Origin of the sequence: Bordetella genomosp. 1 (assembly GCF_002261335.1) — a bacterium.
Classification (GTDB): Bacteria; Pseudomonadota; Gammaproteobacteria; order Burkholderiales; family Burkholderiaceae_B; genus Bordetella.
Map to the genome: position 1 here is coordinate 57,672 of NZ_NEVL01000004.1, position 454,971 is coordinate 512,642.

393 protein-coding genes, 12 tRNA genes, 3 rRNA genes and 1 pseudogene (2 of these 409 running past the window's edge) are annotated in these 454,971 nt (G+C 68.3%); 172 read left to right on the plus strand and 237 right to left on the minus strand.

Annotated features, from left to right (window positions below):
* The 4 genes from folD to CEG14_RS17200 all read left to right on the plus strand — a co-directional run.
* On the plus strand, nt 1-782 hold the 3' portion of the coding sequence (gene folD, locus CEG14_RS17185; protein ID WP_094827646.1) for a bifunctional methylenetetrahydrofolate dehydrogenase/methenyltetrahydrofolate cyclohydrolase FolD. 70 nt of this gene lie to the left of the window's left edge; the window shows 782 of its 852 coding nt (coding positions 71-852); its start codon lies off the left edge, out of view; the stop codon is at nt 780-782.
* A 134-nt stretch (nt 783-916) separates the two neighbouring features.
* The gene (locus CEG14_RS17190; RefSeq protein ID WP_094827647.1) at nt 917-2,983 is read left to right on the plus strand and encodes a M3 family metallopeptidase; all 2,067 of its coding nucleotides are present in this window, start codon (nt 917-919) and stop codon (nt 2,981-2,983) included.
* Between the two features lie 233 nt (nt 2,984-3,216).
* Nucleotides 3,217-3,876, plus strand: coding sequence for an SCO family protein (locus tag CEG14_RS17195; protein WP_094827648.1), 660 nt, complete (start codon nt 3,217-3,219; stop codon nt 3,874-3,876).
* 96 nt (nt 3,877-3,972) lie between these two features.
* Entirely contained in the window at nt 3,973-4,224 is a 252-nt protein-coding gene (locus CEG14_RS17200) for a GlsB/YeaQ/YmgE family stress response membrane protein (RefSeq protein ID WP_094827649.1), read from the plus strand.
* Between the two features lie 169 nt (nt 4,225-4,393).
* On the opposite strand, the gene CEG14_RS17205 is transcribed toward CEG14_RS17200, so the two are convergent.
* From CEG14_RS17205 to CEG14_RS17225, 5 genes are all read right to left on the minus strand, one after another.
* Nucleotides 4,394-5,374 (minus strand): aldo/keto reductase, encoded by a 981-nt coding sequence (locus CEG14_RS17205; protein WP_094827650.1) that lies wholly within the window; start codon nt 5,372-5,374, stop codon nt 4,394-4,396.
* Nucleotides 5,375-5,453: 79 nt separating this feature from the next.
* Complete coding sequence (locus tag CEG14_RS17210) at nt 5,454-6,281, minus strand: aldo/keto reductase (RefSeq protein ID WP_094827651.1); 828 nt, start codon at nt 6,279-6,281, stop codon at nt 5,454-5,456.
* 202 nt (nt 6,282-6,483) lie between these two features.
* Nucleotides 6,484-7,446, minus strand: coding sequence for a Bug family tripartite tricarboxylate transporter substrate binding protein (locus tag CEG14_RS17215; RefSeq protein WP_094827652.1), 963 nt, complete (start codon nt 7,444-7,446; stop codon nt 6,484-6,486).
* A gap of 49 nt (nt 7,447-7,495) precedes the next feature.
* Nucleotides 7,496-8,125 (minus strand): RraA family protein, encoded by a 630-nt coding sequence (locus tag CEG14_RS17220; protein WP_094827653.1) that lies wholly within the window; start codon nt 8,123-8,125, stop codon nt 7,496-7,498.
* Nucleotides 8,126-8,130: 5 nt separating this feature from the next.
* Nucleotides 8,131-8,844, minus strand: coding sequence for a PIG-L deacetylase family protein (locus CEG14_RS17225; protein ID WP_094827654.1), 714 nt, complete (start codon nt 8,842-8,844; stop codon nt 8,131-8,133).
* A gap of 98 nt (nt 8,845-8,942) precedes the next feature.
* Here CEG14_RS17225 and CEG14_RS17230 point away from each other — a divergent pair, with 98 nt between their 5' ends.
* Nucleotides 8,943-9,662 carry an IclR family transcriptional regulator gene (locus tag CEG14_RS17230; protein ID WP_094828256.1) on the plus strand — a complete coding sequence of 240 codons (720 nt, stop codon included), beginning with the start codon at nt 8,943-8,945 and terminating at the stop codon, nt 9,660-9,662.
* Nucleotides 9,663-9,672: 10 nt separating this feature from the next.
* On the opposite strand, the gene CEG14_RS17235 is transcribed toward CEG14_RS17230, so the two are convergent.
* Nucleotides 9,673-11,040, minus strand: a complete 1,368-nt coding sequence (locus CEG14_RS17235; protein WP_256985810.1) for an MFS transporter — start codon at nt 11,038-11,040, stop codon at nt 9,673-9,675.
* A gap of 188 nt (nt 11,041-11,228) precedes the next feature.
* Between CEG14_RS17235 and CEG14_RS17240 the strand changes: the two genes are divergently transcribed.
* On the plus strand, nt 11,229-13,052 hold the full coding sequence (locus tag CEG14_RS17240; protein WP_094827656.1) for an ABCB family ABC transporter ATP-binding protein/permease: 1,824 nt from the start codon (nt 11,229-11,231) through the stop codon (nt 13,050-13,052).
* 96 nt (nt 13,053-13,148) lie between these two features.
* Nucleotides 13,149-13,565: a Rieske (2Fe-2S) protein gene (locus CEG14_RS17245; protein WP_094827657.1), complete on the plus strand. Its 417-nt coding sequence runs from the start codon at nt 13,149-13,151 to the stop codon at nt 13,563-13,565.
* A 3-nt stretch (nt 13,566-13,568) separates the two neighbouring features.
* Here CEG14_RS17245 and CEG14_RS17250 read toward each other — a convergent pair whose 3' ends face one another.
* The 5 genes from CEG14_RS17250 to CEG14_RS17270 all read right to left on the minus strand — a co-directional run bounded on the left by CEG14_RS17250 (nt 13,569) and on the right by CEG14_RS17270 (nt 16,363).
* The gene (locus CEG14_RS17250) at nt 13,569-13,898 is read right to left on the minus strand and encodes a hypothetical protein (protein WP_094828257.1); all 330 of its coding nucleotides are present in this window, start codon (nt 13,896-13,898) and stop codon (nt 13,569-13,571) included.
* Between the two features lie 248 nt (nt 13,899-14,146).
* Nucleotides 14,147-14,362 (minus strand): hypothetical protein, encoded by a 216-nt coding sequence (locus tag CEG14_RS17255; RefSeq protein ID WP_094827658.1) that lies wholly within the window; start codon nt 14,360-14,362, stop codon nt 14,147-14,149.
* A gap of 122 nt (nt 14,363-14,484) precedes the next feature.
* Nucleotides 14,485-15,588 carry an AGE family epimerase/isomerase gene (locus CEG14_RS17260; protein WP_094827659.1) on the minus strand — a complete coding sequence of 368 codons (1,104 nt, stop codon included), beginning with the start codon at nt 15,586-15,588 and terminating at the stop codon, nt 14,485-14,487.
* A 178-nt stretch (nt 15,589-15,766) separates the two neighbouring features.
* Nucleotides 15,767-15,979 (minus strand): hypothetical protein, encoded by a 213-nt coding sequence (locus CEG14_RS17265; RefSeq protein ID WP_094801752.1) that lies wholly within the window; start codon nt 15,977-15,979, stop codon nt 15,767-15,769.
* Nucleotides 15,980-16,138: 159 nt separating this feature from the next.
* Nucleotides 16,139-16,363: a hypothetical protein gene (locus CEG14_RS17270; RefSeq protein ID WP_094827660.1), complete on the minus strand. Its 225-nt coding sequence runs from the start codon at nt 16,361-16,363 to the stop codon at nt 16,139-16,141.
* Between the two features lie 773 nt (nt 16,364-17,136).
* On the opposite strand from CEG14_RS17270, the gene CEG14_RS17275 reads away from it, so the two are divergent.
* Nucleotides 17,137-17,319 (plus strand): hypothetical protein, encoded by a 183-nt coding sequence (locus tag CEG14_RS17275; protein ID WP_094827661.1) that lies wholly within the window; start codon nt 17,137-17,139, stop codon nt 17,317-17,319.
* Between the two features lie 138 nt (nt 17,320-17,457).
* On the opposite strand, the gene CEG14_RS17280 is transcribed toward CEG14_RS17275, so the two are convergent.
* The 3 genes from CEG14_RS17280 to CEG14_RS17290 form a co-directional block, all read right to left on the minus strand.
* Complete coding sequence (locus CEG14_RS17280) at nt 17,458-17,739, minus strand: CsbD family protein (RefSeq protein WP_094827662.1); 282 nt, start codon at nt 17,737-17,739, stop codon at nt 17,458-17,460.
* A gap of 116 nt (nt 17,740-17,855) precedes the next feature.
* A complete protein-coding gene (locus CEG14_RS17285; protein ID WP_094827663.1) occupies nt 17,856-18,449 on the minus strand; it encodes a BPSL1445 family SYLF domain-containing lipoprotein in 594 nt (197 codons plus the stop codon).
* 190 nt (nt 18,450-18,639) lie between these two features.
* On the minus strand, nt 18,640-19,560 hold the full coding sequence (locus CEG14_RS17290; protein WP_094827664.1) for a DMT family transporter: 921 nt from the start codon (nt 19,558-19,560) through the stop codon (nt 18,640-18,642).
* Between the two features lie 157 nt (nt 19,561-19,717).
* Between CEG14_RS17290 and CEG14_RS17295 the strand changes: the two genes are divergently transcribed.
* On the plus strand, nt 19,718-20,188 hold the full coding sequence (locus CEG14_RS17295) for an Lrp/AsnC family transcriptional regulator (RefSeq protein WP_094827665.1): 471 nt from the start codon (nt 19,718-19,720) through the stop codon (nt 20,186-20,188).
* Nucleotides 20,189-20,194: 6 nt separating this feature from the next.
* Here the strand turns inward: CEG14_RS17295 and CEG14_RS17300 are convergent, their stop codons facing one another.
* A complete protein-coding gene (locus tag CEG14_RS17300; RefSeq protein ID WP_094827666.1) occupies nt 20,195-20,806 on the minus strand; it encodes a low affinity iron permease family protein in 612 nt (203 codons plus the stop codon).
* Nucleotides 20,807-20,971: 165 nt separating this feature from the next.
* The gene (locus tag CEG14_RS17305) at nt 20,972-21,643 is read right to left on the minus strand and encodes a TetR/AcrR family transcriptional regulator (RefSeq protein WP_256985814.1); all 672 of its coding nucleotides are present in this window, start codon (nt 21,641-21,643) and stop codon (nt 20,972-20,974) included.
* 154 nt (nt 21,644-21,797) lie between these two features.
* Here CEG14_RS17305 and CEG14_RS17310 point away from each other — a divergent pair, with 154 nt between their 5' ends.
* From CEG14_RS17310 to CEG14_RS17325, 4 genes are read left to right on the plus strand one after another with little or no spacing between them, the layout of a single operon-like run.
* Entirely contained in the window at nt 21,798-22,277 is a 480-nt protein-coding gene (locus CEG14_RS17310; protein WP_094827667.1) for a VOC family protein, read from the plus strand.
* Entirely contained in the window at nt 22,274-23,203 is a 930-nt protein-coding gene (locus CEG14_RS17315) for a glycine betaine ABC transporter substrate-binding protein (RefSeq protein WP_094827668.1), read from the plus strand. Before CEG14_RS17310 ends, CEG14_RS17315 begins: the two co-directional genes overlap by 4 nt.
* Nucleotides 23,200-23,688, plus strand: a complete 489-nt coding sequence (locus tag CEG14_RS17320) for an Atu1372/SO_1960 family protein (RefSeq protein WP_094827669.1) — start codon at nt 23,200-23,202, stop codon at nt 23,686-23,688. The genes CEG14_RS17315 and CEG14_RS17320 overlap by 4 nt, the downstream gene beginning before the upstream one ends.
* Nucleotides 23,685-24,935 carry an MFS transporter gene (locus CEG14_RS17325; protein WP_094827670.1) on the plus strand — a complete coding sequence of 417 codons (1,251 nt, stop codon included), beginning with the start codon at nt 23,685-23,687 and terminating at the stop codon, nt 24,933-24,935. The genes CEG14_RS17320 and CEG14_RS17325 overlap by 4 nt, the downstream gene beginning before the upstream one ends.
* A gap of 33 nt (nt 24,936-24,968) precedes the next feature.
* Here the strand turns inward: CEG14_RS17325 and CEG14_RS17330 are convergent, their stop codons facing one another.
* Nucleotides 24,969-26,846 carry an ABC transporter ATP-binding protein gene (locus CEG14_RS17330; protein ID WP_094827671.1) on the minus strand — a complete coding sequence of 626 codons (1,878 nt, stop codon included), beginning with the start codon at nt 26,844-26,846 and terminating at the stop codon, nt 24,969-24,971.
* A 172-nt stretch (nt 26,847-27,018) separates the two neighbouring features.
* Here CEG14_RS17330 and CEG14_RS17335 point away from each other — a divergent pair, with 172 nt between their 5' ends.
* Nucleotides 27,019-27,294, plus strand: a complete 276-nt coding sequence (locus CEG14_RS17335) for a hypothetical protein (protein WP_094827672.1) — start codon at nt 27,019-27,021, stop codon at nt 27,292-27,294.
* Nucleotides 27,295-27,531: 237 nt separating this feature from the next.
* Here CEG14_RS17335 and CEG14_RS17340 read toward each other — a convergent pair whose 3' ends face one another.
* Nucleotides 27,532-28,089, minus strand: a complete 558-nt coding sequence (locus CEG14_RS17340; RefSeq protein ID WP_094827673.1) for a DUF4142 domain-containing protein — start codon at nt 28,087-28,089, stop codon at nt 27,532-27,534.
* A gap of 396 nt (nt 28,090-28,485) precedes the next feature.
* Between CEG14_RS17340 and CEG14_RS17345 the strand changes: the two genes are divergently transcribed.
* The 6 genes from CEG14_RS17345 to CEG14_RS17370 all read left to right on the plus strand — a co-directional run bounded on the left by CEG14_RS17345 (nt 28,486) and on the right by CEG14_RS17370 (nt 33,680).
* Nucleotides 28,486-28,818, plus strand: coding sequence for a DUF4148 domain-containing protein (locus CEG14_RS17345; protein ID WP_094827674.1), 333 nt, complete (start codon nt 28,486-28,488; stop codon nt 28,816-28,818).
* A gap of 222 nt (nt 28,819-29,040) precedes the next feature.
* Entirely contained in the window at nt 29,041-29,715 is a 675-nt protein-coding gene (locus CEG14_RS17350) for an HD domain-containing protein (RefSeq protein ID WP_094827675.1), read from the plus strand.
* Between the two features lie 187 nt (nt 29,716-29,902).
* Nucleotides 29,903-30,628, plus strand: a complete 726-nt coding sequence (locus tag CEG14_RS17355; protein ID WP_094827676.1) for a hypothetical protein — start codon at nt 29,903-29,905, stop codon at nt 30,626-30,628.
* Nucleotides 30,629-30,802: 174 nt separating this feature from the next.
* Entirely contained in the window at nt 30,803-32,398 is a 1,596-nt protein-coding gene (locus tag CEG14_RS17360; RefSeq protein WP_094827677.1) for a GGDEF domain-containing protein, read from the plus strand.
* Nucleotides 32,399-32,493: 95 nt separating this feature from the next.
* Nucleotides 32,494-33,321 carry an isocitrate lyase/PEP mutase family protein gene (locus CEG14_RS17365; protein ID WP_094827678.1) on the plus strand — a complete coding sequence of 276 codons (828 nt, stop codon included), beginning with the start codon at nt 32,494-32,496 and terminating at the stop codon, nt 33,319-33,321.
* Entirely contained in the window at nt 33,318-33,680 is a 363-nt protein-coding gene (locus CEG14_RS17370; protein ID WP_094827679.1) for a hypothetical protein, read from the plus strand. Before CEG14_RS17365 ends, CEG14_RS17370 begins: the two co-directional genes overlap by 4 nt.
* A 16-nt stretch (nt 33,681-33,696) precedes the next feature.
* On the opposite strand, the gene CEG14_RS17375 is transcribed toward CEG14_RS17370, so the two are convergent.
* Nucleotides 33,697-34,269 (minus strand): hypothetical protein, encoded by a 573-nt coding sequence (locus tag CEG14_RS17375; protein WP_094827680.1) that lies wholly within the window; start codon nt 34,267-34,269, stop codon nt 33,697-33,699.
* A gap of 158 nt (nt 34,270-34,427) precedes the next feature.
* On the opposite strand from CEG14_RS17375, the gene CEG14_RS17380 reads away from it, so the two are divergent.
* Nucleotides 34,428-34,832 carry a hypothetical protein gene (locus CEG14_RS17380; RefSeq protein ID WP_094827681.1) on the plus strand — a complete coding sequence of 135 codons (405 nt, stop codon included), beginning with the start codon at nt 34,428-34,430 and terminating at the stop codon, nt 34,830-34,832.
* An 18-nt stretch (nt 34,833-34,850) separates the two neighbouring features.
* Here CEG14_RS17380 and CEG14_RS17385 read toward each other — a convergent pair whose 3' ends face one another.
* Nucleotides 34,851-35,648, minus strand: coding sequence for a YoaK family protein (locus CEG14_RS17385; RefSeq protein WP_373454206.1), 798 nt, complete (start codon nt 35,646-35,648; stop codon nt 34,851-34,853).
* Nucleotides 35,649-35,752: 104 nt separating this feature from the next.
* On the opposite strand from CEG14_RS17385, the gene CEG14_RS17390 reads away from it, so the two are divergent.
* Nucleotides 35,753-36,034 (plus strand): HigA family addiction module antitoxin, encoded by a 282-nt coding sequence (locus CEG14_RS17390; protein WP_094827683.1) that lies wholly within the window; start codon nt 35,753-35,755, stop codon nt 36,032-36,034.
* A gap of 69 nt (nt 36,035-36,103) precedes the next feature.
* Here the strand turns inward: CEG14_RS17390 and CEG14_RS17395 are convergent, their stop codons facing one another.
* The 9 genes from CEG14_RS17395 to CEG14_RS17435 all read right to left on the minus strand — a co-directional run bounded on the left by CEG14_RS17395 (nt 36,104) and on the right by CEG14_RS17435 (nt 46,931).
* Nucleotides 36,104-37,786 (minus strand): methyl-accepting chemotaxis protein, encoded by a 1,683-nt coding sequence (locus tag CEG14_RS17395; protein ID WP_094827684.1) that lies wholly within the window; start codon nt 37,784-37,786, stop codon nt 36,104-36,106.
* Between the two features lie 269 nt (nt 37,787-38,055).
* Nucleotides 38,056-38,913 carry a 3-deoxy-8-phosphooctulonate synthase gene (gene kdsA / locus CEG14_RS17400; protein WP_094827685.1) on the minus strand — a complete coding sequence of 286 codons (858 nt, stop codon included), beginning with the start codon at nt 38,911-38,913 and terminating at the stop codon, nt 38,056-38,058.
* Nucleotides 38,914-38,972: 59 nt separating this feature from the next.
* Nucleotides 38,973-39,752, minus strand: a complete 780-nt coding sequence (locus tag CEG14_RS17405) for a heme ABC transporter ATP-binding protein (protein WP_094828259.1) — start codon at nt 39,750-39,752, stop codon at nt 38,973-38,975.
* Nucleotides 39,749-40,714, minus strand: a complete 966-nt coding sequence (locus CEG14_RS17410; RefSeq protein WP_373454213.1) for a FecCD family ABC transporter permease — start codon at nt 40,712-40,714, stop codon at nt 39,749-39,751. Before CEG14_RS17410 ends, CEG14_RS17405 begins: the two co-directional genes overlap by 4 nt.
* Before the next feature lie 46 nt (nt 40,715-40,760).
* Nucleotides 40,761-41,594 carry a heme/hemin ABC transporter substrate-binding protein gene (locus CEG14_RS17415; protein WP_373454214.1) on the minus strand — a complete coding sequence of 278 codons (834 nt, stop codon included), beginning with the start codon at nt 41,592-41,594 and terminating at the stop codon, nt 40,761-40,763.
* Complete coding sequence (locus CEG14_RS17420; RefSeq protein ID WP_094827687.1) at nt 41,594-42,640, minus strand: hemin-degrading factor; 1,047 nt, start codon at nt 42,638-42,640, stop codon at nt 41,594-41,596. Before CEG14_RS17420 ends, CEG14_RS17415 begins: the two co-directional genes overlap by 1 nt.
* Nucleotides 42,641-42,701: 61 nt before the next feature.
* The gene (locus tag CEG14_RS17425) at nt 42,702-45,296 is read right to left on the minus strand and encodes a TonB-dependent receptor (RefSeq protein WP_094827688.1); all 2,595 of its coding nucleotides are present in this window, start codon (nt 45,294-45,296) and stop codon (nt 42,702-42,704) included.
* Between the two features lie 112 nt (nt 45,297-45,408).
* On the minus strand, nt 45,409-46,428 hold the full coding sequence (locus CEG14_RS17430; protein WP_094827689.1) for a FecR domain-containing protein: 1,020 nt from the start codon (nt 46,426-46,428) through the stop codon (nt 45,409-45,411).
* Nucleotides 46,425-46,931 carry a sigma-70 family RNA polymerase sigma factor gene (locus CEG14_RS17435; RefSeq protein ID WP_094827690.1) on the minus strand — a complete coding sequence of 169 codons (507 nt, stop codon included), beginning with the start codon at nt 46,929-46,931 and terminating at the stop codon, nt 46,425-46,427. Before CEG14_RS17435 ends, CEG14_RS17430 begins: the two co-directional genes overlap by 4 nt.
* 286 nt (nt 46,932-47,217) lie before the next feature.
* On the opposite strand from CEG14_RS17435, the gene CEG14_RS26655 reads away from it, so the two are divergent.
* The 3 genes from CEG14_RS26655 to CEG14_RS17450 all read left to right on the plus strand — a co-directional run bounded on the left by CEG14_RS26655 (nt 47,218) and on the right by CEG14_RS17450 (nt 48,705).
* Entirely contained in the window at nt 47,218-47,478 is a 261-nt protein-coding gene (locus CEG14_RS26655; RefSeq protein WP_094827691.1) for a hypothetical protein, read from the plus strand.
* A gap of 522 nt (nt 47,479-48,000) precedes the next feature.
* A complete protein-coding gene (locus CEG14_RS17445; RefSeq protein WP_094827692.1) occupies nt 48,001-48,186 on the plus strand; it encodes a type II toxin-antitoxin system HicA family toxin in 186 nt (61 codons plus the stop codon).
* Between the two features lie 102 nt (nt 48,187-48,288).
* Complete coding sequence (locus CEG14_RS17450) at nt 48,289-48,705, plus strand: type II toxin-antitoxin system HicB family antitoxin (RefSeq protein ID WP_094827693.1); 417 nt, start codon at nt 48,289-48,291, stop codon at nt 48,703-48,705.
* Between the two features lie 62 nt (nt 48,706-48,767).
* On the opposite strand, the gene speD is transcribed toward CEG14_RS17450, so the two are convergent.
* The 4 genes from speD to CEG14_RS17470 form a co-directional block, all read right to left on the minus strand.
* The gene (gene speD, locus CEG14_RS17455; protein ID WP_094827694.1) at nt 48,768-49,181 is read right to left on the minus strand and encodes an adenosylmethionine decarboxylase; all 414 of its coding nucleotides are present in this window, start codon (nt 49,179-49,181) and stop codon (nt 48,768-48,770) included.
* Between the two features lie 144 nt (nt 49,182-49,325).
* Nucleotides 49,326-50,783: a DUF4178 domain-containing protein gene (locus CEG14_RS17460; protein ID WP_094827695.1), complete on the minus strand. Its 1,458-nt coding sequence runs from the start codon at nt 50,781-50,783 to the stop codon at nt 49,326-49,328.
* Between the two features lie 16 nt (nt 50,784-50,799).
* The gene (locus CEG14_RS17465; RefSeq protein WP_094827696.1) at nt 50,800-51,837 is read right to left on the minus strand and encodes an SPFH domain-containing protein; all 1,038 of its coding nucleotides are present in this window, start codon (nt 51,835-51,837) and stop codon (nt 50,800-50,802) included.
* A gap of 34 nt (nt 51,838-51,871) precedes the next feature.
* A complete protein-coding gene (locus CEG14_RS17470) occupies nt 51,872-52,258 on the minus strand; it encodes a DUF350 domain-containing protein (protein ID WP_094827697.1) in 387 nt (128 codons plus the stop codon).
* 74 nt (nt 52,259-52,332) lie between these two features.
* On the opposite strand from CEG14_RS17470, the gene CEG14_RS17475 reads away from it, so the two are divergent.
* Nucleotides 52,333-53,844, plus strand: coding sequence for a polyamine aminopropyltransferase (locus tag CEG14_RS17475; RefSeq protein WP_094827698.1), 1,512 nt, complete (start codon nt 52,333-52,335; stop codon nt 53,842-53,844).
* A complete protein-coding gene (locus CEG14_RS17480) occupies nt 53,844-55,478 on the plus strand; it encodes an NAD(P)/FAD-dependent oxidoreductase (protein WP_094827699.1) in 1,635 nt (544 codons plus the stop codon). The genes CEG14_RS17475 and CEG14_RS17480 overlap by 1 nt, the downstream gene beginning before the upstream one ends.
* Here CEG14_RS17480 and CEG14_RS17485 read toward each other — a convergent pair.
* The 10 genes from CEG14_RS17485 to CEG14_RS17530 all read right to left on the minus strand — a co-directional run bounded on the left by CEG14_RS17485 (nt 55,475) and on the right by CEG14_RS17530 (nt 65,160).
* Nucleotides 55,475-56,473, minus strand: a complete 999-nt coding sequence (locus tag CEG14_RS17485; protein ID WP_094827700.1) for a hypothetical protein — start codon at nt 56,471-56,473, stop codon at nt 55,475-55,477. The genes CEG14_RS17480 and CEG14_RS17485 overlap by 4 nt on opposite strands.
* Nucleotides 56,474-56,638: 165 nt before the next feature.
* Nucleotides 56,639-57,241 (minus strand): hypothetical protein, encoded by a 603-nt coding sequence (locus CEG14_RS17490; protein WP_094827701.1) that lies wholly within the window; start codon nt 57,239-57,241, stop codon nt 56,639-56,641.
* A 106-nt stretch (nt 57,242-57,347) separates the two neighbouring features.
* Nucleotides 57,348-57,647 carry a putative quinol monooxygenase gene (locus CEG14_RS17495; protein WP_094827702.1) on the minus strand — a complete coding sequence of 100 codons (300 nt, stop codon included), beginning with the start codon at nt 57,645-57,647 and terminating at the stop codon, nt 57,348-57,350.
* A 79-nt stretch (nt 57,648-57,726) separates the two neighbouring features.
* Nucleotides 57,727-58,380, minus strand: a complete 654-nt coding sequence (gene nfsB, locus CEG14_RS17500) for an oxygen-insensitive NAD(P)H nitroreductase (protein WP_094827703.1) — start codon at nt 58,378-58,380, stop codon at nt 57,727-57,729.
* A gap of 264 nt (nt 58,381-58,644) precedes the next feature.
* On the minus strand, nt 58,645-58,860 hold the full coding sequence (locus tag CEG14_RS17505) for a hypothetical protein (RefSeq protein WP_094827704.1): 216 nt from the start codon (nt 58,858-58,860) through the stop codon (nt 58,645-58,647).
* A 106-nt stretch (nt 58,861-58,966) separates the two neighbouring features.
* Nucleotides 58,967-59,293: a sulfite:cytochrome C oxidoreductase subunit B gene (locus CEG14_RS17510; RefSeq protein WP_094827705.1), complete on the minus strand. Its 327-nt coding sequence runs from the start codon at nt 59,291-59,293 to the stop codon at nt 58,967-58,969.
* 10 nt (nt 59,294-59,303) lie between these two features.
* The gene (sorA, locus tag CEG14_RS17515; RefSeq protein ID WP_094827706.1) at nt 59,304-60,539 is read right to left on the minus strand and encodes a SorA family sulfite dehydrogenase catalytic subunit; all 1,236 of its coding nucleotides are present in this window, start codon (nt 60,537-60,539) and stop codon (nt 59,304-59,306) included.
* A gap of 216 nt (nt 60,540-60,755) precedes the next feature.
* The gene (locus tag CEG14_RS17520) at nt 60,756-61,433 is read right to left on the minus strand and encodes a Fe2+-dependent dioxygenase (RefSeq protein WP_094827707.1); all 678 of its coding nucleotides are present in this window, start codon (nt 61,431-61,433) and stop codon (nt 60,756-60,758) included.
* A gap of 45 nt (nt 61,434-61,478) precedes the next feature.
* The gene (locus CEG14_RS17525) at nt 61,479-63,782 is read right to left on the minus strand and encodes a catecholate siderophore receptor Fiu (RefSeq protein WP_094827708.1); all 2,304 of its coding nucleotides are present in this window, start codon (nt 63,780-63,782) and stop codon (nt 61,479-61,481) included.
* Between the two features lie 313 nt (nt 63,783-64,095).
* The gene (locus CEG14_RS17530; protein ID WP_373454207.1) at nt 64,096-65,160 is read right to left on the minus strand and encodes a Bug family tripartite tricarboxylate transporter substrate binding protein; all 1,065 of its coding nucleotides are present in this window, start codon (nt 65,158-65,160) and stop codon (nt 64,096-64,098) included.
* Between the two features lie 292 nt (nt 65,161-65,452).
* Between CEG14_RS17530 and CEG14_RS17535 the strand changes: the two genes are divergently transcribed.
* Complete coding sequence (locus tag CEG14_RS17535) at nt 65,453-65,686, plus strand: hypothetical protein (protein WP_094827710.1); 234 nt, start codon at nt 65,453-65,455, stop codon at nt 65,684-65,686.
* A gap of 84 nt (nt 65,687-65,770) precedes the next feature.
* Here the strand turns inward: CEG14_RS17535 and CEG14_RS17540 are convergent, their stop codons facing one another.
* Nucleotides 65,771-67,879 carry a TonB-dependent receptor gene (locus tag CEG14_RS17540; RefSeq protein WP_256985819.1) on the minus strand — a complete coding sequence of 703 codons (2,109 nt, stop codon included), beginning with the start codon at nt 67,877-67,879 and terminating at the stop codon, nt 65,771-65,773.
* 443 nt (nt 67,880-68,322) lie between these two features.
* On the opposite strand from CEG14_RS17540, the gene CEG14_RS17545 reads away from it, so the two are divergent.
* Nucleotides 68,323-68,550 carry a hypothetical protein gene (locus CEG14_RS17545; RefSeq protein WP_094827711.1) on the plus strand — a complete coding sequence of 76 codons (228 nt, stop codon included), beginning with the start codon at nt 68,323-68,325 and terminating at the stop codon, nt 68,548-68,550.
* 99 nt (nt 68,551-68,649) lie between these two features.
* On the opposite strand, the gene CEG14_RS17550 is transcribed toward CEG14_RS17545, so the two are convergent.
* From CEG14_RS17550 to CEG14_RS17610, 13 genes are all read right to left on the minus strand, one after another.
* Nucleotides 68,650-69,162: a DUF6622 family protein gene (locus CEG14_RS17550; protein WP_094827712.1), complete on the minus strand. Its 513-nt coding sequence runs from the start codon at nt 69,160-69,162 to the stop codon at nt 68,650-68,652.
* A gap of 288 nt (nt 69,163-69,450) precedes the next feature.
* Nucleotides 69,451-70,197, minus strand: a complete 747-nt coding sequence (locus tag CEG14_RS17555) for a lysozyme inhibitor LprI family protein (RefSeq protein WP_256985820.1) — start codon at nt 70,195-70,197, stop codon at nt 69,451-69,453.
* A gap of 315 nt (nt 70,198-70,512) precedes the next feature.
* A tRNA-Pro gene (locus CEG14_RS17560) sits at nt 70,513-70,589 on the minus strand.
* Nucleotides 70,590-71,027: 438 nt separating this feature from the next.
* Nucleotides 71,028-71,441: a MerR family transcriptional regulator gene (locus tag CEG14_RS17565; RefSeq protein WP_094827714.1), complete on the minus strand. Its 414-nt coding sequence runs from the start codon at nt 71,439-71,441 to the stop codon at nt 71,028-71,030.
* A 57-nt stretch (nt 71,442-71,498) separates the two neighbouring features.
* A complete protein-coding gene (locus tag CEG14_RS17570) occupies nt 71,499-71,843 on the minus strand; it encodes an integration host factor subunit alpha (protein ID WP_094827715.1) in 345 nt (114 codons plus the stop codon).
* A 2-nt stretch (nt 71,844-71,845) separates the two neighbouring features.
* The gene (gene pheT, locus CEG14_RS17575; protein WP_094827716.1) at nt 71,846-74,263 is read right to left on the minus strand and encodes a phenylalanine--tRNA ligase subunit beta; all 2,418 of its coding nucleotides are present in this window, start codon (nt 74,261-74,263) and stop codon (nt 71,846-71,848) included.
* Between the two features lie 12 nt (nt 74,264-74,275).
* Nucleotides 74,276-75,298: a phenylalanine--tRNA ligase subunit alpha gene (gene pheS, locus CEG14_RS17580; RefSeq protein WP_094827717.1), complete on the minus strand. Its 1,023-nt coding sequence runs from the start codon at nt 75,296-75,298 to the stop codon at nt 74,276-74,278.
* A gap of 76 nt (nt 75,299-75,374) precedes the next feature.
* Nucleotides 75,375-75,734 carry a 50S ribosomal protein L20 gene (rplT, locus tag CEG14_RS17585; protein ID WP_094827718.1) on the minus strand — a complete coding sequence of 120 codons (360 nt, stop codon included), beginning with the start codon at nt 75,732-75,734 and terminating at the stop codon, nt 75,375-75,377.
* 15 nt (nt 75,735-75,749) lie between these two features.
* On the minus strand, nt 75,750-75,947 hold the full coding sequence (gene rpmI / locus CEG14_RS17590) for a 50S ribosomal protein L35 (RefSeq protein WP_094827719.1): 198 nt from the start codon (nt 75,945-75,947) through the stop codon (nt 75,750-75,752).
* 311 nt (nt 75,948-76,258) lie between these two features.
* A complete protein-coding gene (locus CEG14_RS17595) occupies nt 76,259-77,278 on the minus strand; it encodes a TraB/GumN family protein (protein ID WP_179280630.1) in 1,020 nt (339 codons plus the stop codon).
* Between the two features lie 59 nt (nt 77,279-77,337).
* Entirely contained in the window at nt 77,338-78,048 is a 711-nt protein-coding gene (locus CEG14_RS17600) for an alpha/beta fold hydrolase (RefSeq protein WP_094827721.1), read from the minus strand.
* An 82-nt stretch (nt 78,049-78,130) separates the two neighbouring features.
* A complete protein-coding gene (locus CEG14_RS17605; protein ID WP_094827722.1) occupies nt 78,131-79,648 on the minus strand; it encodes a YifB family Mg chelatase-like AAA ATPase in 1,518 nt (505 codons plus the stop codon).
* 116 nt (nt 79,649-79,764) lie between these two features.
* Nucleotides 79,765-80,052 carry an accessory factor UbiK family protein gene (locus CEG14_RS17610; protein ID WP_094827723.1) on the minus strand — a complete coding sequence of 96 codons (288 nt, stop codon included), beginning with the start codon at nt 80,050-80,052 and terminating at the stop codon, nt 79,765-79,767.
* A gap of 737 nt (nt 80,053-80,789) precedes the next feature.
* Here CEG14_RS17610 and CEG14_RS17615 point away from each other — a divergent pair.
* Entirely contained in the window at nt 80,790-81,128 is a 339-nt protein-coding gene (locus CEG14_RS17615) for a P-II family nitrogen regulator (RefSeq protein WP_029579579.1), read from the plus strand.
* A gap of 38 nt (nt 81,129-81,166) precedes the next feature.
* Nucleotides 81,167-82,405 (plus strand): ammonium transporter, encoded by a 1,239-nt coding sequence (gene amt, locus CEG14_RS17620; RefSeq protein ID WP_094827724.1) that lies wholly within the window; start codon nt 81,167-81,169, stop codon nt 82,403-82,405.
* A gap of 142 nt (nt 82,406-82,547) precedes the next feature.
* Here the strand turns inward: amt and CEG14_RS17625 are convergent, their stop codons facing one another.
* Nucleotides 82,548-83,582 carry a LacI family DNA-binding transcriptional regulator gene (locus tag CEG14_RS17625; protein WP_094827725.1) on the minus strand — a complete coding sequence of 345 codons (1,035 nt, stop codon included), beginning with the start codon at nt 83,580-83,582 and terminating at the stop codon, nt 82,548-82,550.
* 213 nt (nt 83,583-83,795) lie between these two features.
* On the opposite strand from CEG14_RS17625, the gene CEG14_RS17630 reads away from it, so the two are divergent.
* The 3 genes from CEG14_RS17630 to CEG14_RS17640 all read left to right on the plus strand — a co-directional run bounded on the left by CEG14_RS17630 (nt 83,796) and on the right by CEG14_RS17640 (nt 87,786).
* Entirely contained in the window at nt 83,796-84,767 is a 972-nt protein-coding gene (locus tag CEG14_RS17630; RefSeq protein WP_094827726.1) for a Bug family tripartite tricarboxylate transporter substrate binding protein, read from the plus strand.
* A gap of 50 nt (nt 84,768-84,817) precedes the next feature.
* A complete protein-coding gene (gene gudD / locus CEG14_RS17635; protein ID WP_094827727.1) occupies nt 84,818-86,167 on the plus strand; it encodes a glucarate dehydratase in 1,350 nt (449 codons plus the stop codon).
* 437 nt (nt 86,168-86,604) lie between these two features.
* The gene (locus tag CEG14_RS17640) at nt 86,605-87,786 is read left to right on the plus strand and encodes an FAD binding domain-containing protein (protein ID WP_094827728.1); all 1,182 of its coding nucleotides are present in this window, start codon (nt 86,605-86,607) and stop codon (nt 87,784-87,786) included.
* Between the two features lie 281 nt (nt 87,787-88,067).
* On the opposite strand, the gene CEG14_RS17645 is transcribed toward CEG14_RS17640, so the two are convergent.
* Nucleotides 88,068-88,673 (minus strand): TetR/AcrR family transcriptional regulator, encoded by a 606-nt coding sequence (locus CEG14_RS17645; RefSeq protein WP_094827729.1) that lies wholly within the window; start codon nt 88,671-88,673, stop codon nt 88,068-88,070.
* Nucleotides 88,674-88,757: 84 nt separating this feature from the next.
* Between CEG14_RS17645 and CEG14_RS17650 the strand changes: the two genes are divergently transcribed.
* Nucleotides 88,758-90,047, plus strand: a complete 1,290-nt coding sequence (locus CEG14_RS17650; RefSeq protein WP_094827730.1) for an MFS transporter — start codon at nt 88,758-88,760, stop codon at nt 90,045-90,047.
* Between the two features lie 138 nt (nt 90,048-90,185).
* Here the strand turns inward: CEG14_RS17650 and CEG14_RS17655 are convergent, their stop codons facing one another.
* From CEG14_RS17655 to clpS, 14 genes are all read right to left on the minus strand, one after another.
* Nucleotides 90,186-90,407: a hypothetical protein gene (locus CEG14_RS17655; protein ID WP_094827731.1), complete on the minus strand. Its 222-nt coding sequence runs from the start codon at nt 90,405-90,407 to the stop codon at nt 90,186-90,188.
* A gap of 240 nt (nt 90,408-90,647) precedes the next feature.
* The gene (locus tag CEG14_RS17660) at nt 90,648-91,391 is read right to left on the minus strand and encodes an ABC transporter ATP-binding protein (protein ID WP_094827732.1); all 744 of its coding nucleotides are present in this window, start codon (nt 91,389-91,391) and stop codon (nt 90,648-90,650) included.
* On the minus strand, nt 91,388-92,191 hold the full coding sequence (locus CEG14_RS17665; RefSeq protein WP_094827733.1) for an ABC transporter ATP-binding protein: 804 nt from the start codon (nt 92,189-92,191) through the stop codon (nt 91,388-91,390). Before CEG14_RS17665 ends, CEG14_RS17660 begins: the two co-directional genes overlap by 4 nt.
* Nucleotides 92,188-93,282 carry an ABC transporter permease subunit gene (locus CEG14_RS17670; RefSeq protein WP_094827734.1) on the minus strand — a complete coding sequence of 365 codons (1,095 nt, stop codon included), beginning with the start codon at nt 93,280-93,282 and terminating at the stop codon, nt 92,188-92,190. Before CEG14_RS17670 ends, CEG14_RS17665 begins: the two co-directional genes overlap by 4 nt.
* Nucleotides 93,279-94,208, minus strand: a complete 930-nt coding sequence (locus CEG14_RS17675; protein WP_094827735.1) for a branched-chain amino acid ABC transporter permease — start codon at nt 94,206-94,208, stop codon at nt 93,279-93,281. Before CEG14_RS17675 ends, CEG14_RS17670 begins: the two co-directional genes overlap by 4 nt.
* Before the next feature lie 246 nt (nt 94,209-94,454).
* Nucleotides 94,455-95,603 (minus strand): branched-chain amino acid ABC transporter substrate-binding protein, encoded by a 1,149-nt coding sequence (locus CEG14_RS17680; RefSeq protein WP_094827736.1) that lies wholly within the window; start codon nt 95,601-95,603, stop codon nt 94,455-94,457.
* A gap of 289 nt (nt 95,604-95,892) precedes the next feature.
* Nucleotides 95,893-99,714 carry a trifunctional transcriptional regulator/proline dehydrogenase/L-glutamate gamma-semialdehyde dehydrogenase gene (gene putA / locus CEG14_RS17685; protein WP_094827737.1) on the minus strand — a complete coding sequence of 1,274 codons (3,822 nt, stop codon included), beginning with the start codon at nt 99,712-99,714 and terminating at the stop codon, nt 95,893-95,895.
* Nucleotides 99,715-99,980: 266 nt separating this feature from the next.
* The gene (locus tag CEG14_RS17690) at nt 99,981-100,643 is read right to left on the minus strand and encodes a PqiC family protein (protein WP_094827738.1); all 663 of its coding nucleotides are present in this window, start codon (nt 100,641-100,643) and stop codon (nt 99,981-99,983) included.
* A gap of 4 nt (nt 100,644-100,647) precedes the next feature.
* Nucleotides 100,648-102,312 (minus strand): PqiB family protein, encoded by a 1,665-nt coding sequence (locus CEG14_RS17695; RefSeq protein ID WP_094827739.1) that lies wholly within the window; start codon nt 102,310-102,312, stop codon nt 100,648-100,650.
* A 97-nt stretch (nt 102,313-102,409) separates the two neighbouring features.
* Nucleotides 102,410-103,759, minus strand: coding sequence for a paraquat-inducible protein A (locus CEG14_RS17700; protein WP_094827740.1), 1,350 nt, complete (start codon nt 103,757-103,759; stop codon nt 102,410-102,412).
* Nucleotides 103,760-103,772: 13 nt separating this feature from the next.
* Complete coding sequence (gene clpA, locus CEG14_RS17705; protein ID WP_094827741.1) at nt 103,773-106,082, minus strand: ATP-dependent Clp protease ATP-binding subunit ClpA; 2,310 nt, start codon at nt 106,080-106,082, stop codon at nt 103,773-103,775.
* 55 nt (nt 106,083-106,137) lie between these two features.
* The gene (pbpC, locus tag CEG14_RS17710; protein ID WP_094827742.1) at nt 106,138-108,312 is read right to left on the minus strand and encodes a penicillin-binding protein 1C; all 2,175 of its coding nucleotides are present in this window, start codon (nt 108,310-108,312) and stop codon (nt 106,138-106,140) included.
* Complete coding sequence (locus CEG14_RS17715) at nt 108,312-113,552, minus strand: alpha-2-macroglobulin family protein (RefSeq protein WP_256985824.1); 5,241 nt, start codon at nt 113,550-113,552, stop codon at nt 108,312-108,314. The genes pbpC and CEG14_RS17715 overlap by 1 nt, the downstream gene beginning before the upstream one ends.
* Before the next feature lie 161 nt (nt 113,553-113,713).
* Nucleotides 113,714-114,028 (minus strand): ATP-dependent Clp protease adapter ClpS, encoded by a 315-nt coding sequence (gene clpS, locus CEG14_RS17720; protein WP_094827743.1) that lies wholly within the window; start codon nt 114,026-114,028, stop codon nt 113,714-113,716.
* 222 nt (nt 114,029-114,250) lie between these two features.
* Here clpS and CEG14_RS17725 point away from each other — a divergent pair, with 222 nt between their 5' ends.
* Nucleotides 114,251-114,493, plus strand: coding sequence for a cold-shock protein (locus CEG14_RS17725; protein WP_094827744.1), 243 nt, complete (start codon nt 114,251-114,253; stop codon nt 114,491-114,493).
* A 433-nt stretch (nt 114,494-114,926) separates the two neighbouring features.
* A complete protein-coding gene (locus CEG14_RS17730) occupies nt 114,927-115,379 on the plus strand; it encodes a DUF192 domain-containing protein (protein ID WP_179280631.1) in 453 nt (150 codons plus the stop codon).
* 78 nt (nt 115,380-115,457) lie between these two features.
* On the opposite strand, the gene pcaF is transcribed toward CEG14_RS17730, so the two are convergent.
* The 4 genes from pcaF to xseA all read right to left on the minus strand — a co-directional run bounded on the left by pcaF (nt 115,458) and on the right by xseA (nt 120,474).
* Nucleotides 115,458-116,663 (minus strand): 3-oxoadipyl-CoA thiolase, encoded by a 1,206-nt coding sequence (gene pcaF, locus CEG14_RS17735; protein WP_094827746.1) that lies wholly within the window; start codon nt 116,661-116,663, stop codon nt 115,458-115,460.
* Between the two features lie 164 nt (nt 116,664-116,827).
* Nucleotides 116,828-118,138: a chloride channel protein gene (locus CEG14_RS17740; protein ID WP_094828263.1), complete on the minus strand. Its 1,311-nt coding sequence runs from the start codon at nt 118,136-118,138 to the stop codon at nt 116,828-116,830.
* A 294-nt stretch (nt 118,139-118,432) separates the two neighbouring features.
* Nucleotides 118,433-119,011, minus strand: a complete 579-nt coding sequence (sodB, locus tag CEG14_RS17745) for a superoxide dismutase [Fe] (RefSeq protein ID WP_094827747.1) — start codon at nt 119,009-119,011, stop codon at nt 118,433-118,435.
* A 95-nt stretch (nt 119,012-119,106) separates the two neighbouring features.
* A complete protein-coding gene (gene xseA, locus CEG14_RS17750) occupies nt 119,107-120,474 on the minus strand; it encodes an exodeoxyribonuclease VII large subunit (RefSeq protein ID WP_094827748.1) in 1,368 nt (455 codons plus the stop codon).
* Nucleotides 120,475-120,829: 355 nt separating this feature from the next.
* Here xseA and CEG14_RS17755 point away from each other — a divergent pair, with 355 nt between their 5' ends.
* The 10 genes from CEG14_RS17755 to rpsT all read left to right on the plus strand — a co-directional run bounded on the left by CEG14_RS17755 (nt 120,830) and on the right by rpsT (nt 129,207).
* Nucleotides 120,830-121,441: a MotA/TolQ/ExbB proton channel family protein gene (locus tag CEG14_RS17755; RefSeq protein ID WP_094827749.1), complete on the plus strand. Its 612-nt coding sequence runs from the start codon at nt 120,830-120,832 to the stop codon at nt 121,439-121,441.
* Nucleotides 121,438-121,854, plus strand: coding sequence for an ExbD/TolR family protein (locus CEG14_RS17760; protein WP_094827750.1), 417 nt, complete (start codon nt 121,438-121,440; stop codon nt 121,852-121,854). Before CEG14_RS17755 ends, CEG14_RS17760 begins: the two co-directional genes overlap by 4 nt.
* Before the next feature lie 2 nt (nt 121,855-121,856).
* Nucleotides 121,857-122,897: a tetraacyldisaccharide 4'-kinase gene (lpxK, locus tag CEG14_RS17765; protein WP_094827751.1), complete on the plus strand. Its 1,041-nt coding sequence runs from the start codon at nt 121,857-121,859 to the stop codon at nt 122,895-122,897.
* An 82-nt stretch (nt 122,898-122,979) separates the two neighbouring features.
* Complete coding sequence (locus CEG14_RS17770; protein WP_094827752.1) at nt 122,980-123,159, plus strand: Trm112 family protein; 180 nt, start codon at nt 122,980-122,982, stop codon at nt 123,157-123,159.
* Between the two features lie 60 nt (nt 123,160-123,219).
* Nucleotides 123,220-123,984: a 3-deoxy-manno-octulosonate cytidylyltransferase gene (gene kdsB, locus CEG14_RS17775; protein ID WP_094827753.1), complete on the plus strand. Its 765-nt coding sequence runs from the start codon at nt 123,220-123,222 to the stop codon at nt 123,982-123,984.
* Nucleotides 123,985-124,077: 93 nt separating this feature from the next.
* Entirely contained in the window at nt 124,078-124,734 is a 657-nt protein-coding gene (adk, locus tag CEG14_RS17780; protein WP_094827754.1) for an adenylate kinase, read from the plus strand.
* A 99-nt stretch (nt 124,735-124,833) separates the two neighbouring features.
* Nucleotides 124,834-125,592, plus strand: a complete 759-nt coding sequence (locus tag CEG14_RS17785) for a 3-hydroxyacyl-CoA dehydrogenase (protein ID WP_094827755.1) — start codon at nt 124,834-124,836, stop codon at nt 125,590-125,592.
* A 117-nt stretch (nt 125,593-125,709) separates the two neighbouring features.
* Nucleotides 125,710-127,293, plus strand: a complete 1,584-nt coding sequence (gene murJ, locus CEG14_RS17790) for a murein biosynthesis integral membrane protein MurJ (protein WP_094827756.1) — start codon at nt 125,710-125,712, stop codon at nt 127,291-127,293.
* 321 nt (nt 127,294-127,614) lie between these two features.
* Nucleotides 127,615-128,622, plus strand: a complete 1,008-nt coding sequence (locus CEG14_RS17795) for a FecR family protein (protein ID WP_255032162.1) — start codon at nt 127,615-127,617, stop codon at nt 128,620-128,622.
* A 321-nt stretch (nt 128,623-128,943) separates the two neighbouring features.
* A complete protein-coding gene (gene rpsT, locus CEG14_RS17800; RefSeq protein ID WP_094801920.1) occupies nt 128,944-129,207 on the plus strand; it encodes a 30S ribosomal protein S20 in 264 nt (87 codons plus the stop codon).
* Nucleotides 129,208-129,298: 91 nt separating this feature from the next.
* Here rpsT and garL read toward each other — a convergent pair whose 3' ends face one another.
* The 5 genes from garL to CEG14_RS17825 form a co-directional block, all read right to left on the minus strand.
* On the minus strand, nt 129,299-130,066 hold the full coding sequence (gene garL, locus CEG14_RS17805) for a 2-dehydro-3-deoxyglucarate aldolase (protein ID WP_094827757.1): 768 nt from the start codon (nt 130,064-130,066) through the stop codon (nt 129,299-129,301).
* A gap of 88 nt (nt 130,067-130,154) precedes the next feature.
* Nucleotides 130,155-131,147 (minus strand): Bug family tripartite tricarboxylate transporter substrate binding protein, encoded by a 993-nt coding sequence (locus tag CEG14_RS17810; RefSeq protein WP_094827758.1) that lies wholly within the window; start codon nt 131,145-131,147, stop codon nt 130,155-130,157.
* Between the two features lie 160 nt (nt 131,148-131,307).
* Nucleotides 131,308-132,408 carry an Ldh family oxidoreductase gene (locus CEG14_RS17815; RefSeq protein ID WP_256985867.1) on the minus strand — a complete coding sequence of 367 codons (1,101 nt, stop codon included), beginning with the start codon at nt 132,406-132,408 and terminating at the stop codon, nt 131,308-131,310.
* A 114-nt stretch (nt 132,409-132,522) separates the two neighbouring features.
* On the minus strand, nt 132,523-133,272 hold the full coding sequence (locus CEG14_RS17820) for a FadR/GntR family transcriptional regulator (protein ID WP_255032186.1): 750 nt from the start codon (nt 133,270-133,272) through the stop codon (nt 132,523-132,525).
* A gap of 88 nt (nt 133,273-133,360) precedes the next feature.
* Nucleotides 133,361-134,290 (minus strand): dihydrodipicolinate synthase family protein, encoded by a 930-nt coding sequence (locus tag CEG14_RS17825; RefSeq protein WP_094827759.1) that lies wholly within the window; start codon nt 134,288-134,290, stop codon nt 133,361-133,363.
* A 295-nt stretch (nt 134,291-134,585) separates the two neighbouring features.
* Between CEG14_RS17825 and CEG14_RS17830 the strand changes: the two genes are divergently transcribed.
* From CEG14_RS17830 to CEG14_RS17840, 3 genes are all read left to right on the plus strand, one after another.
* Nucleotides 134,586-135,599 (plus strand): Bug family tripartite tricarboxylate transporter substrate binding protein, encoded by a 1,014-nt coding sequence (locus CEG14_RS17830; protein WP_094827760.1) that lies wholly within the window; start codon nt 134,586-134,588, stop codon nt 135,597-135,599.
* Nucleotides 135,600-135,732: 133 nt separating this feature from the next.
* Nucleotides 135,733-136,683 (plus strand): Bug family tripartite tricarboxylate transporter substrate binding protein, encoded by a 951-nt coding sequence (locus CEG14_RS17835; RefSeq protein ID WP_373454215.1) that lies wholly within the window; start codon nt 135,733-135,735, stop codon nt 136,681-136,683.
* Nucleotides 136,684-136,812: 129 nt separating this feature from the next.
* The gene (locus tag CEG14_RS17840) at nt 136,813-137,769 is read left to right on the plus strand and encodes a 2-hydroxyacid dehydrogenase (protein ID WP_094827761.1); all 957 of its coding nucleotides are present in this window, start codon (nt 136,813-136,815) and stop codon (nt 137,767-137,769) included.
* Between the two features lie 113 nt (nt 137,770-137,882).
* On the opposite strand, the gene CEG14_RS17845 is transcribed toward CEG14_RS17840, so the two are convergent.
* Nucleotides 137,883-138,173, minus strand: a complete 291-nt coding sequence (locus tag CEG14_RS17845) for a DUF3579 domain-containing protein (protein ID WP_094801932.1) — start codon at nt 138,171-138,173, stop codon at nt 137,883-137,885.
* Between the two features lie 179 nt (nt 138,174-138,352).
* On the opposite strand from CEG14_RS17845, the gene CEG14_RS17850 reads away from it, so the two are divergent.
* The 4 genes from CEG14_RS17850 to CEG14_RS17865 all read left to right on the plus strand — a co-directional run bounded on the left by CEG14_RS17850 (nt 138,353) and on the right by CEG14_RS17865 (nt 143,887).
* The gene (locus CEG14_RS17850) at nt 138,353-139,534 is read left to right on the plus strand and encodes an aspartate aminotransferase family protein (RefSeq protein ID WP_094827762.1); all 1,182 of its coding nucleotides are present in this window, start codon (nt 138,353-138,355) and stop codon (nt 139,532-139,534) included.
* Between the two features lie 55 nt (nt 139,535-139,589).
* On the plus strand, nt 139,590-140,531 hold the full coding sequence (argF, locus tag CEG14_RS17855) for an ornithine carbamoyltransferase (protein ID WP_094827763.1): 942 nt from the start codon (nt 139,590-139,592) through the stop codon (nt 140,529-140,531).
* A gap of 176 nt (nt 140,532-140,707) precedes the next feature.
* Nucleotides 140,708-142,048 (plus strand): argininosuccinate synthase, encoded by a 1,341-nt coding sequence (argG, locus tag CEG14_RS17860; protein ID WP_094827764.1) that lies wholly within the window; start codon nt 140,708-140,710, stop codon nt 142,046-142,048.
* Nucleotides 142,049-142,270: 222 nt separating this feature from the next.
* A complete protein-coding gene (locus CEG14_RS17865) occupies nt 142,271-143,887 on the plus strand; it encodes a methyl-accepting chemotaxis protein (protein ID WP_094827765.1) in 1,617 nt (538 codons plus the stop codon).
* 100 nt (nt 143,888-143,987) lie between these two features.
* On the opposite strand, the gene CEG14_RS17870 is transcribed toward CEG14_RS17865, so the two are convergent.
* The 11 genes from CEG14_RS17870 to rnr all read right to left on the minus strand — a co-directional run bounded on the left by CEG14_RS17870 (nt 143,988) and on the right by rnr (nt 156,165).
* Nucleotides 143,988-145,898, minus strand: a complete 1,911-nt coding sequence (locus CEG14_RS17870; protein WP_094827766.1) for a potassium transporter Kup — start codon at nt 145,896-145,898, stop codon at nt 143,988-143,990.
* The gene (locus CEG14_RS17875) at nt 145,895-146,980 is read right to left on the minus strand and encodes a sensor histidine kinase (protein WP_094827767.1); all 1,086 of its coding nucleotides are present in this window, start codon (nt 146,978-146,980) and stop codon (nt 145,895-145,897) included. Before CEG14_RS17875 ends, CEG14_RS17870 begins: the two co-directional genes overlap by 4 nt.
* 90 nt (nt 146,981-147,070) lie before the next feature.
* Nucleotides 147,071-147,742, minus strand: a complete 672-nt coding sequence (locus CEG14_RS17880) for a response regulator transcription factor (protein WP_094827768.1) — start codon at nt 147,740-147,742, stop codon at nt 147,071-147,073.
* 76 nt (nt 147,743-147,818) lie between these two features.
* Entirely contained in the window at nt 147,819-148,343 is a 525-nt protein-coding gene (locus CEG14_RS17885; protein ID WP_094827769.1) for an ExbD/TolR family protein, read from the minus strand.
* Nucleotides 148,343-149,290, minus strand: coding sequence for a MotA/TolQ/ExbB proton channel family protein (locus tag CEG14_RS17890; protein ID WP_094827770.1), 948 nt, complete (start codon nt 149,288-149,290; stop codon nt 148,343-148,345). The genes CEG14_RS17885 and CEG14_RS17890 overlap by 1 nt, the downstream gene beginning before the upstream one ends.
* Nucleotide 149,291: 1 nt before the next feature.
* Nucleotides 149,292-150,095: an energy transducer TonB gene (locus CEG14_RS17895; RefSeq protein WP_094827771.1), complete on the minus strand. Its 804-nt coding sequence runs from the start codon at nt 150,093-150,095 to the stop codon at nt 149,292-149,294.
* A gap of 460 nt (nt 150,096-150,555) precedes the next feature.
* Nucleotides 150,556-150,631 (minus strand) — tRNA-Val (locus CEG14_RS17900).
* Between the two features lie 97 nt (nt 150,632-150,728).
* Nucleotides 150,729-151,001, minus strand: a complete 273-nt coding sequence (locus CEG14_RS17905; RefSeq protein WP_094827772.1) for an HU family DNA-binding protein — start codon at nt 150,999-151,001, stop codon at nt 150,729-150,731.
* A 524-nt stretch (nt 151,002-151,525) separates the two neighbouring features.
* The gene (locus CEG14_RS17910; RefSeq protein ID WP_094827773.1) at nt 151,526-152,770 is read right to left on the minus strand and encodes a cystathionine gamma-synthase family protein; all 1,245 of its coding nucleotides are present in this window, start codon (nt 152,768-152,770) and stop codon (nt 151,526-151,528) included.
* A 50-nt stretch (nt 152,771-152,820) separates the two neighbouring features.
* Nucleotides 152,821-153,558, minus strand: coding sequence for a 23S rRNA (guanosine(2251)-2'-O)-methyltransferase RlmB (gene rlmB, locus CEG14_RS17915; RefSeq protein ID WP_094827774.1), 738 nt, complete (start codon nt 153,556-153,558; stop codon nt 152,821-152,823).
* A gap of 123 nt (nt 153,559-153,681) precedes the next feature.
* On the minus strand, nt 153,682-156,165 hold the full coding sequence (gene rnr / locus CEG14_RS17920) for a ribonuclease R (RefSeq protein WP_094827775.1): 2,484 nt from the start codon (nt 156,163-156,165) through the stop codon (nt 153,682-153,684).
* A gap of 295 nt (nt 156,166-156,460) precedes the next feature.
* On the opposite strand from rnr, the gene CEG14_RS17925 reads away from it, so the two are divergent.
* A tRNA-Leu gene (locus CEG14_RS17925) sits at nt 156,461-156,545 on the plus strand.
* A 148-nt stretch (nt 156,546-156,693) separates the two neighbouring features.
* Here the strand turns inward: CEG14_RS17925 and CEG14_RS17930 are convergent.
* Nucleotides 156,694-157,341, minus strand: coding sequence for a tRNA-uridine aminocarboxypropyltransferase (locus CEG14_RS17930; protein WP_094827776.1), 648 nt, complete (start codon nt 157,339-157,341; stop codon nt 156,694-156,696).
* A gap of 264 nt (nt 157,342-157,605) precedes the next feature.
* On the opposite strand from CEG14_RS17930, the gene CEG14_RS17935 reads away from it, so the two are divergent.
* A tRNA-Leu gene (locus tag CEG14_RS17935) sits at nt 157,606-157,690 on the plus strand.
* 323 nt (nt 157,691-158,013) lie between these two features.
* Nucleotides 158,014-158,098 (plus strand) — tRNA-Leu (locus tag CEG14_RS17940).
* Nucleotides 158,099-158,410: 312 nt separating this feature from the next.
* On the opposite strand, the gene CEG14_RS17945 is transcribed toward CEG14_RS17940, so the two are convergent.
* Complete coding sequence (locus tag CEG14_RS17945; RefSeq protein ID WP_094827777.1) at nt 158,411-158,851, minus strand: GNAT family N-acetyltransferase; 441 nt, start codon at nt 158,849-158,851, stop codon at nt 158,411-158,413.
* A gap of 150 nt (nt 158,852-159,001) precedes the next feature.
* On the opposite strand from CEG14_RS17945, the gene CEG14_RS17950 reads away from it, so the two are divergent.
* From CEG14_RS17950 to CEG14_RS17965, 4 genes are all read left to right on the plus strand, one after another.
* Nucleotides 159,002-159,946 carry an AEC family transporter gene (locus tag CEG14_RS17950; protein WP_094827778.1) on the plus strand — a complete coding sequence of 315 codons (945 nt, stop codon included), beginning with the start codon at nt 159,002-159,004 and terminating at the stop codon, nt 159,944-159,946.
* Between the two features lie 13 nt (nt 159,947-159,959).
* Complete coding sequence (locus CEG14_RS17955; RefSeq protein ID WP_094827779.1) at nt 159,960-161,270, plus strand: arsenic transporter; 1,311 nt, start codon at nt 159,960-159,962, stop codon at nt 161,268-161,270.
* 131 nt (nt 161,271-161,401) lie between these two features.
* Nucleotides 161,402-162,628: a YeeE/YedE family protein gene (locus tag CEG14_RS17960; protein WP_094827780.1), complete on the plus strand. Its 1,227-nt coding sequence runs from the start codon at nt 161,402-161,404 to the stop codon at nt 162,626-162,628.
* A gap of 142 nt (nt 162,629-162,770) precedes the next feature.
* Nucleotides 162,771-164,429, plus strand: a complete 1,659-nt coding sequence (locus CEG14_RS17965) for an FMN-binding glutamate synthase family protein (protein ID WP_094827781.1) — start codon at nt 162,771-162,773, stop codon at nt 164,427-164,429.
* Nucleotides 164,430-164,436: 7 nt separating this feature from the next.
* On the opposite strand, the gene CEG14_RS17970 is transcribed toward CEG14_RS17965, so the two are convergent.
* Nucleotides 164,437-165,924 (minus strand): phospholipase D-like domain-containing protein, encoded by a 1,488-nt coding sequence (locus CEG14_RS17970; protein WP_094827782.1) that lies wholly within the window; start codon nt 165,922-165,924, stop codon nt 164,437-164,439.
* On the minus strand, nt 165,925-166,521 hold the full coding sequence (locus tag CEG14_RS17975; protein WP_143277237.1) for a hypothetical protein: 597 nt from the start codon (nt 166,519-166,521) through the stop codon (nt 165,925-165,927).
* Between the two features lie 315 nt (nt 166,522-166,836).
* Here CEG14_RS17975 and egtD point away from each other — a divergent pair, with 315 nt between their 5' ends.
* The 5 genes from egtD (at nt 166,837) to CEG14_RS26065 (ending at nt 170,542) form a co-directional block, all read left to right on the plus strand.
* Complete coding sequence (gene egtD, locus CEG14_RS17980) at nt 166,837-167,808, plus strand: L-histidine N(alpha)-methyltransferase (protein WP_094827784.1); 972 nt, start codon at nt 166,837-166,839, stop codon at nt 167,806-167,808.
* Between the two features lie 2 nt (nt 167,809-167,810).
* On the plus strand, nt 167,811-169,172 hold the full coding sequence (gene egtB, locus CEG14_RS17985; protein WP_373454208.1) for an ergothioneine biosynthesis protein EgtB: 1,362 nt from the start codon (nt 167,811-167,813) through the stop codon (nt 169,170-169,172).
* A gap of 205 nt (nt 169,173-169,377) precedes the next feature.
* Nucleotides 169,378-169,454: transfer RNA gene (locus CEG14_RS17990), tRNA-Met, on the plus strand.
* Nucleotides 169,455-169,698: 244 nt separating this feature from the next.
* Nucleotides 169,699-169,914, plus strand: a complete 216-nt coding sequence (locus tag CEG14_RS17995; protein WP_094827785.1) for a hypothetical protein — start codon at nt 169,699-169,701, stop codon at nt 169,912-169,914.
* Nucleotides 169,904-170,542: a hypothetical protein gene (locus tag CEG14_RS26065; protein WP_143277238.1), complete on the plus strand. Its 639-nt coding sequence runs from the start codon at nt 169,904-169,906 to the stop codon at nt 170,540-170,542. Before CEG14_RS17995 ends, CEG14_RS26065 begins: the two co-directional genes overlap by 11 nt.
* A gap of 474 nt (nt 170,543-171,016) precedes the next feature.
* Here the strand turns inward: CEG14_RS26065 and CEG14_RS18005 are convergent.
* The 3 genes and pseudogenes from CEG14_RS18005 to CEG14_RS26400 all read right to left on the minus strand — a co-directional run.
* Nucleotides 171,017-171,302: pseudogene (locus tag CEG14_RS18005) on the minus strand (glycoside hydrolase family protein); the annotation flags it as partial.
* Nucleotides 171,303-171,993: 691 nt separating this feature from the next.
* Nucleotides 171,994-172,179: a terminase small subunit gene (locus CEG14_RS26500; protein WP_218831343.1), complete on the minus strand. Its 186-nt coding sequence runs from the start codon at nt 172,177-172,179 to the stop codon at nt 171,994-171,996.
* A gap of 13 nt (nt 172,180-172,192) precedes the next feature.
* Entirely contained in the window at nt 172,193-172,429 is a 237-nt protein-coding gene (locus tag CEG14_RS26400) for a hypothetical protein (protein ID WP_094827786.1), read from the minus strand.
* Between the two features lie 63 nt (nt 172,430-172,492).
* Here CEG14_RS26400 and CEG14_RS18020 point away from each other — a divergent pair, with 63 nt between their 5' ends.
* Nucleotides 172,493-173,173 carry a hypothetical protein gene (locus CEG14_RS18020; protein WP_094827787.1) on the plus strand — a complete coding sequence of 227 codons (681 nt, stop codon included), beginning with the start codon at nt 172,493-172,495 and terminating at the stop codon, nt 173,171-173,173.
* A gap of 2 nt (nt 173,174-173,175) precedes the next feature.
* Here the strand turns inward: CEG14_RS18020 and CEG14_RS26070 are convergent, their stop codons facing one another.
* The 4 genes from CEG14_RS26070 to CEG14_RS18030 are packed head-to-tail and all read right to left on the minus strand — an operon-like array spanning nt 173,176 to nt 177,582.
* Nucleotides 173,176-173,484 (minus strand): hypothetical protein, encoded by a 309-nt coding sequence (locus CEG14_RS26070; protein ID WP_143277240.1) that lies wholly within the window; start codon nt 173,482-173,484, stop codon nt 173,176-173,178.
* 16 nt (nt 173,485-173,500) lie between these two features.
* Nucleotides 173,501-173,773, minus strand: a complete 273-nt coding sequence (locus tag CEG14_RS26665) for a RusA family crossover junction endodeoxyribonuclease (RefSeq protein WP_256985827.1) — start codon at nt 173,771-173,773, stop codon at nt 173,501-173,503.
* Nucleotides 173,774-173,775: 2 nt separating this feature from the next.
* Nucleotides 173,776-174,021, minus strand: coding sequence for a hypothetical protein (locus tag CEG14_RS26670; RefSeq protein ID WP_256985829.1), 246 nt, complete (start codon nt 174,019-174,021; stop codon nt 173,776-173,778).
* 42 nt (nt 174,022-174,063) lie between these two features.
* Nucleotides 174,064-177,582 carry an autotransporter domain-containing protein gene (locus tag CEG14_RS18030; RefSeq protein WP_094827788.1) on the minus strand — a complete coding sequence of 1,173 codons (3,519 nt, stop codon included), beginning with the start codon at nt 177,580-177,582 and terminating at the stop codon, nt 174,064-174,066.
* Nucleotides 177,583-177,987: 405 nt separating this feature from the next.
* Between CEG14_RS18030 and CEG14_RS26405 the strand changes: the two genes are divergently transcribed.
* The 3 genes from CEG14_RS26405 (at nt 177,988) to CEG14_RS18035 (ending at nt 179,348) form a co-directional block, all read left to right on the plus strand.
* The gene (locus CEG14_RS26405; RefSeq protein ID WP_176461423.1) at nt 177,988-178,137 is read left to right on the plus strand and encodes a hypothetical protein; all 150 of its coding nucleotides are present in this window, start codon (nt 177,988-177,990) and stop codon (nt 178,135-178,137) included.
* Between the two features lie 236 nt (nt 178,138-178,373).
* Nucleotides 178,374-178,571 carry a hypothetical protein gene (locus CEG14_RS26075; protein WP_143277241.1) on the plus strand — a complete coding sequence of 66 codons (198 nt, stop codon included), beginning with the start codon at nt 178,374-178,376 and terminating at the stop codon, nt 178,569-178,571.
* Nucleotides 178,572-178,664: 93 nt separating this feature from the next.
* A complete protein-coding gene (locus CEG14_RS18035; RefSeq protein WP_094827789.1) occupies nt 178,665-179,348 on the plus strand; it encodes an SOS response-associated peptidase in 684 nt (227 codons plus the stop codon).
* Nucleotides 179,349-179,393: 45 nt separating this feature from the next.
* Here the strand turns inward: CEG14_RS18035 and CEG14_RS18040 are convergent, their stop codons facing one another.
* Both CEG14_RS18040 and CEG14_RS18045 read right to left on the minus strand, forming a co-directional pair.
* The gene (locus CEG14_RS18040) at nt 179,394-180,311 is read right to left on the minus strand and encodes an SDR family oxidoreductase (protein ID WP_094827790.1); all 918 of its coding nucleotides are present in this window, start codon (nt 180,309-180,311) and stop codon (nt 179,394-179,396) included.
* Between the two features lie 185 nt (nt 180,312-180,496).
* Entirely contained in the window at nt 180,497-181,402 is a 906-nt protein-coding gene (locus CEG14_RS18045) for a LysR family transcriptional regulator (RefSeq protein WP_094827791.1), read from the minus strand.
* 167 nt (nt 181,403-181,569) lie between these two features.
* Between CEG14_RS18045 and CEG14_RS18050 the strand changes: the two genes are divergently transcribed.
* The 3 genes from CEG14_RS18050 (at nt 181,570) to gvpU (ending at nt 184,156) form a co-directional block, all read left to right on the plus strand.
* On the plus strand, nt 181,570-182,565 hold the full coding sequence (locus CEG14_RS18050; RefSeq protein ID WP_094827792.1) for a Bug family tripartite tricarboxylate transporter substrate binding protein: 996 nt from the start codon (nt 181,570-181,572) through the stop codon (nt 182,563-182,565).
* A gap of 80 nt (nt 182,566-182,645) precedes the next feature.
* Nucleotides 182,646-183,611, plus strand: a complete 966-nt coding sequence (locus tag CEG14_RS18055; RefSeq protein WP_094827793.1) for a 2-hydroxyacid dehydrogenase — start codon at nt 182,646-182,648, stop codon at nt 183,609-183,611.
* A gap of 83 nt (nt 183,612-183,694) precedes the next feature.
* Complete coding sequence (gvpU, locus tag CEG14_RS26675; protein WP_255032160.1) at nt 183,695-184,156, plus strand: gas vesicle accessory protein GvpU; 462 nt, start codon at nt 183,695-183,697, stop codon at nt 184,154-184,156.
* 58 nt (nt 184,157-184,214) lie between these two features.
* On the opposite strand, the gene CEG14_RS18065 is transcribed toward gvpU, so the two are convergent.
* Nucleotides 184,215-184,811 (minus strand): HD-GYP domain-containing protein, encoded by a 597-nt coding sequence (locus CEG14_RS18065; protein WP_094828270.1) that lies wholly within the window; start codon nt 184,809-184,811, stop codon nt 184,215-184,217.
* Between the two features lie 819 nt (nt 184,812-185,630).
* Between CEG14_RS18065 and CEG14_RS18070 the strand changes: the two genes are divergently transcribed.
* Nucleotides 185,631-186,809: a GGDEF domain-containing protein gene (locus CEG14_RS18070; protein ID WP_176461422.1), complete on the plus strand. Its 1,179-nt coding sequence runs from the start codon at nt 185,631-185,633 to the stop codon at nt 186,807-186,809.
* 112 nt (nt 186,810-186,921) lie between these two features.
* Nucleotides 186,922-188,358 (plus strand): diguanylate cyclase, encoded by a 1,437-nt coding sequence (locus CEG14_RS18075; RefSeq protein ID WP_094827795.1) that lies wholly within the window; start codon nt 186,922-186,924, stop codon nt 188,356-188,358.
* A gap of 13 nt (nt 188,359-188,371) precedes the next feature.
* Here the strand turns inward: CEG14_RS18075 and CEG14_RS18080 are convergent, their stop codons facing one another.
* Entirely contained in the window at nt 188,372-188,752 is a 381-nt protein-coding gene (locus tag CEG14_RS18080; RefSeq protein ID WP_094827796.1) for a hypothetical protein, read from the minus strand.
* A gap of 81 nt (nt 188,753-188,833) precedes the next feature.
* On the opposite strand from CEG14_RS18080, the gene CEG14_RS18085 reads away from it, so the two are divergent.
* Nucleotides 188,834-189,169, plus strand: coding sequence for a YnfA family protein (locus CEG14_RS18085; protein WP_094827797.1), 336 nt, complete (start codon nt 188,834-188,836; stop codon nt 189,167-189,169).
* A gap of 9 nt (nt 189,170-189,178) precedes the next feature.
* Here CEG14_RS18085 and speG read toward each other — a convergent pair whose 3' ends face one another.
* From speG to CEG14_RS18105, 4 genes are all read right to left on the minus strand, one after another.
* Complete coding sequence (speG, locus tag CEG14_RS18090) at nt 189,179-189,772, minus strand: spermidine N1-acetyltransferase (protein WP_094827798.1); 594 nt, start codon at nt 189,770-189,772, stop codon at nt 189,179-189,181.
* A gap of 109 nt (nt 189,773-189,881) precedes the next feature.
* Complete coding sequence (locus tag CEG14_RS18095) at nt 189,882-190,526, minus strand: nicotinamidase (RefSeq protein ID WP_094827799.1); 645 nt, start codon at nt 190,524-190,526, stop codon at nt 189,882-189,884.
* 149 nt (nt 190,527-190,675) lie between these two features.
* Entirely contained in the window at nt 190,676-191,803 is a 1,128-nt protein-coding gene (locus tag CEG14_RS18100) for an AI-2E family transporter (protein WP_094827800.1), read from the minus strand.
* 69 nt (nt 191,804-191,872) lie between these two features.
* Entirely contained in the window at nt 191,873-192,547 is a 675-nt protein-coding gene (locus CEG14_RS18105; RefSeq protein WP_179280632.1) for a DUF3053 family protein, read from the minus strand.
* A gap of 919 nt (nt 192,548-193,466) precedes the next feature.
* Between CEG14_RS18105 and CEG14_RS18110 the strand changes: the two genes are divergently transcribed.
* Nucleotides 193,467-193,736: a hypothetical protein gene (locus CEG14_RS18110; RefSeq protein WP_094827802.1), complete on the plus strand. Its 270-nt coding sequence runs from the start codon at nt 193,467-193,469 to the stop codon at nt 193,734-193,736.
* Nucleotides 193,737-193,872: 136 nt separating this feature from the next.
* Nucleotides 193,873-194,547 (plus strand): cytochrome b/b6 domain-containing protein, encoded by a 675-nt coding sequence (locus tag CEG14_RS18115; protein ID WP_094827803.1) that lies wholly within the window; start codon nt 193,873-193,875, stop codon nt 194,545-194,547.
* 74 nt (nt 194,548-194,621) lie between these two features.
* Here CEG14_RS18115 and CEG14_RS18120 read toward each other — a convergent pair whose 3' ends face one another.
* Both CEG14_RS18120 and purB read right to left on the minus strand, forming a co-directional pair.
* The gene (locus tag CEG14_RS18120) at nt 194,622-195,077 is read right to left on the minus strand and encodes a c-type cytochrome (RefSeq protein WP_094827804.1); all 456 of its coding nucleotides are present in this window, start codon (nt 195,075-195,077) and stop codon (nt 194,622-194,624) included.
* 69 nt (nt 195,078-195,146) lie between these two features.
* The gene (purB, locus tag CEG14_RS18125; RefSeq protein ID WP_094828271.1) at nt 195,147-196,523 is read right to left on the minus strand and encodes an adenylosuccinate lyase; all 1,377 of its coding nucleotides are present in this window, start codon (nt 196,521-196,523) and stop codon (nt 195,147-195,149) included.
* 147 nt (nt 196,524-196,670) lie between these two features.
* On the opposite strand from purB, the gene CEG14_RS18130 reads away from it, so the two are divergent.
* Nucleotides 196,671-197,282 (plus strand): glutathione S-transferase, encoded by a 612-nt coding sequence (locus CEG14_RS18130; RefSeq protein WP_094827805.1) that lies wholly within the window; start codon nt 196,671-196,673, stop codon nt 197,280-197,282.
* A 155-nt stretch (nt 197,283-197,437) separates the two neighbouring features.
* Here the strand turns inward: CEG14_RS18130 and CEG14_RS18135 are convergent, their stop codons facing one another.
* The 3 genes from CEG14_RS18135 to gcvA form a co-directional block, all read right to left on the minus strand.
* On the minus strand, nt 197,438-198,253 hold the full coding sequence (locus CEG14_RS18135) for a sulfite exporter TauE/SafE family protein (RefSeq protein WP_094827806.1): 816 nt from the start codon (nt 198,251-198,253) through the stop codon (nt 197,438-197,440).
* Nucleotides 198,254-198,363: 110 nt separating this feature from the next.
* On the minus strand, nt 198,364-199,479 hold the full coding sequence (gene mnmA / locus CEG14_RS18140; RefSeq protein WP_094827807.1) for a tRNA 2-thiouridine(34) synthase MnmA: 1,116 nt from the start codon (nt 199,477-199,479) through the stop codon (nt 198,364-198,366).
* A 7-nt stretch (nt 199,480-199,486) separates the two neighbouring features.
* Nucleotides 199,487-200,410, minus strand: a complete 924-nt coding sequence (gcvA, locus tag CEG14_RS18145) for a transcriptional regulator GcvA (RefSeq protein WP_094827808.1) — start codon at nt 200,408-200,410, stop codon at nt 199,487-199,489.
* A gap of 155 nt (nt 200,411-200,565) precedes the next feature.
* Between gcvA and CEG14_RS18150 the strand changes: the two genes are divergently transcribed.
* The 5 genes from CEG14_RS18150 (at nt 200,566) to CEG14_RS18170 (ending at nt 205,569) form a co-directional block, all read left to right on the plus strand.
* Nucleotides 200,566-201,555: a Bug family tripartite tricarboxylate transporter substrate binding protein gene (locus CEG14_RS18150; protein WP_094827809.1), complete on the plus strand. Its 990-nt coding sequence runs from the start codon at nt 200,566-200,568 to the stop codon at nt 201,553-201,555.
* A gap of 63 nt (nt 201,556-201,618) precedes the next feature.
* Nucleotides 201,619-202,494: an N-formylglutamate amidohydrolase gene (locus CEG14_RS18155; RefSeq protein ID WP_094827810.1), complete on the plus strand. Its 876-nt coding sequence runs from the start codon at nt 201,619-201,621 to the stop codon at nt 202,492-202,494.
* Nucleotides 202,495-202,694: 200 nt separating this feature from the next.
* The gene (locus tag CEG14_RS18160; RefSeq protein ID WP_094827811.1) at nt 202,695-203,813 is read left to right on the plus strand and encodes a Re/Si-specific NAD(P)(+) transhydrogenase subunit alpha; all 1,119 of its coding nucleotides are present in this window, start codon (nt 202,695-202,697) and stop codon (nt 203,811-203,813) included.
* Between the two features lie 2 nt (nt 203,814-203,815).
* Entirely contained in the window at nt 203,816-204,133 is a 318-nt protein-coding gene (locus CEG14_RS18165) for an NAD(P) transhydrogenase subunit alpha (protein ID WP_094827812.1), read from the plus strand.
* Entirely contained in the window at nt 204,130-205,569 is a 1,440-nt protein-coding gene (locus CEG14_RS18170; protein WP_094827813.1) for an NAD(P)(+) transhydrogenase (Re/Si-specific) subunit beta, read from the plus strand. Before CEG14_RS18165 ends, CEG14_RS18170 begins: the two co-directional genes overlap by 4 nt.
* A 64-nt stretch (nt 205,570-205,633) precedes the next feature.
* Here CEG14_RS18170 and CEG14_RS18175 read toward each other — a convergent pair whose 3' ends face one another.
* Nucleotides 205,634-206,701: a helix-turn-helix transcriptional regulator gene (locus CEG14_RS18175; protein WP_255032159.1), complete on the minus strand. Its 1,068-nt coding sequence runs from the start codon at nt 206,699-206,701 to the stop codon at nt 205,634-205,636.
* 198 nt (nt 206,702-206,899) lie between these two features.
* On the opposite strand from CEG14_RS18175, the gene CEG14_RS18180 reads away from it, so the two are divergent.
* Nucleotides 206,900-209,110, plus strand: a complete 2,211-nt coding sequence (locus tag CEG14_RS18180) for a TonB-dependent siderophore receptor (protein ID WP_094827814.1) — start codon at nt 206,900-206,902, stop codon at nt 209,108-209,110.
* Between the two features lie 76 nt (nt 209,111-209,186).
* Here CEG14_RS18180 and glcF read toward each other — a convergent pair whose 3' ends face one another.
* The 7 genes from glcF to CEG14_RS18215 all read right to left on the minus strand — a co-directional run bounded on the left by glcF (nt 209,187) and on the right by CEG14_RS18215 (nt 218,426).
* On the minus strand, nt 209,187-210,422 hold the full coding sequence (glcF, locus tag CEG14_RS18185) for a glycolate oxidase subunit GlcF (protein WP_094827815.1): 1,236 nt from the start codon (nt 210,420-210,422) through the stop codon (nt 209,187-209,189).
* A gap of 6 nt (nt 210,423-210,428) precedes the next feature.
* Nucleotides 210,429-211,535 carry a glycolate oxidase subunit GlcE gene (glcE, locus tag CEG14_RS18190; protein WP_094827816.1) on the minus strand — a complete coding sequence of 369 codons (1,107 nt, stop codon included), beginning with the start codon at nt 211,533-211,535 and terminating at the stop codon, nt 210,429-210,431.
* A gap of 11 nt (nt 211,536-211,546) precedes the next feature.
* Nucleotides 211,547-213,046, minus strand: a complete 1,500-nt coding sequence (locus tag CEG14_RS18195) for an FAD-linked oxidase C-terminal domain-containing protein (protein ID WP_094827817.1) — start codon at nt 213,044-213,046, stop codon at nt 211,547-211,549.
* A 161-nt stretch (nt 213,047-213,207) separates the two neighbouring features.
* Nucleotides 213,208-214,617, minus strand: coding sequence for an FAD-binding oxidoreductase (locus tag CEG14_RS18200; protein ID WP_094827818.1), 1,410 nt, complete (start codon nt 214,615-214,617; stop codon nt 213,208-213,210).
* Between the two features lie 141 nt (nt 214,618-214,758).
* On the minus strand, nt 214,759-215,832 hold the full coding sequence (gene aroG, locus CEG14_RS18205) for a 3-deoxy-7-phosphoheptulonate synthase AroG (RefSeq protein ID WP_094827819.1): 1,074 nt from the start codon (nt 215,830-215,832) through the stop codon (nt 214,759-214,761).
* A gap of 286 nt (nt 215,833-216,118) precedes the next feature.
* The gene (gene tldD / locus CEG14_RS18210) at nt 216,119-217,579 is read right to left on the minus strand and encodes a metalloprotease TldD (RefSeq protein WP_094827820.1); all 1,461 of its coding nucleotides are present in this window, start codon (nt 217,577-217,579) and stop codon (nt 216,119-216,121) included.
* Between the two features lie 16 nt (nt 217,580-217,595).
* Nucleotides 217,596-218,426 (minus strand): carbon-nitrogen hydrolase family protein, encoded by an 831-nt coding sequence (locus CEG14_RS18215; RefSeq protein ID WP_094827821.1) that lies wholly within the window; start codon nt 218,424-218,426, stop codon nt 217,596-217,598.
* Nucleotides 218,427-218,549: 123 nt separating this feature from the next.
* Here CEG14_RS18215 and CEG14_RS18220 point away from each other — a divergent pair, with 123 nt between their 5' ends.
* Nucleotides 218,550-218,915 carry an H-NS histone family protein gene (locus CEG14_RS18220; protein WP_094827822.1) on the plus strand — a complete coding sequence of 122 codons (366 nt, stop codon included), beginning with the start codon at nt 218,550-218,552 and terminating at the stop codon, nt 218,913-218,915.
* 267 nt (nt 218,916-219,182) lie between these two features.
* On the opposite strand, the gene CEG14_RS18225 is transcribed toward CEG14_RS18220, so the two are convergent.
* A complete protein-coding gene (locus CEG14_RS18225) occupies nt 219,183-219,827 on the minus strand; it encodes a DUF4136 domain-containing protein (RefSeq protein ID WP_094827823.1) in 645 nt (214 codons plus the stop codon).
* A 179-nt stretch (nt 219,828-220,006) separates the two neighbouring features.
* On the opposite strand from CEG14_RS18225, the gene pepN reads away from it, so the two are divergent.
* The gene (pepN, locus tag CEG14_RS18230) at nt 220,007-222,712 is read left to right on the plus strand and encodes an aminopeptidase N (RefSeq protein ID WP_094827824.1); all 2,706 of its coding nucleotides are present in this window, start codon (nt 220,007-220,009) and stop codon (nt 222,710-222,712) included.
* Nucleotides 222,713-222,721: 9 nt separating this feature from the next.
* Nucleotides 222,722-223,741, plus strand: a complete 1,020-nt coding sequence (locus CEG14_RS18235; protein WP_094827825.1) for a class 1 fructose-bisphosphatase — start codon at nt 222,722-222,724, stop codon at nt 223,739-223,741.
* A 94-nt stretch (nt 223,742-223,835) separates the two neighbouring features.
* Here CEG14_RS18235 and CEG14_RS18240 read toward each other — a convergent pair whose 3' ends face one another.
* The 3 genes from CEG14_RS18240 to CEG14_RS18250 form a co-directional block, all read right to left on the minus strand.
* Nucleotides 223,836-224,057 (minus strand): YgdI/YgdR family lipoprotein, encoded by a 222-nt coding sequence (locus CEG14_RS18240; RefSeq protein ID WP_094827826.1) that lies wholly within the window; start codon nt 224,055-224,057, stop codon nt 223,836-223,838.
* A 207-nt stretch (nt 224,058-224,264) separates the two neighbouring features.
* Nucleotides 224,265-225,677, minus strand: coding sequence for a threonine synthase (thrC, locus tag CEG14_RS18245; RefSeq protein WP_094827827.1), 1,413 nt, complete (start codon nt 225,675-225,677; stop codon nt 224,265-224,267).
* Nucleotides 225,674-226,978 (minus strand): homoserine dehydrogenase, encoded by a 1,305-nt coding sequence (locus CEG14_RS18250; protein WP_094827828.1) that lies wholly within the window; start codon nt 226,976-226,978, stop codon nt 225,674-225,676. The genes thrC and CEG14_RS18250 overlap by 4 nt, the downstream gene beginning before the upstream one ends.
* 459 nt (nt 226,979-227,437) lie before the next feature.
* Here CEG14_RS18250 and CEG14_RS18255 point away from each other — a divergent pair, with 459 nt between their 5' ends.
* From CEG14_RS18255 to CEG14_RS18280, 6 genes are all read left to right on the plus strand, one after another.
* Nucleotides 227,438-227,896 (plus strand): Mth938-like domain-containing protein, encoded by a 459-nt coding sequence (locus CEG14_RS18255; RefSeq protein ID WP_094827829.1) that lies wholly within the window; start codon nt 227,438-227,440, stop codon nt 227,894-227,896.
* Nucleotides 227,893-228,357 carry a peroxiredoxin gene (locus CEG14_RS18260; protein ID WP_094827830.1) on the plus strand — a complete coding sequence of 155 codons (465 nt, stop codon included), beginning with the start codon at nt 227,893-227,895 and terminating at the stop codon, nt 228,355-228,357. The genes CEG14_RS18255 and CEG14_RS18260 overlap by 4 nt, the downstream gene beginning before the upstream one ends.
* A gap of 55 nt (nt 228,358-228,412) precedes the next feature.
* Nucleotides 228,413-230,089, plus strand: coding sequence for a PhoH family protein (locus CEG14_RS18265; RefSeq protein ID WP_094827831.1), 1,677 nt, complete (start codon nt 228,413-228,415; stop codon nt 230,087-230,089).
* Between the two features lie 148 nt (nt 230,090-230,237).
* On the plus strand, nt 230,238-231,230 hold the full coding sequence (pdxA, locus tag CEG14_RS18270; protein WP_094827832.1) for a 4-hydroxythreonine-4-phosphate dehydrogenase PdxA: 993 nt from the start codon (nt 230,238-230,240) through the stop codon (nt 231,228-231,230).
* A gap of 40 nt (nt 231,231-231,270) precedes the next feature.
* Entirely contained in the window at nt 231,271-232,569 is a 1,299-nt protein-coding gene (locus tag CEG14_RS18275; RefSeq protein WP_094827833.1) for a UDP-N-acetylglucosamine 1-carboxyvinyltransferase, read from the plus strand.
* 758 nt (nt 232,570-233,327) lie between these two features.
* On the plus strand, nt 233,328-234,302 hold the full coding sequence (locus CEG14_RS18280) for a bile acid:sodium symporter family protein (protein ID WP_094828273.1): 975 nt from the start codon (nt 233,328-233,330) through the stop codon (nt 234,300-234,302).
* Nucleotides 234,303-234,378: 76 nt separating this feature from the next.
* On the opposite strand, the gene CEG14_RS18285 is transcribed toward CEG14_RS18280, so the two are convergent.
* From CEG14_RS18285 to CEG14_RS18340, 12 genes are all read right to left on the minus strand, one after another.
* On the minus strand, nt 234,379-235,752 hold the full coding sequence (locus tag CEG14_RS18285) for a replicative DNA helicase (RefSeq protein WP_094827834.1): 1,374 nt from the start codon (nt 235,750-235,752) through the stop codon (nt 234,379-234,381).
* Entirely contained in the window at nt 235,749-236,582 is an 834-nt protein-coding gene (locus CEG14_RS18290) for a hypothetical protein (protein WP_094827835.1), read from the minus strand. Before CEG14_RS18290 ends, CEG14_RS18285 begins: the two co-directional genes overlap by 4 nt.
* A gap of 182 nt (nt 236,583-236,764) precedes the next feature.
* Nucleotides 236,765-237,220, minus strand: a complete 456-nt coding sequence (gene rplI, locus CEG14_RS18295) for a 50S ribosomal protein L9 (RefSeq protein WP_094827836.1) — start codon at nt 237,218-237,220, stop codon at nt 236,765-236,767.
* Between the two features lie 15 nt (nt 237,221-237,235).
* Nucleotides 237,236-237,508 carry a 30S ribosomal protein S18 gene (gene rpsR / locus CEG14_RS18300; RefSeq protein WP_029579690.1) on the minus strand — a complete coding sequence of 91 codons (273 nt, stop codon included), beginning with the start codon at nt 237,506-237,508 and terminating at the stop codon, nt 237,236-237,238.
* A gap of 76 nt (nt 237,509-237,584) precedes the next feature.
* Nucleotides 237,585-237,908, minus strand: a complete 324-nt coding sequence (gene priB, locus CEG14_RS18305; RefSeq protein WP_094827837.1) for a primosomal replication protein N — start codon at nt 237,906-237,908, stop codon at nt 237,585-237,587.
* Between the two features lie 62 nt (nt 237,909-237,970).
* Complete coding sequence (gene rpsF / locus CEG14_RS18310) at nt 237,971-238,345, minus strand: 30S ribosomal protein S6 (RefSeq protein WP_094827838.1); 375 nt, start codon at nt 238,343-238,345, stop codon at nt 237,971-237,973.
* A 300-nt stretch (nt 238,346-238,645) separates the two neighbouring features.
* A complete protein-coding gene (locus CEG14_RS18315) occupies nt 238,646-239,563 on the minus strand; it encodes a DUF817 domain-containing protein (RefSeq protein WP_094827839.1) in 918 nt (305 codons plus the stop codon).
* Between the two features lie 134 nt (nt 239,564-239,697).
* A complete protein-coding gene (gene folE2, locus CEG14_RS18320; protein ID WP_094827840.1) occupies nt 239,698-240,495 on the minus strand; it encodes a GTP cyclohydrolase FolE2 in 798 nt (265 codons plus the stop codon).
* 168 nt (nt 240,496-240,663) lie between these two features.
* Nucleotides 240,664-242,520: a 1-deoxy-D-xylulose-5-phosphate synthase gene (gene dxs, locus CEG14_RS18325; RefSeq protein ID WP_094827841.1), complete on the minus strand. Its 1,857-nt coding sequence runs from the start codon at nt 242,518-242,520 to the stop codon at nt 240,664-240,666.
* Nucleotides 242,521-242,576: 56 nt separating this feature from the next.
* Entirely contained in the window at nt 242,577-243,488 is a 912-nt protein-coding gene (locus CEG14_RS18330; protein WP_094827842.1) for a polyprenyl synthetase family protein, read from the minus strand.
* A gap of 8 nt (nt 243,489-243,496) precedes the next feature.
* On the minus strand, nt 243,497-243,763 hold the full coding sequence (locus tag CEG14_RS18335; protein ID WP_094827843.1) for an exodeoxyribonuclease VII small subunit: 267 nt from the start codon (nt 243,761-243,763) through the stop codon (nt 243,497-243,499).
* Nucleotides 243,764-243,831: 68 nt separating this feature from the next.
* On the minus strand, nt 243,832-244,644 hold the full coding sequence (locus tag CEG14_RS18340) for an IclR family transcriptional regulator (RefSeq protein WP_094827844.1): 813 nt from the start codon (nt 244,642-244,644) through the stop codon (nt 243,832-243,834).
* A gap of 182 nt (nt 244,645-244,826) precedes the next feature.
* Between CEG14_RS18340 and CEG14_RS18345 the strand changes: the two genes are divergently transcribed.
* From CEG14_RS18345 to CEG14_RS18355, 3 genes are all read left to right on the plus strand, one after another.
* Nucleotides 244,827-245,798: a Bug family tripartite tricarboxylate transporter substrate binding protein gene (locus CEG14_RS18345; RefSeq protein WP_094827845.1), complete on the plus strand. Its 972-nt coding sequence runs from the start codon at nt 244,827-244,829 to the stop codon at nt 245,796-245,798.
* A 308-nt stretch (nt 245,799-246,106) separates the two neighbouring features.
* Nucleotides 246,107-247,156, plus strand: coding sequence for an acyltransferase (locus CEG14_RS18350; RefSeq protein WP_094827846.1), 1,050 nt, complete (start codon nt 246,107-246,109; stop codon nt 247,154-247,156).
* 177 nt (nt 247,157-247,333) lie between these two features.
* Complete coding sequence (locus CEG14_RS18355) at nt 247,334-248,485, plus strand: aromatic ring-hydroxylating oxygenase subunit alpha (RefSeq protein WP_094827847.1); 1,152 nt, start codon at nt 247,334-247,336, stop codon at nt 248,483-248,485.
* Between the two features lie 66 nt (nt 248,486-248,551).
* Here the strand turns inward: CEG14_RS18355 and CEG14_RS18360 are convergent, their stop codons facing one another.
* The 5 genes from CEG14_RS18360 to CEG14_RS18380 form a co-directional block, all read right to left on the minus strand.
* A complete protein-coding gene (locus tag CEG14_RS18360; protein WP_094827848.1) occupies nt 248,552-249,682 on the minus strand; it encodes a TIGR03364 family FAD-dependent oxidoreductase in 1,131 nt (376 codons plus the stop codon).
* A gap of 65 nt (nt 249,683-249,747) precedes the next feature.
* Nucleotides 249,748-250,782: a putative 2-aminoethylphosphonate ABC transporter substrate-binding protein gene (locus tag CEG14_RS18365; protein ID WP_094827849.1), complete on the minus strand. Its 1,035-nt coding sequence runs from the start codon at nt 250,780-250,782 to the stop codon at nt 249,748-249,750.
* Nucleotides 250,783-250,831: 49 nt separating this feature from the next.
* Complete coding sequence (gene phnX, locus CEG14_RS18370; protein ID WP_094827850.1) at nt 250,832-251,647, minus strand: phosphonoacetaldehyde hydrolase; 816 nt, start codon at nt 251,645-251,647, stop codon at nt 250,832-250,834.
* 36 nt (nt 251,648-251,683) lie between these two features.
* Nucleotides 251,684-253,447: a putative 2-aminoethylphosphonate ABC transporter permease subunit gene (locus CEG14_RS18375; RefSeq protein WP_094827851.1), complete on the minus strand. Its 1,764-nt coding sequence runs from the start codon at nt 253,445-253,447 to the stop codon at nt 251,684-251,686.
* Complete coding sequence (locus CEG14_RS18380; protein WP_094827852.1) at nt 253,440-254,528, minus strand: putative 2-aminoethylphosphonate ABC transporter ATP-binding protein; 1,089 nt, start codon at nt 254,526-254,528, stop codon at nt 253,440-253,442. The genes CEG14_RS18375 and CEG14_RS18380 overlap by 8 nt, the downstream gene beginning before the upstream one ends.
* A 166-nt stretch (nt 254,529-254,694) precedes the next feature.
* Here CEG14_RS18380 and CEG14_RS18385 point away from each other — a divergent pair, with 166 nt between their 5' ends.
* Both CEG14_RS18385 and CEG14_RS18390 read left to right on the plus strand, forming a co-directional pair.
* Nucleotides 254,695-255,582 carry a LysR family transcriptional regulator gene (locus tag CEG14_RS18385; RefSeq protein ID WP_094827853.1) on the plus strand — a complete coding sequence of 296 codons (888 nt, stop codon included), beginning with the start codon at nt 254,695-254,697 and terminating at the stop codon, nt 255,580-255,582.
* A 19-nt stretch (nt 255,583-255,601) separates the two neighbouring features.
* The gene (locus tag CEG14_RS18390) at nt 255,602-256,171 is read left to right on the plus strand and encodes a phosphonate degradation HD-domain oxygenase (RefSeq protein WP_094827854.1); all 570 of its coding nucleotides are present in this window, start codon (nt 255,602-255,604) and stop codon (nt 256,169-256,171) included.
* Nucleotides 256,172-256,241: 70 nt separating this feature from the next.
* Here CEG14_RS18390 and CEG14_RS18395 read toward each other — a convergent pair whose 3' ends face one another.
* Together CEG14_RS18395 and CEG14_RS18400 are read right to left on the minus strand one after the other, a co-directional pair.
* A complete protein-coding gene (locus tag CEG14_RS18395) occupies nt 256,242-257,090 on the minus strand; it encodes a sulfurtransferase (protein WP_094827855.1) in 849 nt (282 codons plus the stop codon).
* A 34-nt stretch (nt 257,091-257,124) separates the two neighbouring features.
* Entirely contained in the window at nt 257,125-257,979 is an 855-nt protein-coding gene (locus tag CEG14_RS18400; RefSeq protein ID WP_094827856.1) for a DMT family transporter, read from the minus strand.
* Between the two features lie 204 nt (nt 257,980-258,183).
* Here CEG14_RS18400 and htpX point away from each other — a divergent pair, with 204 nt between their 5' ends.
* Complete coding sequence (htpX, locus tag CEG14_RS18405; RefSeq protein ID WP_094827857.1) at nt 258,184-259,068, plus strand: protease HtpX; 885 nt, start codon at nt 258,184-258,186, stop codon at nt 259,066-259,068.
* A gap of 70 nt (nt 259,069-259,138) precedes the next feature.
* Here htpX and CEG14_RS18410 read toward each other — a convergent pair whose 3' ends face one another.
* Entirely contained in the window at nt 259,139-260,128 is a 990-nt protein-coding gene (locus CEG14_RS18410) for a quinone oxidoreductase family protein (protein ID WP_094827858.1), read from the minus strand.
* Nucleotides 260,129-260,184: 56 nt separating this feature from the next.
* Nucleotides 260,185-261,132 (minus strand): DMT family transporter, encoded by a 948-nt coding sequence (locus CEG14_RS18415; protein WP_094827859.1) that lies wholly within the window; start codon nt 261,130-261,132, stop codon nt 260,185-260,187.
* A 142-nt stretch (nt 261,133-261,274) separates the two neighbouring features.
* Between CEG14_RS18415 and CEG14_RS18420 the strand changes: the two genes are divergently transcribed.
* The 5 genes from CEG14_RS18420 to CEG14_RS18440 all read left to right on the plus strand — a co-directional run bounded on the left by CEG14_RS18420 (nt 261,275) and on the right by CEG14_RS18440 (nt 267,160).
* Nucleotides 261,275-262,132: a DMT family transporter gene (locus tag CEG14_RS18420; protein WP_094827860.1), complete on the plus strand. Its 858-nt coding sequence runs from the start codon at nt 261,275-261,277 to the stop codon at nt 262,130-262,132.
* Nucleotides 262,133-262,287: 155 nt separating this feature from the next.
* Nucleotides 262,288-262,791, plus strand: coding sequence for a MarR family winged helix-turn-helix transcriptional regulator (locus tag CEG14_RS18425; RefSeq protein WP_094827861.1), 504 nt, complete (start codon nt 262,288-262,290; stop codon nt 262,789-262,791).
* 110 nt (nt 262,792-262,901) lie between these two features.
* Nucleotides 262,902-264,350: an efflux transporter outer membrane subunit gene (locus tag CEG14_RS18430; RefSeq protein WP_094827862.1), complete on the plus strand. Its 1,449-nt coding sequence runs from the start codon at nt 262,902-262,904 to the stop codon at nt 264,348-264,350.
* Between the two features lie 27 nt (nt 264,351-264,377).
* The gene (locus CEG14_RS18435) at nt 264,378-265,565 is read left to right on the plus strand and encodes an HlyD family secretion protein (RefSeq protein WP_094827863.1); all 1,188 of its coding nucleotides are present in this window, start codon (nt 264,378-264,380) and stop codon (nt 265,563-265,565) included.
* Between the two features lie 2 nt (nt 265,566-265,567).
* Nucleotides 265,568-267,160, plus strand: a complete 1,593-nt coding sequence (locus CEG14_RS18440) for a DHA2 family efflux MFS transporter permease subunit (RefSeq protein ID WP_094827864.1) — start codon at nt 265,568-265,570, stop codon at nt 267,158-267,160.
* 77 nt (nt 267,161-267,237) lie between these two features.
* Here the strand turns inward: CEG14_RS18440 and CEG14_RS18445 are convergent, their stop codons facing one another.
* Together CEG14_RS18445 and pdxR (CEG14_RS18450) are read right to left on the minus strand one after the other, a co-directional pair.
* Nucleotides 267,238-268,305, minus strand: a complete 1,068-nt coding sequence (locus CEG14_RS18445; protein WP_094827865.1) for a tartrate dehydrogenase — start codon at nt 268,303-268,305, stop codon at nt 267,238-267,240.
* Nucleotides 268,306-268,383: 78 nt separating this feature from the next.
* The gene (pdxR, locus tag CEG14_RS18450) at nt 268,384-269,937 is read right to left on the minus strand and encodes a MocR-like pyridoxine biosynthesis transcription factor PdxR (RefSeq protein ID WP_094827866.1); all 1,554 of its coding nucleotides are present in this window, start codon (nt 269,935-269,937) and stop codon (nt 268,384-268,386) included.
* Between the two features lie 473 nt (nt 269,938-270,410).
* Between pdxR (CEG14_RS18450) and CEG14_RS18455 the strand changes: the two genes are divergently transcribed.
* From CEG14_RS18455 to CEG14_RS18495, 9 genes are all read left to right on the plus strand, one after another.
* A complete protein-coding gene (locus CEG14_RS18455) occupies nt 270,411-271,985 on the plus strand; it encodes an ABC transporter substrate-binding protein (RefSeq protein ID WP_094827867.1) in 1,575 nt (524 codons plus the stop codon).
* Nucleotides 271,986-272,111: 126 nt separating this feature from the next.
* On the plus strand, nt 272,112-273,119 hold the full coding sequence (locus CEG14_RS18460) for an ABC transporter permease (RefSeq protein WP_094827868.1): 1,008 nt from the start codon (nt 272,112-272,114) through the stop codon (nt 273,117-273,119).
* A complete protein-coding gene (locus CEG14_RS18465) occupies nt 273,116-273,955 on the plus strand; it encodes an ABC transporter permease (protein ID WP_094827869.1) in 840 nt (279 codons plus the stop codon). Before CEG14_RS18460 ends, CEG14_RS18465 begins: the two co-directional genes overlap by 4 nt.
* Before the next feature lie 9 nt (nt 273,956-273,964).
* Nucleotides 273,965-275,593, plus strand: coding sequence for an ABC transporter ATP-binding protein (locus CEG14_RS18470; RefSeq protein WP_094827870.1), 1,629 nt, complete (start codon nt 273,965-273,967; stop codon nt 275,591-275,593).
* A 24-nt stretch (nt 275,594-275,617) separates the two neighbouring features.
* The gene (gene gabT / locus CEG14_RS18475; protein WP_094827871.1) at nt 275,618-276,883 is read left to right on the plus strand and encodes a 4-aminobutyrate--2-oxoglutarate transaminase; all 1,266 of its coding nucleotides are present in this window, start codon (nt 275,618-275,620) and stop codon (nt 276,881-276,883) included.
* A gap of 28 nt (nt 276,884-276,911) precedes the next feature.
* Nucleotides 276,912-277,202, plus strand: a complete 291-nt coding sequence (locus CEG14_RS18480) for a cupin domain-containing protein (RefSeq protein WP_094827872.1) — start codon at nt 276,912-276,914, stop codon at nt 277,200-277,202.
* A gap of 20 nt (nt 277,203-277,222) precedes the next feature.
* The gene (locus CEG14_RS18485; RefSeq protein ID WP_094827873.1) at nt 277,223-278,287 is read left to right on the plus strand and encodes a histone deacetylase family protein; all 1,065 of its coding nucleotides are present in this window, start codon (nt 277,223-277,225) and stop codon (nt 278,285-278,287) included.
* A 160-nt stretch (nt 278,288-278,447) separates the two neighbouring features.
* Nucleotides 278,448-279,335 (plus strand): DMT family transporter, encoded by an 888-nt coding sequence (locus tag CEG14_RS18490; protein ID WP_094827874.1) that lies wholly within the window; start codon nt 278,448-278,450, stop codon nt 279,333-279,335.
* A 23-nt stretch (nt 279,336-279,358) separates the two neighbouring features.
* Nucleotides 279,359-280,852, plus strand: coding sequence for an aldehyde dehydrogenase (locus tag CEG14_RS18495; RefSeq protein ID WP_094827875.1), 1,494 nt, complete (start codon nt 279,359-279,361; stop codon nt 280,850-280,852).
* Nucleotides 280,853-280,903: 51 nt separating this feature from the next.
* Here CEG14_RS18495 and CEG14_RS18500 read toward each other — a convergent pair whose 3' ends face one another.
* Nucleotides 280,904-281,746, minus strand: coding sequence for a 2-hydroxyacid dehydrogenase (locus CEG14_RS18500; protein WP_094828274.1), 843 nt, complete (start codon nt 281,744-281,746; stop codon nt 280,904-280,906).
* Between the two features lie 86 nt (nt 281,747-281,832).
* Nucleotides 281,833-282,036, minus strand: a complete 204-nt coding sequence (locus CEG14_RS26080; protein ID WP_143277242.1) for a hypothetical protein — start codon at nt 282,034-282,036, stop codon at nt 281,833-281,835.
* Between CEG14_RS26080 and CEG14_RS18505 the strand changes: the two genes are divergently transcribed.
* Nucleotides 282,035-283,402, plus strand: coding sequence for an aspartate aminotransferase family protein (locus CEG14_RS18505; protein ID WP_094827876.1), 1,368 nt, complete (start codon nt 282,035-282,037; stop codon nt 283,400-283,402). The two genes, CEG14_RS26080 and CEG14_RS18505, sit on opposite strands and share 2 nt — an antisense overlap.
* Before the next feature lie 59 nt (nt 283,403-283,461).
* Here the strand turns inward: CEG14_RS18505 and CEG14_RS26410 are convergent, their stop codons facing one another.
* Together CEG14_RS26410 and CEG14_RS18515 are read right to left on the minus strand one after the other, a co-directional pair.
* The gene (locus CEG14_RS26410) at nt 283,462-283,635 is read right to left on the minus strand and encodes a hypothetical protein (RefSeq protein WP_176461417.1); all 174 of its coding nucleotides are present in this window, start codon (nt 283,633-283,635) and stop codon (nt 283,462-283,464) included.
* Nucleotides 283,636-283,730: 95 nt separating this feature from the next.
* Nucleotides 283,731-285,254, minus strand: a complete 1,524-nt coding sequence (locus CEG14_RS18515; RefSeq protein WP_094827878.1) for a helicase HerA-like C-terminal domain-containing protein — start codon at nt 285,252-285,254, stop codon at nt 283,731-283,733.
* Nucleotides 285,255-285,408: 154 nt separating this feature from the next.
* Between CEG14_RS18515 and CEG14_RS18520 the strand changes: the two genes are divergently transcribed.
* The 7 genes from CEG14_RS18520 to CEG14_RS18550 all read left to right on the plus strand — a co-directional run bounded on the left by CEG14_RS18520 (nt 285,409) and on the right by CEG14_RS18550 (nt 290,643).
* A complete protein-coding gene (locus CEG14_RS18520) occupies nt 285,409-286,140 on the plus strand; it encodes a YebC/PmpR family DNA-binding transcriptional regulator (protein WP_094827879.1) in 732 nt (243 codons plus the stop codon).
* Nucleotides 286,141-286,256: 116 nt separating this feature from the next.
* The gene (purD, locus tag CEG14_RS18525) at nt 286,257-287,567 is read left to right on the plus strand and encodes a phosphoribosylamine--glycine ligase (protein ID WP_176461416.1); all 1,311 of its coding nucleotides are present in this window, start codon (nt 286,257-286,259) and stop codon (nt 287,565-287,567) included.
* Between the two features lie 16 nt (nt 287,568-287,583).
* Nucleotides 287,584-288,495: an oxygen-dependent coproporphyrinogen oxidase gene (gene hemF, locus CEG14_RS18530; protein ID WP_094827881.1), complete on the plus strand. Its 912-nt coding sequence runs from the start codon at nt 287,584-287,586 to the stop codon at nt 288,493-288,495.
* 9 nt (nt 288,496-288,504) lie between these two features.
* Nucleotides 288,505-289,092 (plus strand): nicotinate (nicotinamide) nucleotide adenylyltransferase, encoded by a 588-nt coding sequence (gene nadD / locus CEG14_RS18535; RefSeq protein ID WP_094827882.1) that lies wholly within the window; start codon nt 288,505-288,507, stop codon nt 289,090-289,092.
* Between the two features lie 79 nt (nt 289,093-289,171).
* Nucleotides 289,172-289,558 (plus strand): ribosome silencing factor, encoded by a 387-nt coding sequence (gene rsfS, locus CEG14_RS18540; protein WP_094827883.1) that lies wholly within the window; start codon nt 289,172-289,174, stop codon nt 289,556-289,558.
* Nucleotides 289,559-289,564: 6 nt separating this feature from the next.
* Complete coding sequence (rlmH, locus tag CEG14_RS18545) at nt 289,565-290,035, plus strand: 23S rRNA (pseudouridine(1915)-N(3))-methyltransferase RlmH (RefSeq protein ID WP_094827884.1); 471 nt, start codon at nt 289,565-289,567, stop codon at nt 290,033-290,035.
* Entirely contained in the window at nt 290,032-290,643 is a 612-nt protein-coding gene (locus tag CEG14_RS18550; RefSeq protein ID WP_094827885.1) for a Maf family protein, read from the plus strand. Before rlmH ends, CEG14_RS18550 begins: the two co-directional genes overlap by 4 nt.
* Before the next feature lie 9 nt (nt 290,644-290,652).
* Here the strand turns inward: CEG14_RS18550 and CEG14_RS18555 are convergent, their stop codons facing one another.
* Both CEG14_RS18555 and CEG14_RS18560 read right to left on the minus strand, forming a co-directional pair.
* Nucleotides 290,653-291,498 (minus strand): SIR2 family NAD-dependent protein deacylase, encoded by an 846-nt coding sequence (locus tag CEG14_RS18555; protein WP_094827886.1) that lies wholly within the window; start codon nt 291,496-291,498, stop codon nt 290,653-290,655.
* A 137-nt stretch (nt 291,499-291,635) separates the two neighbouring features.
* Complete coding sequence (locus CEG14_RS18560; RefSeq protein ID WP_094827887.1) at nt 291,636-292,994, minus strand: dicarboxylate/amino acid:cation symporter; 1,359 nt, start codon at nt 292,992-292,994, stop codon at nt 291,636-291,638.
* A gap of 274 nt (nt 292,995-293,268) precedes the next feature.
* On the opposite strand from CEG14_RS18560, the gene CEG14_RS18565 reads away from it, so the two are divergent.
* Entirely contained in the window at nt 293,269-295,191 is a 1,923-nt protein-coding gene (locus CEG14_RS18565; RefSeq protein WP_094827888.1) for a sensor histidine kinase, read from the plus strand.
* Nucleotides 295,188-296,558, plus strand: coding sequence for a sigma-54-dependent transcriptional regulator (locus CEG14_RS18570; RefSeq protein ID WP_094827889.1), 1,371 nt, complete (start codon nt 295,188-295,190; stop codon nt 296,556-296,558). Before CEG14_RS18565 ends, CEG14_RS18570 begins: the two co-directional genes overlap by 4 nt.
* A gap of 21 nt (nt 296,559-296,579) precedes the next feature.
* Here CEG14_RS18570 and CEG14_RS18575 read toward each other — a convergent pair whose 3' ends face one another.
* The gene (locus tag CEG14_RS18575) at nt 296,580-297,806 is read right to left on the minus strand and encodes a YbfB/YjiJ family MFS transporter (protein ID WP_094827890.1); all 1,227 of its coding nucleotides are present in this window, start codon (nt 297,804-297,806) and stop codon (nt 296,580-296,582) included.
* Between the two features lie 175 nt (nt 297,807-297,981).
* Between CEG14_RS18575 and CEG14_RS18580 the strand changes: the two genes are divergently transcribed.
* A complete protein-coding gene (locus tag CEG14_RS18580; RefSeq protein ID WP_094827891.1) occupies nt 297,982-298,590 on the plus strand; it encodes a TetR/AcrR family transcriptional regulator in 609 nt (202 codons plus the stop codon).
* 97 nt (nt 298,591-298,687) lie between these two features.
* Here the strand turns inward: CEG14_RS18580 and CEG14_RS18585 are convergent, their stop codons facing one another.
* Both CEG14_RS18585 and CEG14_RS18590 read right to left on the minus strand, forming a co-directional pair.
* Nucleotides 298,688-300,256 (minus strand): sulfatase-like hydrolase/transferase, encoded by a 1,569-nt coding sequence (locus tag CEG14_RS18585; RefSeq protein ID WP_094827892.1) that lies wholly within the window; start codon nt 300,254-300,256, stop codon nt 298,688-298,690.
* A 7-nt stretch (nt 300,257-300,263) separates the two neighbouring features.
* The gene (locus tag CEG14_RS18590) at nt 300,264-301,235 is read right to left on the minus strand and encodes a tripartite tricarboxylate transporter substrate-binding protein (protein ID WP_094828275.1); all 972 of its coding nucleotides are present in this window, start codon (nt 301,233-301,235) and stop codon (nt 300,264-300,266) included.
* A 531-nt stretch (nt 301,236-301,766) separates the two neighbouring features.
* Here CEG14_RS18590 and CEG14_RS18595 point away from each other — a divergent pair.
* A complete protein-coding gene (locus CEG14_RS18595) occupies nt 301,767-302,264 on the plus strand; it encodes a MarR family winged helix-turn-helix transcriptional regulator (protein ID WP_256985868.1) in 498 nt (165 codons plus the stop codon).
* Between the two features lie 260 nt (nt 302,265-302,524).
* Here the strand turns inward: CEG14_RS18595 and rrf are convergent.
* The 5 genes from rrf to CEG14_RS18620 all read right to left on the minus strand — a co-directional run bounded on the left by rrf (nt 302,525) and on the right by CEG14_RS18620 (nt 307,861).
* Nucleotides 302,525-302,637 (minus strand): 5S ribosomal RNA (gene rrf, locus CEG14_RS18600).
* A gap of 230 nt (nt 302,638-302,867) precedes the next feature.
* Nucleotides 302,868-305,750, minus strand: a 23S ribosomal RNA gene (locus tag CEG14_RS18605).
* Nucleotides 305,751-306,062: 312 nt separating this feature from the next.
* Nucleotides 306,063-306,138, minus strand: a tRNA-Ala gene (locus CEG14_RS18610).
* 25 nt (nt 306,139-306,163) lie between these two features.
* Nucleotides 306,164-306,240: transfer RNA gene (locus tag CEG14_RS18615), tRNA-Ile, on the minus strand.
* 90 nt (nt 306,241-306,330) lie between these two features.
* Nucleotides 306,331-307,861, minus strand: a 16S ribosomal RNA gene (locus CEG14_RS18620).
* The 16S, 23S and 5S rRNA genes sit together here with 2 tRNA genes alongside, the layout of an rRNA operon.
* A gap of 311 nt (nt 307,862-308,172) precedes the next feature.
* Between CEG14_RS18620 and CEG14_RS26415 the strand changes: the two genes are divergently transcribed.
* Nucleotides 308,173-308,334: a hypothetical protein gene (locus tag CEG14_RS26415; RefSeq protein WP_179280635.1), complete on the plus strand. Its 162-nt coding sequence runs from the start codon at nt 308,173-308,175 to the stop codon at nt 308,332-308,334.
* Nucleotides 308,335-309,356: 1,022 nt separating this feature from the next.
* On the opposite strand, the gene CEG14_RS18625 is transcribed toward CEG14_RS26415, so the two are convergent.
* Nucleotides 309,357-309,596, minus strand: a complete 240-nt coding sequence (locus CEG14_RS18625; protein ID WP_094827894.1) for a hypothetical protein — start codon at nt 309,594-309,596, stop codon at nt 309,357-309,359.
* A 99-nt stretch (nt 309,597-309,695) separates the two neighbouring features.
* Between CEG14_RS18625 and CEG14_RS18630 the strand changes: the two genes are divergently transcribed.
* Nucleotides 309,696-310,613 (plus strand): LysR substrate-binding domain-containing protein, encoded by a 918-nt coding sequence (locus CEG14_RS18630; protein WP_143277243.1) that lies wholly within the window; start codon nt 309,696-309,698, stop codon nt 310,611-310,613.
* 153 nt (nt 310,614-310,766) lie between these two features.
* Here the strand turns inward: CEG14_RS18630 and CEG14_RS18635 are convergent, their stop codons facing one another.
* The gene (locus CEG14_RS18635; RefSeq protein ID WP_094827895.1) at nt 310,767-312,281 is read right to left on the minus strand and encodes an acetyl-CoA hydrolase/transferase family protein; all 1,515 of its coding nucleotides are present in this window, start codon (nt 312,279-312,281) and stop codon (nt 310,767-310,769) included.
* A gap of 234 nt (nt 312,282-312,515) precedes the next feature.
* Between CEG14_RS18635 and CEG14_RS18640 the strand changes: the two genes are divergently transcribed.
* Both CEG14_RS18640 and CEG14_RS18645 read left to right on the plus strand, forming a co-directional pair.
* Nucleotides 312,516-313,439, plus strand: coding sequence for a LysR family transcriptional regulator (locus tag CEG14_RS18640; RefSeq protein ID WP_094827896.1), 924 nt, complete (start codon nt 312,516-312,518; stop codon nt 313,437-313,439).
* Between the two features lie 172 nt (nt 313,440-313,611).
* Nucleotides 313,612-316,086 (plus strand): DUF3772 domain-containing protein, encoded by a 2,475-nt coding sequence (locus CEG14_RS18645; protein WP_094827897.1) that lies wholly within the window; start codon nt 313,612-313,614, stop codon nt 316,084-316,086.
* A gap of 139 nt (nt 316,087-316,225) precedes the next feature.
* Here the strand turns inward: CEG14_RS18645 and CEG14_RS18650 are convergent, their stop codons facing one another.
* The 7 genes from CEG14_RS18650 to CEG14_RS18680 form a co-directional block, all read right to left on the minus strand.
* On the minus strand, nt 316,226-316,864 hold the full coding sequence (locus tag CEG14_RS18650) for a hypothetical protein (RefSeq protein WP_256985835.1): 639 nt from the start codon (nt 316,862-316,864) through the stop codon (nt 316,226-316,228).
* Nucleotides 316,865-316,915: 51 nt separating this feature from the next.
* Nucleotides 316,916-317,368 (minus strand): hypothetical protein, encoded by a 453-nt coding sequence (locus CEG14_RS18655; RefSeq protein ID WP_094827898.1) that lies wholly within the window; start codon nt 317,366-317,368, stop codon nt 316,916-316,918.
* A 308-nt stretch (nt 317,369-317,676) separates the two neighbouring features.
* A complete protein-coding gene (locus CEG14_RS18660) occupies nt 317,677-318,462 on the minus strand; it encodes a sulfite exporter TauE/SafE family protein (protein WP_094827899.1) in 786 nt (261 codons plus the stop codon).
* Nucleotides 318,459-319,352, minus strand: coding sequence for an EamA family transporter (locus CEG14_RS18665; protein WP_094827900.1), 894 nt, complete (start codon nt 319,350-319,352; stop codon nt 318,459-318,461). The genes CEG14_RS18660 and CEG14_RS18665 overlap by 4 nt, the downstream gene beginning before the upstream one ends.
* A 132-nt stretch (nt 319,353-319,484) precedes the next feature.
* A complete protein-coding gene (locus CEG14_RS18670; protein ID WP_094827901.1) occupies nt 319,485-319,781 on the minus strand; it encodes a YciI-like protein in 297 nt (98 codons plus the stop codon).
* Nucleotides 319,782-319,853: 72 nt separating this feature from the next.
* A complete protein-coding gene (locus CEG14_RS18675) occupies nt 319,854-320,204 on the minus strand; it encodes a nucleotide pyrophosphohydrolase (RefSeq protein ID WP_094827902.1) in 351 nt (116 codons plus the stop codon).
* A 21-nt stretch (nt 320,205-320,225) separates the two neighbouring features.
* Nucleotides 320,226-320,834 (minus strand): 3'-5' exonuclease, encoded by a 609-nt coding sequence (locus CEG14_RS18680; protein WP_094827903.1) that lies wholly within the window; start codon nt 320,832-320,834, stop codon nt 320,226-320,228.
* Between the two features lie 225 nt (nt 320,835-321,059).
* On the opposite strand from CEG14_RS18680, the gene acnB reads away from it, so the two are divergent.
* The gene (gene acnB / locus CEG14_RS18685; RefSeq protein ID WP_094827904.1) at nt 321,060-323,651 is read left to right on the plus strand and encodes a bifunctional aconitate hydratase 2/2-methylisocitrate dehydratase; all 2,592 of its coding nucleotides are present in this window, start codon (nt 321,060-321,062) and stop codon (nt 323,649-323,651) included.
* A 160-nt stretch (nt 323,652-323,811) separates the two neighbouring features.
* Here the strand turns inward: acnB and CEG14_RS18690 are convergent, their stop codons facing one another.
* Nucleotides 323,812-326,004, minus strand: coding sequence for a TonB-dependent receptor (locus CEG14_RS18690; protein ID WP_094827905.1), 2,193 nt, complete (start codon nt 326,002-326,004; stop codon nt 323,812-323,814).
* 415 nt (nt 326,005-326,419) lie between these two features.
* On the opposite strand from CEG14_RS18690, the gene CEG14_RS18695 reads away from it, so the two are divergent.
* A complete protein-coding gene (locus tag CEG14_RS18695; RefSeq protein ID WP_094827906.1) occupies nt 326,420-327,022 on the plus strand; it encodes a transglycosylase SLT domain-containing protein in 603 nt (200 codons plus the stop codon).
* 103 nt (nt 327,023-327,125) lie between these two features.
* The gene (locus tag CEG14_RS18700) at nt 327,126-328,028 is read left to right on the plus strand and encodes a LysR family transcriptional regulator (protein WP_306437038.1); all 903 of its coding nucleotides are present in this window, start codon (nt 327,126-327,128) and stop codon (nt 328,026-328,028) included.
* Here the strand turns inward: CEG14_RS18700 and CEG14_RS18705 are convergent.
* A complete protein-coding gene (locus CEG14_RS18705; RefSeq protein ID WP_094827907.1) occupies nt 328,016-328,810 on the minus strand; it encodes a class II aldolase/adducin family protein in 795 nt (264 codons plus the stop codon). The two genes, CEG14_RS18700 and CEG14_RS18705, sit on opposite strands and share 13 nt — an antisense overlap.
* Before the next feature lie 325 nt (nt 328,811-329,135).
* Between CEG14_RS18705 and acnA the strand changes: the two genes are divergently transcribed.
* On the plus strand, nt 329,136-331,841 hold the full coding sequence (gene acnA, locus CEG14_RS18710; RefSeq protein WP_094828277.1) for an aconitate hydratase AcnA: 2,706 nt from the start codon (nt 329,136-329,138) through the stop codon (nt 331,839-331,841).
* Between the two features lie 91 nt (nt 331,842-331,932).
* Here acnA and CEG14_RS18715 read toward each other — a convergent pair whose 3' ends face one another.
* Nucleotides 331,933-332,739 carry a DODA-type extradiol aromatic ring-opening family dioxygenase gene (locus CEG14_RS18715; protein ID WP_094827908.1) on the minus strand — a complete coding sequence of 269 codons (807 nt, stop codon included), beginning with the start codon at nt 332,737-332,739 and terminating at the stop codon, nt 331,933-331,935.
* 167 nt (nt 332,740-332,906) lie between these two features.
* Here CEG14_RS18715 and CEG14_RS18720 point away from each other — a divergent pair, with 167 nt between their 5' ends.
* From CEG14_RS18720 to efp, 3 genes are all read left to right on the plus strand, one after another.
* On the plus strand, nt 332,907-334,118 hold the full coding sequence (locus CEG14_RS18720; RefSeq protein ID WP_094827909.1) for a DUF2863 family protein: 1,212 nt from the start codon (nt 332,907-332,909) through the stop codon (nt 334,116-334,118).
* 10 nt (nt 334,119-334,128) lie between these two features.
* Nucleotides 334,129-335,235, plus strand: coding sequence for an elongation factor P maturation arginine rhamnosyltransferase EarP (gene earP, locus CEG14_RS18725; protein WP_094827910.1), 1,107 nt, complete (start codon nt 334,129-334,131; stop codon nt 335,233-335,235).
* 179 nt (nt 335,236-335,414) lie between these two features.
* A complete protein-coding gene (gene efp / locus CEG14_RS18730) occupies nt 335,415-335,972 on the plus strand; it encodes an elongation factor P (RefSeq protein WP_094827911.1) in 558 nt (185 codons plus the stop codon).
* 114 nt (nt 335,973-336,086) lie between these two features.
* Here the strand turns inward: efp and CEG14_RS18735 are convergent, their stop codons facing one another.
* The 17 genes from CEG14_RS18735 to CEG14_RS18810 all read right to left on the minus strand — a co-directional run bounded on the left by CEG14_RS18735 (nt 336,087) and on the right by CEG14_RS18810 (nt 352,382).
* Entirely contained in the window at nt 336,087-336,533 is a 447-nt protein-coding gene (locus tag CEG14_RS18735) for a DUF1178 family protein (RefSeq protein ID WP_094827912.1), read from the minus strand.
* 115 nt (nt 336,534-336,648) lie between these two features.
* The gene (locus CEG14_RS18740) at nt 336,649-337,368 is read right to left on the minus strand and encodes a DUF2968 domain-containing protein (RefSeq protein WP_094827913.1); all 720 of its coding nucleotides are present in this window, start codon (nt 337,366-337,368) and stop codon (nt 336,649-336,651) included.
* Nucleotides 337,369-337,486: 118 nt separating this feature from the next.
* Nucleotides 337,487-338,887, minus strand: a complete 1,401-nt coding sequence (locus CEG14_RS18745) for a sigma 54-interacting transcriptional regulator (RefSeq protein ID WP_094827914.1) — start codon at nt 338,885-338,887, stop codon at nt 337,487-337,489.
* A gap of 15 nt (nt 338,888-338,902) precedes the next feature.
* Nucleotides 338,903-341,134, minus strand: a complete 2,232-nt coding sequence (locus CEG14_RS18750) for a pilus assembly protein TadG-related protein (protein WP_094827915.1) — start codon at nt 341,132-341,134, stop codon at nt 338,903-338,905.
* A gap of 14 nt (nt 341,135-341,148) precedes the next feature.
* Nucleotides 341,149-341,667: a DUF3613 domain-containing protein gene (locus CEG14_RS26760; RefSeq protein WP_094827916.1), complete on the minus strand. Its 519-nt coding sequence runs from the start codon at nt 341,665-341,667 to the stop codon at nt 341,149-341,151.
* Between the two features lie 18 nt (nt 341,668-341,685).
* Nucleotides 341,686-342,645 (minus strand): tetratricopeptide repeat protein, encoded by a 960-nt coding sequence (locus CEG14_RS18760; RefSeq protein WP_094827917.1) that lies wholly within the window; start codon nt 342,643-342,645, stop codon nt 341,686-341,688.
* The gene (locus tag CEG14_RS18765; protein ID WP_094827918.1) at nt 342,645-343,646 is read right to left on the minus strand and encodes a type II secretion system F family protein; all 1,002 of its coding nucleotides are present in this window, start codon (nt 343,644-343,646) and stop codon (nt 342,645-342,647) included. The genes CEG14_RS18760 and CEG14_RS18765 overlap by 1 nt, the downstream gene beginning before the upstream one ends.
* A 6-nt stretch (nt 343,647-343,652) precedes the next feature.
* Nucleotides 343,653-344,579 carry a type II secretion system F family protein gene (locus tag CEG14_RS18770; protein ID WP_094827919.1) on the minus strand — a complete coding sequence of 309 codons (927 nt, stop codon included), beginning with the start codon at nt 344,577-344,579 and terminating at the stop codon, nt 343,653-343,655.
* Nucleotides 344,576-345,949: a CpaF family protein gene (locus tag CEG14_RS18775; RefSeq protein WP_094827920.1), complete on the minus strand. Its 1,374-nt coding sequence runs from the start codon at nt 345,947-345,949 to the stop codon at nt 344,576-344,578. The genes CEG14_RS18770 and CEG14_RS18775 overlap by 4 nt, the downstream gene beginning before the upstream one ends.
* 18 nt (nt 345,950-345,967) lie before the next feature.
* Complete coding sequence (locus CEG14_RS18780) at nt 345,968-347,308, minus strand: pilus assembly protein CpaE (protein ID WP_094827921.1); 1,341 nt, start codon at nt 347,306-347,308, stop codon at nt 345,968-345,970.
* Complete coding sequence (locus tag CEG14_RS26420) at nt 347,305-348,651, minus strand: type II and III secretion system protein family protein (protein ID WP_176461526.1); 1,347 nt, start codon at nt 348,649-348,651, stop codon at nt 347,305-347,307. The genes CEG14_RS18780 and CEG14_RS26420 overlap by 4 nt, the downstream gene beginning before the upstream one ends.
* 79 nt (nt 348,652-348,730) lie before the next feature.
* A complete protein-coding gene (gene cpaB / locus CEG14_RS26425; RefSeq protein WP_179280636.1) occupies nt 348,731-349,690 on the minus strand; it encodes a Flp pilus assembly protein CpaB in 960 nt (319 codons plus the stop codon).
* The gene (locus tag CEG14_RS18790; RefSeq protein WP_094827922.1) at nt 349,687-350,160 is read right to left on the minus strand and encodes a TadE/TadG family type IV pilus assembly protein; all 474 of its coding nucleotides are present in this window, start codon (nt 350,158-350,160) and stop codon (nt 349,687-349,689) included. The genes cpaB and CEG14_RS18790 overlap by 4 nt, the downstream gene beginning before the upstream one ends.
* Nucleotides 350,160-350,606, minus strand: a complete 447-nt coding sequence (locus CEG14_RS18795; RefSeq protein WP_256985837.1) for a TadE/TadG family type IV pilus assembly protein — start codon at nt 350,604-350,606, stop codon at nt 350,160-350,162. Before CEG14_RS18795 ends, CEG14_RS18790 begins: the two co-directional genes overlap by 1 nt.
* Nucleotides 350,567-351,082: a prepilin peptidase gene (locus tag CEG14_RS18800; protein WP_141243367.1), complete on the minus strand. Its 516-nt coding sequence runs from the start codon at nt 351,080-351,082 to the stop codon at nt 350,567-350,569. Before CEG14_RS18800 ends, CEG14_RS18795 begins: the two co-directional genes overlap by 40 nt.
* Nucleotides 351,083-351,239: 157 nt before the next feature.
* Complete coding sequence (locus tag CEG14_RS18805) at nt 351,240-351,422, minus strand: Flp family type IVb pilin (RefSeq protein WP_094827924.1); 183 nt, start codon at nt 351,420-351,422, stop codon at nt 351,240-351,242.
* A 153-nt stretch (nt 351,423-351,575) separates the two neighbouring features.
* A complete protein-coding gene (locus tag CEG14_RS18810) occupies nt 351,576-352,382 on the minus strand; it encodes an MHYT domain-containing protein (protein ID WP_094827925.1) in 807 nt (268 codons plus the stop codon).
* Nucleotides 352,383-352,853: 471 nt separating this feature from the next.
* Here CEG14_RS18810 and CEG14_RS18815 point away from each other — a divergent pair, with 471 nt between their 5' ends.
* The 3 genes from CEG14_RS18815 (at nt 352,854) to CEG14_RS18825 (ending at nt 357,023) form a co-directional block, all read left to right on the plus strand.
* Nucleotides 352,854-354,569, plus strand: coding sequence for a ShlB/FhaC/HecB family hemolysin secretion/activation protein (locus CEG14_RS18815; protein WP_094827926.1), 1,716 nt, complete (start codon nt 352,854-352,856; stop codon nt 354,567-354,569).
* Between the two features lie 298 nt (nt 354,570-354,867).
* Nucleotides 354,868-356,424, plus strand: coding sequence for a collagen-like triple helix repeat-containing protein (locus CEG14_RS18820; protein WP_094827927.1), 1,557 nt, complete (start codon nt 354,868-354,870; stop codon nt 356,422-356,424).
* Nucleotides 356,425-356,465: 41 nt separating this feature from the next.
* Entirely contained in the window at nt 356,466-357,023 is a 558-nt protein-coding gene (locus CEG14_RS18825) for a MarR family winged helix-turn-helix transcriptional regulator (protein ID WP_094827928.1), read from the plus strand.
* 176 nt (nt 357,024-357,199) lie between these two features.
* Here the strand turns inward: CEG14_RS18825 and CEG14_RS18830 are convergent, their stop codons facing one another.
* From CEG14_RS18830 to CEG14_RS18860, 7 genes are all read right to left on the minus strand, one after another.
* Nucleotides 357,200-358,882 carry an ABC transporter ATP-binding protein gene (locus CEG14_RS18830; protein WP_094827929.1) on the minus strand — a complete coding sequence of 561 codons (1,683 nt, stop codon included), beginning with the start codon at nt 358,880-358,882 and terminating at the stop codon, nt 357,200-357,202.
* Nucleotides 358,879-360,318, minus strand: coding sequence for an ABC transporter permease (locus CEG14_RS18835; protein ID WP_094827930.1), 1,440 nt, complete (start codon nt 360,316-360,318; stop codon nt 358,879-358,881). Before CEG14_RS18835 ends, CEG14_RS18830 begins: the two co-directional genes overlap by 4 nt.
* Before the next feature lie 6 nt (nt 360,319-360,324).
* Nucleotides 360,325-361,302 carry an ABC transporter permease gene (locus CEG14_RS18840; RefSeq protein WP_094827931.1) on the minus strand — a complete coding sequence of 326 codons (978 nt, stop codon included), beginning with the start codon at nt 361,300-361,302 and terminating at the stop codon, nt 360,325-360,327.
* Complete coding sequence (locus CEG14_RS18845) at nt 361,299-363,548, minus strand: ABC transporter substrate-binding protein (RefSeq protein ID WP_094827932.1); 2,250 nt, start codon at nt 363,546-363,548, stop codon at nt 361,299-361,301. The genes CEG14_RS18840 and CEG14_RS18845 overlap by 4 nt, the downstream gene beginning before the upstream one ends.
* A gap of 82 nt (nt 363,549-363,630) precedes the next feature.
* Nucleotides 363,631-364,302 (minus strand): thermonuclease family protein, encoded by a 672-nt coding sequence (locus CEG14_RS18850; protein ID WP_094827933.1) that lies wholly within the window; start codon nt 364,300-364,302, stop codon nt 363,631-363,633.
* A gap of 77 nt (nt 364,303-364,379) precedes the next feature.
* Nucleotides 364,380-365,411 carry a magnesium and cobalt transport protein CorA gene (locus CEG14_RS18855; protein ID WP_094827934.1) on the minus strand — a complete coding sequence of 344 codons (1,032 nt, stop codon included), beginning with the start codon at nt 365,409-365,411 and terminating at the stop codon, nt 364,380-364,382.
* Between the two features lie 66 nt (nt 365,412-365,477).
* Entirely contained in the window at nt 365,478-367,691 is a 2,214-nt protein-coding gene (locus CEG14_RS18860; protein WP_094827935.1) for an ATP-dependent helicase, read from the minus strand.
* A 78-nt stretch (nt 367,692-367,769) separates the two neighbouring features.
* Between CEG14_RS18860 and CEG14_RS18865 the strand changes: the two genes are divergently transcribed.
* The 4 genes from CEG14_RS18865 to CEG14_RS26085 all read left to right on the plus strand — a co-directional run bounded on the left by CEG14_RS18865 (nt 367,770) and on the right by CEG14_RS26085 (nt 378,293).
* Complete coding sequence (locus tag CEG14_RS18865; RefSeq protein WP_094827936.1) at nt 367,770-368,681, plus strand: DUF72 domain-containing protein; 912 nt, start codon at nt 367,770-367,772, stop codon at nt 368,679-368,681.
* A 215-nt stretch (nt 368,682-368,896) separates the two neighbouring features.
* Nucleotides 368,897-370,579 (plus strand): ShlB/FhaC/HecB family hemolysin secretion/activation protein, encoded by a 1,683-nt coding sequence (locus tag CEG14_RS18870; protein WP_256985838.1) that lies wholly within the window; start codon nt 368,897-368,899, stop codon nt 370,577-370,579.
* A gap of 102 nt (nt 370,580-370,681) precedes the next feature.
* Nucleotides 370,682-377,986, plus strand: a complete 7,305-nt coding sequence (locus CEG14_RS18875) for a two-partner secretion domain-containing protein (RefSeq protein WP_256985839.1) — start codon at nt 370,682-370,684, stop codon at nt 377,984-377,986.
* 1 nt (nt 377,987) lies between these two features.
* On the plus strand, nt 377,988-378,293 hold the full coding sequence (locus CEG14_RS26085; RefSeq protein WP_143277244.1) for a hypothetical protein: 306 nt from the start codon (nt 377,988-377,990) through the stop codon (nt 378,291-378,293).
* Nucleotides 378,294-378,769: 476 nt separating this feature from the next.
* Here CEG14_RS26085 and CEG14_RS26805 read toward each other — a convergent pair whose 3' ends face one another.
* Entirely contained in the window at nt 378,770-379,150 is a 381-nt protein-coding gene (locus CEG14_RS26805) for a barstar family protein (protein ID WP_094827938.1), read from the minus strand.
* Nucleotides 379,128-379,340 (minus strand): ribonuclease domain-containing protein, encoded by a 213-nt coding sequence (locus CEG14_RS18890; protein ID WP_256985840.1) that lies wholly within the window; start codon nt 379,338-379,340, stop codon nt 379,128-379,130. The genes CEG14_RS26805 and CEG14_RS18890 overlap by 23 nt, the downstream gene beginning before the upstream one ends.
* Before the next feature lie 503 nt (nt 379,341-379,843).
* Here CEG14_RS18890 and CEG14_RS18895 point away from each other — a divergent pair.
* The 3 genes from CEG14_RS18895 to CEG14_RS26430 all read left to right on the plus strand — a co-directional run bounded on the left by CEG14_RS18895 (nt 379,844) and on the right by CEG14_RS26430 (nt 382,182).
* The gene (locus CEG14_RS18895) at nt 379,844-380,179 is read left to right on the plus strand and encodes a hypothetical protein (protein ID WP_094827940.1); all 336 of its coding nucleotides are present in this window, start codon (nt 379,844-379,846) and stop codon (nt 380,177-380,179) included.
* 265 nt (nt 380,180-380,444) lie between these two features.
* Entirely contained in the window at nt 380,445-380,852 is a 408-nt protein-coding gene (locus tag CEG14_RS18900; protein ID WP_094827941.1) for a hypothetical protein, read from the plus strand.
* Nucleotides 380,853-381,939: 1,087 nt separating this feature from the next.
* Nucleotides 381,940-382,182, plus strand: a complete 243-nt coding sequence (locus CEG14_RS26430; RefSeq protein WP_179280638.1) for a hypothetical protein — start codon at nt 381,940-381,942, stop codon at nt 382,180-382,182.
* A gap of 436 nt (nt 382,183-382,618) precedes the next feature.
* Here CEG14_RS26430 and CEG14_RS18920 read toward each other — a convergent pair whose 3' ends face one another.
* From CEG14_RS18920 to pdxR (CEG14_RS18940), 5 genes are all read right to left on the minus strand, one after another.
* The gene (locus CEG14_RS18920; protein ID WP_094827943.1) at nt 382,619-384,562 is read right to left on the minus strand and encodes a sigma-54-dependent Fis family transcriptional regulator; all 1,944 of its coding nucleotides are present in this window, start codon (nt 384,560-384,562) and stop codon (nt 382,619-382,621) included.
* A 206-nt stretch (nt 384,563-384,768) separates the two neighbouring features.
* Nucleotides 384,769-385,281 (minus strand): acetone carboxylase subunit gamma, encoded by a 513-nt coding sequence (locus CEG14_RS18925; RefSeq protein ID WP_094827944.1) that lies wholly within the window; start codon nt 385,279-385,281, stop codon nt 384,769-384,771.
* A 10-nt stretch (nt 385,282-385,291) separates the two neighbouring features.
* Nucleotides 385,292-387,616 (minus strand): hydantoinase B/oxoprolinase family protein, encoded by a 2,325-nt coding sequence (locus tag CEG14_RS18930; protein ID WP_094827945.1) that lies wholly within the window; start codon nt 387,614-387,616, stop codon nt 385,292-385,294.
* Complete coding sequence (locus tag CEG14_RS18935; protein ID WP_094828280.1) at nt 387,613-389,778, minus strand: hydantoinase/oxoprolinase family protein; 2,166 nt, start codon at nt 389,776-389,778, stop codon at nt 387,613-387,615. The genes CEG14_RS18930 and CEG14_RS18935 overlap by 4 nt, the downstream gene beginning before the upstream one ends.
* Nucleotides 389,779-390,100: 322 nt before the next feature.
* A complete protein-coding gene (gene pdxR, locus CEG14_RS18940; protein ID WP_373454209.1) occupies nt 390,101-391,603 on the minus strand; it encodes a MocR-like pyridoxine biosynthesis transcription factor PdxR in 1,503 nt (500 codons plus the stop codon).
* Nucleotides 391,604-391,747: 144 nt separating this feature from the next.
* Here pdxR (CEG14_RS18940) and CEG14_RS18945 point away from each other — a divergent pair, with 144 nt between their 5' ends.
* The 3 genes from CEG14_RS18945 to CEG14_RS18955 all read left to right on the plus strand — a co-directional run bounded on the left by CEG14_RS18945 (nt 391,748) and on the right by CEG14_RS18955 (nt 395,507).
* Nucleotides 391,748-393,010: a 4-aminobutyrate--2-oxoglutarate transaminase gene (locus CEG14_RS18945; protein WP_094827946.1), complete on the plus strand. Its 1,263-nt coding sequence runs from the start codon at nt 391,748-391,750 to the stop codon at nt 393,008-393,010.
* A 69-nt stretch (nt 393,011-393,079) separates the two neighbouring features.
* Nucleotides 393,080-394,543: an NAD-dependent succinate-semialdehyde dehydrogenase gene (locus CEG14_RS18950; protein ID WP_094827947.1), complete on the plus strand. Its 1,464-nt coding sequence runs from the start codon at nt 393,080-393,082 to the stop codon at nt 394,541-394,543.
* 112 nt (nt 394,544-394,655) lie between these two features.
* Entirely contained in the window at nt 394,656-395,507 is an 852-nt protein-coding gene (locus CEG14_RS18955) for an inositol monophosphatase family protein (RefSeq protein ID WP_094827948.1), read from the plus strand.
* Between the two features lie 6 nt (nt 395,508-395,513).
* Here CEG14_RS18955 and CEG14_RS18960 read toward each other — a convergent pair whose 3' ends face one another.
* The 7 genes from CEG14_RS18960 to CEG14_RS18990 form a co-directional block, all read right to left on the minus strand.
* The gene (locus tag CEG14_RS18960) at nt 395,514-396,353 is read right to left on the minus strand and encodes an NAD-dependent protein deacetylase (protein WP_094827949.1); all 840 of its coding nucleotides are present in this window, start codon (nt 396,351-396,353) and stop codon (nt 395,514-395,516) included.
* A 35-nt stretch (nt 396,354-396,388) separates the two neighbouring features.
* A complete protein-coding gene (locus tag CEG14_RS18965) occupies nt 396,389-397,618 on the minus strand; it encodes an MFS transporter (RefSeq protein WP_094827950.1) in 1,230 nt (409 codons plus the stop codon).
* Nucleotides 397,619-397,752: 134 nt separating this feature from the next.
* Nucleotides 397,753-398,700: a serine O-acetyltransferase EpsC gene (gene epsC / locus CEG14_RS18970; protein WP_094827951.1), complete on the minus strand. Its 948-nt coding sequence runs from the start codon at nt 398,698-398,700 to the stop codon at nt 397,753-397,755.
* Nucleotides 398,701-398,864: 164 nt separating this feature from the next.
* Nucleotides 398,865-400,304, minus strand: coding sequence for a hypothetical protein (locus CEG14_RS18975; RefSeq protein ID WP_094827952.1), 1,440 nt, complete (start codon nt 400,302-400,304; stop codon nt 398,865-398,867).
* A gap of 15 nt (nt 400,305-400,319) precedes the next feature.
* Nucleotides 400,320-401,720: a phosphomannomutase/phosphoglucomutase gene (locus CEG14_RS18980; protein ID WP_094827953.1), complete on the minus strand. Its 1,401-nt coding sequence runs from the start codon at nt 401,718-401,720 to the stop codon at nt 400,320-400,322.
* 110 nt (nt 401,721-401,830) lie between these two features.
* Nucleotides 401,831-402,493, minus strand: coding sequence for a helix-turn-helix transcriptional regulator (locus tag CEG14_RS18985; RefSeq protein WP_094827954.1), 663 nt, complete (start codon nt 402,491-402,493; stop codon nt 401,831-401,833).
* Between the two features lie 165 nt (nt 402,494-402,658).
* On the minus strand, nt 402,659-403,417 hold the full coding sequence (locus CEG14_RS18990; RefSeq protein ID WP_094827955.1) for a response regulator transcription factor: 759 nt from the start codon (nt 403,415-403,417) through the stop codon (nt 402,659-402,661).
* A gap of 978 nt (nt 403,418-404,395) precedes the next feature.
* Here CEG14_RS18990 and CEG14_RS18995 point away from each other — a divergent pair.
* The 10 genes from CEG14_RS18995 to CEG14_RS19040 all read left to right on the plus strand — a co-directional run bounded on the left by CEG14_RS18995 (nt 404,396) and on the right by CEG14_RS19040 (nt 418,716).
* Nucleotides 404,396-405,067: a TetR/AcrR family transcriptional regulator gene (locus CEG14_RS18995; RefSeq protein WP_094827956.1), complete on the plus strand. Its 672-nt coding sequence runs from the start codon at nt 404,396-404,398 to the stop codon at nt 405,065-405,067.
* 48 nt (nt 405,068-405,115) lie between these two features.
* Nucleotides 405,116-407,461, plus strand: coding sequence for an acyl-CoA dehydrogenase (locus tag CEG14_RS19000; protein ID WP_094827957.1), 2,346 nt, complete (start codon nt 405,116-405,118; stop codon nt 407,459-407,461).
* A gap of 12 nt (nt 407,462-407,473) precedes the next feature.
* Nucleotides 407,474-408,778 carry an acetyl-CoA C-acetyltransferase gene (locus tag CEG14_RS19005; protein ID WP_094827958.1) on the plus strand — a complete coding sequence of 435 codons (1,305 nt, stop codon included), beginning with the start codon at nt 407,474-407,476 and terminating at the stop codon, nt 408,776-408,778.
* Entirely contained in the window at nt 408,775-410,781 is a 2,007-nt protein-coding gene (locus tag CEG14_RS19010; protein ID WP_094827959.1) for a 3-hydroxyacyl-CoA dehydrogenase NAD-binding domain-containing protein, read from the plus strand. The genes CEG14_RS19005 and CEG14_RS19010 overlap by 4 nt, the downstream gene beginning before the upstream one ends.
* Nucleotides 410,782-410,877: 96 nt before the next feature.
* The gene (locus CEG14_RS19015; RefSeq protein ID WP_094827960.1) at nt 410,878-412,200 is read left to right on the plus strand and encodes an OmpP1/FadL family transporter; all 1,323 of its coding nucleotides are present in this window, start codon (nt 410,878-410,880) and stop codon (nt 412,198-412,200) included.
* A gap of 61 nt (nt 412,201-412,261) precedes the next feature.
* Nucleotides 412,262-414,652: a 3-hydroxyacyl-CoA dehydrogenase/enoyl-CoA hydratase family protein gene (locus CEG14_RS19020; protein WP_094827961.1), complete on the plus strand. Its 2,391-nt coding sequence runs from the start codon at nt 412,262-412,264 to the stop codon at nt 414,650-414,652.
* Between the two features lie 10 nt (nt 414,653-414,662).
* The gene (locus CEG14_RS19025; RefSeq protein WP_094827962.1) at nt 414,663-415,862 is read left to right on the plus strand and encodes an acetyl-CoA C-acyltransferase; all 1,200 of its coding nucleotides are present in this window, start codon (nt 414,663-414,665) and stop codon (nt 415,860-415,862) included.
* A 4-nt stretch (nt 415,863-415,866) separates the two neighbouring features.
* Entirely contained in the window at nt 415,867-416,409 is a 543-nt protein-coding gene (locus tag CEG14_RS19030; RefSeq protein ID WP_094827963.1) for a PaaI family thioesterase, read from the plus strand.
* Nucleotides 416,376-416,966, plus strand: coding sequence for a chalcone isomerase family protein (locus CEG14_RS19035; protein WP_094827964.1), 591 nt, complete (start codon nt 416,376-416,378; stop codon nt 416,964-416,966). Before CEG14_RS19030 ends, CEG14_RS19035 begins: the two co-directional genes overlap by 34 nt.
* A 52-nt stretch (nt 416,967-417,018) precedes the next feature.
* Nucleotides 417,019-418,716 carry an AMP-binding protein gene (locus CEG14_RS19040; protein WP_094827965.1) on the plus strand — a complete coding sequence of 566 codons (1,698 nt, stop codon included), beginning with the start codon at nt 417,019-417,021 and terminating at the stop codon, nt 418,714-418,716.
* Nucleotides 418,717-418,868: 152 nt separating this feature from the next.
* Here the strand turns inward: CEG14_RS19040 and CEG14_RS19045 are convergent.
* The 5 genes from CEG14_RS19045 to CEG14_RS19065 form a co-directional block, all read right to left on the minus strand.
* A tRNA-Arg gene (locus tag CEG14_RS19045) sits at nt 418,869-418,945 on the minus strand.
* 69 nt (nt 418,946-419,014) lie between these two features.
* Nucleotides 419,015-420,127, minus strand: coding sequence for an alkene reductase (locus CEG14_RS19050; RefSeq protein WP_094827966.1), 1,113 nt, complete (start codon nt 420,125-420,127; stop codon nt 419,015-419,017).
* 50 nt (nt 420,128-420,177) lie between these two features.
* A complete protein-coding gene (locus CEG14_RS19055) occupies nt 420,178-420,504 on the minus strand; it encodes an ArsR/SmtB family transcription factor (RefSeq protein WP_094827967.1) in 327 nt (108 codons plus the stop codon).
* A gap of 315 nt (nt 420,505-420,819) precedes the next feature.
* Nucleotides 420,820-420,896: transfer RNA gene (locus CEG14_RS19060), tRNA-Arg, on the minus strand.
* A gap of 282 nt (nt 420,897-421,178) precedes the next feature.
* Nucleotides 421,179-421,255, minus strand: a tRNA-Arg gene (locus tag CEG14_RS19065).
* Nucleotides 421,256-421,499: 244 nt separating this feature from the next.
* Here CEG14_RS19065 and CEG14_RS19070 point away from each other — a divergent pair.
* Complete coding sequence (locus CEG14_RS19070; RefSeq protein WP_373454216.1) at nt 421,500-423,626, plus strand: TonB-dependent receptor family protein; 2,127 nt, start codon at nt 421,500-421,502, stop codon at nt 423,624-423,626.
* Nucleotides 423,627-423,638: 12 nt separating this feature from the next.
* On the opposite strand, the gene CEG14_RS19075 is transcribed toward CEG14_RS19070, so the two are convergent.
* Nucleotides 423,639-425,018 (minus strand): MFS transporter, encoded by a 1,380-nt coding sequence (locus CEG14_RS19075; RefSeq protein WP_094827968.1) that lies wholly within the window; start codon nt 425,016-425,018, stop codon nt 423,639-423,641.
* 229 nt (nt 425,019-425,247) lie between these two features.
* Here CEG14_RS19075 and CEG14_RS19080 point away from each other — a divergent pair, with 229 nt between their 5' ends.
* A complete protein-coding gene (locus CEG14_RS19080) occupies nt 425,248-425,718 on the plus strand; it encodes a nuclear transport factor 2 family protein (protein ID WP_094827969.1) in 471 nt (156 codons plus the stop codon).
* 9 nt (nt 425,719-425,727) lie between these two features.
* The gene (locus tag CEG14_RS19085; protein ID WP_176461529.1) at nt 425,728-426,294 is read left to right on the plus strand and encodes a TetR/AcrR family transcriptional regulator; all 567 of its coding nucleotides are present in this window, start codon (nt 425,728-425,730) and stop codon (nt 426,292-426,294) included.
* 4 nt (nt 426,295-426,298) lie between these two features.
* Here CEG14_RS19085 and CEG14_RS19090 read toward each other — a convergent pair whose 3' ends face one another.
* A complete protein-coding gene (locus CEG14_RS19090; protein ID WP_094827970.1) occupies nt 426,299-427,294 on the minus strand; it encodes a LysR substrate-binding domain-containing protein in 996 nt (331 codons plus the stop codon).
* 91 nt (nt 427,295-427,385) lie between these two features.
* Between CEG14_RS19090 and CEG14_RS19095 the strand changes: the two genes are divergently transcribed.
* From CEG14_RS19095 to CEG14_RS19125, 7 genes are all read left to right on the plus strand, one after another.
* Complete coding sequence (locus CEG14_RS19095; RefSeq protein WP_094827971.1) at nt 427,386-430,973, plus strand: ABC transporter ATP-binding protein/permease; 3,588 nt, start codon at nt 427,386-427,388, stop codon at nt 430,971-430,973.
* Nucleotides 430,974-431,104: 131 nt separating this feature from the next.
* On the plus strand, nt 431,105-431,881 hold the full coding sequence (locus CEG14_RS19100) for a sterol desaturase family protein (RefSeq protein ID WP_094827972.1): 777 nt from the start codon (nt 431,105-431,107) through the stop codon (nt 431,879-431,881).
* A complete protein-coding gene (locus CEG14_RS19105) occupies nt 431,865-432,779 on the plus strand; it encodes a fatty acid desaturase (RefSeq protein WP_094827973.1) in 915 nt (304 codons plus the stop codon). The genes CEG14_RS19100 and CEG14_RS19105 overlap by 17 nt, the downstream gene beginning before the upstream one ends.
* A gap of 23 nt (nt 432,780-432,802) precedes the next feature.
* Nucleotides 432,803-434,725: a StlD/DarB family beta-ketosynthase gene (locus CEG14_RS19110; protein ID WP_094827974.1), complete on the plus strand. Its 1,923-nt coding sequence runs from the start codon at nt 432,803-432,805 to the stop codon at nt 434,723-434,725.
* Complete coding sequence (locus CEG14_RS19115; protein WP_094827975.1) at nt 434,722-435,618, plus strand: DUF6999 family protein; 897 nt, start codon at nt 434,722-434,724, stop codon at nt 435,616-435,618. The genes CEG14_RS19110 and CEG14_RS19115 overlap by 4 nt, the downstream gene beginning before the upstream one ends.
* Nucleotides 435,619-435,799: 181 nt before the next feature.
* Entirely contained in the window at nt 435,800-436,708 is a 909-nt protein-coding gene (locus CEG14_RS19120) for a DUF2167 domain-containing protein (RefSeq protein WP_094827976.1), read from the plus strand.
* A complete protein-coding gene (locus tag CEG14_RS19125; protein WP_094828284.1) occupies nt 436,705-437,433 on the plus strand; it encodes a site-2 protease family protein in 729 nt (242 codons plus the stop codon). Before CEG14_RS19120 ends, CEG14_RS19125 begins: the two co-directional genes overlap by 4 nt.
* Before the next feature lie 12 nt (nt 437,434-437,445).
* Here the strand turns inward: CEG14_RS19125 and CEG14_RS19130 are convergent, their stop codons facing one another.
* The 5 genes from CEG14_RS19130 to CEG14_RS19150 form a co-directional block, all read right to left on the minus strand.
* Complete coding sequence (locus CEG14_RS19130) at nt 437,446-437,955, minus strand: hypothetical protein (RefSeq protein ID WP_094827977.1); 510 nt, start codon at nt 437,953-437,955, stop codon at nt 437,446-437,448.
* Between the two features lie 43 nt (nt 437,956-437,998).
* Complete coding sequence (locus CEG14_RS19135) at nt 437,999-438,763, minus strand: iron ABC transporter ATP-binding protein (protein ID WP_094827978.1); 765 nt, start codon at nt 438,761-438,763, stop codon at nt 437,999-438,001.
* A complete protein-coding gene (locus CEG14_RS19140) occupies nt 438,760-439,644 on the minus strand; it encodes an iron chelate uptake ABC transporter family permease subunit (RefSeq protein ID WP_094828286.1) in 885 nt (294 codons plus the stop codon). Before CEG14_RS19140 ends, CEG14_RS19135 begins: the two co-directional genes overlap by 4 nt.
* A 76-nt stretch (nt 439,645-439,720) precedes the next feature.
* On the minus strand, nt 439,721-440,665 hold the full coding sequence (locus CEG14_RS19145; protein WP_094828285.1) for an ABC transporter permease: 945 nt from the start codon (nt 440,663-440,665) through the stop codon (nt 439,721-439,723).
* 82 nt (nt 440,666-440,747) lie between these two features.
* On the minus strand, nt 440,748-441,689 hold the full coding sequence (locus CEG14_RS19150; RefSeq protein WP_373454210.1) for a siderophore ABC transporter substrate-binding protein: 942 nt from the start codon (nt 441,687-441,689) through the stop codon (nt 440,748-440,750).
* A gap of 798 nt (nt 441,690-442,487) precedes the next feature.
* Between CEG14_RS19150 and CEG14_RS19155 the strand changes: the two genes are divergently transcribed.
* Together CEG14_RS19155 and CEG14_RS19170 are read left to right on the plus strand one after the other, a co-directional pair.
* Nucleotides 442,488-443,450 carry a DUF3829 domain-containing protein gene (locus CEG14_RS19155; RefSeq protein WP_094827979.1) on the plus strand — a complete coding sequence of 321 codons (963 nt, stop codon included), beginning with the start codon at nt 442,488-442,490 and terminating at the stop codon, nt 443,448-443,450.
* A 247-nt stretch (nt 443,451-443,697) separates the two neighbouring features.
* A complete protein-coding gene (locus CEG14_RS19170; protein ID WP_179280640.1) occupies nt 443,698-447,150 on the plus strand; it encodes an autotransporter outer membrane beta-barrel domain-containing protein in 3,453 nt (1,150 codons plus the stop codon).
* Between the two features lie 15 nt (nt 447,151-447,165).
* Here the strand turns inward: CEG14_RS19170 and CEG14_RS19175 are convergent, their stop codons facing one another.
* The 8 genes from CEG14_RS19175 to CEG14_RS19210 form a co-directional block, all read right to left on the minus strand.
* A complete protein-coding gene (locus CEG14_RS19175; protein WP_094827982.1) occupies nt 447,166-447,813 on the minus strand; it encodes a response regulator transcription factor in 648 nt (215 codons plus the stop codon).
* 295 nt (nt 447,814-448,108) lie between these two features.
* Nucleotides 448,109-448,834, minus strand: coding sequence for a response regulator transcription factor (locus CEG14_RS19180; RefSeq protein ID WP_179280641.1), 726 nt, complete (start codon nt 448,832-448,834; stop codon nt 448,109-448,111).
* Between the two features lie 123 nt (nt 448,835-448,957).
* A complete protein-coding gene (locus CEG14_RS19185) occupies nt 448,958-449,971 on the minus strand; it encodes an Ig domain-containing protein (RefSeq protein WP_094827984.1) in 1,014 nt (337 codons plus the stop codon).
* Nucleotides 449,972-450,390: 419 nt separating this feature from the next.
* On the minus strand, nt 450,391-451,446 hold the full coding sequence (locus tag CEG14_RS19190; protein WP_143277246.1) for a hypothetical protein: 1,056 nt from the start codon (nt 451,444-451,446) through the stop codon (nt 450,391-450,393).
* Nucleotides 451,447-451,616: 170 nt separating this feature from the next.
* A tRNA-Ser gene (locus CEG14_RS19195) sits at nt 451,617-451,709 on the minus strand.
* A 132-nt stretch (nt 451,710-451,841) separates the two neighbouring features.
* Nucleotides 451,842-453,107, minus strand: coding sequence for an aspartate kinase (locus CEG14_RS19200; RefSeq protein ID WP_094827986.1), 1,266 nt, complete (start codon nt 453,105-453,107; stop codon nt 451,842-451,844).
* 170 nt (nt 453,108-453,277) lie between these two features.
* On the minus strand, nt 453,278-454,282 hold the full coding sequence (tilS, locus tag CEG14_RS19205; protein ID WP_094827987.1) for a tRNA lysidine(34) synthetase TilS: 1,005 nt from the start codon (nt 454,280-454,282) through the stop codon (nt 453,278-453,280).
* Between the two features lie 133 nt (nt 454,283-454,415).
* On the minus strand, nt 454,416-454,971 hold the 3' portion of the coding sequence (locus tag CEG14_RS19210; RefSeq protein ID WP_094827988.1) for an acetyl-CoA carboxylase carboxyltransferase subunit alpha. It continues 410 nt past the right edge of the window; only the last 556 of its 966 coding nucleotides appear in the window; its start codon lies beyond the right edge, outside the window; it ends in the stop codon at nt 454,416-454,418.

Genomic DNA, 454,971 nt, shown 5'->3' on the forward strand with positions numbered 1-454,971 from the left:
CCGCCCTGACCGCGCGCGGCCACCGCCCCGGCCTGGCCGTGGTCCTCGTGGGTGAAGATCCCGCCTCGCAGGTCTATGTGCGCAACAAGGTCGCCGCCTGCGAAAAGGCCGGCCTGCATTCGGTCAAGGAACAATACCCGGCCGACATGAGCGAAGCCGAGCTGCTGGCCCGCATCGACACGCTCAACCGCGATCCGTCGATCCACGGCATCCTGGTGCAGCTGCCGCTGCCCAAGCACATCGACGCGCACAAGGTGATCGAGGCCATCGCGGCCGAGAAAGACGTCGACGGCTTCCACATCAGCAACGCCGGCCTGCTCATGACCGGCCAGCCGCTGTTCCGTCCGTGCACGCCCTACGGCGTCATGAAAATGCTCGAGTCCGAAGGCACCGTGCTGCGCGGCGCCGAGGCCGTCGTGGTGGGCGCCAGCAACATCGTGGGCAAGCCCATGGCGATGCTGCTGCTGGCCGCCGGCGCCACGGTCACGCTGTGCAACTCCAAGACCCGTGACCTGGGCGCCCAGACCCGCCGCGCCGACGTGCTCGTGGTGGCCACCGGCAAGCCCAACATGATCACCGGCGACATGATCAAGCCCGGCGCGATCGTGATCGACGTGGGCATCAACCGCGGCGCGGACGGCAAGCTCTGCGGCGACGTCGAGTTCGCCAGCGCCAAGGAAGTGGCCGGCGCCATTTCGCCCGTGCCGGGCGGCGTGGGCCCCATGACCATCGCCATGCTGCTGGTCAACACGGTCGAAGCCGCCGAACGCGCGGCCGGCTGACCCCACCCGGGGCGCCGCCCGCCGCGGCGCCCCTTCCCCGCGTGACCCGCCTTGTTTTCCCCCGATCCGCCCCCAACTCACACGCAAGCCGTCCCGCTCGCGGGTCACCTTTCGACGTTTTCTGGAATCGCGCGATGACCAATCCCCTGCTCGCACCCGTGGCCGACCTGGTCGACTACGCCGCCGTCAAGCCCGCGCACATCGTGCCAGCCATCGAGGAGCTGCTCGGTCTGGCGCGCAAGGCCGTCGATCACGCCGCCGATCCGGCGCTGGCCCCCACCTGGGAGGCGGTGGTCGAACCGCTCGACACCACCTCCGAACGCCTGTGGCGCGCCTGGTCGGTGGCCGGCCACCTCAACGCCGTGGTCAACACCCCCGAGCTGCGCGAGGCGTACAACGCCGCGCTGCCGCTGGTGACCGAGTTCTCGACCTGGGTCGGGCTGCACGAAGGCCTCTACCGCCAGTACCAGCGCCTGGCCGCCGCGCCCGAGTTTGCCGGCTGGGATCCGGTGCGCCGCCGCGTGGTCGAACTCGCGCTGCGCGACTTCCGCCTGAGCGGCGTCGAGCTCACCGGCGCCGCGCGCGAACGCTACGCCGCGATCTCCGACCGCGAAGCGCAGGTGTCGCAGAAGTTTTCCGAAAACGTGCTCGACGCGATCGACGCCTGGTCGCTCTATCTCGACGACGACAGCCGCCTGGCCGGCATTCCGGCCGACGTGATCGCCGCCGCGCGCGAAGAGGCCGAACAGGACGGCAAGCCCGGCTACAAGCTGACGCTCAAGATGCCCTGCTTCCTGCCGGTCATGCAGTACGCGCGCGACCGCGCCCTGCGCGAAACGCTGTACCGCGCCTACGGCACGGTGGCCTCCGAACAGGGCGCGACCGAGTTCGACAACTCGCCGCTGATCGAGGAGCTGCTGGCCCTGCGCGCCGAAGAGGCCGGGCTGCTCTCCTACGCCAACTTCGCCGAGCTGCGCCTGCAGACCCGCATGGCCCGCGACGCGGCCGAAGTCACCACCTTCCTGCGTGACCTCGCGGCCCGCGCCAAGCCGCATGCCGTGCGCGATCTCGACGAGCTGCGCGACTTCGCGGCACGCGAGCTGGGGCTGCCCGAGCTGCAATCCTGGGACGTGGGCTTCGCTTCCGAGCGCCTGCGCGAGGCGCGCTACGCCTATTCCGAAGACGAGATCAAGCAGTACTTCACCGAGCCGCGCGTGCTGGCCGGCCTGTTCGAGGTGATCGAGTCGCTGTTCGACGTGCGCCTGCGCGAAGTGCCGGTGTCGTCGTGGCACGCCGACGTGCGCGGCGTGCAGGTCGAATCGCCCGAGGGCGCCGTGATCGGCCACCTCTACCTAGACCTCTACGCCCGCGCCGGCAAGCAGAGCGGCGCCTGGGTCGACAGCGAACGCAGCCGCCGCCGCACCGCCGCCGGCCTGCAGACCCCCATCGCCTACCTGACCTGCAACTTCTCGCGCCCGAGCGGCGGCAAGGCGGCGCTCCTCACGCACGACGACGTCATCACGCTGTTCCACGAAACCGGCCACGCGCTGCATGCGCTGCTCTCCGAGGTGGACGAGCCGGGCGTCGCCGCCTTCGCCAGCGTCGAGTGGGACGCCATCGAGCTGCCCTCGCAGTTCATGGAAAACTTCTGCTGGGAATGGTCGGTGGTGCAGAAGCTGTCGGCCCACGTCGACAGCGGTGCGGCGCTGCCGCGCGAGCTCTACGACCGACTGGTTGCGGCGCGCAACTATCAGAGCGGCATGCAGACCGTGCGCCAGATCGAGTTCGCGCTGTTCGACATGCTGATGCACGATCGCGCCAAAGGCATGCCCATCGCGGACGTGCTGGCGCTGCTGCAACAGGTGCGCGCCGAGGTCGCGGTGCTGTTCCCGCCGGCCTGGCACCGCCTGCCGCATGCCTTCTCGCACCTGTTCGCGGGTGGCTACGGCGCGGGCTACTACAGCTACAAGTGGGCCGAGGTGCTGTCGGCCGACGCCTATGAGGCCTTCGAGGAGGCGGCCGCGCGCAAGGGCGACGCGGCCGGCACGCTCGACACCGAGACCGGCCTGCGTTTCCGCAAGGAAGTGCTGGCGGTGGGCGGCGCGCGCCCGGCGGCGGAGTCGTTCGCGGCCTTCCGCGGCCGCGCGCCGCGCATGGATGCGCTGCTGCGCCACAGCGGCATGGGCGAGCAGCCCGCCTGATCGGCCCGCAACGCCAGGCCCACGGGCCGGACCTGCCTGCGCGCCGGTCCGGCCCGTCTGCTTTGCGGCCCCCGCTTGATCTTGCGCAGGGGCGCGGCAGGCGGACCCTGACCAGGGGCGGCGCGCGGCACGCTAGAATCGGGACAGCCGTGCGCGTCACGCCGGATGCCGCGCGCGGCCGAGCCCGCCACGCCGTCCGCACGACGCCGTCAGCCCCTTTTCCCGAGCCCACCATGTCTGTTGTCGAGCAGCCCGTGTCGCCGTCCCGTCCTGCCCCCGTCTCCGGCGCGCGCCGCCGCCTCCTGCACGGCGCCGCGGCGCTCTGCGTGGCCGGCCTGCTGTCGGCCTGCGGCGACCGCAATGTCGACTGGACGCTGTACAACGTGCGCGGCCACCTGCCCGACCTGAAGTTCAGCCTGCAGGCGGCCAACCACCAAACCGTGACCGAGGCGGCCCTCAAGGGCAAGACGGTGCTGTTGTTCTTCGGCTACGCCAGTTGTCCGGATGTGTGCCCGACCACGATGGCGCAGCTGACCACCGTGCTCAACGAGCTGGGCGAACAGGCGCGCGACGTGCGCATCGTGTTCGTGAGCGTCGACCCCCATCGCGACACGCCGGAAATCCTGCAGGCCTACGTGAACGCCTTCAATCCCCACACGCTGGGGCTGACCGGCAACGAACGCCAGGTCGCCGACCTGGCGCGGCGCTATCGCGTGGCCTACCAGATCGAGAAGCCCAGGCCGGGCGACGACGCCGAGACCTACGAAGTGACGCACAGCCGTGGCGTCTACATTTTCGACAACCAGGGCCGCGCCCGCCTGCTTGCCTCGGACACCGACACGGTGCCCGCAATCGTCAAGGATTTGAGACTGTTGCTGGACCAGACGGGCTGATCCGCTCTGGCACCAGTTGTTACACCCACGCCGCGCGGGCGCTGGGTATCATGATCTCAACCGGGGGAGGTCCCCGGACGTCTGCCAGGAGGTCGCATGAGCATCATCATCATGATCATCGTCGGTTTCATCGTCGGTTTGATTGCGCGCGCAATCATGCCCGGAGACCAGCCCATGGGCATCATCCTGACCACGATCCTCGGGATCGTCGGCGCGGTCGTCGCCGGCTTCCTGGGCCAGACCCTCGGCTGGTACGCTCCCGGCGAACCGGCGGGCTGGATCGCATCGGTGATCGGCGCCATCATCGTGCTGTTCGTGGTGGGCATGTTCGCCAAGAAGCGCGGCTGACGCCCGCGGGGCCGGTCGCGGCCCCGCGCTGAAGCACCAAGGCCTGAACCCGTTCCCCGGGCTCAGGCCTTTTTGTATGCGTGCGCAGCGGCGAGCGCAGCGGCGAGCGCAGCAGCGGGCGCAGCAGCGAGCGCAGCCTCGGGCGCAAGCGCGCCCGCCGCGCCCCGCCTCAGTTGAAGCCCGCCACCGCGTGCGGCACGTAGTCCCGCTCGAGGCGCGCAATCTCGTCGGGGGTGAGCCGCAGGTCGAGCGCCGCCACCGCGTCTTCGATGTGGCCCGGCCGGCTCGCGCCGATGATGGGCGCGGTCACGGTGGGCTGGTGCAGCAGCCAGGCCATGGCGACCTGGGCCCGCGCGACGCCGCGCGCCTGCGCGACCTCGCCGACCGCGTCGATCACGCGCCGGTCGGCCTCCTCGGTGCCGCCGTACATGCGCTGGTAGACCTCGTCCTTGCGGGCGCGGTCGCTCACCTCGGCCGCGTCGCGCGTCAGGCGGCCGCGCGCCAGCGGGCTCCAGGGCAGCACGCCGATGCCTTCGGCCGCGCACAGCTTGAGCATTTCGCGCTCTTCTTCGCGGTACAGCAGGTTGTAGTGCGGCTGCATGGTCACGAAGCGCGTCCAGCCGTGGCGATCGGCCAAATACAGGGCGCGCGCGAACTGCCAGGCATGCATCGACGAGGCGCCGATGTAGCGCGCCTTGCCGGCGCGCACCACGTCATGCAGCGCCTCCAGCGTTTCCTCGATCGGCGTGTCGTAGTCCCAGCGATGGATCTGGTAGAGATCGATGTAGTCGGTGCCGAGCCGGCGCAGGCTGGCGTCGACCTCGCGCAGGATGGCCTTGCGCGACAGACCCCCGCCATTGGGGCCCTCGTGCATGGGGAAATAGACCTTGGTGGCGATCACCACGTCGTCGCGGTTGACGTACTCCTTGAGGGCGCGGCCGACGAATTCCTCGCTGGTGCCATCGGAATAGCTGTTGGCGGTGTCGAAGAAGTTGATGCCGGCGTCCAGCGCCTGGCGCAGGAACGGCCGGCTTTCGGCCTCGCCGATGGTCCAGGGATGCTTGCCGCGCAGCGGCTCGCCGTAGGTCATGCAGCCCAGGCACAGGCGCGACACTTTCAAACCGGTACTGCCCAGATTCACGTATTGCATGGTTTCTCTCGATCGGAGCCGGCGCGCGCGCCGGAAGGAACGCGGCCCCCGCAGGGGCCGCCGTGGCGTCGCGAGGGCCTCAGCCCTTGAAGCGCGCCGGATCGGGGCCGAGCCGGCCGCCTTCGGGGATGGCGTCGATCGCGGCCATGTCGGCCTCGCTCAGTTCGAAGCCGAACACGTCGATGTTGGCGCGGATGCGCGACGGCGTCACCGACTTGGGAATCACGATCAGGCCGCTCTGCAGGTGCCAGCGCAGGATGACCTGGGCCGGCGTCTTGTCGAGCCGCTGCGCGATGCCCGCGATCACGCCGTCATGCAGGGCCTCGCCCTGGCCCAGCGGGCTCCAGGATTCGGTGGCGATGCCGTGCTCGGCATGAAAGGCACGCAGCTCGCGCTGGGCAAAGCCCGGATGCAGCTCGACCTGGTTCACCGCCGGCACCACGCCGGTCTGGTCGATCAGCAACTGCAGATTCTCGCGCGTGAAGTTGGACACCCCGATCGAGCGGGCGCGGCCGTCTTCCTTCATCTCGACCATGGCGCGCCAGGCGTCGAGGAACTTGTCGCTGCCGGCCACCGGCCAATGGATCAGATACAGGTCGACATAGGCCAGGCCCAGCTTCTGCAGGCTTTCGTCCATCGCGCGCTGCGCGGCCTCGTAGTCGTGCTTGTCGTTCCACAGCTTGGTGGTCACGAACAGCTCGCGGCGGCCCACGCCCGCCGAACGCAGGCCCTCGCCCACGCCGGCCTCGTTGCCATAGATCGCGGCGGTGTCGACCGAACGGTAGCCCGCGGCCAGCGCCTCTTTCACGGCCGCCGACGCCTGGTCGTTGGGCACCTGCCAGACACCCAGCCCCAGCTGCGGCATCTTGTTGCCATCGTTCAATGTGATTGCGGGGACTTTCGCCATTACCACCTCCGGATGCAGTGAGACGCCGGGCACAAACGCTGTGCGGCGCGCTTGGGTCAGGGCCCCGGGCCGGTCGCGGGCGTCGCCGCCGCTCCGGGGACATGGGCTTGATGATACCGCCTGGGCGAAAATCGGGCCGCAATCTCCCCGCGCCGCGCCGGGAAACGCAGATTGCCCGGCGCGCGCAGGCCCTGCGCGAGCGTCACTCGATCTCGATGCCCGCTGCCTCGATCAGCGCGCCCCATTGCTTGCTGTCGCGGCGCACCACGTCGGCGAGCTGCTGCGGCGTGCTCGACACGAACGCCACGCCCTGCGACTCGAACTTCTGGTTGAGCTCGGGGTTGCGCAGGGTCTCCACCACCGCCTGGTTGAGCTTGTCCAGCACGGCCGGCGGCGTGCCCGCCTTGGCGAAGAGCGCGTACCAGGTGGTGTACGACATGCCCGGCAGCGTCTGCGAAATGAGCGGCAGCTTGCCGGTGTCGGCGCCCTGGCTCGGCGCGCTCATGGCCAGCGCCCGCACCGACCCCTTGTCGATCATGGGCTTGAGCGACGGCATGCTGGAGAACAGCGCCTGCACCTGGCCCGACGCGAGATCGGTCAGGACCTGCGAGGTGCCGCGATACGGCACGTGCACCACGTCGACCTTGGCCTGGTTCTTGAAGAGCTCCATGCCCAGATGCGCCACGCCGCCCACGCCGGCCGAACCGAAGTTGACCTTGCCGGGGTGCGCACGCGCGTAGTCGATCAGCTCCTGCACCGACTTGACCGGCAGCCCCGCGTTCACGACCAGCACGTGCGGGCTTTCGGTCAGCAGGCTCACCGGCGCCAGCAGCGTCAGCACGTCCTTGCCCTGCATGGCCTTGGACGGGATGGTCATGTTGCCCGAGGCCGGCATCAGCAGCGTGTAGCCATCGGCCTCTGCGCCCAGCACCTGGTTGAGGGCCGGCACGCCATGGCCGCCGCCCGCATTGACCACCACGACCGGCTGGCCGAGCCTGTCGCCGAACAACTTCGCGAACTCGCGGCCGACCATGTCGGCCGGGCCGCCCGCCGCGAACGGCACGACGAGCCGGATCGGCCGCTCGGGATACTCGGCATGGGCCTGGCCCAGGGGCACGAGGCCCGCCATCAGGGCGATCGCCCCCACTGCGTGTTTCAGCAACATTGTCTTCCTCCTGTTGGTTATCGCTGATTATTTTTCGTCGCCGCGCGCGTCAGCCGGCCGGCGCGATATCGATCTCGGCACCGGCCAGCGCCGCGTCGAGCCAGGCCGGCCGCAATTCGCCGCGCGCGATGGCCGCCATGCGGCGCGCCTCCAGCCCGCCCTTCGCCTGCGCCGCCGCGACCAGGGCGGCGCTCTCGACCGCGCCGAACACCACCACGCCGTCGTCGTCGCCCAGGATCCAGTCGCCCGGCGCGACGGTGACGCCGCCGCACTGGATCGGATGGTTGACCCGGCCGCCGCCGGCCTTGTGCGGACCGGCCGGCGACAGCGCCGCGGCAAACACGGGCAGGCCGCCGGCGCGCAGTTCGGCCGCGTCGCGCATGGCCCCGTCGATCACCACGCCGGCGATGCCGGTGGCCAGGGCCTGGGCGCACATGATGCCGCCCATCAGCGCCCGGTCGGCATAGCCCTGGCCGTCGATCACGAGCACGTCGCCCGGACGCGCGAGGGCCAGCGCGGCATGGATCGCGAGGTTGTCACCGGCTGGCACCGCGACGGTGAGCGCGCGGCCGCGCAACAGCCAGCCCGGGCGCAGCGGCTTGATGGCCGCGCGCATCGTGCGTGCGCCCACGTCGGCCAGCAGCGTGCTGCACAGCCCTTCGGCAAAGACATCGGTCATGGCGCTCACTCCACCAGGCTCGAGACGACGGCGGGAAAGATGCTCTGGTAGGCCTCGCCGTAGCGGTTGCCGGCGTGCTTGCCGCGGCGGCCGGCCTGCGCGCCGCGCTGCTGCGCGACCCGCTCGTAATAGGCCCACAGATTGCGCTGGGTCGGCATCGCCTGCATGGCCTGCCACTTCTGTTCCCACACCTCGGTAATGTCGAGCAGCACGTTGGGCTTGAAGCCGCACAGCTCGGTCTGGTGCGGCTCGAAGCACAGGATCTGGGGCGGCACCACGAAGTCGCTGCCGTGGCCCGGCGCCATGGCCTGCATGCGCGCGCGCAGCGTCATTTCGAAGGTGCGGCAATGATCGAGGTTCGAGGGGTCGTGCTCGGGATGGGTCAACACCACCGAGGCCCGGGTCCGGCGCAGCACCTCGGAGATGCGGCGCACCGAGTCGGCCGACTCCGGCAGGGGATAGTCGCCCAGGTCGTGGAAATCGAGCGTCTGCACGCCCAAGATGCCGGCCGCGGCCTCGGCCTCGGCGCGCCGCTGCGCCTTGACCGCGTCGCGGCTGACGTCGCCCTGCCAGGCCGAATTGGACTCGCCGTTCTCGCCGTAGCTCAGGCACACAAGGTGTACCGCCACGCCACGACGCGCATGCAGCGCCATCGCGCCGCCGCAGCGCCACACGAAATCGCCCACATGGGCCGTCACCACCAGCATTGCACCCGACATTTCCGTCTCCAGCGTTCGAATGGCATCATTATATTTTTCCGAAACGTCGTTGTACTCAGTACAATTAGCGAGCAAACAAGCGGATCATGGAGGTATGCGTGGGAAATGAAGGTGTCGTCGCCGTCGAACGGGCGCTGAGCGTGCTCGACTGTTTCCGCCCCGGAGCCGAGCATCTGTCGCTGGCCGATTTCACGGCGCGGCTGCCCTTGCACAAGACCACGATCTTCCGGCTGCTCAATTCGCTGGCGCGCTGCGGCTACGTGCTGCGCGAGGCCGACGGGCGCTATGCGCTCGGGCCGCGCGTGCTCTACCTCGCGCGGGTGTACGAGCGCAGCTTCGATCTGTCGGCGGTGGTGATGCCCGTGCTGGAGCGGCTCTCGGCCGAGACCGGCGAGAGCGCGGCGTACTACGTCGAGGGCAAGCAGCCCGGCGAGCGCCTGTGCCTGTTCCGCCATCAGCCGCACGAGGGCCTGCACAGCCAGGTGCTGGCCGGCAGCGTGATGCCGCCCGACAAGTCCTCGACCGGCCGCGTCTTCGCCATCTGGGCCCAGGGCGGCCCGCGCGGCGACGACGCCCTGCCCTTTTTCTCGTGCGGCGCGCGCGATCCCTACACGTCGTCGTGGTCGGCGCCGATCGTGGGCAACGAAGATCTGTTCGTCGGCGCGCTGACCATCGCCGGGCCCTCCGTGCGCCTGAAGACGGTGGACGCGAAGCAGTTCGCGGCCATCATGCTGGCGCGCGCCGACGAGCTGGCGCGCCGCCTGGGCGCCTCGGCGGACGTGCGCGACATGCTGTACGGCCCGCAGAGCGCGCCGTAGCGGCTGCCCGCTAGCGCGAGCCCGTCCTGATCCGGCTCATGCTCACCAGCGCCGCCAGCAAGGCAAAGCCGGCGCCCACATAGACGCTGGCCAGCGCGCCCGCGGTGCCGAACGCATGCAGGAGAAACGCCACCACGGCGGCCCCGGCCGATTGGCCCAGCAGCCGCGCCGTGCCCAGCATGCCGCTGGCCGCGCCGCTGCGGGTCTGCGGCGCGGCGCCGATCATGGCGCGATTGTTGGCCGGCTGGAACAGGCCGAAGCCCAGGCCGCACAGCGCCATGGGCAACAGCACGCTCGTGATCGAGGTGGCCGTCGGCAGCAGCGCCAACGCCAGCATGCCCACGCAAAGAATGGCCATCCCGGCCGCGCCGAGCACGCCGGCCGGATGGCGATCGGCGAGGCGGCCGGCGAAGGTGGCCGTGCAGGCCAGCATCAGCGGCCACGGCGACAGCATCAGGCCGGCGTCGACCGCATTGAAGCCCAGCACCAGCTGGAAATAGAACGGCAGGCCGACGAAGGCCAGCATCTGGGCGCAGAACGAGCAGAGCGAGGTCAGCACCGACAGCCGGAAGATAGGGATGCGCAGCAGGTCCAGCGGCAGCAGCGGCGCGGCGTCGTGCCGCAGCCGGCGCACCAGCACCGTGCCGCAGGCCAGCGCCACGGCCAGCGGCAGCAGCACGGCCACCATGCCCAGGCCATGCGAGACGTTGACGATGGTGAGCATCCCGGCGCCGAACGTGGCGGCGCTCAGCAGCGCGCTGATTCCGTCGACCCGGACGTCGCGGCGATCGCTGTGCGGCAGCGCACGCCAGCCCAGCGCGGCGGCGGCGGCGGCCCCCGGCACGCCGATGGCGAACAGCCAGTGCCAGCTGCCCAGCGCCAGGATCACGCTGGCCGCGATCGGCGCGATGGTGGATGCCAGCGCCGCCACCGTCGCATTCACGCCGATGGCGCGGCCGAACAGCTCGCGCGGCACGGAATAGCGCAGCAGCGCCAGGTTCACGCTCAGCACCCCGGCCGCCGCGAGCCCCTGCAAGGCGCGCGCCACCGTCAGCAGCAGCAGGCTCGGCGCCAGCGCGCTGCACAGCGCCGCGAACGCGAACAGGCACAGGCCGGCCAGGTAGACGCGGCGGTAGCCCACGATCTCGCCCAGCGCGGCGAACGGCAGCAGCGCCATCACCACCGCCAGCTGATAGGCGTTGACGACCCACACCGACAGCGCCGCGTCCACGCCCAGATCCTGGGCGATGGTGGGCAGCGCCACCGCCGCGATCACCCCGTCCATCACCGTGAACAACACCCCGAGGGTGCAGGTCAGCACCGCCATGCGCCGGCGCGCCCCGTCCAGCCCGTTGGCCGCCACCCTACTCTGTTGCATCGCTCTCATCCACCCTGTCCGCCAAGCCCGGCATTATGCATTGGCCGGCCACGGGCGACGGGCGGGCGCCCTTCCCGACCGCACATTGCCGCGTGGGGGCATTCGACTGCCTGACAGCCGGGTGCTGGATAATGCTTCGGTTTCTTCCATCCTTGCCGCCGCCCGGCGCGCGGCGCGCATCCACCCCCATGTCCGCCACCGATCCCACGCCACCCCGCAGCAACCTGGCCACGCTGCGCACCCTGCTGCCCTACCTCTGGCCCAAGGGCGAGACCGGACTGAAGCTGCGCGTCGTGCTGGCCGTGCTGAGCCTGCTCATCGCCAAGGCCGCGCTGGTCTACACCCCGATCCTCTACAAGTCGGCCATCGACGCGCTGAGCGCGGGCGCGCCGGGCGCGGTCACCGTGCCGCTGGGCCTGATCCTGGCCTACGGCGCGGCGCGGGTCCTGTCGCTGTTGTTTTCCGAATTGCGCGACGCGGTGTTCGCGCGGGTCGCGCAGCACGCGATCCGCGCGGTGGGCCTGCAGATCTTTCGCCACCTGCACGCGCTCGCCCTGCGCTTCCATCTCGCGCGCCAGACCGGCGGCCTGACCCGCGCCATCGAGCGCGGCACCAAGGGCATCCAGACGCTGCTCACGTTCCTGCTGTTCAACGTGCTGCCCACGTTCTTCGAGATCGGGCTGGTCTGCGTGGTGCTGTGGAAGCTGTTCGACGGCTGGCTCGCGCTCGCCACCGGCGCCACCGTGACCCTGTACCTGGCCTACACGCTGATCGTGACCGAGTGGCGCGCGAAGTTCCGCCGCGAGATGAACGAGATGGACTCGCAGGCCAACACCAAGGCCATCGAGAGCCTGCTCAACTACGAGACGGTCAAATACTTCGGCAACGAGGAACACGAGGCGCGCCGCTACGACACCTCGCTGCGCGCCTACGAACGCGCCGCCGTGCGCAGCCAGGTGAGCCTGTCGATCCTCAACATCGGTCAGGCCGTCATCATCTCGGTGGGCCTGACGCTCGTGATGTGGATGGCGGCACGCGGCATCGCCGACGGCCGCTACACGCTGGGCGATTTCGTGCTGGTGAACACCTATCTGCTGCAGCTCTACGACCCCCTGTCGTTCTTCGGCTTCATCTATCGCGAGATCAAGCAGGCCCTGATCGACATGGAACGCATGTTCGAGCTGCTGGGCCAGGACCGCGAGGTGGCCGACGCGCCCGGCGCGAAGCCGCTGGTCACGCAGGGCGGCCGCATCGAATTCCGCGACGTCTCGTTCGGCTACGACCCGCGTCGCCCCATCCTGCAGGGCGTGAGCTTCACCATCGAGGCCGGCAAGACCGCGGCGGTGGTCGGGACGTCCGGCGCCGGCAAGTCCACCATCGCGCGCCTGATGTTTCGCTTTTATGACGTGGACGGCGGCGCGATCCGGGTCGACGGCCAGGACCTGCGCGAGGTCACGCAGGCCAGCCTGCGCGCCGCCATCGGCGTGGTGCCGCAGGACACCGTGCTGTTCAACGACACGATCCGCTACAACATCGCCTATGGCCGGCCCGGCGCCACCCAGGAAGAGGTGGAGCAGGCGGCCCGCCTGGCGCACGTGCACGAGCTCATCATGAGCATGCCGGAGGGCTACGACACCATCGTGGGCGAGCGCGGCCTGAAGCTCTCGGGCGGCGAAAAGCAGCGCGTCGCGATCGCACGCACCATGCTGAAGAATCCCTGCATCTTCCTGTTCGACGAGGCGACCAGCGCGCTGGACACGCACACCGAACGCGAGATCCAGGCCAACCTGCGCGAGGTCAGCGCCGGGCGCAGCACCCTCATCATCGCGCACCGCCTGTCCACCATCGCCTATGCCGACGAGATCCTCGTGCTGGGCGGCGGGCAGATCCTGGAGCGCGGCCGCCACCACGAGCTGCTCGCCAGGAATGGCATCTACGCCGGAATGTGGGCGCGGCAGCAGGAAAACGCGCGTACGGGCAACGACGAGCCGGTGCCGGCCGACGAGGCCTGAGGCCGCGCTCGCCAGAGGCGGCGCGCCCGGCCGGGACGCGCCGCATCATCCAGCCGGTACACTGGCGTCTGTTCCTTTTCCCACGCCGGTTTTGCCATGTCCGATACCCCCGCCCAGCGCGTCTGTGCCGCCGCCGACCTCGTCAACGGCGGGCTCGGCGTGAAGGTGCCCGCCACCGACGGCACCCACGAAACCACGGTGTTCTTCGTGCGCTACCAGGATCGCGTGTTCGGCTATCTGAACCGCTGCACGCACGTCGGCGTCGAGATGGACTGGGAAAACAGCTTTTTCACGCGCGACGGCGCGCTCATCATGTGCGCCTGGCACGGCGCCACCTATCACCCCGACACCGGCCTGTGCGCCGGCGGGGCCTGCCGCGGCAGCAAGCTCACGGCACTGCAGGTCGAGGAACGCGACGAGGCCCAGGGCCGCGCCGTCTACTGGCTGCCCGCGGGCAAGATCCAGCCGGTCAAGGCCGACGCACCGGCGCCCGACGCGGCGGCGCCCGCCTGACGTTCACTCGGGCAAGGGGTCGGGCACGCCCTCTTCGTCCACGCTGCGCACCCGGTCCAGCGCGTTGCGCGCGGCCGACATCGCCTCCACCGTGCTGCGAAAGCGCCGAGTGACGAAGATCTCGAACACCAGGGGCTCTTCCGGTTCGGGCGCGGCCACAAGTTCCGCGTCTTCCGCGGACTCGCCCTCCGCCGCTTCGGCCGCCTTCTGCGCCTTGGGATCGGCCTTGGGCGGCACGCGGCGGCTTTCGATGAAGGCACGCGGCGGCGATCCGTGCTCCGGCGGCACCGCATAGGCCACCAGTGCGAAATCGTTGATCACTTTCTCCGCCATCACGCCCTCCGTCCACCACATGCCCGGCCACGCCGTAATCCATGCTTAACGGCAGGCAGCCGGGCAAACTTAATGGCGCGCAGGCGAGCGGCCAACGACAATGCCGGCCCGACGCTTACGCGTGGCCGGCAGGCATGGATCATGGGGAGGGGGCTGGTTGCGCGGCGCGGATCGCGCGATGCGGTGGGCGCAACCCAAGCCGGATGCGATGGCAGCCCAACGTGCAAGCTGCCCGCGCATCAGGCTTGTCAGGGTGCCAGGCGAAAGCCCAGGTCCACGCCCCACTTGTCGGTTTCACGCAACCACTTCGCGCCGCACTCGATGCAACGGAAATGGTCTTCACGGTTTTCCTCGCGACCCTTCTGGGTCGGGCTGGTGAAACCTTGGTGCCCCATACGGTGGTGCGGCTGCACACCCGCTTGCCCAGGGTAAATCGCCTGGCACGCAGGACACATCACACTCATGGCTCGCTCCCTTCACAATAATTGCCAAATTGTAAGGGATTTCGACCCATCAGCTGTTGCGGTAACGTTTTACGACCGCGAAAGTAACGCAGTGCGACTTTAAAGTAACAGTGCCGCCCGGCTCAGGGCAGCGCCGCGTATCCGGTCGCGAAGTGATAGGGCGTGGTCGCCGGCATGTCGGGGCGCACCACCTGCCCCGCCGCGTCCAGGCATTCGTGCCAGCCACGCGCATGCAGAAAGCGCGCGCGCAACGCGCCGAGTTGCGCCGTCAGCGCGTGCCCGTCGCCGATGAGCGCCAGGTAGCGCGTGTATTCGGTCTGGGCCCAGACGCGCTCGACCGGGTCGCGCACCGCGCCGTCCAGATCGAGGGCCGCCACCACCGCATGCGTGTCGGCGCGCACGCCATGCTGGCGCGCCCACGCCGCGCCGCGCGCGATCGCGGCCTCGAGCTCGAGCCCGGCAAACACGTCGGGCGCGCTGTCGAGCAAGGCAAACCATTCGAACTGATGGCCCGGCTCGATGCGGTTGGACGGCGTGCCCAGCGGCGCCTCCGCCACGCACAGCGCGGGCGCGTGCAGATAGAGATCCGCCACGCCCTGCACCACGCGCCGCAGTTGCTGCGCGAACCAGGCCGGCTCCGCCACGGCGGCCGCGGCCAGATAAGCCTCGGTCAGGTGCATCACCGGGTTCTGCTCGGGCCCGCGCAGCACCGCGCGCCAGTCGGCCGACAGCGCCGCCACGTAATGGCCGTCGGCGCGCCGGAACTGCGCCTCGATGTTCTGCGCGGTGGCGAGCAGCAGCTCGCGCGCCGCGGGGTTCTGGCTGCGGGCCAGCCACGCGGCGCAGGCAAACACCACGAAGGCGTGGGTGTAGAGATCCTGCGTCGTATCCAGCGGCGCGCCCGCCGCATCGATGCTGTAGTACCAGCCGCCATCCTGCGGATTGCGAAAGCGCTGCTGCAGCGAGGCGAACAGCGTTGCCGCGTGCGCGGCGGCCGCGGCGCCGGGTGCCACCGCATGCACGTAGAGCTGGCGCGCGCAGGCCATGGCGCGATAACGGGTGTCGGGCAATGCGGCGCCGGTCACGCCATCGAGCGATTCGTGCGCCAGCCCGAGCGCGTCGTTCCATCCGGCCTGCTGCCAGACCGGCAGGATGATCTCGGCGTAGTGTTGGCGGAGCGCTGCCGCGAGCGGTGCAGCGGCGGAGAGGGGCAAGGCGGAAGGCATACGAAGGCGCGACTCGCGAGGTTCGGGAACGACGGGCGCGGCCGCCAAAGGCGTGGGCGGCGCGCATACCCGGCACGATACCGCAGATCGCCGCGCACCGCCGGGCGCCGCGACTGGCGCCGGCCCAAAAGCAAGAATGCCGCGCGAACGCGGCATTCCTGATGGGGTGGGAAGATGGTCAGCGGTAGATGTTTTCGCGCAGCCAATCCTGCGCGAAGGCCTCGGCGCGATTGCGAGCCTCGTCGAGCGAGTCGCAGGCGCCCAGGTAAGAAAAGGCTGCGTCGACCTCGGTACCGCCCTCGGCGGTCACGGTGAGCAAGACCCCGTATCCGCCAGTGTCCATGGCTGCCGTCGATACGTCGATCAGTACTTCCTGGTCACGATGCTGCATGGCGTCCTCCCAGTCGAATTACTGCTGCACACGAGCCGGATGGCCCGCATGTTCGTGGCGGTCAAATCGCCGCCATTACTACTTGGACTGTCCCAATGCCTGCAAGTTCAACCGCTATTGGCACGCAACCCGCAACAGTGTGTTCAGCGATGCGTGAACCTATTGCCGGTGGATTGCGCCCGGCCCCTCCATGTGCAATGCCAGCTTGCCTTTCTCCGTCAACACCAGCTGGCCGTCTTCGGATCTGCTTATGCATCGCAGCGTAATCAGCGCTTCGATGAATTTCTCGGGCACCTCGGTTTCCAGGCCTCGCCCCTGTTGGTGCTCGGCCAGCACTTGCAGCCAATAGGCCAATTCACCTTGTTGAATCTGGGGGCTTGCCATGAACGCTTATACCTCTATGTGATCAGCGTAGAACATACCATGCCCCCGTCGCGCCGCTCGTGATCGGCTGAAACAATTTTCTGCTTGCACGCGCATGGCCACAGCAATAAATTGAACTTGCCGGAGCCGCTGACACCCAATGCGTGCGTGGGCCGGCAAGAGCGCCCCAGACTCATCCGCGAGCTGGGGCGCTCTTCATTTGTGCCCCGCCTTCGCGCATCGATGGTCGCGCCCCGCGCACTGCCACGCATCGCTACCTCGTCACTCACCGCTCCAGCGCCCCCCCTTGGCCGTGTTCGCACGTCGCATGCCGGCATGCTTGCATCAACGGGCGCGACGCGGCCCCTTGTCTGGTCTACGGCAAGCCGCACGGCCTTCTTAATGCGGGTAAACGCACCGGCGCGCTACACGGGGCCTGCACACCCGTCGGGCCTGGCGCGCGTTGCCGTGTGCCGACACTCGCCCGTCGCCCTGACCGGCGCAACCCCATGCAAAGTGTGACCAGCCGTTGCCTCGCCGCGCGTTGCGCGGCGCACAAGCGCGTCCGCCTTCGTTGCCGCGCGAGCCCCGTCGCAGCTCGCGCGCCCGCCCGTGCTGCAGGGCAATGTTGCGGCCGCAACCGGTTTCTGCCACCCCGCCGCCCCCTGGAAAACCCTAGCGACAAATTGTCGCAGGGGGGCGTAGATTGGGTTCGACAGCAGCACAGCAGCACAAGCATCAGGCATCGATCCGCATCAGAACCATTCATCCCCTCGGGTGAAGTCGGAGGCAACATGACCTATGTCGCAGTCTGTTCGTTGTTGGTGATCCTGGCCATCGTGGCCCTGTTGGTGGCAACCATCCGGTTCGCCGGAAGCGAGACGCCAGCGCGCGTGTCGGCCGCATTGGGCGGATCCACGTTCGCCTTCCTGCTCATCCTGCCCGTGAGCATTCTGTTGATGCAAAGCTTCGAGTGAGTCTGGCGGGGCCCCGAGCGCCCGCAACGCTGCGCATCGCGCACGGCTGGCGCTGCGCACCGCCCGCATCGCGGCGCCGTCCGTGGCCTCAACGAAAAAACCCGCCGGCTGGCGGGTTTTTTCTTGCGTCGCGCGGGTTCAGTCGCGACCGAAGCTGCCGCGCACGCGGCCCAGCAGATAGGCCACCAGGCCCACGGCGAGCACGGCGCCCACGGGATGGCGGCGCACCAGCGTCGTCACCGAGTCGGCCACGTCATCGAGGTTGTTGGCCACGGCGCCGTAGGCGTTCTGCACCTTGCCCTCGACCTGGCGGGCCACGCCGCGCAGACGCGCGTCGGAATCGGAGAACGCATCTCCGAACGCTTCCTCACCGCGGCCCACGAGTTCTTTCACTTTTCCTGCTGCACGATCCACGCTCATTGCATCTCTCCTTCTGGTCCCGCCCGGCGACGGGAGTGTTGCGACGGCGCGCCGGCGCGGCACGCCGCCCTTGCAAGCCGCCCGCCATGCGGACGGCTGTGGCGATCACAGGCCGATCAGAGATCCAGCTTGTTGATCTTGGCGCCTTCGAGCGACACACCGGCCATCAGGCCCATGTTGTTCAGCACGAAGCCCACCACCGGCTGCTGCGCGGTGTTGGTGTCGATGCGGCCATTCGCACCGATGTTGGCCACGGCCACCGAAGCGTCGGCGCCGGCGGTCCAGCCATTGCTGTTGCGGAACTTGTCGAGCGCGTCCTGGGTCATGAAGAGCAGGATGACGGCCTTGGACTGGGCACCGGCCTGGAAGCCGACCGAACCGGCGGTGGTGCTGTAGTAGCCGGCGTTGGTGCCGCCCACGCGCAACACGCCCTTGCCGTGCTGGGCGCCGACCACGAAGCTGGCGCTCACGACCGACGGGAACACCAGGACGCCCTTGGCGCGCTGGACCAGTTCCTTGGCCTGCGGCGAGGCTTGGTAGAGTTTGCTCAGTGCGGCGTCGGCGCTGGAGTTGATCTCCTGGCGCTGGCTGGTCGCCGTGCCGGTGTCGTGCGGCTTGGTGGTCGTGCAACCCGTGAAAACCAGCCCGGCGAGGGCAACGGTTGCGGCGGCGAGACCGCCACGGCGCAGACCGGAATTGTGTTTGAACATGGGGGCTCTCCCTGTGGTTGTGTGTGAAACAACCTTATCAAGCCCTTTGTGCCAATCCACTACAGCACGGCGACATTAGCGCTGCAAAAACTACCGGATGTGTCTGCAAGCCGCGTGCCTGCTACACGCGGGCACACTTTCCGGCCGTGTGCCGTCACATTCTGATGACATCCTGATGTACAGCCGCCCGTCAGGCGGCGCTGCGCGCCAGCGCGCCGAGGCGCGGAAGGCGTCCGCCCAGCGCCGACACCAGCACACTGGCCGCGATCAGCGCGAGGCCGGCGATCAGGTCGCCCGACAGGCGCTCCTGAAACACCAGGGCGGAGATGAGCAGGCCGATGAGCGGCACGCACAGCATCGCAATCGAGGTGGCCACCGGCGGCATGCGCTGCGTCATGCCGAGCACCACGATGAAGGTCAGCGCGGTGGCGAGCGGCCCGGTGTAGGCGATCAGCGGCCACACCGCGGCGTCCGCGAGAAAGGCCGGCGCGCCGTCATGCAGCCAGGCCAGCGCCAGGAGCGGCACGGTGGCGACGGCGGTCTGCCACGGAATCATCTCCGCGCCGAGCCGCACATGCCGTTGTGCGCGCAACTGAATGATGTTGCAGGCCCAGGCGAACGACGCGCCCAGCAGCATGGCGAGCCCGACGACGAGCTGGGGCTGCCAGGGCGAGAACGCCGGCGCCACGATCACGCCGATGCCGGCATAGCTCAGCAGGGTGGCGACCCACTGCACGCCGTTGAGGCGTTCGCGCAGCAGCAGCGACGACAAAGGGATCACCCAGATCGAGGTGGCGTAGGCAATGATGGACGCGCGGCCCGGCGGCACATACTGCAGCGCCCACAGCGCCAGGGCCGTGAAGGCCCCCATCTGCAGCAGGCCGACGCCCGCCACCAGCGGCCATTCGGCACGCGTGGGCCGGCGCAGCCGGCCCAGCACGGCGAGCACCACCACGCTCAGCAGCGCGGCCGACGCAAAGCGGCTGGCCGCCAGCCAGAGCGGGCTCATGTGGCCCAGCCCCAGTTTCATCACGGGCCAGTTGCCGCCCCAGATCGCCACGGCCCCGACCAACGGACCGAACCTGCCCCACACACTTTGCTGCTGTGCCATCGAAGACTACCGAACGCGTTTGCGGACCGTCCGATACGGCCCAGGATACGAGCGCAAAGTCTATCGGGGGTGGCGCCGCACTTGTAGCTGCAATACACTGCCAGGCAGCCCTATAACAGCACAGCCGAATCGTTTTAACTCAATAGAAAGGCACGATATGCTGGACATCTCCCTGGATGCCACCGACATACGAATCCTGAACGAACTCCAGCGCGACGCCCGCCTCACCAATGTCGAGCTGGCGCAGCGGGTCAATCTGTCGCCCTCGCCCTGCCTGGCGCGGGTCCGCAAGCTCGAGGCCGACGGCCTGATCGACCGTCGCGTCACGCTGCTCAACGCGCGCAAGCTCGGCCTGAAGGTCAACGTCTTCATTTCGATCTCGCTGGACAAGCAGCGCAAGGCCGCGCTCGACGTGTTCGAACGCGAGATCGCGGTGCTGCCGGAGATCATGGAGTGCTATCTGATGTCGGGCGACGCCGATTATCTGGTGCGCGCGCTGGTGCCCGACGTGGACGCGCTCGAGCGGCTGATCGTGGAGCACATCACGCGCATTCCCGGCGTGGCGAGCATCCGGTCGAGCTTCGCGCTCAAGCAGGTGCTCTATACCACCGCCGTGCCGCTGTCCTGAACGCGCTCAGTCGGCGCCGCGCTCCGGCTCGCCGCCCAGGCGCGCCAGCCGGCCCTGCACGTGGCGCGACATCTGCTCGTAGTGGCTGGCGAGCCGCCGCAGCTCGTCCTCGTCGAGGTCCTCCGCGTCCACCAGGCTGTCGTCGGCGCCGCGTAGCGCCAGCAGCAGCTCGTCGAGCTTGAGGTGCACGGCCTGGCTGTCCTTGTTCTGGCTCTGCTGGATCAGGAACACCATCAGGAAGGTGATGATCGTGGTGCCGGTGTTGACCACCAGTTGCCAGGTCTCCGAATAGCCGAAGACCGGACCGGTCACACACCACACCACGATCGCGGCCAGCGCCAGGCCGAAGGCAATCGGCGAACCCGTCCAGCGCGTGACGGTCCGCGCGAACCGGTCGAAGAAGTGGCCGTGCTTGCGCTGGCCGCCCGCGGCCGGCGCGGTGCGATCGCCGTTGCCCTGCCCTTCGCCCGGCGCGTCGCGCCTGGTCTCGCGACCGCCTCGCCCCCGTGCGGGGGCCCGGCAGGCCGGCCCACGCGATGCCTTGCGTCCGCGCAGCACGCGCACAGGGTCGGGACGGCTCGGCGGCTGCGGTTCTCCATTGGGATTTGGGCGGTTCATGGGGCTCCTCCGTGGCGGCACGACGGCCTCCAACATAGCCATCGGCATCCCCCTGCACAAGCATCCGGCGTGCCCGGGCCGAAAGCCCGGTCCGGCCCGGCAGGTCGTCTCCCTGCCGCCCAAGCCCTCCCGCCGGCTCGACCAGCGGGGTGCATGCCACCCGGCTCATTCGGCCGCCGCACCCTTCCCGCGCGATACGCCGTTCAAGAACGCATCCACCCGGTGGCCGATGACTTCGTCCAGATCGTCGGGTACCGGCAACTGGTAGACCCACTTGCGCACGCCCATATAGAAGAAACTGCTGTGGAAGCCCCAAAGCACCTCGGTGTCCAGCATCCTCTGCCGCGTGCCCAGCCGGCCGGTCTCGCCATTGTGGTGGCGCAGCTCCTTGATGATGAGCGCGAACACGCGCTCATGGAGCAGCTTCAGGTAGCGCTGGTTGAGCGTGGGATCCTGCAGCCCCGCATACAGGAAGATGCGCACCCACTCGCCATGCAGGATGGCCCGCGTGTAATCCGTCAGGTAACTCACCAGCCGTTGCCGCAACGGCACGCTGCGATCTGCCAGCATCCGTTCCCAGGCCGGATCCCAGCGGCTCAGGAATACGCGCTCGTAGACCTTCTCGATCAATAACTGCTTGCTCGGAAAGTAGCGGTACAGCAGCGGCTGGGTGACGTTCAGGCCGGCGGCGAGCTCGCGCGTCGTGAGGGCAAACCCCTTTTGCGCAAACAGCGTGATCGCGCGGTCAACGATCTGAGTCTCCCGGTCCGCCGCGGACAGGTTCACGCGGCGGGTCACCGCATCGACTCGGTCCGAATTCTTGGTGACTTTCATCATGCTTTCCCCTGGCGCCACTGCCGGCCCATTGATGGTAGCAATTTATCAACTGATAATTTTTTTATCACTCGATAAATAAGGCCCGGTTCGACGCGCGTCTGCCGACCGGCCGCCACACCCCCCGCGCTCGAGTGATTTCTTCTGGAGACATCACATGACAATCCTCGGCATCGATCATTTCACCATCCGCACGCCGGACGTCGAGCTCAGCGCCAGGTTCTATCACGAGGTCGTTGGCCTGGCGCATGGGCAGCGTCCCGGATTCGCGTTCCCCGGCGCCTGGCTGTACGCGGACGGCCGCCCGATCCTGCACCTGGTCGGCGCGCCGGAAGGCCAGGCCGAACTGATCGCCTACCTCGGGCAGCGCGATACGGGCAACGGCGCCGGCAAGGGCACCTGCAAGGGCGCAGGCCGCCTGGATCACATCTCGCTGCGGGCGAGCGGACTGGCCTCGATGCAAGAGAGGTTGTTGGCGTGCGGGCAGCCCTTCCGCGAACGGGTCGTGCCCGACGTGGCGGAGCACCAGGTGTTCCTCGAGGATCCCAACGGCATCACGATCGAGCTCATCTTCCCCTTCTCGCCCGACGACCGGGTCGTGGGCGAACGACTCGATGCGCCGGAGATGACGGCATGAACGGCCCGCGTCCCACCCAGGCCCCCCCGGGAGCCGCGCCGCGGCCGATCCACCTCGGCGTCATCGACTTGTCCTTCCACCGAGCCACCGCCGCCGTGGTCTGCGCGGTCCTGCGCCGGCTCGGCCACGAGGTGAGCCGCAGTTTCGCGCCGCACGAGGAGGCGTTTGCGCAACTGCGCAGCGGTGCCGTCGACATGGTGGCATCCGCCTGGCTGCCGTCCAGCCACGGCGTCTACCGGCAGCGCGTCGAAGAAGTGGTGCGCACCCGCGCGTTCGGCCTGCACTACGAACCCTACGCCCTCTGGGGCGTGCCCGATTACGTGCCCGCCGAGGTCGTTGCAGCGGTGGCGGACCTGCTCAAGCCGGAGGTGCGCAGCCGCATGATCCCGTTGATCCAGGGCATCGGCCCGGGCGCCGGCATCACCCGCTTCTCGATCCGGATGATGCAGGCGTATGGCCTGAGCGACGCCGGCTACCGTTTCCAGACCGGCACCCAGGAGGAATGCTTCACCGCCTTCGAGCGTGCCAGCGCGGCCGGGCAATGGATCGTGGTGCCTTTATGGCACCCACAGTTCCTGCACGCCCGCCACAGCATCCGCGAGCTGCGCGATCCGCTCGGCCTGCTCGGCGGCACCGACCGTGCGGTGCTGCTGGCCCGCGAAGACCGCGTGGCGGCCCTGCCCGCCGCGCACCTGGCCGTGCTCGACCGCATCCGGCTGTCGAATCCCATCGTGGCCCAGCTCGACCATGCGATCAGCCGCGAGGCGAAGACGGCCGACCAGGCCGCCGCAGCCTGGCTCGCAGCCCATCCCGAGCTCCTCGCCGCGTGGCTATCTGCAGACGCGCCTGACGGGGCGGCCACGCCTGCCGCCCTCCGTCCGCCCGCGCCCGCCCACCGGCTGCAAGACCAAGGAGGTCTGCGATGAACACCCCCGTCTCCCCTGAAACCCGGCTCGCGGCGCTATCGCTGCAATTGCCCCCGCTCGCGCCGCCCCTGGGGCACTACCTGCCCTGGACCATCGTCGGCGACACCTTCATGACCTCCGGGCAATTCCCATGGCTGGGCGGCGACCTGCAGTACCGGGGCCGGCTCGGCCGCGAGCTCGACCACGCGCAGGGCTACGCGGCGTGCCGCCTGGCCGCACTCAATGCGATCGCGCAGTTGAAAGACGCGGTGGGCGACCTGTGGCGGGTGCGGCAGATCTACCGCCTGGAGGGCGTGCTGAATGTCGTGGACGGCTACACCCGCCATCCCGAAGCGCTGGACGGCGCTTCCGACCTGATCGCCGCCGTGTTCGCGGAACGCGGCCGCCACACCCGCATGATCTGGACCAATCCGGTCATGCCGCTGGACAGTGTTTGCCTGGTGTACCTGTTTGCCCAGATCGATCCCGCCCCGGAGGCCCAATGACCAGCTCCCACCGTCTCTTCATCGCCAGCTGCCTGTCCATCATGACCACCTCGATGATGTTCTCGATCCGGGCCGACGTGCTGCAACCCGTCGCCGACGCGTACCATCTGTCGAACGCCATGATCGGCATGACCATGTCCTCCGCATTCTGGGGCTTCACGCTCGGCATCATCGCAAGCGGCCTGATCGTGGATCTCGTCGGCATGAAACGGCTGCACGTGTTTTCGGCGGCCGCATATCTGGCGGGGATCGCGCTGATCCTGTGGGCGCCGGCGCCGGCCGTCGGCGCCGCCTCACCCGTCCATGTCTTCGACGCTCCCGGCCCCACCCTGCTGTATTTCGGGTTTCTGGTGACCGGCATCGCGCAGGGGGCCGTCGAAGGCGTGACCAACCCGCTCGTCGCCACGCTATTTCGCCACGACAAGCGGCGCATGCTCCACAAGCTGCACGCGTGGTGGCCCTGCGGTCTGATCGTGGGTGGGCTCACGGCCTGGACGCTCGCCCGGCTCGGGCTCGGCTGGCAGGTCCGCCTGGCGAGCGTCGCTTTGCCCGTCCTGGCTTATCTCTACCTGATCCTGCCCCTGCGGTATCCGGCCTCCGAGCGCGTCCATGCGCAGATCAGCGGCATGCAGATGCTGCGCGAGGCGCGCCGTCCGGCCTTCATCCTGCTGTTCGCGGTGATGTGGCTGACCGCCGCGACCGAGCTCGCGCCCGACCAGTGGTTCGCGAAGATCATGGCCGACATATTGCCCGCGCTGAGCCATGGGTCGATCCTGTTCCTGGTCTACACCGCGGGCCTGATGTTCGTGCTGCGCCAGTACGCGGCCGGCTGGCTGTTGCACCGGCTCTCGCCGTTCTCGGTGCTGACCTGCAGCGCGGCGCTGGCGCTGGCGGGCCTGATGACGCTCGCGCTGCTCGATCCGAACAGCCTGCAGGCCGGCGCCATCGCGCTGCTGGGCGCAACCCTGTTCGGCGTCGGCAAAACCTTCTTCTGGCCGACGATGCTGGCGCTCACGAGCGAACAGTTCCCCCGCGGCGGCGCGTTGCTGCTCAATCTCGTCGGCGGCGCCGGCATGCTGTCGGTGATGGTCGCGATGCCGGTGCTGGGGCGCATCATGGACCGCTCGGACACGCAGCAGGCACTCCTGCAGTTCAGCGTGCTGCCGGCGCTCCTGATCCTGATCTTCGGCGCGGTGTGGGCTTGGCAGCGCCGCGGCGGTGGCTACGCGCCGCAGACGCTGCAATGAGCCGCACGGGGCGGGCGGCCCGCCCCGTGCGGCTCAACGATTCCAGGGCGCGGGCCCGCTCACCGGTTCCGCCAGGTCTTCGGCGTCGAGCTCGTCCTCGCCGTCGGCCAGCGCCAGGCCGCGCGTGAGCTCGAGCGCCTGGCGCTCGAACAGGCGGCGATACAGGCCCTGGTCGCGCCGCACCAGCTCGGCGTGGGTGCCCTCCTCGATCACGCGGCCGTGCGCCATGACCAGCAGGCGGTCGAGCGCCCGCACGGTCGAGAGCCGGTGCGCGATCACCAGCGTGGTGCGGCCTTCCATCAGGCGCTCCATGGCCTGCTGGATCAGCATCTCGCTTTCGCTGTCCAGGCTCGAGGTGGCCTCGTCCAGGATCAGGATCGGCGCGTCGGCCAGGAAGGCGCGGGCGATCGCCACGCGCTGGCGCTCGCCGCCGGACAGCTTGACGCCGCGCTCGCCCACCAGCGTGTCGTAGCCCTGCGGCAGGCGCGCGATGAACTCATGCGCGCTGGCCAGGCGCGCCGCGCCCTCGATCTCGGCGCGCGAGGCGCCGGGCCGGGCATAGGCGATGTTCTCGGCCAGGGTGCGGTGAAACAGCACCGGCTCCTGCTGCACGATCGCGATCTGGCTGCGCAAGGAGCCCTGCCGCACGGTGGCGATGTCCTGGCCGTCGATCAGGATGCGGCCGCCGTCGATGTCGTAGAGGCGCTGGATCAGCTTGACGAAGGTGGTCTTGCCGGAGCCCGAATGGCCCACCAGCCCGACCCGCTCGCCGGGCGCGATGCGCATCGAGAAATTCTCGTAGAGGGGCGAGCTGCGCGGACCATAGCGGAACGTGACGTTCTCGAACCGGATCTCGCCGGCGCCGATGCGGATCGCCGTCGCGCCGGGCGCGTCTTCGACGCCCAGCGGCTGGCGCTCCAGGGCCACCAGTTCTTCCATGTCGTTGACCGAACGCTGCAGGTTGCGGATGTGCATGCCCACGTCGCGCAGATAGCCCTCGAGCACGAAGAACATGGTGAGCGCGAAGGTGATGTCGCCCACGCTGGCCTGCTTCGAGGCCCAGAGATAGAGCGCGGCGCCCAGCATGCCGACCTGCATCAGCACCAGCATCAGCCCCTGCACGCCGCCGTTGAGCGTGCCGCGCACCCAGGTGCGTTGGGTGCGCGCGCGCCACTTGCCGACCACCCAGCCCAGGCGGCGCTGCTCGCGGTCTTCGGCACCGAAGGCCTTGACCACCGCGTTGCAGCTGATGGCGTCGGCCAGCGCGCCGCCCATGCGGGTATCCCAGGCGTTGGCCAGGCGCGCCGCCGGCGCCACGTAGGCGAGCGACAGAAACACGGTGACGCTCACGTACACCACCGAGCCCAGTCCCACCACGACGCCCATGATGGGCCAGTGCGCGCCCAGCATCAGCGTGGCGCCCACCAGCATCGCCACCGAGGGCAGCAAGGCGATCAGCAAGGTGTCGTTGAGCAGGTCGAGCGACCACATGCCGCGCGTGATCTTGCGCACCGTGGAGCCGGCGAAGCTGTTGGCGTGCCAGTCGCTGGAAAAGCGCTGCACCCGGTAGAACGCGTGCGAGGCGATGTCGCTCATCATCTTCAGCGTGAGCCGGATGATGTTCATGTAGACGCCCTGGCGCAGCAGCGTGCCGGTGAGCCCGAGCGCGGCCAGCGTCATGAACGCCGTCAGCGCCGCCTGCCAGGCGAGCTCGTCGGCCGCCACGCCCGAGGCGACCGCGTCGACCAGGCGTCCGGCGAACAGCGGCGTCGCCACGTCGGCGGCGGCGGCGGCCAGCGCCAGCAGCGCGATCGCGACAATGCGCAACGGCTGGCGCGCCCAGTGTTTGAAGGTGAAGCCCAGGACCTCCTTGAAGGCCTGGCCGCGGAACATCGATTGTTTACTGGCCATATGACTGCTGGCCGCGCCACGCGCGGCACTCTCCATTGCGCAGGGATCCTGCCCTGCGGATTGCGGGGCCCCGGGGCCCCGGCCCGATGCACGGCGCGGACGCGGAAGGCGGCCTTGCCCGTACACTCGGGTTTTCGTTTTCAACTATGCGCCGCGCAGGCGCGGGATCACCATGGATAACCAGGAAGTACTCATCGCCCTTGCACAGGCCATCCAGAGCATCGCGGCCAAGCAGGCCGTGGCCGAAGCCGTGCTGCAAAGCCTGATCGCCACCCAGCCCGCCGAACAGCGCGAACAGTTCGTGGCGACCTTTCTGCAGTCCACCGAAGGCCTGATGGTGAGCGGTGATGGGCAGCCCCTGACCGGCGCCACGCTGGCGCAGGTGACGCTGGCGGTCAATGCCTACCTGGAAACGGCGGGCAGCAAGCCGCTGGCGCCGCGCAACTGATCCCTGCCTCGGGATTTACGTTTTACGGCCCCGACGCACTGGGGCCGGCGACGGTCGCGGCGCGACCGTCGCATGAGGCAGCAGGAGTCCGCGCACCAGATGCACCGGCGACAGCGTCGCGGCACGATTGTTGGTTGTGATGGGCATCGCGGACCTCCTTTGCGGCAAATGGCGGCAAGCCTGCATTCTAGCGGCAAGCGCGCCCGCTTGCCGAGCCCCGCGTGCCGCGTGCGGGGTTCACTTGCCCAGGTCGACCTGATCCTGCAAGGCCTGCGCCGCCTTGAGCTGCGCCTCCAGCGCCGGCATGCGCTCCTGCGCATAGGCCCGCACCTCGGCATCCTTGCCCTGCAGCGCGGTGCGTGCGAACAGCGTCAATGCATCCTGGTGCGCCACCACGCCAAAGCGCAGGGCGTAGGCCCGGTCGAACTCCACGCCCTCCTGTTCGGCCAGCGCAGCCAGCTTGCCGTTGCCGCTGAACGAGGGCGCGTCGGGCACCGTCACGCCCTTGCGCTTGCCCAGTGCGTCCAGGCCGTCGAGCGCCTGCGTGAGCGTCTGACGCGTCTGCTCGGCATAGGCCTTGACGGCCGCACTCTGCGCCCGCTCGCTGGCGAGCTGGCTGCCGGCCAGTTCGGCCCGCGCACCCTGGGCGGCGCGTTCGATGAAGTCCCGGTCGGCGGCGTCCAGCGCGTCGGCGGCCGCCGCCGGCGCCACCATCGTGGTCGATAAGGCCCCTACCGCTCCGGCCAGCACGCCCGCCAGCGTCAGCGCGCGCCAATGTCGTCCAAACCTGTTCATGGTTGCTGCCTCCTTTCTTGCACCAGAGGGATGTCGAAGCGCGCCGGCAGGCACGCAATGAGGACCAGCTTAGCGCCCTGCGCGGGCCGGGGCGGTGACAGATCGTCGCCGTCGGTGCCCGGCGTGGGGATGTCCAATTTTGTCCCCAATTTTTGACGGGATCAATCGTGACGTGTCAACCGATTGAAACATAAGGACACCACTTTGCCATACAATGGAGCTTAATGACTTATTCTTCTGATTACATCGTCTGGTGGAATAATCTTTTCAGGAATACCGGGTTTATCCCTAGTCAATGCACATGCACAATGCAGTCATTGGGAAACACACAACGAACTGCGACGGATGTACCGCCGGGTCCGGATCCCAGATCCAAGAGAAACGGAGGAATAAACCATGAAGACCCTTACCAGCGCCCTTTTCCTATCGATGGCTGTCCTGAGCACCGGTGCTCTGGCCTCGCAAAACATCGAGCCGAACAACGTCCCGTTCCAGGGCGTGTACGGCCAGGTCGACGCCAGCGCCGCCAGCCGTGACCAAGTGCAGGCCGAGCTGGCCCAGTCGAAGGCCAACGGCACCTACACCTTCGGCGAAAGCGAAGCCTACCCGGCCGTCCAGGCCGACCGCGGCACCGCGGTGACCCGCGAGCAAGTGCGCGCCGAACTGGCCCAGGCCAAGGCGAACGGCACCTACACCTTCGGCGAGCTGGACTACCCGCCCGTCAAGTAAGCAGGAACCGGATCCCGCCGTATCGGGGGTCCGGGCAGGAACCGGGAAGGCAGCACGCGCCCGGGGCAGTGACCCAGGTCCGCTGTATACCTGGGGGCAAGAGCCGGGTCTCGCAACACACCCGGTGCGGTACGAACGCCGGCGCCCTGCGCCGGCGTTTCCTTTTTTGCGCGCGGATGAGGCGTGCCGTAAGCTGGGCGCCCGCCACAGGAGTTTCGCTCGATGCAAGATACCGCCGCCCTGCTCGCCCACTGGGAGCCCGTGCTGCGCCGCCTCGCCGCGGCCGAGCCCGACGGCGACGCCGCGCATGACATCACCCACCTCACACGCGTGTGGGGCAATGCCCGCGCGCTCCTCGACCACCATGCCGAGGCCGACGCGCTCGTGGTGATGGCGGCCGCCTATCTGCACGACCTCGTGAACCTGCCGAAGAACCATCCGGATCGCGCCCGCGCATCGACGCTTGCGGCGGACAAGGCCTGTGCGGCGTTGCGCGACGCGGGCTTTCCGGCGTCGCGGCTCGATGCGGTCGGACACGCCATCGCGGCCCACAGTTTCTCGGCCGGCATCGCGCCGCGCACCCTCGAAGCCAGGATCGTGCAGGATGCCGACCGGCTCGATGCGCTCGGCCCGGTGGGCCTGGCGCGCATGCTGCACATCGGCGCGACGCTCGGCCGCGCGATCGCGCATCCCGACGATCCGCTGGCGCGCGACCGCCCGCTCGACGACGCCCGCTACACGCTGGATCATATCGAGGTCAAGCTGGCACGCCTGCCGGCCACCATGCAGACCGAGGCCGCGCGCACGCTCGGCCAGGCGCGGCTCGACTGGATGCAGGCATTCCGCCACGGCTTCGCCGCCCAGTGGACCGGCGCCGCCCCCGACCTGCCGACCTGAATCCTGCGCCCGAGCGGCTCGACCGGCCGTCGCGCCTGCTCGGCCGGCCCCTGCCGCGCGGCGATTTGGCCGCGGCCCCGACCGGGCGCACAATGACGGTTTGCCCGCCGTGCCCCGCGCCATGCCGCTCCTGAAAATTCGTTGTGTCCGCAACCCGTCGACCTGCAACCCGTCGACCTGCAACCGATTGACCTGCAACCCATCGCCCCGCAAGACCGCCACCGCCACGCTGGCCGCCGCCCTGACCCTCTTGCTGACCGTCCCGCCCGGCGCGCGCCCGGCCCTGGCGCAGGCCGCGCCGGCCGCCGCGGGCGCCCCGGGCCAGCCCGGGGCCGAGCGTCCCCACCGGCCCGAGCCGCATATGGCGCCGTTCAATGCGGTCAACGCCTCGGCCGACGTGCTGGTCAATGCCCGCGACGCGGCCGCGTTCCTGCACGCCGACGCCAAGGACGCGCTGCCTGCGCTGGAGCAGGGCAAGGTCGAGGTCAACGACGTGCGCGAGAACTGGCCGCCCGATGGCGGCCCCTACACGCTGAACTACGCCTACCAGAACACCGGCGGCCTCATCCTCGTCTCCGGCGTGATCGTCAACCGCGACGCCACCCAGGCCCGCGCGCGCTTCCGCCAGACCGGCACCGAGCTGCGCGACGACTCGCTCAAGCAGGCCCTGCAGCTCAAGCCGCTCGACGGGCTGAAGGGCTGGCAGGAAGAGGTGCAGGCCTGGTCGGCGGCCGAGGGCGAACGCGAGACCCATCCGGCCGGCATCGTTGCCGTGATGCGACGCGGCCCCAACGTGGCCTACGTGATCGTGCTGGGCAAGGCGGCGCCCAAGACCGCCGCGGCCTTCAAATCGTTCATGGGCCAGAAGGCCGACCGCATGCTGACCTTCACGCCCGACCTGCCCGCGCGCTGAACCTCACCCGCCGCGCCTGGCCGGCCGTACCTCACCGGCCGCGCCTCACCAGCCCCGCCTGACCGGCCGGTCAGGGACGGCCGGTCAGGCACGGAAAATGCGTGCAAGCCGGCCGGGATGCCCTTTATCATGAGGGCGCCTTTTCCCCGACACACATAGCGAGGACGCGTGCCGATGCGCCTGAAGTCGCTGTTCCGTCTGGACCTGCTGCGACTGATCCTGGCGCTCGCCGTGGTCAGCGCCGTGCTCACCCTCATCAATGGCGTGCAGGCCACGTACCGCATCCAGCGCGACGTGCTGCTGCAGGCCACCCTCGAGGCCAACCGCAGCTACGCGGCCAAGCTCGCCGAAAACACCCAACAGTTCCTCACCACCGCGCAGCAGCGGCTGGCCTACAGCGCCGGCCTGCTGGGCGATACGATGGACGACGGCGCGCGCCTGAACGAAGAGGTGGCGCGGCTGCGCGACGCGCAGCAGGCCTTCAATTCCACCATCGTGGTGGGCTCCGACGGGCGCGTGCGCGCCGCCATGCCGGAGAGCATTTCGCAGCGCCTGGTGGGCACCCTGCTCTCCACCGTTGGCGCGCGCGAGGCGCTCGACGCGCAGGCGCCGGTCATCAGCCGCCCCTACATGTCGGCCGCCGGCAACCTCCTCATCCACATCAGTTACCCGATCCGCGGCGGCGACGGCAGCTACCAGGGCTACGTGGCCGGCACCATCTACCTGCAGCAGAACAGCGTGCTCCAGACCCTGCTCGGCGTGCACTATTACCGCGACGGCTCGTATCTCTACGTCGTGGACCAGGACCACCGCATCCTCTACCACGCGCAGCAGGACCGCGTGGGCGAGGTGGTCAACGGCAACGTGGTGATCGAGGCCGTGCTGCGCGGCGAGGCCGGCGCGCGCGAACTGATCAACAGCCGCGGTGTGCCCATGCTCGCGGGCTACGCGCCGGTGGGCGTCTCCGGCTGGGGCGTCGTGGCGCAGCGGCCGGTGGCGGCCGCGCTGGCGCCGGCCGGCGCGCTGATGGGCACGATGTTCCTGCATCTCCTGCCCATGACCATCGTGGCGTTGGCCCTGATCTGGTGGCTGGCCTACCTGATTTCCAAGCCGCTGCGCGATCTCGCCAACGCCGTGCAGGCCGCCGAGGCGCCGGAGGTCCCCCAGCAGGTCAAGGGCGTGCGCGCCTGGTACTTCGAGGTGCGCCAGCTGCGCCGCGCCGCCCTCACCGCCCTGACCGTGCTGCACGAACGCATCGGCTCGCTCAATCGCGTCACCCTCACCGACGGCCTGACCGGCCTGCTCAACCGGCGCGGCCTGCAGGCCACGCTGCGCGAGTGGCAGACGATGCGGCGGCCGTTCTCGGTGCTCGCGATCGACGCCGACCGGTTCAAGGCGGTCAATGACACCTACGGCCACGCCGAGGGCGACGAGGTGCTGCGGCGGCTGGCCCGCATCATGGTCAACCTGGTGCGCGGCGGCGACCTCTGCTGCCGCACCGGCGGCGAGGAGTTCCTGATCCTGCTGCCCGAGACCGGCCTGCAGGAGGCGTGCCAGCTGGCCGAGCGGCTGCGCAAGGCGGTCGAGGCGCAGGCGCCGGGCGCCGGCCGGGTCACGATTTCGGTGGGCGTGGCCTATTGCGACGGCGCCGCCGACCATCAGGGCCGCACCCTGCGTTGCGCCGATGCCGCACTCTATCGGGCCAAACAGCTCGGCCGCAACCGAATCGAGTGCGAGCCCACCACGGAAAGCGAGGCGGCAATACACTAGCGCCGGTGCGCGGCGCCCTTCAGTGTGAACCGGCCCTGTGCGCACCCCACAGCAGGGCCGCCTCGCGCAGCACCGGCAGGCCCCACGGAGACGCCATGTCCGCGAGTCTGCAAGCCGCCGTGTTTCGCCAGCTGCACCAGCAAGCCCAACCGCTGCGCCTGCCCAACGTCTGGGATGCCGGCAGCGCCGCGCAGATCGAGAGCCTGGGCGCCCAGGCGGTGGCCACCAGCAGCGCCGCCGTGGCCTGGTCGCTGGGCTACCCCGACAGCAATACCGTGCCGATGCACCTCTACCTGGCCCAGGTGGCGCTGATCGCGCGCGTGATCCGGATCCCGATCTCGGTCGACATCGAAAGCGGCTACTCCCGCACGCCCGAAGAAGTGGGCGAGGCGGTGGCCCGCTTCATCGACCTCGGCGCGATCGCGATCAACATCCAGGACGGCACCAGCGAGCCCGACCTGCTGGCGCGCAAGATCGAAGCCGCGCGCCATGCCGGCGAGACGCGCGGCGTGCCCCTGTTCATCAACGCCCGCACCGATGTCTATGCGCGCGACCTGGTCCCGCAGGGCGAGCGCGTGGCCGAGGTGCTGCGCCGCGCGGCGCAATACGAGGCCGCCGGCGCCGATGGCCTGTTCGTGCTGGGGCTGACCGACACCTTCGAGATGCGCAGCGTGGCCGACGGCACGCCGCTCGCGCTGTCTCTGGCCGCGACGCCCGGGCTGCCGCCGGTCGGCGAACTGGGCGCCTTCGGCGTGCGGCGCGTGAGCATGGGATCATTGGTGCCGCAGGCGCTCTGGCTGCAGGCGGGTGCGCTGGTGTCGGCCTTCCTGGCCGATGGTCGCAGCGAACCGCTGGTGCGCGGCGCGGGCGCCTACGAAGAGATCAACAGCCTGTTCAGAACCGCAACGGAGAACGCCCGATGACGATAGTGGTGCACACCGCCGACGCCCGCGCCCTGTGGCAGACCATCCGCGACAACATGGGCCGGATCGACGACGGCGCCGTGGCCGGCGACGGCACCTGGAAGAAAGACGACAGCGAACGCGCCACCAAGGTCTTCTACGCCCCCAAGACCGGCGAGTACGACAAGCGCGCCTATTTCGTGGGCACGATGCGCACCGGCCAACTGCTGCTGCTCGATCTGCTGCCGGGCAACGAGCCGCTCAACTGGCAGCTGTTCGGCATCCTGCACGGCCGCATGGTCAGCCTGCTCATGACCGCGCACCCCGACGAGATCCTCTCGCTCAACGTGTTCCCGAACCGCCCCGTGCCCGCGGCCTGAGCCGCGCGGCGCCGGCTCAGCCGGCCATGTTCTGCATCATGCTGCCGGCCACGCCCATGGCCAGCACCGCCACGACCATGGCGGGCAGCAGCGACAGCAGCGCGCCCACCAGCGCATACTTGCGCGCGACCTGTGGCAGCGCGCCCGCGACGGCGTTCGCAAGCACCCAGACCGAATACAGCAGCAGCACGAGCACCACCTTGGCGGGCAGGCCCAGCGCGGTCAGCGCGATCGCGATGACCTCGATCACGATCGATGAGGCGGCGATGAGGTTGAACAGGCTGCCCTCGCCGTTCCAGCGGCCGCCCACGCGCAGCCAGCCATACATCACCAGCCAGATCATCAGCGTCGCGCCCCACGATGCCGCCAGCTCCGTGGCCGTGAAATACGGCAGCAGGCTCGCGTGCTCCGCCAGCGCCGCCGCCGGCACGCCGCGCTGCGCGGCCGCCTCGAGGCCGGCCTGGGTTTCGTTCACGGCGCTCAGGAACGCCGTCAGGCTGACCGCCAGCACCGAGTACACCGGCGAGTAGTCGTAGCCCTGCATGGGCAAGGGCTTGAGAACGAAGGCGCGCCAGGCGGCGCGAAGCATGGCAATCATCGGAGGCAGAGGCGGGAGGAAGGTGGACGCGCCCGCGCCATGGCGCGGCGGCGGGCAGAGAGGGGCAAGCATACCCGCGCTCATGCGCCCGGATCAAACCGGCGCGGCGCTGTGCGAAAATGCGGTGTTCTCTCCACGCGCAGGCCATCATGTCGACCAACGTCTTTCTCGAACGCTTCTCCGGCGCGCCCGTCGCGGCCCTGACCGACGTGCTGGCGCTGTTCGCGCCCTATGGCGAGATCACGCACATCGACGACCGCTTCGAGGTCCTGTTTGCCGACGGCAACGTGGCGCGCCTGGCCTGGATCGACAGCGCCGACGGCATGGCCGTCGACACCATCGGCTTCGAGGCCGCCGAGCTCGACGACCCGCTGCGTCACCTGGTCTACACCGCGCTGCAGCGCTTCGGCTTCGTGGCGCTCGACGACGAGGGTCGCCAGGCCTATGTGCGCGTGGGCCTGGCCCAGGCCGTGCCCGCGGCCCTGCGCGACGACCTCAAGGGCGGCGTGATCGAGGTCGGCCACCCCAACGAGCTCTGGCCCGACCTGCACTGAGCCCGGACCGGCCGCCCGCTAGCGGCGACCCCAGCGCCAGCCCTGGCGCAGGTCGTCGGCCATCGGCACCGCGGCCAGCAGCGCCAGCGCGCCGGCCAGCGGCAGGGTCGCGCCAAAGCCGAAATGCGCAAAGGCGTACGCACCGCCCACGCCACCCGCGAAAAACAGCATCACCAGCGTGGTCAGCACCCGCAGCTTGGCCCGGTCGGCGCGCACGTGCAGCGCCGGGTCGTCCACCTGCGCCACGTTCCAGTAGCAGAGTTTGCCGAGCTCGATGCCGATGTCGGTGACCATGCCCGTGATGTGCGTGGTGCGGATCTCGGCGCGAGAGACCTTGGTGATCATTGCGTTCTGCAGACCCATGATGAAGCACAGCAGCATCACGGTGACGGGCAGATAGAGCCAGCGATGCTGCTCCAGATTGGCGCCCAGCAAGCCGAACGCGAGCAGCAGCGCCGCCTCGAAGGCCAGCGGCAGCGCATAGCCGCTGCTCAGGTGCGCGCGCCGGCCCAGGTTGATGAGAAACGCCGAGGCGGCCGCGCCGGCCACGAAGGACATCAGCGCCCCCGCCCCCTGCAACACCACGATCAGGCTGCCCAGCGCGAGGTAATCGGCCATGCTCGATACGATGCCCGACATGTGCGAGGTGTATTGCTGCACGGCCAGGAAACCGCCCGCGTTGACGGCGCCCGCGACCGTGCTCAGGATGTAGGCGAGATGGCGGTTGGCCTCGGGACTGCGCTGCAGGGCGGTCAGCGCTCGCAGATAGGGTATCGCCACGTTGCCGTTCCGGATCGGTTGAGTAAGCCGCGTCATGATTGAAAACGCCGTCTCATTCTAGTCCCGCCAGGCGCGCGTCCCGACAAACTGTCGGGACACGACGAAAACCGCACCGTTTCCTTTCCAGGAGCCGCTTGCCCATGCACAGTCCCGTCCATCCCGGCGAAACCCTGCGTGTCGAAGTGATCGAGCCCGCCGCCCTGTCCGTCACGGACGCGGCCGGGCGATTGGGCATGTCGCGGGTCGCCCTTTCGCGCGTGCTCAACGGCAAGGCCGGAATCAGCGCCGAGCTCGCGTTGCGGCTCGAGCAGGCCGGCGCGGGCGCGGCGCGCGACTGGCTGGCGCGCCAGGCCGACCACGACCTCTGGCAACTGCGACAGCAGGCCGCGCCCGCGGTGCGGCCCCTGCTGCCCGCCACCTGATTCCCGCAAGCACGACGGCCATCCCGAGGATGGCCGTTGCGGCCGCAACCGCCGCGCCTTGGGTCGCGCTCAGTCGCGCGCGGGCGATGCCAGGGCGAGCCGGTTGCCTGCGCCGGGCGCGAGCCGCGCCGTGCGGGCCTGCGTGCGCAAGGCCACCGCATCGGGCGCCTGGCGGCTGGCCGGCGTGCGGAACACCCCGATGGCCTGTGCCAGCGCGGCGGACTCCTCGCCCAGGTGCTCGGCCACGTGCGAGAGCTCGCCCACCAGCGACACGTTCTGCTGCACCACGCCGTCCATCTCGTTGACGGCCGAGCTGATGCGGTCCACGCCCTGCGCCTGCTCCTGCGAGGCGGTCGAGATCTCCTCCATCAGCGTGGTCACGCGCTCCACCGATTGCAGGATGTCCTGCATGGTGTCGCCGGCCTGGCTGGCCTGCTGCGAGCCCGCCGACATGCGGCCCACCGACTCCTCGATCAGGCCCTTCACTTCCTTGGCGGCCTGGGTGGTGCGCTGCGCCAGGCTGCGCACCTCGCCCGCGACCACGGCGAAGCCCTTGCCCTGGTCACCGGCGCGCGCCGCCTCCACCGCGGCATTGAGCGCGAGGATGTTGGTCTGGAACGCGATGCCCTCGATCACCGACACGATGTCGGCGATCTTGCGCGAGCTCTCGTCGATGCCGTGCATGGTGGTCACCAGCTGGCTCACGATCTCGCCGCCCTGTCCCACGATCGTGCGGCTTTCCTGGGTCAGCGCGGCCGCCGTGCGGGCGCTCTCCGCATTGCGCGCCACGGTCGCGGCCAGTTGCTCGACGCTGGCGGCCGTGTCCTGCAGCGAGCCGGCCTGCGCCTCGGTCCGGTCGGCCAGGCCCTGGCTGTCGGTATGCAGCTTGGCGATGGTGCGCACGTGATCGCTGGTCTTGCCGATCACCTCGCTCGAGATCCCGATCAGGCTCTTGCGCATGATGTCGAGATAGAAATACAGATTGCGCAGTTCGCCGCGCGCGTCGTTGCTGACCTCGTTCACGAGGTTGCCCGCCGCGATCTGGCGCGCGGCCTCTTCCGCGTTGACCAGCTGGCGGCCGAAGTTGCCCGCCACGCGCTGGCTGGCCAGCAGCAACGCCAGCACCGCCACGCCATAGCCGCCCCAGTACCACGGCAGTTGCGCCGCCGGCGCCGCCTGCGCGGCCAGCCAGGTCGGCACGGCGCCCAGCGCCGCCGCACCCGCGACGAGACGCAGCATGGCCGGCCGCAGGCCGCCACGCAGCGGCAGGCCCAGGGCAGCGACGACGCGGCGCCAGCCGGCCGGCACGCGGCGGCCGTGCTTGAGCGCATAACCGCCGAGACGCTCTTCGGCCACCTGGCGATAGAAGGCGTCGGCCGCGCGGATCTGGTCTGCGCTCGCCTTGACGCGCACCGAGGCAAAGCCCGTGACCTCGCCGTTCTCGATCACCGGGCTGGCATTGGCCAGCACCCAGTAATACCCACCGGACTTGTGGCGGTTCTTCACCACCGCGAGCCAGGGCTTGCCCGACTCCAGCGTCTGCCACATGTCCTCGAATACCGCAGGCGGCATGTCGGGATGGCGCACGATATTGTGCGGCTGGCCCAGCAGCTCTTCGCGCGTGAAACCGCTGATCGCCACGAAAGCGGGATTGCAATAAGTGATCCGGCCTTTCAGGTCGGTCTTGGAGATCAGGTACTGGTCGTCCTGCAGCACGAATTCCTGATCCGTTATCGGCAAATTCTTGCGCATGGATGGTGTCTCGCCCGTATTGATTGACGGCCGGCGCGAATGCGCACGGCTGAATAATCAATGTAGAGAAAAGCCCTTCCTGCGGCACACGCAAATAGCGGGCTGTTGATACCGTTATTCCCCAGGTATTGAAATAATGGGAAACAAAGCGCGCAACCGATTCCCGCCGCCGTGGGATTGATTATCTTTCTGCGCAAAAAATAACAACGCGGCGACGGATCCGGACGTTTCGGTCCGGCCCGTCGCCGCGTCGCATATAAACGAATTCGTCAGGGCTGAATATCGATTGCGGGGAATGATTTGACCAGGTCGTCGAGTGCCTTGAGCTGGCTCAGGAACGGCTCGAGCTTGTCGAGCGGCAACGCGCTCGGGCCGTCGCACTTGGCGCTCTTGGGATCGGGGTGGGCCTCGAGGAACAGGCCTGCCAGGCCGACCGCCATGCCGGCACGCGCCAGCTCGGCGACCTGCTCGCGCCGGCCGCCCGAGGCGGTATCCAGGGGCGAGCGTTGCTGCAGGGCGTGCGTCACGTCGAAAATCACCGGCCGATTGCCGCTGGTTTTCTTCATGACACCAAACCCCAACATGTCGACCACCAGATTGTCGTAGCCGAAATTGCTGCCGCGTTCGCACAGAATCAGTTTGTCGTTACCCGCCTCGACGAACTTCTCGACGATATTGCCGACCTGGGTCGGGCTCAGGAACTGCGGCTTTTTGATATTGACGATACGGCCGGTCTTGGCCAGCGCCACCACCAGATCGGTCTGGCGCGCCAGGAAAGCCGGCAACTGCAGCACGTCGACCACCTCGGCCACCGGCGCGGCCTGCCAGGGCTCGTGCACATCGGTGATCACCGGCACGCCGAAGGTGTTCTTGACCTCTTCGAATATGCGCAGGCCCTCTTCCAGGCCGGGGCCGCGATACGAATGCACCGACGAACGATTGGCCTTGTCGAACGACGCCTTGAACACGTACGGAATATTCAGCTTGCGCGTGACGCGCTGGTATTCCTCGCAGGCGCGCAACGCCAGCTCGCGCGATTCGAGCACGTTGATGCCGCCGAACAGCACGAAAGGAAGATCGTTGGCGCAGCGGATGTCCGGCGCGATGGAAACAGAAGGAGCGGCCATGATGAAAACCGGTTGGGGTGTGACAGCCGCTACTGTACTAAATGCGCGGCCGCCCCGCTTCAGTGCAGCAGCACCAGCGGACGGCCGGGCGCGTGCGGATGCGGCACGATATCGGCGTGCACGCCGTAGACCTGGCGCAGCCGCGGCGGCGTCAGCACCTGCGCCGGCGTGCCTGCGGCGGCCACCCGCCCGTCGGCCAACAGGACCAGCGTATCGCACCAGCGTGCCGCGAGATTCAGATCGTGCAGGATCACCAGCACGCCCGTGTCGCCCCGATGTGCCAGCTCGCGTGCCACGGCGAGCAGGTCGAGCTGATGGCGCGGATCCAGGCTGGCGGTCGGCTCGTCCAGCAGCAGATAGCGGGGCCCGGCGGCCGCCTGGCACTGCACCAGCACGCGCGCGAACTGCACGCGCTGCTGCTCGCCGCCCGACAGCGACAGGTAGCGCCGGCCGGCGAGGTGCGCGACGCCAGCCTGCGAAAGCGCCTCGGCGCAGGCCCGCGCCACCGCCGCCGGGCTGAGCGCCGGAAACGGATAGGCACCCATGCCCACCACCTCGTCGACGCCCAGGTCGAAGCCCAGCCCTGGATGCTGGGGCAGCACCGCGCGCCGGCGTGCCTGGGCCGCGGGCGTGAGGCCGGCCAGCGCATCGCCGTTGCAGCGCACCGCGCCCGCGCGCGGCGCGACCTCGCCCGCCAGCGCCGCCAGCAGGGTGGACTTGCCGGCGCCATTGGCGCCCAGCAGCCCCACCAGCCGGCCCGGCGGGACGTCCAGCGAAACATCGTCGAGCACGGCGCGCGCACCGCGCCAGACCGTCAGCCCTTGCGCCTGCAGCATCAGAACCGCCCTCCGCGCGCCAGCAGCCACAGGAAGAACGGCCCGCCGACCAGCGCCGTGACGAGGCCGATCGGCAGCTCGGCCGGCACCACCGCCGTGCGCGATACCAGGTCCGCCGCGACCAGCGCGAGCGCGCCGCCCAGCATCGAGGTGGGCAGCAGCCAACGGTGGTCGGCGCCCAGGGTGAGGCGCGCCAGATGCGGCACGACCAGCCCGACGAAGCCGATGCCGCCCGTCGCCGCGACCAGCGGCCCGACCAGCAGGGCCGTGATCACGACCAGTTGCGCGCGCACCTTTCCGAGCGCATAGCCCAGGTGCGCCGCCTCGCGTTCGCCCAACAGGAGCGCGTTCATCACGCGCCACTGCCGCCACAGGCACAGCGATCCCGCCAGGGTCCAGGGCAGCAGGAACGCCAGCAGCGGCCAGCGCGCGCCGGCCAGGCTGCCCATGTTCCAGAACGTCAGGTCGCGCAACTGCGCGTCGGTGGCGAAGAAGGTGAGCAGGCCGATGAGCGCGCCGGTCACCGCGTTGATCGCGACCCCGGCGAGCAGCAGGCCCGCCACGCCGGGCACGCGCCGACCCAGCGCATAGGCGCACGCCGTGGCCGCCAGGCTGCCCAGGAAGGCGCTCGGCGCGATCAGCGCAAAGCCGCCCGCGCCCAGCACGATGGCGGCCACCGCGCCGAGCGCGCCGCCGGCCGAGATCCCGACCAGGCCCGGCTCGGCCAGCGGATTGCGGAACAGGGCCTGCATGGCCGCGCCGCTGACGGCCAGCGCGCAGCCGGCCACCATGGCAAACAGCACGCGCGGCAGGCGCAGATCGAGCAGCACGTTGCGCCACAGCGCGTCCTGCGCGCCTTCGGGCGCGAACAGCACGCGCGGCAGGTCGGCGAGCGGCACCCGCACGGCGCCGGCCGCGGCGGCCACCAGGGCCACGGCCACGAGCACCAGCGCAAGCGCGCCGATCACGGCGGGCTGGCGCGTCCGCGCCAAGGCGCGTGCCGGGCCGGCCTCAGCCAGCGTCTGCGACACAAGCCGTCTCCTTGAGCGTGCGCAGCGCCAGGGGCAGCCGCGGTCCCACGCCCAATGCCAGCAGATCGTCCATCACGACGATGCAGCCGCGCCGCGCGGCCGGGGTGGCGGCCACGCCCGGCCAGGTCTGCACCTGTGCCACGCCGGCCGCGCCCGCGACCGAGGCCGCAGTCACCACGATCACGTCTGGCGCGTACGCCGCCAGGCTCTCGGCGTTCAGCGGCTTGTAGCCCGCGTGACCGGCCATCGCGTTGCGCAATCCGGCCAGGCGCAGCACCAGGTCGGCCGCGGTGCCGCCGCCCGCCGCCTGCGCGCCGGCGCCGCGGTTGGTGAGCAGGACCGCGCTGCGGTTCGAGGCGGGCAGCGCGTCGGCCTGCGCCAGGGCATCGCGCACCTCCTGCGCCAGCGCGGCGCCCCGCTCGGCCACGCCCAGCGCGGATGCCACCTGGGCGATGCGGTCGTAGAGCGACTGCACCGTGGGCGCGTCGGACACGCGCGTGACGGTGAGGCCGACGGAGGCCAGGCGCGCCAGCGCATCGGGCGGCCCCGCCTGTTCGGAGGCGAGCACCAGATCGGGCGCCAGCGCCAGCACGCCCTCGACCGGCACCGCGCGGTAATAGCCGACGCGCGGCAGCCGCGTGGCAGCCTCCGGATAGAGGCTGGACTGATCGTCGGCCACCACGCGATGGCCCTCGCCCAGCGCGTAGACGATCTCGGTCACGCTGCCGCCCAGCGTGACGATGCGCTGCGGCCCGGCCGCGGCGGCACTCAGCGGAATCAGCGCCGCCAGCGCGGCAATGCAACCGAGCCGCATCATTGCGCCAGCGGCTGCGTGCAGTAACCGGACAGCAGCGCGCGCCACGCGGCCAGCTCGGGCACGCCGGGCTTGCGCGCGCCGAAGAACTGCACGATCAGCTCGCCGCTGGCGGCGTAGAGCTCCAGCGAGGTGACCCAGCCGTCCTCGGTGGGCTTGTTGACGATCCAGGCCTGGTCGATGGCCGTGGTGTCGAGGTGCAGATTGAAGCGCGGGTCCAGCACGTTGAACCACGGGCCGGTGCGGCGCAGGTTGTCGACCGGGCCGGTGTGGATCTGGATCATGCCGCGATTGCCCACGAAACACATGATCGAGAGCTGCTCGGCCGCCGCCTGCGTCAGCATGCGTTCGGCGGTCTCGGCGGGCACGCGCTGTGCCAGGTCGCCGCCGGCCGCGCGCAGCGCGCCGAGCCGCGACACCTTGTTCTTGCGCAGCAGCGGGAAGAACTGGTGCGTGTCGGTCATGGCGAGCCAGGCCGCGCGGAATGCGGCCGCGTCGGCCACCTCGGCCTGCTCCTCGGCGGCCGCGATCGGCTGCGGCGCGGGCCACACCGGCGCCACCGTGAAGCGCGCCACCAAGGCGGCCCAGGCGTCGCCATCGGTGGCCTCGGTGCGGTAGACCTTGTGCACGGCGACGCCGGCGCGGTCGAAGAACTGGATGCTGTCGCGGCCATCGTGGCTCACAGCCCAGGCGCTCTGCCAGCAGTCAAAGAACACGCGCAGGTCGATGTCGGGCCCGAGCACGATGCCGACGGCGCCGGTGGCGTTGATGCCCTCGTAGCGGCCGTGGCGCTCATGCACGCACCAGTCGTTGCGCGTGAGCGCCATGACCTCGCCCAGCGTGCCCAGCTCGCGGAACAGGGCCTGAATCTCGCCGCCCAGCGGCGTGACGCGGGCCCCGCCACAGCCGGCGGCCACCAGCTCGGCCTCGCTCACGCCCAGCGCCTGCGCCTGATTGCGCGCGCGCAGCTTGGGCTCGCGCTGGGCCAGCTCGGCGGCCCGGGCCCGCAGCGCCTCGGCGCGGGCTTCGAAATTCGATTCGGTCATGACGACTCTCCTGGAGGATTGGCGGCCGGAGGCATCCGGCCGCCGATGACGGCCGATGGCCTCAATATTGATAGGTGAAGGTCACGCGCAGGCTGCGGCCCGGTTCGGTGTACCAGTCGACGGGCCGCACGGTCTGCGCGGCCCCGGCCGTCGGCACGTTGATCGCCTCCCAGTACTTCTTGTCGAACAGGTTGTACACGCCCACCTGGAATTGCATGCCCTTGACGGTGGCGGGACGCCAGTAGGCGGACAGATCGACCACACCATACCCCGGCGCCTTGAAATCGGCATCCGGTTGTTCGGCGGTGCCTTGCGGATACTCGACCTTGGTGCGGCGCATGGCGGCGGTGAACATGGCGTCGACGCCCCACTGCTCGCGCTCGTAACCCAGACCGATGATGCCCTTGAGCGCGGGCACCGAGTTCAGGTATTGCCGCGTGTCCTGGTCGCGGCCCACGGCCCAGGCCACCGAACCCCAGGTGCGCCAGCCCGGCGCGAAACGCCACTGCCCCGCCGCCTCGGCGCCATAGATGCGCACGCGCGCGCGATTGACCGCGCCCGTCACGCCCAGCGGATACTGCGCCGCCCAGCCCGGCTGCCACTGCGGCGAGCCGGCATCGAGCGGCACCTGCTTGTCGATGAAGTTCTGGTAGCGGTTGTCGAAGAACGAGAGCGAGCCGCCCAGCGCGTCGTCGCCGAACTTGCCGCCCAGCTCCCAGCCCTTGCTGGTCTCGGGCTTGAGGTAGGGGTTGCCCACGCGCAGATAGGTGCCCGCGCCGCCATAGTTGGTGTAGAGCTCGCTGGCCGAGGGCGCGCGGTAGGCGTAGCCATATTGCGCGTACAGCGTGACCGCCTCAGCCGCCTTCCACGCGCCCAGCAGCCGGGGCGAGAAGCGGCCGCCCGACGACGAGGGCGGCAGGCCGCTCGACGCATTCACGTTGCTGTCGTACGACTCGCTGCCCTGCGGCTTCTGCTCGTAATGGTCGTAGCGCAGCGCGGGCGTGAGCGTGTAGCGGCCATCGGCAAAGGCAAACTCATCCTGCGCCCACAAGGCAAACTGGCTGCCCTTCACATGCGGCATGTCCGACTGGTTGGTGTGCAGCATGTCGCACGAGCGCGGGCCGAACGGCGCGGGCAGGCCGGCCGGGATGGTCGGGCAGTTGTCGTAGCCATCGGAATACTGGCGCGTGCGGTTGCCGACCCACTCCGCGCCCAGCGTCACCGTCTGCGCCACCGCGCCGTCGAACCGCCGCTGCGCCTCGCCGCTCACGCCGAACAGCGACTCCTGGATCGAGTTGCTGCGGCCGTAGTCGCCCGAAGGAAAGCCGTAGCGGAACGGGTCGCCGGGGATGATGCTGGCCCGCGCGTCGCGGCCGCGCACGCCCTCGAGCGAGTTCTCGAGCTGCATGCGCTGCCAGTAGACCACCGCCGTGGCGCGGTCGACCAGGCCGCCCGCCTCCGGCGCCACATACGAGTAGTCGAGCGAGACGCGCTCGCGGCGGGTGTTCTTGATGGTGGAATTCTGGCCGTACAGATAGCTGGTGCCGGCGCCCTGCTCCCACATGCTGTCCTGGTCGACATGGCGCTTGAAGTACTCGCCGGTCAGGCCGAAGCGATGCCCGCCATCCACCTTCTGCTGCAGCTTGAACAGGAAGTTGGTCTGCAGATAGTCCTCGGGCGTGGGCTCGCTGCGCGAGGCGCCGTAGCCGCCCTTGTCCGCCCGGTTGTCCAGCGCATGGCCGCGCCGCATGCCGGCCTGCAACAGCCACGAGGTGTTGTCCTGCACCAGACCGGCAAGCGCGGCGGTGCTGCCCCAGCTGCTGTCGGCCGTGTCGTAGTCGGTCTTGGTGAGCGCGCCGAAGCGGCGGCCGTCGGACAGCAGGTCCGAGGGATTGAGCGTGCTCAGGTTGGCGGCCCCGCCCAGCGCGCCGCTGCCCGCGGAGGTGGAATCGGCGCCGCGCACGATGTCCAGGCGCGACAGCGTGTTGAAGTCCACGGCGTCGAGCCCGCCCTTCACGCCGCGCGCGCCGTCATCCAGGTACGGCAGGCGGATGCCGTCGATGCGGGTCACCACGCGGTTCTCGTCGAGGCCGCGGATGTTGATGCTGTTGTTCTGGCGGTTGAAGCTCACGCCGGGATCGAGCCGCTTGCCCACGTCGCTCCAGCTGCGCGACTGCGTCGCGTCGAGCTGCCGGCGCGTGGTGGCGCTCACCCAGGCGGGCTCCTGGCGCGGCGCCGCGCCCTCCACCATGACCGGCGCGAGCTGCGTGACCGCGCCGTCGCCGGCCGGCTGCACCACGAACGTGCCGTCGCCCTGTTGGCGCGCGCTCAGGTCGCTGCCGGCGAGCAGGCGCCGCAGCCCTTCGGCCACCCCGAAGCTGCCGGACAGCCCCGGGCTCCGGCGGCCGGCCACGCTTTCGGGCTGGTACAGCACCGTCACGCCCGCCGCGTCGGCAAAGCGCGCCAGCGCCTCGCCCACTTCGCCGGCCGGAATCTGGAAGCTGCGTGCCGCATCGGCCGCGGCCGGCTGCGCCTGCGCGGCGGCGCCGAACACCAGCAGCGGCGCGGCCAGCGCCACCGCATAGAGCGCGGCGCCCAGCGCCTGGGGCAGCGCGCGGCGCGCGCCGGGGAGGACAGTGATAGGTGCGTGAGCCATGGGGTCTTTCCGATCAGGTAGGGGTCGGCAATTGCTTGCCACTGCTACCCATGACCCGCCACGACGAGAAACCGGACACCCTGCGACAGCCTTTTTTGTAACCGCGCGCCGATCAGGCCGACTGCTCGCGCGGGCCCACCACCACCCACCACGCCGTGCGGGTGCGCACCTGCACCGGCAGCAGGGCCGGCAGCGCCTGCAGGATGCCGTCGATGTTGTCGAGCTGGAACGTGCCCGACAGCCGCAGATGCGCCACCTCGGGGTCGCAGCGCAGCACGCCGGGCCGGTAGCGCGCGAGCTCCGCCACGAAGGCGTCGAGCCGCAGATCGCGCGCCTGCAGCACGCCGCGCAGCCAGTCCGGCGCCGGCGCGTCCGACGCGCCGGCGCCCGCCGCGGCGAGCGCGTGCACGCCCTGGGCATCGAGCCGCACCCGTGCCGGCGCCCGTGCCGGCGCGGACAGGCGTCGCGGCGGCGCCGTGGCGAGCTCGGCGTAGGCCGGCCGCAGCGACACCTCACCCTGCGACACGTCCACCAGGCATTGCTCGGCCTCCTGGCGCACGTTGAAGTGGGCAGCCCGCGCGGCGACGCTGCCCTGGCGCGTGCGCACCGTGCAGGCCGCCAGCGCCTCGACATAGATCTCGCCGGCGCGCAGTTGCACCAGCGTGGCGCCGCCCTCGGCCCAGTCGCGATACGACACGTCGACCGCGCTGCCGGTGTTCAGATGCACCCGGGTGCCGTCGGCCAGCGTGATCGCGCGCCGAGCGCCGGCCGCGGTGCGGTACTCGGCCAGCCAGCCCTGGTCGCGCGCCGAGCGCCAGCCCGCCCAGCCGAGCGGACCGGCCGCGATCAGCAGCGCCAGCGCCTTGAGCGCGCCGCGCCGGCCGGCATTCGGTCGCGCCAGCGCGCCACGTGCGAGGTCGGCCGGCACCTGGCCGAACAGGGTGTTGATGCGCTGTGCCCGCTGCCAGGCGCGCTCGTGCATCTGGCTGCGGGCGCGCCAGTCGGCGCAGGCCGCCTGCATGGCCGCGTCGCTGCCGCCCTCGCCCATGCGCATCAGCCACAGCGCGGCCTCGCGCGCGATGCGGCGATCGATCGGGTCGGCGCCCAGGGCATGTTCGGCAGCCTGGGTCATGGCGCGGCCAGGATGATCTGTTCGTAGGCGCGCACGATATGGCGCTGCACGGTGCGCACCGACACCCCCATGCGCGCGGCGATGTCGGCATACGGCATCTGCTCGAGCTGCGCCAGCAGGAAGGCGTCGCGCACGCCGGCCGGCATGGCGTTGAGCAGGCGGTCGATCTCGTCGAGCGCCTCGAGGATCAGCAGTTGCTGTTCGGGCGACGGCGCCAGCGGCTCGGGCATGGCGGCGAGCGCCTCCTCGAATGCCCGCTCCAGCGAGCGGCGGCGATACAGGTTGGTGACCAGCCGGCCCGCGATGGTCACGAGGTAGGCGCGCGGCTCGCGCACCGACGGCAGTTCACGCCGATGCCGCAGCACCCGCACGAAGGTGTCCTGCACGAGGTCGGCGGCGTCGAACGTGCTGTCGAGCTTCTTGCGCAGCCAGCCGTGCAGCCAGCCCTGGTGTTCGGCGTAGAGGTCGCGGACGACGTCCGGCGTGGCAGTGGATGACGGCACGATAGCCCCAATCAGTGCAAATGAGATTGGCTATCATTCTAGATTAAAACCCGGAATGTTCAAGATTGTTGTTACACATGAGGTCGTATGCACGTATGGCGCCAACGCCTGGACCTCGAGCCAACGCACGCTTGTTCGCAGTTTTGCGAGCACTTCGATGCCTGTCGGCCGGGCGTCAGCGCTGTCATCGTCAAGCCTGGTAAAGCCGCTGCGCCAGGCGGCGTGACGCTTGATAGAGTGCCTCGCATCGGGCCGTCGTTGCGCACGGCCTCCTCGGAGGAAATCCATGACCGCCACCCTGTTGCGCCTCGACGATGTGATCGTGCAAGACCCCGCCGGCCAGGCCCGCCGCGTGGAGCGCTACCTGCTGGCCAGCGCGCTGCTGACCTTCGGCAGTCCGGCGTTCGAACCCGCCTCGGACTGCCTGTGCCGGGTGCCCGACGGCTCGGACACCTTGACCTGGCTGGGCGCCGACCTGTACCGCGACGCGGCCGGCAGCCCGTGGCGCGCCGCGCCCGCGGGCGCGGCCCGTGCCGCTCAATACTGATAGCGCACGTTCAACATCACGCCGCGCGGTTGGCCGTAGTCGTTCTGCCGCGCCGCCGAGCTTCTCGTAGTGCTTGCGATCGAACAGGTTGTCGACCGTGAGCGTGGTCTCGAGATGGCGATCGAAGCGATAGCCCACCTGCGCCGACACCGTGGTGTCGCCGCCATGGTCCCAGCGCACGTCGCCGCTCCGGAAGTCGTTGCCGCTCCGGAAGTCGTTGCCGCTGCTGAACCGCAGTCCGCCCCCGGCGCAGAAGCCGGCCAGCCTCCCGACAGCCACAGCGCCCCTCGCAACGCACCCGCGGCACATGCACCAGCCCGCGCCTGCGGCCATTCCCCTGCGTCAGAAACCTTCACTCGGCCCCCTGATCTGCGTGCCCGACGGCATGCTGGATGGACCGCGTCTGGCGGCATCCACGCCGTCCGTCCAGGCCCGGCATCTCCGACCCATCCTGACTTGGCGCTCGCAGACAGCGTAAACATAAATGTGTACTATCCATTTGACGCATTGCCGAGGCAGGCGATGAAGCAGAGCGCGTTCAGGCGATGGCTTGCCGCGCGCGGCGCGGTGTTCGTCGAAGGCGCGCGCCACACCCGGGTCTATCTGAACGGGCGCCAGTCCACCCTGCCCCGGCATGGCGGCCATGAGATCGGCGAAGGCTTGCGGCGGGCGATCCTGAAACAGCTCGGGTTCGAGCCCGAACGTTGACGGTTCGTCGGCTTCCCCCCGCCACCCTCGGCCGATCCGGCCGCCGCCGGTTTTTCGCCGGTTTTTCCGACCTCTGGCATCCCCTTTTCACGGCCCGACATCATGCTCAGATACCCCGCCACGATCGCACCCGACGGCGCCGGCTTCATGGCCTCGTTCCGCGACATCCCCGAGGCCCTCACCGGCGCAGCCACGCGCGAGGCCACGTTGCACATGGCCGCCGACGCCCTGGTCACGGCGCTCGATTTCTACTTCGACGACGGCCGCGCCATCCCCGCGCCGTCCAGGGCGCGGCCGGGCGAGGTGCTGGTGGCGCTGCCGGCCAGCGTGCAGGCCAAGGTGCTGCTGCTCAATGAGATGGTGAGCCAGGGCGTGTCGCGCGCGGAGCTGGCGCGCCGGCTCGGCACGCACAAGCAGGAAATCACGCGGCTGGTGAATCTGCACCACGCCACCAAGATCGACACGCTCGCCGACGCGCTGCGCGCGCTCGGCCGCGAGCTCGACATGCGTCTGTGCTGATGCGCCGCGACGAGCGGTGAGAGAAAAGTTGCGCGCGCAACGCCTTGCGGGCGGCGCCTGCTTCAGCCGCGTTCGACCAGGGTCACGCGCGCGTCGGCCGGCGCCAGCGCCTCGCGCACGTGCGCCAGCGCGATGCGCGGGTCGGCGGCGCCGCACATGAACACGTCCAGCGCCGCGTAGCCCACCTCGGGCCAGGTGTGGATGCTGATATGCGATTCGCTCAGCATCACCACGCCGGTCACGCCGTTGCCGGCCGGGCCATCGTGGGCCGGGCTGCCGTCATCGAAACGATGGAAGTGCGCGCCCAGCACCTGCGCGCCGGCCACCACGGCTGCGGCCACCAGCACGCTTTCCAGGCGCGCGGCATCGGCCAGAAGCGCCGGCGCGATGCCGTCGAGATCGGCCAGCACGTGGCGCCCTCGCGTGGTGTGGCGGGCCCGGGCGGCCTGCGCCGTGCGCTCCAGCACCTCGCTCATTTGTGCGATCCGCCCGAAGACCAGCCCGAGTGGCTGGAGCTGCTGCCCCAACTGCCGCTGCCGCCCGTGCTCGAGCATGAGCCCACGCTGGACGACAGCATGATCACGAACAGCGCATAGAACGCATACAGAAAGCGGCCCACCTCATTCTCCCTTCTCGATGCGATCGGCGACCAGCGCCGGCACCCACAACGCGATCACGCCGATGATCATCGACAGGATGGCGCCGCCGCTCATGAGCCACAGCGCGATCGATCCGAACAGCGCCATGTTGGTGTACTTCACGCGCTTGCCCGATCCGCCGCCGCTCCCGCCGTGCCTGGCGAGCTCCGGACGGTTGAACCATTGCGCGATCTCGGCGCCGCTCACCTTCTGGCTGGCCGACCAGCCGAGCTCCTGTTCGGCGAGCTCGCTCGACAGCTTGCTCCCCTGCGTCGCCTCGTAGTCGGTGATGAGCGTCTTGTCGCCCACCTGCACGCGCCAGTTGAACGCGCCCAGCGCCACGTCCACGCGCGAGGTGTAGTCCCATTGCTTGCGATACACCTTGCCCTGGTAGCGCATGCCCTGCCCGGCGGCGACCGGCCAGGTGTCGCACACGCGCACCCGCTCCCAGCCCTCGTCGGTCTCCACCAGCCAGAGGAAGCCGGGCTTGGGCGCGTACAGCAGATACTCGATCCAGGTCGAGCCGTCCTCGGGATCCGGGTCGGTGCACTTGAGCATGCCGATCACGGTGTACTGCGCACCCGTGATCGTGGCGGTCTGGCCGAGCGCCAGCGTGCCGCGGATCTTGTCCACCCGCTTGCTGGCGTCGATCACGACGGCGGTGTCGCCCGCGCAATCCACGGTCGAGCCGCAGCTCGGGCAGACCACCTGTGTGGCCATCGCCGCCACGATGCTGATCGTGCCGCCGCAATTCGGGCAGGCCAGCGCGCTGATCCGGCCGCGCACGCGGCCCGCCTGGTCCAGCACCTGCTCGCGCGTGAGCAGCGTGGCCGCGTCCATGCCGGCCAGGTCGTAGGCCTTGCCGATATAGATCTCGGGTGTGTCGGCGTCGGAATAATCCAGCGTGAGGAACGCGTCGACGCTGCGGTAGTCGGCCACGCGGGCCGTCCAGCCCTGGCCGAACGTGAACGGCAACTCGCCTTCGGCCGAGGTCGCCGCGCAGGTCCGGATGTCGGCCGCGATGTACTCCTGGCCTTCCAGCTTGAACACCGAGCCCGGCTTGATCGCCTCGAACTGCGGCACCTTGGGCTTGCTGCTCTGCGCGCGGCGGCGATGCGTGATCGCATACTGGCCGCTCGCGTCCGACAGCCAGCCGGTCTGGCCGTCGTCGAACGCGATGAACCATTCGTTCCAGAAGCCCGCCTCGTAGCGCAACTGGATGCGCCCCACCACCGTGAAGCGCAGGCGCTCGTAGGTGCCGGCCGCGCCCAGGCAGATCGGGCTGTAGTCTTCGAGCAGATCGCCGACCTCGCCGATGCGGCGCACCGTCTCGGCGTCTTTCATGAGCGTGCTGCGGCAGGCGCCGCACACCGCCATCACGGACGCGGTCGACTGGAAGCTGACCGGCGCGCCACACTGCGGACACAGGACCTGCATCATCGGGTTCTGCGCCGCCTCAGCTCGTCAGTTTCTTCAGGATTTCGGCCTTGGCAGCCTCATACTCGGCGGCCGTGATCAGGTTCTGATCGGCCAGCGCCTTGAGCTGCTGCAGGCGCTGCACCGGATCGGCAGACGCGGCGCCCCCGGCCGCACCGGCAGCACCCACCGCTGCGGCCCCGGGCACGAGCGGCGCCGCCGCCTGCCCCAGCCCCTGCGCCATGGTCTGGCCTAGCGCCGCGCCGGCCGCCAGGCCCGCGCCGATGCCGGCGATGCCGCCTTCGTTCTGCGCCGCCAACGGAATCGAGCTCGCGGTCTGGTACTGCGTGAACTTGCCCAGGTCGCCCGCCATGCCCAGCGAAATGCGGGTGTCGAGCGCCTTCTGCAGCTCTTCCGGCAGCGACACGCTTTCCACGGTGAAGTTGTCGAGCTTCACGCCGTAGCGCTCGAACACGGGCGCCAGGGCCTGGCCGATGCGCTCGGACATCAGCCCCTGGTTGGCGGCCATGTCGATGAACGGCACGTTCGCGTTGCCCAGCGCCGATGCCATCGAGGCCACCACCATGTTGCGCAGCTGGGCTTCGAGATCATCGACCGTGTAGACGTCGCGCGTGCCGCTGATCTCGCGATAGAACAGACCCGGGTCGGCGATCTGGTAGGAGTACACGCCGAAGGCGCGCACGCGCACCATGCCGAACTCGGCATCGCGCACCGTGACCGGCTGCGCCGTGCCCCAGCGCCGTCCCAGCTGCAGGCGGGTGCTGAAGAACACCACGTCCGACTTGAAGGGCGACTCGAACAGCTTGTCCCAGTTCTTCAGGTACGTGAGCACCGGCAGCGTCTGGGTCGTGAGCTTGTACATGCCGGGGCCGAACACATCGGCCACCTTGCCCTCGTTGATGAACACCGCCATCTGCGACTCGCGCACGGTCAGGCTGGCGCCATACTGGATTTCGAAGTCCTCCATGGGATGACGCCAGGCGAGCACGCCGTCGCCTTCCTCATTCCATTGGAGGATGTCTATGAACTGCTTGCGAATAAAAGAGCCCAGGCCCATGACGGTTCTCCGGTGATCGGTTCGTGTCTACGGTTCAGGTCAGGCAGCCGGCATTCACGACGCCGGCGGCCAGCGAGATGGCGCCCAACAGCGCTCCCATGGCGAGATTGTTTTCCTCGATGGCCTCGTTCATGCCGCGCACGCAGAAGCTGAGCAGCGCATAGACCAGGATCTGGACGGCCATCGCGGCCACGCCCCAGACGAGGAACATCGTGAAGGTGGCGTGCACGGCGATGCCCACGCCCACGGTGAAGCTGAAGCCCACCAGCGCGCCGCCGAACGACAGGGCCGCGGCCATGTTGCCCGCGCGGATGAGGTCGAACTCCTTGTGGCGGGTCACCGCAGTATAGATGGCGCTGAACGCGCCGAGCATGATCAGGCCAGTGACGATGTAGAGCAGATATGCCAATGCAGGATGCATAAAGTCTCTCCAAAGAGTGGCGGCAGTATATAGCCTCGTTCGATATACTGCGCGCACTTGTCACGAGCACTTTCATGCGCGACCGCGTCCTCATCCTTTCGGTTCTGATCGTCGCTTCCTGCGGCCTGGGCTACGAGCTGGTCAGCAGCGCGCTGGCCAGCTACCTGCTCGGCGATTCGATCCTGCAGTTCTCGTCGGTGATCGGCTGCTACCTGTTCGCGATGGGGATCGGCTCGTGGCTGTCCAAGTATATTCCCGACGACCAGGTGCTCGAACGCTTCATCGACGTGGAGCTGCTGGTGGCGCTGCTGGGCGGCGTCTCGGCCGCCGCGCTGTTCATGGTGTTTGCCTGGCTGGCCGCGCCGTTCCGCGCCGCGCTCTATGCCGGCGTGTTCCTGATCGGCATGATGGTGGGCATGGAGATACCGCTGGTCATGCGCGTGTTCCATCAGCGCCGCGCCGAGTTCCGCGACATCGTGAGCCGCGTGCTGACCTTCGACTATCTCGGCGCCCTGGCCGTGTCGCTGGTGTTTCCGCTGCTGCTCGCGCCGCGCCTGGGCCTGTTGCGCACCTCGTTCCTGTTCGGCATGCTGAACGCCGGCGTGGCGCTCTGGACCACCTGGCTATTTCGTAACGAAGTGCGACGCCCGGGCGAGCGCGCGATCCGCGCAGGCATCGTCATGGGCCTGCTCAGCCTGGGGTTCGCCTATTCCGGCCACATGACAGGCTGGGCCGAGAAAGGCCTCTACGGCGACGACGTGATCCATGCCGAGACCACGCCCTACCAGCGGCTGGTCGTGACGCGCTGGCACGACGACATGCGGCTCTACATCAACGGCAACCTGCAGTTCTCCTCGCACGACGAGCATCGCTACCACGAGTCGCTGGTGCATCCGGGCCTGGCCGCCCTGCCCTGGGCCCGCCGCGTCCTGGTGCTGGGCGGCGGCGACGGGCTCGCCGTGCGCGAGATCCTCAAGTATCCGCAGATCGAACACGTCACGCTGGTGGACCTGGATCCGGCCATGACCGGATTGTTCTCGACCTCCGAGCCGCTGGTCGCGCTCAACCAGGGCTCGCTCAAGGATCCGCGCGTCACGGTCGTCAACACCGACGCCGGCCGCTGGCTCGAGGAGCATGCCGAGGTCTACGACTTCATCGTGGTCGACTTCCCCGACCCGTCGAACTTCGGCCTGGGCCGGCTCTACTCGGTGCCGGTCTATCACCTGATGAGCCGCCACCTGGCCGAGAAGGGCTACATCGTGGTGCAGTCGACCTCGCCGTATTTCGCGCCGCGCTCGTTCTGGAGCATCGACGCGACGCTCAAGGAGGCCGGCCTGCATACCTGGCCGTATCACGCCTACGTCCCGTCGTTCGGCGACTGGGGCTTCATCCTGGCCGGCAAGCGCGACGACTACGCCGTGCCCGCCAAGGTGCCGGTGGCCACGCGCTATCTCGACCCCGTGACCACGCGCGAGCTGTTCCACTTCCCGGCCGACATGCCGGCGCTCGCCATGCCGCCCAACCGCCTGAACGAACAGTCGCTGGTGCGTTACTTCGACGAAGACTGGCGCAAGGTCATCCGCTAATGGACCGCCGCCGCCTGCTGCTGGGCGCGGCCGGCGCCGCCACCGTGGCGCTGGGCGGCGCCATCGGCTGGCACCGCCGCCGCATCGTGCAGCCCGCCGCGCAACTGCGATATCCCGGCATGGAGGCCGGCCACGCCCTGCGCGACGGCGCGGCGCTGCCGCCCGCCGCCGGCACCCATCGCACCGGCATCGCCATCCTGGGCGCTGGCGTGGCGGGCCTGAGCTGCGCCTGGAAGCTGGCGCGCGAGGGCCGGCACGATTTCGTCGTGGTGAGCGGCCCCGAGTTCGGCGGCAATGCCGACGCGGGCCTGTACGGCGGCCTGGCCTATCCCCGCGGCGCCCACTACCTGCCGCTGCCCTCGCGCGAGTCGGGCCACGTGCGCGAGATGCTGGCCGACTTCGGCCTGATCCAGCGCGGCGCCGACAGCGCCGAGCCGTACTACGACGAGCGCGTGCTGGTGCACTCGCCGCAGGAGCGGCTGCTGCGCAACGGACGCTGGGAAGAGGCGCTGCTGCCGCTGCACGACGTGCCGCCCGAAGACCTGCGCCAGCACCAGCGCTTCGAGGCACTGGTCGACCGGTTGCGCACGCAACGGGGCAGCGACGGACGGCGCCTGTTCGCCGTCCCGCTCACGCTCTCCTCGGCCGACCCCGAGTGGCGCGCGCTGGACGCGCTCACGTTCAGCGCCTGGCTCGACCGCGAAGGCTATCGCGCGCCCACCCTGCGCTGGTATCTGGACTACTGCTGCCGCGACGACTACGGCGCCGGCACCGACACGGTGTCGGCCTGGGCGGGCCTGCACTACTTCGCCAGCCGCGACGGCCATGCCGCCAACGCCGCCGGCGGCGCGGTGCTCACCTGGCCGGGCGGCCTGGCGCCCCTGGTCAGCATGATGTGCGACGCGATCAGCGCCGCGCTCGGGCATCGCGACTGGCTGCTCGACGGCCTGGCGGCGCGCGCCGAGGTCGGCGATCGCGGCGCCCGCGTGCATTGCGTGGACGGCGCGCGCGGCTATGCGATCGAGGCCGCGCGCCTGGTGAGCGCCATGCCGCTGGCCGTGGCCGCGCGCGTGCTGCCGCCGCTGCGGCGCTGGGGCTACGACGTGCGCGACCACGCCAGCCCGCACGCCGCTTGGCTGGTGTCCAGCTTCATGATGCAGAGCTACCCCGTGGAGCAGCCGGGCGAGCCGCTGGCATGGGACAACGTGGTCTACGAAGGCCAGGCGCTCGGCTATGTCGTGTCCACCCACCAGTTGCTGCGCGTGGCGCCCTCGCCGCGCACGGTGTTCACCGCCTACCAGGCCCTCTCGAAGATGAGCCCGGGCGTGGCGCGGCAGTGGCTGCTCGCGGCCGACGCCGAGACGCTGCGCGAGGCGGCCTCGGCCGACCTGATCGCCGCCTACGGCGAGGCGTTCTGGCGCCACGCCGACGCGCTCGAAATCACCGCGCGCGGCCACGCCATGGCCACGCCGGCGCCGGGCTATCTCTCCAACCCCGGCCTGGCCGCGCTGCGCGAGGCCGACGGCGTGGTGCAGTTCGCCCACGCCGACCTGTCGGGCTACTCCGTGTTCGAAGAGGCGGCGTGGTGGGGCGTGCGTGCCGCGCACCGCCTGCTGGACGCGCCGGCCGGCTAGCCCGCCACGCCGTTGGCGAGTGCGGCGGCCAGCGTCAGCCACATCACGCTGGAGGCGGCGAGCGCGAATTGCCAGCCGCGCTCGCGGCCCTGCGCCTCCTGCCCCTCGGGTTCCTTCGGCTCGGCCGGCGCCTCCGGCGCACACGCGGCTGAAAGCTCGGCCGGCCACGCCGGATGCGGCGCGCGGCGCCGAAAGCCGTATTCCAGCGCGAACGGCAGCGCCAGCACGGCCACCAGCGCCCGGCCCGCGTGATGAAGCAGGCGCTTGAGCAGACCGGGCGGCCGCGCGATCGAGGGCGCGCCGCCCGCCAGCGCGGCGGCCTGCGATTCGAACCAGGCGGCCAGCGTGGCCGCCGAATGCGGTTGCGCCCGCAACGGTGCGGGATCGACCTCGCCCGCCATGAACGCGCGCAGCCAGGCCCAGCGCGCCGCGCAGGCCTGCGCCGAGCCCAGCCCCGCGCCCAGCAGCAACACCCCGTCGACGGTGCCCGGCACTTCGACGGTCAGCATGTCGTGGATCACGGCGCCATACGGCCCGGGCTGGCTGATGCGGCGCACGCTGGGCCGGGCGGTATCGAAGTCGACGCGGGTCCAGCCATGCTTGCGCGACCAGGAGTAGAACGCCCGCAGCCTGCGGCTCGCGATCAGCGCGTCGATCACCGGCGCCCGGGCCGACAGGCGCGCCCCCAGCGCGCTCAGCACCGCGAGCGCGGTCAGCAGCGCCACCATGCCCCATTGCGACGCGTCGGGCGCGGCAAGACGCGCCACCGCGACGGCGCTGCCGATCGCCAGCGCCAGCAAGGCGCCGCTCAGGAGCCACAGCGTCGCCCCCAGGAAATGCCCCGGCTCCGGCACGGGCAGCGGCAGCACCAGGCAGTCGGCATCGCAGCGGGTCGGCACGGCGTGCAGGACGGGCGCCACGTCCATCGGCGCACCCGCCGCCGGCAAGGGCGTCACGTCGAGCTCGCGCATCAGGGCGACGCGTTCCAGCCTCATTGCGGCTGCCTCCAGGCAAGGGGACACGCGTGCACGGCGGGGGACGGCAGGAACAGCGGCATGGGCGCAGGCGCGGCGAGGGAAGAAGCCGATCATTTTGCGCGAGAACGCGCGGGCTCGCCACCCGGCGGTGAATCGCCGCCCGCGCCGCGACGCGCCGGCGGCTCAGACGTGGCGCTTGCGCGCAAACAGATAGACGTGCGGACAGGCATCGTCGACGCGATGCCAGGGCGCATTGACGCCGTCGATGGCCGGCACCACCGCCTCGAAGCCCTCGCCCAGCTCGACCGGAACAGGCGCACGCCGCGGCGTGTCCTGGTAGCCCAGCACCAGCACCCCGCCGGGTTTCATCACCTCGCAGGCCTGGCGCAGCATGTGCGCGGCCTCCTCCGGCGAATTCACGCCCTGGCCCAGGACGCGGTCGATGATGACGAAGTCGAAGGCGTGCGGCGCGTAGTAGCGCGCCATCCGCAGCACCGAGCCCACGCGATGACGGCCCGGCACGCCGTAGACGGCGCGCGCCGGCATCCCGTCGAGGGTGTGCAGCTCGGGACGCAGCAGGCGCGCGTAGTGCCAATTGTGTCGGTCGACGCCAACCAGCAGACAGCGCGCGCCGGGCTGGGCGCGCCGGTTGATGTAGTCGAAGATCCCGGTTTCGAGAAAGGCCCGGCCCGGCGTATCCAGCACGAACGCCACGCCCAGGCGCGCCGCCCAGCGGGGTGAAAATCTGAACAGTGCCCGCTTGACGCCATAGAGAAATCCGGCCATTTCGTTCGCGCTCCGAAGACAGAAGGTGCGAACGATATCGGCCCGCGTGCCGTCCCACGCACGCCGCCCCGCTTTCAGGACCAACGCCCCAGGAACGCCCTGGCCGTCACGCGATGACGGCCACGTCGATCAGCGTGATGGGCCCCTGCATCAGGGGCCCGCTCAGCGCGAGAAACCGCTGAAAATGCGCGGCGTTGCCATGGGCCGCGAAGGCCGCGTCATCCTGGAACACCTCGCGCACGTAGAAGTCGTCGGTATTCACGGTGTCCCGCAGCAACACGTATTCGAGATTGCCGGGCTCGGCGCGCGTATCGCGCACGAGCGGCAACAGGGCCTGCTTGAGCGCTTCGCCCTGGCCCGGCCGGGCCTTGAGCACCGCGATCTTGCTGACGAGAGATGAGGTCATGATGTGACTCCTGGCCGTCAAGGCCGAAACGACGCGCCGGGCAACGGCCCGGCGGTCGGCATGGAAGAAGAACGGCGGGTCAGAGACGCGTGAGGATCTGATCGAGCGGCAGGCGCGACTTCGGCAGGTGCGCGTTGAAGTCTTCCGGGCTGTGATAGCCCAGCGAGACGATCACCGATCCGACCAGCCCGCGCTCGCGCAGCCCCAGCGCCTGGTCGAGCGCGTCGGCATCGAACCCTTCCATCGGGCAGGCATCGATGCCGAGGGCGGCCGCCCCGAGCAGCAGCGTGCCCACCGCCAGATAGACCTGCTTCTCCATCCAGTGGGTGGCGTCGCGCAGTGCGTAGCGATGCGCATTGACGAAGTGGGCCCTGCCGCGCTGCTGCCCGGCGCGTGCCTCGGCGCTGGCGAAGCGCGCGTCGCGCTGCTCCTGGTCGAGCAACTGCTCGAGATAGGCGTCGTCGATCGCCGCCCGGGTGCAGAACACCACCACGTGCGAGGCGTTGCGGATCTTGGGCTCGTTGAAGGCGTAGAAGCCGCTGGCCCCCCGCGCGACCGCCGCCCTGCCCTCTTCGGTGCCTGCAATGAAGAAATGCCAGGGCTGGACATTGGTGGATGACGGGCTGTAGTGCAGCAGCGCCTCGATCTGCGCCACGTGCTCGGCGCTGAGCTTGCGGGCCGGATCGAAGGATTTGGTGGTGTAGCGCTTTTGCGCGAGTTCGGCGATGTTCATGTGCGGGGTCCGAAGAGGGCCAGGAGGCGCGCCGCGATCGACTGCCACGGCGCAAGAAGCCCAGTATCCGCGCGGCGTCCGGCCCGATAAACGGGAGCGCCCAAGAAACAGTCTCGCCGCGCAATTGATAATGCGCTTGTCCGGCGCCCGAGCCCGCAAGCGAAATGGCCGGGGGTCAGCGCACCGCCCCCCGGCCATTCCTGGATTCATGCACGCCGCCTGCCGCCCCGCTCGATCAGCCGGACGCCGCGGCCCCGCGTCGCGTCAGGGCATGCGCCGCTGCTGCTGCTTGTTCAGCCGCCGCGCCTCTTCCTCGGCATACTGCTCCTCGCCCTGCTCGTAGCTGCCCTCATACATGCAACCGCTGCGATTCCAGGTGCATTCATTGAACAAGCGGCTGCCGCCCGGCCCGCCGCAGCCCGCCAGGACCGCGCCAAACGCCAACATCGCACCGCACCGAACCAAGGTTTGAACCAGCATGCCACCCGCCTCCACTGAATTTGCGCCAGACCTATTTATATCAAGCGGACAAGGGGCAAACCACGTTTTGCGGCGCCGGCGTGGTTATCGATTGTTGCGGCGCGCCTCACCGCACGGGTTCGGGCACGGCGGGCGGATAGGCGGCATCGAGATATTCCACGATGCCCGGCAACTGCTCGGCGGACAGGGGCGCGCCGTAGGCATCCACCATCTTCCTCACCTCCGCCTGCCAGAATCCGGGCAGCATGGGCGGCTGGGTGGAGAGATAGTCCACCGAATGGCACATCATGCACGGCGCCGCGGCGTCCGCGCCTGTCGCCGCGGGCCTCAGCATGGCCGTCTCGGTGGGCAACTGGATTTCCAGCGCGCCGGCCGACGCCACCGGCAGCAGCAGCGCGAGCACGATACCGGCCCTGCGCAAAGAGAATCGCATGGCAGCCTCCTCAGCTCGCGATGACGCGTACGGTCTCGACCACGTTGCGCAGATAACCGGCGCTGTTCCATGAGGGCGTCAGCGGCTGGATCTCGCCGGCGTTGCTGATCGCGCGCACCTTCAGCGTATGGATGCCGGCCCGGGTCGGCATGAAGGTGGCGCGCCACTCGCGAAACGAATAGCCGCCCAGGTCTTCGCCCAGCGTGGTGCCGAGCCAGCGCTTGCCCCCATCCACGGAGAGCCGCACCTCGCGGATGCCGTGGCCGCCGTCGAACGCGATGCCGCGCACCGGCACCGCGCGGCCGACCGCCAGCGTGTCGCCGTCGGCCAGGCTGGTAATGAAGCTGCGCACGTTGTAGCGGCCGATCGGCCGGGTGCTGTCCGGCGCCTGGCCAGGCAGGGAACACTGGCAGGCGTTGTCGGGCACGCGATAGGCCTTGGCCATCCAGAATCCCTCGAAGGGCGTGTCCCGCACGACGATGTCGGCCAGATGCTTGACCCAGTAGGTGCCGTAATGGCCCGGCACCACGAGCCGCAAGGGGTAGCCGTTGAGCATGGGGAGGTCGGCGCCGTTCATGGCATAAGCCAGCATCACCTCGCCATCGAGCGCGTGCGCCACGTCCAGCGCCTTGACGAATTCGGGGGTGCCCGGCAGCACCGGCCGGTCCAGCCCCTCGAACGTAATCTGGCGGGCGCCCGCCCGGACGCCCGCGCGTGCCAGCACACGACTGAGCGGCACGCCGCGCCAGCGCGCATTGCCCATGGCGCCATTGGCGAGCTGCCCGCCCGCCACGCGCGGCTCGAAGAAGCCCCGGCTGTTACCCGAGCACTGGGTGACCGCCACGAGCTCGACCGCGGCGCCGAACTCCTGCTTCAGCTCGGCCAGCGACAATTCGAGCGGACGCGCGACGTGGCCGCGCACGCGCAGGCGGTAGCGGTCAGGATCGATTGCGGTCGGCACGCCGCCCAGGTGATAGCGCACGAAGAACGCGTCGTTGGGCGTGAGCAGCCCCTCGTCGAACACCGCGAACGGGGTTTCCAGCTGCGGCGGCCGGGCGGTCAGGCGGATCAGCGGGCGCTTCTGCGGATACGCGACCAGCTCGCGCTCGCCGTTGGCAAAGGGCAGCGTGGTCGTGGCCGGCGCCGCGAGCGCCGCCAGCCCGTGGCCACCGAGACCGCCGGCCGCGCCGAGCGCAAGCGCCTGCCGCAGAAAGCGGCGCCGCCGCTCCATGTCGTTCGAGCTCATAGGTGTTTCCTCATCGGCCCATGCGCGGCACGTCCGCGCACGAAGACGAGCACGCTAGGCCGCACCCGGCCCGAACTCAAGACACCCGGCCCGAGACTGCATCCGAATCGACAGCGCCCCGCGCGGACGGGCGCGGCCGGACTAGGACGATGACGTATCCGTCAGGCATCGAACCCGACCGCCCGTGAGTTCCGCAGCCGCTTGCCTGAACAGCCCCTATATCTCGGCCCATTCGCGCAGCAGATTGTGATAACACTGGCTCAGCGCCAAGGTCTGCTCGCTCTCGCCGTGGCGCGCGCGCAGGGCCTGGATCGCACGGTCGAGGTCGAACAGGATCTGGCGCCGGTCATGCTCGCGCACCATGCTCTGAATCCAGAAGAAGGCGGCCACGCGCTCGCCGCGGGTCACGGGCGTGACGCAGTGCAAGCTGTCGGCCCGGTACAGCACCATGTCGCCCGCCGGCAGCTTCACCAGATGCTCGCCATAGGTGTCCTGCACCACCAGCTCGCCGCCGTCGTACTGTTCGGGATCGCTCAAGAACAGCGTGGCGGACAGGTCGGTGCGCAGCCACCCCGGCGACGCCGACTGGCTGCGCACCGCGCCATCGACGTGAAATCCATACGTCTCCGTGCACGCGTAGCGATTGAACTGCGGTGGCACCGTCCGCAGCGGCAACGCCGCCGCGAAGTAGGTGGGATGGCGGGCCAGGGCGCGCAGGATGGCCGCCCCCAGTTCGGCCGCCTCCGCCGACCCGTCGGGCAGCTGGCGATTGCGTTTGACCGCCGCGCCCTGGCTGCCGGCGCTGACCCGACCGTCCACCCACCGCGCCGCGTCGAGCCGCGCACGCATCCGCGCGACCTCATCGGCGCTCAGTATGTTTTGGAGATGAATCATGCCGATCCCGAGAGGGCTGGCGGCCCCGGCCGCCAGCAAGAGCCATCAATAGCGAAGTTTGGCGGTCAGCAGGAACGAGCGCGGCGCACCCGGGAAGTACCGGTAGCCGCTCTTGTTGATCGAGGCCACGTATGCCGTGTCGAACAGGTTGTAGACGTTGAGCTGGAAGTCCAGGTGCTTGCTGACCGCGTAGCCGGCCATTGCGTCGAACACCCAGTAGGCCCGGGCATAATCCGGCGTGCCGATCGCGCCGTCGCGCCCGCGCTCACGCGTGCCCACATACCGCACGCCGGCGCCGATGCGAAAGCCGTGCGGCAGGCGATACTGCGTCCAGCCCGAGAAGGCATGGCGCGGGGTGTAGCCGATGTTGCGGGATCCATCGTTCGCGACGGCCGGACCCTTGTCCACCGTCGCGTCCTGCACCGTGAAGCCGGCGTTCACCGACCAGTCGTCGGTGAGATTGCCGCTGGCGCTCAGCTCCAGGCCCTGGACGCGCTTCTCCCCATTCTGGCTGTAGGTGCCGTCGGACTCCGCCACGACCTCATTGAAGACGCGCGTTCGAAACACGGCTGCCGTCAGCAGCAAGCGGCGCTCGAGCACGTCCCATTTGGTTCCCAGTTCGACCGTCTGCGCTTTCTGTGGCGCGAAGTCCGTTCGATTGGCACTGTTGCCGGCGTGCGCCAGCTGGAAATTCGCGCCGCCCGGCGGCTGCTGCGACACCGCGAAATTCGCATAGACGTTGCCCACCGGGGTGAGGCGATACATGGCGCCCAGCTTCCAGTTCAGCAGCGTGCCCGAGATGCGCTCGTCGACGTTGGTGACCGGCGTGCCGGTCCGCAGGCCGTGGCACGCGACCGCCCCTCGGCCCGTGCCGCCGCACCCCATGGCGCTGCGATAGGCGGTGCGATAACGATCCAGCCGCACGCCCCCGTTGATCTGCCACGCGGGCGACAGGGTGATGGTATCGAACGCGTAGAGGGCGTAGGTGTCCGTGGTGCCGCGCCCGTCCGCGCCCGTGCGCGTCCCGCGCGGCACATGGGGGCTGCTGTCCGGCTGGTACACGCTGACCGGGATGGGGTTCGGCGTCGTCCTGCCATAGCTGACCTGCCGTTCGCGCGTGAACTCGACCCCCGCGCTCAGGTCATGCACGAGCGCGCCCGTCGATATCCGCGCCGTGAGGTTGGTCTGGTTGGAGAGCAGGCGGTTGACGAGGTCCTTCTGATTGAACATGCGTGTCATCGTCCACGACGGGCGGTCCGAATCCGGATCGATGACGAGGTTGCGCACGCCCGCCATGAAGGAACTCACCACGTAATCCTGTTGCGTGCGCGACCAGCGCGTGATGTTGCGCACCGTGGCATCGGCGCCGATCGCGTGCTCCAGGCGCAGCGTCAGCCGATCCGTCGTGGACCGGTCCCTGTCGGAAGCCAGCCCATAGAAGTTCGTGCTGGGCGCGGGCGCTTCCTCGTCGAGAAACCGCAGCGCCCTGCCCGGGGCGCGGTAACCCGGCAGGCCCACCGTCACCACGCCGCCATCGGGCCGGTTGTCCTGCTTGACGTGCAGCACGTCGAGGTAGACGCGCGTATCGGTGCCCAGTCCCCATCCCAGCGCGGCCGCGACGCCCCAGCGCCGCTCCTCGACGCGGTCGCGCCCGGGCTTGCCCGCGTCCAGGCCCATCAGGTTCACGCGCACGGCCGAGGTCTCGCCGATGCGGCGATTCCAGTCGAGCGTCGACCGCTTGCGCCGGGCGCTGCCGATCCCCAAGGTGGCGTCGAAGCTGTCCTCCAGCCTGGGCTGCTTGCTCACCACATTGATGGAGCCGCTGGGCGCGCCTCGCCCGTAGTCCGACCCTGACGGACCCTTGATGACCTCCACCTGCTGGGTGGTGAACGTATCGCGATGCACGGTCCCGCTGTCGCGGATGCCATCGACGAAAATGCTGTTCGAGGTATTGAAGCCGCGCAGGAGGATATCGTCGCCCATGGACGTGCTGCCGTTCTCGCCGGCAAAGAAAGTGCCCGCGCCCGCCACGTTGCCGACCGCATCGCTGAGCGTCTCCGCCTGCTGATCCTGGATCAGGGTGTCGGTGATCACCTGGACGGTCTGCGTGGTGTCGACCAGCGGCTGGGTGAACTTCGGTGACTCGAGCCGCTGCGCCTTGTAGGGGCTGGCCTGGCCGCCGATCACCCTGACGGGCGCCAGCGTGTGGACGTCGGCCGGCACATCCTGCGCCTGCACGGCCGTGCCCAGCATCGCGGTTGCCAGCATCGAGACGGCCGCGCCGCCTCGCAACGGTCGGGCATCGCCTGAACGAACGGGATCCGTCTTTCGGTTCTTGATATAGGACATTTACGCGCCTCTTGGAGTCGGAGCGCGTCGGCGTCTCGTCACCGCGCCGCTCCCCCGATGAGGCGGCGTCATCATCCACCGCCCCGCTGCCCCGGCTGCGTCAGCATGGCTGCCGCGGCAACGACAACGAGAATTATTACGTTTTGCCGGTGCACCGCGAGGATAGGTGAATCGCGAGCGATATTGCGGCAGCGCGTGCCGAGATAGGACTGAAGCCCGAGCGGCCTCGTCCCCGCGCGTGGCGCAAACAGCGTGGCCCGCCTGGGGCGGGCCACGTTGCACTACGGCGCAGGGCTCGGCCCTCGATCGGCCGTCAATCGGCCGACATCTTCGCGGCGCGCGCGACGCCGCCCAGGCGCTCGTATTCGCGCGCCGTGAGCGCGGCGAAGTCCGCGGCGCTGGAGGCGCGCGGCGAGAACCCGGCGGCGATCAGCTTTTCCTTCACGGCCGGATCGCCCAGCGCCTGCTGCAGCGCCGCTTCCAGACGCTGCACCACCGGCGCGGGCATGCCGGCCGGGCCATACACGCCAAACCACGGTTCGACCGCGTAACCCTTGAGCCCGGCCTCGCTCAGCGTGGGCACGTCGGGCAGGACCGGCGAGCGCTGCTCACCGGCCACGGCCAGCGCCCGCAGCTTGCCCGACTGGATATGCGGCAGCGACGCCGGCAGGTTGTCGAACGCCACCGAGACCTGGTTGCCGATCACGTCGGTCAGCAGCGCCGCGCTGCCCTTGTACGGCACGTGCGTGAGCGTGGTGTCGCTCATCTGGCCGAACAGCACGCCCGCCAGGTGCATCGACGTGCCCGCGCCGGCGGTGGCATACGGCAGGCCGGGATGCTGCTTTGCATACTCGATCAGCTCCGCCACGCTCTTGACCGGTAGCGCGGGGTTGACCTCCAGCACGATGGTGGAATTGCCGAGCAGGCCGATCGCGGTGAAATCGCTGCGCGGATCGAACGCCATCTTCTTGTAGATGTGCGGGTTGAGCGCGTTGGTGGAAATCGCGCCCATGCCCACCGTGTAGCCGTCGGGCGCCGCCTTCGCCACCGCGTCCATGCCGATGTTGCCGCCCGCGCCGCCGCGATTCTCCACCACCACCGGCTGGCCCAGCGTCTGCGCCATGTGCGCGCCCACCGCGCGCGCCACCAGGTCGGTCGTGCCGCCGGCCGAGTACGGCACGATGAAATGCACCGGCTTGGCGGGATAGGCCTGCTGCGCGCTCGCGCCGTGCGGGGCCAGTCCGGCAGCCAGTGCGGCAGCGAGCGCAGCGGCGGTTGCGGTGGCCCGCCGGGTCGCTCGCCCGTCAGCCTGCGGCAGCGAGCGCTGCCCGGGAAGGCAACCCATGACACGCGACAAGGGTTTGCGTTGATTCGACATTGCAATGGTCTCCACCAGGATTTTTATAAGACTTGTTCTGCGGGGTTTGGTCCGAAATCCGCTCATGCGGCGTCGCCCTCCCCGGCTCGAGCACTCTACTGCAGGCCATGCCCGGTCGTCACGCATCGTGTCATGCGTCGCGATTGCCCGCGCGTCGCCATGCCGTGCGTTTGCCGTGGTCCGAATGGCGGCCGGATCCGGACTTTGACGCGTGACATCGGGGCATACTCGACGGGCTTCCGGGCCTTCGCGTGCGGCACACTGCACGTACCGCACGCTCCCGGAGCGAGACATGGAGAAAGCCTTGGACATTGCAAAGATCGAGGCCGAGATATCGAAGCTCGTCGCCGAAAGCTTGAAGCTGCACGCCGAAGGTCTGAAGCTGCACGCCGAAGACATGAAGCTGCACGCCGAAGTCGCGAAGATGACGCGCGAGCGCACCTGGTATCCCTTCGTGGTCATCACCGCGGGGCTCACGTCGACATTCGCCGCGGGCGCGGTCATCGCCAAGCTCATCTGGCCCTGAGCGCTTCGTTGCAGGCGCTGCGCGAAGCCCCCTCGGGCCGGCCCCACACCGACCCTCGGGCACCTCGCACGGCCGCCGTACTTTTCAGAATCGCGTTTCCACCGACGCCGTGATGGTGCGGGCGAGGCCCAGCGTCGCGATCGGCGTGGAGTCGCTGAAGATCCCGGCGTAATAGTGCCGGTCAAATACGTTGTTGACGTTCAGGCGCAGCACGACGTCCCGCCCCGCCACCGCCACGGCGTAGCGCGCGCCGAGATCCAGCTGCCCCCACCCCGGGATCGTGAGCCGATTGGCGGCATCGACATATTGCTTCGAGGTCAGCTGCACGCGGCCGCTCAGGGTCAGGCCGCGAATCCATGGCGTGTCCCACTCCAGCCCCATGTTGGCTTGCCAGCGCGGCGTGCCGACGGTGGACTTGCCGTCGTACCGGCCGAAGGAGGTCCGGGTCTGCGTGCCGCGCGTGTAGGCCAGGCCACCCAGCACGCGCAGGGTGGTGCCGAGCTCGCCGAACGCATTCCATTCGAGGCCGCGCATGTGCTTCTCGCCCTTGTCGGAATAACTCGGCGCGGCGGCGGTGCCTTCGACGATCATCGTGGGCGAGCTGATATCGAAGTAGGCCAGCGTGTTCGTGAAGGTGCCCGCATCCCATTTGCCGCCCACCTCCCGCTGCACGGTTTTGTAGGGCGCGAAGACGGCGCCGTAGTTCGTGGCGGCAAGGTCCGTGACCCTGCCGCCCTGCCGCAGGCCCTGCACATAGTTCGCGTACAGCGACACATCGCCTCCCCACGGTTTCACGACGACGGCCAGCGCCGGCGTCAGCGCGCTCTCGTCGTAGGAATCGCCGCGGCCCGATGGTTTGAAACTGCGGGTTCGCACGTTCTGATGGCGCACCCCGGCGGTCAGCCTCAGGCTGTCGCCCAGCATCGAGACCGTGTCGATGAGCGCAACGCTGGTGAGCACGCTCTCGCCGGTCTTGGGCGCGCTGGCGGGCGGCGCAAGCACCACGGTTCGCGTCGGGGTATGGATGTTCGACCTGAACGTCGATGCCCTGCCCCTTGCCATGGCGTCTTCGGTGTCGAGCCGCGACCCTTGAACGACGAGCTCGTGCCCCACGCCACCGGTCATGAACCGGGTGCGAACGCCCAGCTCGGCGGACGTCGCGTCTTCGCGGGCGCGCTGCGGGACGGTCATGCCGGTGAAGTTGCCCCGCGCATCGATCCTGCGGGCATGGGTGCCGTTGATGAGACCCAGCTGGCGGCTATCCCGCTTGCCGATCGCGCCGAACGCGGTCGTGGCATCGTCGAGCCGATACTCGACGCGGCCGATGATGGCATTGCTCTGGATCGAGCCGTAGCCGGAACCGAACAGGTTGGTGCGGGGATCGGGCGCTTCGGGCACGGCCGCGGCGCCGAACCAATACATGGCCGGCGTGCCGCCCTTGAACGACTCCTGGCTGTGATAAAGATCGACGGAGGCGCGCAGGTCGGCATTGCGATAATCGATTGCGGCGGACAGCCATTCACGCTTCTTGCGCTGGCCGTCCAGTGTGCCGGCGCCATCCGAAAACGATCCGTTGATGCGCGCGCCCCACGCGCCCCCCTCGCCGAATCGCCGCCCCATGTCGACGGAGGTCCCCAACTGGCCGTCGGATTGCCAGTTCATGCCGACCCGGGCCTCCGGCAGGTCGCCGGCGCGCTCGGGCACCAGGTTGATCGTCCCGCCCACCGCGCCGCTGGGCGCCATGCCGCTGAACAGCGCGCTGGGGCCTTTGAGCACCTCGACACGCTCGATGAACTCGGTGGGAACGCGCCCCATCGGCGCGAGCCCGTACATCCCTTCGATCGCCACGTCGTTCTGGTTCAGATCGAAGCCGCGCAGACGAAAGTTCTCGTAGGGGTGGCCATTGGAGGTGGTGAATCTCACGCCGGGATCGTTGGCCATGACGTCCGCCAGCGTGCGCGCCTGCTGGTTGCGCAGCAGCTCGGCCGTGTAGCTGACGACATTGAAGGGCGTGTCCATGAGCGATTGGTTTCCGAGGGCGCCCAGCCGCGCGCCGCTGGCCACGGCGCCGCCCGCATAGGCGGGGGCAAGCTCCTGCCCGCCCGATATACCGATCACGGTGACCGGGCGCAGCGTGGCGACGGGATCGGCGGCTGCCGCATCGGCGGTCTGCACAGCCAGCAGCGCCGACAACGCCCACCCCAGCGCGGACGCCCGACCTCGGACTCGCGAACGTGATTGCATGAAGAAAGACAAAACGCGCCCTCCCAAACAAGAATAAGAATCGATTGAGAATCCTATTTGGGGAGCGATGCGTGCGGCAGTGCGATTGGTCTGATACCTGTGACGACAACGTCGATCCGCACAGCAAACTAAGACCGATTCACTGACTTTGAGACGGGGCGTCACGCGGATGGCGATTCGCAGGCGCGCCGCGCGCGAGCAATCACCGCGCGTCGCGGCGTGCCGGCACAGGTCGTGGGCAGCCAGGAGCACGGCGCGGTCGACTCGACGAGAACGGCGCCGGCCCAAGGCGGGATTCAGGGAGAAAGCCGGCTGCGTTTGCGCTCCATCAATGCCGCGATCGGAGATCCGCGTAGGCTGGACTGGTGTCACAGCAATTGATAGGAGCGCGAATGGCCCTGAAAAATGATGCCCACAGCGCCGAAGACGGGATGTACTACGTTGAATGCGTCGTCCAGCTGGGCGGCATCTCGACGGCGGGCATGGTGGCGGATCTCCACGGCATCACCGAAGAAGAACTCCGCACGAGGTGCCGGGCCTATACCAGCACCAGGCATCTCGAAGACGCCGGCCCCGATGCGATGCCCGTATGGCTATGGGCCATGAAGCACACGCCCTAGCCGCCAGACCGGTCGGCGAGACCGCCGGCGATCCATTCTGACCTGCGCCAGGGCTGCGGCCGGCATCGACGCACGCGCGTCGAGCCGACCTCACGATCGCTAGTCGCGCCCCGACAGTATGTCGTTTCGCACGGGCCACAATTGACGCAGCACGACGCCCCAGAACAGGCCGCTGACGAAGCCCGAAACCCCGCCGAAGGTCAGCACGAACGACGCATCGGCGGCGAATGCGGGATTGCGCGCGACCACGGCCGACAGGATGAACTTGGACGCAAAGGCCAGCACGAGCAGGATGAGCGTAAGCGCCGAGCCGGGTCGCAAGACCTTCCGGCTGGACCGGTCATAAGTGGCGACGAGCCGTGGCGGCACGATGAGCCATCCCGCAATCACGCCAGCCACCAGAAAGCCGCAAAACGCCAGATATGCGTACAGCTCGCCGTTGAGTGCCGTGTGAATCGACGAAAGCCCGAGCAAGAGGAATATCACGGGCAACAACAGCGTTTGCTTCACCGAGGTCCGGCGAGGCCACAGCGCCGCAATGCCGCGGTAGATCAGGAAAAGTAGCAGGACCCACACCCATGCCGGGGTGTGCCGAAATACCTCTGCTTGCATGCCGCCCTCCGCTTTCGAAAAGCCGAGTGTAGGGATACAAACCCGGGCGTCGCGGCCTCCTCGATAAAAACGGACCCGTCTACCGCGTTCTCACGCCGTCTCGCTTCACGTTGGAAATGCCGGTGGGGACGCGATGTCTACGTGACTTATTCGCCGCTCAAAAGCGGTTGCCGCGCAAGGCAACCCATGAGGCAGCGTGGTCCGCCGCCAAGCCGAACCGTTTCCGGGCGCCAGGTCGTGAATGCTCAGCAGGCTCTCGACGGACTGTGCAGACTGGCTCGGAGCGGGTCAACCGCCATAGCACTGCGCGTAAGTGAAATCGACCAGGCGTTTGTCGGCGTCGTCCTGGGGCGTGGACGGCTCTACCTGGAAATGGCCGAACATATCGTCGTTGCAAATCCGTACGGTCTTGCGCTGCGCACCCTCCTGCAATACGCAGGACCCGCCAAAACTGTGATTGCCTCCGGCAACGCCCACGGGCAGGTCAATCAGCCGGCTGCAAGCGATGATGCGGCCGCTTTGTTTCTGATGTTCCAACGATTGGTTGAACGACTCCACACGGGCGTTGGGATCGCGAATCGGCACGACGTTGACGCATTCGCCATTGGCGGTTTGCTTGCCCGGCAGCTTGCAGTCCGAGTAAGCCTCGCCATTGACAATATTCTTCTCATTGCGCGCCAGCACGGCGATGCGGGATGTGTATGCGCGCTGCAGGCAGGCGGTGTCTTGACACATGCCCCGCGCATACTTGATCCAGTTGCGCTGTTCCTTGGCCAATGCGCTCTTGCCATGGGCATCCGTCGCGGCGAGTGCGGCCTCGTAGGCGCCCTGCAATTTGCCATCCAGCGCGGAGGTCTCGGCATCGCCGCAGATCAACTTCTCCGTCGCGCTCGCGGCCTTGGTGCAATCAAAACTGGCGGCCTGGGCGCACGTCCATAGCGTTGCAAGGCCCAGCGTAAAAAGCAGCTTCATCGCAAATGCACGCCCTATCTTCGATACGTAAGCGGGTGGGCATTTTGCATTCGGCTGGGTCATGGTCCTGTCTTCTCAAGTGGCTTTTCGATTATCGAATTTAAACTGACGACGGTTTGCTTAGCAACCGAATGGGCCGGCCGCCGATGCAGCTGGCAGCGGCTGCCGCTGAAGGCACTTTCGCACACGTGGCGCGTCACGCGTTCGGCGTGAGATGCGAGAAGTGCGGCGTCGACGGGAATGAGCCTGGCGGCGTCCATGTCACCACGTTGGCCGAGCTGCTCAGCGCACCTGAGGCGGAGCTCTGGCGGCTCGCGAAGATGCGGCGCCGGAAACGACAAAGGCCGTCAGTGATTTCTCACTGACGGCCTTTCTTTTTGGTCGGGACGGCGGGATTCGAACTCGCGACCCCTTGCACCCCATGCAAGTGCGCTACCAGGCTGCGCTACGCCCCGAAGACCGAAAGTATATCAGAACTAAATCCTGTCTGCACGAATCCGGACACTTATCTTTGCGTGCCATGCAAAAAACATGGCGGCTTGGATGGCGGGCGGCGCAAGCGCGATCTTGGGGGACCTCGCACATGCCGTTCGCATGCCGTATTCGATTATCTGGATCTTGCGGCGGATGGCAGGACTGGCCTGTTTTTCGCACCGCGCGTCTGAACGACAACCGGGCCGGAATTCTACCTCAGAAAAAATCGTCGTGCGGCGCGAAGGCAGATTTTTTTCATGCGCATGACGACAGCGTGTTTGCGCGCGGCCGCGGCTGCCCTGCTTAGCGTCGCGCAGCGGGCAGGACACCGCCCTGCCCCGCTCATGATGCGCGATTCCGGGCGCGCAAAACAAAAGGCACCCGAAGGTGCCTTGGTGTGCCTGCGCGCGATGCCGCGATCAGGCGGCCTGCGTGTTGGCGGGCTTGGCCGCCGCGCCGAGCGCGTTGCCCAGCGATGCCGAGATGTCGTGCAGCTCGTTGCGCAGAGACTGGATCTCGGTGGCGCTCAGGCGCACCGCGGCGTCGGCATCGTGCGGCACGTCGCGGGCATCGCCGAGACGATTGCGCGCGCCGCTGATGGTGAAGCCTTGTTCGTACAGCAGCGAGCGGATGCGACGGATCAGCAGCACTTCGTGATGCTGGTAGTAGCGGCGATTGCCGCGGCGCTTGACCGGCTTGAGCTGCGTGAATTCCTGTTCCCAGTACCGCAGGACGTGGGGCTTGACTCCGCACAGGTCGCTCACCTCACCGATGGTGAAGTAGCGCTTGGCGGGAATGGGCGGTAGCGTGACAGTGGATTCGGGTCGAGTCATAGGTGGATTTTATGTCGCATCGCTTCGTGGGCCGATAACAAATGCCGACAAAGCGTATCACTCCGCGGAGCTGTCGAGGGGGTCGGTCGCGGGGCTGCGCTCGACCACGCTTTTGAGTTTCTGGCTGGCATGGAACGTCACCACGCGGCGTGCCGCGATGGGGATGGTCTCGCCCGTCTTGGGGTTGCGGCCAGGGCGCGGCGGCTTGTCGCGCACCTGGAAGTTGCCGAAGCCCGAGAGTTTGACGGCATCGCCGCGGGCCAGGGCTTCGCGGATCTCTTCGAAGAAGGTATCGACGATGTCCTTGGCTTCGCGTTTGTTCAGGCCGACCCGCTCGAAGAGCAGTTCGGCCAGTTCAGCCTTGGTGAGCGTGCGCTGCTCGGCAAGCATAGCGTTTCCCATGATCACACCCGTTGACGGGCGCCGTGTGCACTGATCAGTGCATCTTTCAGGCGGGCCAGGCATTCGGCCACGCGCGCTTCGTCCAATGTTACCGCAGTGTCCTGCAGCCAGAAACGGAACGCCAGGCTTTTCTCGGTGACGGGTTCGCCGTCACGCGGCTTGTCGCGCCACACGTCGAACAGACGCACGTCCTGCACCACGCCGAGCTGCGGGTCGGCGGCCACTGTGGCGGCGACCGTGTCGAGCATCGACTGGGCGGTGACGGCCTCGTCGACCCACAGGGCCAGATCGCGCACCACGACGGGCTGCTTCGACAGCTCCGCCACTTCGGGCAGGCGGCCGGCCGACAGCGCGTCGACGTCGAGTTCGAACACCACGGGCGCGTGGGCCAGGTCGGCCTGGCGCGCCCATTGCGGGTGCAGTTCGCCCAGCCAGCCCACGGTCTTGCCGTCGAGCTCGACGCGTGCGCTGCGTCCCGGGTGCAGGGCCGGATGACGATCGGCCACGAAGCGCAGCGCGTCGCCGCGCGCGCCGAACAGCGCGACCACATCCTGCTTCACGTCGAAGAAATCGACCTGGCGCGTGGCTTCGCCCCACTGCTCTTCGCTGGCCGGGCCCCAGGCCACGCCGGAGAGCTTGAGCGGCTGGCGCACGCCCGCCACTTCGAGCGGGCCATCGGCCAGTTGCGCATCGCGCACGAACACGCGGCCGAGCTCGAACAGGCGCACGCGCGACTGCTTGCGATTGGCGTTGTGACGCACGATGGCGACCAGGCCGGCGATCAGGCTCGAACGCATGACCGACAGATGGCTGGCGATCGGGTTGAGCAGGCGCACCGGGTTGGTGTTGTCGGCGTAGTCGCGTTCCCAGTCGGCTTCGACGAAGCTGTAGTTCACGACCTCCTGGTAATCGCGCGCGGCGGTGGCGCGACGCAGCGCGTGCGGGCCGTGCTGCACCTCGGGGATCGCGTGCATCTTGGCGCGCGCCACGGGCGGCACGCTGGGAATGCGCTCGAAACCATAGATGCGTGCGACTTCCTCGATCAGGTCTTCTTCGATCTCGATGTCGAAGCGGTACGACGGCGGCGTGACGATGAAGTCGTCGCCTTCCTGCGTGAACGGCAGGCCGAGGCGGGCGAAGATGCCGGCCACGTCGGCGGCCGACACGGGCACGCCGAGCACGCGATGGCAGCGCGCCAGGCGCAGGCGCACCGGCTTGCGCTCGGGCAGTCGCGCGACCTGGTCATCGACCGGGCCGACCTGGCCGCCGCAGATGTCGACGATCAGGCGCGTGATGCGCTCGATGTGTTCGACCACGTTGTCGAAGTCGACGCCGCGTTCGAAACGGTGGCTGGCCTCGGAGCTGAACTTGTAGCGGCGGGCCCGGCCGGCAATGGCCTCGGGCCACCAGAACGCGGCTTCGAGATAGATGTTTTGCGTGTCGAGCGTGACCGCGGTGGCTTCGCCACCCATGATGCCGGCCAGGCTCTCGACCTGCTCGCCCGCGGTGACCACGCCGACCTTGGGGTCGAGGGTCACGATCTGGCCGTTGAGCAGTTCGAGCGATTCACCGGCGCGTGCCCAGCGCACGTTGATGTCGCCCTGGATCTTGTCCAGGTCGAACACGTGCGACGGACGACCGAGCTCGAGCATCACGTAATTGGAGATGTCGACCAGGGCCGACACCGAGCGCTGGCCCGAACGCTCGAGGCGCTCGCGCATCCAGGCCGGCGTGGCCGCGCGCGCGTTCACGCCGCGGATCACGCGGCCGGCGAAGCGGCCGCACAGGTCGGGGGCTTCGATCGAGACCGGCAGGCGGGCGTCGAGCGTGACGGGCACGGCGTCGAACGAGGGCAACGCGAGCGGCGCGCCGGTCAGCGCGGCGACTTCGCGGGCCACGCCCAGGATCGACAGGCAGTCGGCGCGGTTGGGCGTGAGCTTGAGCACGAACAGCGTGTCGTCGAGCGCAAGGGCGTCGCGGATGTCGGTGCCGAGCTTGAGATCGCCGGCGAGTTCGAGCAGGCCGCCGTGGTCTTGCGACAGGCCGAGCTCGCGCGCCGAGCACAGCATGCCCGACGATTGCACGCCGCGCATCTTGGCCACGCCGATCTTCATGCCGCCGGGCAGCTCGGCGCCGACGCGCGCCAGCGGCACGGTCAGGCCGGCGGCCGCGTTCGGCGCGCCGCAGACGATCTGCAGCAGCTCGCCCGAGCCGTCGTCGACCTTGCAGACGCGCAGCTTGTCGGCGTCGGGGTGCGGCGCGATCTCGGTGATGTGCGCCACCACCACGCCCGAAAACGGCGGAGCGGCCGGCAGGGTTTCTTCGACTTCCAGCCCGGCCATCGTGAGCTGGTGCGCGAGTTCATCGGTTGCGATCGCCGGGTTGACGAGCGAGCGCAGCCAGGATTCGGGAAATTGCATGATCAGCCGTCTTTATTCGTTGAACTGGCGCAGGAAGCGCAAATCGCCTTCGTAGAACTGGCGCAGGTCGTTCACGCCGTAGCGCAGCATCGTCAGGCGCTCGAGGCCGGAGCCGAACGCGAAGCCGATGTAGCGCTCGGGGTCGAGCCCGAAGTTGCGCACCACCTGCGGGTGCACCTGGCCCGAGCCGGAGATCTCCAGCCAGCGGCCGCGGTTCGGACCCGAGGTGAACATCATGTCGATTTCCGCCGAGGGTTCGGTGAACGGGAAGAACGACGGACGGAAACGCACGACTAGGTCATCGCTCTCGAAGAAGCAGCGCAGGAAGTCGGTGTAGACGCCCTTGAGGTCGGCAAAGGAGATGTCTTCGGCGATCCACAGGCCTTCGACCTGGTGGAACATCGGCGAATGGGTGGCGTCGCTGTCGACGCGGTAGGTGCGGCCCGGCGCGATCACCTTGATCGGCGGCTTGTGCATGCGGGCGTAGCGCACCTGCATCGGGCTGGTGTGCGTGCGCAGCAGCAGCGGCAGGCCGTCGGCGTCGTTCATGTCGACGTAGAAGGTGTCCTGCATGGACCGCGCCGGATGGTCCAGCGGATTGTTCAGCGCGGTGAAATTGGTCCAGTCGTTTTCGACTTCGGGACCGTCGGCCACGTCGAAGCCGATCGAACGGAAGATGGCTTCGACACGTTCCCAGGTGCGGATCACCGGATGGATGCCGCCAGCCACGCGGCCGCGGCCGGGCAAGGTGACATCGATGGTTTCCGAGGCCAGGCGGGCGTCGAGCTCGGCCTGCGCCAGCTGGGCGCGGCGGGCATTGAGCAGCTCTTCGATCTGCTGCTTGGCCTTGTTGATCTTGGCGCCGGCTTCGCGCTTGGCTTCCGGATCGAGTTTGCCCAGCCCCTTGAGCAGCACGGTCAGCGAACCGTCCTTGCCCAGGAATTTCGCCTTGGCGTTTTCCAGCGCGGCCGCATCATCGGCGGCGGCGAATCGTTCTTGCGCCTGGGAAACCAGGTCGTCAGCCAGTAGAGTCATGAAATGTGAGCCTTGAAAACGCAAACGGGGCCATTACAGCCCCGTTTGCAGCGATCCGCGATGTATGTGGACGCGATCAGGCAGCCAAGGCCGCCTTGGCTTGTTGCACGATGGCGGCAAAGCCAGCCTTGTCGCGCACGGCCAGATCGGCCAGCACCTTGCGGTCGAGTTCGATCGCAGCCTTCTTCAGGCCGGCGATGAACACGCTGTAGGACAGACCCTGTTCACGCACGGCGGCGTTGATACGGGTGATCCACAGGGCGCGGAACGTACGCTTCTTGTTGCGGCGGTCACGGTATGCGTATTGACCGGCGCGCATCACCGCTTGCTTGGCGATGCGGAAAACGTTGCCACGGCGGCCGCGGTAACCCTTGGCTGCGTTCAGGACTTTCTTGTGACGGGCACGGGCGGTAACGCCACGTTTGACGCGAGGCATATCAGATCTCCCTTATCAAGCGAACGGCATCATCGCTTTCACGGAAGCGATGTTGGTTTCGTGGACCGCAGCCGAACCGCGCAGCTGGCGCTTGTTCTTGGTGGTCTTCTTGGTCAGGATGTGACGCTTGAACGCCTGACCACGCTTGATGGATCCGCTGCCGCGGACCTTAAAGCGCTTGGCAGCGCTTTTCTTGGTCTTCATCTTGGGCATGATGATTCCTAAAAGGCTTGTTGATTGAATTTGTGGTGCCAGGTGCCTGATCTGCCCAAGAAGGAAAATCAGGGCTTCGGTAATCAGGAGCTCGCGCTCCAGCCTGAAAACCCGCAACCACTTCTGCTCTTTCCCGACAAGGAATGCCGGAAAGCCTTTGATTATATGGTGAATTTGGGAATCTTGTCGAGTCGGGCGACGGAAACGTTGCAGACAGCCCGCCCGAGACGCCGAGCAAAGCCCGAAGAAACAGGGCCGGATGACCGCTGACGGAGGTCCGGCGTCGCCCTAGAGTTCTGCCGCCTCCGACCTCAGCGGCCCCTGCCCTCGCCGCCCGCGCCGGGCAGGACGGCGGGCTCGTACTCGGCCGGCAGGCCGATGGGCTGGAGCGTGTAGCCCGCCTGGGTGAGCGCGCGCATGAGCCCGTACTCGCCGCCCAGCTTGCTGGCGTCGAACACCACCAGCGCGTTGCCTTCATCCAGATAGGGCTTGAGCCTGGGCAGCATGGCGTCCACGGCGTCGAACACCAGCAGGCGATCGAGCCGTTTCTGTTCGGACTCGGTGAGGCCCTCGGCCAGAAAGCCCCGGGCCATGCCGGCGAAGTCGCCCTGGTTCAGCGCCTCCACGGCGCGTTCGAGGCCCTGTGCGGCGGCCGGCGTGAGGGCGTATTGATACAGCAGCTTCGCCAGCAACGAGACCGGCGCCGACCAGTAACGCGCATACACCTGGTCGGTGCTGTCGAGCGCCACGATGGGGATCCTGGCCGCCACGGCCGCCTGCCGCAGCACGAACTCGCGCGACCGGACACCCTTGGGCACGCAGTGCGAGGACGCCAGCGCCAGCGCGAAATAGGGATCGCGCCCGCCCACGGCGAGACGCAGCCAGTACTCGGCGTCGCTCGCGTCCAGCGCGGGATCCTCGGGCTGGCCCGCCTCCTCGGCCGCCTGCTTGATGAAACAGCGCGCGTTGGTGCGCATCTGCGCCATCTGGGTGTCTCTGAGCGCCTTGGCCCAGGGCGCACGGCCCAGCCCGCCGCTGCGACCGGTCTCGGCCAGCGCCGCCGGATCGACATAAGACGGGCCCGGTTCGAACGGATGCGGCTCCGAAGCGCTGTCCAGCGTGAGGACCAGCCGCGTCTTGTTCTGCACGATCCAGGGCGCCGGGATCAGCAGCCCGGTCGCCGGCCGCTGCAGGCCGGCAAGCAGGATGCTGCGCGCGCCGTTGGGCGCGGTGACCTGCAGGGCCGGCACGCTCAGGGGCTCGGCCTGCGCCGTCGCAAGCACCGGCAGGCCCAGCGCCATGCCCAGACATACCCGCCAGAATCGCGTCACCCGCATGCTTCTCCCGTCCATCCAAGTCCAGGCGGGCAAAGTAACACGGGCCGGGGCGCTCAGCCGCCGGAAGGCGCGCCGGGCGCCAGCGCCCGCACGAAGCCCGCCACGGCGCTTGCCGTGGCCTGCGGTGCGGCCTGGAGCAAGCAGTGCGGCCCGTCCACGTCGACGACCGCCGCGCCCGGAATCGCCGCACGCACCTCGTCGGCTGCCGTGGCGCGCACCAGCCGGTCGCGGGTGGCGCGCAGATAGAGCGTGGGCACGGCGACGCGCCGCGCCGCCGCCGCCACGTCGACACGCGCCACCTCGCCCAGCCTGGCGCGCAGGACGGCCGCGGGCACCTCCGCCAGCGCGGCCTTCAAGGCCGCACGCAGCGCCGGCGTCTGCGCATCGCCCAACAGCGCGCGGGCCGCCACGAACGCGGGCGGCGCGGGCAGCGGCAGGCGGCCCGCCAGGCGCATCAGGGGCGCGGCCAGCGCGCGCGGATTGCGCAGAAAGGTGCAGCACAACACCAGGCCCGCGACGCGCGTGGGATGGCGCGCCGCCAGCGTCACCGCGATCGGCCCGGAAAACGATTCGCCCAGCAGCACCAGCGGGCCGGCCGCAGGCAGCGCCCGGTCGACAAACTCAGTGAGGCATTCGTAGCTTTGCGGCCCGGTCACGGGATAGCGCAGCACGACACTGCGCAGCGCCGGGCCCAGCGCGTGCACGAAGGGCGCGAACAAGCTGCCGGTGCCGTCCATGCCCGGCAGCAATACCAATGTCGCCATGCCGCTCCCTCCGATTCCATCCCGTCGCCCCCGTGGCGCAACGCGGCCCCATGCTACCCGCAAAGCGAGGTGCCCGCCGCCGCTACCGCGCCCCGCCCGGCCCCTGCCGGTATTGCAGCGCCTCGGCCAGGTGCGGCACGCGGACCGGGCCGGCGCCTTCCAGGTCTGCGAGCGTGCGGGCCACGCGCAGCAGCCGATGGGCACCGCGGGCGCTCATGCCGGCCTGCTCGAGCGCGCGCGCCAGCCAGACCTGCGCGTCGCCATCCAGCGCGCAGGCCTGCGTCAGCGCCGCGCCCTGCAAGGCGGCGTTGGCGCAGCCCTGGCGCAGGCGCTGCCGGCGGCGGCAGCGGCGCACGCGGGCGCGCACCTGGGCCGACGTCTCGCCGGGCGGGTCTTTCAGGCGCGCGGGCGCCACGGCGGGCACGTGCAGGTGCAGGTCGATGCGGTCGAGCAAGGGCCCGGACACGCGGCCGGCGTAGCGCGCCACCTGGTCGGGCGTGCAGCGGCAGGCGCGCTGCGGATGGCCGCGCCAGCCGCACGGGCAGGGATTCATCGCCGCCACCAACTGGAAGCGGGCCGGAAAGACGGCGCGATGCAGCGCGCGCGTGATCGCCACCTCGCCGGTTTCGAGCGGCTCGCGCAAGGCCTCGAGCGCGGCGCGCGCAAACTCGGGCAGCTCGTCGAGGAACAGCACGCCGTGATGCGCCAGCGTGACCTCGCCGGGCCGCGGCCGGCCGCCGCCGCCCACCAGCGCGGCCGGACTGGCGCAATGATGCGGCGCGCGCCAGGGCACGCTGCCGAAGGGTCGCGCCACCCCGGCGAGGTCGGCGATGGCCGCGCATTCGAGCGCGGCGGCGCGGCGCAGCGGCGGCAGCAGCCCCGGCAGGCGCTGCGCCAGCATGCTCTTGCCCGAGCCGGGCGGCCCCATCATCAGGAGACTGTGGCCGCCGGCCGCGGCGATTTCCAGTACCCGCCGCCCTTGCGCCTGGCCGCGCACGTCCGACAGGCAGGGCCACGCGGGCGCCGCGGGCTGCGCGGCGGCGCACGCGTCGGGCAGCGTCGCATGACCGGCGAGCCAGGCGGCCACCTCGCCCAGGCTGCGCGCGCCGTGCACGCGCAGGCCGGGCACCCATGCCGCCTGCGCGGCGCTGCCGGCGGGCAGCACCAGCGTGGCGCCCGGATCGGTGCGCGCCACGCCGAGGGCCAGCGCCAGGCTCTGCGCCACCGGCACCAGCGCGCCCGTCAGCGAGAGCTCGCCGGCCAGCACCAGCCCGGCCAACGCGGCGCCGTCGGCGTACGCGCCGCCCAACGAGAGCTGTTGCGAGGCCTGCAACACGCCGAGCGCGATCGGCAGGTCGAAGCGCGCCGATGCCTTGCGCAGATCACCCGGGGAGAGATTGACCGTGACCCGGCCATGAGGAAATTCGAAACCGCTGTTGACGATGGCGGCGCGCACGCGTTCGCGGCTCTCGCGCACCTCGGTGTCGGGCAGGCCGACCACCGTGAAGACCGGCAGGCCGCCGGCCACATGCACCTCGACGCGCACCACCGGGGTGTCGAGGCCGGCCAGCGCGCGGCTGGCAAAGACGGCCAGGGTCATGGGAGCTCCGGGCGGACAGGGGCGCCCAGTATGCGCCGCCGCCCTGCCCGCTGCACCGGACCGTGGCCGGAACATCACTGCGCGCCCGCTGAGGCGGCCGCGCCCAGCCCGCGGGCTCAGGCCTCGCTGGTGGGCTGCGAGCCGCGCGTGCCGCGATGCTCGAGATCGTCGAGCCGGGCCTCGAGCGCCTGGACCTGCGTGGCCAGCTGATCGACACGGGTGCGGGCTCGCGCGAGCAGGTCGGTCTGCACGTCGAATTCTTCGCGCGTGATCAGATCGAGCTTGGCAAAACCCTGCGTCATCATGGAGCGCATGTTGCGCTCCAGATCCGCCGCCGGGCTGCGGGCGATCAGGTCAGAGATGTTTTTCTGGAATTCTTCCATCCATTGCTGTGTGCGGTTCATGATTGCGCTCGCCTTCGTATCGGTTGACAACCCTGCCAGTGTAGAGCGTTGCGCCGGCACGTGCAGGGCGCGCCCGCACGTGCCCCATGAAAAGCGCGAAAAAAAAAGCGGGCCGTGAACGGCGCCGCTTTTCAAAGCACAGGAGAAAAACAGAATCGCCGGGAGGCGACTCCAGGAAGCAGCCGTCAAAGGCGCACCCCCAAAATCGATTGTCTGCCGATTGCCGCGACATCCAATCGATCGTTGCCGACGCAACGCATCAGCAACGACTCGATTCTTCATGAGCCCTCCGAACTCAACAAGCGGATACGTGTAAACCCGCGTTTCAGCCGCCATGCAACATTCATGACGAATTGAGGCAGAGCGTGGCGCGTCAGGCGGCGCGCACCCACGCAGGCCGCCCCTTCAAATCAAGGGCCTACGCCTCAAATTGGCGCCACCGGGCGGGCGACGGGCGCGACGCGCGCCGCGTGCCCGGGACAGCCCTCCGTACGCAAATTGCTACAAACTCGCGACGGACCACACATCCCGTTGCACCCGCAACGGGTCGCCTCCCCATGCACCAAAATGGCGCATGAACGCCCCGGGTTTTGCCCCAACATGAAGCCACATGCGCAGCATGGGTGCGCCCTCCCCGGCCGGCGCCCCGCTCCCCGCCGCACTGGCGGGGCCCGAAAAAGATGGCATGGATATTGCTTGATTGGGGAAGCCAACGTGCAACCATGAGAGGAAAAGCCATGAAACTTGTCATCGCCATCATCAAGCCATTCAAGCTCGACGAAGTGCGGGTGGCTCTGTCCGGGATCGGCGTCCAGGGGCTGACGGTCACCGAAGTGAAAGGCTTCGGGCGCCAGAAGGGCCACACCGAGCTGTATCGCGGCGCCGAGTACGCCGTCGACTTCCTGCCCAAGCTGCGTGTCGAAGCCGCCGTGCCCGACCACCTGGTCGACCAGGTCATCGAAGCCATCGAACAAGCAGCCCGCACCGGCAAGATCGGTGACGGCAAGATCTTTACCGCCCCGCTGGAGCAGGTCATCCGTATCCGGACCGGCGAATCGGGCGAGGCAGCCCTGTAATAACGATAAAGAAGCAAGACTCTTTGGAGCCATGAAAAATGGATAAAGCGGATATCTCCTGGTTGCTGGTCTCGACCCTGCTCGTGCTCATGATGGCCGTGCCGGGGCTGGCCCTCTTCTACGGCGGCCTGGTGCGCAGCAAGAACGTGCTGTCGGTGCTGATGCAGGTGCTGTGCACCTTCGCGTTGGCCATCGTGCTGTGGTTCATCTACGGCTACTCGCTGGCCTTCACCGAAGGCAACGCCTTCTTCGGCGGTTTCAGCCGCACCTTCTTCTCGGGGATATTCAACCCGGCTGACGGCCAGTTCGCCCTGTCCGGCACGCTGCCCGAGCTGCTGTTCGCCTCGTTCCAGGCCACTTTCGCCGGCATCACCTGCGCGCTGATCGTGGGCAGCTTCGCCGAACGCGTGCGGTTCTCGGCGGTGCTGGTGTTCACGCTGATCTGGTTCACCTTCGCCTACATTCCCATCGCGCACATGGTGTGGTTCGCCTCCGAAACCGCGCCGGGCCTGCTCAACGCCCGCGGCGCGCTGGACTTCGCCGGCGGTACCGTGGTGCACATCAACGCCGGTGTCGCCGGTCTGGTGGGCGCCTATGTGGTGGGCAAGCGCGTGGGCTACGGCCGCGAAGCCATGCAGCCGCACAACCTGCCCATGACCTACATCGGCGCGATGCTGCTGTGGGTGGGCTGGTTCGGTTTCAACGCCGGTTCGTCGCTGGCCGCCAATGAAGGCGCCACCCTGGCCTTCTTCAACACCATGGTTGCCACCGCTGGCGCCGTGCTGGCCTGGATCTTCACGGAATGGGCCGTCAAGGGCCGCCCGTCGATGCTGGGCGCTGCCTCCGGTGCCATCGCCGGCCTGGTCGGCATCACCCCGGCCGCCGGCCTGGTGGGTCCGATGGGCGCGCTGCTGATCGGTATCGCCGCCGGTGTCATCTGCGTGTGGGGTGTGACGGGCCTGAAGCGCCTGCTCAAGGCCGACGACGCACTGGACGTGTTCGGTGTGCACGGCGTGGGCGGCATCGTGGGTGCGCTGCTGACCGGTGTGTTCAACGCCAAGGCCCTGGGCGGCCCGGGCCTGGACAGCGCCGGCCTGATCCTCGGCCAGGTGTGGGTGCAGCTCGAAGGCGTGCTGCTCACCATCGTGTGGTCCGGTGTCGTGGCGTGGATTGCCTACAAGATCGCCGACATGCTCTGCGGCCTGCGTGTGCCGGAAGACCAGGAACGCGAAGGCCTGGACGTCACCAGCCACGGCGAATCCGCCTACCACAGCTGATCCCTTTTCTCTCTGCCGCCCGGCCGAAGTCTCCCGGTCCGGCGGCAGGTGGAAAGCACACGGCGCCCCTCGGGGCGCCGTGTTTTTTGGTGCGTGGGGCAAGCATGCGCGAGGCACCTTGCCGCATGCCCGCATACTGCCGTCACGCGCTGTCGCGCGTGACGATGCGAAAGCCGATCTCGACCACGTGATTCTGCGGCCCGTCGCCATTGGCGCGGGCCGCGATCATGTCGGCGGCCTGCGCACCGATGGCGGCGCCGTCCACGTGCACCGACGTGATGGACGGGTGCATCGACGCGGCGAACTCCATGTCGCCGAAACCCACCACGGCGAGATCGCCCGGCACCGACAGCCCCTGCGCCATGGCTTCGGTGAGCACGCCGGCGGCCATCAGGTCGGAGCTGCAGAACACCGCGTCGATCGCCACGCCGCGGCTCTGCAGCTCGCGCAGGCCCTCGCGGCCCTGCGCATGCGTGGTGGCGGGCGGCACGTAGTGCACCTCCGGCTCGGGCAGGCCGAGCGCGGCCGCGCTCTCTACGAAACTCTGCGCGCGCAACCGGGCCCGCTCGTCGTCGCCCGACAGCACCGCGTGACGCGTCTTGCCGGCTCCATGCAGATAACGGCTCACCGCCGCGCCGATGTCGGCGTGCGAGAGGCTGAGCAGCATGTCGATCGGGGTAGGCGTGGTGTCCCAGGTTTCGACGATGGGGATGCCCGAGGCCTGCAGCAGCGTGCGGCCCTGGGGCGAGTGCATGACGCCGGTGAGGACGATGCCGTCGGGCCGGCGGCCGATGATCGCGCGCAGCAGCGCGTCCTCGCGCGGCGTGTGATAACCGCTTTGCCCCACCATCAGCTGGTAGCCCTTGGCTTCCAGCGAACGCGTGAGCGCGGTCAGCATGCCGCCGAACAGCGAGCCCGCGATCGAGGGCACCAGCACCATCACCAGGTTGCTGCGCGACGAACGCAGCCCGCCCGCCATCAGGTTCGGCACATAGCCCAGCGCTTCGATCGCCGCCGCGACCTTCTCCAGCGTCGCGGGCGAGACCGCCTGCGGCGTGTTGATGACGCGCGACACCGTGATCATCGACACGCCGGCCGCCTGCGCCACTTCGCGCACGGTGACGCCCTTTTCGGCCTTGCGGACGGGTGCTGAGGAGCGGTGGGTGGAGGACGACATCTTCGAGGGGACACTTCAAGGGAAACCGGCCCACAGCCTAACCGCTGGGGCGCCCGAACGGGCCGGACGAAGCATACGGGTTTATACGGGGTGGCGAACGCATCTCACCCGAATCTATCCTATAAATATCCTGTTGTTAACGTTACCAAGCAAAATGGTAACGTTAACTTCCATGAACAGGGATAACCACACAAATCCACGAGGAGACAAAACATGCGCATCCACGCACGCCGCTGGATAGCCGGCCTGGGCCTGATCCTGGCCACCGGTGCCGCCCAGGCCTGGCCCGACAAACCCGTGACCATGATCGTGCCCTTCCCGCCCGGCGGCGCCACCGATTCCGTGGCGCGCTCGATCGCCAACAAGCTGGGCGAGCAGCTCAAGACCTCTTTCGTGGTCGAGAACAAGGCCGGCGCCACCGGCACCATCGGCGCCTCGCAGGTGGCGCGCGCCGCGCCCGACGGCTACACCCTGCTGGTGACCTCGCTGGCGCCGCTGGTGGTGGCGCCGCACCTGATGAAGGGCATCACCTACGACCCGGCCAAGGACTTCACCTACCTCACGGTCGCGGTGCAGACGCCGAACGTGCTGGTGGTCAATCCCAAGCTCGCGCCGCAGATCAACAACGTGCAGGATGTGCTGGCGCTGCTCAAGAGCAAGCCCGGCGAGATCAGCTTCGCCACGTCGGGCGCGGGCTCGTCGGATCACCTGACGGCCGAGTTGCTCTGGCAGAAGACCGGCACCAAGGGCCTGCACATACCCTACAAGGGCGGCGCGCCCGCCATCTCCGACCTGCTCGGCAACCAGGTCGACATGTCGTTCCAGAACGTGAACGCCGTGCTGCCGCACATCAAGGCCGGCAAGCTCAAGGCCATCGCCGTGACCGGCAACCAGCGTTCGCCGGTGCTGCCCGACGTGCCGACCTTCGCCGAATCGAAGGTGCCGGGCGTCGAGGTGTATGCCTGGCAGGCGGTGGTGGCGCCCAAGGGCCTGCCCGCCGACGTGCGCGACCAGCTGTCCAAGGCGCTGACCGCTGCATTGAAGGACCCCGCCGTCACCAAGCCGTTCACCGACGTCGGCCTCGAAGTGGTGGCGAACTCGCCGGAGGCGTTCACCAAGTTCCAGCAGCAGGAGAGCGCGCGCTGGAAGCAGGTGATCGAGACCGGCGGCATCACCGCGCAATAACCCGATCCGCCCGGCCTCGCGGCCGGGCACCAACCGCAGAAGCAGCCCACATGTCTCACACCGCGCACCCCACCCGTCACACGCCCACCATCACGCACATGCGCGTGATCCCGGTGGCAGGCCAGGATTCGATGCTGCTCAATCTGAGCGGCGCGCACGCCCCCTACTTCACCCGCAACCTGATCGTGCTGACCGACAGCGCCGGCAACACCGGCGTGGGCGAGGTGCCGGGCGGCGAGAAGATCCGCAACACGCTCGAAGACGCGCGCGCGTTCATCGTGGGCAGCTCGGTCGGCAATTACAACGCCACGCTCAACCGCATGCGGCAGGCCTTCGCCAGCCGCGACAGCGGCGGCCGCGGCCTGCAGACCTTCGACCTGCGCGTGGCGATCCATGCGGTCACCGCGGCCGAGTCCGCGCTGCTCGATCTGCTCGGCCAGCACCTGGGCGTGCCCGTGGCCGCGCTGCTGGGCGAAGGCGTGCAGCGCACCTCGGTGCAGATGCTGGGCTATCTGTTCTATGTGGGCGACCGCCAGCAGACGCCGCTGCCTTATGCCAGCGCACCCGATGAGACGGACGACTGGCTGCGTCTGCGCCACGAAAAGGCGCTCACGCCGGAGGCCATCGTCAAGCTGGCCGAGGCTTCATATGCGCGCTACGGCTTCGAAGACTTCAAGCTCAAGGGCGGCGTGCTTCGCGGCGACGAAGAGGTCGAGGCGATCCGCGCGCTGCACGAACGCTTCCCCAAGGCCCGCATCACGCTGGATCCGAACGGCGGCTGGCTGCTCGACGAGGCCGTGCGCCTGTGCCGCGACCTGCATGGCGTGCTCGCGTACGCGGAGGATCCGTGCGGCTCCGAAGGCGTGTTCTCGGGTCGCGAGGTGATGGCCGAGTTCCGCCGTGCCACCGGTCTGCCCACTGCTACCAACATGGTCGCCACCGATTGGCGCGAAATGGCGCACACGCTGTCGCTGCAATCGGTCGACATCCCGCTGGCCGATCCGCATTTCTGGACGATGCAGGGTTCGGTGCGCGTGGCGCAGACCTGCCAGGCCTTCGGCCTGACCTGGGGCTCGCATTCGAACAACCACTTCGACGTGTCGCTCGCCATGTTCACCCACGTCGGCGCCGCCGCCCCCGGCCGCGTCACTGCCATCGACACGCACTGGATCTGGCAGGACGGCCAGTACCTCACGCGCAACCCGTTGCAGATCCGCGGCGGCTACATCGAATTGCCGCAGACCGGCGGGCTGGGCATCGAGCTCGACATGGACGCCGTCGAACGCGCCCACCAGCTCTACCTGCAACACGGCCTCGGCGCCCGCGACGACGCCATCGCGATGCAGTACCTGATCCCCAACTGGACCTTCGACCGCAAGCGCCCCTGCCTGGTCCGCTGACCCCGCTCCGCACCGCGCCGCGCCTCGCATCGCGTTGCGTCGCGTCGCGTGGCCGACCCAAAAAGGAGTCAGACTGCAATTTCCGGTCCGCAGCGTCCATCCAAAAAGGTGTCAGACTGCATTTATCGCGGCGGCCGCTGCACCTCGAAAAGGTGTCAGACTGCATTTTCTTTAGCGGGCGCGGCGGGCAGATAAGGTGTCAGACTGCATTTTTCGGGCGGCGGCCGCCGCGAAAAATGCAGTCTGACTCCTTTTCGAAAATGCAGTCTGACTCCGTTTCTGGGGGAGCGAGCCTGTAGCCGTGACCGCCCACGCGAGCTCGGCGACGTCCCGCAGGCGTGTGCGACCAAACGGCGGGATGAGGCGACCATCCGAACGCATACTTACGGTGTGGGCCGCAACGGCGCACATTGGAGGCACTCAGTTGGAGAGCCTTCATGTCCCAAGTCCCGCATTCCTCGGCCGCACACCGCCACGCCATCGTGATCGGCGGTTCGCTCAGCGGCCTGTTCATCGGCAATCTGCTGCGACGCGCAGGCTGGCGCGTCGAGATCTTCGAGCGTTCGACCCACACACTGGACAGTCGCGGCGGCGGCATCGTGTTGCAGCCCGACGTGGAGGAGGTGTTCCGCCGCTGCGGCATCGACCTCACGGAAAGCCAGCTCGGCGTGCGCTCCCAGTATCGCAACGTGTTCAACCCGGACGGCAGCACGCACTCCCATCACTACGCGCCGCAGGTGCAGACCTCGTGGTCGCTGCTGTATTCGACGCTGCGGCGGGCCTTCGGCGACGTGGGCTACCACCAGGGTGCGACGCTGGCGCGCGTCTCTCAGGATGACGCGGGCGGTACCGTCACGGCGCACTTCGCCGACGGCAGCCTGCGATCGGCGCATCTGCTGATCGGTGCCGACGGCGGCAACTCGACGGTGCGCGCGCAGTTCTGGCCCAACGCCCGCCCCGTCTACGCTGGCTACCTCGCGTGGCGCGGGCTGGTGCCCGAGGCGGAATTACCGGCCAGCGCGCGGCAGCATCTGCAGGGCGACCTCAGCTTCGCGAACAACTATGGCTCGCACATCCTGGGCTATCTCGTGCCCGGTCCGGGCAACGACCTGCGCCCGGGCCATCGCCTGTTCAACTGGGTGTGGTACCGCACGGCCGACCCCGCTCAGCTTGCGGCCATCATGACCGATCGGGAGGGTCGACGCCGCGGGCATTCGATTCCCGAAGGATGGCTCGACGCGCGCTGGCTTGCGCATCTGCGCACGGAGGCGCAGGCGTTGCTGCCCCCGGCGTTTCGCGACCTGGTCGAGGTGACGCGCGATCCCTTCGCCCAGGAGATTCGCGACCTCGCCTGCGACCACTATGTCGCCGGACGCGCCGTGATCCTCGGCGACGCCGCCGCGATTCCCCGTCCGCACACCGCCGCGAGCACGCTCAAGGCCGCCGCGAACGCGCTGGCGCTGGCCGACGCGCTGACGCAGTTCCCGCAAGACCTGCAACTTGCGCTGGCCGCCTGGGAACCCGCGCAGATCGCGCTGGGCAAGGCGCTGCAGCGCCGCGGCATCGACACGGGTAATTACCTGATGTTCCAGCACGGCGCGGCGGGCCGGCTGGCATGAGCGGCACCGCCGCGGGCATGCGCCGTTGGAAGTGTCGATAAAGGAGTCAGACTGCATTTATCACCCGGCGCGATGACCGGAAAAATGCAGTCTGACTCCTTTATCTGGAATGTCCCGGCCCGGAAAAATGCAGTCTGACACCTTTGTTCGGGTTTCTTCGGAACGGGAAAATGCAGTCTGACACCTTTGTTTGGTGTGGGCCCGTTCAAAGACTTGCAGTCTGACTCCTTTTCTCCCGTCAAAGAATTGCAGTCTGACTCCTTTCCAGCGGACGCCTTTTCTCAGCGGGGGGGCAGGCTGGCGTCGATGAGGCGTTCTGCGACGGGGACGAGGTATTTGGGGGGGCCGTCGGCGCCGAACATCTGGCCGGTGAGGAAGGCGCCTTCGAGCAGCAGCATGAGGCCGTTGCCCAGTTCGACGGGGTCGGTGGCGCCCATGTGCCAGGCCATGTCGACCAGGCGCTCGCGCAGCAGGTGCTTGTGCTGCACCGAGACCTTGCGGGCCGGGTGGTCGGGCTCGGGGTATTCGACGCAGGCGTTGCTCAGGCCGCAGCCGCGGTAGTCGGGCAGCTCGGTGGCGCGCTGGGCCAGGCGGCGGAAGTAGGTGAGGAGCTGTTCGCGCGGATCGTCGGGGTGGTCGGGCACGCCGGCTTCGAAGCGGGCCCAGAACTCCTGCTCGTAATCGCGCAGATACGACGCCGCCAATTCGTCTTTGGACGAAAACGCCCGATACAGGCTGGGCTTCGTCACGCCGGCCTCGGTCACGATGGCGTCCACGCCGACCGCGCGGATGCCGTCGCGATAGAACATTCTGCGCGCGGTCTCGCGGATGCGGTCGGCGGCCTTGGGCGCGCCGGCGGCGGCCGGATTCGATTGCCTGGAAGCCATTCGGACTCCTCCACAGAAAGGACTTGACGACGTTACTGACCGGTACGTACGATTCGAACTCCTGCTTACGTACCGGTCAGTAACATGAGTATATCCCATCCTCCCGCGCCGTTCCGCCGCTATGGACAGAAGTACGCGTTCGTCGTGGTCGCGGTGATCTTCTTCGCCCTGCTGATATCCGCGGGCTTGCGCTCGACCCCGAGTGTGCTGCTGGTACCGCTGCAGGAACACTTCGGCTGGAGCCGCGCCACGATCTCGTTCGCCGCGGCGGTCGGCATCTTCCTGTATGGACTGACCGGCCCCTTCGCGGCCGCGGCCATGGAGCACTTCGGCCTGCGCCGGGTGTTGATCGGCGCCTTGATCATCATGTCCGCCTCGAGCGCCGCCAGCGCCTTCATGACCGAGTCCTGGCAACTGCTGCTGACCTGGGGCGTGTTCTCCGGGATCGCGTCGGGCGCGGTCGCGGTCGTGCTGGGCGCGACGGTGGTCAACCGCTGGTTTGCCACCCGGCGCGGCCTGATGATGGGACTGCTCACCGCCAGCACCGCCACCGGCAATCTGTTGTTCCTGCCGGTGCTCGCCGCGCTGGCCGCGTCGGGCGACTGGACCCGCGTGGTGTGGACGGTGGCCGCCGGGGCCGCCGTAATGGTGCCGTTCGCGATCTGGCTGGTGCCCAACCGCCCGGCCGACGTGGGTCTGCGGCCGTTCGGCAGCGCGCCCGATGCCCCGCCGCCCTCCACGGCACCGCGCACCGGCCTGCGCGCCGCCACCTTCGGCGCCCTGCGCCGCGCCGCCCGCACGCGCACGTTCTGGTATCTGTTCGCCACCTTCTTCGTTTGCGGGTTCACCACCAACGGCCTGGTCGGCACCCACCTGATCGCGATGTGCGGCGACCACGGCATCGCCGAAGTGCAAGCCGCCGGGCTGCTCGCCCTGATGGGCATCTTCGACCTGGTGGGCACCACCGCCTCGGGCTGGCTGACCGACCGCTACGATCCGCGCCGATTGCTGTTCGTCTACTACGCGCTGCGCGGCCTGTCGCTGATGTACCTGCCCTACTCCGACTTCTCGTTCTACAGCCTGTCGATCTTCGCGATCTTCTTCGGCCTGGACTGGATCGCCACCGTGCCGCCCACGCTGCGCCTGACCACCGAAGCCTTCGGCGAGCGCGACGCGCCGGTGGTGTTTGGCTGGATCGTGGCGGGCCACCAGCTCGGCGCGGCCAGCGCGGCCTGGATGGGCGGATTCGTGCGCGAAGCCACGGGCAGCTACCAGTGGGCCTTCGTGCTGGCGGGTTCCACCGGCCTCATCGCGGCGGTGATCGCGTTGATGATCGCACGCCGCCCCGCGACGCCGGCGCTGCAGCCGGCATGACGAAACGCCGGGCCGGCGTGAACCGGCCCGGCGTCCGGGGCAACGCGCGCACCCGGCGCGACGCCGGGTGCGTCATGAGGCGGCGCAGGAGCAATGGCCGCGGCGACGCCAGCGCCGCCGCCAGCATGGCAACTCCCCCTACTCGGAGATGTGCGTGCCCTTGACCGACTGCGGATCGATGCCGCCCAGCCGCAGCCGGGCGTCGACCGTGTCGGCCGAGTTGTCGCCCCGTTCCGCCGCGGGCAAGGACAACTGATCGGCCAGCGCCTGCTTGGCCTGGGCCGGGTCGGTGACGTTGCCATTGACCAGCGCCACGCCGTCGCTGCCGTCGTTGCGCTTGAATGCGATCTGGGTCTTCATAGAGGTCTCCTTGCGGCGGCTCATCCGCCCGCCCTCCTTCAGCACGTGCTGTGCCGGGCGCCGCCAACGCGCCGCCAACGCGCCCCCGTCGCTCCGCTGCGCGCGCAACGAGTCGGCCGGCACCCGCGCCGTTTCAACCTCGGCGCCGGCATCGACGGCGCGCAGCCGGGCCGATGACGCGCGCAGCATGAAAAAAGCCCCGGCCAGTGCGGCCGGGGCTGCGCGTGCAACGCAGCGGGTTCAGGCCTCGACTTCGCCCAGGTACGCGGCGCGCACCTTCGGATCGTCGAGCATCTGGCGGGCCGGACCCGACAGGATGATCTCGCCCGACTCCATCACATAGCCGCGATGGCTGTTCTCCAGCGCCAGGCGTGCATTCTGCTCGATGAGCAGGATGGTCACGCCCTCGCTGGCGATGGTGCGCACCACCTCGAACACCTTCTCCACCATCAGGGGCGCCAGGCCCATCGAAGGCTCGTCGAGCAGCAGCAGCCTGGGGCGCGCGATCATCGCGCGGCCCATGGCCACCATCTGCTGTTCGCCGCCCGACAGCGTGCCGGCGGCCTGCTTGCGGCGCTCGGCCAGGCGCGGGAACAGCGTGAACACGCGGTCGGTGTCCTGCCGGATCTGCGCGGGGTCGCGGCGCGTGTAGGCGCCCATCGCGAGGTTTTCCTCGATGGTCAGCTGGCCGAAGATGCCGCGGCCTTCGGGCACCATGACCAGGCCCTGGCGCACGAGTTCGAACGAGCGCTTGCCGGCAATCGATTTGCCCTCGTACTCGATCGCGCCGCCGGCCGCCGGCACGAGGCCGGTGATGGCACGCAGCGTGGTGCTCTTGCCGGCGCCGTTGGCGCCGATCAGGCACACCAGTTCGCCGCTGTTGACCTCGAGGTCGATGCCGCGCACGGCGCGGATGCCGCCATAGGCGACCTCGAGCTTGCGCAGCGCCAGCAGCGGTTGTTGGGTTGTGGTGGCCGGGCTCATGCCTGTCCCTCCGAATGATGCAGCAGCGGGTCGGTCGCGGCCCCGGCGCCGAGATAGGCTTCGATGACCTTGGGATCGCGCTGGACCTGCGCCGGCTTGCCCATCGACAGCACCTTGCCGTACTCGAGCACCAGCACACGGTTGCACAGACCCATCACCAGCTTCATGTCGTGCTCGATCAGCAGCACGGTGATGCCGTCGGCGCGGATCTTTTCGATCAGCTGCCGCAGCACCACGGTTTCCGAGGCGTTCATGCCGGCCGCCGGCTCGTCGAGCGCAAGCAGCCTGGGATCGGTGGCCAGGGCCCGCGCGATCTCCAGGCGACGCTGGTCGCCGTACGACAGCGAGCGCGCGACGTCGTTGGCGCGATGGCCGATGCCCACGTACTCGAGCAGCTCGTGCGCCCGCCGTTCGATGGCCGCCTCTTCGGCGCGCTGGCCGCGCGTGCGCAGCACGGCGCCGAACACGCCGGCGCGGGTGCGCACGTGGCGACCGATCATCACGTTCTCGATCGCGCTCAGGTTGGCGAACAGGCGGATGTTCTGGAAGGTCCGTGCCAGGCCCGCGCCCGCCACCTCGTGCGGCTTGGCGCCCACGAGCGAGATGCCGTTGAAGGTGCACTGGCCGTCTTCGGGGATGTACAGACCGGTCAGCACGTTGAACAGCGTGGTCTTGCCCGCGCCGTTGGGGCCGATCAGGCCGTAGATCTCGCCTTCCTCGATGTCGAAGCTGACGTCGGTAAGCGCACGCAGGCCGCCGAAGCGCTTGCCGAGGCCCTCTGCTTTCAGGATCACGCTCATGCCGCACCCTCACCCTGGCGGTTGCCCGCCAGTTCACGCTTGCGCACCGCCGAGGGCCACAGGCCGGCCGGACGGAACAGCATCACGCACACCATCGCCAGGCCGAACAGCAGCATGCGGATGCCTTCGGGATCGAGCACCACGGCACCGAACAGCAGGTGCTGCACCGGCTCGACCACCGCGCGCAGGAATTCCGGCAAGGCCGCCAGGATGATGGCGCCCAGGATCACGCCCGGAATGTTGCCCATGCCGCCCAGCACCACCATGCACAGGATCGAGATCGACTCGGTGAGCGAGAAGCTCTCGGGGCTGACGAAGCCCTGCATCGCGGCGAACATCGCGCCGGCCACGCCGCCGAACGACGCGCCCATGGCGAAGGCCAGCAGCTTGACGTTGCGGGTGTTGATGCCCATCGCCTTGGCCGCGATCTCGTCTTCGCGGATCGCTTCCCAGGCGCGGCCGATGCGGGAATTCTGCAGCCGCGCGCACACCAGGATGATGAGCAGCGTGAGCCCGACCAGCAGGTAGTAGTACTTCTCGGGCCCGGTGAAGCGGATACCCATCAGCGTCTCGGTGCGGTTGAAGGCGAAGTCGCCGACCTTGAACGGGTCGATGCGGTTGATGCCCTGCGGACCGTTGGTGATGTTGATCGGCGCGTTCAGGTTGTTGAGGAAGATCCGGATGATCTCGCCAAAGCCCAGGGTCACGATGGCGAGGTAGTCGCCCCGCAGCTTGAGCGTCGGCGCGCCCAGCATCACGCCGAACAGGCAGGCCAGCGCCAGGCTGATCGGCAGGATCGCCCAGAACGGCAGGTGCAGGCCGAAGTGCGGCGAAGCCAGCAGCGCCCACACATAGGCGCCCACCGCGTAGAAGGCGATGTAGCCCAGGTCGAGCAGGCCCGCGAAGCCCACCACGATGTTCAGGCCCAGGGCCAGCATCACGTAGAGCAGCGCGAAGTTGAGGATGCGCACCCAGCTCTGGCCGGCCATGCCGATCACGAAGGGCAGCACCGCGAGCACCACGCCGATCAGCGCGATGGCCAGCAGCTGGCGGGTGTTGACGCCGGAGCGTCGGGTCTGGAACGTCGTCATGCCCGGTCTCCCACACGTTCGCCGAGCAGGCCCGACGGACGGAAGATCAGCACCAGCACCAGCACCACGAAGGCGAACACGTCCTGGTAGTGGCTGCCGAGGAAGCCGCCTGTCAGGTCGCCGATATAGCCGGAGCCGAGCGCCTCGATGATGCCCAGCAACAGGCCGCCGGCCATGGCGCCCACGAGGTTGCCGATGCCGCCCAGCACGGCGGCGGTGAAGGCCTTCAGGCCCAGCATGAAGCCCATCGTGTACTGCGACACGCCGTAGTAGGTGGTGACCATCATGCCGGCCACGGCGGCGAGCGCCGAGCCGATCAGGAACGCCGCCGAAATCACGGTGTTGATGTTCACGCCCATCAGGCCGGCCACCTCGCGGTTCTGCGCGGTGGCGCGCATCGCGGTGCCCAGGCGGGTCTTGTGCACCACCAGCAGCAGCGCGCCCATGATGGCCGCCGCGATCACCACGATGGCGATCTGCAGCGTGCTCATGCGCGCGCCGAAGATGTTGAGCACCTCCGGCTGCAGCACCTGCGGGAAGTTGAGATAGTTGCGCCCCCACACCATCATCGCCACGTTCTGCAGGATGATGGACACGCCGATCGCGGTGATCAGCGCGGCCAGGCGCGGCGCCCGGCGCAAGGGCCGGTAGGCCACGCGTTCGGCGGTCCAGCCCACGGCCATGCACAGCGGCACCGCCACGAGCATGCCCACGCCCAACACCATGAAGGCGGAGGCGCTGGGGTCACTGCCCACCATGGCGGCGGCGATCATGGTGGCCGTCATCGCGCCGATCATGACCACGTCGCCATGGGCGAAGTTGATCAGGCCGATGATGCCGTACACCATGGTGTAGCCCAACGCGACCAGCGCATACACGCTGCCCAGCGTCAGGCCATTAATCAGTTGTTGAGTGAAGATTTCCATACGGGCTTCTAAGAGGAGCCGGGTGACAGGCCGCCGTGCGGTCTGGACCGGTGCGCGCCCGCAGAGCGGGTCGGCGCCGTTGCGGCAGGCAGCGAGGCGATGGCGCGGGATCGCGGCGTCCTGGAGGGGACGGGGATCGGGCGCGAGCCGGCTGCGGCACGGTCGGCGGGCGTGGCGCCAGGCGCCACGCCGCGGTTGCGCGGCGCGGCCCCGTCATGCAACGGGCCGCGCCAGATCAGCAAAGCCTCAGTTGTTGGCCTGGCTGACCATGGTCTCGACCATTTCCCACTTACCGTTCTTGACCTGGTAGATGGTGACCGAGATTTCCTTCAGGTCGCCATTCTTGTCGTAGGAGATGTGTTCGCTGGTCGCGCCCTTGCGCTCGAGCTTGGCCAGCTCGGGCAGGTACTTGGCCGGGTCGGCCGAGTTGGCCTTCTCGATGGCGGCGATCATGTTCCAGGCGCCATCGTAGGCGTAGGGCGCGTACACGCCCGGGGCCTTCTTGAAGCGGGCCTGGTAGCGCTGGTCGAAGTCCTTGCCGGCGCTCATCTTGTCGAGCGGCACGCCGGCCAGCGAGGCGTAGGTGCCGTCGGCGGCGTCGCCCGCCAGCTTGATGAAGGTGTCGCTGCGGGTCATTTCACCCGAGACCAGCGGCGCCTTGATGCCGAGCGTGGCGATCTGGCGCTTCATCGGGCCGGACTGCGCATCCAGGCCGCCGAAGAAGATCGCGTCGGGCGCCGAGCCCTTGATGTTGGTCAGGATCGAGGTGAAGTCGTTGGCCTTGTCGGTGGTGTACTCGCGGCGCACGATCTGGCCGCCGGCGGCCTTCACGGCCTTTTCCACTTCGTCGGACAGGCCCTGGCCGTACGCCGTGCGGTCGTCGATGATGGCGACCTTCTTGGCGTTGAGCTTTTCCACGATGAACTTGCCCACGGCGGCGCCCTGCTGGGTGTCGCTGGTCATCATGCGGAAGGTGGTCTCGTAGCCCTGCTTCGTGTACTCGGGCGAGGTGGCCATGGCGATCTGCGGCAGGCCGGCGTCGTGGTAGACGCGCGAAGCCGGGATCGTGGTGCCCGAGTTGAAGTGGCCGAGGATACCGTTGACGTCCTGGTCGACGAGCTGCTGCGCGACCTGGACGGCCACGCGCGGGTCGGCCTGGTCATCGCGCGACACCAGCACGAACTTGGCCGGCTTGCCGTCGATCTTGATGCCCTTCTGGTTCGCTTCTTCGAGCGCCAGGTTCAGGCCGTTCTGCATGTCTTCGCCGTAGTGCGATTGCGGGCCGGTGAGCGGGGCCGCAAAGCCGAACTTGATGTCGGCAGCCTGGGCGGCGCCCGCCACGCAAGCGGCAGCGATGCCAGCGGCAAGCAGTTTGAAGGGGGTGCGCAACGTCATGGTTTCCTCCCGATAAGTCGCACGAAATGCCTTGCTTTGTTTTATATCCGGGCTTGTGGCCCGGAGCCGGTTTTTTTGCGGCGCCCCTTCTTCGAGGAGCCCGACAATCCGGCGCCGATCTGGCGCCGGGCACTGCAACTGCATCGACCGTCGTACGGATGAAGTCCGACGGTGGTACTGCTGGTGCGACCGGATTTTGAACGGGTGCAACCTGGGCCGATATTGGAGATAACCCGATGTCTCCTTACGGGTTAGCCCTAGCCCTGATCGCGCCCTGATTTCCCCCGTCTCAACCGATGGTCATGAGGCTGGCGTTGCCGCCCGCCGCCGCCGTGTTCACGCTGATCGAACGCTCGCAAAGCAGACGTTCGGGCGCATAGCTGGCGCCGGCGGCCAGGGCGTCCGTCGACAGGCCATGCACCGCCACCAGCGGACCGGCGCGCCGCGCCACGCGTTGGTTCAGCGCGCGCAGCGTGTCGCCGTCGCCCTCGAACAACACCGCCTGGTACTGGGCCTCGTCGACTTCGCTGTCTTCGAGGATGGCGGCCTGCTCGCGCGCCTCGGCATCGAGCGTGGCCAGCAGCGCCTGCGCGGCCGGCGTGTCGGCAAACCAGGCCTGGTTGCCGGTGGCGCGCGCCACCGACCACTGCGCCCGGGCCCCCGCCTCGGTGGCGGCCACGCAATAGACGGCACCGCGCGGCTCGACCACATAGGTGTTGGTTTCGCCGGTCGGGCCCGGCAGCGCCAGCGACACGGGCATCGCCGTGGCGCCCTTGAGCGCGGGCGGCAGGCCTTGCGGGCGCACCGACAGCAGGCGATACATGTAGAGCGGGCCGCCCGCCTTAGGACCGGTGCCGGAGAGGTTTTCGCCGCCGAACGGCTGCACCCCGACCACGGCGCCCACGATGTTGCGGTTCACGTACAGGTTGCCGGCATGGACGGCCTGGGTCACGTGCGCCACGGTCTCGTCGATGCGGGTGTGCACGCCGAAGGTCAGGCCGTAGCCGGTGCCGTTGACCTGCTCGATCACGCGATCGAGGTCGCCGCGGGCATAGCGCAACACGTGCAGCACGGGGCCGAACACTTCGCGCTTGAGCTCGCCCAGGTCGGAAATCTCGATCAGCGTGGGCGCCACGAAGGTGCCGCCGCGGCATTCGCCGGTCAGTTCGACCTGGTCGACGCGGTGGCCCGCGGCGCGCAGGGTGTCGATGTGGTTGAGGATGTTCTGGCGCGCCTCGCCGTCGATCACGGGCCCGACGTCGGTCGAGAGCCGGTCGGGATTGCCCACGCGCAGCTCGCGCATGGCGCCGCGCAGCATGGTGAGCACGTGGTCGGCGTTGTCTTCCTGCACGCACAGCACGCGCAGGGCCGAGCAACGCTGGCCGGCGGAGTCGAAGGCCGAGGTCAGCACGTCGAACACCACCTGCTCCGACAGGGCCGAGGAGTCGACCACCATGGCGTTCTGGCCGCCGGTCTCCGCGATCAGCGGAATGGTGTGGCCGTCGTCGTCCAGGCGCTCGGCCAGGGTGCGGGCAATGATGCGCGCCACCTCGGTGGAGCCGGTGAACATCACGCCGCGCACGCCCGGGTGCGCCACCAGCTTGGCGCCGATGGTCTCGCCCCGGCCCGGCAGCAGTTGCACCGCGCCGGCCGGCACGCCGGCCGCGCGCAGGATCGCCACGGCCTGGGCCGCGATCAGGGGCGTCTGCTCGGCCGGCTTGGCCAGCACGGTGTTGCCGGCGGCCAACGCCGCGGCGACCTGGCCGGTGAAGATGGCGAGCGGGAAGTTCCAGGGGCTGATGCACAGCACCGGGCCCAGCGGCCGGTGCGTGTCGTTGTCGAACTCGCGCTCGGCCTGGTCGGCGTAGTAGCGCAGGAAGTCCACGGCCTCGCGCACCTCGGCGATGGCGTTGGGCAGCGACTTGCCGGCCTCGCGCACGATCAGGCCCAGCAGGGTCTGCATCTGCTCTTCCAGCAGTTGCGCGGCGCGGCGCAGGCATTGCGCGCGCTCGGCCACCGGGGTGGACTGCCAGATCGGCCCGACGTTGGCGGCGCCGCGCAGCGCGGTCTCGGCCTCGTCTTCGTTGGCCTCCATCACGCGGCCGACGAGGTCACGCTGGTTGGCGGGGTTGAGCACGTCGATGGCGCGCGCGTCATCCCAGATCGGGTCGCCCTCGCCCAGCATGGGTGCGGCGTGCCAGGGCGTGGCCGCGCTGGTCAGCAGGGCCGCCGACAGCGAACCGAGCCGGTGCTCGTTGGAGAGGTCCAGGCCGGCGGAGTTGGCGCGGGCGCCGTCCTGCGTGTTGCCGTACAGGTCGCGCGGCAGCGGAATCTTCTCGTGCGGCGCGCCCAGCGGCACCACGCGCGCGGCCGCCTCGACCGGATCCGCAATCAGCGTCTCGACCGGAATGCTTTCGTCGCCGATCAGGTTCACGAACGAGGTGTTGGCGCCGTTCTCGAGCAGGCGCCGCACCAGGTAGGCCAGCAGCGTTTCGTGCGTGCCGACCGGCGCGTAGATGCGGCACGGGCGGTTCAGCTTGCCCTGCGCGACCGGGCCGACCACTTCGTCGTACAGCGGCTCGCCCATGCCGTGCAGGCACTGGAACTCATACTGACCGGGATAGTAGTTCTGGCCGGCCAGGTGATAGATGGCCGACAGCGTGTAGGCGTTGTGCGTGGCGAACTGCGGATACACCGCTTCCGGCGCGCCCAGCAGCTTGCGGGCGCAGGCGAGATACGCCACGTCGGTGTAGATCTTGCGGGTATAGACCGGATAACCCTCGAGGCCATCGACCTGGGCGCGCTTGATTTCGCTGTCCCAGTAGGCGCCCTTCACCAACCGCACCATGATGCGGTGGCTGCTGCGGCGTGCCAGGTCGACCACGTAATCGATCACGAACGGCGCGCGCTTCTGGTAGGCCTGGATCACGAAGCCGATGCCGTTCCAGCCCTCGAGCTCGGGCGTGAAGCAGAGGGCCTCGAGCAGGTCGAGCGAGATCTCGAGGCGGTCGGCCTCTTCGGCATCGATGTTCAGCCCGATGTCGTACTGGCGCGCCAGGAGCGTGAGGGCGCGCACGCGCGGCAGCAGCTCGGCCATCACGCGCTCGCGCTGGGCGCGGGCGTAACGCGGATGCAGCGCCGACAACTTGATCGAGATGCCCGGGCCTTCGTAGATGCCGCGGCCCGCGGCGGCCTTGCCGATCGAGTGGATCGCCTGCTCGTACGAGGCGTAGTAGCGCTCGGCGTCTTCGGCGGTGGTGGCCGCCTCGCCCAGCATGTCGTACGAGTAGCGGAAGCCGCGCGCTTCCATCTTGCGGTTGTTGGCCAGCGCCTCCGAGATGGTCTGGCCCGACACGAACTGCTCGCCCATCATGCGCATGGCGATGTTCACGCCCTTGCGCACCAGCGGCTCGCCGCCCTTGCCGATCAGGCGCGTGAGCGCGCGCGACAGCGACTGCTCGCTGCTCACCGCCACCAGCTTGCCGGTGATCATCAGGCCCCAGGTGGCGGCATTGACGAACAGCGATTGCGAACCGCCCATGTGCGACTTCCAGTCGCCGCGCGCCACCTTGTCGCGGATCAGCGCGTCGCGCGTGGCGCGGTCGGGAATGCGCAGCAAGGCTTCGGCCAGGCACATGAGGGCCACGCCCTCCTGGCTCGACAGCGAAAATTCCTGGATCAGCCCTTCCACGCCCCCGCCGGTGCGCTTGTCGCGCAGCGCCGTCACCAGCTTGGCGGCCGTTCCATGGATCTTTTCGAGATGCGGCATGCGGGCCTGGCCCAGCAGCAGCGGCACGCACTCGGGCTCGGGCCGGCGGTAGGCCGCCGTGATCGCGGCGCGCAGCACCGATTGCGGCTGCACGTCCTGGGCAAAGTCGTAGAACGGGGGATGCGCGACCGCCTGGTTGTCGTCGCCGTCGTCGGCGCCGTTCTCGTCGCGGCCCAGGTGCGCCATTTCGGGCGGCAGTTGGCCACGCTCGATCTTGTCCAGATAGGACACGATCGCCTGCTTGTGGAGCCAGTGGGGGGTACAGTTGAGTTTCTGCGCGGCCGCCTTCAGGCGATCCCGCAACGCGTCGTCGACCTTGACGCCCAGGGTCGTGCTAGCCATAGAATTCGTGGGTTCCTAGATGCTGCATAGGGATGCCGCGGCAACGCGGCGCGGGAAAGGCGCCACCGCGACACGCCAGCCCCACATGCTCGGACCCACGCCTCGGTGACACCCTCGGTGCCACCGTATGCTAAACAGGTTGCAACCGGGTTGCAACACCTCAAACACTAAGGTTAACCCTAGCAGGCGGCAGGTTAACCGCCTGACTTCCCGGCGGTTTCCCCGGCGCCACGGACGTGGCAGGCCTGCCGCCGCCCGCCGGCGCCCTACTTCGCGCCGGCGTCGCCCAGCTGGGTGCAACCCGACACGCTTACCTGCTCGCCGGGCGCCTGCGCCCGCTCGCCACCCGACTGGATGGCCGACGCGATGGTCCGCGCCAGCAGTTGCGTGGCCTGCTGCTGGGCCGTGACCAGCCCAGTGATGCCGCTGCCCTCCTGCGGCCCGCTCACTACCGTGCGGCACACCAGGCCCCGGCCCGCGGTGTTCAGGGGCCGCGCCCGCCAGGTCACGTCGAGCACCGCCGGCCCGCCGTCGTTCATGTCGAAGCGCTGCACGTCGGTCTGCACGCGCCAGACCGGCGCGCCCGGCCCGGGGCGCACCACCTGCACGTCCAGCACGCCGAGCTCGCGCGTGAGGCCGTCTGACAGCGCCGCGCGCAGCTCGTCGCCCAGCGCCGCGGTCCAGCGATCGGAATACAGCGGCGCCACCGTGCCGGCGCCGGTGCGCAGCATGATCTGGGGCTGGTCGGCCTGGGCCGGCACGATGACCGGCAGCACCTCCACCATATAAGAAGCGGTGCCCGCCGGGGCCACGGCTTTCTGTTGCGGCGCCAGCAGCGTGTAGTAGCGCGCCGTGGGCGAGCCGCCGCAGGCGCTGAGGGCGGCGGCCGCGCCGAGGAGGAGGATGGTGCGCGAGAGCAAGGACGTCATGGGATCAGTTCCTGACGGGGCCGGCGCCGGGGATCGGGTCATCGCCCCGTCCGCGCAGCAAGGCCTCGGGATTGGTCTGGAGGAAATCGGCCAGCGACCGCAGCGACCGGGCCGCGCGGCTGAGCTCCTGCATCGCGCGCTCGGTGTTGACCGGCAGCGACGAGTCGGAGGCGATCAGATCGTTGACCGCCGACAGCGACTGGCGCGCCTGCTTGAGCACCGACTGCGCCTCGGGCGCGACGTCTTTCTCGAGCCGGCCCATGAGCTTGGACGTGTTGGACAGCGTCACGCGCAGCTCGTTGCCGATCTGGTCGAACGGAATCTTCTCGATCTTCGAGACGATGCTGCTGATCTGCTCCTGCAACTGGTCGAACTGGCCCGGGATGGTCGGGATCGGCATCGGCGTGGCGGGCTCGTACTTCACCGGCGGCGCCTTGGGGAAGTGATCCAGCACGATGAACAACTGGCCGGTGAGCAGGTTGGCCGACTTCATTTGCGCGCGCAACCCATACTTCACCATCACCGACATCACATGACCCGGCGCGGTGCTGCCGTCGCCCTGCTTCTCGGCCTCTTCGAGCACTTCGTCGTAGATGCGGCCCAGGCGCACCGGGTACAGCGTGGCGTCCACCATCGCGAAGAAGCGCTTGGTCTTGGAGTCGAAATCGATCGTGATCTTGGTGACTTCGCCCAGCGTGATGCCCTGGAAGTCGATCGGCGCGCCCACCGACAGGCCGCGCACCGACTGGTCGAAGCGCATGCGCACGGGGAACGGCTCGCCGTCGGTGTTGGCCTTGGCGGGGCCCTCGCCGGTGTAGAGCTCGAAGGTGCTGTTGGCCGGCGCCGCCTCGGAGCTGCGCGGCGAGACGTCCTCGAACGCGATGCCGCCGATCGCCATCGACACCAGCGATTGCGTGCGCATCTTGAGGCCGTCGGCATTGACGGAGAAGTCCACGCCGCTGGCGTTCCAGAAGCGCGTGCCGGCGGTCACGAACTTGTCGTTGGGCGCGTCGATGAAGATCTCGACATTCACGTTCTTGCCGCTGTCATCGAGCTTGTAGCCGACCACGCGGCCCACGCCGATGCGGCGGTAGTAGACGGGCGAGCCGATGTCCAGCGAACCCAGGTCATGGGCCTTGAGCATGAAGCGCTTGCCCTGCCGGTCGTAGGTCACGGCGGGCGGCGTCTCGAGGCCGACGAAATCGTATTTGGAGGCACGCTCGCCCTTTTCGGGCTTGCGCTCTTCGGCGTCCACGCCGATGTAGGCGCCCGACACCAGCGTGCCCAGGCCGGACACACCGCTCACGCCCAGGCGCGGCCGCACCACCCAGAAGTTGGTGCCTTCGCGCGCCAGGTTGGCCACGTCGCGGCCGAGCGAGGCCTGCACCAGCACCTTGCTGCGGTCTTCGCTGAGGCGGATGTCCTGCACGAGGCCGATGTTGACCTCCTTGTAGCGCAGCTGGGTCTTGCCGACCTCCAGCCCTTCGGCGCTCTCGAACTGGATGGTGATCTCCGGCCCGGACTGCAGCCAGGACCGCACCACCAGCGACACGCCGGCCAGGGCCGCGATCAGCGGCACCAGCCAGATCCAGGAAATACGCGAACGCTCTTTTTTGGAAACCGACACCTTGTGCACCGGGGTGCCGCTCGGAGGGGTCTGCTCGGCCATGTCACGATCCTTTGTACGACGCCCCGAGCCGCACGGCGGGGGCCAAATCCGACGCAATTACGTCGGTTACATCAGACGTCATTGTGCCCTAATAAATCTAAGCCGAAGGCGTGCTCGCTGCATCCGCCGGCCGGGACGCGGGCGCCTCGCCCGCCGCACCCGCGCCGCCGCGGAAATGCGGGTGATCCTCGACCCACTCGCTATGGCTTTCGCAGTCCCAGGCGCGCCGCATGTCGAAGCTCATCGCGGCCAGCATGGTGAGCACCACCACCACGCCGAACGCGGCCGCGCCCGGCGCGGCGCTGATCTGCATCAGGCCCGGGAAGTCGGCCAGCGCGGCCAGCAGGATGACCACGAACACGTCGAGCATCGACCACTGGCCGATGAACTCGACGAGCTGGTAGAGCCGGGTGCGCTGGCGCAGATTGGTGGCGCTGCGCTGCTGCGCGGTGAAGGCGAGAAACGCGAGCGACAGGATCTTGGTGAGCGGCACCACCACGCTGGCGACGAACACGATCAGCGCGATGTCCCAGCCGCCCGTCTCCCATAGCTCGATCACGCCACCCAGAATCGTGTGCGCGCTGTCGCCGAGCAGCGAACTGATGTTCATGACCGGCAGCACGTTGGCCGGGATGTAGAACACGGCGGCGGCCAGCAGCAGCGCCCAGGTGCGCGCCAGGTGTTCGGGCTTGCGATAGTGCAGCACCGCGTCGCAGCGACGGCAGTGGTGCGTGGCCTCGGGGTCTTCGTCGTCGGGCAGCGCCTGGACCTGGCCGCACACGTGGCAGCCGGTCAGCACCGTCTCGCCGCTCATGTCGGGCACGTGCACCTCGGTGGCGCCCTGCTGCTCGGCCATGCGCCACACCGCGGCGGGCGACAGCCGGCTCAGGATCGTGAGCAACACCGTGAGAAACGCGAAGGCGATGAGCCCGGCCGCGGGCTTGACCGACGCCATGCCGGCCAGCTTGACCACCGACACGACCACGCCGAGCAGGAACACCGGCACCATGCTCCAGGGCTTGACCAGCCCCAGCAGCCGCATCACGCCGCGAAAGCCGGGCGCGAGCTGCCCGCGCGACAGGGGCAGCAGCACCCACAGCAACAACAGGATCTGCGCGAACGGAATGGCGAAGCCGACCGTGCCGGTCATGAGCGCCACGGCCCAGTGGTCCTGGCGCCAGGTGATGACCACGGCATCGAGAAAGGTGGCGTCGCTGTTCATGCCCTGCACGGACAGCGTGGCCACCGGAAAGACATTGGCCACGCCGAAGGTGATCAGCGTGGCCAGGGCGAGGGCGAGCCAGTTCGCGGGGGTGAGACCGCTATAGCGCCAGAGGGTGGACTCGCAGCGTGCACAGCTCGCTGCCTCGCGCGGCGACAGCGACTGCCAACGGTAGACGTTGCCGCAGTGTTCGCACGAGAGCAGCGAGTGACGTTCGTCGCTCAATGGGCCGCCCGGTTCAATCGACCAGTTCGACTTCCGGCTTGTCGGACGCCTTCGGCGCCGCCTTGTCCGGCGTGTCGAAGCTCAGCACCACCTTGCCCTCGTCGTCGAGGTCGACGGTGACGTTGCCGCCATCGGCCAGCTTGCCGAACAGCAGCTCGTCGGCCAGCGCGCGGCGGATGGTGTCCTGGATCAGGCGCTGCATCGGCCGCGCACCCATCAGCGGATCGAAGCCGTTTTTCGCGAGGAAGTCGCGCAGGCCTTCCGTGAACACGGCATCGACGCGGCGCTCGTGCAGCTGGTCTTCGAGCTGCATGAGGAACTTGTCGACCACCCGCAGGATGATGTCGCGCGTCAGCGGCGCGAACGGAATGATCGCGTCGAGACGGTTGCGGAACTCCGGCGTGAACATGCGCCGGATCTCGGCCATTTCATCGCCGGTGCTGCGGCTGTTGGCGAACCCGATCGACGGACGGTTGAGCGTTTCGGCGCCCGCATTGGTCGTCATGATGAGGATGACGTTGCGGAAGTCCGCCTTGCGGCCGTTGTTGTCGGTGAGCGTGCCGTGGTCCATGACCTGCAGCAGGATATTGAAGATATCCGGGTGCGCCTTTTCGATTTCATCGAGCAGCAGCACGCAGTGCGGCTGCTTGGTGATGGCCTCGGTGAGGAGCCCGCCCTGGTCGAAGCCCACGTATCCCGGCGGCGCGCCGATCAGGCGCGAGACGGCATGGCGCTCCATGTATTCGGACATGTCGAAGCGCAGCAGCTCCACGCCGAGCGTGAAGGCGAGCTGGCGCGCGACCTCGGTCTTGCCGACGCCGGTGGGACCGGAGAACAGGAAGGCGCCGATCGGCTTGTCGGGCTTGCCCAGGCCGGAACGCGCCATCTTGATCGACGCGGCGAGCGCCTCGATGGCCTGGTCCTGGCCGAACACGACGGTCTTGAGGTCGCGGTCGAGCGTGGCCAGCTTGCTGCGATCGTCGTTCGACACGGAGGCCGGCGGGATGCGCGCGATCTTGGACACGATGTGCTCGATCTCGCCCTTGCCGATCACCTTCTTCTGGCGCGAGCGCGGCAGCAGGCGCTGTGCGGCCCCGGCCTCGTCGATCACGTCGATGGCCTTGTCGGGCAGATGGCGATCGTTGATGTAGCGTGCCGACAGCTCGGCGGCGGCCGACAGGGCCGCGGCCGAGTAGCGGACGTTGTGGTGCTCTTCGAAGCGGCTCTTGAGGCCGCGCAGGATCTGCACGGTCTGCTCGACCGAGGGCTCGGGCACGTCGATCTTCTGGAAGCGACGGCTCAGCGCGTGATCCTTCTCGAACACGCCACGGTATTCGGTGTAGGTGGTGGCGCCGATGCACTTGAGCTGGCCCGAGGACAGGGCCGGCTTGAGCAGGTTGGACGCGTCGAGCGTGCCGCCCGAGGCCGAACCGGCGCCGATCAGCGTGTGGATCTCGTCGATGAACAGGATCGCATCGGGATTGCCGCGGATCTGCTTGAGCACGCCCTTCAGGCGCTGTTCGAAGTCGCCGCGGTATTTGGTGCCGGCCAGCAGCGCGCCCATGTCGAGCGCGAACACCTGGGCCGACTGCAGGATCTCGGGCACCTCGCCGCGCGTGATGCGCCAGGCCAGGCCCTCGGCGATGGCGGTCTTGCCGACGCCCGCCTCGCCGACCAACAGCGGGTTGTTTTTACGGCGGCGGCACAACACCTGGATCACCCGCTCGACCTCGTGCTCGCGGCCGATCAGCGGATCGATGCGACCCGCCAGTGCGGCGGCATTGAGATCGGTGGCGTACTGGTCGAGCGGCGACTGGCGCGACTCGCCCTGCTCTTCGCTGCTGGCTTGCTGCTCTTTCTGCACGGCGGAGGACTCCTCCTGCGGCTGCTTGGTGATGCCATGCGACAGGAAATTGACCACATCCAGGCGCGTGACGCCCTGCTGTTGCAGGTAGTACACGGCATGGGAGTCTTTCTCGCCGAAGATGGCGACCAGGACGTTGGCCCCGGTGACGGGCTTCTTGCCCGTGCCGCCAGCCGACACATGCATGATCGCGCGCTGAATGACGCGCTGGAAACCGAGCGTGGGCTGCGTATCGACTTCGGCGCCGCTCGGGATGACCGGGGTATTCTCGGTCACGAACTGACGCAGGTTACGGCGCAAGTCATCCAGATTGGCGGCGCAGGCGCGCAGCACTTCAACCGCCGAGGCGTTGTCAAGCAACGACAGCAGCAGATGCTCGACGGTAATGAATTCATGCCGGGCCGAGCGGGCCTCGACAAATGCCATATGCAGGCTGACTTCAAGCTCTTGGGAAATCACGCTTCCTCCGTAACGCACCGAAGCGGTCTGGTACACGATTCATATTCTATGCTGATCAGGGCGTAACGCCAGCGATTTCAAATTCGAGACCGGCATAACGACCCTGCGCATCCATCACGGTCAGCGCATGCCGACCGTTTCGAGTCAATGCCAGGGTCTGCTTCGCGTCGGCCCCCGCCTGCCCGTACAACTTGCCATCCAGCAACCACCATACCTGCCCCGACGCCCCCTGCACGCCCACGTCGATGCCGACTTCCTGGCTGCCCGGCACCGGCCGCAGGATCGATCCCTGCGCCACGCCCTCGATCCGCAAAGGCCCTTTCGACGTGTCGGCATAACCCGGAAACGAGGGCGGCACGGTGTCGTTCAGGGCCCACGCCGCGCGCTGCTGCGGGCAGGTGCCATCGGGCGTATTGCCCAGGCGCCAACCCAGCGGCCAGCAGGTGGTCACCGCCTTGACCGAGTCGGGCCGCACCCGCGGGCGCGGCGCCCCGGTCGGCAGCGCCGACACGATGTCCTGTAACAACGGCGCGGCGACGTTGGCGCCGAAGAAACCCGGATTGGGGGTGCCATCGGGCCGGCCGACCCACACGCCGATGGTCCAATGATCCGTCACTCCGACCGACCAGGCGTCGCGAAAACCGAAGCTGGTGCCTGTTTTCCAGGCCAGCTGGCGACCGGGCGCGCCGGATTGGTACATGGGACGATCGGGATGGCCGCCGGCCTCGAGGATATCGCGCACGATCCAGGCAGCGCCCGCGCTCATGGCGCGGGTTTCGATGCGAGGCTCGCGCGGCGACAATCGCGGCACGCCGGCCAGCCCGTCGCGGGCGAGGGCGCGGTAGGCGCCCACCAACTCTTCCAATGTGGTGCCGCCCCCGCCCAAAATCAAGCTCAGGTTGGGTGCGGACCCCGGCGGCATGCGCAAGCGCACGCCGGCCCCCAGCATAACCGATGCGAATCGCACGGGTCCGACACGGTCCAGCAGGTCCACCGCGGGCACGTTGAGCGAGCGCTGTAAGGCCTGCGCCACGCTCACCGGGCCGGAGAATGCGGCCTGGAAATTGCCGGGCGCATAGCCGCCGAACGACATCGGCGTGTCCAGCAGCAGGCTCTCGGAATGGATCAGGCCGTCGTCGAGTGCCAGCGCATACAAAAAAGGCTTGAGCGTGGAACCGGGCGAGCGCACCCCGCGCACCATATCGACGTGGGCATAGCGGCTGGCATCGGAGAAATCCGCCGAGCCGGCGTAGGCCTTGATCTCGAGCGTGTCGTTGTCCATCACCAGCACGGCCATCGACACCTTGGGCGGCAAGGCATCGACCCGGTCTTCGAGCATGCGCTCGACGGTAGCCTGCAGGTCGGCGTCCAGCGTGGACACCACCACGTCGCGCTGTCCGCGCGGGGCCTGCGCCAGCAGCCGCTGGGCCGCCAGCGGCGCCAGCCAGCGCGCGCGCAGCGGCGGCGCCACCACGTTCTCGATGCGGGCATCGGCCACGCGCTCGGGCGTCCAGACGCCGCGTTCGGCCATGCGCGCGAGCACCTTGTCGCGCGCGGCGGCCGCGGCCTGCGGATGACGGTCGGGGCGCAGGCGCGAGGGCGCCTGCGGCAAGGCGGTCAGCAGCGCGGCCTCGGCATCGCTCAGGTCGGAGGCCGGCTTGCCCAGCCACAGGCGCGAGCCCATTTCCACGCCCTCGACGATGCCGCCCATGGGCGCATGGCTGAGATACAAGGAGAGGATCTCGTCCTTGCTGTAATGCATCTCGAGCTGGATCGCGCGCCAGACCTGGCGCCACTTGGCGGGCAGATTGCGCGAGGGCTGGCCCGACAGCTCGGGGTCGAGCATGCGCGCCACCTGCATGGTGAGCGTGGAGCCGCCCGACACGATGCGGCCGTGCGCCACCCACTGCCAGCCGGCGCGCGCCATCGCGGCCGGATTGACGCCGGGATGCCAGTAGAACCAGCGGTCCTCGTAGGTCAGCAGGGTTTCGAGATAGCGCGGCGAGACCTGGTCGGGCCTGACCGGATAGCGCCACACGCCGTCGCGGCTGGGATAGTTGCGCAGCGGCGTGCCGTCTTCGGCCACCACCACGCGGGCCCCGCCCTCGCCGAACGGCGGCAGCGGGTCCAGCGTGTCGGCCAGCCAGAGCGCGGCCGCGGCCACGCCCAACACGGAAAGCGTCCAGACCGCCAGGCGGCGCAGGCGCCGCCTGGAAGCCGGTTGCGGCATTACGGACGCTTCGCGCCCCGATCGCGGATCTCGACCGTGCTCCATTGCTCACCCACACCGCGGATCTCGGGGCGATACATGTCTTCGGCGACGGTGGCCGGGACGCTGTAACGGCCCGGGCTCACTACGCGCGCCATATAGAAGATATCGACCTTGCCACGACCCAGCGTGGCGGCGGCCACGTAGCGGTCGTCGCGGAACTCGCGATGCTTGAGATTGGCGTTGGCCATGGCGTCCGCCACCCGCACCTTGCCGATCTGCCACTCGCGCATGTCCGGGCTTTGCGACAGGTTGAGGTTTTCCACCTCGATGCCGGCCGGCACGCGGTCGACGATCAGCGCATCCGGGATGTACTGATTGGCATCTGCCTGGATCCACACCACCAGCATGTCGCCGGTCTGCAGCGTGCCGCCATCCCACGGACGGCCGTCCGGGTAGTACCAGCCGCGACGCACGCGGATGGTGTCGCTGCGCGGCGCGGGTGCCGCCATCGGCGTGCCCTGCACGTCGAACTCGACGAACAGCGACTGGCTGCCGTTGTTGCGCAGCTGCAGCAGGCCCGCCTCGTCGCGCGTGACCGGAACGGTCAGGTCGGACTTGCCGGAGAGATTGCGCACGCCGGCCGCGCCGCTCTGGATCATGGCTTCCCACGGCGTGCCGCGGTCGCCGCCGATGGCCTTGGCCGCCAGCACCAGCGACATCTGCTCCTGCGTCGACAGATAGCTGCGGCTGCCGAGGCGGCCATTGAGCTGGTCGAGCAGCGGCGCCGGGTCCACGCCGGTCAGGCCGTACTGGTTGATCAGCGCATACGACAGCGCATAGTCGCGCACCGCGCTGCCGTAGTCGCCGAGCCAATCGTCATACGAGGTGTTGCGGCGGGCAAAACCGTACGGACGCGACATGGCCTGCGTCAGCGCGGTCTTCATGCGGCCTTCGTCGCCCAGCAGCTTGAACGCCACGGCCAGTTGCACCAGGGGCAGCGGCGAGCGCACGCGGTCCTGGTAGTTGTCGTAGAGCTGGCGCACGGTGGACAGCGGCGCCTTGCCGTCGCGCGCCAGCACCAGGGCGGCGGTGGCGAGCCCGGCGAAGCGGCGATGATCCTCGCGCAGCACCTCGACGTTGACGCCGTCGTAGCGGCCGGTCTCGACCGCCTGGCGCTGATTGGCCGACCAGGTGCCGAAGTTGCGCGAGGTCTGCTGCAGTTGCTCAAGCAACCAGCTGCGCGGACGCTCGATGCCGGAATCGGGCACGCTGAATCCGGCGTCGCGCGCATCCTGCATGAATCCCACCGCATAAGCGGTGAGCCAAGTATCGCGCGCCGAGGTGCCACCGCCCCACAGCGAGTAGGCGCCATTGGCATTGCGCATGCCCGACAGGCGCGCCATCGCGGCGTCCACGCGCTTCTGGCGCTCTTCGACGGAGTACACCTTCAGGCCGAAGCGCTTGGCGTTGGTCTCGTCCATCACGACCCACGGCATGGCGCTGCTGATGGTCTGCTCGGTGCAGCCGTACGGGTAGTTGAGCAGGCCCTCGACCATGCGATTGACGTTGATCGGCGGACGGTTCGACAGCGTCATCGACATCGTGACCGAATCCGGGAAGTAGCCGGTGGTCCAGTCGGTCGGCGCGTTCCAGGTCTCGCCCGGATTCAGGCGCACGCGGCGCACGCGGCGCTCGGCGGCGTAGGCGGGCTGCACCTGCAGCACCGACTCGCGCACGATGTGCACCGGCTTGCTGCCGCCCTCGCCGTCCACGGTCAGGCGCATGAGGCCCAGGCCATAGGAGCCGGTGGTGGTGGCGACGAAGCGCAGCGTGGTGCGCTGCTTGTCCTTCAGCGTGACGGTACGGGTGCTGTCGGCGATGGCGAGCGGATCGAGCGCCTGCAGCTTGACCGTGATCTTCTGCGGCGCGCCGCTCAGGTTGGTCAGGTCGAGCGCCACCGCGGCCTGGTCGCCCGGTGTGATGAAGCGCGGCGTGTTGAGCTCGGCCACGATCGGCGCGGCCACGACCATCTCGGCCTCGGCGTTGCCGTACTGCTCGTCGGTGAAGGCCACGGCCATCAGGCGCAGCGTGCCGTTGAAGTCGGGCAGGTCGAGCGGAATCTCGGCCTCGCCCTGGTCATTGAGCTTGACCACGCCGGAGAACAGGTCCACCAGCTTGACCTTCTTGGGCAGGCTGCGGCTGTCGCCGCGCATGGCGGCGTCGCCGCCCCACTTCAGCTTGCCCTGCGTGCCGTCCATCTTCTCGATCAGCTTGCCGTACATGTCGAGCAGCTCGGGCGCATAGCGATGCTTGCCGAAATAGAAGTCGAGCGGATCGGGCGTCGGGTACTGATTGATGTTGAGAATGCCCACGTCGACTGCGGACAGCGTGACGTGCGCGGTCTTGGCGCGCGCGCCCTCGACCTTCACCTTGACCGGCACCTTCTGTTCGGGCTCGGTCTTGGCCGGGGCCGTGATCGACACCTTCAGCTGGCGGTCTGCGCTTTCGATGGGCAGGTACACCAGGCCCAGCGCGCGCGCCGGCGTGACGCGGTCGCCCTGGCTGCCCGGCCGGAACACGGTGGCCGAGACATACAGATCATGGCGCTTCCAGCTGGCGTCGACCGGGATCTCGATCTCGCTGCCGGCGGCCTTCACGGCCACCCACTTCGACCACAGCATGCGGTCGCCTTCGACCGTGACGAGGGCCTGGCCGTCGTGCGGCGGCGTGAGCGTGAGCTTGACCGAGCCGCCCGGCTTGGCCGGCACGTCGGAGAGCTTCATCTGGACGCGGTCGGGACGATTGCCCATCGCATCGGCATCCTGCGCGCCCCAGCCGGCGTAGAAGCGGTAGCGCAGCGTCTCGCCGGTATCGGGATCGCTCACTTCCAGGCGGTAGCGGCCATACTTGACCGGCAGCGACAGCGGCGTGCGCTCGCCCACGTCGAGCACGCGCGAGTCCAGCAGCTCCTCGATCTCGGTGTAGCCGCTGTGCCAGCCGCGCTGGTCGTCGAAGCGCCAGTAATACTGGCGCGACTCGCGGAACAGGCGCAGTTGCGCGCCCTTCACCGGCACGGCCTCGCCCTTGTTGTTGGCGCGCAGCAGCTCGAACCCGGCGACCGCGCCTTCGCGCGCCACGTCGTTGTCGAACAGCGGACGCACGCCGATCAGGATGTCGGCGGGCCAGACGCTGCGCTCGATCGAGCGCACCACCGGGCGGCCGCCCGATTCCAGCAGGCTGGCCGACACGCGCACCTTCATGGGCGAACGCACGCCCGAGGTGAGCGGATCCACGTCCAGCGTGGCGTGACCCTTCTCGTCGAGTTCGGCTTCCGGCAGTTCCTGGAACGCGCGGCGGGTGTCATCGTCGGAGTCGCCGAAGATGAAGCCGGGCCATTGCTTGGCCAGCGGCTGGCGGTCGCGCTTGAGCTGCAGGCTCGACAGCAGGCGGTTGCCCGCGGCCGGCGCGCCGTACAGATAGTCGCCCTGCACGTCGATGTTCCACTGCTCGTCGGCGCCCAGCACCGGCTGGTCGGACTCGAGCGTGAGCTTCATGCGTTCGGGCAGGAACTCCTCGACCTGGAATTTCCACGAGGCATCGGCCAGGCGCGAGGCCGGGTCGACACGCAGTTCCAGCATCCAGGTGCCGGTCTGCGCATCGGCCGGCAGATCGATCGCCTGCTCGATGTAGTTGGGGTTGTCCTTCGCGGACTGCCACAGCGTGCTGCGCACCACGCGGCCGTCCGGGCGCTTGATGGTGGCGGTCAGCGGCGCGGCCTTCAGCGGGCGGCCATCCGGATCGCGCGGCAGCACCGACACGTGGAAGCTCTCGCCCGGGCGATACAGGTTGCGGCCGGCGTAGACGAACAGGTTGTTGTTGCGCGACGGATGACCGCCGATGTCGAACTCGGACAGGTCCAGCGCGGGCTCGCCCAGCGCCAGCACAGTCATTTCCTTGCCGCGCAGCGCGCGCAGCACGCGCGCGTTGCCGTGGTCGCCGTCGAAGCGCACGTGGCCGCCGGCGTCGGAGGTGGCCTTGGCCAGCGCCTTGCCGTTGGCGTCCACGAGCTCCACCTGCACGCCGTTCTGCTGCTCGCCGCTCTTGAGCGAGACGACATAGGCCTCGGTGCGGTCCGGATAGCGGCGCGCGTGCAGGCCGATGTCGCTCACATAGAAATACGTGACCTGGTATTCATAGCGGAAGCGGCCGGGCTGGCTCATCACCGCCACATAGATGCCGGGCTCCTGCAGTTCCTTGATGGTCTCGACGGGCAGGAAGGTCACGTGACGGCGGTTGGGCTTGTCGTCGGTGACGAAGCGGCCCTGGTACACGCTCGAGGTGAGCTTGTTCAGGCGGTCGAGGTCCCAGTTGCTGACCAGGCCCTTGAGGCTGCGGTTGTCGGAATAGCGCCACTCGTCTTCGCTGTCGTATTCGCCCCCCTCATCGCCGTCATCGTCGCTGGCGCTGCTGGTGTTGCGGCCGACGCCGAGCACGGTGTCGAAGAATTCCGGCACGCGCTGCGGTTCGACGCGCAGGAACTGCACGTCGACTTCGGGCATGTTGACCGTGGTCACCGGCAGGCCGCCGTTCTGGCCGGCCGGCAGCACCACGCCGCGGCTGGCGAAGAAGAATGACGGCGGCATGGCTTCGGTCGGCACGTCGCACAGGATCGTCTCGCCGAGCTTGGCATCGTTGGCGGCCAGATTGCCGGCCACGCGCACGGCGTAGTTGCGCAGGGGCTGCACGTAGGGGAAGTACGCCACCCGCGGGTTGTCGCCGATCACCCAGCTGCCCTCGACCGCCTTGCCCTTGGGCAGGGTGTCGCCGGCACGCACGTTGCCGGGCTGGTTCGAGGCGCCGGCGGCCTTGGCCGGCGCGTCGTCGGGGTTGGCCTTGGCGGCGCCGCTGTCGACCACCTGCACGAATTCGTTGAGCGTCGTCTTGCGATCGAGCGGCTGCGTGAAGGTCACGGCCAGCGCGAGCGTGTCGTTGAACTGGCGCGCCTGGCAGGAAAGCACCGCGAACGGGTCGGGCTTGCCGATATTGGCCTGCGCGGCAGGCGCGGCATCCGGCTTGGCGCCGCCAGACGCGGCCTGGCCCGCGGCGGGCGCGCTCGCCGGCGTCGACACCGCCGGCGCTCCCGCTCCCGGTGCGGGTTCGGACTTCTGCTGTCCGAACCACCATCCCAACCCCAGGGCCGCCGCAGCGACCACCACCGCACCGACCGCAATTGCGGTCTTATTGTTCTTTCCACTCACGGCACACCTCTATGGTGAAGACATACAGCCGACGCGGCGCCCCTCGCGCCGCGTTCGTCTTGCTATAGAGCAGGTGGTTCAGGGCGCTGGGCCGCGAACCCACCGGCCATGAGACCGGTGTCGAGCAGGTCTGGACGGCGCCGGTTGCCCCGGCGGCCGCATCAGACGGGTTCCATTACGCACTGCAGCGGATGCTGCCGTGCGCGCGCATATTGCGCCACTTGGGCGATACGGGTAGCCGCCAGATCGCGCGGATACACGCCACAGATACCCCGGCCCTCATGGTGGACCTGCAACATGATACGGGTCGCCTCTTCCTGGTTTTTACCGAAGAATTTCTCCAGGACTTTCACCACGAATTCCATGGGGGTGTAATCGTCATTCAACAGCACGACCTGATACATGGGCGGCGGCGCGGTCTTTGCCGGCTGCTTCTCCACGACCACATCATGCTGGGAATCCAAGTCAGAACTCATAGGGCGGGTATTCTATTTAAACGGCCAAAATCAAAGGCGAGACTTACGCAAAATTACATGCAGAAATGCGTAGTTTCCATACTTGACGCCAGAAAGAAAAGGAGCGCATTATCCACGCATTCGGGGCCTTTCAACTTGTTGTTAGCGCAACCGTAACCCGGAAGGGCGGCGCCCGGTGCCACAGCCCTTTCGTCCAACATACGATTCAATGAGGCAGTCCGCATGTCTGATACGACCGCACCTGTCCAAGGGGACAATCCTAAATCGACGGGCACCGTCAAATGGTTCAACGATGCAAAGGGCTTTGGTTTCATTACGCCGGATGACGGCGGTGAAGATCTCTTCGCGCATTTTTCGTCGATCCAGATGAACGGGTTCAAAACCCTCAAAGAAGGCCAGAAAGTCGCATTCGAGATAATCCAGGGCCCCAAGGGTAAACAAGCTTTGAATATTACGTCGGCTTGATCCCCGCGGCGCATCAAGCGCTTGCAGGCAGTCACCGGTAGTACCAAATCAGTGAATCCGAGGCGGGGCGCGAGCCCCGCCTTTTTCATGGGCGCGGCCGGCGGGCCGCCGCCGCGTCGGACCGCTCAACCCGTATTCTACGTTCGGCCCCGCCCTTCGCGCCACGCGCAATGCGGGTATGAACACATTGCAGCCGGTTGCACGGCGCCCCGCCAGCTGCCGCAACGGGTGCGCCATATGGTTCAATGAGGCCGCCGCGATCGCGCGGCGCGCCTGCCCGGCGCACGCAGCGCAGCCGATCGCGGCCGTCTTCGTGTTCTTTGCGTGTTCCATGTGTATGCCGCCCGCGCGCGGCCGAGCCGGCGCGATGCGCGCCCCTTGCGCGCCGCGGCCGTTTCCCATTCGAGCCCTCTTCGCCCTCATGCCGCATCCCATGTCTTCCGCCCGCTCCCTTCTGCTTTCGTTCGCGCTCGCCGCCAGCGCCCTGCTGCCCGCCGCCAGCCAGGCCCAGCCGCCCGTGCAATCCAGGCTGCCGGTCACGCAACTGGCCGCCGGCATCCACGTGATCCAGGCCGAGGTGGCCGACAACGACGACCGCCGCCGGATCGGGCTGATGGGCCGCACCGAGCTGCCGGGCAACCAGGGCATGCTGTTCGTGTTCGAGCAGCCCGACCTGCAATGCTTCTGGATGCGCAACACGCTGCTGCCGCTGTCGATCGCTTTCATCGCCGACGACGGCACCGTGACCAACATCGAAGACATGGCGCCGCAGACCGACGACCCGCACTGCTCGCGCAAGCCGGTGCGCTATGCGCTGGAGATGGCCCAGGGCTGGTACGCCCGCCATGGCGTGAAGGCCGGCGCGAAGATCGACGGCCTGCCGTAACCTGCCGGCAGCGCAAAAAAATGCCCGGGGCGCGTGCCCCGGGCATTTTTCTTTGGCGCCCCCGCGGGGCGCAGGCGATTACACGCGCTCGACGATCAGCGCGATGCCCTGGCCCACGCCAATGCACATGGTGCACAGCGCGTAGCGGCCGCCGGTGCGGTGCAGCTGGTTGATCGCGGTGGTGGCCAGGCGGGCGCCGCTGGCACCCAGCGGGTGACCCAGCGCGATGGCGCCGCCGTTCGGGTTGACGCGCGGATCGTTGTCGGCGATGCCGAGGTCGCGCATCACGGCGAGACCCTGGGCGGCGAACGCCTCGTTGAGCTCGATCACGTCCATCTGGTCGAGCGTGAGGCCGGTCTGAGCCAGCACCTTGCGGGTGGCGGGCGCCGGGCCGATGCCCATGATGCGCGGCGCGACGCCGGCGGTGGCCATGCCGATCACGCGGGCACGCGGCACCAGACCGTGGCTGGCGGCGGTCTTTTCGTCGGCGATCAGCAGCGCCACGGCGCCGTCGTTCACGCCCGAGGCGTTGCCGGCGGTGACGCTGCCGCCCTCGCGGACCACGCCCTTGAGCTTGGCCAGCGCTTCGAGGCTGGTTTCACGCGGATGCTCGTCCACGCCGACGATCACGGGATCGCCCTTCTTCTGCGCGATCGAGACCGGCACGATCTCGGCGTCGAACACGCCTTCTTTCTGGGCCCGGGCCGTCTTCTGCTGGCTGGCCAGCGCGAACTTGTCCTGGTCTTCGCGGCTGATCTTGAAATCATCGGCCACGTTCTCGGCGGTTTCGGGCATGGAATCCACGCCGTACTGCGCCTTCATCAGCTTGTTGACGAAGCGCCAGCCGATGGTGGTGTCGTAGATCGCGGCGTTGCGCGAGAAGGCCGAGTCGGCCTTGCCCATGACGAACGGGGCGCGGCTCATGCTCTCCACGCCGCCGGCCAGCATCAGGCCGGCTTCGCCGGCGCGGATCGCGCGGGCGGCCGTGCCGATGGCGTCCAGGCCCGAGCCGCACAGGCGGTTGACGGTGGCACCGGGGACGTCGACCGGCAGGCCGGCCAGCAGCGTCGCCATGCGGGCCACGTTGCGGTTGTCTTCGCCGGCCTGGTTGGCGCAACCGAAGATCGTGTCGTCCAGCTCGTCCCAGCGCACGTTCGGGTTGCGCGCCATCAGCGCCTTGATGGGGATCGCCGCCAGGTCGTCGGCGCGCACCGAAGACAGGGCACCGCCGTAGCGGCCAAAGGGAGTACGGATCGCGTCACAGATGAAGGCATGCACAGTCATGGCTAACTCGGTGAGATGGGAAGTCGGACAATGCGGGGCATGTTACCGCAGCGTGTCAGGCGCCAGACTGGTGCAGGACGGCGGTGTCCGGTCAGCGGACGCTGTCTATGCACTGGACAAACCGGCCCCAATGCGGTGCCCCCGGCACCACCCTGGCGCGCACGCTAGGCGGCCGCGCGCGCCGCCTCCAGCTGGGCGGTGCGGCGAAAGCGCCCCGCCGCGAAATGATAGAAAGGCCGCGGGCAGAATTGCCGCGACACGACCGAGGCGAGCAGCGAACCGGCCAGGAGCCAGAACAGCATGGGTTGGCTGCCCGTCATTTCCATCACCACCACGCAGGCGGTCAGCGGCGCCTGCGTCGCCGCGGCCAGGAAGGCCGCCATCGAGATCAGCACCAGCACCCGCCCGTCGATCCCGGCGCCGATCAGGCTGGCGATGGCATCGCCGATGCCGGCCCCGGTGGTGAGCGCCGGCGTGAAGATGCCGCCGGGGATGCCGGCCCAATACGAGGCGACGGTGGCGGCCAGCTTGGCAAAGCCAAAGCCGACGGGCGCTCCGCCCTCGCCGCCCAGCAGCCGCGCGGCCGTGTCGTAGCCCGTGCCGTAGACCGCACCACCGGTCAGCAGCCCCAACGCGGCGACCACGAGGCCGAGCGCGAAAGCGGTCCAGAGCGGGTGACGGCGGATCCGTTCGCGCAGGCGCAACGGCGCCACGCCGGCCGCGCCGCGCCCGAGCAGGCGCGCGAACACGCCCCCCAGCACGCCGTTGACGGTGCCGCACAGCAGCACCCAGCCCAGCATGTTCTGCGACAGGGCCTGGCCGGCGAACACGCCGAAATAGGGGTTGTTGCCCGCCAGCGCGACCACCATGAAGCCGCAGGCGAGCACCCCGATCAGCACCAGGCGCTGCCAGCGCAAGGCCGCGCCGCGGCCGAGCTCCTCGATGGCGAAGATCACGCCGGCCAGCGGCGCGTTGAAGGCAGCGGCCAGACCGCCCGCCGCGCCCGCGGCGATCAGCTCCTGGCTGTGCACGCCGCGCAGCCGCACGCCGCAGCGGCGCCAGAATTCGCCCCACGCCAGCATCACTGCCGCCCCCACCTGCACCGACGGCCCCTCGCGCCCGACCGACGCGCCGGCCAGCATGGCGAGAAAGGTGAGCGGAATCTTCCAGAGCGTCTGGCCCAGGGCCACCAGGCTGCGCTGGGCGCCGCCGGGGGGCAGGGACAGGCCTGCGATCACCTGGGGGATGCCGCTGCCCGCGGCGTTGGGCGCGTAGCGCAGGGTCAGCCAGCGGATCACCACCAGGGCCGGCGGCAGCACCAACAGCGCGAGCCAGCCATGCGCCTGGGTCCAGCGCCGGTTCCAGCCCAGCGCGAGGTCGGCCAGCTCGGCGAAGCCGAGCGAGACCAGCGCCACCAGGGCGGCGCCGCCCAGCATCAGGCCGAGCTGCAGGCTCTTGCGCGACAGGCGCCGCATCTGCCGGGTCTTGCGCCGCATATAGCGGCGCGCGGCGATGCCGGAGGCGCGCCGCGGCCCGGCGGGGGCCGCATGTCGGTCAGGCTGGTCCATGGCGTAGTTCCGGAAGGCAAACCGAAGACCGTAGCATCGGCCGCGTAACAAGCGCCTTAATGCACGACGGTGCGCGCCTGACGAAGCGGGCAGGCGTCCGACATCGTGCCCCGCGGCGCCCCGGCGCGTCAATGACAAAGGCCCGGCAGGGCCGGGCCTTTGCTGCACCCGGCCAGGCCAGGTGCGGGATCCACGCCGGGATCAGGCGAAGTTCTTCGCGGCGAACTCCCAGTTCACCAGTGCCCAGAAGTTTTCCAGGTACTTGGGACGGGCGTTGCGGTAGTCGATGTAGTAGGCGTGTTCCCAGACATCACAGGTGAGCAGCGGCTTGTCGGCGGTCGTCAGCGGCGTGGCGGCGTTGCTGGTGTTGACGATGTCGACCGAGCCGTCGGCCTTCTTGACCAGCCAGGTCCAGCCCGAACCGAAGTTGCCGGCAGCCGACTTGTTGAAGGCTTCCTTGAACGCGTCGAAGCCGCCCCACTTGGCCTTGATGGCATCGGCCAGCGCGCCGGTGGGCTCGCCGCCGCCGTTGGGCGAGAGGCTGTGCCAGTAGAACGTGTGGTTCCAGATCTGGGCTGCATTGTTGAACACGCCGCCCGACGACTTCTTGACGATGTCTTCCAGCGAGGCGTTTTCGAACTCGGTGCCCGGGATCAGGTTGTTGAGGTTGGTGACGTAGGTCTGGTGGTGCTTGCCGTAGTGGAATTCCAGCGTCTCTTTCGAGATGTGCGGGGCCAGTGCGTCGAGCGCGTAAGGCAGCGGGGGAAGCGTATGTGCCATAGTCAATTCCTTCTGTGGTTTGTGCACGATCAAGCCGGACCATTGTATCGGCAGTTCGCGCGGCCTCTACCCTAAAACCCGCGATTGCGCTGGGGTTAAGGGCCGGATCGGTCGGCGTCGGCCGATACCACCTCGGCCTGCGCCTGGCCGCGCGCCAGGTCGATGCGCAGCCGCTCGCCGGCGCGCAGCACGCCGGCATCCGACACGATCGCGCCCTGCTCGTCGCGCACGATCGCATAACCCCGTTGCAAGGTGTTTTCGGGATCGAGCGCGCGCAGGTGCGCACCGAGCGCCGCGAGCCGCTGCGAGGCGCTCTCCAGGCCCTGGCGCTGCACGCGCGCCAGCCGGGCGGCCACCCGCTCCACCCGCTCGACGCTGCGCGCCGTGTCGGGCACGCGGCGGACGAGGCGCTGCATCAGCACCTGCAGGCGCGCCTGCCGCTGCTGCGCCGGCCGTTGCCCGGCGGCGGCGAGGCGATGGCGCAGGGTGTTGAGCCGCTCACGCTGATGGGCGAGCCGCTGCGCCGGGGAAATCAGTTGCGCGGCGGCACGGTCGAGCCGCTGGGCGGCCTGGTCGAGCCGGCGTTGTTGCGCGCGCATCAATCGCTGGGCCGCCTGGCGCGTGGCCTGGCGCAGGTCCTCGCGCGGCACGCAGGCGAGCTCGGCCGCCGCGGTGGGCGTGGGCGCCCGTACGTCGGCGACGAAGTCGGCAATGGTGAAGTCGGTTTCGTGGCCCACGCCGCAGATCACCGGAATGGCGCTCGTGGCGATCGCGCGCGCCAGGTCTTCGTCGTTGAAGCTCCAGAGATCCTCGATGCTGCCGCCGCCGCGCACCAGCAGCAGCGTGTCGACCTCGTTGCGCGCATTGGCCCGTTGCAGCTGCAGCGCGAGGCGCGGCGCCGCGTCGGCGCCCTGCACCGGCGCCGGATAGACGATCACCGGCACCTGCGGCGCGCGGCGCGCCAGGGCCGACAGCACGTCGCGCAGCGCGGCGGCATGCAGGGACGTGATCACGCCGATGGCACGCGGCAGCCGCAGCGGCTCGCGCTTGACCTCCGGATCGAACAGCCCCTCGGCCGCCAGCTTTTCCTTCAGGCGCAGGAAGGTCTCGTAGAGGTTGCCGATGCCGGCGCGCCGCATGGCGTCGGCCTGGAGCTGGTAGTCACCGCGGGGCTCGTAGAGCGACACCCGGGCTCGGACTTCGACCTGATCGCCCGCCCGGGGCACGAATCCGACCGATTGTGCGCGGCTGCGGAACATCACCGTGCGCACGGCGGCGCGGCTGTCCTTGAGCGTGAAATACCAGTGGCCCGAGGCGGCCTGCGTGAAGTTGGAAATCTCGCCGCGAACCCACAGGGCCGGGACGCTGCGCTCCAACAACTGCGAAACGGCTTGGTTCAGCTGGGCAACCGACAGGATTTCCCGCGCGAATGCGTCATCTGTGACAGCAAATCCAGTTGTCATGAGGCTTCCGAAGGGGATATATGTCCACAGGCCTGGTTTGGCGGGCTCGCATGATACCAAAAAATCTCGGTTGGTCCACCGGCAGCCCCGAGCGCCATGAATATCGGTGCAACCCGTTGATCTATAAGCGATATATTGAGAAATGCCTGCGCACGTTTCGTGCCCACCCTAGCCCGGAGCCAGTGTAGATGCGCGTTTCCGGGATGTTTTGCACAGAATTATCCACAGTTTCTGTGGATAGGTTGATCCGTCCCCCGCTTGCCTCCAACCCGCCCGGCCGTTACAGTTCGGCCTTGGACACCGCCCGCGCGCCCACGCCCGCCGGCCCTGCCCGTCCCGCCCCCTGGAGCTTTCTTTGCTGACCCTGATCCGCGACGCCGGCTGGCCGATCTGGCCCCTGCTTGCCCTCTCCGTCATCGGCCTGGCGCTGATCCTCGAACGCCTGCTGTCGCTGCGCCGCAGCCTGGTGATGCCGCGCGGGCTCAACGAGCAGGTGGCCGACATGCTGCGCAATCACCAGGATACGCCCGAAGCCCTGCAGCGCCTGGAGCGCAATTCGCCGCTGGGCCGCATCCTGGCCGAGGTGCTGCGCCACCGCCACCTGCCGCGCGCCACGCTGCGCGAGGCGGTCGAGGACACCGGCCGCGCCGTGGCGCACGACCTGAGCCGCTACGTGCCGGCCATCGGCACCGTCGCGATGGTCGCGCCGCTCATGGGCCTGTTCGGCACCGTGGTCGGCATGATCGAGATCTTCGGCGCCTACAACCCCGGCTCGAGCGCCCCCTCCCAGCTCGCCCATGGCATCTCGGTGGCGCTGTACAACACCGGCTTCGGCATCCTGATCGCCATCCCGGCCATGATCGTGCATCGCTATCTGCGCAGCCGCGTCGACGGCTACCTGGCCGCGATGGAGCTGGCCGCGTCGCGCCTCGCGCGCCAGGTGGCGCCGGCGCAGGAGCGCCCATGAATTTCCGCGGCGCCCGCGGCCGCGACGGCGACGAGCTGGACATCAACCTGATTCCGCTCATCGACGTGCTGCTGGTCATGCTGATCTTCCTGGCGGCCAGCACCACCTTCGCGCGCTACACGCAGCTCAAGGTCACCCTGCCCCAGGCCGCCGCCGAGGCCCAGACGGCGGCGCCGCTGGAAGTCGCGGTCAGCCAGGACGGCCACTATGCGCTCAACGGCGTGCTGCTCGACGGCGCCGACCCGGCCGCCATGGCCGGCGCGCTGCGGGCGGCCGCCGGCACCCAGGCCGCGCCGGTCATCGTGATCAACGCCGACGCCCAGGCCCCGCACCAGGCCGTGGTCAACGTCATGGAAGCCGCGCGCCAGGCCGGCATCGGCCGCGTCAACTTCGCCGCCCAGGCGCCCCGCTGACCATGGCGGCAACGCCCTTCCTGGCACGGCACTGGGCCCGGCGCGGCTGGTTCGCGCGCCTGCTCTCCCCGCTTTCCGCCCTGGCCGCCCGCGCGGTCGCGCGCAAGCGCGCCGCCTTTCGCGACGGCCGCCGCGAGGCCTGGCGCGCGCCGGTGCCCGTGGTGGTGGTGGGCAACATCTACGTCGGCGGCACCGGCAAGACCCCGGTCGTGATCGCGCTGGTGGAAGGCCTGCGCGCGCGCGGCTTCACCCCCGGCGTGGTGAGCCGCGGCTACGGCGTGAAGATCGCGGGCGCGCCCCGGGTCGGCCAGGGCCGGCTCGACGCGGCCGCGTTCGGCGACGAGCCCGCCCTGATCGCCGCCGCCACCGGCGCCCCGATCGCCGTGCATCCGCGCCGCGCCCAGGCCGGTGCGGCCCTGCTGGCCGCGCACCCCGAGGTCGACGTGATCGTCTCCGACGACGGCCTGCAGCACCTGGCGCTGGCGCGCGACGTCGAACTGGTGGTGCAGGACGCGCGCGGCGTGGGCAACGGCCTGATGCTGCCCGCCGGCCCGTTGCGCGAACCGCCCGCGCGGCTGGCCGAGGTCGATGCCATCGTCATCAACGACGCCCAGGCCGACGCCCCGCCTGCCGACGCCGCCGGCCCCCGCCGCGTGGTGATGCGGCTGGTGCCCGCCCAGGTCACCCACCTGGGCACCGGCGAGGCCCGCACGCTGGCCGACTTCGCCCGCGTCGACCCGGCCCGTCTGGCGGCCGTGGCCGGCATCGGCCACCCCGCCCGCTTCTTCGCCACCCTGGCCGCCGCCGGCGTGCGCCCGGCCACCACGCTCGGGCTGCCGGATCACTACGGCTACGCCCGCTCGCCCTTCGTCGACCTCGCCGCCGACACCATCCTCATCACGGCCAAGGACGCGATCAAGTGCGCTGCGTTCGACGATCCGCGCCTGTGGGTGGTCCACGTCGGGGCGCAATTCTCCGATCCGGGCTTTCTCGACTGGATCGCCGCACGGGTGCAGGCCGCCCGCCCGCGGCCCGCGGCCTGAGCGGCGCGCCCGCGCGGTGGTACCATCGCCCCATCCGCGGCGCCCTGTGCGCCCGTCCTTTTTTCTCCACTAAAATCGCGCCATGGAATCCCGCCTTCTCGACATCCTCGTGTGCCCGCTGTGCAAGGGCCGCCTCGAATTCCAGCGGCAATCGGCCGAGCTGGTCTGCCATGCCGATCGCCTGGCGTTCCCCGTGCGCGACGGCATCCCCGTCATGCTCGAAAACGAGGCGCGTTCGCTCGACGGCGCCGCCGACGCCTGACCGCGCCGGGGCGCGCGCCCCGGTTTTTCCCGTTCGACACCCTTTTCAGAGCCCTGGACCTTGAGCTTCGTCGCCCTGATTCCGGCGCGCACCGCGTCGACCCGCCTGCCCGACAAACCGCTCGCGGACATCGCCGGCAAGCCCATGGTGGTGCGCGTGGCCGAACGCGCCGCGCTGTCCGGCGCCCGCCGCGTGGCCATCGCCACCGACGACGAGCGCGTGCGTGCCGCGGCCGCCGCGCATGGCTACGAGGCCCTGCTCACGCGTCCCGACCATCCCACCGGCACCGACCGGCTGGCCGAGGCGGTGGCGCAGCTCGGCCTGGCGCCCGATGAAATCGTGGTCAACGTCCAGGGCGACGAGCCCCTGATCGAGCCCGCCCTGATCGACGCCGTGGCCCAGCGCCTGCGCGACGCGCCCGAGGCGGCCATCGCCACCTGTGCCTGCCCGCTGGCCGACGCCCAGGCGCTGTTCAACCCGAACGCGGTCAAGGTGGTGTGCTCGGCATCCGACCGCGCGCTGTATTTCTCTCGCGCGCCGATCCCCTGGGCGCGCGATGCGCTGGCCGGCGGCGAACGCGTGCTCGCGCCCGGCCTGCCCGCCCTGCATCACATCGGCATGTACGCCTATCGGGTCGCGTTCCTGCGCCAGTACCCCACGCTTGCGCAGGGTCAACTCGAGCGATATGAATCGCTCGAACAGTTGCGTGCGATGGAACATGGGTACACCATCGCGGTGTTGCGCACCTCGGCCGCTCCGGCGGCCGGCGTCGACACGCCGGAAGACCTCGAACGCGTGCGGGCCCTCTACGCAAATCGGTTATAAGGGTTATGTCTCATGGCGCGGCCCCACACGCGCTGCTGCATTGCGGCATAATCGCCCCCGACTACAAAAAACCAATCCCCTTCTGGAGCACTCATGCGTCTCATCCTGCTCGGACCGCCCGGCGCCGGCAAAGGCACCCAAGCCGCTTTCATCACCCAACAATATGGCATTCCCCAGATCTCGACCGGCGACATGCTGCGCGCGGCCGTCAAGGCGGGCACCCCGCTGGGTCTCGAAGCCAAGAAGGTGATGGACGCGGGCGGTCTGGTTTCGGATGAGATCATCATCGGCCTGGTCCAGGATCGTCTCAAGCAGCCCGACTGCGCCAACGGCTACCTGTTCGACGGCTTCCCGCGCACCATTCCGCAGGCCGACGCGCTGAAGAATGCCAACGTCAAGCTCGACTTCGTGGTCGAGATCGCCGTGCCCGAAGAAGACATCATCGAGCGCATGAGCGGCCGTCGCGTGCACCCGGCCAGCGGCCGCAGCTACCACGTGCGCTTCAACCCGCCCAAGGTCGAGGGCAAGGACGACGTCACCGGCGAAGAGCTGGTCCAGCGCGACGACGATCGCGAAGAGACCGTGCGCAACCGTCTGGCCGTGTACCAGAAGCAGACCCGCCCGCTGGTCGACTACTACTCCGGCTGGGCCGCGCAGGACGCCGCCGCCGCGCCCCAGTATCGCAAGATCTCGGGCGTGGGCGCCGTCGAGGAAATCAAGGCTCGCCTGTTCGAGGCGCTCAAGAGCTGAGCCCCTCCCTGGCCGGCGGCGCCTCGCGCCGCCGCGGTCGACTCCGCGGAACCGCCGCCGGAGCCGCCATGAATTCAACTGCGTTTGAGAAGATCTGACATGGAAATCGCGAACAAGGTATTCATCGTGACCGGCGGCGCGTCCGGTCTGGGCGCGGGCACCGCCCGCATGCTGGTCGAGAACGGCGCGCGCGTCGTCATCGCCGACCTGCAGGACGAACCCGGCCAGGCCCTGGCCAAGGAGCTCGGCCAGGTCTACGTGCACTGCGACGTGACCCAGGAAGCCGACGGCCGTGCCGCCGTGGCGGCCGCGCTCGAGCTGGGCAAGCTGTTCGGCCTGGTCAACTGCGCCGGCGTGGCCCCCGCGGCCAAGATCGTCGGGAAGAACGGCGCGCACCCGCTGGAGCTGTTCCAGAAGGTCGTGTCGATCAACCTGATCGGCAGCTTCAACATGATGCGCCTGGCCGCCGAGGCCATGAGCAACAACGCGCCCGAAGCCACCGGCGAGCGCGGCGTGATGATCAACACCGCCTCGGTCGCGGCCTTCGACGGCCAGATCGGCCAGGCCGCCTACGCCGCCTCGAAGGCGGGCGTGGCCGGCATGACCCTGCCGATCGCGCGCGACCTCGCCAAGACCGGCATCCGCTGCATGACCATCGCCCCGGGCATCTTCGGCACGCCGATGATCTTCGGCATGCCCCAGGAAGTGCAGGATTCGCTGGCCGCCAGCATTCCCTTCCCCGCCCGCCTGGGCCGCCCGGAAGACTACGCCAAGCTGGTCCAGAGCATCATCACCAACGACATGCTCAACGGCGAGACGATCCGCCTCGACGGCGCGATCCGCATGCCGCCCAAGTAAGCCCCAGGAAGCGCCGGATCCCTCCGGCGCTTCTTTCTTGCGCGCGCAACCATCGCGCATGCAGTGCCGGGCCGCCCCGCCCGTTTTCCCGAATTCGCAGCACGATCCTCCCTCCCCATGGCATTGCTCCGCTCGGCAGCTACCGTCAGCAGCTTCACCCTACTCTCGCGCATCACCGGCCTGGCCCGCGACATCCTGGTCGCCCGCGCCTTCGGCGCCGGCCCGCTGACCGATGCGTTCTGGGTGGCCTTCCGCATCCCCAACCTGCTGCGCCGCCTGTTTGCCGAGGGCGCGTTCGCGCAGGCCTTCGTGCCGATCCTGGGCGCCGCGCGCAACAAGCACGGCGACGACGAGGTGCGCGTGCTGCTCGACCGCGTGGCCCTGCTGCTCACGCTCGCGCTCATGGTGGTGACCCTGGTCGGCATCGTGGCCGCGCCCTGGATCGTGACGGCCATGGCCAGCGGCCTGCGCAATTCCGCCCAGGACACCGAGTTCGGCGCCGCGGTCTGGATGACGCGGGTGATGTTCCCCTACATCCTGTGCATGTCGCTGATCGCCTTCGCCTCGGGCGTGCTCAACACCTGGCGCCGCTTCGCCGTGCCGGCCTTCACCCCGGTGCTGCTCAACGTGGCCATGATCGTGGCCTGTGTGTGGCTGGCGCCGCACATGGAGGTGCCGGTCTACGCGCTGGCGCTGGGCGTGATGGCGGGCGGCGTGGCGCAGCTGGCGGTGCAATGGGTGGCGCTGGCCCGCCTGGGCCTCACGCCGCGCTTTTCGCTGCGCTTTCGCGAAGCCTGGGCCGACCCCACCGTGCAGCGCATCCTGCGCCAGATGGGCCCGGCCACGCTCGGCGTCTCGGTGGCGCAGATCTCGCTGCTGATCAACACCAACATCGCCACCTGGCTCACGCCGGGCAGCGTCAGCTGGCTGTCGTTCGCCGACCGCCTGATGGAATTCCCGACGGCCCTCCTCGGCGTGGCGCTGGGCACGGTGCTGCTGCCCAGCCTGTCGGCCGCCCACGCACGCGCCGACCAGCACGGCTACAGCGCCCTGCTCGACTGGGGCCTGCGCCTGACCCTGCTGCTGGGCCTGCCCGCCGCCGTCGGACTCGCCATGCTGTCCGATGGGCTGGTCGCCACCCTGTTCCACTACGGCGCCTTCACGGCCAGCGACGTGGCGCAGACCCGCCTCGCCGTGATCGCCTATTCCGTGGGCCTGATCGGCCTGCTCGCGGTCAAGATCCTGGCGCCCGGCTTCTACGCCAAGCAGGACATCCGCACGCCGGTGAAGATCGCCATCGCGATCCTGGTGCTCACGCAGATCATGAACGCCATCTTCGTGCCCTGGCTGGCCCATGCCGGCCTGGCGCTGGCCATCGGCCTGGCCGCCTGCATCAACGCGCTCGCCCTGCTCACCGGCCTGCGCCGGCGTGGCGTGTATCAGCCGGGCGCCGGCTGGGCGCGCTTCCTGATGCGCTGCCTGCCCGCCCTGCTGGCGATGGCCGCCGTGCTGTGGTGGGCCGACCGGCATCTGGACTGGATCGCGCTGCAGAGCTATCCGCTGCTGCGCGCGGGCTGGCTCGCCGCCGTGCTGGGCGCCAGCGGCATCGCCTACTTCGGCGTGCTGTTCCTGCTGGGCGCGCGCCTGCGCGACTTCACCCGCCGCCCCGCCGCCGCGGTGCCCACCGACGCCGCATCCTGAGCCGTCCCGTGAAAAAGCCGGAGCCAGTGTGCTCCGGCCCAAATAATTAGGGACGCGCTGGGAATAATCTGCAACAATCCCGCACACGTTACACCAACTGCAACATTCGGCATGCAGACTGCATACACGCCGCGTGTTGGCGATATCCCTTGATACCGCAGGAAATTTTTCGCTATTCCCGGGGAACTCCCCCGATCCGAACAGGGTCTTTTCAATTCTTGAACGGTGACACCCTGCTACGCTAGGGTAATTTTTCGTAAAAAAGACTATTATTTACCGACTGCAATCTTTGGCCCTTTGGGGTCTGGTGTGGAAGAAGAAGTGATATCCACCGAACTGCCGCCGCTTTCCGACCAGGTCATCAACTGGTTGATGCTGCTGCGCTCGGGCCGCGCGACCCGCCACGACTATGACAACTTCATGGCGTGGCGCGACGCGAGCCCGGCGCACGAGAGCGCCTGGCAACAACTCACCCACGTCCTCGGTGGTCCCACCACCGGGCGGCTCGGCGACGCCTATCCCCTGGGATACGCGTCGGAGAATCCGCGCGCCCGTGCCATCGAGATCGAGATCGCCCCGGAGGCCGAGCCGCCGGCGCAACCCGAACGCCGCAGCTTCCTGGGCCTGGCGGCCGTGCTGGGCGGCGTCGCCATGGCGGGCGGCGTGCTCGCCGTGCGCGACTTCTACCCGCTCGCCAGCGTGGCGGCCGACGCCGCCACCGCGACCGGCGAGCGCCGCCGCTACCAGCTGTCCGACGGCACCCAGCTGCTGCTCGACGCGCGCAGCCGTATCAACCTCGAATACACCTCCAGCTACCGCCGCCTGCAGTTGCTCGAGGGCGCGGTCTCCGTCACCGCACCGCACGATCCGGCCCGCCCCTTCCTGGTCCAGACGGCCGAAGGCGTGGTGCGCTCGCTCGGCACGCACTACATGGTGCGGCAGCAGGCGCGCCGCACGCTGGTGGTGGTGCACGAAAACGAAGTCGACGTCGAAACGGTCGGCGGCGCCCGCAGCGTGGTGCGGGCCGGCAACGGCCTGCGCTTCGACACCGCCCGCACCGACGTGCAACGCGCGGAGCTCGCGTCCGAGGCGGCCTGGGAAGGCGGCTGGATCAACGCCAATGGCCGTCCGCTGGCCGAGGTGGTGGCGGCCCTGCGCCCCTACCGGCACGGCACCCTGCGGGTCTCCATGGCCGCAGGCGGCCTGCCGGTCACCGGCATGTTTCCGCTCGACGACACCGACGCCGCCCTGCGTACGCTGCAACAGCAGATGCCGATCCAGGTGAGCAAAATGACACCGTGGTTTGTGTCTATCAGCGTATCGGCATAGAATCACGGTCGTTGTGCCAATTGTGTTGGTCGCCCGCGCGCGTAAAAGCGCTGCCGGCGCCGCTCCGGACTCCTCCTTTGCCGGACCCTTGCCCCCCCAGCACAAACGGCTTTTCGCAGCAAAAACCCGCGCCCCGTCGCCGTTGCATCTCACGCGCAACCGCCCTGACGCCCGTTCTTGTTGCATTTGCACTACAAACACACCATCAGATCAACTCTCGGCGCTGTGTCCGGTCGCGTGTCTTCTTCCCTTGGGGCTTGCATTCCCCGGAGGGGCTGATACAATATCTGACTTTGCCGAATTCACTACTTTTTAAGCAACATGGCCAATACCGCCCAAGCCCGCAAGCGCGCTCGCCAATCGGTTGAGCGTAACAAGCACAACTCCAGCCTGCGCTCGATGCTGCGCACCGCCATCAAGCGTGTTCGCCAGGCCATCGAAGCCGGTGACAAGGCTGTGGCTGGTGAAACGCTGCGCAAGGCGACCAGCGTGATCGACCGCGTGGCTGACAAGAACATCATCCACAAGAACAAGGCCGCTCGCCACAAGAGCCGCCTGGCCGCTGCTGTCAAGGCGCTGGCCTAAGTTCTGCCGCCCCGCTCACCCGGGGCAGCAAGAATACGGCAAATGAAGAAGGATGCCCGCGGGCATCCTTTTTTGTTTTGGTCGCGCGGCCTCAGGTGGGGAATGCCTCGCGCAACGCGAAGGTGGCCTGCTTGAAGATGCCCAGGTCGGTGCCGACCGCGACGAAATTCATGCCCATGTCGATGTAGCGGCGCGCATCGGCCGCCACCGGCGCCAGGATGCCCACGGCCTTGCCGGCCGCGCTGATGCGCTCGTGCAGATGGCGGATGGCTTCCTGCACCTCGGGGTGACCCGGGTTGCCCAGGTGGCCCAGGCCGGCGGCCAGGTCCGACGGCCCGATGAACACGCCATCCACCCCTTCCACCGCCGCGATCCTGTCGACCGCCTCGATGCCGGGCCGGCTTTCGATCTGCAGCAGCACGCAGATGTTGTCGTTGATCGTGTGCAGGTAGTCAGGCACCGTGCCGTAGCGGTTGCTGCGCTGCAGGCCCGCCACGCCGCGCATGCCTTGCGGCGGATAGCGCGTGGCGGCCACGGCGCGCAGCGCGTCGTCTTCGGATTCGATGAACGGGATCAGCAGGTTGTAGAAGCCGATGTCGAGCAGGCGCTTGATCTCGACCGGGTCGTTCCACGACGGCCGCCCCACGGCGGCGCTGGCGCTGCCCTGCAGGGCCTGCAGCTGCTGCAGGAACATCGGCACCTCGTTGGGCGAGTGCTCGCCGTCGAGCAGCAGCCAGTCGAAATTGGCCAGGCCGGCGAGCTCCGCCGTGATGTGGCTCGACATGCACATCCAGAAACCGATGAGCCGTTCGCGCGCCAGGATGCGCTGGCGGAAGCGGTTGGGCAATGGGGAAGTCATAGTGTTGCAAATCTCCAGCTGAATGGGGTGCGCGCCACCCTGGCGCGCACCCGCGACATCCACGGTGCGGGCGATTGCCCGCGCCCGATCAATCCATGCGTGCGCCCGAGGCGCGTGCGGCCTTGCCCCACTTCTCGATCTCGCCGCTCACGAACTGCGAGAACGCCTTGGGATCGTTGCCGATCACCACGAAGCCGACGGCCTCGAGTTTGCCCTTGAGTTCGGGCTGCGCCAAGGCCTTGACGGTGGCCTTGTGCAGACGCTCGATCACCGGCGCGGGCGTGCCCTTGGGCGCGGACAGGCCGAACCAGGATTCCGCCGCGAAACCCGGATAGCCCGACTCGGCCACGGTGGGCACGTCGGGATAGGCGGGGTTGCGCTTCTCGCTGGCCACGGCCAGCGCGCGCACCTTGCCCGACTGCACCTGCGGCAGCAGGTTGTCCTGGTTGAGGAACAGCACCTGCACCCGGCCGCCGATGGTATCGGTGATCGCCGCCGCGCCGCCCTTGTACGGCACGTGCACGAGGTCGATGCCCGCCGCCTGCTTGAGCATCTCCATCGCCAGGTGGCCCGACGAGCCGTTGCCCGAGCTGGCGTGGGTGTACTTGCCCGGATTCGCCTTGGCCAGCTTGATGAAGTCGGCGAAGGTCTTGGCCTCGAAATCGTTGTTGGCCACCAGCACGTTGGGGCCGGTGGCGAGCAGCGAGATGTGGGCGAAGTCGCTGTCCTGGTAGGGCATGGACTGGTAGAGCGCGTAGCTGATCGCATTCGAGCCCACGCCCGAGAGCAGCAGCGTGTAGCCGTCGGCGGGCGACTTGGCCACGGCGTCCGAGCCGATGTTGCCGTTGGCCCCACCCCGGTTCTCGACGATCACGGTCTGGCCCAGCTCCTTGCCCAGCTCCGCGGCCAGCAGGCGGCCGACCGCATCGGTGCTGCCGCCGGGCGGGAACGGCACGATCAGGCGCACCGGCTTGTCGGGATAGGCGGCCTGCGCCTGCACGGCGCCGGGCGCGGCCCAGCCCGCGATCGCCACGACGGCGGCGCTCAATGCGCTGCACAGCAAGGTACGGCGTTGGTTCATGGTTTTGTCTCCTGTCGTGTTGTTATCGCCCGGTGCCATTGCGAGAGCCCGGCCCGGGCGTGTCGCCGGCCGTGAGCGGCCGGCATCGAGGCGCCGTGCGTCGATGGATGCGTCCGCAACCATCGGCGCACGGCGCCGGGTTCAGGACCCGCCGCGCGCCTCAGCCGCGCAGCACGAAGGGCGCGCCGGCGCGCTCGCAGATGCCGGCCAGGCGCTCGAGCAGGGCCGGCGCCAGCGCCAGGCCCAGGCTCGCGCGCTCGGCGCGTGCCCGCATCTCGGGGTCACCGGGCACCAGCACCGGCCGGCCCGGATCGGCCGGCGGCGTGTCGCGCATGGTGTCGATGAGCTCGTCCATGTCGTCTTCGAAGGAGCCGGCTTCGCGGAAGGCGTCGGGATTGAGGGCGAGGAAGAAGTGCCCCACGTCGTCGGGATCGCCGGCGCCGCGGCGCGCCTGGTGCCGAACCGCCAGCGCGCTGCCGCCCAGCGTGCCGCCCAGCACCTGCGCCATGAGCGCCAGGCCATAGCCCTTGTGGCTGCTCATGGCCGCGGTGCCGCCCAAGGGCGTCAGGCCGCCCTCGGCATGCTTGAAGATGTATTCCATGGCGCGGGCCGAGTCGGTGATCGTGTTGCCGGCGCCGTCCACCGCCCAGCCCGGCGGCAAGGGCTTGCCGAGGTAGTCGTAGACCTTGACCTTGTTGGCCGCGACCGTGGTGGTGGCCATGTCGAGCACCAGCGGCTCGTTCTGCGCAGCCGGCGCGGCGAACGCGATCGGATTGGTGCCCAGCATCGGCATGGCACCGTGCGTGGGAACCAGGATCAGCGTGGTGGCGCTGCTCGTGACCAGGCCCACCAGCCCGCGCTGCACGGCCATGCGCGCGTATACGCCGGCGGCGCCGAAATGATGCGAGTTGCGCACCGCGACCGCGCCCACGCCATGCTCCAGGGCCTTGTCGCAGGCCAGTTGCATGGCCTGCGCGCTCACCGGATGGCCCAGCCCGCCCATGCCGTCGAGCAAGGCGCTGGACCCGCCCTCGCGCACGATGCGCGGCCGCGCATCCAGCCGCAGCGTGCCCGCCTCGAGCTTGGCCTCGTACGACGGCAGCATCGAAATGCCGTGCGAATCGATGCCGATCAGGTCGGTCTCGGCCATGAGGTCGGCGGCCACGCCGGCCAGGTCGGCGGGCATGCCCCAGGCGCGCAGCACCCCGTCGATCTGTTCACGCACCCGCCCGATCGGCACGCGCCCGGTCTCCACCTCGATGGGGGTCTCGTCCGCGTGGGAATCCTGCCTGCTGCCGCTGTCCTGCACGATGTCTCCTTGGGGTCCTGTGGCCCGCAATGTGTGGTGTCGATGCGTGGCGCCGGCACGCCGCGCTCAGTCGCGCTCCCGGTCGACCAGGCGGTGCCGCGCCTGGCCCAGGTGAAACTGCATGGCGACGCGCGCGCGCTCGCCGTCCTGCTCGCGGATGGCGCTCAGGATGGCGGCATGTTCGTCGGCTACGCGCTGCGCCCGGGCGCGCGAGCCGGTCCGGGTGAGGCTCAGGCTCAGCCGCATGAAGCCGCTGATCGCCTCATGGATGTTCTCGAGCACGCCCCAGTAGAAATCGTTGCCGCTGGCGTCGGCGATGCTGGCGTGAAAGGCCAGGTCGGCCTCGGGCGACACCCTGCCCTGTTCGAGCGCCTCGACGAAGGCGCGGTGGGCCGCGGCGATGCGCTCGAGCTGCTCGTCGGTGCGGCGCAGGGCCGCGAGCCGGGCCGCGTCGCCCTCGAGCGCGACGCGCACTTCCTGGGCGCGCAGGTAGGCGCCCACGTTCTGCACGTCGGGGAAGGTCTTGAGTCGCGGGGCCGGCTGATGGCTGACGAAGGTGCCCAGGCCCTGGTGCGCCGTGACCAGCCCGTCGGCGCGCAGCCGCAGCAGCGCCTCGCGCACCACCGGCCGCGACACGCCGAACTTGTCGCAGATCTCGTGTTCGGAGGGCAGCTTGTCGCCGACGTTCAGGCGGCCGGACGCGATGCTCTCGAAGATCTGGCCGTAGAGCTGATCGGCCAGGCGCACGCGCTGGCCGCGCTCGAGCGGCGCGACATCGGCCGCCAAGGTGTCGTCGGCCACTTTCTCGGACTGCAACTTTCGGGCCACGCAAACTCCTGTACATCGATGAGCGAACGCTATGGTAGCGCCTGCGCGTGCGGCAGGCGCGGCGTCGCGCCCGGCCTCAGGCCGCCACGGCCTCGCGGTCGAAGTCGTAGAGCGCACGCGCCACGGGCTCGACCTGCTTCTTTTCCTCGGCCGACAGGCCGGTGAGCAGGGGCAGCATCGGGCCCATGTCGGCCACGCCGGCCAGGCTCACCGCGTCGTGCAGCACGCGGATCGGGCTGATGCCGTCGCGGCAATCCTCGAGCGCGATGAACGACTGGCGCAGCTGCTCGGCCTCGTCGAAACGGCCCTCGTGCAGCAGATGCAGCAGCCGCATCGACGCGCGCGGCGCCAGGCACACCGAGCCCGAGGTGAAGCTCTTCAGGCCGAAGTCGCGATAGTGCACGACCGCGGGCCGCTCGCCGATGCCGCTCACGATCCAGCGCGAATCGATCTCGGCCAGCAGCGACGCGAGGTAGGGATCATCGGCCGGGTTCTCCCGCACCGCGGCGTACTTGAAGGCCACGATGCGGTTCTCGGCGATCAGCTGTGCCAGCGTGTCGGGGCGCAGGTAGTTGGCCGACTTGATGTACACGACCACCGGCTTGCCCAGCGCGTCGGAGAAGCGGCGCACGCCCTCGGCGAGGCCCGCGTCGGTGTAGGGAAACGACATCGGCAGCAGCATCGCGGTGGGGAAGGCGCGGCTGCGCAGGATCGCCGCCTGGTCGATGAGCTTGCCGTAGTCGGGGCCGGCCGAGGGCAGCACCCAGGTGTCGGGCCCGGCCGCTTCGGCCAGGAAGTCGACCACGCGCGCATATTCGCTGACCGCGATGTTGTAGAAGTTGGCATTGCCGCCGTACATCACGTTGCGCACGCCACCGGCCTCGAGATGCCCCAGCAGCTTGCGGTTCGCCGCCTCGTTGAGCGAGAGATCGGCGTGGCGCGCCAGCGGCGGCACGGCAATCACGGAACGCTGCAGGTCGGCGGTGGTGACCGGGGTGGTTTTCATGGCCAGACTCCTCGTAATGGGCGGCGCACGACGGCGCGAAAGTGGCGGCCAGTATGCGGAAAAAACACTTGATTGACAAGTTGGCGCCCCATACCTATATTTGTTTTACAAGCATGGGCGGCCCACCGCCCGGGGCGGCCGCCCACGCGGCGCAAGCACGATGTTCAGCAAGTGGTGTTCAAGCAGTACGCAGGCGCGGCAACGCTGCCCTGCGAGCGATGCCCGCAGGCGCCGGCCACCGGCGCCCGACACGACACGATGCGCCGACACAGGCGCACACCTGGAGACAAGATCGATGCACCTGACCCTGCGCCGCGGCGCGCTCGCGCTCGCGACCTCCCTCGCCACCTGTATCGGTGCCCTCGCCACCCCGCTGGCCCATGCCGACGAAGCCGCCAGCTATCCCGAGCGCGACGTGCGCATCCTCGTGCCGTTCCCGGCAGGCGGCACCGCCGACATCGCGGCCCGCACCGTGGCGGCCGAGCTGGGCAAGCGCTGGGGCCGCGCGGTGGTGGTCGACAACAAGGCGGGCGCGGGCGGCAACGTCGGCACCGCCGAGGCCGCGCGCGCCAAGGGCGACGGCTACACCCTGCTGATGGGCACCGTGAGCACGCACGCCATCAACCAGTCGGTGTATCGCGAGCTGCCCTACGACCCGGTGAAGGATTTCGAGCCGGTGACGCTGGTGATTCCGGTGCCCAACGTGCTGGAGCTCAATCCCGCGTTTGCCAAGCGCCACAACATCAACAACGTGGCCGAGCTCATCACGTACCTGAAGGCCAATCCCGACAAGGTCAACATGGCCTCCACCGGCAACGGCACCTCCACGCACCTGTCGGGCGAGCTGTTCCAGGCCATGACCGGCACCCGCATGACGCACGTGCCCTACAAGGGCAGCAGCCCCGCGCTCACCGACGTGATGGCCGGCTCGGCCGACCTGATCTTCGACAACCTGCCCTCCTCGATGGGCTTCATCAAGGGCGGCAAGCTCAAGCCGCTGGCGGTCACCACCGCGGCGCGCTCGCCGGCCCTGCCCGACGTGCCGACGCTGGCCGAGGCCGGCGTGCCGGGCTACGAGGCCTCGAGCTGGTTCGGCCTGCTGGCGCCGGCCGGCACGCCGCCCGCCATCGTCGCCAGGATCCAGCGCGACGTGGCCGAGGCGCTGCAGAACGAACAGGTGCGCACGCAACTATTGGCCCAGGGCGCCGTGCCCTCGGGCAACAGCCCCGCGCAATTCAAGAGTTTCATGGCGGACGAGACCAAAAAATGGGCCGGCGTCGTGCAGAAATCCGGCGCCAAGGTGGACTGAGGCCGAGCGCCGCGGTCCGCCGGGCAACCCCGGCAAACAGCCCGGCCGCCGATGCGCGCGGCGCCGGGCATCATGATCTACACGCGCGCCAGGAGACAACGTGAAAAGCTTCAACTTTGCCGCCAGCCTCGTGCTGGGCACCCTGGCCTGCGCGTCCGTCGCGCACGCCGCCGACGACGCCAAGTCCTACCCCAACAAGCCGGTCACCATGATCGTGCCGTTCGTGCCGGGCGGCTCGTCCGACATCACCGCACGCTCGGTCACGCCGGGCCTGTCGAAGCTCCTGGGCCAGACCTTCGTGGTCGAGAACAAGCCCGGCGCCAACAGCTCGATCGGCGCGCAGCAGCTGGCCCGCTCCACGCCCGACGGCTACACCATGATGGTGGGCTCGATCGGCACCTTCTCGATCAACGAGGCGCTCTACAAGGACCTCTCCTACAACCCCAGCAAGGACTTCATCTACCTGACCCAGGCGGTGCGCAATCCCAACGTGCTGGTGGCGCCGCCCTCCTTCCCGGCCAACACCGTGGCCGAGCTGGTCGAGTATGCGAAGAAGAATCCGGGCAAGGTGTCGTACGCCTCCTCGGGCACGGGCTCGTCGGATCACCTGTCGGCGGTGATGTTCCGCCAGCGCACCGACACCACCGGCGTGGACGTGCCGTATCGCGGCGGCGGCGCCGCGATCGCCGACCTGATGGGCGCGCAGGTCAACGTGTCGTTCCAGAACCTCGGCGCGGTCCAGACCCACATCAAGGGCGGCAAGCTCAAGGCCCTGGCCATCACCGGCGGCGAACGCGTGAAGGACCTGCCCGACGTGCCCACGCTCGAGGAAGCGGGCGTGAAGGACATGGTGGTGTACTCCTGGCAGGGCTTCGCCGTGCCCAAGGGCACGCCCCAGCCCATCGTGACCAAGCTGTCCGACGCGCTGATCAAGACCCTGCACGACGAACAGGTCGCCAAGACCCTCGCCGGCCTGGGCTTCGAGGTGGTGGCCAACACGCCGCAGCAGTTCAGCGCGTTCCAGCAGCAGGAGGTCAAGCGCTGGAAGGAAGTGATCGAGAAGGGCAACATCAAGCTGGAATGAGGCCGCGCGCCTGATGCCGCTGTCCCGGGGACGCGCCCGCGCGCCTGCGCTGGCGCGTCCCGACCGCGACTATGCCGGCGCCGTCCGATCAAGTAGCATTTTCGTTTTGCCACCTCAGATTCGATCCCCATGACGACCAAGCAACGCATCATCCAGGTCGGCTCGTATGCCGGCTCGCCCTCCGCCAACGACCGCCTGGCCGAAGGCTACGACGTGTTCGAGCTCTGGAAGCACGAAGACCGCAAGGCCGCGCTGGCACAGCACGGCAAGGGCGTGACGGCGCTCGTCACCTCGGCCAGCTATGGTGCGACGGCCGAGCTGATGGATGCCCTGCCCGACCTGAAGGCGATCTGCAGCTGGGGCGTGGGCTACGAAACCATCGACGTCGCCGCCGCCAAGGCGCGCGGCATCCAGGTCAGCAACACCCCCGACGTGCTCACGGACTGCGTGGCCGACCTGGCCTGGGGCCTGCTCATCGCCGCGGCGCGCCGCATCGGCCAGGGCGAACGGTTCGTGCGCGACGGCAAGTGGGGCCAGATTCACGGCAGCATCCCGCTCGGCATGCGCGTGAGCGGCAAGAAGCTCGGCATCGTGGGCCTGGGCCGCATCGGCGAGGCCATCGCCCGCCGCGGGCTGGGCTTCGACATGGAAGTGCGCTACCACAACCGCCGCCAGCGCGACGACGTGGACTACGGCTACGAGGCCACCCTCACCGGCCTGGCGGAGTGGGCCGACTTCCTGGTGGTGGCCACCGTCGGCGGCGCACAGACGCGCCACCTCGTCGGCCGCGAGGCGCTGGAAGCGCTCGGCCCCAAGGGCATCATCGTGAACATCGCACGCGGCCCGGTGATCGACGAGGCCGCCATGACCGAGGCGCTGCAGAGCGGCAAGCTCGGTTTCGCCGCGCTCGACGTGTTCGAACACGAGCCCAAGGTGCCCGAGGCGCTGCGCAGCGGCGACCAGACCGTGGTCCTGCCACACATCGGCAGCGCCACCTACGAGACCCGTCTCGCCATGGAAGACCTGATGCTGGCCAACCTGAAGGCCTTCTTCGACACCGGCCGCGTCATCACGCCGGCCGAATAGGCCGGGCGCGAGCGCCATGCAAAAAGCCGCTGGCAAGACCAGCGGCTTTGTTTTTTGCGCGGCCGCGCGCGGCCCGCCGCCGGCGCGAACGGCACGGGCGCCGTCCGCGGACCTCAGATCTCGCGTTCTTCGGTCTTGAGCTGGTTGTCGCGGGCGAAGTCGACCACGAACTTGTAGGCGAGCGGTTCGAGCTCGCGCAGGCGCAGGTCGACCACGATGCCGCGCACGCCGTCGATCACGACAGGCAGCACATACGGGGAGTAGGTCAGGTGGTTGCCGGCGGAGCCGGGCGGGCGGAACTGGGCCATGACGCCGGCGAGACGTTCGGCCCAGTCACTGGGGCGGAAGCGCGACCCGCTCTCGGTAACGCCATGAATTACGAATTGTTTGACGCGATTTGCCATGGATTCTTCACTGCGGGCTGCGCGCGCGGACGCCGGATCGGCCGCGTCTCAAACATGCGACCCGCGCCGCGAATTGTATATGATTGATCCTTTGGTCTCCTGACAGCTCCGTGTAACGGGGGCCACAAGACCAGCCAACCTCCTGTTTTTACGGGAAGTTTTTCGTGGAGTGCAACGCGATGTCTACGCCTTTGGCCAATATCTACTCGCGCCTGCCCGTGTCGTTCACGCATGGCAAGGGCGTCTGGCTCTGGGATCCGCAAGGCCGCAAGTATCTCGACGCCCTCGCCGGCATCGGCGTTTCCTGCCTGGGCCACGACCACCCCGGCCTGGTCGGCGCGATCGCCGAGCAGGCCGCGCGCGTCATCCACACCTCGAACATCTACGAGGTGCCGCAGCAGACCGAGCTGGCCGCCCGCCTCAATGCCCTGTCGGGCATGCAGGAAGTGGCGTTCAACAACTCCGGCTCCGAGGCCAACGAGGCCGCCATCAAGCTGGCGCGCTACTACGGCTATAAAAACGGCAACACCCACGCGCACATCATCACGATGGACTCGTCGTGGCACGGCCGCACGCTGGGCACGCTGGCCGCCACCGGCAGCGAGAAGGCGCGCAAGGGCTTCGAGCCCCTGCCCACCGGCTTCATCCAGGTGCCCTACAACGACCTCGCCGCCGTGCGCGCCGCGGGCGACCGCGAGCCGCGCGTCACCGCCGTGCTGCTCGAAGTGCTGCAGGGCGAAGGCGGCATCCGCCCCGGCGACACCGCCTATCTGCGCGAGCTGCGTGCGCTCTGCACCGAACGCGGCTGGCTGCTGATGATCGACGAGGTCCAGTCGGGCATCGGCCGCACCGGCAAGTGGTTCGCCCACCAGTGGGCCGGCATCGAGCCCGACGTGATCACGCTGGCCAAGGGCCTGGCGGGCGGCGTGCCGATCGGCGCCATGCTGGCGCGCGGCCCGGCCGCCGGCGTCTTCACCCCGGGCAGCCACGGCACCACGTTCGGCGGCGGTCCGCTGGCGTGCGCGGCCGGCCTGGCCGTGCTGGATGCGATCGAACAGCAAGACCTGCTGGCCAACGCCGAACGCGTGGGCGAGCACCTGAAACAGGCCCTGGCCAGCGCGCTGGCCGGCCTGCCCGGCGTCACCGAGGTCCGCGGCCGCGGCCTCATGCTGGGCATCGAACTGGCCCGCCCCTGCGGCATCCTGGCGCTGCGCGCCATGGAGGCGGGCCTGCTCATCAACGTGACGCGCGACAAGGTCGTGCGCCTGCTGCCGCCGCTCATCCTCACCCAATCCGAGGCCGACCAGATCGTCGCGATCCTGGTGCCCCTCATCAAACAGTTCCTGGCCGAACAAGCATAATGAACCGCAGGCGGCGCCACGAGCGCCAGCCCGCGACTGACCTGTGACTTCCAACATGACTCCTCCCTCGAATCAAAACGGCCCGCTGCGGCATTTCCTGCAGTTCAAAGACCTCTCCGCCGCCGAGATCGGCTACGTGCTCGAACGCGCCCGCATCATCAAGGCGAAGTTCAAGCGCTACGAACCCCACATGCCGCTGCACGACCGCACGCTGGCCATGGTGTTCGAGAAGGCCAGCACCCGCACCCGCGTGTCGTTCGAGGCCGGCATGTACCAGATGGGCGGATCGGTCATCAACCTGACCTCCAACGATTCGCAGCTCGGCCGCTCCGAGCCGATCGAAGACACCGCGCGCGTGATCTCGCGCATGGTCGACATCGTGATGATCCGCACCTTCGAGCAGACCCGCATCGAGCGCTTCGCGTCGCACTCGCGCGTGCCGGTGATCAACGGCCTGACCAACGAGTTCCATCCCTGCCAGATCCTGGCCGACCTGTTCACCTACATCGAGCACCGCGGCCCGATCACCGGCAAGGTGGTGGCCTGGGTGGGCGACGCCAACAACATGTCGTACACCTGGCTGCAGGCCGCCGAGCTGCTCGGCTTCACGCTGCACGTGTCCACGCCGGCCGGCTACGAGCTCGAACCCGCGCGCATCGGCAACCCCTCGCCCGCCGTCCTCAAGCAGTTCAAGGACCCGATGCAGGCCTGCCAGGGCGCGCACCTGGTCACGACCGACGTCTGGACCAGCATGGGCTACGAGGCCGAGAACGAAGAGCGCCGTGCCGCCTTCGCCGACTGGTGCGTGGACGCCGAGATGATGGCCGTGGCCGATCCCGAGGCCGTGTTCATGCACTGCCTGCCGGCCCACCGCGGCGAGGAAGTCACCGGCGAGGTGATCGACGGCCCGCAGAGCGTGGTCTGGGACGAAGCGGAAAACCGCATGCACGTGCAGAAGGCCCTGATGGAGTTCCTGCTGCTGGGCCAGCTGCCCTGACGCGGGCACGGCCGGGCGCCGTCTCCGTCCCCGAGGCGCCCGCGCCCGGGACGGGCGGCGGCCGGGCCGTCACAAAAGCGTTAAAATAGCCCGTTGATTCACTTTCGCGCCGCCGCTGGGCGGCGCCCGTCGTGCGGCACGTCGCCGTCAGTCCCGTTGGCGCTCTCGATCACACAATGACTACCATTCTTCCGAACCTTCCCTCCGGCCAGAAGGTCGGCATCGCCTTTTCCGGCGGCCTGGACACCAGCGCGGCCCTGCTGTGGATGCGTGAAAAAGGCGCGATCCCCTACGCCTACACCGCCAACCTCGGCCAGCCCGACGAGCCCGACTACGACGACATCCCCCGCCGTGCGACCCAGTACGGCGCCGAAAAGGCCCGTCTGATCGACTGCCGCGCGCAGCTCGTGGCCGAAGGCATCGCCGCCCTGCAAAGCGGCGCGTTCCACATCTCGACGGCCGGCATCACCTACTTCAACACCACCCCGATCGGCCGCGCCGTCACCGGCACGATGCTGGTCGCCGCCATGAAGGAAGATGGCGTGAACATCTGGGGTGATGGCAGCACGTACAAGGGCAACGACATCGAGCGTTTCTATCGCTACGGCCTGCTGACCAATCCCGAGCTGAAGATCTACAAGCCCTGGCTCGACCAGCAGTTCATCGACGAACTCGGCGGCCGCGCCGAGATGTCGGAATACATGCAGAAAGCCGGCTTCGACTACAAGATGTCGGCCGAGAAGGCGTATTCCACCGACTCGAACCTGCTCGGCGCCACGCACGAAGCCAAGGATCTCGAGCACCTGAATTCCGGCATCCGCATCGTCAAGCCCATCATGGGCGTGGCGTTCTGGCGCGACGACGTCGCCGTGAAGGCCGAGGAAGTCACGGTGCGCTTCGAGGCCGGCCAGCCGGTCGCGCTCAACGGCGTCGAGTATGCCGACCCGGTCGAGCTGCTGCTCGAAGCCAACCGCATCGGCGGCCGTCATGGCCTGGGCATGAGCGACCAGATCGAAAACCGCATCATCGAGGCCAAGAGCCGCGGCATCTACGAGGCCCCGGGCCTGGCGCTGCTGTTCATCGCCTACGAGCGCCTGGTCACCGGCATCCACAACGAAGACACGATCGAACAGTACCGCGAAAACGGCCGCAAGCTCGGCCGCCTGCTGTACCAGGGCCGCTGGTTCGACCCGCAGGCCATCATGCTGCGCGAAACGGCGCAGCGCTGGGTGGCCCGCGCCGTCACCGGCGAAGTCACCATCGAACTGCGCCGCGGCAACGACTACTCGCTGCTCAACACCGAGTCGCCCAATCTGACCTACGCGCCCGAGCGCCTGTCGATGGAGAAGGTGGAAAACGCCCCCTTCACCCCCGCGGACCGCATCGGCCAGCTCACCATGCGCAACCTCGACATCGTCGACACGCGCAGCAAGCTGTTCACCTACGTGCAGACCGGCCTGCTGGCCCCGTCCACCGGCACCTCGCTGCCGCAGCTCAAGGACACCGGCAAGAAGTAAGCCTTGCCGCGCACGAGAAAAACCGGGTCGCTCGACCCGGTTTTTTTTCGTCCCAAGCCGCCCGCCGCGCGACTTGGCGCCATCGCGGCGCGGAACCACTGATGCGGCCCTTTAAAAGCGACAGTGTTTTTCATACAAAACATTAAAGACCCGCTGGCGGACTGACGTTAAGGGAGCGCGGCCCTCCCCTTCGTTTCCGGGCCGCGTCGAACAGGACCCGTCATGCCCCGCTTAACGCTTCGTCAAAAACTCTGGATTCCCCTGGCCATGGCCTGGCTCGGCCTGCTGGCCGTCACCGTCTTCAACGCCTACCAGGCCCGCTCGCTGCAGATGGGCGAACGCCGCCAGGATCTGTCCAACCTCGCCGAAGCCGCCCACAGCCTCATCGTCGAATCGATGAAGCAGGTCGAGCAAGGCAAGCTCACGCAGGCGCAGGGCCGCCAGCAGGCCATCGAACGCGTGGCCTCGCTGCGCTACGGCAGCGACGGCTACGTGACGCTGACCGACGCGCAGTCGAACATCGTCGTGCACCCCATCAACGCCAGCCTGAACGGCAAGAACATGTCGAGCTTCCGCGACGCCAAGGGCGGCGCGCTGTACGGCGACATCGCCCGCGCCGGCAGCTCGACGGCGGGCAACGGCTACATCGAATACTGGTGGCCGCGCCCGGGCGCCAAGGAAGCCAGCCCCAAGCTCGGCTACGTGCAGCGCTACAAGCCGTTCGAGTGGGACATCATCGTCGGCACCTACATGGACGACATCGAAGCCACCTTCCAGCGCTCGCTGCTGGAGTCGATCGGCCTGCTGGTCGTGCTCGGCGTGGCCATCTCCTTCATCGGCGCGCTGGTGGTCCGCAGCATCCACCGCTCGGTCGGCGGCGAACCCGACACGGCCGCGCAGATCGCCGGCCGCATCGCCGCGGGCGACCTGACCACCCAGGTCACCCTGCGTGAAGGCGACCGGGAAAGCGTGATGGCGGCCATCGCCCACATGCGCGACCGTCTGGCCGACACCGTGGGCCAGATCCAGTCCGCGGCCGGCTCGATCGATTCGGCCGCGCGCGAGATCTCCGCCGGCAACACCGACCTGTCGTCGCGCACCGAGCAACAGGCGGCCTCGCTCGAGGAAACCGCGTCCAGCATGGAAGAGCTGACCTCGACCGTGCGGCAGAACGCGGACAACGCCCGCCAGGCCAGCGAACTCGCCAGCCAGGCCTCCACGGTGGCCGGCCAGGGCGGCGAGGTGGTGAACCAGGTGGTCGAGAAGATGCGCGGCATCACCGCCAGCTCGCGCAAGATCGGCGACATTATCGGCGTGATCGACGGCATCGCCTTCCAGACCAACATCCTCGCGCTGAACGCCGCCGTGGAAGCGGCGCGCGCCGGCGAACAGGGCCGCGGCTTCGCCGTGGTGGCGGGCGAAGTGCGCAGCCTGGCGCAGCGCAGCGCCAGCGCGGCGCGCGAGATCAAGGACCTGATCGGCGAATCGGTCGGCCAGGTGGAAAGCGGCTCCGCGCTGGTGGAACAGGCCGGCGCCACCATCGAGGAAGTGGTGCAGGCCGTGCACCGCGTCACCGGCATCATGAGCGAGATCGCGCAGGCCTCGTCGGAGCAGACGCGCGGCCTCGAGGAGGTCAACCGGGCCGTCTCGCAGATGGACGACGTGACGCAGCAGAACGCCGCCCTGGTCGAGCAGGCCGCGGCGGCAGCCGCCTCGCTGGAAGACCAGGCGCAGCACCTGCAGCGCGCCGTGGCGATCTTCCGTCTGGGCCACGTCCAGGCCGTGAGCGCCGTGCCCGCGGGCCGCGCCCAGCTGGGCTGGGACCCGCAGGCCGCCTGACGCCCCTGCCCTGCACGAAAAAAAAACGGCGGCCCAGGGGCCGCCGTTTTTGCTGGCGCCACGCCCGCGCCGCACGCGCTGCGGCGCCGGCACGGCGTGCTCAGAGCTCGACCTGCATGCCCATTTCGACCACCCGGTTGGGCGGGATCTTGAAGAACTTGGTGCTGCGCGTGGAGTTGCGCGCCAGGAACGAGAACAGCGCCCGGCGCCAGCCGAACATGGCCGGCCGGCGCGCCGCCACCACCGTCTGGCGCGACAGATAGAACGAGGTGCGCATCGGCTCCAGGTCGATCTCCGGATAGGCCTCGGTGACCTCGCGCAGCACCTCCGGCACGTCCGGATCCTCCTTGAAGCCGTAGTGGATCACCACGGTCCAGCTCGAGGCGCTGATCTTGTTGACGCTGAAGCGCTCCTCCACGCTCACGTACGGCACGTCGGCCACGCGGATGGTGAGGAAGATCACGTGGTCGTGCAGCACCTTGTTGTGCTTGAGGTTGTGCAGCAGCGCGGGCGGCACGTTGTCGGGATTCATCGTCATGAAGATGGCCGTGCCGTGCACCCGCGCGGGCGGGTAGGTCTCGAGCTGCTCCATGAACGAGGCCAGCGGCTGGCGATCGCGCGCCTGCATGTCGGCCAGCAGGTGCCGGCCGCGCCGCCACGTCATCATGAGCGTGAACACCACGATGCCCACCGCCAGCGGCAGCCAGCCGCCCTCGTGGATCTTGAAGATGTTGGCGCCGAACAGCAGGATGTCGACCACCAGCAGGATGCTCAGCGTCACCATCCACAGCGCGCGCTTGCCGCCGGTGCTGCCGCGCGGCAGCACCGCGAAGGCCAGCACGGAGGTCGTGAGCATGGTGCCGGTCACGGCAAAGCCGTAGGCCGCGGCCAGGCTTTCGGAATCGCGGAACAGCACCACCAGCACCAGCACCGCGCACAGCAGCAGCGCATTGACCTGCGGCAGGTAGATCTGGCCCTTCTCCACCGCCGAGGTGTGCAGGATCTGCATGCGCGGCCAGAAGCCCAGCTGGACCGCCTGGCGCGTGACCGAGTACGCGCCCGAGATCACCGCCTGCGAGGCCACCACGGTGGCGATCGTGGCGAGCCCGACGAGCGGGACCAGGCCCCAGTCGGGCGCCATCAGGAAGAAGGGATTGCGGATCGCGGTGGGATCGCGCAGCAGCAGCGCGCCCTGGCCGAAATAGCAGAGCGTGAGCGCCGGCAGCACCATCGAGAACCAGGCGCGCCGGATCGCCGGCCGGCCGAAGTGGCCCATGTCGGCGTACAGCGCCTCGGCGCCGGTGAGCGCCAGCACCACCGCGCCGAGCAGCAGGAAGCTCATCAGCGGCGCCTCCGCGATGAAGCGCAGGCCCCAGACCGGATTGAGCGCCTGCAGCACCTGCGGCGTCTGCCAGATCTGCCAGCCGCCCAGCACCGCCAGCACGAGGAACCACACGCCCATCACGGGGCCGAACAGCTTGCCCATGGCGCCGGTGCCGTGCGACTGGATCATGAACAGCGCGACCAGCACGATGAGCGCCAGCGGCACCACCCACGGGTCGAGCGTGTGCGACACCACGCCGATGCCCTCCAGCGCGGAGAGCACCGAGATGGCGGGCGTGATCATGCTGTCGCCGTAGAACAGCGCGGCCCCGAAGATCCCCAGCACGATGAGCAGCCAGCGCAGCCGCCCTTCGCGCCCGCGCACCGCCAGCTCGAGCAGCGCCAGCGTGCCGCCCTCGCCGCGATTGTCGGCGCGCAGCACCAGCATCACGTACTTGAACGACACCACCAGCATCAGCAGCCAGAACAGGATCGACAGCACGCCGAGGATGTGGGCGGGCTCGAGGTCGGCGAAGCCGGTGAGGCAGGCGCGCAGCGTGTAGAGCGGGCTGGTGCCGATGTCGCCGTACACCACGCCCAGCGCGCCCAGCATCAGGACGGCCTGGCTCGACGGCGCATGCGCCGGAGTGCCCGCCACGCGCGTGGCGGATGAAGAGGACTGGCTCATAGGAGGCGTTCTTGACGCGTCAGTTGAGCACCCTTGCGGGGGCCGGGAAACACCACGGACAGCCGGGTGCCGGAATACTCCGGCCGGCTCACCAGCTTCCACCATGCGCCGTGCGCATGCGCGATTTCGCGCACGATGGCCAGCCCGAGGCCGGAACCGTCGGCGGTGGCGCTGGGCGACCGGTAGAAGGCTTCGAACACGCGCTCACGCTCGTCGGGCCCGATGCCAGGACCGTCGTCCTCGACGGTCAGCGACGGCGGATTCTCGCCCACGGTCAGCACGATGCGGCCGCCCTGCTTGCCGTAGCGCAGGGCGTTGTCGATCAGGTTGCCGAGCAGTTCGTCGAGCAGCAGCGGATCGCCGTCGATCCACACCGGATGCTCGGGCGCGGCCAGGTCGATCTCGACCTGCGACAGGCGCGCGTGCGGAATCCATTCCGCGCCGCTGGCGCGCACCCATTCGCACAGGTCCAGGCGCAGGAAGCGATCCTGCGGGCGCGCGTTCGGGTCGGCCTTGGCCAGCACCAAAAGCTGTTGGCCGAGGCGGATCATGCGGTCGCTCACGGCCTTGATGCGCTCGGCGCGGGCCCGCACGTCGTCGGGCAACGGCCGCGCCAGCATCAGCTCCGATTCGAGCCGCAGGCCGCTGAGTGGCGTGCGCAGCTGGTGCGCCGCATGGCCGATGAAGCGGCGCTGCGCGGCCAGCGAGGCATCGAGACGCAACAGCAGATCATTGATATGGGTGACGAGCGGCGCGATCTCGGCCGGCAGACCGGCCACGGCCATGGCCTGCATGTCGTCGATGGAACGCAGCCGGATCTCTTCGGCGAGGTGATTGACCGAGGCCAGGCCGGAGCGCACGCCCTGGATCACGACCCAGGCGAACAGCGCGACCAGCAGCACCTGGCCCACCACCATCAGCCAGAAGAAGTCTTCGAGCATCCAGACCGACATATCGATCTTGTGCGTGATGACCCAGGTGGCCGCGAGATCCAGCAGCACGAGCAGCAGGATGGGCGGCATGAGCCGCACGACCAGGTGGCGCGCGAGCGATCCGCGCGGCAGCTTGAGCCCGCTGTGCATGGGCGGTGGCGGCAGAGGGGTCTGCGAGTCCGGCATGGCGATCAACGGCGGTCAGGGATGCAGGGCATGGACCTGGTCCGCCAGGCGGCGTTACGCCGCTTCCACGTCCAGCATGTAGCCGAAGCCACGAACGGTCTGGATGCTGGCGCCGGTGCCTTCGAGGCGCTTGCGCAGGCGGTAGACGTAGACCTCGACCGCGTTCTCGCTGAAGTCGGCATCCCATGCCGACAGCGAATTGACGATCTGGCGCTTGGTCACCACGCGGCCGACCCGGGCCATCAGCATCTCGAGCACGGAGAGCTCGCGCACCGACAGGGCCAGGCGATGGCCGTTGGCGCGCACCTCGCGGCCGACGGTGTCGAACACCAGCGGGCCGACTTCGATCAGCGGCTGGGCCTGGCCCGAACGACGGCGGCCCAGGGCGCGCACGCGCGCGGCCAGCTCGGGCAGGTCGAAGGGCTTGGTCACGTAGTCGTCGGCGCCGGCATCCAGCCCCGCCACGCGGTCGTCGAGACCGTCGCGCGCGGTGAGGATCAGCACCGGGACCTGGTTGTTTTCCTGGCGTACCTGACGCAGCACTTCCAGGCCGCTCAGGCCGGGAAGGTTGAGGTCGAGCAGCAACAGGTCGTACGGCTGCCCCGCCAGTGCGCCCTGGACCTTGTCACCTTCGGTGAGCCAGTCGACGGCATAGCCCTGGTCGGACAGGAATTCCTGGAGCGCGTGGCCCAGGGTGGTGTCATCTTCGATTACGAGAACTCGCATTCCGCGATTCTAGCGCGAACCGGGGCCGGACACTCAACTGTCTGATTGTGTCCGGCCACCGGATGGCCGTCGGGGCTCAGCGCGCCGCAGCGGGCCGGGCGGCCGGAGCCGATGCCGCGGGCGCGGCGGGGGCCGGGGCGGCGGCGCCGGCGGCGGGCGCACCCTCACCCGGGGCGGCGGTCGTGCTGCCGGGCTGGGTGATGAAGCCGATGCGGGTCATGCCGCCACGACGGGCCGCGGCCATCACCTTGGCCAGGGTTTCGTAGCGCGTGTTCTGGTCGGCGCGGATGCGGATCTCGGGCTGCGGCTTGTCCAGGGCGATGGCGCGGAAGCGGTTCTGCAGATCGTCGAACAGGACGGGCTGCTCATCCCAGAACAGCGCGCCCGAGGCGTCGATCGCCAGGTCCACCGTCTTGGGCTCTTCCTGCACCTGCTCGGCGCTGACCTGCGGCATGTTGATCTTGATCGAGTGCGCCAGCAGCGGCGCCGTGATGATGAAGATCACCAGCAGCACCAGCATCACGTCGATCAGCGGCACCATGTTGATCTCCGACACGGTATGGCCGCCAGAGCCTTTGTTGTCGAAGCTCCCGAAAGCCATTACTCGCTCCCACGCGTGCCGGGCTGGCGACGCAGCGCGCGCACCTTGCCGTCGGACACGGCGACTTGCTGGCCGGTCGTCAGGAAGGCGAACAGATCATGGGCGAACGCATCGAGGCGCGACAGGAACACGCGGTTGTTGCGCACGAAGGCGTTGTAGGCCAGCACGGCGGGGATGGCGACGGCCAGACCCAGGCCGGTCATGATGAGCGCCTCGCCCACGGGGCCGGCGATGCGGTTGATGGTCACGCCATCGGACAGGCCGATGCCGACCAGCGCGTGATAGACGCCCCACACCGTGCCGAACAGGCCGACGAACGGCGCGGTCGAGCCGACCGATGCCAGCACCGTCAGGCCGTTTTCGAGCTTGGCGGTCTCTTCGTCGATGACCTTGCGCATCGTGCGCGTCACGAATTCGCCGTTGCTGCCGGCCTCTTCGAGCTTGGTCGCGCCGTACTTGGCATGGTGGGTCTGGGCATGGATCGCGTGGCTGGCCAGGTGCGAGAACGGATCGCGCGCGCCGTGCGTGGCGATTTCGTTCTGGACCTGCTCCAGCGAGCTCGAACCCCAGAACTTGTTCAGGAAGCCGGCCGCGCGCTTGCGCATCGACATGTTCGAGAACGCCTTCACCACGATCAGGTACCACGTCACCAGCGACATGATGATCAGGATGATGAACAGCGTCTTGCCGACGAAGTCGCTCTGCGCGATGAAGTGCATGAAGCCCATGTCGGGCGCGACGGGCGGTGCCGACGGCACGGCGGCGGCGGCCGGCGCGGCCGTGGTGGCGGCGTTGCTGAGCGCGTCGGCGGCCTGCTGCACGGCGCCGGGGTTCGCGGCCGGCGCGGTCTGCGCGGCGGCAGGCGCTGCGGCTCCCGCAGCGGCCGGGGCGCCGGTGGTGCTCGCCTGAGCCACCATGTAGATGGCGTTCTGGATAGCGTTGAACATCTCAGTTCCTTATTACGAAATCGAATGGAAGTTTTGCTTTGGCCGGGAGAGCCACACCGTTACGCATCAGCGGCTTGAAGCGGGCCTTGCGGGCCGCCGTGAGCGCGGATTCATCGAGGCGCGAAAAACCGGACGACGAGTCGACGGAGGCTTTGTCCACCGTCCCTTGGGTATTGATCTCGACCAGCACCACCACGCGGCCTTCCTCGCGCATGCGCTTGGACGCCATCGGGTAGACCGGCATCGGCCGCTGACCGAGGTACTCGACCTGCGACAACATGATGGCCTCGTCGGGCGGCGGGCCCTGGCGCGGGGCCTGGTTCACCTGATTGCCTTCGACGGCGCCGGTCGGCGGCGCGGGCGGCGTTTCGGGCTTGGGCTCGGGCTTGATCTCGGGCTTGGGCTGCGGCTTGGGCTGCGGTTTGGGCTTGGGCTTGGGTTTCGGCTTGGGCGCCGGCTCCGGCGGCTTCTCGATGACCGGAGGCGGCTCGGGCTCGGGCTCCGGCTCGATCTCGGGCTCGGGTTCCGGCTCCGGTTCGATTTCGGGTTCCGGCGGAGGCGGGGTTTCCTCCACGGGCGGTTGAGGCTCGGGCTGCGGCTCGGCCTTGGCAACCTGAGGCACGGGGGCCTCGATCACGCTGACCATCACCGCTTCGGGCTCGAGCAGCACCGGCGGTGTGTCGGGGGTGGCGAAGAAGATGGCGCCGACGACCGCGGCGTGAGCCGCTACGACGAGTGTGCCGGCCCCTGCGCGTAACGCGTAAGACACCTGCGAAGAATTCCGACCGCTTTGAACGCTAGGCATGAATCAGCCAAATACATTGATCGATGCCGCACCGCAGCACCCGGTGGGGCGCGCTACGACCGTAAACACGGGACGATATATCAAATGCGAATGATTCGCAAGTTAGTTCAACTGGCGAAAGACGTCAACGCTACCGTAAAAAACCGCCCGCGCGCAATCGCAAACCCCGGCGCTGCACCGGGAAAATGCAAATTCGCCGGCAGGCACTGGCACTGCGCGATGCATGACACGCCTCTTGCATGAAGCGCACGAGGCCGCAGGCGCGCATCGCGCTGCAATCGAGGGAGACACGCGGAAAACGCGTGAAGCGGCGATGGCACGACGCAACTGTCGAGGCGGGCCGAAAGGCGCCGGGCAGGAAATCGCGGGGAGGTGCCGGAACGCGGCGAGAGACAGTACAACGTCGGGGATGATCCTTCGCGCGGCGCCGATCGGGCAAGCGATGCGACGGGGAAAGATCTGGTGGGTGCTACAGGGGTCGAACCTGTGACCTACGCCTTGTAAGGGCGCCGCTCTACCAACTGAGCTAAGCACCCCGGTGTCGTATGCGGCCGCAAGTATAGCGAACCGACTTCAAGTCGGCAAATGGCGCGGCCGATCGGATCGTGACGCGCCATGCCGACTCGCACGTCATCAGTTGACGGCGTCTTTCAGGGCCTTGCCCGGACGGAACTTGGGCACTTTGGCCTTCTTGATCTTGATGGTTTCGCCGGTGCGCGGATTGCGGCCCGTGCGAGCAGCGCGCGACGAGACGGCGAAGGTGCCGAAGCCCACCAACGTAACCGTACCGCCCTTCTTCAGGGTGGTTTTGACGGCACCGATCAGGGCGTCAAGCGAGCGGCCAGCGGCGGCTTTCGAGATGTCAGCCTTGCTGGCGATGTGATCGATGAGTTCGGTTTTGTTCATTCAGGTTTACCCCTCACAAGGTATGGCTTTCACGGATCGCGCAGCAGTTCGCGACGGCGAATGCGCGGGCCGATGATAGAACGGACGTGGGAAAAATAGTTCTTGCGCTGCAAAGCACAACTTTTTAACTGCTGCGTCGCAGTTCTCAGGGGCGCTTTTCGCGGGGTCCTGATAGCTGCGACGCAGGGTGTTATTAGGCCTTGGCCCACTGCGGCTGTCAAGGAAAAACCACGCCGCAAGCCGCGCCAATACTAGCTTTTACTGCTTTGCGCAATAAACAAAAACGCCTACCGGGCAGTGCTTCGTTCCACGCGCGCAACGTCGTCGACGCCTTCGCAAATGGCATGCCGCCACGCCATGCAACGCCGCCGCGAGGCACGCCGCGGCACGCCCATCGGCGCCAATCGCGACCGCAACGCGCCGCCGTCGTGGCGTCTTCATGCATCAACGTGCATGCGGCGCGCGCAATGAAAAAGGCGCCGCTCGCGCGACGCCCTTCCCTTCCGGAACCCGCGCCCGCGGGCTCAGGCCATCGCGCCCTTCAGGGCCTGGTCGAAGTCGAACAGCAGATCGCTTTCGTCCTCGATGCCGACCGACACGCGGATCAGGCTGTCGGCGATGCCCATCTGCGCGCGGCGCTCCGCGCCCATCTCGTAATAGATGGTGTGCGCGGCCGGCAGCGCGAGGCTGCGGGTATCGCCCAGGTGCGTGGCATTGAGCACGATGTTCAGGCGATTGAGGAAGTCGAAGCAATCGATGCCCTCGGCCAGCTCCACGCCCAGCAAGCCGCCGAAGCGCCCGTCGCGGAACAGGCTCTTGGCGCGTGCGTACTGCGGATGGCTCTCGAGGCCGGGATAGTGCACCTTCGATACGCCGGGATGCGCGTCGAGGAAGCGCGCCAGCGCGAGCGCGTTGCTGCTGTGGCGGTCCATGCGCAGCGCCAGGGTCTCGGCGCCGATCGCGATGCGGTGCGCCGGCTCGGCCGCCAGCGTGCCGCCCATGTCGCGCAGGCCCTTCTTCTTGATCTGCGTCAGGCCCCAGCCGGTGGAAGGGCCCTTCTTGTACGCGTCGTAGATGTTGGCTGCGTCTTTCCAGTCGAACAGGCCGGTGTCGGTCACCGCGCCGCCCAACGCATGGCCATGGCCGGCGATGTACTTCGACAGCGAGTTCATGACGAGCGACGCGCCCACGTCGCGCGGCTGGAACAGCCACGGCGAGGTGAGCGTGTTGTCGACCACGTAGACCAGATTGCGTTCGCGGCACAGGGCGCCGATGCCCGCCAGGTCGGCGATCTGCGTGCCCGGGTTGGCGATGGTCTCGGTGAACACCATGCGGGTGTTCGGGCGGATGGCGGCGCGCACCTGTTCGACGTCGGTGGCATCGACAGAGGTGATCTCCACGCCCAGCTCGATCAGCGTGCCCAGCAGGCTGTTGGTGTTGCCGAAGATGAACTGGCTCGACACCAGGTGATCGCCCCGGCGCAGCAACGTGCTGAAGATCGCGGCCAGCGCGGCCATGCCCGTGGCAAAGCTCACCGTGCCCTTGCCGCCTTCCATGCGCGAGATCTTGGCCTCGAGCGCCGTGGTGGTGGGCGTGCCCTGGCGCGCGTAGGTGAAGCCGGCCTTGCCCTGGAACACCGCGGCGAGCTCGCGCGCGTCGTCGTAGGCGAACTCGGAGGACGGATGCATGGGCTTGTGCACGGCGCCATGCTCGACGGCCTGGTCGCGGTCGGAATGAAGAATCGTGGTGGTGAAGCCGTTCTGGTGCATGATGGAATCGCTCGGATGCAGGACGGGCGGCGAACGCCGCCCGGGAAAAATCAGCTGCGGCGCTGGCGCACGGTTTCGTACAGGCACACGGCGCTGGCGACGCTGACGTTCAGGCTCTCGACCGAACCCGCCATCGGGATGCGCACCAGCTCGTCGCAGGTCTCGCGGGTGAGGCGGCGCATGCCCTCGCCTTCGGCGCCCATGACCCAGGCCATCGACTGCCGCGCATCGACCGCGTGCAGATCGTGCTGACCCTGGTCGTCGGTGCCGACCAGCCAGACACCGCGCTCCTTGAGCTCGCGCATCGTGCGGGCCAGGTTGGTGACGGTAATGTAGGGCACGGTGTCGGCCGCGCCGCAGGCCACGCGCTGCACGGTGGCGTTGAGGCCGACCGCACGGTCGCGCGGCGCGATCACCGCGTGCACGCCAGCCGCGTCGGCGGTGCGCAGGCAGGCGCCGAGATTGTGCGGATCGGTCACGCCGTCGAGCAGCAACAGGAAGGCCGGGCCTTCGATCACGTCGAGCACTTCATCGACGTCGACGGCGAGCTGGCGCTCATCGGCCAGCGCGACCACGCCCTGGTGGCGCGTGCCGCGCGCCAGGCCATCGAGGCGGTCTGCCGCAACCGGATGCACGCGGCAGCCGGCGCGCTCGGCCTGCTCGATCAGGCTTTGCATACGTTTGTCGCGGCGCGATGCCTCGACGTAGAGTTCTTTGATGGATTCGGGCGCGTGACGCAGACGTGCGACGACCGCGTGAAAACCCGCCAGGACCTGGGCCGACGCCATGATCTCGACTACCTATATAGAGAGGAAACAACATCCGCCCGGATCGGGCGGAAGTCGCCCACCGGCAAGCCGGCGGGCGGGACGATGCTGCAATGTTACCGCGCCTGGAAAAGGCGCGCCCGATCAGCGGCGGGTGCGCGTGGCCTTCTTGGACGCTGCGCCCGAGCTCGATCGCGGCGCCGCCTTGGGCGTCTTGGGCGGCTGGCTGGCCTTCTTGGCCTCGGCACGGCGCTGCTTGGCCGTCTGGCCCTTCAGCGCGGCCGGCTTGGGCGCGGCCGCCTTCTTGACGCGGCGCGGCTCGTCGGGATTGCGCGTGGCCTGCTTGCGCAAGGCATCGAAGCTCGTGCCCTTGACCAGGCGGAACTCGATGCGGCGCGCCTCGAGGTCGACGCGCGAGACCTGCACCTGGACCTTGTCGGTCAGGCGGTAGCGCATGCCGGTGCGCTCGCCACGCAGCTCGTGCAAGGCGTCGTTGAACTGGAAGTACTCGCCGCCGAGTTCGGAGACGTGCACCAGGCCCTCGACGTGCAGCGTGTCGAGCGTGACGAAGATGCCGAAGCTGGCCACGCCAGTGACGGTGCCGCTGAAGTCTTCGCCCACGCGCTCCTTGACGAACCACGACTTGAGCCAGGCCTCGACGTCGCGCGAGGCTTCGTCGGCGCGGCGCTCGCTGGCCGAGAGCAGCAGGCCGAGCTTTTCCCAGATGGCGTGTTCGTGTTCGCGCTGGCCGCGGCCGATCACGAGCGGCTGGCCCTCGAGCTGCGGCACGTAGCGCTTGCCTTCGAGCAGCGCCTTGATCACGCGGTGCGTGAGCAGGTCGGGATAGCGCCGGATCGGCGAGGTGAAGTGGCCATAGGCCGCGTACGCCAGGCCGAAGTGACCCATGTTGTCGGGGCTGTAGACGGCCTGCTGCATCGAGCGCAGCAGCATGGTCTGGAGCAGCGGGAAATCGGGACGGCCGCGCACCGAGTCGAGGAACTCGCCGTAATCCTTGGCGGTCGGCGTGTCGCCCCCGCCCAGCGACAGGCCCATGGTGCGCAGGAAATCGCGCAAGGCCTGCAGGCGCTCGGGCGTGGGACCTTCGTGGATACGGAACAGGCCGGGATGCTTGCTGCGCGCCATGAAGTCGGCGGCGCAGGTGTTGGCGGCCAGCATGCACTCTTCGATCAGCTTGTGCGCGTCGTTGCGCACCGACGGCACGATCTGCTCGATGCGGCCGAGCTCGTTGCACACGATCTTGGTCTCGACGGTGTCGAAATCGATGGCGCCGCGCTTCTTGCGCTGCTGCACCAGCAACTGGAACAGCTCATACAGATGCTGGACGTGCGGCATCACGCGCTTCATCGCCAGCGCGGCGGGGCCGCCCGGCTGTTGCAGCGCCTCCCAGATGCTGGTGTACGTGGTGCGCGCCTGCGAGTGCATCACCGCGTTGTAGAACTGATAGGCCGTGATCTGGCCGGCCTTGGCGCCGGAGGCCGGAATCACCATGTCGCAGACCAGCACGAGGCGGTCGACGTTGGGATTGAGCGAGCACAGGCCGTTGGACAGCGACTCGGGCAGCATCGGGATCACGCGGCGCGGGAAATACACGCTGGTGCCGCGCTCGAGCGCGTCGTCGTCGAGCGGATCGCCGGGGCGCACGTAGTGGCTCACGTCGGCGATGGCGACGATCAGGCGCCAGCCCGGGCGCTTGCGCTGGCCGGTGCCGAGGTCGACCGGCTCGCAGTAGACCGCGTCGTCGAAGTCGCGCGCGTCTTCGCCGTCGATCGTGATGAGCGGCACGTCGCGCAGGTCGATGCGGCCTTTCAGGTCACCCTTGCGCACCACGTCGGGCAGGCGCGCGGCCTGCTTGCGCGCGGCCTCGGTGAACTCGACCGGCACGTCGAACTTGCGCACCGCGATTTCGATTTCCATGCCGGGATCGTCGATCTCGCCCAGCACCTCGAACACCTTGCCGAGCGGCTGGGTGTGGCGCGTGGGCTGCTCGATGATCTCGACCGAGACCACCTGGCCGTGCTGCGCGCCATTGGTGTCGCTCGGCGGAATCAGGATGTCGTGCTTGATGCGCTGGTCTTCGGGGACCACGATCGACAGGCCGTGCTCGTGCAGGAACCGCCCGACCAGCTTGTTGGTGCGGCGCTCGATGACCTCGACGATGGTGCCTTCCGGCTTGCCGCGATACTCGCCCGACGGCTTGACCAGCACGCGGTCGCCATGCAGCACCTTGAGCATTTCGCGCGGCGACAGGAACAGATCCTGGCCGCCGTCGTCGCGCACCAGGAAGCCGAAGCCATCGCGGTGGCCCTGCACGCGGCCGGCGACGAAGTCGAGCTTGGTGGCCAACAGCAGCACGCCCTTGCGGTTGGGCATCAACTGACCGTCACGCTCCATGGCGCCCAGGCGCCGATCGAAACCGACGCGCGTGGAATCGCGCTCGACCCCCATGCGCTGCGCCAGTTCGTCGGGCGAGAGCGGTCCACCGGCCGATCGCAACGCCTGCAGGATCTGTTCGCGCGAAGGCACGTCAGGATCGAAATCGGGCGGCGTTTCGGGCAACACGGAAGTGGATCTGTTGTTATTGGAGTCGTTGTTCGATCGTTTTGCCAAAGGTGAAAATCCCGTTTATACTGCGCAGCTCTGTGGTCAGCCCAGCGGCGACACTGCAGCAGAAAAGTGATACTCGATGCATGAAGCACAGGTAGCTAGTCTACATGAGCAAATCGCAAAAGAGATTGCGCGAGAGGTGATTGAAAATGCCCTCGATCGCGTCGATTGAAAATCCCGGTGATTCAGATCGAAGCGAGCGGAGCAGATCGAAAGCCTTGCGCCCACGCATTTGCATACCGGCCAAGAACGGTGTGCCAGGCGAGATCTCGGCAGGGTAGCACGGCTCTGATACAGTGCCCAGGTGGCGGAATTGGTAGACGCGCACGGTTCAGGTCCGTGTGCCGAAAGGTGTGGAGGTTCGAGTCCTCTCCTGGGCACCACAGTTTCAGTCGGCATGACGCGCAACGCGCGGCACGCTGCAGCAGCAAGAGAAAACCCCGAAGCCCAGGCTTCGGGGTTTTTGTTTTTGCGCCCCACCCTCTTGCCCTCCGTTGCGCGCACAGCGATTGCGGCCGCAACGGATCCGGATCAGGCCGCCCCGCCGCGCGATCCGCAGCGCGCCACGTGATGGCGCTGATACACCTCCTCGCCCATCGCCGCGATCTGCTGCGCCACCAGCCGCTCGAACGGCGCCAGCAGCGCGTCGTACTGCCGCGTGCCTTCGAGCGCGTTGAGCGCGGCCGCCACGGCCTCGATCGACGACACCGCGCCCTCGGCGTCGGCGTGCCGCACGCGATAGCGCGTCTGCGCCACGCCGTCGAGCGTGATGCGCGGCAAGGCGGCCAGCGCCGGATGGTCGCGCAACATGCCGCGGGCGTGGCGCCAGGTGCCGTCGGGCACCACCAACTGGATCTCTCCCGCCTTCTCCGGCGCCTGCGCCGTGCCCTGCGCGAGGCGCGCCGCCAGCGTGCTCGCCGGCACGGCGTCCTCGCCGGGAAACAGCAGCCAGCTCTCGCACCCGGGCCGCTGCCACAGGCTCGCGTCGAAGGTCTTGCCCACGACCATTTCCGCGTGCGCCAGCCCCAGCACCGCGAGCCGGGCGGTGTTGAGCGCATGCCGGGCCTCGTCGGGATGCTGCAGCACCAGCACGCGGACACGGTTCCGCAGCGCCGGAATGGCGGAGCAGAGACAAAGCGCGAGCGGACGCAGGCAACGCGGACAGACGGGACGGGGCATGGTGCGGGCAAGGCAAAGACGGGCCGGACATCGGTGTCCGATACAGGCGCAAGCATACCGGGTCGCCCGCCCCCGCATCCTCCGGCGCGGCTCGCCCGCTGCCCGCGGGGCGGGGCGATGCCAGTGGCTGCTGCCCGTATCCGCCGCCCGTATCCGCCTTCCCCAAGACGCCCCGTCACCAAAAAACCACGAAACTTGCACAACCCGGAAAAAGTGTGCATAATCTCGCTTCTGTTGATTTTGACGGCAACGCCAAAACACAGAGCCCAGGTGGCGGAATTGGTAGACGCGCACGGTTCAGGTCCGTGTGCCGCAAGGTGTGGAGGTTCGAGTCCTCTCCTGGGCACCAATAATTCCCAAAAAGGCCCGTACGAAAGTACGGGCCTTTTTGCTTTGTACGCCCAGGAAGGAAAGCGCCTGCGCGCTTTCCGTGGGGACGAGAAAGGTTGCGCTTGCAAGCGCAACCATCCCGAGACGCTCAAACGCCCCCCTTCTTTCACCGCAAATCACTGACGCGCATCGCGCATCCCGGCAGCGTGATCGGCGCATTTCAATGTGCGCATAAAAATATTTTCGAAAAACGGCGTTTTCGCGTGCACGCATTCAAAAAAGTGTGCATAATTCGCCTCCTGCTGATTTGACGCGACGGCAACGCCGCAGAGATTCAACAGAGCCCAGGTGGCGGAATTGGTAGACGCGCACGGTTCAGGTCCGTGTGCCGCAAGGTGTGGAGGTTCGAGTCCTCTCCTGGGCACCATAATTCCTCAAAAGGCCCGTACGAAAGTACGGGCCTTTTGCTTTTCTACGCCCAGGAAGGAAAGCGCCTGCGCGCTTTCCGCGAGGACGAGAAAGGTTGCGCGTGCAAGCGCAACCGGGGTCGCGCCCGTGTGACCGAGTCCTCTCCTGGGCACCAATAATTCCCAAAAAGGCCCGTACGAAAGTACGGGCCTTTTGCTTTTCTACGCCCAGGAAGGAAAGCGCCTGCCTCGCCCTCCCACGGTTGCGCCTGCAACCGCCCACAAAAAAAGCCCGCGCGCGGCGGGCTTCATGCCGGATGCGACGGGCAGCCTCAGCCGCCGAACACGCGCGTCATCACGACGTGGGGGATGCCGGCCTCGACGAACTCGTCGCCTTCGGCCTGGAAGCCGTGGGCCTCGTAGAAGCCCTTGGCATGGCTCTGCGCGTGCAGCACCAGCATGCGGTGGCCGTCGCCGTGACCCTGCTGGATCAGGGCGTCGAGGATCTGCCCGCCCACGCCGGTGCCGCGCGCCAGCTTGCGCACGGCCATGCGGCCGATGTGGCCGTCCGGCAGCAGGCGACCGGTGCCCAGCACGCGGTTGGCGGCGTCGTAGGCAACGGCGTGCACGCTGACCGCGTCGTCGTCATCGAGCTCGATTTCGGGCGGCACGGCCTGTTCCTGCACGAACACCTCGAAGCGTACGGTGCTCGCGTCGTCGCGCAGCCTGTCCCAGGTGCCCAGCACGATGCGGATTTCAACGGGCTTGCTCATGTCTCTTCCCCTTCTACAACTTGGATCGAAATTGCGATGACATCGATTGTCGCACCGCCAGGGGGCCGCGCGCACGCGCGGGCGCCGCGCTGCCAGTAGAATGGGCGCCTCCCGCCCTCCCCTGTCTGCGCCACGCTACGCCGCCCGCCCATGTCCGCCGTTCTCAATGCCGCGTTTCCGGTGTTCGCCCTGATCCTGACGGGCTGGCTGGCGGCCCGATTCAAGGTGCTCGGCGAGTCCGCGACTCAGGCGCTCAACCGCTACGTGGTGTACCTGTCGCTGCCGGCACTGCTGTTTCGCGCGATGGCCAACGCCGACCTGTCGCAGCTGAATCACTGGGGCTATATCGGCGCGTTCTGGGGGGGCATCTGCGCCACGTTCCTGCTGGCGTTCCTGCCGCTGGGCCGGCGCGGCCTGGCCCTGAGCGATCGCACGCTCGACGGCCTGGCCGGCGCGTACGCCAACGCCGGCTACATGGGCATCCCGCTGTGCCTCGCCCTGCTCGGACCGGCCAGCCTGCCGCCCTCGATCATCGCCACGCTGCTCACGGCCTGCGCCCTGTTCGCGGTGTCCATCGCCATCATCGAATTCGACCAGCATCGCGACCGCCACTGGACCGGCACGCTGGCCAAGGTGGCGCGCGCCCTGGCCCGCAATCCGCTGCTGGTCGCGCCCCTGCTGGGCCTCGCGCTCGCCGTGGCCGGTGTGCACGTGCCGAGCGGCGTCGATCACTACCTGGAACTGCTGGGCGCCTCCGCCAGCCCCTGCGCGCTGGTCACGATCGGCCTGTTCCTGGCGCAGACGCCGGCCGCATCGGGCCGCGGCGCGGTCGGCCGCATGGTGTTCGCCAAGCTGCTGGTGCAGCCCGCCGTGACCGCCTGGCTGGCGTTCCGCGTGTTCGACATGCCCGACGTCTGGGCCTGGACCGCCGTGCTGATGGCCGCGTTGCCGATCGGCACGGGCCCCTTCATGCTGGCGCAGATGTACGGCCGCGATGCGGGCGCCACCTCGCGTGCCATCCTGGTCTCGACCATCATTTCCGTCCTCACCGTCAGCCTGCTGGTCGCCTGGGTCAGCAGCCACCCGCTCGCCTGATCCCTACGCCGCCATGTTGCTCGCCGTCTCCCTCTTCGTTTTCACGCTGGTCCTGGTGATCTGGCAGCCGCGCGGGCTCAACGTGGGCTGGAGCGCACTGATCGGCGCGGGCCTCGCGCTCGCCACCGGCGCGGTGCATCTGAGCGACATCGGCGTGGTGTGGCACATCGTGTGGAACGCCACGGCGACCTTCATCGCGATCATCATCACCAGCCTGATCCTCGACGAGGCCGGCTTCTTCGAATGGGCCGCCCTGCACGTGGCGCGCTGGGGCCGCGGCAGCGGCCATCGGCTGTTCGTGCTGATCGTGCTGCTGGGCGCGGCCGTCACGGCCCTGTTCGCCAACGACGGCGCGGCCCTCATCCTCACGCCCATCGTGATGGAGATGCTGCTGGCGCTGGGCTTCGGCCCGGCCGCCACGCTGGCCTTCGTCATGGCCGCGGGCTTCATCGCGGACACCGGCAGCATCCCGTTGATCGTGTCGAACCTCGTGAACATCGTGTCGGCCGACTTCTTCGGCCTGGGCTTCGGCGAGTACGCGGCGGTGATGGTGCCGGTCAACGTCGCCGCGGTGGTCTCGTCGCTGGTGGTGCTGTGGCTGTTCTTCCGCCGCGACATCCCGCGCCGGTTCGACACCGCCAGCCTGCCGGACCCGCGCAGCGCGATCCGCGATCCGGTCACGTTCCGCGCCGGCTGGATCGTGCTGACCCTGCTGCTGGTGGGTTTCTTCGTGCTGGAGCCGCTCGGCATACCGGTGAGCGCGATCGCGGCGGTCGGCGCGGCCGGCCTGCTGCTCGTAGCGGGCCGCCAGCACATCGTGGGCACGCGCCGTATCATGCGCGGCGCGCCCTGGCACATCGTGGTGTTCTCGCTCGGCATGTACCTGGTGGTGTATGGCCTGCACAACGCGGGACTCACCGCCTGGCTCAGCCGCGCGCTGGCCTGGAGCGCGGGCATCGATGCCGACGGCGCCGGCAATGTGTGGGGCGCGGCGCTGGGCACGGGCCTCATCACCGCACTGCTCTCGTCGGTGATGAACAACCTGCCCACCGTGCTGGTGGGCGCGCTGGCCATCGCCGACGTGCACACCACCGACGCGGCGGTGCGCAGCGCAATGATCTACGCCAACGTGATCGGCAGCGACCTGGGGCCGAAGATCACGCCGATCGGCAGCCTCGCCACGCTGCTGTGGCTGCACGTGCTGGCGCGCAAGGGGCTGACGATCTCCTGGGGCTACTACTTCCGGGTCGGCATCGTGCTGACCCTGCCGGTGCTGCTCGCCACGCTGGCGGCGCTGGCCTGGTGGCTGCAACACGGTGTTTAATTACTTTTAATTATTAAAAAATCAAAATCAAATAGTTAACGAAATTAAGGGTTGACCCTAAACTGGCGCCATCACCCTACAGGGCGCCCAGCGAGACGCGAGCGCCCTTTCATCGTTCGGAAAGCGCGCCCATGAGCAACCCCGCCTCCACCCTCTCGTATCCCGCGGCCCTGCCGCCGATCCAGATCAACCGCAAGCCGCTGTGGGTCGCCCTGGCCCTGCTGGCGATCGGCGCCGTCTACCTGACCCAGAGCGTGAGCCTGCGCCAGAGCGCGCTGTGGATCATCGGCGCGCTGCTGGGCGTGGCCCTCTACCACGCCTCGTTCGGCTTCACCCAGGCCTGGCGCGTGTTCGTGGCCGACCGCCGCGGCGCCGGGTTGCGCGCGCAGATGTTCATGCTCGCGCTGGGCGTGCTGCTGTTTTTCCCGGTGCTGTCGCAAGGCAGCCTGTTCGGCCAGCCGGTCAATGGTTTCGTGTCGCCCCCGGGGGTGTCGGTCGTGCTGGGCGCGTTCCTGTTCGGCATCGGCATGCAGCTCGGCGGCGGCTGCGCCTCGGGCACGCTATTCGCGGTGGGCGGCGGCAACACCCGCATGATCGTGACGCTGGTGTTCTTCATCATCGGCTCGGTCATCGCGACGGCCAACTTCGACTGGTGGTCCAACCTGCCGGCGATGGCGCCGACCTCGCTGGTCAAGACCTGGGGCGTGGGCACCGCGCTCGCCGCCAACCTGGCCGTGTTCGCGTTCATCGCCTGGGTCACGACCGTGCTCGAGAAGCGCCGTCACGGCCACCTGATCTCGTTCGCCTCGCGCACCGCCCGCCCCGCCTCGTTCCTGCAGGGCCCGTGGTCGCTGCTGTGGGGCGGCGTCGCGCTGGTGCTGCTCAACTTCGCCACGCTGGCCCTGGCCGGCCGGCCCTGGGGCATCACCTCCGCGTTTGCGCTGTGGGGCGCCAAGGCCTACGACGCGATCGGCGGCGACGTGGCGAGCTGGACCTATTGGGCCAAGCAGGCCGCCTCGTTGAACGCCCCGCTGCGCCAGGACGTGACGACCGTGATGGACATCGGCCTGATGCCGGGCGCCCTCGCGGCCGCCTCGGCCGCCGGCAAGTTCGCGCCCATCTGGAAGGTGCCGGCGCGTTCGCTGGCCGGCGCCGTGATCGGCGGCCTGCTGCTCGGCTATGGCGCGCGCCTGGCCTTCGGCTGCAACATCGGTGCCTACTTCAGCGGCATCCTGTCGGGCAGCCTGCATGCCTGGCTGTGGCTGCCGGCCGCCTTCGTGGGCAGCGCCCTGGGCGTGCGCCTGCGCCCGCTGTTCGGCCTGGCGGTCGAGAAGACGCCGGCCGCCTCCAGCTGCTGAGCACGCTCGGCCCTCGCCTCGAAGCCCGGCCTCGCGCCGGGCTTGTGCATTTGGAAAGCAGAATCCCGCGCGGCGCTCACGCTGGCGTCAGCACGGCTCTGGTATGGTGGATGCCCTCAGCCGCCCCCGGAGAACACAACAAATGCAACAGCTCTTCGGCCGCTACACGGCCTTTGCCCTGATCGTCGTCGCCACCCTCGTCACCTTCGGCCTCGCCGCCGCCGGCGCGTGGGGCTGGCTCTGGTTCGCCGTGCCGCTCGCCGCGCTCAGCGTGCTGGGGGTCTACGACCTGATCCAGACCCGCCACGCGATCCGCCGCAACTACCCGGTGATCGGCAATCTGCGCTTCCTGTTCGAATTCATCCGGCCCGAGATCCGCCAGTACTTTCTCGAGGACGACACCAACGCCGCGCCGTTCTCGCGCGCCCAGCGCTCGATCGTGTACCAGCGCGCCAAGCAGGACATCGACAAGCGGCCGTTCGGCACGCAGGAGGACGTGTACGGCGACCGCTACGAGTGGATCAATCATTCGCTCACGCCGGCCCATATCGAAGACAGCGATTTCCGCGTGATGGTGGGCGGCCCGGACTGTACCCAGCCCTATTCGATGTCGGCCTTCAACGTGTCGGCCATGAGCTTTGGCGCCCTGTCGGCCAATGCGGTGCTGGCGCTCAACGAGGGCGCCCGCAGCGGCAACTTCGCGCACGACACCGGCGAGGGCGGCATCAGCCGCTATCACCGCGAACCGGGCGGCGCGCTGGTCTGGAACATCGGCTCGGGCTACTTCGGCTGCCGCGACGCCTCCGGCCAGTTTTCCGAGGAAGCCTTCGTGCGCAACGCCTGTATGCCGCAGGTGAAGATGATCGAAATCAAGCTGTCGCAGGGCGCCAAGCCCGGCCACGGCGGCATCCTGCCGGCGGGCAAGGTCACGCCGGAGATCGCCGAGGCGCGCGGCGTGCCGGCCTGGCAGGACTGCAACTCGCCGTCGAGCCACAGCGCCTTCGACTCGCCCATCGGCCTGCTGCAGTTCGTGGCGCGACTGCGCAAGCTGTCGGGCGGCAAACCGGTCGGGTTCAAGTTCTGCATGGGCCACCCGTGGGAATGGTTCGCCATCGTGAAGGCCATGCTCGAGACCAACATCACGCCCGACTTCATCGTGGTCGACGGCGCCGAGGGCGGCACCGGCGCCGCGCCGGTGGAGTTCGTGGATCACGTGGGCACGCCCTTGCGCGAGGCCCTGCGGCTGGTGCACAACACCCTGATCGGCGTGAATCTGCGCGACCGCATCCGGATCGGCGCGTCGGGCAAGATCATCACCGCCTTCGACATGGCGCGCGTGATGGCCATGGGCGCCGACTGGTGCAACGCCGCGCGCGGCTTCATGTTTGCCATCGGCTGCATCCAGGCGCAGGCCTGCCATACCGGCAAGTGCCCGACCGGCGTCACCACGCAGGACCCCTTGCGCCAGCGCGCGCTGGTGGTGCCCGACAAGGCGCAGCGCGTGATGCATTTCCACCGCAACACGCTGCATGCGCTGGCCGAACTGCTTGAGGCCGCGGGACTCACGCATCCGAGTCAGTTGCGTCCGCACCATATTGCGCGCCGCATCTCCTCATCGGAAGTGCGCCTGTTGTCGGCGCTGTTCCCCGAGCTCGCGCCGGGCGAGCTGCTGCGCGGCGAGTTCCGCCACAACGTGTTCCTGGTGGGCTGGACCATGGCGCGGGCCGACTCGTTCGCGCCGGCCACCGACATCACCTCGGCGCTGGCCCAGGCCCACGAGCTGGCGCCGGGTCACGCCTGAACCCGGCTCACAGCCAGCGTTCGAACATCCGGCCGAAGAACTCCATGAAGCGGTCGTCCACCGGGCGATCGCGCCATGCCTCGCCGTCGATGCGCACCGAGGCCGCCACGTCCTCGCGGAACAACGCCTCCATCTGCGCGCCGAACTCCGGCCCGAGAATCACGGCGTTGAGCTCGAAGTTCAGCGCGAAGCTGCGCCAGTCCATGTTGCTCGAGCCCACCGTCGACCACACGCCGTCGACCACGGCGGTCTTGGCGTGCAACAACGCGTCGCGCCGCTCGTAGATCTGCACGCCCGCCGTCAGCAGGTCTTCGTAGTGCGACCGGCCGGCATGGAACACCAGCCCGGAATCGCTGAAGCCCGGCAGGATCAGGATCACCTCCACGCCGCGCCGGGCCGCCTGCGCCAGCGCCTCGATGAAGGCGGGGTCGGGCACGAAGTAGGCCATCGTGATGTGGATCGACTTCTGTGCGCTCTCGAACGCGGACATCAGCGTGAGGTAGACCGCGTAGCCGTCCTCGCTGTCGTTGGGATCGTTGGCCAGGATGCGCACCGAGAGATTGCCCTCGCGCTTGACCACGCGCATGAATCGGTCGCCTTCGAGCGGCGGCCCCTTCTGCGACTCCCACCCTTCGAGAATCACCTTCTCGATCTCCGCCACGGCCGGCCCGCGCACCTCGATATGGGTGTCGCGCCACGGCATCTGCGCCGCATCGGGATGGGGGCCATCGGCCGGACCGCTGCCCAGGCCGGATCCGCTGCCGCCCTTGCTGCCCGAGCGCGAGCTCGACGAGTACACGCTGCTCACGTTGATGCCACCCAGGAAACCCACCTGGCCGTCCACCACCAGCAGCTTGCGGTGATTGCGTTGATTGATGGACCACCCGGCGCGCGCGGCAAGCGGGTTGACCGGATTGAACACCACCACCTGCACGCCCGCGTCGCGCATGCGCTTGAACAACGCGTCGGAGGTGCTCAGCGTGCCGACCGCATCGACCATGACGGCCACGCTCGCGCCGCGCTGGCGCGCCGCGATCAGGGCGTCGGCAAAGCGGCGCCCCTGCTCGTCGTCATCGAAGATGTAGGTCTCCATGTGCACGTAGCGCTGCGCTTGCGCGATCGCGCCGAGCATGGCCTTGTAGGTGGCGGGGCCGTCGGCGAGCAGCCGCACGGCATTGCCCTGCACCAGCGGCGCGCCGCTGATGGCTTCCTCGACCGCCACGTGGCGCGCCATGAAGGACGCCTCGTCGGCCTTTTCGCCCGGCTTCTTGCCGATGCCGGCCGCGATGTCGCGGCCGCGCTCGTAGCTATCCCAGCCCGAGTCCGCCGACAGCCCGGCCTGGGCGCGGCGCTCGCGCAATGCCTCCGGCCCCGGGACGCTCGCGCATCCTGCGGCCAGGGCGACCACGGCCCACACACACACACGCGCCAACTGACGCAGCGCTCCTGCGCGCTTGCGGCCGCCCGAAGGCGCCGCGACAGGCCGATTGCTCATTCAGGGTTGCCATTGGGTACGATGCGCCCCGGCGGGCTTGGGTCCATTGCCCGACATGCGTCGGGCGGGTTCGCGTTCGGCCCAACGGCCGGCGCGCCAGCGTCCACGTTCACGCTGAATATGTTGGCCACCGGCGTCTCGCAACAGCGTCACGGCGCTGTATTCGAGACCGGGCTCGATCTGCACGGCGAGCAGCACCACGCGCTCGACCTGCGGCTCGCCTTCCTCTTCGAGCAGCACGGGTACGCGCCGCACACCGCGCAGCACCCATACCGTGCCGGCGAGCGCGCCGAGATAGGCGCCCAGCGCCGCCCCCGTGACGAGGGCGATGCTGCCCGGGTCTTCGAGCGTCAGCATGGCGAGCGCGCCGAGGATCGCGCCGAAGGTGGCGAGCGCAGCCGCGCTCGCCACCGCGCCATAACGCGCGGCGGGCGTGCTCAGATCGGGGCCCGACTGGGCGTGCTGACGCGACGCCTTCGGGGGGTCTTCATAGAGAATGCTGATCGCATCTTCGCGAAATCCATCGGCCAACAGTGCGTGTGCTGCGCTGCGTGCCGAGGGGACGCTGTCAAACCGTGCGACGACTATTGCGGTCATGGTTCGCCTCCTGGCTCGTACACAAGGCTGTCGCTTGTACGACTGCATTCTGGGCCCGTCACTTTTTGCTGTCCTGAGGTTTGGCAACCAGCCGTAAAGCAGTATTTCTGCCCGGGCCCTGCCTCCCCGTGCCCGGGGCGCAGGCGGTTGCAGCAGGCAATGCGGGCCACCCCCGCTTTCATTGCCGCCACGGGAGATTGCCGCATGTAAAAGAAATTTGCTGTGGGGCGCCCACGCCTTGACACCCGCGGGGCGGCGGCACGCACAATAGCCCTTCACTCGCGCATCCCGACGCCATTCTCAGGGGAACACCACATGGCCCACCCGCAGAAGAAGCTAGCCGCCGAAGTTCCGGCCGACAACAACGACGCGGCCGCGGCCGCAGTGCGTCAGGCGCTGGCGGACGGCCTGCTGGCCCCGCACGCGCAGATCGAACCGAAGTTCCTGTACGACACGCTGGGCTCCAGCCTCTTCACCGCGATCACCCAGCTGCCGGAGTACTACCCCACGCGTTGCGAGGCGGAAATCTTCGCCCGCCATGCCGCCGACATCGCGGCGCACACCGGCTCGGTACAAACCCTGATCGATCTGGGCGCGGGCGACTGTGTGAAGGCCGAGCGCCTGTTCCCCACGCTCAAACCGCGCCGTTACATTCCGGTGGATATTTCGGCCGACTATCTGCAGCAGGCCGTCGACCGCCTGCGTCGCACCTGGCCCGACATCCAGATCACGGCACTCGGCCTGGACTTCTCGCAGGGCCTGCGGCTGCCGCCGGTGGTGCCACCGGCGCAACGGCTGTTCTTCTACCCGGGCTCGAGCATCGGCAATCTGGACCCCGATGCCGCGCTGGCGATGCTGGTGCGGATCCGCAACCAGAGCCCGGAGGGCGGCCTGCTCGTCGGCATCGACCGCATCAAGCCGCGCGAAGTCCTGGAGCCCGCCTATGACGACGCCCTGCACCTGACCGCCGCATTCAACCTGAACATGCTGCGCCACGTGAATCAGCTGGTGGGCACCGACTTCGACGTGCAGGACTGGGCGCATCATGCCTTCTACAACGAACAAGACTGCCGCATCGAGATGCACCTGCGCGCCCGCTGCGGCGTGGTCGTGTCCTGGCCCGGCGGCACCCGCGAATTCGTTGCGGGCGAAACCATCCACACCGAGAACTCGCACAAGTACTCCGTGGAAGGCTTCACCGACCTGCTCGAGCGCGCTGGCTTCCGCGACATCCGCCACTGGTCCGATGCGCGCGACTGGTTCAGCGTCTTCAGCGCGAGGACCTGATCATGATGGCCCGCCGCAAGTTCAACACCGACGACGCGCAGGCCGACGCGGCCTGCGCCCTCACCCATCCGCCGCTCGCGCGCAAGACGCCGGTCACGCTGGCGGAGCGCTATGAAGACGTGCGCGCCACCACGCGCCGCCTGGCCGCGCCGCTGTCGGCCGAAGACTGCCAGGCGCAGTCGATGCCCGACTGCAGCCCCACCAAATGGCACCTGGCGCACACCACCTGGTTTTTCGAGACCTTCGTGCTGGCGCGCTTCCATCCCGCGCATCGGCCCGTCGATCCGCAATACCGGGTGCTGTTCAACTCCTACTACCACGGCGTGGGCGAGCGTCATCCGCGCCCGCAGCGCGGCCTGCTCACGCGCCCCACGCTCGACGAGGTGCTGCACTACCGCGAGCGTGTCGACGCGTCGATGCAGGTCCTGCTGCGGCGCCTGGCCGACGATCCCGAGGGCGCGGACGCGCGCGCCCTGATCGAGCTGGGCCTGCACCACGAGCAACAGCACCAGGAACTGATCCTGACCGACATCAAGCACCTGCTGTCGTGCAACCCGATCGCGCCGGCCTACGCCGAGGCGCCCGCGCCGGGCCTGCCGCCCGGCACGCCGGCGGGCTGGACCCGCTACGAAGGCGGCATCGTCCGCATCGGCCATGCGGGCAGCGGCTTCGCGTTCGACAACGAGAGCCCGGCGCACGACGTGCTGCTCACCCCCTTCTACCTGTCCAACCGGCTGGTGACGCAGGCGGAATACCTGGCGTTCATGCTCGACGGCGGCTATCGCCGGCCCGAGCTGTGGCTGTCGCTGGGCTGGGACCAGGTCTGCGCCCAGAGCTGGCGTGCGCCGATGTATTGGCAGGGCCAGAAAGACGAATGGCAGGTCTTCACGCTGCACGGCCTGCAGCCGCTCGACCTGCAGGCGCCCGTGGTGCACGTGAGCTACTTCGAGGCCGACGCCTACGCGCGCTGGGCGCGCGTGCGCCTGCCGCGCGAGGCCGAATGGGAACACGCCACGCGCTCGCGCCAGGGCGTGGTGCCGGGCGCCGACGCCCATGCCAACCTGCTCGACACCGGCCGGCTCGGCCCCTGCCCCGCCCCGCGTCCGAACGCGGCCGGCGGCCCCGTGCAGCTCTACGGCGATGCCTGGGAATGGACCTCCACCAGCTACGACGCCTACCCCGGCTTCACGGCGCCCGCCGGCGCCGTGGGCGAGTACAACGGCAAGTTCATGTGCAACCAGTACGTGCTGCGCGGCGGCTCCTGCGCCACGCCGGCCAGCCACATCCGCGCCAGCTACCGCAACTTCTTCCCCGCCGACGCGCGCTGGCAATTCTCGGGCATCCGCTTGGCGCGCGACATTTGAACGCCGGGCGCGGGTCCGGGCTGCGCGCGGCAGGCGCGAGGACGACGTCCCACGGCCCTCGCGCCGGACGCTGTGACAGGCTCGGGCGCACCCGTCGCGGGGTGTCAGAAAAAAGCGTGCGGGGTGTTGCACGACCAAAAATGTTTGTGCTATAGTTTCGTTCTTCGCTGATCACGCAACGCAACAGCCGCGCGAGACACGAGATGGCGCATTAGCTCAGCCGGTTAGAGCGACGGAATCATAATCCGCAGGTCCCCTGTTCGAATCAGGGATGCGCCACCAGGAATACCAAGGCCCGCAAGCAATTGCGGGCCTTTTGTTTTGCTCCGCAATTCCTTGTGCGCTCCGCAATTATTCAGATGGCCGGCGGTATACTGGATGCACAAACAGTACTGCGCCATGCGCAAAATCTGCACCGTCACCCTCACCCACCACCTTGGAAAGAAGCTCGCGCGCGCCAGCTGGCCCGCGCCGATCCCGGCCGAAGTGCGCCTGATCGCCATAAAACAACCAAGCCCTGGCCAGGATGGAGAACCGGCTCACCCTCGACCGGCTGCAGAAGTTCGGCGCGGTGGAAAAGTCGGCCGTCCCCACCCTGCTGGAACCTAGGCTGATCTACATCGATCACCGCGACATCATATTCATCGGGTCTGAGGAGACCATGCACCAACGCTGCTATCACCGGTGGTGGTTAGAATGGCCGATCGCCGCCGCGTTTACCGAGGAAAACCGTGGAGCCTGATCAAACCCGTATTGATTCCCGAGAGCATGCCGAACTAGTCGCCACAGATTGGGCACATCGTGAGGGACGGGACGGCGAACGTGCTCGGATCTACGCAAGAGACTGGCTAGTCAGCACGGATGCCGCAAATAGAACCGCTCTGCATTTACGATGGATGCTCGCGAGTTTTAATAAGTTTCGTGCAGAACAAGAGGCGGAACTCGACGCTCCTATTCGTCTTCTAGCGGACTTGTCTTTCGCCTGGGAACTTGAACTAGTAAAACATCTCGTGCTTCTGAATGCTGCCGGCCTCGCCGGCGTGACAGCCTTGATTGCAGGGCGTAACGGCTCCGATTACACGTTGCAAGCGGCAGCTGCACTCTTTCTTCTGGGTTGCGGTCTCGCCGTCCTGAACCTGCACTTCAATAGTCAAGGTCTACACAGAAGACATCAGGCGATGAAATCTCGTCGAAAAATGTTCTCGGCCGCGAACACATGGCACGACGTGAATGATGTTGCCGGAGCAAAAGAAAACACTCGGGCTGACCGTCTGCACAACCTTGCGATTCTCTTGGGTTGGATTTCAGCAATCTTCGCGTTCGTTGCGATATCACTTGTCATCTACGGTGTGATGAAGACTCAGACTTGACTTTCGCTCGTCTATCGCTTTCTTCAGTCCGCGCACATAGCCCTGTAGGCCGTTCACTTGGTCGGCCCACCCTGCATCATCGCGGCCCAGTCGCTCATATTCCGCGACACACGCCCTGATAACTCCAATCCAATCGGGGCAGGCGCCATCAGATCCGCCGCCAGCGCCGGCAGGCACTGCACGCTGGCCGGCAAGTTGCCCCGCAGCCCGAAATCTGAACCCGCTGAGCAGCGACAGTTTTTTCAGCGCTTTGGCATGCAAGGACGGCGCCGCGGCAGTTGGCCTCAGCACGATTTCGTTCCTCCTGCATTGCGCGCTCGACGCGTGCCTGTCGCTCGAGCGAGGCTGCGCGCTCAGTGGCGACGCCGGCGTCATGCTGCCGCGCACCGTGCAGTTGCCGGTCAATGCGCCATCCACCCAGGGCAAGCGCCAGCACGGCGGCGCCGATCAGGTACGGCCAAGCCGAGCACGGAATCATTGAAGCCCCGAGAGGTAGAGGCGCCGCTCGTCGCGGCGGCGGTTGAGCAGGCCCTGCACGAACACCTTCTGCCGGCCCGACCCAGTCACGTAGGACCACAACGCCGAGCCGTCCTGCGCATTGGCCCGGGCATTGCAGCCGTCGGCCGAGCGCCCAGCGGTGGAGAGGCGTACCGCGCGGCTCGCGCAGGTGCTGGGCACCCCGATTGTGGGCGTGGCTGCTGAGCGCGTCAAAGGTCGGCCAACTGATTGCGACGTTGATGCACTGTGCCAGCTTCAGCTGCCGGGGTTCGCGGCGCACCAGCTGATCGCCAGCGCGCCCATGAGAATCGACTTGCCGCCTCCGGCCGCGCCACCGTACGAGATCTCGGTACCGAGGCTCTTCGGGGTCTCGCCTTGGCGCGGATGCAGGTTGATATCCAGCGCGGTAACTTTTGCGCGCCCACCGTGACGTTGATGACGGCCGGCGTCGCGGCGCTGGGCAGTTGGCCGCCTTTCGTTGTGTGGTCGACCTTGTCTACCAGCATGCTGGCGAGGCGCATGATCAGCGTGGTGGCCGTGGCCCGGTCAGCGCTGCGCACCTTGAGCCCGTCCTTGGTCTGCTCGATTCCCTCGAAGACGGCGCGCGCCCCGCCGACAGCTTGCGGGTGTCCTTAATGAAGGTCTCACCCGCGCCCTCGCCGAAACATTCCGGGCACTCCGGGTGCGGGTCCTTGAGCTTGTGATACCCGGTCCCGCCCTGCTGGTCCAGCCGCCCTGGCTTGAGAAGCCTCCGGTTAGCCTTGCTCGTGGCCACGGCAGCGCGGTCGCGGCCTGGTCGCGTTCCATTCCGCCGGCCGTGCGCTGGTAACGATGGCCCTCGCCGTAGCAGTAGCGGCAGCGGATACGTCGGAACTGCGTGAGCTCGTTGCTGTCGGTGTGAGCGGCGGCGAGCAGGCCGCGCAGGAGGGCGTCCTGGTCCACCTCAACGCGCTCTAGGCGCCTGGCCTGCGCCGCAGCGATCGCGTCCGCAATGTCGGGCTTGCCAGAAGCTCGCAGCCGATCTGCTTGGCGGACTTCGAGCTGTAGCCGGCGCGGATGCACGCGGCCGATGCGTTCCTGTCAATCAGGTACTCGTCGACAAAGCGCTTGGCCTTGTCCGTCAGCGTCTTGCGCGCCATGCGGGCACTCTCCCTAAAACAACTCGAATTGCCGTCCTTCGCTGGCCGTCTTGAGCAGGCGCGGCAAGAGCTCGACGGTGCCGCGGTCAGCGCCGGCACCCTTGCTGTCGGTGTATCGGACGACGCAGCGCTCGTGCGTGTCGTGCTCGGAGTGGGCACCCTGGTGCGCGACGACCACACCCTGCCGACCGCTGGGCGTGATGACGCGGGCGAGGATCGGGAAGTCTTCGACGTCGCGCAGGCGGCCCATGACCGCGTCCCCGCCGGTTCGGTTACATTTCTGTGTGCATACAGGGGATGTGAGGGACAAACGATGATTGAGAAGCTGCGCGCAAGTTGGATCGGCCTGGCTAAGTGGTACGTCGCTGAGGCACCGTGGATTGCCGCCATCCTCTTCATCACTACGCTGGTGTTCGTAGCTGGCGCGATGAGCGTTGGATGGAAGGGCTGGATCGACTTCGTTTCTAAGGACGCGGTCCATGGCTGGGCCGCTGCAATCGCCACCGGGACGGCGGCCCTTATCGCTCTGGGCATTGCCCTGCAAACACAAAAGGAGAAGGCGCGAGAGGCGAAGCGGCTCGGAGAAGTGCTCGCCGCTCGCCACCGAGACTTGCTTGAAGTCGTTGTTCATGAGATGGAACTTCAACTGAAGTCTTTCGCCGGCAAATCGTTTTCTGAGAACGACTTGGCCACAGACTATCGGCCCACAATTGAGCAGGACTTAATATCGACAAGGAAGAAGTTGGAGTCGTGTGACGTAGCGGCGCTCTTACCATATAGCGAATCCTTGGCGGCGATGATTGTCGCCACCGCAGGACAGCTGCACTTGGCGCATTCTTTTGCCCGCGAGCCCGGGAACGTCGCCGCTGTCGCAGGGATTCTCGAGGAGAGCGTTGAGCGAATCCTCACGGCGCATTCCTGCACCGCCCCGGCCTTTGACCGTTTGGTGCGAACTCACCTTCGCATTATGAAACAGGAAGGTCTAGGCGATTAAGGTCATTCAGATAGGCCTCGGTGCAAGACGTTGCTGCACGCATGCAACAGGCCGGAACAGCGGGCGGCGCATCGCATCTGCCTCGCGTGCCGGCGCCACCTCGCGGCCGACCTTGCGGTGAGATAGGCCGCCACGAACTCGCCGCGCGCGCAATGGCTGCGTTCGGCGAGGCAGCACCGCTTCGCGATGTTGTGAACCAGCACGGCGAGGTTGGCACCGGCGGGCACGGTTTCGCCGGCTGCGCGCCGCTTCGCGCCGGCCAGGGCGCAGGCGTTGTTCCAGGCGCGGGTGCAAACGGATTTTTCGGCCATAGCTTTTGCTCCAGGGTCAGGCAAAGAGGTTGGTCTGAGGCTGCGGCGCGCCTAGCGGCGTCACCACCGCCATCAGGCGCGCGCCGAATTCGTCGGGCTCTGCACGCACGGAGGTCAGCTTCCGCACCCACACGTCACCCTCGAAGATGACGTTCTTGAGGCGGTCCAGCACGACCTTCTGCGCGTTGTCGAGGTCCAGGCACTGGACCGTGTCGTCCCAGGCCGCGCCATCCTTGCGCATGCGCCGCTGCAAGTCTTTTGGGCGGTGCAGGTAGAGGGTGAATTCCACGCTCACGCGTCCTGCGATCGGTGCCAGCACGCCGCGGCCACCTCGGCGTGCATCGCAACCTGGGCCTTATAAACCTTGGCTTCCTGGGTCACGTAGGTGGCGGTGAAGGATTTGCCCTTGCCGCCCTTCGGCGTGACGTGCGGCTGGCCCAGTAGCGGTTCGCGCTGTTCGTACGGCAGGCTAAGGCGGACGGCGCCGGATTGCGGCGTCCTGTTGAGATCGGAATAACCGGCGAGCGAACCGGCCATCGAATCGAGGGCAACGTCCGCCTGCGCGGCGGTCAGCCCTTCTCAGAACCGCCACGCCACCTCCGCATGCACCGCCTGGCTGTGCGTCGAGCCCGCAAGCAGTGCCGAGTACGCCAGCCCCGCGCTCGCGTTCGCGCCGATCGACAGCGTTGCCTTCAGATCCACCACGGCCGCGTCGCGCGCGAGGGTCGGACTTCGGACCGTGAATCGACTGCGCGTCGGCGTGCTCGCGAATGCCAGCGTGGTTCGCGGGGCGGTATCGCCGAGCGCGTGGCGCCAGCTCAGTCCGCCGCGCACGCTCAGCTGGCGCCGCGCATCGAACGCCAGCCGAACCTCGCCGCGCAGGCCCACCGTGGCGAAGGCGGCCAAGTGGCTCGCGCGCCGACCTCGCAAGGCGCTCGCGCCGCCCGACTCCACGAAGCCGCGCTCGCACGCATGCACCCATGCCAGGCCGGCATACGGCTCGAGCAGCGTGCGCTCCGTATCGACGGCACGCCAGCCAGCCTGCGCGAAGATCTGCATGACGGTGCCGCGCACGTCGGCCGCGCTGGCGTCGGCCAGGTCCGCGAATCGCACCGCGCGCCTCACATCCGCATGGCGGGCGCCATAGGTGGCCCCTGCCCGCCAACCCCAAGGCCCGACCTGGCGGCCGGCATAGATGCCGAAGTCGTACGCCTCCACCTTGGCCGAAGCGGGCCGATTCGCAGCGTGCACCGAACCCCTGCCGTACCCGGCCACGACGCCCACGCGCGTGCCGTGCAGGTCGCCGTCCGCGCCGAGCAGGAAGCCATCGGTACGGCTGCCGTATCCGTCGGCCTCGCCATCCCCGCGCACGTAGGTGTGCGCCCCGAGCCATTGTCCCCAACCGCCCGCGGCCTGCTGACCTGCGCGCAGGGAGCGCAGCCGAGCCGGGTCCATCCGACCCGCCATCGCATCGCGCAGCAGACGGCTTTCCTCTATCGCCGCGCTCGCCAGCGCCGGATAGATGTCGCCGGACAAGGCGCGATAGGCCGCGACCGCGTCGACGCGCGCGCGGGCGTCCAGCACGCGCTCGTACACACCGGGTGTGCCCGCAGTCTCGATCGCCGCGGCGAGGCGGCGCTGATTGCCGGTCTCGGCCAGGCTCGCGAACGATGTGCGATTACGGGCCAGCGCGAGCGTGACTCGGTTTGCCTCGTAGCCCAACCGGCCATCGACAAACACCGAGGGCGCCTGCACGCCGTCGAACCGCCCGCGCACGCCCGCGTGGGCGAGCAGCACCGCATAGCGCCGCCCTAGGAGGGATGCAAGCCCCGTGCCGCGCGCGCCGGACGCCAGGCCCAGGGCCAGCGTTCCTCCGGAGAGGCTCGCCTGGCCACCGGCCTCGATGCGATCGCTCGCGTCTTGCGCGAGCTCGACGGCGTAGACCGAACCGGGCGTGAACACCGCATCCCCGCTCACGTGCAGCGTGCCGATGGAATGCCCGGGCGCGACGATGCCGCCGGCACCGGCGTGCAGCCTCGCCAGGGTGCCATCGCCCTCCAGCAGGCCGCCGCCCGCGACCACGACGGCGGCACTCTGTCCGTCGAGCGACGCGCGACCACCGCTGACCGCCACGTCGCCGCTACGGCCGTTCACCACCAGCGTCCCGCCCGCATGCACAGTGGTCGGCGACACGATGGAGCCGATGATGCGCAGCTCCCCGCCATCCACGATCGTGGGCCCTGTGTACCCGCTGTCGCCCTGCAGAGCGAGCATGCCGGCACCGCGCTTGATGAACCGGACTTCGTAGTCCGCTGCCGTCTTCGCGCGCAGGGCCTCAATGCGCGCGTCACGAGCTTCGACCATCGCCGGCACGCCCGCGTTATATGCCAGCGCGACATCGCGCTTCACGTTCATCGCGGCGCTCGCCAACGCAGCGTCGGTGCGGCCCGCGACGAACGCCTCGCCTGCGCCTGCAGGTCCGTACCGGGTCTCCCAGCGGGGATGGGCCGCGCCGTACAGCGCGGCCAGCGCGCGTCCTGCGGGGTCGGCGAACAGCGCCGTGATCGCGTCCATGTAGCGCGTGTAGGAGAATGTCTCGTGGACCAGCGACTCGGTCGCCGCGGCCAGCAGCTTCCGGCCCGCCGCCATGCCGGCGACCAGCTCCGCGGTCGGTGCCACGAGCGGCGGCACCGGCTTCACAGCGGCTTGCAGCCGCTCCCGTTCGGCGGGCCAGGCAGCGAGCTCCGCAGCCTCTTCCACGCGCCGCTGCTTGAGCGCCATATCGGAGACCCCGTTGCGCCACGCATCCGACACGCCCGCCGGCACATCGGCAACGAAGCGACCCAACAACTGCGCCGGGCCCTCCAGCGCTCGCTCGAGATCGGGCACGCCCCAGCCGAAGGTGGCGTCGGGCAGCCCCGCCGAGCTGTCGCCCCGGTGCGACGCCGTGCTCAGCAGGATGGTGCGCACCGCCTCGGTGTCGAGGTAGGGATAGCGTTCCATCAGGAGGCCCAGCGCGCCTGTGACGTGCGGCGCCGACATCGACGTGCCGCTCTCGATCTCGTACTTGTCATTGCCCTGCAAGGAGGCGCTGTTGATCCGCATGCCGGGCGCGGCGAGGCACCAGTACTTGCCCACGCCGCAGCGATTGAAGTGCGTGCCGCCCTGCTCGTCGACGGTCGTGACGGCAATCCACTTCGACTCCACCTCCGGGCGAAAATACGGCAGGCCGGCGCGCACCGAGGGGTTGGCCGCCCCGGCATTGCCGTTCGCCCACACGTGCAGCACGCCGTGCGCCTGCGCCACGTCGGCGGCGGCGTCGAGCCAGGTCTTCTTGCCTGCGCCCTCGAGGCGCGCATAGGCCTCGGTGAAGGACTGCACGGATCCATAATCGTCGACGTCCGCGGGCGATCCCCAACTGCTGTTGATGGCGCGCGCCCCAGAAGCCGCGACGGCATCGTAGGCGGCGTGAAAATAGTTGTAGTCCATGTTGGACCCGTAGCGCGATGCGTCGGTGCCGTTGCTATTGGCGATCGCGTAGCGGCTGCCGAATGCCACACCCATCATGCCAACCCCATTGCGAGCGGCCGCGATCGTGCCGGATACGTGGTTGCCGTGGTTGTCGTTCTTGCCGACGTGCCGGGCAAGATCGGCCTGCGGCTGGTGGACGCCGGGCACATCGAACGCCTCGCCGGCCCGCCATGACATGCCGCCCCCGTCGAGTTGGCTCCCCACGTCGCGGTAGCGGCCTTTTACCTGGAGCGCCCGGACGCCGCGCGTCGCGAACTCCTGGTGGCTCGCCAGAAAGCCGGAGTCGACCGCGCCCAGTCGCACGCCCGCGCCGCTCAATCCGCGCGCGTAGGCGTGCTGCGCCTTCATCGCGCCCAGGCCCCAATCCGACGTGAACTCGGCGGCGTCGGTCCAGCTCGACAGCGCCCCGGAAAGGTCCGTGGTCCTGCTGCCGTCGTAGCGCATGTAGGGCTGGCCCAGCACCGCCGCACTGGGCAAGATCCCGCAGGCACACAGCAGTGCCACGGAAAGGGAATGACGTTTGCCGTAGCACCGGAAATGTCGCTGCGCATCGCTGCTTTTACTCATTGGGCCTCCGTCGGCGCGAATGATTCGAGAGCAGCGGAGACTATCGGTAGCGCGCGGGCGGATCAGCGTCGCGACGAAGCGACTTGATCCGATTGATCGCGATGCTGACTCGGACCAATGGATGGCGCTCTTGCCGGGCCGCGTTTGATCCGTCCGACAGTTTGCGGGACAGAGCCGTCGCAGTTCACACCAGACGTCAAACCGCAATAAAAGCGAACAGGGACATATGAATCCCGCGCGACTCGCACTATCGGATCAATCCGCACATCGATTGCAGGACTCGTCCTGCGCACCAAGCGCGTCACGCGCGGTCCATACAGGCAACATTGCAGTTCGCCTGCGCAATGGCCGCAACCTCGGGCCTGCGCCCTCCTCACGCCACATCCACCTCCTGAAGGCAACGCCTTGCGTACTCCCGTCCTCATCCCCTTGGCCGTGGTGCCGGCCGTCGTCCTGGCCATGACCTGGCCCGCGCCTGGCGGCGATGCCTGGCTCGCGGCGGAGATCGTCGGCATTGCCATCCTCGTGGCGGCGCTCTGGTTCCAAGACCGCTGACGCGGCTGCAGGTGGCTGCAGACGGCCGCCCGCACGTCGCGCCGGGTCGGCGCACGGCGTATCGCGTGCCGGCCCGCCTGACCCCGCCCGGCCGCCCGCGCACGCGATGGCGCGGTCCCGCCCGCGCGATGCCGAGGCGGTGTGAGGCCGTGTGAGGCCCGGTGCGGCCTTGTGCGGCCTTGTGCGGCCTTCCGAGGCCTTTTAAGACCTTGTGCGGCCGTGTCATGGGGCCGGCTATGATGGTCCGGTCCCGGCCTCCGCGCTTTCGCCATCCCCGGCGCATCCAGGTGGGGGCCGGCGTGGCGGCCTGCGTCACGATCGCCGCGGTGCCCGGTGCGGGCTACGATGGCCAGGGCCTGGCCGTGGCGGTCGGGTTGCTGATCGGGCGGCTGCCGCGCGTCGTCCTGCGGCGCTTCGATCACCCGCCGCTGTAAGGCGACGCGGTGGCGCGGCGTGCCCTGCCTGCTTCACCTTGCGTCAGGGCGCCCCCGCCCGCCGCGCCGACGGCCTCACGGAGATGCGATGCGATGTGCAGTCACTACCAAGCCGTCAAGCAGGCCGAGCGCCTGCGCAAGTATTACGAGACACACCGCCCCGACATCCGGCTGCCCGAGGACATGTGGCCGCGCTACCAGGGCCTGTTCATCCGGCGGCCGATCGCGTGGGATGCGGGCGACCCGGCCGTGCCCGGGCGCGAGGCCGTGGCGGGCCGCTGGGGGCTGATCCCGGCGCAGGTGCGCGCGGATGGCCTGGCCCGCGCCGGCAGACTTTCGACCTTCAACGCCCGCAGCGAGACGGCGGCGGGCTCGTACACCTTCGGCAACGCCTGGCGGCGCGGCCAGCACTGCATCGTGCCGGCCGAGGCGATCTACGAGCCCGACTGGCGCAGCGGCAAGGCCGTGCCGACCCGCTTCACGCGCGCCGACGGCCATCCGCTCGGCATCGCCGGCCTCTGGGACCGCTATCGCGACGCGTCCGGCGCCTGGGTCGAGACCTACACCATGCTCACCATCAACGCCTCCGCACACCCGCTGTTTCGCGAGTATCACCGCGCGGGCGACGAGAAGCGCATGGTGGTGGTGTTGCCCGAAGGGGCCTATGGCGACTGGCTGCACGCCGATGCGACCAACCGGCGCGATTTCCTGCAGGGTTATCCGGCCGAACGGTTGCAGGCGCAACCGGAGCCGACGAGCACAAACAGCGACGCCTGATCGCGTCGACACCGCCGGCGCGTACTCCGCCCGACCACGGGTAGATCAGCGGGCGCGCGGCCCCGCAGCGTCGGCCTCACCCACGTTCCAGGGCAGGTCTGAAGACTCGAGCGAGAAGCGGCGCGGCGCATGCCCGAGCACGGCACGCGCATCCGAGGTGTCGAACACCATGTCTGCCGCCATGCGATTCGCCATGTCAGGCGTGAAATGGCGAAAGCGCGGCAACAGGCGGGCGCATCGGATCGCCGTGTGAAACAGGCCTTGCGGCACGCGCACGATGCGCGGTTTCTTGCCCATCGCCTGGAACACCCGGGCCACCATCTCGTGATAGGGCAGCACTTCGTCGCCCGCGATCTGGAACTCCCGCACCGGCAACGTGTCGGCCATCGCGGCCGCCAGACAGGCCCCCGCAACATCCTTCGCGTGGATCGGCTGACGCCGACCGCTGGCCGCCCCGATGACGGGGAAAAAGCCGAACTTGCGGATGAAGCGCGCGATCTGCGTAATGTTCTTGTCGCGACCGTCGCCGTAGATCAGCGTGGGCCGGAGAATCACGTACTCGATGCCCGATGCCTCGGCCCAACGACGCAATTGTTCTTCTCCGTCCTGAAGCAGGCGCACCACCTCCCGCTCCTTGGCGGAGCCGGATTCGGTTTTGGTGAAGCGGCTGGTGGAGGAAATCGACACCACCCGCTTGACGCCCAGGGCCTGCAGGCTGGCAAAGTACTGCGGCAACAGCCAGATGCCCAACACGGAGATGGCCGTGTCGCATCCGCCGGACGCCTCCAGTGCTGCCAGCGAGGCCTGCGCCTCCATGTTGAACCAGGTCAGCCGCTCACGCGAAGGTGGCGGCGTGCCGCGCGTGGCCGCAAAGACTTCGGCGCCCGCATACAGCAATTGAGACACCAGGCGCTCGCCGACCAGGCCGCGCGCCCCCAATACCAACACTCGTCGCGCAGCCATGTGGGGCCAGCCTCCGTCGTTTGTACACGCGCGCCGCAGCCATAGGCCTGTCCGGCGAGCGTCGGGAAATCACTCTGAATTCGGAAAAATCGCCTCGACTATACAGCCATACCCCGTCAATCGCCGCAGGGCATCTGCGCTGCACGATCCATACGCGCCCCCTGCTCCGCCAGACGCCCCTCCCCTCAGCGCGCACGCGGCGCGGGCGGGGCGTCGTCGATGCGCGCCACGCGCGAGAGAAACGCCGCGAGCGCCGGGTTCTCGTGCTGCGCGTGCCAGGCGAGATACATGTCGGCGTTGAAGTTGCGTTGTGCGAGCGGCCGGAACTGCACGCCCTCCAGGCGCAGCTCGCGCGCGGAGTCCGGCACGATGCCCATGCCCATGCCGGCGCGCACCAGCGCCAGCAGCGTGTGGGTCTGCCCCGCGCTCTGCACATAGTTCGGCTGCACGCCCGCGAGGCCGAACGCCCCGACGATGCGGTCGTAGAAATACTTGCCCTCGCGCGGCGAGTACAGCACGAATGGTTGCGCGTGCAATTGACGCAGCGTGATGGTGTCGTGCTCCAGCAGCGCGGCGCCATCCGGCAAGGCCAGCACCAGCGGCTCGCGCACGATGAGGCGGGCCTCGATGCCGGGCTGCTGCGGCAGGCTGCGCGCCAGGATGGCGTCGACCTCGCGCGCGATCAGCAGGCGGTTCAGGTCGGTGGACACGGTTTCGCGCAGCTGGATCTCGACGTCCGCCAGCAATTGGCGGGCCCGCATGATCATGGCCGGCATCAATCGGTACGAGGCCACCGCGGTGAACCCCAGCGTGATGTGGCCGGCCTCGCCGCCGCTGGCGCGCCGCGCGGTGGCGCCCGCACGGGCCGAATACTCGAGCAGGTGGCGCGCGTCGCGCAGAAAGTGGCGGCCGGCCGCGGTGAGCTCGACCTGGCGGCTGCTGCGCTCGAAGAGGGTCACGCCCAGCGCCTGCTCCAGCAGCTGGATCTGGCGCGACAGCGGCGGCTGGGTCATGCACAGGCGCTCGGCCGCGCGGCCGAAGTGCAAGGACTCGGCCACGGCCACGAAACACTCGAGCTGGCGGAATTCCATCGATTCAATCCCGGTATTGATCAATGCTATTTATAGCTCGAATGGATATCCATGAGGGCGTCTCCCTATACTGGCCCGGCAAGCAGGCGGCCGCCGGCCCGGACCCGGTCCGGACGGCACCTGTGGCCCGCGGCCTCGCTGCCGCATACAGACAAAAGAGAAGATCGATGGAGACAAAACAACCCGCGCGGATGCGCATCCGGCTGCTCGCGGCCGCCGTGGCGGCGAGCGCCTGCGCGCTGCTGCCGCAGGCCGCCACGGCGGCGTCCTATCCCGAGCGGCCGGTCAACCTGCTGGTGCCGTTCTCGCCCGGCGGCGGCACCGACATCTCGGCGCGTCTGCTCGCAGCCGCGCTGCAGGAAAAGCTCGGTGCCTCGGTGGTGGTCGACAACCGCCCCGGCGCGGGCGGCCAGATTGCCGCCGACCTGGTGGCGCGCGCCAATCCCGACGGCTACACGCTGCTGTTCGCCAACTCCGGCATGCTGGCCATCAACCCCTGGATCTACAAGCTGAATTCCGAGCCCACCAAGGCCTTTGCGCCGGTGTCCCTGTTCTCCGACCTGCCCTTCGTGCTGGTGGTGCCGGCCACGCTGCCGGCCAAGAACGTGCAGGAGCTGGTGGGACTGGCACGCAACGCGCCGGGCAAACATACCTTCGCCAGTTCCGGCACGGGCGGCGCGCCGCACCTGTCGGGCGAGATCTTCCAGCAGGCCACCGGCACCGAACTGATGCACGTGCCCTACAAGGGCGGCGGCCCCGCCATGACCGATCTGATGGCCGGCCGGGTCGACATGCTGTTCGCGTCGGTGCTCGAAACCATGCCCTATGTCGCCGCCGGCAAGCTGCGCGCCCTGGCCGTGACGGGCGACAAGCGCTCGCCCGCCATGCCCGACGTGCCCACCATCGACGAGGCCGGCGTGCACAACGCGCAATCCGGCTCCTGGACCGCCGTGCTGGCACCGGCCGGCACGCCCCAGCCGGTGATCGACAAGCTCGCCCAGGCGATCCGCGAGATCACCGAAGATCCGGCCATGAAGACCAAGCTCGAGGCCCAGGGCGCGGTCGCGCACGGCTCGACGCCGGCGCAGCTCGCAGACCTCGCGGCGCGCGAGCGCGCCCGCTATGGTGAAATCATCAAGACCCGCAACATCCAGACCAACTAGCGCCTGGCGACAGGCACGACCCGCGGCCCGGTGCAGACCGGGCCGGTCCATTTTCGCAACACACTCACGCTGCACCTGCCATGACCGATTCCTCGCGCGCCACCCAACCCGAAATCCTGATGGTCGGCCCCCTGCTGCCCGACCTGATCGCCACGCTGGAGACGCGCTACCGCGTGCACCGCCTGTGGGAAGCCCAGGATCAGGCCGCTTTGTTGCGCGAGCACGGTCCGCGCATCCGCGGCATCGCCACCAGCGGCCGCTTCGGCGCCCGGCGCGACCTGATCGAGGCGCTGCCCGCGCTCGAAGGCATCTTCAGCTTCGGCGTGGGCTACGACAGCATCGACATCGCCGCCGCGCGCGAGCGCGGCGTGCTCGTCACCAACACCCCTGGCGTGCTGGACGCCTGCGTCGCCGACACGGCGCTCGCGCTGATGCTGGCGGCGACGCGACGCATCGCCGCCGCCGACCGCTTCGTGCGTGCGGGCCGCTGGCCCAACGAGAGCTTCGACCTGGCCACGCGCCTGACCGGCAAGCGCTGCGGCATCGCCGGCCTGGGCAACATCGGCCGCCAGATCGCGCGCCGCGCCGAAGCCTTCGACATGGAAATCTCCTACTACAACCGCAGCAAGCGCAGCGACGTGCCGGCGCACTACCGCTATTGCGCCGACCTGCGCAGCCTGGCCGAACAATGCGACGTCCTGGTGCTGGCCGTGCCGGGCGGCGCCGACACGCGCCACCTGGTCGACGACGCCGTGCTGGACGCCCTCGGGCCCCAGGGCTGGCTGATCAACATCGCGCGCGGCACCGTGGTGGACGAGGCGGCGCTCGTGCGCGCGCTGCAGGAAGGCCGCATCGCCGGCGCCGGTCTGGACGTGTTCGAGCACGAGCCCAAGACGCCCGCCGCGCTCAACGACATGGACAACGTGGTGCTGCTGCCGCACATCGCCAGCGGCACCCACGAGACGCGCCGCGCGATGGCCGACCTGATGCTGGCCAACCTCGACGGCTGGTTTGCACAGCGCGAGGTCCACACGCGGGTGGTCTGAGGCGGGCGCCACGATAGTCATAGGCTGGCACGCCAGCTTGCGGTATCGTGGCGCTCACTTTCCCTCAGCCCTTCAGGATTTCCATGAGCGACCTCGATCCCGGCACGCCGCAACTGCCCCAGTCCGCACCCGAAGCGGACGCGTTTCTGCAATTTCTGGTCAACCTCGTCAACAGCGGCACCCCGCTGCGCGGCGTGGGCGTGACCCTGCAGATCGACGGCATGCTGGTGGGCGGCTACATCATCTCCGGCGCCGACTACTTCGATCGCTTTGCCCAGGGCTTTGCCGAAGCCCTGACGGACGAGGCGGCCGGTTCGCGCGATGCCGTGCGCGCCGCGCTCGCCGGTTTCGGCGACGTGTTCCGCCAGGAGCAACCGGCCACCCCGCTGCCCAACTACATCCACCTGAGCGACGCGCAGTTCTTCACCACCGAAGGCCGCCCGATCTCGCAACAGCCGGTGCTGTGGCGCGGCCGCCTGTCGGAAGTCGACGGCTTCGTGCTGGGCAACCTGCAATGGACCGACGCGAACGGCAGCAACGTCTGAGCGCTGCCTGGCCATTCCGAGGCCCCGGCCGCTTCGTGGCGACCGGGGCCTCGTCACGTCAGGACGAGGCCAGTGCGCCGTCCTGGCGCACCGCCTGGTCGAGCCGCTGGAACAGCAGCGGGTCGGTGAGCGTGCCCGCCTCGTCCGCCATGATGGCGAGAATCCGGTCATGCTCAAGCGCGGGCCGGTACACCCTGGTCTCGCCGAGCGCGTCATACACATCGCAGACGGTCAGGATGCGCGCCGCCAGCGGGATCTCGTGTCCGCGCAGCCCATCGGGATAACCGCTGCCGTCGAAGTGCTCGTGATGCCAGCGCACCAGGGCCGCCACCTCGGTCGCGTGGCGCGGCCGGGCCTCGCGCACCAGGCGCTCCCCGATCACCGGATGCTCGCGCATGACCTCCCATTCGGCGGCGTCGAGCCGGCCCGGCTTGTGCAGGATGATATCGGGGATGCCGATCTTGCCCAGGTCGTGCAGGCGCGCCGCGCTCGCCAGCGGCACCAGCTCGCGCGCCGACATGCCGCTGCGCCGGCCCAGCGCCAGCGCCAGCCGCGTCACCCGGTCGCAGTGCTCGCCGCAGGCCGGGTCACGCGCACGCATGGCCGCCAGCAAGGCGGTTTCGACGGCGCAGGGCGGCGGGCAGGAAGGGGGCATGAGGCGGAATTCGATACTGCGGAAATAAACGGCCAGCATTATCCCGGCATATCGTCCGGACCCGCAAACGGCGTGCGGCAGAATATGCAAAACACAAAATCGAAAACCCGAAACCGATGCAACAATGAATGCAATCGAAGGCGTATTGCTGCGCTCATTTTCTCATTAATGCCCAATATTTCCCTCTCTGCCGCAATATTTCCTGCCGTGTCGAGACGGTAATTCGTAACAACGCGAGAGCCGCAAATAAGCGCATTTTTACGGCCTTTTTTACGAAATTCGCTTCCATTCCGGGAAGAGACTGCGTTACGATACGGGCCTGCATCACCCCTTGTTACACAACATCCGGGCGTATTCCAGGCCTCGCTGTAACAAAAAATAAAACGAATGCCACGGGAACGCCGAACCGCGCCGGGAAACCCGATTTCGCGGTCCGGAATAATCCCTCGAGCTACTGCGAATATTCATGCGCTCGCGAAATGCCGGCGCATTTTGGGGATGCGCGCCGGCGAAGACACCTTCCCGGCACCTGCAAGACCGAGGCACGGAACCTGGCCACACGCCGGTCAGGTTTGCACATCGCTACTTCCGGGAGTCATGATGAATCGCCACTTGCTGTTCCCATCGATCACCACGATTGCGTGCGCAACCGCCCGAGCCGCGGGCCCCGCGCCGCGCATCGGCTGCCGCGCCGCACCCGCGGCCCGCTGAGCGAACCGCGCTTCGGACCACCGGCATGCGCCCCGCATGCCGCAAGGCCTGGACAGCCGGCTTGCCGCTGCTCCAGCCCGATCTGCCGCGCTGACGCCGAATCCCGCCGTGACTCTCACCCTGAGCGCCACTCAAGTCCTGACCTTGGGCAGTCCTGCGATTGCCCTGGTGCTGTCGGGTGCGTTTCTCTGTATCTGGCGCTTCTTCGACCGCCGGTCGTATCTGCCGTTGCTGGCGCTCGCCTTCCTGCTCTACGCCACCGGCGCGGTGATGCAGATCCTGAACTGGCCCGACGATCCGGGGCTGAACACGGTGCTCTCGGCGGGCGTCTACCTGGCCAGCATCGCGTGCATGACGGCCGGCATCATGCGCCGCTACGGCATGCGCGCCGAGCTCACGCTGGCGCTGGTCTGCGTGCTGATCTTCGCCGCCGTGGCCTATTTCTATTACGGCCGGCCGCACCTGAATGCGCGCACCTACATCCTCAACTTCGGCATCGGCGTGGTGCTGTGCGGGGCCGCCTGGCGCATCCGCCGCGCCACCCGCGCCACCCCGCTGGACCGCGCCATCTTCTGGGTCTTCGCGCTGTTCGGCCTGAGTTTCTTCCCGCGCACGCTGCTGACCCTGGCCCTGCCGCTGCCTTTCGTGCCGCAGGTGCTGGGCAGCGCCGCGTTCTGGCTGGTGCTGCAGCTCAGCCTGGTGCTCACCGGCCTGATCCTCGCGCTGGCGCTGCTGGCGGCGAGCCTGGCCGACATGATCGCGCGGCTGCGCGACGACCGTGACCTCGATGGCCTGACCGGTCTGTGGAACCGCCGCGCGCTCGACGAGCGCGCCACCGCCATGATCGGCAAGGCCGGCAACGAGGAGCACGCGCTGCTGCTCATCGACATCGACCATTTCAAGTCCATCAATGATCGTTACGGCCACGCCGTCGGCGATCATGTGTTGCGCGTCTTTGGCAGCATCATCCGTGATACGGTAGGCGCCGACGGCCTGTTCGGCCGCGTCGGCGGCGAGGAGTTCGCGGTCCTGGTGCAGCGCAGCCTCGACGAGGCGAACGAACTGGCGCAGCTGCTCTCCGAACAGTTGCGCCAGGTCAAGCTGGCGGAGATGGATCCCGATCACGTGATCACCGCCAGCACCGGCCTGTCCATGCTCGCGCCGGGCGACACCGTCTCGAGCTGGATGCGCCGCACCGACGTGCTGCTCTACCAGGCCAAGCGCGATGGCCGCAATCGCGTCGTCCAGCAACACGGCGACGCCACCACCGAATTCGGCATGACCTGACCCGCGACCGCCCTCCCGGCGGCCGCCCGGGCCGCGCCCCCGATACACCGCCTTGCCCGCCCCGTCGCCCGCGCGACGGCCGGGCCCGTTTCCGTTTGATCGATCAGAATCCGTGCCCAAGCTCTCCAACGAACTCCTAGCCCAGCGCTGGAAAGACACCTGTTCCCCGTACGCCGAAACCGAAGTGCTGCTGGCCAAGACCCTCATCGACGCCAATACCACCGTGCTGGCCGATTACTTCTACAGCCGCATGCTGACCGATCCGAATGCGGCCTTCTTTCTGTCGGACCAGCTGGTGCGCAACAAGCTGCACAGCTCGATGCAGGACTGGCTGCGCGCCGTCTTCGCCGCGGCGCCGTCGGGCCAGTTCGACGAGGCGGTGGCGTTCCAGCGGCGCGTCGGCGAGGTGCATGCGCGCATCGAGATCCCGGTGCACCTGGTGATGCGCGGCGCCCGCGCCCTGATCCGGCGCATGCACGAGCTGCTGGCCGAAAGCCGCGACGTGGCGGTCGACGTGCTGATCCAGACGTCGAAGTACATCAACGACGTGACGCTGATCGCCATCGAGATGATGTGCCATGCCTACGCCGTTTCGCATGACCGCAATGCACGCGCGGAGGAAGGCTACCGGCTGCTCGCCCTGTCGCAGAACGTCGGCGCCGAGAAGGAGCGCCAGCGCGCCGCCCTGCTCGATTGGGAGAACCAGCTGATGTTCGGCCTGTCGGTGGGCCAGCAATGGCGCGAGCTGCCGCGGCTCGGCAAGTCGGAGTTCGGCCTGTGGTTCACACACAAGGCCGCGCATGCGTTCGACGGCTCGCCCGAAGCGCGCGACGCGCGCATCCACATCGAGACCATCGACGCCCGGCTCGAGCAGGCCGGCGCCACGCCCGAGCCCGCCGGCCAGCGCATCGAGCTGCTGCATGCGGTGCGCGACACGACCAAGGCGATCGCGTTCCTGATCGACGAGCTGTTCGAGCAGGCGAGCAACCTGGAGTCGGGCCGCGACACCCTCACCCACCTGCTCAACCGCAAGTACCTGCACGTGGTGATGAGCAAGGAGGTGGCCTATGCGCGCAAGACCGGCGCGCCGCTGGCGGTGCTGGTGGCCGACGTCGACCACTTCAAGTCGATCAACGACGAACACGGCCACGACGCGGGCGACCTGGTGCTGCAGCAGACCGCCTCGCTGATCTCCTCATACAGCCGCGGCGGCGACTATACGTTCCGCCTGGGCGGAGAGGAGTTTCTGGTGGTGCTGGTGGACGCGGGCGCGAGCCAGGCGTTCAACGTGGCCGAGGCGCTGCGGCGTCGGGTCGAGGACAAGGCCATGGTGTTGCCCGATGGCGCGCACGTGCGCATCACGCTGAGCGTGGGCGTGGCCGCCCACGACGGCCATCCCGACTACCAGCGCCTGCTCAAGCGCGCCGACCGCGCGCTCTACGCCGCCAAGGACGAAGGCCGCAACCGCAGCATCCTGGCCGACGAGCGCCATACGCCATCGGACCACGACGACTCGTCCTGGAGCCGCGCGCTCAACGACCCGGCCTGAGCGCGGGCGGGGCTCAGTGGCTGCTGGCCTTCCAGCTGCCGTCGGCCTGGCGGCAGAACCAGAACGACCAGTCTTCCTTGCCGCCGCTCTGCGCAAAGCGCGCGTCGAGCAAACGACAGCGATCGGCCTTCTGCGTCTGGGTGGTCTGCTTCGGCGTGAGGGCCACCTCGACCGGGGCACGGCGCTTGTTGCTGGTGCTGGTCCAGGTGGTGGTCTGGCCATCGGCCGAGTCGTTCAGCGCCTGGCCGACCGCCGTCCGGAAGGACGCCCGGTCCTGCTTCGGAATTTTGCTGATAATGGAGTTGTTGAGAAACGTCGTGGCCGGCGCGGCCTGGACCGGCGCGGCCATCGCCGCAAAGACCAGCAAACCGGCAAGCATCTTGGGGTTGAACATGGCTTTCTCCTGAGGGCAGCAACGCGTACCGGCACTATATACCAAGCTTCCGTCACCGATCATTCCCGGAAATCCGATCCCATGCTGGCCGCAGCCAAACTCGTTTCCCTGTTCGCCGTCACCGCCCTGTTCGAGATCGTCGGCTGCTACCTGCCCTGGCTGGTGCTGACACAGCACCGCTCGGCCTGGCTGCTGCTGCCCGCGGCGCTGTCGCTGGCGCTGTTCGCCTGGCTGCTGACGCTGCATCCGAGCGCCGCGGGCCGCACCTATGCCGCCTACGGCGGCATGTACATCGTGATCGCGCTGATCTGGCTGCGCGTGGTCGACGGCGTCGCGCTCACGCGCTGGGACGTGGCCGGCGCGCTGCTGGCCCTCGCCGGCATGGCGGTGATCGGCCTGCAGCCGGCGCGCGCCTGAGTTCGCCGTTCAGGCGGGCGGCGCCCAGTCGCGCAGCACCGAGGCGTGGTCGGGCACCTTGCCGTGGGCGCGCAGGTGTTCGGCCTGCAGCAGGCCCATGCGGTAGGCGTCGCGATAGCGCCCGTTGGAGAAGAACTCCTCGCGCAACTCCCCTTCGACCGAGAAGCCGCAGCCGCGGTAGATGTGCACGGCGGCCTGGTTGTCCTTGTCGACCACCAGATAGACCTTGTGCAGGTTGAGCACGCGGAAGGCATAGCCCACCGCGATGCGCGTTGCGATCTTGGCGTAGCCCTGGCCCTGGAAGTTGGGCGCGATGATGATCTGGAACTCGGCGCGGCGATGGATGTGGTTGATCTCCACCAGCTCGACCAGCCCCACCATCTGGCCGTTGACGCGCTCCACGATGAAGCGCCGCTCCGTCTGGTCCTGCAGGTGGCGGTCATAGAGCGCCATCAGTTCGTCGTAGGCCTCGTAGGGCTCCTCGAACCAATACCGCATGATGGCGTCGTTGTTGTTGAGCGCATGCACGAAATGCAGGTCGCTGCGCTCGAGCGGGCGCAGCTGGATCTCGTGCTGGGGATCGATGATTTTCTTGCCGGACATGCCGGTCTCCTGGTTGTGCCCCCGCGGGTGCCGCCCGCCGCCCGGCGGGCCTGTCGGCACGTTGCGCGCCGCGCCGGCGCGGGGGCTGGCCGGACGCGGCGCCGGAAAATCAGGGCGCGGACTGCAGCTGCGCGGCGCAGACGACGGTACGGATGCCGGCCGCGCCGAACTCGGCGAGCGCCGCCTGCGCGGTGTCGGGCGCAATGGCGCGGCAGGCCGCCAGGTTGAGGACCACCTCGAAGCCGGCGGCGCGCAGCTGCAGCGCCGTGTTCTTCACGCAGTAGTCGAGCGCGAGCCCGCCCACCAGCACGGTGTCGATGCCGCGCGCGCGCAGCACCTCGATCACGCCCGTGGAGCGCGTGCTGGCGAGGTCGTGATAGCAGGCGCCGTACGGATGCAGGTCCGGCTCCACGCCCTTCCAGACGAAGTAGTCGTAGTCGATCGGCGCGGGCAGCCCGTCGAGCAGCTCGAAGCCCGGCGTGCCCGGCACGCAGTGCATGGCCCAGCGGATGTCGACGTTGGCGCCCGCCACGGGGCTGAACATGGGCTGCTCGGGGGTGGCGCGCCAGACGGCCTGCGGACTGTGGGCATCCTTGGAGCCGAGCCGCAGCGACGCATGCGCCGCCTGGGCGTTGAGCTCCGGCACGATCTCATGGCCGCCGGGCACCGGCAGCTCATCGGGACACAGCGGGGAAAAGCCTTTCTGGGCATCGACGTCGAACGACGCGACGCGATGGGCGGGGGGCAACAGCATGGCAACCTCGAACGTGCGGCGCGCCTGGCGGTGACCCGGTCAAGCGGCGCCCGACCTGGGCATTGTCCCGCGCCCGCGTCGCATCGGCAAGTCGACGCGACGCGGGCCGCTCGAGGCGGCCCGCCAACCCGTGCGCGCGCCGCGCCGGCTCAGTCGCGCGGCGGCGGCAGCGCCTCGGCGCGGCGCTGCGCCGCTGCCGTGTGTTCGACCACCGGATCGCCGCTGCGGTCTTCCTGCGGCGGAGCGAACAGATCCCAGCACGCAACGAACAGCGCGGCCACCAGCGGGCCGATCACGAAGCCGTTCAGGCCGAACAGCGCCATCCCGCCCAGCGTGGAGATCAGCACCACGTAGTCGGGCAGCTTGGTGTCCTTGCCCACCAGGATCGGGCGCAGCACGTTGTCGACCATGCCGATCACCAGCACGCCGAACGCGATCAGCACCACGCCCTGCCAGACCGCGCCGGTCAGCAGGAAATAGATCGCCACCGGCGCCCAGATCAGGCCAGCGCCCACCGCCGGCAAGAGCGAGAGGAACGCCATGATGACGGCCCACAGCAGGGCGCCCTGGATGCCGAGCACCCAGAAGATCACGCCGCCCAGCGCGCCCTGCACCGCCGCCACGGCGATGTTGCCTTTGACGGTGGCGCGGATCACGGTGGTGAACTTGCGGAACAGGTGCTGCTTCTGGTGGGTTTCGAGCGGCACCGCGCTGCGCAGGCGGCGCGACAGGTGCGCGCCGTCGCGCAGCAGGAAGAACAGCAGATAGAGCATCACGCCGAAGCCGATCAGGAACTGAAAGGTGTCCTGGCCGATGTTCACCAATTGCTGCGCCACGAACTGGCTGGCCTGCATCGCCCCGGCCGACAGCTTCTCTTGGATGCTGCCGAGGTCGGCGAGGTCGAAGCGCGCGAGCATGTCATGCACGGAGGCCGGCATGGCGTCCATGGCCTGCTGGAAGTAGGTGCCGAAGTTGAGGCTGCCCGACTTCATGCGCTGATAGAGGTTCGCGCCTTCCTGCACCAGCGAGCCGGTGATGGCGATCAGCGGGATGATCACCAGCAGCAACACCATCAGCAGGGTCAGGAACGCGGCCAGGTTGCGGCGCGTCGGCATGCGCGCGAGCAGGCGCCGGTGCACCGGCGCGAAGATGATGGCGAGGATGGTGCCCCAGAACACGGCGCCATAGAACGGCCACAGGATCCAGGCAAACGCGGCGGTGACCGCGATCAACAACGCCAGGAAGATCCGGCTGTGCAGCAAGGTGGGTTGGTTCATGTCTGGATCCGGGAGCGGCGAACCGCGGTCGCGCCATTGTAGCCAAGCGGGGGGCCGGGATTGCGGCGATCAGGGGGTGCACTCGGCCGGCGCCAACGCGCACCAGCGCGTACGCGCCTGGCCCAGCGCCTCCGAATGCAGGTTCAGCTCGACCAGGCGGGCGTTCAGGGCGTCGCGCACCGACGGGTCTCGCACCTGGGTGAGCGGGCCCTCGGAAGCGATCTCGCCCTGCCGCAGGGCGATGAAGTCGGCGGCCTGCAACGCGCTGGCGAGCGTGGGCTCGATGAGCGGCCAGAGCGGAGGCAGGGCCTGCGCCGGCCGTTCCACCGCGGCCGCGAAGGCGGCGTCGTAGGCCGTCTTGAGGCCGGGCGCCTGGATCAGGTCGGCCCTCGCACGCCGCGCGTCGACCAGCGCCTTGGGCACGCTGGCCTGCACGCGGTGCAGCTCGGCGCGCAACGCCAACAGGCGGTCGCGCCGCGCCAGCAGGTCTTCCACCGTATGCACGCTCAGCAGTTGCGTGGCTTCGCCGCTCACGCGCAGCGCCTGCGTCATCTCGGTCTGGAACGCCTCGATCACGGCGTAGTGCCTGGCATAGCCGCCGATCGCCTCGCGCGTGTCGTCCGGCATCGGCGGCGCCACCGCCCCCTGCATCGGCGCGACCCGGCCATCGAGCCAGTGGATGAAGGCCGCCCGCTGTTGCGGCTCGCGGTCGACGCATCCGGCCAGCGCCAGGGCGGCGAGCACGCACGCCGCCAGGCGCCACGGCGCGCGCCAACGCATCGCAGACGTGCATTCGAAGATCGTTCGGGAACCGGCGAAACCCATGGGCATAGATCGTCAAGAAATAGGGGCTGCATCGAGATTACCGCAGCGTCGCGGCCGGCGTGCCCGCGCAAATACTTTATTGCCTCGGAAGCGCCCTGTGACACGCCCCCGACAAAAGTCTTGACAAAACAAAGCCTTACCGTTAAGATGGCAATCTTGGCTTAAAAATTACGAGAAAAGCCAGCGTATTGGGCAAGACCCGGCAGGCAAGACCCGGCGCGGAACTAGCCCGCTGAGGCTACCCGGCATGAGCCCGAGCTGCCACGCCATCCCCGCCAAGCCAAGTTTTCCGGCGCATAACCCGAAGCCCGACCCGGCAAGCCTCGCAAGAAGCCTGTCTGCCGCCCTCTCGTAGGCGCTCCGGCTTCATCTGCGGCATGTCTCTCGGAGCATGCCGGCAGCGAGCCGCGCGGCTCCTGCTTGCCCCAGGCATCACGACGCCGGCAAGCGGCCACCGCGCCATCCGATCCGCAGGCATGCCTGCCCGTTCGCCCCGCCCGGCCGATGCCTGGCAGAGCGACGACGTCCAAGGCGCGCACGTTGCGCGCCCTGCTCCCAATCCCGCGGACGCGGCCCCTTCCGGCCACGACGCACTCTCGCCCGACAGGTCCAACCCGCCCCGTCGGGCCCGATCCGCACGCGCCAGCCGCCAGGCTCGCGTCGGATCACCGGCCGACAGTCCCGTCACCCTGCGCGGACTGGCCCGTCAACGCTTCGACTCCCCCGACGCGTTGCGGCGGCCAACCACCGGCTCGTCCGGTCCCGCCACGGCGCCCGCCGTGCTGCGTGGACCGCCAGGCACGGTTTCCACAACTAGAACTTGAACAAGGAAATCCTTATGAATACGCAGTTCAACCTGAACAACCTGATCCGCCGTACCGATGAATCGAACCTCGACGGCAAGCCCATCAACGTGGGCGACGTGGTGTTGCTCAAGCTCGCCGATGGCCCCGCCATCCGTGCGGAAGTGATCTACAACGCGCCGTACAACGGCACCACGACCTACACCACCGAACTGGTGCGTGCCGGTCGCAATGCCAAGGCCGAGCGCATCCGCTTTCGCCACGAGCACGTGCATCACATCGAATCGGTGCGCGTCGGCGCCTGAAACCCCGGCGGCCGCGAGGCGTGTCCGGGCCCGTCACCCTCGGTGCCGGCCGCCTGATCCGCCTCGCTCAGCCCCCATCCAGACCGGCATGCCTGCGTGATAAAGTGCGGCGATCCTCCGCCTCCCCCGTCACGCCATGTCCGCCTCCGTCGTTCGCATCTGGGATCTGCCCACCCGCCTCTTTCACTGGGCGCTCGCCGCCTGTGTGATCGGCGCCCTGGTGACCGTGAAGCTGGGGGGCCTCTATATGGACTGGCACGTGCGGTTCGGGCTGGCCACCTTTGGCCTGATCCTGTTCCGCCTGATCTGGGGCATCATCGGCCCGCGCTACGCGCGCTTCGCGCAGTTCGTGCGCGGCCCGGGCGCCCTCATGCAGTATCTGCGCGGCAAGCGCTACGCAGGCCACAATCCGCTGGGCGCGCTCTCGGTGGTCGCCATGCTGCTGGTGCTGGGTTTCCAGGCCACGAGCGGCCTGTTCACCACCGATGACATCATGATCCAGGGGCCGCTCTACGGCTACGCGAGCGAAGACACCGCCAGCCTGCTCACGCGCCTGCACAAGCAGAACGAATGGATCATCTACGGTCTGCTCGCGCTGCACCTGCTGGCCGTCGCGTGGTATGCGGTGGTGCGGCGCAAGCGCCTGGTGCGGGCCATGATCAACGGCGATGCGCCGGTGCACGAGTTGCCGGGCGATGCGCCTGCGGCCCGCGATGGCTGGGGCGTGCGCGTGACCGCCCTGCTGCTGGCGGGGGGCATCACCGGACTGGTGCTGTGGCTGCGCACGCTCGAGGTCGTGCCCGCCTACTGATACCGGGCGACGCCCAAAGACAACGCCCCGGCTGCATCGCTGCAGCCGGGGCGTTGTGCCATGCGACGCGCCGCTTACTTCTTGCGGTAGGCGTCGTGACAGGCCTTACAGCTCGCGCCCACGTCGCCGAAGGCGGCGCGGACCTTGTCGAGATCCCCCGAATCGGCGGCCACCGACAGCTTGTCGACGTTGTCGATCAGGCGCTGTTGCTTAGCCTTGAAGTCGTCGGCGTTGCTCCAGATCTCGGGCTTGGCGTCGCCGCCTTCCGTGCCCGGGCCGAACGCGGCCCACGGCAGGGCGGCCAGCGTCTTGAGCACCGCGACGTTCGCCTTGATCTGGGCGGCGTCGTACGGGGCCTGGCCACGCACCACCGGCTGCATGCGGCCGAAGTGCGAAGCGATCAGCTTGAATGCGGATTCGCGGTATTTGACGGCGTCTTCGGCCTTGGCAAACTGGGCATGGGCCGGCGCAACCATCAGCGGCGCCAGCGACGTACAGACGAGCGCGGCAATCGCGGACAACTTCTTCATGAGGCTCTCTCCTGGAACGGCAGTCGGTCACGCTGGCGGGCCCCCGCGGGCCGGCCAGCGTGGGCCTCACTATACCGTCAGGGCGAGCTTGGCGGCCAGTCCGATGTAGTTGCGCGGCGTCATGGCGAGCAGGCGCGCCTTGGCGTCTTCGGGCAGCGCCAGGCCGGTGATGAACTCGCGCAGGGCCTCTTCGGTGATGCCCTTGCCGCGCGTCAGCGCCTTGAGCTGCTCATAGGGCTGCGGCAGGCCGTAGCGGCGCATCACGGTCTGCACGGGCTCGGCCAGCACTTCCCAGGCCGCGTCGATGTCGGCGTCGATGGCGGCCGCGTTGACCTCGAGCTTGCCCAGGCCGCGCATGCACGAATCCCACGCCACCAGGCAGTAGCCCAGGCCCACGCCCAGGTTGCGCAGCACGGTGGAGTCGGTCAGGTCGCGCTGCCAGCGCGACACCGGCAGCTTCTCGGAGAGATGGCGCAGCACGGCGTTGGCCAGGCCCAGGTTGCCTTCGGAGTTTTCGAAGTCGATCGGGTTGACCTTGTGCGGCATGGTCGAGGAGCCGACCTCGCCTTCCTTCAGGCGCTGCTTGAAGTAGCCCAGGGCGATGTAGCCCCAGATGTCGCGGTCGAGATCGAGCACGATCACGTTGGCGCGCGCCACGGCGTCGAACATCGCCGACATCCAGTCGTGCGGCTCGATCTGGATCGTGTGGCGGTTCTGCGTGAGGCCCAGGCCGGCCAGCACCTTGCGGCTGAACTCGGGCCAGTCGATTTCGGGATAGGCCGACAGGTGCGCGTTGTAGTTGCCCACCGCGCCATTGAGCTTGGCCAGCGGCTCGACCGCCTCGATGGCGGCGACGGCGCGCGCCAGGCGCGCGGCGACGTTGGCGAATTCCTTGCCCAGCGTGGTCGGGCTGGCCGGCTGGCCGTGGGTGCGCGACAGCATGGGCTGCTCGGCATTGGCCGTGGCCAGCGCGGTGAGCTTGGCCACCATGTCGTTCAGGCGCGGCACCACGACCTGATCGCGCGCACGCGTCAGCATCAGCGCGTGCGAGGTGTTGTTGATGTCTTCGGAGGTGCAGGCGAAGTGGATGAACTCGGCGGCGCGGGCCAGCTCGGCGTCATCGGCCACGCGCTCCTTGAGCCAGTACTCGACGGCCTTCACGTCGTGGTTGGTGACGCGTTCGATGTCCTTGATGCGCTCGGCATCCTTTTCGGAGAAGTCGCGCACCAACTGCGCCAGGCGCTCGCGCGCGGCCGGCGAGAAGGCCGGCAGCTCGGGCAGGCCGGCATCCGACAGCGCCACCAGCCAGGCCACTTCGACCTCGACTCGGTGAGCCATGAAGCCTGCTTCGGACAGCAGCCCCCGCAGCGCGTCGCCGCGCGACGCATAGCGCCCGTCCAGTGGCGAAAGGGCATTGAGTTGGGTAAGCTGGTCAGCAATCTGCATGATGTTGGAAAAATAGCGGTTGGAAGCGGGCTCCGATTTTATCATCCGCCCTTCTGTAACAATGTGGCCCGGTGGCACCCGGCGCCCCGCCGCAGCGGGGCCGCTCCTGCGCTATACTGCGGCCGCTTTCGACTACGCCTCACAAAAATGAAACTCATCGGCTCGCTGACCAGTCCCTACGTGCGCAAAGTTCGCGTCGTCATGGCGGAGAAAAAGCTGGATTACCAGCTTGAGCTCGAAAATGTCTGGTCGCCCGAAACGCAGATCCAGCAGTTCAATCCGCTGGGCAAGATTCCCTGCCTGGTGATGGAAGACGGCGGCGCGCTGTTCGATTCGCGCGTCATCGTCGAATACCTCGACACGCTTTCGCCGGTGGCTCGCCTGATCCCGCAATCGGGCCGCGACCGCGCCGCGGTGAAGTGCTGGGAAGCCATCGCCGACGGCGTGCTCGACGCCGGCGTCACCATCGTGCAGGAGCGCAAGCGCCCCGAAAGCGAGCGCAGCGCCGCCTGGATCGAACGCCAGTACGGCAAGATCCGCGCCAGCCTCGACGCCATGGACAACAGCCTGGGCGACAACGTCCATTGCATGGGCGTGAACTACACGCTGGCCGACATCGCCGTGGGCTGCGCCCTGGGCTACCTCGACCTGCGCTTTGCCGACCTGCAATGGCGCGACGCCCAGCCCAACCTGACCCGCCTGTTCGACAAGCTCAGCGCCCGCCAGTCGTTCATCGACACGGTGCCGCCCGCCGCCTGACCGGCGCCGCGCCAGACGCTGGCGCGACAATGCCCCGGACCGCCCAAAAGGCGCGCCGGGGCTTTTTTCTGGCCGCGCCGCGGCCCCATGAAAAACGCCCCGCCACGGTGCCCGCGCGGGGCCGTGGCGGGGCGCGTGGGCCGGGCCCGCCACGCTCAGGCGAAGGCCTGCCAGGCCTTGAACAGCATGTAGGCGGACAGCCCGAACAGCAGGCAGGCGAACACGCGCTTGAGCGTGGCCACCGGCAGGCGGTGCGCCATGCGCGCGCCCATCGGCGCGGTCAGCACGCTGGTGCAGATCAGCGCCAGCAGCGCCGGCCAGTAGATGAAGCCCAGCATGCCGGGGCGGCTCGCGACCTCGTTCAGGCCGGAGATGATGTAGCCCACGCTGTTGGCCAGCGCGATCGGAAAGCCCAGCGCGGCCGAGGTCGAGACGGCGCTGTGCAGCGCCACGTTGCACCAGACCATGAACGGCACCGACAGGAAGCCGCCGCCCGCGCCCACCAGGCCCGACATGAAGCCGATGCCGGCGCCGGCCGCCGAGGTGCCGACGATGCCGGGCATCTGGCGCGTGGGCTTGGGCTTCTTGTTGCGCAGCATGCTCCAGCCGGAGTAGCCCACGAACAGCGCGAACACCAGCGACAGCCAGCCGGTGTTGAGCGCGGCGAACACCGCACCGCCCGAGATCAGGCCGCCCACGATGATGCCGGGCGCCATCGCGCCGACGATCTTCCAGTTGATCGTGCCCTTCTTCTGGTGCGCACGCACGCTGGACACGGAGGTGAAGAGGATCGAGGTCATGGAGGTGGCGATCGCCACGTGCACCACCAGTTCGGGCGGCATGCCCTGCCAGGTGAAGAGCATCGTGAGAAACGGCACCAGCAGCATGCCTCCCCCGATGCCCAGCAGCCCCGCCGCGAAACCCACCACGGCGCCCAGCGCCAACAGGCACACCACCAACGTTACGTCCACCACACTCTCCCTCGATTTAGGTCTTATGAAAAATCGGGGCCTGCCATGACTGGCGGGCCCCGTCGCAGCGCGCCCTCCCCCGAGGTCCGGCGCCGCTGATCCTGCTGCGTCTAGACGATGATGCCGCCGCCCAGACAAACCTCGCCATCGTAAAGCACCGCGGACTGTCCGGGTGTGACAGCCCATTGCGGCTGCGCGAACTGCAGCGAGAAACCGTCGCCCTCGGCGCCCGCCAGCGTGCAGGCCGCGTCGGCCTGACGATAGCGCGTCTTGGCGCCATAGCCGCGCGCCTCGGGCGCACGGCCCGCCACCCAGCTCACGTCCTGCGCCGTCAGGGCGTCGGACAGCAGCCACGGATGGTCGTGGCCCTGAACCACGTAAAGCGTGTTGTTTTCGAGGTCTTTGCGCGCCGAGTACCAGGCGTCGGCCGTGCCGTCGTCGCGCTGGCGGCCCTTCACGCCGCCGATGCCCAGGCCCTTGCGCTGCCCCAGCGTGTAGAACGAGAGGCCATGATGCGTGCCCACGCGCTTGCCTTCCGGCGTGAGGATGGGCCCCGGCGCGGTCGGCAGATAGCGGTTGAGGAACTCGCGGAAAGGACGCTCGCCGATGAAGCAGATGCCGGTGGAATCCTTCTTGGCCGCGTTGTGCAGGCCGATCTCGTGCGCGATGCGGCGCACCTCGGTCTTGTGCAGCTCGCCCAGCGGAAACAGCGTGCGCGACAGCTGCGCCTGGTTCAGGCGATGCAGGAAGTAGCTCTGGTCCTTGGAGGCGTCGAGCGCCTTGAGCAGCTGATGCTCGGTGCCGCCGGGGCCCTCGACCGCGCGCACGCGCGCGTAGTGCCCGGTGGCGATGTGCTCGGCGCCCAGCGCCATGGCGTGGTCGAGAAAGGCCTTGAACTTGATCTCGGCGTTGCACAGCACGTCGGGATTGGGCGTGCGACCCGCGGAGTACTCGCGCAGGAAATCCGCGAACACGCGATCCTTGTATTCGGCGGCGAAATTGACGTACTCGAACTCCACGCCGACCAAGTCGGCGACGCTGGCCGCATCGAGCAGATCCTGGCGGGTGGAACAGTATTCGGAGTCGTCGTCGTCTTCCCAGTTCTTCATGAACAGGCCGACGACCTCATAGCCCTGTTGCTTGAGGAGCCAGGCCGTGACCGACGAATCGACCCCGCCCGACATCCCGACCACGACACGGCCTTTCTTGGTGGAGGTATGCAGCATGATGACGCTATTTTAGTGCGGCCGCGGCGGCCTCGGGCACGGGCTCGGCCGCGCGCGAGACTTCCATCAGCCAGGCGCGGAAGGCCTGCAGGGTGGGCAGGTTGGCCTTCTGCTCCGGATAACAGAGGTAATAGCCCTGGCGGGCCCGGATCGGCAGCTGGATCGGCACCACCAGCTTGCCGTCGCGCAGCTCGTCTTCGATCAGGCAGCGCGGGATCAGCGCGATGCCGAAGCCAGCGGCGGCCGCCTGCGACAGCAGCGAATACTGGTCGAAGCGCGCGCCCTCGAGGCTGCGGCGCGTGTCGCAGCCGGCCTGCTCGAACCACTCGAACCAGCCTTCCAGCGCCGAGGTGTGGTGCAGCAGCGGATAGCGCAGCAGATCCGCGGCCTCGGCACAGCCGCTGCCGACCAGCCGCGGGCTGCAGACCGGCAGGATCTCGCGGCCCACGATGTAGTCGGCGCCGCTGCCTGGCCAGATGCCTTCGCCGAAACGCACGGCCGCGTCGAGCTCGGGCGTGGAGAAATCATAGCCCTGGCGGTGCGGCAGGAATTCCACATGGATGTCGGGCCGCAGCCGGTTGAAGGCCGTGAGCCGCGGAATCAGCCAGCGCGCGCCGAAGGTGGGCATGGCCGTGAGATGCAGCGTGCCGCCGCGGCCCTGGTGCGCGATCAGTTCGACCGTGGCGGCCTCGATCTGCGACAGCCCGGCCTGCACCTTCTTCAGGTAGCTGCGGCCAGCCTCGGTGAGGACGAGGCCTTGCCTGATCCGCAGGAATAGCTCGACCCCGACGAACTCTTCCAAATGTTTCACTTGTTTGCTGACGGCGCCCTGCGTCACGCAGAGCTCCTGGGCCGCGCGGGTAAAACTGCTATGTCTGGCAGCCACTTCGAAGGCCTGCAGATCGGTCAGCGATGGACAGAAACGGCGCATACTTCGCAATACGGCCAGATTTGTTTACACATCTGGCATGAGTAAAAGGAATAGCTTACGGAGAATCTTTCGTTTGTGCAAATGCGGCCGCCCTTCCAGAATCGACCGGTTTGCTCACGCATCCGTATTCCATTTCCTACAGGGGAAACTCACTCATGCAACGCCGCAATGTCATTCTGGGCCTGTCCCTGACCGCTGCCGTTCTCGCCTCGCCGTTTGCCGCCGGCGTCGCCCAAGCACAAGACAGCTATCCCAACAAACCCGTCCGCCTGATCGTGCCCTTCCCGCCCGGCGGCACCACCGACATCGTCGGCCGTCTGTTCGCCGACAAGCTCGGCAAGGAACTGGGCCAGACCGTGGTGGTGGAAAACCGCGGCGGCGCCGGCGGTTCGATCGGCAGCGCCTTCGTGGCCTCGAGCGCCCCGGACGGCTACGTGCTGGGCATCGCCACCGTCAGCACGCACGGCATCAACCCGGCCATCTATCACAACCTGCCGTTCGACGCCGAGAAGGATTTCACGCCGATCTCGAACCTGGCCGCCGTGCCCAACGTCATGACCGTCAACCCGAAGGTGCCGGCCAAGACCATGGCCGACTTCATCGCGCTGGCCAAGAAAGAGCCGGGCAAGCTGACCTACGCCTCGGCCGGCAACGGCTCGGTCTCGCACATGATGGGCGAGATGTTCAAGATGGCCTCGGGCACCGACCTGATGCACGTGCCCTACCGTGGCGTGGGCCCGGCCCTGAACGACACGCTGGCCGGCCAGGTCGACGTGCTGTACGACAACCTGCCCTCCTCGCTGCCGCACATCCAGAACGGCGCCCTGATCGCGCTGGCCGTCGCCGCGCCCCAGCGCGTCGCCGCCCTGCCGAACGTGCCGACCTTCGCCGAAGCCGGCCTGGCGCCGGTGAACGACTCGTCGTGGTTCGGCCTGGTGGCCCCGGCCAAGCTGCCGGCCCCGATCCTCGAAAAGCTGCACGCTGCCGTCGTCAAGGCCAGCGCCGAAGCCGACGTGAAGTCGCGCCTCGAGGGCCTGGGCGCCGCGCCCGTGGCGAATACGCCTGCCGAGTTCTCGCAGCAGATCGCTGCCGAGATCGCGAAGAACAAGCGCATCGCCAAAGAAGCCAATGTGAAGATCGACTGAGCGATCGGGCCCGCCGCCGTCGGGCGGCGGGCCTTCCCCCTTTTCCGTAGCACCCACCTCGTCATGCCTATCATCAAGCCTCTGTCCTATCGACTCGACTCGCCGCCCAACTATCCGGATACGCCCGTCTGCGCGCCCCTGGTGCTGGACTCGCCGCACAGCGGCACGACGTACCCGCCGGATTTTGCGCCCGCGGTCGGTTTCGGCGCGCTGCGCACCGCCGAGGACACGTGGGTGGATGACCTGTGGGGCGATGCCGTGGACCTGGGCGTGCCGCTGCTGGGCGCCAGCTTTCCGCGCGCCTACATCGACGCCAACCGCGGCGCCGACGAGATCGACCAGCTGCTGCTCGACGAAGCCTGGCCCGACGCCATCGCCGAGTCGCCCAAGGTGCGCCTGGGCAAGGGCCTGATCTGGCGCATGCTCGACGACGGCACGCCGCTGTACGACCGCAAGCTGAGCGTGGCCGAGATCCGCCATCGCATCGATGCCTGCTGGAAGCCGTATCACGCCCAGCTGGCCACCCTGATCGACCGGGCCCACGCCCGCTTCGGCAAGGTCTGGCACATCAACTGCCACTCGATGCCCAGCGTGGCCGGCGCCTATGCGACCGACAAGCCGGGCCTCGTGCACCCCGATTTCGTGCTGGGCGATCGCGATGGCGCCACCAGCGACCCGTCGTTCCGCGAATTCGTGGCGGCCTGGCTGCGCGAACGCGGCTACAACGTCACCGTGAACGATCCCTACAAGGGCGTGGAACTGGTGCGCGCGTTCGGCCGTCCGGCCGATGGCCGCAACAGCCTGCAGATCGAGATCAACCGCAAGCTCTACATGGACGAAGTGTCGCTGCGTCCCAGCGACAACTACGACCGTCTGAAAAATGATCTGCGCGAACTGACCATCGCGCTGATCGACTGGACGCGCGCGCAGACGGCCTGACGCCGGACGTTCTGTGTGCGTGCGGTGCGGCGGACCGCGCATCGCCCCTATCGCCCCTTGAGCCTGGCTCAAGGGGCGTTTTTTATGCGCGCCGCGCGCGGCGGCGCAGGCCCCGCGATATTGCACTGCCCACAAAGCCGGGGCCGCCGCACGCTCCCCCTCGTGTATAACTACGCACAGCCTTGCGAGGAGGAGCGTCGATGCAGATCGGGATACCAAAAGAAACCCGAGACGGGGAAACCCGTGTCGCAGCAACGCCGGAGACGGTCAAGAAGTACGTCGCCAGCGGTCACGCAGTAATCGTCGAGCGCGGCGCAGGCCTGGCCGCGCATTATCCGGACAGTGCCTATGAGGCGGCCGGCGCCACGCTCGCCGATGCCGCCACGGCATTCGGCCAGGCCCTGGTGCTGAAGGTACGCGCACCCGATGTCGCCGAGCTCGTGCACATGCGCGCCGGCGCGGTGCTGGCCGGCATGCTCGATCCGTTCGACGCCGCGCAGCTCGAGCGTCTCGCCGCCGCCGGCATCACCGGCTTCGCGCTCGAGGCCGCGCCGCGCATCACGCGGGCGCAGAGCCTCGACGTGCTGTCGTCGCAGGCCAACCTGGCCGGCTACAAGGCGGTGCTGCTGGCCGCCAACCACTATGGCCGCCTGTTCCCGATGATGATGACGGCCGCCGGCACGCTCAAGGCCGCGCGCGTCGTGGTGCTGGGCGCCGGCGTGGCGGGGCTGCAGGCCATCGCCACGGCGCGGCGCCTGGGCGCGGTGGTCGAAGCCTCCGACGTGCGGCCCGCCGCGCGCGAGCAGATCGAATCGCTCGGCGGCAAGTTCATCGACGTGCCCTTCGAGACCGACGAGGAACGCGAGATCGCCCAGGGCACGGGCGGCTATGCGCGCCCGATGCCCCCGGCCTGGATGGCGCGCCAGGCCCAGCGCGTGGCCGAGCGCTGCCGCGAGGCCGACATCGTGATCACCACCGCGCTGATCCCCGGCCGGCCCGCGCCCACGCTGGTCAGCGCGGAAACGGTCGCGGCCATGAAGCCGGGCTCGGTGATCGTCGACCTGGCGGTCGAGCGCGGCGGCAACTGCCCGCTGTCGGTCAAGGGCGAGATCGTGCAGGTCCATGGCGTGACGCTGATCGGCCTGACCAACCTGCCGGGCCTGCTCGCCACCGACGCCTCGGCGCTCTATGCGCGCAACCTGCTCGACTTCATCAAGCTCATCGTCGACGCCGAAGGCACGCTCGCCATCAGGCGCGACGACGAAATCGTAGCGGCCTGCCTGGTGGTCGAAGGCGGCCAGGTCTTGCGGAGGACCTGATCATGGAAGCCATCAACCCCACCCTCGTCAACCTGATCATCTTCGTGCTGGCGGTCTATGTCGGCTACCACGTGGTCTGGAACGTCACCCCCGCGCTGCACACGCCGCTGATGGCGGTCACCAACGCGATCTCGGCCATCATCATCGTGGGCGCCATGCTGGCGGCCGCGCTCACCGAAGGCGGGCTGGCGCGCGCGATGGGCGTGCTGGCCGTGGCGCTCGCGGCGGTCAACGTGTTCGGCGGCTTCCTCGTCACGCGGCGCATGCTCGAGATGTTCAAGAAGAAAGACCGCAAGCCGGCGCGGGAGGGTGCGAAATGATCTCGCTCAATCTCGTCACCCTGCTCTACCTGATCGCCTCGGTCTGCTTCATCCAGGCCTTGAAGGGACTGTCCCATCCCAACACCTCGCGGCTGGGCAATGCCTTCGGCATGGCCGGCATGACCATCGCGGTGCTGACCACCGGCGCGCTGATCCACAGCCTGGCCGGCGGCGGCGCGGCCACGATCGGCCTGGGCTGGGTGGTGCTGGGCCTGCTGATCGGCGGCAGCATCGGCACGCTGATGGCACGTCGCGTCGAAATGACCAAGATGCCCGAGCTGGTGGCCTTCATGCACAGCATGATCGGCCTGGCCGCCGTGGCCATCGCGGTGGCCGTGGTGGCCGAGCCGCACGCCTTCGGCATCGCCGTGCGCGGCGCGCCCATCCCCACCGGCAATCGCTTCGAGCTCTTCATCGGCACCTTCGTCGGCGCGATCACCTTCTCCGGCTCGGTCATCGCGTTCGGCAAGCTCTCCGGCAAATACAAGTTCCGGCTGTTCCAGGGCGCGCCCGTGGTCTACCCCGGCCAGCACCTGATCAACCTGGCGCTGGCGCTGGCCATGCTGGCGTGCGGCTTCTGGTTCATGGCCACCCAGGCCTGGCTGCCGTTCGTGCTGATGACCCTGATCGCCTTCGTGCTGGGGGTGCTCATCATCATCCCGATCGGCGGCGCCGACATGCCGGTGGTGGTGTCGATGCTCAACAGCTACTCGGGCTGGGCCGCCGCCGGGATCGGTTTCTCGCTCAACAATCCCATGCTCATCATCGCCGGCTCGCTGGTGGGCTCGTCGGGCGCCATCCTCTCCTACATCATGTGCAAGGCGATGAACCGCTCGTTCTTCAACGTGCTGCTGGGCGGGTTCGGCGCGACGCCGGGCACGGCGGCCGCGGCGGGCGAGGCGCAGCAGCGGCCGGTCAAGGCGGGCAGCCCCGAGGATGCCGCGTTCCTGCTGGCCAACGCCGAAAGCGTGATCATCGTGCCCGGCTACGGGCTGGCGGTGGCGCGCGCGCAGCACGCGCTCAAGGAACTGGCGGCCAAGCTGGGCGAAAAAGGCGTGACGGTGAAGTACGCCATCCATCCGGTGGCGGGCCGCATGCCGGGCCACATGAACGTGCTGCTGGCCGAGGCCGAGGTGCCCTACGACCAGGTGTTCGAGATGGACGAAATCAACGGCGAGTTCTCGCAGACCGACGTGGCGCTGATCCTGGGCGCCAACGACGTGGTCAACCCGGCGGCCAAGAACGACCCCAACTCGCCCATCGCCGGCATGCCCATTCTGGAGGCCTATCGCGCCCGCAACGTGATCGTGAACAAGCGTTCGATGGCGGCCGGCTATGCCGGCCTGGACAACGAACTCTTCTACATGGACGGCACGATGATGGTGTTCGGCGACGCCAAGAAGGTGCTCGAGGACATGGTCAAGGCCGTCGAATGAACCGGCCCGCGGCCGCGGGCCGGGCGCATCCGCCCGCCCCGGCCGCGCCGCCTCGGGCAGCGCGCTAGCCGGCGCCCTGGCAGGCGCCCTGCCCGGCGGCCTGGCCCGCGCCGAGCGGCGCACCCAGATGCGCGCGCAACTGTCCCGGCGACACGCCGTAGTGGCGCCGGAAGGCGGTGGCGAAATTGGCCGCGCTGCCATAGCCGGCCAGCCAGGCCGCCTGGGCCACGCTCACCCCGTCGCGCTCGAGCGCCACCCGCGCGCGCTGCAGGCGCGCCTCACGCAGGAACTCGAACACCGTGCAGCCCCAGGCCGCACGGAAATGGCGTTGCAGCGTGTTGATGCTGACGCAGGCGCGCTGCGCGATCTCGCCGAGCGACAGATGATCGGCCTCGCCGCTCTCCAGCAGGTCGCGCACCGTGCGCATGCGCAGCCAGTCGCGCTTGCCGAGCCCGGCCTGGGCCGGGTCGCCCTCGGTCTGCGCCTGGCCCAGCTGCACCGCCGCCTCCACCAGCAGGTCCAGCGCACGCGCACGCAGATACAGCCGGGTCGTCGCCGCGTCGAGCGCGGGCGGACGCAGCATCTGCTCGACATTGGCCAGCGCCTGGGCCGACGGTGCCCAGGTCTGCAGCGCCAGATGGTTGCGCGCGAAACCCAGCATCGCGCTGTCGTCGCCGAAATGATCGGCCAGCCAGGTGTGGCTGAACGCCAGGTCGACCGTGCGCTCCACGTCGCCGCGCCGTGACTGCCGCGTGAACATCGCCGGCTCGTTGAGCGCCATCATCCATGCCGTCACCGGCGCGCCGCGGCCCGGGCCGGTCGGCAGCGCGCGATAGCCGATGCCCAGGTTGGCGTAGCCGCCGATGGTGAAGCCGATGCGCAGCGCCGGCTTGAGCGTGGCCCGCACCGAACTGCCCTGCACGTCGCGCACGTCGATCCGGTGTGCCACCACGCCAGGCTCGAGCTGGCTCACCTCGAACACCCCCTCGAACACCGGGCGGTGGGCGCCCGGCGCGGTCAGGTAGTGGTCGGCGGCGGTCTGCAGGATCTGGCGATCCACGGCAGGGGCATCGACGGGCGCGGCATGCGCGCGCGCCCGGCCGGAATCGGCGGTCGGGAAAGACATCGGCATGAGAGAAAAGTGTCTGAGGCGTGCCCGCTTTGGGTGCACCGCAAAGGCGGTTGGTGAGCACACAAAGATACGGCCGTCCAATTACTGACAGAATCTTGAAAACAAATGTTATTAGAAATCATTCTTAATTGAATGGCAAATCGACGCGGCCGATGCGTGCATCGCGCCTGCGCGTGCGCCGCACACGGAGAGTCAGGTATGTCCCCCCGCAGGTATCCCCTACACTACGCCACCGCCGCCATCCTGATGGCCTGGACCGGTCTCGCCCATGCCCAGGCCACCCAGGTGCAGGATCCCTCGCAGGTCCAGGAAATGGCCACGGTGCAGGTGCTCGGCACGGCCGAGGAAGAAGTGAAGCAGTCCCTGGGGGTGTCGGTCATCACGGCCGAGGACATCCAGCGCCGCCCGCCGGCCAATGACCTGTCGGACATCATCCGGCGCGAGCCCGGCGTGAACCTCACGGGCAACAGCGCCAGCGGCGCGCGCGGCAATCACCGCCAGATCGACATCCGCGGCATGGGCCCGGAAAACACCCTGATCCTGATCGACGGCAAGCCGGTGAGCTCGCGCAATTCCGTGCGCTACGGCTGGAACGGCGACCGCGACACGCGCGGCGATACCAACTGGGTGCCGGCCGAGGAAGTGGAACGCATCGAGGTGATCCGCGGACCGGCCGCGGCGCGCTACGGTTCGGGCGCGATGGGCGGCGTGGTGAACATCATCACCAAGCGCCCCACCGACAAGCCCAGCGGCTCGATCACCTACTACCTGAACCAGCCCGAAGACAGCAAGGAAGGCAACACCAACCGGGTGAACGTGAGCCTGGCCAGCCCCCTGAGCGAATCGCTGTCGATGCGCGTGTACGGCAACTACAACAAGACCAACCCGGACGCCAAGGACATCAACGCCGGCCACGCCGCGCTCACCGATGGCGGTTTCGTCAGCACCTCCGGCCGCGAAGGCGTCATCAACCAGGACATGAACGCCCTCTTCTCGTGGAAGGCCAACGCGCAGAACACCTTCGACCTGGACCTCGGCTACAGCCGCCAGGGCAATCTGTACGCCGGCGACACGATGAACAACACCGCGGACAGCTTCACCGACAGCCTGTACGGTGAAGAGACCAACATCATGTACCGCGAGAACTATTCCCTGACGCACCGCGGCACCTACGACTGGGGCACGACGCGCGCCTCGCTGGGCTACGACTACACGCGCAATTCGCGCATCCAGGAAGGTCTGGCCGGCGGCCCCGAAGGCCGGCCGATCGACGATGGTTTCGCCACCGCGCGCCTGAAGAACTGGCGCGCCACGGCCGAGGCCAATGTGCCGTTCAAGCTCGGCTTCGAGCAGGTCGCCACCGTGGGCGTGGAATGGCTGCGCGAAACGCTCGACGATCCGAGCGGCCTGCGCCAGACCTACACCGGCGGCACCATCGGCGGCACCGCCGCCGACGGCCGCAACACCAAGGCCAAGCAGACCAGCTACGCGCTGTTCGTGGAAGACAACATCGAGATCAACCCGCGCCTGATGCTGACGCCGGGCGTGCGCCTCGATCACAACAGCGAATTCGGCAACAACTGGAGCCCGAGCCTGAACGCCTCGTATGCGGTGACCGAGGCCTTCAAGATCAAGGGCGGCATCGCACGCGCCTACAAGGCCCCGAACCTGTACCAGTCCAACCCGAACTACCTGCTCTACAGCCGCGGCAACGGCTGCCTGGCCTCGCAGACCAACACCAACGGCTGCTACCTGGTCGGCAACAATGACCTCACCCCCGAGACCAGCGTCAACAAGGAAATCGGCTTCGAGTACGACCCGGGCACGTGGCGCACCAGCGCGGCCTATTTCCGCAATGACTACCGCAACAAGATCGTGGCGGGCACCGACGTCGAATACCGCCTGGCCAATGGCGCACGCGTGCTGCAATGGACCAACTCCGGCCGCGCCGTGGTCGAGGGCTTCGAGGGCAACCTCTTCATTCCCCTGGCCCGCACGCTGGACTGGAACACCAACTTCACCTACATGATCCAGTCCAAGACCAAGAGCACGGGCGAGCCGCTGAGCGTGATCCCGAAGTACACGATCAACAGCACGCTCGACTGGTTCTACACGCCGCAGCTGTCGTTCCAGGCCAACGTGACCTACTACGGCAAGCAGGTGGGCCCGAGCACCAACGTGCGCACCGGCGTCACGCTGGTCGACGAAGGCCGCCAGGAGATCAGCCCGTACGCGCTGGTCGGCCTGAGCGCGGGCTACGAAGTCAACAAGAACCTGCGTTTCCGCGTCGGCGTGAGCAACCTGTTCGACAAGCGCCTCTATCGCGAGGGCAACGCCAGCAGCGCGGGCGCGGCCACCTACAACGAACCCGGCCGCGCCTACTACGCGACCGCCACGGTTTCGTTCTGAGGTTCGGCGCAGGCCGGATGACGAAGCGCCCCGACCGGGGCGCTTTTTTCCTTGCGTGGCTGCCGCGGCGGCGGCCTCAGCCCGGCCGGCCGGCCGCGAGGCGCTCGTCCACCACCTCGACCCAGTGCCGCACCGGCACCTCGGTGCCGCCCTGCAGATGGCCGATGCAGCCGATGTTCGACGACATGATGATCTGCGCGCCGGTGCGGCCGATCTCGGCCAGCTTGCGCTCGCGCAGGCTGCTCGAGATTTCCGGCTGCAGCACCGAATAGGCGCCGGCCGACCCGCAGCACAGGTGCGCCTGCGCAAAGGGCTCGAGCGTGAACCCCAGCTCGCCGAGCAGGCGCTCCGACAGGGGCCGCAGGCCCTGCCAGTGCTGCAGCGTGCACGGCGGATGGAACGCCGTGCGCGGGGCCGCCCCCAGCAGCGGCGCCAGCTGCACCGCGTGGGGCGCCACCAGCTCGGCGATGTCCTTGATGCGGTCGGTGATCTCGGCGGCGCGCGCGGCGTAGACCGGATCGTGGCGCAGATGATGGGCGTATTCCTTGACCATCGCGCCGCAGCCCGACGCGTTGATCACGATCGCCTCGACCTCGCCGCCCTGCAACAGCGGCCACCAGGCATCGACGTTGGCGCGCATCTGGGCCAGCGCATCGTGCTGCGCGTCGAGGTGGAAACTGAGCGCGCCGCAGCAGCCGGCGCCCGGCGCCATGCGCGCGCCGATGCCGATGGCATCCAGCACACGCACGGTGGCGCTGTCGATCGAGGGCATCATCGCGGGCTGCACGCAGCCGGTCAGCAGCAGCACCTGGCGCGCGTGCCGGGTGGGATCGGGTAAGGCGCCCGGATCGCGCCGCAGCGGCACCTTGCGCCGCAATGCGGGCGGCAGCAGGCCGCGCACCGATTGCCCGAGCCGCATGGCCGGCGCGAACAAGGGCGACACCAGCCCACGGCGCAGCAGCCAGCGCTTGAGCCGGTCCGGCCAGCGCCGCTTGACGCGTTCGTCGACGATGGCGCGCCCGATGTCGACCAGATGACCGTATTGCACGCCCGACGGGCAGGTCGTTTCGCAGTTGCGGCAGGTCAGGCAGCGGTCCAGATGCTGCTGCGTCGCCGCGGTGGGCTCGGCGCCTTCCAGCACCTGCTTGATGAGATAGATGCGGCCGCGCGGACTGTCGCGCTCGTCGCCCAGCACCTGATAGGTGGGACAGGTGGCCGTGCAGAAGCCGCAATGCACGCAGCGGCGCAGGATCGCGTCGGCCTCCATGCCAGCGTTGGTGTCGCGTGCCCACTGAACGAGATTGGTCTGCATGATGGGCTAGAGTTCCGGCACGAGCCGGCCAGGGTTGAACAGCCCGACCGGGTCGAGCTCCTGTTTGAGACGGCGCGTGATCGCGGCCACGGCCGGCGCGAGGGGGTGGAAGACGCCGTCGGCCGGCACGCCGCCGGCCGGCCGGAACAGCGTGGCGTGGCCGCCGGCCGCCTGCGCCGCGGCGCGCAGCGCCTGGGCGTCATGGCGGGCGCTGAGCCAGCGCTGTCCGCCGCCCCATTCGATCAGCGTGGGCCCCAGGCCCATGGCCGGCGTGGTCGGCGGCACCGCCAGGCGCCACAGCGGCACGCCGCCCTGGAAGAAAGCATGTGTTTGCTCGCGCAACGATTGCCACCAGGCCTGGGCGGCGGCGGGATCGAGCGCATCGCCCTCGACGCGGGCGCGCGCGGCGCGCAGCGCCGGCTCGCTGCCCGACAGCCGGACGGCGCAGCGACCCGGCTCGCCGGGCATCGGCGCCGGCACCCAGCAGGCGGCCGAGATCGGCAGCGGCTGGCTGCGCCAGCGCGCGAACGCGGCCAGCGCGTCCGCCTCGCTCATCTCGGCACACAGCGTGAGCTCGCCGGCGGGACGCGGCACCACCTTAAGCGAGACCTCCAGGATCGCGCCGAAGATGCCCATCGAACCGGCCAGCACGCGCGCGACGTCGTAGCCGGCCACGTTTTTCATGACCTCGCCGCCGAACGACAGCTGCCGGCCCTGCGCGTCGAGCAGGCGCGCGCCGAGCACGAAGTCGCGCAGCGCGCCCGCCGCCATGCGGCGCGGGCCCGACAGGCCGCTGGCGACGGCGCCGCCGATGGTGGCCGTGGGCTCGAACTGGGGCGGCTCGAACGCGAGCATCTGGCCGTGATCGGCCAGCTCCGCCTCGAGATCGGCCAGGCGCGTGCCGGCGCGCACCGTGACCACCAGCTCGGAGGGGTGATAGCTGATGATGCCGTGGTAGGCCGTCATGTCGAGCAGGCAATGCCCGTCCTGCGGCGTGACGGGCCGGTGATTGCCATAGAACGATTTGCTGCCGCCACCGCACACGAACAGCGGCTTGTGGCCGGCGCGTGCCGTCATGACCTGCTCGCACAACTCGGACAGGACGAATTCCATCGCGGACGCCCTCAGAACCGGGCCAAATCGGGGAATCTCAATTCACCGCCGTGGACGTGCATCTTGCCGTATTCGGCACAGCGCGCCAGCGTCGGGATCACCTTTTCGGGATTCAGCAGACACGGCGGGTCGAACGCCCGCTTGACCGCCAGGAACGCGTCGAGTTCTTCTCGCGAGAATTGCACGCACATTTGATTGATTTTCTCCATACCCACACCGTGCTCTCCGGTCACGGTGCCTCCCACCTGCACGCACAGCTCGAGGATCGCGGCGCCGAATTTCTCGGCGCGCTCGACCTCGTCCGGCTTGTTGGAATCGAACAGGATCAGCGGGTGCAGATTGCCGTCACCCGCGTGAAAGACGTTGGCGCAGCGCAGACCGAACTCGTCTTCCATCTGTTCGATGGCGCCGAGCACCCGCGCGAGATGGCGGCGCGGAATCGTGCCGTCCATGCAGTAGTAATCGGGCGAGACGCGGCCCGCGGCCGGAAACGCATTCTTGCGGCCGGCCCAGAAGCGCAGCCGCTCGGCCTCGCTGGCCGACACCTGGCAGCGCGTCGCCCCCGCGGCCTTGAAGATCGCCTCCATGTGGGCCACCTCGTGCGCGACCTCCTCGGCCGTGCCATCGGACTCGCACAGCAGGATGGCCTGCGCCTCGAGGTCGTAGCCGGCCTGCACGAAGGGCTCGACCATCAACGTGGCCCGGCGGTCCATCATCTCTAGGCCGGCCGGAATGATGCCGGCGGCGATGATGCGCGTGACCGCGTTGCCCGCCGCCTCGACGCTGGCGAAGCTCGCCATCACCACCTGGGCGCAGGCGGGCTTCGGAATCAGCTTGACCGTGACCTCGGTGACCACGCCCAGCATGCCCTCCGAGCCGATGAAGAGCGCGAGCAGATCGACGCCGGCGGCGTCGGGCGCCTCCGAGCCGAGCTCGACCACGTCGCCATCGATCGTGACCATGCGCACGCGCAGCACGTTGTGCACCGTGAGCCCGTATTTGAGGCAGTGCACGCCGCCCGAGTTTTCGGCGACGTTGCCGCCGATCGAACAGGCGATCTGGCTCGACGGATCGGGCGCGTAATAGAGCCCGTGGGGCGCGGCCGCCTCGGAGATCGCGAGGTTGCGCACGCCCGGCTCGACCACGGCGGTGCACGACGCGACGTCGATGTGCTTGATGCGATTGAACTTCGACAGGCCCAGCAGCACGCCCTGCGCGTGCGGCATGGCACCACCCGACAGGCCGGTGCCGGCGCCACGCGCCACCACGGGCACGTTGAGCCGCTTGCAGACCTTCATCACGGCCTGCACCTGCTCCTCGGTTTCGGGCAGCACGACGGCCGCCGGCAAGGCGCGGTAGAGCGACAGGCCGTCGCATTCGTAGGGGCGCGTGTCTTCTTCGCGATGCAGGATGCAATGCGCGGGCAACACCTGCCGCAGGGCGCGCACCAGCGACGGTGCGGAAAACGGCGCCTGCGCGTGGCTCAGGCCAGTTTCGACCAAAGAGTTCATGCCGGAACGATAACAATCCGCCCTGCTTCGCACACGCCGGGATTTACCCGCAGGCAGGCCCTTGCGCCATCAAGACACAGGCCGCCGGGCGGGAAGCCGGGCGGCCTGGGCGGCTCAGGACGGCGCGCTGGCGCGGCAGCGGATGCCGCGCCAGCGGGCGATCACCAGTTGATGATCTTGCCCGGATTGAGGATGTTGTTCGGATCGAACGCGTGCTTGAGGCTGCGCATCAGGGCCAGCGCATCCTCGCCGTGCTCTTCGACCATGAACTGCATCTTGTGCAGGCCCACGCCGTGTTCGCCGGTGCAGGTGCCGTCGGCGGCGATCGCGCGGCGCACGAGGTTGTGGTTGATGGTCTCGGACTCCTTCCATTCCTGCTCGCTGTCGGCGTCGAGCAGCATCAGCACGTGGAAGTTGCCGTCGCCCACGTGGCCGACGATGGTGTACGGAAAGCTGGCGGCGTCGAGCTCGTCGACGGTTTCGCGCACGCACTCGGCCAGGCGCGAGATCGGCACGCAGACGTCGGTGGTGCTGGCGCGGCAGCCCGGGCGCAGCTGCAGGCCGGCGAAATAGGCGTTGTGGCGCGCGGTCCAGAGACGGTTGCGGTCTTCGGGGCGCTCGGCCCATTCGAAGTCCATGCCGCCATGCTCGGCCGTGATGGCCTGCACGGTTTCGGCCTGCTCCTGCACGCCGGCCGGGCTGCCGTGGAATTCGAACACCAGCATCGGCGATTCGGTCAGCGTGAGCTTGCTGTATTGGTTGACCGCCTTGACCGCGGCCGCGTCCATGAACTCGACGCGCGCCACCGGCACGCCCATCTGGATGATCTCGATCACGCTCTGGACGGCATCGTCGAGCGTGGGGAAGTTGCAGATCGCGGCCGACACGGCCTCGGGCTGCGGATAGAGGCGCACCGTGACTTCGGTGATGATGCCGAGCGTGCCCTCGCTGCCCACGAACACGCGGGTCAGGTCGTAGCCGGCCGACGACTTGCGGGCGCGGCCCGCCGTGCGGACCACGCGGCCGTCGGCGGTGACCACGGTCAGCGACATGACGTTCTCGCGCATCGTGCCGTAGCGCACGGCGTTGGTGCCGGAGGCGCGCGTGGCGGCCATGCCGCCCAGGCTCGCGTCGGCGCCCGGATCGATCGGGAAGAACAGGCCGGTGGAGCGGATCTCTTCGTTGAGCTGCTTGCGCAGCACGCCGGCCTGCACCGTGGCGGTGAGGTCTTCGGCATTCACCGAGAGCACCTGGTTCATCTGCGACAGGTCGAGGCTCACGCCGCCCTGCACGGCCAGCACGTGGCCCTCGAGCGAGGAACCGGCGCCGTAGGGGATCAGCGGCACGTGGTGCTCGTTGCAGACGCGCGCCACGAACGCGACTTCTTCGGTGGAATGCGCGAACACGACCGCATCGGGCAGCATCGGCGGATACGGCGATTCGTCGCGGCCATGGTGCTCGCGCACCCCTTGCGAGACCGACAGGCGGTCGCCGAACTTGTCTTTGAGGGCGTCGAGACAGGAAGCCGGCACCGGACGGCGCAGGGTTTCGGGATGCAAGGGAGCGTTCATGGCGGGTGGAAAAAGTGGATGGGAATCTCGCGATTCTACGCCTGCGGCGGGCCCCGCCGCCGCCGGCGGCTTGCGCTACGCCCCAGGGACAACCCTAGGTCGGGGCGCAAACGGCCGGGTGCGGTCGCGGGGTGCGGCGGCTTACTTGCCGGCGGTCAGCGTGACGCGGCGGCGTTCGCGCACGGCCTGGGCCAGACGTTCCAGCACCTGCGCGGAGCTGTCCCAGTCGATGCAGCCGTCGGTGATGCTCTGGCCGTAGGTGAGCGGCTGGCCCGGGATCAGATCCTGGCGGCCGGCGAGCAGGTGGCTTTCGATCATGATGCCGACGATGCGGCCCTCGCCACGCTCGAGCTGGCGCGCGACGTCGTCGGCCACGAGCGGCTGGTTCTCAGGCTTCTTGCTGCTGTTGGCGTGGCTCGCGTCGATCATCAGGCGCTGCGCCAGGCCCGACTTGGCGAGGTCCTGGCAGGCGGCCTCGACGCTGGCCGCATCGTAGTTGGGCGTCTTGCCGCCGCGCAGGATGACGTGGCAGTCCTCGTTGCCGGCGGTCGAGACGATGGCCGAGTGGCCGCCCTTGGTGACCGACAGGAAATGGTGCGGCTGCGAGGCGGCCTTGATGGCGTCGACCGCGATCTTGATGTTGCCGTCGGTGCCGTTCTTGAAGCCCACCGGACACGACAGGCCTGAGGCCAGTTCACGATGCACCTGGCTTTCGGTGGTGCGCGCACCGATGGCGCCCCACGACACCAGGTCCGCGATGTACTGCGGCGTGATCATGTCCAGATATTCGCACCCCGCCGGCACGCCCTTGTTGTTGATCTCCAGCAGCAACTCGCGCGCCACCCGCACGCCCTTGTTGATGTCGAAGCTGCCGTCCAGGTCGGGATCGTTGATCAGCCCCTTCCAGCCCACCGTGGTGCGCGGCTTCTCGAAGTAGACGCGCATCACGATCTCCAGCTCGCCCTTGAGCTTGTCGCGCAGCGGCTTGAGCCGATCCGCGTATTCGAGCGCGGCGCGGGTGTCGTGGATGGAGCACGGGCCGATCACGACGATCAGGCGGTCATCCATGCCATGCAGGATCCGGTGCAGCCCCTGGCGCGCGGCGAACACCGTCTCGGAGGCGGCGCGGGTGCAGGAGAATTCGCGCATCACATGCGCGGGCGGATTCAGCTCTTTGATTTCACGGATACGAAGATCGTCAGTGTTGTGCGACACGGTAAGGCTCCTGGGTGGTGAACCCGCCACGCTGACGGCAACAAAAAAGCCGCCAGATCGCTGGCGGCTTTTTCGGGGGATTCTCTACATACTTCAGATTGAGCGCGTCCCTTCCTCCGCCAGCGGCTTCAGAAAACCATAAAAATAAAAGTAAAAGGCGGGGGACGCGAATTTCATAGCGTTGGACTCTAGCACAAAAAAAACCGCGCGTCACGCCGCGCGGTTTCGGGGTCGGGCCGGCCTGGCGCCGGCCGCTCCGGCCCGGAGGGAGCCGGATCGCGGCGGCTTACTCGGTGCCGCCGACGGTCAGGCCTTCCATGCGCACCGTGGGCATGCCCACGCCGACCGGCACGCTCTGCCCTTCCTTGCCGCAGGTGCCCACGCCCGAATCCAGCGCGAGATCGTTGCCGATCATGCTGACCTGGTTCATGGCCTCGAGGCCGCTGCCGATCAGGGTGGCGCCCTTGACCGGGTAGGTGACCTTGCCGTTTTCGATCATGTAGGCCTCGGAGGCCGAGAACACGAACTTGCCGCTGGTGATGTCGACCTGGCCGCCGCCGAAGTTCACGGCGTACAGGCCTCGCTTGACCGAGCTGATGATCTCCTGCGGATCCTTGTCGCCGGCCAGCATGTAGGTGTTGGTCATGCGCGGCATGGGCAGGTGCGCAAACGATTCGCGCCGGCCGTTGCCGGTGGCCTGGGTCTTCATCAGGCGCGCGTTGAGCGTGTCCTGCATGTAGCCGCGCAGGATGCCGTCTTCGATCAGGACGTTGCGCTGGGTGGCGTTGCCCTCGTCGTCGATGTTGAGCGAGCCGCGGCGGCCTTCGATGGTGCCGTCGTCGACCACGGTGACGCCGCGCGAGGCGACGCGCTCGCCGACCCGGCCGGAGAACACGCTCGAGCCCTTGCGGTTGAAGTCGCCCTCGAGGCCGTGGCCCACCGCCTCGTGCAGCAGGATGCCGGGCCAGCCCGAGCCGAGCACGACCGTCATTTCACCGGCGGGCGCGGGACGCGCCTCGAGGTTGACCATGGCCTCGTGCACGGCGCGCTCGACGTAGCCGCGCAGGATCTCGTCACTGAAATAGGACAGACCGGTGCGGCCGCCGCCGCCGGCATGCCCCATCTCGCGCCGGCCGTTGCGTTCGGCGATCACGGTGAGCGACAGGCGCACCAGCGGGCGCACGTCGGCGGCCAGGCGGCCGTCGCTGCCGGCCACCAGCACCACGTCGTATTCGGCGCCCAGGCCGGCCATGACCTGGATCACGTGCGGATCGTGGGCGCGTGCCATGCGCTCGATGCGTTCGAGCAGCGCGACCTTGTCGGGCGCCGACAGGGTGGTCAGCGGATCGACGTCGTCGTACAAGCGGCGGGCGTCGTCGACCGGCACGTGGGCGGCCACCTTGACCTTGCCGGCGCCGCGGCGCGCGATCCCGCGCACCGTGTGGGCGGCCGACAGCAGGGCCTGCTGCGACAGCGAGTCGGAGTAGGCAAAGGCGGTTTTCTCGCCGCTCACGGCGCGCACGCCCACGCCCTGGCCAATCGAGAAGCTGCCGGTCTTGACGATGCCCTCTTCCAGGCTCCAGCCCTCGCTGCGGGTGTACTGGAAATACAGATCGGCGTAATCGACCTTGTGCGTGAAGATTTCGCCCAGCGCCCGCGCCAGGTCGGCCTCCGTCAGCCCCCAGGGGTCGAGCAGCAGGGATTTGGCGGTGGCGAGGGATTGGATGGCGGGTTCGATCAGTTTCATTGGATAGTTTCAGCCATTAAATGACTCGATGGCGCAGCGCGGGCAGACTGGCCCGCACTTGTGCGATGCGTTCAGGCTCTATGGTACCGCCGATGACGCCCGGTTCCTGCGGCAGCACGTCGATGACGTCGCCCCACGGGTCGATCAGCATGGAATGGCCCCAGGTGTGGCGCCCGTTGGGATGTTTTCCACCCTGGGCCGGCGCGAGCACGTAGCACTGGTTTTCGACGGCGCGGGCGCGCAGCAACAGCTCCCAATGCGCCTGGCCGGTGGTGTAGGTAAATGCCGCGGGCACCAGAATCAGGTTTACCGGACCCATCGCCCGATACAGTTCGGGAAAACGCAGGTCATAACAAACCGATAATCCCACCTTGCCGCAAGGCGCGTCGAAGGTCTGCACCGCCTCGCCCGGGCGGATCGCGCGCGACTCATCGTACGACTCGGCGCCGCGCTGGAAATTGAAAAGGTGGATTTTGTCGTAGCGCGCCACCTGCGCGCCATCGGGGCCGTAAACAAAGCTGGTGTTGAAAACCCGCCCGGGTTCCGGGCTGGCCAGCGGCAGGGTGCCGCCCACCAGCCAGACCCCGTGCTGGCGCGCCGTCCGGGCCAGGAATTCCTGGATCGGGCCAGCGCCGTCGGGCTCTTTGATCGCAAGTTTGTCGGTATCTGCGCGACCCATAAAACAGAAATATTCGGGCAGAGCGATCAATTTGGCACCCGAAGCAGCCGCTGTTTGGATCAACTCGGCGGCCTGTTTCAGGTTCTCATCAAGATCGGGCGCGCTGACCATCTGAATGGCGGCAACCCGCATTGCGCTTGGTCCGGAAGGCGATTGACTGTCGGTCATTTGCTACAAAGTCCTTCACAAAAATCCAGAGACTGCCCGGAATATTTTCGGTATTATTGAAATACAACTAAAGCATATGAAAGCAAGCCGGCGAATTTGAATCACAAAACCAGGAAACAAACCATGCCCCGTGAGACTTACGCAGCGCAGCAAGCCAAGATCGAAAAAGAAATCAACAAACTCCAGAAGCGCTCCGAGGCTCTTCAGACCCGCCGTCGCAAGCCGGTGATCGCATCGATCGTCAAGTCGATGCGTGAATACAATATCACTCCCGAGGAAATCGTTGCCGCCCTCGGGTCCGCCAAGGCCCCCCGCGCCGCCGCCGCGCCGCGTGGCAAGGCTGCCGGTGCCACCGCCAAGCGCGCCGTGGCGCCCAAGTACCGTCACCCCAAGACCGGCGAAACCTGGAGCGGCCGTGGCAAGGCGCCGCGCTGGCTGGTTGCCGAAGAAAGCAGTGGCGCCTCGCGCGACAGCTTTCTGATTAAATGAAGTCCAGCGGGCCTCGCGGCCTTCCGGCAAAAAGCGCGTCTTCGTGACGCGCTTTTTTTGTGCCGTACTCGGTAATATTTCAACGAATTACTGCACCGAAACACGGGACGGGATTATTTCCGCAGCCCGATTTCCGAAAAACGGAACGCGGATCTCGCACTTCGGATTATTTCCAAAAGCTGTATTTCAAATACCTGACACACCTCGATCAGGCATTTGTCAGAAAACCGCATGAAATGGGGGCCGATTCAAATCGGCCCTTTTTGCTCAGCGATCGAGCGGAAACGCCACCTGGCGCTCGGAGCCGTTGTTGCCCGGGAAGTTGTCGAAGATGGCGCGCACCAGGTAGGGCATGGTGCGGACCAGGTCGTCGCGCTCGGTATTGATATAGGCGCTCGACCGGTAAACCTCCGCGCCATTGCGGCTGTTGTCGAGGATGCGCAGGCTCAGGTGATTGCGGTAGGCCACCATCGGCACGTCGACCCACTCGGGGCCCCAGAAGCCGAATCCGGCGCCGCCCCAGCGCGGGCCGTAATATCCCCCGCCATAACCGCCGTAGAAATACGGATCGTAGGCACGCCGCACCATCACCTGGGTCTGCGCGACGCCATATTCGAAGGTGACGGTAAATCGGGCGGGCCCCTTGGCCTGCGCCTCGACCAGGCCGGTGGCGCCGACGCCGGCACGCACCATGTCCCGGTACGACTGATATTCGAGGTTATTGGCCTGGACCGGATCGACTTCGGCAAACCGGTAGGTCTGGCCGCTGGCATCGCCGGGCCATTGCTGGAACGACGTGACGCGCGCCGCCACCGTGGGCGTGGCGCAGCCGCTCAGGACGGCTGCCCCCGCGAGGGCGACCGACAGGCCGACCCAGCGGCAGATCCGGGCAACGGTGTACTTCTTGAACATATCAGCCTTCCTTGGCCTGGGGCCGGGGTTACGCAACTGCGCCTTGCTCAGGCCGCGCACGTCGTCTCGATTGGACCGACGCCGCACGTAAAAGTTTAACTCTTGCAATAACGTGTCCGATAGAGGAGACACGGGGTGCATCTACAATAAGGTTTTGTCCTTCCAGCATCAGGGATCCCATGCGCACCGACACGCCCGTCACCATCTACCGCAAGGACTACGTTCCGTATCCCTACGCCATCGATGAGGTTGCGCTGAGCTTCGATCTCGCGCCCGAATCGACCGAAGTGCGCTGCGTGATGCAGCTGCGCCGCCGCGACGACGCGCCGGCCGATGCGGCGCTCGAGCTGGACGGCGAGGCCCTCGAACTGATCTCGGTGGCGGTGGACGGCGCGCCCTGGCCGGCCGACCGCTGGCAGGTGGACGAACGGCGCCTGGTGCTGCGCGGCCTGCCCGCCGCCGCCACGGTCGAGACCGTGAGCCGCTGCAATCCCAGCGCCAACTCCACGCTGATGGGCCTGTATGTGTCGGGCGGCAATTTCTTCACGCAGTGCGAGGCCGAGGGCTTTCGCCGCATCACCTGGTTCGCCGACCGGCCCGACGTGATGTCGCGCTACCGCGTCACCCTGCGCGCCAGCACCGACTACCCGCTGCTGCTCTCCAACGGCAACCTGATCGCCACCCGCACGCTGCCCGACGGCCGGCACGAGGCCGAGTGGGAAGACCCGTTCCCCAAACCCTGCTATCTGTTCGCGCTGGTCGCCGGCCGGCTCACGCACCGCGAAACCCGCGTGCAGACCGCCTCGGGCCGCGAGGTGCTGCTGCAGGTCTATAGCGACCCCGGCTCCGAGTCGCGCACCGAATGGGCGCTCGAGTCGCTCGAGCGGGCGCTGCGCTGGGACGAATCGCGCTTCAACCTGGAGCTCGATCTGGACCGCTTCATGGTGGTCGCCGTGCGCGACTTCAACATGGGCGCCATGGAGAACAAGGGCCTCAACATTTTCAACGCGGCCTATGTGCTGGCCGATCCCGACACCGCCACCGATGCCAACTACGAAGGCATCGAATCGGTGGTGGGCCACGAATACTTCCACAACTGGACCGGCAACCGCGTGACCTGCCGCGACTGGTTCCAGCTCAGCCTGAAGGAAGGGCTGACGGTGTTCCGCGACCAGGAGTTCAGCGCCGACATGATGGCGCGCGAGCTCGAGCCCGCCGCCGCGGCCAGCGCGCGCGCGGTCAAGCGCATCGACGACGTGGTGACGCTGCGCGCCGCGCAGTTCCCCGAAGACGCGGGCCCGATGGCCCACCCCATCCGGCCCGACAGCTACCAGGAAATCGGCAACTTCTACACCGCCACGGTGTACGAGAAGGGCTCCGAAGTGATCCGCATGCAGCACACGCTGCTGGGCGAGACCGGCTTCCAGGCCGGCATCGCCGAATACTTCCGTCGCCACGATGGCCAGGCCGTGACCTGCGACGACTTCGTCGACGCAATGGACTCGGTCTACCGCCAGCAGCATCCCGGCCGCGACCTCGGCGTGTTCCGCCATTGGTACTCGCAGGCCGGCACGCCGCGCGTGGCGGTCCAGGTCGAGCATGACGCCGCGGCCCGGCGCGTGACGGTCACGCTCACGCAGCGCTGCGCACCGGTGGGCGTGGAGAAGCGCGCCGGCGCCGGCTTCGTGAAAAAGCCCTTCCACATTCCATTCGCGCTGGGCCTGCTCGGCCGCGACGGCCGTGCCCTGCCCCTGCAGACCGCCGACGGCACGCAGAACACCGCGCTGCTCGAGCTCACCACCGAGTCGCAGCAATGGACCTTCGACGGCATCGACGAGGCGCCCGTGCCCTCGCTGCTGCGAGGTTTCTCCGCGCCCGTGATCGTCGAGTACGACTGGAGCGACGCCGAGCTGGCGCTGCTGTCGGCGCACGACAGCGATCCGTTCGCGCGCTGGGAAGCCGGCCAGGAGCTCGCCACGCGCCAGATCCTGGCGCTGGCCGAAGCGCACCGCGAAGGCGCGCCGCTGGCGGTCGACGAGGCCTTCATCGACGCCTGGCGCGCCCTGCTCACCGATCCGGCGCTCGACGCCGCCTATCGCGCCCGCGCGCTGTCGCTGCCGTCGGAAAAGACGCTGGCCGAGCGCATGGACGCCATGGACCCGCCGGCGCTGGCCGTGGCGCGCGACTTCCTGCGCGCCGAACTGGGCCGCCGACTGGCCGAGCAATGGCGTGCCGCGTTCGAGGCCAACCAGACCCCGGGCGCCTACAGCCCCGCACCCGGCCCGGCCGGCCAGCGCGCGCTCAAGAACCTCGCGCTCAGCCACCTGATGGCGGGCGGGCTCGACGGCGCCCAGGCGCTCGCCCAGGCGCAGTACGAGCGCGCCGGCAACATGACGGACAGCCTGGCGGCGTTGTCGGCGCTGGTGAACTATGGCGACGACGAGGCGGCCGCGGGCGCCCTGGCCCATTTCTACCAGCGCTGGGACGGCGACGCCCTGGTGATCGACAAGTGGTTCGCGCTGCAGGCGACCGCGCGCGGCACCGGCGTGGCCGAGATCCGCAAGCTGATGCAGCATCCGGCCTTCACGCTGCGCAACCCCAACCGCGCCCGCGCGCTGGTGTTCCAGTTCTGCCTGAACAACGCGCGCGGCATGCATGCCACCGACGCCAGCGGCTACGGCTTCTGGGCCGACCAGGTGCTGGCCCTGGACGCGCTGAATCCCGAGATCGCCGCCCGCCTGGCGCGCGCGCTCGACAACTGGTCACGCTTCATCCCTGCCCTGCGCACCCCGATGCAGGCCGCGCTCGAGCGCGTCCGCAAGCATCCGGACCTGTCGCGCAACGTGCAGGAGATCGTATCGAAAGCATTGGAATTTGCCGCATAGGAGGCTCATTTGAAACGCAAAACCCTGACCCAATACCTGGTCGAGCAACAGCGCTCGGCCGAGGCGATCGCCCCCGAGGTGCGCCTGCTGATCGAAGTGGTGGCCCGCGCCTGCAAGGCCATCAGCCACGCCGTCAGCAAGGGCGCGCTGGGCGGTGTGCTCGGCAGCCTGGAAAGCGAGAACGTCCAGGGCGAAGTGCAGAAGAAGCTGGACGTCATGTCCAACGAGATCCTGCTCGAAGCCAATGAATGGGGCGGCCACCTCGCCGCCATGGCCTCGGAAGAGATGGAGACCATCCACCCGATCCCGAACCGCTATCCCAAGGGCGAATACCTGCTGCTGTTCGATCCCCTGGATGGCTCGTCGAACATCGACGTGAACGTGTCGATCGGCACCATCTTCTCGGTGTTGCGCGCGCCGCACCACGTCTCGGGCGCCGAGGTGAGCGAGCAGGACTTCCTGCAGCCCGGCAGCCAGCAGGTGGTGGCCGGCTACGCGGTGTACGGCCCGCAGACCATGCTGGTCCTGACCGTGGGCCACGGCGTGGTGGGCTTCACGCTGGATCGCGAAATGGGCTCGTGGGTGCTCACGCACGAGCGCATGCAGATCCCGGCCGACACCAAGGAATTCGCCATCAACATGTCGAACATGCGGCACTGGGCCCCGCCGGTCAAGCGCTACGTCGACGAGTGCCTGGCCGGCAAGACCGGCCCGCTGGCCAAGGACTACAACATGCGCTGGATCGCCTCGATGGTGGCCGACGTGCATCGCATCCTGACCCGTGGCGGCATCTTCATGTATCCGTGGGATGCGCGCGAGCCGGGCAAGGCCGGCAAGCTGCGCCTGATGTACGAGGCCAATCCCATGAGCTTCATCGTGGAGCAGGCCGGCGGCGCGTCGACCAACGGCAGCCAGCGCATTCTCGACATCCAGCCCGACCAGTTGCACCAGCGCGTGAGCGTGGTGCTGGGTTCGAAGAACGAAGTCGACCGCGTGACCCGCTATCACGCCGAGGCCGCGGCGCAGTAAATCGCCCGCCTCAAAAGAAAATGCCGCGCGAACCGAAATTCGCGCGGCATTTTCTTTGGCGGGCTCGCGGTCCGCCGGGGAGGCAGGGAACGGATTACTTGATCTGTTCCATGGTCTTGACGTCGTCCTTGTTCATCTGGACCTTCTTGCCGTCCTTCTCATACTCGTAGAAGCCGGTCTTCTTGTTGTACTCGGGCTCGTCCGAGGTCATGACCTGGCTCCCGTCACGCTTTTCCACCACGGTGGGCGACGAGCAGCCGGCGAGGACGCCGACACTGGTCAGGACAAAGGCGAGCGTCATGGTCTTGAAGGTCATGGGCTTTCTCCATATGTCTTGGGGTGATTTAACTCTACCCCCGCAAAAGCGCCCTGCCGGTGACGGGTTGTGGTCAAAGTGCATGGGTGTGTAAAGCCCGCGGGCCAGTCATTGCCGAAACGTAACAAGCATGAAAAAACCCCACCAGGCACGGGGCCGGATGGGGCTTTCAAGCAACAGCGGGCCTGGCGAGGCCCCGTGCCGGCCTCAGATCTTGGCGTGGGCCTCGATGAAACCGCGCACTTCGGCCAGCGAGCAGTCGAGCACCGTGACGCGCTGGGGCAGCGTCTCGAGATCGGCCAGCGCCGCAGGCGGCGGCACCGGATGGCCCAGGGCGGCCTCGATGGTGTCGGAGAACTTGGCCGGCAGCGCCGTCTCGAGCACCAGCATGGGCACGCCGGGCTCCACGAATTCGCGCGCAACCTTCACGCCGTCTGCCGTGTGCGGGTCGATCAGCACGCCCGCCTCGTCGTAGACGCTGCGGATGGTGGCGAGGCGATCGTCGTGCGTGCTGACGCCGGCCACGAAGCCGTAGCGGCTCTCGAACTCGGGCTGCAGCGCGGACAGGTCGAAGCTGCCCTTCTCGGCCAGCTCGGCCCACAGCGCCTTGACGCGCGCGGGGTCGCGGCCCACCAGTTCGAACACGAAGCGTTCGAAGTTCGAGGCCCGCGAGATGTCCATCGACGGGCTCGAGGTGGCGTAGGTGTGCTGCGGCGTGCGCGGGCGGTAGATGCCCGTGCGGAAGAACTCTTCGAGCACGTTGTTTTCGTTGGTGGCCAGCACCAGGCGGCGCACCGGCAGGCCCATGCTGCGGGCGATGTGGCCCGACAGGATGTTGCCGAAGTTGCCCGAGGGCACCGCGAACGACACGGGCGTCGCGCCGATGGCGTCCGTGGCGCGCAGCCAGCCGTGGAAGTAGTACACGACCTGGGCCGCGATGCGGGCCCAGTTGATCGAGTTGACCGCGCCCAGGCGGTAGCGCGTCTTGAAATCCAGGTCGCCGGCCAGCGCCTTGACGATGTCCTGCGCCTCGTCGAACACGCCGTGCACGGCGATGTTGTGGATGTTCTCGTCTTGCAGCGAATACATCTGGGCACGCTGGAACGTGCTCATGCGGCCGTGCGGCGACAGCATGAACACGGCCACGCCCTTCTTGCCGCGCAGCGCGTACTCGGCCGCCGAGCCGGTGTCGCCCGAGGTGGCGCCGACGATGTTCAGCGTGGTGGCGCGCTCGGTGAGCACGTATTCGAAGACCTGGCCCAGGAACTGCATGGCCATGTCCTTGAACGCCAGCGTCGGGCCTTCGGACAGGCCCAGCAGCTTGAGCTCGCCGGTCAGCGGACGCAGCGGCACGATGTCTTCGCTGGAAAACACCTGCTGGTTGTAGGCGTTGGCCGTGAGACGGCGCAGCACGTCGGCCGGGATGTCGGTCGCAAACAGCGACAGCACCTCGAAGGCGAGCTGGGCGTAGTTCAGGCCGCGCCACGATTCCAGCGTCGCGGCATCGACTTGGGGCAGCGTCTCGGGGATCGCCAGCCCGCCGTCGGGCGCCAGGCCCTCGAGCAGGATGTCGGAGAACGCTTGCGGGGCCATGCCGCCGCGGGTCGAAACGTACTTCATGTGAGGTTTTCCATACGCAGGCGGGTCACCTTCGAGCGCACGAAGGGCAGCGACTCGATACGCTCGATGGCCTGGTTGACGTTGCCTTCGACGGCTTCGTGCGTCAGGAAGATGATGTCGGCGCCGCCGATGTGCGAGGGCTGCTGGATCATCGACCCGATCGAGATGCCGCGGTCGGCCAGGAGGCGCGCGATGTCGGCCAGCACGCCGGGCTGGTCGTCGACGCGCAGACGCAGATAGTAGGAGGTGCTGACCTGCTCGATCGGCAGGATGGCGAGGTCGGACATCGCATCGGGCTGGAACGCCAGGTGCGGCACGCGATTGCCCGGATCCGCGGTGTGCAGGCGGGTCACGTCGACCAGGTCGGCCACCACGGCGGAGGCGGTGGGCTCTTCGCCCGCGCCCTGGCCGTAGTACAGTGTCGGGCCGACGGCGTCGCCGCTCACCAGCACGGCGTTCATCGCGCCCTCGACGTTGGCCAGCAGGCGCTCGGCCGGCACCAGGGCCGGGTGCACGCGCAGCTCGATGCCTTCGGCGCGGCGCTTGGTGATGCCCAGCAGCTTGATGCGATAGCCCAGGCGCTCGGCGTGGGCGATGTCTTCCTGCGCCAGGTTCGAGATGCCCTCGATGTGGGCCTTGTCGAACTGCACCGGCACGCCGAAGGCCAGCGAGGCCAGCAGCGTGAGCTTGTGCGCGGCGTCCACGCCCTCGACGTCGAAGGTCGGGTCGGCCTCGGCATAGCCCAGGCGTTGCGCCTCGGCCAGCACGTCGGCGAACGCCAGGCCGCGCGAGCGCATCTCGGAGAGGATGAAGTTGGTGGTGCCGTTGATGATGCCGGCCACCCACTGGATGCGGTTGGCGGTCAGGCCTTCGCGGATCGCCTTGATGATGGGGATGCCACCGGCGACGGCGGCCTCGAACGCCACCATCACGCCGCGCGCCGACGCGGCGGCGAAGATCTCGTTGCCATGCTTGGCGAGCAGCGCCTTGTTGGCCGTGACCACGTGCTTGCCCTGCGAGATCGCCTCGAGCACCAGCTCGCGCGCCAGGGTGTCGCCGCCGATCAGCTCGACCACGATGTCGATGTCGGGATCGCGCACGAGGGCGTGCACGTCGGTGGAAATCTCCAGGGTGTCGCCCACGCGGGCGCGCGCCTTGGCCACGTCGCGCACGGCGATGCGGCTGACCTCGATGCGCCGGCCGGCGCGTCGTGCGATTTCTTCTGCGTTGCGGGACAGCACACTCCAGGTGCCGCCACCGACCACGCCCAGGCCCAGCAGGCCGACCTTCATGGGATTCATTTCAGCAATCCGTCCTTGCGGAACATTCTTCGTTGCCGCGCACCGCCCGATGGGGTGCGCCGCTCGTTATCGTTGAGAGCGCGGCGCACGTCGCCGTCGCCCTGCTCGCCGAAGCCGCGCCCCCGGGGACGCGGCCATTTCGCATCCGACCGGATACGCCTGGAGACCGCCGAGGCGCCCATCGCCCTGTAGGGTTCGGGGGTCTGCGCCCATGGATGCAGGGTCGCCCTCGGGTCTCCACCTGACGGCCTGCCTCGTGCAGGCCGTCCAGGCCAGGTGCCCGCGCATCGCGCCGGCGCCGCCGCACCCATTTGCGGTGCAGCAAAACCTTGTAATCTAGCGCATGCGTGCCCGCCCGGCAAATGACGCGGCTCCGTCCCCCGGCGCACCCGTGTATCCCCTGCAACATGCCGTCATTGTGATGCGCTATCATCGGACACGTATAAGCCGGAGTAATGATTGAAGCTGCATACCGATCCTGGATCCGCACTCAACACGGTCACCGCCTACGGCGAAGGCTACATTGAGGTCAACCAGGCAAGATTTTCCCACGCGGTCGCCTTCGGCCCCGAAGGCGACGTCACCGAATGGCCGGTCCGCATCCCGGCCGACATCACCGCCGCCCTGCTCCAGCAGGCAGCCGGCCTGGCAGCCCCCACCCGCGATCCCCTGGCCTTTCTCGACGAGCCCGAGAGCGGCGCCCTCGTGCGCTCCGCCGACTCGCCGGAAGTGCTGATCGTGGGCACCGGGCTGCGCCAGCGCATGCTGCCGCCCGACGTGTTGCGCCCGCTGCTCATGGCAGGCGTGGGCGTCGAGGTGATGGACACCCAGGCGGCCGCCCGTACCTACAACATCCTGATGGCGGAAGGCCGGCGCGTGGTCGTCGCCCTGCTGCCCACTGACGAGATCGCCCCATGAGCGCAACCATCGGAAAGCCCGCCCCCCAGTTCACGGCCGAGAGCACCATCGGCCCGGTCAGCCTGGATCAATGCCAGGGCCGCGCCGTCGTGCTGTATTTCTACCCCAAGGACAACACCCCGGGGTGCACGACCGAGAGCCAGGACTTCCGGGACATGCATGAAGAATTCCTCGCCGCCAGCACCGTGGTGCTGGGCATCTCGCGCGACACGCTGAAGTCGCACGAGAACTTCAAGGCGAAGTACGAGCTTCCCTTCCCCCTCATCTCCGACGCCGACGAAACCGTGTGCAATCTGTACGGCGTCATCAAGCAGAAGAATATGTATGGCAAACAGGTGCGTGGCATCGAACGCAGCACGTTTCTGATCGATGCCTACGGCGTGCTGGTGCAGGAGTGGCGCGGGGTGAAGGTGCCCGGCCACGCCAAGGAAGTCCTGCAGGCCGCCAAGAGCATCGGCTAGCCCCGTACATCGCTTACGTCAGGCATCCGCCGGCTTACACAGGAGATTGACCTTTATGCCGCTTCCGAAGTTGCCTACCCGTCCCGCAGCCATCCTGACCTTTCCCAGTGGAGAGGCCGCCCGGGCGAAGACCCGGGAGGACGCCAGCCCGGACCTCGACGACGAGGACCTGCTGGTGCAGCCTGAACTCGAAGGAATGACTGCCCCAGGCCGCAAAGAAGCCCCGGCGCCGGTGGCCAAAGCCCCGGCAACCGAACCTGCAAAGAAACCCGCCCCCGCTGTCGCCAAGCCCACCCGCGCGCCCAAGGCCGTGGCCGGCGCGCGCCAGCGCCGCACCGCCGCCAGCAGCGCGCCGCGCAAGCTGTTCGTGCTCGACACCAACGTGCTGCTGCACGATCCGAGCTCGATCTTCCGCTTCGAAGAGCACGACATCTTCCTGCCGATGATGACGCTGGAGGAGCTCGACCACCAGAAGAAGGGCATGTCGGAAGTGGCGCGCAACGCGCGCCAGGTGAGCCGCTCGCTCGACGCCCTGGTCCAGGACACGACCGAGCTCGACGACGGCCTGCCGCTCGACAAGCTGGGCAACAAGGACGCCACCGGGCGCCTGATGTTCCAGACCACGGCGATCCACAGCACCCTGCCCTCGGACCTGCCGATGGGCAAGGCCGACAACCAGATCCTGGGCGTGGTGCGCGCGCTCAAGGAGAAGTTCGCCGACCGCGAGGTCGTGCTGGTGTCCAAGGACATCAACATGCGTCTGAAGGCCCGCGCGCTGGGCATGGACGCCGAGGACTACTACAACGACCACGTCCTCGAAGACACCGACCTGATGTACGCGGGCGTGATGCAGTTGCCCGAGGACTTCTGGAACAAGCACGGCAAGGACGTCGAGTCGTGGCAACAGGGCGGCACCACGTTCTATCGCATCCGCGGTCCCTTGTGTGCGCAGTTCGTGGTCAACCAGTTCGTCTATTTCGAAGGCCAGATGCCACTGTATGCCCAGGTGCGCGAGGTCAGCGGCAAGACGGCGGTGCTGGCCACGCTGCGTGACTACACCCACGGCAAGAACAACGTCTGGGGCATCACGGCGCGCAACCGCGAGCAGAACTTCGCCATGAACCTGCTGATGAACCCGGAATGCGACTTCGTGTCGCTGCTGGGCCAGGCCGGCACGGGCAAGACGCTGCTGGCGCTCGCCGCCGGCATCACCCAGGTGCTCGAGACCAAGCGCTACACCGAGATCATCATGACCCGCGTCACGGTGCCGGTGGGCGAGGACATCGGCTTTTTGCCCGGCACCGAAGAAGAGAAGATGCTGCCCTGGATGGGCGCGCTCGAGGACAACCTGGACGTGCTCAACATGGGCGACGGCGAAGGCGGTGCCGACTGGGGCCGCGCCGCCACGATGGATCTGATCCGTTCGCGCATCAAGGTCAAGTCGCTCAACTTCATGCGCGGCCGCACCTTCCTGAACAAGTATCTGATCATCGACGAGGCGCAGAACCTCACGCCCAAGCAGATGAAGACGCTGATCACCCGTGCCGGCCCCGGCACCAAGGTGGTCTGCCTGGGCAACATCGCGCAGATCGACACGCCCTACCTCACCGAGGGCAGTTCGGGCCTGACCTTCGTGGTCGACCGCTTCAAGGGCTGGCCGCATTCGGGCCACGTCACGCTGCAGCGGGGCGAGCGTTCGCGCCTGGCCGATTACGCGGGCGACGTGCTCTGAGCGCATCGCCTCCCGTCTGATCCGACCCGCGCCTCGGCGCGGGTTTTTACTTGTGGTTTGCCAAACCCGGTTACCTTGAGCGGGCCGACCGGCCCGCCCCCGGTGTAGCATCCCGTTATTGTCACTGTTACCTGCCCGCCCCGCTTCAATGTCCGTACCCGCCGCCCCCTCGCTGCCCGTGGGCATCACCATGGGTGATGCCGCCGGCATCGGCCCCGAGATCATCATCAAGGCCTGTGCCCAGGGCCTGGGCGCGCCCGCCATCGTGTTCGGCGACGCCGGCGCGCTGCGCCGCACGGCGCAATCGCTGGGCGCCCGCCTCGAGATCGTGGAGATCGACGATGCCCGCGCCGCCCGGCCGGGCGCCGGCCGCCTGGAAGTGGTGCGCACCGGCGCGCCGCTGCCGGCCGATCTGGCGCTGGGCCGGGTGAGCGCGGCCGCCGGCCAGGGCGCCTACGACTACCTGTGCGCGGCCATCGATGCGGCCCAGGCCGGCGCGATCCGCGCCATCGTGACCGCACCGCTCAACAAGCACTCCATGCACCTGGCCGGCATCGACCAGCCCGGCCATACCGAAATCCTGGCCGAGCGCTCGAACACGGCCGACTTCGCCATGATGCTGGCCAACGACGAGCTGCGCGTGCTGCTGGTGACCATCCACGTAGCCCTGGCCGACGTGATGGCCCGCATCACGCCAGAGGCCGAGCTGCGCGCCATGCGCCTGGCCGACCAGGCCTGCCGCCAGATGGGCATCGCGCAGCCCCGCGTGGCGGTGGCCGGGCTCAATCCGCATGCGGGCGAAGACGGCAAGTTCGGCCGCGAAGACATCGACATCATTGCCCCGGCCGTGGCGCGCGCCCGCGCCGAGGGCATCGACGCATCGGGCCCCTGGCCCGGCGACACCATTTTCATGCGCGCACGCCGCGGCGAGTTCGATATCGTCGTGGCCCAGTACCACGACCAGGGCCTGATCCCGGTGAAATACCTGGGCATCGACCATGGCGTGAATGTCACCGTCGGCCTGCCGTTCGTGCGCACCAGCGTCGACCACGGCACCGCCTTCGACATCGCCGGCCAGGGCATCGCCGACCACGCTTCGCTGGTGGCCGCGTTCGATCTGGCACTCGCCATGACGCCCTGACCCCAGGCCCGCCCCCGACTCCTCCGAATACCTGAATCCCATGTCCAGTCTCATCGTTCACGGCGGCAAGCCGCTACGCGGCGAAATCCAGCCGTCCGCCAACAAGAACGCGGTGCTGCCGATCCTGTGCGCCACCCTGCTCACCAACGAGCCGCTGCGCCTGCACGGCGTGCCCGACATCACCGACGTGCGCAAGATCCTCGACATCTTCCGCACGCTGGGCAGCGACGTGCAGCTCGATCCGGTGACGCGCACGCTCGACCTGCATCACCACGCCACCACGTTCGACGCGACGCGCCACCGCCTGCCCGAGGAAATGCGCTCGTCGATCATGCTGGTGCCGCCGCTGCTGGCGCGCTTCGGCGTGGCGCGTCTCGAAGACAATGTGAAGGGCTGCACGCTGGGCGTGCGCGAGATCGATCCGCACGTGGAGGTGTTCCGCCGCTTCGGCGGCCAGGTCGAGCGCGCCGAGGGGTCGCTGCTGGTGCACGGCGAGCGTCTCACGCCGACCGACCACTGGCTCGACTACGCGTCGGTCACCACCACCGAGAACTTCGTGCTGTGCGCGGCCGCCGCGTCGGGCACCTCGACCCTGACCAACGCTGCCTCCGAGCCGCACGTGCAGGAGTTCTGCCGCTTCATGACCCTGATCGGCGTGCGCATCGACGGCCTGGGCACCTCGCGCCTGACCGTGCACGGCGGCCAGACGCTCAAGGGCGGCGAGTTCCGCTTCGCCGAAGACTTCCACGAGATCACGACCTTCCTGGCGCTGGGCGCGATCACGGGCGGCGACGTCGTGGTGCGCAACACCACGCCCGAGGATTTCCCGCTGATCGACCGCACCTTCGCCAAGTTCGGCGTGCGCATCGTGCACGAGAACGGCTGGTCGCGTGCGCTGGTCGACGGCCCGCTGAAGGTGCAGACGCCCTTCACCAGCAACGTGCTGACCAAGGTCGAGGCCGCGCCGTGGCCCTACGTGCCGGTCGACCTGCTGCCGATCTTCATCGCGCTGGGCGTGAGCGCCCAGGGCAACGCGATGTTCTGGAACAAGGTCTACGACGGCGCGCTCGGCTGGTCCACCGAGCTGTCCAAGTTCGGCGCCCACGTGTTCCAGTCGGACCCGCATCGCCTCATCACCTTCGGCGGCGGCCCGCTCACCCCGGCCGTGGTCGAGAGCCCCTACATCATCCGCGTGGCGATCGCGCTGTTCATGGTCGCCGCCAGCATCGATGGTCGCTCCGAGATCCGCTACGCCGCCCCCATCCGCCGCGCCCACCCGCGCTTCGTGGAGAACCTGCGCGCGCTGGGTGCGGATGTGGAGTGGACACAAGAGGATTAAGGGCCCCCACGCTGGGGAGGGGCCCCCACGCCGCGCGCTGACGCGCTTGCTGCCCCCCGAGGGGGCTCGCCGCCTTCGGGCGGCCGGGCGGCGGAGGGAAAAGCCCCCATGCTGCGCGCTGACGCGCTTGCTGCCCCCCAAGGGGGCGCGCCGCCTTCGGGCGGCCGGACGGCGGAGGGAAAAGCCCCCACGCTGCGCGCTGACGCGCTTGCTGCCCCCCAAGGGGGCTCGCCGCCTTCGGGGCGGCCGGGCGGCGGCGTGGCTATTCTTGCAAAGGATTCAGAGCCACTGCCCGCGCGGTGTCGGGGCTCTGAAAACAAAGGTGTCAGACTGCATTTTCGGCAGGCGGCTGCGCCGAAAGAAAGGTGTCAGACTGCATTTTTGACAGCCCGTTGCGCCTAAACAAAGGTGTCAGACTACATTTTTGGCGGGTGCCTGTTGCCCGGAAAATGTAGTCTGACACCTTTGTTTTTGGCGCTTCGAGGGAAGCGCTGGCTGTCTTTGCGTGGCGCTTCCAACAATGGTGTCAGACTGCATTTTTGACATTCGCCTGTGCCGAAACAAAGGTGTCAGACTGCATTTTTGCTCGGGGAGTTGCCCGGAAAATGCAGTCTGACACCTTTGTTTTGCGGGGCGGGAAAATGCAGTCTGACACCTTTGTTTGGTGGGGTTGCTTCGCGACCTGAACGAAAGCTGTCCGGGTTGTTGGACAACGGGGACTACAATAGGCGCGCTTTTAAGACCAACTCTTGCGCCTCATGTCCCGCCTCGCCCGCTTCCTGCCTGACCGCTTCACGCTGCTTCTCATCACCACCGTCATCATCGCCAGCCTGGTGCCCGCGCACGGCCAGGGCATCGTGGCGTTTGGCTGGATCACCAACATCGCGGTTGCGCTGCTGTTCTTCCTGCATGGCGCGCGGCTGTCGCGCGATGCGATCGTTGCGGGGGTCACGCACTGGCGCCTGCACCTCACGATCTTCTCGGCCACCTTCCTGATGTTCCCCCTGCTCGGGGTCGCACTCAAGCCGGTGCTCGAGCCGCTGGTCACGCCCGAGCTCTACCTCGGCGTCCTGTTCCTGTGCTGCCTGCCGGCCACCGTGCAATCGGCCATCGCGTTCACCTCGATGGCGCGCGGCAACGTGCCCGCGGCAGTGTGCAGCGCGTCGGCCTCGAGCCTGCTGGGCATCTTCATCACGCCGCTTCTGGTCGGCACCGTGGTCGCCAGCGCGGCCGCCGCGCCGATCTCGTTCGATGCCGTGGGCAAGATCATGCTGCAGCTGCTGCTGCCCTTCGTGCTGGGCCAGCTGCTGCGCCCGTGGATCGGCGCCTGGGTGCACCGCCGCAAGGCGCTGCTGAAGTGGGTCGACCAGGGTTCGATCCTGCTGGTCGTGTACACCGCCTTCTCCGAAGCCGTGAACGAAGGCCTGTGGCAGAACACGCCGGTGCCGGCGCTGCTGGGCCTGGTGGTCTGCTGCGCCGTGATCCTGGCGCTGGCGCTGGCCGGTTCGCAGCTGATGGGCAAGCTCTTCGGCTTCGACCTGCCCGATCGCATCACGCTGCTGTTCTGCGGCTCCAAGAAGAGCCTGGCCAGCGGCATCCCGATGGCCCAGGTGATCTTCGCCGGCCAGGCCGTCGGCGCGATCGTGCTGCCGCTGATGTTGTTTCACCAGATCCAGCTGATGGTGTGCGCGGTGCTGGCGTCGCGCTACGCCCGCCGTCCCGAGACGGAATGAGCGACGGGCGCGTCGAGCGCCCTGCCCGACCCGAAAAAAAACGGCCCCGCGGGGCCGTTTTTTTTGCCTGCCGGGCTCAGTACTGCTGGGCGCCGGTGTAGTTGAGGAAGCGCGTGCTCATGCCCTGGAAGGTCAGGCGCACGGTGCCGATCGGCCCGTTACGCTGCTTGCCGATGATGATCTCCGCCGAGCCCTTGTCGGGCGAATCGGGGTTGTAGACCTCGTCGCGATAGATGAAGAGGATCAGGTCGGCATCCTGTTCGATGGCGCCCGATTCGCGCAGGTCGCTCATCACGGGACGCTTGTTGGGACGCTGTTCCAGGCTTCGGTTCAGCTGCGACAGCGCGATGAGCGGGCAGTTGAGCTCCTTGGCCAGGCCCTTGAGCGAACGCGAGATTTCCGACACCTCGGTGGCGCGGTTCTCGCCCGACGAGTTGGCCGACATCAGCTGCAGGTAGTCGATGATGATGAGGCCGAGCTGGCCGCACTGGCGCGCCAGACGGCGGCAGCGCGCGCGCACTTCCATCGAGCTGAGCGCGGGCGTCTCGTCGATGTAGACCTGCGCGTCCTGCATCAGCTGCACGGCGTGCGTGACGCGCGGCCAGTCTTCGGCGATCAGCTTGCCGGTACGCATGCGATGCTGGTCGAGCATGCCGACCGAGCCCAGCATACGCATGGCGAGCTGCACCGCGCCCATTTCCATCGAGAACACCGCCACCGGCAGGCCCTGCTCGATGGCGACGTGTTCGCCGATGTTCATCGAGAACGAGGTCTTGCCCATCGAGGGGCGGCCCGCCACGATGATCAGGTCGCCGCCCTGCAGGCCGGAGGTCATCTTGTCGAGGTCGGCAAAGCCCGTGGGCACGCCGGTCACGTCGGAATCGCTGTCGCGGTGATAGAGCTCGTCGATGCGCTCGACCACCTGCGTCAGCAGCGGCTGGATTTCCTTGAAGCCGCCGCCGCCCTTGTCGCCCTCCTGGGCGATCTTGAACACCTTGGATTCGGCCTCGTCGAGCAGCTGGCGCGCTTCCTTGCCTTGCGGATTGAGCGCGCCGGCGGCGATCTCGTCGGCCACGGTCACGAGCTTGCGCAGCGTGGCGCGCTCGCTCACGATCTCGGCGTAGCGGCGGATGTTGGCGGCCGAGGGCGTGTTGTGCGCCAGGGCGTTGAGGTAGGCCAGGCCGCCCACGTCTTCGGCCTTGCCGCTGGTCGTGAGCGCCTCGTTGACCGTGATCACGTCGGCCGGCCGCGCCAGCGCGATCAGCTTGGCGATGTGCTGCCAGATCAGGCGGTGATCGTGGCGGTAGAAATCCTCTTCGGTCAGGACGTCGGCGATCCGGTCCCAGGCGGCGTTGTCGAGCAGCAGCCCGCCGAGCACCGATTGCTCGGCCTCGATCGAATGGGGCGGTACGCGCAGGTATTCAAGCTGCTTGTCGGCGGGGGTATTCATCGCAGAAAAGACCTCAGGGTGTCGGCCACCCGGAAAAATGCACGGACGTCGCTGCCCTTGATCCAGCCGGCGATCGGGCGCAGCACGCGCGCGGCGCCGCACAGCAGGCGGGCCAGGCGTTCGAAGCTGGCGCGCACGGCGGGGTCGGGATTGACGTCGAAATAAGTGTCCAGCACCAGTTTACCCATCACCGGCCGATCGGCGTCCGGGATGCGTCCCAGCGCCGTCAGGGAGCTGAGGGTCTGGAACAGATCATAGGCCTGGGTCAGCGGCAACGACAGCGCGTTGCCGATGTTTTCCTCGAAATCGATGCGCCACAGCAGGCCGTCGCGCACGGTCACGTTGCGCACCTGGGCGCCGCCGTGCCAGAGGCCGCGCACGTGGAACGCGGCCAGGTCGGCGGCGAGCATGCGGGTCAGGCGCAGACGCTCGGCGGTATCGGCGGGGCGCAACAGCTCCGGCAGCGCGCGGCCGACGTGTTCGAGCACCAGCAGATTGGGCTCCTGCCACCACACCTCGGGCACGCGGCAGCCGGTCTGCAGCAGGCGGCGCAGCCGCACCGCCTCGTGGGCGAGGCCATTGCGCAGCAGCACGCCCGGGCGCGGGAATTCGCCCAGCAGCAGCTTGCACACCAGGCCCAGCAGGAACGCGCGCACATAGCGCAGCGCGTAGCTCACGCCGCGCATCACGCTCGGACGGCGGCGCTTGACGACGCAGGGCACGCCGTCGATGGTCACTTCCTTGACCGACTTCACCCGCGCCGCGTCGGCGCTTTCCAGCCAGGCACGCAAGCCGGCCGGCGCATTCTGGTGCAGTGGCGTCTGTGTCAAACCATTCCCTCTGAGACATCAAGGCGGCATCCGCGGAGGATGCCACACGCATGAACACGAAACTCGTGCGCTGGCCACATTATCGGCCGCGCGGGTGAAACGGCGGCGGCGGGACGCCGCAGCCAGAAAAAAAGCCGGCGCGAGGCCGGCTTTTTCTTGCCTTTGCGAGATGCAGAAGGCGATCAGGCCATTTCGCCTTCGACCAGCACGGTCACGTCCACCACGACGTCAGGGTGCAGGGCAACCTGGATCGGGTATTCGCCGACGGCCTTGAGCTGGCCGTTGGGCAGGCGAACCTGCGACTTCTCGACGCCGTCGAAACCCGCCTTGCGCAGGCCTTCAGCGATGTCGGCGTTGGTGACGGAGCCGAACAGACGGCCATCCACACCGGCCTTCTGCGAGATCTTCAGCTGGAAGTTGTTGACGCGCTCACCCAGGGCTTGGGCGGCGGCCAGCTTCTCGGCCTGGACCTTTTCCAGTTCGGCGCGGCGGGCTTCGAATTCCTTCAGGGCGGCGTCGGTCGCGCGACGGGCCTTCTTCTGGGGAATCAGGAAGTTGCGGGCATAGCCGTCGCGCACGCGCACGACTTCGCCGAGGTTGCCCAGGTTGACGACTTTTTCGAGCAGGATAACTTGCATGTCAGTGCCCCTGGATCAATTGTGGTTGTCGGTGTAGGGCAGCAGGGCCAGGAAGCGGGCACGCTTGATGGCGGTGTCCAGCTGGCGCTGATAGATCGCACGCGTGCCGGTCAGGCGCGCGGGGATGATCTTGCCGTTTTCTTGCACGAAGTCGCGCAGGGTGTCGAGATCCTTGTAGTCGATCTCTTCAACACCGGCAGCGGTGAAGCGGCAGAACTTGCGGCGCTTGAACAGCGGGTTCTGCTGCGTGAATTTGCGTTTCTCTTTGCGTTTTCCGAAGAAAGCCATGATATGTGCCTCTTTGTTTGGGGTCGGGACAGGCATCGAGCCATGTCGCCGTGATCTGTCTAGTCCTGTCTGGCGCTCAAGCCGTAAGCGGATCCCTGCCCGCGCTGCCGCTCAACTTCCGGGCCTGCTGCAGATGCAGCTTGACCTTCACCGAATCCTTGCGCGCCGGGGCCAGAAAGCCCTCGACTTGCAGTTCGGTCCCCAGCGGGGTGTTGGCCAGCAACGAAGCCAGGTCGCCCAGGGCCACTGCGGTGATCGTCAGTTCGACGCGGCGCGGATGCCCCGCTTCGATCACTTCCGATTCATGCCCGAGCAGCATTTCCAGTGCGGGCAGGCCTGCCGGTGTATGCCGCAGCGGTTCGCATTCGAGAACGCGCGCGCTCAACATCACCTTGTTCATGCCGGTTGCACCTGAAAGCGTGGACGGCGATTACGCCAGACTTCTGAACCTGTACTCGAACCTTATTCGGCCTGGACGGCAGCGGCTTCAGCCGACGCCTTGCGGGCCTCTTCACGCTCGACCGACTTCATCATGATCGACGGAGCGGTGACGGCCTTCTTGGTCTTGATGACCAGGTGGCGCAGCACGGCGTCGTTGTAGCGGAACGAGTGTTCGAGTTCGTCGAGGGTGGCCTGGCCGCACTCGATGTTCATGCAGACGTAGTGAGCCTTGACGAGCTTCTGGATCGGGTAAGCCAGTTGACGGCGGCCCCAGTCTTCCAGGCGGTGCACCGTGCCGCTTTGGCCGGTGACGAGCGACTGGTAGCGCTCGACCATGGCGGGCACTTGCTCGCTCTGGTCGGGATGGACGATGAACACTACTTCGTAGTGACGCATGTATTACTCCTTGAGGATGTCTCGCACAGGAAACATGTAAACCTGGGCGAGGGACAGCCCGCCATCGAAGATGGAGCGAGCAAGAAAGCCCACGATTATCGCGCAATGGTCCCGGGCTTGCAAGTCGAAACCGGTTCGGGGACGCAGCGTGCAGCGCCCGGCGTGGCGTGCGCACCACCGCGTCGATCCGGCCCCGATTCATAGGCGCAGATTCACAGGCCCGGATTCACAGCCCCCGATTCACAGCCCCCGATTCGCCGATCCCGATTCGACAGGCCCTGCAGCGCCCTGCCCTTGCCGCTACGGCGCGCTGGCCTGCGGCGCGATGCCGGTCTCGGGCTGGGCGCGCGGCGCCACGTAGGGCGCCGGCCGGCTCACCGCGCTCACCATCACATAGCTGATGATCATGAGCAGGAACCACGAGCCCAGCTTGGCCAGCGACACCAGTTGCCAGCCGGCCGCCTGGTTGGGATAGCGCCAGGCGTGGGCGAAGGTGCCGATGTTTTCGGCAAACCAGATGAACAGCGCGACCAGCACGAAGCCCAGCAGCAGCGGCATCCTGCGATGCACCTGCCAGATGCGGAAATGCACCCAGGTGCCGCGGAACAGCCACGCGGTCCAGGCGAACAGCAGCCAGCGCACGTCGGGCAGATAGTGATGGCTGAAGAAATTCACGTAGATCGCCAGCGACAGCAAGGCCGTGGCGCGCAGCGGCGGGTGGCGCGTGAAGCGGAAGTCGAACAGGCGCCAGACCCGCGCCAGGTAGCTCCCCACCGCGGCATACATGAACCCGGTGAACAGCGGCACGCCGCCCACCCGCAGCAGGCTGGCCTCGGGATAGAGCCACGAGCCGGCCGAGGTCTTGAACAGCTCCATCGCGGTGCCGACCACGTGGAACATCAGGATCACGCGCGCCTCGTCCCAGGTCTCCATGCGGGTCATGAGCAGCACGCCCTGGATGGCGATGGCGGCCAGCGTGAGGAAATCGTAGCGCGCCAGCGCCGCGCCCTGCGGATACCACCAGAACGTGGCCAGCAGCAGCGCGCACATCAGCCCGCCGAACAGACAGGCCCAGGCCTGCTTGACGCCGAAGCGCAGGAACTCATAGACGGCGGTGCGCCAGCGGCTCGTGCCGGTGAAGGCGAGGGCCAGCGCCGATTCGCGCTGCTGCCAGCGGGCGATCAGGGGCCATTCGCGGGCTGCCGGGTCCAGCGGCATGGGCGTGCTCCGAGCGGGTCAGGGGTTGCGAGGATCGGCAGTAGAGCACAAAAACCGACGGCCGCGGATGATCCGCGGCCGGTTTCGGTGCAACACGGTGTCCGCGGCGGGCGCGGACGGCGCTCAGGCCAGGCTCAACCCTCGACCACGGCGTAGGCCGAATGGTTGTGGATCGATTCGAAGTTTTCGGCTTCGACCGTGAAGCGGGCAATGCCGGGCAGCGCCTTCAGGCGGGCCGCGACGTCGCGCACCAGGTCTTCGACGAACTTCGGGTTGTCGTAGGCGCGCTCGGTGACGTACTTCTCGTCGGGGCGTTTGAGCAGGCCCCAGAGCTCACACGAGCCTTCGTCTTCGACCAGGCGGATCACCGCGTCCATCGAGACCTCGGCCGACAGCACGGCCGACACGGTGACGTGCGAACGCTGGTTGTGGGCGCCGTATTGCGAGATCGCCTTCGAACACGGGCACAGGCTGGTGACCGGCACCAGCACGACCAGCTCGAATTCGACCCGCTCGCCCTCGGCACGCGCGATCCACTTGACCTCGTAGTCGAGCAGGCTCTGCACGCCCGACACGGGTGCCGACTTGTTGATGAAGTACGGGAACGTGGCGGAGATGTCGCCGCGCTCGGCCTGCAGCAGCGGCAGCATGTCGCGCGCCATGTCGGCGAACAGGGCCGGCGTCATGGGCGTGGTGCGATGCTTTTCGAGCAGCGCGATGAAACGCGACATGTGCGTGCCCTTCTCTTCGGGGGGCAGCGCCACGGTGAGCGTCCAGGTGCCGACGGTCGGCTGGGCCGAGCCATCGGCCGTTTCGATCAGCATCGGATGGCGCACGCCACGGATGCCGACGCGCTGGATCGGGATGTGTCGCAAGTCCGCCGAACTCTGGATGTCGGGCATCACGATGGCGGAATCGATCGGGGAATTCATGTCGTTACCTGTCAGGGCGGATGGGATACAGCCAGCCCCCTGTTATCTACCGGAGGGCCATTATCACCCAAAGCGCGGGCGGGAATGGGGAAAACCCTTTTGCCAATAGGTGGGGCCACCGGGAAACAGTGTTGCGTCCCGGCGTCAAAAGGGGCCGCCGCAGCGAGCTTACAGTTCGCTAAAACGGCGCCGGATCGAGGCTTCGATGCCGGCGGCATCCAGGCCCAGGCCCGCCAGCAGCGCCACCTGGTCGCCGTGGTCGATGAATTGGTCGGGCAGGCCCAGCTGCAGGACGGGCAGCACGACGCCGGCCTCGTTCAGCGCCTCGGTGACGGCGCTGCCCGCGCCGCCCATGATCGCGGCCTCTTCGACCGTGACGAAGGCGGCGTGGCTGGCCGCCAGCGAGCCCAGCAGTTCGCGGTCGATCGGCTTGACGAAGCGCATGTCGACCACGGTGGCGTCGAGCGCCTCGCCGGCGGCGAGCGCCGGGTGCAGCAGCGTACCGAAGGCCAGGATGGCGATGCGCGAGCCCTCGCGGCGCACCACGCCCTTGCCCAGCGGCACGGTGCCCAGGTCGTCGCCCGGCTCGGCGCCGACGCCGGCGCCGCGCGGGTAACGCACCGAGGCGGGGCCCGGGTACTGATAACAGGTGGACAGCAGCAGCCGCGTCTCGCGCTCGTCGGAGGGCGTGGCCACCACCATGTTGGGGATGCAGCGCAGGAACGCGATGTCGTAGTTGCCGGCGTGGGTCGCGCCGTCGGCGCCGACCAGGCCGGCGCGGTCGAGCGCGAAGGTCACGTCGAGGTTCTGCAACGCCACGTCGTGGATCAGCTGGTCGTAGCCGCGTTGCAGGAAGGTCGAGTAGATGGCGACCACCGGTTTCTGGCTCTCGCAGGCCAGGCCCGCGGCGAAGGTGACGGCGTGCTGCTCGGCGATGCCGACGTCGAAGTAGCGCAGCGGAAAGCGCTTCTCGAACTCGACCATGCCGCTGCCTTCGCGCATGGCGGGCGTGATGCCGACCAGCCGCTCGTCGGCGGCGGCCTGGTCACACAGCCATTGCCCGAACACCTGCGTGAAGGTGCGGCGCGCCGGCGTCTTGGCCGGGGTGATGCCCACGGCCGGGTCGAACTTGCCGGGGCCGTGATAGAGCACCGGGTCGTTTTCGGCGAGCTTGTAGCCCTGGCCCTTCTTGGTGACCACGTGCAGGAACTGCAGACCGCGCAGGGCTTTCAGGTTCTGCAGGGTCGGCACCAGCGCGTCGAGGTCGTGACCGTCGATCGGGCCGACGTAGTTGAAGCCGAACTCCTCGAACATCGTGGCCGGCGTGACCATGCCCTTGGCGTGTTCCTCGAAACGGCGCGCCAGTTGCAGCACCGGCGGCACGTGCTGCAGCACGGCGCGGCCGACGTTCTTCGCGGCCGCGTAGAAACGGCCCGACATCAGGCGCGCCAGGTAGCGGTTGAGCGCCCCCACCGGCGGCGAGATCGACATGTCGTTGTCGTTCAGGATCACCAGCAGATTGATGTCGGGCGTGACGCCGGCGTTGTTCATCGCCTCGAACGCCATGCCGGCCGACATCGCGCCGTCGCCGATCACGGCGATGTGCTGGCGTTCGATGCCGGCGTTGCGCGAGGCCACGGCCATGCCGAGCGCGGCCGAGATCGAGGTCGACGAGTGGGCGGTGCCGAAGGCGTCGTATTCGGATTCGCTGCGCTTGGGAAAGCCCGAGATGCCGCCCTGCTGGCGCAGCTTGGCCATGCCGGCGCGGCGGCCGGTCAGGATCTTGTGCGGATACGACTGGTGGCCGACGTCCCAGACGATGCGGTCGTGCGGGGTGTCGAACACGTAGTGCAGCGCCAGCGACAGCTCGACCGTGCCGAGGTTCGACGACAGGTGGCCGCCGGTCTTCGATACGGATTCCAGCACGAACTCGCGCAGCTCCTGCGCCACTTTGCGCAGGTCACGCCGATCGAGTTGGCGCAGTTCGGCCGGTTGGGTGATGCGGTCGAGTTGTTCGGTCGTCATGCTTGGTGTGAAGTCTCGAGAGGCCGGCGCGCGGGCGCGCCCGGCCATGGGTTTTGTCAGCGGTCGCGCAGCACGATGAAATCGGCCAGCTGCGCCAGGCGCGCGCCCGAATCGCCGAGCGGGCCCAGGGCCTGCAGGGCCGATTGCCGCAGCTCCTCGGCGAAGGCGCGTGCGCCCTCCAGCCCGAGCAGCGACACGTAGGTCGGCTTGTTGTCGTCGGCGTCCTTGCCCGGCGTCTTGCCCAGCGCGGCGCTGTCGGCGGTGACGTCGAGAATGTCGTCGACCACCTGGAACGCCAGGCCGATGGACTGCGCGTAGGCGTCGAGCGCCTGGCGCGCCTGCGAGCTCGCGCCCGCCACGATGCCGCCCAGCGCCACGCTGGCGGCCAGCATCGCGCCGGTCTTCATGCTGTGCATGGTCTGGAGCTCGTCACGGGCAAGTACCGTGCCCACGCTCAGCAGGTCGATGGCCTGGCCGCCGGCCATGCCCTGGCTGCCGGCCGCGCGGGCCAGCGCCTGCACGGCCTGCACCACCAGCGCGGGCGCGATCGGCATGCGACCGAGCAGCTCGAAGGCCAGCGGCTGCAGCGCATCGCCGGCCAGCATGGCGGTGGCCTCGTCGAACTGCACGTGCGTGGTGGGACGGCCGCGCCGCAGCGTGTCGTCGTCCATGCAGGGCAGGTCGTCGTGCACCAGCGAATAGGCGTGGATCAGCTCGACCGCCGCGGCGGCATGGTCGAGCGAGGCCGATACGGCGACGGCGCTGCCCGCCACCGGGCAGGCCTGGCCGGCCGCGTAGACCAGCGCCGCGCGCACGCGCTTGCCGCCGCCCAGGACGGCGTAGCGCATCGCTTCGTGCAGCCGCGCCGGCAGCACGTCGGGGCCGGGCAGGAGTTCGTCGAGCACGTGCTCGATATGCTGCGCGCGATCGGACAGCCAGTCCGCGAAAGCGAGATGGTTCTGCTTCATCGATGAATTCAGTCGTCGTCGAGCGCCGCGGGATCCAGCGGACGCAACAGGTCGCCCTCCAGGACCTTGACCTGCTGTTCGGCCTGCGCGAGGCGATCCTGGCAGATGCGCGTGAGCGCGACGCCGCGCTTGTAGGCGGCCAGCGACTGCTCCAACGGCAGGCTGCCGTTTTCCATGGTCTGGACCAGGGTTTCGAGCTCGGCGAGCGCGCTCTCGAAATCCTGCGGCAGCGAAGTCGGTTCGGTCTGCGGATCGGCTTGCTTAGATGAGGCCAAGCGGGTCTCCGGGGCGAAAAGTGAGGGGTGTTCGATCAGATCCCCGAATTGTACGGGAATCGCGCCACTCACCCCGGCGCCCCCGCCCCCGACAGCCGCGCGGCGATCTGCCTGAGCGCCGGCGCCACCTGTTCGCGCAGCATCGTCTCCGACAGCAGCGAGGCCGGACCGCCGCAACTCAACACGAAGCGGCCTTCGCCGGTGAGCGAGGTGAACGGCACGGCCGCGGCGTTGATGCCGGACAGCCACTGGCCGATGGCGAAGCAGCAACCGGTGGCCTGCATGTCGGCCAGCGCGCCGTCGATCAGCGCCTGCGCCGGCGCCCGCGCGCCCATCTGCTTGATGAGCTCGCCGCGCTGCGCCTCGCTCAGGCCGGCCAGGTGGGCACGGCCCATGGCGGTGTCGAGGCTGGCGCGATAGCCCACGGGCAGGCGCAGATAGAGCGCCGACGACCCATGGATGGCCTCGACGTAGACCATCGCGTCGCCGTCGAAGGTGCCGAGCGCCACGGCCCCGCCCGTCTGCGCGGCCAGCGCGCTCATGTCGGCCTTGGCCAGCTCGCGCACCTCGAGCCCGGCCAGCAGGCCGAAGCCCAGCGCCAGCGCGGCATGGCCGGGCGAATACTTGCCAGTGTCGGTGTGATAGCGCAGGTACCCGAGCTGGATCAGCGTGTAGGTGATGCGACTGATGGTGGGCTTGGGCAGGCCCGTGGCGCGCGCCAGCTCGAGGTTGCCGAGCGGCCCGCCGGACTGGCTGAAGGCGCGCAGGATGTCGAGCCCGCGCGCCAGCGCGGTGATGAAGTCGGGCGAGGACGTGCCGCCTTCGTGCGCCGCCCGTTTGCGCCGGGCGGGCCCGGCGGGCTGATCGGAAAAAGGTTGCATTTCGCGCCCCTAATTTTTATAGTTAGTTTCAACTAACAAAATTAAATTTCGTATATCGGAATTTAAACAGTTCTGCCGAGTTTTGGAAAGTCTTGCCGTAGTGCGCAGCCTTTTGCCTTACCCGTGCGCAGTACCGCAGCATTCCGTTGCCGGCGGATTTCGTACTCGCACAAGGGAAAGACATGTTTCGCACCACGCTCAAGCTCTGCAGCGCCCTGCTGCTGTCGGCCGCCACGCTCGGCACCGCCCACGCCGACACCTACCCCAGCCGTCCCATCAAGGTGATCTCGCCCTTCCCGGCGGGCGGCGCCACCGACGTGCTCACGCGCATCCTGGCCGAACGCATGGGCAAGGACCTGAACCAGAGCCTGATCGTCGAAAACAAGGCCGGCGCCGGCACCTCGATCGGCGCCGCCTACGTGTCGCGCGAGAATCCGGATGGCTACACCATCCTGATGGCGACCAACTCCACGCTGGTCACCAACCGCTTCCTCTATAAAGAGCTGCCCTACGACCCGGACAGCTTCGCGCCGATCGGCATGGTCGGCATCGGCCCGCTGGTGCTGCTGTCCACCCCCAAGCAGCCCTTCAACAGCGTGGCCGACGTCGTCAGCTACGCCAAGCAGAACCCCGGCAAGCTGACCTTCGCCACCTTCGGCCCGGGCACCTCCTCGCACCTGGCCGGCGAACTGTTCAAGGAACAGGCCGGCATCGACATCCTGCACGTGCCGTTCAAGGGCGCCACCCAGGCCCTGCCGGCGGTCGTGAGCGGCGACGTGGACCTGTTCTTCGACATGGTGGCCACCGGCATGCCGCAGGCCGACGCCGGCAAGGTCAAGGTGTTCGGCATCACCAGCCCGACCCGCCTGGCCTCGCAGTCCAAGCTGCCCACGCTGGCCGAACAGGGCTATCCCAAGTTCGACATGACCGCCTGGTTCAGCTTCGTCGCGCCCAAGGGCACGCCGCCCGAAGTGCTGGCACGCCTGCAGACCTCGCTGACCAACGCGCTCAAGGACGAGGCCGTGCGCAAGAAGCTGCTCGACATGGGCATCGATCCGCGCAGCGGCACCGCCGAAGAGCTGGTGGCCAAGATCAAAGACGAGCAACCCCTCGTGTCGCAGCTCATCAAGCAGGCCAACATCGTTCTGCAGTAAAGGCTTTTTCCGCGGGAGCCCGCCGGTGTCCCGTCTTGTGCCGTCCGCGCCCTCTGGCCCGGGCGGCTTTTTTACGCCCCTCCCCACCGCATGACGGCGGCGCGCACGGTTAAGGAGTGCGGCCCTTTGCAACCACATGGAAACACGGCGCGGGCGCGCCCGACGGGCACGCGGCTTGCGTGGTTCGTGGACCCACACAGCCGCTAACGCCTCGAAACAGGATGGGGCGGGCGCGCTGATAAGGTCGGGTAGGCAGTGCGGCCCAGGCGCCGCCCCGCCCTACGAAGAAGCCGATACGCAGGAGTCCCATGTCCCAGCAGCCCGCCGCCCTCGTTCGAGACCGTCACCCTCCGCTGCCCGATGCGGATCGTTACGCACGCCTGGACGCGGCCCGCTGGCTCGCGGCGCTCGCGGTGGTGCTGCTGCACAGCGCGGCCTCGATCGTGTCGGAGCCGGCCAACTACGGCAGCAATGCCTGGCTCGCGGCCAATCTGTACGACTCGGCCGCGCGCTGGTGCGTGCCGGTGTTCGTGATGGTGAGTGGCGCCCTGCTGCTCGACGGCAGCCGTCCGCAGGACGCACGACTGTTCTACAGCCGCCGCGTGGCGCGCATCTGCGCGCCGCTGCTGTTCTGGACGCTCTTCTATCTGCTGTGGCGCACCGGCCTGGACTGGTGGGACGACGGCCGCGTGGACGTGTCGTTCTGGCCGCGCAAGGTGGCGTCCGGCGAACCGTACTACCACCTCTGGTATCTCTACATGATCGTGGGGCTGTATCTGTTTGCGCCGCTGGTGCGCGCGCTGTATCTGCGCTCGAGCGTGCCGGCGCGCCGGCTGTGGGTGGTGGGCATCCTGGGCGTGGCGATCCTCGACGCGCTCTATCGCCAGGCCCTGCAGGCGCCGCCGGGTTTCTTCCTGACCTGGTTCCTGCCCTATCTCGGGTATTTCGTGGCCGGCCGCATGATCTTCGACGGCGAGCTGCGCATCCCGCGCCCCGGCTGGGTGCTGGCGGCCGCGGTGGCCGTGACGGCCTGGGGCGTGACGCACTTCTCCAGCATCCACGGCCTGAACCTGTACTTCTACGATTATTTCAGTGTCACGGTGCCGGTGATGTCGCTCGCGGCGTTCCAGTGCATCGTGTCGAGCCGAGTGCCGCCGCTGCGCAACCTGGCGCCCCTGACCTTCGGCGTGTATCTGATCCATCCGATTTTTCTGGACGTGGCGCATCGCGCGGGCGCGCTGTCCCGGATTTCGGCGCAGCCCTGGCACGTGCCCGTGCTCGCCGCCATGGTGTTTGCGCTCTCGCTGGCCGTGAGTTGGGCCATGCGGGGGAACAAACTCACTCGCAAGCTGGTCTAGCCCTCAGGACCGGGTATTGGGGTACAATGCAAGGTTTGGGATCGGCCAGTCCGATTTTTCTTCGCGCCAGAACGGATAGAGGGAACACGCCGGGTTCATGGGTCCAATCTCGAACGGTCCGATCACGAACTCCATCGCCCCGCCCCTTCTGGCTTTTTCATCCGAGCGGAGGGAATCATGACCGACATTGGTCGGATGGCACACGTCGTGCCAGCTCGCACCCAGCTTCCGGTCAGTGCCTATTTTGACGAAGCTCGCTTCGCACGCGAGCAAGAACTCATTTTCAAACAGTCTTCTCTGTATGTCGGCCACGAGAAAGTGGTGCCCGAAATCGGCGACTGGCGGACCTTGGTCCAGGAGAACGGAGGACGCGTTCTGGTTCGCAACCAGCAAGGCGTCGAACTCATCTCGAATGTGTGTCGTCATCGCCAGGCTCTGATGTTGGGGGGCGAGGCAGGGAATGTCAGCGGCAACGTAAACACGAGCGGCACCCTCAAGGGTACCGGGGGCAACATCGTCTGCCCCTTGCATCGCTGGACTTACAACAATCGCGGTGAACTGCTGGGCGCGCCCCAGTTCGAATCCACGCCTTGCATGAATCTGCAGCGCTACACGCTGCGCGATTGCCATGGCCTGCTGTTCGAAGGCCCGCGTGATCCGGCCGCCGACATGGCGCCGCTGTTCACGCGGCCCGAGTTCGACTTCGGCGACTACGTGCTCGATCACGTCGAAGTGCACCAGTGCAACTACAACTGGAAGACCTTCATCGAGGTCTACCTCGAGGATTACCACGTCGGGCCGTTCCATCCGGGCCTGGGTCGCTTCGTCACGTGCGACGACCTGAGCTGGGAATTCAACGACTGGTACAGCCTGCAGAAGGTCGGCGTGCACCAGGCCCTGGCGCAACCGGGCTCGGACGTCTACGGCCAGTGGCACGACCGCCTGCTGGACTTCCGCGCGGGCAAGGCGCCGGATTTCGGCGCCGTGTGGGTCACGTATTTCCCGACCCACATGATCGAACTCTATCCGCACGTGGTGGTGCTCTCGACGCTCTATCCCAAGAGCCCGCAGGAAACCATCAACGTGGTGGAGTTCTACTACCCCGAGGAGATCGTCGCCTTCGAGCGCGAGTTCGTCGAGGCGCAGCGCGCGGCCTACATGGAAACGGCGGTCGAGGACGACGAGATCGCCGAGCGCATGGACGCCGGCCGCAAGGCGCTGATGCAGCGCGGCGTGAACGAAGCCGGTCCGTATCAGTCGCCCATGGAAGACGGCATGCAGCACTTCCACGAGTGGTATCGCCGCATCATGGAAGAGCCGGGCGCGTAAGCGCGCGGCCCGGCCAGCAGAAAGCCCGGCGCACCTCAGGTGCGGCCGGGCTTTTTGCATGGCGGCTCAGTGGCCCAGCGCCTCGGCCACGGTGTTCTCGCCGATGGCCAGCCCCACGGTCATGCCCACGCCGGAGTGCATCACCGCCACCGTGGTGCACGGATCGGCGCGCAGCACCGAGAACGGCGCCGGCCCATGCGCGCCATACACACCCTGCCAGCGCTCGACCACGCGCAGCCGCGCGCCCAGCGCCTGGGTGGCGAGTGCGAGCATGGCCTCGTCGACCGCCTCGTCGTTGAAGGGCGGCGCATCCACGCCGTAGCGATGCGAGTCGCCCACGATCAGCTCGCCGTGCGGCGTGGGGCTGATGAGCAGGTGGATGCCCTCTTTCATCAGGAACGGCGAGCGCGCCTCGAACACCTGGCGCAGCCGCTGTGCGCTCGGCAGATCGGAGAAGGCGCCGTAGTGCACGCAGGACAGCCCGGTGAGCAGGGGCCGGTCGAGCGCGAAGGGCTGGCCGTCGAAGGCGACCCGCAGCATCTGCAGCCGCGACACCTCCAGGCCCAGCGGCGCAAACAGCTCGGGCCACAGCGTGAGGTAGTCGTGACCCGGGCAGACGAACACGTGGCGCGCGCGGAACGTGCCGGCCGTGGTGCACACCTCGCCGCCTTCGGCGCGGCGCGCCAGCGTGCCGTTGATCAGGGTCACGCCCAGTTGCTCGGCCAGATGGCGGGTGATGGCGGGCAAGGCCTCGCGCGAGTAGATCTGCAGGTCGTCGAACCCCTGCAGGGCCGCGCAATGGTGATCGAGCCGGCCGTCATAGAGATGCGAAAGCTCGCGCGTGCTCAGCAGGCGCGCCGCGTAGCCCTCGGCCTGCAGGCGCTCGCCGGCGAATTCTTCCAGCACCTCGCGCTCGTGCGCCGTACGGGCCAGCACCAGGCTGCCGTTGGCGCGCACATGAAAGCCGGCACCCTCGGCCAGCTGCAGCCAGAGCGCGCGGGTCTGGCGCGCCAAGCCGGCCATCAGGCCCGGCGCCTGGCCGGTGACCAGCACCTGGCCGAAGTTGCGGATGGTGGCGCCGTGCGCCTGGCGGGCGCGCTCCACCACGGCCACCGACAGGCCGCGGCGCGCGCAGGCCCAGGCGTGCGCCATGCCGAGCATGCCCCCGCCCACGACGATCGCGTCAAAAGTCTTCATTGCGGATATCCCGATTGCGGTTGGCGCGACGCGGACGGACCGCGTCGCGCGGTGCGTTGCGCGGCTTACTTCTTCTTGGGTTCCGACTTGCCGTCGTAGCGGCGCGACCATTCGGCCAGGATGCGATCGCGCGCGGTGGCGGCCCACACGAAGTCGTTCTTGATCATGCGCTTGGCCAGGTCGGCCGGCAGGTTCGGATTCGAGGTGGCGACGTCGGGAATGGCGAGCACGGCGAAGTTGGCCTTGTAGAGCTCGTTGGCGGCGCGGCTGGCGGAGAAGTCGGCCACCTTGCGGGCCGCCTCGGGATGCTGGGTGCCGCGCACGATGGCGGTCGCCTCCACTTCCCAGCCCAGGCCCTCGGACGGGAAGATCGGCTCGATCGGTGCGCCGTCGGCCTTGAGCTTGGCGGCGCGGTAGTCGAACGAGACACCAATCGGAAACTCGCCGGCGGCGGCCTGGTTGCAGGGCTTGGAGCCCGAGTGCGTGTACGCGCCGATGTTCTTGTGCAGGGCGTCCATGTAGGCCCAGCCCTTCTCTTCGCCGAACAGTTGCAGCCAGGCGCTCACGTCGAGAAAGCCGGTGCCGGACGAGGCCGGGTTCGGCATCACGATCTTGCCGGCGTAGACGGGCTTGGTCAGGTCCTGCCAGGACGTGGGCGCGGGCAGGTTCTGTTTGCCGGCCTCGATGGTGTTGAAGCAGATCGCGGCCGCGAAGGCGTCCATGCCGACCCAGGCCGGCACCGGCTTGGTATCGCGCATGTTGGGCGCGATCTGGTCCAGGCCCTTGGGCGCGTAGGGCTCGAGCATGCCTTCCTTGTCCATCAGGCCGAGCGAGGTGCCGGCCAGGCCCCAGATCACGTCGGCCTTGGGGTTGCGCTTCTCGGCCAGCAGCTTGGCGGTGATGATGCCGGTGGAATCGCGCACCCACTGGATCTTGATGTCGGGATGCTCGCGTTCGAAGGCGGCCTGGTAGGCCTTGATCTGGTCGGCCTCGAGCGCGGTGTACACGGTCAGGGTGGTCTGCGCCAGCGCGGGCGCGGCGGCGGCGGCGAGCGCCAGGGCCAGCACGGCGTGGCGGGAAATCAGGGCAAGACGGGGCATGGCAAGAACTCCGGTCGAAGAAAGCGGCGGCGCGGGCAGCGCCGGGGGGTCAGGGGCGCTCGCCCCGCGCGAGGCGGGCGGCGATGTCATCGAGCACGGTGGGCAGGTCCGCCACGGTGTCGATCAGGTAATCGGGCGCCGACGGCGCGAACACGGCGCGCGCACGGCCGCGCGCGGCCTCGCGCTGCGCCTCGCCGAGGGCCTGGTATTCGGCATGAGTGAGCCCGGCGGCATTGCCCGACAGCAGCAGCGCCACCGTCCACATGCCCGCGCGCCGGCCCTCGTCGATGCCGACGGCGGTGTCGTCGACCTTGACGCAGCCCGCCACGTCGGCCAGCCCGAGCGCGATCACGTTGCGCAACGCCATGGCGGGCGCGGGCCGCGCGCGCGGCACCTCGTCGCTCGCCACCACGCAATCGGCCTCGACGCCGCCGGCGCGCGCGCGCTCCAGCACGCGTTGCATCACCGACGCGGGATAGCCCGAGCACGAGCCCACTTTCAGGCCGCGGCGGCGCACCTCGGCCAGCGCGGCGGGCGCGGCGTCGATCACGTCCGAGTACTGCGCCACCTTGTCGAGCTGCATGGGCAGGAAGCGCTCGTAGATCGCGGTCACGGCCGCGTCGTCGGGCAGACTGCCGAAGCGCGCCGCGTACTGCGTGGCGATGGCCGGGTCGTCGCACAGGGCGCGGATGTGATCCCACTTGCCCATGCCCATGGGGCCGCGCGCCTGTTCGAGCGTGAGCGTCACGCCGAATTGCGCGAACGCCTCGACGAACACCCGCGTGGGTGCGAAGGAACCGAAGTCGACCAGCGTGCCGGCCCAGTCGAAGATCACGGCTTCCAGCCGGGGGAGATATGCAGTCATGGTGTGCGGGTGTGTAGGAAGAGAATCGGAGCGGCGTCAGTCGCGCGGGGCCGCGCGCCAGGCCTGCGTGCGGCGCAGCAGGGCGTGGCTCGCGGCATGCAGCAGCAGGGCAACGGCGGCGGAGGTGGCCATGATGACCGTGCACATCGCGGCCGCCGGGCCGATCGCGCCGGCGTCGTCCATGTTGAGCACGGCGACCGCCGACAGCACGGTGGCGGGGCTGTAGAGAAACACCACGGCCGACACGGTGGTCATGGCCGAGACGAACAGATAGCGCGCGGTCGCCAGCACCGCGGGCAGGCACAGCGGCAGCGTGACGCGCCAGAAGGTGACGAAGGCCGGCACCTTGAGCGCGGCCGAGGCCGCCTCGAACTCGGGGTCGAGCCCGCCCAGCGCCGTGACGGCGGTGAGATGCGCGCTGGTGTAGAAGTGCACCACGGTGCAGATCACCAGCAGCGCCATGCCGCCGTACAGGCCGTTGAGCGGATTGAGCGGGCTGTTGAAGAAGAAGATGTAGCCCAGGCCCAGCACCAGGCCCGGCACCGCCATCGGCGTGAGCGCCAGCAGACCGACCAGCGAGCGCAGCGCGCGCGCCACGCCGCGCGCCGGCAGCTTCTCCATCATCCACGCGCCGCCGAACACCAGCGCGGTGCCGGCCAGGGCGGTCAGCGAGGCCAGCGTCAGGCTGTTGCGCCAGGCCATCCAGCCGCCCCCATCCATGTTGTCGAAGTCGTAGGAACGCAGCGACAGCGACAGGTTGTAGGGCCACATCTTGATGAACGACGCCCACACCGCCACGCCGACCAGCGTGGCCAGCGCCGCGGCGATGGCGCCGCCGACCAGCAGAAAGGCCAGGTCGCGCGGGCGGTGGCGGCCCGGCACGTGGCGCTGCGCGCGCCCGGTGAGGCCCGCGCCCTGGCGGGTGCGCAGGCGCCGGTCGAGCAGGAAGGTGAGCACGGCCGGCAGCAGCAGCATCAGGCCGATGGCCGCGCCCTTGGCGAAGTTCTGCTGTCCCACCACCGCCTTGTAGGCCTCGATCGCGAGCACGTTGTAGTCGCCGCCCACCACCTTGGGCACGCCGAAGTCGGTGACCGTGAGCGTGAACACCAGGCAGCAGGCCGAGAACACCGCATAGCGGGTGCCGGGCAGCGTCACCGTGAGAAAGGTGCGCAGGGGGCCCGCGCCCATGGCGCGCGCCGCGTCGTACAGCCGGCCGTCGGCCAGCGTGAGGCCCGTCACCAGGATCATCAGCGCGTGCGGGAAGGTGTAGAACGCCTCCCCCGCCACGATGCCCCAGAAGCCGTAGATCGTCGCGCCGCCGGTGAGATCCTTGAGCAGGCCCTGGTTGCCGAACAGATAGACCAGCGCGATGCCCGGCAGCAGCGAGGGCGCGAGCAGCGGCAGCAAGGCCAGCACGCGCAGCGCGCCCTTGCCGGGCACGGCGGTGCGGGTGAGCGCATAGGCGTAGGCATAGGCGCAGGGCACGACCAGCGCCGCGGTGGTCAGGCCCACCGCCAGGCTGCGCGCGACCATGCCGAGAAAGGCCGGCTGCAGCACGATGTCGCGCACCAGCGCCAGGCCGCCCGCGCCGTCCTGGCCGGCCGCCGCATTGAGCAGGATCGCGCCCAGCGGCAGGGCCAGGAACAGCAGCAGCGCCAGGGCGTAGGCGCCCTGCCCCGCCAGCGCCGCCGCGCGGCCGGTCCAGCCCGGCAGGCAGGGCCGCGCCAGCGCGGCGGCGGTCGAGGGCGCGGTTGCGGGCGCAACCAACGGGGCCGGCGCGGCCACGCGCGGATCAGGCATAGGGGCGTAGCGCATGTCGCGGCAGCTCCACCCAGCAACGGCCGGCAGCGTGTTGATCGAGCAGGGCATCGCCGGCCTGCGGCGCGATGACCGCCTGCAGCACGTGGCCCGGCATGCCGTCGATGCGCAGCGCCACGCGGTAGTGGCTGCCGAGAAAGACGCCGTCCTGCACCTCGGCCAGGAAGGTATTGGGCGGCGCGCCGGCGCCGGCCGGCTCGGGCGCCGCGGCCAGCCGGATCGCCTCCGGCCGCACGAAGAGGCGCCCCCGCGCCGCCTGCGGCGCCGCGTCGACGTGCAGCAGCTGGCGGCCCACCTGCACGCGCTGCGCGTCCACGCGCTCGTAGCCGAGCCAGTTGGCCTCGCCCACGAAGTCGGCGATGAAGGCCGTGGCGGGCTGGCGGTAGAGCGCCTGCGGCGTGCCGTATTGTTCGATGCGGCCGCCGTTCATCACGGCGATGCGGTCGGCCATCTCCATGGCCTCGTCCTGGTCGTGCGTGACCATCAGCGTGGTGATCGCGAGCCGGCGCTGCAGCGCGCGCAACTCGGCGCGCAGATGGGTGCGCACCCGCGCGTCGAGCGCCGACATGGGCTCGTCGAGCAGGAGCAGCGAGGGCGACGGCGCCAGCGCGCGCGCCAGGGCCACGCGCTGCTGCTGGCCGCCCGAGAGCTGGCCGGGAAACTTGCGCACCGCGCCCGCCAGGCCCACGAGGTCCAGCATTTCCTCGACGCGGGCGGCCACGCGCTGGCGATGCGCGCGCCGGCCGCTCAGGCCGTAGGCGACGTTCTGCGCCACCGTGAGGTTGGGGAACAGCGCATACGACTGGAACAGGATGCCGTAGTCGCGCTCTGCCGGGGCCGCCCGGGAGATGTCGCGGCCGGTCAGCACGATGGTGCCGCTGTCCTGCGGGTCCAGGCCGGCGATGGCGCGCAGCAGCGTGGTCTTGCCGCAGCCCGACGGGCCCAGCAGGCACACCAGCTCGCCGGCGCGAATATCCAGGGACACATCCGACAGCGCCGTGTGGCTGCCGTAGCGCTTCACCAGATGGCGCACCGACAGGAATGTGTCGTTGCCTTGCGTCATTGCCTTCCCTCTCTCGCTCAGGCGGGATGCCTGGCAGCCAGTATCGGGAGGGCAAATGGATCGTCTATGACAGTTCGCGCAAATGCAGTAATAAAAACATCAAATTATTTTGGTGTACTGGCGATCTTGCCCGTTTCACGGACACGCCACGCGGCGTGCCAGCCCCTTGCTCGTCGCCGAACTCAAATCCTTCTATGCCGTCGCGCGCTGCGGCACGGTGACCCGTGCGGCCACCCAGCTCGGGGTGAGCCAGCCCACGGTCACCGGCCAGCTGCGCCAGCTCGAGTCGCGCTACGGCATCGAGCTGTTTCACCGCCAGGGCCGCGGCCTGCGCCTGTCGGATGCCGGCCAGCGCCTGATGCCGCTGGTCGAGCGGCTGATGCAGCAGGAAAGCGAGATCGAGTTCCGCCTGCGCGACGCGAGCGACCTGCGCGAGGGCAACCTGCGGGTGGGCGCCACCGGGCCGTTCTACATCATGGAAACCGTGCGGCAATACAACCAGCGCTACCCCGGGGTCGACCTGAACCTGACCATCGGCAATTCGCAGAGCATGCTGGCCGCGCTGCGCGAATACCGCATCGACGTGGCCACCTCGTCGTTCGAGCTCGACGACCCGCAGCTGTATCGCCGCCGCATCGCCGCCGACCCGCTGTGCGTGGTGGTGCATCGCGAACACGCGCTGGCCGCCCGCGCGCAGCTGCGGCTGGCCGACCTGGCGCCCTACACCCTGCTGCTGCGCGAGCCCGGCTCGATGACGCGCCAGCTCACCGAAGACGCGCTTGCCCAGGCCGGCGTGACGCCCGCGCGCGTGCTGGAGATCGGCAGCCGCGAATCGATCCGCCAGGCGGTGCTGTGCAACCTCGGCCTGAGCCTGATCCCGGCGCGCGAAATCCCCGCCCATCCGCACCTGGCCGCGCTCACGCTCGCCGACGCGCGGATCCTGATGCACGAATACCTCTATTGCCTGCGCGAACGCCAGCCCGTGCAACTGATTGCGCGCTTTCTCGAGCTGGCCCCCACGGCCGACGACACACCGTCGTCCGCCCCGCACTGAACCGGCCCCGGAGCCCGCCATGCCGCTCTCCCTCTACGACATCGAACACCTCTTCCTCGAACGCGGCCACCGCGCCTACGACGGCGAGCCCGTCAGCCACCTCAAGCATGCGCTGCAGACCGCCACGCTGGCCGAGCAGGCCGGCGCCTCGCCGCAGCTCGTCACGGCCAGCCTGCTGCACGATCTGGGCCACCTGATCGCCGAAGACAAGGACACGCCCACGCTGCGCGGCATCGACGACAAGCACCAGTACTTCGTGCTGCCGTTCCTGCGCGGCCTGTTCGATGCCCAGGTGCTCGAGCCGATCCGCCTGCACGTCGAGGCCAAGCGCTACCTCTGTTATGTCGAACCGGGCTACGCGATGATGCTCTCGGAAGACTCGCGCCGCAGCCTGCGGCTGCAGGGCGGCGCGTTCGATGCCGGCCAGGCGATGGATTTCGCCGGCCTGCCGGGCGCGCCCGATGCCATCAAGCTGCGGCGCTGGGATGACCAGGCCAAGGCGCCCGGCATGGTCACGGGATCGCTGGTGCACTTTCTCGAAGTGGCCGAGTCGATCAGTAAGCGCGCGCGCCTGATGGCGGTGGGCTGACACGCCGCCCCCCAGGAAAAAGGCCCGCCGATGTCGCATCGGCGGGCCTTTCGTTCGAGCGAGGGGCGGCTCAGCCCTTGGCCACCGGCCGGGCCGGATCGCTGCACCATTCGCTCCAGGAGCCGGGGTACAGGCGCGAGCCCGACAGGCCGGCGATCTCCATCGACAGCAGGTTGTGGCAGGCGGTGATGCCCGAGCCGCACTGGTGCACGATGGTGTCAGGCGCGCGGCCGTCGAGCAGGCGCGTGAACTCCTCGCGCAGCTGCTCGGCCGGCTTGAAGCGGCCGTCGGCGGCGAGGTTTTCGCCGTTCGGGCGGTTGAGCGCGCCGGGGATGTGGCCCGCGACCGGGTCCATCGGCTCGACCTCGCCGCGGTAGCGGTTGGCGGCGCGCGCGTCGATCACGGTGAAGGCGGGCTTGTCGATGTTGGCCAGCACGGCGGCGGCGTCGACGGTCGGCGCCAGCGAGGGCGCGGGCTCGACCCCGGCTTCGGGCGCGACCGCGGCCTGCGGGCCGGCGGCCTCGGGCCGGCCCGCGGTCTGCCAGGCCTGCCAGCCGCCGTCGAGCACCACCACACGGTCGTGACCCATCCAGCGCAGCATCCACCAGAGGTGCGCGGCGTACATGCCGCCGCTCGCGTCGTAGGCCACCACGAGGGTGCGCGGCGTGACGCCGTGCGCGGCCATCAGGCCGGCCAGGGCGGCGCGTTCGGGCAGCGGATGGCGGCCGTTGCGGCCGGTGCGCGGCGCGGCCAGCTCTTTTTCGTGATCGAGGTAGATCGCGCCCGGGATGTGGGCGGCGTCGAAGGCACGACGGCCGGCGGCGTGATCCATCAGGTCGTGGCGCACGTCGAACACGCGCACGTCGGGTTCGCCAAGGCGGGCGGCCAGGTCGGCCACGGAAATCAGCGTCTGGGACATCGTTTGCTTCCTTCTAGTGATGCGCGCGGCGGGCTCAGGCCTGCGACGGATCCCGCATGGTACGCCACACCGACAGCAGCCCGGCCAGGATGATCAGGCCGATGCCGCCCCAGGCCAGCGTGTCGAGGTGGTCGCCCCAGATGCCCATGCCCAGCAGCGCGGCGAAGATGATGGTGGTGTATTGCAGGGCCGCCGTCAGGAGCGCCGAGCCGTGGCCGAAGGCGCGCGTCATGGCGAGCTGGCCGAACAGGCCGGCCGTGCCCACGCCGACCAGCGCCAGGTAGCCCTTCATGTCCGCCTGGCCCCAGCCCTCGAGGATCAGGCCGACGACACTGCTCAGGCACACGCCGACCGAGAAGAACAGCACCGTGCGCCACTCCGGCTCGCCGATGCGGCCGAGCTGGCGGATCTGCATCATGGCCACGGCCGACATCGCGCCGGCGCACAGGCCCAGCAGCGCGGCCAGCCATTGGTCGTCGGTGATGCTCGGACGCAACACGGTGATCACGCCCAGGAAACCCAGCGCCACGGCCGCGATGCGCACCGGATCGCGCTGCGCGCCGCCCCAGCCCAGCATCCAACAGGCGATGAAGAGCGGCGCGGTGTAGTTCAGGCTGGTGGCGGTGGCCAGCGGCAGGTGCGCGATGGCGAAGAAGCCCAGCCACATCGAACTCACCCCGGCGACGTTGCGCCACAGGTGCAGTTTCCAGCTGGTGGGGATGATCGACTGGCGGGCGGCACGCGCCCAGATCAGCAGCAGGATGACCGACGGCAGGCCACGAAACAGCACGATCTGCGGCAGGGAGGCGCCGTGTTCGGTGCCCAGCTTCACGAAGGACCCCATGACGGCGAACATGGCCGACGCCAGTAACATCCAGAGTGCCTGCATGAGGGGCCGCTGCTTCGGAAAGAATAGATGAGGGAAAGCGATACTATACTCCCCTCGTAAAATCCCAACGGCCCGGTCCGGGAACCGCGTCCTCGCGGCGCGGTCGAAATGGGGTCCATAAACACACCGAGGCGGCCGATCGCCCGGGTCCGGAATCGGGGTTCCGGCTCGCGACGGCGCCGCTCGCATAGGGAATCAACAAGCATGAAGCGTATCGTCCTGTTCCTCATGACCAACCTGGCCGTGATGCTGGTGCTCTCGGCCACCATCCGCATCCTCGGCCTGGATCGCATCATCACGGCCAACGGGCTCGACGTCACGAGCCTGCTGATCCTGTCGGTCGTCATCGGCTTCACCGGCTCGATCATCTCGCTGCTGATCAGCAAGCCCATGGCCAAGATGAGCACCGGCGCGCAGGTGATCGACCCGAACGCGCCGCGCAACCAGCAGGAAGCCTGGCTGGTCGACACCGTGCACCAGCTGGCCGACCGCGCCGGCATCGGCCGCCCGGAGGTCGCCATCTACGAAGGCGCGCCCAACGCGTTCGCCACCGGTGCCTTCAAGAATGACTCGCTGGTCGCGGTGTCCACGGGCCTGCTCGAAAGCATGACCGAGACCGAGGTCGCGGCCGTGCTGGGCCACGAGGTCGCCCACATCGCCAATGGCGACATGGTCACCCTCACCCTGATCCAGGGCGTGGTCAACACCTTCGTCGTGTTCTTCGCGCGCGTGGTCGGCTACTTCGTCGACCGCACCGTGTTCCGCACCGAGCGCGGCGTGGGCCCCGGCTACTGGGTCACGGTGATCGTCTGTGAAATCATCTTCGGCGTGCTGGCCTCGATCATCGTGGCCTGGTTCTCGCGCCAGCGCGAATTCCGCGCCGACGCCGGTTCGGCCCACCTGATGGGCGCGCGCGAACCCATGATCCACGCCCTGGCGCGCCTGGGCGGCCTGGAGCCGGGCGACCTGCCCAAGTCGTTCGAGGCCTCGGGCATCTCGGGCCGCAAGGGCATCTCGGCCCTGTTCTCGTCGCACCCGCCGATCCAGCAGCGCATCGCCGCCCTGCAGAACGCGCGCATCGTCGGCTGAGCCGCGGCCAGCCGGCCATGAAAAAGCCCCGCGGCCTGTCGGCTCGCGGGGCTTTTGCTTTGGGCCCGGCTCAATCCAGCGTGAGGATCGTGGCGCCCGTGGTCTTGCGCGAGGCCAGCGCGGCCTGCGCTTCGCCGGCCTGCTCCAGCGTGTAGCGCTGGTCGATCCGAACCTGGATCTTCTTCTTGCTCACCAGGCCGAACAGCTCGTCGGCGGCGGCCTTGAGCTTTTCCGGGGTGTTGACGTGCAGGCCCAGCGAAGGGCGCGTCAGGTAGAGGCAGCCCTTCTGGTTCAGGATGCCGACGTTGACGTTGGACACCGGACCCGAGGCGTTGCCGAAGCTCACCATCAGGCCGCGCGGCTCCAGGCAGTCGAGCGAGGTTTCCCAGGTGTCCTTGCCCACGCCGTCATAGACCACCGGCACCTTCTTGCCGCCGGTGAGCTCGAGCACGCGCTCGACCACGTTTTCGCGCGAGTAGTCGATGGTTTCCCAGGCGCCGTTTTCGCGGGCCAGGGCCGCCTTCTCGGGGCTGGACACGGTGCCGATCAGCTTCACGCCGAGCGCGCGCGCCCACTGGCAGGCGATCAGGCCCACGCCGCCGGCGGCCGCGTGGAACAGGATGGTTTCGCCGCCCTGCAGGCGGTAGGTCTGGCGGAACAGGTATTGCACCGTGAGACCCTTGAGCATCAGCGCGGCCGCATCGTCGAAGCTCACGTTCTTGGGCAGCTTGACGACCTGGGCGGCCGGCACGTTGCGCGCCTGGGCGTAGGCGCCCAGCGGGCTCTGGCCATAGGCCACGCGGTCGCCCACCTTCAGGTGCTTGACGTCGGCGCCCACCGCCTCGACCACGCCGGCAGCCTCGAAGCCCAGGCCATGGGGCAGCGGATGCGGATAGAGGCCGGTGCGATAGTAGATGTCGATGAAGTTCAGGCCGGCGGCGTGCTGCGCGATCGTGACTTCATTGGCCGCGGGCGGCGGCACTTCCACTTCGACCAACTTCAGGACTTCGGGACCACCGTGCTGTTCGATACGGATTGCCTTGACGAGCTTGCTGGCCATGCGGGCCTCCTTGCAGGGAATGACGACGAAGAAAAACGGAAAGCGGAACCGGCGCGCTAGCCGGTCTGGGCCGGCCGCCGGCCGGTCAGGACGAACACGCCGCTGAGCACCAGCGCGGTGCCCGCCAGCTGCCAGGCCGTGATGGGCTCGTCCAGGAACCACGCCGCCAGGAACAGCACCGACACCGGGCCGAGCATGCCGAGCAGCGAGGCCGTGGGCGCGCCCACCAGGGCCACCGCCCACATCAGCATGAACACCGGCACCACGGTGTTGAGCGTGGCGTGGATCAGGGAGTAGCCATACACGCCGGCGGGCTGGATCAGCACCTCGGGCGGGTGCACCAGGAAGAACTGGATCACGCATGCCACGCACGACACCAGCATGGCATAGGCCACCAGCCGGGTCGCGCCGACGCGCTTGACCAGCTCGCCGGAGCAGATCAGATAGACAGAATAGCTGAGCGCCGAGCCGAAAACGAACAAAGACCCTAACAGCACATCCGAGCCGGCGTTCTGGCCGACGTCGTGGGCGAAGACCAGCACCACGCCGGCGTACGACAGCGCCATGGCCAGCATCTGGCGCCGCGTGACCGCGCGCTTGAACCACCACGCCGACAGCAGCACCACCAGCGAGGGCGACAGGAACAGGATCAGGCGCTCCAGCCCGGCCGACACATAGCGCAGGCCGAGGAAATCGAGAAAACTGGACAGGTAATAGCCGAGCAGGCCGAGCAGGATGAGCGTGATGCGCTCGCGCCAGGTGAGCACCGGGATCTCGCCGCGGGCCGCGCGGCGCGCCTGCCACCAGGCCACCGCGGCGAAGAAGGGCATGGCGAACATCATCCGGAACGCGATCAGCGTGACCGCGTCGATGCCGTAGCGGTAGGTGAACTTGACGACGATGGCCTTGGCGGAGAACAGGACGGCGCCCAGTCCGGCCATCGCGTAGCCGGCCGCGATCTGGGCCTGCCGCGAGCTCTGCAAATGCTCTTGAAGACGATTCATGCGATGATTTTAGTTTGGCCGCCCGCGCCTGTGCGGGCGGGCGGCGCGCAAAGCCGCGTTTTTTTTCGCCCTCTCGACCCGTCGGCGCCGCCTCCCCCGCCTCGTGCGGCCGCGGCCCGGCCGGCATCACCTGAATCACCCCATGACCCGCCAACGTGCCCTGCTTTACATCCATGCCGCCGCCGTCCTGTTCGGCCTGACCGGTGTCTTCGGCGAACTGATCCAGGCCAGCGCGGCCGTGATCACGGCGGGCCGGGCGATCTTCGCGGTGCTGTCGCTGGGCATCTTCGCGCGCATCCAGCGCCGCTCGATGCTGGGCGTGCTGACCCCGGCGCAGATCTTCGTGCTGGTCATCGCAGGCGCCCTGCTGGCGGGCCACTGGGTCACCTTCTTCATCTCGGTCAAGGTAGGCGGCATCGCCATCGCCACGCTGGGCTTCGCCAGCTTCCCGGCCTTCATCACGCTGTTCGAAGGCCTGGTGTTCCGCGAAAAGGTGCGCGCCGCCGAATGGGCCGTGCTGGCCCTGGTCACGCTCGGCCTGGTGCTGGTCACGCCCTCCTTCGACTTCGCCGACCAGGGTACGGTGGGGCTCTTGTGGGGCCTGGCCTCGGGCCTGTCCTTCGCCCTGCTGGCGCTCACCAACCGCCGCGCCGCGGCCGGCATGGACGCCATGCAGGTGGCCAGCTGGCAGAACGCCATCGTGGCCCTCATCGTGCTGCCCTTCGCCGTCGGCCAGCTGCCGGCCCTGAGCGGCATGGACTGGCTCTGGATCGCGCTGCTCGGCGTGTTCTGCACCGGCCTCTCCCACTTCCTGTTCGTGTCCAGCCTGACCAAGCTCAACGCCCGCAGCGCCGGCCTGGTGATCGCGCTCGAGCCGGTCTACGCCATCGGCTTCGCCTGGGTGCTGTTCGCCCAGGAGCCCACCGCCCGCATGCTGGCCGGCGCCGCCCTGATCGTGGCCGCCATCGTCTGGTCGGGCCTGCGCAAGAGCGCGCACTGAGCGCACCCTGAAGGCGCACTGCGTGCGCCCTCGGCTCGGGCCGGCGCGCCGCGCGGCCCCCGCTGCACCTGCCCTGCCCGGGCGGGCCAGTCCGTTCCCGCAGCGGAACGACTACATGCCTTGACAATAGCTGCGTAGGCAGTAAACTGCACGGCATGAGCTCGACCCGCAACCCCTCCGGCGACCCCGTCGTCCACTACCGCGCCGACTCGGTTTGCCTCTCGGACGACAACGTCGGTTTCCTGATCAAGCTGGTCTACAACTCCATGAACCGCATGCTGGATCAGGAGATGGCGCCGCTCGACCTCACCGCCATGCAGTGGCGGCCGCTGGCCACGATCCATCGCGGCCGCGCCGACACCCCGGCGGAGCTCGCGCGCCTGATCGGCGTGGACACCGGCGCCATGACGCGCACGCTCGACCGCCTCGAGGCCAAGGGCCTGCTGCGGCGCGTGCGTAGCCAGGAAGACCGGCGCGTGATCAAGCTCGAACTGACCGAAAGCGGCCAGGAAAAAGCCCGTCAGATTCCCACGTACATCGCGAAGGTGCTCAACCTGCACCTGCGCGGCTTCTCCGCCGAGGAAACGGCCCAGGCGCGCCACCTGCTGATGCGCATGCTGGCCAACGGCTCGGCCGCCGGATTGCCGCCGGAACGCTGACGCCCTGCTGGCCGTCGTGCCCCCGGGCACCCGGCAGCAGGCTTTTTTTGGCCTTAATACCTGCCTAGTCAAATACCAACCCGATCAACTATTTTCAGCAATTCGTCAGGATGAAAGCCCTACTTACCACGACATTGGTGCTGGCCCTTTCAGGCTGCGCGCTGATGGACCCGGCCAGCGCGCCGGTGGCGCAATGGGACCCCGCCCGCCATGGCCTGAGTTCGCAGGAGACCGTCTGGCCCGACGCGCGCTGGTGGCATCGCTACGGCGACGCCCAGCTCGACGCGCTGGTCGACGAGGCGATGGCCGGCAGTCCCTCGCTGACCGCCGCCCAGGCGCGCCTGGCGCAGGCCAACGCCGCGGTCGCGGGCGCCCGGGCGCCGCTGCTGCCGCGCGTGGACGCCAACTACCAGTTGAGCCGCGAGCACCTGTCGGGCAACTACGTGCAGCCCGCCCCGCTCGGCGGCTCGGTCGTGAGCGACAACCGGCTCGCGCTCGACTTCAGCTACGAGCTCGACTTCTGGGGCAAGAACCGTTCGCGCCTGCAGGCCGCGGTGTCGCAGCGCGACGCGGCGGCGGCCGACGCGCAGTCCGCGCGCAACGTGCTGGCGCGCGCCGTGGTGCGCAGCTACCTCAACCTGCAGAACGCCTACGCCCAGCACGACGTGATCAAGCGCGTGATCGCGCAGCGCGACGACGTGCTCAAGCTCACGCGCGACCGTGAAGGCGCCGGGCTGGACACGCAGGTCGAGGTCAAGCAGGCCGAGTCGGCCTCGGCGGCCGCGCGCGTGCAGCTGACCCAGGTCGAGACCACCATCGCGCAGTTGCAGAACCAGCTCTCCGCGCTGGCCGCCGCCGGCCCGGACCGGGGCCGCCAGGTCCGCCCCTACGCGCTCAGCGCGCCCGACGGCGTGGTGCCGCAAGCCGTGCCGCTCGAGGTGCTGGGCCACCGCCCCGACGTGACCGCCGCGCGCTGGCGCGCCGAGGCCGCGCAGGCCAGCATCGACGTGGCCAAGGCGCAGTTCTATCCCAACGTGAACCTGGTGGCGTTCGCGGGCTTCCAGTCGATCGGCACCAACATGCTGTTCGACAGCTTCTCGCGCACCGCCGGCATCGGCCCGGCGATCACCCTGCCGATCTTCCACGGCGGCGAACTCAACGCCAATCTGGCCGGCCGCCGCGCCGACGCCGACCTGGCGGTGTCCGACTACAACCAGACCGTGCTCGACGCCGTGCAACAGGTGGGCGACGCCATCGACGCGCTGCGCCTGATCGACCGCGAGAAGGCCGAACAGCGCCAGGCGCGCGAGGCCATCGATGCCGCCTACGGCCTGGCCGTGGGCCGCTACCGCAACGGCCTGGGCAACTACCTCGCCGTGCTGCTCGCGCAGGACAGCGTGCTGACGCAGGCGCGCCTGGACACCGACCTCAAGAGCCGCGCCTACCAGCTCGACGCCGACCTGGCCTACGCGCTGGGCGGCGGCTACGACGCCGCCGCGCAGACTGAGCAGCCGGGCGCGCAGCCGGGCGCGCAGCCCACCGCCCCCTCTACCCATTGATATCACTGATCCTTCGGATTCGACGTCATGACCGCAACCCCCACCACCCATCCCGCCCGCAAGCGCCTGCTGTTGCTGGCCACCGGCGTGTTCATCGTGCTCGCCCTGGCCTATGCCATCTGGTGGTTCCTCTACGGCTCGCACTTCGAGAGCACCGATGATGCCTACGTGCACGGCAACCTGGTGCAGATCACGCCGCAGGTGCCCGGCACGGTGATCGCCATCGAAGCCGACGACACCGAAACCGTCACGGCCGGCCAGCCCGTGGTCCGGCTCGATCCGGCCGACACCGAAGTCGCGCTGCAGCAGGCCGAGGCCAAGCTGGCGCAGACCGTGCGCCAGGTGCGCACGCTCTACGTGCAGAACGACGCGCTCGCCGCCGACGTGGAAGTGCGCCAGGCCGACATCGAACGCGCGCAGGCCGATCTGGCCCGCGCCACCAGCGACCTGAAGCGGCGCCAGACGCTGGCCCGCTCGGGCGGCGTCAGCGGCGAAGAGATCCTGCACGCCGAGACCGCGCTCAAGACCGCGCAGTCGGGGCTGGCCCAGGCCCGCGCCACGCTGGCCGCGGCCCGCGCCCGCCTCGCCACCAACCTCGCGCTCACGCAAGGCACCACCGTCGAGGATCACCCGGACGTGCGCGCCGCGGCCGCGTCGCTGCGCACCGCCTGGCTCAACCAGTCGCGCACCTCGCTGCCGGCGCCCGTCTCCGGCGTGGTGGCGCGCCGCAACGCCCAGGTCGGCCAGCGCGTCGCGCCCGGCTCGGTGCTGATGAACATCGTGCCGCTCGACCAGATCTGGGTCGAGGCCAACTTCAAGGAAGGCCAGCTGCGCCACATGCGCATCGGCCAGCCGGTCACGATGAAGGCCGACCTGTACGGCGGCTCGGTGGAGTATCACGGCAAGGTGATCGGCCTGGACGCCGGCACCGGCAGCGCGTTCGCCCTGCTGCCAGCCCAGAACGCCACCGGCAACTGGATCAAGGTGGTGCAGCGCGTGCCCGTGCGCATCGCGCTCGACCCCGAAGACCTGAAGAAGCATCCGCTGCGCATCGGCCTGTCGATGGACGTGGAAGTGGACATCGGCCGTGACGACGGCAAGCCGCTCACCGAAACCGCCCGCGCCGAACCCGTGCTCTCGACCAAGGTGTTCGAACCCGCCCATGGCGACGCCGACGCGCTGATCGCCCGCATCATCAAGGCCAATCTCGACTAATCATGAGCGATCAACCCCGGTCCCCTGCCGCCCCCACCGGCGGCGCCTACCCGCCGCTGTCGGGCGCGACGCGCATCATCGGCTCGATCGCGCTGTCGACGGCGGTGTTCATGAACGTGCTGGACACCTCGATCGCGAACGTGTCCATCCCGACGATCTCGGGCGACCTGGGCGTGAGCTCGAGCCAGGGGACCTGGGTCATCACCTCGTTCGCGGTGGCCAACGCCATCACCGTGCCGCTCACGGGCTGGCTGACGCAGCGCTTCGGCCAGGTGCGCCTGTTCCTGATCTCCACGCTGCTGTTCGTGGTGGCCTCGTGGCTGTGCGGCTTCTCGCCCACGCTGGAGGCGCTGATCGGCTTTCGCGTGCTGCAGGGCGCGGTGGCCGGCCCGATGATCCCGCTGTCGCAGGCGCTGATGCTGTCGAGCTTTCCGAAGGAGAAGGCCGGCATGGCCCTGGCGGTCTGGTCGATGACCACGCTGGTGGCGCCGGTGGCCGGGCCGCTGCTGGGCGGCTGGATCTCCGACAACTACACCTGGCCCTGGATCTTCTACATCAACGTGCCGGTGGGCCTGCTGGCGGCCTGGATCAGCTGGCGCATCTACCGCGACCGCGAATCGGTCACGCGCAAGCTGCCGATCGACAAGGTCGGGCTGGTGCTGCTGGTGGTGTGGGTCGGCGCGCTGCAGATCATGCTCGACAAGGGCAAGGAGCTCGACTGGTTCGCCAGCCCGGTCATCATCGGCCTGGCCGCGGTGGCCTTCGTGGCGTTCGTGATCTTCCTGATCTGGGAGCTCACCGACGCCCACCCGGTGGTGGACCTGCGGCTCTTCAAGGAACGCAACTTCACCGTGGGCGCGCTGTCGCTGGCCGTGGCCTATGGCGTGTTCTTCGGCAACGTGGTGCTGCTGCCGCTCTGGCTGCAGAGCACCATGGGCTACACCGCCACCTACGCCGGGCTGGTGACCGCGCCGGTCGGCCTGCTGGCCATCCTGCTCACGCCCATCGTGGGCAAGATGCTCGCCACCCGCGATCCGCGCCAGCTCGTGACCGTGGCCTTCATGATCTTCGCGCTGGTCTGCTTCATGCGCTCGGGCTTCAACACCCAGACCGACGTGCGCACGCTGATGATCCCCACCATCATCCAGGGCGCGGCGATGGCGGCTTTCTTCGTGCCGCTGACCTCGATCACGCTGTCGGGCCTGGAGCCGTGGCGCATCCCGGCCGCCTCGGGCCTGTCGAACTTCGCCCGCCTCACGGCCGGCGCGTTCGGCACCTCGATCTCGACCACGCTGTGGGAAAACCGCACCACGCTGCACCACGCCCAGCTCACCGAGATCGCCCGGCCCGGCCAGCAGGCGTTCGACCAGATCTCCAGCACGCTGCAGAACGGCGCGGGCCTGTCGCACGAGCAGTCGCTCACCGTGATCGACGGCCTGATCAACACGCAGGCGGCCACCATGTCGGCCACCGACGTGTTCTATGCCTCGGCCATCATCTTCATCCTGCTGATCGGCACGGTCTGGTTCGCCCGGCCGCGCTCGGCCAAGGCCAGTGGCGGCGGTGCCGCCGAGGCCGCCGCCGGCGCGCACTGACCCGCCCGCCCATGAAAAACGCCAGCCCTCGGGCTGGCGTTTTTCGTTGCGCAGACAACGACCTTGCGCGGCGGCGTTCAGCCCGCCACGATGCGGGCGATGGCCTCGCCCACCTCGGTGGTGCTGGCCTTGCCCTGCATGTCGGCCGTGCGCGGGCCATCGGCCAGCACCTGCTCGATCGCGCTCACGACGGCCTTGGAAGCCGCTTCGTAGCCGAGGAAATCCAGCATCAGCGCGCCGCTCCAGATCTGGCCGATCGGGTTGGCGATGTTCTTGCCGTAGATGTCGGGCGCCGAGCCATGCACCGGCTCGAACAGCGACGGGAACTTGCGCTCGGGGTTCAGGTTGGCCGAGGGCGCGATGCCGATGGTGCCGGTGCAGGCCGGACCGAGGTCGGACAGGATGTCGCCGAACAGGTTGGAGGCCACCACCACGTCGAACCAGTCGGGGTGCTGCACGAAGTGCGCGCACAGGATGTCGATGTGGTACTTGTCCCAGCGCACGTCGGGGTACTTCTCGCCCATCTCGGCCACGCGCTCGTCCCACCACGGCATCGAGATCGAGATGCCGTTGGACTTGGTGGCGGCGGTGAGGTGCTTGCCGCGCTTGCGCGCCAGCTCGAAGGCGAACTTCAGCACGCGCTCGGCGCCGATGCGGGTGAACACGCTTTCCTGGATCACCACTTCGCGTTCGGTGTTGGCGAACAGCCGGCCACCGCTGTTGGAATACTCGCCTTCGGTATTCTCGCGCACGATGAAGAAATCGATGTCGCCCGGCTTGCGATTGGCCAGCGGCGACGGCACGCCGGGCATCAGGCGCACCGGCCGCAGGTTGATGTACTGGTCGAACTCGCGGCGGAACTTGAACAGCGACTCCCACAGCGCCACGTGGTCGGGCACGGCGGCCGGCCAGCCGATGGCGCCGAAGAAGATCGCCTCATGGCCGCCGATCTGCGCGGCCCAGTCGTCGGGCATCATCTTGCCGTGCTTGGCGTAGTGATCGCAGCTCCAGTCGAAGTGATCGAACTGGAACCCGATGTCGAAACGCCGGGCCGCGGCCTCGAGCACGCGCAGGCCCTCGGGCACGACTTCCTTGCCGATCCCGTCTCCAGGGATCACGGCGATCTTGTGTTTCTTTGCTGCCACCCGAACTCTCCGTTTTGTGGGGTATGAAGAATCTGACCACGCATCATAGGCACATCGCGGCGCCCGCGCAAAGGCGGATCAGGCGCCGCTCCAGGCCTCGGCATTGAGGCGGTCGGAATACGTGGGACGGCGCTGCGAGCGCTCCATGTGCTCGAGCGCCGGCGTGATGACCTGCACCAGGCGCTCGAAGGCCGGCTTGATTTCCTCGTCGGGCACGCAGGCGTAGCCCAGCAGCAGCCCGGGTCGGGCCTCGCGCTCGGTGGCGTAGTAGCGCGACAGCGGCCGCGCGTACAGGCCCAGCGTGCGGGCCGCGATCGAAATGCCGAGATCGTCGGTGCCGTCGGGCAGGTGCATCACCAGGTGCAGCCCCGCCTCGTGCGTGGAGATCGGCCAGTCGGCGCCGAAGTGCGCGGTGATGGCCTCGCGCAGCAGCGCCTGGCGCGCGGCATAGCGCTGCTTCATGCGGCGGATGTGGCTGGCGTAGTGGCCGCCTTCGATGAAATCGGCCAGCACGGCCTGGTCCATCAGGCGGCCCTCGCGATAGAGCTCCGACAGGCCGGTGGCGAAGTGCGGCGCCAGCCGGCGCGGCAAGACCATGTAGCCCAGCCGGATGCCCGGAAACAGCGTCTTGGAGAAGGTGCCGAGGTAGAGCACGCGGTCGTGCTGGTCCAGCCCCTGCAGCGACGCGATCGGCCGGCCATCGAAACGGAACTCGCTGTCGTAGTCGTCTTCGACGATCCACGCGCCGCGCTTGTGCGCGTACTCGAGCAACATGCGGCGCCGAGCCAGACTCATCACCATGCCGAGCGGATATTGATGCGAGGGGGTGACGAAGATGAAGCGCGGCGGCTCGCGCAGCTGCTCGGGGCTGGGCGCCATGCCCTCTTCGTCGACCGACACCGGGATCGGCGTGATGCCGCAGGCGGCCAGCGTGGAGCGCGCGCCCCAGTAGCCGGGATTCTCCATCCAGGCGGTGTTGCCGTTGTCGCCCAACAGCCGCGACAACAGGCTGATCGATTGATGGATGCCGGTGGTGAGAATGACCTGATCGGCCTCGCACTTGACCGAGCGCGACAGCCGCAGGTGTTCGGCCAGGGCCTGGCGCAGCGGCATGTAGCCCGCGCCGTGCGCGTAGGTGAGCAGCTCCGGGGTCTGCTGGCGCCAGCGCCGGCTCGACAGGCGGTTCCAGACCGCGCGCGGAAACAGCGAGACATCGGGCACGCCCGACACGAACGCGCCCCACTGCCGGTCGGAGGCGGAGGCCTCGCGGATCAGCTTGGTGCCGCGGCGCGACAGCGCGAAGTTTTGCATCGGGGTTTGCCCGCCCTCGGCACTGGCTTCGGCCAGTGGCTCCTGCGTGGCGGGCACGGTGTCGGAAACGAAGGTGCCACTTCCAAATGCGGATACGAGATAACCCTCGGCCAGCAACTGATCGTAGGCGTGCAGCACCGTATTGCGGGATAACCCTGTGTCGGTGGACAGCGCGCGCGTTGCGGGGAGTTTGGTGCCGGCGGGCAGGTCGCCCGCCAGGATGAGCTCTCGGAGAATGTCGTAGATCTGACGCGAGAGGGGCGTGGAGCCGCGCCGTTCAAGGCGCTGGAGCAAACACTCGGACAGAATCAACTCTTTCAAAGTGGCACCAAGAACGAAAAACGATTTGGACCTATCGAGAGTACCAAAGATTCGGTACGCTGCAATCCGAAATCAATAAAAGTAGTCCATAGATTGCATAGGGGAAAACACTTGCAACCGGACAATCCACACACGCTGCATGCGGCGCGCTGCGCGCCCATGTTCCGTCCGGGCCGACCTGCCCATTTTCCTGTCGAGCGCCGCGCACCGCGGCGCGTGGATGCGTGCGCCGCGCGTGCGCGCATCGGCCTGCGCACGCGCGGTGCCGACCCGCGACGACCGGAAAACCCGACGCGCTGATACGCACCAACACGATGCCGATGCCCTGCGCCGCGGCATCCGCTGCACCGAAATGCAGCACCCATGCAGTCGCTCCACATTGCCGTCAACCGAGAAACAGGATGGCACCCCTTTTGCTTTTGCAACGGGGCAACGCAAACCATCCCTTCTCAATCAAAGCCGGGAGGCCCGCAGTGAAACTCAAGCAATTCCTGAAACTCTCCGTTGGCGCGCTGGCGCTGGCCGCCGCGCTGCCCGCGGGCAACGCCTGGGCCCAGACCAAAGGCGGCACGCTCAGCATGATCGTGCAGCCCGAGCCGCCCATCCTGATCCCCGCGCTCAACCAGCAGGGACCGACGCAGTTCGTCGCGGGCAAGATCTACGAAAGCCTGCTGACCTATTCGTTCGACCTCAAGCCGCAACCCGGCCTGGCGAAGTCGTGGGAAGCCTCGGCCGACGGCCTGAGCTACACCTTCCACCTGCAGGAAAACGTGAAGTGGCACGACGGCAAGCCGTTCAGCGCCGACGACGTGGTGTTCTCGCTGGGCGAGCTGCTGCCCAAGACCCACGCCCGTGCCCGCGTGATCCTGACCAAGTTCATCGACAAGGTCGAGAAGGTCGACGACAACACGGTGAAGATTTCGCTGAAGACGCCGTTCCCGGCCTTCATGCTGATGTTCGAGCCGGGCTTCGCGCCGATGATGCCCAAGCACATCTACGAAGGCACCGACTACGCCACCAACCCGGCCAACCAGAAGCCGATCGGCACCGGCCCCTTCATGTTCAAGGAATGGAAGCGCGGCGAGTACATCAAGCTCGCGCGCAACCCGGCCTACTGGAAGGAAGGCAAGCCCTACCTCGACGAGCTCGTGTTCAACGTGATCCCGGACTCGGCCTCGCGCGCCGTCGCCTATGAGCGCGGCAGCGTGGACGTGCTGCGCGGCGGCGACGTGGACAACGTGGACGTCAAGCGTCTGCGCGCCCTGCCCAACACGCAGTACACCACGCAGGGCTGGGAGATGTTCTCGCCGCAGGCCTACCTGATCTTCAACATGCGCAAGCCGCCCTTCGACAATCTGAAGGTGCGCCAGGCCGTGATGCATGCGCTCAACCGCAAGCTGGTGGTCGACAACATCTTCTTCGGCCTGGGCAAGATCTCGACCAGCCCGTTCGTGACCACGGAGATGTTCTACGACAAGAACATGCCGGCCTACAACTTCGACATGAAGAAGGCGCGCGAGCTGATCAAGGAATCGGGCATCAATCCGGGCGACTACACCATCCGCCAGCTCGGCTTCCCGTACGGCTCGACCTGGGACCGCCTGGGCGAGTACACCAAGCAGGCGCTCGAGCAGCTCGGCTTCAAGGTCAACCTGGAATCGACCGACGCGGGCGGCTGGGCCAGCCGCACCGGCAACTGGGACTTCGACCTGACCACCAACTTCACCTATCAGTACGGTGATCCCGCGCTGGGCGTGCAGCGCCTGTACATCTCGTCGAACATCGTCAAGGGCTCGCCTTTCGCCAACGTGCAGGGCTACAGCAACCCCGAGACCGACAAGTGGTGGACCGACGCGGCCTCGGAGATCGATCCGGCCAAGCGCCAGGAGCTCTACACCAAGCTGCAGAAGCAGATCGTCACCGACGTCGGCAACGGCTTCCTGGTCGACATGGAGTTCCCCACGCTCTACCGCGCCAAGGTCAAGAACCTCGTGAAGACCGCCATCGGCCTGAACGAGAGCTTCGACGACGTCTACATCGAGAAGTAAGCAGGCGCCGGGCGGCTTTCGCCGTCCGCCCCGCCCGACCCGCACGCGCGCGTGCCGCGACACGCGCGCGTGCGGGCCTGCACCACTGCGCCGGCGCCCGCACGGGGCCGGCCTGGAGTAAGCATCATGAAATTCCTGTCGTTTTTCGCCTCGCGCCTGGGCAAGGCCCTGGTGGTCGTGCTGGGCGTGGTCATCATCAATTTCTTCCTGATCCGGCTGGCGCCCGGCACGCCGGCCGAAGTGCTGGCCGGCCAATCAGGCTCCGGCGATCCCGCCTACGTCAAGCAGCTGACCGAGCAGTTCGGCCTGGACAAGCCCGTGCTGACCCAGCTCGCGATCTACCTGAAGGGCGTGGTCCAGCTCGACCTGGGCTTCTCCTACCGCAATCACGTGCCGGTGCTCGACCTGATCCTGGAGCGCCTGCCGGCGACGCTGCTGCTGATGAGCTGCGCCTTCCTCTTTTCCATCCTGCTGGGCGTGCTGCTGGGCGTGGTGGCGGCCAAGGCCCGCTATGCCAACAAGCGCCGCTGGATCGATTCCAGCGTGATGACCGGCGCGCTGCTGCTCTACGCCACGCCGCTGTTCTGGCTGTCGCTGATGGGGATCCTGCTGTTCTCCGTGATGCTGGGCTGGCTGCCCGCCTTCGGCATGGAGACCGTGGGCTCCAACCTCACCGGCCTGGCACGCGCCTGGGACATCGCGCAGCATCTGGTGCTGCCCACGGTGACGCTGGGCTGTTTCTTCATGGCCGTCTACGTGCGCCTCACGCGCGCCTCGATGCTCGAAGTGATCGGCATGGACTTCGTCAAGACGGCGCGCGCCAAGGGCGTGAGCGCCAACCGCGTGATCCGCGCCCACGTGCTGCGCAACGCGCTGCTGCCGGTCATCACCTTCGCCGGCATCCAGCTCGGCCAGATGGCGGGCGGCGCGGTGCTCACCGAAACCGTGTTCGCCTGGCCCGGCATCGGCCGCCTGATGTTCGACGCCCTGCTGCAGCGCGACTATCAATTGCTGCTCGGCATTTTCCTCGTCACGTCCATCATGGTGGTGGCCTTCAACCTGATCACCGACGTGATCTACCGCCTCATCGACCCGCGCATCGCGGCCGGCGGCCAGCTGGGAGCCTCGGCATGAAAGGATTCATGAAGCGCTACATGCGCAACTATGGCGCGGTGGCCGGGCTGGTCATCGTGCTGGCCGTGATCGCGATGGCGATCGCCGCGCCGCTGCTGTATGAAGAATCGCCCTGGATGATGGTGGCCTCGCCGCTGATCGCGCCGTTCACCGACCCCGCCTACCCGCTGGGCACCGACATGCTCGGTCGCGACATCACGGCCGGACTGGTGTGGGGCGCACGCGTGTCGCTGCTGGTCGGCCTGATCTCCACCGGCGCCTCGCTGCTGTTCGGCATCCTGATCGGCGCGATGGCCGGCTACTGCGGCGGCCGGGTCGACGACCTGCTGATGCGGTTTACCGAGTTCTTCCAGACCATCCCGCAGCTGGCGATGGCCGTGGTGCTGGTGGCGGTGCTGGGCCCCTCGGTGACCTCGATCATGACCGCGATCGCCGTGGTCTCGTGGCCGCCGGCCGCGCGCCTGGTGCGCTCCGAGTTCATGACGCTCAAGCAGCGCGAGTTCGTGCAGGCGGCCATCGTGATCGGCCAGACGCCGGGCCGCATCGTCTGCTCGCAGATCCTGCCCAACGCCATGTCGCCCATCATCGTCTCGGCCTCGTTCATGGTGGCCACCGCCATCCTGACCGAGTCGTCGCTGTCGTTCCTGGGCCTGGGCGACCGCAACATGATGAGCTGGGGCTTCATGATCGGCGCGGCGCGCACGATGATCCGCGAAGCCTGGTGGATGAGCGTGTGGCCGGGCGTGGCCATCCTGCTCACCGTGCTGGCCATCAATCTGATCGGCGAGGGCCTGAACGACGCCCTCAACCCGCAACTGCGCAAGCGCGGCGAATAGGAGCCTGCCATGTCCGAACATTCGCCCCTGCTTTCCGTGCGCGACCTGACCATCGCCCTGCCTTCGGGCGGCGACCGGCCGTTCGCGGTCCAGAACGTCTCCTACGACATCCATCCCGGCGAAATCCTCTGCATCGTCGGCGAATCCGGCTCGGGCAAGTCCATGAGCGCCAACGCCATCATGGGCCTGCTGCCGGACTACCTTACGCCGCAAGGCGGCCAGATCCTGTTCCAGGGCAAGGACCTGCTGCGCCAGGACGAAGCCACGCTGCTCGGCATGCGCGGCAAGGACATGGCGATGATCTTCCAGGAACCGCTGTCGGCGCTGAACCCGCTGATGACGGTGGGCGAGCAGATCGCCGAGGTCATGCGCGTGCACAACGCCTACCCCGGCGAGGCGCGCCAGCGCCGGGTGCTGGACTTGCTGGCCTTCGTCGGCCTGCCCGATCCCGCCACGCTCTATCACGTCTATCCGTTCCGGCTCTCGGGCGGCCAGCGCCAGCGCGTGATGATCGCGATGGCGCTCGCGCTCGAGCCGGCGCTGCTGATCGCCGACGAGCCCACCACCGCACTGGACGTGACCACGCAGGCCCAGATCCTGGCGCTGATCGCCCGCATCCAGAAGGAAAAGGGCATGGGCGTGATGTTCGTCACCCATGACTTCGGCGTGGTGGCGGAGATCGCGCACCGGGTCGCGGTGATGGAAAAGGGCCTGCTGGTCGAACAGGGCCCCGCCGAACAGGTGCTCAACCGGCCGCAACATCCCTACACGCGCCGCCTGATCGCCGCCGTGCCGCACCGCCGCGCCGAGGAGAAGACGCTCGACACGCGCGAGGCGCCGGTGCTGGAGGTGCGCGACCTGAAGAAGACCTACGTCACCGGCTCGGGCTGGTTCGGCAAGAAGCGCGTGGTGCACGCGGTGGACGGCGTGAGCTTCGGCGTGCGCCGCGGCGAGACGCTCGGCATCGTGGGCGAATCGGGCTCGGGCAAGTCCACCATCGGCAAGTGCCTGCTGAAGCTGATCGGCATCGATGGCGGCCAGCTGATGTTCAACGGCCGCGACGTGGCGCAGCTCAGCGAGGCGCAGTTCCGCCCGGTGCGCAAGGACATCCAGATGATCTTCCAGGATCCCTTCGCCTCGCTCAACCCGCGCCAGACCGTCGGGCGCATCATCAGTGACGGCCCGGTGGCCAACGGCACGCCGCGCGCCCAGGCCGAGGCGCGTGCGCGCGAGCTGCTCACGCTGGTGGGCCTGGATCCGTCCGCCTTCGACCGCTATCCCAACCAGTTTTCCGGCGGCCAGCGCCAGCGCATCGGCATCGCCCGCGCGCTCGCGCTCGAACCGCAGGTGCTGGTGGCCGACGAGTCGGTGTCGGCGCTCGACGTCTCGGTGCAGGCCCAGGTGCTGCAGCTGCTGCACGAACTGCAGCAGAAGCTGCGTATCGCGCTGATCTTCATCACCCATGACCTGCGCGTGGCGGCGCAGATCTGCAACTCGGTGCTGGTGATGCACCGGGGCAAGGTCGTCGAGCAGGGCTCGCCGGCGCAGATCTTCGACCGTCCGCAGAACCCCTACACGCAACAACTGATCGCCGCGGTGCCGGGCCAGCACTGGGACCCGACCCAGGCCGAGACCTGATGCCGCGCGCCGAGAGATTCCGCCATGAAGAACGCTGACCTGACCGAACGCAAGGACGCCGCCACGCCGCGAGGCGTGGGCGTGATGTGCAACTTCTACGCCGATCGCGCCGAAAACGCCGAGCTGTGGGACATCGAGGGCCGCCGCTACATCGATTTCGCCAGCGGCATCGCGGTGCTCAACACCGGCCATCGCCACCCGCGCCTGATCGACGCCATCGAGGCCCAGATCCGGCGCTTCACCCACACCGCCTACCAGATCGTGCCCTATGCCAGCTACATCGAGCTGGCCGAGGAGATCAACCGGCGCGTACCGGGCGATTTCGCCAAGAAGACCGCGCTCTTCACCACGGGCGCCGAGGCCGTGGAAAACGCCGTGAAGATCGCCCGCGCGGCCACCGGCCGGCCGGGCGTGATCGCGTTTTCCTCCGCCTTCCATGGCCGCACGCTGCTGGGCATGGCGCTCACCGGCAAGGTGGTGCCCTACAAGGTCGGGTTCGGCCCCTTCCCCTGCGAGATCTACCACGCGCCCTACCCCAACGCGCTGCACGGCGTCAGCACCGACGATGCGCTGGCCGGCCTGAAGTCGCTCTTCAAGACCGACGTGGATCCGCGCAGCGTGGCCGCCATCATCATCGAACCGGTGCAGGGCGAAGGCGGCTTCAATATCTGCCCGCCGGATTTCATGCTGGCGCTGCGCGCGCTCTGCGACGACCACGGCATCCTGCTGATCGCCGACGAGGTGCAGACCGGCTTCGGGCGTACCGGCAAGCTGTTCGCGATGGAACACTTCGGCGTGGCGCCCGACCTCACGGCCATGGCCAAGAGCCTGGCCGGCGGCATGCCGCTGTCGGCCGTGTGCGGCCGCGCCGAGATCATGGACGCGCCCCCGCCCGGCGGTCTGGGCGGCACCTATGCCGGCAACCCGCTGGCCGTGGCGTCGGCCCTGGAAGTCATCAAGGTGATCGAGCAGGAAGACCTGCTCGCGCGCGGCAATCGCCTGGGCGAACGCCTGCGCCACTATCTCGACGAGCTGCGCCACGAGGTGCCCGAGATCGCCGAGGTGCGCGCGCTGGGCGCGATGGTGGCGGTGGAGTTCCGCCAGCCGGGCAGCGACGCGCCCAGCCCCGAATTCACCCGGCGCGTGCAGGCGCGCGCGCTGGAGAAAGGCCTGCTGCTGCTGACCTGCGGCACCGACGGCAACGTCATCCGCTTTTTGTTCCCGCTCACCATCACGGATGCCCTCATGGACGAGGCCTTCGACATCCTGGGCCAGGCACTGCGCGGTTGACCCCTCATAAGCTTCAAAGGAGACATCGATGAATCGGCCCAGCGCCATCCCCACCGTGCAGATCGACAACGAGCACGTGAAAGTCACCGAATGGCGCTTTCCGCCGGGCGGCGAGACCGGCTGGCACAGGCACGGCATGCACTACGTGGTGGTGCCCATCACCACCGGCGAGCTGCTGCTGGACACGCCCGACGGCGAAATCCGCAGCGCGCTCAAGACCGGCATCTCGTACACCCGGCCGGTGGGCGTGGAACACAACGTGATCAATCCCAACGAGACCGAATTCGTCTTCGTCGAGATCGAACTGAAGCACGGCTGAGACACCTCGCGAGGACAACCATGAAGGCGTTTTTTTCCGAAGAGCAACTGCTGCACGAACCGCAGCAATTCATGCGACTGGGCCGCCTGTGCGCCCCGACCGACCTGCCGGCGCGCGCCGAGACGCTGCGCGCGCTGCTGCAGTCGCGCGGCATCAGCGTGGAGAACCCCACCGACTACGGCCGCGAGCCGCTCGAGGGCGTGCACAGCAACGAATACCTGGATTACCTCGAACACGCCTATACCCGCTGGCAGGCGCTGCGCGGCAGCGGCCTGGAGCCGGGCATCGAGGTGCTGCCCAATCTCTCGCCCTACTACAACGGGCGCGTCGAGCATGCCGCGCGCGGCCCCTGCCCCTCGACCTCCATCGTGGCCGAGACCGGCTACTACCTGAGCGACCTGTCGTGCCCGATCGGCCCGCACACCTGGCGTTCGGCGCTGCGCTCGACCCATTGCGCCACCGCGGCCGCCGACTGGGTGCTGCAGCACGACGGCCTGGCCTACGCGCTGTGCCGGCCCTCCGGGCATCACGCGCACCGCGACCGCGCGGGCGGCTTCTGCTACCTGAACAGCAGCGCCACCGCCGCGCACCGGCTGGCCCAGACCTTCGACCGCGTGGCCGTGCTCGACGTGGACGCGCACCATGGCGACGGCACGCAGAACATCTTCTACCAGCGCTCGGATGTGATGACGCTGTCGCTGCACGCCGACCCGACCGGGTACTACCCCTTCTATACCGGCTACGCGCATGAGCGCGGCTACGGCAGCGGCCACGGCTACAACCTCAACTTCCCGCTGCCGCACGGCGCCGACAACGGCGTGTTTCTCGACACGCTGGACAGCGCGCTGATCGCGCTGCGCGACTACCGGCCGCAGGCGCTGGTGCTGGCGCTGGGCTTCGACACCTACAAGGACGATCCGATCAGCGTGCTGCGCCTGGACCTCGATGCCTACCGCCACATCGGCGAGCGCATCAACAGCCTGGGGCTGCCGACGGTGGTGGTGCAGGAAGGCGGTTACCAGGTCGCCAGCATCGGCCAGGCGCTCGACGCCTTCATGCAGGGCATGGCGGCGGTGCCGGCCTGAACGCCATGATGCCGTCCACCCCCTCGCGGGCCGGCGCCGGCCGCTCCCGCATACGTACCCCCGGGGCGCGCCAGTCCGGGGCGCACCGGCGGCGGCTGGCCGGGCCGCGCCAGGCCGGGCCGCGCCAGGCCCGGTCACACCTGGCCGGGGCCGCCAGGCCATGACCGCGCCCGCCTCCTCCTCCCCCGCGCCGTCGCGCGGCGCCGGCATCGCGTACTTCCTGGCCGCGCTGGTGGCCTTCGCCACCTTCGACGCGGCCTCGAAGTACCTGCTGCAGTTCTACCCCGCGCCCTTTCTCAACATCATGCGCTATGGCACGGTGGCGACGCTGGCAGCCTGGCTGCTGTTGCGCCATGGCGTGCCGCGCTGGTCGACACAGCCGCACCGGCGCCTGCTGCTGGTGCGCGGGCTGGCGCTGGGCACGGTGGGTTCGTGCTTCATGACGGCGCTGATCTGGATGCCGCTGTCGGAGGCCACGGCGATCTACTTCACCTCGCCGCTCATCATGGTGGCCCTGTCGCCCTGGCTGCTGGGCGAGCGGGTCGGCCGCACGCAGTGGGCCGCGGTCTGCGCCGGCTTCGCCGGCATGCTGCTGATTGTGCGTCCGGGCTCGGAGCTGCCCGCGCTGGGCACCGCGCTGATGGCGATCTCGGCGGTGAGCTATGCCTTCTTCCAGGTGCTCACGCGCAAGCTCGCCGGCAAGGTGCCCGGGCCGGTGCAGTACGCGTACACCGCCTTCGTCTGCCTCATCATGACGGCCCTGCCGGCGCCCTTCTTCCTGCCCGATCCGTTTCCCGGCCTGGGCGACTTCGCCTTCATCCTGGGGCTGGGCATCTGCAACGCCGCCGCCCAGATCCTGCTGATCGCCGCCTTCCAGCGGGTCGAGGCCTCGACCCTCGCGCCGCTCAACTACTGCCATCTGCTGATGGCGGTCGCGTTCTCGACCTTCTGGTTCGACCGCCCGCCCGATGCGCTGGCGCTGGCCGGCATGGCCCTGATCGTGGCCGCCGGCATCTTTCTCGTGACACGCCGCCCGCGCGCGGCCTGAATGACCCTTTCCGGGAGAAGCCCATGAGTCAACTGCCCCCCCTCTCATACTGGCAGACGCGCGCCGAAGCGCTCACGCTGCGCAACCAGGCCTTCATCGACGGCCAGTGGGTGACCGGCGCCGGCGCCCCGATCGCCGCCATCAACCCGGCCACGGGCCGGGTCCTCACCGAGGTCGCGGCCTGCGACGCGGCCGACGTCGACCGTGCCGTGGCGGCCGCGCGCCGCGCCTTCGAGGAAGGCGTCTGGAGCGGGCTGCCGCGCCGCGAGCGCAAGGCGCGCCTGCTCAGGCTGGCCGAGCTGATCCGCGCCAACGCCGAAGAGCTCGCGCTGATCGAAACGCTGGACATGGGCAAGCCCATCGGCGACACGCTGGCCTACGACATCCCCGAAGCGGCGACCACCTACCAGTGGTATGCCGAAACGCTCGACAAGCAGTACGACGAGATCGCCCCCACCGATGCCGACTCGCTCGCCACCATCACGCGCGAGCCGCTCGGCGTGGTGGCGGCCGTGGTGCCCTGGAACTATCCGCTCCTGATGGCGACCTGGAAGGTGGCGCCGGCCCTGGCGGCCGGCAACAGCGTGGTGCTCAAGCCGGCCGAGCAATCGATGCTCACCGCGCTCAGGCTGGCCGAGCTCGCCTTCGAGGCGGGCATCCCGGCCGGCGTGCTCAACGTGGTGCCCGGCACCGGCCCGGTGGCGGGCCGCGCGCTGGGCCTGCACATGGACGTGGACTGCCTGGCCTTCACCGGCTCCACCGCCACCGGCAAGCGTTTCATGGAGTACTCGGGCCAGTCGAACCTCAAGCAGATCTGGCTCGAGTGCGGCGGCAAGTCGCCCCACATCATCTTCGACGACTGCCCCGACCTGGACCGCGCCGCGCTGGCCGCCGCGATCGGCATCTTCAACAACCAGGGCGAGGTCTGCATCGCCGGCTCGCGCCTGTACGTGCACAGCAAGATCTACGACGCGTTCCTGGAGAAGCTCGACGCCTGGGCGGCGAAGATGCAGCCGGGCAACCCGCTCGACCCGAACGCGATGATGGGCGCCATCGTCGACGAGCGCCAGCTCGAGCGGGTGCTGCACTACATCGACGCGGGCAAGACGGAGGGCGCGCGCCTGCGCACCGGCGGCGAGCGCGTGAAGGCGGAGTCCGGCGGCTACTACGTCGCGCCCACGATCTTCGAATGCGCCGGTCCCGACCTCACCATCGTGCGCGAGGAGATCTTCGGCCCGGTGCTGGCCGTGACGCGGTTCGAATCGGAGGACGAGGTGGTGGCGCTGGCCAACCAGTCGATCTATGGCCTGGGTTCCGGCCTCTGGACCGCCGACCTGTCGCGCGCGCATCGCGTGTCGCGCCGGCTGCGCGCCGGGCTGGTCTGGGTGAACTGCTATTTCGACGGCGACGTGACCGTGCCGTTCGGCGGCGTGAAGCAGTCGGGCTTCGGCCGCGACAAGTCGCTGCACGCGCTGGAGAAATACAGCGCGCTCAAGACGACCTGGTTCAAGCTCTGAGCCACGCGGGCGGCGCGAGCGCGCCGCCCGGCGGGGCCCGCCGGCCCGGGCTCAGTAGCCGCGGCCGCGTTCGACCAGGCCGGAGACCGGCTCGCCGCGCTGGAACGCGCGGATCTTGGCCGCCACCTGCGCGATCGTCTCGCGCCGCAGGCTCAGCGCCGCCACGTGCGGCGTGATGGTGACGCGCGGGTCTTTCCAGAAAGGATGTTGCGCGGGCAACGGTTCTTCGCGGAACACGTCGAGCGTGGCGCCGGCGATGTGCCCCTGGTCGAGCAGCGTGATCAGGTCTTCCTCGACCAGGTGCGCGCCGCGCCCCATGTTGATCAGGTAGGCGCCCGACTGCAGCTGCAGCAGGGTTTCGAGGCGCATCAGGTCGCGCGTGTCGGGCGTGAGCGGCAGCGTGTTGATCAGCACGCGCGTGCGCGCCAGGAACGGCGACAGCCCGGCGCTGCCGCCGAAGGCCTCGATGCCCTCGGGCGCCTTGCCGCTGCGCGACCAGCCGGCCACCGGATACTCGAGCGCGGCCAGCGCGGTGGCCACGCGCGCGCCCATCACGCCCATGCCCAGCACGCCCACCGGCCAGGCCGACCGGTCGATCTCCGGCAGCGGCTGCCACACGCCGGCGCGCTGCTGCTCGGCGTATTGGTCGAACTGGCGGCTCGCGCGCACCAGCGCATGGGCCGCGTACTCGGCCATCTGCACCGCCATGCCGGCGTCCTCGAGCCGCACGATGGGCAGATCGGGCGGCAGGCTCGGCAGACGGAACAGCGCATCCACGCCCGCCCCCAGATTGAATGCCACGCGCAACTTCTTTTCTCGCGCGAACAGCGCGTCGGGCGCATTCCAGACCACCGCGACGTCGGCGTTCTGGACCGGCTGGTCGGCGTGCCACATCACGACTTCGGTGCCGGGCAGCGCGGCCGCCAGCGGATCGAGCCACTCTGCGGGTTCGATTTCATGACTCGATGAGAAGATGACTTTCACGTTGGGGACCCGTTCAGAATGCTGGAAAACAGAATGGAGGACGGAATATCCGCGCGCCGCGCCGCAGCAGATGTGCAGCGCCGCAGATTGGCGGATAATGCATCGATGATATCAGCCGCATGCGCCCGCAAGCACGGGCGCCGGCACTCAATTTGCAACGATGGCGCGCACATCGCGCCGCTCCCGGAACCGACGTTCATGTCCACTCTCAGCCCCACCCAGCAGCAAGACGTAGACTTCCAGCTTCATTCCTACACCAACGCCGTCAAGCACGGCGAGGTCGGCCCGCGCATCATGACGCGCGGCGAAGGCATCTACGTCTACGACGACCACGGCAACCGCTATCTCGAAGGCATGGCCGGCCTGTGGAGCGTGGCGGTGGGATTCGGCGAACCGCGCCTGGTCGACGCGGCCACGCGCCAGCTGCAGGAACTGCCCTACTACCATACGTTCACGCACAAATCGCATCCGAGCGTGATCGAGCTGTCGGAAAAGCTGATCGGCTACACCGAGGGCCGCATGGCCAAGGCCTTCTTCACCAACTCCGGTTCCGAGGCCAACGACACGGTCGTCAAGCTGGTCTGGTACTACCAGAATGCGCTGGGCCAGCGCGCCAAGAAGAAGATCATCGCGCGCCAGCGCGGCTATCACGGCGTCACGGTCGCCTCGGCCAGCCTCACCGGCCTGCCCGGCAACCACAAGGATTTCGACCTGCCGCTGCCGCAGATGCTGCACACGGCGTGTCCGCACCACTACCGCCACGCGCTGCCCAACGAATCCGAGGAAGACTTCGCCACCCGCCTGGCCGATGAGCTCGAGGCGCTGATCCTGCGCGAAGGCGCCGACACGGTCGCCGCGTTCATCGGCGAGCCGGTGATGGGCGCGGGCGGCGTGATCGTGCCGCCGCGCACCTACTGGCAGAAGATCCAGGCGGTGTGCCGCAAGTACGACGTGCTGGTGATCGCCGACGAGGTCATCACCGGATTCGGCCGCCTCGGCAAGCGCTTCGGCTCGGAGGTGTTCGGCATCGAACCCGACATCATGGTGCTGTCCAAGCAGATCACCTCGTCGTACCAGCCGCTGGGCGCCGTGCTGCTCAACGCCAAGGTGGCCGACGTGGTCGCCGCGCACAGCGGCAAGCTCGGCACCTTCGGCCACGGCTACACCGCCAGCGGCCATCCGGTGGCCACCGCCGTCGCGCTCGAAAACCTCAAGATCATCGACGAACGCGGCCTGATCGCGCACGCCGCCGAAATGGGCGAGCTGCTGCACCAGGAGCTCAACGCGCTGGCCGGCCACCCGCTGGTGGGCGAAGTGCGCGGCACCGGCCTGATCGCCGGCGTCGAACTGGTGGCCGACAAGGCCACGCGCGCGCCCTTCGATCCGCTCGGCAAGGCGGGCGCCTTCGCCTACGAACGCGCCCACGATCACGGCCTGATCGTGCGCGGCATCCAGGACACCGTCGCGTTCTGCCCGCCGCTCATCATCACCGCGAGCCAGGTGCGCGACATGGTCGCCCGCTTCGCCCGCGTGCTCGACGACACCGCCGCCCACCTGGGCCGCTGAGCCGGCGGCCTGCCGCCACGCCAGACGGGCGCCCGCGGGCGCCCGTTGTCATTCCCGTCTCACCAGTAATAGGGGCGCGGGTGCACGTAATAGGGATGGCCGTAATACGGTTGCGGCTGCACGTACACCGGGCCGCCGCCGTAATAGGGACGCGGCCGGGCCGGCACCACGATGCAGCCGCCCAGCATTGCCAGCAGCGTGACGCCGCCGAGGGTTCTCAAAAGGATCTTCATGGCCTGCTCCACGGCGGCGCGACAGCGCACCGCCATGAAAGAAAGACCGGCGCCCAGGGCGCCGGTTCCGGTCATGAAACGCAGCGAAACAGGCTTCAGCGCTTGCGCGAACCGAGCAGCGAGCCCAGCACGCCGCGCACCAGTTCGCGCGCCACCTGGCGGGCGGTGCTCTTGGCCACCGACTGCACCACGCCGTCGCGCTTGCCGCCGCGCGGGCCCGTGGAGCCGAACAGAATGTCGTTGATCCCCTTGAGCAGGCCGCCGTCGGACTCGGCCGGCGCCTCGGGCGCATCGGCCGGCGCAGGCGCCTTGCCGGTGCCGGCGGGCCCCGGGGCCGGCTTGGCCGCCCGCTGGGTCAGCACCTCGTAGGCCGACTCGCGATCGATGCTGGTTTCATACTTGGCGGCCAGCGGCATGGCCTGGCGCAGCGCCTGGCGCTCCGCGTCGGTGGCCGGGCCGATCCGGCTGCCCGGCGGCAGGATCCAGGCGCGCTCGGTGGGATTGGGCCGCCCCTTGGCGTCGAGCAGCGACACCAGGGCCTCGCCCACGCCGAGCTCGGTGATGGCCGCCTCGATGTCCAGGCCCGGATTGGGCCGCATGGTCTGCGCCGCCGTCTTGACCGCCTTCTGGTCGCGCGGGGTGAAGGCGCGCAGGGCGTGCTGGATGCGGTTGCCGAGCTGGCCCAGCACCGTATCCGGAATGTCGAGCGGATTCTGGGTGACGAAATACACGCCCACGCCCTTCGAGCGCACCAACCGCACCACCTGCTCGATCTTGGTCAGCAGCGCCGCCGGCGCATCGGTGAAAAGCAGGTGCGCCTCGTCGAAGAAGAACACCAGCCGCGGCTGCTCGGGATCGCCGATCTCGGGCAGCTTTTCGTAGATGTCGGCGAGCAGCCAGAGCAGGAACACCCCGTAGAGCCGCGGGGCCTGCATCAGCTTGTCGGCGGCCAGGATGTTGACCACGCCGCGCCCCTGCGCGTCGGTGCGCATCAGGTCGGCCACGTCGAGCATCGGCTCGCCGAAGAACTTGTCGGCGCCCTGCGACTCGAGCTGCAGCAGGCTGCGCTGGATCGCGCCCACCGAGGCCGACGACACGTTGCCGTAGCGCAGCTTGAGCTCGCCGGCGCGGTCGGCCACGTGCTGCAGCATGGCGCGCAGGTCTTTCAGGTCGAGGATCAGCTGGCCCTCGTCGTCGGCGACCTTGAACACCAGGTTGAGCACGCCCTCCTGGGTGTCGTTGAGCTCGAGCATGCGGGCCAGCAGCAGCGGCCCCATGTCGGACACGGTGGCGCGCACCGGCGCGCCCTGCTCGCCGAACACGTCCCAGAGCGCGACCGGGCTGGCGCCCCACGCCGGCTCGGGCAGGCCGAGATTCCTGAGCCGCTCCTGCAGCTTGGGCGAGGGCACGCCGGCCTGCGAGATGCCGGTGAGGTCGCCCTTCACGTCGGCCATGAACACCGGCGTGCCCAGGCGCGAGAAGGATTCGGCCAGCAGTTGCAGGGTCACGGTCTTGCCGGTGCCGGTCGCCCCGGTGATGCAGCCATGCCGGTTGGCGAGACCTGGCAAAAGGGACAGTTCGGTCTGGTCGTGGCGGGCAATGACGATCGGATCGGGCATGACGGCTCTCCGGCGGGGTCGTGGCAAGGCGTCAAGTGTAGAGCCTGCGCCGCGCTTGCGGACGTGGCGCATGCGACACAAAGCGGTCCCGATCCGGCGGCGGGCCGCCGGGCACGCTAAAATGCCGTTTTGCAGCCAATTTTTTCGAGAAGCCATGGCCGGACACAGTAAATGGGCCAATATCCAGCACCGCAAAGGCCGCCAAGACGCCAAGCGGGGCAAGCTCTGGACCAAGATCATTCGTGAAATCACGGTCGCCGCGCGTGCCGGCGGCGCCGATCCCGACAGCAACCCGCGGCTGCGCCTGGCCTGGGACAAGGCGACCGACGCCAACATGCCCAAGGACAACGTCCAGCGCGCGATCCAGCGCGGCGCGGGCGGCGCCGATGGCGACAACTACGAAGAAGTGCGCTATGAAGGCTATGGCGTGGGCGGCGCGGCGGTCATCGTCGACTGCATGACCGACAACCGCACCCGCACGGTGGCCGATGTGCGCCACGCCTTCGCGAAAAACGGCGGCAACCTGGGCCAGGAAGGCTCGGTGGCGTTCATGTTCAAGCACTGCGGCCAGTTCCTGTTCGCCCCCGGCAGCTCCGAGGAGCAGGTCATGGAAGTGGCGCTGGAAGCCGGTGCCGAGGATGTGGCCTCCGACGAGGAAGGCGGCATCGAAGTGATCTGCGCCCCGGCCGACTACGCCGCCGTGCGCAAGGCGTTCGACGCCGCCGGCCTGAAGGCCGAGGTCGACGGCATCGTCATGAAGGCGCTGAGCGAGACCGAGCTCACCGGCGACGACGCCATCAAGATGCAGAAGCTGCTCGACGCCCTGGAAGGCCTGGACGACGTGCAGGAAGTCTATACGAACGTCGTCTTCGACGAAGCGCAGTAAGCAGCACAGGGGCAAGGCGCCACGCGGCGCCCTGCCGCATCGATATGCAGGCGCCCGGCAGCGGGCGCCGCACCGGTTCCCCGGCCACCGGGCAACACCTTCAGAATCACCGCTACATGAAACTCCTGGTAATCGGCTCGGGCGGCCGCGAACACGCCCTCGCATGGCGACTGGCCCGCTCCCCGCGCGTGCACAAAGTCTATGTCGCGCCCGGCAACGGCGGCACGCAACATGGCGACCTGCTCGAGAACGTGCCCTACACCAGCGCCGAGGAGCTCGCCGCCTTCGTGCAGCGCGAAGGGGTCTCGCTGACGGTGGTCGGCCCCGAAGCGCCGCTGGCCGCCGGCGTGGTCGACGTGTTCCGCGCCCAGGGCCTGAAGATCTTCGGCCCCACCAAGGCCGCCGCCCAGCTCGAGAGCTCGAAGGATTACGCCAAGGCCTTCATGGAGCGCCATGGCATCCCCACCGCCCGCTACCAGACCTTCACCGATCCGGCCCAGGCGCACGCCTATGTCGACGCCGAAGGCGCGCCGATCGTGATCAAGGCCGACGGCCTGGCCGCCGGCAAGGGCGTGGTCGTGGCGATGGACCTCGAAGAAGCGCATGCCGCGATCGACGCGATGCTGGGCGACGGCTCGCTCGGCGACGCCGGCGCGCGTGTCGTGATCGAAGAATTCCTGTCCGGCGAAGAAGCCAGCTTCATCGTGATGTGCGATGGCCGCAACGTGCTCGCGCTGGCCACCAGCCAGGACCACAAGCGCCTGCAGGACGGCGACCAGGGCCCCAACACCGGCGGCATGGGCGCCTACTCGCCCGCCCCCATCGTCACCCCCGAACTGCATCACCGCATCATGCGCGAGATCATCCTGCCGACCGTGCAGGGCATGTCGCGCGACGGAATCCCCTACACCGGCTTCCTGTACGCCGGCCTCATGATCGCCGCCGGCGACGACCCCGACCGTCCCATCAAGACGCTCGAGTTCAACTGCCGCATGGGCGATCCCGAGACCCAGCCGATCATGATGCGCGTCAAGAGCGATCTGCTCGACGCGCTCGAACACGCCGTCGAAGGCACGCTCGACCAGGCCGACATCGTCTGGGACCGCCGCACGGCGCTGGGCGTGGTGCTGGCCTCGCACAACTACCCCAACACGCCGCGCACCGGCGACGTGATCAAGGGCCTGCCCGCCGAAACCGAAGACTGCATGGTGTTCCACGCGGCCACGAAGATCGAGGGCAACGAGGTCAAGACCACCGGCGGACGCGTGCTGTGCGTCACCGCGCTGGGCGACTCGGTCCGGATCGCGCGCGAGCGCGCCTACGAGGCGGTCAACCAGGTCCACTTCGACGGTCGTCAGTACCGCAGCGACATCGGCTGGCGCGCGCTCAAGCCCTCGCAGCAGAAGCCCGCCAAGTCGGGCGCCTGAGCCCGCGGCCGTACCCATGAGTGTGCTTCAGACCGACGCCGTCCGCGATTACCTCACGGGTCTGCAGGGCCGCATCGTCGCCGCGCTGGAAAGCGCCGGCGGCGAGCCCTTCCGCACCGACGCCTGGGAGCGTCCGGAAGGCGGCGGCGGCGTCTCGCGCCTGATCGAGGGCGGCCAGTTGCTCGAACGCGGCGGCGTGCTGTTCTCGCACGTGCGCGGCACCCGGCTGCCGCCGTCGGCCAGCGCCCACCGGCCCGAGCTGGCCGGGCGCGGCTGGGAGGCCATGGGCGTGTCGATGGTGCTGCACCCGCGCAACCCGATGGTGCCCACCACCCACATGAACGTGCGCATGTTCATGGCGGCGGCGCGCCCGGGCCACGACGAGGCCGACGTGTTCTGGTTCGGCGGCGGTCTCGACCTCACGCCCTACTACCCCTTCGAAGACGACGCCCGCCACTTCCATCGCGCCTGTCGCGATGCGCTGGCGCCGCACGGCCCCGACTACTACCCGCGCTACAAGCGCTGGTGCGACGAGTACTTCTTCCTCAAGCACCGCAACGAAACGCGCGGCATCGGCGGGATCTTCTTCGACGACCTCAACGAGCCCGGCTTCGACGGCGCGTTCGCGCTGATGCGGTCGGTGGGCGACGCGTTCCTGCCGGCCTACATGCCGATTCTGGAGCAGCGCCGCCACCTCGCCTACGGCGAGCGCGAGCGCGACTTCCAGGCCTACCGGCGCGGCCGCTACGTGGAATTCAACCTGGTATTCGACCGCGGCACGCTGTTCGGCCTGCAGTCGGGCGGCCGCACCGAATCCATCCTGCTCTCGATGCCGCCGGCCGCGCACTGGCGCTACGACTGGCATCCGGAGGCCGGCTCGCCGGAAGCCGCGCTGGCCGAGTTCCTCAAACCGCGCGACTGGCTCTGAGGTCGGCACGTGAAACGCATCGGCTTGCTCGGCGGCAGTTTCGATCCCGTCCACGTGGCGCATCTGGCCCTGGCCGATGCGGCGCGAGCCGCGCTGGCGCTCGACGAGGTCCAGCTGCTGCCGGCCGCCAATCCCTGGCAGCGCGCGCCGCTCAAGGCCAGCTCGTCGCACCGGCTGGCCATGCTCGAGCTCGCGATCGAGGGCCATCCCGGCCTGCACGTCAATCCGATCGAGATCGAACGCGGCGGCGCCACCTACACGGTGGACACGCTGCGCGCCCTGCCGGGCCAGGCGCGCTATACCTGGCTGCTGGGCGCCGACCAGCTCGCCAATTTCTGCACCTGGCGCGAATGGCAGGAAATCGCCACGCTGGTCGAGCTGGCGGTGGCGGTGCGTCCCGGCACCCCGCTCGCGCCGCCCGCCGAGCTCAGCGACTGGCTGGCGCGCCAGGGCGCCGCGCTGCGCGAGCTGCCGTTCACGCCGCTCGACGTGTCGGCCTCCGACATCCGCAGGCGGCTGGCGGCGGGCGAGTCCACCGACGGCCTGCTGCCGCCGGCGGTGGCCGAATACATCGCCCACTACGGTCTGTACCAATAAGTCCCCGGGGTCCCGCCCCGTTTTCTCCACCCAGCCGCCGGCCCTCTGATGCAGGTTCCGGCGGGTTATAGTTGCCTCCATGGATATTCAGAAACTTCAGCGCGCCATCATCGATGCCCTCGAAGACGTCAAGGCGCAAGACATCAAGGTGTTCAACACCACGCACCTGACCAGTCTGTTCGACCGCGTCATCATCGTCAGCGGCACCTCCAACCGCCAGACCCGAGCCCTGGCCTCCAGCGCCGCCGACCGCGGCCGCGAGCTGGGCCTGACCGGCGTCACCATGGAAGGCGAGGACACCGGCGAATGGGTGGTGGTCGACCTCGGCTACATCGTCGTGCACGTCATGCAGCCGGCCATCCGCCAGTACTACAACCTCGAAGAGATCTGGGGCGACAAGCCCGTGCGCGTGAAGCTGCTGCCCGGCTCCACCCGCCCGGCGCCCACCGACGCCGACCCGTACTGAGCGGCCATGAAACTGATCGTGGCCGCGGTCGGCACGCGCATGCCGGGCTGGGTCGAAACCGCCTGGGATGACTACGCCAAGCGCCTGCCGGCCGACTGCGCGCTCGAACTGCGCGAGATCAAGCCCGAACCCCGCACCAGCGGCAAGACCCCGGCCCAGATGATGGCCGCCGAGGCGCGCCGCATCGAGAGCGCGCTCCCCGCGGGCGCGCTGCGCATCGCGCTCGACGAGCGCGGCCGCGACCTGACCACGGTCGCGCTGTCGCAGCAGCTCGAGAAGTGGCGCGCGGGCGGCTCCGACGTGGCGTTCCTGGTGGGCGGCCCCGACGGCCTGGATGCCGAGCTCAAGGCCTCGTGCGCCGGCCTGCTGCGCCTGTCGTCGCTCACCCTGCCCCATCCCATGGTGCGCGTGCTGCTGGCCGAGCAGCTCTATCGCGCCTGGGCCATCATGACCAACCACCCCTATCACCGCGCATGAGTTCCGCCGCCCCCGCCCGCCTCTATCTCGCCTCCGCCAGTCCGCGCCGGCGCGAGTTGCTCGGCCAGATCGGCGTCGCGCACGAGGTGTTGCGCGTGCCCGCGCCGCCGGGCGAGGACGAGCCCCAGCTGCCCGGCGAAAGCGCGGCCGACTACGTGCTGCGCACCGCGCGCGACAAGGCCGAACGCGGCGTGGCCTTCCTGGCCGCATCGTCGCTCGCCCCCCTGCCGCTGCTGGCGGCCGACACCACGGTCATCCTCGATGGCGCGGTGCTCGGCAAGCCGGCCGACCGCGCCGACGCGGCCCGCATCCTGGGCGCGCTGTCGGGCCGCGAACACGAGGTGCGCACCGCCGTCGTGCTGGCGCACGCGGGCCGCATCAGCGAGGCGCTGTCGGTCACCACGGTGCGCATGCGCGCCCTGGATGGCGGCGACATCGCGCGCTATTGCGACAGCGGCGAACCCTTCGGCAAGGCCGGTGCCTATGGCATCCAGGGCCTGGGCGGCGCGTTCATCGCCCACATCGCCGGCAGCTATACCGGCGTGATGGGCCTGCCCGTGTTCGAAACCGCCGCGCTGCTGCGCGAGGCCGGCATCGTCATTCGCTGACGCCCGCCCTCAGGCCGCGCGCAGCGCCTCGATGCCGCGCAGCGCGGCCAGCGCGCTCATCTTCAGCGGCACGTGCCGCGCATCGCCGGAAATGCCCGCGTCGTCGCGGTTGATGCGGACCACCGCCGCGCCGCACGCGCGCGCCACCCGTTGCGTGAAGGCGCGCGCCGTGGCCACCGCGGTGCCCGCGCCGATCTCGATCACCACCAGCTCGCGCGCGGCGCCCAGCCAGGGTTCGAGCGCGTCGAACTGGGCGTCGGTGCGCGCACCGAGCCAGTCGTAGTCGCCAAACATCAGCACATTCGGCCGCGCCAGCGCCCCGCAACGCGGACAGCGCGGCGGCGCGCTGGTGAGCAGGCCGGTCTGCGGGTCGATGACGGGCACGAAATCATCGGCCGACCAGATCGCGTCGCTGCACGGCAGCAGGCACTGCAGGTGATGCAGCGAGCCATGGCACTCGGTGAGCGGCACGTCGTCGAAGCCGGCGCGCTGGAACTGGCCATCGACATTGCTCGTGAACACCGCGACGCCCTGCGGCAGGCCGCGCCCCCACGCGCGCAGCAGCCCGAAGCCGGCGTGCGGCGCCGTCTCGCGATAGCGCGCCAGGCGATGGCCGTAAAAGCCCCAGGCCAGCGCCGCGTCGTCATGGAACGCCTGCGGCGCAGCGATGTCGGTGAAATCCATGCGCCGCCGCCCCAGCGCCGGATAGGCGCGCCACAGCCCTTCGCGGCCGCGGAAATCCGGCAGACCGGAGTCCACGCCCATCCCCGCGCCCGCCACCACCAGCAAGGAAGATGCGCGCGCAACCAGGTCGGTGGCGCGTGCCAGCGCGTGGGCGGGATCGGCGTGGGGCATCGCAACTCCATTGAAACGGGCCGCGCCCGTGCGCGGCCGAGCTGCATTATGCCCGGCCATGAAAAAACCCTCCGCCCGGCGGGCGGTGGCCCGACGGACGGAGGGTCGCTGCGCGCGCCGCCGCGAGGCGGCGCGGCTCAGCCTGCCTGGTGGCTGGGCTGGGCGTGCGCGCTCAGCGGGGCCGGCGCCGGCTCGGCGAGCGGCGGCAGCTCGCCATTCAGGGCGGCGTCGAGCTGATCGTGATCGAGCTCGCCTTCCCAGCGCGCCACCACCACCGAGGCGGTCGCGTTGCCGACCAGGTTGGTCAGCGCGCGGCATTCCGACATGAAGCGGTCCACGCCCAGGATCAGCGCCATGCCGGCCACCGGCACGGTCGGCACCACCGACAGCGTGGCGGCCAGGGTGATGAAGCCCGCGCCCGTCACGCCCGCGGCGCCCTTGGAACTCAGCATCGCCACCAGCAGCAGCAGGATCTGGTCGCCCAGGCTGAGCGGAATGTCGCACGCCTGCGCGATGAACAGCGCGGCCATGGTCATGTAGATGTTGGTGCCGTCCAGGTTGAACGAGTAACCGGTGGGCACCACCAGGCCGACCACCGACTTCGAACACCCGGCGCGTTCCATCTTCTGCATCAGCGTGGGCAGCGCGGCTTCCGACGAGCTCGTGCCCAGGACCAGCAGCAGCTCTTCGCGGATGTAGCGCACCAGCTTCAGGATCGAGAAGCCGTTGTAGCGCGCCACCAGGCCCAGCACCACCACCACGAACAGCACCGAGGTGGCGTAGAACGTGCCGACCAGCATGGCCAGATTGATGACCGACTTGATGCCGTACTTGCCGATGGTGAAGGCCATCGCGCCGAACGCGCCCACGGGCGCCGCACGCATCAGGATGGCGACCAGCTTGAACACCGGCCGCGACAGCGCGGTCAGGAAGTCCAGGATCGGCTTGCCGCGCTCGCCGACGAGCGCCATCGCGATGCCGAACAGCACGGCCACGAACAGCACCTGCAGGATGTCACCGGAGACGAACGGGCTGAAGATGGTGGCGGGGATGATGTTGAGCAGGAAACCCGTGATGGTGGAGTCATGGGCCTTGGTCACGTACTCGGCGACCTGCTTCTGGTCCAGCGTGGCCGGATCGATGTGCAGGCCGGCGCCCGGCTGCACGATGTGGCTCACGATCATGCCGATGATGAGCGCCAGCGTCGAGAACGCGAGGAAGTACAGCATCGCCTTGCCCGCCACGCGGCCGACCTTCTTCAGGTCGCTCATGGCGGCGATGCCGGTGGCCACCGTGATGAAGATCACGGGTGCGATGATCATCTTCACCAGCTTGATGAAGCCATCGCCCAGCGGCTTCATGGCCTCGCCGAGTTCCGGCTTGAAGTAACCCAGCAGCACGCCGATCACGATGGCGAACAGCACCTGCACATACAGGATTTGGTAGAACTTCTGCTTGCGTACCGGCGTGCCGGCACCTTGATCCATGTCGATCATCGGGATTGTCCCCACCTAGAGCCCTCGGGCAGCCTCGTGGACCGCACTCGCGGCGTTATGTTTTGACGGTTATGAAGCCGCATCGCTGCGGCGCCGTCTTATCCAATGCAAAGTGCGTGCCACCTTTGGCGGAATTTCGCCCGCGCTGCAAGCCTTTGAATTTGCTTGGAAAACCGCGGAGACCGATGCCGCTCGGGCCCGCAGGCTTGGCGGATTCCCGCACGAGGCCGGGTTATACTGTGCGAAATTCCGCACAACTTCGCACTGCGCCGCCATGCCCCTCTCGCCCACGCCGCCCTCGGCGCCGCCCCGTCTGCGACGCTGGACCGGCTTGGCCACGCTGGTGCTGGCCGGGCTGGCGCTGGCCCTGGTCACGCTGCTGGCCGCCACCCGCTGGGCCGGGCAACGCGCGCTGGCCGAGGTGGCCGCGCGCGCGGATGCCGCGATCGAGCTCAACAGCGTGGCGCTGCGCAGCAGCCTCGACAAATTCCGCGCCGTGCCGCTGGTGCTTGCGCAGGATCCGGAGGTGCAGCTCGCGCTGCGCGAGCGCCACCCGCCGCAGATCGAACGGCTCGACGACAAGCTCGAGGCCCTCGCGCGCGGCGTCGGCGCCTCGGCCATTTACCTGCTCGACACCCAGGGCCTGGCCATCGCCGCCAGCAACTGGCGCGAGCCCGCCACCTTCGTCGGTGTCGACTACCAGTTCCGGCCGTACTTCCGCCAGGCCGTCGCCCAGGGGCAGGCCGAGTATTTCGCGCTGGGCACCATCAGCCACGAGCCCGGGCTCTACCTCTCGCGCCGCATCGACCAGGAGGCGGGCCGGCTGGCCGGCGTGATCGTGCTGAAGATGGAATTCGCCTCGCTGCAGGCCGACTGGAGCCGGCTCGGCGATCCGCTCTTCGTCACCGACGAACAGGGCGTGGTGCTGATCGGCAACGTGCCGCAATGGCAATTCCGCACGCTCGCCCCGCTGCCGGCCGAACACGCCGAACGCCTGCGCGAGAGCCTGCAGTTCGGCGCCGCGCCGCTCGCGCCACTGCCGCTCGACGACGCCGGGCCGGCCGCGGTGGCGCCGGGCACGAGCGGCACCGGCAACACCCTGGCGCGCCTGCGCGAGCCCGCCGGCGCCCTGTCCGCGGGCGCCAACGTGCTGCACACCACTCTGCCGGTGGCGGGCGCCCATGGCTGGACGCTGCACAATCTCGCGCCCACGCAGCCCGCGATCGCGCGCGCCACCGCCAATGCCCAGCTCACCGTGCTGCTGGCGCTGGGCGGCATCGCCGCGCTCGGCGCGTTCCTGGTCTACCGGCGCAGCCAGACCCAGCGGCGCGCCCAGGAACAGGCGCGCGTCAAACAGGAGCTCGAAAGCCAGGTGCAGACGCGCACGCGGCAATTGCGCGACGCCAATGCCGAACTGGTGGCGCAGATCGACGAGCGGCAGCGCACCGAGACGCGCCTGCACGCGATGCAGGACGAGCTGGTGCAGGCCAACAAACTGGCGCTGCTGGGCCAGGTGGCCGCCGGCGTCGCGCACGAACTCAACCAGCCCCTCGCCGCGATCCGCGCCTACGCCGACAACGCCGCCGAGTTCCTGCGGCGCGCGCAATCGGCCCCGGCCGAGCAGAATCTGCAGAACATCGCCCGGCTCACCGAACGCATCGGCAACGTCACCGGCGAGCTGCGTGCGTTCTCGCGCAAGGCCGCCGCCAGCGTCGGGCCGCTGCCGCTGGCCGACGCGCTCGACGGCGCGCTCATGCTGGTGGGCCCGCGCGTCACGCGCCAGCAGGTCACCCTGGCGTACGCCCCGCCCGCGCCCGCGCTGCGCATCCTGGCCGACCGCATGCGGCTCGAACAGGTGCTGGTGAATCTGCTGCAGAACGCGCTCGATGCGCTCGAGCAGCATCCGCCGCAAGCCGCCCCGCCCTGCATCCGCATCGAGATCGCAGACTTGCCCCATCACGTCGAGCTGCGCCTGTCCGACAACGGCCCGGGCGTGCGGCCCGACGTGCTGGCGCGCCTTTTCACGCCGTTCCAGACCACCAAGCCCGAAGGCCTCGGCCTGGGGCTGGTGATCTCGCGCGACATCCTCACCGAGTTCGGCGGCACGCTGCACGCCACCAACCCGGACGGCGGCGGCGCCACGTTCACGCTGACCCTGCGCCGCGCCCCCGCCGACACCCGCACCGCTACGCCATGACCGATACCCATCCTCCCGCCGCCGTCATCCTCGTCGACGACGACATCGATCTGCTGCACGCCACCACCCAGACCCTGCAGCTGCAGGGCATGGGCGTGCAGGCCCACACGCGTGCGGCCGAGGCGCTCGCCACCATCAACGCCGACTTCGACGGCGTGGTGGTGAGCGACGTGCGCATGCCCGGCATGGACGGGCTCGAGCTGTTTGCGCGGGTGCGCGAGATCGACCCGGACCTGCCGGTGATCCTCATCACCGGCCACGGCGACATCCCGATGGCGGTCAAGGCCATGCGCGATGGCGCCTACGATTTCCTCACCAAGCCCTACCCGGCCGAGCAACTGGTGGCGGCGCTGCGCCGCGCGGCCGAGAAGCGCCAGCTGGTGCTGGCCAATCGCCGGCTGCGCGACGCGGCCGCGCGCCGCGATCCCGACGACCTGCCGTTCATCGGCGCCACGCCGGCCATGCAGCGCATCAAGGACACGCTGCGCCACATCGCCGACGCGAGCGTGGACGTGCTGATCGAGGGCGAGACCGGCACCGGCAAGGAGGTGGTGGCCACGATGCTGCATCGCCTGAGCCGGCGCGCCGGCCATCCGCTGGTCGCGATCAACTGCGGCGCGCTGCCCGAGACCGTGATCGAAAGCGAGCTGTTCGGCCACGAGGCCGGCGCCTTCACCGGCGCGCAACGCCGCCGCATCGGCCGCATCGAGCACTCCAGCGGCGGCACGCTGTTTCTCGACGAGATCGAGAGCATGCCGCTCGCGGTGCAGGTGAAGCTGCTGCGCGTGCTCGAGACGCGCCAGGTGACGCCGCTGGGCACCAACGAAGTGCGGCGCGCCGACCTGCGCGTGGTGGCGGCCACCAAGGTCGATCTCGGCGACCCCGCGATGCGCGCGCGCTTCCGCGAAGACCTGTACTACCGGCTCAACGTGGTCACGATCCACCTGCCGCCGCTGCGCGAGCGGCGTGACGACATCCCGCTGCTGTTCGCGCACTACGTGGGCCAGGCCGCGCAGCGCTTCGCGCGCGAGGTGCCGGCCATGACCGACGCGGTGCGGCGCCACCTGCGCGACCACGACTGGCCCGGCAACATCCGCGAACTCGCGCACTTCGCCGAGCGCTTCGTGCTGGGCGTGCTCAACCCGCCCGCCCCCGCCGCCGCCACGGCGCCGTCCGGCCCGCCGCTGACCCTGCCGCAGCGCATGGAGCAATACGAGGCCACGCTGATCCGCCAGGCGCTCGCCGCGCACGGCGGCGACGTGCGCGCCACGCTCGAAGACCTGGGCCTGCCGCGCAAGACCTTCTACGACAAGCTGCAGCGCCACGGCATCGACCGGCTGGCCTTCGTCAACGGCGAGACGCCCTAGCCTGAGGGCCTCGCCGGGCGCTCAGGCGGGCAGGCGCGCGCGCCGCGAACCGGCCACGTCCACCAGCAGGGCCAGCGCCATCGCGCCCGCGCCCAGCCAGTAGAGCAGCTGGTGGCTGCCGCCGCTCAGGTTGAACAGGGCCGAGTAGCCATAGCCGGCCGCCGCCTGGAACGCCGCGAACACCGTGGTGGCCCGCGTCCACACCAGCCCCTGTGCGCCGGCATTGTCGGGCACGGCACGCGCCACGCGAGCCAGCGCCAGCGGCACCACGCCGGGCGGAAAGGTGCCCAGGATGAAGCTCAGCACGCCGATCAGCAGCAGGTTGTCGGTCAGCACCAGCACGGCGGTCACGATGGCCTGCACCGCCAGCACGCCGCGCAGCGTCGCGGCCGAACCGTAGCGGTCGGCCAGCGCGCCGTACAGCACGGGCCCCACGATCGCGCCCATGCCGTAGATCACCCAGAACGACGCGCCGGTGTGGGCCCCCGCGCCCAGGCCGCGCGCCACATAGTCGACCAGGAACGACATGACCGGCACGAAGCCCAGGGCCAACAGGCCGTACACGGCATAGAACACGATGACGGGCCGCACCGACGCCGTCGGCACCGTGGCCGCGCCGGTCTTGCCGGCCGGCAGCCGCTCCGCGCTCGGCGGCCAGCAGAACCAGCCGCTCACCGTCAGCAACAGCGACAGCACGCCCAGGCCGATCCAGGTCACGCTCAGGCCCTGGTCCAGCAACAGCGGCACCAGCGTGCCGGAAGCGGCGATGCCGATGCCGGCGCCCAGGAAAATGGCGCCGCCGGCCAGCCCGCGGCGGGCGGGCGGCACGTGCGGCAGGATGGACGCGGCGACCAGCACCATGATCACGCCGCCAGCGATGCCCGACAGCAGCCGCCACGCGAAGAACCAGGCCACCGACAGGGGCAGCGCGCAGGCAAAGAACGCCAGGGTGACCAGCACCATCATCATGCGCAGCACGGCCACGTTGTCGAAGCGCCGCGCCAGCGGCCGTCCCGCGAGCGCCCCCACGAGATAGCCGGCCAGGTTGGCCGCGCCCAGGTACACCGTGTCGGCGGGCGAGAACCAGTGCGCCTGCAACAGCGCGGGAAGCAAGGGCGTATAGACGAAGCGCGCCAGGCCGATGCTGGCCAGGCTGGCGCCCGCGCCGGCGTACATGTAACGCCACAACTGGCGCGCGTCGGCCCGTTGTGGCGGCGCGGAGGAATCGATGGTGGTTTCGCTGGACATGGCTGGCCTCGGATGGCGATTCGCGATGTGCGACGAGGCCGTTGCCATGCGATCCCGGGCCGCCTCATCTTTGACACATCAGTCAAGTTTGACATACTAGTCAAGATTGACAGCAATGACAAGAATGGCGTAAAAATATCGGTACGGCATTCAGAAAATATTCAGTGAGACAGAGATGGCAGGCGTACGGCAGTTCGACGAAGACGCGGTCCTCGACAAGGCCCTGGTGGTGTTCTGGCAGCGCGGCTACGCCGACGCGACCATGCAGGAGCTGGCGGCCGCCACCGGCGTGCAGCGCGGCTCGCTCTACAACGCCTATGGCGACAAGGAAACGCTGTTCCTGCGCGTGTTCGACCGCTATCGCAACCGGTTTCTCGGCGAGGCGCGCCGCGCGCTTGCGCATCCCGACCTGCGCAACGCCCTGACCGGCTTCTTCGATTACCTCATCGCCTCGATGACGCTCGGCACCCCGCGCCGGGGCTGCCTCAGCACCAAGACGGCGCTGGGCGGCGGCAACTGCATCGATCCCGCGATCCGCAAGACGCTGGCCGGCCTGATCGACGAGCAGGAGCAGATGTTCCGCGACCGCATCGCCGCGGCCGACCCCGCCGAGCTCGGCCACGTGCCGCCCGCCCAGGCCGCGCAGGTGCTGATCACGTTCATGCGCGGGCTGGTGGTGATCGAACGCATCTACCAGGACACCGACCGCCTGCGCGAATCCGTGCAGAGCCTGCTCGACGCGCTGCTGGCGCCCCGCGCCGCCGCCGCGCGCGCGGCCGCCTGAGGCGCGCGCCGCCGCCCTCGCCGCCGCCCTCCCCGGGCCGGCCGTAGCGACACCGCGCATGACGCGGCGACGGTCGCCGGGCCGCCGCCCGGCAGCCTCACCACTGCCCGAAGAACACCCCCGCCCGCTTGTGCGCGTTGGTGCCGCGCTCGACCATCTCCTCGGTCACGGTCGTGCGCACCTTGCGGCGCAGTTGCCAGTCGAGCAGTTCGGCGCGCAGCGCGGCGCGCACCGTTTCATACGCGGGGTCCCGGCCGAGATCGTGAAACTGGTCGGGATCGGCCGCCAGGTCATAGAGTTGCTCGGGCGCGCCCAGCCAGTGCATATAGCGCCAGCGGCTGTCGCGCACCGACCAGGCCCGCGCCTCCTGCGTACCCTTGCCGAGCAGCTGGCGCGCGAGCCGGTAGCTGTAATCCAGTTCGCTGTACACACAGTCGCGCCAGGCCGGCGCCGCGCCGGCCGCGTGCAGCAAGGGCTGCAAGGCGCGCCCCTCGATGCGGTGCCCCGCCACGGGCAGGCCCAGCGCGGTCATCACGGTGGGCAGGATGTCCACGCTCTCCACCATCTGGTCCAGCGTCTGCCCGCGCGTGGCGTCGGCGGCCCCGCCCGGATCCATCACGATCAGCGGCACCTGCTGCACGCAGTCGTAGAACAGCTCCTTCTCGCCCAGCCAGTGATCGCCGAGGAACTCGCCATGATCCGCGGTGAACACGATCAGGGTGTTGTCCATCAGGCCCGCGCCTTCCATGTAATCGAACAGCCGCCCGAGGTGATCGTCGAGCTGGTGGATCAGCCCTTGATACGCGGGCCGCACGATGCGCGCGGCATCGTCGCGCGACATGCTCAGGCTCTCTTCGTGTTGGCGATAGGCCGCCACCACCGGATGCGCGTCATGCCGCTCCGCGTCGGTGCGCTTGACCGGCAGGCATTGCGCCGGCGTGTACATCGCGTGATACGGCGCGGGCGCGATATACGGCCAGTGCGGTTTCACGTAGCTCAGGTGCAGCACCCAGGGCTGGCTGCCGGTGCGGCCCATGAAGGCCAGCGCCTGGTCGGTCATGTAGGCGGTCTCGGAATGCGGCTCCGCGACGCGTGACGGCAGATGCGCGTGGCGCATGTTCCAACCGCTCACCACCTCGCCGCTCGCATCGATCGCGGAGATCACATAGTCGCTCCAGGGATCGGGGCTGTCGTAGCCATGCCGGCGCAGATAGGCCGGATAGCCGCTCTCCGCGCCCGGCTCGTGATGGCCGTCGTAGCGGTCGAGTTCCACGAAATGGCCGCGCGCCAGCAGCTGGCCGAGCTCGGTGCCGCCGTCGATCGCCAGCCGCTCCATGCCCGCGCGGTCCGGCAGCACATGGGTCTTGCCGGCCAGGGCCAGCATGCGGCCTTCGTCCGCCAGATACTCGCCCAGCGTCACCTCGCCCACCGACAGGGGCACGCGATTCCAGGTCGCGCCGTGACTGCCGGGATAGCGCCCGGTGTAGTAGCTCATGCGCGAGGGGCCGCACACGCCGGAGTTCACGAAGGCGCGCGAGAAGCGCACGCCGCGCGCCGCCAACGCGTCGAGGTTGGCCGTGCGCAGATAGGGATGCCCATGGCTGCCCAGGTGATCGGCGCGCAGCTGATCGGCCATGATGAAAAGCACGTTCTGCACGGTTTTCATCGCGGCCTCACTGCTCGGCCTTGAAGCCGGACGCGCGCACCACCGGCTCCCATTGCCTGCGATACGCGGCCAGCGCCTGCGCGGTCGCGTCCGCATCGAGCGCGAGCGGCTCGAGATTGATGGCGCGCACCTGCGCCTGCATGTCGGGCGCGGCCATGACGGCGGCGATCTCCTTGCCCAGCCAGGCCGCGCGTTCGGGCGGCATGCTGGCCGGTGCAAAAAAGGCATTCCAGCCGTCGGCCACCAGATCGACCCCGACCTCGCGGAAGGTCGGCACGTCGGGCAGGCTGGCCGAGCGCTGCGCACCCGACACCGCCAGCACCCGCACCTTGCCGGCCTGATGCTGCGGCAGCACCGTATCCAGCGTGTCGATCGCCTGCCCCAGCACGCCGCCGATCAGGTCGGTGAGCAAGGGGCCCGACCCGCGATAGCCGACTGCCTGCGGCTCCAGCGCCAGGGCCTGGCCCAGCATCAGGGCGAAGAAATGCGGCAGGCTGCCGGTCGCCGGCACCCCGACGTTGAACTGCGCGGGATGGGCCTTGAGCCAACTGCGCAGCCCGGCGAAGTCCTTGACCTCGGCGCTGGCCGGCACCGCCAGCGCGAATTCGTAGCGGCACACCATGGCCACCGGCCGGAAATCGTCCGCCGCATACTCGAGCTTGCCGTACACCAACGGCGCGACCACCATCACGGCGGGATTGGCCAGCATCAACACGTTGCGCTCGCCCGCGCCTTTCATCCACTGCGCCGCCAGCCGTCCGCCCGCGCCGCTCTTGTTCTCGACCACGACCGGCACGCCCAGACGCTGCTGCAGCCGCTCGGCCACCAGCCGTGCGATCCGGTCGGACGCACCGCCCGGCGCATAACCCACCAGCACCGTCAACGGCCCGTCGAGCTTCGCGCCCGCGCTCGCCACGGCCTGCGCCAGCGCAGGTCCCACCGGCAGCGCCAGACAGGCCGCCAGCAGCCAGCGTCGCAGCGCCGACCGCCATCCCCGGCTTCCCGCCCGCTCACCTCGTTGTCCGGTCCGCTGCTCGGCCCGCCCCGCATCCCATTGCATCATCGCTGTCTCCTCGCCGGCGCCTGCCGCCTGACACGCGCGACCCACTCTAGCAACGGCCGGATCGATTGATCTAATCCAGCAAGCATGCAAAGGCCGCATGGCGATATGCGAAATGCGTCGTGGCGCGCGCACGGCGCCGGCCTCATGATCGGGCGCATCGCGAGCGGGCCGCGCGAGCGGCGCACCCGAGCGAACAACGCGTCGGCCGGCCCTCGGCGCACGAACGCTATGCTCGCAACACCCCATTCCGGCGAGCGGCCCCGACGCGCTATAAGCGTAGGCATAACGAGCCCGCGCCAGCCCGGCCGGCAGCGGGCCCCCAGAGAGAGACAGGTCATCATGCCCACGCCATCCCGCCACGCAACCACGGCGCCTTTTCCCTCCGCCCTCGCCTCGACCGACCCGGCATCGCTCGGGGCCGCCGCGCACGCGCCGCAGCTCGACGACATGCTGATGTATCGGCTGTATCGGGCGTGGTCCAGCGCCAGCCCGGTGTTCGTGCGTTTATGCGAGGGCCGGTTCGGCATCACCCGGCGCGAATGGCGCCTGCTGGCCACCGCCGTGGAAAACGGCCCCACCACCTCCGCCGGGCTCGCCGGCGCGGCGGACCTGGACCTTGTGCGCACCTCCCGCACCCTCGGCACGCTCTGCGAGAAGGGCTGGCTGCAACGCCAGGCCGACCCGCACGACGCGCGCACGGTACGCGTCCAGGCCACCCCGGCGGGCCGGGCCCTCTACCAACAGGTGATGCCCGAGATCGCCCAGCTCAACACCCTGTTCATGGCCGACCTGGACGAAGACGAACGCGGGCTGTTGCTGCGCCTGCTGCGCACGCTCGAGTCGCGCGGCGCCCGCATGGCGGCCGACAATATCGTTGAAGACAAGGCCTGCCGCCACGCCGGCGGTACCCGCCGCACGGCCCGCACGGCCGCCGTCACCTGCTGATCGCGGCAGCTCGTCCACCGCTGCCGCCGCCCACGACCGCCACGCAAGCGCGGCCGCCCAAAACAAGACACCCCGCAGGCGCAGCCTGCGGGGTGTCTTTTCGTGGGTCTTTTGTGCAGTGTTCTTTTCGGGGTGTTCTTTGATCGGGTGTGGGCCGACGTGAGCTGATGCGCGCATCAGCGCCTGGCAGCACGCCGCTTTGCGCGCCCCAAAAACAAAACCCCACTGGAGGATATCCAGTGGGGTTTTGAGGAATAAAAGCCTGACGATGACCTACTTTCACAGGCGAATGCCAACTATCATCGGCGCGAAGGCGTTTCACGGTCCTGTTCGGGATGGGAAGGAGTGGGGCCACCTTGCTATGGTCGTCAGGCGTAACCGGGTAAGCGGTTGACGCGGAGTCAAACACTTGAATTTGGAAGAAGCAGCACGCGCTCGTGTCACCGCGGGCTTGTGGCCAGGCGGGTCATCGAGAGCACGTAAAGTGTGTATGGGTTGCGTTGATGTATGTTTGAACGGCACTGGCAGAAATGTCGCCAGCGTCACATGCGAGGGGCAAGGGTTAGTTGCGCTCTACATGGTTAATTAAGACTTGAGAGTTATAGGATCAAGCCTCACGAGCAATTAGTATCGGTTAGCTTAACGCATTACTGCGCTTCCACACCCGACCTATCAACGTCCTGGTCTTGAACGACTCTTCAGGGGGGTCAAGCCCCCAGGGATACCTAATCTTCAGACGAGTTTCCCGCTTAGATGCCTTCAGCGGTTATCTCTTCCGTACTTAGCTACCCGGCAATGCCATTGGCATGACAACCGGTACACCAGAGGTACGTCCACTCCGGTCCTCTCGTACTAGGAGCAGGCTCCGTCAAGTATCCAACGCCCACGGCAGATAGGGACCAAACTGTCTCACGACGTTTTAAACCCAGCTCACGTACCTCTTTAAATGGCGAACAGCCATACCCTTGGGACCGGCTACAGCCCCAGGATGAGATGAGCCGACATCGAGGTGCCAAACACCGCCGTCGATATGAACTCTTGGGCGGTATCAGCCTGTTATCCCCAGAGTACCTTTTATCCGTTGAGCGATGGCCCTTCCATTCAGAACCACCGGATCACTATGTCCTGCTTTCGCACCTGTTCGACTTGTCAGTCTCACAGTCAAGCACGCTTATGCCATTGCACTATCAGCACGATTTCCGACCGTACCTAGCGTACCTTCGAACTCCTCCGTTACGCTTTGGGAGGAGACCGCCCCAGTCAAACTGCCCACCATGCACTGTCCCCGATCCGGATAACGGACCAAGGTTAGAACCGCAAACAAACCAGGGTGGTATTTCAAGGTTGGCTCCACGAGATCTAGCGACCTCGCTTCAAAGCCTCCCACCTATCCTACACAGACCGGTTCACAGTCCAATGCAAAGCTACAGTAAAGGTTCATGGGGTCTTTCCGTCTAGCCGCGGGTAGATTGCATCATCACAAACACTTCAACTTCGCTGAGTCTCGGGAGGAGACAGTGTGGCCATCGTTACGCCATTCGTGCAGGTCGGAACTTACCCGACAAGGAATTTCGCTACCTTAGGACCGTTATAGTTACGGCCGCCGTTTACCGGGGCTTCGATCAAGAGCTTGCACCCCATCACTTAACCTTCCGGCACCGGGCAGGCGTCACACCCTATACGTCGACTTTCGTCTTTGCAGAGTGCTGTGTTTTTAATAAACAGTCGCAGCCACCGATTCTCTGCGACCCCATCATGCTCAGCGCGCAGGCGCCTCACACTACCGGGGCATACCTTCTCCCGAAGTTACGGTATTAATTTGCCGAGTTCCTTCTCCCGAGTTCTCTCAAGCGCCTTGGAATATTCATCCCGTCCACCTGTGTCGGTTTGCGGTACGGTCTCGTACAGCTGAAGCTTAGAGGCTTTTCTTGGAACCACTTCCAATCACTTCGCGAGACATGCTCGCTCGAGCCACACCCTTGATTTACGCGCCCGGATTTGCCTAAGCGCCATCTTCAATGCAGCAACAGGGACATCCAACACCCTGATGATCTTCCGCGATCCGTCCCCCCATCGCACTGTACGACGGTGCTGGAATATTAACCAGCTTCCCATCAGCTACGCATCTCTGCCTCGCCTTAGGGGCCGACTCACCCTGCGCCGATGAACGTTGCGCAGGAAACCTTGGACTTACGGCGAGGGGGCTTTTCACCCCCTTTATCGCTACTCATGTCAGCATTCGCACTTCTGATACCTCCAGCAGCCTTCACAAGCCACCTTCGCAGGCTTACAGAACGCTCTCCTACCGCGTATATCAAAGATATACACCCGCAGCTTCGGTTTATCGCTTAGCCCCGTTACATCTTCCGCGCAGGACGACTCGATCAGTGAGCTATTACGCTTTCTTTAAAGGGTGGCTGCTTCTAAGCCAACCTCCTGACTGTCTATGCCTTCCCACTTCGTTTCCCACTTAGCGATAATTTGGGACCTTAGCTGGCGGTCTGGGTTGTTTCCCTCTTGAGTCCGGACGTTAGCACCCGGTGCTCTGTCTCCCAAGCTGTACTTGCAGGTATTCGGAGTTTGCCATGGTTTGGTAAGTCGCCATGACCCCCTAGCCATAACAGTGCTCTACCCCCTGCAGTAATACTTGAGGCACTACCTAAATAGTTTTCGGAGAGAACCAGCTATTTCCAGATTTGTTTAGCCTTTCACCCCTATCCACAGCTCATCCCCTAGTTTTTCAACACTAGTGGGTTCGGTCCTCCAGCACGTGTTACCGTGCCTTCAACCTGGCCATGGGTAGATCATCTGGTTTCGGGTCTACACCCAGCGACTGAACGCCCTATTCGGACTCGCTTTCGCTACGCCTTCCCTATCCGGTTAAGCTTGCCACTGAATGTAAGTCGCTGACCCATTATACAAAAGGTACGCCGTCACCCCACAAGGAGGCTCCGACTGTTTGTATGCACACGGTTTCAGGATCTATTTCACTCCCCTTCCGGGGTTCTTTTCGCCTTTCCCTCACGGTACTGGTTCACTATCGGTCGATCACGAGTATTTAGCCTTGGAGGATGGTCCCCCCATCTTCAAACAGGATTTCACGTGTCCCGCCCTACTTTTCTCATGCTTAGTTCCACCATCGACATTTCGTCTACAGGGCTATCACCTGCTACGGCCAGACTTTCCAGACTGTTCAACTATGTTGATGGCTAAAACATGAAGGCTCTTCCGATTTCGCTCGCCACTACTTTCGGAATCTCGGTTGATTTCTTTTCCTCGAGCTACTGAGATGTTTCAGTTCACCCGGTTCGCTTCCACTGACCTATGTATTCAGTCAGGGATACCGCTTGCGCGGTGGGTTTCCCCATTCGGACATCTACGGATCAAAGCTTGTTTGCCAGCTCCCCGTAGCTTTTCGCAGGCTACCACGTCCTTCATCGCCTGTGATCGCCAAGGCATCCACCATGTGCACTTAGTCGCTTGATCCTATAACACTAAAGTCTTATAGGACGCTTGTTGACATTTCGCGTTTGTGCCGTTCATCAAAGCTATTTTTCGATCGCCACTTGCGTGACCATCGAAACTTGAGACTTTGGAACAAAATCATGCAATCACAACCCGTATTCATCTTCGTCAACTTGCGTTGATTACTTGATGAACACTTTACGTTGTGCTTCTTCCAAATTGTTAAAGAACAAATATAGCTGTCAGGCCTAAACCCAACGATTAATACTGACTCGCAGCACTAATCGTTGAACTCTTGCGTGCTTAGTATCTACCAGGCAGTGCGCGAAGCACTGGTGGAGGTGAACGGGATCGAACCGATGACATCCTGCTTGCAAAGCAGGCGCTCTCCCAGCTGAGCTACACCCCCATACCCCGATCGCTCGGAATAACTTTGGTGGGTCTGGTTGGATTCGAACCAACGACCCCCGCCTTATCAAGACGGTGCTCTAACCGACTGAGCTACAGACCCCAGACTCTTACTCTCGGATCTGTACGATCCAGCAGCTATATTTCAAACAACCGATAAGCGTGGACACTTGACATCGAGCGCTAAGCTCTTAAAGGAGGTGATCCAGCCGCACCTTCCGATACGGCTACCTTGTTACGACTTCACCCCAGTCATGAATCCTACCGTGGTAATCGCCCTCCTTGCGGTTAGGCTAACTACTTCTGGTAAAACCCACTCCCATGGTGTGACGGGCGGTGTGTACAAGACCCGGGAACGTATTCACCGCGACATGCTGATCCGCGATTACTAGCGATTCCGACTTCACGCAGTCGAGTTGCAGACTGCGATCCGGACTACGATCGGGTTTCTGGGATTGGCTCCCCCTCGCGGGTTGGCGACCCTCTGTCCCGACCATTGTATGACGTGTGAAGCCCTACCCATAAGGGCCATGAGGACTTGACGTCATCCCCACCTTCCTCCGGTTTGTCACCGGCAGTCTCATTAGAGTGCCCTTTCGTAGCAACTAATGACAAGGGTTGCGCTCGTTGCGGGACTTAACCCAACATCTCACGACACGAGCTGACGACAGCCATGCAGCACCTGTGTTCCGGTTCTCTTGCGAGCACTCCCAAATCTCTTCGGGATTCCAGACATGTCAAGGGTAGGTAAGGTTTTTCGCGTTGCATCGAATTAATCCACATCATCCACCGCTTGTGCGGGTCCCCGTCAATTCCTTTGAGTTTTAATCTTGCGACCGTACTCCCCAGGCGGTCAACTTCACGCGTTAGCTGCGCTACCAAGACCCGAAGGTCCCAACAGCTAGTTGACATCGTTTAGGGCGTGGACTACCAGGGTATCTAATCCTGTTTGCTCCCCACGCTTTCGTGCATGAGCGTCAGTGTTATCCCAGGAGGCTGCCTTCGCCATCGGTGTTCCTCCGCATATCTACGCATTTCACTGCTACACGCGGAATTCCACCTCCCTCTGACACACTCTAGCTCGGTAGTTAAAAATGCAGTTCCAAAGTTAAGCTCTGGGATTTCACATCTTTCTTTCCGAACCGCCTGCGCACGCTTTACGCCCAGTAATTCCGATTAACGCTTGCACCCTACGTATTACCGCGGCTGCTGGCACGTAGTTAGCCGGTGCTTATTCTGCAGGTACCGTCAGTTGCACGGGGTATTATCCCGTGCCGTTTCTTTCCTGCCAAAAGTGCTTTACAACCCGAAGGCCTTCATCGCACACGCGGGATGGCTGGATCAGGGTTGCCCCCATTGTCCAAAATTCCCCACTGCTGCCTCCCGTAGGAGTCTGGGCCGTGTCTCAGTCCCAGTGTGGCTGGTCGTCCTCTCAAACCAGCTACGGATCGTCGCCTTGGTGAGCCATTACCCCACCAACTAGCTAATCCGATATCGGCCGCTCTAATAGTGCGAGGCCCGAAGGTCCCCCGCTTTCCCCCGAAGGGCGTATGCGGTATTAGCTACGCTTTCGCGTAGTTATCCCCCGCTACTAGGCACGTTCCGATACATTACTCACCCGTTCGCCACTCGCCACCAGACCGAAGTCCGTGCTGCCGTTCGACTTGCATGTGTAAAGCATCCCGCCAGCGTTCAATCTGAGCCAGGATCAAACTCTTCAGTTTAATCTCTGTTTTTCGCCGCCATCCGTAGACAGCGACTTCGCTTGCTTCTCAAAGGAAGTGAGGTATTACTACCTTACTTCTATTGTGTCGGCACTTTGATACTTTTGCTTTTGCCACCGAGCCGAAACCCGGTGGCAGCGCACTCGCATCAAGTGCCCACACTTATCGGTTGTTTAGTTGTTAAAGAGCGGTACTGCCAAATTCTTGCCTGCTACGCTCGAAGTCTTTCGACTTCGCTGCCAACTTCGCTTCAGTGACTCGCTTTCGCTTCGTCGCTGTCGCTGCGTTGTCAGCAGCAGAGAAACGAGATTATGAAGAAGTTTTTTTCGTTTGTCAACTCAGTTTTGAAGATTTTCATCACCGAGCAACTCACCACTTCTTCCCTCGCTTCCGGCGCCGTCGTTGCCGACCGCACCATCTGCTTGAGCGCCGTGCCTTTCAGCACCTTGGCCTTTCTCGAAACATCAGGGTAAACCCTGAATTTTCGACAACTGCCAAGCCCGAAACTATAACACGATTTTTGCATTTCGTGCAACTTACATCGCACAATCTGCAGCTCATCGTGAGCAGCTTGTCGTTCGCGGCATCTACGCCTGACTCCCAACATGCTGCCGCTTCGAGCGGCCCTGGCTGCTTTCGCTGCATCCGGGTAAACCCTGATGTTTCGATTACTGCCAAGCCCGAAACTATAACACGATTTTTGCAGATCATGCAACTCAGGTCGCACATCCTGCAGCTCACCGTGCAACGCTGAAAAGTCCGGCGGGTCATTCGACTCACACCTGGGCTACGCCCCACTCTCCTGCGCTGAAAGCCGCTTTTTCCGTCTCGCGTCCCACTCAAGTGGCAACCGCTTTGAGACCAGGAAACAGCTGCTTGCCGCTTCGGCTTCGTCGCTCGCATCAATGTGTGAGCAGCGAAGGGGGCGAACTATAGCACGGTTTTTGGGCTTGTCAAAACGATGTCATGGGAAACCCGTATGCACCCACGAAATCGGGGCCATTGAGCTCGTCCCAGCTGAATCTCCCCCTCTCCCAAGAGGGTGCCCTTCTATATATAGAGGCATCCTCTCGTGGAAAGAAGGTGCCCTCTTTGCCGCCCCCTTTACCTGCATGCAGAGCATGCCGTCCTACCTTCTATATAGAGGTCTCCATATAGGGAGCCTTTGCCTGTCCGGGTACCTCTCTAAAGGCACCTGTCTCCATAAGGGCGCCTCTGTGTATGGCAGCACCTCTGTCTATATAGAGATCCCCTGTCTATATAGCCGCACCGCTTTCCATATGGGAGCACGTCTTCACAAAGACGCCCCCTCGCCCAAACACCTGCCGCCCGATAGCAACGCCTTGCCTCTGTCTCTGCGTCGTCTCCGGGCGCCGCGCGGGTGGTCAGGGCGGGGATGGCAGCCGGCTCGGTTCCGCGGGCGAGAGGCGACGGGCCCCGGCCAATCGATCGGCGCCGCCCCGGCCGGGTGCGCGGGCAGGCCGGCGGGCGCCGTTCACCAGAGGTTGGGCTGCGACAGGCAACGGCGCCGGCGCAGCGCCTCGGTCTCGCTCCAGGCGTCGACTTCGGGAGGCAGGCCCATGTCGCGCAGCATGTGCGGATCGAGGTCTGCGGCGCACTGGCCACGGGAACGGCCGGCGAACCAGGCCGCCAGGCGCCCGATCCCGCGGCGCAGGCCGCTGGGCATCGGCGCCTCGGCGGGCGCATGCGGAAGGGAAAGCTCCTTGGCGATCATGATGACAGTCCTGGACGTGAGTAGAGCGTTCAGAATATCCATCCACTTGCGCACAGAAAATGGATATATTGTGGCCATATTGGTAAGGAAAACCGAACGATGGCCCGCCTCCCTCTGAACACCCTCCCCGTATTCCGCGCCGTGGCCGAGGCGGGAAATCTGCGTGCGGCCGCGCAGACGCTGCACCTGAGCCATAGCGCCGTGAGCCAGCAGATACGCCATCTGGAGACGCAGCTGGGACTGACGTTGTTCGAGCGGGCCGGGCGCGGGATCCAACTGAACGAGGCTGGCAGGGCCTTGCTTGCGCGGGTGGCCCCGGCGCTTGCGTTGCTCGACGAGGGCGTACATGCCGCCCATGAGGCGGCCGCGGGCGAGAGCGTGCGCCTGCGCGTGTCGTCGCTGCCCTCCTTTGCGCAGCGCTGGCTGCTGCCGCGCATGGGACGATGGCGCGAGCGGCATCCTGAGGTGCTGCTGGAGGTGGAGACCTCGCAGCAGCTCGCGGATCTGCCGCGCGAGGGCTTTCATGCGGCGTTGCGCTACGGCCGGGGGCAATGGCCGGGCCTGGTCAGCGAGGCGCTGTTTCCGTCGCCCATGCCGATGGTGCTGGTGGGCTCGCCCGAGGCGGCGCAGCGGCTGGCGGGCGCGGAGCCGCCGCAGATCGCCCGCGAACCCCTGCTGGGCGAGCAGGCGCTATGGGAAGCGTGGTTCCGCGAGGCCGGGTATCCGGTGAAGGTGGTGCCGGTGGCGGTGTTCAACGATGGCGGGATGCTGCTGCAAGCCGTGGAGCAAGGCATGGGGCTGTCGCTCGTGCGCGAACTGCTCGCCGCGGACGCGCTCGACCAGGGCAAGCTGGTGAAGCTGTCGCCGCTCTCGATTCCCTACGAAGGCGGTCACACCTATCACCTGGTCTATCGTCCCGAGCTGGCCGACTGGCCGCCGTTGCTGGCATTGCGCGCCTGGCTGCTGAGCGAGATCGCGCTCGCCGCGCGGCGACTGGACGGCCACGGACCGGCATGAAGCGGGGTTCCGGCCCAGGGCTCGGAACCCCACAACCCCATGCGGCGCAGATGCTGATGCAGATGCACATGCAGCTGCGCGGGGGCAGCGCAGGCGCCGGTGTGGCGCGATCACGCCCCGGACGGCGCGGCACGCCGTCCCGACGGTCGCCCCTCAGGCGACCTTGCGCGCCAGCGCCGGATCGCGCATCGAGTCGGTCTCGTTGAACCGCTGATGCCAGGAGAACGCCTCCTCGAGCAGGTGCGGGGTCTGGCCGCCGCGCTCGCAGGCACGCTCGAAGTAGCTCGCCAGCGCATCGCGATACGACGGATGCACACAGTTGGCGATGATGGCGCGGGCGCGTTCGCGCGGCGTGAGGCCGCGCAGGTCGGCCAGGCCGACCTCGGTCACGATCACGTCGACGTCGTGCTCGTTGTGGTCGACGTGGGCGACCATGGGCACGATGCTGGAGATGTCGCCATTCTTGGCCATCGACTTCGTGACGAAGATGGCGAGGTGCGCATTGCGGGCGAAGTCGCCGGAGCCGCCGATGCCGTTCATCATGTGCGTGCCGCCCACGTGGGTGGAGTTCACGTTGCCATAGATGTCGCATTCCAGGGCGGTGTTGATCGCGATCACGCCCATGCGGCGCACGATCTCCGGCGCGTTGCTGATTTCCTGCGGACGCAGCACGAGGCGCTCGCGGTAGTGATCGAGATTGCCGAGGATGCGGTCGTAGACCGGGCGCGAGACGGTGATCGAGGATGCCGAGGCGAAGGCGAGCTTGCCCTGGTCCAGCAGTTCGATCGCGCTGTCCTGCAGCACCTCGGAGTACATGCTCAGGCCCTCGAAGTCCGCCTCGCCGAAACCGTGCAGCACCGCGTTGGCGATGGTGCCGATGCCGGCCTGCAACGGCAGCAGCGAACGGGTCAGGCGGCCGGCCTCGACCTCGCCCCCGAGAAAGCCGACGATGTGCGCGGCGATGGCGGCGGTTTCCTCATCGGGCGGCAACGCATTCGAGGGGCTGTCGGGCGCGTCGGTCAGCACGATGGCGGCGATCTTGGCCGGATCGACCTTGATGCAGGTCGTGCCGATGCGGTCTTCGGGACGCAGCACCGCCATGGGCTCGCGCGCGCCGCGCGGGCCCGGCACGTAGACGTCGTGCAGCCCTTCGATCGCGGCCGGCACGCTCAGGTTCAGCTCGACGATGACGGTGCGGGCCTGCTCCACGAACGAGGCGGAGTTGCCCACCGACATGGTCGGGACGATGCCGCCGTCTTCGGTGATGGCGGCCGCTTCGATCACGGCCACGTCGATCGGGCCGAGATGGCCGGCGCGCAGTTGCTCCACCGTCTCCGACAGATGCTGATCGATGAAGGCCACCTCGCCCTGGTTGATCTTGCGACGCAGCGTCGTGTCGACCTGGAACGGCATGCGGCGCGCCAGCACGTTGGCGTTGGACAGGCGCTTGTCGGTATCGTGGCCCAGCGAGGCGCCGGTGATGAGCGTGATGCTGAACGGCTCGGTGGCGGCGCGCTCGGCCAGCGCGGCCGGCACGGCCTTACAGTCGCCGGCACGCGTGAAGCCACTCATGCCGACGGTCATGCCATCGGTGATCAGCCGCGCGGCCGCTTCGGCGGTCGTGATGCGCGAGCGCAGGGCTTCGTGGCGGATACGTTCGACGTCCATTTCGTGTCTCCAGGTTCTTGAACCGCGGCGCGGCCAGGTCCGGACCCGAAGCGAGAAACGACATCTCCATCCTGTGTCCGGACACCGTCTGCAGCGGTGTTATCCGAGGTGCCGGCGCGTCCGCGATACGGACACCAGGCAACTTGGGCGCAGTATAGAAACGGGCCGAGTCAAACACGTAATGACTTAAAATCATGCAATCGAGTCGTTTTTCTCATCATTTGCCGGCCCCTCATGGATATCCGCGCCCTGCGCTATTTCGTCGAAACCGTGCGCACCGCCAGCTTCACGCAGGCGGCGCGCACGCTCTACGTCACGCAATCGACCGTGAGCAAGATGATCCGGCAGCTCGAGGAGGAGATCGGCACGCCGCTGCTGATCCGCGACGGCCATACCGCGCGCCCCACCGACACGGGCCGGGTGGTGTACGAGCGTGGCCTGCACATCCTGGGCGCGATGCGCCAGCTCAATGCCGAGGTGCGCGAGACCGTGGACCTGCGCCGCGGCGAGCTCGAGGTCGGCATTCCGCCGATGATCAATCTGTTCTTCATCCCGGTGGTGCAGGAGTTCCGGCTGCGCCATCCGGAGATCCGGCTGCAGCTGCGCGAAGGCACGGGCCAGGCGGTCGAACGCCAGGTCACCGCCGGCGAGCTGGAGATCGGCGCCACGGTGCTGCCGGTCCAGGCCCAGAGCCCGTTGCAGACGCAACCATTCGGCCGCTATCCGCTCGCGCTGATCGGCGCGCCCGAGGCCCCCTGGGCGGGACGCACCGCCCTGCCCTTGTCGGCCCTGAAGAGCGAGCCCCTGCTGCTGCCCACCGATGATTTCGCGCTGACCCGGCGCCTGCGACAGGCCTGCCTGGACGCCGGGTTCGAGCCCAACATCGCGGCGCAGAGCGCCCACTGGGACTTCCTCGCCGCGATGGCCGGCGCCGGGCTGGGCACGGCGATCCTGCCCGAACCGCTGATGCAGCGCCTGAAGACGCGCGGCCTGAGCACCGCGCGGCTCGCCCGCGCCGGGGTGCAATGGGAGATCGGTCACATCTGGCTGCGCGATCGTTACCTGTCGTATGCCGGCCGGGCCTGGCTGGACACCTGCCGCGACGTGCTGGGCGTGGCGCCCAAGCGCGCGCGCAAGCCCGCAGCCGACGCCGGCTAAGGAATGCACACCGGCCGGCCAGCGCCGCGCCTGCCGCGCCGGCCGCCGCGACGTTAAATTCTGTTGCAAGGGGCCATGCCGGCCGCGCCCGGCCGGGCTATGCTGCCGCCTCAGGAGGGCCATGCCCCCGCCCCGTTTTCCGGATCGACCCTGCCCGACAGGGCACCCTGACATGACCTCGAACACCCTGCCCCGTCCGCCCGCCGCGGACCCACGCCGCGCCGGCGCAACCGGCCGCGCCCTGCGCTGGCTGATGCTGGCGCTCGTCCTCACGCTGACGGTGGCGCTGGACTGGCCCGCGCTCGCCGCCGCGCAGCCTGCCGCGTCCGTCAACGTGGAGGAAGCCGAAACCGCCCTGAGCGAAGCGCGCCAGGACATCGATGCCCTGCGCAAGGGCCTGGACAAGCTCACCGACGACGCCGAGCTGCTGCAGCGGCGCACCGACGCGCTGGACATCCAGAGCAAGGCCGACACGCTGGCGGAGGCGCTGGCGCCGCAGCTCGCGAGCGTGGCCGCGCGCCTGACCGAGCTCGGCAAGCCGACGGAGGGCGCCAAGGAAGCGCCCGACGTGGCGCAGCAGCGCGCACAGCTCGAGAAGTCAAACCGCAATCTCGACGCGCAGATCAAGCTCGCGCGCCTGCTGTCGGTCGAAGCGGCCCAGACCGCGGAACAGATTTCGACCCTGCGCCGCACGCAATTCCAGGCGCGCCTGGGCGAGCGGCGTGATTCCTTCGTGTCCTCTTCGTTCTGGTCGGAGCTGCGCGGCGATCTGCCGCGCGACCTGGAACGGCTGGCCGAACTGCGGCGGGACGTGACCGCCATGATGGCGGCGACGCCGGGCTGGGCCTGGGCCGCGCTCGCGGCGGTGGCCGCCATCGTGCTGGCGCTGCGCTACTGGTTCGGCCAGTTGATGGTGCGGCTGACCGCCACGCGCGTGCCGCCGGGCCGCTTGCGCCGCTCCTTTCTCGCGGTGGCGATCGTGCTGCTGTCGGTGGCCACGCCCGGGCTGATTGCCGAGCTGTTCAAGATCGGCCTGGTGTGGCGCGCCGACATCGGCGAGGACACCTCGGCGCTGCTCGACGGCCTGGTGGCGATGGTCTGCTTCGGCGGCTACGTGACGGGCCTGGGCTACGCGCTGCTGTCGCCCGACCGGCCCTCGTGGCGGCTGCCGGCCATCCCCGACGAGGTGGCGAGCGGCCTGCGCTGGGCGCCCGCCGTCCTGGGCACCGCCATCGTCGCGGTCTGGCTGGCCGAGCGCCTGCCCGTGCTGCTCAACGCCAGCCTGACCTCGACCATTGCGGTCAACAGCCTGGCGGTCCTGCTGCTCGGCGTGGCCTTGCTCTGGATTCTGTTGCGCGGCGAGCGCCTGCGCCGCAAGGCCCAGTTCATCGAAGAGGAGAACCGGCCAGCGCCGCGCCCCTTCTGGATCGCCGCCATCAACACGGTGACCTGGGCGCTGCTGCTGTTCAGCCTGCTCGCGATGCTGATCGGTTTTGCCGCGCTGGGCGGCTTCGTGATCCGGCAGGTGTTCTGGACGCTGGTGGTACTCACCACCGCCTATCTGGCATCGGTGCTGATCGAAGACGGCTTCTCCACGCTGCTGGGCTCGGGCGCGCAGCCCAAGGACGGCGAGGCCGCGCAATCCAAGGTGCGCGTGCAGGCGGCCGTGTTGCTGTCCGGCGTGGGCCGGGTACTGGTGATCCTGACGGCGGCCATCCTGCTGCTGGCGCCGTTCGGCGAAGGTCCGGCGGATCTCGCGCATCGTTTCGACCAGCTGCACCGCGGCCTGCAGATCGGCGAGGTGCAACTGCGCCCGGGCGCGCTGGTGCAGGCACTATTGGTGCTGGCGCTGAGCCTGGTGGCCGTGCGCCTGCTCAAGCGCTGGCTGACCAATCGCTATCTGCCCAGCACCGAGCTGGACCCCGGCATGCAGATCTCGGCGGCCACCCTGTTCGGCTACGCCGGCGTGGTGATCGCCGTGGCGCTGGCGCTCTCCGCGCTGGGCATCGGGCTGGAACGGGTGGCGTGGATCGCGAGTGCGCTGTCGGTCGGTATCGGTTTCGGCTTGCAGGCGGTGGTGCAGAACTTCGTCTCGGGCCTGATCCTGCTGGCCGAACGGCCGGTCAAGGTCGGCGACTGGGTATCGCTCGGCGGCGTGGAGGGCGACATCCTGCGCATCAACGTGCGGGCCACCGAGATCCAGATGGGCGACCGCTCCACGGTGATCGTGCCGAATTCGGAGTTCATCACCAAGACCGTGCGCAACGTCACGCACGCCAATCCGCTGGGCCTGGTGCAGATCAAGCTGCCGATGCCGCTGTCGAGCAACGCGGCCGAGGTACGCCAGCTGCTGCTCGATGCCTTCACCGCGCACGCAGACATCCTCGCCACGCCCGAACCGAATGTGTTCCTCGACGGCTTCGACGCGGGCCATCTGGTGTTCAACGCCAAGGGCTATGTGAGTTCGCCGCGCCTGGCCTATGGCGTGCGCAGCGCGATCCTGTTCGACGTGCTGCAACGCCTCGCCGATGCGGGCCTGGACATGGCGCCGCCCTCGACCTTCCTGCTGCGCGACGCGGAGCCCTCGATTGCGCCCGCTCCGATCAGCCAGGCGGCCGCCGACCCGCGCGAACCCGAGCCGCGCTGAGCCCGGCCCGCTCGGCCTATCGCCCGGTCGGGCCCGAACGTGGCAAAGCGTTCGCCGCGATGGCAAACGCTCTGTCGTCTCCACCCCTCGTGTCCGGATCACGGTCGGGCCCGCCCGTCGATGCCGGCACGCCTTGCCATCAACCCGGCGTGTACAGATCGTCGATCCGCGAGCGCGCCACATCGGGGAGCCTGCGCGGCGACTGCGGCGGCAGCACGGGCTGCGCGCTGGCCAGCGGCGGCGTCGGCACCGTGTTGGCGGCCGTGGGCGGAGGCGGCGGCGCTGCTGCCGCCGCGGCGGCGACCGCTTCCAGGTTGGTACACAGGCCCTGCGCGGACAGCGCGGCGCGCGTGGCCTTGTCGGTCTGGCACAGCATATCGACCGCCGCGGTCTCGAGCCTGCGCGACTTGTCGGTGTCCCGGGTGGTCGCCGCCGCCTGCATGGTGCGTTCGAAGTTGCGCCGCAGGCTGCAATTGCTGTCTTCCACCGGTACCGCCAGGTTCATGCCGAAGCCCATGACCGAACCGCCGCCCCCGCCCGACACCATGCAGCTGTCGGATGAGAACGAGCCGTAGAAGGCCTGGCCGGCCACCGGCGGCACGGTCCGCAGGGAGTCCGACGTGGTGCTGCGGCTGTTGAACGTCACACCCTGCTGGTTGCCGGCGGCGTTGATGCCGGCCGAGGCGTTCGTGGTCGACGATGCGTTGCTGGTGCTGGTCTGGGCCACGGCACCGCCGGACAGCATCGCGAGGGATAGCGTGAGAATCATGGTCTTCATGATGATCTCCTCGCTCCGGACGGCCGAGGCCGTCCGGAACACTGGGTTGGCTTAGTGGTGGCCGAAGCCGCCGAAGCTGCCGAAGCCGCCGATCACACCCATCTGGAACGCGCCCTGCGCAGCCGCGGCCGTATCGGTGTTGCCGTAGGCGCCGGCACCGTTGGCAATCGAACCGTTCACCATTCCCGGCGCATTGCCCCACGTCATGCCCGAGGTCTTGGTCGTCGAATACTGGGTCGTCGACGTGGACACGCTGGCGCCGCTCGGCATGATCGAGCCGGACATGCTGGCGGTGCCCCCCGTGCCGGCCTGGGCATGTTGATAGGAGCCGCCCGTGCCGATGGTCTGGCTGGAAGCCACGGTGTTGCCTTGCGAGATCGAGCCGACGGAGCCGGTGACGGCGCCCTGGTAGGCGCCCATCGAGCCACCGAAGCCTCCTCCGGCGAATGCGGCGGGCGCCGCGACGGCCAACGACAGCACTGCGAAAGTTGCGAGCTTTTTCATTTCACTGCCTCCCTGTGTCCGTGACGCGACGGACCACGCTTGCCGGAATGCCGGTCCGGACCGGTCCGGACCCGGAGAGCGGGCCTTGTTCGCCTCTTCTCTCCGGTGCCGGTGAGGCATAGATTGCGCGGCGCGCCGCGCCTGAAAAATCCGCTAAACGGTGGACCGGGTCAAACGGCGTAGGGTCGGCCGGCAGGGGGTCGCACCGAAGGACGAGGTGCGTGCGGCACGGGCCCGACGCGGCCGGGCGTAAGCATGAACGCCGGCGCGCGCGGATTACATCGTTGGTGGGGCGACGCGGACTGCGTCTATTGGCTCAGGGGCGTGCCGTACATCGCCCAAAGGTGCAGGGAGGCCGGCACCAGCAGCCCGCAGCCGGCCGCGATGAGCAGCACGAACACCATGCGCTTGACCGCGCGCATCGAGTCGGCGGTCGCGTAGCGGCGCACCACCCAGGTCAGGCCGACCACGATCGGCAGGGCCTCGAGACTCAGCCACAAGGTGGAGGCGTTGAGCGAGCCCTGCCACGTCACGAGCGACAGTCGCAGGACGGCGTTGAAGCAGAACAGCACCAGCAGGCTGTTGCGGATCACCGCGAGCGGCAGCGGTTGGCGGTAGAGGTGATAGACCATCGGCGGGCCGGCGCTGGAAAACAGCCCGCCGAGCACGCCCGAGATCACGCCGAAGAACACGAAGGAACCGCGGCCGGACACCCGTTCCAGCGGGCGGCTGCGCATCACCAGCAGGGTGGCGCAGGCCAGGATGGTGAGGCCGAGCAGCCACTGCAGCACGATGGCCATGCTGCCGCTGATCCATTCCAGCGCGTACACGCCGGCGGTGACGCCGACCAGGCTGCTCAGCAGCGCGGGACGCAGCATTGCCCAGTCGACCTGGGGCCGGCCCCGGCCCATGGCCACGAGCGCGTTGATCAGGGTCAGGATGCTGACCGTGTTGGAGACGTCGGGCAGCGGCGCGAGCGAGAACAGGCCCGCCAGGCCGAGCAGCACGAGGCCGAACGCGAAGCCCGTCATGGTCTGCGCATAGGTGGCCAACGCGACGAAGGCCAGGAACAGCACGTGTTGCCAGACGGTCATGCCCGGCCCGCCATCAGCGCGCGCAGACGACCGGCATAGAGATTGAGCGCGAGCCCGCCCAGCACCAGCGCAGCCGCCGTCAGCTTCCAGGGCTGCAGCGCCTCCGAGAGCAGCCAGGCCGAGGACACCATGCCGAACACCGGCACCAGCAGCGCGGTGGGCGCCACGGTGGCGGCCGGGTGCCGCGCGAGCAGCCAGTTCCACGCGCCGAAGCCGAACACGGTGTTGCCCAGCGCCTGCCACAGCACGGTGGACCAGCCGAGCCAGCTGGCATGGGTGAGGGCCTGCGCGATCCGTGCGGGCCCCTCGACGAACAGGCTGATGAGGCTGGTGGGCACCACCGCGTAGAGGCTGGCCCAGACCATGAAGGCGGCGGCGTTCACCCGCCCGGCGTAGCGCACCACCGTGTTGGCGCAGGCCCAGCAGAAGGCGGCCGCCAGCACCAGGGCCAGTCCGGCGAGCGTGACGGCCGCGGCGGGGTCGGCGCCCGTATGCCAGGCGACCACACCGTAGCCGCTCACCGCGAGCAGCAACGCCAGCACCTGCAGCGTGCCGACGCGTTCGCCGTTGAGCATCATCGCCATCAGGATGGTGAAGAACACCTGCGACTGCACCACCAGCGAGGCGAGGCCCGGCGTGATGTCGTGCTGCATGGCCCAATAGAGCAGGCCGAACTGCCCGGCGCCCAACAGCGTGCCCACGGCGGCCAGCGAGGTCCAGCGCACCGCGGGCCGGCGGAACAGGAAGATCCAGGGCAAGGCGGAGAAGAGAAAGCGCAGCGCGGCGTAGAGGAACGGCGGAAACTCGGCCAGCCCCCACTTGATGACCACGAAGTTGGTGCCCCAGATGAAGACGACGGACAGGGCCAATAGCAGATGAGTCAACGGCATGATGGCTGCACGCGGCGCGCGGCGGTATCGGCGAGGAAGTTGTGGGCGCAACGAAATGCGAGACCCGGAGGACGCGAGTGTAGCGACTCGCCCGGGTCCGTGCAGGCGCGCGTTTAAGCGCGCGGTAAGGCGTCAGGTGACGGGGGTGCTGGCGGCGGGGCCGACGACGGTGGTCCAGCGCCGCACCTGCCATTGCGTGACCAGCCCGTGGCGGACATAGGGATCGGCGCGCGCGAAGGCCTCGGCGGCCTCGGGGCCCTCGCCCTGGAACAGCAGCACCGCGCCGTCGACGGGGTCGGCCAGCGCGCCGCCAAGGACCAGCTCGCCGCGCTGCACCGCCTGCTGCGCAAGCGCGAGGTGTTCGGCGCGATACTCGGCGCGGCGCGTGACGTAATCAGGCCGGACCTGATAGATCAACAGAAAATGCATAGGGCCTACCCCTTGGTGTGACTGCCCGCGCATGCCTGTGCGCGGATCGTGGTCCACACCATAGCATGGGCGTCAGGCATCTGCGTCGTACTTGCGGGCGCTGCCGTGGAACGCGTCGGCGGGATACTTCAGCGCGTTCTTCTCCATCTTGCGCGCCACGGCCTGGGCGATGTCGAGGTCGAGCTGATCGGCCAGCGCCACGAGATACAGCTGCACGTCGGCGATCTCGTCGGCGACCGCCTCGCGTTGCGCATCGCTCAACTGGCGCGACTGGTCTTCGGTGAGCCACTGGAACTCGGCCACCAGCTCGCCCGCCTCGCCGGCCAGGGCCATGGCGAGATTCTTGGGGCTGTGGAACGGCTCCCACGCGCGTTCGGCGGTGAAGCGGCGCACGGCCGCCCTGATGCGCTGCAGATCGGACATGGCGGTTTCTCCGGACACGGCTCAGGCCGCCAGGCGCTGGCGCGCAGCCAGCGCCACGGCCACCGTGGTGCGCACGTCGGCCAGGGCCCGGTGGGTCGGCTCGCTCGCACCGATGTGGCTCGCGAGCAGGCCCAGCTTGTGCGAGGGCAGCTCGGGCCAGGCGCGGCGCGCCAGCTGCAGCGTGCAATGGATCGGCGTCTCGAACACGCGGCCCAGCCGTTCGGCGGTGGCGCGCAGGAAGCGCGTGTCGAACGAGGCGTTGTGGAAGAACACCGGGCCGCCCTCGATAAAGCCCAGGAACTCGTCGAAGGCCTGCATGACGGGCAGGCCGTCGCGGTCGACCTCGCGCTGCGAGATGCCGGTGAGCCGCGAAATGAAGGATGGCACCGGCGCGCCCACGCGCACCACGCGCGAGAACTCGCGCTCGATCTGGCCGGCGGCCGACACGGAGACCGCGGCAAACTCGAGGATCTCGCAGCTCGCGGCGGACAGGCCGGTGGTTTCCAGGTCGGCGACCCAGAACGGGCCTTCGAGCGCGGCCAGCGCCGCCGTCAGCGGGGCGGCGGCGCGCGCCGACGGACGCGGGGTTGCGGAGGAGGCGGGCGAGCGCGAGCGGCGGAAGTAAGTCATGCGGCGGCGGTGAATTTTGGCCGCGCCCAGGCGGGGCGCGGACAGGCCTGCGCATTGTACGGGCGGGCCTGCCGCCGCGCCGCGATCCGTCCCCAATGTAGCGCCGCCACCACGCTCGCTTGCCAAGTCTTATATAAGATATAAGACATTTGCTAGCCGGGGGCCCTTGCCTCTACAATCGCTGCCACGAACCCTTCTTCCAACCCGACTTTACGCAGGCTCCTCATGCTGGAAACGTATCGCAAACACGTGGCCGAACGCGCGGCGCTGGGTATCCCCCCGCTGCCCCTCTCGGCCCAACAAACCGCCGATCTGATCGAATTGCTGAAGAGCCCGCCGGCCGGGGAAGAGCAATTCCTGCTGGACCTGCTGACCCACCGCGTGCCCGCCGGCGTGGACGACGCCGCCAAGGTCAAGGCCTCCTACCTGGCCGCCGTGGCCCTGGGCAAGGAATCGTGTGCACTGATCAGCCGCGCCAAGGCGACCGAACTGCTGGGCACCATGCTCGGCGGCTACAACATTGGCCCGCTGATCGAACTGCTCGATGACGCTGAAGTCGGCACCGTCGCTGCCGAAGCCCTGAAGAAAACCCTGTTGATGTTCGACGCCTTCCACGACGTGAAGGAAAAGGCCGACAAGGGCAACGCCAACGCGCGCGCCGTGCTGCAGAGCTGGGCCGATGCCGAGTGGTTCACCAGCCGTCCGGAAGTGCCCGAAAGCATGACCATCACGGTCTTCAAGGTGCCCGGCGAAACCAACACCGACGACCTGTCGCCCGCCCCCGACGCCACCACGCGCCCCGACATTCCGATGCACGCCCTGGCGATGCTGAAGAACAAGCGCGACGGCGCCGCGTTCGAGCCGGAGGAAGACGGCAAGCGCGGTCCGATCAAGTTCATCGAATCGCTCAAGGAAAAGGGCCATCTGGTCGCCTACGTGGGCGACGTGGTGGGCACCGGCTCCTCGCGCAAGTCGGCCACCAACTCGGTGCTGTGGTTCACCGGCGAAGACATCCCCTTCGTGCCGAACAAGCGTTTCGGCGGCGTGTGCCTGGGCAGCAAGATCGCCCCGATCTTCTACAACACCATGGAAGACGCCGGCGCCCTGCCGATCGAACTCGACGTTTCCAAGATGGAAATGGGCGACGTGGTCGAGCTGCGCCCCTATGAGGGCAAGGCCCTGAAGAACGGCGAAGTCATCTCCGAATTCGAAGTGAAGTCGGACGTGCTGTTCGACGAAGTGCGCGCCGGTGGCCGCATTCCGCTGATCATCGGCCGCGGCCTCACCGCCAAGGCCCGCGAGGCCCTCGGCCTGGCGCCCTCGACCCTGTTCCGCCTGCCGAAGAACCCGGCCGACAGCGGCCGCGGCTTCTCGCTGGCCCAGAAGATGGTCGGCCGCGCCTGCGGCCTGCCGGAAGGCCAGGGCATCCGCCCGGGCACCTACTGCGAACCGAAGATGACCTCGGTCGGCAGCCAGGACACCACCGGCCCGATGACCCGCGACGAGCTGAAGGACCTGGCGTGCCTGGGCTTCTCGGCCGACCTCGTGATGCAGTCGTTCTGCCACACGGCCGCCTACCCCAAGCCCGTGGACGTGAAGACGCACCACACGCTGCCCCAGTTCATCAGCACCCGCGGCGGCATTTCGCTGCGTCCGGGCGACGGCGTGATCCACTCGTGGCTCAACCGCATGCTGCTGCCCGACACGGTCGGCACCGGCGGCGACTCGCACACCCGCTTCCCGATCGGCATTTCGTTCCCGGCCGGTTCGGGCCTGGTCGCCTTCGCCGCCGCCACCGGCGTGATGCCGCTGGACATGCCGGAATCGGTGCTGGTGCGCTTCAAGGGCAAGATGCAGCCCGGCGTCACGCTGCGTGACCTGGTCAACGCGATCCCGCTCTATGCCATCCAGCAGGGCATGCTGACCGTGGCCAAGCAGGGCAAGAAGAACATCTTCTCCGGCCGCATCCTCGAAATCGAAGGTCTGCCCGACCTGAAGGTCGAACAGGCATTCGAGCTGTCCGACGCCTCGGCCGAACGCTCGGCCGCCGGCTGCACGGTGCACCTGAACAAAGAACCGATCATCGAATACATCAACAGCAACATCGTGATGCTGAAGTGGATGATCGCCAACGGCTACGAAGACGAGCGTTCGATCGCCCGCCGCATCAAGGCCATGGAAGCCTGGCTGGCCGATCCCCAGCTGCTGCAGCCCGATGCCGACGCCGAGTACGCCGCCGTCATCGAGATCGACCTGGCCGACATCCACGAGCCCATCGTGGCGTGCCCGAACGACCCCGACGACGTGAAGACGCTGTCGGACGTGGCCGGCGCCAAGATCGACGAAGTGTTCATCGGCAGCTGCATGACCAACATCGGTCACTTCCGCGCGGCCTCCAAGCTGCTCGAAGGCAAGCGCGACATCCCGGTCAAGCTGTGGGTTGCCCCGCCGACCAAGATGGACGCGGCCCAGCTCACCGAGGAAGGCCACTACGGCGTGTTCGGCACGGCCGGTGCCCGCACCGAAATGCCGGGCTGCTCGCTGTGCATGGGCAACCAGGCCCAGGTCCGCGAAGGCGCCACGGTGATGTCGACCAGCACCCGCAACTTCCCCAACCGTCTGGGCAAGAACACCAACGTGTATCTGGGCTCGGCCGAACTGGCCGCCATCTGCTCGCGCCTGGGTCGCATCCCGACCAAGGACGAGTACATGGCCGACATGGGCGTCATCAACAAGAGCGGCGACCAGATCTACCAATACCTGAACTTCGACAAGATCGCCGACTACAAGGATGTGGCCGACGTGATCGAGGTGTAAGGTCCGGCTGGATCCCGGCCCGCGCAAGCGGGCCTGCCAGACCCCCCGCGATGCGAGTCGCGGGGGTTTTTGTTTGCGGGTCCGGCGCGCATGGCAACGGGCACGCGGGCGTAAAAAAACCCGCGCGAAATCGCGCGGGTTTTTTCCTGGCGGGAAGGAATCAGAATTCCATCGAGGCCGACAGGGAGAAGGTGCGGGGACCGCCGAGCACGAGATAGCCCTGCCCCGGGTAACCGCCGACCGAAGCCCAGTAATTGCGATTGGCGATGTTGTCGACACGCGCACGCAGCGTTACCAAGTGGCCCTGGACATCCATCATGTAGCGCAGGCCGGCATCGAAGCGAGTCCAGCCCGGCACTTTGAGCGTGTTGGTGTCGTTGGCGTAAGTCGACCCGGTGTAGACGACTCGACCATCCACCGTCAGACCGTCCACACCCGGGATGTCCCATTCCACCCCCATATTGGCTTGAAATCGCGGCACGCCGATCACGCGATTGCCGTCGATTGCGGAATTGCCAGTCGAGCGTTGCGTGGCATCGAGCCAGGTCAAACCGCCGAGCACGCGAACGGTGCGCGTCGCTTCGCCATATACCGTCAACTCGGCTCCTTGATGGCGATCCTTTCCACCCTTCTGGAACACGAGATTCTCGTCAACGAATGCGCGTGGGCGATCCGTCGAGAACAATGCCAGTCCGGCACCGACTCCGCCGCCCTCATACTTGATGCCGATTTCCTTCTGTTTCGACACATACGGCGCGAGCGACTGACCCGCGTTAACGACGTCCTGGTTGTTGAACAGCGCCGGGGCCGTTTCACCCGCCACCAGAGCCTCGATGTAATTGCCGTAGAGCGACACGTTCGGCGTCAGCTTGAACACGATGCCCGCTGCCGGCGTGTTCTTGCTTGCGTCGTAGGCACTGGTTTCTTTGCCCGAGTTGTACGCGTAATTGCGGCTCGTCAGCTGTTGATGCCGGATGCCGGCCGTCACCAGCAACGTATCGTCGAAGAACCCCAGCGTGTCACCCACGGCGACGCTCGTCGTGCGGATTCTGCCCTGCAACGCAGGATCGTTCAGATCGTTGAACGACCCGCCCAGCGCCGGCGCGTCATAGTAAGTGACGGGGTTGTAAAGATTGGTGGGCCGGGCTGCGGCGGTCGCGTACGCATTGTCCTTCTTGAGCTGAAAATAGGCCGCCGAGACAACGAATTGATGGCTGACCGGGCCAGTCTGGAGTTTGGCGCGGGCGCCCACTTCGCCCGTATTGACACTGTCCTCACGGGCATTGTCGAACCTGCTGAAGGTGCCCGCACCGGTCTGCGTGTTGGTCAACGTCAAGTTTGCCAGCGAGTTGCGCTCGTCGCTGCGACGGAACCCATACGCGGCCCACGTCGTGATGCTGTCGTTGAGATCGTATTCGGCGCGCAACGTACCGAATACGTCGCGCTCATTCGAATATGACCAAGGCTGAGCCCAGTTCGAACTGGCGTCGGGTGCATCCGGGACGTGAGTAGCGGTGCGCGGCACGGTCACGTTGGTGCGCGTGCGTTTCAGTTTGTTTTCTTGCCAGCCAATATCGGCCGACAAGCGCACATCGGCGGATCGCCAATCAAGGCCCACAGAACCCACGCTGGTACGAGCGTGTTCGTCATCGATGCCAGTGCCGCCGCTTCGATTGGCCAGGTTAATACGAATGCCAGTGCTATCGTCGGGACCGAACCGGCGAGCGATGTCCGCGGCCACACCGACCTGACCGCCACTGCCCACGCTCGTCGTAAAGCGAGTGAGCGGCTCATTCGGCGCCCGCTTGGGCACGAGGTTGATGATGCCGCCGATTCCGCCACCGTTAGGGGTCGCGCCATTCAAAAACGCGGACGCGCCTCGGGTCACTTCAACACGTTCAAACAGCTCGGTGGCGATGTACTGACGCGGCAACAGGCTATAGAGGCCGTTGTATGCAATGTCGTCCGAGTTCGTCAGGAAGCCGCGGATGAAGTACGACTCCTGGAAGTTGCCGAAGCCGCGCGCGACGCGCACGCCGGGGTCGTTCTGCAGCACGTCGCCGACGCCGTGGGCCTGCTTGTCCTGGATCAGTTCGTTGGTGTAGGCGGTGGTGGAGAACGGGGTCTCGAGGTTGCTGCGGGTGCCGAGGATGCCGATGCGCGAGCCGGTGGCCACCTGGCCCCCGGCGAAGGGCGCGGCCAGGCCGCTGGCCGAGGCGTCGGCGCTGGCCTCGACCTTGACGGCGTTGAGCGTGACGGAGTCGTCCGTGGCCGGGGCGGCGGTCTGCGCCTGCGCCGCGATCACGTACCAGGGCAGCACTGCGGCCAGCCATGCGAGATTCTGTTTTTTCATGCGTGGAGGATTCCCGTGGACGCGGCGACCAGGACGAGGCCGCGCCATTTTTTCGATAGATGCCGCGCGGCGGGCGCGTGGCGGATGCGCTGTGGGAAAGGGGGCGATGGCCGCGTGCGGCGCGACGCCCGGGCGCCACCGGCGCACCCTGCTTTCCGGACCATTGCGCAACGATCCAAGCGCATTTTAGCTATCAGGAATCATTATCATTCTTGTAACAACCGCAAATCAGTCGTAGTCGTTGCAACAAAACCACGACTTACGCCATGCTGAAAGCAATATTTCCCTCTTAATCCGCGATAACCGCAATAAGTTACCGACCCTGAGGTCAGCGTAACCAGTCGTTTCGCGGACGTATAGAATGAGGACCGGGCGCAGCATGCGTCCCCGAGCCCTAGTCGACCCGAGGAAAGCCATGCGAGCCGCCCTGCCGACGCTGGTGGCCGCGCTTGCCCTGACGGGTTGTGCCTCCACCGCGCCGCCCGCGAACCCCGAGAACATCTGCGCGATCTTCCGCGAGAAGCCCGACTGGCACGACGCCGCGCTGCGGGTGCAGAAGAAATGGGGCGCGCCGGTGAATGTGCCGATCGCGATGATGTACCAGGAGTCGAGCTTCCGGCACGACGCCCTGCCCCCGCGCTACTACTTTTTGGGCTTCATTCCCTGGGGCCGCGTGAGCTCGGCCTACGGCTATGCGCAGGCCAAGGACGAGACCTGGGCCGACTACAAGCGCGAGGCGGGCGGCTGGTTCTCGAGCCGCGACAACTTCGGCGACGCGCTCGACTTCATGGGCTGGTACATGAGCAAGACCCAGCGCATCAACGGCATCTCCAAGTGGGATGCGTATGGCCAGTACCTGAACTACCACGAGGGCTGGACGGGCTACAAGAACCGCAGCTACGACCGCAAGGCCTGGCTCAAGCGCGTGTCGCAGCAGGTGCAGGCGCGCGCCGAACGCTTCGGCGCGCAATACAAGCAGTGCGAACGCGAGCTGACCCGGGGCGGCTGGTTCTTCTGAAGACGCGGCGCCCGCTCGCGCGGGCTTTTCCCCATGGCCGCGCGTCGCGGCGCTCCCTATACTGCCAGCCGGAGACCTGAAGGCAGCCCGCAACGGAGCGCCCATGAAAATAGATATCGCGGCGCTGCAGATGCTGGTGGCCGCCATCGAAGAACGCAGCCTGGCGCGCGCCGCCGAACGCGAGAACCTGGTGGCCTCGGCCGCGAGCAAGCGCATCGTCGAGCTCGAACGCCAGGTCGGCACCACCCTGCTGGCGCGGCACAACCGCGGCGTGGAGCCCACGGCGGCCGGCGCCGCCCTGTATCACAAGGCGCGCGCCATCCTGCAGAGCGTGCGGTCGCTCGAAGACCTCTGCGTCGACTACGCCCCCGACGGCATCCCGAAGCTGCGGCTGGCCGCCAATCGTTCCGCCATCGTGCAGTTCCTGCCCGCCGACCTGCGCGACTACGGCCGGATCGAGCCGCGTGCGCGCGTCGATCTGGTCGAGGCCTACAGCGGCGACATCCCGCGCCTGGTGTCCGACCAGGAGGTGGACATCGGCATCTATCACGCCAGCGGGGCCGCCCCCGGTGTGACCTCGCACCCCTATCGCACCGACCGGGTGGTGCTGGTCACGCCGATCGACCATCCGCTGGCGGGCCGCGGGCCGGTGTTCCTCGAGGAGGCGCGCAGCTACGATTTCCTGGGCTATTTCCCGCGCCACTCCTTCGAAGCCTTTCTCGAACTGGTGGGCGCCAGTCTGTCCGGGCCGCTCAACGTCAAGGTGCAGGTGGCCAACTACGAGGCACGCTGCCGCATGATCCGCGAAGGGCTGGGCATCGGCGTCTTGCCGGAGCTGATCGCCGACACCTATCTGGGCCTGCTGGGCCTGGCGAAGGTGGCGCTGCGCGACGCGTGGGCCGAGCGCCAGTTCTTCGTCTGTGTGCGCGATCCCGCGCATCTGCGGCCGTCGGCGCAGGCCCTGCTGCAGTGCCTGCGCCACCAGGCGCCCGGTCAGGTGCGATAGGAAGGATCGAGGCGGTCGCACAGGCGCAGCAGCGCGGGCCATTCCATCTGGCCATACGGGCGGCGCGTGCCGGGCTGGTATTGATTCCAGGTGGCCTCCTGGATCTCGGGCGACAGCGCGGACAGCGGCATGTTGCACGCCATGGCCGCCAGCTGCGCGCGGCACGACACCTCGAGCCGATGCATCCAGTTGAAGGCCTCGCCGATCGTGCGGCCCACGGTGAGCAGGCCATGGTTGCGCAGGATCAGCGCCTCGCCGGCGCCCAGGTCGGCCACCAGCGAGGCCTGTTCGCGCGTGTCGAGCACCACGCCCTCGTAGTCGTGATAGCCGATGCGCAGGAAGCGCAGCGAGGTCTGATTCAGCGGTAGCAGGCCGCAGGCCAGCGACGACACCGCCATGCCGGCCCAGGTGTGCGTGTGGATCACGCAATCGACCTCCGGCCGGGCCTCGTGCACGGCCGAATGGATCACGAAGCCGGCCTTGTTCACGCCGTACTTCAGCGCGCCGAAATCGGGCGCCGCCAGCACGTTGCCGTCGTGGTCGATCTTGATGAGGCTGGAGGCGGTGATCTCTTCGTAGAGCAGGCCGTAGGCGTTGATCAGGAACGCGCCTTGCTCGCCCGGCACCCTCAACGAAATGTGATTGGCGATCATGTCCGACATGCCGTAGTGCGCCACCAGGCGATAGCAGGCGGCCAGATCGATGCGCGCCTGCCACTCGGCCTCGGAACATTGTCCCTGCATGGAAGGAATGCGCAGCTGGTGCGGAAGGGGTTGCGTCATGAGCCGTTGAACCTCGTTGTGTCAGGGGTATGACACGATGCTAGCGAGCCGCGCGCGGGCCGGGCATGACGGATTTCGAACGCCGCGTTTCCAGCCATCGCAGCCTCGCGCGCATCCATGACGCCCGACAAGCCGGATGTCAGAGATTCTTGGTACAACGGAGGGCGAAGCAGGAGGCGTCGCGCGGGCGGAACTTTGACGTGTCGTTCAAGTCTTATATAAGATACAAGACACCCACGGCACTGCCCTCGAAGCCTACAATGACAAACGCGCGGAAACGCCACAAAATGGCGGTTTTACGCGGTCAACACCCATGGAGTCCATCATGCCGCACAACACGCTCGACACACTCAAGACCTTCAAGATTGGCAAGAAGACCTGTCAGTTCTATTCGTTGCCGGCGCTGGGCAAGGCGCTGGGCATCGATGTGGCGCGACTGCCGGTTTCGATCCGCATCGTGCTCGAATCGGTGCTGCGCAACTGTGACGGCAAGAAGGTCACCGAAGAGCACGTGCGGCAACTGGCCAACTGGCTGCCCAACGCCCGCCGCGAGGAAGAGATTCCGTTCGTGGTTGCGCGCGTGGTGCTGCAAGACTTCACCGGCGTGCCGCTGCTCGCCGACATCGCCGCCATGCGCTCGGTGGCCGACAAGATGGGCAAGAATCCGAAGAGCATCGAGCCGCTGGTGCCCGTCGACCTGGTGGTCGACCACTCGGTGATGATCGATTACTTCGGCACGAAAAACGCCCTCGACCTGAACATGAAGCTGGAGTTCCAGCGCAACCGCGAGCGCTACCAGTTCATGAAGTGGGGCATGCAGGCCTTCGACACGTTCGGCGTGGTGCCGCCGGGCTTCGGCATCGTCCACCAGGTGAACCTCGAATACCTGGCGCGCGGCGTGCACTTCGACAAGGCCAATGAGGTCTATTACCCGGATTCGCTGGTCGGCACCGACAGCCACACCACGATGATCAACGGCATCGGCGTGGTCGGCTGGGGCGTGGGCGGCATCGAGGCCGAGGCCGGCATGCTCGGCCAGCCCGTGTATTTCCTCACGCCCGACGTGGTCGGCGTGGAGCTCAAGGGCCAGCTGCGCGGCGGCGTCACCGCCACCGACCTGGTGCTCACCATCACCGAGATGCTGCGCCGCGAGAAGGTGGTGGGCAAGTTCGTGGAATTCTGTGGCGAAGGCACGGCCAGCCTGTCGGTGACCGACCGCGCCACCATCGGCAACATGGCGCCCGAGTACGGCGCCACGATGGGCTTCTTCCCGGTCGACGAGCGCACCATCGATTATTTCGAGGGCACCGGCCGCACGCCGGAAGAGATCGCCGCCTTCGAGGCCTACTTCAAGGCCCAGAAGATGTTCGGCGTGCCCGCCGCGCGCGACATCAACTACACCAAGCTGCTCACGCTCGACCTCGGCACCGTCGCGCCCTCGCTGGCCGGCCCGAAGCGCCCGCAGGACCGGATCGAGATCGGCAACGTCAAGAACACCTTCATCGACCTCTATTCCAAGCCGATCTCCGAAAACGGCTTCAACCAACCGCCGGAAAAGCTCGGCGAGGTGTTCACCACCAGCGCCGGCACCAAGGTCAAGAACGGCGACATCCTGATCGCCGCGATCACCTCCTGCACCAACACCTCGAACCCGAGCGTGCTGCTGGCCGCCGGCCTGGTGGCCAAGAAGGCGGTCGAGGCGGGCATGAAGGTGCCCAAGCACATCAAGACCTCGCTGGCCCCCGGCTCGCGCGTGGTCACCGAATACCTCACCAAGACCGGCCTGCTGCCCTACCTCGAGAAGCTGGGCTTCGACGTGGCGGCCTACGGTTGCACCACCTGCATCGGTAACGCCGGCGACCTCACCCCCGACCTGAACGAAGCCATCGTCAACAACGACCTGGTGTGCTCGGCCGTGCTGTCGGGCAACCGCAACTTCGAGGCGCGGATCCACCCGAACATCAAGGCCAACTTCCTGGCCTCGCCCCCGCTGGTCGTGGCCTACGCCCTGGCCGGCACCGTCACGCGCGACCTCATGACCGAGCCGGTGGGCAAGGGCAAGAACGGCGACGTGTGGCTCGGCGACCTGTGGCCCACCACCGAGGAGATCGAGTCGCTGGTGAAGTTCGCCATGAACCCCGAGGCGTTCAAGGCCAACTACAGCCAGGTCAAGAGCAACCCCGGCAAGCTGTGGGAAAACATCAAGGGCGTGACCGGCGAGACCTACAACTGGCCCGACTCGACCTACATCGCCGAGCCGCCCTTCTTCGACGGCTTCGGCATGACGCCGGGCGCGATCCCGGTGGTCAAGGGCGCGCGCGCGCTGGGCGTGTTCGGCGACTCGGTCACCACCGACCACATCTCGCCGGCCGGCTCGATCAAGGAAACCTCGCCCGCCGGCAAGTGGCTCAAGGAGCACGGCGTGCAGAAGGCCGACTTCAACAGCTACGGTTCGCGCCGCGGCAACCACGAGATCATGATGCGCGGCACCTTCGCCAACGTGCGCATCAAGAACCTGATGATCCCGGCCCGCCCCGACGGCAGCCGCTTCGAGGGCGGCGAGACGCTGTTCCAGCCCTCGGGCGAACAGATGTCGATCTACGACGCGGCCATGAAGTACGTGGCCCAGGGCACGCCTTCGGTGGTGTTCGGCGGCGAAGAGTACGGCACCGGCTCGTCGCGCGACTGGGCGGCCAAGGGCACGCAGCTGCTCGGCGTGAAGGCCGTGATCACGCGCAGCTTCGAGCGCATCCACCGCAGCAACCTGGTGGGCATGGGCGTGCTGCCGCTGCAGTTCAAGGGCGACGATTCCGTGCAGACGCTCGGCATCACCGGCGAGGAAACCTACGATATCTCGGGCCTGGAACACGGCATCAAGCCGATGCAGGACGTGACGCTGACCATCCATCGCAAGGACGGCAGCTCGCAGGACGTGACGCTGCTGCTGCGCATCGACACGCCGATCGAGGTCGACTACTACCTGCACGGCGGCATCCTGCCCTTCGTGCTGCGTCAGTTGCTGGCGGCCTGAGCGCCCGCTGCCGGCGGGTTCGCCCGCCCGTGAAAAAAGCCCGCGAAGCATTGCGCTTCGCGGGCTTTTTGTTGCGCGCGGCCGGCGGCCGTCAGGCCGCGTGCGCGTCGCCGAACTGATAGGCGTCCATCGCCAGCGCGGCGTAGCTGACCTCGTCGGTGAGCCGGCGCGGCGCACAGGCCCGGTCGGCCGCCGTGTCGCCCGCGCCCAACGCCACGTAGAGCGGCATCAGGTGGTCGTCGTGCGGGTGGGCCTGGTGCGCGCCGGGGGCTTGCGCGGCCCAGTCGAACAGCGCGGGCAGGTCGTGCTGCGCCAGATGCTCGGCATACCAGGCCTGGAATGCCGGCACGTAGGGATGCGCGGGCGCCTGCTGCGGCATGCGCACGTCGCGCAGATTGTGCGTGAGCGAGCCCGAGCCGATGATGAGGACGCCCTCCGCCCGCAGCGGCGCGAGCGCCTGGCCGAGCGCATATTGCTGCTGCGCATCGCGCGACATGTCGAGCGAGAGCTGCACCACCGGCACGTCGGCGTCCGGATAGAGATAGCGCAGCGGCACCCAGGCGCCGTGGTCGAGCGGGCGGCGCGGGTCGTTGTCGGCGGCGATGCCGGCGTCGGCCAGCAGCGCGCGCACGCGCTCGGCCAGCTCGGGCGAGCCGGGGGCGCCGTATTGCAGGTGGTAGAGCTCGGGCGGAAAGCCGCCGAAGTCGTGCCAGGCGATCTGGCGGTCGCGCGTGGAGACGGCGAGCCCGTGCCCCGCCCAGTGGGGCGAGACGACGAGGATGGCGCGCGGCCGGGCGGGCAGCGCGGCGCTCCAGGCCGCCAGCGCGGCGCCGGTCTGGCCGGGCTCGACGGCGAGCATGGGAGAGCCGTGCGATACGAACAAGGTGGGCCAAAGCATGACGATCTTCCTTCAAAGCGGATGATGTCATTCTGCCCATATTCAAATCGGCAATAAACCACCGAATCCGGCATAGGCTGTTGCGCATCGAGCAACAGCCTATGCCGCACGTCCCCGATCGGGCGTTAAACTACGCTGTTACGCATCCCGACAACGATCCTATATCAATGGCCCGTACCCGCAGCCAAACCCCGCCCCGTCTGAACCGTGATGCCGTGCGCCTGGTCGCCCTGGCGCAGGCCCTGAACCGCTCCGGCAGCCGCGTGGAAGACACGTATTGGGAAACGCAGTTGGGCATTGCGGTGCCCAAGCTGCTGCGCGCCGGCAACGACGCGCCGCTGGAGGCCGCGCTCGACCATCTCGCGCAGCACGACATCGGCGCCTACGAGGTGTTGATCGAACAGGCCGAAACGCTGTCCGAGTCGACCCGGATCGAGAAAAACGGCACGCGCTACGACGTGCTGTTGCTGGTGGCGCCGGTCGCCGCCTGGACGCGCTACACCATCCCGACCGGCCCGATTTCGGCGTCGGCCCAGGAAGCGTTGCTCGCGCAACTGCATGGCCACGTGCTGGCCAGCAACACGCGCGTGGCGCTGCTGCCGCACCTGGTCAGCATCGACCAGATGCCGCGCACCTTCTCCGAAACCTGGCAGTGGCTGCAACGCCTGGGCTCGCACGCGCTCGGCGCCGAGACGGCCAAGCCGGCCGTGAACACCGCCATCGAGACCGCCAACATGCTGGCCGACACGCGCTACATGGTGGCCGCGGTGGCCGTGGCCGAAGGCGGCGCGTTTTTCCGCTGGCAGGAGCTGTTCGAGGAACCGGGCAACAGCCGCGAGGAATGCCTGGCGCAATGGGTCGAGCAGGCCCAGCCCACCTTCGCGTCGCTGCTGCCGGGCTGCGGCCTCGACCTGCTGCTGCCGGATGCCTATTACGTGAGCAACCGCGAGGCGGACCGCCGCGTGCGTCCGCTGTCGCTGCGCGCCGCGGTGAGCTGGCTCGAGGGCGCGGTCAACCTGCAGCCCGCGCAGCTGCGCGCCGTGATCGCCGGCTGCGGCGAGGCCCAGGTCGACGAATACCGCATCGGCTTCACCGCCCGCAACAGCAACGACGTGTTCTATGGCTGCGTCTGGCCCGTCTACGGCCGGGAAGACGAACCGGCGCCCGGCGAGGAAGACGAGGGCGAACCCGACGCCATGGACCAGATCGCCGCGCTGCTCAAGGAATACGGCGTGAACGACGTGCGCCGCATTCCCGGCATCCTGCCGCCGGAATACTGCGAAGACTGCGGCGCGCCGCACTTCCCCAATCCGCTGGGCGAGCTGGTGCACGCCGAGCTGCCCGAAGACGCCGAGACGGCGCCCGCCCAGTTCCACTGAGGCAGGGCCGATGCGTGCCGATGTGTTCTGCCGCGTCGTCGACAACTACGGCGACATCGGCGTGTGCTGGCGGCTGGCGCGCCGTCTCGCGCACGGCCGCGGCTGGCAGGTGCGGCTGTGGGTCGACGACCTGGACGCCTTCGCGCGCATCGAACCCGAGGTGGCGCCCGCTGCCGCGCAGCAGACGGTGCAGCGGATCGAGATCGTGCACTGGCGCGATCCCGCCCCGGCGCTCGAGCCGGGCGACGTGGTGATCGAGGCATTCGCCTGCGACCCGCCGCCCGCGTTCATCGCGGCGATGCGCGCCTCCCACCCCGCCTGGATCAATCTCGAATACCTGAGCGCCGAAGCCTGGGTCGAGAGCTGCCACGGCCTGCCCTCGCAGCGCGCCGACGGCCTGGTCAAGCACTTCTTCTTTCCCGGCTTCACCGCCGCCACGGGCGGCCTGATCCGCGAACCCGGCCTGAGCGCCGAGCGCGATGCCTGGCAGGCCGACGCCGGCGCGCAGGACGCGTTCCTGACGCGGCTCGGCGTGCCGGGCGCCGCGCTTTCGCGCTGGCGCAACCAGGGCGCGCGCCTGGCCACCCTGTTCTGCTATCCGCAGGCGCCGGCCGCCGACATGGCGCAGGCGCTGGCGGCGCTGCCGGGCGGGGCCGTGCTGCTGGTGCCGCAGGGCGTGGCGCCGGCGCTCGATGCGGTGGCGCTCGCGGGCCTGGACATCGTCAGGATCCCGTTCGTGCCGCAGCCCGATTTCGACCGGCTGCTGTGGCTGGCCGACTTCAACATGGTGCGCGGCGAGGACTCGTTCGTGCGCGCCGCCTGGGCCGGGCGGCCGTTCCTGTGGCAGATCTACGCCCAGGACGACGCGGTGCACCTCACCAAGCTCGATGCGTGGCTGGCGCGCTACGATCTGCCCGCCCCGGCGCGCGCGCTGATGCGCGCCTGGAACGACGCCGACTTCGCGCAGGGGCCCGCGCTGGCCGCGGCCGCCCTCGGCGCACCGGTCTGGCAGGCCTGGCAGGCGGCCGCGCGCGCGTGGGAAGAACGGCAGGCGCAGCTCCCCGATTTGGGGGACACACTTGCCGATTTCTGTACGGAATTGAGCAAGACGCGCTAGAATAGCGAGTTATCTGTTGCGTCCATGACGGGGTTTTTCGCCCGGCATCGCCGGTGCAGCAGACTCACTGACAGCCTCCCGGGGCACGCAACGGTGTACGGACAGCCCCCCCCCGGGCGGCCGAACCGACTGCGCGCTAGCACGGCGAGTGCGCCATATCACCCCCGGAGTTTTAATCGATGAAAACCGCTCAGGAATTGCGAGTCGGCAACGTGGTCATGGTCGGCAAGGATCCGCTCGTGGTCCAGAAGACCGAATACAACAAGTCCGGCCGTAACGCCGCCGTCGTCAAGCTGAAGTTCAAGAACCTGCTGACGGGTTCGGCCAGCGAAGCCGTGTACAAGGCCGACGAAAAGTTCGACGTGGTCCTGCTCGAGCGCAAGGAATGCACCTACTCGTACTTCGGCGATCCGATGTACGTGTTCATGGACGATGAGTACAACCAGTACGAAATCGAAGCCGAGAGCATGGGCGACGCCCTGAACTACCTCGAGGAAGCGATGCCGGTTGAAGTGGTGTTCTACGACGGCCGCGCCATCTCGGTCGAACTGCCCACCATCCTGGTCCGCGAAATCACCTACACCGAGCCGGCCGTCCGTGGCGACACCTCGGGCAAGGTGCTCAAGCCCGCCAAGATCAACACCGGCTACGAGCTCAACGTGCCGCTGTTCTGCGCCATCGGCGACAAGATCGAAATCGACACCCGCACCAACGAATACCGCAGCCGCGTCAACTGACCGGCCGCCGCATTCGCGGGCATCGAAAGCCCGCCCTGCCTCACGGCAGGGCGGGCTTTTTCTTTGGGGTTGCGGTGCGGGAGGCGGCCGAAACGAAGCTGCGCCGGCGCAGGCTTACTGCAACTGCTCGTCGTCGAGAAAGGCCGGCACGCTCATGACGGCGATGCCGTCTTCGGCCAGCTCGGCACGCTCTTCGGGCGTGGCGGTGCCGCGGATCGGACGGTCATCGGCGTCGCCCTCGTGGATGCGGCGCGCCTCGGCCGCGAATCGCGTGCCCACGTTTTCGGTGTTGCGCACCAGCTCGCGCACCTGGCGCAGCACCTCGGCCTGCAGGCGTGCGAGATCGGGCGGGGTGCCGGCCGGCGCCGGCTGCGCGGGCGCGCGCAGGTGCGCCACGTTGAGCCGCGGCGCCGAGAGGCGCTTGACGACCGTGTGCGAGCCGCACACGGGGCACTCGACGAGGCCGCGCGCCCGCTGGCTGTCGTAATCGTCATGCGAGCCGAACCAGCCTTCGAACAGATGGCCGTGGTCGCATTCGAGGTCAAAAACTTTCAGAGCCATGATGGATGGGCGCCGTGCCTGGGCGCCGGCTTGCGCGCAGGCCGGTGGCCGCGCTGCCCGCCGGGAGGCGGGCCGGGAAGGAACGGCGGCGCCGGATGCACCGCCTGCCCCGATATTACTTCGCGCGGCGGCTCTGCGTGCCGGACAGACGCGACTGTTCGGCCTGGAGCGCATCGATCTGGCGCTGCAAGGCGCGCAGTTGCTCACGCACGTCCTTGTTCTGGTCGGTCAGCGCCTGGGCTTCCTGGCGTGCCTGGGCCTGGCGTTCGGCCACGACCTGTTCCTGCTGCTGGCGCAGTTGGCGGTCGGCCTGCAGCGCGGCCAGCTCGGCATTGCGGGCGGCGAGCTGTGCCTCGGCCTGGTTGTAGTCGGCCTGCATGCGGATGCGGCGGATGTCGACCTCGGCCAGGTCGGCCGAGCGGGCGACGAAGCTGCGATAGACGGCCTCGGCCTGTTGCGACGACTTGGTCTTGTAGACCTGCCAGAAGTCCTTCTGCTGGAACAGGGCGACGTAATAGGTGAGCTCGTCGGGGCGGAACAGCAGGCTGGCGCCGTAGTTGCCGTTGTAGCTGGTGCGCAGCTCGGACACCTGGCGGCTCTGGATCAGGCCCTGCAGCTCGGTCGAGGTGGACGAGGCGCGCGGCGCGGGGGCCGGCGCGGGAGCGGCCGCGGGCGCCGGTGGCGTGACCGGCGCATCGGCGGCGGCCTTGTTTTCCACCTGCTGTACCGCCGGGCGGTCAGCCTGCGTCTGGGTGCTCGCGCAACCCGCCAGTCCGGTCAGGGCCAAACCCGCGAGAAACAGGCGCATGCCAGCACCCATGTGATGGATTTCCACGTTTATATCCCCTACCCCTAGGCAGCAAGTTTTGAACTATAGCAACAGATTGCGAATTATCGCATCCCTTGGACACGGCTACGCCCGGGTTATTCCGGATTCTCATTTTGCCCATGCGTCAAAAATCCGCGATACCGTCCGCGGGCTCGGTCTGGGCCTCGCCCAGGCGCAGTTTGCGCATTTTCTCCCACAGCACCTTGCGGCTGATGCCGAGTGCATGCGCCGTATCCTGGCGACGCCAGCCATTGGCCTCGAGCGCGGCCAGCACGCGCTCGCGCTCGGCGCGTTCGGCCGGGCTGAAGGCGACCGGCGCCGGGCTGGGCTCGACCGGCGAAGGCGGCGCGGCGGGCGGCATCTGGCGCGCGTGCCGTTCGATCACCTGCTCCAGGCGCGCCGGATCCCAGCGGCCCAGCTGGCGCCGGATGATGGCGACGCGTTCGGCCAGGTTGGAGAGCTCGCGCACATTGCCGGCGAACTGCATCTGCTCGACGCGCTGGAGCAGCCACAGCGGGATCTCGTCGTGCTCGGACACGCCCTGGCGCAGCAGCAGCGCCTGGAAGATGGCGCGCTTCTCCGCCGCGCCGCGCTCCTCCAGGCTCGGGATGCGCAGCTCGATCACCGCGAGCCGGTAATACAGATCGGCGCGGAAGTCGCCCTCGGCCACCAGCGCACGCAGGTCCTTGTTGGTGGCGGCCACCAGCCGGAAGGTCACCGGAATCTCGGTCGAGGAGCCGAGCCGCGTCACGCTGCTCTGCTCTAGCACGCGCAGCAGCTTGACCTGCTGATAGAGCGGCAGGTCGCCGATTTCGTCGAGGAACAGCGTGCCGCCGTGGGCCTGCTCGAAATAGCCTTTGTGCGCGCCGACCGCGCCGGTGAACGCGCCCTTGGCGTGGCCGAAGAAATGCGCTTCGAACAGGCCCTCCGGAATCGCGCCGCAATTGACGGCGACGAACGGGCCGCCGGCCCACGCGGCCGCGTCGTGCAGCAGGCGCGCCACGCGCTCCTTGCCCACGCCGGTCTCGCCGTGCACCAGCACGTTGGCGCGGCAATCGGCAAACATGCGCGCCTCTTCCAGCAGGTCGCGCATCACCGGCGACACGGCCACCAGCGTGGGCGGCGGCGGCGTCTCCGGCTCGGTGGGCTTCTGCGCTACGCCGGCCACACGGAACAGCAGGCGCCGCAGTTCGGCGCCGGTGAAGGCCAGCGGCAGGGTGTAGGAATACTCGGGCGCGTAGAAACGCGGATCGTGGTTGCGCTCCTCGCCCGCCACCCAGATCACGGGGATGCCCTGCGAGGTGAGCCAGTCGAAGCCGCCGAAGCGCGCGTCGCCCATCAGCGTGACCGACACCAGCGCGACGGCCGGCCGCGCGCGGTCGCGGTCTTCAAAGCCGACGCCGGCCTCGGCCCGCACCACGGTCGCGTCGTAGCCCGCCAGCGCGCGCTCGGCGCGCGCGGCGATGTCGGCCGTTCCCTCCCAGACATAGAGGTCCAGGCCATCGTTGAGCAGGGCTTCGCTCATGGGCGGCTCCGGGCTTCAATAGACAAGCTGTACTCCTGTTCCATCGCAATCCATCGACATCAGATGCACGTCGGTCTGGCCGATGCGCAGTCCGATCACGTTTTCGATCAGCGGCTTGAGCAGGGCCGTGCCGATCTGGTCGAACAACGGCTTGATCAGATCCAGCAGGAATCCCACCAGCCCGAGCACGACATTGGGCGGCCCGCCTGCCGTCGGCGTGGCCGCGAGCGTGTTGGTGATCTGCGAGACGCAGCCCGCCACCGAACCGCCGATCGGGATGCCGAGCAGGCGGCTGGTGCACTGGTTGGTGGGCAGCAGCGCGCCCACGATATCGCCCAGCGTGGTGACCACGCTGCTGACGAGGTTCGACACCAGGTTGACCACGTTGCCGAGCAGGCTGCTCACGTTCAGCGACACCAGGCTCGTCAGCAGGTTGGAGGTCGCGGTCGGCAGGCCGGTGAGGAAGCCGCCCAGGTTGGTGGGCGCGTTCTTGATCTGGTTCAGCGCGGCCTGCGTGCGGTTGCTGCGGCAGGCGAAGCCCGCGGCGGTCTGCGCCGCCGAGGCGGTATCGGTACAGATCGACGAGGTGTTGTTCCAGAGCTCCTGCGCCATGTTCTGGATCACCTGGTTGCGCGTGCCGCTGGGCAGCGCCGCCCCCGCCTGCAGCGTGTTGCCGAGCAAGGCCCCGAGCAGCGCATCGGTGAGGTTCTTGATGGTGGTGCCCAGCAGCAGCGGGTTGTCGGTGGCCGGCACCGACTGGGTCTGGCCCACGTAGAAATCCGCGGCGCCGTTGGCCGGCAGCGCATTGATCACCAGCGGCGGGTCGGGCGTGAGCGATGCCAGCTCCGCGCCCAGCAGCGCCACGCTCAGCAGCTTTTTGGGCTGGAGGCCCTGCTCGCAGCTGGTGCTGGTGGAGAACGGCCAGTTGGCGGAGGCGCCCGCGGGCGGCCCGCCGACGCACAGCTTCAGGATCGAGGAGGTCACCGCGATGTTGGCGAGATCGCGGTTCGAGGCGTCGCGCCGCTGGCACAGCTGCGTGAGCGTGCCGTGCCCGTCGACCACGTCGATCGTGATCGGCAGGTCGATCGACAGCTTGAGCAGGGAGCTCAGCGGCGCCGGCAACGAGGCGGTGGAGACCTGGATCGGCGCGTACACCCGCACCTGCGAGGTGTAGGCCGTGGCGCCCACGCCGCCGATCGCGATGGACGGCGGCTCGACCACGCTGAAGCGCGGCGTGACGCTGACCAGACCGCCCAGGCTGACGTTGGTGCCACCCTGCACCGCATGGCCGCCGGTGCCCACGCCGATCGCCGTCGACAGGACCTGCAGCGCATCGAGCTCCAGGTTGAGCGCCGAGTTGGCGTCGCCGGACGTGATGTTGGCAAACAGCGAGCCGCTGCGGCCCGGCGTGGTGGAACCCAGCTTGACCTGCAGGTTCGACACGCCCAGCTTGGTCTGGATCGCCTGCAACAGGCTGACGTTCGCGGCGACCAGCTCGTTGCGGCCGGCCACCACCACGATGGCGTTGAGCACGTCGCCCAGCGCGCGCGTGTTGGCGGCCAGCAGCTGGTTGAAGTCGCCGAGCGAAATATTGGCGGGCACGGGTATGCCGAGCGCCTGCAGCAGCCCCGCCGGCGTGATCTTCACGTTGGCCAGCCCGCTGTCGTAGCCCACCAGCGAGGTGCCGCCCAGGTCGAGCCCGACCTGGCTCAACAGATTGGTGAGCACGCCCGGACGGGCCGCGATCAGCTTGGTGCCCACCGAGAACGCCGCGACCGGATCGCCGGGGCGCGCGCCGATGGCCTCGACGTTGAGCGTGAGGCCGCTCAGGTAAGGCACGATGCCGCCGAAGGGCTTGGACAGGCCGACCCGCACCGCGTTGTAGCGCTCGCCCGAGTTGACGGGCCGCACGTAGCGCGGCGCCAGCGCCGCGTTGGTGTTGTCCCAGCGGTAGCAATCGGTGGTGACGGTGAGCTGGGTGGCGTTGTTGCCGAGGTTGCTGTTGACGTTGGCGCGCGCGGCCGCCATGGCGGCCGTGCAGTTCGCCTGCTGGCCCGCGCCCAGCAGTTGCGCCGCCGTGAGCGCGCTCAGGTCGGCGGCCTTCTGCAGCTCGCGCTTCATGTAGAAGAAATAGCCCAGCTGCGCGCCGCCGAGCAGCACCAGCCCGATCACGATGACGAGCGCGGCCGGCAGCAGGATCGAGCCCTGCTGGCGCCGCGAAGCCTGGCGGAACAGACGTGCGCGCATGAGCGGCGGGCGGCTCAGCCGCCCCCTCCGAGGCCGCCGCCACCGCCGCCGCCCTTGTTGCCGACGCGGTCACCGAACCACTCCGGCAGGGGATGCTCGAAGCTCTGGATGTAGCGGCGCCATGCGGCGCTGGCCACCGGCCCCTGCAGCGGCTGGCCGGGCCCGGCGCGGCGGCCGTCGGCCTGCGCGGCCATCAGGGCGCGTGTGGTTTCGCCCCGCGCGTATTCGGGCTCGGCCGCCGCGGCCGCGGCGGCGGGCGGGGGCGGCACGGGTTCGGACGCCACCTGGCGCACCGCGGGCTGGGCCGACGGCGTGACCGCGGCCGCGGGGGCTGCCGCGGATCCCGCGGCGGGGGGCGGCGGCACCGGCACGGCCTGCGCGGTCTGCGCGGTCTGCGCGGGCGCCGGCGTGCCGGCCGCGGGCGCGACCTGCGTCAGCGGCACGCGCAACTGCGCCTGCGCGCCCAGCGCCGTGACGGCGCCGGCCAGGCCCAGGCCGAGCTGGATGGCGATACGTGGGGCATGTGCTTTCATCGTGTCCTCCGGCGCCGGTCAGGGCTGCACGGGCGTATTGCCCATTCTGTCGAGCAGGGGCCGCTGCAACACGGGCAGCGGCATCGGGGTGGCGGGGGCCGTGGCGGCGGGCGCGGCGGCGGGCCTGCGGCCGTCCTCGCCGACCTGGCGTACCGCGGGCCGGCTCGTCGTGGCCGCGTCCTGCGGCGCGATCGACACCGCGGCGAGCGTCTGCGCCGGGCGGGCGGACTGCTGGGTCCGCTGGCGCTCGCGGATCTCGCTGGCCAGCTCGCTCACGCGTTGCCGGGCCGGCTCGGGCAACTGGGCCTGGTCCATCACGTGGCGCGCCGAGGCCTCGTCGCCGGTCACGAGCAGCAGCAGGGCCAGGTTGCCGATGATGCGCACATTGGTGGGATCGAGCTCGGCGGCCTGCCCCATGGGCACGCGCGCGGCAGCGGGGTCGCCCGCGCGCAGCAGCGCGTAGCCGAGGTCGCCGAGATACTGCGCGTCGGTGGGGCGCAGCTGGGCGGCACGCGCGATGCGGTCGGCGGCCGCCGGGAAGTCGCCCTGCGCGCCGGCCAGCAGCCCGAGGCCATGCCAGCCGCGCGCGGCCTGATCGCCGTTGAGCAGCGCGCGATAGACCTGTTCCGCGGCCTGCGGCTGGCCGGTCATGCGCAAGGCATCGGCGCGCAGCGCGGCGAGCTCGGTGGACTCGCCATACGACTGCCGGTAGGCGTCGATGTAGGCGAGCGACGCGAAGTAGCGGCCGTCGCGCTGCGCCTCGCGGATCATCGACAGCGCCATCTCCGGCGGCGTGGCCGCATTCTTGCGCATGTCCCGGTCGGCCTTGTCCTGCGCCAGCGCCTGTTCGCGCTGCTGCTCGCGCATCAGCTGCTGGGCCGTTTCCACGCGCGAGGCCTGGCAGCCCGCCAGCACCGCGACAGCGGCGGCGGCGGCCAGCAGGCGCCCGGCTCGGTGATCGATCGAAGTGCGCACCATCAACTTCCTCCCGCCACCTGCGACAGACCGCGCACGATGGCTATGAATCCGGACCCGCCCGTCACGATGAGCAGCGCGGGCAACAAGGTCATCACCATCACGCCGGTCATCTTGACCGTGAGCTTGGCGACCTTGGCCTTGAGTTCGAGCTTGCGCTTCTCGCGCACGCGTTCGCTGAAGCGGCCGAGCGGCTCCTGCACCGCGCCGCCATGCTTGTCGACCTGCACCATGAGCCGGCAGATGGCGGTCAGGTCCTCGTTGTCGTAGCCCTCCGCCAGCCGCGCCAGCGACTGCTCGCGCGTGCGGCCCCGGGTGTGCGCATCGGCCGCGGCACGCAGCTCCTGGCTGATGACCGGCATCGCCGCGCGGAAGTCGTTCACCAGCACATGGATGCTCTGGTCGAGCGAGAGGCCCACGCCCTGCAGCAGGCGCAGCAGGTCGATCAGCAGCGGCAACTCCTCGCCGGCCTTGCGGCGGCGTTGCGACCAGCGCCGCATCAGCCACCACTTGGGCGCCATCCAGCCGATCGCCAGCCCGAAGAACAGGACGGCCGCCACGCCCAGCAGATTGAGCGCGGGCCAGCGCGCGTCGGCAAACATCCAGCCGGCCAGCGGCAGGGCCAGGGCCAGGAACGCGCGGGCGGCTATGAACAGGCCGCGTGCGCGCGGCACGTCGGCAAAGCCGCAGGCGTCGAGCAGGCGCCGGTCTTCGTCGGCCAGCAGCGACTCGCCCAGCTTGCCCGCGCCGATGCGCAGGCCGGCATCGCTGGCCGCGTGCGCGACCGCCTCGATGCGCTCGCGCGACGAGCGCGGCGCGGTCTCGACCTCGATCGCGCGACCCTCGCGCGCGGCAATGGCGCGTTCGACGGTGCGCAGGCTGCGGCCCTGCCGGCCTGCGCGCATCAGCAGCGCGCCGCCCACGATCAGGCAGCCCACCATGAGGGCGCAGAGGGCGCCGATGAGCAGCCAGCGCGACAGCGGATCGGAGAGCATGAGCGCCATGGCCGCCTACACTCCGCGCGCCATGCGGTAGAGCCAGTAGGAGCCGCCCACCTGCAGGCCCGCCGCCAGCATCAGCATCTTGAAGCCGAGCTCGTCGTTCCACATGCCCATGAAGAGCGCGTTGTTGGTCATGATGATGAAGAGCGCCACGCCGATGGGCAGCAGCGCGAGCACCCAGGCCGACAGCCGCACCTCCGCCGACAATGCGGTCAGCTCGTTGCGCGCCTGTTCGAGGTCGCGCATGAAGCCCGCCATGCGCTCGAGCACCTGGTCGCTGCGGCCGCCGAAGCGCAGCGCCAGCGAGATCACGGCCGACACGAGCAGCAGTTCCTGCAGGCCATACTGGCGCGCGACCTGGGACAGCGCCACGTCGAGCTCCTTGCCCGAGCGCGCCAGCGCGTCGGCGCGCTGCACCACCTCGAGCAGCGGCTGTTCCACCGAGCGCGTGGCCGACTGGAACGCCGAGCTCACGCTGTTGCCGATCATGATGAGCCGCACCGCCGCGTCGAGAAACTCGGGCAGTTGCGCGATCATGCGGCGCTTGCGCTTGTCGGCCTTGTACCAGATGCGGAAATAGCCGCCGAGCAGGAGCAGCACGGCGCCGGCCGCGGCGGCCGCCGGGCCCGCCGCCAGCCACAGCACGGCGCCGACCAGCAGCGGCGGCAGGAACAGGATGAAGTAGATGCGCTGGTTGGAGGGCTCGCCCGCCAGCAGCAGCAGGCGCGACCAGGCGTTGCCGCCGCGGCGGATCGGCTGCATGAAGGTCTGGGCGGTCACCGACGCCGCGTTCGCCCGGCCCTGGTCCAGGCGCGTGTCGAGATAGGCCGAGGTGGCGCTGCGGCGCGCGACCGACGTGGCGCGCAGCACCAGCACGAAGGCGGCCGCGAGCAGCAGCAGTGCGACCGCGGCCAGCAGCAGCGCCGTCGACATCATCGCCTCCTGCCCCAGAACCCGCCCCCGCCCGACTCGGGCTCTTCCGGCGCCGGCGGCGGCGCCATCACGCCGCGCAGCTCGTCGCGCACGCGGGCCAGCTTGGGCGTATGCGGATTGATGCCCAGGCTCACCCAGTTGTCCTTGTCTTCGCCATCGGGCGTGGTGAAGGCCTCGTAGCGATAGAGCTCCTGCGTCGCGATGACGTTGTCGCCCATGCCGGTGACCTCGGTGACCGACACCACCCGGCGCTTGCCGTTGGGCAGGCGGCCGATCTGCACGATGAAGTCGAGCGCGCTGGCGATCTGGCGCCGCAGGCTGTCTTCGCTGCCCTGGAAGCCCGCGAAGCCCGCCAGCATCTCGATCCGGTACAGGCATTCGCGCGGCGAGTTGGCGTGGATGGTGGCCATCGAACCTTCGTGGCCGGTGTTCATGGCCTGCAGCATGTCCATCACTTCGGCGCCCCGCACCTCGCCCACCACCACGCGGTCGGGCCGCATCCGCAGGCTGTTGCGGATCAGGTCGCGGATGCTGACCGCGCCCGAGCCGTCGAAGCCGCCCTGGCGCGATTCCAGCCGCACCACGTGCGGATGGTTGAGCGAAAGTTCGGCGGTGTCCTCGACCGTGACGACGCGCTCGGCTTCGGGAATGAAGAACGCCAGCGCGTTGAGCAGCGAGGTCTTGCCCGAGCTGGTGCCGCCCGAGACCAGGATGTTGCAGCGATAGCGCACCGCCAGGTTGAGCAGGCGATAGATCTCTTCGTTGAACGAGCCGAGCGACAGCAGGTCGGTGGGCTTGAGCGGATCCTGGCGGAACTTCCGGATCGAGACCATCGGGCCATCGACGGCGAGCGGCTCGATGATCACGTTCAGGCGGCCGCCATCGGGCAGCCGCGCGTCCACCATCGGGCTGGACTCGTCCAGCCGCCGCCCCAGCGGCGCCAGGATGCGGCGCACGATGCGCATTACGTGCTGGTTGTCGGTGAAGCGCAGCGACTCGCGCGCCAGCACGCCCCGGCGCGACACGAACACGTTGTCGTAGCCGTTGATCAGGATGTCTTCCACCGACGGGTCGGCGAGCAGGTCTTCGAGCGGACCGAGCCCGGCGAGCTCCTTGGTGAGCGCGGCCGAGATCTGCGCCATCTCGCCTTCGTTGATCGCCACGCGCCGCATGCGCACGAAGCTGGCGACCTCGATGTCGACGAACTCCTGGATCGCCTGGCGCGTCCAGCGGCCGAACTCCGCGCCCAGCTCCTCGATGCGCGACAGCAGGTGCTCATAGGCCTGGAGCTTCACGTCCTGGAAGCGCTGCGATCCGGAAAACTCGCCCTCTTGCGATCCGGAACCGAACTCCATCGATGCCGACATGATCATGTTGATTCCCGCCCTTCATCAAACCATGTTGACACGCCGGTGCACGCCGGGCAGCCAGGTGGCGAGCCAGCCCTGGCGCGAGCTCGGCGCCATGCTGTCCGACATCACCCGATCGACCAGCGACTGCACCGCGCGCACGTACACGTCGCGCTCGGCCTGCTCATGCAGCAGGCGGCCTTGGTTGGTGCAGGTCATCAGCGGCAGGGTGCGGTCGGGCAAGGTGCCGGCCAGCGCGATGCCGAAGCGCTCCGCGATCTGCGCGGCGGTCATGCCGTAGCGCTCGTCGTAGCGATTGACCACCAGCTTGACCGAACCGCGCTCGACGTGGTGCTGGTCGAGCTCCTGCAGCACGTTGGCCAGCGAAACCAGCGCGCTCACGCTCTGGTCGGTGACGAGCCAGGTTTCCTGCGACGAACGCACCAGCTTGGCCACGAACTCCGGATTGGAGAAGCCGCCGGCGTCGGTCACCAGCATGCCGTAGTGCTGGCGCAGCCGCTCGAACAGCATCAGCGAATCCGAAGGCGACAGCGCGCGCATCTGCGCCACGTCGCGCGGCAGCGCCATGGCGCTCACGCCCGCGGCGGTGTGCGCCATGGCCGAACTGAGCAGCGTGCCGTCGAGCCGGCGCAGGTTGCGCACCGCCTCGGCGAAGTCGAACTCGCTGCTGATGTTGAGATAGAGCAGGCAGTCGCCCACCGGCCAGCCCAGGTCGAGCACGCCGACCCGGTCGGACAGCGGCAGCTGCGTGGCCATCAGGTCGCCGCTCCTGGCGCCCTTGCCTGCGCCCTGCTGGCGCCCGGCGGCCGCCTGCGCCAGCATGTGCTGCGACAGGCCGGCGGCGTGCACGGCCAGCGTGCTCGCGCCCACGCCCGGCCGCGCGCCCAGCACCAGCACGCTGCGATGCGCGGCATCGGTGCCGCCGCCTTCGCCGCGGCGATTGGAGATCAGGCGCTGCACCACGCCGCGCACTTCCTCGGGCGAGACCGACGGGTCGACGAAATCGCTCACGCCCGCGCGCAGCGCGGCGATCGCGCCGTCCGGCTGCGCCAGGTAGCCGACCGCAACGCGCGGCACGGCGGGCGCGACGCGCGCGAGGATGCGCGCCAGGTCGGCCGCCATCAGCAGCTTGCCCGGCTCGTTGGCATCGGGCGTGAAGTCCAGAAACACCACCTGCGGATTGATGTCCGCGATGCGGCGTGCCAAGGTATCCAGCGGCGGCAGCTCTTGCGTCAACAGGCCGAGATCACCGATGGCCTGACCCAACTGCTGCGCCACGCCGTTGTTGTTGGAGCAGAAAAGAAAGCAGGTGCTCTTGTCGAGAGCAACCCATTCGCGGGCGTGTGTCTTCATGTTCGTCACCGTGAGAAACCCGGCATCTGCTGTCCCCCCATCGGGCCCAGCAGGTAGTAGCCCCAGGCGGTGCTTGCACGATCGGTCACCTCCTGCCGCTCCCCCGGCATGGGCAGCGTCACCCCGCGGGCGATCGGACGGACCAATCGTGGCGTCACCACGATTACCAGCTCGTTGTCTTCTTGCGAGTACTGCACGCTGCGGAAGAAGGCGCCGATGATCGGCAGGTCTCCCAACAGCGGAATCTTGTTGACGTTCGCCTTGGTCTGGCGCGACACCAGGCCGCCGATCAGATAGCTCTCGCCGTCGCCCAACTCCACCATCGTGTCGGCCTTGCGCGTGCGCAGCGCGGGGATCGTGGTGATCTGGTTGGTATCACCGGTCACGATGCTGATGCCGTTGGCGTAATCCAGCTCGCTCGCCTCCGGCGCCACCTTCAGCGCGATGCGGTCGCGCGAGATCACCGTGGGCGATACGGTCAGGCCGATGCCGAACGGCTTGAACTCGATCGTCTGCGTGCCAAGCCCCGCCGACACCGGAATCGGAATCTCGCCGCCGGCCAGGAAACTCGCGCTCTGCCCCGACATCGCCAGCAGCGTCGGCTCGGCCAGGATGCGCGCCATGCCATTGCTTTGCAGCAGTTGCAGCGTGGCGTTGAAGTTGCGGCTGTTGTAGGCGATCCCGCCCAGGAACCCGCTCAACTCCGGCAGCAGCGACACGCCGCCCGTCACCCGGCCACCGCCCGCGTTGAAGGCCACCCCGATGTCTTTCATCACCGAGCGCGACACCTCCACCACCTTCACCTCGACCTGCACCACGCCGCTGGTCGCGATCTGCGACACGTCGACCTGGGTCTTGGGATCGCCCGCGGCCTCGGACGCCGCGCGATGCGCATCTGCCGACGGCGCCAGTCCGGTCAGCACGCCGCGGCCATCCGCGGTGGTGTCGACCTGAACGCCGGGCTGCACGCCGCGCCGCGCCAGGGCCGCCTGCGCATCCGAGAGCACCCGCACCACCCACACCTGCGGATCGCGGCTGTTGCGCGTCCACACCCGCAACTCGGTGGTGCCCGCCTTGCGGCCCACCACCAGCACTTCTCCCGCACTTCCCGTACCCGAGAGCACCTTCACATCGGCCACGGCCGGGTCGGCGACGGCGATGCGGGTGGGCGGCGCGCCCAACCCGAGGGGCTGCTGGCCGTTCACGCTCACCAGCAATTCGCCCATGCGCGGCTGCGCGGCCGCGCCCTGCGCAGCCGCCGCGGGCGTCTGCGCATGGGCGGCACCCACCGGCAGCAGCGCCGCCAGCCAGAGGCCCATCCAAATCTTCCTGCCTATCCCCGATGCATTCATGCGTTCTGTTTCCGGTTGCTGGTTGCTCGCGCCGTTACGGCGGGCGCGGGTCGCGATTCGGTGCCGACGCTTGGGTCCTCTAGTAATTGACGGTGGAGATCTCCCCGCCACGAATGATTTCGACGCTGCGGCCGCCACCCTGTCGCGGCGCGCGCGGCGGCGCCTCGGGCGTCGGCTGGGGCCCGGCCAGCTGCGGCAGGGCATCGCCGGCGAAGGCCGCATTGATGCCGTCGCGCGCGCTCGCCTGCTGCGCGGGCGTCAGGCCGCTGCGCGCCGTCAGCACGGGCGCGCGGCGCGGGAACAGCGACGGATCGGGCATGGACTCGTCTTCCGGCGAGCGCAGCACGAGTTGCAGCTTGCCCGCGCGCGCGGCCAGCAGCAGCTCGTTGACCCGCTCGACCGGCACGGCCAGGATGGCGTTGCGGACGGCCACCGGCGCGTTGTTGCTCGTGTTCTGGGCCTGTGCCTCGGCCGGTCCGGCGAGCGAATCGGGACCATAGGCCAGGACGCGCACGCGCGATTGCAGCAAACGGGTCTGCGTGCCGGGCACCTCCTGGCTGCGATCCATCATCAGGAACACGTCGATCATGTCGCCCGGGCGGATGCGGTTCTGCGCGCCCGTGAGTTCGTCGACAGGGATGGTCACGGCGCGCTCGCCCTGGCCCAGGAAGGTCGACAGGCCACGCACCACGTCGGCGCTCATGACCGGCTCGTTGGCGGCCAGCGCCTTGCGCAGCACGCGGCCCTCCACGGCCTTGGGATCGGTCTCCACGCCGCCCGGCTGCACCGGCCATTGCGCGACGCTGAGCTTGTCGGCGGTCAGCACCGCCCCGGCCTCGACCGGCGCGCTCACGACCAGCACGGGATAGGTCGGCGCCGGCGGCCGGGCCGGCGCGGCATCGGGCGCGGGCGCCTGGGTCTGCGCCATCGGCGCGGGCGGCGGCGGCGCGGGCCGCAGCGCGAGCTGGATGGCGAACGCGCCCAGCAGCAGGGCCACGAGCACGAACAGGCCGGCGATGATCTTGGTGGTGAGGCTCATGGAGTGGACCCGGAAGGAATCTGCACGCTGGCCAGCGCCGACAGCGTCGACGGCAGCCACTGATTGCCGCCAGGCAGCGTGCCCGCGAGCGTGCGCATCATGCCCAGCAAAGGCCAGTCGGCCGCGTTATAGGAAAGCGACACGCGGGCGCAGCGCTGCACCACGCCGTTGGCATCGGCCCAGGGGCAATTGGCCACCGTGACGGCGCAGGAGACGGCGAGCCAGTCGGCCTCCTGGCGCGCCGCATTGCAGGCGGCCGTGCCGTTGAAGGTGCCGGCCAGGCCGGTCTGCAGGGCGACCTGGGCGCCCTCGCCCACCGCCTTGGTGATTTTCTGTTGCGCCCAGAACAGCGACCCGAGACCGACGATGCCGCACAACACCAGCAGCAACAGCGTGATCGAGAGCGCGAACTCGATGGCGGCCACGCCGCGTTGGCGCTGCAGGCGCGAGGCAGGAAGGCGCGGCCGCATCACAGCCCCGCCGCGGCCGGCGCCGCCAGGGAGAGCTGCCCGCCCAGGCGCACGGAGGCGCGGGCGCGCAGCTCGGTCGGCACCACCAGGCCCATGCCCGGCAGCGTCGGCAGCAGCGGCGCGGACGCGTACGGATAGCGCACCAGCACTTCGATCTGGTCGGCGGCCAGCGTGAGTCCGCTGCACGCGCCGGTGCCGCCGATGCGGCCGGTCGGGCCGCACACGGCGATGGTGGACGGCGTGCCGCCCATCGAAGAGACCCATTCGATCTGGTAGGCCGCGGCCGTCTGTGCACTGGTGGCGCGCGGCCCCCAGGCGCCCACCGCCTGCCAGCGCTGCGCGGCGCGCGCGCCCTCTTCGGCGGCGAAGTTGAGCGACTGCTGCGCGGCGAAGATGATGCCCCAGGTCAAAAGACCGTAAGCAACCAGGAAGAACACCACGAACACCAGGGAGAACTCGACGGCATAACTGCCGCGCTGCAGGCGACCACGCCGGCCGCCGCGCCGAACGGCAGCAGCCGCACGCCCTTGAGTGCGGTGCCCAGGCCGGCCGACCAATGCCACAGCGCCAGCGCGCCGCAGATGAGGGTGCCGAACAGCACCACCGCGGCCCACGGCCAGACGCCCACCCACAGGCCGAGCGCGGCCAGATACTTCACGTCGCCCGCGCCCATCCAGCGCATGGCCCACGCGATCACGAATACGAAGCTCGCGCCAAACGCGATCAAGGCGTCGGCCCAGCTCTGCGCACCGTAGTCCGGCCACGGCGCGGCGCCAAAGCTGGCGAGCGACAGCCATCCGAGCTGCACCAGCGCCGCGCCCACCGTCAACCAGTTGGGTACGCGCCGCATGCGCAGGTCGAAGTAGACGACCAGGGCGTTGAAGGCCAGGAACGACAGCCACCACATGTTCTCCTTCAACAATCGTGGCACTCCAGCTTATAGGGGTGTAACCCGATCCGGCAGCGCATCGCCCCCGCGTTGCGCAGCGAATCGACACGGGGCCGGGCCCCGACGCCGGCCCGGGCGCGCGGCGACGTCGCGAAGACGCCGCGCGCCCGGCCCGGCGGCCGGCGGGCCATCAGGTCGCCGGGGCAGTGCCGGACAAGCGGTTGCTGATACGGGTGAACAACCCGGTGAGGTCGGTTCCGAGGAGCGTGAGCGCGCCGATGATGGCGACCGCGATCAGCCCCGCGATCAAGCCGTACTCGATCGCGGTGGCACCCTCTTCGTCTTTCCAGAAAGATTTGACGTGCGCAAGCATGTGGCACCTCCTAAAACAAGAAAACAAACGACAGTTGAAAAAAACGCCTCATACACTGCGGCGCTACAAAGCCATGACCAACCCCTCGCCGGCCAGGCCCATTCCTGCAGTCTTGCTTTACAGCTTGTTTATCTCTTTCCTGCGACGTCCGGCTCAGCGGACGGGCGCACCGGGGACCCGGCCGTCGTGCAGCAACGCGTCCATGCGTTGCGCCAGCCGCGCCTGGTAGCGCTTGTAGCTGCGATGCAGTTGCCAACGCATCGCGATCAGAATCAGGATGGCGCCTGCGAATGCCACGTAGGGCAACGAGACACCTCCCACGTGCAGGCCGTCGTCGGCACTGCCCGTCGTGCACACCACCGTGGCCGCGACCACGCCGGTGTAATGCATGCCGCAGACCGCCACCGCCATCAGCACGGCCGCCACGATGCGCTGCCATTCGCGCTGCACATTGAACGCCAGCCACACGGCCGCGGTCGCCGCCGCGATGGCGATCACCACCGAGGCCACCACCAGCGGCGCGTCCCAGCGGAAAAACGCCGGCATGCGCATCGCACTCACGCCGATGTAATGCATCGCCGCCACCGCCAGCCCGGCCAGCACGCCTGCCACGGCACAGCGGAACAGCGAAAACGGCCGCCCGCCCACATACCAGAAGGCCGCGCCGGAAAACACGACGGCGACCAGCGCGCTGAAGAAGGTCGGCACCAGCGCGTAATCAACCTCAAACGGCAAATTCTGTGCCTGCATACCGATGAAGTGCATGCCCCAGATCGCGATTCCCCCCATCGCCAGCGCGCCGATCACGGCATATCCACGCCACGATTCACCGTCGCGCACGCTGTCGCGTATACGTGCGGCCGCGCTCAAGGCCACGTAGGAGCCGAGCAGGGCAATCACGAACGACAGCAGGAACAGGCCGCTGTGAAACGAGAGAGGGACGATGTCTCCGGGGTTCATGGGTGCTCCGGATTAAACGAGAAACTCGCCTACATCACGCACTTTCATTTATGTTTACTCCCGATGAATACCCGCGAAAAGCCTACTTGCGGGATATTGCGCAAACATTGTTCTTAATTGTTTTCCTAGTCTTATCTATTAACATTTGTTTGGCATTGGGGTTTACCCTAGCGTTCGTAATATTGCGACAGGAATTGTGCAACCGATATTCGGCAGTTTGGAAATAAATGGAATTTATCCGAAATTCACGGGCAGAATAGCGCGGATTCTGTCGCGTTTACGAATATCGCACCCTGCGCTGTATTGACCCTATTTCAGGGATGTTGCGCATTGTGATGCAACCGGATTGCTGGCAAGATGCAAGAAAGAATTAACCAAGATACGCCTTGAAATAAATAAGCCGCAGAAATCCCGTTTTTTGCCATCGCTCCCTCTGGGAGAGCCGTTTACTTTCTGTTTCCGGTCGTGCCGATGAAGCCTGTACAGCGTGGTGTTGGTGTTCTCCATTACTCTCTGGCGGCCGCATTGGCAGGCTGCGCGATTAATAGCTGGGCAGACGCGCCGTTGCGCGGAAACCCGGTGGATTCGCTGCCGCAGATAGAAAGACCGGGGCCTTCCGCTCCCCCTCCCGTGGTGGCGCCGCCCACGCCCGAGCAACAGGCCGTCCAGGCGCGCCTCGCCCAGCGCATCGTGCCGCGCAATTTCGACGTGGCAGGCGTGCATGCGATCGACTTCACGGAAGTCTCGGATTTGCTGACGCCGCTGGTGGGCAAGGAAATAACTGTTGCACAGCTCGTGCAGCAGGTGGAGAAGATTACCGAGCTCTATCGGGAGCGCGGCTATCCCCTTTCCTTCGCCCTGGTGCAGAACCAGAATTTCGCCAATGGCCTGGTCGTGGTGACCGTGGTCGAGGGCTATATCCATAATGTGCGCATCGAGGGCGATGCCGGTAATGCCAAGGACCGGCTGGAATATCTCGCCGAGCCCCTGACCGCCGAAAAGCCGCTGACGCGCGCCACGCTCGAGCGCGTGCTCAACCTGATGCGCATCGTGCCGGGCGTCTCGATCAATCCCGCGATGGACCTGCCGCGCCGCGCCGACGGCGCGACCGAGCTGGTGGTGAATGCCTCGCTCAAGCGCGTCACCCTCAACGGCAACGTGGCCGACCTCGGCACCGGCATGCAGCCGCTGGTGAACGTGGGCACCAACAGCCTCACGCCGCTGGGCGAACAGGTCAAGCTCACGGGCGCCCTGCCGATCGGCCACAACGCGGTGACCTATCTGTCGGGCGAAGTGCGCGTGCCGATCGGCAACGACGGCCTGTCGTTCAAGCTCGACGGCTATCACTATCAGGCCAAGCCGGAAGACGACGCCATCGAGATGCTGGGCTTCAACCGCAAGGTCACGAACGACCGGATAGGGGCGGCGCTGTCGTATCCGCTGATCCTGAACAACCGCCGCTCGCTGACCGCCACGCTCGGGGCCTATGCCGCCAACTCGAAGGATCGCTACGACCAGAAGAACAGCGACAACTGGCTGCAGCAGGACACCCGCGTGCGCGCCGGCACCGCCGAGCTGCGCTACATCGACGTGCTGCCCGAACGTACCACCGACGTGAGCGCGTCGGTCTCGCACGGCTTCTCCGCGCTGGGGGCGAAGAAATCGATCAAGTCGAACTATGGTTATTCCGCCGACCCGGACATCGATCTCTCCTTCACCCGCTATAACGTGAATGCGCGCCAGTCATTCGAGTTGCCGGCGCAGTTCGGCCTGGTTTTCAACGCGGCCGGCCAATACAGCAGCAGCGTGCTGCCGAGCTCCGAACAGGTCTCTTTCGGCAGCTGGCGCTTTGGCCTGGGTTATCCGCAAGGCGAAATCAGCGGCGACAAAGGATTTGGCGCGTCGGCCGAAATCAACCGCAGATTCGGCACCGGCTGGCAGTATCTCAGTGCGGTACAGCCCTATATCGCGGTCGACTATTCGCGCAGCTGGTACAACCGCGCAGACCTCAAGTCGCTCGACAACAAACATCTGTCGTCGGTCGCCCTGGGCCTGAGATTCACCGACGACCGGTATTACCTGTTCGATTTCAATGTCGCGAAACCCGTGGGCGCGGCCACGCTCAACAATAACGACCGCGACCTGCGCTTCAACGCGAACTATTCGCTTTTCTACGACGCCTTCTGAGCGTTACACACGTCCGGCGTTACGTAACGCCGGACGTAACGTACCCCGTAACACGTAACGAAATTCGCGGAAAAACAACATTCGCGCAGGCCGTCATTTCGTCTTTTTGCGAATACTTTTCTTTAACCGTTACGTGGCAAATGCTTCGCAAGCCATTGATTCACAAGGAATTCTTAAAACCGGAAATCGGCGATGGTCGGCGTTTAAGCAATATTCGAAAAAACTGGCATGAATTGTGCATAAGGAAAGGTATCGGGCGGTTTCCAGGCCTGAATACACCAAACCCTAGGAGTGCATCATGCAAGTCAAAAACGTAAGCAGCCGCCCGACCCGTTTTGCGGCAACCCTGATGACCGTCGCCCTGATGGCTGCCCTGACCGCTTGCGGCGGTGGCGGCGGCAGCAAGCGCTCCGCCGGTGGTATTGGCGGCGGCGGTGGCGGCGGCGGCGGCGGTGGTACCGATCCCACCAATCCGACCGTGACGGCCGGCCTTTTGGAAACCACGCTGGGCGGCACCGGCGGCGCCGTCGATAATGCCCTGCCGCTCGGCACCAGCACCGCGCTGGCCGGCGTCGGCAAATCGCTCGACCCGACCGTCAAGCCGGTTATCGATACCGTGGAAAACCTGACCCAGACCATCGGTTCGCAAACCGGCCTGGGCACGCCCGTGGCCGGGACGCTGACGCAAGTCGGCGGCGCGGTCAGCAATCTGGGTGAAACCGTTTCCGGCAGCGGCCTGCCCGGCGGCCTCGGCACCGGCGTCGGCGGCCTGGTCGACGGCCTCGGCAATACCGTGGCCGCCGCCGGTGGCCTGCTGGTGGCCGATCCCAAGAATCCCGATCCGCTGACCAACGTGGCCAAGGAAGCCACCAAGGCCGTGGCCTCGCTGACCGGCGCGCTGGGCGGCGAAGGTGGCCTGCTGCAACCGGTCAACAGCCTGGTGGGCGGCCTGGCCGGCGGTGCGCTCGGCACCCCGGGCCAGCCCATCCTGCAACCGGCCCTGAGCAACACGGGTTCGGCGGTCGACAACGTGCTGCCGCTGGGCCTGCAAGGCGCCCTGGGCGGCGTGGGCCAGGCCCTGGATCCCGCCGTCGCTCCCGTGGCCGGCGCGGTGACCAACCTGACCACCCGCATCGGTGACCAGACCGGCCTGGGCGCGCCCGTCGCCGGCCTGCTGACCAGCGTCGGCGGCACCCTCGCCGGCGCCGGCTCCAACGTGCCGGGCGGCCTGCCGATCGGCGGCCTCGACGGCGTGCTCGGCGGCCTGGGCAACGCGGTCAGCGCCGCGGGCGGCCTGCTGCACACCGACGCCAGCAACCCGAATCCGCTGGGAAAAGTGCTGCAGGAAGCGACAGGCGCGGTGGCCTCGCTGACCGGCGGGCTCGGACTGGGCGGCGACGGCGGTCTGCTGAGCCCGATCACCGGCAACCTGGGCCTGGGCGGCCTGACGGGCGGCGCCGCCAACGGCGGATTGCTGGCCCCTGTGACCGGCCTGCTGGGTGGTGTGACGGGGAATACCGGCGGCAGCGCCAATGCCGGCTTGCTGGCTGGCCTGCTGGGTGGCGCGACCGGCGGTTCGGGTCAGAACAACGGCGGCCTGCTCGGCGGTCTGCTCGGCGGCGCAACGGGTGGCACGACCGGCGGCACGAATAACGGCGGTCTGTTGGGCGGCCTGCTCGGCGGCACGACCGGCGGCGCCACGAGCGGCAACACCGGCGGCGCCAACGGCGGCCTGCTCGGCGGTCTGCTCGGTGGCGTGACCACGACGACCTCGGGCTCGACCGGCACCAGCGGCACCCCGAACGGCGGCCTGCTCGGCGGCCTGCTCGGCGGCGTCACCGGCGCCCTGAAATAATCGCCACACGGTCCACGCACACGCCCATCCGGAGCCGCGTCATGTACGAGTCCGAACGAATCGCGCCGCAAGACCACCGTCACGGCGACACCAGCGACCACTACGGCCCGTCGGCATCGCCCGACAGCGCCGCGGAGATCGCCCTGATCCTGAGCCGCCAGCTGTCAGTGTACATGGCCTCGAGCCAGGCAGCGCTGGCCGAAAAGCTGGGCATCTCGCTGACCGAGCTGAAGGCGCTCGATCTGGTCCAGGAGTTCGATGCCCTGCCCACCGGCCAGCTGGGTCAGTTGCTGGGCATCAGCTGGGGCGGCGCCACGGCGCTGATCAACCGGCTGGAGGCGGCGGGATTCGTGCAGCGCGGCCGCCATCCCCTGGACCGGCGCGTGATCGTGATCCGCCCGGTGGTCGAGCGCCTGCGCGAGCTGGACCGCGCACGGCGCGCGGCCACCGAGGAGGTGCAGTTCCTGAGCCGGCAGTACGACGCGCAGCAACTGCACATCGTGCAGGCCTTCCTGGCGCAATACGCCCGCACCCTGCGCCACGACACGCTGATGTGGTTGCAGAGCCGGCACAACGCCATGTCGGATGACCAAAGCTGAACGCATTGCTGGGTAACACCCCGGGCGTCCTACTCTCCTCGCCCGGCGCAATCCTCACCCGCCCTGTCCCTGCGCGCCAAGACGCCCGGGACAGGTTTTTTTTTGCCTGCCGCCGGACGGCTCTCGGCCCGCGGCTGCGGGGCAATGCGAAGCCGCCCCGCCCCGCCGCGCGGCGCTCAGGCCGGCGGCGCGCCGAAGGACAGGCGCGGCACGGCGTCGAGCAGGCGGCGCGTCAGGTCGTGCTTGGGCGCATGCAGCACCGTCTCGGCCGGCCCGATCTCCGCGATGCGGCCCTCCGCCATGACGGCGATGCGGTCGGCCAGGTACTCGACGACGCCGAAGTTGTGCGTGATGAACAGGTAGGCGATGCCGAGCTCCTGCTGCAGCTCGCGCAGCAGGTCGAGGATCTGCGCCTGCACCGAGACGTCGAGCGCGGAGGTCGGCTCGTCGCAGATCAGCACGCGCGGCTCCACGGCCAGCGCGCGCGCGATGGCGATGCGCTGGCGCTGGCCGCCCGAAAATTCGTGCGGGTAGCGCGTCAGCGTGTCGTCGGGCAGGCCCACGCGGCCGATCAGGCGGCGCGCGCGCTCGTGGCGCTCGGCCACGCTCATGTTGGGCCGCAGCGACGCGATGCCCTCGTCGAGGATGTCGCCCACGCGCATGCGCGGATCGAGCGAGGCGTAGGGATCCTGGAACACGATCTGGATGTCGCGCCGCATCTCCTGCAGGGCGCGCCGGTCGGCGCGCAACAGGTCGCGGCCGCCCAGCATGGCGCGGCCTTCGATGTGGGCGCCGTCGATCAGGCGCAGCAGGGCACGGCCGGTGGTGGTCTTGCCGCAGCCGGACTCGCCCAGCAGCGCCAGCGTCTCGCCCGCGCGCAGCGTGAAGGTCACGCCGTCGACCGCGCGCACCCACTTGCCGACCCGCCGCAGCAGACCCTTGCGCACCGGATAGTGGACCTTGAGGTCCTGCACGTCGAGCACCACGCCCGGGTCGGCGGGACGCGGCGGGGCGCTGCGCGGCGCGATGCCGGGCGGGGGCGGCGCCAGCGGCCGGCCGCGCTTCTCGAAGGTCGGGATGGCCTCGAACAGCTGGCGCGCGTAGGGGTGGCGCGGCGCTTCGAAGAAGTCGGCCGCGCTGGCGCTTTCGACGATCTCGCCGTGGCGCATGAGCGCCACGTGCCGGGCCACATTGCGCACCACCGCCAGGTCGTGGGTGATCAGCAGCACCGCCATGCCCATCTCGCGCTGGATGTCGGCCAGCAGCTGCAGGATCTGCGCCTGCACGGTCACGTCGAGCGCGGTGGTGGGCTCGTCGGCGATCAGCAGGCGCGGCTCGGCGGCGAGCGCGATGGCGATCATCACGCGCTGCTTCTGCCCGCCGGAAAACTGGAAGGGATAGTCGTCGATGCGGCGCTCGGGCTCGGGAATCCCGACCCGGCGCAGCCAATGCACCGCGCGCTCGCGGGCGGCCGCGCCGCGCAGCGGCGTGTGCGCGGTGAGGGTTTCGACGATCTGGTCGCCCACCCGCATCACCGGATTCAGGCTGGTCGACGGCTCCTGGAAGATGATGCCGATCTGGCCGCCGCGCACGCCGCGCATGCCCGCCTCGGAGAGGCCGTTGAGATCGGTGCCGTTGAGATCGACCTGGCCCGCCACCACCTGGCCCGCGTCGGGCAGGAGCCGCAGCAGCGCCAGCGCGGTCATGCTCTTGCCGCTGCCGGACTCGCCCACGAGCGCGAAGGTCTCGCCCTGTGCGATCGCGAGCGACAGGCGCCTGACCACGTGCGAGAGCTGGGTCTCGCCGGCCACCACCACGTCGAGGTCGCGCACCTCGAGCACATTCGCGGCGCGGCTCATGGCAGGGTCCTTTGCAGGGCGGCGCGGGCCGGCTTGTAGCGGCGGCTGCGCGGATCGAACGCGTCGCGCACGGCGTCGGCGAACAGGTTGGCCGACAGCACCAGCGCCAGCATGAAGAGGAAGGCGGTCATGAGATTCCACCAGATCATGGGTTCGCGCGACATCTCCAGGCGCGCGCTGTCGATCATCGAGCCGAACGAGTTCATGCCCGGGTCCACGCCGATGCCGAGGTAAGACAGCACCGCCTCGTAGAGCACCAGGCCGGAGAACTCGAGCACGACCGTGATGAGGACGATGTGCATGACGTTGGGCAGCAGGTGGCGCAGCATGATGCGCCAGTGCGAGACGCCGAAGGCGCGCGCGGCCTGCACGTATTCCAGCTCGCGCAGCTTGAGCGTCTCGGCGCGCAACAGCCGGCACAGCGCCGACCAGCCGGTCAGGCCCAGGATCATGCACAGCAGGAAGAGCCGCAGGTCGGCGCGCGCGGCCGAGGTGTCGAACAGCTCGGAATGGTTGTCGATGTAGACCTGCATCATCAAGGCGCAGGCGGCCACCAGCAGCACCCCGGGAATCGAGGTCAGCGTGGTGTAGATGTACTGGATCACATCATCGACGCGGCCCTTGAAGTAGCCCGCGGCCAGGCCGAACAGGATGGCCGGCGGCAGCATCGCGATGGTGGTGAGGCTGCCGATCACCAGCGCGGTGCGGATGCTCTTGAGCGACTGCCACAGCACGTCGTTGCCGATGCGGTCGGTGCCGAACACGTGATAGGCGCTCGCCAGCGCGGCGATCACGCCGCCGACCACGCACAGCGCGGTGAAGGTGATGCCCATGGCGCGCCACGGCACGTCGGTGCGCGCCCGCAGCACGTCGGCCGCCCGCACGCCGCGCCGGCGCAACAGCGCGAGCGCCAGCAGCCAGCCCGCCAGCGCCACCGCCAGGCCCGCGCCCAGGCCGGCGAGCGCGCGCCGCTGCACGTCAGGCCAGCGCTCGGCGGCCGGGTCCTTCAGGTGCGCCCCGCCCGCGCGCAGGCGCGGATAGTCGCGCACCGGCAGCCCGTCGACCAGCATGCTTTCCTTGAGGAACTGATGGGTGGCGAGCGGCACGGAATAGTTGCGCTCGGGCTTCATCAGCGCGGTGTTTTCGAGCAGCCCGTCGAGCAGCGACTTCACCGCGGGCGCATAGGCGGGCGGCGCGTCGGCCGCGGCATTGGGCGCCGGCGGCAGCAGCGGCCGGTAGTGCATCGAATCGAGCAGCCCCACCACCACGAAGCAGGCCAGGATCAGGGCCGAGCACATGGCCGGCGCATCGTGCAGCACGCGGCGCCAGGTGGCGCGCAGGGCCGGGCTGCGCTTGACCCGCCAGGCGTAGCCGAGCACGGCCAGCACCAGCAGGAACAGGGCGACGTCGGTCCAGAGAAATACGAGACGTGGCATGGTGCGTTACTCGAAACGGACACGCGGGTCGGCCAGCGTGTAGGAGATGTCGGCCAGGATCAGACCCACGATGTAGAGGGTCGAACCGAGAAACACCATGGCGCGCACGATGGAGAAGTCCTGCGCGTTGATGGCGTCGATGGTGTAGCTGCCCAGCCCCGGGATGCCGAAGAACGACTCGGCGATCAGGCTGCCCATGAACAGCAGCGGAATGGCCGAGACGGTGCCGGTGAGGATGGGCAGCATGGCGTTGCGCAACACATGACGAAACAGCACCACCCGCTCCGACAGGCCCTTGGACCGCGCGGTGCGCACGTAATCCTTGCCGATCTCTTCGAGGAACAGCGTGCGGTAGAAGCGCGCCTCCGGCCCCAGCCGCGAGATGATGGCCACCAGCACCGGCAGCGCCAGGAACTTCACCATGTCGAGCCCGCCCGCGAAGCCGGAATATGGCACCAGCCGCCACAGCTTGGAAAACAGCCACTGGCCCGCGATGATGTAGAACAGGCTCGATATCGACAGCATCACCACGCACAGCACCACGCCCCAGAAATCGAGCCGGGTGGCGCGGAAGTACACCAGCACGAGCGAGAACACGATGCTGGCGAACAGGCCCAGCACGAAGGTCGGGATCGCCAGCGCCAGGCTCGGGCCCATGCGGTCGCGGATCTCGCGGCCGATGTCGCGGCCGCCATCCGAGGCGCCGAAGTCCATCACCAGCAGCGGCACGGAGCGCTGGTAGAACACCGTGTCGGTGTAGCGCGCGAGCCCTTCGGCCTGGCCGTTGTACATGAGCGGCTTGTCGTAGCCGCGCTCCGACTTCCAGCGGTCGATGGCCTCCTGGCTGGTGCGCTGGCCGCCGATGGCCAGCCGCGCCATGTCGTCGGGCGTGTTGACCGCGAAGAACAGCAGGAAGGTGAAGAGGTTGACCCCGATCAGGATCAGCACGCCGTACATCAGGCGGCGCAGCACGTAGGCGGTCATGGTTGCTCCTTGGCCTTGCGCGCCGACTGGTCAGCCGTGCCGAAGGCGGTCTGCCGCTCGCGGCGCTTGAGCGCCACGTAGGCGGGCACGATCGCCAGCAGCACCAGGGCCACGAGCACGATCAGCCAGCGCCACACGGGGCGGTTCCATTCATCGATCTTCTCGACCCGCAGCGCCGGATCGACCTTCATGTACTGGAGCGTGTTGCGCACCATCTGGGTGGGCTTGGCATTGCCGACCCACTGCTGGTAGGCGCCGCCCGACTTCGGGAAAAAGCCGAACATCCAGACCGCGTCGCGCCGCACCAGCTCGACCATCTTCGCGATGATGGCCGCCTTCTCGGGACCGTCGTCCTGGAACTTCATCTGCTCGAACAGGCGGTCGAACTCGGGGTTGTCGTAGTTGGCCGCGTTCTCGCCGCCCTTGCCGGCCTTCGCATTCGGGCCGTAGAGCAGGAAGAGGAAGTTCTCGGCGTCGGGATAGTCGGCGTTCCAGCCCCACAGGAACAGCTGGGCCGTGCCGCGCCGCATCTTGTCCTGGAAGCGGTTGTAGTCGGTCGAACGCACATCCATCTGGATGCCGATGCGCGCGAGCTGGCGCCGCAGCCAGTCGAACTGCGGGTTGCTGCCGCCGCCCGTCATGGCGTCGTAGTAGATGACCAGCGGCGCCCCCGTGGCGGCGTTGCGGCCATCGGGATAGCCGGCCTCGGCCAGCAACTTGCGCGCGGTGTCGAGCGACTTGCGCTGCGGCTTGCCGTCGACCAGGTCGTAGACCACGGGGTTGTAGCCCTCGGGCGGCGCCACGTAGCCCAGCACGCCCGGCGGCACCGGCCCGTTGGCGACCTCGGCCTGGCTGTTCTCGAACACGGCGACGTATTCTTCCCAGTCGACCGCGATGCTGATGGCCTGGCGCAGCTTGCGATTCTTCTCCTGCTGCTCGGGCGTGTCGCCGCGGCCCACCACCGGGTCGAGCCAGTTGAAGCCCATGTACCAGTTGGAGGTTTCGACGGTGGTGGGCAGCTGGATGCCGTGTTCGCGATACAGGGCGGCCTTCTCGGGCGAGTCGCCCGCGGCCACCAGCATGGCCACGCCGTACTCGCCGCGCTCGACCTGCGGCACGTCGTAGTAGCCCTGCTGGAACTTGCCCGTGAGCGGCACCGCCTCCTTCTCGATCGAGAACACCACCTTGTCGAGGAAGGGCGTGGGCTTGCCGCAATCGGCGAGCAGCCCGGCCTCGCGGTCGCCCGGCTCGCCCTCGCAGGGGTAGGCCTCGCCGTGATAGTTGGGATTGCGCACCAGCACGTGGCGCCAGTTCTGGATCGACTCGCCCAGCATGAACGGCCCGGTGCCGACCGGCCAGGTATTGAGCGAGAGATCGTGCGCGGCCATGCCCGGCTGGCTGTAGAAGCGGTCGGCCTCCCACGGCACCGGCGCGGTGAAGGTCATCGCGAGCCAGTACTTGAACTGCGGGTACTTGCCCTTGACGCGGATGCGCAGCGTGTGCGGGTCGAGCGCGCTGACGCCGTCGAAGCCATCGGCCTCGCGCAGGTCCAGCCACGGCAGGTCGCGCGCGCCGGGCGCCAGGCCCTTGCGCAGCGCCGCGTCACGCTCGCGCAGCGACTTGCCGTAGTCATCCAGGCCGATCACGTAATCGGCCATCAGCGAGTAGATGGGCGAGGCCACGCGCGGGCTGGCGAGGCGGCGGAAGGCGTAGACGTAGTCGGCGGCGGTGAGCTCGCGCGTGCCGGTTTCGGGGAAGTCGGGGATGTAGAACTTGTCGTCGAGCTCGCCGGCGGCCAGCGGGAAGTATTGGTAGCTGCCGTCGGCGCGGCGGGCGAACGCGGGATGGGGCTGGAAGCGGATGCCGGGCCGGATCTTGATGTCGTAGACACTCTCGGCGATCTTCTCGCCCGGCGCGTCGTCGGGCAGCGGCTGGCCCTGGGCATCGAGGTAGGTGGGATGCGAGATCTCGCTGGCGGCGCGCGGGATGAGCTCGTAGGGCCGCTTGAGATAGTGATAGCCGTAGAGCGGCTCGTAGATGTTGTAGGTGTAGGCGGTTTCGTCGGTGGAGTACGACTGCGCCGGATCGAGATACTTGGGCGAGCGCTTCACGAAGGCCGTGTACAGCGCATTCTCGGCCATGGCGCCGGCCGCGTACGGACTGTTGATGGGGTTTTCTCGCGAGCATCCCGCCAACAGCCCGGCAAGGACCATGAGCGTCGCGCCCAGCCGCCACTTCAGATTCATCGATGCGTTCCTGGTAAATGCTGGCGCAAAGCATAGCAAAGCCGGACGTCCGTCCGAATCGGGGCTAGCCCGCCCGTGGCGCTCAGCACTGGCGCTGTTTCCAGCAGTCGTAGCGCCACTTCCAGGGCTCGGTGGGCTGCTTACCCTGCCACAGGCCCCGTCCGGCGTCGCGCGCCTGCCGCTGCAGGGCCGGCAGCGCCTGGTCGCGCAGGTAGTCGCCGCGCCGGGCCGTGTAGGCCCAGGCGTAGCCGGCCGCGACCATGGCGCGGTTGGCCGAATTGCCGTCGGGCAGCATCAGCGCGCAGAGCTCGCGTTCGTATTGGTCGCGTTCGTAGCACTGCGCCGTGATCTCGCGCCCGGCCACGAGCTCCGCCAGGTGCTTGCGCGCGGCCTCCGCGTAGGGCTGGCCGGGCTGGTCGGCGCCGTGGCCGGTCTCGGGGGCGTCGATGCTGTCGAGGCGCACGCGCCGCTGGCCCTGGGCCGTGCGCAGCGTGACCGTGTCGCCGTCGGCCACGTTCACCACGGTGCCCGTGAGCGTGTAGCGGCCGGCGGGCACGGCCTGCCCGGGCACCGCGCCGCCGCCTCCGGGCGCGGCCGGCCCGCGCTGCGAGGGGGCCGGCGCATCGGCTTGGCCGCGCTCCGCGCCGCGGTAAACCAGATTGCCGACGAACGCGATCAGCAGCGCGGCCAGCGCCGGCGCGAAACGGCGGACGAGGCGGTTCGGGAGGGGCGCGGGGCCGCGGCGACGGGCCATGGACGGACTCGGAGATGGAAACGTCCGAAGTGTGCCACGGCTGGCCGCCGCCGGGGAGGCGGCGGCGCGCGGATGCCCTACAGCCAGCCGGAGCGGCGGAAACGCCAGTACAGCACGCCGCAGAGCGCGGCGATGGTGGCGAGCGTGACCGGGTAGCCCCAGTGGGTCTTGAGCTCGGGCATGTATTCGAAGTTCATGCCGTAGATGCCGGCCACCGCCGTGGGCACGGCCAGGATGGCGGCCCAGGAGGCCAGCTTGCGCGTGGTGTCGTTCTGCTGGCCCTGGCCGATCATGAGGCTGGCCTCGAAGGCGAAGGCCAGCGCCTCGCGCAGCGCGCTGATCAGCTCGTCGACGCGCAGCACCCGGTCGGCCACCTCGCCGAAATAGGGCCGCGCGTGTTCGTCGACGGCCGACATCTCGACGCGCGAGAGACGGCGGCAGATCTCGGCCAGCGGTGCGATGGCGTTGTGGATGCGCAGCAGGTCGCGCCGCTGGCGGTAGAGGCGGCGGATATCCGAATCCTTGGCGCCGCGGATCAGGAGCTTCTGCTCGGCGTTCTCGACCACGTGTTCGAGCTTGTTGACCGCCACCACGTAGCGGTCGACCAGCCAGTCGAGCAGTTCGGAGACGACGTAGTCGCTGCCGCGCTTGAGGATCTCGGGCGCGGCCTCCAGGCGCTCGCGCAGCGCGGTGTGGGCCGACAGCGCGCCGCGGCGCACCGTGACCAGGAAGCCTTCGCCGATGAGGTATTGGGTTTCGCCGAACACGGGACGGTCGGCCTCGACCTCGACCGTGATCGCGACCACCAGCACCATGTTGCCGTAGTCGATGATCTTGGGCCGGCGGTGCGGCTCCAGCATCTCTTCGCGGTTTTTGTCGCAGGCGCCGAGCGTGTCGGCGACGTAGGCGAGCGTTTGCGGGCTGGGATCGCGCAGGCCGATCCAGAGCATGTCGTGATCGCCGTGCGCATACTCGCCGATGTCGGCCAGCGCCACGTCACGCGCGCGGCGGCCGTTGGCATAGGCCACCGAGGCCACGACCTCGGTGGGCACCGGTGGCGCGGCGGCGGGGACCTGCGGCGTATCGGCCACCGGATTCTCTGTTGGCATACGCCCTCCTTTGACTGGGCGGGCCGGGCGCGTCTTTGTCTGCGCCGGCCTCCGGCCCATGATAGCTCAGGAGAACAGCTTGCGTAGGCGCTGCCCCACGTCGATCGCGGGCGCCCCCGCCGCGCCCAGGCCGCGGCCGCGATCGAACGGCAGGTCGGGCGGTTTGGGCAGGTGTTCGAACATCGGCAGCATCGCGTCGGTGATGAAGCGCGTGCGGGCGCCGTACACGTGCTTGTCGCCCATGCCGGTCTGGTTGTGCACGTAGAAGCGCTGCGGCACGACGATCTGCAGCCGCTCGCGGGCCCGCGTCATCGCCACGTACAGCAGGCGGCGCTCTTCCTCGATCTCCTCGGCCGTGTCGGTGGACATGTCCGAGGGGATGCAACCGTCGACCGCGTTGAGCAGGTAGACGGCCTTCCACTCCTGCCCCTTGGCCGAATGGATGGTGGAGAGAATCATGTAGTCCTCGTCGAGCAGCGGCGTGCCGGATTCGTCGCTGGTGGCCGAGGGCGGGTCGAGCGTGAGCTCGGTGAGAAAGCGTTCGCGCGTGGGATAGCCGCCCGCCAGCCGCTGCAGCTGTTCCAGGTCGGCACGGCGCACGCGCGCATCGTCGAACAGGCGCTCGAGCAGCTCGCCATACCAGCCCAAAGCCACCTCCACGTCGGCCGGCCAGCCCAGTTGCGGCGAGCGCAGGCGCGCGTAGGCCTGCACCAGCGCCTGCCAGTCTTCGCTGGCGGCGGCCGGCACCTTGAAGGCGCTCAGCGTGGCGAGCGGATCGGCCGACTCGGCCAGCGCGTCCATCAGCTTGCCGGCGGTCGCCGGCCCCACGCCCGGCACCAGCTGCGTGACGCGGAAGCCGGCCATGCGCGAGCGCGGGTTCTCGGCCCAGCGCAGCAGCGAGAGCAGGTCCTTGATGTGCGCTGCCTCGAGAAAGCGCAGGCCGCCGAACTTGACGAAGGGAATGTTGCGGCGCGTGAGCTCGAGCTCGAGCGCGGCGCTGTGGCTGGCGGTGCGGAACAGCACGGCCTGCGACTTGAGCGTCTGCCCTTCCTCGCGCCGCGCCAGCACCTGGTCGGCCACCCAGCGCGCCTGGCCGGCCTCGTCGCTCACGCTCACGAGCTCGGGCCGCTGGCTCGACGCGCGGTCGGTCCAGAGCTCCTTGGCGTAGCGCTCGGGCGCCAGCGCGATCACGGCGTTGGAGGCGTCCAGGATGGGCTGGGTCGAACGATAGTTGCGTTCGAGCGTGATGACGTGCGCACCCGCCCCCACCTGTTGCGGGAAGTCCAGGATGTTGCGCACCGTGGCGGCACGAAAGCCATAGATGGACTGCGCGTCGTCGCCCACCACCGTGAGGCCGCGGCCGTCGGGCTTCATCGCCAGCAGGATGGACGACTGCAGCCGGTTGGTGTCCTGGTATTCGTCGACCAGCACGTGATCGAAGCGACCGCCGATGTCGGCGGCCAGCGCGGGCTCCTGCATCATCTCCGCCCAATACAGCAGCAGGTCGTCGTAATCGAGGATCTGCTGGTCCTGCTTGGCCAGCATGTAGGCCTGGAACAGGCGCTTGAGCTCGGCCTCCCACTGGGCGCACCAGGGAAACGCCTGCGCCAGCACCTCGCCCAGCGGCAGCTGGCTGTTGATGACGCGCGAATAGATCGACAGGCAGGTGCCCTTGAGCGGAAAGCGATTCTGCGTGGCGGACAGCCCGAGCTCGTGGCGCACCATGCCCATCAGATCTTCGGCGTCGGCGCGGTCGTGCACCGTGAAGGCCTCGGCCAGGCCGATGCGATGGGCGCAGTCGCGCAGCAGGCGCGCGCCCACGCTGTGGAAGGTGCCGGCCCACGGCAGCGACGGCGCGTGCTGGCTCGCGCCCAGGCGCATGAGCTTGCGCAGCACGCCACCCACGCGCCGCTCCATTTCCTGCGCCGCGCGGCGCGAGAAAGTCAGCAGCAGCAGGCGCTGCGGGTCGGCGCCGTTGCGGATCAGGTGCGCCACGCGATGCGCGAGCGTGTTGGTCTTGCCCGAGCCCGCGCCGGCGATCACCAGCAGCGCCTGGCCGGGCGCGGCCCCGGGCGCCACGCCGAACTCGGCGGCCGCGCGCTGCTCGGCATTCAGGTCGCCGAGCGGGTCGGTGGCGGCGGCGTCGGCCGGCGCGCGGTCGGCGCCGCCCGCGGTGGCATCAGGGGCGGCGCGCTCGCGGTGGGCGGCTGCGCCCGTGTCCGCGGCATGCGGGGCGGGCGGCGTAAGGTCGGGCGGGGCCGGCTGATCGGGATGGGACATGAAGCGAAGGAATTCGGAACGACGGGCGGATAACTGTATATTTATACAGATTAATTTAACCCAGATTTGCCCCCGGCCATGTCCGCCCGCATTCTCACCGGCACCGCCTCCTGGACCGACCCCACCCTGCTGGCCTGCGGCCGCTTCTACCCGCCCGAGGCACGCGACGCCGCCAGCCGGCTGCGTTTCTACGCCTCGCGCTTCGGTCTGGTCGAGGCAGACGCCAGCTTCTACGCCCTCGCCGACCCGGCCGTCTCGCACACCTGGACCCAGCGCACGCCGCCCGGCTTCGTGTTCAACATGAAGGCGTTCCGGCTGTTCACCGGCCACGCCACGCCGGCCGCCGCGCTGCCGCGCGACATGCGGCGCGACCTGGGCCTGGACGACGCGCCCGACTCCGCCGTGCTCTACGACAACCAGGTGCCGCCCGAATGGCTCGCGGAGATCTGGAACCGGCAGCTGATGGCGCTCGAGCCGCTGCGCCAGGCCGACCGCCTCGGCGCGCTGCATCTGCAGTTCGCGCCCTGGGTGCGGCGCGACGCGCGCGGCATGGCGCGCGTGCGGGCGGCGATCCGCCATGCGCGCGAGGTGCCGACCACGGTGGAGTTTCGCCATCGCAGCTGGTTCGACGGCGCCCACGCCACGCGCGAGACGCTGGCGTTCGAGCGCGACCTGGGCGTGGTGCACACGGTGGTCGATGCGCCGCAGGGCTTCGACAACACCGTGCCCGCCGTGTGGGAAACCACCTCCGATGCGCTGGCGCTGGTGCGGCTGCACGGCCGCAACGCGGCAAGCTGGAACACCCGCGCGGGCGCATCCTCGTCGCGCTTCCAATACGAGTACACGCCCGAAGAAATCGCCGACCTCGCGCGCCGCATCGCCGCGCTGGCCGAGCGCAGCGGCCAGACCCACGTGGTGCTCAACACCAACTACCAGGACCAGGGCGTGACCAACGCCGCCAACCTGAACCGTGCGCTGGGGTTGGTCTGAACACCGATCCCGCGCGCGCGGAACGTCGCTCAGGCTGAATTCTGCCCCGGCTTGAGAATCTGAGAGGGGACGTACGACACAAACAGCGGAGAAAGGCGATGTGATCCCCCTCCCGCGACGGCCGCAAGGCGGCCGGTGTCGACATGAATCAAGCGCCTATCCTCGTGCCGCGACGCCGCCTTCGGCCGAAGCCACTTTCGTGCGCGGCGCTGTGCGTGTCGGCAATCTCGCCCCTGACATGCCTGTCTCCCCTGGCCGCGCAACCCCTGGCCGCGGATGCCGCGGCGCGCACCACTGACATCGAACGCCGCCAGGCGCAAGAGCTCGATGCCCAGCGCGCCCGCGCCGCCGCGCGGCCTGACGTGCTGTCCACGCCCGCCGCGGGCGAAGAGGCGCTGGTGTTGCCGGTGGAGTCTCCGTGCTTCACGCTGGACCAGGTGGTCTGGGACGGCGCTCCACCCCCCGCCGCCCTGCGCCGCGACAGCGCGGCGGCGCAGGGCCGGTGCGTGGGCGGCCAAGGCCTGCGCGTGCTGCAGGAACACCTGATGGCGCGCCTGATCGATCGAGGCCTGATCACCGCGCGGGTGCTGGTGCCCGAACAGTCGCTGGCCACCGGCACGCTGGCGCTGCGCTACGTGCCCGGCCGCATCTCCGCGGTCAGGAGCGAGGGCGCGCCCGGCTGGTGGCGCACCGCCCTGCCCGCCTGGCCCGGTGGCGAAGTCAACCAGCGCGACCTCGATCAGGCGCTGGAGAACATCCGCCGGCTGGCCGGCCAGGGCGACGCCCGCATCGACGTGGCCCCCGGCCCCGAGCTGGGCGACTCCGACATCATCATCAAGCCCGGCACCGGCAGGCGCTGGCATGCCTACCTGGGCGCTGACAACGCCGGCATGGCATCCACCGGCAAAAACCAGGTCAACGCCGGCGTCACCCTCGATTCCCCGCTGTTCCTGTACGACCAGTTGGCTGTTTCCTCGACAGCCAACGCCAACCTGCGCAACCACGAGGCGGGCTCGCGCGCAGCCTCGGTCAACTACAGCATCCCATTCGGTTACCTGGCCCTGTTCGCCGGTGCCAGCATGTCGCGCTATCGCCAGACCGTGGCGGGTTTCGACGAACCCATCGTCTACGGCGGCACCAGCGAGCAGTGGGAGATGGGCGTGTCGTGGGTGCCCTACCGCGGCGCCAGCTACAAGGGCACGACCACGCTGAAGTTCCTGCGCAAACACACCAACAGCACCCTCAACGACGTCGACATCGACGTGCAGCGGCGGGACGTGGTCGGCTACGAGTTCAGCTACAGCCATCGCCAATACATCGACCGGATGGTGCTGGACATCGGCGGCGGCGTGCGCGGCATCCTGCCGCAGCTGTCCGACCAGCCCGGTTACGTCTACGGCGACGCCGACTGGAACGGCCGCAGCACCATCCTCACAGCCAACGCCGGCCTCTACCTGCCCTTCACGCTGGCCGGCCAGGCATTGGCCTACCAGGCCAACTGGCAGATCCAGCACGCCATGACGCCGGTCGTGCCGGCCGACTTCTTCACCATCGGCAACCGCTACGCGGTGCGCGGCTTCGATGGCCAGATGACGCTCGCCGCGGAAGACGGCTGGACGCTGCGAAACGACCTCTCGCTGAATCTGGCGCGCCTGCCGGGCCAGCAGCTGTACATCGGCCTTGACGTCGGCCACGTCGGCGGCCCGAGCGCGCAAACCCTGGCCAGTCGCACCTTGGTCGGCGCGGTGGCGGGGCTACGCGGCCGCGTCGCCTTGCCCGGTGTCGCAAGCGCGGTCAGCGCCAGCTACGACCTCTCGCTCGGCTGGCCCCTGAAGAAGCCTGACAACCTCAAGGCCCAGAGCACGGTCCTTGCCGCCACGCTGATGTTCGAGTTCTGAATGGGGCTTGTCCAGCGCGCGCTGCCCGCGCCGGACACGTTGTTTCACGTTATCGGGGGCCGTCTCATCATGTCCAGATTTCGCTCCGCAGTCGTTGGGTCCGTGCTGATCACGCAGATATGGGCCCCCGTCCTGGCCCAGACGCTGCCCATCACCGTGGACAAGCGCGTGTCAGGCCAGAAGCCTGTCGTCGGGATCAGCAACGGCGTGCCGGTGATCAACGTCGCGCCGCCTACGGCCGGAGGCGTCTCGAACAACCGGTTCGTCCGGTTCAACGTCGGCCCCTCGGGCGTGGTGCTGAACAACAGCGGCGCGGCCAGCCAGACGCAAGTGGCCGGACAGGTGGCGGGCAATCCGATGCTGGGCAACCAGCGTGCCACCACCATCCTGAACCAGGTGACGGCGCCCAACCCGTCGCAGCTGATGGGGATGCTGGAAGTGGCGGGCAACCGCGCCAACGTCATCGTTGCCAATCCCGCGGGCATCACGTGCAACGGTTGCGGCTTCATGAACGCCAACCGCGCCACGCTCACCACCGGCAAGCCGGTCAGCGGCCCGGATGGCACGCTGGCTTTCGAGATTGCCGGTGGGCGCCTGGCCATCGAAGGCGCGGGCCTGTACGGCGCCAATCTCAGCCAGCTGGATCTGCTGGCCCGCACGCTGGAAATAAACGCCCAGGTCTGGGCGGATCGCCTGAACGTGGTGGCAGGAGCGGCGCGCGTCGGCCATGACGGTATCGACGTCTCGGCCCTGACCAGCGCCGGGGCGGGCGAAGCCGTGGCGCTGGACGTCGCTGCGCTGGGAGGCATGTACGCCAACAGCATCCGCCTCATCGGCACGGAGGCCGGGGTTGGCGTGAACATCGGCGGCAACCTGGCGGCGCTGACCGGCAGGCTGACGGTCAGCGCCAACGGCGACGTCAGGATCCTGCCATCGGGCCGCGTGCAGGCCGCCACCGACCTGTCGGTACGAAGCGCTCGCGACGTCGTCAACGGCGGCACCGTCGCGGCAGCGGGCACGCTGGCGCTCACTGCCGGCGGCAAGCTCGTCAACGACAACGCCATGTCCTCGGCCGCCGACACCCGCATCGAGGCGCACCAGTTTGAAAACCGTGGCGCACTCACGGCGGGCCTGCAAGCGGACGGCGCCATCCGTGCGCGTGGCGCGCTGAGCGCGCAGGTTGAGCAGTTGCTCAACCCCGGCACCCTGGTGGCCGGCGGCGATGCCACCGTCTCCGCGAACGCGCTCGACCTGTCGGGCGGCAAGTTCGTCGCCGGTGGCGCATTGACCCTGGACGCCAGGGGCGCCATCACCCATCGCGCCGGCTCGGCCTATGGCGGCTCGGTGGCCTTGCGCGCGGCCAGCCTGAACAACACGGGCGGCAAGATCGCCAGCGTTGGCGCACTGGACCTGCGGACCGTCGGCGCGATCGACAACACCGGCGGCACCATCGGCGCGCGACAGGACCTGGCGCTGACCACCGGAACGCTCGATAACGACGGCAAGATCCACGCGGGCCGGGACCTGAAGATAGCGGCGGATACGCTCACCAACCGTGCCGGCGGTGAACTGATTGCGGTGCGCAACAATGCACTGCTCATCGGCGGCCCGCTGGCCACCGCCGGCCTGATGGACGGCGGCTACACCCGAATCACCGCTGGCAACCTGGTCAATACCGGGCGCATTTATGGCGACCGCGTCGGCATCCGGACGCCGCTGCTGCAGAACGAGCCCAACGCCGTCATCGCCTCTCGTGGCGACGCGGACCTGGGCGTGGGCACGCTGACCAACCGCGAACATGCGCTGGTCCATGCGGCGGGCGACCTGCGGATCGGCGGCGCACTGGACGGCACCGGCAAGGCGACCGGGCAGGCGACGCTGCTGGCCAACGAATCGGCCACCCTCGAGGCCGCGCGCAACGCGGACATCGCCGCCGCCAGCATCCGGAATCGCAACCTGCACTTCGCCAGCGAAACTGCCGAGGTCAGCCGCGAAACCAAGTGGTTCTATCGCCTGGACGGCACCACCGACATCGTCGATGGCACGGGCATGTGGTTCTGCAATACCGTCAAGTCCATCTGCGGCCGCGATCCGAGCTGGATGGGGCCGTACGACGAACGGCGCCTGCTGATGCCGTCGGCGCGTTATCCGGAAAGCCGGTACGGGCCGCCGTTTGATTACAGCAACATCCAACGAGACCAGCAGGGGCGCGCGGGCGTCAGCGCGCCGATCGGCCTGGCGTACGTTCCCGAGACTTATCACTGCGGCGGCGGCGATGCCGGCGATTGCCATACCCGCCCCGCCCAGTTCCGCTACGAACCAGACGCCAAGATCTGGGCCGTATTCGACGTGGAACGCCCCAGCGGCATACGGCGGCCGCCGTCGCCCGACGCCTGCGGCCGGCGTTGCCCCGCGGACCTGGCCCAGCAACAGGCCCGGTACGACCACGACCTGGTTCTCTACGACACGCTGAACCAGAAGATCAAGGCCTTCAACGCCGACTTCCGCAACAGCCGCATGATCAAGGACTTCACCTTCTATCAGGTGACCGAGATCGCGCGCGAGACCCGCATCACGCAGAGCGATCCGGGCAAGATCATCGTGGGCGCCAACGCCCGCCTGTCGGGCAACATCATCAACGACAGGAGCCGCATCCTCGCCGGCGGCACCTTGAAGACCGAGGGCGGCACGCTGAGCAACGTCGGCGCCGAGGGGCTGCGCACGGTCGATCGTGTCGGCACCATGGCCTACACCTACGAGAAGAACGACTCCCGCAAGTACAACCGTTCCGACTACAACGCCACCGTCCAGGCCGAACGCATCGAGACCGGCCTGGGCGCGGCGCGCGGCGGCGCCGCGGTCGCACCGTCCGGCCAACCCGACGGCAGCACCGTCGACCAGACGCTGCCGCCTGCGACGCTGACGCGTATCACGCTGCCCGGCAGGCAGACCATCGCCATCGTGGTGCTGCCGCCGACTCTTCCCAGCAGCAAGCGGTACCAGGTCATCACGGCGCCCGACGCGCCCTACCTTATCGCCACCGACAGCCGGTTCATTGGTGCGCGCACCGTGGTGTCCAGCGATTTCCTGCTGGAGAAACTGAAGCAGGATCCCGGCCACATTCTCAAGCGCCTGGGCGATGGCTTCTACGAGCAGAAGCGGGTCGCCGAGCAGGTCATGCTGGCCACCGGCCAGCGTTTCGTCGGCGACTACACCGACAACGAAACCCAGTACAAGGCGCTGCTGTCGGCGGGCGCCGACTTCGCCAACGCGTTCAGCCTGTCGGTGGGCACCGCCCTGACCGTGGAGCAACTGCGGCGCCTGACCCGCGACATCGTCTGGATGGTGGCGCAGACCGTGACGCTGCCCGACGGCACGCAGCAACAGGTGCTGGCCCCGCAGGTCTACCTGGCCGTCAAGCCGGGCGACCTGCGCGGCGACGGCACGCTGATGGCCGGCCGCGACACGCAGATCAGCACGACGGGCGGCGTGGACAACAGCGGCGCCATCATCGCGCGCAATGCCTTGGTGGTCGATGCGCAGAACGTGCGCAACACCGTGGGTACGATCCAGGGCAAGACGGTCAACCTGCATGCGCGCAACGACATCGACAATCTGGCGGGGCTGCTCAAGGGAGACGCGATCGCGCTGACGGCGGGCCGCGACATCACGCTCACCTCCAGCACGCAATCGAATGTTCGCGGCGGCATCAGCAACACCCTCATTGACGGGGTGGCGCGCATCGATGCCGGTACGTTGAACGTGCAGGCGGGCCGTGACGTCAACGCCCAGGCCGCGGCCATCGCCGCCACCCGCGACGCCAGCATCCGCGCGGGCGTGGCCATCAACCTGACCGCCGCCGGCACGAACTACGCGGAGTCGTTCAACTTCGGCAAAAAGAACCGGTCGGAGATGCGCACGACGGAAGACGTCGGCACCCGCATTGCCGCGGCCGGAAACCTGACGCTGATGGCCGCGCAGGACATCAAGGCGATTGCCGCGCAAGTGTCTTCCGACAAGCAGCTGGCGATGGGTGCGGGACGCAACATCGATGTGCTGGCGGGGGATTCCAGCGGGTATACGTACAACGAGATCTACTACAAGACGAGGGGGTTCTGGTCCAGCAAGACGACGCATCGCATCAAGGAAGCGTCGTGGACCGCGGGCGTGGCTTCAACCTTCACCGGCGACACCACGATGGCGATGGCCGGCCGGGATGTCAACGTCGTTGGCTCGAATGTCGGCGCGCAACGCGACCTGGTGATGTCTGGCGGGCGCGACGTCGATATCGTTGCAGGCGAAAACTCTTCGGCCAACTACGACTACGAGCACATCAAGAAGTCCGGGTTCGGTGCGATGGGCGGGTTGAGCTACGGCACCCGCAAGCAGACCGACATTCTCGACGGCACCAGGGTGTTCCACACCGCAAGCACCGTCGGCAGCGTTCAAGGCGATACGCTGATCAACGCCGGTCGTTCCCTGAACATCGTTGGCAGCAATGTGCTGGCGCGGCAGGGCGACGTCGCCATGATCGGGCGAGACGTGCGTATCGGGGCGGTCGCCGATACTGCCAGCGATAAGGCGTATCACGAGGTCAAGCAGAGCGGGTTCAGCATCAACGCAAGCACGCCTATCGTGAGTGCGATGCAGACCGCCGGCAAGATGGGCGACGCGGCGGGCAGGACCGACAACAAGGTCATGCAGGGGCTGGCCCTGGCCACGACAGGGTGGGCTGGCGTCAACGCCCATGACGCGATCCAGGCAGACCCCCGCGCGGCGGGCGGCCTGAACATCAGCATCGACCTGGGATCGAGCAAGAGCCAAAGCACCACGAAGCGGGAATCCTCGTCGGTTCGCGGGTCCACCGCGGCCGCCGAAGGCGACCTGACCGTTCTCGCAAAAGGCGGCGGCCAGGCCTCCAACGTGACGGTGACGGGATCGAGCCTGTCGGCCGGCAACAACGTCGCCATCAAGGCGGACGGTGACATTGTCCTGCGGGCCGCCCGGAACACCTCCGTGCAGCACAGCACGAACAAGCGCACCAACGCCAGTATCGGCGTCGGTGTGACGGCGGGCTCACGGGGGCTGGGCTTCACGCTGAACGTCGCGGCCGGTGGCGCGCGCGGCAAGGCAGATGGCAAGGACATCCATTGGAGCAGCAGCACCGTCACGGCGGGCAAGGTGCTTGGCCTGCAGTCCGGTCGCGACACGTCGCTGATCGGCGCCGTCGGCCAGGCAGATCGGATCGTGGCGTCGGTAGGCAACAACCTGCGCATCGAGACCTTGCAGGACATCAGCACCTACGCGTCCAAACAGCAAAGCGCCGGCATCGCAGGCAGTCTTTGCTATGGCTATTGCACCAGCAGCATCTCCGGCAACGTGTCGCAAGGCCAGATGAAGAGCAACTTCAAGTCAGCCTCGGAGCAGGCGGGCCTGAAGGCAGGTGATGGCGGCTTCAACGTCGGTGTCAGGAACAACACGACGCTGATCGGCGGGCTCATCGCCAGCAGCGGCCAGGCCGTGGCCGACGGGCGAAACACGCTGGCGACGGGCACGCTGTTGACCGAGAACGTGAAGAACAGCGCCCGCTACAAGGCGAGCCAGGTCGGGATCAGTGGCGGGTACGGGTGGGGCGGCTCGGGCGGCAAGAATGCTGGCCTGGGTACGGACGCCAAGGGCAACGTGGCCAGCGGCTCCAAGGCGCAGCCGGGCACGAGCGTGCCCCAGACATCGGGCGGGCCGGGGATGGGAACCCCGGCGGCGAGCGCCGCCCGTGGCCGAGACCGCTCGACCACGTACAGCGCGATCAGCGGCGGTACGGAGCTCATCCGCGATGCCGTCGCTCAGCAGGATCTCTCCGGAATGACGGCAACCGAGACGCTCGCCTCGCTCAACCACGACACGTCGTCCGATACCTTGAACGCACTCAAGCCGATCTTTGACAAGGAGAAGATCGAGGCGGGGTTCGAGATTGTGTCGGAGTCTCAGCGGCAGGTGGGGCAGTTCCTGACGAATCGGGCCAAGGAAGCCAAAGCCATCAAGGAGGCGCTAGATACCGCTCCTGAAGGGCCAGGTAGGGACCAATTGCGAGCTCAGTACGAGCAGGTCAAGCAGTGGGCACCTGGTGGCACGTATCGGGAAGCGCTGGCTGCCGTGACGCTAGCTGTGAGTGGAAACGTGACGGGCGGCGCGGGAGAATTATTGCAAGCTGCGGCCGTGAATTACCTGCAGAGCTTGGGGGCAGCCAAAATCAAGGAAATTGCACCGCTACTCGGCGGCGACGGATCCCCCGGACAAGTGGCGTTCCATGCGCTGGTGGCATGCGCGGGCGCTGCGGCGAGAAGCACCAATTGCGGCGCTGGCGCTGCGGGTGCGTCGACTGGCATTTTTGTCAGCCAACTCATAGATCAGGCTTTTGGTGAACCTGCGGGCAAGCTCGCTCCGGTGGAACGCGAAGCGCGCATTAATTTGGTGACTAGCCTACTGGCCGGAATGACTGCGGTGTTGGATTCCAACGCCGTGGCAGCGGTGAACAATTCGGCACGGTTAGAGTTGGAGAACAATCAATTTGCGCTGCCGTTGCCAGGGATGGCAGGTTCGGGTGGCGCGCTTGGCGGAGTGGGCAAGCGCGGAACCGGGGCGGGAGACACCAATCGTCAGCGGCTGGGCTCAGATTCGGGAGACGAGCTCAGTGCAGACGACAACATTGCGCTTCGACTGACTCGGGCGTGGAACGCGCTATTTGGAACGGATTCCGGGCCGGAGGGGGCGGCTGGGCCGCTGGAGACTCCTGCAGTGCCGCCGGGTGGAGATACGCGGGTACCAGGCTATCCAGGAGACTCGCGGCAATCGGAGCAGACACCGGGGTATGAATCCGATCAGGGCAACCTTGGCACGCCGGGGCTTCAGGCTGACTCAAACAAGCATCAAGGTGGCAGCGTCACGCCTTTGCCTGAGCAGCAAGGGCCTCAGCTCATACCGAGCGAGGGTGCAAACAAGGGCTCGCTTTCGGGGCTACCAACACGCATTCCTCCATTATCCGATGAGGTAACCACCCGGTCGCTTGAATTGGAAAACCAGAGCGCAATTGCTCTGGCAAAGAATGGCTTCGAAGTTATACAAAACCCTGTTGTTCCTGGCCCTAAAAATCCCGATTATTTGGTCAATGGTCAAATTTTCGACAATTATGCTCCGTCAACTGGAAATGTTAGAAATATTGCGTACAACATTTCCGATAAGGTAGCCAAAGGGCAGGCTGATAATATAGTTGTTAATTTGACCGATAGCTCGGCAACGCCCGATGCGCTACAAACTCAACTCACCAACTATCCAATCCCAGGATTGAAGCAGGTGATTGCAATAGACAAGACGGGTGCTGTTGTTAGGCTAAGTATTAAAAGGAATTAAGATGGCGATTGACTTGTTTTGTTATTCCTCAGCCTCGCCTCGTGAGTCCGAGGTCATACTCGGTTCCTTGGCTAAAGTCCATTGGAAGCTCTTTGATAGAAAATTTTTACTTTCTAAGGTGTCTGAGGCTAATGAATTCCATAAGGAAATTTCTCTCGGATATGGTATGCATGCTCGGTCGTTCTTCATGGTTAGGCTCAATGAAAAGGCCGCTGCGGATCAGATCCCTAAAGTCGTTGAATTGATGAAGAATTCATTTAATAAAACAAAATTTTTAGTTCTACATGAAAATGAGAAACCAATGTAACTATGCCGTATTTGGTGGTGGAATAAGAATTTTCTGAAATAAGGTGTCAGGCTGTGTTTTCTGTGGAGCGTCAGCGGCAATGTGACCGGCGCCGCCGGTGACGCGATACAGGCTGTCGCGGTCAACTACTTGCAAGGGTTGGCGGCGTCCCAGGTAAAGGAGATCATCTCGGCACTGGGAAAAGGGCCGCAGGCGGAAGCGGCTCGCGCCGCAATGCACACGATCGTGGGATCAATGGCTGGACGATTACAACCAGTACCGCTCGCACGAATCGCTGGGTGGCCTCCCGCCGGTGCCATTCATGCCCCGGCTACCCCTTGCTCCGATGATCTATCAACCGATGTCTACTTGACAGGGGTGCTTACGCCACCACCTGCCCGGCGCGCAGCGCCATCAGGCGCGTGGGGCGCAGGGCGGTTAGTCACCCCTTTCACCGCGTCGATCAAATGTCTAGACGAATGATCTATTCGACCAAGTTATACCTTTTTGCTCAGAATAGATCTGATGACGTACTCATCCCGTGAACGAAAATTCACTTCCAACACGTGTTCCTCCCCTACGCGCCAATCTAGGACAGAATCGCGAAGCACCTCCAGATACACACGAAGGTCCTCTTTTTTTAGTTTAGGCAGCGACTCGTGTACCAAAACAACCTTTTCGCAAGGTATCCAGCTCAGGTCCCTCAAACAGTCGTATAGCGCATCCCAATTGAACCCGAAGTATCCCGGAAACCAAAGAATGTAATACAGAGACTTCAACAACTCATCAGCCGAACTAGCTTCCGGATCAATACGAGCATAAAAAACATTAGACGCATCATATGAAGGACTGTTTTCAGTAAATGTAAATGGCACCATTTTCTTCACCTACTTTGCAATCTTGATAAAAGGTCTTGTAATGGTCTGCCGTGTAGTACACCTCCCCTCCTTTCCCAACGACTAGTCGTTGAGGCCCAGGCCCGGAAATACCCGGAGTGGGATGAACGTATTCGGCATAGTGGACTGTCGGCCTCTGAGGAAGACCCAATCCATTCTCGGCAACGGCCACCGGTTGCTGGATCCCCTCGGCATCGGGCTCCGGCCCTTCCAGACGTTGACTGGCGATGGCATTGATCGCTGCATGACGCGTTCACAGCGCTCGGTCTGGCTCAGGATCATGGCCGTCCGTCTCTCAATCGACGCCAATCGCCTGGGATGAGTACGGCACGCGCCGGAACCCGGGGATGCGGAGCCATACGCCGCCCTCGACACCATCCACCAGGGCCAGGGCGTGACCGCGGCCAACCTGAGCGTGCGCGGGGGTCGGTCTGAACACCGACCCGGCGCGCGCTGAACGTCGCTCTGGCTGAATTCTGCCCCGGCTTGAGAATCTGAGAGGGGACGTACGACACAAACAGCGGAGAAAGGTAAGGAGGGCAAACAGGTTGGTGTAAAGATTGAACCTGTGAATTCTGGAAAAAGTCTTCGGCCAGATAGCTTTAATGTGGAATATTCAATAGGCGGCGCTCGCCCAAAAGAACTTGTATTTAAAAACTCGCCGGGTGGAAATTAATGCGCAATGATGATGACATTTACAATGAAATCGGCAGAATTTTATTTGAAGTCGCTCCCGACGGAGCTCGTAAAATCATAATGCGCGCACAGTTATCCCGAGAGCGAGATAGCTGTGAATATGAGTATGATTATGTTGATGAACAGGGCAACGTTGCTTGGTTCACGGCGGGCGGGCGAGCGAATACAGATATTTTAGATCTCTTAACAGAGCTGCGCCTTTGGCATGTTGAAAATAAACTTACCGGAGGCCTGCCAGCATGGAATGGCTTAGAAGTGGTCTTGGACTTAGTTAAATCCAAAATAAATATAGATTTCTTTTATCCTGAAAACTAAGAGGCAAATTTAGATGCAAAGGCTAAATATGGGGCGTTTTTGAACCCTTTTTGCGGCCTTCTGGGAGAAGGTCAGCATTGTTGGTGCTCGATGGTGCGACAAGCGGACTTTCGGGTGCAGTGCGAGGTCCTGTCCGCCAAGCGATTCGCCTCAGCGCATACGAACGGCCCCGAGCTGGCGGAATATTACGCTTAAATTTTCACCGAATCGGGCGTGACAAAGTTCACGTTTTTCCATTACTCCAGTGAAGCATTGAGGTGGCGTCATGAGCGACAGAATCAAAGAGTTGGAGCGAATTATTGGTGGAAAGCTGGAAAGAGCGGACGCCAGGGTTGTTCCTGGAACTGATGGTGTATCTAGTCGGGATGCTATTTATTTTTCCGATGATGGAAAAAGTAATTTTAGGAAGCAGTTCAAGAACCTAACGTGCTTTACTGAGCCACCGAATGCGACCAATGGCGGTATCAATGAAGCAGGATGTTCTATTACACCCCCAAATGGCCCACTCTTTCATGCGGCTATTTACCACGGCGATCTTGCCGGCTGGAAAAAGGATATAGAAGAAGGTGCCAGAGGGCTTGGCTTACTCCTGGCCCGAATAGAGGGCAATCAGTTTGTTATCTCGGACGGCCGCTCATTCCCGCTGTCTGAGTGCAAGGTAGAGTTCACCTGAAAAAAATAGCCCTGCCCACGAACTGCTCCCAAAAAGTTGGAAGCTGTTCAACCTCAATGCAAAGCACGGAAAACTCCGTGGAGTACCACTTGTTACTCGCCGGCACTGATCCAACCGCTCCAGACAGCATCTATATTCGACTGATGCCTCCAGGCTCCGCAGCTGTTCCTGGGTTAGACAATGGCTATTGAGTTTGTGTAAAAAAAGGCCAGCCGATTAACCCTGCGACCGGTGGCTCTGGCACCAGGGGAGAAACACATGTGCCATTACCCCCCAAAAACTGTGCCACCGAAACGATGAGAGGGCATCCATGATTAATGAGGCAGATTTATCAGAACTGCAGTCAACAGTCCTTACAGGCGTGACTGTCGGCATTGGTTCGCAAATTTTGATGTTTGGGAATGGTGCAACTGTCCTAATACAGTGTCCTTTCAAAAGTGAGATTCAAGGAAAAAAATTACATGGGCACGGTGAGCGTCCGCACACCAGCGAATTGCTCTATGACTATCTTAACCATCAGGTGACAAGTGCTTCGCTTCAGGATGGGGGCGTCCTTGTTCTGGAGTTTGAGAGGCGTAGGTGGCTGAGGATTGTTCCTGAACGCGACGGGCTTGAGGCATATGTGATATCGACTCGCCATGGAATCTGTCCCGTTGCAGTAGTCTGATGAAACGCTCTTCGGTTGAGGTGCTGGCGCAGCCAGCCGTTTGCGTTGCTGAGCAATACGCCGCGCTCGAGGCCAACCATCACGACTAGGGCGTGATCCAAGCCGCCAATCTGAAGCGTGCGCTCGCGTTGGGATGAAGGTTGACGAGGCGTTGTTGGCATTTGATCTTGCGCCAAGCGAAACGAAAAAATCGTATTAACCTCAACGGGCCGAAAAGCCAATGCCAAGTTCACATACCAGTAAAACAATCAGGACAAAATGATGACTAATTTAGCTTGACTTGAAAGGCTCAAGGAGTCATTTGCTTCAACTGGTCTGAATTATGAAGACCTCTACGAATTGATAAAGGCCTCTATCGCGAGGGGCAGGACTAGTTTTCCAGCGCTGATACATGACGCTTCGAAGGGGGTCGGCTTCTCGGTGAGTGAAGGATTTTTCTATTCCCTTGATCAAGACTGGGATGATCCCAAGGATTTCAATGAGGTCAGTTTTTTCTTGGGTGAAATGGAAACCTCAAGCATTTCAGTGTTCGACTATGTGTCTTTGATGAAAATCGCGGCACGTGTTTATGCTACCTTTTTCCCCGGTGAGGCGAGTGGTGTTCTAAAGTCCGCAGAAAAACTAGAGGAACGATATTTAAAGAAGTGGCCCGACCAGAAATAAGGGGTCTTACTCTGATCTATGGTCAGGCAACGAATATTTTTACGGCAAAAGCTGCGGATGGGGCCCCGAGAACAATGTAGGTTTGAAACGCGCATTGGATTTCGGCGGAACGTTGTAGCTGAATTGCTCGAGGAAATTGGCCCGATTTTGGCTGCATTGGATCGCCACGGCTAATATTTCCAGCGCGTGCTATGTGAGATTCAAAGATGAAAACGACAGGGGCACGGTGAAGCAAGCTTGCCTCCGGTCTTGACCAGCGCGGATCTTCCGGGAGCAGGTCAGACGCACCCGCCAAGAGAAGATGATCCGCAAGAAGTGCTCGCGCAGCCAGCCGTTTGCGTTGCTGAGCCATAGCCGCCCCGCATCGCCAACCGTCAGGACCAGGGCACGTCCCGCGCCGTCGATCTGAATCGCGCCTCCGGGTTGCGCTCAGCCACTAATGCCGCGCGGCGCGCGGGCCTTCGCGGGAGATGCGGTAGCGCCGCATCTTGAGATATAGCGTGCTTTTCGCGATGCCCAGGCTGCGGGCCGATTGTGTGAGGTTGCCGGCGTTGGCGGCGATGGCCTGGCGGATCGTCGCCGCCTCGTTTTCCGACAGCGTCGCCGGCGCGGATGGCGCGGTGCGCACCGCGGCCGCGGCGCGCACCGCGGCCGGCAGGCGGTCGATGCGTACCACGCCATCGTGCGACAGCGCGACCGCACTCTCCACGGCATTGCGCAGCTCGCGGATGTTGCCGGGCCACGGATACGCGGCCAGCACGTCGAGCACCTCCCCGCCGACCTCCCGGCGCAGCTTGCCCTGCTCCTGCTGGAAGCGGGTGGCGAATGCGCGGGCGAGCAGCGCGATGTCGCCCTTGCGCTCGCGCAAGGCCGGGATCTGCAGCTGCACGACGGCGATGCGGTAATAGAGGTCCAGGCGGAAATGGCCGGCGTCGATCTCGGCGGCCAGGTCGCGGTGGGTGGCCGCGAGCAAACGAAAGCGCACCGGACGCGGCGCATTCTCGCCCAGCCGGCAGACCTCGCGCTGCTCCAGGACCCGCAGCAGGTAGGTCTGCATGTCGAGCGGCATCTCGCCGATTTCATCGAGAAACAGCGTGCCGCCGGCCGCCGCCTCGATCTTGCCCGGCATGCCGCCCTTGCGCGCGCCGGTGAAGGCACCGTCGGCGTAGCCGAACAACTCGCTCGCCAGCAGCTCGCGCGACAGTCCGCCGCAGTTGAGCACGACGAACGGCCCGGCCCTGTGCAGGCCGCGCGCGAACAGCTCCTTGCCCACGCCCGTTTCGCCCACGAGCAGCACCGCCGTGTCGGATTCGCGTAGCTGGCGCGCCTGCGCGACGAGCACGCGCACGGCCGGATCCTCCGTGATGACCGCGGCGAGCGGATCCTTCTCGACGGTGGCGCCCGTCAGGGCGGGCGCCGCGGGCAACAGCAGCAGCGTCCCCTGGCGCACGCCGTCCAGGAACACGGGCTCGACCCATTCCGGCCGGGCCCAGGGCGGCAGCTCCGCCGCGCCCCTGCCCTCCCCGGGCGCGAACCCCGGCATCGCGTGAGTGCGCTCGAGCACGATGTCCGCGCCCGCGCGCGCCAGGGCCCGTTGCGCAGCGGCGTTGAAGCTGACCAGAAAGCCGCGCCCATCCAGCAGGATCGCGCCCAGCGCATCGCCGGCACGGCGCCACTGGCCGCGGACCGCCTCCACCAGCCGATGCCGGCGCTCGATATCGAGCGCCGCCAGCCGGCTTTCGATGTGGCGCGCCGACATCACCGCGAACGCGAGATTGTGGCGGCTGTAGGTGTCGGACAGCCCGGAGACGTCGAGCACGCCGACCGGGCCGCCGCCGGCCGGATCCCGTATCAGGGCGGCCGAACAGGTCCAGCGCTTGATGCCCTCGCAGAAGTGCTCGGCCGAGTGGACCTGCACGGGGCCGGCGGCGGCCAGCGCCGTGCCGATCGCGTTGGTGCCGCAGTGGCTTTCACTCCAGTCCACGCCCGGCATCAGGTGGATCGCCCGGCCCGCGTCGAGCACGCGGGCCTCGCCCGCCGCGGCGAGGATGACGCTGGCGCTGTCCGACAGCGTGACCAGACAGCCGAAGCCGGCCAGCACGCCCTGCGCGTGGTCGAGCACCGGCGCGCCGGCCTGCAACAGATCGCCGTGCAGTGCGCGCAGGCGTTCGAACTCGGCGGGCGCCAGCGGCTGCGGCCCGCCGAACTGGCCCGGGTCGACGCGGGCGCGCACGCAGCGATGCCAAGACCGTTCGATCAGACCGCGCAGCCCGCCGCCGCCCGGCACGGGCGCGCCGCTCAGCACCGCTTCCCAGGCCCGCCTGATCCGGGACTCGGCTGCGGGGTCCGCGAAAGCTTGGCTGCTTGCCGACATCGCCATGAGGTCTCCCTGTCGTGTTGCACGGCCCGTCAGGGGCGCAGGCAGGCCGCGCCGCCGAGGCGAACGCGAGCCTGCCGCCGTCCGGGTCCCCCTCGACAGATACGCCTCGACGCGCCGGGCCACCATACGGATCGACCCGATCCGGCGGCAGATGCCGCCATCGGCTCGGGACTATCCGACCCATCCCATAGACGGCGAACGGGTTCTCAACTTGGCTCGGCACGTTCGGGCAGGGGAAGCTTGACCCACTCGCGATAGAAGGTGTCGATGTCGGGCTCGAAATCGTGCAGCACCGGATACCACGGCGTCGGCGCCTCCACATCGAGCAGGGCCGCGCATTGCGGGCAGTAGTATTCGCGGTACACCTGCCACTGCGTATCGGGCGCCATCAGGCGCGGATACACCTCTTCCATCGCCTGGGCGCTGTCGCGCACGAAGATGTGGGCGTGAAGCTTCCAGTTTTTGCGATAGTCGCAAAGCTCGTGGCCGCAGTCGCAGCGGGTGACCCACGCCTTGTCGCTGGCGCGCTGCACGATGTAGAGATGCGGGCCGAGCGGCAGCACGATCCGCTCGCTCCATCTGAGCTTGCGTTGCAGCGTGTTCAGGTACATCTCGAAGCGGGCGCCGTCCTTGGGCATCGACAGCATGCGCAGGGTCGTGTCCCAATCGAGACGGCCATCGACCAGATGATCGATCTGTTCCTGGGTATAGCTTGCCATGGCGTTCTCCTCATTCGTCGACCAGGACCACCGTCCTGACGTCGGGCAGGCGCGACAGGTCCATGCGGAAGCGCGAGCCGTAGGTCGGCACGTCGAGCTCGTCCTCGGTCAGCACCCAGTCATCGGGCAGGCGCCAGAAGTCGCGGAACTGCCGCTCGAACTTCGCAGACAGACCGAAACTCGTGGCGTACATGTGCCGCACCTGCACCGACGCCTCCTTGGCCAGGACGCGCTGGCGCTCGGCCTCGAGCCACTCGCTCACCGGCACCGCGCGCTGCAGCCGTTGCTTGCGGATCGCCTTGCGCTGGGCGGCGCTGGCGCGCGCGTCGGCGCGCCAGCGGCCCTCGCCGTCCTGGCTCACCACAGCGCCATGGACCGCGAGGGCATAGCGCGGCAACAGCAGCTCGCGGTCGAGGTCGGCCACGATGGCGTCGAGATCGCGATCGAGCGGATCGCCGAAGCCCGGCCCGCCTCGCAGATAGTTCAGATAGAGGTCGTAGTTCTCGAAGCAGTCTTCGGTCGTCATGCACTGCTGGTCGCGCTTGACGCGGGCGCCCGGATCGAGGTGACGCTCGTACTCCGGCGCCTCGGGGTCGGCGTCTGCGCCGAGCGGCAGGGAGGCGCCGCGCGCGATCCGGTCTTTCAGGCCTGTGCGATGGGCCTCGAAGCGATAGCCGCAGGCAGAGGGATAGCCGCCCATCATTCCCCAATCGCTGTTCATGTAGCCGTTGCCCATGAAGAACATGGTCCAGTCCTGGGCCTTCCAGACCATGCGCAGCGTTTCGAAGCCGCAGCCGCCGCGGTACTTGCCATAGCCGCCCGAGTTGGCCTTGGCGTTGCGCCCCAGATAGAGCAGCGGCTCGGCCATCTCCCAGATCTCGATGTCGCCCATGTCGCCTTCGGGGTTCCAGATGGCGGCCGCATGATTCAGCCCGTCCTTGATCGCGCCGGCGCCGGTGCCGCAGGAGCTGGCCTCGAAGCTGTTGACCGCGTGGATGTCGCCGTCCTGGTTGATGCCGCCGCCCTGCAGCCAGTTGGAGGTGTTGGCGTTGCCGGCGTTGACCTCCTCGAGATAGCCCCGGCTGAAATAGGCCTGGCTCAGGCCGCGCCACAGCGCGCTCCAGCCGGACACGAGAAAATGCCAGGCATACGCGTGGCCGGTGCGGCGGTCGTCGGGGTTCATCCAGGTGCCCTTGGGCAGGCGGAACTCGGTGCCGTAGTACGCACCGTCATTGATGCGCTGGGTGGTCACCAGCGTCTGCGTCAGCATCACCCAGATGCCGCTCGTGAACGCCACCTGGTTGGCGTTGTAGCTGTGCCAGCCCCAGCGGCTGGCGCCCTCGAAATCGAGCCGCCACGAGCCGTCGCCCCGGATCCGGATCTCCACCGGCGAATGCATGATGGTGTCGAGCTTGGCAAAGGCATTCGAGGTCTGCACATCGGGATGCTTGTACGGCACGTCCACGAACGCGACCTTGCGATAGATGCCGGGCATGGTGAGGGCTTTCAGGCGCATCTGCAGCCCGCGCCGGCCCTCCTCGATCACCTCATAGGAGAAGCGTTCGTAGGCGTCCATGCCCTCTTCGGCGATCACCTCCTCCACCAGCGCGCGCACCATGTGGCAGCCGGCGATGCGGGTCTTCTCGTCGAGGATCCAGTACTTTGGCGTGCGCACGGAGCGCTGGCTCTCGTGCAGCCAGTCGCGCAACGGCACGTCGCGCACGCCCGTCTTGCGGCAGGTGATCATGTAGCCGTCGCCGAAGCGCTGGGTCTGACCGGTGGACATCGACCCGGGCGTCACCGCGCCGGTGTCGATCACGTGCGTCACGCCGCCCACCCAGCCCACCAGCTTGCCGTGAGCGAAGATGGGAACGATGGTGGCGATGTCGCAGGGATGCACGTTGCCGATCGCGCAATCGTTGTTGGTGAACATGTCGCCCGGATGGATGCCGGGATTGCTCTCCCAGTCATTCTCGATCATGTACTTGATCGCGGCGCCCATGGTGCCCACGTGGATGATGATGCCGGTCGAGGTCAGCACGCAGTCGCCCGCGGCGTTGTAGAGCGTGAAGCAGAGCTCCCCTTCCTGCTCCACGATGGGACTGGCCGCGATGCGCTTGGCGGTTTCGCGCGCGTGCACCAGCCCGCCGCGCAGCTTCGAAAACATCTTCTCGTAGCGGATGGGCTCGCTCTCGCGCAGCGCCAGGGTGGAGAGCCCGTTGTAGTGGCCGGTGGCCTCGGTGCGTGCCAGCAGGGCGTCGCGGAACTGCTTCAACGATTCGCCGGTGCCCAGCAGGTCGGCAGCGCAGGCGGCCGGGTTCGTATGGTCGTTCATGATGCCTCCTTGCCCGCCGGGTCGATTTCATGGAGATGAAACAGGCGGTGTTTGTCGAGCCACGCGCCGAACCCCTGCGGCACCACGAACGTGGTGGCGTCGGATTCGATCACCGCAGGCCCCGTGATCCGGTTGCCCGGCCTGAGCGACTCCATCTTCCAGGTCGTGGCGGCGTGCCACTGGCCGCGGCGGTAGAGTCTGCGCGAACCCAGCCGCGCCGACTCGGGCGGCACCGGCCCGTCTTCGGGATCTTCGGGCAGCACCGGCTTCTGCGTGAGCACCATGCCGCGCATGATCGCGCCCGTCACCGAGAAGCCCAGTTCGGGCGAACGCGCCGAGCTGGCGTACACCCGCCCATAGGTTTCCTCGAACGCGCCGACGATGCGGTCCCAATCCGCCGCTCCCTCCGCGCGGGCCAGCGGCGAGTCGATCTCCAGGTCGTTGAGCTGCCCCATGTACTGCATGCGGTAGCCCGGCCGCAGGATGACGTCTTCGGGCGGAAAGCCGTTGATGCGGAATTCGTCGATCACCTTTTCCGTGAGCTCGTTCCAGGCCCTCTGCAGGGTCGCGACGGCGGCCAGCTTGTCGGCCTCGGCCGCAACCTGCGGCAGCGCCAGGTCGACGCTCTTGTCGTAGCGATACTCGAAGTCGGCGCAGGCACAGCCAAAGGCGGAAAAGCCGGCCGCCCAGGCCGGCACGATGACGTCCTTGAAGCCCAGCCCCTCGGTATAGCCGTAGGCATGCACCGGGCCGGCGCCGCCGTAGCTGAAGCACACGAAGTCGGTCGGGTTGTAGCCCTTGGCGCTGACGTTGGCGCGCAGGTACTCGCGCAGATGCAGGTCCAGCAGTTCGATCACGCCGGCCGCGGCGTCTTCGACCGACAGGCCGAGCGGCGTGGCCAGTTGGCGCTGGATGCTGTCGCGCGCCCGCGCCACGTCGAGCTTGATGGCGCCACCCAGGAAGTTGTCGGGATTGATGTAGCCCAGCACCACATGGCAATCCGACACGGACACCGTGTCCAGCCCGCTCTCGGGCCAGCACGTGCCGACGCGATAGCCCGCGCTGTCGGGCCCCAGCTTGATGGCATCGCTGTAGGGATCGAGCCGGACGAAGCTGCCGGCGCCGGCGCCGACCGAGTCCATGGCGACCAGCGGCAGCGAAAGCACCAGCCGGGCCATGTCGGGATCGGCCGCGATCGTGAAGTTGCCTTTGGTGATCAAGGCCATGTCGAACGAGGTGCCGCCGATATCCGAGCATGCGACGTTGTCATGGCCGAGCACCTGGCCCAGCAGCCTCGAGCCGATCACGCCGCCGATCGGACCGGACACGATGGTGCGGGCCAGCTCCTTGGCCTTCCAGCTGATGGTGCCGCCATGCGTGGCCATGACCCGCAGGTCGAACTTCGCGCCATGCTGCTTGAAGCGGTCGCTGACCTTGAGCAGGGTCTGGCGCGACGGCTCGGCGGCGTAGGCCTCCAGGATCGTGGTGTTCATGCGGTGGCTTTCCTTGCGCTGCGGGTAATAGTCGACCGACGCAAACACGGGGATGTCCTGCCCCAGCCTGGCGAGCTCGTCGACCGCGAGGTCCCGCGCCAGCCGTTCGCTCGTGCCGTTCTTGTGCGACTGCAGCAGCACGATGACCAGCGCCTTGCTGCCCGCCTCCACCAGCTCGCGCACGCGCTGCCGCACTTCCTCTTCGCGCAGCGGAATCACGATCTCGCCCTGCACGTCGGTGCGCTCGGTCACGCCGCGCGTGCGCGCCAGCGGCACGAGCGGCTCGTCGTAGCGATGGGCATTCAGGTGCAGCCTTTCCTCGAGGGCGTAGCCCAGATAGCTCTGGATCGCCCGGCCCATCGAATGCACGTGTTCGAAGCCTTTGTTGACGATCAGGCCCACGTCCAGGCCCTTGCGCTGCACCACCCGATTGAGCATCGCGGTGCCGGAATACACGCACGTGACGAGTTCGGGAAAGACGTCGTCGACATCGCGCTGCCAGTGCGCCAGCGCATCGCGCGACGACGCCAGGATGGCAAGGGATTCATCGGCCGGATTGCTTTGTGCCTTGCCAACCACGAAGCGGCCGTCCTGTCGGACGAAGAAAGTGTCGGTCATCGTGCCGCCGGCATCGATGCCCATCACTTGTGCGGGGGATTGCATCTGCATGAGTGTCTCCTCGTGATCGCGCGCCTCGGCCAGGGCGAGGCGCACGTTCACGAGGAACGCAATATCGATGCCAGGTTTCGCGCGATGCCACGGCCGGGCCGTATCGCGCAGCATGGCGGGCGGCTGCGGGCGATTTCGGGCGGGACCGACGCCTCGGCGCCGCCGCGATCACGGGTTCATGACGGCGGGCCGGACGTACGAAATTCGTACGGCGTCCGGATTTCGTACGGCGGGGTCGGCATGCGGGACATGCCGGGAGGAACGAGGCGCCGGGGTGGGTTCCGGCGGGCGAACAGCCGCCCGCTCACCGAGCCCCTGCCGCTCAGGCGGCGCGTTGCGGCTTGCGGCGCGCGACGTCGGCCAGGCTTTCCAAAATCACCTCGAATTTGCGGGCGATCTGGTTCTCGGGCACGCAGGCATAGCCCAGGAGCAAGCCCTGGCGCGCGGGTTCGCCGGCCATGTAGTAGCGCGACAGCGCGCGCGTGAGTACGCCACGCTGGCGCGCCACGTCGACCACCGCCGTGTCGTCCATGTCGGCGGGCAGGTTCAGCACCACGTGCAGGCCGGCGTCGCTCGAATCGCGGTGCAGCCAGCCCGCGCCCAGGCGCCGGTCGATCAGGTTGACCAGGATGGCGCGGCGGCGCGCGTAGAGCATGCGCATGCGGCGGATGTGCGCGGCGTAGTGCCCCTCGGCGATGAAGGTGGCGAGCGCCGCGTGGGTCATGAGGTGGCCTTCGCGGTAGAGCTCGGCGTGGGCCGCCTGGAAGGCAGGGGCCAGCGTCTTGGGCAGCACCAGATAGCCCACGCGCAGGCCCGGATAGAGCGTCTTGCTGAAGGTGCCCATGTAGATCACCGGCGCGTCCGGCTCCAGGCCCTGCAGCGACGAAATCGGCCGGCCCGAGAAGCGGAACTCGCTGTCATAGTCGTCTTCGATGATCCAGCTGTTCCAGCCGCGCGCCAGCGCCAGCAGCTGCCGGCGGCGCGCCAGCGACATCACCGAGCCCAGCGGATACTGATGCGAGGGCGTGACGAAGATGAAACGCGGCGGCACGGCCACGGGCTCGGCCGGCAGGCGCATGCCTTCTTCGTCGACCGGCAGCCCCTCGGGCTGGATGCCGTTGGCCGCGAGCACCGTGCGCGCGCCCCAGTAGCCGGGGTTCTCGATCCAGGCCACGTCGCCGCTGTTGCCCAGCACCCGCGTGGTCAGGTCGATGGCCTGGTGCGAGCCCTCGGTGATGATGATCTGCTCGGGATCGCAATCCACCGAGCGCGTCAGGCCCAGGTATTGGGCCAGCGCCTCGCGCAGCGCCGGCAGGCCGCCGCCATAGGCGTAGGTCAGCATGTCGGGCGAGGGCTTGCGCCACAGCGCGCTGAAGATGCGGCCGAACTTGCGATGGGGGAATTCGGTCACGTCGGGCACGCCCGGCATGAAGGCGCCCCACTGGAACGGCGAGGCCGACGCGCCGTGCACGATGCGCGCGCCGCGCTCCGACAGGGCGGCCCTGCCCTGCGGCGCCTCGGCATGTCGCTTGCTGCGACCGGCAGACAGATAGGTGTCGGGCAGCGTGTCGGTGACGAAGGTGCCGTTGCCCTGGCGGCTGCGCGTGTAGCCCTCGGCCTGCAGCTGGCTGTAGACGTGCACCACGGTGTTGCGCGCGATGCCGAGCTCGGTGGCCAGGTCGCGTGAGGCGGGCAGGCGCGTGTCGCCAGCCAGCGTGCCATCGAGGATGGCTTCGCGCAGCGCGCGGTAGAGGCGCTGGTTCATCGGCCCGTCGGCATTGTCCCCGAGCCGCAGCTGCAACATGTCCCCGACGATCGACCTCAATTGGTTCTACCTGATTTGCAAAAGTGGTTCCTACGGATGGGGCCATCTTAGCATTAAAGTATCGCCACGCCGCCCGTCCGCAGATGGGCGTAGCCGAATGCCTGCCGCCTGCGCGGCACCTGCTTATCTGCCATCGAGGCTGTGATGAAAAATCGTGATCTGAATACCCGCCGTGCGCTCGCCACTCCCCGTGGCGTGGGCGTGATGTGTGACTTCTATGCCGTGCGCGCCGAAAACGCCACGCTGTGGGACGCCGAGGGCAAGGAATACATCGACTTCGCCGGCGGCATCGCCGTGCTGAACACCGGCCACCGTCACCCGAAGGTGAAGGCCGCCATCGCCGCCCAGCTCGACAACTTCACCCACACCGCCTACCAGATCGTGCCCTACGAGGGCTACGTCTCGCTGGCCGAGCGCATCAACGCGATCGCCCCGATCGACGGCCTGAAGAAGACAGCCTTCTTCACGACCGGCGTCGAAGCCGTCGAGAACGCCGTCAAGATCGCTCGCGCCGCCACCGGCCGCTCGGGCGTGATCGCCTTCTCCGGCTCGTTCCACGGCCGCACGATGATGGGCATGGCCCTGACCGGCAAGGTCGCGCCGTACAAGCTGGCCTTCGGCCCGATGCCGGCGGACGTGTTCCACGTGCCCTTCCCCAACAAGACCCAGGACATCTCGGTCGCCGATTCGCTCAAGGCGCTCGACCTGCTGTTCAAGGTCGACATCGATCCCAAGCGCGTGGCCGCGATCATCGTCGAGCCGGTGCAGGGTGAAGGCGGCTTCAACGTCACGCCGCCCGAGCTGTTCGCCGCGCTGCGCAAGGTGTGCGACGAGCACGGCATCCTGCTGATCGCCGACGAAGTCCAGACCGGCTTCGCGCGCACCGGCAAGCTGTTCGCCATGCAACACCACTCGGTGCAGGCCGACCTGATCACGATGGCCAAGAGCCTGGGCGGCGGCATGCCGATCTCGGGCGTGGTGGGCCGCGCCGACGTGATGGACGGCCCGGCCGCTGGCGGCCTGGGCGGCACCTACGCCGGCAACCCGCTGGCCGTGGCCGCGGCACACGCCGTGCTGGACGTGATCGAAGAAGAGAAGCTCTGCGAACGCGCCGAAGTGCTGGGCCAGCGTCTGAAAGCGCGGGTCGAAAGCCTGCGCGCCAAGGTGCCCGCCATCGCCGACGTGCGCGGCCTGGGCTCGATGGTTGCGGTGGAGCTCAACGATGCCAACGGCAAGCCCGACGCCGAGGCCGTCAAGCGCGTGCAGCAGAAGGCCATCGAGCGCGGCCTCATCCTGCTAAGCTGCGGTGTGTACGGCAACGTGCTGCGCTTCCTGTATCCGCTGACGATCCCCGACGCCCAGTTCGATCAGGCCCTGGACATCCTGGCCGACGCACTGGCCGGCTGATCGCCAATCGCTGACACGAAGCGCGGGGTGGGCCCTCCCACCCCGCGCTTGTTTTCTAAGGAGACTTTCATGTCCTTGACCAAGACGCTTGCCCGCCCCGACCTGCTGCGCGACGCCTGCTACATCGACGGCAAGTGGGTTGCCGCGACCGGCGCCAGCATTCCCGTGGACAACCCCTCGACCGGCAAGACCATCGTGTCCGTGCCGAAGCTGGGCCGCAAGGAAACCGAGCAGGCCATCGCCGCCGCCGAGCGCGCGCTGCCGGCCTGGTCCGCCAAGACCGGCAAGGAACGCGCCGCCATCCTGCTGAAGTGGGCCAACCTGATGATGGCCAACCAGCAGGACCTGGCCACCATCATGACCTCGGAACAGGGCAAGCCCCACCCCGAGGCCGCCGGCGAGATCGCCTATGCCGCGTCGTTCCTCGAATGGTTTTCCGAAGAGGCCAAGCGCATCGACGGCGACGTGCTGACCAGCCCCAAGGGCGGCCAGCGCCTGATGGTGCTGAAGCAGCCGATCGGCGTCACCGCCGCCATCACGCCCTGGAACTTCCCGGCCGCGATGATCACCCGCAAGGTCGGCCCGGCGCTCGCCGCCGGCTGCACCATGGTGGTCAAGCCGGCCCAGCAGACCCCGCTGACCGCGCTGGCCCTGGCCGTGCTGGCCGAAGAGGCCGGCGTGCCCGCGGGCGTGTTCCACGTCATCACGGGCAGCTCGCGCGACATCGGCGGCGCCCTCACCGAAAGCGACGTGGTGCGCAAGCTGAGCTTCACCGGCTCGACCGAAGTCGGCCGCACGCTGATGGAACAGTGCGCCCCCACCATCAAGAAGCTGTCGCTCGAGCTCGGCGGCAACGCGCCCTTCATCGTGTTCGACGACGCCGACCTGGATCGCGCGGTAGACGGCATCCTGGCCTCCAAGTACCGCAACGCCGGCCAGACCTGCGTCTGCGCCAACCGCATCTACGTGCAGGCCGGCGTCTACGAAGAAGTGGCCAAGCGCCTGGTCGAGAAGGTCAACGCCATGAAGGTCGGCGACGGCTTCGAGCAGGGCGTGACCCAGGGTCCGCTGATCGACGACAACGCCGTGGCCAAGGTCAAGGAACACATCGCCGACGCCACCGAAAAGGGTGCCAAGGTGATCGCCGGCGGCAAGCCGCACAAGCTGGGCGGCAACTTCTTCGAGCCCACCGTGGTGCGCGACGTGACGCAGTCGATGCGCTTCGCGGTCGAAGAAACCTTCGGTCCGGTCGCGCCGCTGTTCAAGTTCGACAGCGAAGAAGAAGTCATCGGCATGGCCAACAACACCATCTTCGGCCTGGCCGCCTACTTCTTCACGCGCGACTACGCGCGCGTGTGGCGCGTGTCGGAAGCCCTCGAATACGGCATCGTCGGCATCAACACCGGCCTGATCTCCAACGAGGTCGGTCCGTTCGGCGGCGTCAAACAGTCGGGTTTGGGCCGCGAAGGCTCCAAGTACGGCATCGAAGACTACCTCGAGCTGAAGTACCTCTGCGTGGACCTGGGCGCCTGATCTCGCCCCGCGTCCTGCACGTAACGGCCGGCAACAGTTGCCGGCCGTTTTTCATTTGCGCGCCGGCATGCCCATGCTAGATTTGCGCATTCCAAGAGCTACCCATCCGACCATGAGCCGCACGTTCACCCGCGACGATCTGCGCCGCATCATCGCCATCCTGGCCGAGGCCGCCCAGGCGGAAATCCTGCCGCGCTTTCGCAACCTGCCGCAGCAGGCGGTGCGCAACAAGACCTCGCCGCGCGATCTCGTCACCGACGCCGACGAGGGCGCCGAGCGCTTCATCAGCGCGCGTCTGTCCAAGCTGTTTCCCGGCGCGGTCATGATCGGCGAAGAGGCCACCACGCTGAATCCCGCGCTGCTCAACATGCTGGTCGATGCCGAGCTGGCGTTCCTGATCGATCCGATCGACGGCACGCGCAACTTCGTCGCCGGCCTGCCGCTGTTCGGCATGATGGTGGCGATCTGCCATCGCGGCGACGTGATGGCCGGCATCATCTACGATCCCATCGGCCGCGACGCGGCGGTGGCGCTGCGGGGCGAAGGCGCGTGGTTCGAACACGAAAACGGCACCCAGGAGCCGCTGCGCGTGGCCGAGCCGGTGCCGGTGGAAGAGATGGACGGCATCATCGCCACGGGCAGCCTGCCGCCCGACGTGCGCGCCACCGTCAACGCCAACCAGGCGCAGCTGGCCGCCACGGCCTACCTGCGCTGCGCGGCACACGAATATCGCCTGGCCGCCTCGGGCCACACGCACCTGCTGTTCTACAACAAGCTGATGCCCTGGGACCACGCCGCCGGCTGGCTGCTGCACCGCGAGGCGGGCGGCTACTGCGCGCACTTCGACGGCTCGCCCTACAAGCCCACGCACCGCAGCGGCGGCCTGCTGTACGCGCCCGACGCGGGCAGCTGGCACGCGGCGCGCCGTGCGCTGTTCGGCAGCGACGAGATCCCCACCTTCTGAGCGGGATCAGGCCGGCGGCTGCGCCGGCCACAGCGTGCCCAGCACCACGTCGCAAGGCTGCTGGATCTTCAGGCCGATCAGGTCGTCGGCGCGCGTGCGGCCCAGGTTGAGCGCCACGATCGGCAGCCCCTCGTGCGCGGCATGCTGCACGTAGCGATAGCCCGAGTGCACCATCAGCGACGAGCCCACCACCAGCACCGCGTCGGCGCGCCCGAGCGCCGCATAGGCCCGCTCGGTGCGCTCGCGCGGCACCAGCTCGCCGAAGAACACCACGTCCGGCTTGACGATGCCGCCGCAGCGCGGACAGGCCGGCACGTCGAACTGGCTGAAGTCCACGCCCTCCAGGTCGGCGTCGCCGTCCGGCGCGTCGTCGGCCTCCAGGTGCACCCAGGCGGGGTTGCGCGCCTCGAGCTGTTCCTGCCAGGCCTGGCGCGGACCGCGCCAGTCGCAGCGCATGCAGCGCACCTCGTCCATGCGGCCGTGCAGGTCGATCACCTCGCGGCTGCCGGCGGCCTCGTGCAGGCCGTCCACGTTCTGCGTCAGCAGCACTTCGATGCGGCCTTCGCGTTCGAGCCGCGCCAGCGCGTAGTGGGCCGGGTTGGGCTTCATGTGGCCGAAGCGGCGCCAGCCCACCATGCCGCGCGCCCAGTAGCGCGCGCGGGCGTGGTCGCTGCCCATGAAGGTCTGGAAATCGATCGGCGGGCGGCGCTTCCAGGCGCCCGCGTCGTCGCGGTAATCGGGGATGCCGGAGGGGGTGCTGCAGCCCGCGCCGGTCAGGACGAACAGGCGCGGGTGCGCCTGCACGAATGCGCGCAGGGCTTCGATCTGGGACACGGCGACGTCCATGGAAACTCCGGAAGCGGGCGCCCTGCCCCGCGCGATCAGCGCGAGGCGGGCACGGCCACCGGCGCGCGCTGCTCGCGCACCGGCAGGTGCATGGCAGCAGAAAACAGCCCGATGGCAATTGACAGCAGCCAGACCGGATCATACGAGCCCGTGAGCTCGAACAACACCCCGCCCAGCCACACGCCCAGGAAGCTGCCCACCTGGTGCCCGAGAAACACCACGCCGAACAGCGTGGACAGCGACTTCAGGCCGAACAGGTTCGCGACCAGCCCGGTGGTGACGGGCGCGGTGCCCAGCCACAGAAAGCCCATGGCGCAGGCGAAGACCAGGGTGGAGGCGACGCTGACCGGGGCGAGAAAATAGACGGTGATGACCGCCGTGCGCAGCAGGTACAGCATCGCCAGCACGTATTTCTTGGTGTGGCGCTCGCCCATCAGGCCGAAGAAGAAGGTGCCCGCGATGTTGAACAGGCCGACCAGGCCCAGCGCCAGCGCGGCCGTGCCGCCGCCGATGCCGTGGTCCGACAGATAGGCCGGCAGGTGGGTGGCGATGAAGGCCAGGTGGAAGCCACAGGCCATGAAGCCCAGCCACAGCAGCCACAGGTCGCGATTGCCCAGCGCCTGGCGGATCGGCACGGGCGCGGGGCCCGCTGCCGCGGCGGGCGCCGGCGCGCCGCCCTGCTTCGGCTCGCTCAGGAAGAACGCCAGCGGCGCCATGGTCGCGAGCAAGACGGCGCAGGCCAGCAGCGCGCCCTGCCAGCCCAGCGTGCCGATCAGGAACATGCCGAGCGGCAGCATCACGAACTGGCCCAGCGCGCCCATCGCCGAGACCGCGCCGAGCGCGCGCGAGCGCTGCGCCGCCGGCACCTTGCGTCCGACCGCGCCGTTTACCGTCCAGGCCGTGCCGGCCAGGCCCAGCCCGATCAGCAGGCCGGCCGACAGCGTGAGCGACAGGCGCCCGTCGGACAGCGTGGTCAGGGCCACGCCGGCCACATACAGCAGCGCGCCGCCGAACACCACGCGCGCCGTGCCGAAGCGATCGGCCAGATAGCCGGAGAACGGCTGCGCCAGCCCCCACACGATGTTCTGCACGGCGATGGCGAACGAGAAGGTCTCGCGCGTCAGGCCGAACGAGTCGATGACCGGCAGCTGGTACAGGCCCGAGCTGTGGCGCTGGCCCAGCGACAGGCCGAGCACGATGCCGGCCGCGAGCACCACGGGCCAGATCGAAGACGCGCGCGCGGCGCGCGGCGAAGCGTTGTCCATTTCCTCTTGCTCCCCCGTGCGCGGCGGCCGGCACGGCTTCTTGCGGATCGAATTGTCGTTATGGTGTCGGGCCGCCGGACCGGTTCCGGCCCGGCGCCCGTGGCGCGGCGCGCACGCTGCGCGCCGCGGCGGGGTCAGCCGCCCAGCCCGCAGTCGGGCGTGTCGCTGACCAGGCTCGCCTGCGTGACGTTGCTGTGGGCGGCCACGCTGCGCGTGAGCCAGACGTTGCCGCCGATGGTCGAGCCCTGGCCGATCGTGATGCGGCCCAGGATGGTTGCGCCCGCATAGATCACCACGTCGTCTTCGATGATCGGGTGGCGCGGCAGGCCCTTCTTGAGCTCGCCGTTCTCGCCCGGCGGGAAGCGTTTGGCGCCGAGCGTGACCATCTGGTAGAGCCGCACGCGGTCGCCGATGATCGCGGTCTCGCCGATCACCACGCCGGTGCCGTGGTCGATGAAGAAGCTGCGGCCGATGGTCGCGCCCGGGTGGATGTCGATGCCGGTCTCGGCGTGGGCGATCTCGGCCACGATGCGGGCCAGCATGGGCGCGCCCAGGCGATACAGCACGTTGGCCAGGCGGTGGTGGATCATCGCCATCACGCCGGGATAGCACAGCAGCACCTCGTCGGCGCTGCGTGCGGCCGGGTCGCCCTGGTAGGCCGCCGTCACGTCATGGTCGAGCGCCTTGCGCACCTGCGGCAGGGCCGCGCCGAACTGGCGCACCAGCTCGACGGCTCGCTGCATGGTCTGCTCGAACGGCACCGGCTCCTCGCGGCCCAGGTGCTGGAATTCCAGACAGACCTGGTGCAGCAGCGCATCGAGCGCGGCGCCGATGGTGTGGCCCACGTAGAAGTCTTCGACTTCCTCGCGCAGGTCGATCGGCCCCAGGCGCATCGGGAACAGCGCGCCGCGCAGCTGGCGAATGATGTCGCGCAGGCTTTCCTGCGACGGAAACTCGCGGCCGCCGGACTCTTCGCGCAGGCGGCCGCGCGGGCCGCGCCACTCGTGGCGCGCGGTGCGCAGGCCCGAGACGATGCCATCGAGATTCCAGTGGGCGGTGGGGAAACGCGACGACCCGCTCATGGGCGCCTCCAGGACGCCGGCTTCGGCTGGACAGACATGATTTGACCTCGTGAATGACGGAACCGCCCGCGGGCGGCCTGGCCACCCCGGCCGGGGCGGCGCACATGGGTCAACTGTAACCGTTGCGGGCGCAATCTCGCAGCGCGTCCGACACGGCGGCGGGGTTATGCCGTGCGGCCGCCCGCGCCGGTGGCGTGCATCACGTGGCGGTAGCGGTCGATCCAGTAGCCGGTCGAGGCGTCGTGGTGCCAGTCCACCGTGCCGGCGCGGGCCGGCACGCCCAGCTGGCGCTCGATCTCGGCGGCCAGGCGGCGCCGCACCGGGCCGCTGCCGTCGCAACCATGCACCCGGGCCAGGACCGCCTCGAACAGCGCGTTATGGTGCTCGTAGAGCGCCAGCAGCGCGCCGATGCTGCGGGCGTCCGGGCGCGGCAGCATGATGAGGGTGGACGGCCGCACCGGCTGGCGCAGGCTCAGCAGCCGGCGCTCGGCCAGGCATTCGGCCAGCACCGCGCCGTGCGCCCCGCCCGCGCGCGGATCGTCGAGCAGCGCCACGAAGTCGACCGGCGCGCCCTCGGGGTGGCGTTCCAGCCAGCCGGCCGCGGTCAGGGCCGGCGGCAGGCTCCAGACCACGGGCCCGGCGGCCGGGCCGGCGGGATCGCCCATGTTCAGCTGCTGCACGTAGTTCGGCACGTGCGCCAGCGCCTGGCCGCACACCGCGATGTGCCAGGTGGCACCGCCGCGGGCGCCGGCGCGCGCCAGGCTGGCCAGCGCCATCTGCACCGGCGCGTTGCGCAGCAGCGGCGCCTGCGCCACGTGCTGGTCGAGCGCGGCCGCGCCCGCGCTCAGTTGCAGCCACAACGACCAGCCACCGGCCAGCCCCAGCACCAGCGGCGCCATGGCCCACCAGGCGTGGCGCGCCGGCAGGTCCTGCGGCAGGGCAAAGATCTGGGCGCTGGCGATGCCGGCGGCGCGCGCCGCCCCCGGGTCGGCCGTGACGGCCACGATGCGCCCGGCCGGGTCGGCCACGCCGGCGCGCCGCAGCCAGTCTCGCGCCTGCTCCAGTTCGAGCCGGGTGCGGGCGTCGTCGAAGCTCAGGCTGCCGATCACGATCAGGGCGTGACGCGCCTCCGCGCCCGCGCCGAAGCCGCCGCCGCAGGGTCCGGCGCAATGCAGGCGGCGCCGGTGCATCTGGTCGGACAGGGCATGCAGCACGCCGCGCAGGCCGCAATCGAGCGCGCCCTCGCCCAGCAGCACCACGTGGCGACAGTCGGCCGAGGCGTCGGCCTGCTCGACCCAGCGCCGCATGCGCGCCAGCAGCTCGCCCTGCTGCGCGTCGCCGTCCTGGCGCATGGTGAGCACGCTGGCCGGCAGCGCCGGGGCACACTGGCTGCGCGCGTCGGCGTGTTCGATGCCGCAGGCCGCCAGCAGGCCCAGCCCCGCCATCGTGAGCGCGGGCGAACCCGGCTGCAACGCGAGGTCGACGCCGATCCCGGCGGGCTCCAGCATCCGCAGCGTGCGCGCATCCAGGCTCGCGCCCTCGGCCGCGCGCAGAAAATGCGACCAGCAGGCCGGGACCCGATTGTTGTCGTCATAGTGGGCCATGTCGTCCCCTCCAGATCAAAGATGTGCCGCCAGCGCCGGCGCCAGCGGCGCGGCCGCCTGCAGCAGCGCCAGCCGGGCCCGCGCCACGGTGGCCTGCGACGTGCCCTCCGCCTCCAGCACCAGCACCTCTTCGAGGCGGCTGGCGCGCAGCAGCGCGAACGCGTCCTCGAACTCGACGCGTACCCCGTCCACATAGGAAATCCGGCGCGCCTGGTCGAAGCGGGCCTGGCTGCGCAGCCGCGTCAGCACCGCGCTCATTTCGGCGGCCGGCATCGGCACGCGCAGCACCGGCGCGCGGAACGAGGCGGGCAGCGTCGCAAAGCCGAGGTCGGCCTCGGGCCAGGCCGACAGGCACTCGAGCAGGCGCGCCGCGGCGTAGACCGCATCGTCGTAGCCATACCAGCGGTCGCGGAAGTAGAGCCGGCCGCTGAGGTCCACGCCCAGCAGCGCGCCGGTGGCCTGCATGCGCGCGCGGATCGACGCCGCATCGCCGCGCCACGGTGCCGACTCGCCGCCGGCGCGCGTGACCACGCGCGGCAGGGCCAGGCTGGTGCGGGCGTCGTGCAGCACCAGGCCGCGCGGGTGGCGCGCCAGCACCTGCGGCGCGATCAGCATCATGGCCTGGTCCGCGGTGAGGACGAGGCCGCGCTTGGTGACCACCGACATCCGGTCGCCGTCGCCGTCGAAGGCGATGCCGAGCTCGCAATCGGAATAGCGCAGGCAGTACACCAGGTCCTGCAGATTCTGCGTCAGCGTGGGATGGGCCGGATGCGCCGGCGCGCCCGGCTGGGTCTGGTCGAACAGCACCGTGACCTCGCAGCCCAGCATGCGCAACAGCGCCGGCGCGACGTGCGCGGTGGTGCCCTGGCCGCAATCGACCACCACCTTGACCGGCCGCGCCAGGCGGATGTCCGCGCTCACGCGCGCCAGGTAGCACGGCAGCAGATTGAGCGCGCGCCGCGCGCCCGGCGCGATGCCGGACGGCGTCTCCTGCATCACGGCGCGCAGCGCGAGCAGGCCATCGCCCTGCAGCGGCAGCCCGTCCCACATGACCTTGATCGAGGCGCGCGGCGCGGGCGTTTCGCTGGTGCACACGCTCACGCCCACGCCGCAGTCCATCAGGCGCGTGGCGTAGCAGGTCATGGGGCTGGTGGCGATGCCGATGTCGACCACGTCGACCCCGGCGGCGCGCAGACCCGCCTGCATCGCGGCGGCGAGCTCCACGCTGGGCAGCGTGGCATCGCGGCCGATCACGACCGCGCCGAACCGCGCGTCACGGGCACGCAGGCCGATCGCCGTGCCGAGCGCATGGGCGAACGCCGCATCGATGACGAGCGGCATGGGTCCTCGCACCTCGCCATCCTTGAAGACGGCGCGCGAGATCGAACGGGTGGCGATTGCAGGTGTGTCTATCATGCTTGACTCCCGCGTGGCGCTTGCGGCGCACCACGTAGGCAGTATTCCAACGGGTTTCGTTCGGACTGGCAGTCAGGCAGATGGATGAAGCAAAGCAGGATGCCCGGCCATCAGGGGGAGCCTGCCTCATCCTCGTCCTCTTCCAGTCCCGGGACCAGGCCCAGGTTCACCGCGGTGAAGGCGGCGGCGGCCTGGTTGCGCGCATTCAGCTTCCAATAGAGCGTGCGTGCGTGCGACTTCACGGTCGCCACCGACGTGCCGACCTCGCGGCTGATCTCGCGCATGGTCTTGCCACGCACCATCAGCCGCAGGATTTCCTCCTGGCGCTGCGTCAGCCGCGTGGGCGCCTCCGGCGTGCTGGCCTGGCGCCGCGCCGGCGTGCCGCGGATCGGCATCGGATAGCACTCGCCACCGGCGAGCACCAGCCGCACCGCGGCCGTGAGCGCGGCCGGATTGAGCGACTTCGAGACATACCCCGCCACCCCCGCGCGGATCGCGGCGGCCATCAGCGCCGCATCGAATTCCGCGTACAGCACCAGCACCCGGCGCGGCGCCAACAGGCCGATCGCCTCGTTGAGCGCCGGCACGTTGCGGGCCGACTGCGCGCCGCCGCCGAACAGCAGCAGCTCGATCGGGTGCACACCGCTATCGCGCAGCGCCTGCAACTGCGACGAATCGCCGGCCACCAGCCCCGCGTCCAGGCCGGCCTCGTGCAGCACGTGCTGGATCGCCACGCGCAGCAGGGCATAGTCTTCGATCAGAACCGTGCTCATCCGCTCGACCTCTCGCTGGCCGATCCCCCCGGCCGCCGCGCATCGTGGCGGCTCGAGGGGCATCGTTGAGATCGATCCTAGCAGCGGGCTGCGCGCGTCACCCTCGTGCAGGAGAATGAAGCGCCCGGCTCTTTTGGCCGGGATCTCAGCCCCCTGCACGGCGCGCTACCTGCACATGGCGTAGGCCTGCATCAGCCCGGGATCGCGGATCGGCGCGGGCGGCGCGCCGGCCTCCCACTCGAGCGTGGCGCCGCGTTGCAGCGCCGCGTACACGGCCTCGCCCTTGTTTTTCACGTGCAGCCGCTGATACAGCGTGCACGCGTGGGTCTTGGCGGTCGCCACGGAGATGTTGAGCATGCGGCTGACCGTCTTGATCGGGTAGCCGCGCGCCAGCAACACCAGGACTTCGTATTGGCGCGGCGTGATCTGCAGCAACTGCGCGCCCGCCGAGATCGGCATCGCGCCTCGCGCGCCATCGATGCGGGCGGGCAGCACCGCGTGCAGCGCCGGCGTGCCGGCGGCCTGCGGCATGACCTGCTCGCCCGAAAAACACTGGCCGCCCGCGAGCACCAGCCGGATCGCCGCTTCCATCACTTCGACCGGCGCGGTCTTGAGCAGGCAGCCGCGCGCCGCGCCGCCCGACTGGGCCAGCACGGCCGGCGGCAACGGCGCCGCGTCGGTCAGCAACAACAGGGACTGCGGCCGCAATACCCGCTGAATCTCGGCCAGCGCGCTGGCCGCCAGGTCCGCTTCCGGACACAGGCCATAGATCAGGAGATCCGCCTCCATATGACGAGCCTCGGGGGTGGCCAGCTCCGCCACACCCGTCGCTGTAATTTCCCACGCATCGTCCAGTTCAGACAAAACTTGCCACAAACCAAGGCGCAACAGCGGGTGAGCTTCGACAAGTACGATCTTGACCATTGCTCTCACCTTTCCACGTCAGCAACGTTGTGAACCCGCACAGTTGCGGTTCCCCGTGCCTCCTGGCTGCCGCTGCTGCAACGCGGAAATCCCACCGCCGGATGGCTCCTCTCCAATCCGGCCTCAGCCTGCCAGGCACGAAAACATAATATTTGTCGGATCTTGTTAACGCAATCTACGCCCTGCTGAATTAGTGCGTTAAAGTTTTCATAAATCGAAAGCATGACTGCAGGAGTCGTCATACCACGCGTTTTAAACTGTTCGAAAGATGTCATCCGGTTGGTATCCCCCTCTTCCTCCGCGCCGCACGACAACCGAACAACTTATTGATTTTGCTGGTTTTTTCCAGACCACCCATCCGACACGGGGGAATCATCCCGGCCCGCAGCAATCATCAGAATTAAATTTCCTGCCGTGACCGTCGGCGAAAAATATGTCACAGCGCGCGCCGAATAACGACGTTATAAACGCCCGGCGGGAATAATCACTCCTTTTAATAACAAGTTTGCGAATTTTCTGGTTGCCACCTTTTCCGAACGTCTCCGGCACCCTGTACTCCCCTTTTTTTTCAATGACTTGCATGTCGCCCAAGACCCGTCATGAAACATCATGGCCGCGACAAATCATTTAGCCGCGCGGATTCATTCTTTTTCATGAGCCAATCCGGGACGTCAGTCTCTTTGCGGAATCCTCGTCCCTCGCCGTTTAGATCGTGCGCCCGAGGCCGCTCGCCCGAGCGGCCGGACGTGGATTCATGCGGTTTTCAGCAGACCTTATCGCTCGAAACACATTCATTATGTTTTCCAAGCTTTTGTTTTAAAACGAATTTCCAACACCGTTTAAATGCAGCATGGTGCGGCGCAATGCCGCGCGCGCGCCCCGGTCCGAAAGGGCGCGACATAAGGGAATACGAGAATTCGTGGCGGTAACCCGGCATGGGTATAGTGCTTTCAAACAAACGTTTGAATTGACGCCTCGATGACCGAACCCCCAGCCTCGACCACCCGTGACGCCATCCTGGACCATGCCGAACTGCTGTTCGCCCAGCAGGGCCACGACGGCACCTCGATGCGGCAGATCACGAGCGCCGCGGGCGTGAACCTCGCCGCGGTCAACTACCACTTCGGCTCCAAGGAAGCCCTGGTCCAGGCCGTGCTCAAGCGCCGCCTGGCGGTGGTGAACAGCGAGCGCCTGCGGCTGCTCGACGCGCTGCAGGCGCAGGCCGAAGGCAAGCCGCTCAAGCCGTCGCAGATCGTGGACGCCTTCTTCGGCACGCTGCTGCGGCTGGCGTCCAGCCCCGATCACGCGGGCAAGACCTTCCTGCCGCTGCTCGAGCGCACCATGACCGATCCGGCGGGCTTTCTGCGTGCCCTGCTCGCCGAGGAGTACGCCGACGTGATCGAGCGTTACCGCCAGGCCCTGTTCGAGGCCCTGCCCGACGTGCCGCGCGCCGAGATCATCTGGCGCTTCCAGTTCATGCTGGGCGCCACCTCCTACGCCATCATGGGCACCGACACCCTGCGCATCGTGACCGGCTGGACGCCCGCCGACGGCGAGCGCGCCGACGATCCCGACATGCTGCTGCCGCGCCTGATGAGCTTCCTGCTGGGCGGCCTGCGCGCGCCGCTGCCCACCTCCGCGGCACCCTGAGCGCGAGGCCCGCGCACGCACGTCCACGATAAATACACCGGAGACACCATGACCGTCGTTCTCGCCATCCTGTTGTTCGTGCTGCTGCTCGCGGCGCTGGTGCTCGCCGTGGCGCCGCTGCGGCGCGCCCTCCTGACGCGGCCCATCCTGGCGGCCTACCGCAAGGCGCTGCCGCAGATGTCGGACACCGAGCGCGACGCGCTCGAGGCCGGCACGGTCTGGTGGGAAGGCGAGCTGTTCAGCGGCAAGCCGCGCTGGGAGCGCCTGCTGGCCTACCCGCGCCCGCGCCTCACCGCCCAGGAACAGGCCTTCATGGACGGCCCGGCCACCGAGGTCTGCGCCATGGTGAGCGACTGGAACATCACGCAGGAACGCTACGACCTGCCGGTGGAGGTGTGGGACAAGCTCAAGCGCGATGGCTTCTTCGGCATGATCATCCCGAAGGCCTACGGCGGCCTGGAGTTCTCGGCCTTTGCCCACTCCGAGATCGTGACGCGGCTGTCGACGCGCTGCTCGGCCCTGGCCGTATCGGTGATGGTGCCGAACTCGCTCGGCCCCGCCGAGCTGCTGCTGCATTACGGCACCGAAGAACAGAAGTCGCATTACCTGCCGCGTCTCGCGCGCGGCGACGAGATTCCCGCGTTCGCCCTCACCAGCCCCTGGGCCGGCTCCGACGCCGCCGCCATCCCCGATTTCGGCATCGTGTGCAAGGGCGAGTGGCAGGGCCGCGAGGTGCTGGGCATGCGCGTCACCTGGGACAAGCGCTACATCACGCTGGCACCGGTGTGCACGCTGCTCGGCCTGGCGTTCCGTCTCTACGACCCCGACGGGCTGCTGGGCGCGCGCCGCGACATCGGCATCACCTGCGCGCTGGTGCCGCACGACCACCCCGGCGTGGACACCGGCCGGCGCCACTTCCCGCTCAACGCGATGTTCATGAACGGCCCCACGCGCGGCAACGACGTGTTCATGCCGCTCGACTTCATCATCGGCGGACCGGCGATGGCGGGGCACGGCTGGCGCATGCTGATGGAATGCCTGGCCGCGGGCCGCTCGATCTCGCTGCCCTCGTCGAACACCGGCATGGCCAAGCTCACCGCGCGCGCGGTGGGCGGCTATGCGCGGGTGCGCAGCCAGTTCCGCATGCCGGTGGGCAAGTTCGAGGGCGTGGAAGAGGCCCTGGCCCGCATCGGCGGCCACACCTACGCGATGGACGCGGCGCGCGCCATGACGGCAGGCGCCATCGACCTCGGCGAGAAGCCCTCGGTGGTGTCCGCCATCGTCAAGTATCACGTCACCGAGCGCGCGCGTCAGGTCGTCAACGACGGCATGGACGTGATCGGCGGCAAGGGCATCTGCCTCGGGCCGTCCAACTTCCTGGGCCGCGCCTACCAGCAGCTGCCCATCGGCATCACGGTGGAAGGCGCCAACATCCTCACGCGCAGTCTCATCATCTTCGGCCAGGGCGCGATCCGCTGCCATCCGCACGTGCTGGCCGAGATGCAGGCGGCGCAGCTGCCCAAGGCGGACGAGGCCCTGCCCGCCTTCGACCGCGCCTTCTGGGGCCACGTGCGCTTCGTGCTCGGCAACTTCGCGCGCGCCGCCGGCACCGCCCTCACGGGCGCGCGATTCGCGCGCGCCCCCGCCGACGCGGCGCCCGAGATGCTGCCTTACTATCGCCAGCTCTCGCGCCTGTCGGCCGCCTTCGCGCTCACGGCCGATACCTGCATGCTGGTGCTGGGCGGCAGCCTCAAGCGGCGCGAACGCATCTCGGCGCGGCTCGGCGACGTGCTGGCGCAGATGTACCTGGCCAGCGCCGTGCTCAAGCGCTTCGAGGACGAAGGCCGGCAGGCCGCCGATGCGCCGCTGGCGCACTGGGCCTTGCAGGACGCGCTGCTGCGTGCGCAGGATGCCTTCGACGGCGTGCTCGCCAACGTGCCGCAACGCGCGGTGGCCGGCTTGCTGCGCGCCGTGATCTACCCCTGGGGCCGTCCGAATCGTGCGCCCGCCGACCGGCTCGGCCAGGAAGTGGCGCGTCTGCTCATCGCGCCCGGCGAATCGCGTGACCGGCTCACCGCCGGCTGCTACCTGCCCGCCAGCACCGACGAGCCCGTCGGCGCCATCGAGGCCGCGCTCGCGGCCACCGTGCGCGCCGAGCCCGCCGAGCAGCGCCTGCGCGCGCTCGAGAAGGGCGGCGTGCTCGATGGCAACCCGCAAGCCAATGTGCGTGACATAGCGCAAGCGGCGCACGCGGCCGGCGCCCTCGGCGCGGAAGACTATGCCATCATTGCCGAACGCAATCGTCTGCGCGACCTCGTGATCGGCGTCGACGACTTCCCCTTCGACTTCGGCGTGACCGGCGCAGCGCGGCCGGCGGCGCGCCGTGCTGCCTGAGGAGCGCTCTGCATGACATTCAAACCGGTGTATGTGGTCGACGGCGCGCGCAGCCCCTTCCTGAAGGCGCGCACCGGTCCCGGCCCGTTCTCCGCCGCGGACCTCGCGGTGCAGGCCGGCCGCGACCTGCTGCTGCGCCAGCGCTTCGCTCCCACCGAACTCGACGAAGTCATCGTCGGCTGCGCCGCGCCCTCGCCCGACGAAGTCAACATCGGCCGCGTGATCGCGCTGCGGCTCGGCTGCGGCGATCGCGTGCCGGGCTGGACCGTGATGCGCAACTGCGCCTCGGGCATGCAGGCGCTCGACAGCGCCATCACCGACATCCAGCTGGGCCGCAGCCAGCTGGTGCTGGCCGGCGGCGTCGATGCGCTGTCGCGCGCGCCGCTGCTGTTCTCCGACGACATGGCGCGCTGGCTGGCCCAGTGGTATGCGGCGCGCGGCGCCGGCGCCAAGCTCGCGCAGCTGCGCAAGCTGCGCCTGCGCGACCTGGCGCCCGTGATCGGCCTGCTCAAGGGGCTCACCGATCCGGTGGTCGGCCTCTCGATGGGCCAGACCGCCGAAAACGTCGCCACCCGCTTCGCGATCTCGCGCACGCGCATGGACGAGTACGCCGTCACGAGCCACCAGCGCGCGCTCGCCGCGCGCGAGGCCGGCCGGCTGGCCGAGGTGGTGCCGCTGGTCGACGCGCGCGGCACGGTCTATCCCGACGACGACGGCGTGCGCGCCGACTCGTCGGTGGAGCGCCTGGCGCGGCTCAAGCCCGTGTTCGACAAGCCCTGGGGCAACATCACCGCCGGCAACAGCTCGCAGGTCACCGACGGCGCGGCCTTGCTGCTGCTCGCCTCCGAAGAGGCGGTGCAGCGCCACGGCCTCGCGCCGATCGGCCGCATCCTCGACACGCAATGGGCCGCGCTCGACCCGGCCTACATGGGCCTGGGCCCGGTACACGCCGCCACGCCCATCCTGCAACGCCACGGCCTCACGCTCAACGCGCTCGACCTGTGGGAGATCAACGAGGCCTTCGCGGCCCAGGTGCTGGGCTGCTTGGCGGCCTGGCAGGATCCCGATTACTGCCGCGACCACCTCGGCACCGACCCCTGGGGCGCGCTCGACCTCGACCGCCTCAACGTCGACGGCGGCGCGATCGCGCTGGGCCACCCGGTGGGCGCCTCGGGCGCGCGCATCGTGCTGCACCTGATCGAGGCGCTGCGCGCCCGCGCGCTCACGCGCGGCATGGCGGCCATCTGCATCGGCGGCGGCCAGGGCGGCGCCATGCTGGTCGAAGCATTCCCGGCACACGCCAAGGAGGCCGCATGAGTCCGCAAGCCCAATGGCAACACTGGCGCCTGGCGCGCGACCCCGGCGGCGTGGCGTGGCTCACGCTCGACCGCGCCGGCAGCAAGGTCAACGCGCTGTCGGCCGAGGTGCTGCACGAGTTCAACCTGGTGCTCGACCAGCTGCAGGCCGACCGGCCGCAGGGCCTGGTGATCCGCTCCGGTAAAGACAGCGGCTTCATCCTGGGCGCCGACATCGACGAGTTCGATCACGTGCAGTCGGCGGAGCAGGCGCAGGCCCTGGTCGAGCGCGGCTGGACCACCTTCAATCGCCTCGCCCGCGCGCCCTATCCCACGCTCGCGCTGATCCAGGGCAACTGCCTGGGCGGCGGCCTGGAGCTCGCGCTGGCCTGCCGCTACCGGCTGGTGGCCGACACGCCCGACACCGCGCTGGCGCTGCCCGAAGTCATGCTGGGCATCTTCCCGGCCTGGGGCGGCATGAAGCGGCTGCCGGCCCTGATCGGTCCGCCCGCCGCGCTCGACATGATGCTCACCGGCCGGCGCATCGACGCGCGCCGCGCCGCCGCGCTGGGCCTGGCCGACGCGCGCGTGCCGCTGCGCCTGCTCGAGGCGGCGGCGCGACAGCACGTGCTGTCGGGCAAGCCGGCGCGCCGCGCGCGCGGGCTCAAGGCGCTGCTCAATCTGCGGCCCTTGCGCGCCCTCGTGGCCGCGCGCGCACGCAAACAGATCGCGGCAAAGGATCCGCATCGCCACTATCCCGCCCCGCTGGCCATCGTCGAGACCTGGGAAAAGCACGACGGCGATCCGCTGCGTGCGCGCGAGCAGACCGCGGCGCTGGTGCAGTCCGGCACCGCGCGCAACCTGCTGCGCGTGTTCCGCCTGCAGGAGCGCCTCAAGGGCCAGGCCCGCGCCGAAGGCCTGCCCGCCATCGGCCACGTGCACGTGATCGGCGCCGGCGTGATGGGCGGCGACATCGCCGCCTGGTGCGCCTACAAGGGCATCACGGTCACGCTGCAAGACCGCGATACCGCGCTGATCGCGCCCGCGCTCGGCCGCGCCGCCACGCTCTACGCGCGCCGCCTCAAAGACAAGCGCGCCGCCCGCGCGGCGCTCGACCGGCTGGTGCCCGACCCCGCCGGCCATGGCGTGGCGCGCGCGGACCTGGTGATCGAGGCCATCAGCGAACGCCTGGACGCCAAGCAGGGCCTGTACCGCGCGCTCGAGCCGCGGCTCAAGCCCGGCGCGCTGCTCGCCACCAACACCTCCAGCCTGTCGCTGGCCGAGCTGCGCGGCGCGCTGCAACAGCCGCAACGCCTGGTCGGCATCCACTTCTTCAACCCGGTGGCCAAGATGCCGCTGGTCGAGGTGGTGAGCTGCGCCGGCGACCCGCCCGAGGCCGGCCAGCGTGCCGCCGCGTTCGTGGGCCAGCTCGGCAAGCTGCCGCTGCCCGTGCGCGACGCGCCGGGCTTCCTGGTGAATGCCGTGCTGGCGCCCTACATGCTGGAGGCGATGCGCTGCGTCGACGAAGGCCTGTCGCCCGCCACGGTCGATGCCGCGCTCACCGCCTTCGGCATGCCGATGGGCCCGCTCGAGCTGGCCGACACCGTGGGGCTGGACATCATGCTCGACGCCGGCCGCCAGCTCACGCAACAGGCCGAGCCGCCGCAGTGCCTCACGCAGCGCACGGCCCGCGGCGATCTCGGCAAGAAGACAGGCGCGGGCTTTTATCGCTGGCACAATGGCCGCGCCGAAAAACCGCAGCCCGCCACCGCCCCCGCGGGGCTGGCCGAGCGGCTCGTCACGCCGCTGGTCGAGCGCACCGCGCGCCAGGTCGCCGACGGCGTCGTGGCCGATGCCGAGCTGGCCGATGCCGGCGTGATCTTCGGCACGGGATTCGCCCCGTTCACGGGCGGCCCGTTGCATTACCGCGCCCATCGCGGCGCGGCCTCCGCCCCGGCATCCGCCGCGGCGCCCCCCCGCGCAACCCGCACAGACACCTCGGAGACCGGCGGCAGTGGCCTTTGATTCCTCACGGCGAGCCGGCAGGCAGCACCAGCAACACCCGCAGCACCCGCAGCACCGCGCAGTGAACACGTATAAAACCACCGGAGACAAGACATCATGACCCGACGTTCCCTCGCATTGAAAACGTTGTGCGCGGCGCTCGGCACACTGGGCGCGGCCCAGGTGCACGCGGCCGGCTTCCAATTGCTCGAGCAGAATGCCAGCGGCCTGGGCAACGCCTACGCCGGCTCGGCCGCGAATCCCGAGAACGCCAGCGTGATGTACTACAACCCCGCCGGCATCACGTACCTGAAGGGCGCCAATGCCACGGCCGGCGTCAACTTCATCTGGCCGTCGTTCAAGTTCCGCGACAACGGCGACAGCCGCAATCCGGGCGCGCCGGGCCTGCCCGGCAGCACCGGCCTGGGCGGCAGCGTGCCCACCGGCGGCAACGGCGGCGACGCCGGCCACCTCGGCGTGGTGCCGAATGCGTACTTCTCGTGGCAGGTGAACGAGCAGTGGTACCTGGGCATCGGCGTCGGCGCGCCGTTCGGCCTCATGACCGAATACGACGACGACTGGGTCGGCCAGTACCACTCCAACAAGTTCGACATCCGCACCATCAACGTCAACCCGACCATCGCCTACAAGGTCAACGACCAGTTCTCGATGGGCTTCGGCCTGAACTGGCAGCGCATCGACGCCGAGTACAAGAAAAAGACCGTGGTGCCGCTGCCCGGCACGCCGTTCTTCTCCAACGGCGACGCCAAGCTCAAGCTCGACGACGACGCGTGGGGCTGGAACATCGGCTTCATGCTGCAGCCCACCGAGGCCACCCGCATCGGCCTGTCGTACCGCTCGAAGATCCGCTACAAGGCCAAGGGCGACACCGACGTCAGCAACATCTCCACGCCGCTGGGCACGCAATCGGTGTCGTACGACGCCAGCGCCAACGTCGACCTGCCCGACTCGCTGATCCTGAGCGCCTCGCACCAGCTCAACGAACGCTGGGAGCTGCTGGGCGACGTGTCCTGGACCGGCTGGAGCAGCATCCAGGAGCTCAAGATCAAGAACAGCGGCGGCCCGACCGACACGCTGCCGCTGGGCTTCCGCGACACCTGGCGCGTGGCGCTGGGCGCCAACTACAAGTTCGCGCCGCAATGGAAGTGGAAGTTCGGCGTGGCCTACGACCAGTCGCCGGTGCACAAGGCCTCCGACCGCCCGACCTCGCTGCCGGACACCGACCGCTGGTGGTTCGCCACCGGCGTGCAATGGGCGCCCACGGCGAACACCACCATCGACCTGTCGTACGCGTATCTCTACCTGCGCGACACCGACATCGACACCACCTCGGGCAGCCAGGCCAGCAAGGGCCGCGTGGCCGGCACCTACAGCGGCAAGGGCAACATCGTCGGCCTGCAGGTCTCGACGCGCTTCTGACGCCGCACGCGCAGCACCGGTCCGGGGCCGGCGGCCCCGGACGCATCCACAGGAGGTATCCGTGAGCAAGTTCACCGTCAAGCACGCCGCCGTACTGGGCGCCGGCGTCATGGGCGCGCAGATTGCCGCCCACCTGGCCAATGCCGGCGTCCCGGTGACGCTGTACGACCTGACCGCGCCCGAGGGCGACCGCAACGGGATCGTCAGGCAGGCGCTGGCCGCGCTCAAGAAGCTCGAGCCCGCGCCGCTGGCGCAGGCCGACCGCCTGAACCTCATCCGCGCCGCCAACTACGACGACGACCTGCCCGCCTTGGCGAGCTGCGATCTGGTGATCGAAGCCATCGCCGAGCGGCTCGACTGGAAGACCGCGCTGTACGAGCGCATCGCGCCGCACCTGGCGCCGCACGCGGTGGTGGCCTCCAACACCTCCGGCCTGTCGATCAACACGCTGGCCGCCGCGCTGCCCGAGAGCCTGCGGCCGCGCTTTCTCGGCATCCATTTCTTCAATCCGCCGCGCTACATGCGCCTGGTGGAGATCATCGCCACGCAGCACACCGACGCGCGCGTGCTCGACCAGCTCGAGGCCTGGCTCACCACGCGCCTGGGCAAGGGCGTGGTGCGGGCGCTCGACACGCCCAACTTCGTGGCCAACCGCATCGGCGTGTTCTCGATCCTCGCGGCCCTGCACCACACGGAGCGGCTGGGCCTGGCCTTCGAAGACGTGGACGCGCTCACCGGGCCGCGCATCGGCCGTCCCAAGAGCGCCACCTACCGCACCGCCGACGTGGTCGGCCTGGACACGCTGGCGCACGTGATCGGCACCATGCGCGAACACCTGCCCGACGATCCCTGGCATCGCTGGTTCCAGACGCCGGCCTGGCTGCAGAAGCTGATCGATGCCAAGGCGCTGGGCCAGAAGAGCGGCGCGGGCGTCTACAAGAAAACCGGCAAAGACATCCTGGTGCTCGACCCGGCCAGCGGCGAGTACCGCGCCCAGGCCGGCAAGCTGTCGGATGAGGTCGGCGCCATCCTGAAGGAGCGCGACCCGGCCAAGCGCTTCGCCGCCCTGGCCGCCAGCCAGGACCCGCAGGCGCAGTTCCTGTGGAACCTGTTCCGCGACACCTTCCACTACGCCGCGGTGCAACTCGGCAACGTGGCCGACAACGCGCGCGACCTCGACCTGGCGATGCGCTGGGGCTTCGGCTGGGCCCAGGGCCCGTTCGAAACCTGGCAGGCCGCGGGCTGGCAGCAGGTGGCGCGCGCCATCGCGGCCGACATCCAGGCCGGCCGCGCCATGAGCGACGTGGCCCTGCCCGACTGGGCGCTCGACCCCGCGCGCACCGGCGTGCACACCGAGGCGGGCTCCTGGTCCGCGCGCGAGCAGGCCTACAAGGCGCGCCGCGCCCTGCCGGTCTACCAGCGCCAGATCTTCCCCGACCGCGTCCATGGCGAACGGCGCGACGATCGCGGCGAGACGGTCTGGGAGGCCGAAGGCGTGCGCCTCTGGACCCTGCCCGCGCAGGATCCGGGCATCGCCATCCTGTCGCTCACCTCGAAAAACCACACCATCGGCGGCGAGGTGCTCGAGGGCATCCAGGAGGCCGTGCGCCGCGCCGAACGCGATTTCGACGCGCTGGTGTTCTGGCACGAGCCGCCCTTTGCCTTCGGCGCCAACCTCGAACAGGTCTACCAGGCCTGCCAGGCCGGCGAGTTCGAGCGGCTCGAGAAGATGGTCGAAACCTTCCAGCGCACCTCGCTGGCGCTGCACTACGCCACCATTCCCACGGTGGCCGCGGTGCAGGGCATGGCGCTGGGCGGTGGCTGCGAATTCCTGATGCACACCAGCCGCCGCGTGCTCGCGCTCGAGAGCTACATCGGCCTGGTCGAGGCCGGGGTCGGGCTGATCCCCGCGGGCGCCGGCAGCAAGCTGCTGGCCGCGCGCGCCGCCGCGCTGGCCGCCACCACGGCCACGCCCGCCGAGGTGTTCCCCTATCTGCAGCCGGTGTTCCAGAACATCGCCACCGCGCAGGTCGCCAAGAGCGCGCTGCAGGCCATCGACATGGGTTATGCGCGCGCCACCGACACCATCGTGTTCCATCCCGACGAGCTGCTGTGGGTGGCGCTGCGCGAGGCGCGGGCCGCAGCCGACGCCGGCCACGTGCCGCCCCTGCCGGTGCGCGGCATCCCCGTGGCCGGCCGCACCGGCGTGGCCAACTTCGAGATGGTGCTGCTGAACATGCGCGAAGGCGGCATGATCAGCGCGCACGACTACCGCGTGGCGCGCAGCGCCGCGCTGGCGCTGTGCGGCGGCGAGGTCGAGGCCGGCACGCGGGTCGACGAGGAATGGCTGCTGGCGGTCGAGCGCCGCGAGTTCGTGGCGCTGCTGCGCACGCCCGAGACCCAGGCCCGCATCCGCCACACCCTGGACACCGGCAAGCCGCTGCGCAACTGAGGAGCCGAACATGAGCAAAACCCTGCAAGACGCCTACATCGTCGCCGCCACCCGCCTGCCCACCGGCAAGCGCAACGGCATGTACGCCACCGTGCGCCCCGACGACATGCTGGCCGCGGTGCTCCAGGGCGCGCTGGCCCAGGTCCCCGGCCTGGATCCCGCGAACATCGAAGACGTGATCGCCGGCTGCGCGATGCCGGAGGCCGAACAGGGCATGAACGTGGCCCGCATCGGCCTGTTGCTGGCCGGCCTGCCGGACTCGGTGGCGGGCGTCACCGTCAACCGCTTCTGCGCCTCGGGCCTGCAGGCGGTGGCCGACGCGGCCGCACGCATCCGCCAGGGCGACGCCGACATCATGATCGGCGCCGGCACCGAGTCGATGAGCGCGATGCCGCAGATCATGGGCAACAAGGTCGCCATGAACCCGGCGATCTTCGCCCACGACGAGATGCTGGGCATGGCCTATGGCATGGGCCTGACCGGCGAGAAGGTCGCCGAACGCTGGAAGGTGTCGCGCGAAGACCAGGACGCCTTTGCGCTGGCCTCGCACCAGAAGGCCTGCCAGGCCATCGCCTCGCGCCACTTCGAGGCCGAGACCACGCCCTATCTGATCCGCAGCCACCTGCCCGACGGCCAGAGCGGCGCGATCAAGGTGGTGGAGCGGCTGGCCGAGATCGACGAGGGCCCGCGGCCGGATTCCAGCCTCGAGGCGCTGGCCCGATTGCGGCCGGTGTTCGCCGCACGCGGCTCGGTCACGGCGGGCAACAGCTCGCAGATGTCCGATGGCGCCGGTGCCGTCATCCTGGTGTCCGAGCGCATCCTGCGCGAGTTCAACCTCACGCCGCTGGCGCGCTTCGTGTCGTTCTCGGTGGCCGGCGTGCCGCCCGAGATCATGGGCATCGGGCCCGCGCAGGCCATTCCCAAGGCGCTGGCGCGCGCCGGCATCCAGCAGGACGACCTCGACTGGATCGAGCTCAACGAGGCGTTCGCGGCGCAGTCGCTGGCCGTCATGCGCGAGCTCGGGCTCGACCCGCAGAAGGTCAACCCGCTCGGCGGCGCGATCGCCCTCGGGCATCCGCTGGGCGCCACCGGCGCGATCCGCACGGCCACCCTGGTGCACGGCCTGCGCCGCACCGGCAAGCGCTACGGCATGGTGACCATGTGCATCGGCACCGGCATGGGCGCGGCCGGGGTGTTCGAGGCGCTCTGACATCGTGAAGCTGCAATGGCTCGAACGCCTGCCCGCCGCCTGGCGGGCCCCGCTGCTGCGCATCGGCTTCAATCTGCATCCGGCCTTTCGCGCCACCGGCGGGCGGGTCGAGTGGGTGGCGCCGGACTTCCGCTCGCTGCGGATCCGGCTCAAGCTCACCCGGCGCACGCGCAACATCGTGGGCTCGCTCTATGGGGGATCGCTGTTCGCGATCACGGACGGCGCGCATCCCACGCTGCTGATGCTGGCGCTGGGCCGTGACGTGATCGTCTGGGACAAGTCCGCGTCGATCCGCTATCGCCGTCCGGCCTACGGCACGGTATATGCGGACTTCACCCTGCCCGACGTGGAAATCGCGCAGGTGCGCGCGGCGCTCGCCCGCGATCACGAGACGACCCGCAACTACACCGTGGAAATCAAGGATGCGCGCGGCGAGCTGTACGCCGTGGTCGAGCGCATCGTGTACATCGCCGACAAGGCGTTCTACCAACGCAAGAGTTCCGGAGTGCCGCCATGCCCCTCGCCTTCCGAAGGTTCGCCGCCCTGACCCTGGCCGCGCTCACGCTGGCCCTGCCCGCCGCGGGCCACGCCCAGGTGCGTGTGAGCGGGGTCGACCTGCCCGAGCGTATCCGCGCCGGCGACCATGCGCTCGTGCTCAACGGCGCCGGCACCCGCACCCGCTTCGTGGTGAAGGTGTACGTGGCCGCGCTGTACCTGCCCGCGCCGCGGCGCGATGCGGCCGCGATTCTTGCGCTCGATCAACCGGCGCGCATCGAGCTGCGCTTGCTGCGCGACATCGATGGCGATACGCTTTCCGGGGCCCTGCGCCAGGGCCTGGCCGACAACACCGACGCCGCCACCCGGGCGCGCATCGCGCCGCAGGAGGCGCGCCTCGATGCCGTGATGAAGTCGGTCGGGCAGGCGCGGGCCGGCGACGTGGTCGACCTGGACTTCTCGCAGGAGGGCGTGAGCGTCGCGTACAAGGGCCAGTTGCGCGAGCGCATCGAAGGCGCCGACATCGCCCGCGCGCTGCTGCGGGTCTGGCTCGGCGACAAACCCGCCCAGGCCTCGCTCAAGGAAGCGCTGCTGGGCGCGGATCGTTGAGCCCGCAAGCATTCGAATAAAATCCCATCCGCTGGCCCTCACGGAACGGAGCATGGAAAAAATCTGGCTGCAAAGCTATCCGCCCGGCGTTCCTGCCGAGATCGATCCCGCCATCTATGGCTCCCTCGTCGAGCTGCTGGAGCAGAGCTGCCAGCGCTACGCCGGCAACACCGCGTTCATCAGCATGGGCGCCACGCTCAGCTACGCCGAGCTCGATCGCCAGTCGCGGGCCTTCGCCGCCTGGCTGCAGTCGCGCGGCCTGGCGCGCGGCGACCGCGTCGCGCTGATGATGCCCAATCTACTGCAGTACCCGATCGCGCTGTTCGGCGTGTTGCGCGCCGGTTGCGTGGTGGTGAACTGCAATCCGCTCTACACCCCGCGCGAGCTCGAACACCAGCTGGCCGACGCCGAGGTGAGCGCGATCGTGATCGCCGAGAACTTCGCCCACACGCTGGCCCAGGTGCAGCCGCGGCTGCGCATTCCCAACGTGGTCGTCACCTCGGTGGGCGACCAGCTCGGCGCGCTCAAGGGCCGGCTGGTCGACTTCGTGGTGCGGCGGGTCAAGCGCCTGGTGCCGGCCTGGCAGCTGCCCGGGGCGCTCGCCTGGCGCGACGTGACGCGCCAGGCCCGCGGCCTGCCGTTCACCCCCGCCACCCTGACCCACGACGACCTCGCGTTCCTGCAGTACACCGGCGGCACGACCGGCGTGGCCAAGGCCGCGATGCTGAGCCACGGCAACATGGTGGCCAATCTCTGCCAGGCCCATGCCTGGGTGAGCCCGCTCGTGACCGAGGGCGAGGAATGCATCGTCACGGCCCTGCCGCTCTATCACATCTTCGCCCTCACGGCGAACTGCCTGACCTTCATGCGGCTGGGCGCGAGCAACCTGCTGATCCTCAATCCGCGCGACATCGGCGGCTTCATCCGCGAGCTGAGCAAGACGCCGTTCACCTGCTTCACCGGCGTGAACACGCTCTTCAACGCGCTGCTCAATCACCCCGACTTCGACCGGCTCGACTTCTCGCGCCTGCGCATCACGCTGGGCGGCGGCATGGCGGTGCAGCGGGTGGTGGCCGAGCGCTGGCTCGCGATCACCGGCACGCCGCTGGCGCAGGCCTACGGCCTGACCGAGGCCTCTCCGGCGGTCTCGCTCAACCCGCTGCGCGACGAGGAATTCCATGGCTCGGTCGGCCTGCCCGTGCCCTCGCTCGAACTGTCGGTGCGCGACAAGGACGGCAACGAGCTCGAGCAGGGCCAGGTCGGCGAGGTCTGCATCCGCGGGCCGCAGATCATGCGCGGCTACTGGCGCAATCCCGAGGAAACGGCGCAGGCCTTCCACGCCGACGGGTATCTGCGCACCGGCGACATCGGCTATGTCGACCATCGCGGCTTTCTCTATCTGGTCGATCGCAAGAAAGACCTGATCCTGGTGTCGGGCTTCAACGTCTATCCCACCGAGATCGAGGACGTCGCGGCGGCCTGCCCCGGCGTGCGCGAGGTGGCCGCCGTGGGCTGGCCCGACGCGCATTCGGGCGAGGTGGTGAAGCTGTTCGTGATCCGCAGCGACCCGCAGCTCAATGCGCAGGCGGTGATCGCCTATTGCCGCAAATATCTCACAGGCTACAAGGTGCCGCGCGCGGTCGAGTTCCGCGACGACCTGCCGCGCACCAACGTGGGCAAGATCCTGCGCCGCGAGCTGCGTCCGCCCCAGGCCGAGTTCGACGCCGCGCAGGCGCCGGCACCGCGCTGACAGGGCGGGTTCAGCCCGATCCCCGCAGTTTGGTCCCCGCAGTCCGGCCCCCGCAGGCCACCCCATCAGCCCGCTTCCCGCAGCCCCGCTTCCCGCCTCTGGCGCCGAAAAGACAAAAGGCCTGCAAGCAATGCTTGCAGGCCTTTCGAATATGGCGCGCCCGGCAGGATTCGAACCCACGACCCCTTGGTTCGTAGCCAAGTACTCTATCCAACTGAGCTACGGGCGCTAAAGAGGCGAAATTATATCGCCTTTTTTGGTTTTGTCCAATCCAGGCGCGGCGAGCGGGGCAACCGCCTCAGGCCAGCGCGGGATAGTCGATATAGCCGTGCTCGCCGCCGCCATAGAAGGTGTTCTTGTCGGGCTCGTTGAGCGGGGCCTTCTGGCGCAGGCGCTCGACCAGGTCGGGGTTGGCGATGTAGGCCTTGCCGAACGCCACCAGGTCGGCCTCGCCGCTGGCCACGACCTGCTCGGCCAGCTTGCCGTCGTAGCCGTTGTTGACCATCCACGCGCCCTTGCCGCCGGCGTCGCGATAGGCCTGCTTGAAGCGGGCGTAATCGAACGGCGCGGCGCCCTGCTGGAAGTCGCGCGGGCCGCCGGTGGCGCCCTCGATCACGTGCACATACGACAGGCCGTACGCGCCGAGCCTGGCCGACACGTAGTCGAACAGCGGCTGCGGCTGGTCGTCGCTGGCGTCGTTGGCGGGGGTGACGGGCGAGAGGCGGATGCCGACCCGGCCGGCGCCGATCTCGGCGGTGAGCGCGTCCAGCACCTCGAACAGCAGGCGCGCGCGGTTTTCGATGCTGCCGCCATAGGCGTCGGTGCGCTTGTTGCTGCCGTTGCGCAGGAACTGGTCGATCAGGTAGCCGTTGGCGGCGTGCAGCTCGACGCCGTCGAAGCCGGCGTCGATGGCGGCGCGGGCCGCGCGGCGGTAGTCGGCCACGATGCCGGGCAGCTCATCGAGCGCGAGCGCGCGCGGCGTGGAGGTGGGCGCGAAGCTGCCCTTGCCATCCGCGTCGATCAGGTAGGTCTTGGAATTGGCCTGCACCGCCGACGGCGCCACCGGCGCCTGGTTGTCCGGCTGCAGCGAGGTGTGCGAGATTCGGCCCACGTGCCAGAGCTGCACGACAATCTTGCCGCCCTTGGCATGGACGGCGTCGGTCACCCGGCGCCAGCCCGCCAGTTGCTCCGGCGCGTACAGGCCCGGCACGTCCGCGTAGCCCTGGCCCTGGTGCGAGATCGCGGTGGCCTCCGTGATCAGCAGGCCGGCGCTGGCGCGCTGCGCATAGTAGGTGGCCGTGATCGGCAGCGGCACCGCCTTGGGCGAGCGATTGCGCGTGAGCGGCGCCATGACGATGCGGTTCGCCAGCTTGAGATCGCCTGCGGTGACGGACTCGAACAGATTGGACATGCTTGACCTCGCAATACGTTGAGTGAGGAACGGGAGGACCGGGGCGCGCGTCAGAGGCGCGCGCCGAGGTCCTGGAGAAAAGCCTGGATGCGCGGCTCGTTGCGCTGATAGAAGACCCACTGCCCGACCTTGCGGCTGGTGATCAGCCCGGCGCGCGACAGCACCGCCAGATGGGCCGACACCGTGGACTGCGACAGCCCGCAGCGCTCGAACATGCCGGCGCACACCCCTTCCGACAGCGGGTGTTCCTGGCCGGCGAAATGCCGTTCCGGCTCCTTGAGCCAGCCCAGGATCTCGACGCGCAGGGGATGGGCCAGCGCCTTGAGAATGAGGTCGCGGTCGGGCGTGTCGGGGGCGGGGGAAAGGGAGGTGTTCATTGCGGATCGACGGCCTGGCCGGGGGAGGCTGGGTGTGCGCCTGGCGGGCATAAGCTTATATTCGTATATCGCAATATAGCGATATACGGCCCACTATAGCGGGAGGGTGGCGGCGCTGTCCAGCGTGGCATGCCCGGCGCGGCACTGTCCTGCCTGCGCTGTCGGCCTGCTTCCAGTCCGATGCCGGCAGTCCGCTTGCTGTAGCCCGCTTGCTGCAGCCCGCTTGCTGCAGTCCGCTTCCCGCAGCCCCACTTCCCGCCTCTGGCGCCGAAAAGACAAAAGGCCTGCAAGCAATGCTTGCAGGCCTTTCGAATATGGCGCGCCCGGCAGGATTCGAACCCACGACCCCTTGGTTCGTAGCCAAGTACTCTATCCAACTGAGCTACGGGCGCTAAAGAGGCAAAATTATATCGCCTTTTTTGGTTTTGTCCAACCACTATGACGTTTTCGCGTCAGCCGGACAATTCCGTCAATCACTTCCAGCGGCAGGTGCCGGGGCCGCAGGCCGATGCGGCAGCGATGCCACATCCCCACACTACGCCTTTTCGGCGCACCGTGCTGGCTTTCGAGAAAGCCGCACGGGACGACCCGCGTGCCGCTGTGCGAGGCACAGCAAGCAACACCCCTGCTGAAAGACAAAAGACCTGCAAGCAGCTTGCAGGTCTTTCGAATTTTGGCGCGCCCGGCAGGATTCGAACCCACGACCCCTTGGTTCGTAGCCAAGTACTCTATCCAACTGAGCTACGGGCGCTCAAGAGGCGTGTTTATAACATGCCGTTTGCATCCGCACAAATCGCCAGCCGATTTCCGGCACTGTTTGCGCAAAGTTTGCCCGAAAACGGCATAAAACCCGTGCAACGGTTGCCCACGGAGGCCTTCTGCTCTACGTTGACAGGGACGGACACCCGGACAGACCCCCGGGTCGCTTGCGGTACCATCGCCCTCCTTCACCGTGGTTCTTGCTGTTTTTCTCCGTGTCCCGTATCTATCGCCCGATCCCCCGCCCCCTGACTCATTTCCTGCGCTGCGCCTGGCTGCTGTTGCCGGCCCTGGCCGCCGCCCAGACCTCGCCCCCGGCCGGCGCCACCGACGCCGCCACGCTGCCCACGGTCACCGTGTCCGGCACGCGCCTGGAAACCAGCGTGATGGACACGCCGGCCTCGGTCGACATTGTCGACGGCGCCCGGGTGCGGGCCGATGCGATGCAGATCAACCTCTCGGAAAACCTGGCCGGCGTGCCGGGCCTGCAGCTGCAGAACCGCCAGAACTACGCGCAGGACCTGCAGATCTCGATCCGCGGCTTCGGCGCGCGCTCGACCTTCGGCGTGCGCGGCCTGCGGCTCTATGTGGACGGCATTCCGGCCACCATGCCCGATGGCCAGGGCCAGACCTCCAACATCGACATCGGCACCATCGACCGCGTCGAGGTGCTGCGCGGCCCCTTCTCGGCGCTCTACGGAAACTCGTCCGGCGGCGTGCTGCAGGTCTATACCGAAGACGGCCGGCAGCCGTCGAGCCTGACGGCCGGCGTCGCGGCCGGCAGCAACGGCACCTGGCGCTACAGCGCCCAGGCCAACGGCGCCACCGGCAACGGCGTGGGCGACATCGATTACGTGGTCGGCGTGTCGCGCTTCACCACCGACGGCTACCGCGATCACAGCGGCGCGCGCAAGAACCTGGCCAATGCCAAGATCGGCCTGCGCCCCGACCAAGACAGCCGCCTCACGCTGGTGCTCAACAGCGTCGACCTGACCGCCAACGACCCGCTCGGCCTCACGCGCCAGCAGTACGAGAGCGACCCGCGCCAGGCGCCGCTGGCCGAGCAGTACAACACGCGCAAGACGGTCAACCAGACCCAGGGCGGCCTGCTCTACGAGCGCGCGGTCAACGCCGACAACGACCTGCGCGTGATGGTCTATTACGGCCAGCGCGAAACCACGCAATATCAATCCATCCCGCCCGGCCCGCAGATGAATCCGAATCACGCCGGCGGCGTGATCGACCTGCAGCGCGACTATGGCGGCGCAGACCTGCGCTGGACCTCGCGCCTGAAGGTGGCGGGCAGCCCGCTCACGCTGGTGGGCGGCCTGGCCTACGACAGCCTGCGCGAAACCCGCCGCGGCTACGAAAACTACGTCGGCACGGGCGCCTCGCAGGTGCTGGGCGTCAAGGGCGCGCTGCGCCGCGACGAGCGCAACGAGGTCTACAACGTCGACCCCTATCTGCAGGCCTCGTGGCAGTTCGCCGAGCGCTGGACGCTCGACGCGGGCCTGCGCTACAGCACCGTGCGCTTCGACTCCGACGACCGCTACATCACCGCCGGCAACGGCGACGACAGCGGCAGTGCACGCTACCGCCGCGCGCTGCCGGTGACCGCGCTGCGCTATGCGGTCTCGCCCGACACCAATGTGTATGTCTCGTATGGCCGGGGCTTCGAGACGCCCACCAGCAACGAGCTTTCGTACCGGCCCGACGGGCTGAACGGCCTGAACCTCGCGCTCAAGCCCAGCGTCTCCGACAACCTGGAAGCGGGCGTGAAGACGCGCGTGGGCGAAGGGCTGCTGACGGCCGCGGTGTTCCACAGCACCACCGACGACGAGATCGTCTCCGCCGGCAGCAACAATGGCCGCACCAGCTATCGCAATGCCGGCCGCACGCGCCGCGACGGCGTCGAGCTGGCCTGGAGCGGGGCCGTGGTGTCGAACCTGCGCGCCGACATGGCCTATACCTACCTGCGCGCGAAGTATCGCGACGACGTGGCGGGCAGCGGCATCGCGGCCGGCAACGACATCCCCGGCATCGCGCGCCAGTCGGCCTATGCCGCCCTGCGCTGGGCGCCGCCGCAGGGCTTTCACGCCGGCGTGGAGGGCCGCTACCTGAGCCGCATCCATGTGAACGACGCCAACAGCGATTCGGCCTCGGGCTACTTCATCGCGGCGCTGTCGGCCGGCTATCTGTGGCAGGCCGGCCCCTGGACCTTCGACGCCTTCGCGCGCGTGGACAACCTGTTCGACCGCGACTACATCGGCTCGGTGATCGTGAACGAGGGCAACCTGCGCTACTTCGAGCCGGCGCCCGGCCGCACCTGGGGCGCGGGCCTGACCGCCAGCTATCGCTTCTGACGCGCCCGCGGGCTAGCTGGCGAAGCGCAGCCGCGCAAAGCTCGCCACGCTGGCCAGGCCGGCACAGGCCGCGCCCAGCCACAGGGCCCACACCGTGCCCTGCTGGCCGGCCAGGTTGAAGCAGGCCGCCACCAGCGCGGCGCCCGACGATTGCCCGAGCAGGCGCACCGTGCCCACCATCCCGCTCGCGCCCCCGGCGCGTCCGGGCGGCGCGGCGCTCATGATGGCACGCAGATTGGGCGACTGGAAAAAACCGAAGCCGGCGCCGCACACGGCCATGCGCCAGCAGATGTCGAACACCGACGGATCGGCCGGCAACAGCGCCATCGACAGCATGCCCAGCGCCAGCACCGCCAGCCCCACCCCGCCCAGCAGCCCGGCCGGATGCCGATCCGACAGCCCGCCCGCCAGCGGCGCGACCAGCGCCACCACCACGGCCCACGGCGTGATCAGAAAGCCGGTCTCGACCTGGGTGTAGCCCAGCACCTGCTGGAACAGGAACGGCAGCGACACGAATGCCAGCGCCTGCGTGGCGAAGGAACAGACCGCCGTCGCCGCGGACAGCGCGAACACCGGGCGGCGCAACAGGTCCACGGCCAGGATGGGCGCGGGATGGCCCGACTGACGCCACAGCAGCAGGCACAGGCACAGCGCCGCGCCGCCCAGCTCCAGCGTCACGCGCAGGAGCGGCGCATGGTGGGCCAGCTCGGACAGCCCCAGCACCAGCAGCGCCAGAAAGCCCGCGCACAGGATGGCCGCGCTGCGGTCGAAGCGGTGGCCCGAACGTTCGGTGGCGGGCAGGCCGCGCAGGCCCAGCACCAGCGCGATCACGCCGAACGGCACGTTCACCAGGAACAGCCAGTGCCACGAGCCATAGGCGAGGATCACGGACGCGACGGTCGGACCGGCCGCGAACGACAGCCCCACCACCAGCGCGTTGGTGCCGAGCGCGCGGCCCAGCGAATGCGAGGGGTAGATGAAGCGCACCAGCGCGCCGTTCACGCCCATGATGCCGGCCGCGCCCAGGCCCTGCACCGCGCGCGCGATCACCAGCTGCGGCAGCGAGGTCGCCATGCCGCAGGCCAGCGACGACAGCGTGAACAGCACCAGCCCGGCCATGTACATGCGGCGATGGCCGTAGACGTCGCCCAGCGCAGCGGCCGGCAGCAGCGCCGCCACCATCACCAGCTGGAACGCGCTGATGACCCAGATCGACGAGGATTCGGCGGCGTTCAGTTCGCGCGCGATCGTGGGCAGCGCCGTGTTGGCGATCGCCGTGTCGAGGCTGGCCATCGCCACCGCCATCATCACGGCCAGCATGGCGCCCAGACGATACTCGGGCGGCAAGCCGTCGCCGGCCGGGTACAACTCATTGCGGGAGAAGGACAGCATGACGGATGCGTGCGAAGGCCGCCGGCGGCGGCTCAGACGGAATCAGGGAAGCGGCCACTATACTCCCGCGCCCCGCTCCTGCCCGCACAATCGGTTGTGTGCTCAACGGATGGACGGGGGCACACGGGATTGACACCTCGCGCCGAGACGCCTACTCTGTACCAATTGGTACAGAGCATCGGCCATTCATCCCGCGCGGCTGCGCGCCGCCCTTCCCCTGGAGTCCGTCATGTCCGAACAACGCCCGCCGCTGCCGCCCTTCTCGCGCGAATCCGCCATCCAGAAAGTCCGCGCCGCCGAAGACGGCTGGAACTCGCGCGATCCGGCCAAGGTCGCACAGGCCTATACCGTCCATACCGCATGGCGCAATCGCGCCGAGTTCGTCAACGGCCGCGCCGAGGTCGTGGCCTTTCTCACGCGCAAGTGGGCGCGCGAGCTCGACTACCGCCTCATCAAGGAGCTCTGGGCCCACGACGGCAACCGCATCGCCGTACGCTTCGCCTATGAATGGCGCGACGACTCCGGCTCGTGGTTCCGTTCCTATGGCAACGAAAACTGGGAGTTCGACGACAACGGCCTGATGCGCCTGCGCTACGCCTGCATCAACGATCTGCCGATCAGCGAATCGCAACGCAAGTTCCATTGGCCGCAGGGCCGCCGGCCCGACGACCACCCCGGCCTGTCCGAGCTCGGGCTGTAGGAGGCCCGCGTGGTTCGTCGCATCACCGAACGCGCGGATGCCGTGGCCGCGCTCGCCGAAGTGTTCCGCGAATGCGGCTTCGAGGGCGCGAGCCTGGCCCGCATCACGGCCGCCACCGGCCTGGGCAAGGGCAGCCTCTATCACTTCTTCCCGGGCGGCAAAGACGAGATGGGCCAGGCCGTGCTGGCCCACGTCGATGCCTGGTTCGAGAGCGAGGTGTTCGCACCGCTGCGCGACGCGGCCGATCCGGCCGGCGGCATCCGTCACATGCTGCGCGCCACGCGCGACTACTTCCAGTCGGGCCGCCGGGTGTGCCTGGTCGGCGTGTTCGCGCTGGGCGGCGAGCGCGACCGCTACGCCAGCCAGGTGCACGCCTATTTTCACGAATGGAACCGGGTGCTGCGCTGCGCGCTGCGGCGCCTGGGCCATGCGCCCGGCGCGGCCCGCGCGCTGGCCGAAGGCACGCTGGCCGAGATCCAGGGCGCGCTGGTGCTGGCGCGCGCCTGGGACGAGCCCGCCGCGTTTGCCCGCGCCATCGAGCGCTGCCAGGCCCGCCTGCTCGGCGCGCCGGACTGAAGGCTCAGGGCGAGGTCGCGGCCTCGGCGCGCAGGCGCTCGCGCAGCGCCAGGCTGGCGCGCCCTTCCTCGGTGAGGAATTCGACCAGCGCCGGCAGGGCCGCGCTCATGGGCCGATGATCCTGCTGGCGCATCACATAGCCCCACGATCCCGCCACCCGGAACTGCGGCACCAGCGCCACCAGGCGCCCGCTCGCCAGTTCCTCGTCGATCAGCGGCGCGCGGCCCAGCGCGATGCCGACGCCGGCCACGGCCGCCGCCACCAGCGTGCTCATGCCGCTCAGGATCACGGGCTCCTGGCCCTGCCGCTCGGGCAGGTTCAGGCGCGCGCACCAGGTGCCCCAATCGGTTTCCGGACTGTCGATGTGGCGCTCGACCAGCCAGCGGTGTTCGAGCAGCACGCGCGGATCGCCGCGCCGCTCCGGCGCGACCAGGTCGGGGCTGCAGACCGGCACCACGGTCTCGGCCAGCAGCGGCAGGTCGCCGGCGACCGGGCCGCGCGGCCCGCGCTCGCGCGTGTGCAGGAAGGCGAGGTCGATGTCCTGGGTCTGCCAGGCCGGGTCGAGATTGGCGTGCAGGAACACCTGCACGTCGATGCCGGGATGCATGGCGATGAAGCGGCCGATGCGCGGCGCCAGCCACAGCGCGGCCAGCGAGGGGTTGACCGAGATGTTCAGCGTCTGGCGGCCACGCCCCGCGGCGGCGCTGCGGGTGTTGCGGCAGGCGGTGGCCAGCAGCGTGAGCGCCTGTCGCACGGAGGCCAGCAGATCGGCGCCGGCCTCGGTGACCTGGGCCCGCCGGACAGTACCGCCTCGGTGCAGCAGGATTACACCCAAGTCGGCCTCCAGCGCGCGCAGCTGGTGGCTCACCGCGCTCTTGGTGACGTGCAGCTCGGCCGCCGCGCTGCTCAGGCTGCCCAGCCGGGCCACGGCCTCGAAGGCGCGCAGCGCGGCGAGCGGCGGCATGTGCTGGGGCAGATCGGCGGCGGGGCGTTTGCTCATCGGTTGAGTTTATCTCAACCCATGATTGAGAAACTATCGATTTGCAGAAGGCGCGGGCTCAAGCAAGATGCGGCCATCGAAAGGAGTCGCCATGTACTTTGATTACCGTCTCTGGCTCATGACCGCCGGCCTGCGTGCGCGCATGGCGGGCGGCGTGCTGCTCGGCCTGCTGGCGCTGCTGGCCGGCATCGCCCGCTACGTGTTCCTCGGCCAGTTGCTGGCACGCGTGTTCGCGCAGCAACCCTGGCAGAGCTGGATCGTGCCCGCCGCGCTGGGCGCGCTGATGGTGCTGCTGCGCGCCGCGCTCGACCACCTGCGCACGCGCAGCGCCAACCGCTGCGCCGCGCAGATCCAGCAGACCCTGCGCGGCGGGCTGTACGACCGCATCGTCGCGCTCGGGCCGGCCTGGTTCGCCAACCAGCGCACCGGCGGCGTGATGCTGAGCGTGGTCGACGGCGTGGAGCAGTTGCAGACCTTCTTTGGCCGCTACCTGCCGCAGGTCGCGATCTCGCTGATCGCGCCGCTCGCCATCTTCGCGGTGATCGCGTTCTGGGACGTGCCCACCGCCGCCGTGCTGCTGGCCGCCGCGCTCTTCTCGCTGTTCGGCCCCGCGGCCGTGCATGCGCTGGACCGCCGCGCCAGCCGGGCCCGCGCGGGCGCACTCAACGAATTCGGCGAGGAGTTTCTCGACGCGGTGCAGGGCCTGCCCACGCTCAAGGCCTTCGGCCAGGGCAAGAGCTTCGGCAAGCGCCTGGCCGAGCGGGCCCGCCGCCTGTCCGACCACACCTTCTGGGTGCTGTCGATCAGCGTGCTCACGCGCGGCATCAGCGATCTCGGCGTGGCGCTCGGCGCCGCGCTGGCGATCGCGCTGGGCGCCACCCGCGTGATGCAGGGCGACATGAGCCTGGAGGCCCTGCTGATCGTGCTCATGGCCGGCACCGAGATCTTCCGACCGCTGCGCGATCTGCGCGCCGTGCTGCACCAGGGCATGCTGGGCCAGTCGGCCGCCGCCAGCATCCACGCGCTCAACGACGCGCGCCGCGCCGATGCGGCCAGCGCCGCCTCGGATGCGGCCGGGCTGCGACCGGCCGAGCTGGCTCCCACCATCGAATTCGACGACGTGGTGTTCTCCTACCAGCCCGAGCGCCCCGCGCACCGCGGCCTGAGCTTCGCGATCGCCGCCGGCGAGCGCGTGGGCGTGGTCGGCCCGAGCGGCGCCGGCAAGTCCACCATCGTGCGGCTGCTGCTGCGCGAAGCCACGCCGCAGGCCGGCCGCGTGCGGGTCGGCGGCCACGACGTGCGCACGCTCGCCGCCGATGCGCTGCTGTCGCGCATCGCGCTGGTGAGCCAGGACATCACGCTGTTCCACGGCACCATCGACGACAACATCCGGCTGGGCCGTCCGGACGCCAGCCGGGAGCAGGTGCGCGCCGCGGCCCGCTCGGCCAACATCGACGACTTCATCATGGCCCTGCCCGATGGCTACGACACGCGCCTGGGCGAACGCGGCCTGCAGCTCTCCGGCGGCCAGCGCCAGCGCGTGGCGATCGCCCGCGCGCTGCTGCGCGACGCGCCCATCCTGATCCTGGACGAAGCGCTCTCGTCGGTGGACTCGGAGAACGAGGCGCTGATCCAGCAGGCGCTCGACCGCCTGATGGTGGGCCGCACCACGCTCATCCTGGCGCACCGCCTGGCGAGCGTCATCAACGCCGACCGCACGCTGGTGCTCGACCAGGGCCGCGTGGCCGAGTCGGGCACGCACGCCGAGCTGATGCGCGCTCGTGGCCTCTACCACCAACTGATGCGCGAGCAGGCCGAGGGCCGGCAGGCGCCCGCCGCGGCGACGCCCGCGGCAACGGCTGTCGGCCGCGATGGCGCCGCCGCCACGCCGGCCGCGGCCGCCGGCCCCGCGCCGCGCGCGCTCGACGAGGACGCCGCGCACGTGGGCTGGCGCGCCGTCGTCGGCACCCTGCTGTCGGTGGTGCGGCCGTGGCGCGGCACGCTCGCCGCCACCATCGTCCTCGGCGTGGCGCGCGTGGCGGCCTTCATCGGCGTGGGCGCGTTGAGCGCCCTGGTCGTGGCCGCCCTGCGCGAGGGCGCGCCCACCGGCTGGCTGATCGGCGCGCTGCTGGTCGTGGCGCCGCTGGCCGCCCTGTTCCACTGGCTCGAATCCTGGCTCGCGCACGCGATGGCCTATCGCCTGCTGGCCGACATGCGCATCAATCTCTACGACAAGCTCGAGCAGCTCGCGCCGGCCTATCTGCTGGAACGGCGCTCGGGCGACCTGGTGGCGCTCGCCACGCAGGACGTGGAGATGATCGAGTACTTCTATGCCCACACCATCGCGCCCGCCATCGTGTCGGTGGTGGTGCCGGCCACGGTGCTCGGCTTTCTCGCGGTGTATAGCTGGCCGGTGGCGCTGGCCCTGCTGCCGTTCCTGGCCTATGCCCTGCTGTCGCCGGTGCGCGGCCGGCGCCGCGTCGACGCGCTGGGCGAACAGGCGCGCGCCGCGCTGGGCGAGATGAGCGCGCACCTCACCGACACCATCCAGGGCCTGGCCGATCTCACGGCGTTCCAGGCCACGGCGCGCCGCCGCGCGCAGTTCCTGGCCCTGGCCGAACACTATGGCGTGCGGCGCCAGGCCATCCTCGACGACCTGTCGGCGCAGAACGCCTGGTTCGAGGTGGCCATGGGCCTGGGCGGCCTGGCCGTGGCCGTGACCGGCGCGCTGCTGGCCGGCGCGGGCGCGCTCGATCCGGCCATGGTGCCGCTGCTGGTGCTGGTTGCGCTGGCAACTTTCCTGCCGGTGTCGGAGATTTCGCAGGTCAGCCGCCAACTGGCGGACACCATCGCCGCGAGCCGGCGCCTGCACGTGGTGACGAACGAACCGGTGCCGGTCACCGACGGCGCGCGCACGCTGGCGCGCCAGCCGGGGGGCCTACCCATCGCGTTCGACCAGGTGGGCTTTCGCTACCCGCGCGCCGCGCGCCCCACGCTGGCCGGCCTCGGCTTCAGCGTGCGGCCGGGCACCACCACCGCGCTGGTGGGCGCCTCGGGCGCCGGCAAGAGCACCATCGCCAGCCTGCTGCTGCGCTTCTGGGACGTGAACGAAGGCGCCATCCGCATCGGCGGCATCGACGTGCGCGAGCTCGAGCTCGACAATCTGCGCGAACACGTCGCGCTGGTCACGCAGGACACCTATCTGTTCAACGACACGCTGGCGGCCAACATCCGCCTCGCGCGCCCCGATGCCAGCACGGCCGACGTGCAGGTGGCGCTGCACCGCGCCGCGCTGTCCGAGTTCGTGGCGGCGCTGCCGCTGGGGCTGGACACGCCGGTGGGCGAACGCGGCATGCAGCTGTCGGGCGGACAGCGCCAACGCATCTCGATCGCGCGCGCCTTCCTGAAGAACGCGCCGATCCTGATCCTGGACGAGGCCACCTCGCACCTCGACACGCTGAGCGAGATGCAGGTGCGCGGCGCGCTCGACGCCCTGATGCAGGAGCGCACCACGCTCGTGATCGCGCATCGCCTGTCCACCATCCGCGACGCCGACCAGATCCTGGTGCTGCACCAGGGCCGGCTGGCCGAACAGGGCAGCCACGACGAACTGCTCGCGCGCGGCGGCGCCTATGCCCGCCTGATCCGGCACCAGGCGCAGGGCAGCGTGGCCGCCTGAGCCGCCATTCCTGTACGAAACTGATTCAATTGGTTAAACATCCGCCCCCCGTCAGGGGGGCGGCTTGCTTATGATCGCGCCATGACAAGCAACGCACCGGCCCAAGCCGCCGGGCAAGAACAATCGAATCCATGGCGCAAGCGTTCGTAGCGTTATCGGCCTGGCAGGTCATGCTGGCCGGCCTGCTCTTCTTCGGCGGTATCTATCTGGTGTTTGGCGCGGCCACTTGGCTGCTGACCCACCACATCCTGCCGCGCCTCGGCCTGGGCGCGCCGCTGGACACCCGTCCGCTCGCCCCCGGCCAGCTGCGCCGCGAGCTGTCGCAGTCGGCCGTGTCGATCCTGCTGTTCGGCACCGGCATGATCTTTCCGTGGGGCCTGCTGCAGCTGGGCTGGGCGCGGCTCGACGGCGACGCCGGCTGGCAGCAGATCATGCTGGAGATCCTGTTCCTGCTGGCCTGGAACGACGTGCACTTCTGGATCAATCACCGCCTGCTGCACACGAAGCTGCTGCGCCGCTTCCACCTGCCGCACCATCGCTCGGTGGTGACCACGCCGTTCTCGACCTACAGCTTCCACCCGATCGAGGCGCTGATGCTGGGCAACGTCATCCTGCTGCCCATGCTGCTGCACGACTTCAGCTTCTGGTCGCTGCTGTCGGTGCCGCTGTTCAGCCTGTTCTTCAACTGCATCGGCCACGCCAACTACGACTTCTTCCCGCGCGTGTCGTACGCCCACTGGTTCGCGGCCAGCCGCCGCCATCACCTGCACCACGCCTGCTACAACGGCAACTACGGCTTCCAGTTCACCTTCATGGACCGGCTGTTCCGCACCCGCCTGCCCGCCGACGCGGCCGAACGCCAGTTGCAGGCCGCGCGCCAGCGAGGCGTCCATGGCGCGCACTCCTGAGCGTGCCGGGCGGCTGCGGCTGCGCCACTGGCGCGATCTGCAGAGCCTGGCCTATCTGATCGCGGCGCCCGTGCTGGCCGCCTGGATGTGGCGCCACGGCTTTTCGTGGCCGCTCTATCTGCTGCTGCTGTTCCTCACGCTGGGCATCGGCGTGATCCACCACAACCACACCCACCTGCGCATGTGGCGCGGCCGCGGCGCGCGCCTGGCCAACCGGTTCACCGACTTCTGGATCACGCTGCTGCAGGGCCATCCCACCTTCGTCTTCTGGCCGGCGCACGTGGGCAACCACCACCGCTACAAGCACGGCGCACGCGACGTGGCCCGCACCTATCGCTTCGGCGGCGACACCAATCACCTGTGGGGCTACCTGATCCATCCGGTGCAGGCGGTGTGGGTGCTGTTCCCGGTGTTCTTCGGCTGGCTGCGCGGCATGCGCCTGCGCCATCCCGGCGTGTGGCGCTACTGCCTGGCGCAATACGGCGTGTGGCTCGGCCTGTGGGGCGGCCTGCTGGCGCTCGATCCGCTCAAGGCGCTGCTGTACGTGATCGTGCCGCAGCTGCATGGCCTGCACTGGCTGCTCGCCACCAACTATCTGCAGCATGCCCACGCCGACGGCGGCCCGCGCGCCGTGGCCGGCCTGGACTACGCCCGCAACTTCGAGGGCCTGGTGAATCCCCTGCTCTTCAACATCGGCCTGCACACCGCGCACCACGAGAATCCGCGCGCCCACTGGTCCGACCTCACCCGCCTGCATCGCGAGCAGTATCGCGACCGGGTCGCGCCCGACCTCAACGAGCGCGGCCTGGTGCCGTACATGCTGCGCGTCTTCGTGCTGGCCAACGTCATGCCCGGCCTGCGTTCGCGCTCCCGCATGGCGCCCGAACACGTCCGCTGACATCCACAGGAATCGAGAAACTCATGCCTATCGCGTTCGACCGTGTCTATCTCCAAAGCGCCGGCTACTTCATGCCCGGCGACCCCGTCGACAACGCGGCGATGGACGCCTTCATCGCGCCGCTCAACCGCATGTCGAGCCGCATCAAGACCCGCATCCTGGCCGAGAACGGCATCAAGACCCGGCACTACGCCATCGATCCCGCCGGCAACACCCGCCACAGCAACGCGCAGCTGGCCGCACGCGCGATCCAGGACTGCCTGGGCCGCGCCGGCGGCGAGCTGGGCGAGGTCTCGTACCTCGCCAGCGGCTCCTCGGGCGGCGACGCCCTGATGCCCGGCTTCGCCAACATGATCCAGGGCGAGCTCTCGGCCCCGCCGATGGAGACGCTGTCGGTGCACGGCATCTGCGCGGCCGGCGTGAGCGCCATCCAGAGCGCCGCCCAGGCGGTCCAGGCCGGCTCGCACCAGCGCGCGCTGGCGGTGGCCGCCGAACTGCCCTCGCGCCTGTTCAAGCGCTCGCGCTTCGCGGCGCGCGGCTACGACGCCGACTTCGACGCGCACTTCCTGCGCTGGATGCTGTCGGACGGCGCCGGCGCGATGCTGCTGGGCAGCGAAGGCACCGCGCTGCCGGGCGCCTCGCAGGGCATCCGCCTCAAGCTCGACTGGATCCACCAGCGCTCGTTCTCGGGCGACTACCCCGTGTGCATGCAGCTCGGCCTGTCCGAAGATCGCAAGCGCGGCCACCTCGACTACCCCTCGTGGCAGGACGCCGAGGCCGACGGCGCGCTGTCGCTGCGCCAGGACATCCGCCTGCTGCCGCACCTGTTCGACATCGGCATCCACGAGTACGTGAAGCTGGTGCGCGACGAGTGGATCGCGCCGGACCAGGTGGATCACTTCCTGTGCCACTACTCCTCGGAGAAGTTCATCCCGGTGGTGGCCGACCTGATGGAGAAGGCCAACCTGGAGATCCCGCGCGAGCGCTGGTACAGCAACCTGGCGTGGCGCGGCAACACCGGCGCGGCCTCGATCCTCATCATGCTGGCCGAGTTCCTCGAGACCCGCGAGGTCAAGCCGGGCGAGAAGATCTTCTGCTACATCCCGGAGTCGGGCCGCTTCATGACGGCCTACATGTGCTTCACGGCCGAGGCCGTCGACGCGCCCGCCTCGCGCGCCAATGCGCCGGCGCCGCGCCCGGCCGCCGCCGCGCTGGGCGACGACGCCGACAACATCGCGCCGCCGCACGACCCGGCCTACGCGCCGCAGGGCCTGTCGCAGCTGCTCACCGAGCTCGCCGCGATCTGGCACGACTACCGCTCGCGCGTGTGGCGCACGCCGGTCGTCACCCGCCTGCGCCGCCGCGAGTTCGAGACGCAGGATTACCTGAACTGGATGGAAAACTGGGTGCCCCAGGTGCGCGAGGGCAGCAAGTGGATGCGCGAAGGCGCGGCCTCGCTGGGCGAGCAGTACGCGCCGCTGGCCGCGCTGATCGGCACCCATGCGGGCGAGGAGCAGAACGACTTCATGATTCTGTTCGAAGACTATCGCAAAGCCGGCGGCCAGGTCGCCGACATCGACGCGCTGCGCCGCAACCCGGGCGGCGAGGCGCTCAACGCCTACCTGCACGCGCTGGCCGCCACGCGCGACCCGATCGGCCTGCTGGGCGCGATCTACATCATCGAGGGCACCGGCCAGCGCATCGTGCCGGCGCTGCTGCCCCTGCTCAAGGCCAGCCTGGACCTGCCGCCCGACGTGTTCCGCTTCCTCGAGTATCACGGGCACAATGACGAGCATCACCTCGCGCGCTGGCTGGCCGCGGTCGAACTCGCGCTCGACTGCGACGAAGACGGCCAGGCCGAGCAACGCATCATCGACACCGCGCGCCGCACGGCCGCGCTGTACCTGATGCAATTCCAATACGTGATGGAGCAAGACGCGGCATGAAAGAACCCGAGTTCCTGACCCAGGGATACGACCCGGCCGACCCGAGCCCCTGGCTGGCGCTGTATCTCGACCGCAGCACGCCGCTGCCCGACAAGGTCAAGAAGGCCTGGCTGACCGACTCCAGCAGCGGCTCGCGCCAGTACCTGCTGCCGTTCGTGCGGCCGCTGGCGCGCCTGTGCATCATCCTGATCCAGGTCATCAAGACCTTCATCCCGCGCCGCTGGTCGCACTCGCGCCTGCTGCACCGGATCCTGGCGTGGGGCCTGAAGCGCTTCGTCTCGCCAGAGGCCAACTGGCTGATCCTGCGCCACTTCCATCTCGGCGCCCAGGTGCTGTCGTTCATCGCCGCCAACGCGCCGGTGAAGATCAGCACCACGCCGCTGGAGCCGCGCGACATCGACGACCTGAAGGACGACCTGTTCGTCAAGCACGACCTGAACCTGTTCAACTTCGTGATCCGCCTGAACCAGGCGATGCGCGACGCCGGCGTGGAGATGCACGCGCCCGAACAGCTCGACTTCTCGATGATCCGGGATCCGGACCTGCTGCTCGAAGACATGCCGCGCGGCCGCCTCAACGTGCTCGACCTGCAGAGCGCGATCGAGCTGTTCACGCCGCTCTACCAGCTCATGCTGACCGACAACGACTTCTGGCGCGCCGCCAACTCGCTGCAGCTCGACGAGACGGTCGGCATCTATTCGGCCCAGCTGCTCGGAGCGCCGCAGCACCTGGTGCTGGTCAACAACAAGCATCCGCTGGTGCCGATGTCCACGCTGCGCGCGGGCTACCGCCTGGTGCTGCACGGCCTCTCAACGGAAATGCTGCACAGCCTCCTGATGGCCGAACGCGAGGCGCACGAAGGCACCGCGCCGCCGCCCGCGCCCATCGCCTGAACGCCGCTTGCAGGCGGGCCCCCGCGGCCCCCTGCGAGCGTCTTCACGCGCCGTTCACGCTGCCGACAAACCTTGTCGCATTTGGTCGGATCTGCACGCGAAACAGCACTGAGCTTTCAGAAAGTTGAAAGTCGCGCCCAAAGACAATGAGCGCCGTTCTCAACTCCTACCAGGCGAAGTCATGCGTGCCCTGCTCTCCCGAAATCTTCTTGCCCTCGCGCTCGCGCTGCCGTTCGCCCTCGGCCTGCCCCTGACGACCGCCCGCGCACAGAACGCGGCCGCGCAGCAGGAGATCGAGGCCGCCGGCCAGGCCGCCATGGCCGCCGCCAAGGAAGGCCCCGCCGACATCAAGCTGGGCGACCAGGCCGTGCTCAAGCTGCCGGCCGACATGATGTTCGTGCCGCAGTTCCAGGCCCAGCGCCTGATGGCCGCGCACGGCAACGGCAAGGATCCCAACATGCTCGGCCTGGTGCTGCCCACCGACGAAAACGCCGACTGGGTGGCCACGGTGAATTTCGAGAAGGCCGGCTACATCAAGGACGACGACGCCAAGAACTGGGACACCGAGGAACTGCTGCAGAGCCTGAAGGACGGCACCGAAGAGGCCAACAAGGATCGCCGCGAGCGCGGTTTTCCGGAGCTGATGGTGGCCGGCTGGGCCGAGGTGCCGAAGTACGACGGCGACAAGCGCCGCCTGGTCTGGTCGGCCATCGCCAAGACCAAGGGCGCCACGGATGAAGACGCCTCGGTCAACTACAACACCTACGCGCTCGGCCGCGAGGGCTACATCTCGCTCGACCTGATCACCAGCCAGAACCAGGTCGCGGCCGACAAGCACAACGCCCTGACGCTGCTCGATTCGATCCAGTACGTCGACGGCAAGCGCTACGCCGACTTCGACGCCTCCACCGACAAGGTGGCCGAATACGGCCTGGCCGCGCTGGTGGCCGGCGTGGCCGCGAAGAAGCTGGGCCTGTTCGCCATGATCGCCGCCTTTGCCGCGAAGTTCGGCAAGGTCCTGATCCTGGCCATCGCCGCGCTCGGTGGCGGCCTGTGGCGCCGCATGCGCGGCAAGAAGACCGCCGCCTGATGAAGCTGTTGCTGCTGCTGTGGTCGGGCCTGAAGTTTCTCAAGTTCGGCAAGCTGCTCACCACCGGCGGCACCATGCTGCTGTCGGTGGCCGCCTACGCGCTGGTGTTCGGCTGGCGCTATGCCGCCGGCTTCGTGCTGCTGCTGTTCGTGCATGAGATGGGCCATTACATGGCGGCGCGCCAGCGCGGGCTGGCCGTCGGCGCGCCCGCCTTCATTCCGTTCGTGGGCGCGTGGATCCAGCTCAAGACGTTGCCGCACGATGCCGAGACCGAGGCCTACGTCGGGCTGGCCGGGCCGCTGGCCGGCACGGTCGCCGCGCTGGCCTGCTATTTCGCCGCGCGCGACACCGGCAGCGACCTGCTGCTGGCGCTCTCGTACGCGGGCTTCTTCATCAATCTCTTCAACCTGATCCCGATCTCGCCGCTCGACGGCGGCCGCATCACGGCGGTGCTGTCGCCGCGCGTCTGGCTGCTCGGCGTGCCGGTGCTGGTGGCGCTGTTTTTCTGGTCGCCCAGCCCGATCCTGATCCTGGTGGCCGTGCTGGCGCTGCCGAGCGCGGCGCGGGCCTTCAAGTACGATCCCGACCTGCCCGAGAACCAGGCCTATTACGGCACCTCGCTCGAGCACAAGCTCAGCTACGGCACCGCCTATCTCGGCCTGGTCGCGTTCCTGGCCATCATGGCGCACGACGTGCACGACATGCTGTCGCACCTGCGCGGCTGAACGCGCCCGGACTCAACGGCCGGCGGTCGCCGCCAGCGCCACGATGTCTTCGGCGCACTCGTCGGGCGACAGCCGCGCGGTGTTCAGCACCAGGTCGGAGAACGGCCGCGACGGGTAGCCCTGCTCGTACATTTCCGCCACGCGCGCGCGCTCCTCGGGCGTGAGCCGGCGCTCGCCGCGGTCGGACAGCGCCACGTCGAGCGGCGGCGACAGCGTCACCACCAGCAGCCGGGCGCCGGCCTCCTGGGCCGCGGCATGCAGCCGCTCGTAGAGGGCCTGGTCCATCGGATAGCCCAGCACCAGCGTGCCCACGCGCAGCGCGGCAATGGCCTCTGCCAGGCGCGCGTGCGCCTGCTCCCACTGCGCCTCGCGCGGCAGGTCGTCGGGGCCGGCGAGATCGTCGCCGTCGATCCAGACGCCCTGCGGCAGCAGCGCGGCCACGCGCGGGCCGATGGTGGACTTGCCGGCGTTGATGGGACCGTTGAGATGAATGACGCAGGGCGCGCTGACGGGCAGATTCATGATGAGGGCGGAATGACGGTTGCAGCCCCCATCGTAACGCGGCTCAGCCGCCGCGGTAGTAGACGCAGATGCGCTGGCCGTCGATCTCGTGCACCCGGATCGGCAGGCCATACAGCGCGCTCAGCAGCGCGGCGTCGATGATCTGGTCTGGTGGCCCCTGGTGGGCCACGCGGCCGTCGCGCATGGCGACGATCAGGTCGGCGTAGGCGGCGGCGAAGTTCAGGTCGTGCAGCACCACCACCACCGACTTGCCCAGTTCGTCGGCGGCGCGCCGCAGGATGCGCATCATGGCCACGGCGTGTTTCATGTCGAGGCTGTTGAGCGGCTCGTCGAGCAGGATGTAGCGCGTGTCCTGGCACAGCACCATCGCCACGAACGCGCGCTGGCGCTGCCCGCCCGACATCTCGTCGAGATAGCGCCCGGCCAGCGGCGCGAGCTCCATGTAGTCGATGGCGCGGTCGATGTGGGCCTTGTCCTCGAGCGTCAGGCGCCCGCCGCTGTGCGGGAAGCGGCCGAACGCGACCAGGTCGCGCACCGTCAGCCGCAGCGGCAGATGATTGTCCTGGCGCAGGATCGCCAGCCGGCGCGCCAGTTCCTTGCTGTCGGCATGCGCCACGTCGAGCTCGTCGACCCGCACCACGCCCGCCGACAGGGGCAGCAGGCGGCTCACCATCGACAGCAGCGTGGACTTGCCCGCGCCGTTGGGCCCGACGATGGCGGTGATGCCGGCATCCGGCAGGCGCAGGGTCACGTCGTCGACGACGACGCTGGTGTCATAGCGCTTGGTGACGCCTTGGACTTCGATCATGGGCGCCTCCTGCGCAGGATCAGGGCAAGGAACAGCATGCCGCCGATGAACTCGATCACCACGCTCACCGTGGTGTTGAGCTCGAGCACGCGTTCGAGCAGGGTCTGGCCGCCGACCAGGAAGATCAGGCCCCACAGCACCGCGGCAGGCACGGTCTGGGCATGGCGGTCGGCCGGCATGCTGTGATACGCGAGATTGGCCACCAGCAGGCCGAAGAAGGTCACCGGCCCGACCAGCGCGGTGGACACCGCCACCATCACCGTCACGGCCGCCAGCGTCGCCATCAGCGTGCGGCGATAGTCCACGCCCAGGTTCACGGCCAGGTCGCGGCCGAGCGCGACCACGTCGTAGCGGCGCCGCATGCGCCACAGCGCCACGCTGGCCAGCAGCGCGGCCCCGGCGGCCAGCGGCAGCAGCCCCGTGCGCACGCTGTTGAAGCTGGCGAACATGCGGTCTTGCAGGACCAGGAATTCGTTGGGATCGATCAGCCGCACCACGAAGTTCGAGAGGCTGCGGAACAGCAGGCCGAAGATGATGCCGACCAGCATCATCAGGTGCAGGCTGCGCGCGCCGCCGGTGAAGAGCCAGCGGAACAGCAGGCAGGCGAAGCCGGTCATGGCGCCGACCTCGAGCAGGAACTGCCAGACCGGCTCGCGCGTCGCCATGGCGGACAGCCCGAACGCGAACACCACCACGGCCTGGATCAGCACGTACAGGGCGTCGAAGCCCATGATGGCGGGCGTGAGGATGCGGTTGTGCGTGATGGTCTGGAACAGCACCGACGACACGGCCACGCAATAGGCCACCAGCACCATCGCCAGCAGCTTGCCGCCGCGGAACGGCAGCACGAACGACCACTGGCCGTCCGCGCCCCAGGTCATGTAGGCGATGCAGCAGGCCAGCGCCAGCACGGCCAGCACCGTGAGCCGCCCGCGCGGCCCGATCGCGGCGAGCCGGTCAGCCAAGACGGCCTCGCTGACGCAGCAGCAGCCACAGGAACAGCGCGCTGCCGATCACGCCCACCACCGTGCCGATCGGCACCTCGTAGGGGTAGAGCAGCAGGCGGCCGACGATGTCGCAGGCCAGCACGAACGCGCCGCCCAGGACCGCGACCCACGGAATGGCGCGGCGCATGTTGTCGCCGAACATCAGGCTCACGGCGTTGGGCACGATGAGGCCGAGAAACGGGATGCTGCCGGCGGTCACCACCACCACCGCCGAGATCGCCGACACGATCAGCATGCCGATGAAGGTCAGGCGCGCGTGGTTCACGCCGAGGCTGGAGGCGAAGTCCTTGCCCATGCCGGCCAGCGTGTAGCGGTCGGCGGTGATGTAGGCGATCACGGTGAGCACCAGGCCGATCCACAGCAGCTCGTAGCGGCCGCGCAGCACGCCGGAGAAGTCGCCCGTGGTCCAGGCGTGCAGCGATTGCAGCAGGTCGTAGCGGAAGGCGATGTAGGTGGTGGCGGCATGGATCACGCCGCCCAGGATCAGCCCGACCAGCGGCACCAGGAACGGCGAGCGCAGCGGCACGCGGCGCAGCAGCGCGAGAAACAACAGGCTGCCCAGCAGCCCGCTCACGGTCGCGGCGGCCATCTTGCCCAGCACCGGCGCCTGCGGCGCCAGCAGCGCGACGCAGAGGATGCCGAAGGTGGCCGATTCGATGGTGCCGGCCGTCGAGGGCTCGACGAAGCGATTGCGCAGCAGCATCTGCATGATGAGGCCGGCCACCGCCAGCGACATGCCGGCCAGCAGCAGCGCCAGCGTGCGCGGCACGCGGCTCACCCAGAGCAGCTGCCAGGTGCGCTCGGCCTGCGGGCCGCCGAACAGGTCCCACAGCGAGAACTTGCCGGCGCCCAGCGAAATACTGGCCAGGCAGAGCCCGGCCAGCAACAGCGTCATGAGGACCAGCCCCGCGGGGCCGCCCCGCCAGGCGCGGCCGGCGCCGCGCGGCGCCGTGGTGCGCACGCTCACGCTGCCTCGATCAGCGCTTGGCGGCCAGCGCCGCGGCAACTTCGTCCACGCTCTGCTGCAGCGAGGTCAGGCCGGCGGCGCCCAGCGAATACCAGTTGCTGCCGTCGAGATAGACCACCTGCTGCTGCTTCCAGGCGGTGGTGCCGCGCACCAGGTCGTTGTCGAGCATCTGGCGCGCTGCCACGCCTTCGCGGCCGATCGCCGCGTCGCGGTCGATCACGAACAGCCAGTCGGGATTGGTCTGGGCGATGAACTCGAACGACACGGCCTGGCCGTGGTTCGACACCTTCAGGTCGGCGGCCGCCGGCTTCACGCCGAAGGCATCGTGGATCACGCCGAAGCGCGAACCCGGGCCATAGGCGCTCATCTTGCCGCCGGTGGTCAGCACGATGAGGCCGGTGCCGGCCTGCGCGCCCTGCTCGCGCAGCGCGGCGATGGATTGCTTCAGCGCGCCCAGCTTGGCGTCGGCCTCGGCCTCCTTGCCGTAGATGCTGGCCACGAGCCGGGCGTTGCGCTCCACGCTGCCGACCAGGTCGCCCGGCTTGACCGTGAGGTCGACCGTGGGCGCGAGGCGCGCGAGATCGGCAAACTTGGGGGCCGAGCGGCCGGCCACGAAGATCAGTTGCGGCTTGAGCTTGTTGATGGCCTCGTAGTCGGGCTCGAACATGGAGCCCACCTTGGGATAGCGCTTGTCGCCGAACTGCGCCAGATGCTTCGGCCAGTGCACCGAGGCCGGCACGCCCGCCACGTCCACGCCCAGCGTGTGCAGCGTGTCGAGCACGGCCAGGTCCATAACCACCGTCTTGGCGGGCTTGGCGGGCACGCTGCGGGCGCCCTGGGCGTCGGTGATCTGGACCTGCGATTGGGCGTGCACGGCCGCCGGGGCCAGTGCCACCATCAGGGCGGCGCCGCAGGCGGAGGCCCAGCGGGACAGAGAATGCGAGCGGATCATGAGGGATGTGTCCTGGTGCGGCCGCGACCCGCGCGGCCGACGGGTGGCGTCGCCGGCTCAAGCACGTGCACGCATCCCGACCGGACCGGCGCGTCGCGCGCTGAGTCGGTCAAACAAGAATGATTTGCGATGCTATCACGCAGCCCCCACCCACGAAATGGTGACCAACGCCGTTTCGGGACCGTTGCCGGCGAATAGCGCGAACTTGGGCGAACTTGGGCGCCTGTTTCGAAGCGCGATTTGGAATCGGACCGAAATCTGGCGATGGCGCAAACAAAGGCGGTGACGGCGCAAAGACGGCCCGGCGGCCCGCCGCGGCGCGGTGCGGGTCGCCCCCTGACCGACGGCGCCCGCCGACTCGGCCCCGCGTCTCGACCCATTGATTGCGGCCACAACCATCGGGGCACGGCGAAAACGGCGTGGCCGAGCCGGCGCCACGGCGGCACCCGACAATTTCGGCAAACGAGCGAATGATCTTGTAACCCCGACCCCGCGCCGGCCTACGTATCATGCGCGCCTTGCCCCATAAGCTTATTAGTTGTACGCGCAACATGACTTCGCAAAGCACCGCAAGCCATCTGCCCATCACCCCGCCCGGCGCGGCGCCGATCGGCGCCCACGCCCGCCGGGCCGAGCCCGCGCGCTGGCGCGTGCGCAGGCCGCCCGGCACGCCCGCCCCCTTTCCGTCAGATCCCCTCGCGCAACACGCGGCGCGATAAGCCGCGGCGCAGAGGCGCCTCACCCGCGCGCGGCAAGGGATCCGCGCGCCCCATACCGTCATCCACAAGGATTTTCACCATGTTTGCAAAGAACGCATCCCGTGCGCTGGCCGCCCTGGCCTGCGCGTTTGCGCTGGCCGCCTGCGGCAACGACAACGCCTCGGAAAGCCCCAAGATCCCCGCCGGCCAGGCCGAGATCCAGAAGTACAACGCCTACGTCGGCGCCGCCAACAGCGCGGGCCAGACCTACGAACGCGCGCTCGACAACTGGGAGCGCTACCTCAAGCCCAAGCTCTCGGGCAAGGAAGCCCTCAAGGATCTGTCGATCAGCGACGGCACGCCCTACACCGCGGATAACGTGAAGGAGCAGCTGGACAAGGCGCTGGGCATGGACCTGGCCATGGCCGAGCTCGACGGCCCCGCCCGCGCGTTCAGCGATGCCATCGCCAAGTTCCAGCCGATCAGCGCCGACATGAACAACTACATCAGCGCCAAGACCTACATGAGCGACAAGGGCGCCCATGGCAAGGAAATCATGGCCGCCTACGAAGAGACGCTCAAGGGCGTGGTGAGCGCGCAGGCCGCCTTCTTCGGCGGCATCGACGCCAAGGACCGCGCCCGCGTGAAGGCCGAGTTCGAGAACGCCAAGAAGGACACCGCCGCCTACTATCGCGCCGGCCTGATCTACTACGGCAAGCAGAGCTTCGACCAGGCCGAAGGCCTGTTCGACGGCACCGGCCTGGGCGACCAGCTCGAGCCGTTCGGCAAGTCGCTCGACGAGATGAACAAGATGGCGCTCGGCTACGACGCCAAGATGCGCGAGTCCAACCCGAAGGGCTGCCCGAGCCTGATGCTGCAGGTCAACTCCTACCTGTCGACCGGCCGCACCGCGATCGAGCACACCACCAGCGGCCGCTACGCCGAAGACGCCAAGCGCACCGGCGCCTTCAAGATGATCCGCCCGACCATCGACATGGACTCGAGCTCGCTGCGCCAGAACTACAACAACATGATCAGCCGACTGAACATGAACCAGTGCTGATGCCCGTCCCGATCACGTCCGCGTGATCCGGCGACAAGCAGACCGCGGCCCGAGGCCGCGGTTTTTTTTCGTCCCGAAGAAAGGCGCGCCCCGCGGGATCCCTCTCGTCCCCTCACCCGCCATCAAGGCCGCAAGTGCCTGATGTGCAAGGGTAAAGCTACTCACTACAGCCTCGGCACGGTCCCATAGGATGCCGCTACTTGCCGTAGCGCACGGCACCACCCAGCGGGTCGAGAGAGGAATCCAGATGGCTCAGTTCAACGCGAAACGCCTGCGTCCCATGTTCGCTCCCTTCGAGGCGATCGACACGCGGACGCCCCCGCCGTGGCAACAGCGCGCGCATCACGTGGCGCTGCATCTCGCCCTCGGGCTCGCGCTCATGCCGTTTGCCGCGGAGGCCGACATCATCGGCGTGAGCGGCGCACCGGGTCGCGGCGGCGCCCCCGGCAAGCCCGGCGGCGATGGCGGCAACGGCGCCGTGGCGGTGGTCGTCACGGATGCCAGCAAACCCTTCGTCAACGAGCAGCGCCTGAGCGGTGGCGCGGGCGGCGGTGGCGGCGGTGGAGGCGGCGGCGGAGAAACGGACGGCGGCGGCGCGCCCGGCGGCAGCGGCGGCCAGGGCGGCCACGGCGTGGAGCTGCGCGTCGACGGCGCCATCCTGATCAACCAGGGCCTGCTGCAGGGCGGGGCCGGCGGCGGGGGTGGTGGCGGCGGCGGCAGCGCCTACAGTCTGAACTCCATCCACGGCGGCCGCGGCGGCGACGGCATCGGCGGCGCCGGCGGGGGCGGCGGCGGGGGCGGAGACATCCCATTCAACGGCACGCCGATGACGCCCGGCGACGGCGGCGACGCCAGCCATCCTGGCGGCGCGGGCACGCAAGGCGACGAACGCTACGGCGGCGGAGGCGGCGGCGCCGGCGGCAGCAACAACCCCTTCGGCTGCCACGGCACCGGTCCGGACAGCGGCTGCGGCGGCCGCTCCGGCGCCGGCGGTGGCACGGCCTATGGCGCGGCCGGCGGTCTGCCCGGCAACATGGACAGCCTGAACGGCGAAGACGCCGCGGACGCGACGCTGCACCTCACGGGCGGCGGCGGGGGCGGCGGCGCGGCGCCCGGCGGCCTGGGCGGCAAGGGCGGCCAGGCCAAGGGCGGACCGCCCGCCGGCGCCGGCGGCACCTCCATCGGCGGCTACGGTATCCACGTGCTGGGCGCGCACACCCGGATCATCAACGCCGGCCGCATCGTGCCGGGCGTGGGCGCGGCGCAGGCCGTCGCCATCATGTACGAGCCCAGCGCCAACGATTCGACCCTGCGGCTGCTGGCGGGCAGCGACATCGTGGGCGCGGTCGACGCCACGCGCTCGCGCAACAACCGCCTGATCCTGGACGGGCCCGGCCCCGTCGACCCGCAGACCAAGGCGCGCCGCGCCTTCGACGTGTCCAAGTTCGGCGCGCTGGGCACCAACGTGGCCACCACCGATTTCTACCAAGGGTTCACGTCGTTCGAGAAGACCGCGGAAGGGCTCTGGGAACTGCGCAACAAGCCGACCCAGGCGCGCACGCCCTGGACGCTGACCGGCGGCGTGCTTGCCGTCCATGGCGACGAGCAGCTGGGCAGCGTGCAGGACGCGGTCAGGTTCAACGGCGGGACGCTGCAGATCCTCGACGACGCCGACATTCGACACGATCTCGCGTTCGACGGCATGGGCGGCATCCTGGTCGAACCGAGCAACACCCACCTGACGCAGGTGACGCTGCACGGTCACATCCTCGGCGCCGGCACGCTGGTGAAAGTGGGAGCCGGCGGGCTCACCGTGGTCAGCGACAACGACTTCCGCGGCATGACCCGGGTCGGCACCACCCGCATCGATGGCCCCTTGAACCTGGGCAACGGCGGCACCACCGGCAGCCTGGGCACGGGGCCGATCGAGATCAACTCCGCGCTGGTGATCAATCGCAGCGACGCGCTGACGCTGCGCAATCCGATCAGCGGCCACGGCGACCTGACCCAGAGCGGCGCGGGCACGACGACGCTCAAGGGCCCGATCTCCTTCGCCGGCCGCACCTACATCGACCGCGGCACGCTGCGCATCGAAGACACCACGTTCGGTGCCCCGGAGACGGGGCTCGCGGCCATCCTCTCCATCCATCACAAGCCCGGTAACCAGGAGGCGCTGGACGTGAAGCACGCCGTGGTGAACGGCTGGATGGACGGCGTGCCCAACGTGGTGCTCGACCGGAGCAGCGAGTGGAACATCTACATCGACGAGCGCTATCCCGACGACCTGTTGCCGCACCACAGCGCGATCGGCGCGCTCACGCTGGCCGGACGCGCGAACTTTCTCGACCCCCGGCCCCTGGGCCAGGCCATCGGCAGAAGCGTATTGATGGACAGGCTGATCGGGCAGGATGGCGCCGTGACGCTGTACGTGAAGCCGACCGCGCACGGCGTGGCCGATTACCTGGTGCTGAAGAACGGCGCCACGGGCACGACCCGCGTGGCGCTGAAGATGCAGGGCACCGAGGGCGCCGATCCGCTCGAGGACGACGGCATCCTGATCGTGGAGTCCGGCGGCAAGACCGACAACGCCTTCGTGCAGGACGGCCAGTCGCCCAACGGCAATCGCAGCGGCGCCTTCGTCTACGGCCTGCGCCACGGCGGCCGGGTCATCAACGGCGTGGCGCGCCATCCCGACAACTGGTACCTCACCAGCGAGGTCCGGCCCGAGGTGTCGATCTACTCGCAGCTGGGCATGCAGGCCGCCCGCCAGGGCGAGCTCGCCATCGGCACCCTGAACGCGCGCATGGGCGCCACCGAGACGCTGGCCGACAAGGTCTACCCCTATGCCTGGGCCCGGCTGCTCACCGGCGTGGACCGCGACGCCGGCGCCGCCACCGGCCTGCTGCAAAGCGAGATCGCCACCCGCTCGTGGATGGCCGGGGTGCAGGCCGGCAGCGACGTCTACGTCCAGACCCAGGGCCTGTCGCGCCGCAGCGCCGGGCTGTTCTTCACGGGCGCGACCACGAGTACGCGGGTCGACCATTACTGGCAGAGCCGCGGCAGCAGCGAGTATGCCGGCCGCAGCCAGCTCAACACCTACGGCATCGGCGCCTACTACACGCGCTTCGGTGCCAAGGGCGGCTACCTCGACCTGGTGACGCAGCTCAGCCGTATCGACGTGCGCACCCGCGCCGCCCTGCCCCAGCTCCGGCTCAAGGCGAGCGGCTGGGGCCTCGCGCTCTCGGCGGAGGTCGGCAAGTCGTTTGCATGGGGCGCGGAGGAGAACCTGTTGCGCGTGCAACCGCAGGCCCAGCTCATCTATCAGCACATCGAACTGGGCAACAGCAGCGACGCGGCCAGCGCGGTGGGCCTGCCCGCCCTCGACACCCTCACCGCGCGGCTGGGCGTGCGCACCTCGAAGACGTGGAACCCGCACACCCGTCGGACCTCGACGCTGTGGGTCACCGCCAGCGTGCTGGGCAGCCTGGGCCGGTCCGCCAGCACCTATTCCACCGCCACGCTGGGCCGGATCGCGTTCCACGACAAGGCGCCGGGCCCGCGACTGGGGCTGCGCGTGGGCTACGACCGCCTGGTGGCGAAGAATGCGTTCCTGAACCTGCAGGCCAGCATGGAGCAGAGCGTGGGCGGCGCGCGGACGAGCTCGTACGGCGGCAACGTGGGCCTGAAGATACTGTTCTGAATGCGGCCGGCGCCGCTAGCGCGGGGGCGGCGGCTCGCCCGCCCCTTCCGAGACGGGCGCCATGAACAGGTGGGCCAGCTGGAACGAGGTCTTGAATTCCAGCTTGGCCAGCAGCCGGGCGCGGTGGTTCTCCACCGTGCGGGTCGAGACCGAATACTTCATGGCGATCTCCCTGCTGGACAGCCCGTTGACCACCTCCTGCGCGATCACGCGTTCGCGCGGGGTGAGGCGCTCCAGCATGTCGACCCGCCGGCCGCGCTCCTCGCGCGCACAGTAGAGCGCATGGCTGCGCTCCAGCGCGGCCTGCACCCGGTCGCCGAACTCGGCGCGCGCCAGCGGCAGCGAGAAGTAATCGAACGCGCCGTGCCGCATGGCGTGCACGGCTTCGCTCACGTTGGGGGTCTTCGCGATGAAGATCAGCGGCGAATCAACGCCCCTGTCGTGCAGCAGCGACAGCACGCTGCCCTCCTCGGTCCGGGCCAAGGCCTCGTCGATGATGATGCATTCGCACGGACCGGGGTGGAACGACCGCAGAAAATTCGTCGAGCTCGAGTACCTGCGGAAACGCGCGTTCAGGTTCTTCAACGCATGCTCGACTTCCCACACCCACCCGATCTCTTCGTGAATCACATGCACCGTCGGGCTCTGTATTTTCAGAGACATTTTTCACTGCTTGAACTCGTGAGAGACGAGGTGAATTTAGTGGCCTGGCTGGACCGGCGAATGAGTGTATCTACGCAAGCGGGCCGCCACGCGCCGCCGGCGCCACGCGATCCGCCCGGTCCGCCCCCCGCCCGCCGCGCCAGGCGCCGCAACACGCGCGCACGCGCCCGCGAACGCGCCTCCAGCACGCATCCGCAAGCCCGCGCAAGCCTCGGCATCCCACACACTACATTCAGACAATTCCACGCGGCTTGCGCCTCGCCTCTGCCGCGGCGACCGCGGGCCCGGAGCACGCTCATTCGACGGCGTCCACGTTGGTGACCAGCTGGCAGCGCGCGCCGCGCGAGGACACCAGCATGAAGCCCTTGGAGTAGAAGTTCTTGATGACGAAGGGGGTGCCGCGCAGCCCGGCGAGCTTGCGCCGCAGACGGTGCATCTGCACGTCGATCCGGTGCCGGCCGGAGTAGGACTCCGCATCGCCCAGGAATTGGGACAAACGCTCGTGGCTCACCGGCATACCGGGACTGATGAGCAGCACGAACATCAGCCTCGCCTCCTTGTCCGTGAGGCTGACCTCGACCTCGCGGGCCGCATCGAACAGCGCGCCCTCCATCAGCGACAGGGACCAGCACCAGTCGTCCTCGCGCACGTGCGGCGCGGCCTGCATGCGCCGCTGCAGCGCCACCATGCTGGCCTCGAGCAGATGCATGTCGGTGGGCCGGGCCAGGTGATAGTCGGCGCCGTCGCCCAGGCTGGCGGCGCACAGGTTCGCATCGCGCTGCATCGACACCGTGATGATGCCCATGGTGGGATACTCGAACCGGATCTGGGCCAGCTGGGCCAGCACATCGCCGTCGGCCAGATGGGTGTCGGCGATCAGCACGTCGTAGCTGCCGCGCCGCAGCTCGGCCAGCCCCTCGGTGCAGCTCTCGTACCAGTCCACCGCATGCCCCATGACGGCGAGAGATTCACATACCCGCTTGGCCCAGTCCTCGTTGTCTTCGATCAGATTAATCTTCACGTGCCTTCCCCATGGGGCCGGCGCCCGCCGCGCGCGGCAGGACCGGCGCCTTGCATGAAAGAGAGGCCATACTGCGCACGCGCACAACATGGCCTCCGCGATCGATCCCGCCTGCCCGGGACACTAGTCCATGATCATTTCCAGGGGTTTGTTCACGGTCCACTCGAACTTGCCGCGGGCCTCGCCGCCGCCCGCGTCCTGGGCGTAGATCATGAACGCGCCCGACTGCGGCACCATCGGCGCCTGTCCGCTGATCGTGCCGGTGGCCGAATCGAAGCGCAGGCCCTCGGGCAGGTGCGCCGTCGCGCCGCCGTCCTTGTCGATCAACGTGTAGCGCACCGCCCCGCTTCCACCCGCGGCGCTCACCACCGGAATGGGCGCGGAGATGGTTGCGCCCGCAGTCAGTTGCAGCGGCACCGTGGCCACCTCCAGCGCCGGGCCCAGGTTGAACTCGAGCGGCACCATCACGCTGGCGCCGCCCTCGTCGGCCACCGTCGCGGTCAGGCCCTCGAGCTTCTCCGTGTTCATCGGCACGGCGCCGCTCAGGTTGCCGGCGCCGTCGAGCACCAGGCCGGGCGGCAGGCGGAAGGTGCCGCCCGCGGGGTCGGCGTAGCTGACGGTGTAGGCCCCGGTGCCGCCCGAGACCTTGACCACCTTGATGGGCGTCCTGATCTTGCCGCCCGCCGTGGCGCGGATCACGCCGGCGCTCACGTTCAGCGGCGGATTGATCGTGAACTGGATGGCCCTGGTCGCGCGGCCGCCGCCCGAGTCGCGCACCTCGATCACGTAGTTCATCGTCTTGGGCGCGGACACCACCGCCACCTCGCCCGACAGGGAGCCGTCATCGCCGAACACGAGACCGGGCGGCAGCTGCGCCGGCTTGCCCGCGGCATCGAGCAGGCGGAAGCTGACGTTGCCGGTGCCGCCGGAGGTGCGGACCTTGAGCAGGCGCGAGGCCAGGTGGGTGCCGGACGTGACCGCGAGCCCGCGCGACTTCGTCGGCACGCGGGCCGGTTCCGCGGCGGGCGCCGCAGCGGGTGTCGCCGCAGACGTGGCGGGCACCACCCGTTCGATCAGGCGGCCGACCGGCGCCTTGCCCCGCTCCGCCGGTTGCGCGGCCGCGACGGCGTCAGACATTGACGACACGGCAAGAAGGGCGCTCGCCGTGGCCAGCGCGGCGTAAACAGTATGACGTTTCATCAGAGTCCTTTTTTTCCAAGTGGGATGCGACCGATCGCGGATGCGAATTTGTTCGACGCTTGCCCCGAAAATCCTCAGCAAAATCTCGGGGCCCGCACGAACGGCATGCATTCTGCATTTGTCGAACTTGGGGCGAGTAGAGTGGAAATACTCGACTTGGCGGGCGCGCACCGGTGTGCGCGGCGCGGGCGCAAAACTCTCGGATCGAGTCTCGCGTGGGCACGTGCCCGGGCGCGGCCGCGCGTCGATGCCACGGTGGGCGGTGCACGATGCGCGGCCCGCAACGCAGAAACGCGGCCGTGGCCGCGTCTCGTGGTGTCGGGGGCCAGGCGCCGGAAGGCGCGGGCCCGGAGGATTCAGCGCGCCGCGGCGAGGCGCTCCAGGATGAACGCGCCGCGCTGCGCCACGCAGGGCGAGCGGTCGCCGGCGAAACGCCGCGCCCACTCGGTCAGCACGTCGGGCGCGAGCCTGTCCATCTCGATCACCAGCGCCTGCGCGGCCACCCGGCGCACCCGAAACGCGCGATCGGCGGCGGCCGCCGCGAGGGTCTGCAGGAACGGCGGCGCGTGGTCGAGCGGCCGCTCGCCCAGGATCGGCCGCATCCGGCTCACGCAGTAGCGCAGGTCGATCCATTCCCGCTCGTGTCCCTCGAGCCAGACCGCCCTGCCCGACAGCAGCGCGCGATACGCCGCGGCACGCACCGCGGGCTGGACGGCGCGCGCGGCGATCGCGCTCAGATGCGGATCGAGCGCCGCCGTGCGCAGGCACTGCGTCAGCGCGCTCGCCAGGGGCCCGTGCGTGGCCGACAGCAGCCGCCTCACCAGCGCGGCGTTGACGCCGTCGAGCGCGATCAGCGCCGCCATCAGCGCGCGCTCCGGCGCCTGCAGACGGCCCCATGAGGTCCAGGCCGGCAATACCGCGCACAACGCGTCCACGACATGGTCGGGATCGGACGCCTGTGCCAGCGGCACCAGCGTGGCGCGCGCGGCGGCGCGCACCTGCGGCACCCAGTCGTTGAGACGGCGCAGCGCCAGGGCGAAGAAGAAACGGTTGGGGACCGGCCCGGCCAGCGCGCGCAGCGCGCCTTCGCGCTCGTGCCCGTCGCCGCTGACGAGGGCCAGCCACGGCGGAAACACGCACGCGGCGGCCTCCGGCCGCGCCCGCGCGAACGGCAGGCGCGCCAGCCACCGCGGCGCACGCGCGGACGCGGCGGCGCGGCTGTGGTGATGCCTTGCATGCCACCAGGCGTGCCGCAGGCGCCGCTCCCATTCGGGCAACAGCGGCAGGGGCAGCGGCGCGGTCAGCGCCAGCAACTCGTCAAAGGCAACGCGCGCCTGCGCCGCGCCGTTGGGCGGCGCGGGCAGGCGCACGACGGTGGCGCACAGCAATTCATCGAAGGCATCGCGCATCACGGGCATTCCGGTATCGACGAGACAACAGGACCACAACAACGGGGGTGCAGGTTCGCGGCAAAAACCCGGGGCCACGGCCCGCAAAGAAAAAACCCGCAGCGTTTGCACGCTGCGGGTTTTTAGACTTCGGTGACTTTTGGTTTTCGCCGCCAGGCACCGAAGCGGTGTCTTGGCGGAGACGGTGGGATTCGAACCCACGATGCAGTTTTTAGCCACATACTCCCTTAGCAGGGGAGCCCCTTCAGCCTCTCGGGCACGTCTCCGAAGAATCCGAGATTCTACACGAATTTTTTGTCGCTTCGCCAGCGCCGGGGCCGTGTCGCGCAAAAAAATGTGTGGTCCGATGCTTTCGGACAGGCTCGCGTTGCGACGCGAGCCGGTGTCCGGTCAGGGCATCAGGCCTTTTCGCCGGGCGCCTGGTCGAGGCCGAATGCCTTGTGCAGGGCACGCACGGCCAGTTCCATGTACTTGTCGTCGATGATGACCGAGGTCTTGATCTCGCTGGTGCTGATCATCTGGATGTTGATGCCCTCTTGCGAGAGCGTCTGGAACATCAGGCTGGCCACGCCCACGTGCGAGCGCATGCCGATACCCACGATCGAGACCTTGGCGACCTTCTCGTCGGTGACCAGTTCGCGCGCGCCCACGGCGGGGATCACGTCGCGCTTGAGCACGTCGATGGTGCGCAGGAACTCGTTGCGGTTGACCGTGAACGAGAAATCGGTCGTGCCGGCAACCGATTGGTTCTGCACGATCATGTCGACATCGATGTTGGCGCCGGCGATGGGGCCCAGGATCGAGTAGGCGATGCCGGGTTTGTCGGGCACGGCCAGCAGGGTGATCTTGGCTTCGTCGCGGCTGAAGGCGATGCCGGAGACAACGGCGGCTTCCATTTTTTCGTCTTCCTCAAAAGTAATCAGCGTGCCCGAAACCATTTCTTCTTCGAGCGGGATAAGCGGGTCGGTCAGGGACGACAGCACACGGACCGGGACGCGGTACTTGCCCGCGAACTCGACCGAGCGGATCTGCAGGACTTTCGAGCCCAGCGATGCCATCTCCAGCATTTCTTCGAACGAGACCACCGGCATGCGGCGGGCCTCGGGCACCACGCGCGGATCGGTGGTGTAGACGCCGTCGACGTCGGTGTAGATCAGGCACTCGTGCGCCTTGATCGCGGCCGCCACGGCCACGGCCGAGGTGTCGGAGCCGCCACGGCCGAGCGTCGTGATGTGACCTTCGTCGTCCACGCCCTGGAAGCCGGTCACGATGACCACGCGGCCGGCGTCGAGATCGGCGCGGATGCGGGCATCGTCGATCGAGTTGATGCGGGCCTTGGTGTACGACGAGTCGGTGCGCACGGGCACCTGCCAGCCGGCGTAGCTGCGCGCCGGCACGCCTTCGGCCTGCAGCGCGATCGCCAGCATGCCGCTGGACGCCTGCTCGCCGGTGGCGGCGATCATGTCGAGTTCGCGGCCATCGGGCTGCGGCGTGATTTCGCGGGCAAGGCCCAGCAGGCGATTGGTTTCGCCCGCCATGGCCGAAGGCACCACGACGACCTGGTGGCCGGCGGCGTGCCACTTCGCGACGCGGCGCGCCACATTCTTGATGCGCTCGACCGAGCCCATCGAGGTACCGCCATACTTATGAACGATCAGGGACATCTCGTACTCTGGCTGGAGGCCCGCTCGACGAAAATAGGCGGGCAAAGCTCACTAGTTTAACGCGACGGTAAAAATTTGCGCAGACGGAATCGAAACAGACCCGTTCTTGCGTGGATCGGCGCCGGATCACGCGCGTCTTGCGGCCGATCCCGCCCCGATTTTCCGCGCCCTCATCCGCCCTGCGGCTCGAGCCAGACCCGGCCGCGGTGGCAGCGGATCCAGTGGCCCTCGTGGGCCTGGCGCAGGTCGCGGTCGTGGCCGAGCTGGTGCAGGCCGCGCAGCTGGCGCATCAGCTCGGCCAGGCGGGCGTCGGCGGGCGCGCGCAAGCCGTGCAGGCCGAGCCAGTATCGCAGCACCTGGGCCTGGCGCGGCGGCGACAGCGCGCGCCACGCCGCCAGGTCGAAATCGCGGCCGTCGGGCGTGGCGCCGAGCGCGGCAAAATCAGACTCGGCCACCTCGGCCAGGATCTCGGCGGCCTCGGCCATGTGGCGCGCCTGGCGCGCCACGACGGCCTGCCAGCCCGGCCAGCGCGCGTCGAGCACGGGCGTGAGCCGGGTGCGCACCGCGGCGCGGGTGTAGGCCGGGTCGGTGTTGGTGGGATCCTGGACCGCATGCCAGCCGGTGCGCGCCGCGTAGGCCGCGGCGGCGGCCAGGATGCGGGCGCGGTCGAGGTCGAGCCAGGGCCGCAGGTAGACGATGCCGTCGCGCGTCGTGGCCGGCCGCATCGCGCCCATGCCCTGCGGCCCGGCGCCGCGCAGCAGCCGCAGCAACACGGTCTCGGCCTGGTCGTTGCGGTGATGCGCCAGCATGACGTACCTCACGCCGGCCTCGCGCGCCAGCCCGGCCAGGGCGGCATAGCGGGCCGCGCGCGCGGCCGCCTCGATGCCCTTGCCGCCGTCGGGCGCCACGGCCACGCGCGCGCTGTGCAGCGGCACGCCGAGCGCGCCGGCCAGCGCCTCGACCTGCGCCTGCCAGTCGTCGGCCGGCGCCTGCAGGCCGTGGTGCACATGGAACAGCACCAGGTCGCGGCCCAGGCTCGCGGCCGCCACCGCCAGCATCGCCGAGTCCGCGCCGCCGCTGACCGCCACGGCCACGCGGGCGCCCGCCGGCCACTGCGCACGCAGCGGCGCGGCCAGGGCCACGAAGGGATCGTCGGCGGAAAGGGGCGCGGACATGAGGTGGGCGGTCAGGAGCGGGAAAGGCCGCGGGCGCGCCGGACGGCAAAATGGCCGGGCATCGGCCCGGCCATCGGATACAGCACGGCGACAGCCCGAGCATAACGCGGGCGTCGCCACGGCGCGGCCTGCCTCAGGCGCGCGCTTCCTGGAAGCGGCCGTACGACATCACGCGCTCGAGGCGCTGCTGGATCAGCTGGTCGGGCGTGAGGCCCTGCAGCTGGCGCAGCGCATCGCCAAGCGCACGGCGCAGCAGGCGGGCCATGACGCGCGGATCGCGGTGGGCGCCGCCCACGGGCTCGTTGACCACGCGGTCGATCAGGTTCAGGTCTTTCAGGCGCGGCGCGACGATGGCGAGCTGTTCGGCCGCCTCGGGCGCCTTGTCGGCGCTGCGCCACAGGATCGACGCGCAACCCTCGGGCGAGATCACCGAGTAGGTGGCGTACTGCAGCATCAGCACGGCGTTGCCCACGGCGATCGCCAGCGCGCCGCCCGAGCCGCCCTCGCCGATGATCGTGACGATCACGGGCACCTTGAGCTCGGCCATGGCGTACAGGTTGTGGCCGATCGCCTCGGACTGGCCGCGCTCTTCGGCGCCCACGCCGGGATAGGCGCCCGGGGTGTCGACGAAGGTGAAGATCGGCAGGCCGAACTTCTCGGCCAGGCGCATCAGGCGCAGGGCCTTGCGA

What these genes read in the sequence shown, in the direction of transcription:
- CEG14_RS17270 (WP_094827660.1), bottom strand. Translation starts at nt 16,363, where the DNA reads ATGGCAAGCCCCCAGATTCAACAAGGTGAATTGGCCTATTGGCTGCAA.
- thrC (WP_094827827.1), bottom strand. Translation starts at nt 225,677, where the DNA reads ATGAAGTACGTTTCGACCCGCGGCGGCATGGCCCCGCAAGCGTTCTCC.
- rpsF (WP_094827838.1), bottom strand. Translation starts at nt 238,345, where the DNA reads ATGCGTCACTACGAAGTAGTGTTCATCGTCCATCCCGACCAGAGCGAG.
- CEG14_RS18640 (WP_094827896.1), top strand. Translation starts at nt 312,516, where the DNA reads ATGGATATCCGCGCCCTGCGCTATTTCGTCGAAACCGTGCGCACCGCC.
- CEG14_RS18020 (WP_094827787.1), top strand. Translation starts at nt 172,493, where the DNA reads ATGATTGAGAAGCTGCGCGCAAGTTGGATCGGCCTGGCTAAGTGGTAC.
- CEG14_RS18155 (WP_094827810.1), top strand. Translation starts at nt 201,619, where the DNA reads ATGCCTATCATCAAGCCTCTGTCCTATCGACTCGACTCGCCGCCCAAC.
- CEG14_RS18840 (WP_094827931.1), bottom strand. Translation starts at nt 361,302, where the DNA reads ATGACCGCCTACGTGCTGCGCCGCCTGATGTACGGCGTGCTGATCCTG.
- CEG14_RS17680 (WP_094827736.1), bottom strand. Translation starts at nt 95,603, where the DNA reads ATGACGTTGCGCACCCCCTTCAAACTGCTTGCCGCTGGCATCGCTGCC.
- CEG14_RS17225 (WP_094827654.1), bottom strand. Translation starts at nt 8,844, where the DNA reads ATGTCGGGTGCAATGCTGGTGGTGACGGCCCATGTGGGCGATTTCGTG.
- CEG14_RS18365 (WP_094827849.1), bottom strand. Translation starts at nt 250,782, where the DNA reads ATGCCCCGTCTTGCCCTGATTTCCCGCCACGCCGTGCTGGCCCTGGCG.
- CEG14_RS19040 (WP_094827965.1), top strand. Translation starts at nt 417,019, where the DNA reads ATGGAAAAAATCTGGCTGCAAAGCTATCCGCCCGGCGTTCCTGCCGAG.
- CEG14_RS17340 (WP_094827673.1), bottom strand. Translation starts at nt 28,089, where the DNA reads ATGAACAGGTTTGGACGACATTGGCGCGCGCTGACGCTGGCGGGCGTG.
- CEG14_RS17725 (WP_094827744.1), top strand. Translation starts at nt 114,251, where the DNA reads ATGTCTGATACGACCGCACCTGTCCAAGGGGACAATCCTAAATCGACG.
- CEG14_RS18465 (WP_094827869.1), top strand. Translation starts at nt 273,116, where the DNA reads ATGAAAGGATTCATGAAGCGCTACATGCGCAACTATGGCGCGGTGGCC.
- efp (WP_094827911.1), top strand. Translation starts at nt 335,415, where the DNA reads ATGAAAACCGCTCAGGAATTGCGAGTCGGCAACGTGGTCATGGTCGGC.
- CEG14_RS17450 (WP_094827693.1), top strand. Translation starts at nt 48,289, where the DNA reads ATGCTCAGATACCCCGCCACGATCGCACCCGACGGCGCCGGCTTCATG.
- CEG14_RS17945 (WP_094827777.1), bottom strand. Translation starts at nt 158,851, where the DNA reads ATGAGCAAGCCCGTTGAAATCCGCATCGTGCTGGGCACCTGGGACAGG.
- CEG14_RS17630 (WP_094827726.1), top strand. Translation starts at nt 83,796, where the DNA reads ATGCGCATCCACGCACGCCGCTGGATAGCCGGCCTGGGCCTGATCCTG.
- CEG14_RS17825 (WP_094827759.1), bottom strand. Translation starts at nt 134,290, where the DNA reads ATGAAAACCACCCCGGTCACCACCGCCGACCTGCAGCGTTCCGTGATT.
- CEG14_RS18390 (WP_094827854.1), top strand. Translation starts at nt 255,602, where the DNA reads ATGCCGCTCTCCCTCTACGACATCGAACACCTCTTCCTCGAACGCGGC.
- CEG14_RS17695 (WP_094827739.1), bottom strand. Translation starts at nt 102,312, where the DNA reads ATGGCCGAGCAGACCCCTCCGAGCGGCACCCCGGTGCACAAGGTGTCG.
- CEG14_RS19005 (WP_094827958.1), top strand. Translation starts at nt 407,474, where the DNA reads ATGACATTCAAACCGGTGTATGTGGTCGACGGCGCGCGCAGCCCCTTC.
- amt (WP_094827724.1), top strand. Translation starts at nt 81,167, where the DNA reads ATGGATAAAGCGGATATCTCCTGGTTGCTGGTCTCGACCCTGCTCGTG.
- pdxA (WP_094827832.1), top strand. Translation starts at nt 230,238, where the DNA reads ATGTCCGTACCCGCCGCCCCCTCGCTGCCCGTGGGCATCACCATGGGT.
- CEG14_RS17570 (WP_094827715.1), bottom strand. Translation starts at nt 71,843, where the DNA reads ATGGGAAACGCTATGCTTGCCGAGCAGCGCACGCTCACCAAGGCTGAA.
- CEG14_RS26670 (WP_256985829.1), bottom strand. Translation starts at nt 174,021, where the DNA reads ATGGCCGGTTCGCTCGCCGGTTATTCCGATCTCAACAGGACGCCGCAA.
- CEG14_RS18555 (WP_094827886.1), bottom strand. Translation starts at nt 291,498, where the DNA reads ATGCCCCACGCCGATCCCGCCCACGCGCTGGCACGCGCCACCGACCTG.
- CEG14_RS18515 (WP_094827878.1), bottom strand. Translation starts at nt 285,254, where the DNA reads ATGCCCGATCCGATCGTCATTGCCCGCCACGACCAGACCGAACTGTCC.
- CEG14_RS18250 (WP_094827828.1), bottom strand. Translation starts at nt 226,978, where the DNA reads ATGAATCCCATGAAGGTCGGCCTGCTGGGCCTGGGCGTGGTCGGTGGC.
- CEG14_RS18240 (WP_094827826.1), bottom strand. Translation starts at nt 224,057, where the DNA reads ATGACCTTCAAGACCATGACGCTCGCCTTTGTCCTGACCAGTGTCGGC.
- CEG14_RS26655 (WP_094827691.1), top strand. Translation starts at nt 47,218, where the DNA reads ATGACCGCCACCCTGTTGCGCCTCGACGATGTGATCGTGCAAGACCCC.
- CEG14_RS18080 (WP_094827796.1), bottom strand. Translation starts at nt 188,752, where the DNA reads ATGTTCAACCCCAAGATGCTTGCCGGTTTGCTGGTCTTTGCGGCGATG.
- CEG14_RS18200 (WP_094827818.1), bottom strand. Translation starts at nt 214,617, where the DNA reads ATGAACGCTCCCTTGCATCCCGAAACCCTGCGCCGTCCGGTGCCGGCT.
- CEG14_RS18215 (WP_094827821.1), bottom strand. Translation starts at nt 218,426, where the DNA reads ATGACCGACAGTCAATCGCCTTCCGGACCAAGCGCAATGCGGGTTGCC.
- CEG14_RS17470 (WP_094827697.1), bottom strand. Translation starts at nt 52,258, where the DNA reads ATGCATCCTGCATTGGCATATCTGCTCTACATCGTCACTGGCCTGATC.
- mnmA (WP_094827807.1), bottom strand. Translation starts at nt 199,479, where the DNA reads ATGCTGCATACCTCCACCAAGAAAGGCCGTGTCGTGGTCGGGATGTCG.
- CEG14_RS18440 (WP_094827864.1), top strand. Translation starts at nt 265,568, where the DNA reads ATGAGCGATCAACCCCGGTCCCCTGCCGCCCCCACCGGCGGCGCCTAC.
- rplI (WP_094827836.1), bottom strand. Translation starts at nt 237,220, where the DNA reads ATGCAAGTTATCCTGCTCGAAAAAGTCGTCAACCTGGGCAACCTCGGC.
- rpmI (WP_094827719.1), bottom strand. Translation starts at nt 75,947, where the DNA reads ATGCCCAAGATGAAGACCAAGAAAAGCGCTGCCAAGCGCTTTAAGGTC.
- CEG14_RS17965 (WP_094827781.1), top strand. Translation starts at nt 162,771, where the DNA reads ATGCAACAGCTCTTCGGCCGCTACACGGCCTTTGCCCTGATCGTCGTC.
- CEG14_RS18895 (WP_094827940.1), top strand. Translation starts at nt 379,844, where the DNA reads ATGCGCAATGATGATGACATTTACAATGAAATCGGCAGAATTTTATTT.
- CEG14_RS17895 (WP_094827771.1), bottom strand. Translation starts at nt 150,095, where the DNA reads ATGCCTAGCGTTCAAAGCGGTCGGAATTCTTCGCAGGTGTCTTACGCG.
- CEG14_RS18825 (WP_094827928.1), top strand. Translation starts at nt 356,466, where the DNA reads ATGTACGAGTCCGAACGAATCGCGCCGCAAGACCACCGTCACGGCGAC.
- CEG14_RS18675 (WP_094827902.1), bottom strand. Translation starts at nt 320,204, where the DNA reads ATGTCCGATCTGCAGCGCATCAGGGCGGCCGTGCGCCGCTTCACCGCC.
- CEG14_RS17255 (WP_094827658.1), bottom strand. Translation starts at nt 14,362, where the DNA reads ATGAGTGTGATGTGTCCTGCGTGCCAGGCGATTTACCCTGGGCAAGCG.
- epsC (WP_094827951.1), bottom strand. Translation starts at nt 398,700, where the DNA reads ATGAGCGGGTCGTCGCGTTTCCCCACCGCCCACTGGAATCTCGATGGC.
- CEG14_RS18975 (WP_094827952.1), bottom strand. Translation starts at nt 400,304, where the DNA reads ATGGCCCACTATGACGACAACAATCGGGTCCCGGCCTGCTGGTCGCAT.
- CEG14_RS17195 (WP_094827648.1), top strand. Translation starts at nt 3,217, where the DNA reads ATGTCTGTTGTCGAGCAGCCCGTGTCGCCGTCCCGTCCTGCCCCCGTC.
- CEG14_RS17235 (WP_256985810.1), bottom strand. Translation starts at nt 11,040, where the DNA reads ATGCAACAGAGTAGGGTGGCGGCCAACGGGCTGGACGGGGCGCGCCGG.
- CEG14_RS17740 (WP_094828263.1), bottom strand. Translation starts at nt 118,138, where the DNA reads ATGCGGCGCCTGTCGCGCAAGAGCCTGCAGCTCGGCCTGATGCTGGGC.
- CEG14_RS17890 (WP_094827770.1), bottom strand. Translation starts at nt 149,290, where the DNA reads ATGTTCAACGCTATCCAGAACGCCATCTACATGGTGGCTCAGGCGAGC.
- CEG14_RS18630 (WP_143277243.1), top strand. Translation starts at nt 309,696, where the DNA reads ATGGCCCGCCTCCCTCTGAACACCCTCCCCGTATTCCGCGCCGTGGCC.
- CEG14_RS19155 (WP_094827979.1), top strand. Translation starts at nt 442,488, where the DNA reads ATGTTTGCAAAGAACGCATCCCGTGCGCTGGCCGCCCTGGCCTGCGCG.
- CEG14_RS18830 (WP_094827929.1), bottom strand. Translation starts at nt 358,882, where the DNA reads ATGAGCCGCGCCGCGAATGTGCTCGAGGTGCGCGACCTCGACGTGGTG.
- CEG14_RS19095 (WP_094827971.1), top strand. Translation starts at nt 427,386, where the DNA reads ATGTACTTTGATTACCGTCTCTGGCTCATGACCGCCGGCCTGCGTGCG.
- CEG14_RS17545 (WP_094827711.1), top strand. Translation starts at nt 68,323, where the DNA reads ATGGCCCTGAAAAATGATGCCCACAGCGCCGAAGACGGGATGTACTAC.
- CEG14_RS17600 (WP_094827721.1), bottom strand. Translation starts at nt 78,048, where the DNA reads ATGGCGACATTGGTATTGCTGCCGGGCATGGACGGCACCGGCAGCTTG.
- CEG14_RS18420 (WP_094827860.1), top strand. Translation starts at nt 261,275, where the DNA reads ATGACCCGCCAACGTGCCCTGCTTTACATCCATGCCGCCGCCGTCCTG.
- CEG14_RS17300 (WP_094827666.1), bottom strand. Translation starts at nt 20,806, where the DNA reads ATGAACCGCCCAAATCCCAATGGAGAACCGCAGCCGCCGAGCCGTCCC.
- CEG14_RS18815 (WP_094827926.1), top strand. Translation starts at nt 352,854, where the DNA reads ATGAAGCCTGTACAGCGTGGTGTTGGTGTTCTCCATTACTCTCTGGCG.
- CEG14_RS17865 (WP_094827765.1), top strand. Translation starts at nt 142,271, where the DNA reads ATGCCCCGCTTAACGCTTCGTCAAAAACTCTGGATTCCCCTGGCCATG.
- CEG14_RS18805 (WP_094827924.1), bottom strand. Translation starts at nt 351,422, where the DNA reads ATGCTTGCGCACGTCAAATCTTTCTGGAAAGACGAAGAGGGTGCCACC.
- CEG14_RS17645 (WP_094827729.1), bottom strand. Translation starts at nt 88,673, where the DNA reads ATGGCTTCCAGGCAATCGAATCCGGCCGCCGCCGGCGCGCCCAAGGCC.
- CEG14_RS17650 (WP_094827730.1), top strand. Translation starts at nt 88,758, where the DNA reads ATGAGTATATCCCATCCTCCCGCGCCGTTCCGCCGCTATGGACAGAAG.
- CEG14_RS17555 (WP_256985820.1), bottom strand. Translation starts at nt 70,197, where the DNA reads ATGACCCAGCCGAATGCAAAATGCCCACCCGCTTACGTATCGAAGATA.
- CEG14_RS18035 (WP_094827789.1), top strand. Translation starts at nt 178,665, where the DNA reads ATGTGCAGTCACTACCAAGCCGTCAAGCAGGCCGAGCGCCTGCGCAAG.
- CEG14_RS26415 (WP_179280635.1), top strand. Translation starts at nt 308,173, where the DNA reads ATGAAGAAGTTTTTTTCGTTTGTCAACTCAGTTTTGAAGATTTTCATC.
- CEG14_RS17640 (WP_094827728.1), top strand. Translation starts at nt 86,605, where the DNA reads ATGTCCCAAGTCCCGCATTCCTCGGCCGCACACCGCCACGCCATCGTG.
- CEG14_RS18345 (WP_094827845.1), top strand. Translation starts at nt 244,827, where the DNA reads ATGTTTCGCACCACGCTCAAGCTCTGCAGCGCCCTGCTGCTGTCGGCC.
- CEG14_RS18175 (WP_255032159.1), bottom strand. Translation starts at nt 206,701, where the DNA reads ATGCCGATGTCTTTCCCGACCGCCGATTCCGGCCGGGCGCGCGCGCAT.
- garL (WP_094827757.1), bottom strand. Translation starts at nt 130,066, where the DNA reads ATGACTTCCCCATTGCCCAACCGCTTCCGCCAGCGCATCCTGGCGCGC.
- CEG14_RS26760 (WP_094827916.1), bottom strand. Translation starts at nt 341,667, where the DNA reads ATGAAAGCACATGCCCCACGTATCGCCATCCAGCTCGGCCTGGGCCTG.
- pbpC (WP_094827742.1), bottom strand. Translation starts at nt 108,312, where the DNA reads ATGCCGCAACCGGCTTCCAGGCGGCGCCTGCGCCGCCTGGCGGTCTGG.
- CEG14_RS18315 (WP_094827839.1), bottom strand. Translation starts at nt 239,563, where the DNA reads ATGCCGCTGGACCCGGCAGCCCGCGAATGGCCCCTGATCGCCCGCTGG.
- CEG14_RS19105 (WP_094827973.1), top strand. Translation starts at nt 431,865, where the DNA reads ATGGCGCGCACTCCTGAGCGTGCCGGGCGGCTGCGGCTGCGCCACTGG.
- sodB (WP_094827747.1), bottom strand. Translation starts at nt 119,011, where the DNA reads ATGGCACATACGCTTCCCCCGCTGCCTTACGCGCTCGACGCACTGGCC.
- tilS (WP_094827987.1), bottom strand. Translation starts at nt 454,282, where the DNA reads ATGTCCGCGCCCCTTTCCGCCGACGATCCCTTCGTGGCCCTGGCCGCG.
- CEG14_RS19185 (WP_094827984.1), bottom strand. Translation starts at nt 449,971, where the DNA reads ATGTCTGACGCCGTCGCGGCCGCGCAACCGGCGGAGCGGGGCAAGGCG.
- CEG14_RS18985 (WP_094827954.1), bottom strand. Translation starts at nt 402,493, where the DNA reads ATGAGCACGGTTCTGATCGAAGACTATGCCCTGCTGCGCGTGGCGATC.
- CEG14_RS17200 (WP_094827649.1), top strand. Translation starts at nt 3,973, where the DNA reads ATGAGCATCATCATCATGATCATCGTCGGTTTCATCGTCGGTTTGATT.
- pheS (WP_094827717.1), bottom strand. Translation starts at nt 75,298, where the DNA reads ATGACTCTACTGGCTGACGACCTGGTTTCCCAGGCGCAAGAACGATTC.
- CEG14_RS19035 (WP_094827964.1), top strand. Translation starts at nt 416,376, where the DNA reads ATGCCCCTCGCCTTCCGAAGGTTCGCCGCCCTGACCCTGGCCGCGCTC.
- CEG14_RS17275 (WP_094827661.1), top strand. Translation starts at nt 17,137, where the DNA reads ATGACCTATGTCGCAGTCTGTTCGTTGTTGGTGATCCTGGCCATCGTG.
- CEG14_RS18820 (WP_094827927.1), top strand. Translation starts at nt 354,868, where the DNA reads ATGCAAGTCAAAAACGTAAGCAGCCGCCCGACCCGTTTTGCGGCAACC.
- pheT (WP_094827716.1), bottom strand. Translation starts at nt 74,263, where the DNA reads ATGCAATTTCCCGAATCCTGGCTGCGCTCGCTCGTCAACCCGGCGATC.
- CEG14_RS18030 (WP_094827788.1), bottom strand. Translation starts at nt 177,582, where the DNA reads ATGAGTAAAAGCAGCGATGCGCAGCGACATTTCCGGTGCTACGGCAAA.
- CEG14_RS17345 (WP_094827674.1), top strand. Translation starts at nt 28,486, where the DNA reads ATGAAGACCCTTACCAGCGCCCTTTTCCTATCGATGGCTGTCCTGAGC.
- rpsR (WP_029579690.1), bottom strand. Translation starts at nt 237,508, where the DNA reads ATGGCTTTCTTCGGAAAACGCAAAGAGAAACGCAAATTCACGCAGCAG.
- CEG14_RS18660 (WP_094827899.1), bottom strand. Translation starts at nt 318,462, where the DNA reads ATGACCGTCTGGCAACACGTGCTGTTCCTGGCCTTCGTCGCGTTGGCC.
- CEG14_RS19145 (WP_094828285.1), bottom strand. Translation starts at nt 440,665, where the DNA reads ATGACGCTGTTGCTGGCCGGGCTCTGCCTGGCCAGTATTTCGCTGGGC.
- CEG14_RS18430 (WP_094827862.1), top strand. Translation starts at nt 262,902, where the DNA reads ATGAAAGCCCTACTTACCACGACATTGGTGCTGGCCCTTTCAGGCTGC.
- CEG14_RS26420 (WP_176461526.1), bottom strand. Translation starts at nt 348,651, where the DNA reads ATGAATGCATCGGGGATAGGCAGGAAGATTTGGATGGGCCTCTGGCTG.
- egtD (WP_094827784.1), top strand. Translation starts at nt 166,837, where the DNA reads ATGGCCCACCCGCAGAAGAAGCTAGCCGCCGAAGTTCCGGCCGACAAC.
- CEG14_RS17220 (WP_094827653.1), bottom strand. Translation starts at nt 8,125, where the DNA reads ATGACCGATGTCTTTGCCGAAGGGCTGTGCAGCACGCTGCTGGCCGAC.
- CEG14_RS17770 (WP_094827752.1), top strand. Translation starts at nt 122,980, where the DNA reads ATGGAATCCCGCCTTCTCGACATCCTCGTGTGCCCGCTGTGCAAGGGC.
- acnB (WP_094827904.1), top strand. Translation starts at nt 321,060, where the DNA reads ATGCTGGAAACGTATCGCAAACACGTGGCCGAACGCGCGGCGCTGGGT.
- CEG14_RS18425 (WP_094827861.1), top strand. Translation starts at nt 262,288, where the DNA reads ATGAGCTCGACCCGCAACCCCTCCGGCGACCCCGTCGTCCACTACCGC.
- CEG14_RS19090 (WP_094827970.1), bottom strand. Translation starts at nt 427,294, where the DNA reads ATGAGCAAACGCCCCGCCGCCGATCTGCCCCAGCACATGCCGCCGCTC.
- CEG14_RS18665 (WP_094827900.1), bottom strand. Translation starts at nt 319,352, where the DNA reads ATGCCGTTGACTCATCTGCTATTGGCCCTGTCCGTCGTCTTCATCTGG.
- CEG14_RS18580 (WP_094827891.1), top strand. Translation starts at nt 297,982, where the DNA reads ATGGCAGGCGTACGGCAGTTCGACGAAGACGCGGTCCTCGACAAGGCC.
- lpxK (WP_094827751.1), top strand. Translation starts at nt 121,857, where the DNA reads ATGGCGGCAACGCCCTTCCTGGCACGGCACTGGGCCCGGCGCGGCTGG.
- CEG14_RS18400 (WP_094827856.1), bottom strand. Translation starts at nt 257,979, where the DNA reads ATGCAGGCACTCTGGATGTTACTGGCGTCGGCCATGTTCGCCGTCATG.
- CEG14_RS18120 (WP_094827804.1), bottom strand. Translation starts at nt 195,077, where the DNA reads ATGAAGAAGTTGTCCGCGATTGCCGCGCTCGTCTGTACGTCGCTGGCG.
- CEG14_RS18360 (WP_094827848.1), bottom strand. Translation starts at nt 249,682, where the DNA reads ATGAAGACTTTTGACGCGATCGTCGTGGGCGGGGGCATGCTCGGCATG.
- CEG14_RS18055 (WP_094827793.1), top strand. Translation starts at nt 182,646, where the DNA reads ATGACCGATTCCTCGCGCGCCACCCAACCCGAAATCCTGATGGTCGGC.
- CEG14_RS17950 (WP_094827778.1), top strand. Translation starts at nt 159,002, where the DNA reads ATGTCCGCCGTTCTCAATGCCGCGTTTCCGGTGTTCGCCCTGATCCTG.
- CEG14_RS17475 (WP_094827698.1), top strand. Translation starts at nt 52,333, where the DNA reads ATGCGCGACCGCGTCCTCATCCTTTCGGTTCTGATCGTCGCTTCCTGC.
- CEG14_RS18790 (WP_094827922.1), bottom strand. Translation starts at nt 350,160, where the DNA reads ATGCGGCCGCGCCTTCCTGCCTCGCGCCTGCAGCGCCAACGCGGCGTG.
- rsfS (WP_094827883.1), top strand. Translation starts at nt 289,172, where the DNA reads ATGGATATTCAGAAACTTCAGCGCGCCATCATCGATGCCCTCGAAGAC.
- CEG14_RS18260 (WP_094827830.1), top strand. Translation starts at nt 227,893, where the DNA reads ATGAGCGCAACCATCGGAAAGCCCGCCCCCCAGTTCACGGCCGAGAGC.
- CEG14_RS17615 (WP_029579579.1), top strand. Translation starts at nt 80,790, where the DNA reads ATGAAACTTGTCATCGCCATCATCAAGCCATTCAAGCTCGACGAAGTG.
- gudD (WP_094827727.1), top strand. Translation starts at nt 84,818, where the DNA reads ATGTCTCACACCGCGCACCCCACCCGTCACACGCCCACCATCACGCAC.
- CEG14_RS18950 (WP_094827947.1), top strand. Translation starts at nt 393,080, where the DNA reads ATGTCCTTGACCAAGACGCTTGCCCGCCCCGACCTGCTGCGCGACGCC.
- CEG14_RS18160 (WP_094827811.1), top strand. Translation starts at nt 202,695, where the DNA reads ATGCAGATCGGGATACCAAAAGAAACCCGAGACGGGGAAACCCGTGTC.
- CEG14_RS18275 (WP_094827833.1), top strand. Translation starts at nt 231,271, where the DNA reads ATGTCCAGTCTCATCGTTCACGGCGGCAAGCCGCTACGCGGCGAAATC.
- CEG14_RS17350 (WP_094827675.1), top strand. Translation starts at nt 29,041, where the DNA reads ATGCAAGATACCGCCGCCCTGCTCGCCCACTGGGAGCCCGTGCTGCGC.
- CEG14_RS19100 (WP_094827972.1), top strand. Translation starts at nt 431,105, where the DNA reads ATGGCGCAAGCGTTCGTAGCGTTATCGGCCTGGCAGGTCATGCTGGCC.
- CEG14_RS17210 (WP_094827651.1), bottom strand. Translation starts at nt 6,281, where the DNA reads ATGGCGAAAGTCCCCGCAATCACATTGAACGATGGCAACAAGATGCCG.
- CEG14_RS18225 (WP_094827823.1), bottom strand. Translation starts at nt 219,827, where the DNA reads ATGTTCAAGAAGTACACCGTTGCCCGGATCTGCCGCTGGGTCGGCCTG.
- CEG14_RS17960 (WP_094827780.1), top strand. Translation starts at nt 161,402, where the DNA reads ATGAGCAACCCCGCCTCCACCCTCTCGTATCCCGCGGCCCTGCCGCCG.
- CEG14_RS18265 (WP_094827831.1), top strand. Translation starts at nt 228,413, where the DNA reads ATGCCGCTTCCGAAGTTGCCTACCCGTCCCGCAGCCATCCTGACCTTT.
- CEG14_RS17880 (WP_094827768.1), bottom strand. Translation starts at nt 147,742, where the DNA reads ATGCGAGTTCTCGTAATCGAAGATGACACCACCCTGGGCCACGCGCTC.
- CEG14_RS26805 (WP_094827938.1), bottom strand. Translation starts at nt 379,150, where the DNA reads ATGGTGCCATTTACATTTACTGAAAACAGTCCTTCATATGATGCGTCT.
- CEG14_RS18745 (WP_094827914.1), bottom strand. Translation starts at nt 338,887, where the DNA reads ATGAGCGAAGCCCTGCTCAACGATGGCCTGGACCTCTATGTCTGGGAG.
- CEG14_RS17830 (WP_094827760.1), top strand. Translation starts at nt 134,586, where the DNA reads ATGCACCTGACCCTGCGCCGCGGCGCGCTCGCGCTCGCGACCTCCCTC.
- rlmH (WP_094827884.1), top strand. Translation starts at nt 289,565, where the DNA reads ATGAAACTGATCGTGGCCGCGGTCGGCACGCGCATGCCGGGCTGGGTC.
- CEG14_RS18705 (WP_094827907.1), bottom strand. Translation starts at nt 328,810, where the DNA reads ATGACGCAACCCCTTCCGCACCAGCTGCGCATTCCTTCCATGCAGGGA.
- CEG14_RS17325 (WP_094827670.1), top strand. Translation starts at nt 23,685, where the DNA reads ATGACCAGCTCCCACCGTCTCTTCATCGCCAGCTGCCTGTCCATCATG.
- CEG14_RS18150 (WP_094827809.1), top strand. Translation starts at nt 200,566, where the DNA reads ATGCAACGCCGCAATGTCATTCTGGGCCTGTCCCTGACCGCTGCCGTT.
- CEG14_RS17465 (WP_094827696.1), bottom strand. Translation starts at nt 51,837, where the DNA reads ATGGGCCTGGGCTCTTTTATTCGCAAGCAGTTCATAGACATCCTCCAA.
- CEG14_RS18330 (WP_094827842.1), bottom strand. Translation starts at nt 243,488, where the DNA reads ATGAAGCAGAACCATCTCGCTTTCGCGGACTGGCTGTCCGATCGCGCG.
- CEG14_RS18220 (WP_094827822.1), top strand. Translation starts at nt 218,550, where the DNA reads ATGCCCCGTGAGACTTACGCAGCGCAGCAAGCCAAGATCGAAAAAGAA.
- CEG14_RS18065 (WP_094828270.1), bottom strand. Translation starts at nt 184,811, where the DNA reads ATGCCCCCTTCCTGCCCGCCGCCCTGCGCCGTCGAAACCGCCTTGCTG.
- CEG14_RS26070 (WP_143277240.1), bottom strand. Translation starts at nt 173,484, where the DNA reads ATGGCCGAAAAATCCGTTTGCACCCGCGCCTGGAACAACGCCTGCGCC.
- CEG14_RS18645 (WP_094827897.1), top strand. Translation starts at nt 313,612, where the DNA reads ATGACCTCGAACACCCTGCCCCGTCCGCCCGCCGCGGACCCACGCCGC.
- CEG14_RS18775 (WP_094827920.1), bottom strand. Translation starts at nt 345,949, where the DNA reads ATGATCATGTCGGCATCGATGGAGTTCGGTTCCGGATCGCAAGAGGGC.
- CEG14_RS18495 (WP_094827875.1), top strand. Translation starts at nt 279,359, where the DNA reads ATGAGTCAACTGCCCCCCCTCTCATACTGGCAGACGCGCGCCGAAGCG.
- putA (WP_094827737.1), bottom strand. Translation starts at nt 99,714, where the DNA reads ATGGCTAGCACGACCCTGGGCGTCAAGGTCGACGACGCGTTGCGGGAT.
- CEG14_RS17495 (WP_094827702.1), bottom strand. Translation starts at nt 57,647, where the DNA reads ATGACCTCATCTCTCGTCAGCAAGATCGCGGTGCTCAAGGCCCGGCCG.
- dxs (WP_094827841.1), bottom strand. Translation starts at nt 242,520, where the DNA reads ATGACGACCGAACAACTCGACCGCATCACCCAACCGGCCGAACTGCGC.
- priB (WP_094827837.1), bottom strand. Translation starts at nt 237,908, where the DNA reads ATGAACAAGGTGATGTTGAGCGCGCGCGTTCTCGAATGCGAACCGCTG.
- CEG14_RS17610 (WP_094827723.1), bottom strand. Translation starts at nt 80,052, where the DNA reads ATGAACCGCACACAGCAATGGATGGAAGAATTCCAGAAAAACATCTCT.
- CEG14_RS18920 (WP_094827943.1), bottom strand. Translation starts at nt 384,562, where the DNA reads ATGGCGATGTCGGCAAGCAGCCAAGCTTTCGCGGACCCCGCAGCCGAG.
- egtB (WP_373454208.1), top strand. Translation starts at nt 167,811, where the DNA reads ATGATGGCCCGCCGCAAGTTCAACACCGACGACGCGCAGGCCGACGCG.
- CEG14_RS19150 (WP_373454210.1), bottom strand. Translation starts at nt 441,689, where the DNA reads ATGATCCGCTCGCATTCTCTGTCCCGCTGGGCCTCCGCCTGCGGCGCC.
- CEG14_RS18715 (WP_094827908.1), bottom strand. Translation starts at nt 332,739, where the DNA reads ATGCTTTGGCCCACCTTGTTCGTATCGCACGGCTCTCCCATGCTCGCC.
- argG (WP_094827764.1), top strand. Translation starts at nt 140,708, where the DNA reads ATGACTACCATTCTTCCGAACCTTCCCTCCGGCCAGAAGGTCGGCATC.
- CEG14_RS18845 (WP_094827932.1), bottom strand. Translation starts at nt 363,548, where the DNA reads ATGAATCTGAAGTGGCGGCTGGGCGCGACGCTCATGGTCCTTGCCGGG.
- argF (WP_094827763.1), top strand. Translation starts at nt 139,590, where the DNA reads ATGACTCCTCCCTCGAATCAAAACGGCCCGCTGCGGCATTTCCTGCAG.
- CEG14_RS18375 (WP_094827851.1), bottom strand. Translation starts at nt 253,447, where the DNA reads ATGCCTGATCCGCGCGTGGCCGCGCCGGCCCCGTTGGTTGCGCCCGCA.
- CEG14_RS18850 (WP_094827933.1), bottom strand. Translation starts at nt 364,302, where the DNA reads ATGGCCCGTCGCCGCGGCCCCGCGCCCCTCCCGAACCGCCTCGTCCGC.
- CEG14_RS18115 (WP_094827803.1), top strand. Translation starts at nt 193,873, where the DNA reads ATGTCCGCCTCCGTCGTTCGCATCTGGGATCTGCCCACCCGCCTCTTT.
- rlmB (WP_094827774.1), bottom strand. Translation starts at nt 153,558, where the DNA reads ATGGCGTCGGCCCAGGTCCTGGCGGGTTTTCACGCGGTCGTCGCACGT.
- CEG14_RS19075 (WP_094827968.1), bottom strand. Translation starts at nt 425,018, where the DNA reads ATGCTGTCCTTCTCCCGCAATGAGTTGTACCCGGCCGGCGACGGCTTG.
- CEG14_RS18865 (WP_094827936.1), top strand. Translation starts at nt 367,770, where the DNA reads ATGTCCGCCCGCATTCTCACCGGCACCGCCTCCTGGACCGACCCCACC.
- CEG14_RS18100 (WP_094827800.1), bottom strand. Translation starts at nt 191,803, where the DNA reads ATGAACCAACCCACCTTGCTGCACAGCCGGATCTTCCTGGCGTTGTTG.
- CEG14_RS17975 (WP_143277237.1), bottom strand. Translation starts at nt 166,521, where the DNA reads ATGACCGCAATAGTCGTCGCACGGTTTGACAGCGTCCCCTCGGCACGC.
- CEG14_RS18835 (WP_094827930.1), bottom strand. Translation starts at nt 360,318, where the DNA reads ATGCCACGTCTCGTATTTCTCTGGACCGACGTCGCCCTGTTCCTGCTG.
- CEG14_RS18380 (WP_094827852.1), bottom strand. Translation starts at nt 254,528, where the DNA reads ATGACGCAAGGCAACGACACATTCCTGTCGGTGCGCCATCTGGTGAAG.
- CEG14_RS19050 (WP_094827966.1), bottom strand. Translation starts at nt 420,127, where the DNA reads ATGTCCAATCTGTTCGAGTCCGTCACCGCAGGCGATCTCAAGCTGGCG.
- CEG14_RS18635 (WP_094827895.1), bottom strand. Translation starts at nt 312,281, where the DNA reads ATGGACGTCGAACGTATCCGCCACGAAGCCCTGCGCTCGCGCATCACG.
- pcaF (WP_094827746.1), bottom strand. Translation starts at nt 116,663, where the DNA reads ATGACTGTGCATGCCTTCATCTGTGACGCGATCCGTACTCCCTTTGGC.
- CEG14_RS18395 (WP_094827855.1), bottom strand. Translation starts at nt 257,090, where the DNA reads ATGTCCCAGACGCTGATTTCCGTGGCCGACCTGGCCGCCCGCCTTGGC.
- glcF (WP_094827815.1), bottom strand. Translation starts at nt 210,422, where the DNA reads ATGCAGACCAATCTCGTTCAGTGGGCACGCGACACCAACGCTGGCATG.
- CEG14_RS17760 (WP_094827750.1), top strand. Translation starts at nt 121,438, where the DNA reads ATGAATTTCCGCGGCGCCCGCGGCCGCGACGGCGACGAGCTGGACATC.
- CEG14_RS18960 (WP_094827949.1), bottom strand. Translation starts at nt 396,353, where the DNA reads ATGGACGTCGCCGTGTCCCAGATCGAAGCCCTGCGCGCATTCGTGCAG.
- CEG14_RS18350 (WP_094827846.1), top strand. Translation starts at nt 246,107, where the DNA reads ATGTCCCAGCAGCCCGCCGCCCTCGTTCGAGACCGTCACCCTCCGCTG.
- CEG14_RS17910 (WP_094827773.1), bottom strand. Translation starts at nt 152,770, where the DNA reads ATGCACCAGAACGGCTTCACCACCACGATTCTTCATTCCGACCGCGAC.
- CEG14_RS17565 (WP_094827714.1), bottom strand. Translation starts at nt 71,441, where the DNA reads ATGACTCGACCCGAATCCACTGTCACGCTACCGCCCATTCCCGCCAAG.
- CEG14_RS18180 (WP_094827814.1), top strand. Translation starts at nt 206,900, where the DNA reads ATGTCCCCCCGCAGGTATCCCCTACACTACGCCACCGCCGCCATCCTG.
- phnX (WP_094827850.1), bottom strand. Translation starts at nt 251,647, where the DNA reads ATGACTGCATATCTCCCCCGGCTGGAAGCCGTGATCTTCGACTGGGCC.
- CEG14_RS17845 (WP_094801932.1), bottom strand. Translation starts at nt 138,173, where the DNA reads ATGGCAAATCGCGTCAAACAATTCGTAATTCATGGCGTTACCGAGAGC.
- CEG14_RS18980 (WP_094827953.1), bottom strand. Translation starts at nt 401,720, where the DNA reads ATGATAGACACACCTGCAATCGCCACCCGTTCGATCTCGCGCGCCGTC.
- CEG14_RS17505 (WP_094827704.1), bottom strand. Translation starts at nt 58,860, where the DNA reads ATGCTGGTTCAAACCTTGGTTCGGTGCGGTGCGATGTTGGCGTTTGGC.
- sorA (WP_094827706.1), bottom strand. Translation starts at nt 60,539, where the DNA reads ATGAGCTCGAACGACATGGAGCGGCGGCGCCGCTTTCTGCGGCAGGCG.
- CEG14_RS18095 (WP_094827799.1), bottom strand. Translation starts at nt 190,526, where the DNA reads ATGCTGTTGCCCCCCGCCCATCGCGTCGCGTCGTTCGACGTCGATGCC.
- folE2 (WP_094827840.1), bottom strand. Translation starts at nt 240,495, where the DNA reads ATGAATTCCCCGATCGATTCCGCCATCGTGATGCCCGACATCCAGAGT.
- CEG14_RS17395 (WP_094827684.1), bottom strand. Translation starts at nt 37,786, where the DNA reads ATGCGCAAGAATTTGCCGATAACGGATCAGGAATTCGTGCTGCAGGAC.
- CEG14_RS18480 (WP_094827872.1), top strand. Translation starts at nt 276,912, where the DNA reads ATGAATCGGCCCAGCGCCATCCCCACCGTGCAGATCGACAACGAGCAC.
- CEG14_RS17655 (WP_094827731.1), bottom strand. Translation starts at nt 90,407, where the DNA reads ATGAAGACCCAGATCGCATTCAAGCGCAACGACGGCAGCGACGGCGTG.
- glcE (WP_094827816.1), bottom strand. Translation starts at nt 211,535, where the DNA reads ATGGAATTCGTCCTGTCCGAGTTGTGCGAGCAGGTCATGACGGCACGC.
- CEG14_RS18485 (WP_094827873.1), top strand. Translation starts at nt 277,223, where the DNA reads ATGAAGGCGTTTTTTTCCGAAGAGCAACTGCTGCACGAACCGCAGCAA.
- tldD (WP_094827820.1), bottom strand. Translation starts at nt 217,579, where the DNA reads ATGAAACTGATCGAACCCGCCATCCAATCCCTCGCCACCGCCAAATCC.
- CEG14_RS17315 (WP_094827668.1), top strand. Translation starts at nt 22,274, where the DNA reads ATGAACGGCCCGCGTCCCACCCAGGCCCCCCCGGGAGCCGCGCCGCGG.
- CEG14_RS17370 (WP_094827679.1), top strand. Translation starts at nt 33,318, where the DNA reads ATGACGATAGTGGTGCACACCGCCGACGCCCGCGCCCTGTGGCAGACC.
- CEG14_RS18520 (WP_094827879.1), top strand. Translation starts at nt 285,409, where the DNA reads ATGGCCGGACACAGTAAATGGGCCAATATCCAGCACCGCAAAGGCCGC.
- CEG14_RS17285 (WP_094827663.1), bottom strand. Translation starts at nt 18,449, where the DNA reads ATGTTCAAACACAATTCCGGTCTGCGCCGTGGCGGTCTCGCCGCCGCA.
- CEG14_RS18965 (WP_094827950.1), bottom strand. Translation starts at nt 397,618, where the DNA reads ATGGACAACGCTTCGCCGCGCGCCGCGCGCGCGTCTTCGATCTGGCCC.
- CEG14_RS17850 (WP_094827762.1), top strand. Translation starts at nt 138,353, where the DNA reads ATGTCTACGCCTTTGGCCAATATCTACTCGCGCCTGCCCGTGTCGTTC.
- CEG14_RS17360 (WP_094827677.1), top strand. Translation starts at nt 30,803, where the DNA reads ATGCGCCTGAAGTCGCTGTTCCGTCTGGACCTGCTGCGACTGATCCTG.
- CEG14_RS17290 (WP_094827664.1), bottom strand. Translation starts at nt 19,560, where the DNA reads ATGGCACAGCAGCAAAGTGTGTGGGGCAGGTTCGGTCCGTTGGTCGGG.
- CEG14_RS19130 (WP_094827977.1), bottom strand. Translation starts at nt 437,955, where the DNA reads ATGAATCTGCCCGTCAGCGCGCCCTGCGTCATTCATCTCAACGGTCCC.
- CEG14_RS19200 (WP_094827986.1), bottom strand. Translation starts at nt 453,107, where the DNA reads ATGTCCCTGATCGTTCATAAGTATGGCGGTACCTCGATGGGCTCGGTC.
- CEG14_RS18655 (WP_094827898.1), bottom strand. Translation starts at nt 317,368, where the DNA reads ATGAAAAAGCTCGCAACTTTCGCAGTGCTGTCGTTGGCCGTCGCGGCG.
- CEG14_RS17330 (WP_094827671.1), bottom strand. Translation starts at nt 26,846, where the DNA reads ATGGCCAGTAAACAATCGATGTTCCGCGGCCAGGCCTTCAAGGAGGTC.
- CEG14_RS18995 (WP_094827956.1), top strand. Translation starts at nt 404,396, where the DNA reads ATGACCGAACCCCCAGCCTCGACCACCCGTGACGCCATCCTGGACCAT.
- CEG14_RS17995 (WP_094827785.1), top strand. Translation starts at nt 169,699, where the DNA reads ATGGAGAACCGGCTCACCCTCGACCGGCTGCAGAAGTTCGGCGCGGTG.
- cpaB (WP_179280636.1), bottom strand. Translation starts at nt 349,690, where the DNA reads ATGAGCCTCACCACCAAGATCATCGCCGGCCTGTTCGTGCTCGTGGCC.
- rpsT (WP_094801920.1), top strand. Translation starts at nt 128,944, where the DNA reads ATGGCCAATACCGCCCAAGCCCGCAAGCGCGCTCGCCAATCGGTTGAG.
- CEG14_RS18650 (WP_256985835.1), bottom strand. Translation starts at nt 316,864, where the DNA reads ATGAAGACCATGATTCTCACGCTATCCCTCGCGATGCTGTCCGGCGGT.
- CEG14_RS17730 (WP_179280631.1), top strand. Translation starts at nt 114,927, where the DNA reads ATGTCTTCCGCCCGCTCCCTTCTGCTTTCGTTCGCGCTCGCCGCCAGC.
- CEG14_RS17535 (WP_094827710.1), top strand. Translation starts at nt 65,453, where the DNA reads ATGGAGAAAGCCTTGGACATTGCAAAGATCGAGGCCGAGATATCGAAG.
- CEG14_RS17190 (WP_094827647.1), top strand. Translation starts at nt 917, where the DNA reads ATGACCAATCCCCTGCTCGCACCCGTGGCCGACCTGGTCGACTACGCC.
- CEG14_RS17245 (WP_094827657.1), top strand. Translation starts at nt 13,149, where the DNA reads ATGTCCGATACCCCCGCCCAGCGCGTCTGTGCCGCCGCCGACCTCGTC.
- CEG14_RS17525 (WP_094827708.1), bottom strand. Translation starts at nt 63,782, where the DNA reads ATGTCCTATATCAAGAACCGAAAGACGGATCCCGTTCGTTCAGGCGAT.
- CEG14_RS18900 (WP_094827941.1), top strand. Translation starts at nt 380,445, where the DNA reads ATGAGCGACAGAATCAAAGAGTTGGAGCGAATTATTGGTGGAAAGCTG.
- CEG14_RS19140 (WP_094828286.1), bottom strand. Translation starts at nt 439,644, where the DNA reads ATGACCTGGGGCGCGGACGGCCAGTGGTCGTTCGTGCTGCCGTTCCGC.
- CEG14_RS18945 (WP_094827946.1), top strand. Translation starts at nt 391,748, where the DNA reads ATGAAAAATCGTGATCTGAATACCCGCCGTGCGCTCGCCACTCCCCGT.
- CEG14_RS18570 (WP_094827889.1), top strand. Translation starts at nt 295,188, where the DNA reads ATGACCGATACCCATCCTCCCGCCGCCGTCATCCTCGTCGACGACGAC.
- CEG14_RS26400 (WP_094827786.1), bottom strand. Translation starts at nt 172,429, where the DNA reads ATGGGCCGCCTGCGCGACGTCGAAGACTTCCCGATCCTCGCCCGCGTC.
- CEG14_RS17875 (WP_094827767.1), bottom strand. Translation starts at nt 146,980, where the DNA reads ATGCACAGCGGGCTCAAGCTGCCGCGCGGATCGCTCGCGCGCCACCTG.
- CEG14_RS18575 (WP_094827890.1), bottom strand. Translation starts at nt 297,806, where the DNA reads ATGTCCAGCGAAACCACCATCGATTCCTCCGCGCCGCCACAACGGGCC.
- CEG14_RS19170 (WP_179280640.1), top strand. Translation starts at nt 443,698, where the DNA reads ATGGCTCAGTTCAACGCGAAACGCCTGCGTCCCATGTTCGCTCCCTTC.
- CEG14_RS19000 (WP_094827957.1), top strand. Translation starts at nt 405,116, where the DNA reads ATGACCGTCGTTCTCGCCATCCTGTTGTTCGTGCTGCTGCTCGCGGCG.
- CEG14_RS17955 (WP_094827779.1), top strand. Translation starts at nt 159,960, where the DNA reads ATGTTGCTCGCCGTCTCCCTCTTCGTTTTCACGCTGGTCCTGGTGATC.
- CEG14_RS18415 (WP_094827859.1), bottom strand. Translation starts at nt 261,132, where the DNA reads ATGAATCGTCTTCAAGAGCATTTGCAGAGCTCGCGGCAGGCCCAGATC.
- CEG14_RS17785 (WP_094827755.1), top strand. Translation starts at nt 124,834, where the DNA reads ATGGAAATCGCGAACAAGGTATTCATCGTGACCGGCGGCGCGTCCGGT.
- CEG14_RS18595 (WP_256985868.1), top strand. Translation starts at nt 301,767, where the DNA reads ATGCTGATGTATCGGCTGTATCGGGCGTGGTCCAGCGCCAGCCCGGTG.
- speG (WP_094827798.1), bottom strand. Translation starts at nt 189,772, where the DNA reads ATGTCCGGCAAGAAAATCATCGATCCCCAGCACGAGATCCAGCTGCGC.
- CEG14_RS17390 (WP_094827683.1), top strand. Translation starts at nt 35,753, where the DNA reads ATGCACAGTCCCGTCCATCCCGGCGAAACCCTGCGTGTCGAAGTGATC.
- CEG14_RS17885 (WP_094827769.1), bottom strand. Translation starts at nt 148,343, where the DNA reads ATGGCTTTCGGGAGCTTCGACAACAAAGGCTCTGGCGGCCATACCGTG.
- CEG14_RS17380 (WP_094827681.1), top strand. Translation starts at nt 34,428, where the DNA reads ATGTCGACCAACGTCTTTCTCGAACGCTTCTCCGGCGCGCCCGTCGCG.
- pepN (WP_094827824.1), top strand. Translation starts at nt 220,007, where the DNA reads ATGCGCACCGACACGCCCGTCACCATCTACCGCAAGGACTACGTTCCG.
- CEG14_RS17240 (WP_094827656.1), top strand. Translation starts at nt 11,229, where the DNA reads ATGTCCGCCACCGATCCCACGCCACCCCGCAGCAACCTGGCCACGCTG.
- CEG14_RS18050 (WP_094827792.1), top strand. Translation starts at nt 181,570, where the DNA reads ATGGAGACAAAACAACCCGCGCGGATGCGCATCCGGCTGCTCGCGGCC.
- CEG14_RS17310 (WP_094827667.1), top strand. Translation starts at nt 21,798, where the DNA reads ATGACAATCCTCGGCATCGATCATTTCACCATCCGCACGCCGGACGTC.
- CEG14_RS17510 (WP_094827705.1), bottom strand. Translation starts at nt 59,293, where the DNA reads ATGCGATTCTCTTTGCGCAGGGCCGGTATCGTGCTCGCGCTGCTGCTG.
- CEG14_RS18760 (WP_094827917.1), bottom strand. Translation starts at nt 342,645, where the DNA reads ATGGTGCGCACTTCGATCGATCACCGAGCCGGGCGCCTGCTGGCCGCC.
- CEG14_RS18690 (WP_094827905.1), bottom strand. Translation starts at nt 326,004, where the DNA reads ATGAAAAAACAGAATCTCGCATGGCTGGCCGCAGTGCTGCCCTGGTAC.
- CEG14_RS17430 (WP_094827689.1), bottom strand. Translation starts at nt 46,428, where the DNA reads ATGACCCAGGCTGCCGAACATGCCCTGGGCGCCGACCCGATCGATCGC.
- CEG14_RS18195 (WP_094827817.1), bottom strand. Translation starts at nt 213,046, where the DNA reads ATGAACTCTTTGGTCGAAACTGGCCTGAGCCACGCGCAGGCGCCGTTT.
- CEG14_RS19135 (WP_094827978.1), bottom strand. Translation starts at nt 438,763, where the DNA reads ATGATCGAAGTCCAAGGCGTCACCAAGCGCTATGACACCAGCGTCGTC.
- CEG14_RS17550 (WP_094827712.1), bottom strand. Translation starts at nt 69,162, where the DNA reads ATGCAAGCAGAGGTATTTCGGCACACCCCGGCATGGGTGTGGGTCCTG.
- CEG14_RS18045 (WP_094827791.1), bottom strand. Translation starts at nt 181,402, where the DNA reads ATGGAATTCCGCCAGCTCGAGTGTTTCGTGGCCGTGGCCGAGTCCTTG.
- CEG14_RS19055 (WP_094827967.1), bottom strand. Translation starts at nt 420,504, where the DNA reads ATGAACACCTCCCTTTCCCCCGCCCCCGACACGCCCGACCGCGACCTC.
- CEG14_RS18285 (WP_094827834.1), bottom strand. Translation starts at nt 235,752, where the DNA reads ATGAATACCCCCGCCGACAAGCAGCTTGAATACCTGCGCGTACCGCCC.
- CEG14_RS17690 (WP_094827738.1), bottom strand. Translation starts at nt 100,643, where the DNA reads ATGACGTCCTTGCTCTCGCGCACCATCCTCCTCCTCGGCGCGGCCGCC.
- gvpU (WP_255032160.1), top strand. Translation starts at nt 183,695, where the DNA reads ATGAGCGACCTCGATCCCGGCACGCCGCAACTGCCCCAGTCCGCACCC.
- CEG14_RS18860 (WP_094827935.1), bottom strand. Translation starts at nt 367,691, where the DNA reads ATGTCCCATCCCGATCAGCCGGCCCCGCCCGACCTTACGCCGCCCGCC.
- CEG14_RS18550 (WP_094827885.1), top strand. Translation starts at nt 290,032, where the DNA reads ATGAGTTCCGCCGCCCCCGCCCGCCTCTATCTCGCCTCCGCCAGTCCG.
- CEG14_RS17930 (WP_094827776.1), bottom strand. Translation starts at nt 157,341, where the DNA reads ATGCCCCGTCCCGTCTGTCCGCGTTGCCTGCGTCCGCTCGCGCTTTGT.
- CEG14_RS19010 (WP_094827959.1), top strand. Translation starts at nt 408,775, where the DNA reads ATGAGTCCGCAAGCCCAATGGCAACACTGGCGCCTGGCGCGCGACCCC.
- CEG14_RS17365 (WP_094827678.1), top strand. Translation starts at nt 32,494, where the DNA reads ATGTCCGCGAGTCTGCAAGCCGCCGTGTTTCGCCAGCTGCACCAGCAA.
- CEG14_RS18435 (WP_094827863.1), top strand. Translation starts at nt 264,378, where the DNA reads ATGACCGCAACCCCCACCACCCATCCCGCCCGCAAGCGCCTGCTGTTG.
- CEG14_RS17250 (WP_094828257.1), bottom strand. Translation starts at nt 13,898, where the DNA reads ATGGCGGAGAAAGTGATCAACGATTTCGCACTGGTGGCCTATGCGGTG.
- gcvA (WP_094827808.1), bottom strand. Translation starts at nt 200,410, where the DNA reads ATGCGCCGTTTCTGTCCATCGCTGACCGATCTGCAGGCCTTCGAAGTG.
- CEG14_RS17265 (WP_094801752.1), bottom strand. Translation starts at nt 15,979, where the DNA reads ATGCAGCATCGTGACCAGGAAGTACTGATCGACGTATCGACGGCAGCC.
- CEG14_RS18110 (WP_094827802.1), top strand. Translation starts at nt 193,467, where the DNA reads ATGAATACGCAGTTCAACCTGAACAACCTGATCCGCCGTACCGATGAA.
- CEG14_RS17295 (WP_094827665.1), top strand. Translation starts at nt 19,718, where the DNA reads ATGCTGGACATCTCCCTGGATGCCACCGACATACGAATCCTGAACGAA.
- CEG14_RS18355 (WP_094827847.1), top strand. Translation starts at nt 247,334, where the DNA reads ATGACCGACATTGGTCGGATGGCACACGTCGTGCCAGCTCGCACCCAG.
- CEG14_RS18560 (WP_094827887.1), bottom strand. Translation starts at nt 292,994, where the DNA reads ATGATCGACATGGATCAAGGTGCCGGCACGCCGGTACGCAAGCAGAAG.
- CEG14_RS17415 (WP_373454214.1), bottom strand. Translation starts at nt 41,594, where the DNA reads ATGCGGCTCGGTTGCATTGCCGCGCTGGCGGCGCTGATTCCGCTGAGT.
- CEG14_RS18990 (WP_094827955.1), bottom strand. Translation starts at nt 403,417, where the DNA reads ATGGTCAAGATCGTACTTGTCGAAGCTCACCCGCTGTTGCGCCTTGGT.
- CEG14_RS19175 (WP_094827982.1), bottom strand. Translation starts at nt 447,813, where the DNA reads ATGTCTCTGAAAATACAGAGCCCGACGGTGCATGTGATTCACGAAGAG.
- hemF (WP_094827881.1), top strand. Translation starts at nt 287,584, where the DNA reads ATGAGTGTGCTTCAGACCGACGCCGTCCGCGATTACCTCACGGGTCTG.
- CEG14_RS17970 (WP_094827782.1), bottom strand. Translation starts at nt 165,924, where the DNA reads ATGAGCAATCGGCCTGTCGCGGCGCCTTCGGGCGGCCGCAAGCGCGCA.
- CEG14_RS17675 (WP_094827735.1), bottom strand. Translation starts at nt 94,208, where the DNA reads ATGGAAATCTTCACTCAACAACTGATTAATGGCCTGACGCTGGGCAGC.
- CEG14_RS18340 (WP_094827844.1), bottom strand. Translation starts at nt 244,644, where the DNA reads ATGCAACCTTTTTCCGATCAGCCCGCCGGGCCCGCCCGGCGCAAACGG.
- clpS (WP_094827743.1), bottom strand. Translation starts at nt 114,028, where the DNA reads ATGAGTTCTGACTTGGATTCCCAGCATGATGTGGTCGTGGAGAAGCAG.
- CEG14_RS17375 (WP_094827680.1), bottom strand. Translation starts at nt 34,269, where the DNA reads ATGCTTCGCGCCGCCTGGCGCGCCTTCGTTCTCAAGCCCTTGCCCATG.
- CEG14_RS17485 (WP_094827700.1), bottom strand. Translation starts at nt 56,473, where the DNA reads ATGAGGCTGGAACGCGTCGCCCTGATGCGCGAGCTCGACGTGACGCCC.
- CEG14_RS17840 (WP_094827761.1), top strand. Translation starts at nt 136,813, where the DNA reads ATGACGACCAAGCAACGCATCATCCAGGTCGGCTCGTATGCCGGCTCG.
- CEG14_RS17305 (WP_256985814.1), bottom strand. Translation starts at nt 21,643, where the DNA reads ATGATGAAAGTCACCAAGAATTCGGACCGAGTCGATGCGGTGACCCGC.
- CEG14_RS17810 (WP_094827758.1), bottom strand. Translation starts at nt 131,147, where the DNA reads ATGAACCAACGCCGTACCTTGCTGTGCAGCGCATTGAGCGCCGCCGTC.
- CEG14_RS17425 (WP_094827688.1), bottom strand. Translation starts at nt 45,296, where the DNA reads ATGGCTCACGCACCTATCACTGTCCTCCCCGGCGCGCGCCGCGCGCTG.
- CEG14_RS18700 (WP_306437038.1), top strand. Translation starts at nt 327,126, where the DNA reads ATGAAAATAGATATCGCGGCGCTGCAGATGCTGGTGGCCGCCATCGAA.
- CEG14_RS18460 (WP_094827868.1), top strand. Translation starts at nt 272,112, where the DNA reads ATGAAATTCCTGTCGTTTTTCGCCTCGCGCCTGGGCAAGGCCCTGGTG.
- CEG14_RS17670 (WP_094827734.1), bottom strand. Translation starts at nt 93,282, where the DNA reads ATGACGACGTTCCAGACCCGACGCTCCGGCGTCAACACCCGCCAGCTG.
- CEG14_RS26410 (WP_176461417.1), bottom strand. Translation starts at nt 283,635, where the DNA reads ATGAAGATCCTTTTGAGAACCCTCGGCGGCGTCACGCTGCTGGCAATG.
- htpX (WP_094827857.1), top strand. Translation starts at nt 258,184, where the DNA reads ATGAAGCGTATCGTCCTGTTCCTCATGACCAACCTGGCCGTGATGCTG.
- CEG14_RS18765 (WP_094827918.1), bottom strand. Translation starts at nt 343,646, where the DNA reads ATGGCGCTCATGCTCTCCGATCCGCTGTCGCGCTGGCTGCTCATCGGC.
- CEG14_RS17260 (WP_094827659.1), bottom strand. Translation starts at nt 15,588, where the DNA reads ATGCCTTCCGCCTTGCCCCTCTCCGCCGCTGCACCGCTCGCGGCAGCG.
- CEG14_RS19025 (WP_094827962.1), top strand. Translation starts at nt 414,663, where the DNA reads ATGAGCAAAACCCTGCAAGACGCCTACATCGTCGCCGCCACCCGCCTG.
- adk (WP_094827754.1), top strand. Translation starts at nt 124,078, where the DNA reads ATGCGTCTCATCCTGCTCGGACCGCCCGGCGCCGGCAAAGGCACCCAA.
- CEG14_RS18855 (WP_094827934.1), bottom strand. Translation starts at nt 365,411, where the DNA reads ATGCCAACAGAGAATCCGGTGGCCGATACGCCGCAGGTCCCCGCCGCC.
- CEG14_RS18165 (WP_094827812.1), top strand. Translation starts at nt 203,816, where the DNA reads ATGGAAGCCATCAACCCCACCCTCGTCAACCTGATCATCTTCGTGCTG.
- CEG14_RS18810 (WP_094827925.1), bottom strand. Translation starts at nt 352,382, where the DNA reads ATGAACCCCGGAGACATCGTCCCTCTCTCGTTTCACAGCGGCCTGTTC.
- CEG14_RS18280 (WP_094828273.1), top strand. Translation starts at nt 233,328, where the DNA reads ATGTCCCGCCTCGCCCGCTTCCTGCCTGACCGCTTCACGCTGCTTCTC.
- CEG14_RS18930 (WP_094827945.1), bottom strand. Translation starts at nt 387,616, where the DNA reads ATGAACGACCATACGAACCCGGCCGCCTGCGCTGCCGACCTGCTGGGC.
- CEG14_RS18500 (WP_094828274.1), bottom strand. Translation starts at nt 281,746, where the DNA reads ATGTGGCACGCCGACCAGCCGGTCCAGAACGCCGACGTCGCGGTGGTC.
- CEG14_RS18505 (WP_094827876.1), top strand. Translation starts at nt 282,035, where the DNA reads ATGTCCACTCTCAGCCCCACCCAGCAGCAAGACGTAGACTTCCAGCTT.
- CEG14_RS17605 (WP_094827722.1), bottom strand. Translation starts at nt 79,648, where the DNA reads ATGACCCTGGCCGTCTTTGCCAGCCGCGCGCTGGCCGGCCTCGACACC.
- CEG14_RS18955 (WP_094827948.1), top strand. Translation starts at nt 394,656, where the DNA reads ATGAGCCGCACGTTCACCCGCGACGATCTGCGCCGCATCATCGCCATC.
- CEG14_RS18750 (WP_094827915.1), bottom strand. Translation starts at nt 341,134, where the DNA reads ATGCGCGCACGTCTGTTCCGCCAGGCTTCGCGGCGCCAGCAGGGCTCG.
- CEG14_RS17445 (WP_094827692.1), top strand. Translation starts at nt 48,001, where the DNA reads ATGAAGCAGAGCGCGTTCAGGCGATGGCTTGCCGCGCGCGGCGCGGTG.
- CEG14_RS18565 (WP_094827888.1), top strand. Translation starts at nt 293,269, where the DNA reads ATGCCCCTCTCGCCCACGCCGCCCTCGGCGCCGCCCCGTCTGCGACGC.
- CEG14_RS19110 (WP_094827974.1), top strand. Translation starts at nt 432,803, where the DNA reads ATGCCTATCGCGTTCGACCGTGTCTATCTCCAAAGCGCCGGCTACTTC.
- CEG14_RS18170 (WP_094827813.1), top strand. Translation starts at nt 204,130, where the DNA reads ATGATCTCGCTCAATCTCGTCACCCTGCTCTACCTGATCGCCTCGGTC.
- CEG14_RS18490 (WP_094827874.1), top strand. Translation starts at nt 278,448, where the DNA reads ATGACCGCGCCCGCCTCCTCCTCCCCCGCGCCGTCGCGCGGCGCCGGC.
- CEG14_RS17530 (WP_373454207.1), bottom strand. Translation starts at nt 65,160, where the DNA reads ATGTCGAATCAACGCAAACCCTTGTCGCGTGTCATGGGTTGCCTTCCC.
- murJ (WP_094827756.1), top strand. Translation starts at nt 125,710, where the DNA reads ATGGCATTGCTCCGCTCGGCAGCTACCGTCAGCAGCTTCACCCTACTC.
- CEG14_RS18130 (WP_094827805.1), top strand. Translation starts at nt 196,671, where the DNA reads ATGAAACTCATCGGCTCGCTGACCAGTCCCTACGTGCGCAAAGTTCGC.
- CEG14_RS19115 (WP_094827975.1), top strand. Translation starts at nt 434,722, where the DNA reads ATGAAAGAACCCGAGTTCCTGACCCAGGGATACGACCCGGCCGACCCG.
- CEG14_RS18040 (WP_094827790.1), bottom strand. Translation starts at nt 180,311, where the DNA reads ATGGCTGCGCGACGAGTGTTGGTATTGGGGGCGCGCGGCCTGGTCGGC.
- CEG14_RS17320 (WP_094827669.1), top strand. Translation starts at nt 23,200, where the DNA reads ATGAACACCCCCGTCTCCCCTGAAACCCGGCTCGCGGCGCTATCGCTG.
- CEG14_RS17520 (WP_094827707.1), bottom strand. Translation starts at nt 61,433, where the DNA reads ATGATTCATCTCCAAAACATACTGAGCGCCGATGAGGTCGCGCGGATG.
- CEG14_RS17870 (WP_094827766.1), bottom strand. Translation starts at nt 145,898, where the DNA reads ATGAGCCAGTCCTCTTCATCCGCCACGCGCGTGGCGGGCACTCCGGCG.
- purB (WP_094828271.1), bottom strand. Translation starts at nt 196,523, where the DNA reads ATGCAGATTGCTGACCAGCTTACCCAACTCAATGCCCTTTCGCCACTG.
- earP (WP_094827910.1), top strand. Translation starts at nt 334,129, where the DNA reads ATGCGTGCCGATGTGTTCTGCCGCGTCGTCGACAACTACGGCGACATC.
- CEG14_RS17625 (WP_094827725.1), bottom strand. Translation starts at nt 83,582, where the DNA reads ATGTCGTCCTCCACCCACCGCTCCTCAGCACCCGTCCGCAAGGCCGAA.
- CEG14_RS18470 (WP_094827870.1), top strand. Translation starts at nt 273,965, where the DNA reads ATGTCCGAACATTCGCCCCTGCTTTCCGTGCGCGACCTGACCATCGCC.
- acnA (WP_094828277.1), top strand. Translation starts at nt 329,136, where the DNA reads ATGCCGCACAACACGCTCGACACACTCAAGACCTTCAAGATTGGCAAG.
- CEG14_RS18680 (WP_094827903.1), bottom strand. Translation starts at nt 320,834, where the DNA reads ATGACTTACTTCCGCCGCTCGCGCTCGCCCGCCTCCTCCGCAACCCCG.
- CEG14_RS18720 (WP_094827909.1), top strand. Translation starts at nt 332,907, where the DNA reads ATGGCCCGTACCCGCAGCCAAACCCCGCCCCGTCTGAACCGTGATGCC.
- CEG14_RS17280 (WP_094827662.1), bottom strand. Translation starts at nt 17,739, where the DNA reads ATGAGCGTGGATCGTGCAGCAGGAAAAGTGAAAGAACTCGTGGGCCGC.
- kdsA (WP_094827685.1), bottom strand. Translation starts at nt 38,913, where the DNA reads ATGGCCGCTCCTTCTGTTTCCATCGCGCCGGACATCCGCTGCGCCAAC.
- CEG14_RS17490 (WP_094827701.1), bottom strand. Translation starts at nt 57,241, where the DNA reads ATGGCCGGATTTCTCTATGGCGTCAAGCGGGCACTGTTCAGATTTTCA.
- CEG14_RS17215 (WP_094827652.1), bottom strand. Translation starts at nt 7,446, where the DNA reads ATGTTGCTGAAACACGCAGTGGGGGCGATCGCCCTGATGGCGGGCCTC.
- CEG14_RS18625 (WP_094827894.1), bottom strand. Translation starts at nt 309,596, where the DNA reads ATGATCGCCAAGGAGCTTTCCCTTCCGCATGCGCCCGCCGAGGCGCCG.
- CEG14_RS18585 (WP_094827892.1), bottom strand. Translation starts at nt 300,256, where the DNA reads ATGAAAACCGTGCAGAACGTGCTTTTCATCATGGCCGATCAGCTGCGC.
- CEG14_RS17335 (WP_094827672.1), top strand. Translation starts at nt 27,019, where the DNA reads ATGGATAACCAGGAAGTACTCATCGCCCTTGCACAGGCCATCCAGAGC.
- CEG14_RS26085 (WP_143277244.1), top strand. Translation starts at nt 377,988, where the DNA reads ATGGCGATTGACTTGTTTTGTTATTCCTCAGCCTCGCCTCGTGAGTCC.
- CEG14_RS18935 (WP_094828280.1), bottom strand. Translation starts at nt 389,778, where the DNA reads ATGCAGATGCAATCCCCCGCACAAGTGATGGGCATCGATGCCGGCGGC.
- CEG14_RS18670 (WP_094827901.1), bottom strand. Translation starts at nt 319,781, where the DNA reads ATGCATTTTCTGTTGATCTATCAGGTCCGGCCTGATTACGTCACGCGC.
- CEG14_RS18735 (WP_094827912.1), bottom strand. Translation starts at nt 336,533, where the DNA reads ATGGCTCTGAAAGTTTTTGACCTCGAATGCGACCACGGCCATCTGTTC.
- gabT (WP_094827871.1), top strand. Translation starts at nt 275,618, where the DNA reads ATGAAGAACGCTGACCTGACCGAACGCAAGGACGCCGCCACGCCGCGA.
- nfsB (WP_094827703.1), bottom strand. Translation starts at nt 58,380, where the DNA reads ATGAACATCGCCGAACTCGCGCAAAAGCGCTACACCACCAAATCCTTC.
- CEG14_RS17665 (WP_094827733.1), bottom strand. Translation starts at nt 92,191, where the DNA reads ATGAGCGTGATCCTGAAAGCAGAGGGCCTCGGCAAGCGCTTCGGCGGC.
- CEG14_RS18410 (WP_094827858.1), bottom strand. Translation starts at nt 260,128, where the DNA reads ATGGCCAGCAAGCTCGTCAAGGCAATCCGTATCGAACAGCACGGTGGT.
- CEG14_RS18925 (WP_094827944.1), bottom strand. Translation starts at nt 385,281, where the DNA reads ATGGCAAGCTATACCCAGGAACAGATCGATCATCTGGTCGATGGCCGT.
- CEG14_RS19080 (WP_094827969.1), top strand. Translation starts at nt 425,248, where the DNA reads ATGTCCGAACAACGCCCGCCGCTGCCGCCCTTCTCGCGCGAATCCGCC.
- speD (WP_094827694.1), bottom strand. Translation starts at nt 49,181, where the DNA reads ATGAGCGAGGTGCTGGAGCGCACGGCGCAGGCCGCCCGGGCCCGCCAC.
- CEG14_RS17660 (WP_094827732.1), bottom strand. Translation starts at nt 91,391, where the DNA reads ATGAGCCCGGCCACCACAACCCAACAACCGCTGCTGGCGCTGCGCAAG.
- CEG14_RS17205 (WP_094827650.1), bottom strand. Translation starts at nt 5,374, where the DNA reads ATGCAATACGTGAATCTGGGCAGTACCGGTTTGAAAGTGTCGCGCCTG.
- CEG14_RS19120 (WP_094827976.1), top strand. Translation starts at nt 435,800, where the DNA reads ATGCGTGCCCTGCTCTCCCGAAATCTTCTTGCCCTCGCGCTCGCGCTG.
- CEG14_RS26500 (WP_218831343.1), bottom strand. Translation starts at nt 172,179, where the DNA reads ATGGCGCGCAAGACGCTGACGGACAAGGCCAAGCGCTTTGTCGACGAG.
- CEG14_RS17420 (WP_094827687.1), bottom strand. Translation starts at nt 42,640, where the DNA reads ATGACCGAATCGAATTTCGAAGCCCGCGCCGAGGCGCTGCGGGCCCGG.
- CEG14_RS19015 (WP_094827960.1), top strand. Translation starts at nt 410,878, where the DNA reads ATGACCCGACGTTCCCTCGCATTGAAAACGTTGTGCGCGGCGCTCGGC.
- xseA (WP_094827748.1), bottom strand. Translation starts at nt 120,474, where the DNA reads ATGACAACTGGATTTGCTGTCACAGATGACGCATTCGCGCGGGAAATC.
- CEG14_RS18695 (WP_094827906.1), top strand. Translation starts at nt 326,420, where the DNA reads ATGCGAGCCGCCCTGCCGACGCTGGTGGCCGCGCTTGCCCTGACGGGT.
- CEG14_RS17480 (WP_094827699.1), top strand. Translation starts at nt 53,844, where the DNA reads ATGGACCGCCGCCGCCTGCTGCTGGGCGCGGCCGGCGCCGCCACCGTG.
- purD (WP_176461416.1), top strand. Translation starts at nt 286,257, where the DNA reads ATGAAACTCCTGGTAATCGGCTCGGGCGGCCGCGAACACGCCCTCGCA.
- CEG14_RS26080 (WP_143277242.1), bottom strand. Translation starts at nt 282,036, where the DNA reads ATGAACGTCGGTTCCGGGAGCGGCGCGATGTGCGCGCCATCGTTGCAA.
- CEG14_RS17905 (WP_094827772.1), bottom strand. Translation starts at nt 151,001, where the DNA reads ATGAACAAAACCGAACTCATCGATCACATCGCCAGCAAGGCTGACATC.
- CEG14_RS26075 (WP_143277241.1), top strand. Translation starts at nt 178,374, where the DNA reads ATGATGGTCCGGTCCCGGCCTCCGCGCTTTCGCCATCCCCGGCGCATC.
- CEG14_RS17460 (WP_094827695.1), bottom strand. Translation starts at nt 50,783, where the DNA reads ATGATGCAGGTCCTGTGTCCGCAGTGTGGCGCGCCGGTCAGCTTCCAG.
- CEG14_RS18770 (WP_094827919.1), bottom strand. Translation starts at nt 344,579, where the DNA reads ATGATGTCGACGGCGCTGCTGCTGGCCGCGGTCGCACTGCTGCTGCTC.
- rplT (WP_094827718.1), bottom strand. Translation starts at nt 75,734, where the DNA reads ATGCCTCGCGTCAAACGTGGCGTTACCGCCCGTGCCCGTCACAAGAAA.
- CEG14_RS17385 (WP_373454206.1), bottom strand. Translation starts at nt 35,648, where the DNA reads ATGACGCGGCTTACTCAACCGATCCGGAACGGCAACGTGGCGATACCC.
- CEG14_RS18085 (WP_094827797.1), top strand. Translation starts at nt 188,834, where the DNA reads ATGCTGGCCGCAGCCAAACTCGTTTCCCTGTTCGCCGTCACCGCCCTG.